At 34.0% G+C, this 324,784-nt stretch carries 298 protein-coding genes, 7 tRNA genes and 1 pseudogene (1 of these 306 running past the window's edge); 139 read left to right on the top strand and 167 right to left on the bottom strand.

The genetic code is table 11. The annotated features are described in order from the left end of the window. The 3 genes from M0D21_RS14260 to M0D21_RS14270 all read left to right on the top strand — a co-directional run. Positions 1–24 carry the end of a Crp/Fnr family transcriptional regulator gene (locus M0D21_RS14260; protein WP_248330674.1) on the top strand. Its footprint begins 645 nt before the window's first position, so only the last 24 of its 669 coding nucleotides appear in the window; its start codon lies beyond the left edge, outside the window; the stop codon is at positions 22–24. A 73-nt stretch (positions 25–97) separates the two neighbouring features. Further along, positions 98–1,852, top strand: coding sequence for a ligand-gated ion channel (locus M0D21_RS14265; RefSeq protein ID WP_248330676.1), 1,755 nt, complete (start codon positions 98–100; stop codon positions 1,850–1,852). A gap of 259 nt (positions 1,853–2,111) precedes the next feature. Further along, a complete protein-coding gene (locus tag M0D21_RS14270; protein ID WP_248330678.1) occupies positions 2,112–2,591 on the top strand; it encodes a TlpA family protein disulfide reductase in 480 nt (159 codons plus the stop codon). 15 nt (positions 2,592–2,606) lie between these two features. Here the strand turns inward: M0D21_RS14270 and M0D21_RS14275 are convergent, their stop codons facing one another. Genes M0D21_RS14275 through M0D21_RS14290 form a run of 4 tightly spaced genes read right to left on the bottom strand, consistent with a single transcriptional unit; the run spans position 2,607 to position 6,364 of the window. Next, on the bottom strand, positions 2,607–3,056 hold the full coding sequence (locus tag M0D21_RS14275) for a sterol desaturase family protein (RefSeq protein WP_248330680.1): 450 nt from the start codon (positions 3,054–3,056) through the stop codon (positions 2,607–2,609). A 27-nt stretch (positions 3,057–3,083) separates the two neighbouring features. After that, a complete protein-coding gene (locus M0D21_RS14280) occupies positions 3,084–3,923 on the bottom strand; it encodes a phytoene/squalene synthase family protein (RefSeq protein WP_248330682.1) in 840 nt (279 codons plus the stop codon). 34 nt (positions 3,924–3,957) lie between these two features. Continuing rightward, positions 3,958–5,454, bottom strand: coding sequence for a phytoene desaturase family protein (locus M0D21_RS14285; RefSeq protein WP_248330684.1), 1,497 nt, complete (start codon positions 5,452–5,454; stop codon positions 3,958–3,960). A 13-nt stretch (positions 5,455–5,467) separates the two neighbouring features. After that, positions 5,468–6,364 (bottom strand): MerR family transcriptional regulator, encoded by an 897-nt coding sequence (locus M0D21_RS14290; protein ID WP_248330686.1) that lies wholly within the window; start codon positions 6,362–6,364, stop codon positions 5,468–5,470. Between the two features lie 275 nt (positions 6,365–6,639). Between M0D21_RS14290 and M0D21_RS14295 the strand changes: the two genes are divergently transcribed. Beyond that, entirely contained in the window at positions 6,640–7,065 is a 426-nt protein-coding gene (locus tag M0D21_RS14295; protein ID WP_248330688.1) for a hypothetical protein, read from the top strand. A 38-nt stretch (positions 7,066–7,103) separates the two neighbouring features. Here the strand turns inward: M0D21_RS14295 and M0D21_RS14300 are convergent. From M0D21_RS14300 to M0D21_RS14320, 5 genes are all read right to left on the bottom strand, one after another. Continuing rightward, positions 7,104–7,187 (bottom strand) — tRNA-Leu (locus M0D21_RS14300). Positions 7,188–7,256: 69 nt separating this feature from the next. After that, positions 7,257–7,329, bottom strand: a tRNA-Lys gene (locus M0D21_RS14305). Between the two features lie 55 nt (positions 7,330–7,384). Further along, positions 7,385–7,457: transfer RNA gene (locus M0D21_RS14310), tRNA-Lys, on the bottom strand. Between the two features lie 55 nt (positions 7,458–7,512). Further along, positions 7,513–7,585: transfer RNA gene (locus M0D21_RS14315), tRNA-Lys, on the bottom strand. Between the two features lie 55 nt (positions 7,586–7,640). Further along, positions 7,641–7,713 (bottom strand) — tRNA-Lys (locus tag M0D21_RS14320). 137 nt (positions 7,714–7,850) lie between these two features. On the opposite strand from M0D21_RS14320, the gene M0D21_RS14325 reads away from it, so the two are divergent. After that, the gene (locus M0D21_RS14325) at positions 7,851–8,372 is read left to right on the top strand and encodes a shikimate kinase (protein WP_248330690.1); all 522 of its coding nucleotides are present in this window, start codon (positions 7,851–7,853) and stop codon (positions 8,370–8,372) included. Here M0D21_RS14325 and M0D21_RS14330 read toward each other — a convergent pair. Beyond that, positions 8,364–8,861, bottom strand: coding sequence for a phosphoribosyltransferase family protein (locus M0D21_RS14330; protein WP_248330692.1), 498 nt, complete (start codon positions 8,859–8,861; stop codon positions 8,364–8,366). The genes M0D21_RS14325 and M0D21_RS14330 overlap by 9 nt on opposite strands. Positions 8,862–8,986: 125 nt before the next feature. Continuing rightward, positions 8,987–9,379 (bottom strand): RNA-binding S4 domain-containing protein, encoded by a 393-nt coding sequence (locus tag M0D21_RS14335; RefSeq protein WP_248330694.1) that lies wholly within the window; start codon positions 9,377–9,379, stop codon positions 8,987–8,989. A gap of 89 nt (positions 9,380–9,468) precedes the next feature. On the opposite strand from M0D21_RS14335, the gene M0D21_RS14340 reads away from it, so the two are divergent. Beyond that, positions 9,469–10,644 (top strand): FKBP-type peptidyl-prolyl cis-trans isomerase, encoded by a 1,176-nt coding sequence (locus M0D21_RS14340; protein ID WP_248330696.1) that lies wholly within the window; start codon positions 9,469–9,471, stop codon positions 10,642–10,644. 53 nt (positions 10,645–10,697) lie between these two features. On the opposite strand, the gene M0D21_RS14345 is transcribed toward M0D21_RS14340, so the two are convergent. The 3 genes from M0D21_RS14345 to M0D21_RS14355 form a co-directional block, all read right to left on the bottom strand. Then, positions 10,698–11,303, bottom strand: a complete 606-nt coding sequence (locus M0D21_RS14345) for a porin family protein (protein WP_248330698.1) — start codon at positions 11,301–11,303, stop codon at positions 10,698–10,700. 213 nt (positions 11,304–11,516) lie between these two features. Continuing rightward, entirely contained in the window at positions 11,517–12,470 is a 954-nt protein-coding gene (locus M0D21_RS14350; protein ID WP_248330700.1) for a transketolase family protein, read from the bottom strand. Positions 12,471–12,493: 23 nt separating this feature from the next. After that, a complete protein-coding gene (locus tag M0D21_RS14355) occupies positions 12,494–13,339 on the bottom strand; it encodes a transketolase (protein ID WP_248330702.1) in 846 nt (281 codons plus the stop codon). Between the two features lie 176 nt (positions 13,340–13,515). Here M0D21_RS14355 and tgt point away from each other — a divergent pair, with 176 nt between their 5' ends. The 10 genes from tgt (at position 13,516) to M0D21_RS14405 (ending at position 25,391) form a co-directional block, all read left to right on the top strand. Next, on the top strand, positions 13,516–14,646 hold the full coding sequence (gene tgt / locus M0D21_RS14360; RefSeq protein WP_248330704.1) for a tRNA guanosine(34) transglycosylase Tgt: 1,131 nt from the start codon (positions 13,516–13,518) through the stop codon (positions 14,644–14,646). A gap of 1 nt (position 14,647) precedes the next feature. Then, positions 14,648–15,718, top strand: coding sequence for an LptF/LptG family permease (locus M0D21_RS14365; protein ID WP_248330706.1), 1,071 nt, complete (start codon positions 14,648–14,650; stop codon positions 15,716–15,718). Further along, complete coding sequence (locus tag M0D21_RS14370; RefSeq protein ID WP_248330708.1) at positions 15,705–16,637, top strand: DMT family transporter; 933 nt, start codon at positions 15,705–15,707, stop codon at positions 16,635–16,637. The genes M0D21_RS14365 and M0D21_RS14370 overlap by 14 nt, the downstream gene beginning before the upstream one ends. 52 nt (positions 16,638–16,689) lie before the next feature. Continuing rightward, positions 16,690–17,643, top strand: a complete 954-nt coding sequence (locus tag M0D21_RS14375; protein WP_248330710.1) for an acetyl-CoA carboxylase carboxyltransferase subunit alpha — start codon at positions 16,690–16,692, stop codon at positions 17,641–17,643. A gap of 168 nt (positions 17,644–17,811) precedes the next feature. After that, positions 17,812–19,356, top strand: coding sequence for a replicative DNA helicase (gene dnaB / locus M0D21_RS14380; protein ID WP_248330712.1), 1,545 nt, complete (start codon positions 17,812–17,814; stop codon positions 19,354–19,356). Between the two features lie 100 nt (positions 19,357–19,456). Then, positions 19,457–20,641: an asparagine synthetase B gene (locus M0D21_RS14385; RefSeq protein ID WP_317250445.1), complete on the top strand. Its 1,185-nt coding sequence runs from the start codon at positions 19,457–19,459 to the stop codon at positions 20,639–20,641. Positions 20,642–20,748: 107 nt separating this feature from the next. After that, on the top strand, positions 20,749–21,735 hold the full coding sequence (locus M0D21_RS14390) for a DKNYY domain-containing protein (RefSeq protein WP_248330714.1): 987 nt from the start codon (positions 20,749–20,751) through the stop codon (positions 21,733–21,735). A 77-nt stretch (positions 21,736–21,812) separates the two neighbouring features. Beyond that, positions 21,813–22,607: a DUF6503 family protein gene (locus M0D21_RS14395; protein WP_248330716.1), complete on the top strand. Its 795-nt coding sequence runs from the start codon at positions 21,813–21,815 to the stop codon at positions 22,605–22,607. A 277-nt stretch (positions 22,608–22,884) separates the two neighbouring features. Continuing rightward, a complete protein-coding gene (locus M0D21_RS14400; RefSeq protein ID WP_248330718.1) occupies positions 22,885–24,009 on the top strand; it encodes a pyridoxal-phosphate-dependent aminotransferase family protein in 1,125 nt (374 codons plus the stop codon). 122 nt (positions 24,010–24,131) lie between these two features. Then, a complete protein-coding gene (locus tag M0D21_RS14405; protein WP_248330720.1) occupies positions 24,132–25,391 on the top strand; it encodes a TlpA family protein disulfide reductase in 1,260 nt (419 codons plus the stop codon). A 45-nt stretch (positions 25,392–25,436) separates the two neighbouring features. Here M0D21_RS14405 and M0D21_RS14410 read toward each other — a convergent pair whose 3' ends face one another. Together M0D21_RS14410 and M0D21_RS14415 are read right to left on the bottom strand one after the other, a co-directional pair. Then, entirely contained in the window at positions 25,437–26,732 is a 1,296-nt protein-coding gene (locus M0D21_RS14410; protein ID WP_248330722.1) for an amidohydrolase family protein, read from the bottom strand. Between the two features lie 16 nt (positions 26,733–26,748). Next, positions 26,749–29,739 (bottom strand): amidohydrolase family protein, encoded by a 2,991-nt coding sequence (locus M0D21_RS14415; protein ID WP_248330724.1) that lies wholly within the window; start codon positions 29,737–29,739, stop codon positions 26,749–26,751. A 146-nt stretch (positions 29,740–29,885) separates the two neighbouring features. Here M0D21_RS14415 and M0D21_RS14420 point away from each other — a divergent pair, with 146 nt between their 5' ends. Continuing rightward, entirely contained in the window at positions 29,886–30,575 is a 690-nt protein-coding gene (locus tag M0D21_RS14420) for a hypothetical protein (RefSeq protein ID WP_248330726.1), read from the top strand. Here M0D21_RS14420 and M0D21_RS14425 read toward each other — a convergent pair. Continuing rightward, positions 30,560–31,642, bottom strand: coding sequence for a DUF3810 domain-containing protein (locus tag M0D21_RS14425; protein WP_248330728.1), 1,083 nt, complete (start codon positions 31,640–31,642; stop codon positions 30,560–30,562). The two genes, M0D21_RS14420 and M0D21_RS14425, sit on opposite strands and share 16 nt — an antisense overlap. Before the next feature lie 108 nt (positions 31,643–31,750). On the opposite strand from M0D21_RS14425, the gene M0D21_RS14430 reads away from it, so the two are divergent. Next, the gene (locus M0D21_RS14430; protein ID WP_248330730.1) at positions 31,751–33,211 is read left to right on the top strand and encodes an aminoacyl-histidine dipeptidase; all 1,461 of its coding nucleotides are present in this window, start codon (positions 31,751–31,753) and stop codon (positions 33,209–33,211) included. A gap of 76 nt (positions 33,212–33,287) precedes the next feature. Here M0D21_RS14430 and M0D21_RS14435 read toward each other — a convergent pair whose 3' ends face one another. Genes M0D21_RS14435 through M0D21_RS14445 form a run of 3 tightly spaced genes read right to left on the bottom strand, consistent with a single transcriptional unit; the run spans position 33,288 to position 36,017 of the window. Next, entirely contained in the window at positions 33,288–34,448 is a 1,161-nt protein-coding gene (locus tag M0D21_RS14435) for a peptidylprolyl isomerase (protein WP_248330732.1), read from the bottom strand. Between the two features lie 13 nt (positions 34,449–34,461). Beyond that, entirely contained in the window at positions 34,462–35,013 is a 552-nt protein-coding gene (gldI, locus tag M0D21_RS14440) for a gliding motility-associated peptidyl-prolyl isomerase GldI (RefSeq protein WP_248330734.1), read from the bottom strand. Beyond that, positions 35,010–36,017, bottom strand: coding sequence for a DHH family phosphoesterase (locus M0D21_RS14445; RefSeq protein ID WP_248330736.1), 1,008 nt, complete (start codon positions 36,015–36,017; stop codon positions 35,010–35,012). Before M0D21_RS14445 ends, gldI begins: the two co-directional genes overlap by 4 nt. A gap of 78 nt (positions 36,018–36,095) precedes the next feature. Between M0D21_RS14445 and M0D21_RS14450 the strand changes: the two genes are divergently transcribed. Next, a complete protein-coding gene (locus M0D21_RS14450; RefSeq protein WP_248330738.1) occupies positions 36,096–37,115 on the top strand; it encodes an alkaline phosphatase D family protein in 1,020 nt (339 codons plus the stop codon). Positions 37,116–37,281: 166 nt separating this feature from the next. Further along, the gene (locus M0D21_RS14455; RefSeq protein WP_248330740.1) at positions 37,282–37,701 is read left to right on the top strand and encodes a nucleoside-diphosphate kinase; all 420 of its coding nucleotides are present in this window, start codon (positions 37,282–37,284) and stop codon (positions 37,699–37,701) included. 50 nt (positions 37,702–37,751) lie between these two features. Here M0D21_RS14455 and M0D21_RS14460 read toward each other — a convergent pair whose 3' ends face one another. From M0D21_RS14460 to M0D21_RS14475, 4 genes are all read right to left on the bottom strand, one after another. Next, on the bottom strand, positions 37,752–38,861 hold the full coding sequence (locus M0D21_RS14460) for a C1 family peptidase (protein WP_248330742.1): 1,110 nt from the start codon (positions 38,859–38,861) through the stop codon (positions 37,752–37,754). 66 nt (positions 38,862–38,927) lie between these two features. Beyond that, a complete protein-coding gene (locus M0D21_RS14465; RefSeq protein ID WP_248330744.1) occupies positions 38,928–41,480 on the bottom strand; it encodes a TonB-dependent receptor plug domain-containing protein in 2,553 nt (850 codons plus the stop codon). A gap of 4 nt (positions 41,481–41,484) precedes the next feature. Next, positions 41,485–42,396: a FecR family protein gene (locus tag M0D21_RS14470; protein WP_248330746.1), complete on the bottom strand. Its 912-nt coding sequence runs from the start codon at positions 42,394–42,396 to the stop codon at positions 41,485–41,487. A 132-nt stretch (positions 42,397–42,528) separates the two neighbouring features. Further along, entirely contained in the window at positions 42,529–43,068 is a 540-nt protein-coding gene (locus M0D21_RS14475; RefSeq protein WP_317250361.1) for an RNA polymerase sigma factor, read from the bottom strand. Between the two features lie 149 nt (positions 43,069–43,217). Between M0D21_RS14475 and M0D21_RS14480 the strand changes: the two genes are divergently transcribed. From M0D21_RS14480 to M0D21_RS14495, 4 genes are all read left to right on the top strand, one after another. Then, positions 43,218–44,375, top strand: a complete 1,158-nt coding sequence (locus M0D21_RS14480; RefSeq protein ID WP_248330748.1) for a hypothetical protein — start codon at positions 43,218–43,220, stop codon at positions 44,373–44,375. 226 nt (positions 44,376–44,601) lie between these two features. After that, the gene (locus M0D21_RS14485; protein WP_248330750.1) at positions 44,602–46,032 is read left to right on the top strand and encodes a hypothetical protein; all 1,431 of its coding nucleotides are present in this window, start codon (positions 44,602–44,604) and stop codon (positions 46,030–46,032) included. A 257-nt stretch (positions 46,033–46,289) separates the two neighbouring features. Beyond that, on the top strand, positions 46,290–47,726 hold the full coding sequence (locus tag M0D21_RS14490; RefSeq protein WP_248330752.1) for a hypothetical protein: 1,437 nt from the start codon (positions 46,290–46,292) through the stop codon (positions 47,724–47,726). Between the two features lie 162 nt (positions 47,727–47,888). Continuing rightward, positions 47,889–48,287, top strand: coding sequence for an acyl-CoA thioesterase (locus tag M0D21_RS14495; protein WP_248330754.1), 399 nt, complete (start codon positions 47,889–47,891; stop codon positions 48,285–48,287). Here the strand turns inward: M0D21_RS14495 and M0D21_RS14500 are convergent. From M0D21_RS14500 to recF, 3 genes are read right to left on the bottom strand one after another with little or no spacing between them, the layout of a single operon-like run. Next, positions 48,273–48,569: a DUF721 domain-containing protein gene (locus M0D21_RS14500; protein WP_248330756.1), complete on the bottom strand. Its 297-nt coding sequence runs from the start codon at positions 48,567–48,569 to the stop codon at positions 48,273–48,275. The two genes, M0D21_RS14495 and M0D21_RS14500, sit on opposite strands and share 15 nt — an antisense overlap. Further along, on the bottom strand, positions 48,569–48,997 hold the full coding sequence (locus M0D21_RS14505) for a lipocalin family protein (protein ID WP_394802472.1): 429 nt from the start codon (positions 48,995–48,997) through the stop codon (positions 48,569–48,571). Before M0D21_RS14505 ends, M0D21_RS14500 begins: the two co-directional genes overlap by 1 nt. After that, positions 48,981–50,078, bottom strand: a complete 1,098-nt coding sequence (gene recF, locus M0D21_RS14510; RefSeq protein ID WP_248330760.1) for a DNA replication/repair protein RecF — start codon at positions 50,076–50,078, stop codon at positions 48,981–48,983. Before recF ends, M0D21_RS14505 begins: the two co-directional genes overlap by 17 nt. 136 nt (positions 50,079–50,214) lie before the next feature. Between recF and M0D21_RS14515 the strand changes: the two genes are divergently transcribed. The 9 genes from M0D21_RS14515 (at position 50,215) to M0D21_RS14555 (ending at position 59,128) form a co-directional block, all read left to right on the top strand. Continuing rightward, entirely contained in the window at positions 50,215–50,985 is a 771-nt protein-coding gene (locus M0D21_RS14515) for a tetratricopeptide repeat protein (protein ID WP_248330762.1), read from the top strand. A gap of 73 nt (positions 50,986–51,058) precedes the next feature. Further along, the gene (ribH, locus tag M0D21_RS14520) at positions 51,059–51,562 is read left to right on the top strand and encodes a 6,7-dimethyl-8-ribityllumazine synthase (protein ID WP_248330764.1); all 504 of its coding nucleotides are present in this window, start codon (positions 51,059–51,061) and stop codon (positions 51,560–51,562) included. Positions 51,563–51,664: 102 nt separating this feature from the next. Further along, positions 51,665–51,955, top strand: a complete 291-nt coding sequence (locus M0D21_RS14525; protein ID WP_248330766.1) for a riboflavin synthase subunit beta — start codon at positions 51,665–51,667, stop codon at positions 51,953–51,955. Then, the gene (gene mutL, locus M0D21_RS14530; protein WP_248330768.1) at positions 51,955–53,850 is read left to right on the top strand and encodes a DNA mismatch repair endonuclease MutL; all 1,896 of its coding nucleotides are present in this window, start codon (positions 51,955–51,957) and stop codon (positions 53,848–53,850) included. Before M0D21_RS14525 ends, mutL begins: the two co-directional genes overlap by 1 nt. Positions 53,851–53,855: 5 nt before the next feature. Further along, positions 53,856–54,608, top strand: a complete 753-nt coding sequence (locus M0D21_RS14535; RefSeq protein WP_262922116.1) for a rhomboid family intramembrane serine protease — start codon at positions 53,856–53,858, stop codon at positions 54,606–54,608. A gap of 2 nt (positions 54,609–54,610) precedes the next feature. Continuing rightward, complete coding sequence (locus M0D21_RS14540; RefSeq protein ID WP_248330770.1) at positions 54,611–55,510, top strand: rhomboid family intramembrane serine protease; 900 nt, start codon at positions 54,611–54,613, stop codon at positions 55,508–55,510. 7 nt (positions 55,511–55,517) lie between these two features. Beyond that, on the top strand, positions 55,518–56,534 hold the full coding sequence (locus M0D21_RS14545; protein WP_248330772.1) for an endonuclease/exonuclease/phosphatase family protein: 1,017 nt from the start codon (positions 55,518–55,520) through the stop codon (positions 56,532–56,534). 53 nt (positions 56,535–56,587) lie between these two features. Then, a complete protein-coding gene (locus M0D21_RS14550; protein ID WP_248330775.1) occupies positions 56,588–57,898 on the top strand; it encodes an AAA family ATPase in 1,311 nt (436 codons plus the stop codon). Beyond that, positions 57,899–59,128, top strand: coding sequence for a tetratricopeptide repeat protein (locus M0D21_RS14555; RefSeq protein WP_248330777.1), 1,230 nt, complete (start codon positions 57,899–57,901; stop codon positions 59,126–59,128). It abuts the gene before it with no gap. 77 nt (positions 59,129–59,205) lie between these two features. On the opposite strand, the gene M0D21_RS14560 is transcribed toward M0D21_RS14555, so the two are convergent. The 21 genes from M0D21_RS14560 to M0D21_RS14660 all read right to left on the bottom strand — a co-directional run bounded on the left by M0D21_RS14560 (position 59,206) and on the right by M0D21_RS14660 (position 79,409). Next, on the bottom strand, positions 59,206–59,988 hold the full coding sequence (locus tag M0D21_RS14560) for a M949_RS01915 family surface polysaccharide biosynthesis protein (RefSeq protein ID WP_248330779.1): 783 nt from the start codon (positions 59,986–59,988) through the stop codon (positions 59,206–59,208). 84 nt (positions 59,989–60,072) lie between these two features. After that, a complete protein-coding gene (locus tag M0D21_RS14565; RefSeq protein WP_248330781.1) occupies positions 60,073–60,381 on the bottom strand; it encodes a DUF6122 family protein in 309 nt (102 codons plus the stop codon). After that, a complete protein-coding gene (locus M0D21_RS14570) occupies positions 60,381–61,007 on the bottom strand; it encodes a WbqC family protein (protein ID WP_248330783.1) in 627 nt (208 codons plus the stop codon). Before M0D21_RS14570 ends, M0D21_RS14565 begins: the two co-directional genes overlap by 1 nt. A gap of 4 nt (positions 61,008–61,011) precedes the next feature. Beyond that, positions 61,012–61,740 (bottom strand): signal peptidase I, encoded by a 729-nt coding sequence (lepB, locus tag M0D21_RS14575; protein ID WP_248330785.1) that lies wholly within the window; start codon positions 61,738–61,740, stop codon positions 61,012–61,014. Further along, a complete protein-coding gene (lepB, locus tag M0D21_RS14580) occupies positions 61,709–63,280 on the bottom strand; it encodes a signal peptidase I (protein WP_248330787.1) in 1,572 nt (523 codons plus the stop codon). Before lepB (M0D21_RS14580) ends, lepB (M0D21_RS14575) begins: the two co-directional genes overlap by 32 nt. Before the next feature lie 53 nt (positions 63,281–63,333). After that, complete coding sequence (gene dapB / locus M0D21_RS14585; protein ID WP_248330789.1) at positions 63,334–64,032, bottom strand: 4-hydroxy-tetrahydrodipicolinate reductase; 699 nt, start codon at positions 64,030–64,032, stop codon at positions 63,334–63,336. A gap of 40 nt (positions 64,033–64,072) precedes the next feature. Beyond that, positions 64,073–64,660 carry a DUF5683 domain-containing protein gene (locus M0D21_RS14590; protein WP_248330791.1) on the bottom strand — a complete coding sequence of 196 codons (588 nt, stop codon included), beginning with the start codon at positions 64,658–64,660 and terminating at the stop codon, positions 64,073–64,075. After that, positions 64,650–65,564, bottom strand: a complete 915-nt coding sequence (locus M0D21_RS14595; RefSeq protein ID WP_248330793.1) for a ParB/RepB/Spo0J family partition protein — start codon at positions 65,562–65,564, stop codon at positions 64,650–64,652. Before M0D21_RS14595 ends, M0D21_RS14590 begins: the two co-directional genes overlap by 11 nt. A 6-nt stretch (positions 65,565–65,570) precedes the next feature. Then, positions 65,571–66,335 carry a ParA family protein gene (locus tag M0D21_RS14600; RefSeq protein WP_248330795.1) on the bottom strand — a complete coding sequence of 255 codons (765 nt, stop codon included), beginning with the start codon at positions 66,333–66,335 and terminating at the stop codon, positions 65,571–65,573. Positions 66,336–66,475: 140 nt separating this feature from the next. Beyond that, the gene (locus tag M0D21_RS14605; protein WP_248330797.1) at positions 66,476–67,357 is read right to left on the bottom strand and encodes an SDR family oxidoreductase; all 882 of its coding nucleotides are present in this window, start codon (positions 67,355–67,357) and stop codon (positions 66,476–66,478) included. A 79-nt stretch (positions 67,358–67,436) separates the two neighbouring features. Then, complete coding sequence (gene scpA / locus M0D21_RS14610; protein ID WP_248330799.1) at positions 67,437–69,569, bottom strand: methylmalonyl-CoA mutase; 2,133 nt, start codon at positions 69,567–69,569, stop codon at positions 67,437–67,439. 3 nt (positions 69,570–69,572) lie between these two features. Further along, entirely contained in the window at positions 69,573–70,214 is a 642-nt protein-coding gene (locus M0D21_RS14615) for a hypothetical protein (RefSeq protein WP_248330801.1), read from the bottom strand. A 95-nt stretch (positions 70,215–70,309) separates the two neighbouring features. Then, entirely contained in the window at positions 70,310–70,939 is a 630-nt protein-coding gene (locus M0D21_RS14620; protein WP_248330803.1) for a hypothetical protein, read from the bottom strand. Between the two features lie 89 nt (positions 70,940–71,028). Continuing rightward, positions 71,029–72,393, bottom strand: a complete 1,365-nt coding sequence (locus M0D21_RS14625; protein ID WP_248330805.1) for a methylmalonyl-CoA mutase subunit beta — start codon at positions 72,391–72,393, stop codon at positions 71,029–71,031. Continuing rightward, the gene (locus M0D21_RS14630) at positions 72,386–72,745 is read right to left on the bottom strand and encodes an FtsB family cell division protein (RefSeq protein ID WP_394802469.1); all 360 of its coding nucleotides are present in this window, start codon (positions 72,743–72,745) and stop codon (positions 72,386–72,388) included. The genes M0D21_RS14625 and M0D21_RS14630 overlap by 8 nt, the downstream gene beginning before the upstream one ends. 37 nt (positions 72,746–72,782) lie before the next feature. Further along, positions 72,783–73,391: a uridine kinase gene (udk, locus tag M0D21_RS14635; protein ID WP_248330807.1), complete on the bottom strand. Its 609-nt coding sequence runs from the start codon at positions 73,389–73,391 to the stop codon at positions 72,783–72,785. A gap of 53 nt (positions 73,392–73,444) precedes the next feature. Next, complete coding sequence (locus M0D21_RS14640; RefSeq protein ID WP_262922117.1) at positions 73,445–74,533, bottom strand: anhydro-N-acetylmuramic acid kinase; 1,089 nt, start codon at positions 74,531–74,533, stop codon at positions 73,445–73,447. A 49-nt stretch (positions 74,534–74,582) separates the two neighbouring features. Next, on the bottom strand, positions 74,583–75,332 hold the full coding sequence (locus M0D21_RS14645) for a hypothetical protein (protein WP_248330811.1): 750 nt from the start codon (positions 75,330–75,332) through the stop codon (positions 74,583–74,585). A 131-nt stretch (positions 75,333–75,463) separates the two neighbouring features. Further along, positions 75,464–75,928, bottom strand: a complete 465-nt coding sequence (locus M0D21_RS14650) for a c-type cytochrome (protein WP_248330813.1) — start codon at positions 75,926–75,928, stop codon at positions 75,464–75,466. A gap of 22 nt (positions 75,929–75,950) precedes the next feature. Beyond that, positions 75,951–77,069 (bottom strand): PQQ-dependent sugar dehydrogenase, encoded by a 1,119-nt coding sequence (locus M0D21_RS14655; RefSeq protein WP_248330815.1) that lies wholly within the window; start codon positions 77,067–77,069, stop codon positions 75,951–75,953. A gap of 45 nt (positions 77,070–77,114) precedes the next feature. Then, entirely contained in the window at positions 77,115–79,409 is a 2,295-nt protein-coding gene (locus M0D21_RS14660; protein ID WP_248330817.1) for a TonB-dependent receptor domain-containing protein, read from the bottom strand. 188 nt (positions 79,410–79,597) lie between these two features. Here M0D21_RS14660 and M0D21_RS14665 point away from each other — a divergent pair. From M0D21_RS14665 to M0D21_RS14715, 10 genes are all read left to right on the top strand, one after another. Beyond that, positions 79,598–79,675: transfer RNA gene (locus M0D21_RS14665), tRNA-Pro, on the top strand. Between the two features lie 525 nt (positions 79,676–80,200). Then, a complete protein-coding gene (locus M0D21_RS23075; protein WP_317250368.1) occupies positions 80,201–81,703 on the top strand; it encodes a PKD domain-containing protein in 1,503 nt (500 codons plus the stop codon). A 481-nt stretch (positions 81,704–82,184) separates the two neighbouring features. Beyond that, positions 82,185–85,322, top strand: coding sequence for a starch-binding protein (locus M0D21_RS14680; RefSeq protein WP_248330819.1), 3,138 nt, complete (start codon positions 82,185–82,187; stop codon positions 85,320–85,322). 178 nt (positions 85,323–85,500) lie between these two features. Continuing rightward, positions 85,501–86,799: a cytochrome ubiquinol oxidase subunit I gene (locus tag M0D21_RS14685; RefSeq protein WP_248330821.1), complete on the top strand. Its 1,299-nt coding sequence runs from the start codon at positions 85,501–85,503 to the stop codon at positions 86,797–86,799. A 7-nt stretch (positions 86,800–86,806) separates the two neighbouring features. Beyond that, positions 86,807–87,829: a cytochrome d ubiquinol oxidase subunit II gene (locus M0D21_RS14690; RefSeq protein ID WP_248330823.1), complete on the top strand. Its 1,023-nt coding sequence runs from the start codon at positions 86,807–86,809 to the stop codon at positions 87,827–87,829. A gap of 127 nt (positions 87,830–87,956) precedes the next feature. Next, positions 87,957–88,127 (top strand): hypothetical protein, encoded by a 171-nt coding sequence (locus M0D21_RS14695; RefSeq protein WP_248330825.1) that lies wholly within the window; start codon positions 87,957–87,959, stop codon positions 88,125–88,127. A gap of 230 nt (positions 88,128–88,357) precedes the next feature. Then, on the top strand, positions 88,358–88,540 hold the full coding sequence (locus tag M0D21_RS14700; protein WP_248330827.1) for a hypothetical protein: 183 nt from the start codon (positions 88,358–88,360) through the stop codon (positions 88,538–88,540). Between the two features lie 191 nt (positions 88,541–88,731). Continuing rightward, complete coding sequence (locus M0D21_RS14705) at positions 88,732–88,884, top strand: hypothetical protein (protein ID WP_248330829.1); 153 nt, start codon at positions 88,732–88,734, stop codon at positions 88,882–88,884. Positions 88,885–88,898: 14 nt separating this feature from the next. After that, entirely contained in the window at positions 88,899–89,108 is a 210-nt protein-coding gene (locus M0D21_RS14710; RefSeq protein ID WP_248330831.1) for a hypothetical protein, read from the top strand. Positions 89,109–89,276: 168 nt separating this feature from the next. After that, positions 89,277–89,351, top strand: a tRNA-Pro gene (locus tag M0D21_RS14715). Between the two features lie 186 nt (positions 89,352–89,537). On the opposite strand, the gene M0D21_RS14720 is transcribed toward M0D21_RS14715, so the two are convergent. The 6 genes from M0D21_RS14720 to M0D21_RS14745 all read right to left on the bottom strand — a co-directional run bounded on the left by M0D21_RS14720 (position 89,538) and on the right by M0D21_RS14745 (position 94,089). After that, positions 89,538–90,740, bottom strand: a complete 1,203-nt coding sequence (locus M0D21_RS14720) for an alpha/beta hydrolase-fold protein (RefSeq protein ID WP_248330833.1) — start codon at positions 90,738–90,740, stop codon at positions 89,538–89,540. 48 nt (positions 90,741–90,788) lie between these two features. After that, positions 90,789–91,229 carry a hypothetical protein gene (locus M0D21_RS14725; protein WP_248330835.1) on the bottom strand — a complete coding sequence of 147 codons (441 nt, stop codon included), beginning with the start codon at positions 91,227–91,229 and terminating at the stop codon, positions 90,789–90,791. A gap of 73 nt (positions 91,230–91,302) precedes the next feature. Next, on the bottom strand, positions 91,303–91,920 hold the full coding sequence (locus M0D21_RS14730) for a Crp/Fnr family transcriptional regulator (protein WP_248330837.1): 618 nt from the start codon (positions 91,918–91,920) through the stop codon (positions 91,303–91,305). A 96-nt stretch (positions 91,921–92,016) separates the two neighbouring features. Continuing rightward, positions 92,017–92,463, bottom strand: a complete 447-nt coding sequence (locus tag M0D21_RS14735; protein WP_248330839.1) for a DUF1572 family protein — start codon at positions 92,461–92,463, stop codon at positions 92,017–92,019. Between the two features lie 442 nt (positions 92,464–92,905). After that, entirely contained in the window at positions 92,906–93,664 is a 759-nt protein-coding gene (locus M0D21_RS14740) for an arylamine N-acetyltransferase family protein (RefSeq protein ID WP_248330841.1), read from the bottom strand. Between the two features lie 59 nt (positions 93,665–93,723). Next, entirely contained in the window at positions 93,724–94,089 is a 366-nt protein-coding gene (locus M0D21_RS14745; RefSeq protein ID WP_248330843.1) for a winged helix-turn-helix transcriptional regulator, read from the bottom strand. 126 nt (positions 94,090–94,215) lie between these two features. Here M0D21_RS14745 and M0D21_RS14750 point away from each other — a divergent pair, with 126 nt between their 5' ends. Further along, positions 94,216–95,217, top strand: a complete 1,002-nt coding sequence (locus M0D21_RS14750) for a zinc-dependent alcohol dehydrogenase family protein (protein WP_248330845.1) — start codon at positions 94,216–94,218, stop codon at positions 95,215–95,217. Positions 95,218–95,275: 58 nt separating this feature from the next. Here the strand turns inward: M0D21_RS14750 and M0D21_RS14755 are convergent, their stop codons facing one another. From M0D21_RS14755 to M0D21_RS14835, 17 genes are all read right to left on the bottom strand, one after another. Continuing rightward, entirely contained in the window at positions 95,276–96,325 is a 1,050-nt protein-coding gene (locus M0D21_RS14755) for a ligand-binding sensor domain-containing protein (RefSeq protein WP_248330847.1), read from the bottom strand. 159 nt (positions 96,326–96,484) lie between these two features. Then, the gene (locus M0D21_RS14760; protein WP_248330849.1) at positions 96,485–97,141 is read right to left on the bottom strand and encodes a class I SAM-dependent methyltransferase; all 657 of its coding nucleotides are present in this window, start codon (positions 97,139–97,141) and stop codon (positions 96,485–96,487) included. A 168-nt stretch (positions 97,142–97,309) separates the two neighbouring features. Further along, positions 97,310–97,759: a hypothetical protein gene (locus M0D21_RS14765; protein ID WP_248330851.1), complete on the bottom strand. Its 450-nt coding sequence runs from the start codon at positions 97,757–97,759 to the stop codon at positions 97,310–97,312. Positions 97,760–98,007: 248 nt separating this feature from the next. Further along, entirely contained in the window at positions 98,008–98,970 is a 963-nt protein-coding gene (locus M0D21_RS14770) for a bifunctional helix-turn-helix transcriptional regulator/GNAT family N-acetyltransferase (RefSeq protein ID WP_248330853.1), read from the bottom strand. 126 nt (positions 98,971–99,096) lie between these two features. Then, positions 99,097–99,918: an OmpA family protein gene (locus M0D21_RS14775; RefSeq protein WP_248330855.1), complete on the bottom strand. Its 822-nt coding sequence runs from the start codon at positions 99,916–99,918 to the stop codon at positions 99,097–99,099. Positions 99,919–100,072: 154 nt separating this feature from the next. Beyond that, positions 100,073–100,504 carry a hypothetical protein gene (locus tag M0D21_RS14780; RefSeq protein WP_248330857.1) on the bottom strand — a complete coding sequence of 144 codons (432 nt, stop codon included), beginning with the start codon at positions 100,502–100,504 and terminating at the stop codon, positions 100,073–100,075. A 64-nt stretch (positions 100,505–100,568) separates the two neighbouring features. Further along, complete coding sequence (locus M0D21_RS14785; RefSeq protein WP_248330859.1) at positions 100,569–101,327, bottom strand: PepSY domain-containing protein; 759 nt, start codon at positions 101,325–101,327, stop codon at positions 100,569–100,571. 13 nt (positions 101,328–101,340) lie between these two features. Then, complete coding sequence (locus M0D21_RS14790) at positions 101,341–102,606, bottom strand: PepSY-associated TM helix domain-containing protein (RefSeq protein ID WP_248330861.1); 1,266 nt, start codon at positions 102,604–102,606, stop codon at positions 101,341–101,343. A 56-nt stretch (positions 102,607–102,662) separates the two neighbouring features. Then, the gene (locus tag M0D21_RS14795) at positions 102,663–104,816 is read right to left on the bottom strand and encodes a TonB-dependent receptor domain-containing protein (RefSeq protein ID WP_248330863.1); all 2,154 of its coding nucleotides are present in this window, start codon (positions 104,814–104,816) and stop codon (positions 102,663–102,665) included. Between the two features lie 63 nt (positions 104,817–104,879). After that, positions 104,880–105,893: a transporter gene (locus tag M0D21_RS14800; RefSeq protein ID WP_248330865.1), complete on the bottom strand. Its 1,014-nt coding sequence runs from the start codon at positions 105,891–105,893 to the stop codon at positions 104,880–104,882. Between the two features lie 149 nt (positions 105,894–106,042). Continuing rightward, the gene (locus M0D21_RS14805; protein WP_248330867.1) at positions 106,043–106,375 is read right to left on the bottom strand and encodes a hypothetical protein; all 333 of its coding nucleotides are present in this window, start codon (positions 106,373–106,375) and stop codon (positions 106,043–106,045) included. Positions 106,376–106,516: 141 nt separating this feature from the next. Beyond that, positions 106,517–107,452, bottom strand: a complete 936-nt coding sequence (locus M0D21_RS14810; protein ID WP_248330869.1) for a TolB-like translocation protein — start codon at positions 107,450–107,452, stop codon at positions 106,517–106,519. A gap of 79 nt (positions 107,453–107,531) precedes the next feature. Then, on the bottom strand, positions 107,532–107,984 hold the full coding sequence (locus M0D21_RS14815; RefSeq protein ID WP_248330871.1) for a GNAT family N-acetyltransferase: 453 nt from the start codon (positions 107,982–107,984) through the stop codon (positions 107,532–107,534). Positions 107,985–107,996: 12 nt separating this feature from the next. Then, positions 107,997–108,524 (bottom strand): hypothetical protein, encoded by a 528-nt coding sequence (locus tag M0D21_RS14820; RefSeq protein WP_248330873.1) that lies wholly within the window; start codon positions 108,522–108,524, stop codon positions 107,997–107,999. Between the two features lie 16 nt (positions 108,525–108,540). Beyond that, a complete protein-coding gene (locus M0D21_RS14825) occupies positions 108,541–108,900 on the bottom strand; it encodes a VOC family protein (protein WP_248330875.1) in 360 nt (119 codons plus the stop codon). Between the two features lie 15 nt (positions 108,901–108,915). Further along, positions 108,916–109,728: an anti-sigma factor gene (locus M0D21_RS14830; RefSeq protein ID WP_248330877.1), complete on the bottom strand. Its 813-nt coding sequence runs from the start codon at positions 109,726–109,728 to the stop codon at positions 108,916–108,918. Continuing rightward, positions 109,701–110,255: an RNA polymerase sigma factor gene (locus tag M0D21_RS14835; protein ID WP_248330879.1), complete on the bottom strand. Its 555-nt coding sequence runs from the start codon at positions 110,253–110,255 to the stop codon at positions 109,701–109,703. Before M0D21_RS14835 ends, M0D21_RS14830 begins: the two co-directional genes overlap by 28 nt. A gap of 121 nt (positions 110,256–110,376) precedes the next feature. Between M0D21_RS14835 and M0D21_RS14840 the strand changes: the two genes are divergently transcribed. Further along, the gene (locus M0D21_RS14840) at positions 110,377–110,895 is read left to right on the top strand and encodes a fasciclin domain-containing protein (protein WP_248330881.1); all 519 of its coding nucleotides are present in this window, start codon (positions 110,377–110,379) and stop codon (positions 110,893–110,895) included. Between the two features lie 95 nt (positions 110,896–110,990). On the opposite strand, the gene M0D21_RS14845 is transcribed toward M0D21_RS14840, so the two are convergent. The 5 genes from M0D21_RS14845 to M0D21_RS14865 form a co-directional block, all read right to left on the bottom strand. Beyond that, the gene (locus M0D21_RS14845) at positions 110,991–111,614 is read right to left on the bottom strand and encodes a trimeric intracellular cation channel family protein (protein ID WP_248330883.1); all 624 of its coding nucleotides are present in this window, start codon (positions 111,612–111,614) and stop codon (positions 110,991–110,993) included. Positions 111,615–111,664: 50 nt separating this feature from the next. Next, on the bottom strand, positions 111,665–111,988 hold the full coding sequence (locus M0D21_RS14850; protein WP_248330885.1) for a YdhR family protein: 324 nt from the start codon (positions 111,986–111,988) through the stop codon (positions 111,665–111,667). Positions 111,989–112,017: 29 nt separating this feature from the next. Beyond that, positions 112,018–112,443: a hypothetical protein gene (locus M0D21_RS14855; protein WP_248330887.1), complete on the bottom strand. Its 426-nt coding sequence runs from the start codon at positions 112,441–112,443 to the stop codon at positions 112,018–112,020. 76 nt (positions 112,444–112,519) lie between these two features. Then, positions 112,520–113,296, bottom strand: coding sequence for a sterol desaturase family protein (locus M0D21_RS14860; RefSeq protein WP_248330889.1), 777 nt, complete (start codon positions 113,294–113,296; stop codon positions 112,520–112,522). A gap of 239 nt (positions 113,297–113,535) precedes the next feature. Continuing rightward, a complete protein-coding gene (locus M0D21_RS14865; protein ID WP_248330891.1) occupies positions 113,536–115,242 on the bottom strand; it encodes a tetratricopeptide repeat protein in 1,707 nt (568 codons plus the stop codon). Positions 115,243–115,402: 160 nt separating this feature from the next. On the opposite strand from M0D21_RS14865, the gene trxB reads away from it, so the two are divergent. Next, positions 115,403–116,371, top strand: a complete 969-nt coding sequence (gene trxB / locus M0D21_RS14870; protein ID WP_248330894.1) for a thioredoxin-disulfide reductase — start codon at positions 115,403–115,405, stop codon at positions 116,369–116,371. Between the two features lie 60 nt (positions 116,372–116,431). On the opposite strand, the gene M0D21_RS14875 is transcribed toward trxB, so the two are convergent. The 7 genes from M0D21_RS14875 to M0D21_RS14905 all read right to left on the bottom strand — a co-directional run bounded on the left by M0D21_RS14875 (position 116,432) and on the right by M0D21_RS14905 (position 122,382). Next, the gene (locus tag M0D21_RS14875) at positions 116,432–117,292 is read right to left on the bottom strand and encodes a GIN domain-containing protein (RefSeq protein WP_248330896.1); all 861 of its coding nucleotides are present in this window, start codon (positions 117,290–117,292) and stop codon (positions 116,432–116,434) included. Positions 117,293–117,474: 182 nt separating this feature from the next. Beyond that, entirely contained in the window at positions 117,475–118,272 is a 798-nt protein-coding gene (locus M0D21_RS14880) for a nuclear transport factor 2 family protein (protein WP_248330898.1), read from the bottom strand. 194 nt (positions 118,273–118,466) lie between these two features. Beyond that, positions 118,467–119,186, bottom strand: coding sequence for a head GIN domain-containing protein (locus M0D21_RS14885; RefSeq protein ID WP_248330900.1), 720 nt, complete (start codon positions 119,184–119,186; stop codon positions 118,467–118,469). Between the two features lie 45 nt (positions 119,187–119,231). After that, a complete protein-coding gene (locus M0D21_RS14890; RefSeq protein WP_248330902.1) occupies positions 119,232–120,989 on the bottom strand; it encodes a PspC domain-containing protein in 1,758 nt (585 codons plus the stop codon). Between the two features lies 1 nt (position 120,990). Then, positions 120,991–121,326 carry a PadR family transcriptional regulator gene (locus M0D21_RS14895; RefSeq protein ID WP_248330904.1) on the bottom strand — a complete coding sequence of 112 codons (336 nt, stop codon included), beginning with the start codon at positions 121,324–121,326 and terminating at the stop codon, positions 120,991–120,993. Positions 121,327–121,388: 62 nt separating this feature from the next. Further along, on the bottom strand, positions 121,389–121,922 hold the full coding sequence (locus tag M0D21_RS14900) for a zinc metalloprotease (protein ID WP_248330906.1): 534 nt from the start codon (positions 121,920–121,922) through the stop codon (positions 121,389–121,391). A 7-nt stretch (positions 121,923–121,929) separates the two neighbouring features. Continuing rightward, positions 121,930–122,382 carry a DUF4870 domain-containing protein gene (locus M0D21_RS14905; RefSeq protein WP_248330908.1) on the bottom strand — a complete coding sequence of 151 codons (453 nt, stop codon included), beginning with the start codon at positions 122,380–122,382 and terminating at the stop codon, positions 121,930–121,932. Positions 122,383–122,536: 154 nt separating this feature from the next. On the opposite strand from M0D21_RS14905, the gene M0D21_RS14910 reads away from it, so the two are divergent. The 3 genes from M0D21_RS14910 (at position 122,537) to M0D21_RS14920 (ending at position 124,212) form a co-directional block, all read left to right on the top strand. Continuing rightward, the gene (locus tag M0D21_RS14910) at positions 122,537–122,992 is read left to right on the top strand and encodes a DUF4442 domain-containing protein (protein ID WP_248330910.1); all 456 of its coding nucleotides are present in this window, start codon (positions 122,537–122,539) and stop codon (positions 122,990–122,992) included. A gap of 89 nt (positions 122,993–123,081) precedes the next feature. Then, a complete protein-coding gene (locus tag M0D21_RS14915) occupies positions 123,082–123,882 on the top strand; it encodes a TIGR00266 family protein (protein WP_248330912.1) in 801 nt (266 codons plus the stop codon). Positions 123,883–124,014: 132 nt separating this feature from the next. Then, positions 124,015–124,212 (top strand): hypothetical protein, encoded by a 198-nt coding sequence (locus M0D21_RS14920; protein WP_248330914.1) that lies wholly within the window; start codon positions 124,015–124,017, stop codon positions 124,210–124,212. A 16-nt stretch (positions 124,213–124,228) separates the two neighbouring features. Here the strand turns inward: M0D21_RS14920 and M0D21_RS14925 are convergent, their stop codons facing one another. The 8 genes from M0D21_RS14925 to M0D21_RS14960 form a co-directional block, all read right to left on the bottom strand. Next, positions 124,229–125,179, bottom strand: a complete 951-nt coding sequence (locus M0D21_RS14925) for a LysR family transcriptional regulator (protein WP_248330916.1) — start codon at positions 125,177–125,179, stop codon at positions 124,229–124,231. Between the two features lie 142 nt (positions 125,180–125,321). Continuing rightward, positions 125,322–125,744, bottom strand: coding sequence for a DUF2141 domain-containing protein (locus tag M0D21_RS14930; protein ID WP_248330918.1), 423 nt, complete (start codon positions 125,742–125,744; stop codon positions 125,322–125,324). A 163-nt stretch (positions 125,745–125,907) separates the two neighbouring features. Continuing rightward, positions 125,908–127,242 (bottom strand): DUF58 domain-containing protein, encoded by a 1,335-nt coding sequence (locus tag M0D21_RS14935; protein WP_394802470.1) that lies wholly within the window; start codon positions 127,240–127,242, stop codon positions 125,908–125,910. Further along, positions 127,243–128,235, bottom strand: coding sequence for an AAA family ATPase (locus M0D21_RS14940; RefSeq protein WP_248330920.1), 993 nt, complete (start codon positions 128,233–128,235; stop codon positions 127,243–127,245). Between the two features lie 2 nt (positions 128,236–128,237). After that, positions 128,238–129,428, bottom strand: coding sequence for a DUF4350 domain-containing protein (locus M0D21_RS14945; RefSeq protein ID WP_248330922.1), 1,191 nt, complete (start codon positions 129,426–129,428; stop codon positions 128,238–128,240). Continuing rightward, positions 129,421–130,155 carry a hypothetical protein gene (locus M0D21_RS14950; protein ID WP_248330924.1) on the bottom strand — a complete coding sequence of 245 codons (735 nt, stop codon included), beginning with the start codon at positions 130,153–130,155 and terminating at the stop codon, positions 129,421–129,423. Before M0D21_RS14950 ends, M0D21_RS14945 begins: the two co-directional genes overlap by 8 nt. Continuing rightward, positions 130,148–131,056, bottom strand: a complete 909-nt coding sequence (locus M0D21_RS14955; protein ID WP_248330926.1) for a hypothetical protein — start codon at positions 131,054–131,056, stop codon at positions 130,148–130,150. Before M0D21_RS14955 ends, M0D21_RS14950 begins: the two co-directional genes overlap by 8 nt. Next, a complete protein-coding gene (locus M0D21_RS14960; protein ID WP_248330928.1) occupies positions 131,031–132,005 on the bottom strand; it encodes a stage II sporulation protein M in 975 nt (324 codons plus the stop codon). The genes M0D21_RS14955 and M0D21_RS14960 overlap by 26 nt, the downstream gene beginning before the upstream one ends. A 38-nt stretch (positions 132,006–132,043) precedes the next feature. Between M0D21_RS14960 and M0D21_RS14965 the strand changes: the two genes are divergently transcribed. Both M0D21_RS14965 and M0D21_RS14970 read left to right on the top strand, forming a co-directional pair. Continuing rightward, positions 132,044–132,769 carry an RDD family protein gene (locus M0D21_RS14965; protein WP_248330930.1) on the top strand — a complete coding sequence of 242 codons (726 nt, stop codon included), beginning with the start codon at positions 132,044–132,046 and terminating at the stop codon, positions 132,767–132,769. A 111-nt stretch (positions 132,770–132,880) separates the two neighbouring features. Further along, a complete protein-coding gene (locus M0D21_RS14970; protein WP_248330932.1) occupies positions 132,881–133,033 on the top strand; it encodes a hypothetical protein in 153 nt (50 codons plus the stop codon). Positions 133,034–133,160: 127 nt separating this feature from the next. Here M0D21_RS14970 and M0D21_RS14975 read toward each other — a convergent pair whose 3' ends face one another. Then, positions 133,161–133,889 (bottom strand): peptidylprolyl isomerase, encoded by a 729-nt coding sequence (locus M0D21_RS14975; protein ID WP_248330933.1) that lies wholly within the window; start codon positions 133,887–133,889, stop codon positions 133,161–133,163. Between M0D21_RS14975 and M0D21_RS14980 the strand changes: the two genes are divergently transcribed. Together M0D21_RS14980 and M0D21_RS14985 are read left to right on the top strand one after the other, a co-directional pair. Next, positions 133,883–134,527 (top strand): NUDIX hydrolase, encoded by a 645-nt coding sequence (locus M0D21_RS14980; RefSeq protein WP_248330935.1) that lies wholly within the window; start codon positions 133,883–133,885, stop codon positions 134,525–134,527. The two genes, M0D21_RS14975 and M0D21_RS14980, sit on opposite strands and share 7 nt — an antisense overlap. A gap of 42 nt (positions 134,528–134,569) precedes the next feature. Beyond that, entirely contained in the window at positions 134,570–135,373 is an 804-nt protein-coding gene (locus tag M0D21_RS14985) for a lysophospholipid acyltransferase family protein (RefSeq protein ID WP_248330937.1), read from the top strand. A gap of 24 nt (positions 135,374–135,397) precedes the next feature. Here the strand turns inward: M0D21_RS14985 and M0D21_RS14990 are convergent, their stop codons facing one another. The 10 genes from M0D21_RS14990 to M0D21_RS15035 all read right to left on the bottom strand — a co-directional run bounded on the left by M0D21_RS14990 (position 135,398) and on the right by M0D21_RS15035 (position 143,848). Continuing rightward, complete coding sequence (locus M0D21_RS14990) at positions 135,398–136,153, bottom strand: LytR/AlgR family response regulator transcription factor (RefSeq protein ID WP_248330939.1); 756 nt, start codon at positions 136,151–136,153, stop codon at positions 135,398–135,400. A 4-nt stretch (positions 136,154–136,157) separates the two neighbouring features. Next, the gene (locus M0D21_RS14995) at positions 136,158–136,631 is read right to left on the bottom strand and encodes a DUF2306 domain-containing protein (RefSeq protein ID WP_248330941.1); all 474 of its coding nucleotides are present in this window, start codon (positions 136,629–136,631) and stop codon (positions 136,158–136,160) included. A 24-nt stretch (positions 136,632–136,655) separates the two neighbouring features. Next, positions 136,656–136,964 (bottom strand): 2TM domain-containing protein, encoded by a 309-nt coding sequence (locus M0D21_RS15000; protein ID WP_248330943.1) that lies wholly within the window; start codon positions 136,962–136,964, stop codon positions 136,656–136,658. Positions 136,965–137,000: 36 nt separating this feature from the next. Next, on the bottom strand, positions 137,001–137,297 hold the full coding sequence (locus tag M0D21_RS15005) for a 2TM domain-containing protein (RefSeq protein ID WP_248330945.1): 297 nt from the start codon (positions 137,295–137,297) through the stop codon (positions 137,001–137,003). A gap of 15 nt (positions 137,298–137,312) precedes the next feature. After that, positions 137,313–137,660, bottom strand: coding sequence for a 2TM domain-containing protein (locus M0D21_RS15010; RefSeq protein ID WP_248330947.1), 348 nt, complete (start codon positions 137,658–137,660; stop codon positions 137,313–137,315). Beyond that, a complete protein-coding gene (locus tag M0D21_RS15015; protein WP_248330949.1) occupies positions 137,653–139,017 on the bottom strand; it encodes a 2TM domain-containing protein in 1,365 nt (454 codons plus the stop codon). The genes M0D21_RS15010 and M0D21_RS15015 overlap by 8 nt, the downstream gene beginning before the upstream one ends. 30 nt (positions 139,018–139,047) lie before the next feature. Next, positions 139,048–139,671 (bottom strand): hypothetical protein, encoded by a 624-nt coding sequence (locus M0D21_RS15020; protein WP_248330951.1) that lies wholly within the window; start codon positions 139,669–139,671, stop codon positions 139,048–139,050. A 105-nt stretch (positions 139,672–139,776) separates the two neighbouring features. Beyond that, complete coding sequence (locus M0D21_RS15025; protein WP_248330953.1) at positions 139,777–140,196, bottom strand: DUF2141 domain-containing protein; 420 nt, start codon at positions 140,194–140,196, stop codon at positions 139,777–139,779. A gap of 19 nt (positions 140,197–140,215) precedes the next feature. Then, positions 140,216–142,369 (bottom strand): TonB-dependent receptor, encoded by a 2,154-nt coding sequence (locus M0D21_RS15030; protein ID WP_248330955.1) that lies wholly within the window; start codon positions 142,367–142,369, stop codon positions 140,216–140,218. A 180-nt stretch (positions 142,370–142,549) separates the two neighbouring features. Next, positions 142,550–143,848, bottom strand: coding sequence for an NAD(P)/FAD-dependent oxidoreductase (locus M0D21_RS15035; RefSeq protein ID WP_248330957.1), 1,299 nt, complete (start codon positions 143,846–143,848; stop codon positions 142,550–142,552). Between the two features lie 144 nt (positions 143,849–143,992). On the opposite strand from M0D21_RS15035, the gene M0D21_RS15040 reads away from it, so the two are divergent. Together M0D21_RS15040 and M0D21_RS15045 are read left to right on the top strand one after the other, a co-directional pair. Further along, a complete protein-coding gene (locus M0D21_RS15040) occupies positions 143,993–144,487 on the top strand; it encodes an RNA polymerase sigma factor (RefSeq protein WP_248330960.1) in 495 nt (164 codons plus the stop codon). 6 nt (positions 144,488–144,493) lie between these two features. Beyond that, positions 144,494–145,117, top strand: coding sequence for a hypothetical protein (locus tag M0D21_RS15045; protein ID WP_248330962.1), 624 nt, complete (start codon positions 144,494–144,496; stop codon positions 145,115–145,117). Here M0D21_RS15045 and M0D21_RS15050 read toward each other — a convergent pair whose 3' ends face one another. Next, a complete protein-coding gene (locus M0D21_RS15050) occupies positions 145,118–146,302 on the bottom strand; it encodes an LETM1-related biofilm-associated protein (RefSeq protein ID WP_248330964.1) in 1,185 nt (394 codons plus the stop codon). It lies immediately after the preceding gene. A 175-nt stretch (positions 146,303–146,477) separates the two neighbouring features. Between M0D21_RS15050 and M0D21_RS15055 the strand changes: the two are divergent. The 4 genes and pseudogenes from M0D21_RS15055 (at position 146,478) to M0D21_RS15070 (ending at position 151,583) form a co-directional block, all read left to right on the top strand. Then, positions 146,478–147,788, top strand: a pseudogene (locus M0D21_RS15055) (DUF4331 family protein). A 96-nt stretch (positions 147,789–147,884) separates the two neighbouring features. Next, positions 147,885–149,174: a tetratricopeptide repeat protein gene (locus tag M0D21_RS15060; RefSeq protein WP_248330966.1), complete on the top strand. Its 1,290-nt coding sequence runs from the start codon at positions 147,885–147,887 to the stop codon at positions 149,172–149,174. Between the two features lie 22 nt (positions 149,175–149,196). Continuing rightward, positions 149,197–150,189: a hypothetical protein gene (locus M0D21_RS15065; protein ID WP_248330968.1), complete on the top strand. Its 993-nt coding sequence runs from the start codon at positions 149,197–149,199 to the stop codon at positions 150,187–150,189. A 236-nt stretch (positions 150,190–150,425) separates the two neighbouring features. Next, positions 150,426–151,583, top strand: a complete 1,158-nt coding sequence (locus tag M0D21_RS15070) for a hypothetical protein (RefSeq protein ID WP_248330970.1) — start codon at positions 150,426–150,428, stop codon at positions 151,581–151,583. Positions 151,584–151,648: 65 nt separating this feature from the next. Here the strand turns inward: M0D21_RS15070 and M0D21_RS15075 are convergent, their stop codons facing one another. From M0D21_RS15075 to M0D21_RS15090, 4 genes are all read right to left on the bottom strand, one after another. Continuing rightward, complete coding sequence (locus tag M0D21_RS15075) at positions 151,649–152,443, bottom strand: anti-sigma factor (RefSeq protein WP_248330972.1); 795 nt, start codon at positions 152,441–152,443, stop codon at positions 151,649–151,651. Continuing rightward, on the bottom strand, positions 152,443–152,976 hold the full coding sequence (locus M0D21_RS15080) for an RNA polymerase sigma factor (RefSeq protein ID WP_248330974.1): 534 nt from the start codon (positions 152,974–152,976) through the stop codon (positions 152,443–152,445). Before M0D21_RS15080 ends, M0D21_RS15075 begins: the two co-directional genes overlap by 1 nt. 87 nt (positions 152,977–153,063) lie before the next feature. Continuing rightward, entirely contained in the window at positions 153,064–153,654 is a 591-nt protein-coding gene (locus M0D21_RS15085) for a superoxide dismutase family protein (RefSeq protein WP_248330976.1), read from the bottom strand. An 88-nt stretch (positions 153,655–153,742) separates the two neighbouring features. Further along, a complete protein-coding gene (locus tag M0D21_RS15090) occupies positions 153,743–154,225 on the bottom strand; it encodes a YdeI/OmpD-associated family protein (protein ID WP_248330978.1) in 483 nt (160 codons plus the stop codon). Positions 154,226–154,636: 411 nt separating this feature from the next. Here M0D21_RS15090 and M0D21_RS15095 point away from each other — a divergent pair, with 411 nt between their 5' ends. After that, the gene (locus tag M0D21_RS15095) at positions 154,637–157,882 is read left to right on the top strand and encodes a M36 family metallopeptidase (RefSeq protein WP_248330980.1); all 3,246 of its coding nucleotides are present in this window, start codon (positions 154,637–154,639) and stop codon (positions 157,880–157,882) included. A 31-nt stretch (positions 157,883–157,913) separates the two neighbouring features. On the opposite strand, the gene M0D21_RS15100 is transcribed toward M0D21_RS15095, so the two are convergent. Continuing rightward, on the bottom strand, positions 157,914–158,792 hold the full coding sequence (locus M0D21_RS15100; protein ID WP_248330982.1) for a DoxX-like family protein: 879 nt from the start codon (positions 158,790–158,792) through the stop codon (positions 157,914–157,916). 161 nt (positions 158,793–158,953) lie between these two features. On the opposite strand from M0D21_RS15100, the gene M0D21_RS15105 reads away from it, so the two are divergent. After that, on the top strand, positions 158,954–161,227 hold the full coding sequence (locus M0D21_RS15105; protein ID WP_248330984.1) for a fibronectin type III domain-containing protein: 2,274 nt from the start codon (positions 158,954–158,956) through the stop codon (positions 161,225–161,227). 59 nt (positions 161,228–161,286) lie between these two features. On the opposite strand, the gene M0D21_RS15110 is transcribed toward M0D21_RS15105, so the two are convergent. After that, positions 161,287–162,072: a M23 family metallopeptidase gene (locus tag M0D21_RS15110; protein WP_248330987.1), complete on the bottom strand. Its 786-nt coding sequence runs from the start codon at positions 162,070–162,072 to the stop codon at positions 161,287–161,289. Between the two features lie 116 nt (positions 162,073–162,188). Beyond that, positions 162,189–163,403, bottom strand: coding sequence for a bifunctional alpha/beta hydrolase/OsmC family protein (locus tag M0D21_RS15115; protein ID WP_248330989.1), 1,215 nt, complete (start codon positions 163,401–163,403; stop codon positions 162,189–162,191). A gap of 174 nt (positions 163,404–163,577) precedes the next feature. On the opposite strand from M0D21_RS15115, the gene M0D21_RS15120 reads away from it, so the two are divergent. Further along, the gene (locus tag M0D21_RS15120) at positions 163,578–164,600 is read left to right on the top strand and encodes an alpha/beta hydrolase family protein (protein ID WP_248330991.1); all 1,023 of its coding nucleotides are present in this window, start codon (positions 163,578–163,580) and stop codon (positions 164,598–164,600) included. A gap of 128 nt (positions 164,601–164,728) precedes the next feature. Here the strand turns inward: M0D21_RS15120 and M0D21_RS15125 are convergent, their stop codons facing one another. Next, positions 164,729–165,301 (bottom strand): type II toxin-antitoxin system RatA family toxin, encoded by a 573-nt coding sequence (locus tag M0D21_RS15125; protein WP_248330993.1) that lies wholly within the window; start codon positions 165,299–165,301, stop codon positions 164,729–164,731. A gap of 148 nt (positions 165,302–165,449) precedes the next feature. Between M0D21_RS15125 and M0D21_RS15130 the strand changes: the two genes are divergently transcribed. Further along, positions 165,450–166,553: a helix-turn-helix domain-containing protein gene (locus M0D21_RS15130; protein ID WP_248330995.1), complete on the top strand. Its 1,104-nt coding sequence runs from the start codon at positions 165,450–165,452 to the stop codon at positions 166,551–166,553. Between the two features lie 48 nt (positions 166,554–166,601). Continuing rightward, positions 166,602–166,880 carry a hypothetical protein gene (locus M0D21_RS15135; protein WP_248330997.1) on the top strand — a complete coding sequence of 93 codons (279 nt, stop codon included), beginning with the start codon at positions 166,602–166,604 and terminating at the stop codon, positions 166,878–166,880. 16 nt (positions 166,881–166,896) lie between these two features. On the opposite strand, the gene M0D21_RS15140 is transcribed toward M0D21_RS15135, so the two are convergent. The 5 genes from M0D21_RS15140 to M0D21_RS15160 form a co-directional block, all read right to left on the bottom strand. Beyond that, entirely contained in the window at positions 166,897–167,469 is a 573-nt protein-coding gene (locus tag M0D21_RS15140; protein WP_248330999.1) for a cysteine hydrolase family protein, read from the bottom strand. Further along, positions 167,469–168,152, bottom strand: coding sequence for a DUF2490 domain-containing protein (locus M0D21_RS15145; RefSeq protein WP_248331001.1), 684 nt, complete (start codon positions 168,150–168,152; stop codon positions 167,469–167,471). The genes M0D21_RS15140 and M0D21_RS15145 overlap by 1 nt, the downstream gene beginning before the upstream one ends. A gap of 103 nt (positions 168,153–168,255) precedes the next feature. Then, complete coding sequence (locus tag M0D21_RS15150; protein WP_248331003.1) at positions 168,256–170,208, bottom strand: S9 family peptidase; 1,953 nt, start codon at positions 170,206–170,208, stop codon at positions 168,256–168,258. Between the two features lie 14 nt (positions 170,209–170,222). After that, positions 170,223–173,432, bottom strand: a complete 3,210-nt coding sequence (locus M0D21_RS15155) for a WD40/YVTN/BNR-like repeat-containing protein (RefSeq protein ID WP_248331005.1) — start codon at positions 173,430–173,432, stop codon at positions 170,223–170,225. A 17-nt stretch (positions 173,433–173,449) separates the two neighbouring features. Next, positions 173,450–174,133, bottom strand: coding sequence for an MBL fold metallo-hydrolase (locus M0D21_RS15160; RefSeq protein WP_248331007.1), 684 nt, complete (start codon positions 174,131–174,133; stop codon positions 173,450–173,452). Between the two features lie 196 nt (positions 174,134–174,329). On the opposite strand from M0D21_RS15160, the gene M0D21_RS15165 reads away from it, so the two are divergent. After that, positions 174,330–174,563, top strand: a complete 234-nt coding sequence (locus M0D21_RS15165; protein ID WP_248331009.1) for a hypothetical protein — start codon at positions 174,330–174,332, stop codon at positions 174,561–174,563. Between the two features lie 5 nt (positions 174,564–174,568). On the opposite strand, the gene M0D21_RS15170 is transcribed toward M0D21_RS15165, so the two are convergent. Continuing rightward, entirely contained in the window at positions 174,569–174,925 is a 357-nt protein-coding gene (locus M0D21_RS15170) for a hypothetical protein (protein ID WP_248331011.1), read from the bottom strand. Between the two features lie 278 nt (positions 174,926–175,203). After that, the gene (locus M0D21_RS15175) at positions 175,204–176,346 is read right to left on the bottom strand and encodes a serine hydrolase (RefSeq protein ID WP_248331013.1); all 1,143 of its coding nucleotides are present in this window, start codon (positions 176,344–176,346) and stop codon (positions 175,204–175,206) included. Positions 176,347–176,592: 246 nt separating this feature from the next. Between M0D21_RS15175 and M0D21_RS15180 the strand changes: the two genes are divergently transcribed. Beyond that, entirely contained in the window at positions 176,593–177,723 is a 1,131-nt protein-coding gene (locus tag M0D21_RS15180; protein ID WP_248331015.1) for a vWA domain-containing protein, read from the top strand. Positions 177,724–177,766: 43 nt separating this feature from the next. Further along, positions 177,767–179,230, top strand: a complete 1,464-nt coding sequence (locus M0D21_RS15185; RefSeq protein WP_248331017.1) for a sigma 54-interacting transcriptional regulator — start codon at positions 177,767–177,769, stop codon at positions 179,228–179,230. A gap of 29 nt (positions 179,231–179,259) precedes the next feature. Here the strand turns inward: M0D21_RS15185 and M0D21_RS15190 are convergent, their stop codons facing one another. The 22 genes from M0D21_RS15190 to M0D21_RS15295 all read right to left on the bottom strand — a co-directional run bounded on the left by M0D21_RS15190 (position 179,260) and on the right by M0D21_RS15295 (position 203,464). Next, positions 179,260–180,081, bottom strand: a complete 822-nt coding sequence (locus M0D21_RS15190) for a DUF1853 family protein (protein WP_248331019.1) — start codon at positions 180,079–180,081, stop codon at positions 179,260–179,262. A 12-nt stretch (positions 180,082–180,093) separates the two neighbouring features. Continuing rightward, on the bottom strand, positions 180,094–182,163 hold the full coding sequence (locus tag M0D21_RS15195; protein WP_248331021.1) for a hybrid sensor histidine kinase/response regulator: 2,070 nt from the start codon (positions 182,161–182,163) through the stop codon (positions 180,094–180,096). 153 nt (positions 182,164–182,316) lie between these two features. Further along, positions 182,317–184,368 carry a hybrid sensor histidine kinase/response regulator gene (locus M0D21_RS15200; protein WP_248331024.1) on the bottom strand — a complete coding sequence of 684 codons (2,052 nt, stop codon included), beginning with the start codon at positions 184,366–184,368 and terminating at the stop codon, positions 182,317–182,319. A gap of 106 nt (positions 184,369–184,474) precedes the next feature. Further along, positions 184,475–185,485: a pirin family protein gene (locus M0D21_RS15205; RefSeq protein ID WP_248331026.1), complete on the bottom strand. Its 1,011-nt coding sequence runs from the start codon at positions 185,483–185,485 to the stop codon at positions 184,475–184,477. A 73-nt stretch (positions 185,486–185,558) separates the two neighbouring features. Further along, a complete protein-coding gene (locus tag M0D21_RS15210; protein WP_248331028.1) occupies positions 185,559–186,245 on the bottom strand; it encodes a DUF2490 domain-containing protein in 687 nt (228 codons plus the stop codon). Between the two features lie 20 nt (positions 186,246–186,265). After that, positions 186,266–186,853, bottom strand: a complete 588-nt coding sequence (locus M0D21_RS15215; protein ID WP_248331030.1) for a hypothetical protein — start codon at positions 186,851–186,853, stop codon at positions 186,266–186,268. 4 nt (positions 186,854–186,857) lie between these two features. Next, positions 186,858–187,322 carry a DUF3291 domain-containing protein gene (locus M0D21_RS15220; RefSeq protein WP_248331032.1) on the bottom strand — a complete coding sequence of 155 codons (465 nt, stop codon included), beginning with the start codon at positions 187,320–187,322 and terminating at the stop codon, positions 186,858–186,860. Positions 187,323–187,336: 14 nt separating this feature from the next. Beyond that, complete coding sequence (locus M0D21_RS15225; RefSeq protein WP_248331034.1) at positions 187,337–188,830, bottom strand: S10 family peptidase; 1,494 nt, start codon at positions 188,828–188,830, stop codon at positions 187,337–187,339. Between the two features lie 24 nt (positions 188,831–188,854). Beyond that, the gene (locus tag M0D21_RS15230; RefSeq protein ID WP_248331036.1) at positions 188,855–189,898 is read right to left on the bottom strand and encodes a proline iminopeptidase-family hydrolase; all 1,044 of its coding nucleotides are present in this window, start codon (positions 189,896–189,898) and stop codon (positions 188,855–188,857) included. Positions 189,899–190,074: 176 nt separating this feature from the next. Further along, positions 190,075–190,653 (bottom strand): YdeI/OmpD-associated family protein, encoded by a 579-nt coding sequence (locus tag M0D21_RS15235; protein WP_248331038.1) that lies wholly within the window; start codon positions 190,651–190,653, stop codon positions 190,075–190,077. A gap of 39 nt (positions 190,654–190,692) precedes the next feature. Beyond that, a complete protein-coding gene (locus M0D21_RS15240; protein WP_248331040.1) occupies positions 190,693–192,840 on the bottom strand; it encodes a serine hydrolase in 2,148 nt (715 codons plus the stop codon). A gap of 142 nt (positions 192,841–192,982) precedes the next feature. Further along, a complete protein-coding gene (locus tag M0D21_RS15245; protein ID WP_248331042.1) occupies positions 192,983–193,588 on the bottom strand; it encodes a hypothetical protein in 606 nt (201 codons plus the stop codon). Further along, positions 193,581–194,075, bottom strand: a complete 495-nt coding sequence (locus M0D21_RS15250; RefSeq protein ID WP_248331044.1) for an RNA polymerase sigma factor — start codon at positions 194,073–194,075, stop codon at positions 193,581–193,583. The genes M0D21_RS15245 and M0D21_RS15250 overlap by 8 nt, the downstream gene beginning before the upstream one ends. Then, positions 194,068–194,907: an alpha/beta fold hydrolase gene (locus tag M0D21_RS15255; RefSeq protein ID WP_248331046.1), complete on the bottom strand. Its 840-nt coding sequence runs from the start codon at positions 194,905–194,907 to the stop codon at positions 194,068–194,070. The genes M0D21_RS15250 and M0D21_RS15255 overlap by 8 nt, the downstream gene beginning before the upstream one ends. Before the next feature lie 97 nt (positions 194,908–195,004). After that, complete coding sequence (locus M0D21_RS15260) at positions 195,005–195,643, bottom strand: hypothetical protein (protein ID WP_248331048.1); 639 nt, start codon at positions 195,641–195,643, stop codon at positions 195,005–195,007. Between the two features lie 166 nt (positions 195,644–195,809). After that, positions 195,810–196,733 (bottom strand): carbon-nitrogen hydrolase family protein, encoded by a 924-nt coding sequence (locus M0D21_RS15265; RefSeq protein WP_248331050.1) that lies wholly within the window; start codon positions 196,731–196,733, stop codon positions 195,810–195,812. Positions 196,734–196,761: 28 nt separating this feature from the next. Continuing rightward, positions 196,762–197,571 (bottom strand): arginase family protein, encoded by an 810-nt coding sequence (locus M0D21_RS15270; RefSeq protein ID WP_248331052.1) that lies wholly within the window; start codon positions 197,569–197,571, stop codon positions 196,762–196,764. 11 nt (positions 197,572–197,582) lie between these two features. After that, positions 197,583–198,101, bottom strand: a complete 519-nt coding sequence (locus M0D21_RS15275; protein WP_248331054.1) for a DUF2867 domain-containing protein — start codon at positions 198,099–198,101, stop codon at positions 197,583–197,585. Positions 198,102–198,103: 2 nt separating this feature from the next. Beyond that, complete coding sequence (locus M0D21_RS15280) at positions 198,104–199,675, bottom strand: M1 family metallopeptidase (protein ID WP_248331056.1); 1,572 nt, start codon at positions 199,673–199,675, stop codon at positions 198,104–198,106. Between the two features lie 65 nt (positions 199,676–199,740). Next, a complete protein-coding gene (locus M0D21_RS15285; RefSeq protein WP_248331058.1) occupies positions 199,741–201,681 on the bottom strand; it encodes a sodium:solute symporter family protein in 1,941 nt (646 codons plus the stop codon). 11 nt (positions 201,682–201,692) lie between these two features. Then, positions 201,693–202,418: a LytR/AlgR family response regulator transcription factor gene (locus M0D21_RS15290; protein WP_248331060.1), complete on the bottom strand. Its 726-nt coding sequence runs from the start codon at positions 202,416–202,418 to the stop codon at positions 201,693–201,695. After that, entirely contained in the window at positions 202,415–203,464 is a 1,050-nt protein-coding gene (locus M0D21_RS15295) for a sensor histidine kinase (protein WP_248331062.1), read from the bottom strand. Before M0D21_RS15295 ends, M0D21_RS15290 begins: the two co-directional genes overlap by 4 nt. 238 nt (positions 203,465–203,702) lie before the next feature. On the opposite strand from M0D21_RS15295, the gene M0D21_RS15300 reads away from it, so the two are divergent. The 3 genes from M0D21_RS15300 to M0D21_RS23080 all read left to right on the top strand — a co-directional run bounded on the left by M0D21_RS15300 (position 203,703) and on the right by M0D21_RS23080 (position 210,271). After that, the gene (locus M0D21_RS15300; protein ID WP_248331064.1) at positions 203,703–206,705 is read left to right on the top strand and encodes a TonB-dependent receptor plug domain-containing protein; all 3,003 of its coding nucleotides are present in this window, start codon (positions 203,703–203,705) and stop codon (positions 206,703–206,705) included. Positions 206,706–206,715: 10 nt separating this feature from the next. Next, a complete protein-coding gene (locus M0D21_RS15305) occupies positions 206,716–208,299 on the top strand; it encodes a RagB/SusD family nutrient uptake outer membrane protein (protein WP_248331066.1) in 1,584 nt (527 codons plus the stop codon). Positions 208,300–208,423: 124 nt separating this feature from the next. Further along, positions 208,424–210,271, top strand: a complete 1,848-nt coding sequence (locus M0D21_RS23080) for an Ig-like domain-containing protein (RefSeq protein WP_317250413.1) — start codon at positions 208,424–208,426, stop codon at positions 210,269–210,271. Between the two features lie 53 nt (positions 210,272–210,324). On the opposite strand, the gene M0D21_RS15320 is transcribed toward M0D21_RS23080, so the two are convergent. Further along, a complete protein-coding gene (locus M0D21_RS15320) occupies positions 210,325–213,633 on the bottom strand; it encodes a VCBS repeat-containing protein (protein WP_248331068.1) in 3,309 nt (1,102 codons plus the stop codon). A 317-nt stretch (positions 213,634–213,950) separates the two neighbouring features. Here M0D21_RS15320 and nagB point away from each other — a divergent pair, with 317 nt between their 5' ends. From nagB to M0D21_RS15465, 30 genes are all read left to right on the top strand, one after another. Then, positions 213,951–215,918: a glucosamine-6-phosphate deaminase gene (gene nagB, locus M0D21_RS15325; RefSeq protein ID WP_248331070.1), complete on the top strand. Its 1,968-nt coding sequence runs from the start codon at positions 213,951–213,953 to the stop codon at positions 215,916–215,918. 9 nt (positions 215,919–215,927) lie between these two features. Then, complete coding sequence (locus M0D21_RS15330) at positions 215,928–217,976, top strand: beta-N-acetylhexosaminidase (protein ID WP_248331072.1); 2,049 nt, start codon at positions 215,928–215,930, stop codon at positions 217,974–217,976. A 179-nt stretch (positions 217,977–218,155) separates the two neighbouring features. Next, the gene (locus M0D21_RS15335; RefSeq protein ID WP_248331074.1) at positions 218,156–223,693 is read left to right on the top strand and encodes a glycosyl hydrolase family 18 protein; all 5,538 of its coding nucleotides are present in this window, start codon (positions 218,156–218,158) and stop codon (positions 223,691–223,693) included. A 94-nt stretch (positions 223,694–223,787) separates the two neighbouring features. Continuing rightward, complete coding sequence (locus M0D21_RS15340; RefSeq protein ID WP_248331076.1) at positions 223,788–227,420, top strand: cellulase family glycosylhydrolase; 3,633 nt, start codon at positions 223,788–223,790, stop codon at positions 227,418–227,420. Positions 227,421–227,448: 28 nt separating this feature from the next. After that, a complete protein-coding gene (locus M0D21_RS15345; protein WP_248331078.1) occupies positions 227,449–229,146 on the top strand; it encodes a carbohydrate-binding protein in 1,698 nt (565 codons plus the stop codon). 13 nt (positions 229,147–229,159) lie between these two features. Further along, positions 229,160–231,316 (top strand): beta-1,3-glucanase family protein, encoded by a 2,157-nt coding sequence (locus tag M0D21_RS15350; protein ID WP_248331080.1) that lies wholly within the window; start codon positions 229,160–229,162, stop codon positions 231,314–231,316. Positions 231,317–231,457: 141 nt separating this feature from the next. After that, the gene (locus M0D21_RS15355; protein WP_248331082.1) at positions 231,458–232,750 is read left to right on the top strand and encodes a lytic polysaccharide monooxygenase; all 1,293 of its coding nucleotides are present in this window, start codon (positions 231,458–231,460) and stop codon (positions 232,748–232,750) included. Between the two features lie 183 nt (positions 232,751–232,933). After that, on the top strand, positions 232,934–233,953 hold the full coding sequence (locus M0D21_RS15360) for a M12 family metallopeptidase (protein WP_248331084.1): 1,020 nt from the start codon (positions 232,934–232,936) through the stop codon (positions 233,951–233,953). 218 nt (positions 233,954–234,171) lie between these two features. After that, a complete protein-coding gene (locus M0D21_RS15365; protein WP_248331086.1) occupies positions 234,172–234,699 on the top strand; it encodes a DUF4442 domain-containing protein in 528 nt (175 codons plus the stop codon). 48 nt (positions 234,700–234,747) lie between these two features. Next, positions 234,748–235,272: an STM3941 family protein gene (locus M0D21_RS15370; RefSeq protein WP_248331089.1), complete on the top strand. Its 525-nt coding sequence runs from the start codon at positions 234,748–234,750 to the stop codon at positions 235,270–235,272. Positions 235,273–235,385: 113 nt separating this feature from the next. After that, entirely contained in the window at positions 235,386–236,294 is a 909-nt protein-coding gene (locus tag M0D21_RS15375; protein ID WP_248331091.1) for a helix-turn-helix domain-containing protein, read from the top strand. Between the two features lie 112 nt (positions 236,295–236,406). Continuing rightward, on the top strand, positions 236,407–237,474 hold the full coding sequence (locus M0D21_RS15380) for an NAD-dependent epimerase/dehydratase family protein (protein WP_248331093.1): 1,068 nt from the start codon (positions 236,407–236,409) through the stop codon (positions 237,472–237,474). A gap of 188 nt (positions 237,475–237,662) precedes the next feature. Then, positions 237,663–238,040 (top strand): nuclear transport factor 2 family protein, encoded by a 378-nt coding sequence (locus tag M0D21_RS15385; RefSeq protein WP_248331095.1) that lies wholly within the window; start codon positions 237,663–237,665, stop codon positions 238,038–238,040. A gap of 133 nt (positions 238,041–238,173) precedes the next feature. Next, a complete protein-coding gene (locus M0D21_RS15390; RefSeq protein ID WP_248331097.1) occupies positions 238,174–238,473 on the top strand; it encodes a hypothetical protein in 300 nt (99 codons plus the stop codon). 121 nt (positions 238,474–238,594) lie between these two features. Next, positions 238,595–239,173: a Crp/Fnr family transcriptional regulator gene (locus tag M0D21_RS15395; protein ID WP_248331099.1), complete on the top strand. Its 579-nt coding sequence runs from the start codon at positions 238,595–238,597 to the stop codon at positions 239,171–239,173. Positions 239,174–239,286: 113 nt separating this feature from the next. Then, the gene (locus tag M0D21_RS15400; RefSeq protein ID WP_248331101.1) at positions 239,287–239,688 is read left to right on the top strand and encodes a hypothetical protein; all 402 of its coding nucleotides are present in this window, start codon (positions 239,287–239,289) and stop codon (positions 239,686–239,688) included. A gap of 18 nt (positions 239,689–239,706) precedes the next feature. Beyond that, complete coding sequence (locus tag M0D21_RS15405; protein ID WP_248331103.1) at positions 239,707–240,120, top strand: DUF6326 family protein; 414 nt, start codon at positions 239,707–239,709, stop codon at positions 240,118–240,120. A 57-nt stretch (positions 240,121–240,177) separates the two neighbouring features. Then, positions 240,178–240,279 (top strand): DUF7660 family protein, encoded by a 102-nt coding sequence (locus M0D21_RS23135; RefSeq protein ID WP_449500936.1) that lies wholly within the window; start codon positions 240,178–240,180, stop codon positions 240,277–240,279. A 150-nt stretch (positions 240,280–240,429) separates the two neighbouring features. Next, positions 240,430–241,587, top strand: coding sequence for a helix-turn-helix domain-containing protein (locus M0D21_RS15410; protein ID WP_248331105.1), 1,158 nt, complete (start codon positions 240,430–240,432; stop codon positions 241,585–241,587). A gap of 79 nt (positions 241,588–241,666) precedes the next feature. Beyond that, positions 241,667–242,863 carry a serine hydrolase domain-containing protein gene (locus tag M0D21_RS15415; protein WP_248331107.1) on the top strand — a complete coding sequence of 399 codons (1,197 nt, stop codon included), beginning with the start codon at positions 241,667–241,669 and terminating at the stop codon, positions 242,861–242,863. Between the two features lie 358 nt (positions 242,864–243,221). Then, positions 243,222–243,704, top strand: coding sequence for a hypothetical protein (locus M0D21_RS15420; RefSeq protein ID WP_248331109.1), 483 nt, complete (start codon positions 243,222–243,224; stop codon positions 243,702–243,704). A gap of 69 nt (positions 243,705–243,773) precedes the next feature. Then, positions 243,774–245,072: an alpha/beta fold hydrolase gene (locus M0D21_RS15425; RefSeq protein WP_248331111.1), complete on the top strand. Its 1,299-nt coding sequence runs from the start codon at positions 243,774–243,776 to the stop codon at positions 245,070–245,072. 45 nt (positions 245,073–245,117) lie between these two features. Continuing rightward, entirely contained in the window at positions 245,118–245,696 is a 579-nt protein-coding gene (locus tag M0D21_RS15430; RefSeq protein WP_248331113.1) for a hypothetical protein, read from the top strand. A gap of 93 nt (positions 245,697–245,789) precedes the next feature. After that, a complete protein-coding gene (locus M0D21_RS15435) occupies positions 245,790–246,386 on the top strand; it encodes a M23 family metallopeptidase (RefSeq protein WP_248331115.1) in 597 nt (198 codons plus the stop codon). A 51-nt stretch (positions 246,387–246,437) separates the two neighbouring features. Then, positions 246,438–247,652, top strand: a complete 1,215-nt coding sequence (locus M0D21_RS15440; RefSeq protein ID WP_248331117.1) for a carboxypeptidase-like regulatory domain-containing protein — start codon at positions 246,438–246,440, stop codon at positions 247,650–247,652. Positions 247,653–247,752: 100 nt separating this feature from the next. Continuing rightward, positions 247,753–248,529, top strand: a complete 777-nt coding sequence (locus M0D21_RS15445) for a hypothetical protein (protein WP_248331119.1) — start codon at positions 247,753–247,755, stop codon at positions 248,527–248,529. Positions 248,530–248,587: 58 nt separating this feature from the next. Continuing rightward, complete coding sequence (locus tag M0D21_RS15450) at positions 248,588–249,235, top strand: VOC family protein (protein ID WP_248331121.1); 648 nt, start codon at positions 248,588–248,590, stop codon at positions 249,233–249,235. 42 nt (positions 249,236–249,277) lie between these two features. Further along, positions 249,278–249,877: a hypothetical protein gene (locus M0D21_RS15455; RefSeq protein ID WP_248331123.1), complete on the top strand. Its 600-nt coding sequence runs from the start codon at positions 249,278–249,280 to the stop codon at positions 249,875–249,877. A 28-nt stretch (positions 249,878–249,905) separates the two neighbouring features. Continuing rightward, positions 249,906–250,364 carry a nuclear transport factor 2 family protein gene (locus M0D21_RS15460; protein WP_248331125.1) on the top strand — a complete coding sequence of 153 codons (459 nt, stop codon included), beginning with the start codon at positions 249,906–249,908 and terminating at the stop codon, positions 250,362–250,364. Between the two features lie 106 nt (positions 250,365–250,470). Then, a complete protein-coding gene (locus M0D21_RS15465; RefSeq protein WP_248331127.1) occupies positions 250,471–251,325 on the top strand; it encodes a hypothetical protein in 855 nt (284 codons plus the stop codon). Between the two features lie 68 nt (positions 251,326–251,393). Here the strand turns inward: M0D21_RS15465 and M0D21_RS15470 are convergent, their stop codons facing one another. Together M0D21_RS15470 and M0D21_RS15475 are read right to left on the bottom strand one after the other, a co-directional pair. Continuing rightward, positions 251,394–252,086 (bottom strand): LytR/AlgR family response regulator transcription factor, encoded by a 693-nt coding sequence (locus tag M0D21_RS15470; RefSeq protein WP_248331129.1) that lies wholly within the window; start codon positions 252,084–252,086, stop codon positions 251,394–251,396. Further along, positions 252,083–253,204: a sensor histidine kinase gene (locus M0D21_RS15475; RefSeq protein ID WP_248331132.1), complete on the bottom strand. Its 1,122-nt coding sequence runs from the start codon at positions 253,202–253,204 to the stop codon at positions 252,083–252,085. The genes M0D21_RS15470 and M0D21_RS15475 overlap by 4 nt, the downstream gene beginning before the upstream one ends. Before the next feature lie 210 nt (positions 253,205–253,414). On the opposite strand from M0D21_RS15475, the gene M0D21_RS15480 reads away from it, so the two are divergent. The 32 genes from M0D21_RS15480 to M0D21_RS15635 all read left to right on the top strand — a co-directional run bounded on the left by M0D21_RS15480 (position 253,415) and on the right by M0D21_RS15635 (position 279,419). Next, positions 253,415–254,398 carry an alpha/beta fold hydrolase gene (locus tag M0D21_RS15480; protein ID WP_248331134.1) on the top strand — a complete coding sequence of 328 codons (984 nt, stop codon included), beginning with the start codon at positions 253,415–253,417 and terminating at the stop codon, positions 254,396–254,398. A 69-nt stretch (positions 254,399–254,467) separates the two neighbouring features. Then, positions 254,468–254,884, top strand: coding sequence for a DUF4345 domain-containing protein (locus M0D21_RS15485; RefSeq protein WP_248331275.1), 417 nt, complete (start codon positions 254,468–254,470; stop codon positions 254,882–254,884). Between the two features lie 141 nt (positions 254,885–255,025). Next, the gene (locus M0D21_RS15490) at positions 255,026–256,168 is read left to right on the top strand and encodes an FAD-dependent monooxygenase (RefSeq protein WP_248331136.1); all 1,143 of its coding nucleotides are present in this window, start codon (positions 255,026–255,028) and stop codon (positions 256,166–256,168) included. Positions 256,169–256,339: 171 nt separating this feature from the next. Further along, positions 256,340–257,068: a YqjF family protein gene (locus M0D21_RS15495; RefSeq protein WP_248331138.1), complete on the top strand. Its 729-nt coding sequence runs from the start codon at positions 256,340–256,342 to the stop codon at positions 257,066–257,068. Further along, on the top strand, positions 257,061–258,305 hold the full coding sequence (locus M0D21_RS15500; RefSeq protein ID WP_248331140.1) for an alpha/beta hydrolase-fold protein: 1,245 nt from the start codon (positions 257,061–257,063) through the stop codon (positions 258,303–258,305). Before M0D21_RS15495 ends, M0D21_RS15500 begins: the two co-directional genes overlap by 8 nt. 57 nt (positions 258,306–258,362) lie before the next feature. Beyond that, positions 258,363–258,980: a M949_RS01915 family surface polysaccharide biosynthesis protein gene (locus M0D21_RS15505; RefSeq protein ID WP_248331142.1), complete on the top strand. Its 618-nt coding sequence runs from the start codon at positions 258,363–258,365 to the stop codon at positions 258,978–258,980. Positions 258,981–258,984: 4 nt separating this feature from the next. Beyond that, positions 258,985–259,536: a hypothetical protein gene (locus M0D21_RS15510; RefSeq protein WP_248331144.1), complete on the top strand. Its 552-nt coding sequence runs from the start codon at positions 258,985–258,987 to the stop codon at positions 259,534–259,536. 340 nt (positions 259,537–259,876) lie between these two features. Further along, positions 259,877–260,077: a 30S ribosomal protein S21 gene (gene rpsU, locus M0D21_RS15515; RefSeq protein WP_248331146.1), complete on the top strand. Its 201-nt coding sequence runs from the start codon at positions 259,877–259,879 to the stop codon at positions 260,075–260,077. A gap of 253 nt (positions 260,078–260,330) precedes the next feature. Beyond that, complete coding sequence (locus tag M0D21_RS15520) at positions 260,331–260,525, top strand: cold-shock protein (protein WP_248331148.1); 195 nt, start codon at positions 260,331–260,333, stop codon at positions 260,523–260,525. A gap of 148 nt (positions 260,526–260,673) precedes the next feature. Beyond that, positions 260,674–261,087, top strand: coding sequence for a hypothetical protein (locus M0D21_RS15525; RefSeq protein ID WP_248331150.1), 414 nt, complete (start codon positions 260,674–260,676; stop codon positions 261,085–261,087). A 49-nt stretch (positions 261,088–261,136) separates the two neighbouring features. Continuing rightward, entirely contained in the window at positions 261,137–261,565 is a 429-nt protein-coding gene (locus M0D21_RS15530; protein WP_248331152.1) for a hypothetical protein, read from the top strand. 101 nt (positions 261,566–261,666) lie between these two features. Next, the gene (locus M0D21_RS15535; protein ID WP_248331154.1) at positions 261,667–262,584 is read left to right on the top strand and encodes a leucine-rich repeat domain-containing protein; all 918 of its coding nucleotides are present in this window, start codon (positions 261,667–261,669) and stop codon (positions 262,582–262,584) included. A gap of 29 nt (positions 262,585–262,613) precedes the next feature. Beyond that, positions 262,614–263,096: a DinB family protein gene (locus M0D21_RS15540; protein ID WP_248331156.1), complete on the top strand. Its 483-nt coding sequence runs from the start codon at positions 262,614–262,616 to the stop codon at positions 263,094–263,096. Between the two features lie 110 nt (positions 263,097–263,206). Continuing rightward, entirely contained in the window at positions 263,207–264,943 is a 1,737-nt protein-coding gene (locus M0D21_RS15545) for an RDD family protein (RefSeq protein ID WP_248331158.1), read from the top strand. Positions 264,944–265,061: 118 nt separating this feature from the next. After that, complete coding sequence (locus tag M0D21_RS15550; protein WP_248331160.1) at positions 265,062–265,433, top strand: VOC family protein; 372 nt, start codon at positions 265,062–265,064, stop codon at positions 265,431–265,433. Between the two features lie 92 nt (positions 265,434–265,525). Further along, the gene (locus M0D21_RS15555; protein ID WP_248331162.1) at positions 265,526–266,578 is read left to right on the top strand and encodes an alpha/beta fold hydrolase; all 1,053 of its coding nucleotides are present in this window, start codon (positions 265,526–265,528) and stop codon (positions 266,576–266,578) included. Between the two features lie 115 nt (positions 266,579–266,693). After that, positions 266,694–267,770, top strand: coding sequence for a hypothetical protein (locus M0D21_RS15560; protein WP_248331164.1), 1,077 nt, complete (start codon positions 266,694–266,696; stop codon positions 267,768–267,770). A gap of 151 nt (positions 267,771–267,921) precedes the next feature. Next, positions 267,922–269,451, top strand: a complete 1,530-nt coding sequence (locus M0D21_RS15565; RefSeq protein ID WP_248331166.1) for a CocE/NonD family hydrolase — start codon at positions 267,922–267,924, stop codon at positions 269,449–269,451. Positions 269,452–269,542: 91 nt separating this feature from the next. Then, complete coding sequence (locus M0D21_RS15570) at positions 269,543–270,472, top strand: alpha/beta hydrolase (protein WP_248331169.1); 930 nt, start codon at positions 269,543–269,545, stop codon at positions 270,470–270,472. A gap of 51 nt (positions 270,473–270,523) precedes the next feature. Beyond that, positions 270,524–271,048, top strand: a complete 525-nt coding sequence (locus M0D21_RS15575) for a DinB family protein (RefSeq protein ID WP_248331171.1) — start codon at positions 270,524–270,526, stop codon at positions 271,046–271,048. A gap of 22 nt (positions 271,049–271,070) precedes the next feature. Continuing rightward, positions 271,071–271,592: a GNAT family N-acetyltransferase gene (locus tag M0D21_RS15580; RefSeq protein WP_248331173.1), complete on the top strand. Its 522-nt coding sequence runs from the start codon at positions 271,071–271,073 to the stop codon at positions 271,590–271,592. Between the two features lie 9 nt (positions 271,593–271,601). Further along, positions 271,602–272,033, top strand: a complete 432-nt coding sequence (locus tag M0D21_RS15585; protein WP_248331175.1) for a hypothetical protein — start codon at positions 271,602–271,604, stop codon at positions 272,031–272,033. 166 nt (positions 272,034–272,199) lie between these two features. Next, on the top strand, positions 272,200–272,955 hold the full coding sequence (locus tag M0D21_RS15590; RefSeq protein ID WP_248331177.1) for an SDR family NAD(P)-dependent oxidoreductase: 756 nt from the start codon (positions 272,200–272,202) through the stop codon (positions 272,953–272,955). A 24-nt stretch (positions 272,956–272,979) separates the two neighbouring features. After that, complete coding sequence (locus M0D21_RS15595) at positions 272,980–273,897, top strand: helix-turn-helix domain-containing protein (RefSeq protein WP_248331179.1); 918 nt, start codon at positions 272,980–272,982, stop codon at positions 273,895–273,897. A 37-nt stretch (positions 273,898–273,934) separates the two neighbouring features. Continuing rightward, the gene (locus M0D21_RS15600) at positions 273,935–274,504 is read left to right on the top strand and encodes a Crp/Fnr family transcriptional regulator (RefSeq protein ID WP_248331181.1); all 570 of its coding nucleotides are present in this window, start codon (positions 273,935–273,937) and stop codon (positions 274,502–274,504) included. A 57-nt stretch (positions 274,505–274,561) separates the two neighbouring features. Beyond that, complete coding sequence (locus tag M0D21_RS15605; RefSeq protein WP_248331183.1) at positions 274,562–275,131, top strand: NAD-dependent epimerase/dehydratase family protein; 570 nt, start codon at positions 274,562–274,564, stop codon at positions 275,129–275,131. A 120-nt stretch (positions 275,132–275,251) separates the two neighbouring features. Further along, on the top strand, positions 275,252–275,566 hold the full coding sequence (locus M0D21_RS15610; RefSeq protein ID WP_248331185.1) for a hypothetical protein: 315 nt from the start codon (positions 275,252–275,254) through the stop codon (positions 275,564–275,566). A 125-nt stretch (positions 275,567–275,691) separates the two neighbouring features. Beyond that, positions 275,692–276,258, top strand: a complete 567-nt coding sequence (locus M0D21_RS15615) for a Crp/Fnr family transcriptional regulator (protein WP_248331187.1) — start codon at positions 275,692–275,694, stop codon at positions 276,256–276,258. A 53-nt stretch (positions 276,259–276,311) separates the two neighbouring features. Further along, positions 276,312–276,767: a DoxX family protein gene (locus M0D21_RS15620; RefSeq protein ID WP_248331189.1), complete on the top strand. Its 456-nt coding sequence runs from the start codon at positions 276,312–276,314 to the stop codon at positions 276,765–276,767. A 76-nt stretch (positions 276,768–276,843) separates the two neighbouring features. Then, positions 276,844–277,596: a DUF5995 family protein gene (locus M0D21_RS15625; RefSeq protein WP_248331191.1), complete on the top strand. Its 753-nt coding sequence runs from the start codon at positions 276,844–276,846 to the stop codon at positions 277,594–277,596. An 85-nt stretch (positions 277,597–277,681) separates the two neighbouring features. Further along, entirely contained in the window at positions 277,682–278,518 is an 837-nt protein-coding gene (locus M0D21_RS15630; protein ID WP_248331193.1) for a sialate O-acetylesterase, read from the top strand. Between the two features lie 133 nt (positions 278,519–278,651). Next, positions 278,652–279,419 (top strand): MerR family transcriptional regulator, encoded by a 768-nt coding sequence (locus tag M0D21_RS15635; RefSeq protein WP_248331195.1) that lies wholly within the window; start codon positions 278,652–278,654, stop codon positions 279,417–279,419. 117 nt (positions 279,420–279,536) lie between these two features. Here the strand turns inward: M0D21_RS15635 and M0D21_RS15640 are convergent, their stop codons facing one another. Then, positions 279,537–280,874, bottom strand: coding sequence for a M28 family metallopeptidase (locus M0D21_RS15640; protein WP_248331197.1), 1,338 nt, complete (start codon positions 280,872–280,874; stop codon positions 279,537–279,539). Between the two features lie 386 nt (positions 280,875–281,260). Here M0D21_RS15640 and M0D21_RS15645 point away from each other — a divergent pair, with 386 nt between their 5' ends. Genes M0D21_RS15645 through M0D21_RS15660 form a run of 4 tightly spaced genes read left to right on the top strand, consistent with a single transcriptional unit; the run spans position 281,261 to position 287,800 of the window. Further along, positions 281,261–282,001, top strand: a complete 741-nt coding sequence (locus tag M0D21_RS15645) for a hypothetical protein (protein WP_248331199.1) — start codon at positions 281,261–281,263, stop codon at positions 281,999–282,001. Between the two features lies 1 nt (position 282,002). Then, entirely contained in the window at positions 282,003–284,768 is a 2,766-nt protein-coding gene (locus M0D21_RS15650) for a TonB-dependent receptor (RefSeq protein WP_248331201.1), read from the top strand. 46 nt (positions 284,769–284,814) lie between these two features. Continuing rightward, positions 284,815–285,978 (top strand): DUF4249 domain-containing protein, encoded by a 1,164-nt coding sequence (locus tag M0D21_RS15655; RefSeq protein WP_248331203.1) that lies wholly within the window; start codon positions 284,815–284,817, stop codon positions 285,976–285,978. Between the two features lie 10 nt (positions 285,979–285,988). Continuing rightward, positions 285,989–287,800, top strand: coding sequence for a hypothetical protein (locus tag M0D21_RS15660; protein WP_248331205.1), 1,812 nt, complete (start codon positions 285,989–285,991; stop codon positions 287,798–287,800). A gap of 16 nt (positions 287,801–287,816) precedes the next feature. On the opposite strand, the gene M0D21_RS15665 is transcribed toward M0D21_RS15660, so the two are convergent. The 4 genes from M0D21_RS15665 to M0D21_RS15680 all read right to left on the bottom strand — a co-directional run bounded on the left by M0D21_RS15665 (position 287,817) and on the right by M0D21_RS15680 (position 294,200). Further along, complete coding sequence (locus M0D21_RS15665) at positions 287,817–289,553, bottom strand: amidohydrolase family protein (RefSeq protein WP_248331207.1); 1,737 nt, start codon at positions 289,551–289,553, stop codon at positions 287,817–287,819. A gap of 4 nt (positions 289,554–289,557) precedes the next feature. Then, positions 289,558–290,742, bottom strand: a complete 1,185-nt coding sequence (locus tag M0D21_RS15670) for a nuclear transport factor 2 family protein (RefSeq protein ID WP_248331209.1) — start codon at positions 290,740–290,742, stop codon at positions 289,558–289,560. Positions 290,743–290,815: 73 nt separating this feature from the next. Continuing rightward, complete coding sequence (locus tag M0D21_RS15675; RefSeq protein WP_317250449.1) at positions 290,816–291,973, bottom strand: MFS transporter; 1,158 nt, start codon at positions 291,971–291,973, stop codon at positions 290,816–290,818. A 19-nt stretch (positions 291,974–291,992) separates the two neighbouring features. Beyond that, positions 291,993–294,200: a bifunctional alpha,alpha-trehalose-phosphate synthase (UDP-forming)/trehalose-phosphatase gene (locus M0D21_RS15680; protein WP_248331213.1), complete on the bottom strand. Its 2,208-nt coding sequence runs from the start codon at positions 294,198–294,200 to the stop codon at positions 291,993–291,995. A gap of 88 nt (positions 294,201–294,288) precedes the next feature. Here M0D21_RS15680 and M0D21_RS15685 point away from each other — a divergent pair, with 88 nt between their 5' ends. Beyond that, positions 294,289–296,091, top strand: coding sequence for a glycoside hydrolase family 15 protein (locus M0D21_RS15685; RefSeq protein WP_248331215.1), 1,803 nt, complete (start codon positions 294,289–294,291; stop codon positions 296,089–296,091). Between the two features lie 23 nt (positions 296,092–296,114). Here the strand turns inward: M0D21_RS15685 and M0D21_RS15690 are convergent, their stop codons facing one another. Both M0D21_RS15690 and M0D21_RS15695 read right to left on the bottom strand, forming a co-directional pair. After that, a complete protein-coding gene (locus tag M0D21_RS15690; protein ID WP_248331217.1) occupies positions 296,115–296,912 on the bottom strand; it encodes a CBM9 family sugar-binding protein in 798 nt (265 codons plus the stop codon). Positions 296,913–297,022: 110 nt separating this feature from the next. Then, on the bottom strand, positions 297,023–299,314 hold the full coding sequence (locus M0D21_RS15695) for a starch-binding protein (protein ID WP_248331219.1): 2,292 nt from the start codon (positions 299,312–299,314) through the stop codon (positions 297,023–297,025). A gap of 636 nt (positions 299,315–299,950) precedes the next feature. Between M0D21_RS15695 and M0D21_RS15700 the strand changes: the two genes are divergently transcribed. After that, positions 299,951–300,745, top strand: a complete 795-nt coding sequence (locus tag M0D21_RS15700) for a hypothetical protein (protein WP_248331221.1) — start codon at positions 299,951–299,953, stop codon at positions 300,743–300,745. A gap of 108 nt (positions 300,746–300,853) precedes the next feature. On the opposite strand, the gene M0D21_RS15705 is transcribed toward M0D21_RS15700, so the two are convergent. From M0D21_RS15705 to M0D21_RS15745, 9 genes are all read right to left on the bottom strand, one after another. Further along, positions 300,854–302,671, bottom strand: coding sequence for an acyl-CoA dehydrogenase family protein (locus tag M0D21_RS15705; RefSeq protein WP_248331223.1), 1,818 nt, complete (start codon positions 302,669–302,671; stop codon positions 300,854–300,856). A 36-nt stretch (positions 302,672–302,707) separates the two neighbouring features. Next, positions 302,708–303,895, bottom strand: a complete 1,188-nt coding sequence (locus M0D21_RS15710) for an acetyl-CoA C-acyltransferase (RefSeq protein ID WP_248331225.1) — start codon at positions 303,893–303,895, stop codon at positions 302,708–302,710. Positions 303,896–303,915: 20 nt separating this feature from the next. Then, a complete protein-coding gene (locus tag M0D21_RS15715) occupies positions 303,916–306,321 on the bottom strand; it encodes a 3-hydroxyacyl-CoA dehydrogenase/enoyl-CoA hydratase family protein (RefSeq protein ID WP_248331227.1) in 2,406 nt (801 codons plus the stop codon). A gap of 17 nt (positions 306,322–306,338) precedes the next feature. Beyond that, on the bottom strand, positions 306,339–306,794 hold the full coding sequence (locus M0D21_RS15720; RefSeq protein ID WP_248331229.1) for a MarR family winged helix-turn-helix transcriptional regulator: 456 nt from the start codon (positions 306,792–306,794) through the stop codon (positions 306,339–306,341). A 192-nt stretch (positions 306,795–306,986) separates the two neighbouring features. Beyond that, positions 306,987–308,759: an AMP-dependent synthetase/ligase gene (locus tag M0D21_RS15725; protein ID WP_248331231.1), complete on the bottom strand. Its 1,773-nt coding sequence runs from the start codon at positions 308,757–308,759 to the stop codon at positions 306,987–306,989. 238 nt (positions 308,760–308,997) lie between these two features. Further along, positions 308,998–312,663: a phosphoribosylformylglycinamidine synthase gene (purL, locus tag M0D21_RS15730; protein WP_248331233.1), complete on the bottom strand. Its 3,666-nt coding sequence runs from the start codon at positions 312,661–312,663 to the stop codon at positions 308,998–309,000. Positions 312,664–312,901: 238 nt separating this feature from the next. Next, positions 312,902–313,342 carry a hypothetical protein gene (locus tag M0D21_RS15735; protein ID WP_248331235.1) on the bottom strand — a complete coding sequence of 147 codons (441 nt, stop codon included), beginning with the start codon at positions 313,340–313,342 and terminating at the stop codon, positions 312,902–312,904. 2 nt (positions 313,343–313,344) lie between these two features. After that, complete coding sequence (locus tag M0D21_RS15740) at positions 313,345–313,638, bottom strand: hypothetical protein (protein ID WP_248331236.1); 294 nt, start codon at positions 313,636–313,638, stop codon at positions 313,345–313,347. Between the two features lie 117 nt (positions 313,639–313,755). Continuing rightward, positions 313,756–314,964, bottom strand: coding sequence for an RsmB/NOP family class I SAM-dependent RNA methyltransferase (locus M0D21_RS15745; RefSeq protein WP_248331238.1), 1,209 nt, complete (start codon positions 314,962–314,964; stop codon positions 313,756–313,758). A 75-nt stretch (positions 314,965–315,039) separates the two neighbouring features. On the opposite strand from M0D21_RS15745, the gene M0D21_RS15750 reads away from it, so the two are divergent. After that, entirely contained in the window at positions 315,040–316,104 is a 1,065-nt protein-coding gene (locus M0D21_RS15750; protein WP_248331240.1) for a WD40/YVTN/BNR-like repeat-containing protein, read from the top strand. A gap of 32 nt (positions 316,105–316,136) precedes the next feature. Here the strand turns inward: M0D21_RS15750 and M0D21_RS15755 are convergent, their stop codons facing one another. The 8 genes from M0D21_RS15755 to M0D21_RS15790 form a co-directional block, all read right to left on the bottom strand. Then, positions 316,137–316,586: a hypothetical protein gene (locus M0D21_RS15755; protein WP_248331242.1), complete on the bottom strand. Its 450-nt coding sequence runs from the start codon at positions 316,584–316,586 to the stop codon at positions 316,137–316,139. A gap of 32 nt (positions 316,587–316,618) precedes the next feature. Beyond that, a complete protein-coding gene (locus tag M0D21_RS15760; protein ID WP_248331245.1) occupies positions 316,619–317,149 on the bottom strand; it encodes a hypothetical protein in 531 nt (176 codons plus the stop codon). A 31-nt stretch (positions 317,150–317,180) separates the two neighbouring features. Beyond that, positions 317,181–317,723: an RNA polymerase sigma factor gene (locus tag M0D21_RS15765; RefSeq protein WP_248331277.1), complete on the bottom strand. Its 543-nt coding sequence runs from the start codon at positions 317,721–317,723 to the stop codon at positions 317,181–317,183. Between the two features lie 666 nt (positions 317,724–318,389). After that, positions 318,390–320,219 carry an ABC transporter ATP-binding protein gene (locus M0D21_RS15770; RefSeq protein WP_248331246.1) on the bottom strand — a complete coding sequence of 610 codons (1,830 nt, stop codon included), beginning with the start codon at positions 320,217–320,219 and terminating at the stop codon, positions 318,390–318,392. Positions 320,220–320,250: 31 nt separating this feature from the next. Next, entirely contained in the window at positions 320,251–321,981 is a 1,731-nt protein-coding gene (locus tag M0D21_RS15775) for a phospho-sugar mutase (protein WP_248331248.1), read from the bottom strand. Between the two features lie 89 nt (positions 321,982–322,070). Then, positions 322,071–323,021, bottom strand: coding sequence for a glycosyltransferase family 2 protein (locus M0D21_RS15780; RefSeq protein WP_248331250.1), 951 nt, complete (start codon positions 323,019–323,021; stop codon positions 322,071–322,073). Between the two features lie 552 nt (positions 323,022–323,573). Further along, a complete protein-coding gene (locus M0D21_RS15785; protein ID WP_248331252.1) occupies positions 323,574–324,110 on the bottom strand; it encodes a DUF4199 domain-containing protein in 537 nt (178 codons plus the stop codon). A 13-nt stretch (positions 324,111–324,123) separates the two neighbouring features. Next, on the bottom strand, positions 324,124–324,657 hold the full coding sequence (locus tag M0D21_RS15790; RefSeq protein WP_248331254.1) for a DUF4199 domain-containing protein: 534 nt from the start codon (positions 324,655–324,657) through the stop codon (positions 324,124–324,126). Positions 324,658–324,784: the final 127 nt, after the last annotated feature.

The raw sequence follows: 324,784 nt of genomic DNA on the forward strand, positions 1-324,784 counted from the left end.
ATTAGATTGAAAAATGTTGCCTAATGTAAGCTACCTAACATTTTAAAAAGTTAGATGTAGATAATTTTATGATCTAATAATCATAAAAACAAAAGCAATGTTTAAAAAATTAGTTTTGGGGGTTTTAGCAATTGGTGTAATTGCAACCTCTTGTAATGACGACGACGATAGCATTCCAGCTGCAGAGGCCGGGACAATTGCCGGAGGTCCATTCGAATTTGATGTAGATGGAGAGCCTGATATGGTTTCTGGGGTTACCTTGGATGCTACCAATGCTATAGGTGACAGTAGTGTATGGATCATTACAGATGATCAAGGTTTGATTTTAGGTATGCCACCAACAATTGAGGCGGTTGAAGGTGTAAATTTTGATGATGCAGGAGCGGGTACATGTTTGATTTGGTATGCTAGATATAATGGAAGCGTTACAGGTCTAGAAATGGGAATGAATGCAAATGATGTAGAAGGAGATTTTGATCTTTCAAATTCTATTGAAGTGGTTCGTAATCAAGTAGTAAATGCAGGTAAAATAGCGGGAGGTCCTTTTGAGTTTAGTGTTGCAGACGGAACACCAGATATGGTTTCTGGAATAACGCTAGATGATACCAATGCTTTTGGAGATAACAGTACTTGGGTGATTACCGATGGAGATGGAATGATTTTAGGCCTTCCAGGGACATTAGAAATGGTTGAAGGTGTTGATTTTGATGGTGCTGGCGATGGTTTGTGTTTAATTTGGTATGCTAGATATAATGGTACTGTTACCGGTTTAGAAATGGGAATGAATGCAAATGATGTTACCGGTGAATTTGATCTTTCAAACGCTATAGAAGTGGTTCGTAATCGAGTAGCAAATGCTGGTAGTATTGCCGGTGGCCCTTTTAGTTTCGATGTTGATGGAGATGCTGATATGGTTTCTGGAATTACCTTAGATTCTAGCGAAGCGTTTGGAGAAAATAGTACATGGATTATTACTGATGACCAGGGGGTTATTTTGGGATTACCAGGTACTCTGGAAATGGTAGAGGGTGTGAATTTTGACGATGCAGGTGCTGGTACGTGTTTGATTTGGTATGCTAGATATAACGGAACTGTTACAGGTTTGGAAATGGGAATGAATGCCAACAATGTAGAAGGAGATTTTGCACTTTCGAATTCGATAGAAGTAGTTCGTAATCAAGTAGTAAATGCTGGTAAAATTTCTGGAGGTCCTTTTACTTTTAGTGTAGGAGATGGTACACCAGATATGGTTTCTGGAATTACACTGGATGATACTAATGCATTTGGAGATAACAGTACTTGGGTTATTACAGATGATCAGGGAGTAATTTTAGGGTTACCAGGAACTTTAGCAATGGTAGAAGCTAATGATTTTGATGGGGCAGGAGATGGAACATGTTTAATATGGTATGCTAGATATAATGGAATGGTAACAGGTTTACAAGCTGGGATGAATGCCAATGACGTTACAGGAGATTTTGATCTTTCTAATTCTATTGAAGTGATTCGCAATCAGGTTGCAAAGGCAGGAACGATTTCAGGAGGGCCGTTTACTTTTACTGCTGGAGATGGAACACCAGATATGGTTTCTGGAATTACTATAGACAGCTCTAACGCGTTTGGAGAAAATAGTACATGGATTATAACAGATGATCAAGGTGTGATTTTAGGATTACCTGCTACTTTGGCAATGGTAGAAGCTAATAATTTTGATGGAGCAGGAGCAGGAGTATGCTTGATCTGGTATGCACGATATAATGGAACAGTTACAGGTTTAGAAGCGGGAATGAATGCAAATGACGTTATGGGAGATTTTGCACTTTCTAACTCTATACAGGTGACCCGAAACTAAACTAAATAAAACACAATGTCATAATGATTTTCATTCGAACTGAATGGCGATTCATTTCTTTTAAGAAGAGTATCAAAATAGTTCGTTGTTTTTTTGTTAGTTTTAAAGCGCAATCTACGATTGCGCTTTATTAATTTATAGATTTGTAAAGGATATAGAACATTTAATAAAACGCTTAATGAAATTGAATAAGAAAAAGATATCTAACCTAATTTTTGTAATAATATTAGTATTATTTTTTATTCCTAATACCCGAGGAATGATGCAGATATTTTTGACCAGAATTTTTTCTTTTAGTCCCGGGCTAGTAGCGGTAGAAGAAAGGGTGAAAGTTGAGTCCTATGATTGGAAACTACATGGTGTGAATACCGAATCTATGAATTTTGATACCGCTCAAGGTAAAGTTGTACTGCTTAATTATTGGGCAACCTGGTGTCCTCCTTGTATTGCAGAGATGCCTTCTTTGCAAAAGCTATATAATGACTATAAGGATAAAGTAGTTTTTGTGTTTTTAACCGAAGATGATGATCCAGAGCTGAATAAATTTATGAGTGATAAAGATTACTACTATCCTATTTATAGATCTTTATCATCGCATCCAGAACCATTTGTTCACAAACCTATTCCGGGAACTTATGTTATAGATAAGTCTGGGAATGTAATCATTCATAAAGTAGGAGCTGCTAACTGGAACAGCGATAGTGTTCGAGAAACACTGGATAAATTAATAGCAGAATAAAATATTTAAGCGCTGCTATTTTTTAAAATATTTAAAAGGCACTACCAACATTCCAAAGCATTCACCCTTTTCTTTTCCAATGTTTTTGTGATGTATTTTATGAGCTCTCCTCACTCCTTTGGCGTACCAATTATTGGCATTTCGAAACATTTTGAAACGCTGGTGAATAAATATATCATGAACCACAAAATAAGCAATTCCATAAGCTAAAATCCCTAAACCAATAGGAATTCCTATCCAAAAGGTTTCAGAATTATGAAATAATATACAAGACATACTTACAATGGCATAAAAAACAAAGAAAAAGTCATTTCGTTCCCACCAACTGTTGTGGTCCTTATGATGATGATCTTTGTGCAAAGACCATAAAAAACCATGCATCACATATTTATGAGTAAACCAGGCCATAAATTCCATAATAGAAAAAGCTGCAAGAAAAACGAGTATTTGGATGAGTAATTTCACGGTATGATATTTTATACAAAAATACGTTTAAATTAAGTTTAATCTGTAATCAAAATAGGATTTAGCAAGTAATCCAAATTTTTGATAATTAGGAACCCTGATTCTAGTATTTTTTATTTCTAAAGAAGGGGTTCTTTTCAATTTATTTAGAAGCTTTTTATAGTAAATAAAAGCTGTGTATACTCCAAATTTAGCTTCTACGGGTAGTTTTAAGATACCGGTTAACCCTCTTTCAAAATCATCTTCAATTTCGTTAATGATTCTAAGTTTAGCCTCTTCGTCTAATTGTCTTAAATCGGTATTAGGGAAATACGTTCTGTTTAAATCTTCATAATCTGCTTTTAAATCTCTCAGGAAATTCACTTTCTGGAAAGCCGATCCCAGATGCATTGCGCTATCTTTAAGGTCATTATATTTTTGTTCGTCTCCTTTTACAAAAACCTTAAGGCACATCAGTCCTACCACATCTGCAGAGCCATAGATATACTCTTTATATTCTTCGTTCGTAAGATAGTCGGTTTTATGTAAATCTAATCGCATGCTTTTCATGAATGCTTCATAAAGCTCAGGTTGTATATTGTATTGATGAACTGTTTTTTGAAAGGCATTTAGAATAGGATTTAGACTAATCTTATGTTCTATAGCCTTATACATTTCTTCTTCGAAGTCATTAAAAAGATGCTCTTTATTATAATCGTGAAAAGTGTCCACAATTTCGTCGGCAAATCTTACAAAACCATAAATATTGTAAATATCTTGTCTTATGGAATCCGATAGCATTTTTGAAGCCAAAGAGAAAGAAGTGCTATAAGAATTGGTAACAATTTTACTACAATCAAACGATACTGTGTCAAAGATAGCTTTCATAGGAATGAGGGTTTAAGATATTTGTGTATTTAAGTTAGGTAAGAACTTTTTCGAGTTCTTTTATTTGTTTACTGTATTGGTTGTCAATCAATCCTGCTACCAGCTTACCTGAGATTAAAGAAGGGGGGACACCGGGTCCTGGTACAGTGAGCTGACCAGTAAAAAATAAATGTTCAACTTTTTTACTCTTCAGCTTAGGTCTAAGAAATGCGGTCTGCAATAGTGTATTGGCCATTCCGTAAGCATTTCCTTTGTATGAATTATATTCTTTAATGAAATCTTTAACACAAAAGCTTTCTTTAAAGATAATATTATTTTTAACATTTTGTTCTGTTAATGCCTCGAAGCGTGTAATTATTTTGTCAAAATATTGCTCACGTAATTTTTCTGTGTCTTCAATTCCTGGAGCTAATGGAATCAGGAAAAAACCATTTTCATTACCTTCCGGAGCAGTGCCAGGATCTGTTAATGAGGTGAAATTGGCGTAGAATAGAGGTTCTTCAGGCCATCTAGGTTCGTCATATATATCCTTGGCATGTTTGTCAAAATCCGTATCAAAAAACAAGTTATGGTGATGTATGTTTTTTAATTTTTTATCAAACCCTACATAGAAGAGTAGAGAAGAAGGTGCAAATGTCTTTTGTTCCCAATATTTTTCAGAGTATTGCCTGTATTTATTATCTAATAAAGATTCTCCATGATGATAATCGGCTCCACAAACGACAATATCGGCATCTATTTCATTAGCATTAACCATAATACCCGTTGCTATACCGTCTTCCACTATAATCTTATCTACATTGGCATTGGTATGAATTTTAACACCTAAAGATTTAGCCAATTTCTCCATTCCGAGTATTACTTGATACATTCCACCTCTGGGATGCCAAGTTCCAAGTCCGAAATCAGCATAATTCATAAAGCTATAAAATGCTGGGGTATCACTTGGTTTGGCACCTAAAAATAAAACAGGAAACTCAAGAATTTGTATTAATTTTTCATTGGTAAACTCTTTTCTTACCTCCTTAGAAATAGTACTGAAAAATTGTCCAACTCTTTGTATGGTTTCTTTGGTTACTAGTTCAAGAGGAGAGACTCCAGGTCTGTAGACCAAGTTTTTTATAGCAATATCATAATTGTTACGAGCAGTGGCAATGAATTTTTGCAACTTTATCGAACTACCTTTTTCTTCGGCTTCAAAAGCTCTGTATATTTTTTCAAGAGTATCTTCTATAATAATGCTTTCTTTTTCTTTGAAAAATACTTTATATGCCGGATTTAGCTTATCTAGTGTGTAATAATCGGATACCAATGTGTCAAAATCTTTGAAAAAACTCTCAAAAACATCAGGCATCCAATACCACGAAGGGCCAATATCGAAAGTAAAGCCCTCTTTCTTCAACTGTCTTGCTCTTCCGCCTATAGTGCTGTTTTTTTCATAAATCTCAACATTATACCCAATTTGGGCCAAATAACAAGACGCAGAAAGAGAAGAGAAACCAGATCCAATGATTACTATTTTTTTAGACATAATGAAAAGCAGATTAAAGTTCTGTGATTAAAGAACTTATAGATTCAAAATAACGATGATTAGGGGCACTGCTATGAGAAACGTGCATAATTTGTTTTCCGAGCATCCAAAACTCGCTCACGCGTTCCTCGCAAATTATTTTATTGAAGTCTTCTACGTATCGGCTGATATTATCTTTTTCTGGTTTAATGGTGAAATAAGAAACGAATACCGTGTTTTCATGAAAGGCAAGCATGTTGGGTAAACTATCTAGAGGAATACTGGGTCCCAAATAAATTGCTTTGTATCCATGTAATAAAATTTCATAATTTATATAAAGTAGACCTAATTCGTGTATTTCATTTTCTGGTAGGAAAAGAATAAAAGCCTTTTCCTTTTTTGTTGGCGTGGCGTACTGAAGCTTCTCAATATTCAGAAGTAATTTTTGCTTTATTAGATTCGTAACAAAATGCTCATGAGCAGGACTTATCGTATCTGTTTGCCATAATAGTCCTATCTCCTTTAGTAATGGAATAAAAATATCAATGAAAATTTGTCTAAAATTTCTTCGCTGCTCTAATTGTTCATAAGTGCCCAGAAAAAGTTCCAGATCATAATTAAGCATAGCAATTTTAAAAGAATTAATTGCTTGATTTTTTGTGCTATTATCAGAAACAATACTTCTAACGTACTCATTTATTTCTTGCTCGTCTAATTTTGAAATTCTAGAAATCTTATAACCGCTATTCACCAAATAAGTAACATTAAGTAGTTTTTGTAAACTTTTTAAGTTATAGGTTCTAATATTGGTTTGGGTTCGATCTGGTGATAATAGGTTGTATCTTTTCTCCCAAATCCTTATGGTATGGGCTTTGACTCCGCAAAGATTTTCGAGGTCTTTAATACTGAATGTTTGTTTAATGTTGTTCACCTTTTTCTAAAAATTCTTAAACAAACTTAGTTAAAAGAATTCATTTATTATTTCATTATATGTTAAAATAACATCTTTTTTTGTTAAAAAAAGGTCTTTTGTTAATAAATAATTGGAACGTTGTTTTACTCTTGAGCCCTTTTCAAACCATATTCTGGGCTTTTTTTTAGGAGAAAAAAAATACAATTTTGTATATTTAACATACTCTTAAGACAGTGAAGTGTGAATTCATAAAGTGCAGTTATTAGCTATTTTCAAAAATTAAAACTTTATCTATGAAAAAAATTATTGTTTTTTGTTTGAGCTTTGTTTTTCTGGTTTCTTGTAAATCTAATGGGAATTCTGATGGGAAATCGACCGATGGTATTGAGTTACCAAAAGAGCTAAGAGTTATTAAAGGAAAGGTTGTGGATCGAAAGAAAAAGAAAGTTCCTTACGCTGCTGTAAAATTGTATCTGGATGACAATGATTGTATGTATGCCTACACGGGAGAAGATGGTTCTTTTGAATTCGAAGTTGAGGAGTTAAGAATAAAGGATCAAACACATTTTGAAGTAGTGTATACAGGTTTTGCTAAAAATATGTTGTCATTACGTAATTTTGAAAATGGCGGTTCGATTGTAATGAGTACAAAAGGAAACGTAATACCAGTAGCAGAGTATAATGTCTTTTATGAAGCTATAAAAAGCTGTTCTAAGTAATTTCAAAAGAGTTAAAAATGGCCTCTAAAGTAAAAGAGTGCCCAGAGCGGGAGTCGAACCCGCACGCCCTAATGGACACATGGCCCTCAACCATGCCTGTCTACCAATTCCAGCACCTGGGCAAATCTCAAAAGAGCAATTATAATATAGTGCTAAACTAAAAAAGTATCGCAATATACGATACTTTTTAGTGACCAGGCTGGGGCTCGAACCCAGGACCCTCTCCTTAAAAGGGAGATGCTCTACCAACTGAGCTACCTGGTCATTAAACATCTTTTAAGATTTTAAAAGAACTCAAAATAACTTTCGTTATTTCTTGTGACTTGGCTGGGGCTCGAACCCAGGACCCTCTCCTTAAAAGGGAGATGCTCTACCAACTGAGCTACCTGGTCATTAAACATCTTTTAAGATTTTAAAAGAACTCAAAATAACTTTCGTTATTTCTTGTGACTTGGCTGGGGCTCGAACCCAGGACCCTCTCCTTAAAAGGGAGATGCTCTACCAACTGAGCTACCTGGTCATTAAACATCTTTTAAGATTTTAAAAGAACTCAAAATAACTTTCGTTATTTCTTGTGACTTGGCTGGGGCTCGAACCCAGGACCCTCTCCTTAAAAGGGAGATGCTCTACCAACTGAGCTACCAAGTCTAATGCATCATCTATTTCCTGAATGCGGGTGCAAATATACTATCATTAATTTATTTTTCAAGAAGAATTTGATATAAATTTGTGTTTTATTTTTAATAACGTTTTTTTTACACATTTTAAACCTTAAAAAATAATTAATGATACTTGTGTTATTAGGCTATATGGGTAGTGGAAAGTCTTTGGTAGGCAGGAAGTTGGCAGAAGATAAAAAGTTTGAATATCTAGATTTAGACAATTATGTTGAGATTCAGGAAAAGAAAACTATTTCTCAAATTTTTAATGATAAAGGAGAGATATATTTTAGAAAAAAGGAGTCTGAGTATCTAAAGGAGGTTTTAGAAAGTAAAATAGATGTTGTAATTTCATTGGGTGGAGGGACACCATGTTTCGCTGGTAATATGGATCTTCTAAAAACATATTCTGATCTAAAAAGTATCTATTTGAATACTTCATTAGATGTGCTTACTGAAAGGTTATTTGTAGAAAAAGATAAACGTCCGTTAATTGCCCACATCAAAGAAGAGGAAGATTTAAAAGATTTTATTAGAAAACATCTTTTTGAAAGATCTTACTACTATAACCAGGCAGATGTAAGGGTAACTACAGATAATAAAGGAGCTTCCGAAATTAGTGTAGAGATTTGTGAAAACTTATTTTAAGATAGCTACATCCTCACTTCCAAATTTTACTTCTACATGTTCGTGAAGCGAAGTCGATAATGAAATTCCTTTAAAATCGGCCTTGATAGGATATTTTTTGTGATTTCTATTGACTAAAACAGCGGTTTTAAACATATGTAAAGGAACCTGTAAAAAATGATTTACGCCATAGATTAAAGCAGTACCTGAATTGAGAACATCATCGATAAGAACCAAAGATTTGTTTTGGTATTCTTCAGGTCGCAAAGAGGTTGTTACAGTGTTTTGAGGTGATTTTTTATTCATGGTAACTTTACACAAAAGAACTTTGATATCTGAGATGTTTTCGAGGATTGTTTTTAATCTTTCGGCAAAAATGTATCCATTATCGGCAATACCGGCAATAACGATTTCTTTTTCATTTACGTTTGTTTCATAGATCTGATAAGCGATACGTTTTATTTTATGTTGTATCTGCTCATGAGTTAGAATAATGTTATCGCTTTGCATGGATAATTTTATTGATTACTATTCGATGGGATAAAGATAGAAATTTGTAAAAAACAGTTTGATAAACTTTAAAAGGAAATCATTAAATAGTTTTTAAAAACTTTGGTGATCTAACTGTTACATGCTCACGATTCGCTTTCATTTTCGTCGTTTTTTTCAATGAACCAATCATCAATGTCTCTACGATCCTTTTTGGTTGGTCTTCCGGCTCCTTTTTTTCTGTAATAATCTTTAGAATATTTTAAAAGATCTAATTTTTGCAACGCTTCTTGCGGAGTTATGTCTTTACAATATATGTCGACGAGTTTGGCACCAACTCTGTTATCAGGTGTGTCCAAAACCATAAGCTCATAATTGATCTGGTTTTTGCGCACTGTTATCTTATCTGTTGGGTAGATTTCACGCGAAGGTTTAATAAGGTCTCCATTAACCCTTACTTTTCCTTCTTTACAGGCTTTGGTGGCTATACTTCTGGTTTTGAAGTATCGAATACACCATAAATATTTGTCAACTCGCATAAAAATTGTTTAAAATGCGTTTTATATTTAATAATAATAAAACAAAAGTACGAGAAAATCGTATCTTGCGCCTTCAAAAAAGTAATTCGATGAATTTTAGAAAGTATATTTTTGCTAGTGTATTGGCATTAGCAGCCTTATATGGATGTAGCAACGATGATGATGACGATGATAACAATGTAGAGCCAGAAAGAGATAGAGCTGAGCAACAAGCGAATGAAGACCCGCTCTTAAGAAGATATTTAGAAACACATTTTTATAGATTAGAAGATAATCCATCAAATCCCGACTATAAACTAGTTTTGTTTGATACTATTGCCGGAGAAAACAGTGGTAAACAAGCTTTAATAGATTCAGATTCATTAGAGACAAGAACAATTACTAGAGATGATGTCGATTATACATTATACATTTTAAATTTTCAAAAAGGAGCAAATGGTGAGAGAGCACCTTCTTTTGCAGATTCTACATTGGTGACTTATAGAGGTGAACTGTTATATGAAAATGTTGATCAGGATGGTGATGGTATTCCAGATAATGCAGATGTAGATGCAGATGGCGATGGAGCAGCAGATGTAGATGATGGTGTTACTCGAGTAGATTCTGATGGAGATGGTATTGCAGATAATGCCGATGTAGACTCTAATCCAGATGAGCCTGACACCGATGGAGATGGAATTATAGATGAGATTGATCAAGTAGATAATAATGATCCAAATAGAAGAGTGTTTGACAGTTCGATTACTCCAATTTGGTTTGATTTAGTATCTAATATTGAAGGCTTCAGAGAGGCGTTAACGGGTTATAAAGGAGCTTCAGGAAGTATGATTGGAGCAGATGGTACAGTAGACTTTGTAGATGACTTTGGAAACTTTACTGTATTTATCCCTTCTGGATTGGCTTACTTTAATTTGCCACCCATTGGTAGTGGAATAGGAACTTATAAATCTCTTATATTTAACATACAATTATATGCAATTAATGAATCCGATCATGATAATGATGGCATACCATCTTATCTTGAAGATTTAGATAATGATAGATTGGTGTTAGATAGTGATGATAATACAGATGAAGATGCTACGTTTAACTATCTTGATGTAGATGATGATGGAGACGGAACATTAACGAGTGATGAAATAACTGTAAATGATGCCAATAATGACGGTTTTATTAGTCTAGATGAGATTACCTTCTATGATGATGATGGAGATGGTATAAGTAATCATCTTGATGAAGATGATAGAGAGGTTAAAAATGATTAAAAAAAAAACTCCGGTACGAACCGGAGTTTTTTTTTGATCTATTTATTTTGATATTAAAGATCCAAAGCTAGGCCTAAAATAAATTGGTTTGGTCTAGAATCAACTCTAATACTTTCATCTATAGTTTGTGCTCTGTTTTTGCTTAGTCCACGCTCATATCTAATGTCGGCATTTAACTTTCCTAGTTTAATACCCGCTCCAAATTGTAGTCCTACTGTAAATTCATTTTTTACATCTCCCAAGCGCACGTCTTCAAGGTCATTCTCAACCATATATTGAAGGGCAGGGCCTCCAAAAACATGAATAGGTCCAAGCACATACGCTCCAAGTAAAATGGGCATATCTAATTTTTGAATATTATAATCTACACTGGTTCCGGCAACATCATATTTACTGTTGTTTACGGTATACTGAAGTTCTGGTTTTAGATAAATTTTATCTGTTAAGTTACCTCTTAAAAAAACTCCCAGATGATACCCGATTCTATCATCTGCACTTTCAGATAAAACATTGCTTCCAGCATTAGAAAGGTCAGAAATTTCAATTTTTCCATTATCACCATAGTTTAATCCGGCTTTAACCCCAAAAGTTATTCCTTTTTCCTGAGCGAATACGCCATAGGCAGATAATAACATAACAAAGATCAATACATTTTTCATTGTAAATAATTTTTTGATTAATAAATAATTGAATGATTTGTGAATTGGTTGGTATTTATAGAAACGATTTTATAATTGATTTATTCTAGTAGCAAAAAGCCTGCCATAATATTGGGAATACTTTAATATTTGCTAAGAATCTCTTAGGAATTGGATGTAAAAAAAGTCTTCTAAGTTAATTAGAAGACTTCTATCTATAATGATATCAAAATCTTATTTTCTCTTCATTACTTTATGTACGGCTTTATAAATAGCATCTGCATTTAAGCCATATTTTTCCATAAGTTGGTCTGGAGTTCCACTTTCGCCAAAAGTATCATTTGTAGCAATAAATTCTTGAGGTGTAGGTTGATTTGTAGCAAGAACTCTAGAAACGCTTTCTCCAAGTCCTCCTAAGAAATTATGTTCTTCGGCGGTAACCACACAACCCGTTTTCTTAACAGAGTTTAAAATTGCTTCATCGTCCAAAGGTTTAATAGTATGAATATTAATCACTTCAGCACTAATCCCTTCCTTATGTAAAGTCTCTGCAGCTTGAAGGGCTTCCCAAACTAAGTGGCCAGTAGCAACTATGGTCACGTCTGTACCTTCTTGTAGCATTACTGCTTTTCCGATTTCAAATTTTTGATCCTCTGCAGTGAAATTAGCGACCTTTGGTCTTCCAAACCTTAAATATACTGGGCCTACATGATCTGCTATAGCAATAGTCGCTGCTTTGGTTTGATTATAATCACAAGTGTTGATTACTGTCATTCCTGGTAACATTTTCATCAAACCAATGTCTTCTAATATCTGGTGAGTAGCACCATCTTCACCAAGAGTTAATCCAGCATGAGAAGCACAAATTTTAACATTTTTACCACTATAAGCAATAGACTGACGAATTTGATCATATACACGACCGGTAGAAAAATTAGCAAAAGTTCCTGTAAATGGTATTTTCCCTCCAACAGTTAGACCTGCTGCAATACCCATCATATTGGCTTCAGCAATTCCAATTTGAAAAAAGCGCTCAGGGTTGTTTGCGATAAATGCATCCATTTTTAGCGATCCTATCAAGTCTGCACATAATGCTACTACATTCTCATTGGTTTTTCCTAATTCTTCCAAACCAGCTCCAAAACCAGATCGAGTATCTTTTTTTCCTGTATCTATATATTTTTTCATTGTTTTATTTTATAGTTTGGAAATTAGTAATCCCCAAGTGTTTCAGGATTTTGAGCTAATCCTATTTCTAATTGTTCATCATTTGGAGCTTTTCCGTGCCAAGCATGTGTATGCATCATGAAATCTACACCATTCCCCATTACAGTATGAAGAAGTACACATACAGGCTTTCCTTTTCCGGTTCGTGTTTTCGCTTCTTCTAACCCTTCAATAACAGCAGTGATGTTATTACCTTCTTTAATTTCCATTACATCCCAGCCAAAAGCTTCAAATTTCCCTTTAAGATTACCCAAAGGAAGCACATCATCTGTAGAACCGTCAATTTGTTGACCATTATAATCTATGGTTGCAATAAGGTTGTCAACATTTTTTCCAGCAGCATACATGATGGCCTCCCAATTTTGACCCTCCTGTAGTTCACCATCACCATGAAGACTAAAAACCAAATGATCGTCATTGTTTAGTTTTTTCGCTTGGGCAGCTCCAATGGCTACAGACATTCCTTGTCCTAAAGATCCAGAAGCAATTCGCACTCCCGGAAGTCCTTCATGTGTTGTTGGGTGTCCCTGTAATCTACTGTTGATTAGTCTGAAAGTGTTTAATTCTTCTACTGGGAAGTAGCCACTTCTCGCCAAGACACTGTAATAAACAGGTGAGATATGTCCGTTCGAAAGGAAGAAAAGGTCTTCGCCTATTCCATCCATGTCAAAATCATCTTTTCTTTCCATGATTTCCTGGTAAAGAGCGACAAAAAATTCTGTACACCCTAATGAGCCACCTGGATGTCCTGAGTTTACTTTATGCACCTGGCGTAGAATATCTCTACGAACTTGGGTTGCAAAATCTTCTAGTTGTTTTGTTTTAGGCATTATAATGCTGATTTCTTGATAATAAAGCCCCAAAAATAAAGGTTTTGAATGCTGTGACAAAATCAAAGAGAAGCTTTTAATTAAGAAACTACTGTTAATAACGAAAAGTTTTCGAAAACCTAAGGTTATCAAAGTAATTTTAGTTAGTTATCTTTGCGCTCTAGCAAATAGAATTTATGCAATTTGACCTTTTATCTAAGGACCCTTTAAGTAAAGCCAGGGCAGGAAAAATCACAACAGATCATGGAGTTATAGAAACTCCTATTTTTATGCCAGTTGGAACGGTAGCATCAGTAAAGGGAGTTCATCAACGTGAATTGAAAAATGATATAAACCCAGATATTATTCTTGGGAATACGTACCACTTATACTTACGACCGCAAACGACGATTTTAGAAAAAGCCGGAGGACTTCATAAATTCATGAATTGGGATCGCAATATATTAACCGATAGTGGGGGATATCAAGTGTATTCACTCTCTGCAAATCGGAAAATTAAGGAAGAAGGTGTTAAGTTTAAATCTCATATAGACGGGTCATATCATGTATTTACACCAGAAAATGTCATGGAAATTCAACGCACAATAGGAGCAGATATCATTATGGCCTTTGATGAATGCACACCATACCCTTGTGATTATGGATATGCAAAAAGAAGTATGCATATGACACACAGGTGGTTAGATAGGTGTATGCAACATCTTGAAAAAATTCCGGTTAAATATGGATATGAACAAACTTTTTTTCCAATAGTACAAGGGAGCACCTATAAAGATTTAAGGAAGCAATCTGCAGAGTATATAGCAAATGCAGGTGCATTGGGTAATGCAATTGGTGGATTATCTGTAGGAGAACCGGCAGAAGAAATGTATGAAATGACAGAGGTTGTAACGAATATTCTGCCAGAAGATAAACCTAGATATTTAATGGGAGTAGGAACACCCATCAATATTTTAGAAAATATAGCGCTAGGTGTTGATATGTTCGATTGCGTGATGCCAACACGTAATGGACGAAATGGAATGCTTTTTACAGCACATGGTACGATAAATATTAAAAATAAAAAGTGGGAAGATGATTTCTCACCAATCGATGAAATGGGCATTACCTATGTAGATACAGAGTATTCCAAAGCATATTTGAGACATTTATTCTCTGTAAATGAAATGTTAGGAAGACAAATAGCTACAATACATAATTTAGGATTTTACCTATGGTTGGTTAGAGAGGCGAGAAAACATATTTTAGCAGGAGATTTTGACTCCTGGAAAAACAAAATGGTTAAACAAATGGATAAAAGATTATAGTGTGAAAATTCTAGATTGGTATATTCTTAAACGATATTTGGGTACTTTTTTTACGATGATTTTACTTTTTATCCCAATCGGGATTATAGTTGACTTGTCTGAAAAAATAGATAATATGCTGGAGCACAAGGTGCCTTTTGAAGCGGTTATAGGGTACTATCTAGATTTTACAGTATATTTTGCAAATCTCTTGTTTCCGTTGTTCGTTTTTTTATCGGTAATCTGGTTTACATCAAAACTTGCAAATAAAACCGAGATTATCGCTTTTCTTAGTTCTGGTGTTTCGTTTTGGAGATTTTTAAGACCTTATATGATAGGTGCAATTATTATTTGTATTGCGGCTTTGGCTATGGGTTTGTTTTTAGCTCCTAAGGCAAGTCAGGGGTTTAATGAATTTAAATATTCATATTTAAAAAAGGGAAGAAAGGTTCAGGAAACCAAAAATGTATACCGACAACTTAATGATAGTATATTTTTATATGCCAATAACTTTAAACCTCTTGATAAATCTGCAACAGATTTTACTTTAGAATATTTTGATGGCAATGTGTTGAAAATTAAAATATCGGCTTCTAAGATTAAGTTTAAGGATAGTATCTATGAATTGACAAATTATGTGAAGAGAAAAATCTTAGAAGACAAAGATATTATTGAAAAAGGCAAAACAAAAGATACTATTCTTCCATTTAATATTGATGAATTTACACCAGTAACCTATGTTGCCGAAACACTTAATTATACCGAACTTAGTGAGTTTATTGAAAAAGAAAGTAAACGAGGTTCGTCTGATATTAACCGCTATAAAGTGGTTGCTTACAAAAGATGGAGTATCCCTGTATCAGCATTTATTTTAACCATAATTGGAGTAGCGGTTTCTTCAATGAAAAGACGGGGGGGGATGGGAGTAAATCTGGCAGTTGGTATATCGCTCGCCTTTATATTTATATTTTTTGATAAAGTACTGGGAACATTGGCAAATCAGTCTGATTTTCCGCCTGTTGTGGCAGTATGGTTCCCAAATATATCTTTTGGTATATTAGCAATTTACCTCTTATATAATGCCAAACGTTAAACTTCAAAATTACCTGCATTTACATTTTATTGTATTTGTTTGGGGGTTTACTGCAATACTGGGAGAATTAATATCTATAGATGCACTTCCCTTAGTATGGTATAGAATGTTAATGGCATCGGTTTTTATATTGATGTACATTAGTTTTAAAAAAATATCCTTAAATATTTCGAGGCGTCTATTTTTTACATTGTTTGTAGCAGGTGTTGTTATTGCGTTGCATTGGATTACCTTTTTTGCGGCGATAAAAGCATCTAATGTTTCTATTACTCTGGCAATGATGTCAACCGGGGCCTTTTTTACTTCAATTTTAGAGCCTATATTTTATCGAAGAAAAGTGGTTGGATATGAAGTTTTATTCGGATTATTGGTAATTGTTGGGTTGTACGTGATTTTTCAAGTTGAAGGCGATTACTTTTTAGGTATACTATATGCCTTGATTTCGGCTTTTTTATCATCGGTATTCTCATTAATAAATGGTAAGATTGCGCAGCAGTATAATCCGTCAATGATTTCTTTTTATGAATTGTTAAGTGGTGTTGGGGTAATTACTATATATCTTTTTGGAGTTACTTTTCTTGGTGATAGTGCAAATGGATTTAGTCTTTCATTCTTTCAGCTTTCTTTTGAAGATTGGATGTATCTATTGCTCCTTGCCTCTGTTTGTACGGCTTATGCTTTTATAGGTTCTGTACAGGTAATGAAATATTTAAGTCCGTATACGGTTATGCTAACCATTAACTTAGAGCCAGTATATGGTATCCTTTTGGCTTTCGTATTTTTCGGAGAATCAGAAAAAATGAGTCCACAGTTTTATTATGGAGCATTGATTATTTTAGGTACTGTTGTAGCCAATGGAATTCTTAAAAATGCTAAAAAAAGAAAAAGTCCTACAACTTTACACGACTTTACGAAGTAAAGTTTTTATATTTGTCAGCTAACCTTAGTTAATATAAATTGTATTCTTGATTATGGAATATTTAGAATTTGAACTCCCCATAAAAGAACTTGAAGAACAATTCGAGAAAGCTTGCGCGATAGGTGAAGAAAGTGAAGTAGATGTTACAGACACTTGCAAGCAAATAGAAAAAAAACTACAAGAAACTAAAAAAGATATATATAAAAATCTAACTCCTTGGCAGCGCGTCCAAATTTCAAGGCACCCGTCAAGACCATATACGTTAGATTATATAGACGCTATTTGTGGCGAATCATTTTTAGAACTACATGGCGATCGTACCGTTAAGGATGATAAGGCTATGATTGGAGGTCTTGGGAAAATCGGTGATCAAAGTTTCATGTTTGTCGGGCAACAAAAAGGATACAATACCAAAACCAGACAGTATCGTAATTTTGGTATGGCTAATCCCGAAGGATACCGTAAAGCACTACGATTAATGAAAAGTGCAGAGAAATTTAACCTTCCTGTAGTTTGTTTTGTTGATACCCCAGGAGCTTACCCTGGTTTAGAAGCCGAAGAAAGAGGTCAAGGAGAGGCGATAGCTAGAAATATTCTTGAGATGACTAGGCTTAAAGTACCAATTATTGTGGTTATCATTGGTGAAGGAGCCAGTGGAGGTGCTTTGGGTATAGGAGTAGGAGATAAAGTCCTTATGCTGGAGAATACTTGGTACTCTGTTATATCTCCTGAATCTTGTTCTTCTATTCTATGGCGTAGCTGGGAGTATAAAGAGCAAGCGGCCGAAGCATTAAAGCTTACTGCAACTGATATGAAAAAACAAAAGCTTATCGATGAAATTGTGAAAGAACCTTTAGGTGGTGCTCATAGTGATCGTGAGAAAATATTTAAAACAGTAAGAGATAAAATTTTGTCCACGTATGAAGAATTCAAAAACTTATCACCAGAAGATCTGGTAGAAAAACGTATGGATAAATATGCAAACATGGGAGTCTTTAAAGGCTAACCCTTAATAAATCACTTATTACATAAATCTGAAGTTTTTGACTTCAGATTTTTTTATGCTTATCAACAATAAAAAAGAGTTATCAACAGTTCATTTGTTAATGACCAGTGGACATTCGTATCTTTGTAATAGGGTACATCTCTTTACAATTTTTTTACATTCGTAGTTATGGAAAAAGTACAACAAGCTCAACAGGTAAATTACGGTCGGGGGAACGTAATACCACTTGAGAAAGGAAAAATACCTCCTCAAGCCGTTGATTTAGAGGAAGTTGTGCTTGGGGCAATGATGATAGATAAAAAAGGGGTAGACGAAATTATCGATATTCTTAACCCAGACGTTTTTTATCGAGAAGCGCATCAATACATTTTTGAAGCAATATATAAACTCTTTGAGAACTCCGAGCCAATAGACTTATTAACGGTTTCTAGTCAATTAAAAAAAGATTCGAAGTTAGAACTTGCGGGAGGAGATTATTATTTAATACAATTAACCCAAAAAGTAGCGTCATCAGCGCATATCGAGTTTCATGCGCGTATTATTCTTCAGAAATATATTCAACGGAGTTTGATTAAAATATCAAACGAAATTATTGAAGAGTCTTATGATGAAACCACAGATGTTTTTGATTTACTTGATATGGCAGAATCTCGCTTGTATGAGGTTACCCAAGGAAATATAAAAAGATCTACAGAGACAGCACAAAGTTTAGTTATTCAGGCTAAAAAGAAGATACAGGAGATATCTAACAAAGAAGGTTTAAGTGGAATCCCGTCTGGTTTCGATAAGCTAGACAAACTTACTTCGGGATGGCAGCCAAGTGATTTAATTATCGTGGCTGCCCGCCCGGGTATGGGTAAAACTGCCTTGACGCTGTCTATGGCCCGAAATATGGCGGTTGGACAAAATATTCCAGTAGCTTTCTTTTCGTTAGAGATGTCATCTGTCCAGCTTATCACACGTTTGATATCTTCAGAAACAGGATTGTCTTCGGAAAAGTTACGTACCGGAAAACTAGAAAAACATGAGTGGGAACAATTGAACGTGAAGGTAAAGGATCTTGAAAAAGCCCCTTTGTTTATCGATGATACCCCTTCGTTATCAATTTTTGACCTTAGGGCAAAAGCACGACGACTATCTTCTCAGCACGGTATCAGAATGATTGTTATAGATTATTTGCAATTAATGACAGCCGGAGGTAGCGGTAAGAACGGAAATCGTGAACAGGAAATTTCTACTATTTCTCGTAACCTAAAAGCTTTAGCAAAAGAATTAAATGTTCCCGTTATCGCATTATCACAGCTATCGAGAGCGGTAGAAACTCGTGGAGGTAGTAAGCGTCCATTGCTTAGTGACCTTCGTGAATCTGGAGCAATTGAGCAGGATGCCGATATCGTAGCTTTCATATACAGACCAGAATACTATAAAATAGATGAGTGGGATGATGAAGAAAGATCACCAACTCAAGGTCAAGGTGAATTTATTGTAGCTAAGCACCGTAATGGGGGACTTGAAAATATTAGGTTAAAATTTATTGGACACTTAGGTAAATTTGATAACTTAGATGACTTTAGTACTCCTTTTGAGTTTCATTCGAAGATGAACGATGGTAGCGAAGAAGAACCATTTAATACAAGTCATCTTCCTAGTGCCGATGAAGCTTTCGGAAGCAGTATAAATGATTCTGATAATGATGATGAGGTACCATTCTAAAATATCGAAACCATTTAGTAAAAAGATAAAAACACTATTTGTCAGTATTTTTGCGATTGCTTTTTCCTTTCAGTCGTTTGCTTCTTATGTGCTTATTCCAATGGATGCTGATGGGCAACAAAACCATCTTAAGGCGTATGGAATCACATATTGGACGTTAAGCAAAGATTTAAAAGTGAAGTGGTTACTTAACTACAGAGGTGGTTCATTTCTCTTGCCAGATACCGAAGACATAAAAAAAGAGTGCACCATTCGAGGCGTTACCTATGAAATAGTTAGTGATGCCGAAACTGAAGAAATTTTGGAAGAAATTTCTAGCCCTTCTCAAAATATGGAAGCAGTAGTTTTAGAAAAGGCTCCTAAAATAGCGGTGTATTCTCCTAAAGGTAATCAACCATGGGATGATGCCGTGACGATGGTATTGACTTTTGCAGAAATCCCCTATGAAACTGTATATGACAAGGAAGTATTAGAAGATAATCTTATTCTGTATGATTGGTTACATCTACATCACGAAGATTTTACTGGGCAATATGGTAAGTTTTATGCTACTTATCGTGCTTTTCCTTGGTATATAAAGGAAAAAGCTGAGGCCGAAAAATTGGCAAAATCTCTGGGATTTGAAAAAGTTTCTCAAGAAAAGTTGGCAGTTTCTCTAAAAATAAGAGATTATGTTGTGGGCGGAGGATTCATGTTTGCCATGTGCAGTGCTACCGATAGTTTTGAGATTGCTCTAGCAGCGGAAGGCGTTGATATATGTGAACCGATGTTCGATGGTGATCCTAGTGAACCAGGTTACCAATCGAAAATTAATTATAGTAAAACTTTTGCTTTTAAGAATTTTACCTTAGAAAGAAGTCCAAATGTTTATGAATTTTCTTCTATAGATATGACTAGGAAACGTCGTATTTCTAAAACTACAGATTACTTTACTTTGATGGATTTTTCGGCAAAATGGGATCCTATTCCTACAATGTTGTGTCAGAATCATACGGCCCTGGTTAAAGGATTTATGGGGCAAACAACTGCATATAACCCATTGGAAATAAAATCTAATGTATTAATTCTAGGTGAAAATAAAACTAATGGAGAGGCTCGGTATATTCATGGAATAAAAGGGAAAGGCTTTTTTACATTCTACGGAGGGCATGACCCAGAAGATTATACCCATAGAGTAGGAGATCCAAAAACAGAGTTAGAGTTACATCCTAATTCACCGGGATATCGCCTTATTTTAAACAATGTTCTCTTTCCCGCTGCAAAAAAGAAAAAGCAAAAAACATAATTTTCTTCATAGTTAATTTTCACGGTTTATTGGGGGAAATGTGAGTAGCACTTTTTATAATTTTGTTTTGTATTTTAAGAAAACAAGTGATGATAAAAAAAGTACTCATGACTTTAGCAATCATTTTTCTAATAGTAGTCTCATTATTGGTATATGGGATATACCGATTTTTCAATCCTTTTGGAGGACTGGTAAATGAACAGATTTCAAACTCCTACTTTTATTCTAGAGATAAAGAGCATATTGTGTATAGCCCAATGGGCAACTGGTTTGAACTGGGTAAAACCGAAATGAATGTAGATTTAGGTTCTTTTCAAGTGTTGGGAAATGATTATGCTAAGGATGGTGAACATGCCTATTTTAAATCCAGAGAAATTGATTATAATATAGATGTTCCTTCTTTCAAAGTAATAGAGGGATATGTACCAATGGATAAAAATCATGTCTATGTATTGGTAGATTCCTATTATTATTTAAGTAATAATAGCAAAGGTTTTAGAATACTTGAAGATGCTGACCCAAATACTTATCTACAACTGAGCTATGATTTTGCAAAAGATAAAAACTACGTGTTTAGAAATAATAAAAAATTAACAGAAGTAGATTATGAATCTTTTGAAATCATAAATGATGAGTTTTGTAAGGATCGAAATGGAATCTATCATTATTGGTACCATAAACCTCTACAAAAGATTGATAGCATTACTATTTCTGAAACACTATCACTCACTTCATATTGTATTAGAGATAATGAAAATGTATTTTTTCGCACAGAAAGAATGGGGCAGGAGAGTATAAATCAAATCATGCGTATACCTTTTGATAACCCTGACGAGATAAAGTTTTTTGATGAAAAAGCCTTGATCAAAATTGATGATAAGATATACTTTGATGGGAATTTTCTTAGTCAAGCAGACGCGTCTTCTTTTGAAGAGGTAGCTTTTGGTTATGCAAAAGATATGAATCATGTTTACTTTCTTGGTAAAATAATTGATGGAGCAGATCCTCGAACTTTTAAATATGATGAAATAGACTATATCTTTTATGATAAAAATAATGTCTATGAAGGAGGTAAAGTTGTTAAAAAAAGATAGACCACCATGTTTTTGTAAGGTTATGTTATTATTACGACTATTAGGTTTTTAAACATAAAACAAAATATAACCTAACCATGAAAAAGTTACTTACCTTAGTATTGGCTACAGTAGTATTTATTTCCTGTAAACAGGAAACGAAACCTAACCCTAAAGCTGATGTTGCTGAAACTCCCAAAGAAGAAATAGTTCCAGATCGATCATCAGATTTTCCCGAAGATATAGCCGCTGTTTTTAAAGCTCATGGTGGGATTCAACAGTTTGACCAAATGCAAACTTTGATCTTTGAAATGGCTAATCCAGAAGGAAATGAAAAACACACAACAGATCTCAAAACGCGTCACGCCCGCATTGAGACCGATAAATTTGCCCTTGGATTCGATGGTAAAGATGCTTGGTTGGTTCAAGATTCAACTTATTTTAAAGGTAATCCTAGATTTTATCATAATCTTATGTTCTATTTTTATGCTATGCCTTTTGTATTGGGAGATGATGGAATTTCTTATGAAAAGGTAGAGGACTTAAAGGTAGACGATCAGTCTTATCCTGGGTACAAAATATCCTATGGTGATGGAGTAGGAGATTCGCCCAAGGACAATTACTTTATTTATTATGACGCCACCACAAAACAAATGAAGTTTTTGGGCTATACTGTTACCTTTTTTAGTAAAGAAACCAGTGAAAAAATTAGTTTGATAGAATATTCTTCATGGAATGATGTAAATGGATTATTACTGCCAAAAACTCTTCAATGGAGAACTTATGAAGATGGAGTTGTAGGAGAGGTTAAAAGCGAGAGGAATTTTGTAAATGCTAGCGTGAGTAAAGAAAAACCTGCTCTCAAATTGTTCGAAAAACCGGCAGAAGAATAAAACATAAAGAAAAGTCTTGTTTTTAAATCATAATTGGAAAGAGATCCGTCAATGTTAGCATTGGCGGATTTTTTTTGATAAAAATTTATGGTTGATTTTAAGAATGTGCTAATTTGAGTTGTTCTAGGAATATAAATATTGAAAATTTTTTAAGAGTTTGTCGTTTTGATTAAAAAATCATCTTTATCAGAAAAAGGGTTACTTTTTAAAATCGCTAATTTTATAGCTTTTATTTATTTGATTTACGAAAACGATATAGTTCATAAAAAGAAAACATATGTATAAGGAGTTAAATACAAGCACAAGAGTATTGATGGGGCCAGGACCTTCTGATGCGCATCCAAGAGTTTTAAAAGCCATGTCCACACCACTTATTGGCCATCTAGATCCAGAATTTGTGGCAATTATGGATGAGGTTAAAACGATGGTTCAGGAAACGTTTATTACTAAAAACCACTTAACCTTTGTGGTTTCTGCGCCAGGTAGTGCAGGTATGGAAACCTGTTTGGTGAATTTACTAGAGCCTGGAGATGAGATTATTATTGGTGTAAATGGGGTCTTTGGAGGTAGAATGGCAGATATTGCAGAAAGGTGTGGAGCTGTTGTGCATAAAATTGAAAAAGAATGGGGAGGCATAATCACTACAGAAGATGTAAAGAATGCGCTGGAGACTTGTCCCAAACCCAAAATGTTAGCGCTGGTGCATGCAGAAACTTCAACTGGAGCACTGCAGCCTTTAAAAGAAATAAGTGACTTAATACATAACGCTGGAGGATTACTAATGGTTGATGCGGTGACCTCGTACTGCGGAGTAGAGCTAAGAGTGGATGACTGGGATATTGATGCGATCTATACAGGAACCCAGAAATGTTTGAGTGCTCCTCCTGGGCTTTCTCCAGTTAGTTTTTCTGATAGAGCTCTTAAAGCACTTGAAAATAGGAAAACGAAAGTACAAAGTTGGTTTTTAGATCTTAGCTTAGTGAAAAATTACTGGGGAGGAGCCAAAAGAGCTTATCATCATACTGCTCCCGTATCTTCTGTGTATGCACTTAGAGAATCTCTAAGAATAGTATTAGAAGAAGGTCTTGAAAAACGTTGGGAACGTCACCAAGCAGTACATGAAGTATTAAAAACAAAGTTGGAAGAACTAGGGTTTAAATACTTAGTAGATGAACAATATAGGCTTCCAAATCTAAACTCTGTGTTTCTACCAGAAGGTAATGACGAAGCTCTTTTACGTTCTAAATTATTAAATGAATATAATATTGAAGTTGGAGGAGGTCTCGGAGCTTTTGCAGGTAAAATATGGAGAGTAGGAATTATGGGAGAGAGTTGTACGCTTAATCATGTTAATATGCTTGTTAGTGCACTTGAAGATATAAAGGAATTTAAAAGAGGATAACCAGCCTGAATATTTATAATGGGATTTAGAAGTGATAAGTTTTTTAAAAAAATATTACTTTTTAAGTAACATTTTTATGTGTTATGAAATATATTGTATAGTAACTCAAATATTCTGTTTTTATGAAAAAACTACTTACTCTGTGTGTGACCGTATCTCTTTTTTCTTGTAAATCTGACAAGATTCAAAATAAAAAAGAGATCGGGGATTTTTCAGTAAGCTTAACCAAAAAAATAGATTTGGGGAGTCAGGTTAAATTCTCTTTTAGAATTTTAGACTCTTTTCCCGAAGAAGTAAAAGGTCTTCCAAAGCTGGACACTATGAGATTACAGTATTTTAAATTTAAAAGTGGTATTACTCCTGATTCTATATCCCCTGATAAAATATACGCGTATTCAGGTTACGAGAATGGAAAATATGTTATTGCATATGACCGTAATTTTAATAAAGATCTAAGTGATGATAAAAGACATTATTTTGATCGTCAATTTGGGAAATGGAGAATGGGAGCCAATTATGATCAACAAATAGCGTACGACACGATAGAATATTCAGAATATAAGTTAGGTAAGACGATTAAAAACACCCATGTTTTTAAAGTTGTTCCTAATGATAGCATGGTTGTTAAACCTGGAGACTTTATGTTTACCGAGCTCATTATTCGCATGCCAGCCTATCTTCATAAATGGTATGGCACAATGTCTTTGAGTGATGAAGAATATAATGTTGCCGTGAGCCCAAGTTGGAATGGGACATCGTATACATTTGCTAAAAAAGAAGAAGATTTTCCTAGCAGAATGGATTATGATTTTGTAGAAACCAAACTTAAAGATACTGTACAAATAGAAACGTCTTATTTTCGAATCGATAGTATTACTCCTGATTTTTCTGAAGTGTTCTTTACAGATCTAAAATTAAAGGAAAAAGCGCATGGCATAGCTGTAGGAGATAAGCTAAAAGATTTAAAGTTTAATGATATTCAGTTTACTACCACCAGTTTTTCAAAACTTACGGTCGATAAAGAGTATTTACTCATAGATTTTTGGGGAACTTGGTGTGCTCCATGTATAAAACTCAACCCTGAAGTTAAAAAACTTAACGAAGAGTTTTCTAAACACCTTTCTATTGTTAGTTTAGCTTTTGATGATGATAGAAATAAAGTTTTTGAGCACATTACAACTCATGAGATGAAATGGAATCATGTCTTTTTGCAAAGGGATTTAAAGGCAGGTATGGAAAAGTACCCAAAGATTTTGGATGATTTACGAATAGATACTTTTCCCACTTTTATACTTTTAGATAAAGAACTTAACATTTTGGTAAGAGGAACTGGGGCAATGGCACTAGAAGAAGTACAAGAGATTTTATCTCAATATGAATAAACAAAAAAAACCATCAATGAAATTGATGGTTTTTTTTGTTTAAAGTTACTTACTGTATTTATTACTGTATCGTTTCCAGAGTTTGGTTTGGTGACTTTCAAGACTAATATCTCTGCCTTGAATAAAAGCTTTTTCCAGTTGATTTGTTCTCATGTCTAAAGCATCACCTTTACTAATAAATAAGGTTGCATCTTTACCAACAGCAAGTGTGCCTGCGAACTCATCAATTCCTAGAATTTTTGCGCTGTTACCTGTTATGAGTTGTAATGCCTTTTCTTTGTCTAACCCATGGGCGGCAACAGTCCCTGCTTGAAACGGAAGATTTCTGGCATTTGCGCGTTCCATTTGCCCAGAGTTTTGTAAAGCTACTAGTACCCCAGCATCCATAAGTAGTTTAGCATTTTTATAAGGCAAATCATAATCATCATCTTCAAAATCAGGAGTAGAGTGCGTCCTAGTAATTAGTACAGCAATATTATTGTTTTTTAATTCACTACTAACTTTGTAGGCTTCATCTCCACCAACAATAACTATTTTAGCAATATTGTGTTTTACTTTGAAGGTAATAACATCTAATATCGTTTTTTCTGAAGTTGTATGAACAAATAGTGTTTTAGAACCATCAAAAATCCCTTCCATAGCCAAATGAGGTAGATTTTTTTCAAAAGAAGTATTTTGTAATGAGGCTTTGGCATCTAAAATATAATCGTCTAGTTTGGTTACATTTTTTTGATACTCTTTATTAGGTTTAAAACCAGGTTCTTCTCCAAGCCACCATCTTCCTCTTTTAAAAGGACTTGGCCAGTTTAGATGTATTCCATCGTCTAATTTGATGATTGCATCTTCCCAGTTCCAAGCATCAAGCTGAACAATCGAAGAAGTACCAGATATTGTACCTCCTCTTGGTGTGATTTGAGCGATTAAAACACCATTAGGTCGCATACTTTCAACAATTTTACTTTCAGAATTATAGGCAATAATACTTCTTATATGAGGATTAAAGTTTCCAATTTCATTTTGATCGTTAGACGCTCTTACAGCTCCAATTTCTACCAACCCTAATGTAGAATTAGGAGCAATGAAGCCTGGATATACATGTTTTCCTGAAGCATCAATAACTTCTCCTTTTGTAGCCACGCTACCACTAGCTCCTATGTCTGTTATTTTGCCGTTTTCAAAGATGATAATACTGTTCTCAATAGTTTCTCCATTACCAATATGGGCAGTTGCTCCAGTAATAGTAATAGGAGTTTTTTGCGATGCTGCGGGAGTCTGTTGTGCCACAATTCTTCCCAAAGAAAAGATGCACAAAACTGTATATATAAATATGATATTTTTCATTTCTGTTCTTCTTGTATTAATGAATACTTTCTATAGTTTCACATTCGAAACGTTGCTTTTCCTTTTTCTTTGGAGGTTGTGTTTTGAGACCTTTATTCTTAGATTTAAGCATCATTTTAGAAAGTTGATTGCGCTCACTTGCAATAGATTTTCTCATAGAACGATCTTTATCTAAATCAAAATATACTGTTCCATCAATAATTGTTTTTTCAGCTTTGGCGTAAATCGACAATGGGTGGTCTGTCCATAGCACAATGTCTGCATCCTTCCCAATTTTGATACTTCCAACTCTATCATCAATGTGTAAGAGTTTAGCAGGATTTAATGTTACGAACTTTAATGCGTCTTCTTCACTAACACCTCCATATTTAACTGATTTTGCAGCTTCCTGATTTAATCGACGAGACATTTCAGCATCATCGCTATTAATAGCAGTTACAACACCTTGTTCATGCATTATAGCTGCATTATAAGGTATTGCATCATTAACTTCAAACTTGTAGGCCCACCAGTCAGAGAAAGTTGATCCTCCAACACCATGAGCAGCCATTTTGTCTGCAACCTTATAACCTTCTAATATGTGAGTAAAAGTATTTACTGTGAAATTAAATTTCTCAGCTACTTTCATAAGCATGTTAATTTCACTCTGTACATAGGAGTGACAACTAATAAATCTTTCGCCATTGAGTATTTCGACAAGTGTTTCCATTTCAATATCCTTACGGAATGGTTTTCCGCTGTTTTTAAGAGCTTCATAAGTTTTGGCACGAGTGAAATAGTCGATATAAAGTTGTTCTACTCCCATTCTTGACTGTGGAAATCTTGTAGTACTTCCCCAATTACTTTGTTTTACGTTTTCACCAAGAGCGAATTTGATAAATTTTGGAGAATTCTTATAAATGAGGTTTTCTGCACTTTCTCCCCATTTCAATTTCAAAATTGCAGAACGTCCACCTATAGGGTTAGCAGAACCATGAAGAATTTGTATAGATGTTACTCCACCAGCTAAATTTCGGTAAATGTCAATATCATCTGGTGATACTACATCTTCAATAGTAACTTCGGCAGAAGAGTTATGGCCGGCTTCATTGATAGCAGCAGCAGCAATATGCGAATGCTCATCAATAATTCCCGCAGTAAGATGTTTTCCGGTAGCATCTATGACTTTTGCATTTCCTGCATTAAGATTTTTACCAATCTGAGATATTTTACCATTTTTAATAAGGACATCGGTTTCTGCTAAAATACCCTCCGTTTCATTGGTCCAAACTGTGGCATTTTTGAAAAGTATATTTTCTGCTTTAGGCAGTTGCTCGTTTCCATAAGCGATGTTTGGGTATTTAACAGGTAAAACTTCTGGTATTTTAGCTTTTTCAGGAGATTTTTCCTCTTTTTTTGATGGGTTATCTTCCGGTTTTTTCTTTACTGAAAAAGAAGTTTCTGACCCATTAGGCAAGATGGCCTTTCCAGTCCAAAAATTGGTATTTTCTCCAATAGCGCTAACCACTCTCATATATTGTGTCTTCGTAGTATCGGCATCTGTAAAGGTAATAGTGATCCAATTGTCTTTATAGTTTATTTTAGATCCTAATTTGGTATCACCTAACTTAATTTCAGCTTTTGGAGAAGCAGGTTTCCCTGAAATGTTAAGGTCGTATGATTTTCCTGCTAAACTTAATTCGTATGTTCCATTAAGATCTTTAACCGTCATATCATTAATGATATTTTTTTCTCCCTGTACCCAATTTTCATAGACCATGTAATCACTCGACAAGAACTCTCCTTTTGTAATTAAAAAATTAGCATATGCCCCTTTTTTAATAGTTCCTAAAAGATCACTTTTTCCTAATAAAGCGGCCGGTATAGTGGTTAAAGATGCTAATGCAGTCTTTTTATCTAATCCATAATCTACTGCCTTTTTTAGATTAGCGGATAAATCACTTACTTTTTTTAATTTGTGAGTAGTAATTGCAAATGTTATCCCGTTTTTTGCTAAGGCAGTGGGGTTAGTTGGAGCTTGATTCCAGTGTCGCATATCTCCCAGACTCACTATGCTATTCATGTATGGGTCTGAAACATCATAGGCATTAGGAAAATCTAAAGGAATGATATACGAAGCATTTGTAGCTTTTACTTTATCGATTCGGGCATACTCGTCACCGCCTCCTACAATAATGTATTGGGTATTAAATTGATCCCCAATCTTATCGGCTCTAAAGCCATTGATGCGGCTCCCGGCTTCAAATATTTGAGGTAAACTTTTGTTTTTATTTAGTGCTTCTAAAGACAAATCTTTATTATTTGCTTTACCCATGGCATACCAGTTTGCATCGTAGTACGCTTGTCGTAACAAAGCCATTGCTCCCATAAGTGAGGTAGGATAAACCTGTTTACTTTGGTTGCTTTTTTCAAACGAAAGAAATTGAGAAGATCGTTCACTCAATAATCGATCACCTTTGGTGCCTTTGTTATTTAGGGCAACAATAATTCCGGTACCTCTTACAATGCCATCTGGCATATGAGTTTGTAATGCTCCGTAGCCTTCTTTGATGTATTCTGTTGCTTTTTTATTGTCGTATTTAAATGCTGTTAAAGCACTGGTTTCTGGGCGTATGTGATCATTCCAGTAATACCCTTCTCTAGAAGCATCCCATTGTGGTTGTCCTCCAGAACTAAAGATACTTCCTCCCTGGCTTTTGGGTTTTTTTATTCCAAAATTGGTAAAAGGATCTATAAACGATGCATAGATATGTTTTCCTTTCAAATCTATAATCACACTGTTTTTTGGAATAGACACCGAGCTTCCAACGTCAATAATTTTCCCTTTTTGGATGACCAGTATCCCGTTTTTTATTTCAGAATCTGGAGTAGTATGAATTATAGCATTTTTGAATACGGTGTAGTTAGAATCGGAGGTTTTAACTCCATCATTTTTTGGGAAATATTCTTGTGAGTAAGAATTAATCCCTCCAATTATCACCGCAATTGATAATAGAAGTTTTTTCATAATTGAGTAACGTGTTTATATCAGATTTAAATATAGAAGTTGAAAGGGCACGAGTTTGTTAATTAATATTTTTTTAACAGTAGAAACCGTATTTTAGGAATAAAACTTGTGAGATTTAATTAACTTATACTAAAATTATACCGATCATGAGAAAATTATTTTTTGTTATTGCCTTATTTATTATGAATTTTAGTTGGGCTCAGCAAGCCCAAACAAATACTGCTATAGAGTACAGAGGTGTTAATGCAGTTCGATTGAATAATATTACAAAACCAGCGACCAAAGAAACTATCGAAGAAAGTGCCATAGCTGGAAGTAAATATAGAGAAGAAAATTACAAAAGTGCAGATGTTTATTTAGGTGCTGATAAACTATTAGGAAATTTTTCGGTACGATACAATGCCTATAATGATGAGATGGAAATTATGGATAACGGTAAAAAATCTGCTCTTTTAAAAGAAGACGATATGGCTGTTGTGTTTAAAAATTATATGTACAAGGTTCTAAGTCATAATGGAGAGAGTAGATATTTTGTGGTTTTTAATGGAAACCAAAAAACATCTCTAGTATTAAGAGCAAAAAAGATTATAAGTAAACCTGTAAAACCTTCTTCGGGATTAGGAGGTACAATGCCGGCTACTTTTACAGATGATGATAGATATTACATAAGAAACCTTGCAGGAAACTTAATTGATGTTAAGTTGAAAAAGAAAGACATTCTTAGAGTATTAGGAAATAAGAAAAGTGAAATAGAAAAATTTGTTTCATCCAGAAAACTAAGTTATAAGAAGGAAAATGATTTAGTGGCAATAGTAGATTATTACAACACGTTATAAGTTTCTTTATTTTTCAAATAATTTACAAGTAGTGCAACTACATAACTGTAGGTTTCTATACCTTCTGGTTGATTGTTTGCCTTTAAATAACTGTCATAAGTGCTCTTGAAGATAGGCTCTAATGGGTTTTGGTAAGAGTCCCAAAACTCATTTACCTCGATATAGTTTTTTCTAATACCAGGTCTAAGCTCTTCTTCTATGAGACAAATAGCTTTTTGTTCATCTCGAAGATATAAATCATTTAGACAAAATTTAAGAGCAAACGTCGTACCGCTGTATTTAAAATAAATATCATCATAGTTCATAGTAGTAAGTGCAGCAATAAAATTAGCTTCATTTTCTTTGGCAAACCCCAATTGATGTGCCTCTTCATGACAGCTCGTGGTAGGTGCCTTATAGTTCAATATTAATCCATTCACCTGGGCCTCATTGGTTATGGGGTTTAAATATCCACTAAATCCCATATAGGTTAATGGAATAGTTAATAGTGAGGTTTTTATGCTCTTTGGACTATAATTTAATTCAGGAAATACATTTTTAAGTTGTTGGTAGGCTGGTACAGTCTTTTGAAAAATCTCATCTTTGGTGTATGGAATTTTTACAGATAAGGAATCATTTGCTTCTATTTTCGAGTGTATGTTATTGGCATGAACAATAAGTTTTTCGGTAACCTCTATAAGTTCTTGTTCGCTGTATTGGTCTTCGATGTTTAAGATTTCATGCAGGGGTAATCGGTAGTAATTCATTCCCCAAAGCATATGAAAGCAAAGGTATACAATAGATAATGTAGCACCTATATCTAATAAAACCTCTTTCCACCTAATTCTTCTGTGCAATACTTTTTTAATTAAAAAGCGGAAAAGAAGAATAATAAGTATGCTGTACAAAATATCACCAAAAGAAAAAGGTATCCATCCAAAAACATAACGAAGTGCTTTAGAGGTATACACAAAAATACCATTGCTATAAACGCTTTCAACAACCTCAGGAAAAAAAGAAAATATCTTTATTAAAATAATTTGAACCGGAAGTAGTATTGTGAGGTAAAGTTTGGTCTTGGATTGCATACGAATTTTGATCAAATGTGATGGTAAATCTACAACATTTAATATATCATTTAGTTTAAGATTATCTTAATATAGTACATTTGCCAAAATACAATATTGCGATATCATATGAATTCAGAAATAAGAAATCTAGAGCCAAAAGAACTATGGAACAAATTTGCCGATTTAAATGCAGTTCCAAGACCTTCTAAAAAGGAAGAACGAGTAATTGCTTTTATGAGAAACTTTGGTGAATCCTTGGGATTGATTACCGAAATTGATAAAGTAGGAAATGTACTTATTAAAAAGCCTGCCACCTTGGGTATGGAAGATCGTAAAACAGTAGTAATGCAATCCCATTTAGATATGGTGCATCAGAAAAACGCAGATACTGTTTTTGATTTTGACCAGCAAGGCATAGAAATGTATGTTGATGGAGATTGGGTAAGAGCAAAAGGAACAACTCTTGGTGCAGATAATGGGCTAGGAGTGGCTACAATAATGGCTATACTAGCATCTGAAGAAATAGAACACCCGGCTATCGAAGCTTTGTTTACGATAGATGAAGAAACTGGAATGACTGGAGCTATGGGACTTGAAGGAGGTTGGTTGCAAGGGGATATCTTATTGAATCTGGATACCGAAGAAGATGATGAAATTGGTGTAGGATGTGCTGGGGGAATCGATGTAACTGCAAAAAGAAAATATACTGAAGAAGTACTTCCTGAAGGGAAGACGGCTTACACTATTTCGGTAACAGGGCTTAACGGAGGACACTCTGGAATGGATATTCATAAAGGGCTTGGAAACGCAAACAAGATTATGAATAGAATGCTATTTGATGGGTTTGAAAATTTTGGTTTACAGGTGAATCAAATTAAAGGAGGGAGTTTAAGAAATGCTATTCCAAGAGAGAGTTTTGCAACCGTAGTGGTAGATACTATTCATGAGAGTGCCTTTGAGTATGAAATGAATGAACTTACTCTTGTTATTAAAAAAGAATTTAACATTGCCGATCCTGATCTAACTATAGATATAAAGAAAACTGAATTACCTTCTAAAGTAATGGAGTTGGGGGTGCAGGAAGGTGTTATTAAAGCTCTGTATGCAGCCCATAATGGGGTGTACACAATGAGTGCCTCTATTTCTGATTTAGTAGAAACTTCTAATAATATTGCTAAAGTAACGGTGGCAGAGGGTGAAATTATTATAGAATGTTTAACCAGGAGTAGTGTAGAATCTTCAAAGGGAGATCTGGTAAATAAGCTTAGAGCTACTTTCGAGCTTATAGGTTGCGAAGTAAATACTAGTGGTGATTATCCTGGGTGGGCTCCTAATATGGAATCTCCCATATTAAAGGTGATGGATGATTTATATGAAAAACTGAATGGAGAAAAAGCCCATGTGGCTGCTTGTCATGCTGGTTTAGAATGTGGTATTCTAGGGCAACATTATCCTAATATGGATATGATATCTTTTGGGCCTACTATTCTTGGTGCTCATTCTCCAGATGAAAGGGCAAGTATTTCTTCGGCTCAAAAATATTGGAAGTTTGTGCTTGAGATTCTTAAGGAAATTCCGAAGAGATAATATTGAATATACTGATATAAAAAACGGCTTAAGATTTTAATCTTAAGCCGTTTTTTATGGTACTTATTAAATCGTATTAATGATTATGTCCATCATTTTTTGAGTGCCCAGGAGGAGGAGTATTTGGATCTGCGATATCCATAATTTCTAATTCAAATATTAAATCAGAATTAGGAGGTATAGGTCCGCTTCCTCTTTCACCATAAGCTAAGTGCGATGGAATAAAAAGTATAGCTTTATCTCCTACATTTTTCATTTGTAACGCTCCTTCCTTAAAACCAGGAATCATTCTGGCATCTGGAGAATAAGGCATTGGTATTGGTCCGTAAGGTCCTCTTCTAGGATTAAATACACCAAATTCTTTGGCTTTTTCTTCATAGCTGGTATCAAACATTTTACCATTGGCCAGGTAACCTTCATAATTTACCAATATATTGTCCCCGGTTTTAGGCTGTTCACCGGTTCCCTTATTCAAGAATACCATTTCTAATCCACTATCGTATTTGGTAGCTGTTTCTTTTAACTTAGCATAGTCTGCAGCTATTTTGTCGTCACGTTCTTTAATTAATTTTTCTTTTTCAGCTTTTTCCTCTTCTATTTCTTTAATTCTTTGCGTAAAAGCAGTCTCGGTATCAAAAGATTTTGCGTCTTTACCTTTTCTTATGATATTTACCTCAAGCATTTTGATATCTTCTACAGGCTTATTTCTTGCTCCTGTTTTCGTAGTACCAATACTGTCTACTACATCTTGTCCTAAGATAACCTCACCAAAAACAGTATGTTTACCATCTAGCCAAGGTGTTTCTTTTAAGGTAATGAAAAACTGACTTCCATTTGTATTAGGGCCAGAATTCGCCATAGAAAGAATACCTTTTGATTTGTGCTTTAAGGAGTCTACAAATTCATCAGGGAATTTATATCCAGGATCCCCTGTTCCGGTTCCTAAAGGATCTCCCGTTTGTATCATGAAATCTTCGATAACTCTATGAAAAATGATTCCGTTATAATATTTTTTCCCTACATAAGAGCTGTCAACCATGGTGTTTGTACCTTCAGCAAGAGAAACGAAATTGGCAACCGTCATAGGAGTAAGAGTATGATGTAACTTTGCTACTACAGTACCTTGATTTGTCACTATTTCAGCATAAAGCCCATCATTTAAATCTGGATACTTTTCGTTACAACTGCCAAAAGCTACCAAAACGATAGCCAAGAATAAAAGGTTTAATGTTTTCATTTTTTTAAACTGATTAATTTTCTGTTGTTGATTCTTTTGTGATTTTATTGAGTGTCACTTCACTCATTAACGGAATATTTGTTCCAATCTTATGATCGTCGCCATAATAACCATATGCTTGGTAGGATGGAAATAGAAAAGTAACTACTTCTCCTTCTTTCATTAATTTAAGACCTTCTCGAAGTCCCAAGAAAAGTTCTTCTTTATCAATATAATAGGTAATCGTATCTAATTCTTCTTTGGAGTAGATAGTATTACCGTTAAGGTCTTTTACATTGTAGTTGAAGTTCACAATATCACCAAACTTCGGGGTTATTTTGGAAGTGGTATCTTTTTTATTATAATAATACCAAAAGCCACCTTCGGAGGTTATATAGTCATGTAGGGTATCATTGTCCATGATTTTTTTTATTCTAGCTTCTTCCTTAGCAGCCAACTGTTTGTTTCTATTAATAGATTCAGTTATAAATGATCCCGATTTTATGCTAACGGGCCTTCTGGCTTCTGGAGTTTTACAAGAAAAAAGTAGTAAAGAAAGACCAATCAAATAAAGAATTGTTCTCATGTATTTAGGACATTTTTATAAGATGGTAAGATACTAATAAATTTTTCAACAGTATCAGATAAAGTAAGAATACTTTTGCCACCAGCGGCATTGTGATGCCCTCCTCCTTCAAAATGGTCCCTAGAAAATTCATTCACTGAAAAATCCCCCTTGGAGCGTAATGAGATTTTTATAATGCCTTCTTTTTTGTTTTCAATAAAAATTGCGGCAAATTTTATCCCATCAATCGATAACCCCATATTTACAAAACCTTCGGTATCTCCTTTTTTGAAATTGTTTTGGTCTAATTCTTTTTGTGAAAGGGATATATATGCAGTTTTATACTCTGGTAAAACCTCAAGATTATTTAAAGCAACTCCTCTTAATTGTAAGCGAGAAAGCGTATTGGTGTCATATATGTTTTCATGAATACTAGTGTTGTCAGCGCCTTTATCGATAAGGTCTGCAATAACTCGATGAGTAGTGCTGGTTGTAGATCTAAATCGAAAAGATCCCGTGTCTGTCATGATTCCCAAATAAATGCAGGTTGCAATTTTTGAATCTATCTTGTCCAGATCCTTTAGATTTTCGATAAAATGATAGATCATTTGGCAAGTAGAACTCATGCCGGTATCGCTAAACGTATATTTGGCATAAGAGTCGGGTTGTTGATGATGATCAATCATGATAAAAGTGGCACTTACTTCGCTCAGAATAGTTTCCATATCACCACTTCGGGACAAGTGGTTGAAGTCTAAAGTAAAAATAAGATCGGCCTCGTTTATTTTGGATGTCGCGATCTCGGTATCTGTACTATATTTAAGTACTGTATTTTCTCCAGGAACCCAGTTTAAAAAATCAGGGTACTCGTTTGGAACGATCACAGTAGTTTTATGTCCTAACGAATGTAGATAATGATATAACGCCAATGAGGATCCGATAGCATCCCCATCTGGATTTTTGTGAGCAGTAATAACGATGTTTTTCGGTGAGCCTAAAAGCTCTTTGATCTCTTTCATGTCCATAAGTCAGCGAATATACGACAAATAATATTTTGGTAATATTAGAAGCATTAATTTTGTTTTACTTCAATAAAACTTCATATGAAAAAGAAAGCTATTTTGCCTATTTTGTTTATGCTAATGACTTCCTCGATTTTTTCTCAAAATAACGTTTCGGACTTCACTATTGTATTTGGAAGTTGTAGTAAACCAACGTTGCCACAACCTTTTTGGGAGGATATTATTTCACAGAAACCAAACGTTTTTATTTGGGGAGGAGATAACGTTTATGCAGATTCTGAAAACATGGAAAAAGTAGCCAATGATTACAAGGCGCAAAATGCTATTGAAGGATATAAGAAACTAAAGATTAATGTGCCTATTATGGGAACTTGGGATGATCATGATTATGGCCAAAACGATGCAGGAAAAGAATGGATTATGAAGAAAGAGAGTCAGCAATTGTTCTTAGATTTTATGGGAGTTTCCAAAAATGATAAAAGAAGAAATCAAGAAGGAGTATACACATCCCAGGTATTTGAAATTGATAAAGGAAGTGTGAAAATCATTGTATTGGATACTCGTTATTTTAGAACAGCTCTTAAAAGAAGTACTACAGAGGAAAATAGGTATGAACCTTATCAGAGTGGTGAAGGTACTATTTTAGGAGAAAAACAATGGCTTTGGTTAGAAAAAGAATTGGCAAGTAACTATTCAGATTTTTTAGTTATCGTAAGTAGTATACAGTTTTTATCTGCCGAGCATGGATTTGAGACTTGGGGGAATTTTCCTCATGAAGTAAAAAAACTTCAAGATTTATTGGTCAAAAATGCTGTTCGTAACGCTATTATAATAAGCGGCGATAGGCATATTTCAGAGTTTTCAAGTGCCAAGGTAAAAGGACTTAAATACCCGTTAATAGATTTCACCTCTAGTGGTCTTACGCATTCATATTCAAAATATACGGGAGAATCGAATAGATATAGATTGGGAAGAGTTATTTCTGTTCCAAGTTTCGGTGTAATTCAATTTAATTTTGATAGCTATAAGGTTACTATGAAGATGATAGGAGAGAGTAATACCGTCCTGCAAGATTATAAACGTGAATATCCTAAAAACTAAAAGGTTTCTTAATATATAGATAAAGGTAGTTATAGTTTCTTATAATAATTCTTGTTTTTGAAGCTTTTATAGCTACTTTTGCACAAAAATTTTAAAAACCCATTTCTGGGATTATAAATTAAAATCATACTTCGTTAAAAAGAAGTAAACAACAAAAAAAAATACGATGGCAACAAACAGAACTTTTACGATGCTAAAACCGGATGCGGTTAGAAAAGGATATATTGGAGCAATACTTGAGCAAATTACGGCTTCAGGTTTTAGAATTGTAGCTATGAAGTTAACTCAACTTACTACAAACGACGCTAAAGAGTTTTATGCTGTGCATAAAGAACGTCCTTTTTATGGGGAATTAGTAGAGTATATGACCAGTGGTCCTATTGTAGCTGCAATATTAGAAAAAGAAAATGCAGTAGAAGATTTTAGAACGTTAATTGGTGCTACAAATCCAGAAGAAGCAGCAGAAGGAACTATTAGAAATAAGTATGCTACTTCTATTAGCGAAAATGCTGTTCACGGTAGTGATAGTGATGAAAACGCTGCTATTGAAGGCGCTTTCCATTTCTCAGGAAGAGACCAATTCTAAGCTAACAAAACATAGAATTAAAAAAAGCTGTCATTATTGACAGCTTTTTTTTATACTTTTTCCTTAATTTTTCCAGGAATCGCATCTTTATGCAATAAAATACCAACGGTTTTCATTCTGAAATAAGCTTCAGACATATAAAGATACCCTTTTTGAACTCCTTTGGTGCCCCAGGAGTTTTTTATCTTATAATACGATTTTCCTTTTTGATCAACCCCTTTTCCTACGATATGCATTAAATGATCATCGGTTGTATTATAATTTTCAAATTCTCGTTGTCTGGTTTCTGAAGTGACAGCATCTTCCTGCGCATACTCTTTAAAAGCACTTTTTCTATCTTTTTTATTTGTTAAAATAGCGAGTCCGTTTTTTTGAGAAAACCCAACTTCGCTCACATCTCCATCCCATGCTATGGTAAATCCTTTTTCTAATGCGTGATCAACGACATTTTGTAGTTCATCGAGAGAAATGTTATAATAGGAGCCATTAGAAAAGTTGTCTGGTATTTCTAATATAAAATTGCTATACATTGGGTGATGCGTAAAAGAAGTAAGGGTTACATAGTTGTTGGCATCTACACCTAGCTCTTTAGCAAATTCTTTGGGTGTATATGTTTTATTGTTGTACGTAAAATTGGTAGGCCTTTCTCCAATATAAATATCTAACATGGCTTCATAGCTTTTCCACCAGTTTTCAGAAAGTATTTTGTGTTTAACGGCATTATCGACCATGTTTTTGAGTAACTTAATAAGTTCACTATGATCATGTGTGGTACTTTGACTGTTCGTAAAACCAGTATAGACCTCATTAGGAATAATACCATGTTTTTGAATAGAGTTTATAACATCATGCGATAATGCACCTTCACTAAATTGAGCCTTACCTTGTCGTAGAATGTAATTTCTAGCCTTGTCTGAGTAGGTGTTTCTAACCTGATATAACTCAGAGAGGTTGTGGGTTCCTTTTCCTAACCTAGCAATTTCAGATTCAATAAAAGAGGTTGTAGAAAAACTCCAGCAAGTTCCTGTTTTACCTTGACTTATAACAGGAGTGCATTCGTAAGTAATTTTTTCTGTAATGGTATAATCTGGATGTATTTCCTGGGCCCAGCCCAGAAAAGTTGCCTGTACTAAGCTAAGGCAAAATAAAAATCGTTTCATTGTACTATAATTTGTGCGCCGATAAGGTACAAGATATTGTTTAATAATAAAATATAAACGTGTTAATTACCAGAATATTCTGAAGCTAAGGTTAGGGGTAATACCCAGAGAAAATATGTCAGCACTTATAAATTGATTATTTAAGGAGTTGGTAGTTCTAAATTCTCTATTGAGTAGGTTTTTTCTATCGTAAATATTAAGAACAGAAGCACCTAGGCGGTATTTGATTTTGGAATTTTTTTTGAATTGAAAATCATAAATGGCAGAAAAATCAAGTCTATGGTAGACAGGTAGATTATTACTGTTAATTTCTCCAAAATCTAAAACTACAATATCCCCAGAGTCATCAACCCCCTCGATATTGGTAAATGCTTTTCCTGTATGCCACAACCAGCCTAATGAGAACTGGAAGTTGTTTATAGTATAGAAATGTGACCACTTTATGGTATGTTCAATATTCCAGTTTCCAGGAAAGAACTCTTCATTATTTACTTCATCAAACCTATTTCGTGTATTTATATAAGAGTAGCTGATCCAGGATTTATAGTTTTCGAATGTTTTTTTTATGAAAACATCTGCACCAAACACTCTACTTTCTCCATTGTGATAGCTGTTATCTATAGGGTTGATAAACCCAGAGGTTAGCGAGGTGATATCGTTTATTTGTTTATAATAACCATCAATGTCGATATACCATCTTTTTTTTCTAAAACTGCTTCCTAATGTAAATTGATAACTCGATACAATTGGGAATTCATCTTCATCGGATAAAGACCAAACCTGATTTTCTAAAGATAAGTTACTTACTACAGATTCTTGAATTTGGCTTGTCGCCTGACTTCGGTATTCGGCACTGGTATTGATACTCCAGTTTTTTGAAATGTATTTTTGGAGAAATACTCTGGGCTCTATAAATGAACGGTTAAGTTCGCTGTAATGGTTAAAACGAAGGCCCGCAGAAATGTAAATGTTTTTAGGGTTTTCAAATTTATATTCAGAATAGAACGAATGCGTATTCAAAAAACGATCATCTTCATCCAATATTAGCTCATAACTCGGGGTAGTCGTAACAAAAGCAAACCTTGTATTGTTATTAGAGTATTGATAACCACCAGATAGACTTTGGTATTCAGTAAATTTGTAGTCGATATGTAATTGAGCACCAAAATCCTGAACACTGTTTTTTTTACTTTCTATTTCTATAATACTTCCTAGGTTTCTGGTAATAAACTGGTAGTTAAGTAGGTATTTGGCATAATATCCATTAATATCAAGATAGAGCTTATCTCCATATGAACTTTTCCATTTTACATTATACCCTTCGTTTTCAGTAATTAAATCATCATTCAACGATTCTGAGCTATTACTTCGTCTAAAATCAAGGTCATTTTTACTATAGATACTATTTATTTCTATTTTTTGACTGTCCGAAGGTTGTATAATTAGGTTAGCATTATAATCTGCATAGAAAAAATCATTTTTTTCATCGTTGAGTTCAACTGTCTCAGCGATTTTTGTGTTTTGAAATACACGATCTGATAGCTGTTTGTATGTAAAAGTTTCAAAAACATCGGTATACGATCTTCTTCCAGAAACTTGAAAAGATACTTTATCTTTTATAATGGGGATTTTGAGTATTGCATCTCCATTAATCATATTAAAACCGGCACCTCCAGAGAAATTGTTTGTAACCTGATCTTCAGATTTGATATCAATTACCCCTGCAATTCTGTCCCCATATTTGGCACTAACCCCACTTTTTGAAAAATTTACTTCTTTCGCAACATAAGGATTGAACGCCGATAGCATCCCGAAGAAATGACCTTGATGATAGGTTTTTATTCCATTCCAAAGAATAAGATTTTGATGCGGTGTACTACCTCTAACAAATAAACCCGATGCTGTTTCATTGGGGTTGTTTACACCTGGGGTTAATTGTACACTTTGCAATATATCGGGCTCGGTACGACCTGGGAGTACTTCGACTTCATCAAGATTAATGTTGATTATTTTTTTGTTTTGTGTTATTCCTTTGGCGATATATTCTCGTATCAGCACTTCATCAAGTTCTTCTTCTTTTTCCTCAATGAGATATATTTCTAAACATTCGTCATTGGCAAAAGATTTGGCTTCTACTACAGTTTGCCTAAATCCCGGAGCACTAATAAGTACTACCGAGTTGTAGGGAATTCCTTTATGCTCAAAATATCCTTTGGCATCAGAAGAGATATTTTCTCTATAAGCTTTAAAGAATATCCTTATATCATCCAAAGGTTTAGATTCTTCGTTGTAAACATATGCGCAAACGGGTACTTTATCTTTCTTATTGAAACTACTTATTGTAACAAAATTATCTCCTGTAATTTCGAATTTGAGGTGAACTTTTTTTTGTAGTTCTGCAAGAAAATCTTTGATCGGGATTTCAGAGTTTACCTCTGTAGATATCGTTTTTGAGCGTATTAGCTTATCTATATAAGAGAATTTTACAGCATATTGCTGTTCGATAATAGAAATAGCGTTGGCAAGAGGTATATCTTCTAAAACAATAATTTTTGCCTTTTCTTGAGAAAAGACAAATACATTGCATAAAAAAATACAAACGCACAAAAATCTTATCATCCTATTATTTTTCTAGCACTACAGTCTTTCTGTCTTTAGATAGATTATAGTCCATGCCTAAGGTACTAAAAACTGTTCTAAGAGCCACTTCCAAATCATTATTCGGAAAAGTACCCGTGTATATTGTTTTTAGATCAGTATTGGATGTTTTGATTTGTATGTTATATTGTTTTTCTAGTTCTTTAAACACGTATTCTATAGGAATACTTTTAAATGAACTTGTATATGTTAACCATGTCGGTTGCTCACCTGTAAAGGTCCATTTTTCTGCTGAAGATCCTATATTTCTATACGCTTTCCCAGCGGTAAGAATGGCGGTATTAGCTCTATTCACAACGCTAACTTTCCCTTCATAGCAATTTACCTCAAAAAAAGAATTTTGCGATTGCACATTAAATTGAGTTCCTAGTACAGAAACTTCGCCGTTAGTTGTTTCTACTGTAAATTTACTTCCTTTTTTTACTTTAAAAAATGCCTCTCCTTCCAAAGAAACTAACCTTGTATTTTTCCAATTTTCTTGATTAAAGCTCGCTTTAGATTTTGCATTTAAAATCATTTCAGACCCATCAGGGAGTTGTACACTTAATGTTTCTCCGTATTCGGTAACGAATGATGAATTTGGATTGTATAAAAATACCCCAATTATAATAGCAATAGACGCGGCTATGCCAATAACAGGCCATAACTTAATGGTTTTTCCTATTTTCTTAGGCGCTTGACTACTTTTTTTAGACTTCAAGGATTGTAACTCCTTTTCTATATCGTAGTCTCTCAAATCAAGAGCATCTGCACCGGTCATTATCTTTACATAATGATCATATTCAGGATGCGTACGAAATTCTTCGAGTTCTTGCTCAGAAAGCTCTCCGTTAATCCATCTTGATAAGAATATGTCATCTTTTTTATCTCCTAACATAACTGCGATCTATATTATGTAAACGCTTTAATTTTAAAATACCCTACCCATCTTTGTAAAAAAAATAAAAATCTAAAACAGTGATTGTCTTATTACTATAACTTTTTTACAAGATATTATTGTTTCCAGAACTTAAATATTACCAATTGTTTTTCTCAACGTTAATAATGCTTTATGCATGAGTTTTTCAATAGCTTTAACCGATACTCCAGAAAGTTCTGCGATTTCACGATATGTTTTTTTGTCAATTCTACTTAATAAAAATACCTCTCTTTGTCTTTCAGGTAACGCAGCAATTGCATTTTTAAGTTTTTCCATATACTCTTTTTCAAGAGCTATAAATTCTGGGGATTCGATATTCACATCGGTATTTCGCTGTGTAACGTAATCCTGATATTTAAATTTTACTTTTTGATGTCTTGTAATGCTAATACCTAGGTTAGTAGCCACCGTGTATAAATAGCTTTTCGCCTTGTCTACAGTCACTTTGGAGCAGTTGTTCCATAGTTTTATAAAAGCATCTTGAACAATGTCTTCAGCCTGATCTAAATCACCAAATTTATAGTAGATGTAATTTCTTAAAAGTTTGGAGTGACTTTTAAAAAACTCATCAAATACTTTTTCGTTACATGTAGAATTTTTGTCAGACATGGGGGTGATATATGGGTTCAAATCTATATGTTTTTTTGAAGCTATCAAAAAAATAAAATAAAGATGGGTGGTAGGGTATATCATTTTTGCATCGTTTTATAAACGTTATAACACGTCAACAAACTCAATTGAGTCTTTACATGAATCTTTGAACTTAATTTAAAATTAAAATGAAAAAACTTAGAGTCTATACATGGCTTATGCTAGGGTTAGGATTATTAATGTTTTCTTGTGATGAAAACGAAGAAACTGACTGCTTACTACAACTTTCTTTTACACAGGATGGAAAGGAACTTTTTGCGAATTTTGAGGGGATTGATGATACAACCTACGAATGGTTTGTCGATGATCAGTCCATAGAAACCGAGGATGCACAAAATTCAGATCGAGATAATAAGTTAGATTTGAGTGATTATAATCCAGGAACTTATACAGTATGTATTATGGCTGAGACTGAAGATTGTCCTCAAGGTGTAGAATTCTGTAAGGAAATCACTATTGAAGAAGGAAGTACAGATGAAAAATGCCCAGAATTATCATTTGGTATCGAGGGCGATATAGCTTTTACAAATTTTGAAGGTGTAGATCAATTAGATGTATATGAGTGGTTCGTAGATGGGCAACTTGTAGAAACCGAAAACATACAAAATCAAGATAGAGATAATAAACTTGATTTAACAACGTATAATCCTGGTGAATATAACGTATGTATTAAATATGAATCTCCAGATTGTCCACAAGGTGTAGAGTTCTGTAAGGTGGTTGTTATTGATGATAATAATACTGGAGAAGGAGATTGTCCTAAACTTTCTTTTATAGAGGAGGGAACGACTCTTTTCGCGAACTTTTCAGGAATCGATCAATTACAAGTATATGAATGGCATGTCGACGGGCAATTAGTAGAGACTGAAGATCTTCAAAGTCAAGATCGGGATGATGTACTAGATTTAAGTTCATATAACCCAGGTACCTACAAAGTATGTTTAAAAGCAGAAACAGCCGATTGTCCAAATGGTACAGAATATTGTGTTGAGGTCACTATACCGCAGCCTCAACCTGTAGATTGCTCGGCTTTTGATATTATTTATGCCACAGTGGGATCAAATGAATATGTTGGTCGTCAAGGGCTTAATATTTTGGTAGATCGCAATACTGTAGTTTGGACTATTGATGGAAATCAAGTTACGCATAATTCTTTCACGGGTAATATTTTGATACTAAAAAATCATCTCACACAGGCAGGTAAATATGAGGTTTGTTACAAAGCAGAATCTCAAGACTGCGGTACTATTGAAAAATGTATAGAAATAGATTTTCAGGCATTATAACGCTATTGGTTTAGCTTTTTAACGATTTGTTTCTCTGTTGCAAACAGAGTTGTTTTACCTTCTGAGGCTGCATTGTATATGTAGCCTCATTAGTTTTATAATTAAGTGATTATATCGTTTTTTTAAGTTTTTTTTAGTAGGAGGGGTAGGGTGTTTTTTTTTAGGTGCGTTTCATTAATGTGGAGCATAAAACCCCTAGAAACAATTAACCCTAAAATTATTTACAATGAAAAAAATTAGTATTTGGTTGATAACAGCATTTGCTATGATATTAGGATTTACTTCTTGTGAAGTGAATGAAGAATTTGAAGGTTGTCCAGAAATAGATATCACTATAGAAAACGAACCAGGAAGTGCAGTGTATAGATTTATTGCGCAGTTAGAAGAATTAGAAGATGTTCGATTTACCTGGACCATAGATGATCAAGAAGTAACTACTGGAAATATAGAAAATATAATCGGTGAAATCTTAGACTATAGATTTGAGCCAGGAAAACACACGGTTTGTGTAAAAGTAGCGAGTGATGATTGTCCGATTCAGGTCTGTAAGGAAATCGAAGTAGAACGTGATGAGAATGATCCATGTCCCGATTTATTCTTTGAGAGCAGAACCTATGAAAGACCATCTACTTACAAATTTATCGCAGATTTTGAAGGAATTGAAAGAGTGCACTATGAGTGGTTTATTGATGGAGAGTTGGTAGAAGATTCAAACGCAAATGATCCAAATTACCTTATTTGGAATTTTGAAGAGCCTGGAGTATATGAGGTATGTATCAAAGCCGAAACGCCAGATTGTCCAGAAGGAACTTCTTATTGTAAAGAAATTAGAATTGAAGAATCAGATTTATCTTGTCCTCAAGTTGCTTTTGAAAAGGAAATGGAACCAGGAACCGATGGGACATATGTTTTTGAAGCTGTAATTGAAGGAAATGATGAGGTAAGTGAGATTCTTTGGTTTGTAAATGGAGAACATGTAGAGAATCCTACAGATCAACAAGGAGGAGAAAGAGTACTTGTGCAAGAATTTGCTCCTGGAGTTTATGAGGTATGTTTAAAAGTGGTAACAGAAAACTGTCCAGATGGCGTAACATATTGCAAAGAAATAAGAGTAGACGGTGGTTGTCCAGAATTATCTTTTGAAGCTGAACAAGATGGTGATAATGCAGCGTATTATTTCTATCCTGGAGCTTTCGACGGTATCGATGATGTAAAATTAGAGTGGTTTGTAAATGGTGAATACGCAGGTAGCTCACCAGAATTCCCGCATAATAATCCGTTTTATTTCCAATTTGATGGACCAGGAAGTTATGAAGTTTGTTTGATGATTGAAACACCAGAATGTCCAAATGGTACGTCATTTTGTAAAGTGATTGAAATAGATGGAGGCTGCCCTAGTTTATCATTTGAACATGAACAAGAAGGGGACACACCAGGGTATAATTTTTATGCAAATTTCGATCATAAAGAAAATACTTCTTACGAATGGATTATTAATGGTGACGTAGTAGATCGAGAAATTGTTAATGGGAATGAGGAAAAAGACGACTATATGTATTATCAATTTGGACCAGGAACTTATGAGATTTGTATCATTGCCGAAACGCCTGATTGTCCACAAGGAATTACATATTGTAAAACGTTGGTTATCGAATAAAACAAAATAGTTAAACGCATATAAAACTTAGGTTTAGTTTAGGTTAGATTAATTAGGTTTTCCCCGGAAGCAATGTCATACTTCCGGGGATTTTATTTTATTATTTTCAGTCTTATTTATTAACTAGACAAGCCATCTGGAGCTTAGTTTTTTTGATTTTAATCAAAATTTTATACATTCATCAAACATAAATTATAGGTAGAGGGGTGGGGTATTTATTTTTGTAAACGTTATACTTATAATAGAACAAGTTTATTTTGAGGAATTTAAAGACATATTTCAATGTATTTTCATTAGTTGCAGTTCTAATGCTTGCATTTTCATGCGTAAGCGACGACTCTTTTTTTCCCGAAGAGAATGGTGAGATAACTTCAACTATTGCATTAGTTACAGCTCTCAATGAGTTTGGTACAGATGCTGCACAGATTTCAGAAGAAAACTTATGTTTTTCATTTGTATATCCAATTGTATTAGGGTACAACAACGACTCTAGTATACGAATTAGTGATTTTCAAGGATTGGTAAATGTGCTCACGGGTCAGAGCGGTAATTTTAACGTAAACGGAATTCAGTTTCCTTTTCAGATTACGTTCAATGGTACCAATACCACCACTACAGTGCAAAACGAGTCGGCTTTTTTGGGAATTCTAAGAGAATGCCAGATAGATACTTTTCGGGATGTTTTTAATTCACTTTTTAGACAATGTTTTAAGTTTGATTATCCTGTAACTCTTATAAATTCAAATAATATCGAAGTAGAAATTGAAGATGAGCAAAGCTTACTTAGGTTTATAGATGAAGAAGGAACTAGTTATCAACCTAATTTCAAATTTCCTGTTAGTGTTTTTGTGGCGCCTGGATTTACAACATCTACTCAGATTAGTACATATTTTGATTTTTATCAGGTAGCAAATGCATGTGTAGGATGTCCCGAAATAAGATTTGATATTACTTCAGATTCAGATTTTCAATATAATATTACCGTCAATTTTGAAATTAGAGATAGTTTTGATGTATCACTAATTGTCAATGGCGAAACTGATGCGAATACTACCCTAGATGGTAACGTTTTCCGAAGAGAATTTAGACCAGGTACCTATGAGGTTTGCATAAGGGTGATTTCTCCAGACTGCCCAGAGGGCAAAAAGGTATGTCAACCACTAACAGTAGAACCCGTATGTCCAGAGTTAAGTTTCCAGTTTGAACAAGAACAAGGTACTTTACAATATATCTTTACTGCAGATTTCGTGGGGATTAATGATATTGTATATGATTGGGTGGTAGATGATCAAATTGCCGAAGAAGCAGATGGAGGAGGGAATGGAGATAATCAGTTGCTCTTTCAACTTACACCAGGTATGCATAGGGTATGTATCAGAACAGAAACTCCAGATTGTCCAAATGGTACAGAGTTTTGTGAAGATATAGTAGTATGCCCTGAACTTGCTTTTATAGCAGAGCAGCAAGGTAATACCACAACTTATGAGTTTATTGCAGATTTCCCTGGTATTGGAGATGTACAATACGATTGGAAAATAGATAATCAGGTTCAGGAAACCGATGGTGGTGTAGATGGAGATAATACATTTACCTTTCAATTTGAACCGGGAGCAACATATCAAGTATGTATCTCAACCGTTATTGAAGGCTGTGATCCCTCACCTCAGTTTTGTCAAGAGATTCAAATACCTTAATTTTCTTTTGTGAAGCTGATAAAATAACTTGTCTATAATTTTGGATCTGGTAAGTTTTTTTATGTAAAATTTTGATCTTCATAATTCTTCATAGAATGTGTCTAAACAGTCTTTTGGAAACCTTGTTTTGGGTAATTTTGTGTGAAACAAAAAGGTAAAATTATGAGGTATCACACTAGAAAAATTGTAAAACCAGGAGACTTAAATCCAAACAATACTTTATTTGGCGGAAGGTTACTGGAGTGGATTGATGAAGAAGCAGCTTTGTATGCAGGAATACAGCTCGAAAATAGAAGAATAGTCACCAAGTATATGTCTGAAATTAATTTTGTGAGTTCTGCGGTACAGGGAGATATTGTAGAAATAGGTATCGATGTGGTGAAATTTGGGAAATCTTCTTTAATTCTGAAATGTGAAGTAAGAAATAAACTTACCAGAAAAACCATCATAAAAGTAGAAAATATTACTATGGTTAATCTCAATGAAGAAGGTAGACCTACACCCCATGGGAAAACCAAAATAGAATATGTGAAGGATAGATTAGAATTATCTCAAAACTAGCTTCTTGATAAGATCTTTACCTAGTTCATGGTTTAGATTGTCGATAATTTTTTGTTTACCATAACTCAGCTCTTCTCTTAATACCGAAGAGGAGAGTTGAACATACAGGGTCTCACGTTCCAGCCGTATGTTTTGAGTGTATTTATGAATGGCCGGTCCCATAACACTTTCCCAAACATCTTTGGCAGCAACTTTATCCAGCCCTTTTTGAAGATTATTGTCTGTAACAAAATCTTTTAAAACGTCGGCTAAGCTTTGATGTTCTTGTTGTCTTTTGGTCATTATAAATCTAACTTTTGATACGGTTTATAAAAGTACATATTTCCATCCTCATTTTTGATAATGATTTGACTTTCTTTTGCAAGAATTACAGTTTCTTTCCATGAAGCAAAAGGAGTAGAATAATACATTCTTAAACTATCATTTTCCATTTTCAAAATGAAACTTTCGCTATTTTTGGTAATCGTAAATCCTCCATCAAGTTTTGGTCTTACCTTTTTACGAATACCTGTAGAATCCTTGATTTCAAAGAAATCGATATTTTCATTGAAATTATAGTTCTTTTCAGCACCATTACTTAATACAACTCGCTCTATTTCCCAATATCCAGAAATATAAGGTTTGAAACTAGTTACATCTGGAGAAGAACATGATGCTAAAAAGGTTAAAAAGAATACGAGTGTAACTGCTATTTTATGATTCGATTTCACGTTCAAGTTTAATGATTTTATAAGATTGAGAGATTTTTTTGATAACTTCTTCGGTTCTTTCGGGATGCGTATCACTGATAAAAAGTTGACCAAAATTTTGATCATCTACTAGTTTAATAATATGTTCAACTCTTTGTTCATCAAGTTTGTCAAAAATGTCGTCTAGCAATAGAATAGGGTTCACTTTACTTTGTTCTTTTATAAAATCAAATTGAGCTAATTTTAGAGCTATTAGAAAGGACTTTTGCTGTCCCTGACTACCAAATTTTTTTATAGGATATCCATTAATTTCAAATGACAAATCATCTTTATGGACTCCAACACTGGTATATTGCAGCATCCTATCCTTGGCAATATGCTGTTCTAATAACGTAAGTAAATCGGTGGTGGCTAATTTACTTTGATATTGCAGAGCCACTTCTTCATCTCCTGAGCTTATTGCTTTATATCTATCAATAAAAATAGGAACAAAGGTTTCAAGAAAGGATGCTCTTTTTGTATAGATCACACTTCCCAATTCATTCATTTGTTGGTTGTAAATGTCTAATTGAGTAGGGTCGAAAGTGGCATTTGCATTAAAGTATTTTAATAAAGAATTGCGTTGCGAGACAATTTTCGAATATTTAAGTAACGTAGATAAATATACTGGATCACTTTGAGAAATTACCCCATCTATAAATTTACGCCGTGTATCACTTCCTTCGGTAATCAGGTCTCTGTCGGCAGGGGAGATAATTACCAAGGGTAAAAAACCAATATGCTCACTAAAGGTTTCATATACTTTGGCATTTCGTTTTATAACTTTTTTTTGACCTCTTTTTGCACTTACGATAACTTTTTCATCTCTTTCTTCCTTTTCATAAAGCCCATCTATTACAAAAAAATCTTTCCCATGCTTTATATTTTGACTTGTTATCGGATTAAAATAGCTTTTTCCAAAAGATAAATGATAAATAGCATCCAAAATGTTGGTTTTACCAACTCCATTGTTTCCAACTATACAGTTTATCTTATGGTCAAATTCAAAATTGACAGATTCAAAATTCTTATAATTAATTAAGGAGAGAGATTTTAAAATCATAAAACGTTGATGATCAAGTAATCGAGACGTTAATAAAATTCGCAATTAATCTGCGCAAATTATTGAAAAATAATAAATACTTGTGCTTTTAATTATGAATAAAAATTTTATTTTTGCCGTTCATTAAAGAAAATTTATGGCAACTTACAAGAAACGAGGATACAAACCAAAAAATAAAGCTGAAGAAGTAGAGCAGGTTGAAGAAAACTCAACAACCGCAGAGGTATTTAATACTTTGGATGAAGGTGCTTCTAGAACTGAAGAATGGGTGGCAGCTAACCAAAAATATATTCTTGGTGGGGTAGCCCTTATAGCAATAGTGATATTAGGATATCTTGGATTTCAGAAATTTATTCAGGAGCCTAAAGAACAAGAGGCAGCAAATGAAATGTTTAAAGCCCAACAATATTTTGACTTGGCAGTAAACGGTAATTCAACAGTAAAAGATTCTATATATAATCTTGCTCTTAACGGAGGTGAAGGGAAATATGGGTTCTTAGAAATTATTGAGAATTATGGAGGTACTAAAGCAGCTAACCTTGCAAACTACTATGCAGGTTTTGCTTACTTGAATACAAATAAGTACCAAGAGGCAATAAACTATTTAGATGAGTTTAAAAGTGATGATGAAATGCTTGGACCACTTGCACTAGGTGGTATTGGTGATGCATTCTCTCAGTTAGGTCAGTTAGACGAGGCTTTGGGATATTATGAGAAAGCTGCTAAAGCAAAAGATAATAACTTTACTACACCAAAGTTTTTATTAAAAGCTGGAATAACAGCAATTTCTCTTAATAAACCTGCAATTGCTATACAATATTTAGAAAGAGTTAAAGAAGAGTTTCCAAAAAGTGTAGAAGCTAACCAAGTAGATGTACACCTAGGAAAAGCTTCAGCAATGCAATAATTAGATTGTGGTTTGATATTTTAAGTTTTAACTTTGTAAACTTAGAATTTCAAATACAAGACATTAACATTACATGGCTACAGAAAATAAAAATTTATCACAATACGATAAAGCGACAATCCCAAATGCGAAAGACTTTCGATTTGGGATTGTTGTTTCAGAATGGAATTCAGAGATTACTCAAGGACTTTTTCAGGGAGCGTTTGATGCCTTCATTGATTGTGGTGCTATAAAAGAGAATATCGTACGTTGGAATGTTCCCGGTAGTTTTGAACTTATTTACGGCTGCAAGAAAATGCAGGAATCTTTTGATATGCTAGACGCAATAATAGCCGTAGGTTCTGTAATACAAGGAGAAACCAAACATTTTGATTTTGTATGCGATGGGGTCACTCAAGGAATCAAGGATTTGAATATTCAAAACGATATACCTGTCATTTTTTGTGTGCTAACCGATAATAATCTACAACAGTCTATAGACCGTTCAGGAGGTAAACATGGCAATAAAGGAACTGAAGCTGCGATAGCCGCAATAAAAATGGCGCAGTTACGAAAAGACGCCAAGTTTTATAAATAGCACTCCCTTCTTTATGCGCTGGCCCAATTGTTGATATCTTGTGTTATTGTAATGCTAAAAGCTTTACATTACAATACAATTTTAACTAAATTTGGGTTTATTATGGGAATTTTCAAGACAAAGAAAAATAAAAAGTTTAGTTACTCACCTAGGTACTGGGATGACAAAGGAGAAGGAAATCCTTATCAAATGGAACACAAGTTTGATAAATATCGTACTACTGTTGGTAAAAATAAAGGACTAAAAAGCACTTTTAATGACGCTATAGACGACTTGAAAAACCGTTCAGATAGAAATGTTAATAGGAGAATTATTTGGATTGTAGCGGTGCTTGTTTTTATTTTTTTGTATCTCATAGATTTTGATTTATCCATTTTCTTTACCCGTTCTTGATGTCAGATATCATTCAACTATTACCCGATCATGTTGCTAACCAAATTGCTGCAGGAGAAGTCGTGCAACGACCAGCCTCTGTGGTTAAAGAGTTGCTAGAAAATGCTATTGATGCCAAAGCAACCTTTATTAAATTGATTATAAAAGAGGCGGGTAAAACACTTATTCAGGTAATAGATGATGGAGTGGGAATGAGTGTGACCGACGCTAGATTGTGTTTTGAACGTCATGCTACTTCCAAAATTCAATCTGCCGAAGATTTATTTCAACTAGATACCAAAGGGTTTAGAGGTGAGGCACTGGCTTCTATTGCCGCTATTGCACATGTCGAGTTGAAGACAAAACAAGAAAACGATGAAGTAGGTACAGAAATTAAAATAGAAGGTAGTGAAGTAGTTTCTCAAGAGGCATGTGTGACTCCAAAAGGAACTTCATTGTCTGTTAAAAACCTGTTTTATAATATACCAGCACGACGGAATTTTCTAAAGTCTAATGCTGTTGAATTAAGACATATTATTGATGAGTTTCATAGAGTTACTATGGCACATCCCGATATTAAATTCGATATGTTCCATAACGGTTCAGAGATATTTAATTTACCAATTTCCAATAGGAGACAACGTATTGTAAATATATTTGGCGGAAAGACCAACGAGAAACTTGTTCCTATTAATGAGGAGACAGATATTGTTACTATTAGTGGTTTTGTCGGTAAACCTGAGTATGCTAAACGGTCTCGAGGCGAACAGTTTTTTTTCGTAAATCATAGGTTTATAAAAAGTGCTTACCTTAACCATGCGGTTAATGCAGCGTTTGAGGGATTATTAAAAGATAAGAACCATCCTAGTTATTTTATTTATCTCGAAGTAGATCCAACTACGATAGATATTAATATTCACCCTACAAAAACAGAGATTAAATTTGAAGATGAGCATGCTTTATATGCTATGTTGCGCTCAACAATAAAACATAGTTTAGGACAATTTAATGTAGCTCCGGTTTTGGATTTTGATCGGGATTCTTCAATGGATACTCCCTATGAATATAAGAATAAGCAGGCACAATCACCAACCATAGAAGTTGATAGAGATTTTAATCCATTTAAAGAAGAAAAAATATCAGGTTCAGGGAGCTCTTCGTCTTCCCAAAGGTCATTTACTTCATTTAAAAAAGAACCAGCAGGGAGTTGGGAAAATTTATATGTAGGTTTAGAGTCTGATCTAGCAACCAATAGTCCTAATAGTGATAGTGAAGAAACGCAATTTTCGACTGTAGAATTTGAGAGTACCGAAGTAACAGGTTCCTTGTTTACCGAAGAGGAAAATAAGGAGTTATCTCAATATACAGCTTATCAGCTTAAAAGAAAATATATAGTCACCACAATTAAAAGTGGAATGGTGATTATACATCAAAATAGAGCTCACCAAAGAATTTTATATGAAGAGTTGTTGCGCAATATTACTATGGCAAGTGCAGTAAGTCAGCAACTATTGTTTCCGCTTAAAATATCATTTTCCAAAAAGGAATTTGCTTTACTTGAAAGTATCAGAGAGCAATTAGAAAATACAGGGTTTGTGTTTGGAGAGATGTCTGTTGGAGAAGTTCAAATTACTGCTATTCCATCAGTAGTAACCGAAAAAGAAGTGTCTGAACTTTTTGAGCGGTTACTTAGTGATCTGGAAAATGATGTGCCCGAAACTGGGTTTTCTCAAACAGATGCTTTAGCAAAATCTTTAGCTAAAACGTTAGCAGTAAAAACTGGGGTAGAGCTGGCACCAGAACAAATACAATATATGGCAAATAGCCTATTTGCGTGTACAGAGCCAACGATAACACCTAATAATAAGCCGACTTTCATCACGTTAACGATAGATGAGATCGATAAGAAATTTTAGTATACATGGGGAGAATTACAGAAACAGTTAAGGTCTTATTGATAATCAATATCATTTTTTTCATAGGATCACTAACGCTTGAGGGAACCTCCTTCAAGTTATTTGCTTTTTGGTTTCCTTATAACGATAATTTTCATTTTTGGCAGATTTTGACCTATATGTTTATGCATAGTCACCAGGGGTTAACGCATATAATGTTTAATATGTTATTGCTGATAATGATGGGAAGCCCATTAGAATATTTTGTTGGACAGAAAAAATTCCTGTTTTTGTATTTTTCGGCAGGATTTGGGGCTTTAGGACTTCAACTGTTATTTTATTACATTAATTTTATTCCTGGATATCAAGCTTTTATCGACGCAGGTTTTGCAAAAGCTGAAATTTTAGATTTTTTAAGGAATGAACGATATAACACTTCTGTACTAAAGTATATAGATGAGGAGGGGGTTGCTCAAACGTATAAAGCTTATTTAAGTCATATGGTTGGAGCATCTGGGGCAGTTTCTGGAGTGATAGCAGGTTTTGGTACAATGTTCTGGAATAGACCTCTTAACTTGATGTTTTTGCCCATATCGGTTAAAGGAAAATATTTGATGGCGTTTTATTTTATTCCAGATTTAATAGGAGGCATCACGGGGCAAAGCTTATATGGTACAAGTAATATTGCACACTGGGCACATATTGGAGGGGCGATAATTGGTTTTATCACTATGTGGTATTGGAAAAAGAATTCGTTTAATCAGAATCGTTGGTATTAAACATGACAACAAATAATCTTTCATATCAGTTTAGAACAGCTAATGTTATTATTAAGCTTATTGTTATCAATGCAATACTTTTTTTGATAGCAACCCTAGGTTCGTGGATTTTTGAAACTACTGCAGGCGACATAATGCAATGGTTTGTGCTTCCTTCGGATCTGGGCGCTCTTGTTTTGCAGGTGTGGGGGATTTTAACGTACAGCTTTTTACATTTTGGTTTTTGGCATATATTCTGGAATATGCTAATACTGTATTGGTTTGGTTCTTTTGTGCTTAACTTGTTTACTGAGAAAAGGTTTTTGACCATATATTTACTTGGAGCTATTGCAGGAGGAACGCTCTTTGTTATTGCTTATAATACTTTTCCGGTGCTTAATCAAGGAGCTGGATATTTAATAGGAGCATCGGCGGCAGTCTTGGCGATAGTAATTTTTATTGCTACATATACACCTAATGCAGAAGTAAGAATTATCTTTTTTAATGTGAAACTATGGCAGGTTGGATTGTTTATGGTACTTATGGATTTGGTGCAATTGCCAAATCAATCCCCGATTACAGGAAATGCAGGAGGAATGATAGCGCATCTTGGTGGTGCAGCATTTGGGTATTTGTATGCAGTACAACTTAAAAAAGGAAACGATATTGGGGCATGGTTTGAGAAAATGATGGATGGGTTGTCGAATTTGTTTAAACCCAAAAAGAAAAGTCCTTTACGCACGGTACATAAATCTAAAACATATACCAAAACAACTACAAAAAAAACTACCTCAAAAAAATATACCAAAACTCCAAGTCAGGAACAAATAGATGCTATTCTAGATAAGATTAGTAAAAGTGGATACGATAGTTTAACTAAAGAAGAAAAAGACTTTTTATTTAAAGCGGGTAAGGAAGAATAGAAGTTCTATGAGGAAATTAATAAATAAGTTTATCTTTTTGATGAATTCTATAGCTGCGTTTGCACTGTTGATGTCTTATTTATTGCCTTATGTTTCTCCTAAAACATTCCCGCTATTATCAGTTTTAAGTCTCGCAGTACCCATTCTTATTGTGGTAAATGTATTATTTCTTTTGTACTGGGTAGTCTTGCTTAATAAAAAAGGAATACTTTCTTTATTAGTTTTGATTTTAGGGATTTCACATGTGTCTTCTTTGTATAAGTTACGAGGGAAATCTATTGAAGATACCAACGAAGGAATTTCAATATTGAGTTTCAATGTTAGAAGTTTTAATCGATTTAGTTGGATAGATTCAGATTCTGTCCCTCAAGATATTTCTAAGCTGGTGAGAGAAGAGGACCCCGACATTTTCTGTGCTCAGGAATATTATAACAATCCTGATACTGATTTTACACAATACCCTTATAAATATGAGAACTTTAATAACGATAATGGAGAATTGGCATTGGTAGTATTTTCTAAATTTCCTATCGTTAATAAAGGATCCTTGCATTTTAAAAAAACCGCAAACAACATTGTCTTTTGTGATGTGGTTGTTAAAGAGGATACCTTGCGGATATACAATGTTCACTTGCAATCTCATAAAATTAGTTCCAATACTGAGAAATTGGCTCAAGAGGATTCTCAAAAGCTGTTAAAACGAATTCAATTTTCTTTTGAGCGCCAACAAGAGCAAGTAGAAAAACTTATTGCACATATGAAGACATCACCATATAAAAATATTGTGATGGGTGATTTTAATAATTCTGCATATTCTTATGTATATGACAAAGTTATTTCTCAAGACCTTCATGATGCTTTTAAAGAAGCTGGTAGAGGTTTTGGAAAGACTCTGGAATTCGATTTATTTCCTGTCCGAATAGATTATATTCTTGTCGATAAACAAATAGAAGTTTTGGGTTTTAATACTTATGATTTGCATCTTTCAGATCATTATCCAATACTTTCAAGAATAAAATTTTAGTTTTGCTAGTGTTGTTGTATTGCAATCCGTAGGCTTTATCAAAAAAAAGTAAAATGAGTAATAATTTTATAGAAGATCTTTTAGAGGCACTTTCTTTTTCGCCAAATAATATTCCATTACGAATGAGAATTGCAAAATCATACTTTGATATGAGTGACTATTCGAATTCAGAGAAACATTATTTGGAGATAATAAGTTTACAAGCAGATAATCAAGAGGCTAAGTATGGATTGGCCAATTGTTATTATAAGTTGCATAAAATTGCTCCAGCTGAAATTATTCTTGAAGAATTATTGAAAGAGGATAGTAGGAATCTTAATTATTTAGAGCTGCTATGTTATTGTCAATTAAATGATAATATCGAGGAAGCAATGGATACATATCAATCTATTTTAAATCTTGATCCGTCTTATAGCAATGAAGATTTCGATGATAAGTTAAGACTTGCAAGTGGTCCAGGTAGTGAAAAAAATCTGATAGATGAAGATGGTATAAAATTTTTGAAGAAACCAAGCATAAATTTTACCAATGTTGGAGGAATGGATGAGGTTAAAAATCAGATTTCTTTAAAAATAATCAAGCCTTTAGAACATAAAGAACTATATGAGGCCTACGGCAAAAAAATAGGTGGAGGGATTTTGTTATATGGGCCTCCAGGATGTGGAAAAACACACTTAGCCCGAGCCACAGCGGGTGAAATAAATGCCAACTTTATTAGTATTGGGATTAATGATATTTTGGATATGTGGATTGGTAGTAGTGAGCAAAATTTACATGAAATTTTTGAAGTAGCAAGAAACAATACCCCTTGTGTCATTTTTATTGATGAGATTGATGCGTTGGGTGCCAATCGTAATGATATGAATAAATCTGCGGGAAGAAATGTGATTAATCAATTTCTAGCAGAATTAGATGGTATAGATAGTGATAACGATGGCATTTTAATCCTTGGTGCTACAAATACCCCTTGGCATTTAGATCCTGCTTTTAGGAGACCTGGTAGATTTGACAGGATTGTTTTTGTATCTCCTCCTGACCTAAAAGCAAAAGAGGCAATTTATAGAATTATGTTAGAGGGTAAACCGATAGAGAATATTGATTATAATGCTCTAGCTAAGAATTCTAAGGAGTTTTCAGGGGCAGATATTCAAGCAGCTGTAGATATAGCTATAGAGCATAAACTTATGCAGTCTTTTAGTGATGGTGTTCCAAAACCATTGAGTACCAAAGATGTTTTGAAAGCAATCAAAAATGTAAAACCAAGCACAAAAGAATGGTTTGTTACATCAAAAAATTACGCTTTGTATGCTAATGATTCGGGACTCTATGATGAAATTTTGTCTTATCTTAAAATTAAAAAGTAAATGGAAGACGCAATTTTCGAAAGGGGATTTCAGCTCTTTCAACTTAAAAGATATCAAGATGCTATTAACTCTTTAAAAGAAGGGCTGCAAAGAGAGCCTGAAAATTACTTTGCAAAAAGTTTATTGGTTAGATGTTATATTGAATTAGATAATTTTGAGGTTGCAGAAAAGCTGAATGAATCATTATTGTCACAATTCCCAAATGAAGATGAGTTATTTTATAATCGATCGGCGATTAAATGGCATAATAAAGATTTAGCTAAAGCTATAGAAGCTATAGATGAAGCCATACGTCTTGATCCATATCGTGCCGATTATTTTGGTTATAAAGGTATGATCTTACTCGAATCAAAAGATTATCAGGAAGGACTTGCGACAGCTAATGACGGTTTGGAACTAGATCCCAATAACGTGCTATGTCTTAATGTTAGAGCTCAAACTTTAACAAAACTTAAAAGAAACGAAGAGGCGCAGGAAACAATCAATAATACGTTGCATCAAGATCCCGAAGGAAGTTTTTCGCATGCAAATGTGGGATGGGTGCAATTGGAACAAGGAAATCATGTAGATGCAATGCATCATTTTAAAGAATCTCTAAAAAATGACCCTAATTCTCGTTATGCCCAGGAAGGTATGTTGGAAGCAATAAAGGCGAAAAATTTTGTGTATAGGGCGTATTTAAAGTATGCGTTTTGGATATCTAACATGAAAACCCAGAACCAGTGGTTTTTTATTATTGGTATCTATATTGTATATAGATTCCTGGTCAAGAGTGTTCAGTTTTCTCAGTATCCATATTTGGTTTTTTTAATTATTGTTCCATATTTACTATTTGCTTTGGGAGGTTGGATAATAGGTCCTTTGTCAAATATGATTTTATTATTCCATTCTTATGGTAAATATCTGCTGGATAAAAATGATAAGTTATCGGGAATGATTTTTTTCTCTTGTCTTTTAGTATCAATTTTAAGTTTTGGTTTGTTTTTTGGGTTAGGACAAGATGTTTTTCTATTAATTTCTGTATCTGCGTTGTGTGCAATTATACCACTGGCTAAAGGAGCATTAAAAGAAGATAAATATTCTAAAATTATAAGCTTTGCAATTGGTGCTATAATTATATGTGCAGGGTTAATTGGCCCTTTTTTTACAACAGATCTTATGTTTTTAGGTACTGTATCTCTTTTAGGATTAGTGGCCTACACCTGGATAGGTAATTTCTTAAAAAATTAACCAAAAAAACTCCAGCTATTACAAGTTTAAAAACTTATAATAGTCATATATTGATACTATTCAATTAGAGTGTAGTCTTATAAATCCTCTAAACGGGTGGCATTATCATTTGCCATTTTCTTTTCCCAGTCTTCTGTAAAAACTGCATGACCGTTTTTTACCATGAGTTTCATTTTATCTTTTACCGCATTTTGTATAGATTCTGGCAAAGAGTAAAACTTTGAATTTATTTTGGTAAGGCGGCCATCATAATCACTGTTCTGATGTTTAATAGATACTCTTTTGTTATTGTGGTAGATCATAATTTTTGCCTTTCCGTCGTTGTACATATCTTGTCCTGTGGTTCCATAAACAAGGATAAGATCTACAATGCTATCGTTGTCGATATCTGATATCTCAGAGTACATATTCCAATAACCAATAGATGTTTCCCAATCACCATCTATTTCATCTGTGGCAGAAGATCTCTTTTTGAATTGATTTTTGGTATTATTGACACTTACCAGGTAAATGTTATCGTATAGAGTATCTTTTTCTTCAGTTATCGTTTTTCTGTGATCTGTTAATGCTAAGTAATATTCTCCAGTTTTGTCCTTGTAAGAATAAGCTTGAAAGATATCGTTTGAAATCCCTAGTTTAAATTCTCTTCTACGGGTAAAGATGGAAGAAATTTCTTTTTCTGATAGCTGGCGAGCAAATGTTGTGTCTAAAGAAATCGAAGTATTTCTTTGTATGGGTTTAGCAATAACAGCTTCCTGTTTTTCTGGTTCTTTTTCAGAGATAGTTGTAGTTTCTTTAACTTGTTTTTTACAAGAATTTAGAAATAGTAATGGTATACCAATAAGTAATAATTTATTCATAGATAAGGGGTTTTATGAAAAAAATAAATAGAAATTTTTTCTTAAATGTAAACAATATTTTGCAAATGAGTGTATTAGGGATGGTTACATCATAGAACAATCTACAATATCGGTAATGATATGCCATAGTAGTGCCACCCCAATAATTCTGGTTTTTGAGAAAAATAGAAGAATCAGATATGCTGCAATCGCTAAATAACTATGTAAGAAGTGAAACCCAACACTACATCGATTAGGATCAAAAATAGGATCAGCAGTAAGGTGATCTAAATCGATAAGCATACTACATAAAAATATGAAATAGACACTTTTCCATCTTTTGGGAAATGAGAAATAGGCAAAGACCAAAGGTAATAGAAGATGAAAACTATAGTGTATTACAGATTGTAGCATTAAAAAATAGCCTGATTTTCTAAATAACTCATGGCATTGGTGCCCTCATTAAATAATAAATCTAAAACAGAAAGATTGGCTATAAAACCATGCTTTTCAGAAAAGACCTGAATATAAGATTCTAGGTTGTGCGGTTTTTCTTTTTTGGCTTGTACCAAAAACCTATAGTCAGTTACATCCTTGTTGGGGTCGGTTTGATACTTTTCTGTTTTGTTGTAAGTGATATCGAGTTGTAAGCAATCTATTACAGTTTGCATGCACTCATAGTTGAAATCAAGTAAAAAATTTCTCTTTTTTTCAAATAGATGTGCAAACTCATCTTCATAGAATTCAAAAAATGGAGAGGTTCTATAAGCTGTTTCCAAAGATTTCCAATGTAATGTTTGCCATTCAAAATCGTTTTCTATGCGAACATCTTTATAAAGTTGTCTTCCTTCTTTTCCAGTGTGTTTGATCGGAATGGTAAGTAGTAGTTTTCCGTTCGCACCGTAAATATATGTACGGTTACGATAGGTCTGTTTTTGGTAGTTATCTTCGTTTTCAAACAAAACACCTGATGATTGAGATATAGCTACATATTGTACTATAGAACCAAAATACATAGGATGTACTAAAACCTGTTTCATGCTATTAAAACCTTATAACTTTTCCTATTATTTGAGACTCTTTTATAATTCCTATATGTCTAGAATCTTCGGAATTTTCTCTATTATCTCCTAAGACAAAGTATTCATTGACTTTTAGAACCACAGGTCCGAAGTTATATACATTCCACGGTTTTTTATATATAGAATAGATCTTTTGATCGGTGATGCCAGGCACTAGAGTGTTTTTAAAATTCAGGATTTTATTTTTTTTTGCATTGGAATTAGAAATATAAACCATAGTAGTATCACTATTGCCCTTAAGATAGTAAGGCTTCCCATTATAAGTAGGAGTGGGAATAATATCATCTTCAATGTTTTTAGTAATTTCTAGAGGTATAAAGTACAAATGTGCTGGGTTGATTAATGAATCAATACTGTTATTGTTTACAAATAAATCTCCTTTTTTAATCTGTATAATATCACCTGGAATACCTACTAGTCGATGAACTCTTTTATCATTACCGAATAATGAGTCTCCATGCTTATACACTATAAAATCTAATCTATTAGGTTTAATTAAACTTGAAACGAGCATGCCACTACCAATAGGTAACGTAGGTTCATTTGCTAAGCTACTGTTTTGATAGTATCTAAGGATATGAGTTCCATAAGCTATATAGATATAAAAAATAACTAAAGGTATTATACCTAATAAAATCTTATGATTTTTTGTCATTTTTTTAAGCTTTCTTTCTTTTTCGGTACCAGTCAAAGACGAACCAACCTACTAATAAAATTAAAAAATACTTAAAGTAGGATACTGGTTCACCACTACCTCCAACGGTAGTAAACATACGTTCCCATCTAATTTTATTAAATAGACCTTTTACATTCGAATCCCAACTAAACCAAATAAAAACAGGTTTTCCAACAATATGATTGGCAGGAACATAACCCCATGCGCGGCTATCTTCGCTATTATGTCGGTTATCTCCCATCATCCAATAGTAATCCTGTTTGAAGGTGTAAGAATCAATAGGTTTTCCATTAAGTAAAACCTGTGTTCCATTAACCGATAATTTGTTATCTATACCCATTTCGGATCCTTCATATACCTCAATGATTCGTCTGTATAATGCAAAACTTTTAAGATCCATTTTTACAGATTTACCAGCTTCCGGAATGTAAATAGATCCAAAATAATCTCTGTTCCAGTTTACTTTACGGTTATTGGGAAATATACCTAATTCAATTTCTCCATCTATTTTTATATCTCTTTGAAGAGTAGAAACACTTGGGTGACTTTTAAATTTAGCAGCGGCATCTTCGGTTATCCCTCTTACATAAAATTCCGTAGGGCTGATAAAAGCAAAATCTCCCGCTTTTATTTTATACCTTTTGTATAAATTGTCTGGATTAAAATTTCTGTTTTTTGCAGTCCCGATATATGAAAATTGTAATTGAGCTCTATCAGGTAACACATTTTTCTTTCCATTAATATGTACATAACCATCTACTACCGATATAGAGTCTCCAGGAATACCGACACAACGTTTTACGTAATTTGATTTTTTATCAATTGGTTTATAATGATATTTTCCATCTCCATATTGTTGAAAAGCATCTACTGTATCTACTGGCCAACTAAAAACTACAATATCATTATTTTTTATCTTTTGGAAACCGGGAAGTCTAAAATATGGATATTGTGGACTACTAGTATATGATTTCACTCTTGCCAACGGAATGGTATCATGCACCATTGGAAATGATACTGCTGTCATAGGGGTACGGGCTCCATAATGAAATTTACTTACAAATAAGAAATCACCTATCAATAGAGTTCTCTCTAAAGATCCTGTAGGTATGGTATAAGGTTGCATAAAATAAGTGTGAACAATAGTAGCTGCTACAACTGCAAATAATATAGAACTTATCCATTCTCCCGCTGCTGTTCTAGGTTTTAAACTGCGATCCTCTATGTAGGTAACATCTAACATGTAATTCACATAAAAAATGTAAAAACCTAAGGTCACAACGACTAGAATAGTATCTACGGTAGAGTTCTTTCCAAAACTTCGTATGGTTTCAACCCAAATTACAGGAAGCATAATGACATTGATAACGGGTATGAATAGTAGAACAACCCACCACCATGGTCTGTTTATGATTTTCATTAAAACAACAGCATTATATACTGGCACTAGTGCTTCCCATGCTTTTCTTCCCGCTTTTACATAAAGTTTCCAGGTTCCTAAAAAATGAATCACCTGTACTACCAGAAAAAAAATAAACCATTGTGTTAGTGTCATCTGTCCTATATTTTTTTAGTATTTGTAGTTTTAATTCTTAAAACGTTACACTTTTATAAGCCTAAAACATCTTTCATTCCGAATACACCTACTTTGTCTTTGAGCCATTCTGCTGCGACTACAGCTCCTAGAGCAAATCCGTTTCGATTATGAGCGGTATGTTTTATTTCAATATCATCAACCTGAGACGAGTAAGTAACAGTATGAGTGCCTGGAACTTTTTCTATTCTTTTCGCTATTATCGGAATGGAGTTTTCATCAGCTTCGTCCAATTGCCATTTGGTATTATCCGAATTTTCAATAATTCCTTCGGCAAGGGTAATCGCAGTTCCGCTTGGGGCGTCCAGTTTTTCGGTATGATGTATTTCTTCCATCTTCACATTATAACCTTCTAGAGGGCTCATCATTTTCGCAAGCTTTTTGTTGAGCTCAAAGAAAAGATTAACTCCCAAGCTGTAGTTTGATGCATAAATAAAACTTCCTTTTTTTTCTTCACACAATCCTACAATCATGTTGTAATATTCTAACCAGCCCGTTGTTCCTGAAACTACTGGGACTCCAGCGTTAAAGCAGTTAGTTATGTTATTTACAGCCGCTGAGGGAATACTAAAATCAATGGCAACGTCGGCGTCAGAAAGATCATAATTTGTATCATCTTTATCTACTTTTAAAACAATGGTATGTCCACGTTCTGTTGCTATTTTTTCAATGGTTTTTCCCATTTTACCATACCCTAGCAGTGCAATTTTCATATTTTGATTGGTTATTTAAGATTTAGATACCCTATGTATCTCAAAAGCTATAATTTAATGATACGCCAAAATTTGGACTAACATCAAATTCGTTGAAATTTATTTTTGGTTTAAATGAAAGGTCATCAGTAACATTATATTGTTGTAAGTGGGCGGTAACATTGGCATCAACAATATTTAGTAGATATGCCGCAACAGTAAGTAATAAAGATAACTCCTGATCTCTACGAAAGCGTTCCTGCAAAGAGATTAATTGATCATCGGTCACATTTGGAAATTCATCATCTGTAAAACCAGCTAATCTTCTTTTAAAAATATCTCTAAATCGATTATAGTTATTATTATTATCGATATAAAAATAAATACCCGTTCCAATGGCAGCATAAACAATTGGGACTTTCCAATACTTTTTTGTGTAAACTTGCCCTAATCCAGGTACAACAGCGGAATAAAAAGCCGCCCTTGCTGGAGCTAAAGGCTCATATGGACGGACTTTTTTCTTTCTTTTTTTCTTCTTTTTTACAGCTACCTCTTCAGTGGTTACTTTCAACTCTTCATTTTCCTGCGAAAACGTATTTTGAATTGAAAAAAATACTAAAAAGATAATATAGCAGCATTTAATCTTCACTATTAATAAGTTTCTTTAAACGGTTAAAATCTTCTTCAGAAGAAAATGGTATGATTAATTTACCACTTCCTTTGCTGGAAACTTTTACGTCTATTTTTGCACCAAAATACTCAGAAAAATCTTTCACTCCTTTGGCAATGTGTTTAGGTAATTGTCCACCAGCAACTTTTTTAGAAAGACTATCAATATTTTCAGATGTGTCATTTAAAGAGCGTACTAATTTTTCTGTATCTCTTACCGACAAAGATTTGCCTATTATTTTTTCGTAAATATCAAGTTGTTGCTGTTGGTTTTCGACATTAATTAATGCACGACCATGTCCCATAGAAATAAAACCATCTCTCATGCCGGTTTGCACTATTGGGTCTAGTTTTAAAAGTCGTAAATAATTAGCAATCGTTGATCTTTTTTTACCAACTCTATCACTCAATTGCTCTTGAGTAAGATTAATTTCATCGATAAGTCGTTGATATGAAAGGGCTATTTCTATTGGATCTAAATCCTGACGTTGAATATTTTCAACCAAGGCCATAGTTAATGACTCTTGATCATCGGCAATTCTTATATAAGCAGGAATAGTTTTTAAGCCAGCTAGTTTTGAAGCTCGGTAACGACGTTCTCCACTGACTAGTTGAAAGTCGTTAAAACCTAATTTACGAACGGTAATAGGTTGTATGACACCCACTTCCTTTATAGAAGTAGCAAGTTCGCGTAGTGTTTCGTCATTAAAACTGGTACGTGGTTGAAATGGATTTACATCAATACTCTCCAATTCCAGTTCGATAATATTTCCAACCACCTTATCGGCATTTTTGTCTTCTACCGATTTAATATCATTTTCGGGGTCCTTTAACAAGGCCGATAATCCTCTTCCTAAAGCTTGTTTTTTTGTTGCCTTCGCCATGAATCCTTAACTGTTTTTCTTAATAATTTCGTGAGCCAAACTTAAATAATTACTTGCTCCTTTACTAGCAGCATCATAATTAATTATACTCTCTCCGTAACTGGGAGCTTCGCTTAAACGTATATTTCTTTGAATAATGGTTTTAAATACCATTTCATTGAAGTGTTTTTGCACTTCTTCTACCACTTGATTCGAAAGACGTAATCTAGAATCGTACATGGTCAATAATAATCCTTCTATATCTAGATTAGTATTGTGAACTTTTTGTACACTTTTTATGGTATTTAGAAGTTTGCCAAGACCTTCTAATGCAAAATATTCACACTGTATCGGGATCATCACAGAATCTGCAGCCGTTAAAGCATTAAGAGTAAGCAGACCAAGAGAAGGAGCACAGTCGATAAGAATATAATCATATTCTTCACGTAGGCCTTCAATAGCCTTTTTCATCATATATTCTCTTTGATCCTTGTCAACGAGTTCAATTTCAATCGCTACCAAGTCGATATGCGCTGGAATAATATGCACATTGGGAGAGGTGGTCTCCAAAATGGCTTCAGCAGGACTCACCGTATGCTCAAGGATTTGATACGTTCCTTTTTCAATACTTTCGACATCGAGACCTAAACCAGATGTTGCATTGGCCTGTGGATCGGCGTCGATTAGTAATACCTTTTTCTCTAAAACACCTAGAGATGCTGCTAAATTTACAGAAGTAGTAGTTTTTCCTACTCCTCCTTTTTGATTGGCGATTGCTATTATTTTACCCATATGGGGAGATTTGGATTTAAGAGGTAAAAATACAATTTATTATATATTATAAAAATGAAAAATGTTAACAGTGTTTTACGAAAAAGACCATCCGCCTTTACGAATGGTCTGATATAAAACTATAATTGTTGATAACTAAGTTATTTCTTGTTTTTAGACCTAATAGAAGCTTCAAGCATATCCCACATTTTTTCAGGAATTTGTTCAAGCATGTTAAACTCACCAGCTCCTTTTAACCATTCTCCCCCATCTATGGTCACAACTTCTCCATTCATATAAGCTGAGAAATCTGAAACCAGATATGCTGCTAAGTTTGCAAGCTCCTGATGATCACCAACTCTTGCCAGGGGTACTTGTTTTGTAATATCTAATTTTTCTTTTAGATCCCCAGGTAATAATCTATCCCAAGCTCCTTTGGTAGGGAATGGTCCTGGAGCAATAGCATTAAAACGCATACCGTATTTTGCCCATTCTACAGCTAGAGATCTAGTCATTGCCAAAACTCCTGCTTTTGCGGTAGCACTCGGAACAACATATGCAGAGCCTGTCCAGGCATAGGTAGTAACAATATTAAGTACAGTGGTCTTTTTGTAGTTAGTATCAATCCAGTGTTTTCCAAAAGACAATGTGCAGTTTTTGGTTCCTTTAAGAACGATATCGATAATCGTATCAAAAGCATTTGCAGAAAGTCTTTCTGTAGGAGAAATGAAATTTCCAGCAGCGTTATTCAATAAAACATCTACACTGCCAAATTCTGAAATTACTTGCTCTTTCATAGCTTCAACTTGATCGTAATGCCTTACATCACATTGAAGCGGTAAACAAGTTCCTCCAGTTTCTTCTTCTAGTTCTTTTGCTGTGTTTTGTAATTTTTCCAGATTACGCGAAGTAATAGCTACTTTTGCGCCCAGTTCGAGAAAGTATTTGGTCATAGATCGACCCAAACCGCTACCACCACCAGTAACTACTATATTTTTTCCTTCTAGTGCTCCATCGCGAAGCATTTTATCTGTATATGCCATATGTGTATAATTGTCTATATTTTTGGAAAGTTACAACTAAAACTTCAAAAATACTATGCATGCATAGTATTTTTTATGATTATTCAAATGTTGAAATCAAAATCTCCAAAATTGTGATTGCTGCATCACTAATTTTTGTTCCAGGACCAAATATGGCCACCGCTCCAGCTTCAAAAAGAAAATCATAATCATCGGGAGGGATAACTCCTCCTACAATTACCATAATATCTTCTCTACCATATTCTTTTAAAGCTGCAATCACTTGAGGAACCAAGGTTAAATGACCTCCGGCCAATGAAGATACACCTATGATATGTACATCATTTTCTACGGCTTGCTTGGCAGCTTCATTAGGGGTTTGGAAAAGTGGACCAATATCAACATCAAAACCGACATCTGCATAACTTGTTGCAACCACTTTTGCTCCTCGATCATGTCCGTCTTGTCCCATTTTTGCAATCATTATTCTTGGTCTACGACCTTCTAATTCTGCATATTTATTGGCGAGCTCTCTGGCTTTATCAAAGGATTCGTCATTTTTTATTTCTTTTGCATACACTCCTGTAAATGATTTAATTTCAGCTTTATATCTTCCAAATTTTTTCTCTAGTGCATCACTAATCTCTCCAAGTGTTGCCCTTAGTCTGGCAGCATCTACAGCCAAAGCTAATAAATTTTGATGTTCATCCTCAGCAGCTTCGCTTAAAGCAACTAACGCTTGCTGAACTTGTTCTTCGTTTCGAGAAGCCTTAACTTTTTTAAGTCCTTCTATTTGCTGATTTCTTACAGCATTGTTATCTACTTTTAAAGTGCTAATAGCCTCTTCTTCTTCAAGCTTAAATTTGTTTACACCAATAATTACATCCTGTTCACTATCAATTCTTGCTTGTTTTCGGGCTGCGGCTTCTTCTATTCTCATTTTAGGTATTCCGGCTTCTATAGCTTTGGTCATACCTCCCAATTCTTCTACTTCTTCAATCAATTTCCATGCTTTTTCTGCAATATCATTGGTGAGTGATTCTACATAATAACTACCAGCCCACGGATCTACAGTTTTTGTGATATTGGTTTCTTCCTGTAAATATATTTGGGTGTTTCTGGCAATTCTAGCAGAAAAGTCTGTAGGTAAAGCAATAGCTTCATCTAGAGCATTGGTGTGTAAGCTTTGTGTTCCTCCAAATGCTGCAGCACTTGCCTCAATACAAGTTCTAGCTACATTGTTGAAAGGGTCTTGCGCGGTTAAGCTCCAACCACTGGTTTGACAATGGGTTCTGAGCATCAGGGATTTTGGATTCTGCGGATTAAATTGCTTAATCAGTTTGGCCCATAACATTCTAGCGGCCCGCATTTTGGCAATCTCCATAAAATGATTCATTCCTATAGCCCAAAAGAATGATAATCTTGGGGCAAAAGCGTCTACACTTAAACCGGCTTCAATTCCTTTTCGTATATATTCTAGCCCATCGGCTAATGTATATGCCAATTCTATATCGCAAGTTGCGCCTGCTTCCTGCATATGATATCCCGAGATACTTATAGGATTAAATTTGGGCATATTTTTGGAGCAATATTTAAAAATATCACTTATAATTCGCATTGAAGGAGTAGGAGGATAGATATATGTATTTCGTACCATAAACTCCTTAAGAATATCATTTTGTATTGTTCCTGATAAAAGATTTTTATCTACTCCTTGCTCTTCTGCAGCAACAATATAAAAAGCCATGATAGGAAGAACAGCTCCATTCATAGTCATAGAAACCGACATTTTGTCGAGTGGAATTTGATCAAATAACACTTTCATGTCCTCAACGGTGTCGATTGCAACGCCTGCCATACCAACATCACCAAAAACTCGCTCATGATCACTGTCGTATCCTCTGTGTGTAGCCAGATCGAAAGCTACAGATAACCCTTTTTGACCAGCAGCAAGATTCCTCCTGTAAAATGCATTACTTTCTTCGGCAGTTGAAAATCCTGCATATTGTCGTATGGTCCATGGTCTACGAACATACATAGTAGAATATGGACCTCTTAAATATGGAGGAATACCTGCAGAAAAATTTAAATGCTCCAAATCTTTAATATCAGAATCGTCATAAGAAGATTTAATATTTATACCTTCAGAGGTGTTAAATGTTTTTACATTAGGTTTGTGAGTAGGAAATTTCTGTTTTGGTAATTGTATATGTTGTATGTCTTTTCTATTCATTATTTAAAACTTCATTTTTTCAATAAACCCATCAAAATTAACTTGTATTGGTGTTGTTAGATTAATCATAAAGGTTCGCTTGTTTGCAGAAATAATATATGATGAACTAAATGCTTTTGTGTCTTTTTTAAGATTATCGATTTGAAAAATAGACTTAAACATTGTAAAATCTTTGTTTTTGGCAAAAGCTGCAGTTATCTTTTTAAAGTTAAAATTAGCTGTTAAGCTGGTTTTGTTATTATTATGTTTTATAATAGAAAGTAACATTTTAGCATCATTTCTATTAAAATTCATATATGGTAAAGTGTTAATGGTATAGGTAGAACCGGTATAGGGATCAAAGAAAAGATTAAAAGAACCTTTCATATCTCTCATATTTTCAAGTCTTTTTATTTCATTTCTGACTTCGTTTTTAGTCATAATTGAATCTAAAGTAACTCGATATTTTTCAATAGAATATAGTTCAAAACCAACAGGTAAGAAAGTTTTGACAGCCCCATTTTCAACAGGGAAGTAATGCCCTTGTAATTTTTCTGAACTCTTAATATTTGAATTTTCAATCCAATTTTGGGTTTCAGTTATAAAAGTATTACATGAGGTTAGTAAAAAAGATAAAGAAATAAGAAAACCACAAATTATTTTCATGTAAGAGAGAAATCATTATTAAAAATGTAAAATTACGGTTTTATTAATAATATTTTGATAATGATCTATGAAATAAAGATATGTCGTTCATTAAATTATCCAAAAGCTTTTTCAATTACCATTAGTATTGAATAATAAATGTCAAAGGCAATGAAGTTTTTAACTTCAACAGAGCAGAATTCTTTATCTGGTATGTAGTAAATTTTTTGCGCTATTAGGGAAGTGCTTACATTCCCGTCTAATTCAAGTGCATCTACAATTTCTTGAAAATCATCACTATCACTAGAATTTTTTAAGCACTGTATGAACCCACCTCGATAATTAAAAATAAGGATTTCTTCTTCATTTTTTTTAGGGGTTGATGAAGGGTAAGATTTTTTGTAAGCTTCATGATTCTCATATTCACTTAACTTAATCCAAAGTGAGGTTTTGTTATTTGCAATCTTTTTGAATTCGCGAGCGAGTTGAATTGAATTGCTAGAAGGAAGTTTTCTCAAATCAATTGATAAACTTGCAACTTCAGCCAAAAATGTGCGGTAGGTTTTAATAGAGTCATTACCAAACTTGTAATAACTAAATAAATCATTCTGGAAGGAGTCATATGCTTTTTTGACGATACCTGATTCATCTACATTATGACAGTAATACGAAGACTGCGCATAAGTTGAATTGGTAGATATGATCAATATAGCGATGATGATCCTACATCTAATCTTAAGGGGCATTGATTTAGATTTAGTAATGTTAATGTATAGGCTAAAATTTATTATTACAGTGCGTGCAAGTTAACAAAAAATCGGGAAATATTAACGATTTATTGCATGTTTTTCTCTATAACCTCACTTAATCGCCTTTTTATAACAGGTTCGAGAAGGGTTTTTCTTACATTTTTGGGTTCAAAAACGGGCTTTTGAAGTGTAGGCAAAATTTCTTCTGAATTTTGATATTTGTTTGATCCGGTAAGAATGATTTTTTCATTGTCAAAAAGTTCTTGTTCTTTCTGTTGTGACTCTTTGATTTTTCTCTGAATAGTTCCTTCTTTTAATTGGGCAAGGAAACCACCTCCTTCTTCAATGTTTTTGAATAGGGATAAAGCCTTTTCTGCAAGTTGAGAGGTTAACGTTTCAATATAATATGAGCCTGAAGCAGGATTGGTAACCAAATCGAAGTAACTTTCATTTTTCAAAATTAATAGTTGATTTATAGAAATTCTGGTACCAAAGTCGTTTTCAAGATTATAAATTTCATCATATGGCAAATTTTGTACAAAGTCAGCACCACCGAGAATAGCACTCATGCATTCGGTTGTAGTACGCAACATATTTACATTATAATCTAATATGGTTTTATTACGTAAAGAAGGGTAGGCGAAAATATAACATTCATCATCAGCATCAAATTCAGCAGCCAAAGAAGCCCAGAGTAAACGAAGTGTCCTTAGTTTGGCAATTTCGAAAAAATAGTTGCTACCTACAGCTACTTTAAACATAACCTTAGTATTCTTAAGGGGATTATGTTTTTGGTTAGCAAAATGATTTAAATATTCATAGGCTTGTGCCAATCCATAAGCCAGTTGCTGAACCATTGTAGCACCGGCATTTTGGTATAAGCTAAGATCAACGCTAATTGTACTTGAAAGCGCATCGTTTTTTACAATTTCTTCTAATGATTGGTGGTCTTCTTTTAAGCTCGTAAACCAATTACCAGTTTCTGCGAGGTTATTTATGATATCTGTAAAGACATGAATTTTTAAGTCGGTACTTGTAGCAAAAGTGTTCAGTTTTGCTATAAAAGATGGAGAAAGGAAAGCAGTTTGAACAAAAATAGATATTTCTTTATCGATACTTTTGAAAAGTGAGTTTATATCTATTTCTTCATTTCGAATATCAAAAAAAATGCTTTCTGCTCCTTTGTGTATGGCTTTTAGAGCATCTTGATTTCCTTTAGAGGCATCGCTAACTAAAATTTTCTGAGCATTTTTCCAGGACTGAGGATGGGTAGTGTTCAGGTCAGTTTCAGAAATGTCTTCGGCATGATAAAATGGTTTAATATCAATACCTTCTAGAGACTTATAGATAAGAGCTTCATTATAATCTGCTCCTTTAAGATCAAATTGAATTTTTTGTTTCCATTCTTTTGCAGAAACTTTATCAAAACTATCAAATAATGATTTAGTCATTTTCTTTGTTTTTTGGTACACTGTCCTCATATTCGATAATGTAGATTTCTTCATTATCTCGTTTCATGAAATACTCTTCTCGAGCAAATTTTTCTAGTTCACTACTATCTTTAAGAACTTTAATGTTTTTTTGATCTTTAACAATCTCCTTTATGTAGTACTCTTTATTATTTTCTAATTCTTTTATCTCTTGATCCAATTCTTTATGAATCAACCATGAGTTGGTATCCAGAAATAACATCCAAATAACAAAAAGCAATACAATAAGTACATATTTGTTTAAAAATATGGCAAATATCGGAATTAGTGCCGGTTTGTTTTTTAATTTCTGAATATAACTTTTAAGCTTCAATCGATGTAAGAATAATGTTGGTGTAAAGGTACAAAAGTTAATTCAAGCGTTCTTTAATTATAGTGCGAACGATATCAACAGCAACATTATTATAGTTGTTATTGGGTATAATAAGATCGGCAAATTCTTTGGTGGGATCAATAAATTGCTGGTGCATTGGCTTTAAAGTGTTTTGGTAACGATCCAATACTTCATCCATATCTCTGCCACGTTCTGCGATATCACGTTTTAATCGTCTAATCAATCGTTCATCACTGTCTGTATGTACATAGATTTTTATATCGAACATGTCTCTTATTTCTGGATTGGTAAGAATGAGAATACCTTCGACTATCATTACCTTACTTGGTTTAGTGATAATAGTTTCTTTGGTTCTGTTATGTTCTACAAATGAATAGACAGGTTGTTCTATAGTTTCTCCTTTGCGTAATGCTAAAAGGTGTTTTCCTAATAATTCAAAATCTATAGATTGCGGATGGTCAAAGTTAATTTTAACTCGCTCTTCATAGGTCAGGTGACTGGTATCTTTGTAATAGGAATCTTGAGAAATTACGCATACCTCATTCTCGGGTAATTCGTTTACAATTTGATTTACTACTGTAGTTTTACCACAACCAGTTCCTCCGGCTATACCAATAATTAGCATTTTATTTAATTTTTGGCAAATTTACTGAATGCAACTTAATCTTCTCATAAAATTTATTCACTAGAGTAATAAACCACTCCAGAAGAAGAATCTTTTCGCGCTCCGGTCACTGATTTCAAGCAATTTACCTCATTACGATCCTTTAATACTCCCATGAAAGCAAAAATTAGCGCTTCTTTAAAATCAATAATCTCAACCCTTGGAATAATAATTTCGGCCTGATTCTTTAGTTTTTTACCCAGCGTCTCGATAAGAAAATCATTTTTAGCGCCCCCACCGGTAATCAAAATTTTAGGTTTTGGCTTATTTACTTTTTTTACGGCATCAGCTATTTGAACAGCAATATGATCTACGGCAGTGTGCAAAATGTTAACCGGGGTTTCCTTGGTATTTGAGAGAATAGGAATGACATTTTTTTCAAACCATTCAAATCCTAAAGATTTGGGGTAGGGAAGTTGGTAATATCCTAAGTTGTTCAATTGCCGCAGTAGATCTTCATTTATAACTCCAGTTGATGCTAGTTTCCCTCCTTCATCAAATTCAAGGTTCATTGGTTTGCATATAAAGTTCAATAACATATTCACTGGTGAAATATCATAGGCCTTTCTTTGCCCATCTTGCTGAAAAGAGATATTACTTATTCCTCCTAAATTGAGACAAAAATCATAGTTACCAAAAAGCAATTGGTCACCAATGGGTACCAAAGGAGCCCCTTGTCCTCCTAAAGCGACATCGTTGGTTCTAAAATCACAAATTATTTTGTGACCAGATGCATTAGCTAGGTGTTGACCAGACCCCATTTGATAGGTCAACCCAATTTCTGGTTGATGAAAAACAGTGTGACCGTGGCTGGCAATAAAATCAACCACAAGGTTATTTTTGTCTATAAATTTTTTAACTTCACTGCCTAGCCATTCACCATATTCGTTATGAAACGCCAGTAATTTTGAAGCTTCGAGATGTATTGAATTTTTTAGTCTTTCTTTGAACTTTGCAGAGTAGTCGATACTATGGGTAGTTTCTATAGAAAAACTCCAAGCACCATTTTTTTCTTCAAAATAACAATAGGCTATATCTAAACCATCTAGAGAGGTTCCAGACATTAACCCTATTACTTTGTATATGTGTTTTTGGGAATTCATTTTACTTGACCAAACTAGTAAAATAATTTGAACAATGAAGAGCCCTCAATTATATTTTGGTGATGTATTGGAGGTCAAACTCCTCTGGATTGATTTCTGGTAAAGATTTCTTGTAGTAAAAATCAATGATTTGATTTTCAAGATATGATCTTATTTTTCCGATCTTATCTTCATTATAAAGGCGATAAACATGCACAGCTTCCAGTTTTTTAAAAGCCCTCATAAGTTCATCTGGATTTTTTACAATATCAAACGTTTTATAGTGCTCAAATTTCCCTTTCATCCATCTATGGCTAGATAATTTGGTTTGACTATCGATAAGCTCTTTTTTAAGTCGATCAAATTTTTCGATGTTCGAAACGTCTTCGTTAAGTGCGCGATCTAGATTGATCTTTGCTTTTGTAAATTGTCTTTCGAATTTGAAATCAACAACATACATGTCTTTTTTTACTTTTTTTACTACTTCGTAGAGTGCATTTTCATAGACTATAGCAAAGTCTTCATAACTATATAATGCATTGAGAAATACAATAGCGTGCTTCTTGTAATTTTTCGGAATCGGCTGTTTTTTGGCAGAGATAAAAAGAGAATGTAGTTCTTGTTCTATCTCATCGGGAATATCTACAAATTTTGAATCATTCTTTAATGTTCTTAACTGAGAGGTAATTTGGAGTCTAGTGCCTTTATAGACTTCAGATTTATATTTAAATCGATATCTGTTGGGAGAATCTGGACGTGCGCCTTGAGCATATACCATTCCCACGGATAAGAAAATAGAAAGAAGCGTTAAGAACTTCATAAATAGTAATATTGGTCGATACTAGTTTAGGGTTAAGTTCTTTATTACACCTTTGGGAATGTGTAATCGCTTAAATGATAACGTAATAAATGTTAAAATTGTTATATCAAAAATACAAAAAATATAAATGACTATTGTTTAATCGATTGTACTTCTTCTAGAGTAACCATTTTTTTCTGTGTATTCCCCCAACTATTCATGATATAATTCATTACGTCCATTATTTCTTCATCTTCTAGTCCTAAAGAAGTCATAGCACTATTGTAGCTTTCTCCATTTACTTCTATGGGGCCATTCAATCCATATTTTATAGAGTGTATGCTTTCTTTACGTTTATTAACCAGCCAATCTGAACCTGCGAGAGGCGGAAATACTTTTGCGGTTCCTTTTCCGTCAGGGAGATGACATTGCATGCAAAAATCTGAGTAAACTTCTTTTCCACGGGCGATACTTTCGGTTAACTCTTTTTCCTGTATATCATCATCTTGTAAGATGACATAGTCGTTATTAGAAACACTGGGTTGCGCCACTATAGAAACGGTAATAATGAATACAATAACTTCTAGTAGTAAAAGATTCTTTTTGTTTTTTTTCATTGAAGATAGGATTAGAAGTTATTTAATTTTTCGGAATTATTTTTACAATTCCTTTATTTTCAACAGCAACATAGATAAAACCATCTGGCCCTTGTCTTACGTTTCTTACTCGTCCAAAGCCATCGAGTAATTTTTTTCGACCTGTTACCTCATTATTAGTGAGTTCTAATAGTTCCAGATATTGAAATTTGAGAGATCCTACAAGCAGGTCATTTTTCCAATCGGGATATTTACTACTGGTGACAAAATCCATTCCGCTCGGTGCTATTGATGGGACCCAATAATATAGTGGTTGTTCCATTCCCTCTTTTTGGGTGATATCGGTAATTGATGTACCGCTATAATTTATCCCATATGTGATCACTGGCCAGCCATAATTCACTCCTTTTTTGATGGGATTGATCTCATCACCACCTCTTGGACCGTGTTCATGAACCCAGATCGTACCATCAGGATGAATTGCCATGCCTTGAGGGTTTCTATGTCCATAGGAATAAATAGCTTTTTTTGCGCCTTTTTGAGATACAAAAGGGTTATCATCAGGAATACTACCGTCATCATTTAAACGATAGATTTTCCCTCCATCTTTTGTAATGTCTTGAGGGTTAACATCTCGATTACCTCGATCTCCAATACAGAAATATAGATACCCTTGGTTGTCAAATTCTATTCGAGACCCAAAATGATGCCCTCGGGTTGTATTAGGAGTTCCTTTATATAATTTTTGAATATCGACCAGTTGATTATCTTTTAATTTGGCTCTTATGAGTGCTGTATTTCCTCCCTTTTCAGAACCTTCTTTTGAAGAATATGTAATATAAATCCAACCATTTTTTGTGTACTCTGGGTGTAATTCTATATCAAGCAATCCTCCTTGGTTTCGATTATAAACTTCGGGGACATTACCAATTAAATTCTTTTTTCCGTCCTTGAAATGAATGAGCTGACCACTTTTTTCTGTAATGAGCATACTTTGATCAGGAAGCCATGTCATTCCCCAGGGAATTTGTAAATCGGGGACTACGATTTCTGTATCATAATTTTTAGGATCGGGTTGAATCTGGATGTCATTTTCTTTGGTCTCTTGTGCACAAGCCGAAAAAACTATACCCAAGAGAATTATAAAGGAAGATAATTTCATGTGTAAATTTTTATTCTACCTCGGAAAAATACAAAGAAAATTACTTTATAATCTATAATTTATGTTAATCCCACCGTATACATTAAATGGTAAACCAGGATAAAAATACCTAGGTGCATTTCCTCCAAAACCGCGGGCATTTATTTGTAATTGAGAAGCATAATCGATGTCTAAAATGTTATTGGCACCAAAGGTTATATCGAAAACTAAATGATTACCAATTTGATTTTTGTATCCAATTTTAGCGTGTAATAATTCGTAAGCTTCTCCAAATGCAGTGTTGGCATCATTAGCGGGAATTTCTCCAACGTGTTGAAAGTTAAGGTTACCAAAAAAACCTTTATTTACTGATACATCTACACCTAGATTAATTACATGAGAAGGAACACCGGTGAGATCATTACCAGAAAAGTCGTTGTCAAGATCTATAAATTCATCAAATTCATGATCATATATCGAGGTGTTAAAAAATGCTTTTACTACTCTTGTTTTCTTTTTGATGATATCAAAGTTGAGGTCGAATTCAAGACCATTATGTGTTGTTTTCCCTGCATTAATAGCAAAAAAGTTATCATCTATAGTTCGTCTCGAAACCAAGAGATCTTTTACTCTTAAGGTATAGACAGAAACCGAGCCATATAATAAATCATTAAACGTGCTAAATCTGGTCCCTAATTCATAATTCCAGCCTATTTCAGGTTTAATATCTGGGTTAAATAGACCGTCTGGGAGTAGGGTTTCCGAAGTTGTTGGTGTAGAGAAACCATGAGCTATATTTCCATAAACTGTAACAGAGGGGTTAATGCTATAATTTGCACCAATTTTGGGAGAAAAAATAGGATCGAATTCAAAATCACCAGAACTGTCTTCGCCATCAGAAAGAAATTTATCCTCGATATCAAAAAATGTTTGATTAAGATTAAAACCAAGATCTACATATAGTTTTTCGTTGATCTTATAATTTCCTTCAGCAAAAAGATTGTAATAGTATCTCTTTTCATTTAAATCTGACAATTGATCCCCTTGTACGCTTCCTGTGCCAACGGGAAAATCCTCATAGAGGTTTTCAAAGGTTTCTCCATTGTAGTTGTCATAATATAATTCTGCCCCGACTAGCCATGAAAGTGGCATTTTGACTAACTTGGTCGTACCTAAAATTTTGGAACGGATACCAATGGTAGATGATTCTTCATTTAAGATATTAAAGGGTCTTGGTTCATCATTATTTCTAAGAGAACCAAAAACACTATTATGTAACGAGGTATTTGTATTGAACTTGTGTTTCCAGGTAATCCCTGCAATAGCATAATTTACATCTTCAAAAGCTTGAGATCGTCCCCAGGTAAATGCAGCTTGTCTTGGGGAGTTATTAAAGTCTTCCAGATCTAAAGAGCTAGGGATTCCAGCCTCTAAATCAATATAACTTCCAAAAATTGAAATATTGTCTTTGTCTCCAAAATCTATACTTGAGGTTAAAGTAACTGTATTTCTGTTGTATTCATTGTTGTCCCTATACCCATCAGAAGATGTATTACTAAAAATAATGTTTAGTGACGCGTTTTCTTTCCCTACTGAAGTCTTTGCCAGAAGTCTTCTCAATCCGTAACTGCCAAAAGTAGAAGATAGGTGAGCGGTAGTACTTTTACTAAAATTATACTCGGGTTGCAATATAATAGTTCCACCGAGGCTTACACCAAAACTACTGGATAGGGGACCTTTTTCAATTTCGATATGGGATAGAGAAGCTAGTTCTAAATCTTCAATAGATGATTCTCCATTACCATCAGTTAACGGAATTTCTCCGAAATACGCTTTTATATTTGCGGTGCCAAAAAGATTTCTGGCTCCAATTCCACGTATCGTGATTCTATTAGTATTTAACGTTCCATTTTGCATAAATACGCCGGGTATCCGGTTTAAAATAGGATGTAATTCTACAGCATTTGCTTTGTTAATGTCATTTGTTGAGATATAGGATACAGATTTAGTTTCCTCCAGATATCTATGAGGTCTTGAATAATCTTCTATCAGCACTTCTACCAAATCGGTAATGGGAGTCAATGTAATGGTTAAAAGATTATCTGTATTATAGTTTTTTTTATCGATAATCATATCTATTTCGGCATACCCGTCTTTCGAAAAGTTTAATTGCCCAGAGGATTCAATAGTAAACTTACCGTCTGCATCACTGTAAGTGGTTGTGTTATTTTTTGTGTCAGATATTGTAACATTTTCAATAGGAAGGTTAGTAGTGGTGTTAATGATAATTCCTTTTACAGAATGTTGTGAATACAATTGAAAACTTAGGATAAAGCTTAATAATAAAAGTGTTTTTCTCAAAATTTGATTTTTACTCAAATATCGTAAACCCAATACAAACGGGTTTAAAAATCATGATTCTGTTAACGTTTTTTGTGAAATTCTTAGGTTTTATAGAGATGAAACATTTTTAGATAGTTTTTTTAGGATAAAACAAATTGTATTATGTATATTTGCGCCCGCAAAAAGGAAGTAATTTTTCTTTTTTTCGGGGTGTAGCGTAGCCCGGTCATCGCGCCTGCTTTGGGAGCAGGAGGTCGCAGGTTCGAATCCTGCCACCCCGACCAACAAAATCCAATCACGAAAGTGGTTGGATTTTTTATTTGGTACCACTTTAAAACAAAATTTTAGAGTTTGAAATTAATTGAAAATATAAATAAGAAAATGAAAGTGTATATGGTATGAAGAACATACTTTTTTGCACATCATTACTTTATCCTTGATCCAGGAACAGGTGGTTTTTCTTTTCACAAAATAAGAAATTGTTATTATTCTTGAATTTCATATCTACATCCCACATCCCATTTTTATATAGGTTTAGCACTAGTTTTGTATGTTTCCCTCAAGTGCAAGTTAGGCATCAGGATATCTTAGTTTAACATCATCTCCATACTTTAAACAGTGCACAAAGGCCTATGTTCCTTGATAAGAATGTTGTTGTTTTTTAAGATTTAGTTAAAATAATTAGAGATTTTTTTGAGAATTAACAGTTTTTTGGCAAAAAAAATATATATTTACCTCAGTATAATTGGTTGACCAATCTAGTTAACCAATTTGGTTAGCCAGGAAATAAAATTTTAAAAAAACAAATCATGAAACACAAATTCTTACAATTAGGTCAATGGTCTTTTTGTATAATTCTGTTGGGTATTCTTTTTGCTTCTTGTGATAATGAAGAAGAAGGACTCAGCGCAGATCAAAATATGAGGGATGCCGCACCACTTTCGGTTAATTTTACCACATCTTCTATGTTTTTAGAAGTTACGACCACGAACACATCTAAAAATGCAAGAACCTATTTATGGGATTTTGGTGTTGAGGGTACAGATGATGATACATCTGCAGAGTTTGCTCCAACCTACACCTATGAAGTTGAAGGAACCTATACCGTTACATTAACATCTAAGGGAGATGGTGGGCAAGAAGAAACTATTACATCCGAAATTGTAGTGTCTAGAGAAATGATTAACCCATCGGCATCTTTTACAAGCGAAGAAGATTTCTTGATGGTCACTTTTAAGGATGAGTCTGTGAATGCAACGTCTTATGCTTGGGATTTTGGTGATGGTAGTGGTACTTCTACAGAGGCAAGCCCCACATATACGTATAGTGCTGCGGGGACTTATACCGTTTCACTAACCGTAACCAGTTCAACAGGAGACACTAATGTAACTACTTCAGATATAACCGTAGCTGCAGTTCCCGTTCCACCAACTGCAAGCTTTACATTTGCTCAAACAAATTTAGAGGTAGTTTTTACTGATGCATCAGAAGTGAATGATGGTAATATTACGGCATATTCATGGGATTTTGGTGATGGATCCGGCACTTCTACAGAAGCGAGTCCAACATATACCTATACTGCAGACGGAGATTATACCGTTACTTTAACCATAACTTTCGATGAAATCTCGGGAGAAACAACCTCTGTGGCTACACAAACGGTGAGTGTCGAAGCAGGTGTTGTTACAGCTACTTTTAAAGCCGTGGTATTAAATGGCACTATGGATGAATTTACCAATAATACAGGAGATAATGCAGATGCATGGGATATGTCTCCAAATAGTACGGTAATAGACAATACTGGGACAGAAATTCCAAGTCCATATAACGCTATTTGGAACAATTCGGATTTAGATAGCTGGCTGCAAACAAATTGTGGTGATGATAGCGAACAACCTTCTTCTACCAGCGATGGAACATACCAAAGTGGTGTAAAAACAAGAGGTCTTAAATTGAATGAAGCTTGTCGTCGTCTATATCAGGTTGTTACGGTAGAGGTAGGGGTAGAATATACCTTGACAATTGATACTCGTTCAGAAGTATTAGGTGTCAATACAGAAGTTTATATTCTAAATTCTCAAGTTGTTGACGAAACAGATTTAGCAGGAAATGCAGATGCTTCTCTTACTATTGGAGATGAGGATTTTAACACTTCCAAAGGAGATCCTACAACAAATACATTTACAACTTCAACATTTACATTTATTCCAACTACAACAGAGGTTGTCATTTATGTAAGAGCACCACTAGCTATAGATAATAGTAATGAGGTGTTTATTGATAATATCGATATTATTACTCCAGGATTCTAATATAAACATCTTTAAGTTTATAAATAACCCGATGGTTTCTGGCCATCGGGTTTCTTCATTTGGTTAGATAAAAACCGTATATACTTCACAATAATATTTAGGTTGTACAAATACACCACTTTTTAAGGATATATTGGCTATATTTTATTTTCTAAGAACTCTTTACTACTTAAGAATTTCAAATTTTTGTCCATATTTATTAGCAAACTCTAAATTTTATGTTCTATAAAATTTCAAAAATAACGGTGGAATTTTTTATTGAGGAATTTTGTAAAAACTTCTCTTTTTTTTAGTAAAAAATTACGGTTTTAACATAAAGTAAAACAAAATATCAACACTCAATCGTTTGCGCGAAAAAATGAAACCTTCAATGTTACCAAAAGCGATTTTTTTTTAGAAATATTTATTACAACGTTTGAGAAATTTACTAATAATTGATTTCCAGACGCTTTTATTAACAATCACACAAACTAAAAACTAAATGATGAAAAAACGCTTACTCTATTTTGGGTTACTTTTATGTTTATTGTTCCCGAATTTTGGTACTGCACAGTCTTTAAGAAATTTACCCTTTTCATGGGATAATGTAACCGTCTATTTCCTAATTACAGACCGTTTTAATAATGGAGACACTACTAATGACATTAATTTTGACCGTCAACAAAATAGTAGAAATAATGAATTAGATTTTCATGGGGGAGATATTCCAGGTGTAACACAAAAACTTCGTGAAGGTTATTTTGATAAACTGGGGGTGAGTGCAATCTGGGTAACCCCAGTAGTAGAAAACAGACATGGGTTTAATAATCCACCAGCCAACGATCCTACGTTTAGAGATTATCCGTATCATGGGTATCACACCAATGATTGGACTGCTTTTGATCCTAACTTTACAACAGCCGAGCAATTTGAAGAATTTATAGATGAGGCCCATAATCATGGGATAAGAGTACTTCTCGATATTGTGATGAATCACTCGGGATATAGAACTTATAAAGAGGTAAATGGGCAATTAGAATTTGTAGATGAAGATTACCCGAGCGATTGGGTACGATTACAATGTGGTGCAGATAATGGAGAATTACCATGTGACGATTTAACCACGCCACTTTTTGGGCTGCCAGATATTCGTACAGAATCCTTCAGTGCTGTTAATCTTCCACAATGGCTTTTGGATAAGTGGGATGCCGAAGGTAGAAGACAACAGGAATTAGATGAGCTAGATGCTTATTTTACCAGAACAGGAAAACCCAGAGCACCAAGATATTATCTTATTAAATGGTTAACCGATTGGGTTCGAGAGTATGGTATCGATGGGTTTAGAGTAGATACCGAAAGACATGTAGGAGTAGACGCTTGGGCAGAACTCAAGGATGAAGCTGTATTAGCTTTAAAGGAGTGGAAACAAAATAATACGAATAAGAAACTAGATGATCTTGATTTTTACATGACGGGGGAACATTCTGGTGTAAATATTATTGGTAACGTTGGGGATCAATTACCAGACGATTTTACCGTAGGTAAGTTTAATAGTATGATCAATTTTAGATCACCAAAAGAAGCATATACAGATTTAGGTCAAGAACAGATATTTAGTTCTTTCGCTGCAAAACTGAATGATAATGATGGTGGATTTAATACTCCAGGGGAGTATAACATGATCAGTTATTTAAGATCTCATGATTTTAGTGAGTTCTATACTGGGAATATGTTCTACGGAGGTACTACTTTACTATTGTCCCCAGGGGGTGTTCAGATTTATTATGGCGATGAATCTGGAAGACAATTTTTTGATTCGCAAACCTATGTTGATGCAGGGTATCGTGGCGATATGAATTGGGATTCTATAGATGAAGCTATGTTATTTCACTGGCAAAAACTAGGAACTTTCAGAAGGCATCATACTTCTGTAGGGGCCGGAAGTCACCAGAAATTAAGCGATTCACCATATATTTTCAAAAGAGAATATAATCGTAATGGCGATAGTGATAAAACTTTAGTTTTTCAGGGAGTCGATGGAGATTTTACAGGAGCTCTTAATGTTTTTGGATTATGGCAAGATGGTACTGTATTGAAAGATTATTTTTCAGATACTACCGCTACCGTAACCAATGGAACCATAACCTTTGGGACTACTTTTGGACTAGTATTAGTAGGTGAACCGATCGACACTTCAGATGCTGTAAGTTTAAATATTACTCCAGCTTCAGGGACATATGCTGGTGCGATAAATGTGGAAATGACAGCTTCAACCACTGCAGATGCCACCGTAACTATTTTCTATACTACAGATGGTACTACACCTTCTTCAACCAGTATGCCTTATAGTACTTCTTTTACGATAGAAGATACGACTACTGTTAAGGCAATTGCTATAGATTCAGACGGGAATGAATCTTCTGTAGTGACCAGAGATTATAGTATTGGAGATATTAGCGCTTTCGATATACATTTCAAAAAACCTTCAGATTGGTCAACGTCCTTTGTATATCTTTTTGATCAAAATACAGGCGAAGCTCTTCCAGGATTCCCTGCATGGCCAGGAGTAGCGATGAGTCAAGAAGGAAATTCTCCTTGGTTTGTGTACAATGTTGATCAAAGTGTGCCTGTTGGGATTGTATTTAATGATAATGGTGGAACGCAAACCGATGATCTCTCAAGAACTGTAGAAGGTTGGTATGATAACCAATGGTTTGATGATTGTCCTTCAGATTGCCCAGGAGGCACCACTACAGCATTCGATATTAACTTTAAGAAACCTGCCGATTGGAATACCATATTTGTGTATTTGTATGATAAAAATGCTAATGCCTCAATTCCGGGATTCCCGGCATGGCCAGGAGTACAAATGAGTGTGATTAAAGATACACCGTGGTTTACCTATACAGTAGATGAAACTGTAGAAGTGGGTATAGTGTTTAACGATAATGGAGGTGCACAAAGTGATGATTTGTTTAGAACAACAGAAGGATGGTATGACAATCAATGGTTTGATACTTGCCCAAGTGATTGTCCTGGAGATATTATAGAGCAAGGATTCGAAGTATATTTCAAAAAACCAGGTGCTTGGAGTTCTGCTTTTATTTATATCTATGATAAAAATGCGAATGCACCCATTCCTGGAGCACCAGCTTGGCCAGGAGTAGCTATGAAATCATTATTAGGTTCTCCATGGTATTCTATTACAATAGATGAAACTGTAGAGGTAGGAATAGTTTTTAACGATAATGGTGGAGCTCAAAGTGATGATCTGTTTAGAGCAACAGAAGGGTGGTACGACAATCAATGGTTTGATACTTGCCCAAGCGAATGTCCAGATGATACATTACAACCTACTCCAGGAACACCCTTTTTAAAGAAAAAAGAACATCTTATCAATATTCAGCCAAATCCTTTTAAGGATCAACTTATCTTATCTTTCAACAGAAAGTTAAATAAGAGCGATGATCAGATTTTTGTTGAGATATATGATTTACACGGAAAAAGAATAAACCTTCTTCCGGGAGGTAGATTAAAGAGTAATGCAGTAAGCCTAAATACAAATGCACTTCCGAAAGGAATTTATATGATAAAAGTTACTTCTGGCGCACTAACAGAAGTTATCAAAGTTGTTAAGTAGTATATTGTAGAATTGGTTAAATAAAAATCGGTTATGGCTTAAAGTCATAGCCGGTTTTTTTATTAAAATATTATAGTTTTTTAAGAAAAATAAATGTCATCTTCGTTCATAAAATGATGCTTAGGTCGTATCTTTATAGTCCATAATTGGAAAACAATTTCTTCTCTAAATTTTATCTATGGAAAACCTTGATGCAGCAAGACTCCAAATGGCATTTACACTTATTTTTCACATTGTTTTTGCTTGTATTGGAATGGTCATGCCCTTTTTTATGGTGGTCTCTCATTATAAATGGTTAAAGACCCGTGATCAGATATATTTAACACTTACGAAATCGTGGCAGAAGGGTGTTGCGATTTTTTTTGTCACCGGTGCGGTCTCAGGTACTGCCCTGTCTTTTGAATTGGGGCTGTTATGGCCAGAATTTATGAAACATGCAGGTCCCATAATTGGAATGCCGTTTTCCCTAGAAGGAGCGGCGTTTTTTGTTGAAGCGATAGCCTTAGGCTTTTACTTATATGGATGGGGAAAATTGCCAGAGAGATTTCATTGGTTTACAGGAGTCATTATTGGTTTATCTGGAGTAGCTTCAGGAATTTTGGTCGTGGCTGCAAACGGCTGGATGAACTCTCCAACTGGTTTCGATTATATCGATGGAGAATTTTTGAATATAGATCCTATTAAGGCAATGTTAAATCCTGCATGGTTTACTCAAGCATTGCACATGACATTAGCCGCCTTTACAGCTACGGGATTTGCGGTGGCAGGAATTCATGCATATCAGGTGTATAAAAAACGTAAAGTAGCGTTGCATACTAAAGCGTTTAAAATAGCTATAACATTTGGAGCTGTTGCAGCTATTTTACAACCTATAAGTGGTGATATTTCTGCAAAAGATATTGCGAAACGTCAACCGGTTAAATTGGCTGCTATGGAAGCTCATTATCATACCGAAAAGGGAGCCGATTTATATATAGGAGGAATAGTAAATCCAGATACGCAAGAGGTAAACTATAAAATAGCACTTCCGGGCATGTTATCCTTTTTAGCTTTTGGAGATATAGATGCTGAAGTTAAGGGATTAAATGATTTTCCTGAGGATGAAATACCCAACGTACCAATGGTGCATTATGCGTTTCAGATCATGGTGGGTATTGGTAGTGTATTGTTGCTTGCTGGGGTGTTGTATTTTGTGTCGCTTAAAAAGAAAAAATGGTTCGAGAATAATAAATACTGGTTATTGTTTGCTATCCTGGCACCTATGGGATTTATTGCATTAGAGGCCGGTTGGATTGTTACCGAAGTAGGAAGACAACCCTGGATCATACATAAAATAATGAGAACCAAAGATGCCGTAACGCCTATGCCGGGAATTGTTTTTAGTTTTTATACCTATGTTGTAGTGTATCTCACACTATCAGTAGCTGTCACCTGGTTGATGTTGCGACAAATTAAAGTACTTAACCAATCTAAGTAAACGATCTATGTTATACGTTGTTTTATTTTTCTTAATTTTTTCTTTGTACCTCTATGTGTTGTTAGGAGGAGCCGATTATGGAGCAGGTATTGTAGAACTTTTTTCATCTGAAGAGAATCAAAAAATCACAAAAAAAACAATATACCGGGTTATGGGGCCTGTTTGGGAGGCTAACCATATCTGGATTATTATCCTTATTGTGATACTTTGGATCGCTTTTCCTGGGTATTATAATATTTTAGTGGTGTACCTTCATATTCCTATAACCATTGTCTTGTTGGGAGTTACCCTTCGTGGTGTGGCTTTTGTTTTTAGACATTATGATGCGATTATAGACAATTCTCAAAAATTGTATGATGCCATGTTTAAGGTTTCAAGTTTTATAACTCCGATATTTCTAGGGATGGTTTTTGGAGGGCTAATTAGCGGAAACATCATTATAGAAGACGATGTTACCAATTTATCTTTTTACGAAGCGTTTCTTAAGCCGTGGTTAAACGTTTTTAGTCTACTAATAGGTCTTTTTTTTGCAGCGCTATGTGCATTTTTATCTTCAGTGTTACTCATTGGTGAGGCAGACTCAGGAAAAGAACAGATTTATATTAGAAAGTCTGCTATAGCAACAATTGTGGTTTTCATTACTGGGTTGGTAACATTTATTTATGGATATGCAACCGGTAAAGAATTTGTAATGAGTTTTATTCAGGATCCATTTTCGGTAATCGCCGTGATACTATCAGCATTATTGTTAGCTCCACTTTGGATTACCATAAAGAGAGGGAATAAAGTATGGAGCCGTTTTTTTGCTGGGTTGCAGGTGTTTTTGATTCTTTTGGCAGCACTTATCTCGCATTTTCCGAATATATTAATCACCAAAACCTCTAGTGTTAGTCTCTTAGAAGGTGTAGCACCACAAAGTGTAATTCAATCTTTGGGAGTAGCATTACTTGTAGGAGGGTTAATTATTCTTCCAGGGCTTTTTCATCTTTTAAAATCGTTTAAAATGATCAAGATTTTGGAAAGAGATTAATTTCTTTTTTTATGCTACCAAATACTGTATTGAATTTGGTTTTTAAAGGCAATCTCCTAATATGAGATTGCTTGAATTTACTTTTATAGTATTAAAAAACTAATATTAATTTTAAAAAGTAAATCAAATGAAAACAAATCAAAAATTTGGCGTGCAAACATTAAGTGCAGAAGAAACTAAACAATTAAATGGAGGATTTATTTTCCCAAGTTTAATCGCTACTATTATTACTGAAGTAGCTATTATTAAGCACAATATTGAAACTACCATAGAAATGATGCAAGAGACAGATCGATAGATCAGTACAACGATTTACCAAAGCAATGAATAATGTGTTTGGTCAAATGAAAATATGTATGGTATAAAAGCCTTGAGAAATAATCTACTTCTCAAGGCTTTTATATGTTTTATAGGGTAGAATTTTGACAAAGCAATATATCGTTTTTAAGACCAATCTCTAAATATGAGATTTCTTGATTTTACTTTTAGGTAATCTAAAAATCAGTATTAATTATAAAAAGAAATCTTATGAAAACAAACGAGAATTTTCATCTTCAGGAACTTAGTGCCGAAGAGACAAAACAATTAAACGGAGGAATTATTTTTCCAGGGCTTATCACCACAGTAGAGGTGGGATTTGTAATTCTTAAGCACAAGGTAAAAAGTGCGATAGCTGCCATAGAAGAGGGGACAAGTGTTATCAATCAATAACAGTAAATATTTACCACCAAAATAAAAGTCTTAAGATTATTATGCTTAAGACTTTTATTTTTTGAAAAGGTGTATGCTTTTAAATACTTTTTTTTGAAATCTCAGAATTTGAGATATCCTAAGATTAGTTTTACCTCAGATTTCAATACGAAACAAATCGAACATAAATAATTAATTTAATTCAATCAAAAATGAAAAATTTAACGAGTACAGAAGTAAGAGAAATTAATGGTGGAATCGACGGTGTAGCTTTGGCAAATGCTTTAGCTGAAATCCAAAGACAATTGGATGCTATCGATAAGTTAGGAAACATGACAGGGACTAGTGATGATTACCATAATTAATATATCATATAATTATGAAAGATCTTAAAAAACTAGGAACTCCAATAAGCAGGGAGCAACAAAAGGATATAAAAGGGGGAGCAAAAAGAATTCCTATCGGAATCGGAATAGATGACGAATGTATGTTCCCATTGGCACCACCACCTCCGGGATGTAACTGGCATCTAGATATGGAGGCATGTACAGCAAGACTTATATGCTTAGATCTTATAGAACTAAGATAATATTATAAAAAGGCTATCAGCATATTGATAGCCTTTTTAATTTAAATAAATTTCGAACGGGTAAAGCGTGTTTTTTTTACGATTGCGGCGTACGCCTTTAGTGTTCTTAAATATTAATAATTCATATACGGAAATTGGAATAAAAGGCTATATTTGCTATCCAATTTTCGGGTAGTAGCTTAGTCCGGTTAAAGTGCTGGTCTGGGGGACCAGAGATCGGAGGTTCGAATCCTCTCTACCCGACATCTTTTAAACCCCTTTTATACAGGGGTTTTTACATTTTTATAGCAAAAACAATCAACAATTTTTTAATGTAAATTTTCTGTTCTAAGCCGTTATTGGACATATAATAGTAGATTTGTTTGACAAAATGATATGATTGAAGCTAACCATGTTTGAGTTGAGATTTTTGTGATAACTTATTGATTTTTAATCCTGTAATTTTTCTATGGTTTCTTTATAAACCTTAGTAGTATTGCTTTTTTCGGATAGTGCAATTTTGTAGGCCTTTTCTAAATACGTCTTTGCCATATTTTTTTCTTTATTTTCTCCGTACGCTAACCCTAAATAATAATTTGCCAAATGAGATGCGGGATAAAGCTCAACCCAATATTTAAATATTTCTATGGCTTCCTTACTTTTATTTCTTTGCATTAACCTTCTACCTACATTTTTTAGACAACTCATACTGTAAAGCCTATCTGCGTTTGGATAAACTTCAAATCCGTAAGTATCAGATAGATTTTGATGAAAAGATAAAATATTGTCTTTGGCGGGTCCTTCTTTTTCAATTAAGTCAATGTAATCGACTATCCATTTTTCTTTTGGGAAAATAAAATCAAAAGCAGTAATTAACCCTGGTAAAATTACGTCAGTATGCCCTTCACCTTCTATTATTTCCGCTTTTGTATAAATGCTACCATTGTTGAGCTTAGCTAGTTTTTCATTGAAATCTTTAACGTTTGTATTTATGAAAGACTGTGATTCTGCATCTTTACCTCCAGATACGATATATAAATAACTTTGTTTTGTTTCGAGTTTATTATAAAGCGTTTCGAGATTTTCAATTAATCGTTCATCTTTTTTATATCCATCTCCAATAATGTTCCCAGCTGCAAAACAGATGTAGGCTTGAAATAAATTAGGCTTATGTAATAACGTATGTAAACCAATTATTGATGAAGGGGAAAAACCAACGAAAGTCTTGAAGCTATGTATCCGATACCTTTTTTCTATCAAGGGTAATAGTTCGAACTCTAAGAATTTTACAAATTCTTCTTGATGATCTCCATAATTATACCTTCTTTTTCGATGGTTACTATACAGATTAGGAGCAAAGTAATTTCTATGTTTTTCTCCAGGACTTATAGATATCACTATAGACTCTGGCATGCGTGAAGTATTACTTAATTGGTTTACAACTGCGCTCGTTGTATTAAACAATAAACCATCATCTAAAACCAAGATTATTGGGTATTTCTTTGTTGATTTTTCGTATTGGTTTGGTAAAGTTATATTGAGGGTTCTGGTTTCGTTAATGTGCTTTGAATCTATAGTCAAATGTTCAACCTTTGTTTGCGCTATAAAACGATAAGATATAAGAAGTAAAAGTATTACTATTTGAAACTTCATTTTTTTCAAATTTTATTGATGATAAATCGCAATTTTTAATTCAATTATTCAATCTTTACCCAATACATAGGTTTTGAAAACATATTTCCATGGCATGAAAATAATTGGAATAAAAATTAAGATAAATATTTGTGACCAATCTTCGGCTTCGCTGCTAGCCAAAGTTCCGTTTTTCCATAACGGATATGCTACAAATACTAGCCATAATCCCTTATAAAAAATCATAAAAAGCATTATCGGTAACATTCTAAGTGTATGAACAATTCCTAAACCAGAGAGTGTAGTATATGCTGCGATTGCACACCATGTAACTGCAATTTCTGGATTCCATTCGCCTTCATGAGTAATTAATTCTGTCCAAGCATCTTTGGCTGCAAATAGGAACATCAGTAAAAAGAATAGCTTAAGAACATAAAGTTTTAAGGGCCAAATGCTTTTGTATTTATCTGATGGCCGAAATAGAAATTTGATAAGATAAGGTAATTTCATAAGGATTAATTGTATTGGAACAAATATCTATTTTTACCAAACCGTTACACTTCACATTTGTGAAGAAATCGAATTATGACAACTCCTGTCTAATTCTGCTTAAACTTCCAGGGTTTAATCCCAAGTAAGAAGCTATATAAATCAAAGGGACATTTTTTACAATAGCAGGATGCGCTTTCATAAGTTTAATATATCGTTCTTTTCCTGTTAATGTGGTTAAATCTATTATTCTTTGTTTGCTTGATTGTAGATAGAAATGAAGTACTTTTTCTGTATATTCTTGAGAAGTCAAACCAATATGAGAAGCTTTTTCAACATTTTTTTTACTTATGCGAAGCAACTCACAATCTGTTATACAATGTAAATTCTCATTTGAGACGCTTTGATTTATAAAATGATAGTAAGAAGTAAAAAAACGAGGGCCGCTATTGATATCTGTAGTTACTTCGTTTCCATTTTCGTCGTGATGAAAATTTCGCATATGCCCGGAAACAATAAAATTATGATATTTATGAATGGTTCCTTCACTTTCAAGAATGGTTCCTTTTTTTACAAAAACAGGTTCAAATATTTCTTTGCAATGTTCTTGATCACTTTCTGGAATTTCAACGAGATGCCTTACATAATCAAAGAAAATTTGAAAAAGATGAGAAATCTGTTTTTCTGTCTTGATGATTTTATAATTTTTCATTCAAACTCAATTCTATACATTAATTGTTTTCCCTTGTTCTAAGGAACATTCAGTTTTATGATGAATTATTGATCCTATATTATTAGTACTACTTTTTTACTCATCCAATAGTCGTCTATGATAATTAATTTGGCCTAAGTGGTAAGTCAAATGTTTTAGTAAATGTACCAGTAAATATTCATTCGCTTCAGCTTTAGAAAACTTTAATATTGGGTAATTGTTTCTCAACTCATCATCAGAAATAGAAAGGAGCGATTTTTTTATCATTTCTTTAGTTTCATGTATACCGTCTATCAAGGTAGTTCTAGAAACATTTTTTTGAGAAAATTCGAGTTCTCTATTTCTTATATAGCCTGTTTTTCCAATTTCCTTACCAATATAGGTATGTAAGTTGCCAATGAGATGCAGGCTCAAATTTCCTGCAGAATTGGAGACGTTTTTGTCTATTCGCCAAATGTTTTCTTCATTCTTGTAGAGCTCTAATTCTGTAATTAGAGTATTTAGTTCATTTTCAAAAAATGTTATTAATTCATTTGTAGTCATATATAAGATCTTTCAATATTCTAATATTACTTTTTTTATTTGCTTAATCCTATTAGGGATTTGTGAATTTCTACTAAAATTTATTGCTAAAACTATGGTCGAATTAAGTGAAATTTTTTAAAAAACGTACAGTCTTCTCCTTGTAATTATTTGTTAATTAAAGTTAGTATTTTTCTTATTAATGAAAAGTTCTATCCTTTTTGAAGATTCGATAGCGTAGTGAAGAATTCTTTTGTTATGAAATCGATTAGGTTGTCAAAAATGCTTATTCCCACAACGTCTGCAACATTAGATGTTTAATATATTTGAAAACGCTACAATAATAGTGGGTAAGGAGTAATACTCCGTTGGAAACATTACAATGAATTCTGTTACCCTTACTGAGCTTGTCGACCTAAGAAATTAAGTCGTAATAAGCTATGCGTGTTGTTAAGCACTGGTTTTATATTTTTACTTTGAATTTAGCCCAAAGTTCCTGTTTAAATTCCGTTTCATTTTTCAACAATAATTCTGTTGTCAAGTCAAGTTCTTTTACTTTCAATGTATTTCCCGTAATTGTTATTCGACCATTTTCAGTAGGTAGTGAAATTAGACGTTTCCTTGTGAAATGAGAATTCGGACTGGTTTGATGATACTTACACATCTCTTTAAACTCCTTAAATTCTCTTTTTTGGGTTTTAAAAATGTATTCTGGTGTTTCCTTGTCGTTTTCAATTTTGTTCACCTGCAAATATCCATTTTCGTATTTGTCAATTTTGTAATTCCCTCTTTTGTCTTTTTGGATAGTTTCAAATTGCAATCTTAACGGTTCAAATGTAAATTCCCCAAACCCAACGTCTGTTAAGTATTCGGAACCATCAATTTTTACAAGTATTGCTAAGTGGTCATATTCTTTTCCGTAGCCGTTGTCCTGGTCAAAAACTCGTGCTGAAATTATTTTTGCATCAAACCCAATTGTATGTAGTAATTCATAAAATAACCCATTCAATTCATAGCAAAATCCACCTCGATTGTGATTCACCACTTTATTAAAAATCCTATCAATAGATAGTTCGATTGGGATAGTATTGTGAATGTCTAAATTCTCAAATGGTACATTTAAAAGATGATGCCGTTGAAGTTCTTTTAAGGTATTCAAATTTAGTTCAAGACTCCCAGAATAATTAATTCGTTGAAGGTATTTTTCTGTATTAAAGCTCATTTTGATCAATTTCGGGCTAGTGTTTCGTGTAAATGTAATGTAGTTGTATGAGAATTGTGTTATTCTTTGATATTATCCTGATCTATAAGTTCATGTCTGTTTTTTAACCCCCAATCATTCAATTCATTTATTATTTTATTTAAGCTTTTTCCCAGTTCTGTTAAACTGTATTCAACTCTAGGGGGTACTTCGGCATATACTTTTCTATGAATAATCCCATCGGCTTCTAATTCTCTAAGGCTATCGGTTAGCATTTTTTTACTAATATTATTGATATGTCGATGCATCACCCCAAAGCGATTAATGTTTAAATAGAGTGCATAAATAATTCTGATTTTCCATTTTCCGCCGATAACCGACATCGTTGTTTTAACTCCACAAGGCAGTTCATCGATAAGATTTTTATTTTCTTCTATTTTTTTCATGATTTAATTAGCTGTTTTACAGAAATAGTAACTTTTTAGTGACTAGATTACAAAAATATGACTACTTGACAAAAGTAAACTATTGAAATAAATTTGTAACGAAATAATTTAAAAAATGGTGAAATTATGATTACAAATAGTGCCAAAATAGTCCGTTTTCATACGACTGGAAATGCAGATGTGTTAAAAATTGAACAAGTATCTATTCCCAGTCCTACAAAGGATGAAATCACAATAAAAGTAAATGCGATTGGACTTAATCGCGCAGAGGTTATGTTTAGGGAAGGTCAGTATTTAGAATCTCCGGTATTTCCTTCTCGTATTGGCTACGAGGTAAGCGGAGTTATTGAAGCCGTTGGGGAAAATGTCACCTCATTTAAAGTTGGAGAAACAGTAAGTACTATTCCTGCTTTTTCAATTGGAAAATATGGGGTCTATGGCGAATTTGCTACTGTTCCTGAACATGCTGTTACTACATATCCGAACAATTTAACTCCAGAAGAAGGAACATCTATATGGATGGCGTATTTAACGGCATATGGAGCAATTGTTGAACTGGCAAAAACTAAGTCAAAGGATTTTGTATTAGTTACTGCTTCTAGTAGTAGTGTAGGTTTGGCGTCTATTCAAATTGCAAAGACCGAAGGAGCAGTAGTCATTGCTACTACCAGAACTTTAGAAAAGAAACAATTTCTTCTCGATTCGGGAGCAGACCATGTAATAGTAACTAATGATGAAAATTTAGAGGATAGAGTAAATGAAATTACCGAAATGAAAGGAGTAAACATGGTATTTGATCCTGTTGGAGGTAGTTATATCGAAACTCTTGCAAATATTACAGCTACAAACGGAATTATAATAGAATACGGGGCATTAGCTCTAGAACCAACTCCATACCCATTATTTATAGCGTTACAAAAAGGTCTTAATATTAGAGGATATACCCTTTTTGAAATCACTAAAGATTCAGAAAAACTTTCTCGAGGAAAAGACTATCTGTTCAAAAAGTTTAGCGCAGGTTCTTTAAAGCCAATTATAGATAGTACGTTTTCTTTTGATAAAATTGTAGAGGCTCATAAGTACATGGAATCCAATCTTCAGAAAGGAAAAATTGTAGTAACTATATAGTTGTTGCAAAGAATTAGTAAAAGACAAAAAGTATCTCGTGGGATATTTTTTGTCTTTTTTATCTCCAAGGTCCATTTGTGCCTACATTTTTTACATCTCCATTTTTGTCAATTTTGTAAAGTCCCCCTGCACAGCCCAACCAAACATTTTCTGAGTTGTCTTTTAAAAAACTCATAGTTGATGTAGGAACTTTATAATTCACGAATTCATCGTTTGTATAATTATATACACCGTTATTTGTTGAACTAATCCACAAATCGTTTGAGTTGTCTTTGTAAATCGCAAAAACGTCACTTTTGTTTAATCCATCAATATTTGGGAAATGAGTAAATTGTTTGCCATCGTACTTATTTAGTCCACCTTCGCCAATTCGTTTACTTGTGTCGAGATTGTCTTTTTCTGCTACTCTCGTTCCAATCCAAATATTTCCTTCTTGGTCATCCGCAATTGACTGAACATTATTTGAGCTCAAACCCTCTTTTGTAGTGAAATGAACAAATGATTTACCATCAAACTTACTCGCTCCGTAGCCATCTCTCCCAAACCAAATATTTCCTTTTGAATCTTCTGTAATTGAGGTTATCCAATCTTTGGTATCTTTATTAATTTTGGTTTCTATTTTAGGGTAAGGAATTGGAAAATTATTAAAATGCGTTCCATCAAACGTGCAAACTCCACCCCAAGTTCCAATCCAAAAAACTCCTTTGCTGTCAATAAATAAATAGCTAATTACATTGTTACAAAGACCATCTTTTTTTGTATAGTTGGTAAATACTTTTCCGTCAAATTTCGATACCCCGGAACCTGTTCCGAACCACAAGTTTCCCAAATCATCTTCAATAATGTTTGTTATCCGGTTACTTGGTAATCCGTTTTTTATAGTCAAATATGTTAACTTGTTTCCGTCATATTTAGCAACTCCTTTTTCTAGTGTTCCAAACCAAAGATTCCCTTTAGAATCTTGAAATGTATCTACAACATATTCTCCAATTTGAGAAATGTTATTTTGATTAGTTTGATCTTCGATTTCGGTAGTTTTTGCCTTCTTTCCTTGGGAATTGCAAGAAGCTGATAAAATTGTCAATAATGTTAGAAGTATAATTTTCATTTTGAGGTTTTAATATTATATGACTTTCGGCTTCAATATGTAGTTACCAGTAACTATATAATCCCAAGATAAAAATAAAAGTTACTTGTTCATATTATGCCAAAGGAATTAATCTATTAGACATATATAAGTTTCTGTAGTTTAATGTTTTTTAGGATTTTACCAAACTTGATAGAGTGTGGTGGTAATGACTCCTTTATGGTCCTGGGGGATTGTTGCAAGTAGTTGTTTTTCTGCAAATACTTTAAAATTGAAAGGAGGCGCTAGGATATCTAAACCACTTTGTTTTTTTAATCGAATACCTTGTCCAGAAATAATATCTTTATTGGGTATAAAACTGCCATTTGGTAGATGTTCTGTTAGAACAATATACCGGTATTTGTTTAGTTTCTCTAGTATAGCTGCTACTTCCTGATTAGATAAATGCTGCAGAACCTGCCTTACCAAAGCGCAGTCTCCATCGGGTAATTTATCTTTAGCGATATCGAGACAATAAAACTCTAAATGGTCTGCTTCAAATTGTGTTCGATTATGGGCGATAAGACTATTCACAATATCTACAGCAATATACTTTTGGGTATGTGATAGGAGTTGCCGTCCTATATTAAAATCTCCACATCCTAGATCGCATAAGGTTATGGGAGTTTTAAAAGAAGTTAGAAATTGAGTTACCGCCGCTATATAAGGATCAACGATATTTGGATCGTGTGATCCTGATCCAGAATAAAACGAAGAGTGGTAATCACCCCAAAGTTTCATTTCATAAATCTGCTCCATGGCATCTTTGGTAGGCCACGGTTGTTTCTTTTTTTTCATAGCAGGAGATAGGTCAATCTCGATTTGATCAAAAACATTTTTTTTAAATGTTATAAGTAGCGAATCTACAAATTTAAACTATGAGATACCCCTCAAAGATCACTTTCAATACTAAAATGATCTGAGGGGTCTATTAGATTATATATTTTTATATTCTAAAAGTACCAGTTATTTTTGAACACGTTTGTAGTTTTCAGAATGATAATAATGACCATTTTCATCAACATCTATTTGTTGGTATGAATCTTTTTCTACCAAGATCTCAAATCTAAAAACTTTGGTGGTGTCTAATATTTTCATCATTGGTCCAGAAGCATATTCAAGTCTTTCTTCTAGAACACCGTCTTTTATAGTGTAGGTGCCATATCCAAACCATTCGTTATTGTCTTTTGGATCAAATCTGGTCCACATGACTTTACCCTGGCTATACATTTTAACTTGTCGATATCCATTTTGATTTGAAAGCGTATCTGATATATGATTGTCCTGATACATGTATTGATTTTGTAATTCCCAAACACCTTCTAGGTTATGCGGCTCAATTGCGGTTTTTTTGTTATTTTGACTGATCGTCAATAAAGAACACATTCCGATTAAAATTAATACTATGGTTTTCATGGTGAAGAGGTTTTAAAAACTGAACCTCATTAAGTTACGAAAATTTCGTGAGACTTTTTTAATTTTAATAGGCTTTTATGAAAGCGAACTAAAGTCAGAAGAAAAATATTTGGGAGTTGGTTTTGTATCTCTTCCAACCTTAAATTAATCGGCGTAGAATCGGTTATCGAAAACATTTAAACAAATCATTATGAGGTTTATTCGATGATCATCTACGCCGAAAATTTAAATCTTTTATTAAGTTTAATTCATGAATTACTATTTAATTCTATTCCCATCTGGATATTGCACCGCTCATAGGGCGAAGGGTAATCTATAACCTTTTTGAAACCTAGTTTGTGGTATAAATTTATCGCCGGTTTTAAAACAGTGTTACTTTCTAAATATACATGTCGGGCACCCATTGCAGCCGCTTTTTCCAAAATAGCCTTGCCTAGATACCAACCAATACCTTTTCCTTTAGCTTCTGAAGAAACTGCCATTTTTGCCAGTTCATATTCATACTTAGGGTGATCCATTTTTATTAGCGCACATACCCCGACAGGTTTTTGATCATATAAAGCAACCAGAATGCTACCTCCTTTATCGAGTATATATTCTTCGGGGTTTTCCAAAGCGAGATAATCAGATTTTTCCATCTTGAAATGTTGAGTAATCCAGGCGATATTTACATTTTTAAAAAAGTCACGATGTTCTGGTCTATAAGGTATAATCTGTACTTTTTTAAGTTCACGTTGCTTTTTCTGTTCTTTTACCCGTTGTAACATCGATTTTTGATTCAATAAGAATTCAAACTCTTCAATGGCTTTCCACATGTTATTAGAGCTTTCTCTTAGTATATGATCTACGGCCTCTTGAACATCAGTGTATTGTTCTTCGATGAGCGTAGCAATGTGTTTTCCTTTTTCAGAAAGTTGTAAGTTGTTTTTGCGGGCATCGTTAGGGTCTTTTTGTTCAATAGCGATCCCTGCTTTTATCATCTCTTTTGATATCTTACTCACTGAAGGGTGGGAGTGACCAATTTCTATAGCTATCTGGGTGATCGACTTTTCTTGAGACTGAGATAACACATAAAACACTGGAAACCACTTTGGTTTGATGTCGACATGATACATTTCGTAAATTTTTGAAGCATCTTCGGCCATTTTTTCACTCAACATTCGTAATCTGGTACCTATTGCCATGATACCCGCTTGATCAAAAAAACTCATAATAAAATAAATTACGTAACTAGTTACGTAAATATACAAAATAAATAAAAAAGAACGAAGAGGTTAAATAAAAAATCCGATCAACTTATGATCGGATTTTTTTATATTCTAGAATGATCCGGCTAATTAGCCTTTAGAATCACTTTTCATGCTATCTTTAATTAACCCATAAAATTCATCAAATTTTGGATCAATAATAATACGGGTAGCAGTTTCTATACCTTCTGTAGCATATTCACTTTTTCCAAGAGCTTCCATTCTCTTAGGATCTACTTTGTAGTCATTTTGTAATATACGTACTACAGAAGCTGCCTGTCTTGCACTAAGATCCCAATTGTCTAATAAAGTTTTACCATCAAGTTTTAGGGCATTACTATTTCCTTCAACTTTAATATGTAATTTAGAATTAGCATTAAGTGTTGTAGCAATTTTTGAAAGCATTGGCTTTGCTTTATCACTTACTTTAAAACTTTTGTCATTATCTCCAAAAAGAGTAGTGTTGGGTAATATTATATATATTGTCCCTCCTTTGATTTTTATGTTGTCACCACCTAGTGCGTTTTTAAAAGCGCTAAAAACAGCCAGATTTGTCGAATCTTTCCCGGTAAGAGCTTTGTCGATCGTTAAAAGTTGTTTGTCTTTTTCTTTGATAATGTCTTGCGACTTTTTAAGGTTTTCAGCTTTTTGATTCGATAACTCAGTAAAATTACTCATGTTAGACAACAATGAAGCGTTGGTTTCTTTTAGGTCTTTTACCTGTGTTTCCATAGTAGCCACTTGTGTAAGTGTAGCTTTTTCCTTCTTGCGAGAATCGTTTAGTTCAGCCTTGGTCGTTTTTAGTTCTTGTCTTAGCTTATTAATTTCATCAAGAAGGTCTTTTTTCTTTTGAGCGGTTACCGATAAAGTGGAAATAAGTAAGACAGTGGCAAATAAAATTTGTTTTTTCATCTGTTATTTTAATTATTCTTAATAGTCAGATGGAATTCACCAAATCGCATTATCGTTCTTACAACGGTAATGCTATGGATCATTTCATTGGTATTAATGATTTGTTGCAGCTGCTAAAGTAAAACTTTTTTACAAATTACAGTATACCAAGCTATCAGGACTTTTCTAATAACTCTTTAGCATTTTTGATGCTAGTATTAATTTGGTCTCTTAGTTTTTTTACTTTAACCTCTTCTTTTTCAAGTAATTTCATTTGGGATAACACCTCTTCTTTACTTAGTTTCTTATCCTTTTCAGAATGAGGGAAGGTGCTACTGAAATCACTCATCCAGGTCATCATGTAGTCGTATGCATCTTTTACATCTTGTTGTGCATTTGCATATGTTTTGCCCTGGGCGGTGGTATCGATTTTGGCTCCTAGCTCGTTAATTAAGGTTCCCATTTCACCCATTTTAGGCATAACCTCATCATGCACGTCGATTACTTCTTGCATTAATACATCAAATTCCTGCTCTTCTTTAGATAATTGATTACAGGATATAATTAATATTGAAAGGATAAGCGTATAAAAAATATGTAGTTTCATAATGATTCGATTTAAATGTTTCAAAGATATTATTAATTGATTTGGTTTTGTTTTTATATGTAGTTTATTTGTTTAAAACAGTACTACGTTTTTTTCTTCTTTTGTTTAATGTTTTTGAAGTTAGCCCATATAGTAAAAAGCCCGAGAAAATTGTGAAAAGCCCGAATAACGAAAATGCCCTTAAAAGTATATTATTGAAATTATCACGCTCTTGATAATCCATAGTATGCAGCATCCAAAAGAAATCAAAGATTCGCCATTGATTATTTCTGAACGTTTGCACATTTCCGTATTCGGTCGACACATACACGGTTGTGTTTGCCGGTGCATCAAAGGTAATAGCATATGCGGGAAGCGGTCTTCCTCGATATTCATGATGATTTCCAACAGTGGTAATATATTCCTTGTTGATTATACTGGCTGTTACATTCAGCTTTTTTTGAGCTACCAGAATAGCTTCTTCTTTACTTAAAGGATTCCTGATTTCTCCAGTAATCGCATCAAAAAGAAGAACGTTTTTTTGGTCTTTATGCTCGTATTCTACTCTGTAAATAGGTTGTTTTAAAATGGTAGAAAGCTCTAACGAAAGTATACTGTCATTATTAGAAATATGGTTCTTAAGAAACACGTTTGGTGTTACAAAGGATAGATTGCTAGGTATTTTTGGAGTGCTGTTTTTTAAATTGTCTCCTCTTATATTGTCAATGTTGGTCCAACTAAAATAAAGCCCTCCCAGTGTCCACATCAAAAATTGTATGCCTAGAAAAAAACCTAAATATCTATGCCATTTTCTTGTAATTCTTAGTAGTATTCGTTTTTTCATTGGTGGTAGCTTTTTAACTTAAAGATGAAACAGGACGAGCTTTTTTACGTAATAGTTTCCTAACATATTCTACAAGGAGTAAAAGTACTATGCTTATTCCAAATAACGGAAATAGGATACCCAGAATAGCAATGAGTAGTAAGACTCCATATCCAACTTTAAAGTGCATGGGGACTTTTGGTATTCCCAATGATCCTTTTCTTTTTCTAAGGACATATGAGACCAAAGCAGATACACTCATTATAGTCAATAAAATAGCTATAGATAGCATAAGCCACCAGTTCCATTTTCCAAATTCACCTTGATGAAATGCCATTACCCACATTCTACCACGCATTAATACACCCACATCTTTCCAATGGTTTGATAGTATTACTTCTCCAGAGTATTGATCTAGATGTATTTTTTTTTGAGCATGTAGATCCTTAGGGTATTGATTAGAAACACTAAAAACTCCTTTTGGTCCCTTTGGGAAATGAATAGAAACCGTTCCAGGTAGATTGAATGCTTCGGCCTTGATAGCTATTTGATCTAGGGTCATAGGGTTTCCGTTTGGAATCGATTGTAACTGTCTTCCTTCCCAGGAGGCGGGAAAACCTGTATTGGTTACTTTTTGTAAGCGTTTAAAGTTTTCACCCACAACATCGGTCCAAGGAAATCCTCCGGCCAATATCAGAAAAAGCAATCCCGAAATCCAAAACCCTGTTATAGCATGAAGGTCTCGATAAAAAGTTCGTTTTCCCTGTCGAATTCGGGGGATAAAAAAACCTGCCAGATTCCATTTACGGGCGGGCCACCAGATATAAATTCCTGTAAGAATAAGAACTACCATCCAGCTTGCTATAAGCTCCACAATTTTGGTTCCAAATGCGCCCATGAGCAGTTCGCCATGCAGTTTTCTAACCTTATACATATCTGTTTTACGGGTAATGACTTCTCCCGATACAGTACCGGTATACGGATTTACATACAAACTACTTTTACCACTAAATCTTCCCGAAACAAATTCTGAAGCTTCATTTGCATTCGTGCTAAGTACCAATGAGTTTGGTTTTTTCATTGCGTTTTTATTAGCTATTTCCCATTGCTCCTGAAGAGAAATAGGGGTTCCTTCGGCTACTACTTCTTTTATAGATTTATATTTATTGACTTCATAATCTCCTTTAAATAGATAAATTCCTCCGGTGATGGAGAGGATGATCATAAAGGGAAGAGAAATTATTCCGGCAATAAAATGCCATTTCCATAGCCATTTATTAAGTTTTTCGTTTTTTTTCATAACTCAAATGAGATTTGATCTCACAGGTACGTTTCGACCTGTGAGATCATAAAAGATTAAAAATTATACCTCATCCCCATATGAAAAGCCCTGGGGTTACCAATAGTAAAACTATTCTCTCCTCTAAACCTATTAAAGGAAGCTCGCGCGGCATACAACTCGTCAAAAACATTAAGGGCATGCCCCCATAATTCGAAACCTTTATATGCAATTGTCGCTCTTAGGTTAAAAATGTTATGACCATCATAGGTTGCGGTGTCAAAAGTTCCATCTTCATTGTCTACCTGTCCTTCAAAACTAGTATTATATTCTCCCACCATTTCATGTTCTGCAGTGAAGCTAAATCCAAGATCTGCATTTACATCTTTACGATACGTGATTAGAGATGTACCTATTAAGTTAGGAGCAGTTTCTCGATCTGTATCGGAATAATCTACCCCGCCATCAAAAAATTCTACATACCGGTGCATGGCATAACTACCATTATGAGTAACAGATATTTCTTTAATCGGGGACCAAGTTATACCGTATTCTACTCCATAAGACTGGGTCTTACCAGCGTTGGTGTTGAAAAAAATGTCATTCTCATCTCTTAAGGTAATTAAAGTATTTTCACCTTCTAAAAGGTAAATGGCCGCATCAACTTTTATTTTGGAAGAAGACGCTAAGTATCCTCCGATTTCATAATTATGGTATCGGCTAGGCTTAATACCTCTTAGTTCGTTTCGGTTACGATATAGTGTAGAAACCTGGGGAGGGGTAAACCCTTGAGAATAATTGGCATAAATACCAGATCTTGAATTGAAGTTATAATTGATACCTAATTTTGGAGTAAGATTATTAAAATTATCGACAGCATCGTCTACGCCTGCACCACTTTCAATAAGGTTATCATAATCATACTCGAACCCATCATAACGAAGTGCAGCAGTTACTTTAAGTGCATCTAATGGGGATATCTCATATTGGAAAAACCCTGCATAATTAAAAATATTGGCGTCGTAATAAAGAATAAAATCTCCAGAATTGATATTAAAATCGGTATTTCTTCCCGTTTCGGGATCGACAATGACATCTATAGTTTCTGCCACATATTTCTGTGGAGAGTAGTCTGCAGTAGTACCTACAATCAATGACGAATTCGCAAAGTTTATATTCATCTTGTGCTGAATTAATCCAACATAACTCCTAAATTGATTAGAGTTTATTTCTCCTGATCCGAAACCAGTAAGTTGTCCTTGATTTCTAAATTGTCGAATTCTATAAGATGGGTTTTGATCCATGCGATTATCTCTAAAAATCGCATTGAATGTGGTTTTGTGATTGTCATTCCATTGTGTGTTGAATGTACTTCGTACTCGAAACGCTACTGCGTCTCTTTCGGTAAAGGTTTGATCACTCTCAAAATTACCGTTGCTATAGTCTTCTGTACTAAGCGATCCCGTCATGTCTGATCGATAATCAACAAGATCTAAAACCGTTGTCCAAATGGTTTTATCGGTAATGTCATATACCGTTTTAAAGGTGATCGCTGTTTTTTCATAATCACTATGTTCTATAGGACCATCTTGCCTCAATACATGTTGTCCACCGAGATAGAATCCTAGTTTATCACTAGTATGATCAGAAACTTCAAATTCATAGCGCATTAAGCCAATATCGTTGGTTTGAAAACCTACGCTTCCACTTAATTCTTTGGTCGGATTTTTGGTGATAAAATTAAAACTTCCTCCAATAGATTCACTTCCATAGATACTTGAAGCCGGACCTTTTAATACCTCAACACGTTTGTATGAGATATCATTCATTTCTAAAAGTGCATTGTGATTAAATACCGAAGTAGGTCTAATTTGTAAACCATCTTCAAGGTAAAGGAATAAGGCTTTGGTCGATATTGGTGATCGCACAGCCATAAAATGTTGTTCATTACTAGCAGCTCTTGAAGTAGACATGTAAACTCCAGCTACTTGATTGACCAACTGATCAATACCAAAAGCTTTTGTTTCTTTGATGGTTTGAGCGTTTAGTGAAGAAATCGAACCTGGCACTTCACTTCGTTTTTGTATCTCTCGACTTGCAGAGGTAACAATTACTTCATCAAGCATTTCTTCAGAAACAATTGTATCGGTTACTTTTTTAGGATTAGATTCCTGAGCATAAGCATAAGTTCCTAATGCCAGGAATGTAATATAAATTAATATATTTTTCATTTTGGTATATGTTGATAGACCTCTATACTAGGCTATTCAATGTTTTTAAGTTATTTTTTTCTATTAAAGCGCATATTGCAGCCCTAGTGTGATGGTTTCTTTATTACGAAGTTGTACACCATTCATATTCTGAAAAACAGGCAGAGCAGCTTCTGCTCCCAATCGTAAGTTTTTAAAACTTCCCTTAAAGACATACAAGTTGAAACCGATACCCGCATTGGCATAGGTCATTCCTGAATTTGAAGTGTCTGCTGTAATTACCATCATTGGATTCAAGGCTGGGTTAACTCCCTCTATTTTATCAATAGCACCCAACTCGAATCGTCCAGATACACTCAACCAATCTGTTGCTTTAATAGCAAGCCAATTGTTAAGGCTGTATTTGTTCCCTAGACGATATTCATTATCATTCTCTCCAATTCGCAATGTTGTTCTTGCTTGAGTACCAAAAGAAAAAGTGTTCCATTGTTTTAAATAAGTGAGTGCCAATTCTGGATCCCAGGTTCCACTTCCGATTTGCATTGGGTAGGGAAGAATTACTTCGTTAGGTGAAGATGCTGGTGTGACATCCATTTCATCTATACTTCCGGTAGGAATTGAAATACCTATCTGCCCATGTAGTTGTTGTTTGTTTTTATTGAAGAACTTATACATTGCAGATACTTTGGTATCACCAAACCCCGAAGATTCTGTGGTAAACTGACCTCCCATAGCGGTAATATGATCCATTTCTGAACTTAAGTAGTTCACCATTACCATAAGGGTAACTTTATCACTTGGTGCGTACATTGCCCCTAGCATATGCATATTCATGGGCATTTGAGTAGGAGTAACCATATAGATATCGTTGGGTATTAGTGCATTAGAAAATTCGACATTTTCACTACCTCGATTTAGGTCTTCCATGTTCATAAACATATATCGATAGGAAAACATAACTTCTCCTTTTCCATGTGTGTGATCTCCCATTACAGAAATAGGAGCATGACCATCTGGTCTTGATCCAGACCATTTATCTTCTTGTGCAGATACAAGTTGAGTTATCCCAATACATAGGATATAAATATATTTTTTCATGATATATTATTAATTGTGAGATTATCCTGTTGCGTTAAAAATTGCAGAGGACATAATCATCTTTTTACGTTAAAAGATTTGATGTTTTTAAACAGCAAAGGTGACAAGCATAAAAACACCTATTCAATGCTGAATTAAATTATTCGATATCAGGAAAGGAAGTCCTCGGGAGGATGATCTATATCTTTTGGGAAATTTTCTAAATAAAGCGGTATTGTTGTCCAATTTTTATCCTGTTCTACAGCATAAGAGTTGGTACTTTTTATTTGTATACTTTGATCTTGAAAGAAAAGTGGTATAAATGCTTCTGTAATAATAATGGTGTCTGTTTTCTCTTTTGAAGGTTGCTTTTTAGCCTTCATTTGACTCATTAAATAGCATTTACCATTACAGTTTAGACTGGGGCGCTCTTTATTCACACAGTACTTTTCAACAATGTAATCGATATTTAATTGATAATACATTATTGTACTAATTTCCATCGCAGGTCGTATCGCAAAAGTTAAAAAAAGTACTATGGAGAAAACAACTCTCATTTAGGGATTCTAAATTTCGCGCAAAAATACGAATTAGAATCATCCTTTATTCATAAAAAGTAGATAACTTACTGTTAAAATAGTACGTTATTGCAATTTTATCGACGTACTGTAAATTCTACTAAGTCCGTTCTGGTAAGAATTCATAATATTTAAAATCTCTTTTAGGCTTTTTGATTTTGTCGTATCTGGTTGAATAGCAGTTCGTCTACTTGTAAAATACAAGGTATTTGTTTTTATATCATAAAATGGGCAATAATCCATTTTATCAGAATTAATTTCATTTGACAAATTTTTGGCAGTAGACCAATTACCTCCTTCGTTTTTGTATGAAACATAAAGATCACCACTCCCTAAACCATCTTTCCGTTTATAACCGCCAAAAAGGAGAAAAGATTCGTCTGGAGCGATATAAGAATTATATTCATAACCTACAGAGTTAATCGCTTCGCTAAGTGATTTTGGTTGGTTATATTTTCCATTTTTCCATTCACTCATGAATATGTCATCCTTTCCTTTGGAGGTAGCGGCGGTACTGGTGAAGTATAAATTTCCATTTTTTGCTATGGAAGGATAAAATTCATCACCTTCGGTATTAATTGGAGCTCCCAGGTTTTTAGGCTCAGACCAATTTGAAGTTAACGAGCTTCGTTCGACATACCAGATATCATGATTTTTCTTTTCTGAAGACGAAAATGTATTGGGTCTGTCAGAAACAAAAAATAGACGTAACCCGTCTGGAGAGAACATAGCTTCTAAATCCCTGTATTGACCAGAAAATGAAGCTACTTGAGGAGAAGACCACTGGCCATCTTTTTTTGCTACTTTCACTATGGTCGACAACTCCCCAGAATACCCTTGTGCAGTAAAATAAATCTCATCTTGAGAAGGGGATAAAGTAAAATCTCTTACTGTTGGAATTTGAGAAATAATTTCGGGAATAACAGGAGTAACAGTAGTATTTTGTTGGCTGTAAAATACCTGAAACGTTAAAACGAATAATAATACTATAATTCTAAGCATGCTTGCTTTTTTGATTGATTGTAAAGAAATATAGATATAATTCGCTTAATCGATTATTAAGGTTATTATAAAATTAAGACTAGAGGTGTAGTTTCATTCCTTCATGTGAGTCTACAAAACCCAGATTTTTGTAAAATAGGATTGCTTTTAGACGTTCTTTATTTGAAGTGAGCTGAAGCACATGCGCTCCTTTTTGTTGCGCTCGGTTTATAGCCCATTCAAACATTTGTTTACCAATTCCTTTACCACGTTGGTCTTTTCTGATACGAACTGCTTCAATTTGAGCTCTCACACCACCCTGGTAGGTGAGGTATTGCAAGAATGACAGCTGAAACGTACCCAAAATTTCTTGGTCATCATTCTCAACTACAATTAACTCTTGATTAGGATCAGAATCGATTGCATCAAAAGCATCTAAATAGGTCTGGGGTAATGGGTTAGAATATTTCTCCCTTTTTGCTCCCAAATCATCATCGGCCAACATTTTTACAACATCCGATATATCCTTTTTTGTGGCCTTCCTGAAGTGCATAATTTTTTGAAGTTATTGTTTTGGTAAGTACTGCTCAGGAATTGGATTCGTTTCGGTTTCAGGAGTCCAATAGATATTAATGACCCACCATCTTTTTCCATCGTTTAATAGTTGAATGCTGTTAATACCTCTCATAAAAGGTTTGGTGTCGGTCTTGCTTTTAAAAGATTCATAGGTACTAAAAACCTGCGTGATATTACCAAAAGTATTTGTTTCCCTGTGAATTTCTTTTTCATAAAAACCATTCTCGAATAACCATTTTCCCGAGGTAGCAATATAATCTTCGGGAGACATGTATTTTACTTCAAAGTTCCCTTTTTTGTTTTTGACCGAAGGAATTAATTTAGCTTCTGGTTTAAATAAATACCTAAACAGTTCCCAGTCACGTTCTTCTCCTTTTTCACCAGAAATAACTCCATATAGCGTTTCGAGAGTACTGTCTAACGATTGTACTTTCGCTAAATATTTTTCTGAGTTTTCTTGTGCTAACAATGTAACATTCAGAAACATCAAGACTATGATTAATTCTATTTTTTTCATGGTTATTTTGTTTTAGTTAAACAACATCTTGAACAAAAAAGATGGCGTTATTGTTTAAATCATAAAATCCAAATTCATGGGTGTTCCAAGGTGTGTGTCGTCTCAGTTTGTCTTTGGGTACGGTACCTCGATTTACAAAATCCTCAAAAATTGGTTGAATATCTTCTACAAATATTTTGATTACAGAACCGCCTAATAATGGATCATCTTCGGTGTCGGCATGCCATTGAAGATGAATCGTAAGATTATCTTTTCTAATTCCTGCATACATATGATCTCCAAACAAAAATGTAAATCCTGTTTTCTCTTCATACCATGCAATATCTCTTTTAATATCTAAAGAAGGAAGAACAGGTATGATAACAGCAGGCTTCATATACGAGAATTACTATCAAAGAAGGACATTAGAAATTAATCGTTCTACGGTAGGGTGATCGTTCCCACCTTTAGGTTCTATGGTTATGTTTATAGATTCTGCATCATCTATATATTTCATGACGATCATATTTTGATCTGCAGGAATAACCCCCATATCAATCATTTCTCCATTTACATCTGCCCACATTTGATAGGATTCATCATCATTTAATTTGGCCAGGCCTTGCGAATTAAGAATCACCTTTTTTTCTTCATGATTAACATAAGTAATTGCCGAAGAGTTTGGCGAGATTTCATTCCCTTTTAAAACAAGTTGAATGGTATTTGAGTTGTTTATAGCAGTATACCATTTATTGGTTTCATTGAAATTGTTTTCCAACAAATCTATTCGATCTTTAAGATCATCGGTTTGGTCTTGTACCAGTTTAAGCTGTTGTTGCGAATTTTGCCACTGTAAATAAAACCATAACGAACTTACCATAAATAAAATAGAAAGTCCTGCCGCTACAGCTAAATATGTGGGTAATTTGGTGCTTTTTTTAATAGGGATTACATTATCTTTTGCCTCATTAGACGAGCCAGAGATGGATTGTATAATGTTCTCTTTAATAAAAGTAGGAGGGGTAACGGCATTTTCAAAAGCCATTTTTTCAAAATCATCTTCTATGGTGCCAAAATATTCTCTCAATTCATGATCCTCTTTAAGCAGATTTTCAACTTCGATACGTTGATCATCAGAGAGTTCACCAAGCAGATATTGCTCTAATATTCCCGTTTCTTTTATCGTATTCCTATCCATCATATCATCATTTCTAAAATTAACCATAAAATCAGAAGTTCTTTGTGATATACTTCTCTAAGTTTTTTTAAAGCCTGCTTAATATAAGATTTAAATGTTCCAAGAGGTACATCCATTTCCTGATGTGCTTCCCGATGAGTAAGGCCATTAAAATAAACTAGCTCAAGTGCTTTTTGATGATGAGGTTCAAGTTGCTTCAAAGAACCATTAATTTCAAATACGTCTATTTGCGGTTCTGTCTCGCTTTTACTTTCATATACACTTAAATCTTCATTTTGGATGAGTTTTGTTGAATTGCGTAACGAATTTAACGTTTGGTTTTTGGCAATTCTATAGGCCCAGGTAAAAAATTTAGCTTTCGAAGGATCATATGTATCTGCTTTTTCCCAGATCTTCATAAATACTTCTTGTAAGATATCTTGAGCCTTAATTTCATTTTTGCAAATACGAAGAATTACTCCATACAGAGCGCCAGAATAAAGATCATAAATCTTTGAAAGCGCATGGCTGTCTTTGTTCTGTAATCTTTTAATGAGTTCTAAATCGTCTTGCATTTTATGACTTGTGATTATTCAAATTTAAAAAAAAATGAACCAACCTCATCCAAACCTATCAAACTTGTGTATATGATAATGAAAAGCGCGCAAAAAAAGTTTAATTATTAAAATAAATATCATGAAAAAGTCAATTTTCGTTATCTCAACTCTTGTTTTATTTTTTATTGTTCAAACCGTATCTGCACAAAAAACCAAAAAAGATATTGTTGATGTAGCAGTTTCGGTAGATGATTTTTCTACATTGGTTACTGCTTTAAAAGCTGCTGATTTGGTGGGAGCATTAAAAGGAGAAGGACCATTTACGGTATTTGCACCTACCAATGATGCTTTTGGGAAGATCGATTCTAAAACTCTTAATTCTCTTTTAGAACCGGCAAATAAAGAAAAATTAACCGCTATCCTAACGTATCACGTTGTATCAGGAAAAATTGCAGCTACAGATGTGGTTAATGCATTGAAAAAAGGAAACGGTAAGACCGAACTTACTACCCTTAATGGAGCTAAATTTAAAGTGATAAAGAAAGATGGTAAAATTTGGTTAAAAGATCAGAAAGGAAATTATAGTCAGATAGTAAAAACTGATGTGATGGCTAAAAATGGTGTTATTCATATCATTAGTGATGTGGTAATGCCTTAAATATAGCTTATTGGTGAATGAAGAAAGCGTCTCATATTATTTGTGGCGCTTTTTCTGTACCAAAACCTTCTCATAAATTTTGTGAACTAACATAATTATTTATCAGTATTATTAGTAACCGTAAATAGAGGCAATGAAACTTTGTACCATACTACTAATAATCTTATGGTGATGATAAATAAAGTAGTAGAAGTATATATGATGTTTTGATTCACATCTAAGCTATATAATATCATAAAACATATTCCCCCTGCAATGGAGGCTGTAGCATAAATTTCTTTTCTGAAAATTACCGGAATTTCATTGCATAGAATGTCTCTAATAACGCCTCCAAAACAACCTGTCATGGCGCCTAAAGCTATAGATACTATTGGTGCTAATCCGGCATTGATTCCTGTTTCTACACCAATAATGGTAAATATTCCCAAACCAATAGTATCGAAAAGGAAAAGAGATTTTTTTAGGTAATCTAATTTATTTCTGAAGATGATAGATAAGATAGTAATACCACCTATAAGATAAATATTTAAAGTGTTTTGCATCCAGGAAACAGGTGTGTTACCAATAAGAATATCTCTTACTGTTCCTCCTCCGATAGAGGTAACAAAAGCGATAATAAAAATACCGAAGAGATCAAGCTTTCGATTCATCGCACTTAAGGCACCAGATATGGCAAAAGCTGCCGTACCCAAAATATCTAATGTGTCAAAAAATGTCATCCCATATATTTTGGTATTAAAAGTAGAATATCTAATTGGGATTATGATCTTTACTTCGAAATTTTTATATGTTTTCCTTTAATTTCGAGATGGATCATACCCGTTTCCATTTTGAGGGTGTCGGGAATAATACCATATTTTAATCCGATTCCATTAAGGAAAAAATACCTAAGGTAACTTCTGGCCAATTTTAGATTCTTGAACAAATATGTACCTCCAACAATTTTGGTTTCAGGATTGAAGTAATAGTACTTTATGATTAAGCCGTTTACATCTGTTAATTCATTTATGTTTTTTTGCGAAATCTCCTGTAACGATTCAAATGATAATGAAGATTTAAATTGCACATTGACAATGACTGTTTCTGACGACATGAAGGTGTTAAGGGCTTTTGATTATGGGTTTATTTTTTGCAGATTTGTGGTTTTGAAGAAATTTTTACCGATATATAGGTAGAAATACATGTAATAAAAAGCGCGTTAACTTTTATGAGTATAATACCTGTACTTTGGGTGGATAGATTACTTCTTATAGCGAATAATGAGATGATTAAAATAGCAGATGAAAGTATGTTCAATAAGATATTGATCAGATCTTTTGATAATAGGCTGTTGAGGTCTGGCTGCATAATGTCTTTGGCAAACAAAAGCATGTTTATAATGATATAAAGCAACGTCATATTGTATATTTCCAAATACAATAATGGTGTAAGGGCAGATTCTTTTCCCAGAGTTACAGAATATAATAGTGCGCTGTAAGCAATTGCACTTATTAGTGATCGTGATACTAGGAACTTTTGGTGAATGGTATGTAATACACTTTTTTTCATTTTTGAGGTTTTTATTAAAAGCTGCCTCAGCTCTTAATAATATCAATAGCTGAGACAACATTTACAAAATCAACTTCTAATGTTTTTCTTTACTTATGTCTTTAAATAGCAGCATATCTTTAATTTTACTAGATCCTCCTATATAGAATCCAGTTTCATGACTGTATTTTTTGGGATTATGAAAAGTGCCAAAAATGATATCGATTAAAGGAAGATCAGAATAATTGTTAGAATGTATTCCCTTGGCGTGATGATAAGCGTGAGCTTCTGGCCTTTGTATAACATATCCTAACCAACTAGGTGTTTTAATGTTGCTGTGTTGGAATATGGCTAAGAAAGTAGTCCCCAGTATAATAAGCGTAGTTGCCTGTGGGGTAAATCCTGCGATAAGTACTAAACAAAAACTGCCTAGAAAAGTAAAACCAATCATATCCATCGGACTGAAATAAAAGGCGCCGAAACTGTCAATTCTTTCTGCACTATGATGCATTTGATGAAAGACTTTCCATAAGGTATCACTTTTATGGATCGTTCTGTGCCATAAATATAATCCTGTCTCATAAATTAATACACCAACAACTACTCCCCAAAAAGTGCCTAGTCCTGTAAGATCGAAAATCTGATATTTGGCTAAATATCCATCCCATAGTAGGGGAAAGTAAGAGGATAGATAGAAGAAAATAATAAATGCTATTATTCCTTTTAATTTCCAATACTTTATGCTTGGTAATTTACGAGCGGGAGCAAGTGCTTCCCATATCATTAGTGTCCCATACATACCCAGAACTATTAAAGATATAGGGTCTAGTACTAGTTCTAAGGGAGTTGGTAATGTGTTTAAAATCTCTTTCATTTTCACTCTTGGTTTAAAATGTTATACTTTATTTGTTTTCAGAGACAAAAGTATTTTGAGAGAGATCTTTTTGAAAAGAAACTGGGTATACCTATGGTGAGCAGTATTTTATTTAAAGTAGACCAGAGAAAGTTAAGTGTTAATTGAAAGTAGATTTAAGGTAGACAATGCTTTTTAAGGTGTTGCAAGCAAGTGTTTTACGAGTTTTGGGTTTTTAAGATGAGTAACTCATAGAAGACTTAAAAAAATGATTGTTTAGATTCCAATTCTAGTAAATATGAGAAAATTTCTTGATCTGGAGACAATTCTAATTTTTTACGAAGCCTATATCGAGCAGTTTTTGCACTTTCTGGTGATATACCTAAAATACTAGCGGTTTCTTTAATGTTTAAATTGAGGCGTGTTAATGAGCAAACTTTTAAATCATTGGCACTTAGATCGGGGTGTTTTTCCTTCAGTTTTGAATAAAATCCAACATGAACTTCTTCGAAAAATCTTTTAAAATCTTCCCAATCTTTATTAATATTTAGATTTAATTTAATGGTTTTTTGAAGCTCGTTAATAAGCTTTTCTTTCTCTTTTGGAGTAGCTTTTTTTGCTTTAGCAACCAAGTGATGAAGCTGTTGCAACAATTCGTTTTTTTGCACAAAATTTATGGCATAGGAGGTAAGTTCTTTGTTTTTGTACGTAAGTTGTTGTTTTAATTCTTGTTGTTTTAATGAGGCATTTTCAGCAGTTTGTTTTGCTTGATCTGCTTTGGCTTGTAATAATTCGTTACTTTTTTCTAATAACTCTCGATTTTTAGTTGATCGTTGTCGAAACGTTTTGAGTAAAAAGAATCCACTGGTGATAAGAATGCATATCCCCAACAGTAAGCTCCATTTAATCAGTGCATCTGATTTTTCTTTTTCCTTTAAGAATAGTAACTCTTGATTTTGTTTTTCGAGTTCATTTTCAAATTCTAAATAGGCAATTTGTTTCGATTTTTCAGTATTAAATACTGAGTCCTTCAAAGCAATGTATTGATCATAAAAAGAAAGCGCTCCTACATAATCATTTTGTTGTTTTCTTAACTCTTTTAATTCCTCATAGGCCAATAATTCATATTTTTTTAGGTTGCTTACTTTGGCTCTTTTGAGACCAAGTTCTAAATGAATACTGGCAGCTTCTACGTTATTTTCTAAGCGTAATAATTTACCGTATTGTATGAGATTTGCGGTCATTCCATCTTTATCATCTACTTGTCTTCCTGTTGCTATGGACCGTTCTATATGATATTTGGCCTGGGCAAATTCTTTTTTTTCAGTGTAAAGAATACCTAGGCGGTTATGTGCTTCGGCAATACCATAGATGAAATTGTTCTGATTGTGTAGTTCAATTGCGTCATTGATATAGATATGGGCATCATCCCAAAGGCCTTTTTCTATATAAACTGTTCCTATTTTGGTAAAAGTAGTAGCAATACGACTGGTAAGGTTCAAAGCGGTAAAATAATCTATAGCAAGATTATAATTTTGGAGAGCTTCATCATATTCTCGAAGATCTGCATAGACCATGCCTATATTTAGAACGGTATTCCCAATACCCTCTTTATTATTAATTCTTGTAAATTCTTGATTTGATTTTATAAGATATTTGAGCGCATTATTCGTATTACCTTGAGCCCAGTAGGCCACACCAATAACTCGATTTGAATTGGCTATACCCAGAGGATATTTTAGTTCTTCTGACAAATTAAGTGCTTTTTGGCCAAATGATATCGATTGGTTTGCATCGGTGATCCAGTATTCAAAACCAATAGAATTTAGCAGTTTTACATGAGTGGTGTCTTTAAGTTTGTGTTGCCTGAGTATATTTTTGAGGCTATCTGCTTTTTTATTTTGTGAATAAATAGTACCAACGAATAAGGTGATGGTAAATACAAAAATAATATGCGGTACTCTCATTTTTAATCTATTGTCTCACAAATATATGGTTGTAATAGGTTAATTAATCGAGATTTAGTAATTATTTAAGATGTCTATATGTTGATAACAATTCTTAATAACTTTAATGTAAGGTTTATAATCAAATTGCTACTTTTACATCAGATAAAACGAAATGAATATGTCTGATACAATAGAAAGAATCAAATGCCTTATCATAGGCTCGGGGCCTGCAGGATATACTGCAGCGATATATGCTTCAAGAGCAGATCTTAAACCTGTAATGTATACAGGTATGGAACCAGGTGGGCAATTAACTACTACTACCGAGGTTGATAATTTTCCTGGATATCCAGAAGGGATAGACGGACCAACGATGATGGTGCAATTGCAGCAGCAAGCCGAGCGTTTCGGAACCGAAGTGCGAATAGGAATGGTAACTGCTGTAGAGTTTAGTAAAGCAGTAGGAGGAATCCATAAAGTAACTGTTGATAATTCGAAAGAAATTGAGGCAGAGACTGTAATTATTTCTACTGGAGCAACTGCAAAATACCTTGGATTACCTAGTGAACAAAAATTAAGAGGTGGTGGGGTTTCTGCTTGTGCGGTTTGTGATGGTTTCTTCTATAAAGGACAAGATGTTGCTATTGTTGGAGGAGGAGATACTGCTGCAGAAGAAGCTACATATCTTGCAAATATTTGTTCTAGTGTTACCATGTTAGTGCGTAAGGATCAAATGAGAGCTTCAAAGGCCATGCAACATAGAGTAAATAATACACCAAATTTGAAAGTAATGTATAATACCGAAGTAGATGAGGTATTAGGAGATCAAGTGGTTGATGGACTTCGAATGGTTAATAATCAAACTGGAGAAAAAACAGAGATCGATATTACTGGTTTGTTTATCGCTATTGGGCACACCCCAAATACTCAGATTTTCAAAGGGCAAATTGATATGGACGAGACAGGTTATATCATCACTGAAGGAAAATCTACAGAAACGAACATTCCAGGTGTATTTGCTTCTGGAGATGTACAAGATAAAGAATATAGACAAGCTGTTACTGCAGCGGGAACTGGTTGTATGGCGGCTCTGGATGCAGAACGCTATTTGGCAGCAGTCGAAACCAATGAAGAAGTTTCTGCTTAACTAGTAGCTAACATACTTATAAATAAAAAAGCCTCTTAATAGATTAAGAGGCTTTTTTATTTAATTTAATCGCAGTTTGCTAGGAACATAATCGATCTCTTTCTTATAAAGTGAAGCTTCATTGGTAAAGACCTCTACATTGATTTTAGGTTCTCCCAGTAAAAAGACTTCAGATTTATCTCTCACCTCCATAGTAATTTCCTCATTTGTGAGTATGTAGCAATCACTTGAGTTTTCAGCAATCAATATTGTTTTTGCGGCATTTAATTTTTGACCATAAAAGTCGGAATCATTATCGGCTCTAACCCGCATAGACTGTGCTTCTCCTTCAATTTCTACTGAAGCTTTTTGATATAAATCTACATTTAAGTTTTCTGTAGTAATAATTCCTTTCATTTCAGAGTTTTCATTGATCTGATATGTTACTTCTGTTGCATTTACATGCAATTCTGCACTTGCCTTCCCATTGGTTGTACAACTCACTTTATTTGTTTCGGTGGTGAGAAATACTTCAGCGTTATCATTGACTTCAACAGTAAGCTCAGAACCGGTAATAGGCGATAGAGACTTTGCGTTTACCTTGTCGTAAAGCATAATTCTTTTTAATTCAGATCCGTAGGATATATCAAGATTTAAAGCTTTTGCACGGCGCAGATCTTTGTCAGAGTAAATTTTTAAAACACTGTCTACTACTTCTATCTTGATAACTTCCTGTAGATTACTGTCTGCTTCTATTTTTACCTGGCTATCACTACTCTCCTCAAAGGTAACTTCAAAACTTTCATAGATTTCAATAGTATGAAAACCATCAACATTATGTTCTTCGGTACTTACAATCTTGTTCCCTTTTATTTTTTCTTTTTGTCCATAAGCATTTCCTAGTAGTAACAAGGATGCGATTACGAGTAGCGACCTTTTCATATTTATGTGAATTTATAATTTACAAATAGGTTATAGTGTTCTCAGCGATATAAAATACATCGAAAGTACAAATATAACTAGACTATATATTAAATGTTGTGTTGCATCACATAAGTAATAAACAAAGTCTGTACCAAGAATAAGTTTATTGAATGAAGAGATAAATCAATATAATTAAGGTTTTATAATTTTGTAGCTTCCTCTACTACTTTGCCTTTTTCGCGCACTATAAGCTTAAGAATCTTATTATTTGAACCTTTTATAAACTCGAAAGTAAGTGGGTTTTCTTTATTAAAAAACATGTTTTCGGTTTCGGGAAAGATTATAGCTTCCATTTTTCCGGCATTAACTTTAAGTGCATTATTTGCAATGGAAATTTGCACAAGACCCGTTTGTGGAGCTTGATATTTTCCGACATAGTTTTTTAGAATCTCCAGAGATAACGAAATTGTTGTTTTATCGGTGTTTTGTGGAGCAGGTTGATGATCATAACTTAAGACACGAGTCATTTTCCATTCATTATTTTGTTGTTGCCATACATGAGTAAATTTGGCAATTTCAGTAGGAACTTCTTTTGCTTCATTTTCCGTGATGTAAAACATGTGTTCACCAGTAATAATTGCTCCATAGTTATTTAAAGGGTATACATTTATACTGCCTTTTACGGCTTCTCGCCGTATCCTTATATTTTTATTTCCACACAATCCGTTTGATACAAGTTCCATCATCTTCGTGAGGCCAGAGGTCAATCCTCCTTTATCATGATAAAATTCGAAATCCTGAACAAAAAAGGAACTAAAAGCTTGTAGATTACAACTATTATAAGCATCCCAAAACTGTTGATCTAGGGTTAAAATTACGGTATTGAGGTCGTTATTTTTATTATTGTTCGTAGTAGTTTGCGAGCTAATTTGGTTAATAGATAGAACCATTATAATAATGGCCGCAATAGTTGTGCGTGAGGTGAATTGTAAATTCATGATGATGTTTTTTGATTGATGAGAGATACTCCTAATTGCACAGAAGAAATTTTGATTTAAAATAGGAGTGGATCGATGATGAAAAAAACTGCCCGAAAAAAAGTATCTAACATGAACTACTTATTTTCAACAATGGGTATTTTCGGGCAGTTGTGATTTTGGTTGGTTAAATGATTGGTTAGGTTGTTACGTTTTTAGTGCCTTCTTATATTACCTCCAGAATTATCCACTTCTGAAACTTTTTCTGGTTTACCGTAGTATACTACATTGGCACCGCTAGTTGCTCTACCAGTAAACTCATTTTCTGCATGTATTCTTATATTGGCTCCACTACTTGCTTTTGCTTCAGTAACCAAACTCAATAGATCTTCGGCACGAATATTTGCTCCACTAGAAGCACTAGCAGTATGATTATTTACTTTTCCTTCAAGATTTATAAAAGCGCCACTTGAGACAGAAGAATTAAGCGTTTGTGCTTTTATCTTAAGCGATATATCTGCGCCGCTAGTCGCACTTAAGGCTATGTCTTTTTGCACTATTTCGTCATTAGAAGAAATACTTGCTCCACTAGTGACTTGAATTGTATTGATCTTGCTGTAAGATACATATACATTCTTTTGATCTGCAGAATATATGTTTTGATCTGAAGTAATGTGTAGTGCATTGTTTTTTACATATACTTCGATGTGTTCATGGAGATTTTCATTAGCTTCAACGACAACTTTTTTGTCTTGACTTTCTATAAGTATTACATCTAATCCTCTACTTGCTTTAACCGCATCAAAGTTATCTGTAATAGTGCGTTCTTTCTTAACTACATCTCCTTGTCCTTTAATACCGTTAAAGACCATATTGCAGGAACAACATGCAAGAGATAAACAAAAAGTGACTAAAATTTTGGCTAGTGTGGTCATAACTATACGTTTTAATGAATTGAATTGTTTGTTTTTTGATTGATATTAGAATTGATCATCGGTTTTAATTTCTATTCCGTCCTCGTCTATTTTTACTTTTACTGGTTCGTTGTTTAATTGTACTCCATCTTCGTCAATTTTGAGATTGAAATTTTGATCATCAGAATTGATGTTGATATTCACCTTATCCTCATCGTCAGAATCCTCATACTCCCAGTCATTTTCATCTTCTGGACAGTCTTCACATACAAACTCTCCATTAACAAGTTGAAGATAATGCTCTTCTTTTCCATCTATGGTAACATAATCATCATATTTCCAAGAGTTGTTGAATCCGGAAGTATTGTCATCGGCATATAAGGTGATTCCTTCGGGCAATGTTAAAATTACTTGAACTTCCTGATCTCTATACTTGCTAGCATAATCTGTTATGGCATATCCATTTAGTAAAAGGGTATTGCCCTCTATCTCATATGCATATTTTAAATCTTCGGCTCTTTGAGAAGCTTCTTCGTAAGACCTTCCTTCGGCTTTCTTTTCAATAACAATACTAGCAACACTATCTGTTTTTGATGGTTTCAGATATAGTTCGATGTCTTGAATAACAATTACCTTATTACCTTGATCATCTCTTTTTATCTGATAGTTATTTCTATGACGTAAATAGTTCACATATCGACTGTTTCCTTGCATTTTGATTGTAAGTGTATCACTTTTTGTAAACGGTAATGTTTCTTCTTGAGTGATTACTTCTGCATCATATGCTTCCAAAGTAGCTTGGCGAATTCCAATTATTCCTAATCCTATTAGTGATATAATCCAAACACCGGTTAAACCAAGTTTTGCAGGTGTTCCAATTGATTTTAAGTTGTTTATCAAGATTTTTAATCCTAAAATGAATAAGAAGAAAAACGGTATACCTGCTGCAAAGAACGTAAGTAAAGATACTAACCATAATGGAGCTTCAGGATGGTTTCCAACTTCTAGATATTCGATCCAGGGAGTATCCATAAAACCAAAGGTTCCTAAGGTAAATAGACCAATGAATAAACTTATTAAAGTAACTCCAGCTGTGATAACAAGAATAACACCTACAAACTTTACAAAGATCTTTAGTAAAAAGAGAAAAACATCTCCGAGGGCATCAAAAAAAGTGGTAGAACTACTTTTTACTTTACTACTATATTTTTGATAATCTACATTCTTTACCGTATCGGTAACATTGTCGAATCCTTCTTTAATTTTTTTTTCGATGTTACTAATATTCACGGCTTCTCCTTTCATGGCTAGAAAGTCTGATGTCGTCTTAGCCTCGGGAACAAAAATCCAGAAAGCAACATATATTAGGATAAATGCTCCACTAGAGAAAATAGTAAATAATATCCATGCTAATCGAATCCAAATAGGGTCTACGGCTAAATAATGACCAAGTCCGGAGCTTACACCTCCTACATAAGAGTTGGTTGTATCTCGAAATAGCTGCTTTGCACTTTTTGGACGACTATAAGCTGCTTTAGGTTCATCTTCAAATATTTCTTCATCAAGCCTGTAATCTTCTGGTTGTCCCATAACCGCTATTACCTCTTCAACTTCCTTATTCCCGATTACTTGACGTTCATCTTTTATTTTTTCACTGAACAACTCTGCAATTCTTGCTTCGATATCGGCAATAATTTCATCTCTCCCTTGAGAATCGGTAAAGGAGCGACGTATGGCATCGAGATAACGTTGCAATTTCAGATAAGCATCTTCATCGATATGAAAAAATATACCTGCTAAATTTATATTGACTGTTTTATTCATTTTACTTCTTTTTTTGTTTGGTTACCAGATTTACAGCATTTTGTAATTCGTTCCAAGTGGTGTTTAATTCTTTTAGAAACAATTGGCCGGTTTCTGTGAGTCCATAATATTTACGTGGCGGCCCAGATGTAGATTCTTCCCAGCGATAGCTGAGTAATCCTGCATTTTTTAATCTGGTTAGTAAGGGATAAATGGTACCTTCTACCACAAGCATCTTAGCATCTTTAAGAGTCTCCAAAATTTCAGCTACATAAGCATCGTCGTCCTTAAGGATAGAAAGAATGCAATATTCCAGAACACCTTTGCGCATCTGCGCTTTTGTGTTTTCGATCTTCATAAAACTAATTTTTAAAAGTTAAACTGTTCATTTTTTGATTGATGATTTTTGATTGATGATGATTATTTTAATAGGTATTGATCGGTTGCTATTATCGCACTCGTGAATATGGTAGCTAAAAGATAATTGATGAGGTTAAATTTTAGACTATACCCTTGTTCTTTCGAAGCTTTTATCAATAGAATAAGAAGGGTAAAACATACCATGAGTGGAAGTATCCAATATCCCAATCCAAGCCAGTAGCTAATTCTAGCTTCATCGTTTGGATTAAAGACCGATACTATCATTGCCATTAAGCGAAAACAAAATGCAAAGAATAGAAACGGATACCAATACATATTTCCGGTTTTTCTAAGAATGTAAAAGAACGCAAATGCAGATGCTATTGTGAATAGGGGACCTGCTGAACTTACCAAATAACTATGCCATTTTGGTAGATATTCTCCTTCTACTAAAGAAACAGAATTAAGAGTCATTTTCATAGAGTATCCAAGTGTTTCTCCTGTAATGTAGTGTGCCAATTCATGAAAAATAAACGAAAGGAACACAGCCACAGCGGTTATCAAAATGTACTTTATGTTGATTAATGACTTCATCTTATTATTACTTTATAAAACGAATACTAAGAGGATATCGATACGATTCTCCCTTGTTGGCTTTTAGTGCTGCGGTTATCACAAAAATAATTTCAAGAAAGAAACCAATTAAGGCTACTACACCTATAAATGATGCTCCTATTAGTGTACTGAAACCAACAGGATCAGAAAAACTGATCGATATACCATCATGATGAAAAATATCGGTGATTGATGCATTTCCTAAAATCTTGAAAAGAAAAAAAGGAAAAGAAAACATACCTAATATTACAGAATATAATAGAATGCTAAGCTGAAAGTTTATAGCTTCTTTACCGTTCTGGTCTATAAATTCAGACTTGTCCTTATTGGTAGTCCATAACAAAATGGGAACTATATAATTTCCGAAAGGGATAAAGTACTTTGAGAATACCCCTAAGTGCATAAACGTTGCGATATTTTTGTGGTTGTTGACTGACATTTTTAAAAGTATATAATAGTTTCTTATGCAAATATATGTTTAAAAAAAGGTATTATGCAAAACATAGTACCATAATTTAACATAAATTTAAGATTTAATGAATTTTTTAACCATTCTACTTTTAACTATATTGTGACAACTAAAAGTTACTACAATGAATATAACTCCTGGAAAACTTAATACATTCTTATTGTTTAAATTACCATCTGCCTGGCTGTGTGGTGTGCGTGTAAAAAATATTGATAGAACCTCGTGTACGGTTTCTGTAAAACATAGGTGGATCAATCAAAACCCTTTTAATTCGATGTTTTGGGCAGTGCAGGGGATGGCGGCAGAGTTAACTACAGGAGCACTGGTTACAGGGTATATACAAAACAGTGGTAAAAAAATATCTATGTTGGTAGCCAACAATAATGCTACATTTACCAAAAAGGCAACAGGTAGGATTACTTTTGTTTGTAATGATGGTGACCTTGTTAAAAGTGCAATAGAAAAAGCTGTTGAAACTGGTGAAGGACAAACTGTATGGATGAAATCTGTAGGAACTAATAAGGATGGGGTAGAGGTATCGTCTTTTAATTTTGAGTGGACTGTTAAAGTGAAGAAATAACTATGATAATATGATTTGTTCTGTAACACTTTTAGAGAAAAGTTTACCTATAAGTAAAGTAACAATTCATTAATCAATAAAAAATAAAGATGACAGCACACGAAATAGATTACGAAATCATTGGTGAAGAAATGCAGTATGTGGAAATTGAACTAGATCCACAGGAAGGTGTAATTGCAGAAGCCGGAAGTTTCATGATGATGGATGAAGGAATCAAAATGGATACTATTTTTGGGGATGGATCAGAAAAGGACAAAGGAATAATGGGGAAAATTTTTGGAGCCGGAAAACGATTGTTAACTGGCGAAAGTCTTTTTATGACTGCTTTCTATAATGAGGTTGGAGGTAAAAAAAGGGTGAGTTTTGCATCACCATATCCTGGTAAAATTATTCCAATAGATCTTACCAATTATGGTGGTAAGTTCATTTGTCAGAAGGATGCTTTTCTGTGTGCAGCAAAAGGGGTGTCTGTAGGGATAGAATTTTCTCGGAAATTGGGAAGAGGATTATTTGGAGGTGAAGGGTTTATTATGCAAAAGTTAGAAGGTGATGGTATGGCATTTGTTCATGCAGGTGGTACTACAGCCAGGAAAGAACTTCAGCCAGGAGAAAAATTGAAAGTAGATACAGGATGTATTATTGGTTTTTCTAGTGGAGTAAATTATGATATTGAATTTGTTGGTGGGATTAAAAATACAATTTTTGGTGGTGAAGGGTTGTTTTTTGCAACTCTTACAGGGCCAGGAGTAGTTTACGTTCAATCTTTACCTTTTAGTAGATTAGCAAATAGAGTTCTTGCACTTGCTCCTAGGGCAGGAGGTAAAAGTAGAGGAGAAGGTAGTATTCTAGGAGGTCTAGGAGATCTTTTAGATGGCGATAATAATTTTTAATATTGTTAAATAAGCGCTAAAAAGCTGTTTTTTAAGTTTAATTTGCATATATTAGTAGTATTGAATGTTAAAAATGTAAGTTTATTCGTACAATTACTTGTGTAAACCTAATATTTTAACCCCTATTAATTTATGGCAAGAGCAATGTTTGATTACACCAAAACTGTACTAAAAAAAGTGAGTTTCGATGTTAATCTTTTTACAAAGGAAGTTCTTAAAGCACTAAACAGACTACTTCCGCACGAGATTGAAGAATTAAAAATCTGGATTCAATCTTTAGCAGTTAAACAACCAGAATTACAATCTTGTTTAATTTATTTAAAAACATAATAAAGAAAGCGACTTTTTAGTCGCTTTTTATTTTTGCTACGGGGCTTATGATTTCTACGTTTTGAAAGGTTATTGCTCCTTTTACTACCCCCGCTATGGTAGAATGTAGGGCCTCAATTATTTGCATTTTGAGTTCACTCTTGTTAAAAATAAGACTTACTTCTCTTGCGGGTGAAGGATCGTTAAAGTAATGGAGGTTAACTTTTTCACTTTCTTTAATGTCTAATGTATGTAAATAAGGAAGTAATGTCATTCCTAATCCCTCGTTTGCAAGTTTGACCAAAGTTTCAAAACTTCCACTTTCCAGCTGGAAATGATCTTCATCATAACTTTTTTGAGTTTTACATAAATTAATTATTCCATCTCTAAAACAGTGTCCGTCTTCTAATAGGAGCATATCATCTATATCAAGATCACTAATGTTGATTTTTTTATGTTGATTAAGTCTATGCGACGGAGGTATATACCCTACAAAAGGTTCATAGTACAATACTCTTTCTTTAATCCCTTCATTTTCCAGTGGTGTAGCAGCAATCGCGGCGTCTAGATGGCCGTCTTGAAGGCGTTCCATAATAGCCTCAGTATTTAGTTCCTCTATTTTAAGTTTTACTTTAGGGTACTTTTTAATGAAATTATTGAGAAACATTGGTAAAAGTGTTGGCATAATTGTAGGAATAACGCCTAATTTGAATTCTCCACCAATAAAGCCTTTTTGTTGATCAACAATGTCTTGTATACGCTCACTCTCATTTACGATATTTCTTGCTTGTTGCACCAACTTTGCCCCAACATCTGTTAGTTCAATTGGTTTTTTACTCCTATCAAATATTAATATATCTAATTCTTCTTCAAGCTTTTGAATTTGCATACTAAGCGTAGGCTGCGTTACGAAAGTTTTTTCTGCTGCCTTGGTAAAATTCTTGTGCTCTGCTACTGCAAGAACATATTTTAATTGTGTAATGGTCATAGGTTATTGTTTGGAGAACAAAAATAACAAAGCTATTGATATTACTTATTAAAAAAGTGTAAAAAATTTGTTTTATCTATAATGAAAATAAAAATACACCTTTCATAGGTGTATTTTTATGATTGATGAATGTGGTTTTGTATTATAATCTTATCTCAAGAGTTAAATCTTCACTCCCAACTTCAAATTTTGCATCTCCCCACATTGGCGGCCCATAGCTCATATTGTTATTCGATACTCCATAATTTTCTTTGGGCATTCCGTTGGCTTCGAAGTCCATTCTACCATTACCATTGGTGTCATGTAAACAAGTAATACCGTATTCTCCTACAGGAACATTAGTAAATGTCACCTTTGCTGTTCCGTTTTCGATTTCACTTTTTGCCGATTGTACTGGAGCTGCTTTCATAAATGTTGCTTCATTATATAAGGCAAATAAGACATCTCCTTCAGAACCGGTAACATTTGGAACAGTAACGGTGATAGTTATTCCTGAATCCGGGGTTTGTGCTTGAACAATGAAATTTGAAATTAATAAGGCGATTAAAAAGGCTAGAGTTTTCATATACTAAGATTTTATAGTTATTTGATATGTTTGAACAGTTCAAATGTCTAAAAATCAGATATGCTTAAATAAACTATTCTACCCAATTGTAAATATTATAGGATGAATTGTAAATAAAGCGCAGTAATGTGTTTTATTTTAAATTAAAAAGAGGTTCAAAGTGTTATAACAATCCTCGAGCCTTGATTTCTAAATATTTATTTATGGTATTTACCGTGAGATTTTCTGGTGCAGTAAGAATACAATGAATACCGTGTTTATTTAATTCATTTACAATCATTTTCTTTTCATAAACAAATTTTTCGGCAATGGTTTTTTCAAAAATTTGTTTGGTAGATATGGCCTTTTGATCTAATAAAGAAGTAAGTTCTGTGTTTTCAAAAAAGATAACAACTAATAAATGATTTTTCGCCAGAGTTTGTAAATATGGTAATTGTCTATGTAAACCATCTAGGGTTTCAAAATTGGTATATAGTAAAAGTAAACTACGATGGGTAATATTTCTTTTGATATCTATGTATAACCGTGCAAAATCTGATTCTACAAAATCTGTGTTTATATTGTATAATGTCTCTAAAATAAGATTCATTTGCCCTTTTCGTCTTTGGGCTATAGCCATATTTTCAACCTTTTTAGAAAAAGTGAACATCCCAGCTTTATCTTGCTTTTTCATAGCGATATTAGAAATGACCAATGTCGCATTGATAGCATAATCGAGCAAACTCAATTCGTTAAAAGGCATTTTCATCACTCGACCTGTATCGATAACTGAATAAATGGGTTGTGATTTTTCATCCTGATATTGGTTTACCATCAGATGGTTTCTTTTTGCCGTAGCTTTCCAATTGATATTTCTAATATCATCTCCCGTAACATAATCCTTAATTTGTTCGAATTCTAGAGTATGTCCTATTCTCCTGATCTTTTTTAAGCCATAAAGTTTTAATTTATTAGTAAAGGCAACAAACTCGTATTTTTTCAGCTGTAAAAAAGAAGGGTAGGTGGGTACCATAGCCTCTTTTGACGATTGCTGTCGCCTGCAAACTAATCCTAATGGTGATGAGGTATAGATATTAAGATTCCCGAACTGATATTCGCCCCGCTCTGTGGGACGTAAATGATAGGTGAATTCTTTTTCTTCTGAGGGTTTAAGTTTTGACCGAATCTCAAAATCTCTGCTTTGAAATTGTATAGGTAGTTCGTCAATTATTTTTATACTACTGGTAAACTGATAACGATTTACAACGGTTAACTTAATTGGATTTTCGTCTCCGTTTGATAATTTATCGGGTAATAACCTATGTGCTTGGGTACCTAGTTTATTTCTGTATAGCAGTAAAATATCAAAAACTAGAGCCACAAGAAGAGTATATAATAAGAGTTTCGCTACTCCGAAAATATTTTCGAAGAAATACGATACTATAAAAAGTACTGCGATCGAGAAGAAGACAGTAAAAAATAGTTTTTTAAAATATAAACTCTTCAAAAATGATTTCACTTATCTAGGGATTTCTATAGTTTCTATAATTTGTAATACAGCTTTTTCTGTGGTAAATCCTTCCATTTCTCTTTCAGGAGTTAGTATTATTCTATGTCGTAAAACCGCCGTAGCTACTTTTTTAATGTCATCGGGTGTGACAAAATCTCTTCCATTTATGGCTGCCATAGCCTTAGACGCATTCATAATGGCAATAGATGCTCTTGGCGATGCTCCCAGATATAGGTTACCATTGTTTCTTGTATTATTTACAATCGAAGCGATATATTTTAGTAAGTTATTTTCAATAACAATTTCTTTGATAATTTCTTGATATTCGGCAATTTGTTTAGCATCAAGAATAGCGGTAATCAATTCTGAAGGAACAGCATTTTTTCTTTGATGATGCCCTTCTAATATTGTAACTTCTTCTTCAACCGAAGGGTAGCCTACATTAATTTTAAACAAAAATCGGTCTAATTGAGCTTCTGGTAAAGCGTAGGTTCCTTCTTGTTCAATTGGGTTTTGCGTAGCAAACACCAGAAAAGGTAATTCCATTTTATTTTCAATACCGTCGATAGTAATTTGTCGCTCTGCCATCACTTCAAACAATGCTGCTTGGGTTTTGGCGGGCGCCCTATTGATCTCATCAATAAGTATGATATTTGAAAATATTGGCCCTTTTTTGAATTCAAATTCTGAGGTCTTTACATTAAAAATAGAAGTACCCAAAATATCACTGGGCATCAAATCGGGAGTAAATTGTATTCGGCTAAAATCTACATTCATGGTTTTTGCCAATAATTTAGCAGTAACAGTTTTTGCTACTCCAGGGACACCTTCTATTAAAGAATGTCCATTGGCCAAAATAGAAATAATGAGTAGTTCGATCATATCCTGTTGACCTACAATTACTTTTGCCAACTCATCTTTTATAGTTTGTACCGATTGCTGTAGGTTCTTTAGATCGATTCTACTATTAAATTCTAGTGGGTTTTCGTTGGTGTTTTCCATATCTATATCGTAAATTCTTCTATTTTTTTATTGAGTTCTATAAGATCTACTTCTGTATGAAATGATCTACTCCTTAATGTGTTTATATATTCAATAAGTGTAGTAGTTTCTTCAATAGAATGGCCGGTTTTAACGGCTAGTCTATTGATAAACTTCTTATCTAATGTATTTGTTTTGAGATAATAATTACTTCTAATTCTCTCTAAGAAATAGGTAATTTTTTTAACAATAATATTGCTGTAATCTTTATGCTGAAAATAAAGATCACCAATAGTTTTTGTAAATTCTATAGAGGTGTTTTCAAGAGGCTTGACTACGGGGATGATTCGCTGTTCTCGTTTTCCGGTAAAGATTACAAATACAATTAAGCCAATCATCACTAAATAATATGCCCACTTTAACGACGTTTGATTTAGAACAAATCGCATAGGAGAGTCGATGACCTTCCGTCCATCTTTCAAATAATCATCCCAGTATACGGTATTTGAATCGTTAATAAATGACAAACATTTCGCGGCATATTCTTCGTTACCCTTCAGCATATAATAATTAGAAAAAGCTTCTGGTAAGGTATTGAAGTAAAAATTTCCTTCACCTTCTTCAACCTTAATGAAGTTGACTTGATCAATGTCTTCTAATTCATCACTTTTTAAAAACCCTAAGGCTGTTGTTTTGGTGGTATCAAAACTCTTGAACACCGTTCGGTATACATTTTTCTTAAACTTAGGTAGTGGTTTCTCTTTTAAAGACTTCGAAAAGAAAGTTGGAGTAATCTCTTCTTCTGTAAGTTGATATTCAATATCGGTTTCAATAGCCAAAGAATCCTGCAAAATAGATCCAAAACTTTGTCCAGCCATAAAAACTGAATTTCCTTCTCTTACATAGGTAATGAGTTTTTCATATGACCTTTTATCAAGATTGATATATGAATTAATAAATATATACGTAGAGTTATCCTTTAGCTCGGTGTTGCTCAAAAAATCATAAGGGTTGTTGGGGATCAATACGACATCTTTGTTTTCGTTGAGTGATTTTAATTCTTCGAACAAAACATAACTACCAAAAGGAATTTTATCGGTCGAGGTGTAACTAGATCTCCAGTTAATGGGTTTTGGTCTTACAATCTCAGTAATAATGATGGTAAGTAAGGCTATACCCAATAGTATTAATATGTTTCTCGATCTTTTATCCAAGAGTGTTGATATTTTGATTTAGTTGATCAAAAGATTGTTTTGCATTGATAAATGAAGCTTCATCAAGGTCAAATTTCCCATACCATATGTAATCATATAAGTATGACACACGGTTGAAATTTTGTTTTAATGTAATGTCTGATATTTCTCTGTAATAATCGGTATTGGTTTTTTCGAAATGATAATCGATGAAATTTTTGATAGATAAGTCCTGTAGTGCTTTTAAATACATATATCGTATAGCTAAGCGATAATTCTTTTCTTTCAGTGCATTTTTTATAAGTTCGTCCAGATTTATTTTTTCAATATGTTCCTCACTTATAGGTATAGGAGCCACAAGAGTATTCTTTTTTCTGAAAAATGAAACTGCATCTTTACCTGCCAAAGCCTTCACAATAATGTAGATGGCAATACATATTAATAATATATATATTAGAGTTTCGATCAGTTTGGCCATTTCAGGACTAATTTGAACACCAAACATATCTTGTATTCCTCTAAATATCCAATTTAAAAATCGCGCCAAATAATTTTGTGTTTCAGCTTCAGTGGTATCATAGTAGAACTCCGATCCATTATATTTTTCAGATAGATCATCAGAAAAATGCAAAGGTAAAACTTTACTATTATCAATATTAACCTCTAGAGAATCCTTCTGACCCAAAACCAGAGAGAAATTTAAAAGTGCAGCAAACACCAATATAATATGAACTACCTTTTTATTCACCTGTACCAATTTGATCTATTCGTTCTCTTGTTTTAACATTATATTTTTGCTCATGAAGGGAGAAGTATAAAATCCCATTTACAAATTGAGAAATAGATTGCGAATAAGCAAGGATCACTAAAAAGATACAAAGGGAAAAAGTATAAATAATTTTTGCCACTGCCGATTCTGCGATGACGGTACCATTTTCTACGATATGGAAAGAGTAAAAACCAACCAGAACACCTGGTATGGTTAATAAAAGGAGTAAAAGTATTCCAATTAATAAACCAAGAATAAAATTAACGCCAACACATTTCCAAAAATTACTTTTTACCAAATCCCAACCTTCACCAAGACTATCGGTTACCCCTTTGTTTTCATTCAGCATTACCATAAAAGATACTCCTATCCATGATGTGATCCAAAACTGAATGACGTACTGCGTTAAGGTTCCTAGAAGTGGTATAAATGCCAAAATCACTGAAACTATCATAAAGGCAAAATATATGAACACGATGAGCAGGATAAACAAAAAGATGCTACCAAGGTTGTCTTTAATAAAATTCCAGACAATTTTTCTATCTGTAATTACCTTTTGATGTTCTGTATACTTTATCATATACGAAGAAGCCAAACTATAGTTTAATGCAGCTATGACAATAAAAACCAAAAAGAACAATATTGCTCCCAGGCCTATGTATAGATTTGCATCAGAATCTGGCCCAGAACTATTAAATGCACCTATAAAACCAGTTACCAAAAGGTAGCTACTCAATAATATAAGTAATATGAAAATACCATTATAGCTTATAAATATATTGGTAAAGCTTTTCAAGTTTTGTTTGAAGAAATCGAAGTATACCGTAATAATATCCCCTAAATCTCTTCGTTGTCTAAGTTCTATGTAATTTTCGTTCATTAGCCTTGTTTAAAATAATAGGGTATATGATATAATAAAATATAATCAAACTTAGGGAACCAAATATGATTATCATTGCCAACCACACGGGCATATTAGAGTAACGTGTTATAAACCCTTCTATAAAACCAGCAATGATAAAAAAGGGTATAGTACTAACCACAATTTTTAATCCATCTTTGGCACCTTTCATAAAAGATACCCGGCGAGAATAGGTCTTCGGGAAAAGAATACTATTTCCCATTACCAGGCCGGCACACCCGGCGATAATAATTACCGAAATCTCTATAGTACCATGTAACCATACAGATTTTGAAGCTTCAAATAATACACCTTTAGTATAAAAGAAAGTCATAAAAGCTCCCAACATTACTCCATTTGAAAATAGTACATATCCTGTTCCAATAGACGTAATAACACCTAATGCATATGCAAATAGAGCAACTTTAATATTATTGATAGTTATTCCCAAAAAAGAGCCTATCATGCTACCACTTTTGTAAATTCCTGTTGGGTCTCCTTTTTCAATATTGCTTAAGGTCTCGTTTACATAAGAATCCCCCAAAATCAATCTTAAGAAAGAAGCATCATTTAACGCAGAAATCATTCCTATACAACAGGCAGCACCAAAAATTAAAAAGGTATATAGTAGTGTTTTATGGTGTTGATAAAAAAATAAAGGGAATTCTGTTTTCCAGAATTCGAGTATTCTGTTTTTATTTTCTTTTTTATTAATATAAATTTTTTGATGCGCCTGAGATGCTAGTGAATTCAGATAAAGTAGTGTTTTACTATCGGGATAATAGGTTTGCGCATATGATAAATCATTGGTTAAATGAATATAATAATCCGCTAGTTGATCGGGGTTTATCTGTAAGTTTTCCCCAATAGCTTTTTCAAAAGCGATCCATTTTTCTTTATTTTGCTTCACGAAAGCTGCTTCCCGCATCTATCAATTTTTGGTTAAAGATAATGACTTACTTGTAAATGGCAAATTTAGCAATCAATACAACACAGAATGTAAACCTTGATTATAAAACCGTTAGTATCGGTGAACGAATGCTAGCAGCATTAATCGATTTTGCTATTTTCTGGCTTTATCTTTTTATTGTAAACTTTATAACCTCTCTCGTTGGAACGGCTTTTCAGGATAATTGGACCGTTTTTGGAATTCAGTCGCTATTACTACTACCAGTAATGTTCTACTCTTTATATATGCATATTATTTTTAATGGACGAACCGTTGGTAAAATGATTATGAAAATAAGAGTAGTACGAGTAGATGGTTTACCAGTGCATTGGAGTAATTATCTTGTGCGTTGGATGCTCAGGTTGGTAGATATCTGGATTTTTTTGGCTTCGGTTGGTATTTTAACCATACTTTTCTCAGACAAACGCCAACGCTTGGGAGATGCTGCTGCTGGAACTGTGGTGATTTCTACAAAACAAAAAGTTAAGATTTCGCATACTATTCTAGAAGAACTACAAGAAGATTATGAACCAAAGTTTACCAATGTTCATAAATTGACCGATAAAGATGTGAGATTAATAAAAGAAACTTATTTGATTGCAAAAAAATCTAACGATTTTAAAACACTTACTGCACTAAGAAATAAAGTAGAGGATGTGTTAGAAATAAAATCAGACTTATATGATCGTCAGTTTATAGACACCATCCTCAAAGACTATAATTACTATACTCAAAAACTGTAGTAGATTAAGTTTCCTATAATTTCTTACTAAGCTATTGGAATTTTTTGCTAATAGGGTAACAAAAATAACCCTTTGTTGATATGAAGATATAAATCATTAAATCTTTATATCATGAAAAAAAAGAATTTAAAAAAACTACAACTAAGTAGAGAAATGGTTGCAAAACTTAAAGGAGGTATTGCTCATCCCATGGGTGAGTACAAAGAGCGTGTGCATTGGTATGTTGGTACCAGGGGCCGAAATACTTGTTTTTGTGAATTCTAAAACTATTGGGATCACATGTTAAATTCTTTAAGCGGACTTAGGTCCGCTTTTCCTTTTAAAAATAGAAGTATGAGATAAGCTTTTTTATAGCAAATTAGTTGTTGAATATATGCTGTTTTGTTTTGAATTATTTTATGACTTCGGCTTTGATAAATATGTTTTCAATTGGCCATTCGCTACCATCTACAGCAACATTAGATATTTTATCGGCAACTGTTAGTCCCTTGACAACTTTGCCAAAAATAGTATGTTCACCATCTAAATGATGCGCTCCATTCTTGGCCAAAACAATAAAGAATTCGTAAGGAGTAGATCTGTTAGATGGGTTATTGACCCATTGCTTAGACAAAGCAACAACTCCTCTAGTGTGCTTTAATCCTTCAATTTGTTCTTGAGGAATAGTGTACTCGCCAATCTCAAAACGTAGATTAGCCATTTCTTGTCTATCGCTATTTCCTCCTTGTATTACAAAACCTTTGGCTACACGGTAAAAAAATGTTTCGTCAAAATACTTCTGCTTTACCAAGTATATAAAGTTTGCCCGGTGTATTGGGGTTTCCTTAAATAATTGTATGTCGATGTCTCCATATTGTGTCTTTACCCTAACCAAAGTTTCTGGATTTTCCTCTCCATACGTAGTCATGAACTCCAAAAGGTTTTCATTGGTAAGTCTAAAAGGTTCTTCTTCATTTTTTGTAGCGTTCGTTGTTTCAGAATTTACATCTGAAATATCTTCTTTTTGCTCTTTTGTAGAATTTACCGTATTCTTATGTTTCTTTTTAGATTGTGTATCTTCACAACTGGAGAATAAAAAAAAGCTAATAAAAAAGACTAAAATAGATCTGGTAAATGACATTTGAAACATTTAAAAATTTAATTCCAAAAATACAGAAAATGTCGGTACCGGGAGAATCTTCCCACTTTATTATGGCTCCTGAAATGCGAGTAAGAGAGTTAAATCATATAAAGATAGAGGAAAGAAACCCGAGAAATGCAGCGGTTATGATGCTTTTTTATCCTAAAGAAGCTCAGACGCATATTGTTCTTATTTTAAGACCCGATTATGAAGGGGTGCACTCTGGTCAAATCGCTTTGCCTGGAGGAAAAGCAGAAACATACGATTTAAACTATACAGAAACTGCGCTTCGCGAAACCGAAGAAGAAGTAGGGGTATATTCAAAAACGGTAAATGTGGTAAAAACCCTTACCAAAGTGTATATACCACCTTCTAATTTTTGGGTGCATCCGTTTTTAGGATATACGGAAACAAGACCCAATTTTGTGCCGCAAGAAGAAGAAGTTGCTAAGGTTATTGAAGTTCCGTTATCAGAATTAATGAATGATAACAATATTATTCCTGAGATATTAACAACTTCCTACGCAAAAAATATTGAAGTACCTTCTTTTAAATTAAATGGTTACACGGTTTGGGGAGCCACAGCAATGATGTTGAGCGAACTTAAAACCTTTTTAAAGGGTTCTATGGAAATATGATTTTGTATCTTTGGCAATCTAAATACAACCGATATTCTACATATGGGATTATTTAAAAGAAATCCATTTGGTCATATATTGTTTTTAAAAACTTGGCTCATTCGAATTATGGGGTCTATGACTCACAGGCGTTACCGAGGTTTTAATGAACTTCAAATAGAAGGTAGTGAAATCATAAAAGATCTTCCTGATAATAATGTGTTATTTGTCTCAAATCATCAGACGTATTTTGCTGATGTTGTAGCTATGTTTCACGTATTTAACGCAAGTTTAAGTGGAAGAGTAGATTCTATCAAAAATATAGGTTACTTATGGAAACCTAAATTAAATTTATATTATGTAGCTGCAAAAGAAACCATGAGAGCTGGTTTGTTGGCTCGAATCCTGGCATATGCAGGAGCTATTACGGTAGAGCGAACTTGGCGTCAAGCAGGTAAAGATATAAATCGTCAGGTTAAAATGAGTGATATCACTAATATTAAAAGAGCTTTAGAAGACGGTTGGGTGATTACCTTTCCTCAAGGAACAACAAAGCCTTTTAAACCAATTCGTAAAGGTACTGCTCATATCATTAGACAATATAAACCCATTGTTATCCCTATTGTTATTGATGGATTTAGAAGATCTTTTGATAAAAAAGGAATCCGTATTAAAAAACGTGGGATATTGCAATCTATGGTTATTAAAGAACCACTGGATATTGACTATGAAAATGATTCGATAGATGATATCGTAAGTAAACTAGAATTTGCAATAGAGCAACATCCTTCATTTCTTAAGGTGATCCCACAAGAAGAGTTAGATGCCGAGGAAGAATTGAATAAAAAACGACAGTGGGAGTACTAATTGTATCTACACAGTTATCTTTTTTTATTCTAACCATGTTTTAAAATCTTTTACCCGCTCTCTGGAAACTATAATTTCTTGTTCAGAAAAATGGTTTAGTTTTACTTGTAACCTTGAATTTGTATAAGAGATAATATCTTTGATCGAATTAATGTTTATGTAGAACTTTCTGCTTACCCTAAAAAACTGTTGGGGGTTCAATTCCTCTTCCAAAGATTCAAGTGTAGTGTCTATTAAATAATTTCTGTTTTCCGCGGTATGTAGATAGGTTCCTTTGTTTTCAGAATAGAAGCATTCGATATCTTCTACAGAGAAAATTTTGAGATGTTGTCCTACTTTGGCTGTAAATCGTTTTTTGTACTGTCTATCCATTGGATTTATAAGTAGTTTTTTGATATCCTCAAAGTCTACTTGAATCGATTTACTTTTGGGAGTTTGTTCTTTATATTTTAATACTGCTGCTTCCAATTCTTCATCATCTATTGGTTTTAATAGGTAATCTATACTGTTTAGTTTAAAGGCTTTTAGAGCGTATTCATCATAAGCCGTGGTGAAAATAATAGAGCTTTTGATATTGATGGCATCAAAAATCTCAAAAGACAACCCATCACTTAGTTGAATATCTAAAAAAATAAGATCTGGATGTTCATTATTGCTAAACCATTCTATTGATTCCTGTACAGAGTGCAACATTGTATGCACATCGATCTCAAGGTCATTTAGCATTCTGTTTAATCTTCTTGCAGCTGGTTTTTCGTCTTCTATAATGATAACATTCATAATTTTAACTATATCTTAAATTTTGTGTTTTTTTGATTTTTCTTTTAATAAGTAATGACCCTACAAAACAGACAAGCCCTGTACCAATACCCAAACACCAAATGCCGTAGGGATGCGGAATAATTCTTGCCGACATTTCTGAAACAAATGCTGCATAGAGTCCTACAATACTCCAGCTCATCACTCTTAAATGCTGTATATACCAATCTTTTACTTTTTTTCTATTTAAAACAGGATACATACCACCAAATAATGCTATTAAGCTAATAATAATCATGACATGAAAAATACCGAAGCCACCAAAAAGATGATAAATTCCAAATCCGGTTAGATTCATTAATAGCATAGATACCACATAAATGTATCCAATAATGACATGAAGCTTCGTGCCTTTGGTAGTTAGAATAACGTAGGTTCCTGTTATCAAAGAAATAATGGCAAAGATAAGGTGTATAAGTCCTATTGTGCTATGAACCATAAGTATACGATTTTTGGAAGACGATTATTCCCAAAGTTGTTTTTGGTCGTCTTGTTCTTCCTCCATATACTTGCGTATCTTTCGCTCTTCCCAATCTTTGTCAAACATAGGGTTAAGTCTATAAGCTCTTGCTGCATGAAACGCAAGACCGATTCCCCAACCCAAAGCAGCCCATAAGAACCAGGCATAGCTCCATTCGTTTTGATAATAATTTAATCCGGCCAAAAATCCTATGATAACAATATATGATATTAAGTTATTGTAGAACTTTTTGAGTTCATTTACACGAGTTTTTGCGCGTTCATATCTTTTTTGTTCTTCAAGAGTTTTCATGATGGTATAAGTTTCTTTAAGGTTAGAAGGACCATTTTAAAAATCCTCTTTGTCCATAAGTTCTTTGATTTTACGTTCTTCCCAGTCTTTACTAAATATTTTATTCGTGTTAAAAACTGTTATTCCGTGAATTAATAATCCGATTCCCCATAAAATGGGTGTGATATATAATTTCCAATCTAATAAAGAGTCAATGCCATTGTCAATAACCTGAGAGTTGATAAAAAGGAGTGCTATGTTTATGATAATATAAACTGTCAAGTGATTGTAAAATCCCTTTTCTTTCTCAACCCTCATTTTGGCTCTTTGGTATCGTTGTTGTTCGTTTTTCATGATGATGTATTGTTTTTAGAATTGATCTTTATCCATATACTCATTAATCTTTCGTTCTTCCCATGATTTAGAAAACAAAGACCAATTCTTTAGTTTCTTTTTAATTTGTTTTTGTTTGAAGGTCCAAAGTCCATGCCCCAGCAGTACGATTCCCCATAATGTGGGAATAAGCACCAAATTAATCATAAGCCATCTTTTAAACTCTTCGTCATCTACATTCAGATTTGCTTTTAGTTGAAACAGTATTACTGCCATGATTATGTTCATACCTATGTATACTGCAAGGTGAACATAGAATCCTTTTTCTTCATTAAGTCTTCTTTTGGCTTTTTTATATAATTTTTGATCTATCTGATTAGTCATAATTTTTTCTTTTAGATTCCTCCATATACTTTTGAATCTTTCTTTTTTCCCAGTTTTTACCTAAAACAGGGTGACGGTCAAATGCTTCCATATAGTGAAATAATACTCCTAATCCCCATCCTAAAATTGGGAAAATAACCCAAGGAAAACCAAAACCGGTCGTTTTGTAATTTATGAATGCCAAAAAGGGAATAACAATGCAGTAGGAGATAAAGTTCCCATAAAACTCTTTGATCTTTTTTACTTGCTCTCTAGCTCTTTCATACTTGAGGTTATTTATTGTATCTATATTGTCTATATTTTGTGAAATTTCCATGTCTATTATTTTTATCTTTTTTGTTAATACCGGAAGCTCTGCTATAAAAGCGTCTTCCGTTTTATACACCGAGAATTTTCTTTTGGTAAGAAGTGCATACCGTTGCTGAACATTTCCTAGTCCTACACCACTACTTTGTTTAACCACTTCCTTGGGTTGTAAATTATTCTCGACTACTAGAAAACCATCTTTCTCATATATTTTTATATGAAGCGGTTTTTCTGGCATTACAACATTGTGTTTTATTGTGTTTTCAAGTAAAATTTGTAATGATAATGGTACCACTCTCGCCTCTGGGTTTGATGCGCGCTCAGGCATTTCAAAAATGATACTATCTTCAAACCTTAACTGTACTAGAGTCATATAGGTTTTTGCAAATTTTAATTCTTCATCGACAGTAACTAGTTCTTTATCTTTTTGCTCAAGTACATAACGGTATACTTTAGATAAAGAAGTTGTGAACTTCTGTGCCAATCTTGGGTTTTCTTCAATAAGCGAGGTCAGCACATTTAAACTGTTGAACAAAAAATGCGGATCTAATTGGTTTTTCAGTGCTGCAAACTTTGCAGATGCCGTACCCGCAATTATTTTTTGTTCGGTAATTTTTTGCTTTTGTAGCTCTTTATAAAAGTAAAAAGCGTGAAAAAACAGAGAAATCAATAAGGTGATTAAAAATGCAACTATGTAATAGCTTAATTTTTCGTTTTCTATAAACCTCTTGAAGGAATTTCCGTAGAAACCAACCGACATAATTAGTCTCACTATTCCATATACAATCATGGTAACAGTAATTGATCCAAGAGCTCCTACCCATAATCTTTTTTGAGGTTGTTTATCCCAGGTATACCATCTGTCCAGACTATTAAAGAAATATATATTTGATAGCGCCAAAGGAAATGCAAACATAAACTGTATTAAAGTATCTTCTAGAATTTCTCCAAAAGAGATTGGTTGGCCTAAGGTAAATAAGAGTTCTACAGCCTCTATAATTACCGCAATGACGATACTTATTCGTAATATTTTTACAATATTGGTTTTCATGTCCTTTGGTTTTTTAACATCCATGGCAGACTACTTGCAATTTTGCTGAATTCGTGCTACCTGATCTTTACCCCAAGATGGATAAAATGGAATGTCGTTGCTCTTCGCCTTTTCAAAGTACAAGATAGCTTTTTCTACCTCAGGACAAAAGTCTTTAGGGTCCTTACCCCAGAATTTGGCTCCTCCCATTTTCCATTCTGCATGGTACAAGGTTGCTCTTGGATTTTCAGGCTCTAAAACTTTAGCTTTTCTATAAAGCTCCTCTACTTTTGCAGATAATAACGGCCCATTTACCGATGGGTTATATACCACGTAAGCCGTATTCAACATGGCTTCCATAATCAAGATTTCTGCATTTTCCTTAGAGAATGTTCTCGATTCATTAAGAAAACCCTGTGCCTTTTTAAGTCTCGATTCTATCTCATTTGCATCTTTAATGTTAAACGTTGTAATAATATGTACTTGTGCAGCATAGTAAAAAGGTAACCAGTTATCTTTTTCGGCTCTACCAATACGCTCGAAAAGATTAATTGCTTCATCTGGTTTTTGACTACCCCATAATTCAAAGGCTTTATTCATGCCTTTTTCATATGGAGACTGAGCTTGCAGCGTAGTGCTAACTATTATTGTAAATACTATTATAAAAGTTCTCATAGTTGTGTTTTTAAATAATTATAGTGTAAAGATGCTTCGGTTGGGTGTTTTTTTATAGTTTTTCTTACCGAGTTGTAGCTTTTTAGGGATGAAATGTCACCAATGTTATAGTTTGATATTTTGAACAACTGTTTGATCTGAAACTATGAACCTGGCATCTTCCCATTTTGGAGGTCCAAATTTGCCCTTTGCATTATTACTGGTTCCATAAGGCTCTGTAGGGATTTTGAGAAAGGTGTTCAGTGTTTGGTTATTATCTTCATCGTGATAAAGTGAAATAGCATATTCTCCGGGTTCAATATTCTTAAAAGTAACTTGAACACCATCTATTTTTGCTTCTATATCAATTCCCTTATATATTTTGTTCAAGAAACTGTTTTTGGTAGTGTATAACCCTACTCTAATGGTACCTTCGTTAGATTTTATTCCATTAATGTTAACTTGAATAGATTGAGTTACGTCTTGAGAAAAAATAGATGCGGAGCTTATAATAAGCATTAGGCAAGTGGTTAAAATAGTTTTCATCGTATACTAATTTTTAGGTTTATAAATTATCTAACTGATTATCGTTTTTGTCATCACTTATTGTCCAGAAAAAGCCTAGAATAAAGAATCTGTCTGCGTTGGGTCTTACCGGCTGCCGGGCGAAGTTGCCATTCATTTCTGGAGTATTCGAATACTGATAATTAAAGACATTATCAAAGCCAAGTACGTTTGATACCGAGAAATACAATATTTTTTGCTGACTAATAAGATAGGCCCAACTAAAATTCACAGAGTTAAAAGTCTTAGTTTTCTTATTTTGAAAAACACTTTCATTTGGGTCATTATAAGGTCTTCCAGATCCAAAATTGTAAGTTGTACTCAATAGAGATTTCCAGTCACTTATCCAGTATTTTGTAACTAGAGATAAACTGTGTTCTGTAGCAAAGTTGGGTGTAGCTCTATTAGGGTAGTTTCTATAGTCTCTTTCTGTGTTTAGATATGAATAACTTGCCCAATATTCTAGATTTTTAATTGATTTATTGTCTCTCCAGAATATATCAACCCCTGCCGCATAACCGTCGCCTAGGTTGGTAAAGTTGCTATCAAATTCTGGAATTTCTGTATCAAACTTTACTAAACTTTTATAGGTTTTATAATATCCTTCTGCTCTTAATTGTCGTCCATTATTTTGATATAGATAATTGAAAATATAATGAGATGATTTCTCTGGCTCCAGATCGGTATCAAATTTCAAGATGTTTTGTTGAGGAGCCTGATAAAAATCACCATAAGCCAATGATATTTGGGATTTTGATGAGGTTTTATAGGCCAATGAGGCTCTCGGAGAAACTTTTGTGTTATTGAGTAGTGTATTATGTACGCCTCTTACACCCAACTGCATTGCTAGTTTTTTACTGAAGAATATATTGGCTTCAGTAAATACAGCAGTACTATTATTTTCAAATTTTGAATTGAATTCTCCAAAATCTGGACTGGTTGCGTCTTCAGAAAATGAATTGAGAAATTGCTCCATCCCAAAACTAAGTTTAAACCTATTGCTGAACCTTTTTCTCAACTTAAGTTTAAGATGAAAGCTGTTTTCGACATCTTTAACATCAGTATCTTCAAATCCAATATCATTATAATCATTTGCAAAACTTAAACCTGTTGCTATTTTCCAGTCATTTCCTAAAGTCCCATTATAGGTTGAATTCATATAAAGGTTTCTGTTTTTGAGACCAAAATTAAATCCGTTAGGTGTATTGATATCATCTTGGATCAGGTCGAAACTGGCATAGCTCAACCCTCCATAGACTTTTAGGAGTCCGTTGTTAAACTTGTGGCGGTATACGGCTTCACCCGATAGAGATTCATACGGTTTGATCCATTCGATACGTTGTGATATAATTTCCTGATAAGGGGCTAGGTTCAAGTAAAAACCATTAATGCTAAGTGAGTTCTTTCCCCATTTTTGGGTGTTTCCTCCACCTAACCCTACATTAATAAATTGTAATTCGGTTTTTTCCTGGTCTGGTTCATCGATGGTGTTTAGAAGTAAAACACTTGATAATGCATCCCCATATTCTGAAGAATATCCTCCTGTAGAAAAGTTAGTACCTTGAAATAGGAACGAAGAAAAGCGTCCTCTTGTAGGAATATTATTGGTGGTAGCTGCAAATGGTTGAAAAACTCTTAAACCATCAATATATATATTGGTTTCATTGGCATCTCCACCTCTCACGAATAACCTTCCGTCTTCTTCATTATTAGAAGTTCCGGGAAGTGTTTGTAATGCGCCAATAAAATCTCCTGCAGCACCAGCGGTGGTCACAATGTCAAGTGGTGTGAGAACCGCAGCTTTACTATTATCTCCAGCGGCAAATGTTCCTGCATTCAAAATAACACTATCCAGAGAATTTACGTCTTCTTTGAGTTTGATTTTTAAATTGATCATTTTGCTCACATCTTCAACCAAAGTGAAGGTTTCGAAAGACAGAAATGATATGGTAAGTATTTGTTGTCCGGTTTCAGAAGAAGTAAAGGTAAAATTACCATTCTCATCAGATGAAGCCCCGTCATAGGTGCCTTCAAGATAGATGTTGGCACCTGGAATAGGGTTACCCGAAGAATCGGAAACATTTCCTGAAATAGTGGTTTGCGCTTTAACAGAAAATAAAAAGAGAATAAAAACTAAGGTTAGTGTAAATTTCATGGTGATCATTTTTGATTGATGGGTCAAAAATGAATTTTCTTATAGCTTTATGAAATAAACACTTACCGAATTGTAGAAAAAGAATGATCAATTGAAAAAAATGAAATTCTCTCTTCCCACTAGATTGAAAAGAAATACTTGCATCTTTATCAAATATGAGAATGTCTCTGGATATGTGAGTTAGACTTTCTCCTCTAGAGCACTTTCTTTATTTTTATATGGACGCACGATAAGTCTTGCTGCCTTGTCATAATTGATATAGTTATAGGTCCAGTTAAAGAAGGTGATAAACCTGTTTCTAAAGCCTACCAGAAACCAAAGGTGAATGAACATCCAGATGAACCAAGCAAAAAATCCTCCAAATTTAAATTTCCCTATGTCTACCACTGCTTTATTACGGCCAATAGTTGCCATCGAGCCTTTGTCAAAATAGGTGAAAGGAACCATTTCTTTCCCTTGAAGAAGTTTTTTAAAGTTTTTCGCTAAGTGTTTACCCTGTTGTATTGCAGGCTGTGCAACCATTGGATGACCTTTAGGATACTTTTTAGTCTCCATTAGTGAAATGTCTCCTATTGCAAAAATGTTTTCGTACCCTTCTACTAGATTATATTCATTTACTTTATATCTATTTGCTCTTGGAATCAATGCTTCTGCGTTAATCCCAGAGACCGGTGCACCAGTAACACCAGCCGACCATATAAAGGTGGCTGTCTTAATAGAAAGATCAGTGTTTGTAGTTACCAAGTTATTCTCATAATTTCTTACTTGAGTATTGAGATGAATATGAACACCTAGCTTTTTTAAGAATTTCGAGGCCTTTTCTGAAGCATTTTCGCTCATTGGTGGTAACACCCTGGGAGCGCCTTCGATAAGATGAATTTCCATTTCGCTAAAATCCATATCTGGATAATCCCTAGGAAGCACGTTAAGTTTTAATTCGGCAATCCCCCCGGCGAGTTCTACTCCTGTAGGCCCAGCACCAGCAAGCACAAAGTTTAAAAGTTCCTTTCTCTTTTCAGGGTCCTCAGTGATAACAGCCTGTTCCAAATTTTCAAGCATCAGACTTCTTAGATTTAACGCCTGCGGAAGGTTTTTCATACGCATCGCATTATCCTGAATAGTAGTATTTCCAAAAAAATTGGTCTTAGCTCCGGTAGCAATGACTAGATAGTCATATGAAATGCTACCAATATTGGTAAATACTTTTTGAGTAGTGGGATCAATAGTTTCAACTTCTGCCATTCTAAAAAAGGTATTTTTACCTCTTTTAACTACTTTTCGTAATGGATATGCAATAGAATCGGGTTCTAAAGATGAAGTGGAAACTTGATAAAGTAAGGGTTGAAAAGTGTGGTAATTATGTCGGTCAAGTAGAACCAATTGTACATTTTCTTTCACCATTTTTCTTGCCAATGCAATCCCGGCGAAACCACCACCAATAACAACTAATCTTGGTAAATTAGTATAAGGAATATTCATATGTGTTGCGTTGTGGTACAAAGGTAAAATGATAACCTTAAATACCCTAGAAAATCAGGCTTTTTGTTTAAAAAATGAGAGAATTTATAATTTCTGTGTAACGTAAATGATTTCTTTACTACTTATAAGATGTAACCGACCAAAGTGAATAAAGAATTAGAACATAGTTTTGTAACCCATCTTGAGCAAAATCAAAATATTGTGCACAAGGTTTGTAGGATATATACAAGTGATCCCGACTCACATAATGACCTGTTTCAAGAGATTACGATTCAGCTATGGAAAGCTTATCCAAAATTTAGAGGAGAAGCAAAATTTAGCACTTGGATGTATAGGGTTGCATTAAATACTGCTATTACGCTTTATCGAAAATCTAAGAGAAGTATAAGTACAACAGATCTTGATACCATGAATTTCAAGATAAAGGCAGAAGAGTATGATGATGAGGTGGAGCAGCAATTGAAATTAATGTATGCAGCGGTTAAGCAGCTAAACGATATAGAAAAAGCATTGGTTTTCTTATACCTGGAAGATAAATCATATAGGGAAATTGCTGATACAATGGGTATTAGTGAGGTTAATGCCAGAGTTAAAATGAACCGTGTTAAAACGAAATTGAAAAAAATATTAAATCCTTAGTCCCTTATGGATGAATTAGAATTATTAAAAAAAGAATGGAAAAAGCAAGAAGGTGAGTTGCCAAAGCTTTCCTACGATCAAATCTATAGGATGATATTAAAGAAATCATCTTCTATGGTGAAATGGCTTTTTATCATATGCGTACTGGAATTTATTTTGTGGATGAGCATTGATGTGATTGTAAGGTTTACAGGGGACTTTAATGAATTTGAAGAGTATAACTTAAAAGGATTTATGTTTGTTTCAACGATCTTTTCTTATGGAATTCTACTATATTTCATTCTTAGGTTTTACCGTAACTACAAAAGAATTCAAACCACAGATTCTGCCAAGGTATTAATGCAGAATATTTTGAAAACAAGAAAAACAGTTAAATATTACGTCTGGATAAATCTAAGTTTTCTTACCCTAACAGCACTAGCTGTAGTTGGTTATCTTGCAACCTTTACCGATGCTTACGTAGTAGAAGCTGACCAAGAAAAAGTACCAATTTTTATCATTATTATTAGTGCTATAATTGTATTATCTATTTTTGTAGGTCTTGTGGCATTATTTTATAGAGTAATCTATGGTATACTCACCAGAAGATTGAAGAGAAACTATGAAGAACTTAAAAAACTTGAGTTGTAGTTACTTGTTCTCATTAAAAGCCGAAGGCAATAGCTGAGGTATAAATTTCACTAATAAAGGTAATAAAAGACTACCCCCTGGAAGAATAAAGATGGCCAGAGATGGTATAGTTTTACAGATATCGAGTAGTTGTTGTTTTACCTGTTTTTTTTCTTCTTGAGACAAGTCTCTAACTGCAGATTGCCCCAAAAGTAACATTAAATCTTTGCTCTCTGTAATTTCTTTGATAAGTCTTTTTTTATTGCGGAGTACCAAAATACTTACCGTTCTAGAGGTCTGTTGATAAAAGTGTAGTGCAGGATTTGAATATTTAAAAAAAGCAATGTCCTCTTTATGAGTATTAATAAAAGTTTTTACAAGATTCACCGACTCTTTTACTATATGATCGGGTAGTTCTAGTTCTGCTCCCAAAGCAGACATAAAAGTGAGTTCGCTTTGGTCCAACTCCTCATCATTCCATACTGCTAAACTTGTAAGATCGATGATGTATCTCTTTTCAATTTCATCTTGATAAGGATCTAATTCTATATAGTCAAAACTTGCTTCTTCATCGGTAGAAATGTTGGTGTATCGAACAGACGAAGCAAAAAGCTTAATCAATAATTTGTCGTAATCGTCTTGTTTTTCCTTAGAGTTCAATGCTAGAAAAGCAGTATTGGTCAATGTCTCTTCTAGTTTGGCAGCATATTCAAACGGATTTTTATCATGAATCAAGAAATACTCAAACGCTAACACATCAATAAATAACAAAGCGTTGGTTAGTAAATGACTAAAGTTTTTTCTAAAGATGGATTCGTTGGTTTGAATTCTAGTATGAATTACTTTCTCCAGCTTTTCCATTTTACTTACAGTCAAAACGTTGGCAAAAGAAAAGAAAGATTTTTTGATATCCAGATAATCATAAAATTGTAACAATGCTTTTATACAATCTTTTTTATTGGCATTCTCTATGCTATCGTAGTAGATAACTACTAAGGATGCAAACAAGTTTATTTTGGTGCGCTCTTCTTCAGAATATGCAATATCTGTAGTGTTGGCAATAACCGTATCTATTGAAGTGCCATAGATAAATCCTACCTCACGAAGGTTTGAGTATAGTTCATCAAGAGAACATTGTAATAGAGAAGGGTCATCGTCTAAATCCCTTAAGAATTTCTCTATCCAACCTGAAGTAGATGGGTTCATAGATCAATGAATAATTCATTACAAAGTTAGCTTTATTTTTTGTCTTAATAGCAATTCTCAGTTTAAGAAGCGTATTAAATTCTTTAGTAAAAATTTAACATTTATATAAAAACCGTGATCTGTACTCACTCGTAAGTATGACCGTAAACTTTTAAAATTATAAAAAATGAACCTTATTAAAAAAACAAAATTATGGGTTATTGCGAGTCTTCTTTTTATTGGAGTAGTACTTATGGCTGCAGATCACTTAGATGCACCTGCTGTAATGGGTACAACCGCCGATATAACAGATTTCTATGCTTTTGAGGGGGCAAATACAGATAATACTGTATTTGTGGCGAATGTACAGAGTTCTCTGGCGCCAGCGGGTAATTCGGCCACATTTGATGAGAATGTATTGGTAGAGATTAATATTGACAATAATGGTGACTTAATTGAAGATTTGGTAATTCAAGCAATTTCCAGAGATGATTTTATGTATTTCTTTGGCCCATTTGCACCTTCTTCAACCGGACTAAATAGTACAATAGATGAAAATGCTACCTATATGGGTAAAGTAGAAATAAGCACAGGAGCATCTGCGGCTACAGCTACTGAAAATGGGATATCCTATTTCGCCGGACTCCGTGAAGATCCATTCTTTTTTGATTTCACACAATTTAATGCCGTAATAGGAGGAATGGCTCCCAATGGTTTCAACAACCCAGGGAATGATGATTTCGATGGAACCAATGTATTATCAATTGTAGTTGAAGTGCCTAATTCATTGTTAGGAGGAACATTTAGCCATCCAGCAGGAACAGGAGTAGAGGTATTCAATACATGGGTAGAAGCAAAAAGGAGACAGTAATCAATTCAATATAAAATAGAAAACATTATGAAAACTTTCAATATAAAATATACGTTGTTATCCATACTATTGGTAGCAGGATTAACAAGTTGTAACAATGATGATGATATAACAGATCTTCCTCAAGAATTAGATTTTACAGGAACTTTCGTTCAGGAAGATCAAATGGGAAGACCAGGTATAAATACAGTTCTTAGCGGTACTTCAGAAATCAAAGATGACTTTAATGTTACTATTCCTTCAGAACAGGTAGCGACTTTTCAACCTTTGTTTTTAGATCGGGCAGTGGCATTGCATGCTGCGTTTGGTGCAGAATATGAAACAAATATTTTAGGTCTTGATGCCGCGACATTAACGACAATATTGGCTGCAGATGTTTTACAGGTAGCACCAGATGCACCGACCACATATTTTGATGGGACCAATGTGCTAACAGGGAGAACACTTACAGATGATATCATAGATATTTCTTTGGTGCTAGTATTCGGGGGAGAAAATGGAGATAGGTTTAATGGTCAAGATACCAACGGAGACGGAACCCCAGACTTACCAATTTTAGTAACAGATGGAGTAAATAATTCAGGAGAAACGCCTTTAAATTCTTTTCCTTATTTAGAACCTCCGCATAGTCTATAAATGTAAAACTAATTTAAATTTTTAGGACAAGGCTTGCAGAAAATAATCACAATTAATGATTCGCAAGCCTTGTCAACAAACTACAAAAGAAATAAAATGAAACTACCATATATATTATACCTAATTATATTTTCTGGCAGTATTTTTTCTTGCCAGATTAATGAAGATAAGGTGCTTAACTCAAATGAATATGATAAGTTCCTAAAAGTTACCGAAAGTAAAATTACCGGAGATTCCACATTAAGATTAAATTTTTGGAATCATAAAATACAAAACGATAGTATCCAGATATTGGCAATGGCTTCTGCTGCGGGAGAATACTCTAAGTTGTTTCAAGCTACCGGAAAAATAGAATATTTAAAATCTGCAGAGGCATTGTTGGTGCAATCTGTGAAGAAAGCTGCAATTAAAAAAGAAACATACCTATTGGCTTTGGCTCAAAACTATATTTCTCAACATAGATTTAGGGAAGCTAAGCAAGCAGCATTACGAGCCCACAAATTGGTCGCAAATTCTTCTACTCAAATGGTATTGTTTGATGCTACTATGGAATTAGGTGAGTATGCGCAAGCCGAGGAATATCTTAAGAGTCTAGCAGATCAAAACAATTATAATTTTTTGATTCGATTAGCAAAATGGAATGACTACAAAGGAAAACTAGATGCTACCATACGTAATATGGAAAAAGCAAAGACTATTGCAGAAAGTAGTAATAATAAAGGATTAATGCTATGGTCCTATACCAATTTGGCAGATTATTATGGGCATGCAGGAAAAATTAAAGCTTCCTATGAGCATTACCTCATGGCATTGCAATTAGATCCTTCCAATGCATATGCTAAAAAAGGAATTGCTTGGATAGCATATTCCTATGAAAAAGATCCACAAGAAGCATTGCGAATTATTGATGCTATTTTAACCTCGTATCAAGCTCCAGATTATTTTTTATTTAAAGCTGAAATCGCGGCATACCAAAATGATCTATCTACAAAGGAAATCAACATTCAAAAGTATACAGATATGGTTAAAGATGACCGCTATGGAGAAATGTATAATACAATAAATGCATTGGTGCTAGCAGAGGAGGAAGAAGATTTTGACACCGCTTTGAGGATTATGAAAAAAGAAGTGGCAAATAGGGAGACTCCAGAAACCTATGATCATTTAGCCTACATTTTCTTCTTAAAAGGAGAATATCAAAAAGCACTAGAAATAGCCAAAGAGTTTGTACAGGGTAAAACTTTTGAGCCAACGGCTAGCTTGCATCTTGCTCAAATATATAAGGCCAATGGTTATGAAGAAAAAGTAAAAAGATTTAAGAAAGAGCTACTTGAAAGCAGTTACGAACTAGGGCCATTGGTGGTAAATGAAATTCATAACCTATAGTTTTTCTTAAGAACAATAGAAGATGAGTCGTTTACTATTGTATATCATTTTTTTTGTTGGTTGCAGACTAGGGCTTAATGGTCAGGTTCTAGAAAGAACATCGGATGAATTGAAGGTAACAAAGCTTCCTGAAATTCAATTAGGGCAAATAGTTGTAAATCGCAGTATTCACAGCTCAAACTATGGTAAGGATGTTATTGTAATCGATGAAGATGATGCGATCTTTCCCAATATTTTTTCTGTAAATAATATTTGGGCAATGTTAAAACAAGAATTCGAAGTTGGAGAGGTATCGATTAACGCTGGTGTTTTTTTAAATCAGTTTACTCAGGAAGCCGAAACTTCTAATATAGGACACAAAAACCTTTCTATGGCAATGTTGAATCTACAAACGATTATAGCTGAAAATTGGAAAATTGCGTTAGATTTTAGAGTGGGTTTAGATCACGAAGAATTGTCTCAAGGACTCGAAATGAATTTTGGTATAGAATGGAATCCCATTCCAGATTTAACCTTAAATACCGGATATAGAGAATTTAACTTAGATGAAAACTTTAACTATTTTGATGATGAAGGGCTAGCCGAAGTAGAAACAGATTCAAAAATTAAAGCGGTAAACTTAGGGTTGAAGTATGGGGTAAATGACTGGTTAAGTTTTAATACAGAAATTATCTATGCCACAAATTACATTTCGGGAATTACTCAAAAAGAATTAAGCGTAGAAGGAGGTTTTGGAATTGCACTTTCAAACAATGTAGTAGGAGGGTTAAGTTATAGGTATGTAAATCAGCAAAATTATGACATTTCTTCGTTGGCTACAGATGCAGAATTGGTTTATACCAAAACTAATTGGGAATTAGGAATAGGTGTACAGAATATTCTTAATAATAACTGGTTTGAACCCGAATTTGCAACCATCGCAAACCTATCTGAAGGGTATGCATTTGATGAAGGATTTTATTTCCTGAATGATGACTCTTTCTTTGTGGGAATGACAATTGCCTATAATTTTTGAGTAGTAGCTTTTGTTTTTTTTTGATGTTTGTAAAAAGCTTACCTACAGGGAGGTAGGTAAGTTTTTTTCTCCTACAAAATGGTTTTTAATGATCCAAATTTAGTGCACAAGTATGAAGATGGTCGATGTTATTTTTACTTACATCGTTTTTATGAATTCCAACTAACTTTTAAAATTTGTTTTTTATAGTTTTGCTGCTCTCGGGGAAAAAACATTATCAACCAAAACCTTTTATTATGAAAAAAAATTACTTTGTATTGAAGTATGCGTTTATTGCGTTACTATTAATTTTTGCATCTTGTAGTAAAGATGAGGAAAACGAACAAATGAATGAATCGGCTGAAGCGGTTGCTGAGCTTGATTTTGTAAAAAATGATGGAACAGAAGGCCTGCCGAAAGAAGAAGCTTTTGAAGCAGATGAAGAAGCACCAATTCTTGAAGAAGGAGCAAAATCGTATTGGAATTATGATTACACATTATTAAAACCATCAGATCTTACTCCAGATCAGGTAAAAGCTAAGGCTTGTGGAGAGTCTACAACTATGCCTCTATTAGTAGGTTCTAGAAAGTTGAAAGTAGGAAAGGTTGTAGTTTCAAACGATGAAGAGAACCTTTACTTAACTTTTAGAGCAAATAAATCTAGGTACATGAAGAAAGTGTATCTATATATTGGAGAAAAAGGACAAATTCCTTTTTATTCTAATGGGTTTCCTAATCTTCGTAAGTTTAACTTCAAGGCTTTTCCTTATTACTTCGGAGGAATGAAAAAAGCAACTTACGTAATTCCACTTTCTTCAATCAATCTAGATTGTTTTGAGATCGTAGCATATTCTAAAGTTTATGACAAGAACAGTAGCTGTTTCTATTCTGCTTTTGCTTATAACAAAAACCTTACTCAAGAGTATACATACTCTTACTATTCTGGATGTTACTATTATGGAGAGTGGGTAAGATCATTCGAATATTGTGTAGAAAAATGTCAAGCAGAGTGTGTGCAAGCATATGGTTACCATGAGCAATGTGGAATTTGTGAAAATGATGTATTAAATACATTCTTTGCGTATACGTTCTTAGATAGTAGAGGACCAGATGGGTTTAATATTGAATTGATTACTAATACCAATGGTTGTGATATTAGTACTAGCACAGAAGTAGGTCATATCAATATCAAAGCTTTAGAAGGAAGTAGATATCAAATTTCTTATGAGGTGAATGCCGGGTATGAAATGTGTGAACTTAATTTTAGCTATGGTTCTTCAAGATTTGATACTCCAAACACAGTGTCAGAGCAATTCGATACTCCAACAACTTCTTACAGTTTCGAAATAGACAGATTACCTGCAGGAGCAAATATTTATATCAATAGTGGAGCTCAGATTGCAGAAAGCAATTAATTGAGAATTCATTTATGTTAAACATATAGGAACAGGATTAGGATGAAAATCTTAATCCTGTTTTTTTATGATTCGATTGTACCTAGTGTATACAACATTTCCAGAGTGGGAAATGTACTTCCACCTTCTGGTTCTAAAGTAATTCCAAAAGCCTCAGATTCATTTTGATTTTTTAATAAGAAAATTTTGTTTTTATTATCATCAAATTGATCCAATATCCCTAAGCTGGTAGGAGTAAGGGGGTTTAATTTTAAAGACCATACTTGGTATACTTTCCCTGGAGGAGGGGTAGGTAATCCAGCTACGTCTATATATACTTTTTCTGAATCCTTATCCCAATAAACCGCAGCATAAGCAGTGGGATCTATTTTTTGGCCAGGTAAAGGTACCTGAAGAATATCTTTATTTCTGAGAACGCTCAATATGTTTTTGGTAGTAGTTAAATCTTCTTCAGCAACCTTAAGCTTTCCTTCTAGTAGTTGTTGTTCAATTTGATTTTTAACCAGTTGTTGTTTTAGTGTTTTGTTTTTGTTCAATTGAGTAAATAAGCCAAGGAGTAACGCAATAGAAGCTGCCCATGCGATATAAGTAGGTAAGCTACTACGTTTGCGGGTAACAGGAATAACTTGTTTTTGATCTTCTTGTATATTACTTTGAATTTGTGAGAAAATAGTATCACTGCGATTAGGGGCCAAAGCACCCGATAATTGTTGAAGTGATTTTTCGATACGTTCAACTTCGGCCATAGCTTCGGGATGTTTTTTCAAAACCTCGTATACTTCGGCATTCTCTTTTTCTGAAAGAGAACCCGAAACATAAAGTTCTAAAATTCCTGATGCTATGTATGCTTTAATATCCATTATTTAATTTCTAAGACTTCTTTTAGTTTTTGAATACAAATTCTATTCCTTGTTTTTATTGTTCCCAATGGAATCTCTAAATTTTCGGCAGCCTCTTTTTGTGTAAATCCTTTAAAAAATAGAAGGTCAATTATTTTCTTACACATGGGTTCTAAAACTTTAATATACTTTTTTATACCTATGCTATCAATTTTACTAGAGAAATTAGTTTTGTCTTCCAATATATCTACGAAAAAATCGGCATTTAGGTTTTGCGAAGAATTCCTGAAACTTTTAGACCTAGTTTTATCGATAGCTGCGTTACGGGCTATGTTAAGAATCCAGGTAAAGAAACGGCCCTTTTTTTCAGAGTATGTATGGGCATTATTCCATATTTTGATAAATACGTCTTGTAAAACTTCTTCGGCCAATGTCTCATCTCGTAGAATAGTATATATGACACCAAAAATATTATCAGCATACATATCATAGATACGTCTAAAAGCATCTTGATTCTTTTTTTGTAAGCCTTTAATTAATTCGGTGGGTTGCATCAATATTGTTTACGATTAGTCCCAAATCAACAATTCTGAAGAGTAAAAAAGGAGGTATGTACCTCTTTTTGGTTTTTAGGTATATAACTATTGTATGATTCCTCCGCAACTTATTCTACTTCCTGCTGCACCAGAAGGTTGTGATGTAAAATCGTCTACTCCTTGATGTACAATAATCGCTTTACCTAGAATATTCTTTTTCTTATCATCACATCCTATACACCATTCGTTGGTTGCAAAGTTAATCACCCCATTTCCTTCATCGTCTGCTTTAAAATTACCAATATCTCCTCTGTGAAAACCTTCTTTGGCACCCCATTTTCCATGAGGTTCCAAGGTGGGATTCCAATGTCCACCAGTCGATTTTCCGTCAGACGAAGAGCAATCTGCTTTTTCATGAATGTGTATGGCATGTTCCCCCTTGCTAAGTCCAGTAAGTTCTGCAGTCATATTAACAATACCCTCAGCTTCCATAAAGGTAACTTTACCAGTTACGTTACTTTCACTTTTTGGATCAAGATTAAAACTTATAGTTTTGGTAGTGTCGTCTTCCTTTTTTTTAGTGGAGTGTACTGTTTTCGTTATATCGTCCTGATCTGTACTTTCTTTCTTTTCTCCTTTACAGCTGTAAACCATAAAAGATAAAAGGACTATGACTATCAATTGTAAACTTTTCATAATTCTAAATTTGATATTCCGTTTGTAAACGTAAGATAAGGCTGTTTTCGTACTTGTCAAAGTATTTAAAGGAGAAATAAGTATACTATTATATAGGCTTTATTAATTCTCTATGATCTCGAATTCCTCTTTTTAAGTTTTCGGTTATGCGTATAGAACGGTCAATTCTTGTTTGAGAATTTTTAATTTTTAGAATATAATAGATGATACTTCTTTTTTTTCCGTCTGTTAATGATTCGAAAATTTCAGAAGCGTGAAAATCACTTTGTAAAACCGCCTCAAGTTCTTCAGGCATTTCTACACCATATTTTGAGGTGTCTTCGAGAAGTTCAACGGTAAAATGATCAATAGGAGAAACAGTTAACTTTTTCTGGTTTGCCGCATTTAATGTAATATGATAAAGTCCATGATATTTTTGTATCGCTGCATGGTATTCAATTATTTTTTTCTGAAAACTAACTTTTACTTTTACTCTTTTTTGTCCATTATTTATAAAACCTGTAGCGATGAATTCAGGAACCAAAAAAGTATGAGAAGACTGTAACTGAGTTTCAAAGGTTGCGTTTTTCATCTTAATTCGATTTAAAATTTATGAGAGATATCTCATATTTACTTCAAGAATATTTTGTTTAGACTTTAAAAGTTTTTGTTAATCAAATTTTGGGTTTTTTATGCTAAATGTTTGTTTTTCAGGTGAAAAAATAAAAAAAAATTCGACACTTTTCCCGTAATCACTTAAAGGTATAGTTATTTTTTATCCTATCGGGTTTATAGGTTAAAAAAAACCTAACATTTTGTTAATGCTAGTGTTTATAATAGTTAAGGACGACAGGACTATGTGAAATTAGTTTTTAACAAAAATGTTGAAAATATTTTAATGGAAATGTTAATTTGTGGTAATTAAATGTGTATTTATCATGTTTTGTCGCTTAGGCTTTAATTTTCTTTAATTTTGTAATACACAAACTCAAAACATTTTTTTATGAAAAAAGTCTACTCGTTTGTCCTATTTGTATTCTTCATTGGGCAGACAACTTTTGCACAACAGGACATGAGATCTATTGTCCAAAATCATTTTAGTGACGCGGTAATAAGTACTTCAAAATCAGAAAAAACACTGAATGACTATTCTAATTGGAGAATTACCGATATAGTTCCTTCTTTAAACAAAAACGTGAAGCACGTTTATGTTAATCAGATGTTTAACAATATTCCTATTACTGATGGGACATATAAGTTAAATGTGAATAATGGAAAGGTTGTTTTTGAAATTAATCAATTCGTTAATGAAGTTAAAGCAAAGGTAACTTCTACAAAAGCATCTACTTCTCCAGAAAATGCGATTAATGCGGTTATAAGTAGACATAAATTGGCCTCTGCCAAAAGTTTGTCTCCAACTCTTGAAAAGAGTAAAGGAGAAAATGTTTTTGTTTACAGAAACTCCGGTATTACCGCTTTTGATGAGCCAATCAAAGTAAAACAGGTATATCGCTTACATAAAGATGAGCTTAGACTTTGCTGGAATGTAAGTATTTATCAGAAAGATGCACAACATTGGTGGAATGCCGATGTAGATGCAGTATCAAACACAATTCTAAAAGAGCAGGATTGGGTAATCACCTGTAATTTTGATGGTCCTGGACACGAAAATCATAATCATGGATCTGTACTTCTAGATAAAAAAGTAGAAGGACCAATGACCAAAGCTGAGGCTACGGCGGCGTTGGCACCAGATTCTTATAATGTTTACGCGATGCCAATTGGAAATCCTGATGAAGGAAATCGTAGTATCGCTACAGACCCTGCAAATTTAACAGCTTCACCATTCGGATGGCATGACACCAATGGATCACCAGGGGCAGAATTTACGATAACTAGAGGTAATAACGTTTGGGCTCAGGATGACAGTAACGGAAACAACGGAACAGGTTTTTCTCCTAATGGAGGAGCAAGTTTAGATTTTGATTTCCCTGTGAATCTAAATCAAGCGCCTAGCAATTATAGAGATGCATCAATCGTAAACTTATTTTATTGGAATAACATTATGCATGATGTATTCTATCAATATGGTTTTGATGAGGCCAGTGGAAATTTCCAAGAAAACAACTACGGAAATGGTGGTGCAGGGAGTGATTCTGTAAATGCAGATGCTCAGGATGGAAGTGGAACAAATAATGCAAACTTTGCAACTCCTGGAGATGGAGGTAATCCTAGAATGCAAATGTTCCTTTGGAATCGTACTAACCCAGGACGTGATGGTTCATTTGATAATGTGATTATCGCTCATGAGTATGGTCATGGTATTTCTATTCGTTTGGTAGGTGGACCATCTTCAAATACGCTTGGTGGATCTGAGCAAATGGGTGAAGGATGGTCAGACTGGTTTGGACTGATGCTTACCATGAAAGCTGGTGATCAAGGAACAGATGGTAGAGGTGTAGGTACTTATGTATTAGGTCAAGGAGTGAATGGAGTAGGGATTAGACCAACACGTTATTCTACAAATAGATCGATTAATGATACAGATTATGCTGACATTGGTGGATTGGCACGACCTCATGGAGTAGGATACGCTTTTGCAACTATTCTTTGGGATATGACTTGGTTATTAGTAGATCAAGAAGGCTTTGATCCAGATTTTTATAATGGTACAGGAGGAAACAATATCGCGATGGCTTTAGTAACAGAAGGTCTTAAAAATACAGCAAATAATCCTGGTTTCGTTTCTGGTCGTGATGGAATACTTCAAGCAGATCAAGATCTATATGGTGGACAATATAGCTGTTTAATCTGGAAAGCGTTTGCTGAAAGAGGTGTAGGAGAAGGAGCAAATGAAAACAATAATGGAGGATCTAATGGACAGACCGACCAAACAGTTTCGTTCACAAACCCTTGTGATGGAGGAGGACCTGGTCCGGGAACAGGAGATTGTTCTGGTGATGTGGCTTCATTCCCATTCAGCGAAAGTTTTGAAACAAATTTTGGAGATTGGGCACAAGCTACAACTGGTGATGATTTAGATTTTACCAGAAATTCTGGAGGTACACCATCTAACGGTACAGGACCAAGCAGTGCAGCAGATGGGAATACGTATATCTATGTAGAAGCATCAGGAAATGGTACTGGATATCCAAATAAAAGAGCAATTTTAAACTCACCTTGTTTAAACTTTAGCGGTTTAACACAACCTACGCTTTCATTCCAATACCATATGCTAGGTAGCGCTATCAATAGTTTAACTGTTGAAGCAAGAACCAACAATGATGGAGTATGGTCAAGTGTATTTAGTAGAAACGGAGCTCAAGGTAGTAACTGGAATGCTGCAGATGTTGATCTTGCTGCTTATGCAGGAGAGGCTAGCGTGCAATTGCGATTTAATGTAGTAACTGGTAGTGGTTCTCAGGGATGGCAAAGTGATATAGCCCTAGACGCAATTAGTATTCAAGAGGGTACCGGAAATCCTGGTCCTACGTGTGATGCATTAAACTTTAATGATTTTACAATTACATCATTCTCTAATCAGGATGCTGCTGGAAACTTCTCTGTAGGTAGTGGAGGTGCTTCATTAGTGCTTACTAACAATACCTGGAAGTATATTGCTCTTAATTATACGGTTACAGCAAATACAGTTATAGAGTTTGACTTCAGTAGTTCATCTCAAGGAGAAATACATGGTGTTGGTTTTGAAAATGATAATACCTTAACCTCTACACGATATTTTAAAGTTCATGGAACACAAAACTATGGTGTAACCAATTTTGATAATTATTCTAGTGGGACTACTACATATGTAATTCCGGTTGGTAATTTCTACACTGGAAGCATGGATAGACTCGTGTTCATAAACGATAACGATGCTGGCTCAGGAAACAATTCTACGTTCTCTAACGTGAAAATTTACGAAGGTTCTTGCGGATCTTCTGTTAGAGTTGCAGATTTCGGACCAACTACAGCACTTCTAGGTACAGAAGATGAAGGTGCTTTCTCTTCTATTAGAATTGCACCTAACCCAATTAAAAAAGGAAATTTATTACAGGTATTTATACCTAATAATGGGCAATCCAAAGACACTTTCTACTCTATAATTAATTTAGTAGGACAGAAAGTTGGAAGTGGAAAGCTTAATGATAATGGTTCTATCAATGTAGAATCTCTCAAAGCCGGTATGTATATGCTTAAACTTGAGAATTCACAGATGAAGACTGTTGAGCGTTTTATTATTAACTAATTGATTTGTTGAGAAAATGGGAAAAGGCCGTCTAAGCAGCGGCCTTTTTTCTTTTATGAAATATTATCATAGTATCATAATGCGAAGTAAGATAAAGTACAGCCAACGGAACCAAACCGTGAGGAAGTCTATAAATTACTTGATGTAAATTTTGATGAATAGATGCTAGAGGGAAATCAATGTAAAAATTGGCTACAATTCTGGCCAATGCTGTAAGCAACCCCCATATCACTGCATACCATAATGCATATTTCTCTGTTACAGGAATGAAAATGAGAATAGCTAACATAAAATCGATTATTCCTGCTACATACAAGAATGTAACCGCTGTCGGTTCAGAACATCCAAAAATTTGAATAACCATATCTATAAATTTTCCAGGGACAGGATAAAAACCAAATGCATAAAGACCATGAGAAAAGAAAGTAACAGCAATTAATATTTTTAGTATAAGAGTGATTCGATTTTCAGTAATAGTATTATTAAAACAAAAGAGGTAAACAAATGGTAATCCAAACTGGATACTATGCTCAAAAAACTGAGCAAGATGATAAAACTTTTCTTTGGTCATTAAAATAGACAATAGAACAAGACTAACACCTCCTAGATAAATGGGTAACTTTTGCCAGATAGTACTCTTTTTTCTGATGGTTAAGGTTACAATTGCAGCAATTAAGTATATAATTCCGTTTCCTCTAATAATATTTTGAATAGTATGGTCTGTAGTACTACTGGTGACATAATCTTGCCAGGAAATATTAAAAAGGTTCTCTACTAAGGGTTTGAGTAAAGATTCATCCCAAAAAAAGGATCGATACGGAGCATCCCAAAATAGATGTTGCCATGCTCTACCTATAAAAATTAAGAATACTGAAATTTGAATAAGTGTTAGAACTTTTGAGTTTTTCATAGTGCAAAGTAAATTCTAATCATGTTAAAGGTAATTGAAATCATTGTTATGTTTTGTAAAAACTTACGTTATGGTAGTTAACTCTTAGTTAACATTCTTTAGAAGTTTATGTAACACAGTATCAAATTGTAAATTTAGGCAACCTAACAAACACACTAATCATGAAAAAATATTACATTCTTTTAGCTCTTTTTCTATTAGGATTACAACTTCAGGCCTCAAATGGTAAATATCGTCTGACTTTAAGAGGAAATCCCGCCACATCCATCGTAATAGGATGGGATCAAACTTCAGGAAGTAACCCAATTGTATATTATGGTACTACAGATTATGGAACCAATTACAACAGCTATCCCAACTCTAAAACTCCAGATAGAGTAGTTTCTTATAAAAGTATGAATAACCATTTTGCTCGATTAACAGGTTTGCAACCTAATACCGCATATTACTTCGTAATAAGAGATAGTCAAGGAACTAGCGAACGTTTTTGGTTTAAGACTGCCCCATCAAATAATAGCAGATTATCATTCATAGCAGGAGGTGACTCCAGAAACAATAGAACTCCTAGAAGAAATGCTAATCTTTTGGTCTCAAAACTAAAACCTAATGCAATACTTTTTGGAGGAGATATGACCAATGGTGATAGTAGTTCAGAATGGAGAGAATGGTTTGATGATTGGCAACTTACTATTGCAAACGATAATAGAATGTTCCCAATTGTTGCAGCTAGAGGTAATCATGAGGATAGTAATAATAGTATTTATAATCTGTTTGATGTACCCTCATCAAGTGTTTATTATGCAATTACGTTTGGTAATAATCTAATACGTGCATATACCTTGAATACAGAAATTTCTATCTCTGGAAGTCAAACTACTTGGTTACAAAATGATTTAAATGCCAATGCCAATACAATTTGGAAAGTCGCCCAGTACCATAAACCAATGAGACCTCATGTTTCTTCAAAATCTGAAGGGAATAGCCAGTATAACAATTGGGCACAATTATTTTATGAAAAGGGAGTGAAGTTGGTAGTAGAATGTGATTCACATACTGTAAAAACTACATGGCCAGTAAGACCTACAACAGGATCAGGAAGTGATGAAGGTTTTAGAAGAGATGATCAAAATGGAACCGTATATGTAGGGGAAGGATGCTGGGGTGCCCCATTACGTACGAATAATGATAATAAAGATTGGACCAGAAACTCTTCCAGATTCAATCAATTTAAATGGATTTTTGTCGATGAAGACAAAATTGAAACAAGAACGATTAGGGTAGATAATGCTTCTCAAGTAGGTTCTTTATCCAATAATAACGTATTTACTATACCTAATAATTTAGATATTTGGAACCCTTCAAACGGTAGTGTAGTAACTATCAATAAAGGAACTGTGGTAGACCCCGATCCTGATAATGGAACGGTAGATGTTGCTATTTCTTCAGGAAGTGACGACGTAGAAGAGCGTGAAAATGGTGATTTATATACCAATAGTAGTGACTTAGAACTGGTTTATGATAGTTATAGTAGTGCAGGATATCAGGTGATTGGACTTCGTTTCAGATCGGTAGGAGTGCCTAAAAATGCTACCATCACCAGTGCTTATTTACAATTTACAGCAGATGAGAGCAATAGTGCCGCTACCGAATTAGAGATTTCTTTGCATGATAGTAGTAATTCACCAGCGTTTTCAAATTCAAATAAGGTATCAAATAGAAATACATTTTCAAGTAAAGTAACCTGGGAACCACAGTCCTGGTCTAGTAATCAAAACGGAAGTGCGCAACGTACACCAAATCTAAAAACAATGGTGCAAAGCCTTGTTAATAAAAGTAATTGGTCATCGGGTAATAATGTAAGTTTTATAATACGTGGTAAGGGAGTAAGTTTAACCAGTACATCGGCCAAAAGAGTTGCAGACTCTTATGAAGGAGGATCAAGTAAAGCAGCCAGGTTTATTGTAAATTATACTTCGGGAACAGATCCTGTAGATGTTTGTGATGGTATATCTTCATGGCAAAGCGGAGTGAGTTATGCAGTGGGAGATAAAGTGACATATCAAGGCAATTTATTTGAAAGAACTTCAACAGGTTGGGAATTTATAGCAGCATGTGGTACTTCTAGAAGCAATACTTTTACTTCTAAGATAGTTGCACCTCCCGTATATGAAAATACAGATAGTATTGCATTTCACCCTAATCCATTTACTAACGAAATTCACATTCTGAATTCACATTTAATTCCCGGAAAATCGTATGAAGTAACTATTTATAATATGGCTGGGAATACCATATTTACAAAATCTATTTCTACAACATCAAAATATAATATGACTTCGATTCAACCAGGAATTCGTCAAGCTGGAATATATATATTATCTGTACAGGATGAAAATGGTAACATATTACAAACTCAAAGACTAATTAAGAAATAAATAGTTTCTAGGCGTGTATCCTTAAAAACCGTTACTTCTGTATCCAGAGTAACGGTTTTTTATTTTTCTAAAACTTTATATTTTTTTCCTTGTTTTAATTCCTGACCTTCATATCCTTCAAAATATATGGGAATAGCAATATCTCTCTCTTTTCGCACTACAAAATGAAGGTGTGGGCCTTTGGTATATCCTGTTAAACCTGAATACCCAAGGTGTTGCCCCTTAATTACCTGATCACCTTCGTTTACTAATACACCTTTATAATCTAAATGTACATAATAGGCAGTTGTACCATCGTTGTGTAGGATTATAATTCGATTTGCGTGATGCAAGAATTCTATGCCTCCAGATTCTTTAAATTTATCTACTACTTTTACGACCAATCCTTCTCGAGCGGCATATACCGGTTCTCCAATTTCCAGTTGAAAATCTATAGCATATCTCGAAGTTTCTTTGTGATGAGAGTGTTTACCATGGTACCCCTGAGAGACCCTATATTTCTTATTTTTTTTAAAAGGTAACCTATAGAGGTACTTTTTATCCGGATGAATATTGTAGGGATCACCAATAAAATATTTGGCCTTATACGATGTATTAAACTGTTGTCGTATAAGCTCTTTATTTGTATCTGTCCAAGACATAATCAATACACTATCTTTTGGAGAAATCACAGATTCTTTGATTATGGAGTCATTTGTCTTTAAGGATAAAGACAATAAAAGAGGAGCATATGTATAGTTGATAGCATATAAATTCGTACTCTCTGCTACAGCAATTATTTTTAACCTTAAATCTACCTTTGAAGAATCTTTTTGAGATTCAAAGAAGTCAGATTTAAAATTCATGCTATTCCCATGATTTATCGATAGTATGCAGAGCAATAGAAATTTATACATACCGTAAAGATGTGAAAAATGGGATAGTGTTACAAAAAGGGTACAACGATTTAATTTTTATGTTGTTATTGGATTAGTTTAGTGATTACCTGAGTCTCACTATGCAAGGTCTTGTGAACAGGGCATTTATCTGCGATCTGTAAAATTCTCTGAATTTGTTTTTCATCCAGATTACCCTCTAGTTTAATTTCTCTGTCAAAAGTATCGATCTTCGCTGTTGGATCTTCACAATTTTCACAATCTACAGCATGTGCTTTACCATAGCTTGTATGTACTTCGACATTTTGTAAATCCCATCCTTTGCGAGAAACATACATTTTTATGGTCATTGCCGTACAGGCAGATAACCCAGCCGACACTAATTCATAAGGAGAAGGTCCAAAATCATTACCTCCAACACTTTCCGGTTCATCGGCTACCATATAATGATTCCCAACTTTCATTTGTGTTGTATATCCTTCTGCATCGTCTAGACTCGCTACAACATGATGTTGACTGTTAATTTTAGGAGTTTCAGGTATTTCAACATATCTAGATGACCATCCGGCAATAACTTTCCCAACATATACAGAATCTTTTTTATTCATTAATAAATGATCGGCCCCGTCTAAGGTTACAAAACTTTTTGGATGTTTTGCAGCATGGTAAATCTCTTCAGCGTTAATAATACCAACCGTTGTGTCTTGCGGTGAATGCATTACCAGAAGCGCTTTGTTTAAATTTTTGGCAACTTCAGGTAGAGATTTAGTTTCTAGATCTTCTATAAATTGTTTTTTGATGGTAAAATCTCGTCCACTTAAGTTAACCACTGCTTTTCCGGTAGCTTCAATTTCGTCCAAACCGCTTTTTAATAAATGTGTAACATGTTTGGGATTAGAAGGAGCTCCCACAGTAGCCACCGCTTTGATCGATTCGATTTGAGAGGCAGCAAAAATTGCAGCAGCACCTCCAAGTGAGTGCCCAATAATAAGAGTAGGGGCTTGGTACTCTTCTTTCAAAAAGTTGGCAGCTGCGATTAAATCTTCTACATTACCCGAGAAATTCGTATCTGCAAAATCACCTTCACTTTCTCCTAAACCAGTAAAATCAAATCGTAACACACCAAACCCTTGTGATGTAAGTCCTCGACTTATATTTCTAACTGCTCCTAAATTTTTGTTACAGGTAAAACAGTGTGCAAAAAGTGCAAAGTTATGTGGGTGTTGATCTACAGGTAACTCTAAACGACCAGAAAGTTTTTGACCCTCTGCATTGGTAAAAGTGATTTTGGATAGGCTCATGTTATTTATTTTTTAGTAATGTCGAATTTTTTTGGTCGAAAATACAGAACAGGGGTATTAAAAATATGTTAAAGAAATATGATAAGATTGTTTACATATTTATGATAAGTTTTTTTGATATTTATATTTTAATCCTTGTAAATAAGTAACTTATGGTTGTAAAGAACAACTTTTTTGGGGCCTAGAATTAAAATAGCAGTATTTATTTGTGGTGCTTTATTACTTGCTTTTATTTTGTATTCTCGAAGCGATTATTGTAAGTGTAAAGCTCGAATTAACTATGATCAGATTCATATTAATGATGATATTGATCTTGATACCCTATATAAGCCTGCAGATAGCATCGAAATCAACAGAATTTATAGATATTGGGATAATTTTTCCATCAAGAGTGATGATTATGTAATTGTAAATAAAAGTGCGTATTATCAGGGTAGAATGTTACTCATCGTTCGACATCAGATAAACGAACAAAAACATTATGGTGCGATCTTGTTTCCGGAAGACTTTGATGAAACAAAATCATATCCTCTGCTACTTTGGGCCAACGGTCTTGATCAATCAAATCCATCAGTAGATATTAGAAATTTGGGTTCGATATATATGCGAATGAAGAGTTATTTTATTGTCATTCCCTCTTTTAGAGGTCAGTCTCTTGTTGCCAATGGACACCGATATTGTTCTGATGGCTTTTTTGGAGATGCTTTTGATGGTGCTACCGATGATGCGTTACGATTGCTCGAAGTAGCTAAAACCGAATGCAAAGGCGTTGATTTAGAAAGAGTAGTGGTAGGAGGAGTAAGTCGTGGAGGAACAGTTGCACTACTTATGGGAATAAGAAACCCCAACATTAATGCAGTGATATCCATAGCTGGGCCTACAAATTTCTTTTCTAAAGAAATGTACTATAGATTCCCGAAGCAATATAAATATCAGTTTTTAAGTAAGAAGCTTCCTCTCTCGTCTATAAGAGAGAAGATGATTAAAAGTTCTCCTATACATTTTGTAGAACGATATCAGAATCATATGTTGTTAATTCATGGAAAAAACGATAAGATAGTTCCCGTTTCTCATGCCTATGATGTAATTGATAAACTTAAGAATAAAAAGAGCTTTCAGTATCATATCGTTAATGAAGGTCATACAGTGCACTATGAAACCGAGAATATTCTTTCCTGGCTAAAAAAGTATAATTAAAAACAGGTTGATAAAACAAACTTATGTGACACATTAATATCGTGATCACATAAGTTTGGCTTTCATTAATCGCATATGATTTATGAATAATGATGTGTGTGATATCAACTTAATTGTTGTAACTCATTTCATAAGGATGAAGTAGATTGGTTTGAATTTTCGGCAAGTTTTTGCCAGTTATCTAATAAAAACTCGGTGTCTTTTTCTGCTTGTTTTGTACCCATAGAAAGGAAATAACCACTTAGGAAAGGATTTGTGAATTCATAAGTGAAATCTAAGATTAACCTTGTCTGAAAAGGGCTTACAGTCTCAACTTTCCAAGAGCCAGATAGAGATTTTAACGGAAAAGGATAGTCGTTACGCTCTGTATTTACTTTAAATTGAAACTCTTTACCAGGGTTCCATAAGGTACAGGTTTCTTCCCAGCTCGATCCATCTGGAGCGCTACACACTCTTTTCATTCCTAAACCTTGCCCTTTGACTATTTCTACATGATCAATATTGGGAGCTGTTACTTCATGATAGTTACCTACGTCTGAGATTATATCCCAAACTTGCGCTTTTGGAGCATAAATTATACGTTGAGCAGTAAAGTGTTGTTCACCTTTTGCTTTTGGGTATTGAATAAATCCATAGGTCAATAAAAGCACAATATCTACTACTAAGAAAAGTGCGAGTCCTTTTAAAATTTTGCGTATCATAATTATTCGTTTTTATGAATATAAAAGTACTCCCTAAATTGAAGCAATATCTCATGAATAGGGACCTCTCAATTAATTGAAACTCTTTTTTGTGTGATTACTTGGCCGTGGGTTTTCTCATTTAATTAAGGAGTACTATTTTTAAAGTATGAACAGTATTGAGTCTTTTGCTTTTGTAATTACCTTTTTGTTAGGAGGTGTGATTTTGATAGGGTGCTTTATCATTTTGGTAGTGCTAAAAAGTACTTCGTTACAAGTTTCTAGATATTTTCTAGCCATGGCACTCTTGGGGTTAATTCAGCATTTGTTTACGTATCTGCTGTTTACTACTCAATTAATAAAGCAATGGCCTCATCTTTTCGGTATTGGGTTTCCGTTACTATATTTGGTAGGACCATGTTTTTATCTGTTTGTAAAAGGGTATGGAGTATCTTCATTTCAGCTTAAACGCAAAGACTACTTTCATTTTTTACCGTTTTTGTTGATGTTTATTCTTTTTTTGCCCAGATATTTTCAAAATACCGCTCAAAAACAAGAAATTATAGCCTATTATTATGATATTTTGCCTAATGGTCCAGTTGCATTTTTAGATTGGTTGCAAGCAAGTTTGCATCTGGTAGTGCTATTTGCATATGCGGTATTTGCATTTATGTATATTTATAAAAGAGATAAAAAGAATAGTATATTATTAAAACGGTTTAGTATGCTATTGGCAGCTTTAGCATTTTCTGAAATTGTATTGCAAACCGGTTTTTTGCTAACAGGGGCATCTGCAATTACTACAGAAATTGTTTTGGCGGGACTCATGTCTATAACCGTTTTATTATTGGGATATTGGATTGTAGATATCAAACAAATATTGCCTGTACTGGATGCGAAAAAATATAAAACTTCACCTTTGTCTTTACAAGAGTCTGCTAGCATCGAAAACCAGATAAAAGCTTTTTTTGCTGAAGAGGGACAATATTTAAATCCTAATCTTAAAATTGCAGATCTGGCTAAGACTATTCAGGTGCCATCTCATCATATCTCACAGGTGCTTAATGAAAATATGAACTCTAGTTTTTATGAAATTGTAAATAAGCATCGTATTGAAAAAGCTAAGGAAATGTTGAGATCTGGAGCGTTAGAAAAAATATCTGTACAAGCAATAGGTGAAGAATGTGGGTACACCAGTAAGACAAGTTTTTACCGTGCTTTTAAAAAAATAACCCAAATGACTCCTACACAGTATATAGAAAAAATATCTTAATGGTTTTAATGTAAACTGTATATTTGCTTGATTTTAAAACTACTAACTATGGCATTTGGATTTGGACCTGGAAGAGAAATGATGAAATCTGTACAATCTAACAGAAAACAATTAGGAAAAAGCAGATCTCTTAAAGAAAACCATGAGCGGTTTAAAGATGTTCTTGATACTGACAAACCCGAATTCAAGAAAGTTTCTGAAGAAGAATTAGACAAATTCAAAGAAGAGTTTAGAAGAAAGAAACAAAAAGAAGATCAACAAAACAAACTGATTTTAGGAATAACCTTTCTTATTGTTTTTGTGATCTTCTATATCGTTCTTTTTTGACGAACTTATTTTAAGTTCAATCTAAAATCATATGTTTCATCTTCTCTGTGGAGACTATTTCTGCAAATTCATCTTTCAAACTTGCAATTGCCGTATCATGAATTAGCTGTGCGCTATAGTGTTCACCATTTGCACCCGTTTTATTAAAAGTAGCTACCGCATCCTCTACCAAATAGGTCTTAAACCCAAAATTGCCAGCCATTCTAGTAGTTGTAGATACGCAATGATCTGTGGTTAATCCAACAATGACCAATATATCTATATCCTGTGCTTCTAGTTGCGATTTAAGATCGGTACCTATAAATGCACTATTCACTTCTTTTTCTACAATGGGCTCACCGCTTCGTGGAGTATTAAAATCCATAAAATCATTACCCGTATTACCTTTTCGTAAAGGAGACTCAGCAGTTGTAGAACAATGTTTGATATGAAAAACAGGTAATTCTTGTGCCCTCCATAAGGTAAGAAGCGTTTCCATTTGTTTTTCGGCATCAAGGTTATTGCGTTCTCCTCCCCAATATGCGATATCTTCAAATCCCTTTTGTATATCTACAAGTAGAAGAGCGGGTCGTTTTTCTTTAAAACTCATTACTGTTGTTCTTTTTTTCTAAAGTCGGTATTAAAGAATACTCCTAACTGTAATCGGTCAAAATTAATTCCGGTAAAATGGTTTTTTAGATACCCGAATTGTATGCTTAGGTTGTTTTTTACATTGTATCCAACAGCACCATACAAACGATTTTGCCCAAAAATAGGTTCCTGCAAGTTGATAAAAACTTCGTCATATACATTTAAAAACCATTTTTCGTTAAGCGGGTAGGTGAGTTGTAATCTGTATCGTGCGCGATGTTCTGTGAAATCATCGGCTTGAGTGCTTATAAATCGTTGTTCTAAACGATAACGATGCTCAAATTTGAACTTACCTACTTTGTTTTTAAGAATAAACTGCTGAAAAATACGATGTTCATTACTATTTTCTTCACCAGGAATATCTTCAAAGGTACCATCGGTATTTATATACCCATATCCTAGAGTGGCAATAGCATTATCATTGATATGATAATTTAAACCGGTACGTAATAATAGTTGATTAAAGGTAGACCCAACCTCATAAAAACGAAACTGTGCTTCAGAGTGAATACTTAATTTATCGGTTACTTGATTGGTTCCAAAATACATATACCAAGCTCCCCACTCGTCTTCGCCTGTTTCTTGGGCAGAGCTAGCTAGAACTGTAAATACTAAAGCGAAAAATAAAAAGTAGTGTTTCAATGTTGTGCGTTTTAAGGAGTGTATCGTCATAGTTTGTGTGTAAAATTAAGAGCGGGCATAACGGGGTTATACTCGCTCTTTAAATATCAAAAATAAAATATTTTTAAGATTCCTTTTCTATTTCGGTAGATTTTGTTGCACCGTCATTTATAACTTCAGAATCTTTACCTTTTAAATAAGTGTCTAAAAACTTTAAGACTCTTCCGTAGGCTTCTATTTGATTTTCTTTCTTAACAAAACCATGTCCTTCATCTTCAAACAAAACATACTCTACCGGAATTCCATTTTTTCTCACACCTTCAACAATCTCATCAGACTCTACTTTTAATACTCTTGGGTCTTGCGCACCCTGAAGTACTATAAGAGGTTTCTTAACTTTTTCTGTATGGAATAATGGAGATATTTTTCTAAGCCTTACAGAGTCTGCAGTATTTGGATCTCCCATTTCGGTGTATAAAGCATCTTTAAAAGACTCCCACCATGGCGGAATACTTTTTAAGGTTCTTAACCAGTTTGTAACTCCAAAAATATTTACACCAACTTCAAAATCATCAGGCGCATAAGTTAATGCTGCCATGGTCATATACCCTCCATAAGATCCTCCTATAATTCCAATTTTAGTAGGATCAATAATTTCTTGTGTTTTTAACCAATCTTTTCCTGCAATACAATCTTTCAAATCTTTATCTCCATGGTTTTGATCATCCATTTTATAAAATGTTTTACCATAACCACTACTACCGCGATTATTTACTGCCAGTATCGCATAACCATGATTTACTAAATATTGAATAGTTGAGCTAAAACCTTGTCTTGATTGACCTCCCGGTCCACCATGTACCCATACCAACGCAGGAACTTTATTGTCTGCTGTGGCTTGTTTTGGCTTATAGTAAATAGCCGGTATTTCTAATCCGTCGAAAGACTTGTAACGCACAACTTCTGCAGATACAAGATGTTCTGCATCGATGTCTTTATTGAGAACATCTGTTAACTGGTTGTACTTTTTAGTACTTAAGTCGTATGAGTAAGAATTAACTGGGGTATTAGACCCACCAACACGCAATAATGCCATAGATTCATCTCGTGAGAAACTTGCACTATTAATTTGTTGATTGTTAATTTGTGGAAATTCTACAGGATTACCGGTAGCCACATCATGAACTGCCATAATGGTTTTAGCATCTTCATTGGTAAACATTACTTGATACTTTCCATTTCTAGTAAAATAGAAACTACTAATATCCCATTTTTTCTCTACTACTTTTTCTTTACTACCATCTTCCAGATTGTACTTCATTAGGTAACTAAATTCTGAACTATCATCGGTAGTATAATAAAATACTTTATCGTCTGGAGAGAAATCTTGAGGAGAATTACCACTTATGCTATCATTCACCTTAATTTTTTCATTCGTTTTTGTATTTAGTAAATACAAGTCATTGTCATTGGTATTTATGGGTTTGGTTAAGGCAATATAATTACGGTCAGCAGACATTCCACCAAAACCCATTCCGTCTTCATTTTTGTAGATCATTTTGGACTCAAAATTGGTGATATCCATTTCATAATGATCCATAAACTTCGGGTCTCTTTCATTGCTTCCATAAAAGAAACTTTTCCCATCTTTTGCCCATCCTCTAAATAGCGCTCTTACATTTTTTTCAGGAGTTAGTATTTTTATTCCTGAATCATCTTTCACAAATAATTTAAAGATTTCATCTCCATTTCCGTCCATTCTAAAAAGAATGCGATCATCTTCGGGGAAATAAGATATTCCAAATACCGACGAACTATCTGAAGCAGTTACTGGTGTAAATTCACCACCTCCAACAGGTACCGTATACATGTTGTAAATTCCGGACCTATTGCTGGTCATGAGAACTTTAGATTTGTCGGCCGAAAATCCATTGGAGAATGCATTTTCATTATCCATAAATTGTTCAATAGAATATTGTTCAATTTTGATAGGTTGTTGCGCGACATCTTCTTTCTTTTCTTCTTTACAGGAGAACAAAAGAAGCGCGCATAAACTAAGCACAATTAATTTATTCATAATTTACATTTTAGTTATTCCATGTTAAATTGTTCGGTTTCTTTGAATGGAGAAATATCAAGTTTTTCGATAGCTTCTCTATAAGGTTTCCATTCTTTGTTAAAAAACGTATTTGTCTTTTCTAAAGCTGCTTTTAATGCATCTTTAGCTTGCTTCATTAAGGTATTCTCAGTTGAGGTAAGTCCATTTTGTCTAGAACCTACATAAAAACCTGCATTGCCCAAACGTTGCATTACTGTTACCTCTGGATTTCTGGTAATTCCTTGTCGCTTGTCTTCTTTGCCTATGTAATAAGCAATAACACTATCGATCTTTTTAGAAACTTCTTTAGATAGTTTAATTTGATCTTTGTATTTCTTTTTATCCAGTTTTTGTAGCTCTTTTTGAAATTTAGCAGCAATATCTTTACTTTCTACAAGCTGTTTTACAGCGTCTGAAGCCGTTTTTCGCATTTTCTCCAGGTCTTTACCAGCAGCATAGGTTTCTTCTATATTTTTTTGAGAAACTTTTAATCTAGGGTCTGATTGCACTTGCACTGTGGTTTCAGATTTTTGATCTCCATATTCAATCATTAACTTGTACGTACCCGGTTTTACTTGTACACCACCTGGTTCTCTTTTTTGCTTTTGGATTTTTCTAGAAGGATTCGCAACTCCTTTTTCATCCATAAACCATCGCATTTTGTAAAGACCAGTAGAATCTGGTGTCTTTTGCTTTAAGGTACGAATCAAACGATCACCATCATATACCTTTAGGTAGATAGAATCCCACTTTACCTTAGTCTCTTCATTTTCATCATTAGGCTCTGCCTTTTCTTCTTTATCTTTTGGAGTTTCTTCTTCTTTAGCCTTTTTGTCAACTTTCAGATAATAAGAAATTAGCGCTCCATAATCTCTGTTTTCTCCCTGGTAGAGTGCATCACCACCAAATCTAGTGCCCGTAGGCTGTTGGTAAGCAGCTTGATATGCTACCGGAGGATCAAAAACATGTAATTTCTTACTTAAGATACCTTTGTTTTTTGCAAGAGCTCGTAAAGGTCGAATATCGTCTAACACCCACGCTGCTCTACCAAAAGTGCCAATAACCAAATCATGCTCTCGGGGTTGAATTACCAAATCCTTTACAGAAACGGTTGGGAACCCCTCAGTCCATTTTGTCCATTTCACACCAGCATCTAGTGAGATGTACAATCCATCATCTGTACCCAAAAACAATAAGTTTTTCTCGATAGGATCTTCAACAATGCTTAATGCATAGCTGGTGACATCGTTTTGGTCTACAATTCGATTCCAGGTTTTACCATAATCTGTGGTTCTAAAAGCATAGGGTGTATAATTGTATCGTCTATAATCATTGGCAACCAGTAAAGCTTCACCCTTTTGTTTGTTTGAAGCTTTGATCTGTACTATCCAACTTCCTTTAGGTAATCCTTTTATATTTTTAGAAACATCGGTCCAGCTACTACCTCCATTTTGAGTGATATGTACTCTTCCGTCGTCGGTTCCTGCCCATAGCATATTTTGTTCTAGGGGAGAAGGTTCTATCACAAGGATAGTACAGTGATTTTCGGCACCGGTAGCATCCATTGTTAAGCCACCACTCTCTGATTGCTTTTGTTTTTCTGGGTCGTTGGTGGTTAAATCATCAGAAATGACCTCCCAAGTAAGACCTTTGTCTGTACTTTTATGTACAAACTGGCTTCCAAAGTAGATAGTACTGTTGTTAAAAGGATCTATATTAATTCCAGAGTTCCAGTTAAAACGGAGTTTTACTTTTGGATCGGGATGAATCGGTCTTACGATATAATTGTTTCCAGTTTTCCAATCGTATCGTACTACAAATCCCTGCTGACTCATAGACCACCCATATTGCGAATCATCTTTATCGGGTACCACATCAAAACCATCTCCAAATGAGATTTCTTGCCAATATGAGTTTCTAATTCCCTGCGATTTCCAAACATAAGCCGGACCTCTCCAACTTCCGTTATCCTGCATTCCTCCATATACATTATATGGGAATTCATTATCTACATTAATATGGTAGAATTGTGCTACAGGAAGGTTGCCAATAAAGCGCCATGATTTTCCGCCATCTCGGGTAATATTTAATCCACCATCGTTTCCGTCGATCATAAAACTACCATCTGTAGGATGAATCCACCACGCATGGTGATCAGGGTGTACGCCATTATCTACACCGTATGCAGGCATTAATTGAGTAAAGTTTTTACCTCCGTCTTCAGAAACATTTACATAAGTAAAAACAGAATATACGCGGTTTTCATTTTGGGGATCCACAAAAATATCAGAATAATAAAAAGGTCGGTTACCAATGTCGTTTTTATCATTAACTTTTTTCCAATTAAATCCTCCATCTTCAGATTTGTATAATGCATTTTTCTTGGCTTCAACCAGGGCATAGATGATATCTGGTTTGTTAGGAGCAATGGCTAGACCAATACGACCAAGATCTCCCTTGGGAAGACCGTCTTTATCGGTTTTTTGTTTCCAGGTTTTTCCACCGTCATGGGTAATGTAGAGTCCAGATCCTTTTCCTCCTGATTTAAAAAACCAAGGGTCACGTTTGTGTTCCCAAAGTGCTGCAATTAATTTGTTAGGGTTTTTAGGGTCCATAACAAGGTCTGCAGCTCCGGTTTTAGTATTGGTAAATAAAATTTTCTTCCAGGTTTCACCACCGTCGGTAGTTTTAAAAACTCCTCTTTCTGGGTGCTCACCCCAAGGAGAACCAATAGCAGCAACGTATACAGTATTAGGATCTGTAGGATCTATAATAACTCGATGAATATGACGAGTTTTTTCAAGTCCCATAAGTTTCCAGTTCTTTCCGCCGTCTAACGAACGATAAATACCATATCCTCCGTTAAGACTATTTCTTGGGTTGCCTTCTCCGGTTCCCACCCAGATTACAGAAGGATTAGATTGTTGTATGGCGACAGCACCTATAGATCCTGTTGCTTCGTTATCAAAAATGGGTTCCCATTTGATACCTCCCGATGTAGATTTCCACAGCCCACCAGATGCTGTTCCGGCATAAATGATATCGGGGTTCTCATGTACCACATCTATAGAGGTAACCCGACCACTCATACCTCCCGGACCTATATTTCTAGGAGTGACATCTTTTATGAGGTCCATAGAGAATTCTTGGGCCGATACTATAGAGATCGAATAAATGAGAAGAAGAAAGAGCAATTTTTTCATTTTGTAAATAGAGTTAATTATAGTTGTATTTGTTGTTCGAGTGCTGTAAGAAAATATATGTTAGGGTGTTTTCTTTTTAATTCTTGTAAATCATTTTGAGATATTCTTGGCGAAATGTGTGTTGCAATGCAATATTTTGGGTTGATATGTTTTTTGAGTAATTCGGTAGCATCTTTTCGCAGCAACATCCAATAGGGTACTATGGCAATATCTATAGATTCTTTTGTTAGATGTAATCGTGGAAACAAATTAATTTCTTCTAACCAATCTGTATCTCCCACATGTAGAATTTTTGTGTTATCAAAATCAATAAGGTATCCTACGTTTTCAATAGTACGATGTCTTTTTCCGGCATGATCAATTTTTACACCGGTTATTTTAATCGATTCAAAACTATGAGGTTGTTTTTGATAATTCTTGGTAGTAATCGTATATACTCTTTCTTTAAACTCCTGGAAGTTTTGTGTAATCTGGTTAGCTCCAAAAATCAAAGCTTTTGTATTCGATTTTAAATAATTTTTAGAAAGTTTTTCGCTAAAATGATCTCCATGTTTGTGTGTAAATAAAATTGCGTTAGGGCGATACGTCGAAGAAATTTTAGTAACAATTTCAGGAGTAGGAAATAAATAATCTGGCCCATATTCTTCATGTAATCCATCAATAAGCACAGAAGATTCTCCATCGGTAATATAGACCCCCATATTTCCAGTATGTATAACTTTGATGTTATGTTGAGGGATACCTACGGTACAATAAAAAAAAGTAATAAAAAAAAGAACAGTTTTATACACTTTTTGATCGATTGAATTATTGGGCTCTAAGTTAATAAATTGAAAATGCTATTATCTTAAAGGGGTGTTAAGGTGAAAGCTGTACATTTGATATAAAATATGAATTATGAAATTTATAGAGCTTACTTTAAAAAGTCATATCATCGTTCATGGGTTCGATGCTAGAAATACAGAAATTGAAGAAGAAGTACAGGTAGAAAAGGCAGCAAAGAAACTAGTGGCGGTAGAAAGAATTCTATCGGTTAGTGAAAAATACATTTTGATACAATATGCCTACGATAGAGTGATCTATTGGGAATATGAAGAAAGTTATGATGAAGTAAAAGCGTTACTATCTTAATATTCTTAAGGAGACATTATCTTTTTATTGTATTTGTTTCGTGCAGAAATAAGTTTAAAATCTTTGTCTACTTTTATAATAATAACCATTCCTGTATGTAGGTTTACCATTTTCCATCGAAAACCATAGGAAGTTTCAAAAATTGAAGATCTAGCTGTTTGTCTAAGATCTATTTGATCAATATTTTCAACAATTTCATTGGCGAGTAAATCTATACCTCTTTGTTTTACTTCTTCGGGAGAAAGCTTTCTATCCCGAGGGTTTTGGTTTTGGTATTCCGTTTCAAAATGTATCTCATAAGGTATAGAGGGATACATAAAAAAAGATGAAAAGAAAATTAAATAAAGTACGCGTTTTTTCATATGCTAAAAAAAATTGAATCGCATACTATGATCTACATACTATGCAACTACATCGGGTTTGTGTTTGCGTTCATAATTGTATTTGGATAGTGCTCTAACAAAAATCTAATAAAGGGGTACTATAAATTTAAAGCTTAATTGGCCTTTTTATTGTATTGTTTTGTTAAAAAAAATGCAATTTTTCTTAAAATTCATTGTTTTGCAACATTTTAAGGCTGATTTTTTATTAGTAAACTAAAAATTGATTGTAAATAACTACAAGGATATTTCGATAAGAATTACTTTTTTCTATGTTTTTCCTGCTCATATAATTGTCTTCCAAGCTCTGCTAAAAAAGGAATTCCAATCTCATCGTATTCATAGTTATTATCATTGTAGATCCTGTTTTGGTTAACGTGAATGGTAGCAGTGAGGATGAATTCTATATCATTTTGGATATCTTTTATGTAAGCACAATCAGTTAGATATCCATAGGCATAGCCCACTTTATTATATATTTTGAAATGACTAGGAATCTTTTCTTTTTGATCTCCAAACATGAAAAATTTACCGTAGCTGTCGTAGTATTTTTCTTGATCATAACCAGCTTCATAAGGGAGTATATTCATTGTTTTTATGATAAACTGATGATCTTTATCTTGGAGATTGAAACGTTCTGAAAATTCAAAATTCTCTGGGAAATGTAGCCGTTTCATCATTTCATGTAACGATGTAATGGGGAGGTAGTTTTTTTCTGAAAAATCTTTAGGTTTCTGTAGTAACGTATCTCTGTAAATATACCCGTCACCTTTTAATACCTTTTTTAGATTTAATTTTGGGAGTATTTTGTTTTTTATGCCCTCTTGCCTATAAAGTACTGTGGAATCTTGTGGCTCACTTTTAAAAATCAAAGATTGTGTTTGAGGATTATGAGAATGAAAAGCTGATAACCGATGGGATATGCTTCCTGTAATTTTTTTAGATTTCAATTTTTTATTGATGTAATCTTGCCCTAAAAACTCGAACAAGCGGTTATAAGCCCCATTATCGCTAACTGCAAAAATTTTGGTAATTTCTTTAGCTATCGTTGAATAGAGTGTATCATTCTGGGTAATGAAAAATGTTTCTTTATCGATTGGTGTTCCTCGATCTTTTAGTTCTTTTAATTTTTCTAGTGCTAATATTGCAATGGGAAACTTCACGGTACTGGCTGGGTAGAAATAAATGCTATCATTAACCAGGTACTCATAATTTGTAAAACTAGGAAGATTATTTTTATCTCTATCGATTTGGGTAAACAATACTTGTACTTCAAAACCTTCAGGATCAGACATTACCTTTTTTATGATCTTTTTATCTGAAGATAAAGCATTCTGCAAAGGGGACTTCTTTGAACAAGCTATAGTAGCTAATAATAGAGTAATAATGAAAATATACCTCATGTGTAAAAATGTTTTGTGAAGTTTTTCATAAGGTAAGAATAAGATGTAAAAGTTAAAAATGACTTCTCAGACCTATAAGATAATCGTATGGGGTTTTAAGGAGATATCGTTTCGTATTGTGATTTATACTAGTAAATTTTTGGAACGACTGCTTCCTTATAAAAATTCTCCAAAACAAATGTTAATTCTATATGCTTCGATAACCAAGGTGTTCTAATCTTCTGTAAAATGTACTAACTTTATCTTATGGAAGAGAAAAGAAAACTATTTAAAAAAGGTTTCACCTTTAAAAAGTATGAAGCTCCTGAGCAGTCTCCATTTGAAAAGCTTTTTGATATTTTTCAAGAGATAATTACTCATACCTCCGGGGATCTTGATGAAGCGCTTGATTGGATGAAAGAGTTGGATAAAGAGTACCAATTAACAGATGAAGATTATACGCTTGATGATTTTGTTGAAGACCTAAAAAAGAAAGGATATATAAAAGAAGAAATTAAACCAGATGGTAATGGTAAGTTATCAATTACGGCAAAAACAGAACAGGCTATTCGTAAAAGGGCGTTGGAGCAGATTTTTGGAAAATTGAAAAGAAGTGGAGCAGGAAATCATAGAACAAACTATACCGGAAGAGGAGATGAGCATGCTGGAGAATTTCGAAATTATCAATATGGAGATGCTCTCGATAGAATTTCGATGACCGAAAGTCTTAAAAATGCTCAGATCAATCACGGTATAGGAGATCTGAATCTTACCGAAGATGATCTAATTGTAGAAGAAACTCAATTTAAGGCGCAAATGAGTACTGTACTAATGATCGATATAAGTCACAGTATGATTTTATATGGAGAGGACAGAATTACTCCTGCCAAAAAAGTAGCTATGGCACTTGCAGAACTTATTACCACAAGATATCCAAAAGATACCTTAGATATATTGGTTTTTGGCAATGATGCCTGGCCCATTGCTATAAAAGATTTACCATATCTGCAGGTAGGACCATATCATACCAATACCGTTGCAGGACTGCAATTGGCAATGGATATGCTAAGGAGAAAGCGTAATACCAACAAACAAATTTTTATGATTACCGACGGGAAACCTAGTTGCCTAATTTTGCCAGATGGTCAGTATTATAAAAATAGTAATGGTTTAGATCGTCATATTGTAAATAAATGTTACATGATGGCGCAACAGGCCAGAAAACTTCATATTCCGGTTACCACCTTTATGATTGCTCAAGATCCATATCTTATGCAATTTGTGAGAGAGTTTACCCATGCCAATCAAGGCAAAGCTTTTTACACAGGGTTAAAGGGATTAGGAGAAATGATTTTTGAAGATTACGAAACCAACCGAAAAAAGAGAATAAAAGGATAACCCAATTTTTTGTTCAAAATTATTGTTTACAGAAAAAAAATTTATGAAAATAGAGAATATAAAAACACTTGGTCAATTAAAAGAATCTGGTTTTAAGAGTAAATCTATTAAAGATGAACTTAGAGATAATCTAAGAACCAAAATTAGTAAAGGAGAAGATACATTTACAGGAATTCACGGATACGAAAATACAGTAATACCTGAGCTAGAAAGAGCGATACTTTCAAGACATAATATTAACCTTTTAGGTTTGAGAGGACAGGCAAAAACAAGATTAGCCAGGCAGATGGTTAATTTACTTGATGAGTGGATTCCTGTAGTAGAAGGTTCAGAAATCAATGACGATCCCTACAATCCGTTATCAAGATATGCCCTTAATTTAATTGAGGAAAAAGGAGATGATACTCCTATCGCTTGGGTGCATCGATCTGCTCGATTTGCCGAAAAATTGGCTACTCCCGATGTTACTGTTGCAGATATCATTGGAGATGTAGATCCTATTAAAGCAGCAAACTTAAAATTGAGTTATGCAGATGACCGGGTAATTCACTTCGGGATGATACCTAGAGCCAATAGAAGTATTTTTGTGATCAATGAATTACCAGATTTACAAGCTCGTATTCAGGTAGCGCTATTTAATATTTTACAAGAAGGGGATATTCAAATTCGAGGTTTTAATCTTCGATTACCGTTGGATATTCAATTCGTGTTTACAGCAAACCCCGAGGATTATACAAATCGTGGAAGTATTGTAACTCCTCTAAAAGATAGAATTGGGTCTCAAATTCTAACACATTACCCAGAGAGTGTAGAAATAGCAAAAACTATTACTCAACAAGAAGCAAAACTAGATACAAGACAAAGTGATTTGGTATATGTTCCTGAGATGGCAAAAGATCTTTTAGAGCAATTAAGTTTTCAAGCTCGTGAAAGCGAATATATAGATCACAAAAGTGGAGTAAGTGCCCGAATGAGTATTACTGCTTTTGAAAATCTGTTGAGCACAGCAGAACATAGAGCACTTCGTTCGGGAGATAAAGAAACTCTGTTACGATTGAGTGACTTTATTGGAGTAATTCCATCAATTACCGGTAAAGTAGAACTTGTATACGAAGGGGAGCAGGAAGGAGCCGCTTCTGTAGCTCAAACATTAATCACAGACGCTATTAAGACTTTGTTTCCAGAGTATTTTCCGAAAATTGAAAGACTAGAAAAAGAAGATTATAAAAGCCCATATCAAGAATTAGTGAATTGGTTCTTTGAAGAAAGTGCGTTTGAATTGTTAGATGATGTATCGGAAAAAGAATACAAAGCAAAATTAGATGGAATACCACCACTTAATGAATTGATAAAAGAATATCAATCTGATCTCAACGAAAATGATCAATACTTTATGAAAGAATTTTTGTTATGGGGATTAGTTGAATTTAAAAAACTAAGTAAATATAGATTATCTGAAGGTTTTAGATTCAAAGACCTTTATGGAAGTTATATCAGCGATTTATAAATGGTGATTTGGATTTGATATCTAGACGTTTACCACCATACTATAAAAAGTCGTTCAAAAGAATTTTCTCCACTTTTTATCCAAAGAAGTGGAGATTTTTTTTGAGCAATACTATGAGTTAATTCTGCTTCTATTTTATCAAAACTATGCCAAACAATATTGTGTCTTGGATGTGTTACCCAATCTTGTTTTTTGGGAATAAAAAATAGGTTGTTCTTATTTTGTTGTTGTTTAATATCTTCGAAATGTAACCAATACCCTTTAATACATTCAGGATTTACATATGAGAAATTATGATGTTTCATATGTAAAGGCACATAAAGGTGTCCTAGAAAACAAACTTTTTGTTCGATCTCGGTTTGTTTTAGATTGAGATCCCGTAAGACCTGATTGGTTTCCTCTCTATGGAGTAAAGGGAGTTGTTTGTTTTTAAGTTTTTCAATCTTATAAATAAAACTATCTTTTCGATTTGGCCCTATCCATCTATCATATTCTTCCGGAAGTTTAGGATCGTAAACATAAAATTTATAGACCAGTTCGATATGAATATCTTTGTTAATCTTTGTGTCCCTAAGCAAAAAATCTAGCTCTCCAAGAGTAACTTTGTTCTTAAATATTTGAATATTTTTAGCGATTAAAGTATATCGATCACTTGTATCTATATAATATTCAAAAAGACGTTCAATGCGTTTTCCAAGTACTTCATTTTTTGGGATTTCAATTGCTAACTCATTCGGTATTGTTAAATGTTTGCTAGGTAATTTAGTAAATTGGGACAATCCAAATAGTGAATCCTCAAGCCAAATAGGTGAACTTTCTAAGAAACCTTCGTATTGTTCTTTAAGTGACATGATGAATAGCTTTTATTTCGAAAAGATCGCAAAGTACTTATTAATGATGGGTTTTAAAATTTTGCGATCTACAGGTTTAGCAACAAAATCATCGCAGCCTGCTTCTAAAGCTCTTTGAACGTCTTCTTCTGTAGAGTATGCCGTTTGCGCAATAATGGGGAGTTTAGGCCGTATTTTTTTTATTTTCTTCGTTGCTGTATAACCATCCATTACCGGCATTCTTATATCCATAAGAATGAGATCAATATTTTCATTGTTTTCACAAATATCTACCGCCTTTTTACCGTTTTCTGCTCTATGAATTACAAATTTGTAACCTTTCATTTTTTGCAAAATGGTTTTAAGAAACAGAAAATTAACATCACCGTCTTCAACAATTAGAATAACTTGTTTTATAGGTATATTTTCGGAAGGAAGATGTTCAATTTCAGGCTTATTTGCTTTATTAGGGTCAAAAATTGGAAGGTAAGGGACGGATACTGTAAAAGTAGACCCTTTGGTGGGAATTGAAGTAAAAGTAATTTTACCTTTAATTAATTCGGCATTTTTTTGTGCTATCGAAAGCCCAAGCCCAAGCCCATCGTAACTTTTCGTAACATCTTTTTCAGATTGCGAAAAATTTCTAAATATAATTTCCTGATCTTCAGATTTGATCCCAATCCCGGTATCTTGAATGGAAATGATCAAATTATCTTTTTCGATATAACTTGAGATTTCAACGATTCCCTTTTTTGTAAACTTAATTGCGTTATCTATTAAGTTAGAAAGTATTTTATTGATTTTTGCTCTGTCCATGAGTATAGTTCCCTGTTCATCGGTGAGCTTATTATCTAAATGAATTGCTATATTTTTACTGATAGCTTTGCTTTGAAATTCGGTAAAAAGAATTTGTAATACGCTATTAAAATTGGTCTCTTCTAGTTGTAGTTCTACTTGATTGGTTTGTAGCCTTGATATCTCAATGATATCATCAATTATCGTAATTAGCTGGTTACTGCTGTCAATAATAATTTTCGAATATTCTTTTTGTTTTTCTGATGTAATTTCAGGATCATTTAGAAGTTCAGAAAAGCCAATGATACCGTTCATTGGCGTACGTACTTCATGCGATATATTGTGAATAAAAGCTGTTTTTAATTTGTTGCTTTCCTCAGCACGTTCTTTGGCAATATGCAGCTCTTCGGTCTTTTTACCAATTAAATATTTAAGATATTTATTTAACAAAAGAACGACTACCGAGAAGAGTAAAATTACCAGAGAAAGCATAATCCAAAAATTAGCTTTCTTGTAAAAGGGAACAATTTCGAGATACAACCAATTATCAAAAATTAGGTTTTTATCCTTTTCGTCAATATCGTTTTGAATTTTTTCAATGATTCCGTTAAGTAAGGAATTGTTATTTTGTACCGCAAGGCTAGGCATGTAAACATATCCAGTTTCACCAACAATTTCTAAATTGTTTAAGTTTTCAGTTTTTATTATAAAATTGGCAACCGCTTTGGGACCAATATATGCATCATATTTTCCGTCATTGAGTTTTACAAGGCAACTTTTATCATCGATTTCAGTAGCTACTGGTAATCCTTTTTCATTTTCTTTGAGTATTTCATGAATACCATAATCTTTGGGTACTGTAATTGTTTTATTGTAGTAATCTTTTAGATTGACACCTGAATTATTGTCCTTACGGGTTACAATTACAAAGTTTGACTTAAAAAGTTGAGCATAAAAATTAAGATAAGCATCTCTTTCTAAGGTTTCTTGTATCTCAAGAACAATATCGACCTTGTTGTTTTTTGTGTCATCTAATAACTGTTCCCAGTTAGAGTAGAGTTTTCGTTCAAATTTATGACCAGCTTTTTGCTCAATAAGATCCAGATAATCAATTAGGATTCCATCTATTTTTTCGTTCTCATTAATGAATTGATAAGGAGCGTAATAAGGAAAGAGAGCAACCGTAACATTGTTGTTTTGCAACCAACTGTGTTCTTCTTCTGTTAGGGTTGAAGAAGGGCGAGAACAGGAAAAATATACGATCAGTACAAGCACCAATAGTATAGGAAAAAGTAGCTTTTTCAGCATAATTTTTAGATTAAATAATTCTCCCAAACTTCTTTAATCTTTCTCTTAAAGATACTATTTAATAGTTACACTTTCAAAAAAAGGAGTATTCTTATTGAAAAAATATTTGGGTAACCAATTGATTTAAAGGTAGTTTTTTTGATTATTGCAGGGTTAATCTTCTTTTTTTAGGTATTTGTTTAAGACAGTTTTCAATATTTTTGGGTCTACGGGTTTAGATATAAAGTCATCACATCCAGCAGAAAGAGCTTTTTGAATGTCTTCTTTAGTAGAATATGCGGTTTGAGCTACTACGGGAATTTCGGGTCTAAGTTGTTTAATAATCTGTGTAGCTTCATAACCGTTCATTTCTGGCATTTTAATATCCATTAGTACAAGATCAATATGAACATTTTTTTCGCAAAATATAACCGCCTCTTTTCCATTATGAGCTCTATGAATATTAAAGTTATAGTCTTCTATCTTTGTTAGAATAGTTTTTAGGAATAGAAAATTTACTTCACCGTCTTCAGCAATTAAAATGGTGTAATGATCTGTACCATTTTTTTCATTTAAGTCATTTTCAATTTTTCTGCCTTTCTCGAGTAAAGGTATATATGGAATAACGAGTCTAAAAGTTGTGCCTTGATTTTTAATAGAAGAAAACAATAATTCACCGTTCATGAGTTCGGTGTTTTTCTTTGCTATTGCTAATCCAAGACCTAGACCACCATACTTTTTAGAAATTTGAGGTTCAGACTTATCAAGGTTTTCAAAAAGACTCTGTTTGCCTGTGCCATTCATACCCATTCCAGAATCTCTAACCGAAATGATTAATGAAGAATTTTGAGTTGACCCTGAAATTAAAATTGCGCCTCGTTGTGTGAATTTAATTGAATTCTCAATGAGACATTCTATGGTTTTAGTAAGTTTACCTTTGTCGATATTCGCAATGCGATCACGAGGCGGAATATTGTTATTAGATATTAATTGAATTCCTTTTTCATTCGCCTTTTTTTCAAAAGATAATGTGACGGTATCAAATACATGAATAAGATCAGTTTTTTCTGAGTTAAGTGTTACCTGATTGGTTTGTAGTTTAGATATCTCTAGAATATTGTCCATATTTTTAATAAGTTGCTGACAACTATGAACTACATTGGCTACATATTTTCTTTTTTCTGGTAATGAGGTCTTGGGTTCTCTTAAAAGCCTTGAAAAACCAACAATTCCATTAACTGGGCTACGAATTTCATGAGAAACATTGTGTAAAAATGCCGTTTTGAGAGCGTTATCTTTTTCTGCACTTTCTTTGGCTAATCTTAATTCTTTGGTCCTTTTTTTTACGATGAAGCCCAAGTAAAAATTTACGATAACTAAGATGATCAATAGCGAAAAGATAGATGCAACGACGGGTACTAAGAAGTCAATTCTTTTGTATAAAGGAAGATTCTCTCGGTAAAGCCAATTTTCAAGGATGTTTTGGTTTTGTTTATCAGAAATATTAGCTACAGCTTTAGAAAAGATATGATTGAGTATAGGGTTATCTTTCCTTATAGCTATACCTGGTTTGTACATTAATTCTGTCTCAAAATTGATTTTCAGACTGTTTAAGTTTTTGTTTTTGATGAGGTAATTAACCACTGGTTTCGGGCCAATATAGGCATCATACTTTCCCGAGTTTAATAATTGCAAACACTGTAAATCATCTCCTTTTTCTACAACTTTAATATCTGGGTATTTTCGCAAAAGATTTTCAGAAATTGCATACTCTTTGGGTACAACAATTTCCATATTACTAAAATCCTTTAGGGAATCATGAATTTCAGATTTTTTTCTAGTAACCAAAACATGTTTTGATTTGAACAACTCAGAATAAAAGTTTAGATATTGTTTCCTGTCTTTAGTTTTTTGTATTTCAACAATAATGTCTATTTTTTTGTCTTCTATATCTGCTATTACTTCTGGCCATTTCGAATAGTATTTCCGGTTAAACTTAAAATTGAGTTCTTCTTCAATAGCATCAAGGTATTCTACAAAAATCCCATTTATCCTATTGTCTTCACCAACGAATACATAGGGAGGATAATACGGGAATAAGGCAATGGTAATTTCGTTTTCTTGTAGCCAGTTTATTTCAGTAAGAGTTAATCCCTTTTTTTCAGCGCAGGAATTGAGTTGCAATGAAAAAACGATTAGGGGTAATAAAAGAAGTAATTTTCTCATTAAATTGTAAAAAAAGATACCTTCTTAAATTGGGGGGAATAGGCGGTTATAGTTTATCTGCTTTTAAAGATAAAGAATTAAATTGAACCGTTAAAAGTCGATTTTTTTATTTTTTTATTTCTGTACCATCAGGAAATAGAGCAAATCTACCTTTTGAAGGCGCATGTACATGATCGTTAGTAGGCCAAGGCCAGCCTCCAAATTGGTTTTTTTGATATTCTTCTATGGCTTCTATAATTTCTTTTTGGCTATTCATTACAAAAGGGCCATGTTTTACTACAGGTTCGTTAATTGGTCTTCCTTGGAGGTATAAAAAATGTGCCTCGGTATTTCCGTTAGTTAATGTGAACTCTTCATTAGAATTAAGAATCATTTTGTGATTTACAGGTATAGTATGGCCTTCACTTGTTATCTGACTTCCTTTGAAAAAGAATAAAGATCTATTTATTCCTGAAGAGCTCTTCGGAAAAGAGAACGTTGCATTTGGTTCCATTTTTATAGTCCAAATCATTACTTCATTGTTTGGGTCAGCGGCCCATGAATTTGGAGCTGGAGTAGGGGAGGTATATCCCAAATAGTTTCCAGCAATTACATGTATTTCAATTTTATTTTCAGATTTATCCTGAGTTATAACTTGAGGTATTTCTTCACTCCACAACATTTTGAAATGGGGCTCAACCATTTTTTTATCTTTTGGCAGATTTAGCCATATCTGAAATAATAGGAAAGGGTTTTCCTTGTCTGAATGTAATAAGGGGAACATTTCAGAATGCATTACCCCTTTTCCGGCGGTCATCCATTGTACATCTCCATGTCCAAACCTACCGGCCGCTCCCAAAGAATCAGAATGATCTACCAATCCTTTTTGAACCACGGTTACCGTTTCAAAACCACGATGGGGGTGTGCGGGGAATCCAGGTACTTTGGTTCCATGATACATTCTCCAACCATCTTTTAAAACAAAATCTTGACCAAGACTACGTCCGGTTAATGAAGCGTTAGGGCCCAATACCTTATTTCCTTTGGGGTATTGATCTTCATGATAAGCACAAAATAAAAAAGGGTCACTTGTTTCCCAAGGAAAGCCTAGAGGTTTAATCTTTAAGATAGCAGACATTGTTTTTTGTTTGATAAGGTATGCAATTATGATGAAATATTGATACTGTCTGTGAAATAGGTGTTTTGGTTTTCTACTTTCGCCAATCTAAGGAGTAATACCAATTAAAACTTAACCAAAGATCATTTTCTGAAGTAGCATTTATAAAATTACCAACCCTGTAATCTACACCCATTTCTATTTTATTTTTGTTGTCAATTTCATATCCAACAAAAGGAATGACCCTAATTTCAAGATCAGATTCATTACTTTGTAAACTTCCCAGATATTCATTGCCTATTTTTAGATATAATTCTCCAGGATCTATTTTTTGTCCTGAGAGTGCTTTTTCCATGGTAATTCTATATCTCAATCTAAATTTAGGGGAAGTTGAGTTATTAAACGTTTGGTCGGTAACAAATCTGTGCCCTAGTCTGAGGGATTGTACAGCATGTATGATGTTAAATTGTTGAATTGTACGATGAGAAATGTCATTTTCTTCTATACGCAATAAATATCCTCCATTTAAAGAAAGATTGGAACCTATTTTATGAGACAATAGGGTTGAGAAATCTGTAAGTACATATTCATAATCAATGGAGTTTTCTTTTGTGTTATCGATGATTAACTGTCGGGATTCTATACCATTTACCCATTTAAGATGATCCCCTAACTTAATCGATACTCTGATCTTGGGTAACAGACCAGACGAAAAAGAGGATTGAGCCCAGGTGCCTTGAGAAATTACGATTAGAACTATCAATGAAATTAATATTCTCATAGAAAATGATACCAATGGTCTTAGAATTCTAAATTGTCAGTATTTCTGGGTAGAATCTCTAATACTTTTACTATAACACCTTCTTGATCAAGCAAAACTTCATAGTTAGCATATGTTTTGTTCTTTTTACCTTTTAGAACGATCTCATAATTTTGAGTGTATACTTCATTAGTGTATTGATTATTTATTAAGGAAATAAGAGTTTGCCTTGATGAAGCTTTCCACTGAATTTGAGTTTTAGAAATTTTGAAATTAGAAAATTCTTTTTTCAAAGAAGTACTAATCTTTTCTTGAAGCAATGAGGCTAAATCAGAAAATTTGATAGTTCTTTCTACATCAATAAGATTACCCAATGTATCAAATTCAATACTATGTCTAACTTTATTGAATAATGTTTTGGCCTCTATAGTTTTTCCTTCGTGGCTTTCTTCCTGATACCATTTTATTTTTGAATCGATAAAAGAATCTGAAACGAAATTTAAGGCTTTTGTCGGTGCATCTTTTTCGTGTATTCGATATTCCTTTTCAAATTTTGTTTGTGCCGTTATGGAAGCAGTTGTAAGTATATAGAGTATAAATATCGATATCAAGGCATTTGACTGTGTCATAATTCTAAAGTTGGATTTTATAAGCCTTTAAATCATCCAAAGTAAACTTACTTTTAAAAGTAAAAGCGTATGGTGTCTCTCCATGTTTTCTGATGTATTCTAACCGCATTTTGGCTTCTTTTGGCGATGGAATATGACCTTTTTCAACGTACCAAAACGCCATATGCATTTGTTTCATATTATGAAACCACTCCTTTTTTCGTTTTAAAATTTCTACGTGGGAGGTGTTATACGTAAAATCAAATAACGTATCCATATTTTCCCATACCGACATATTTATGATCAAAAAATCATACTCAAACACGCGTATGGCGGTAGCATTTCCTTCTTCTCCCTTTAGTCTCCATACAAAACCTTTACTAGATTCGGCCAAAGCATTAATACGATCCAGATTGTTTACAAAATCTGCCATAACCGGATCGTTAACAGGGGCTATCATTTCTGCAATATTTACTTGTGCTAAGTTCATATGTAATGGTTTGGTTAATATTTTGATCCTTTACTAATGTTTGCCGAAGATGTTGTGATAAAGTTTCTAATATCGTCATTTGCTTGTATTAGGTCTTCATTACGAAGATACATCATATGCCCGCTTTTGTATCCTTTGAAACTTAAACGATTTCCCAATTTACCATTAGAATTCAATTGCCACATTACGTACTTAGCATTAAAATAGGTAGTAGCACCATCATAGTATCCAGATTGAATCATGGTGTGTAAGTTGGCATTCATTGCCATAGCTTTTTTCAAATTTTCTCCTGTATTATCCTGAGTTCTGTCCCAAGGTCTAACCGGACCAAACATGTTATACTTCACATCGGTTTTGAAATTAAGTTCCTGACTATAATAATAATTTATGGCAGGAGTAAATGCATGAAGCCAAGCGGTAAGTTCGCTATTGTAGTCTGGGCTATCCCCAGCTTCTTTTACATCCATACCTTTGTATCTAGAGTCTAATCTTCCAATGGTGTATCCTTCCTTTTCTCTAAGCAGATCTTTCCAAAAATAACTTTTAGGCACTTCTAAGTGATGTTGTCGAATAGTTGTTTTCGATAATCCTGAATAATACGCCATTTTTTCTATGACTTCTTCCTTTTTAGCAGCGTCTAGGTATCCGCTTTTGACTATTGCAGGAAGTAATTCATTAATTGTATATTCTTCAACTTCTGGTAAAACTTCTAGTAAATCTTTATTTTGTAGCTCTGAAGGTAGCATTTTATGATACCATGCAGCTGCCGTATAATAGGGGAGGCGATTAGCAATTTCAACCGGGCCATCGAATTTGAACCCGATTTGAGTTGGGGATACTAAGATCACCCCATTAATATACATCCATTGGCTGTTTTGCAACTCTAGAGCTAAACCAGATACTCTAGTGGTTCCGTAACTTTCTCCAATCAAGTATTTTGGTGATCTCCAACGATTATTCCGAGTAACAAAAGTATTTATCCAACGCGCTAGATATTCAACATCAGCATTAACTCCAAAAAACAATTTCTTGTCAGGCATTTTACCATCTTTACCGGGTAACATTCTAGAATATCCGGTATTTACAGGATTAATAAAAACAATATCTGCTACATCCAAAATAGAATTTGGGTTTGCTTTAATTCCGTAGGGTTGTATAGGAAACCCTTCACTATCAATCTTAAGTATTCTTGGGCCGGTATATGCGATATGCATCCATACCGAAGCTGATCCAGGTCCACCATTAAAAGATATGACTAAAGGGCGATTTTGATCATTTTTGATATCTGATCTTTTGTAATATGTATAACAAAGAGACGCTATAGGCATTCCTTTATCATCCCAAACCGGTTGAAATCCAACTGTAGCTTTATAAGGAATGGTTTTTCCTTTAATGGTTGTAGAATGATTGGTAACAATAGTTGTATCTATGGGGGGTTTAACTTGTTGTGCATATGATTCTGAGATAACCATAAACATAAAAAGCGCTAGAAGTTGTATTTTTTTCATGCCTCTAAAATGAAAATTTAGAATTTATTTTGTGTTAAAAGTATTGTTGTTTACATCTTTAATAAATGTAATTAGACCTTCAAAAAATACTTTTTGATCATCAAATTGAGAAAGATGACTTCCGTTTGGACAATGCAAATAACGACCATTTTGTACTTCATTAGCAATCCATTCCATTTCTTTGGGATCCATAGTATCATGCGTAGCCCCAATACTTAGTGTAGGAACCGTTATCGTAGATAATTGATCCTTTACATCCCAATTTTTAAGTGTTGCATCTCCTTTAATTCCAAATTCACTGGGTCCTTGCATGGTAACGTAAACATCCGGATTAAGATGTTTGAACGCTCTGTTTATAGGCTCAGGCCATTGATCAACAGGCATTCGAATTACATGTTTTGTATAGTAGTGCTGAACGATGAGGTCTAAATATCTCTCATTGGCATAGTCTTCTTTTTCTTCATAGGTCATAATCTCTTTTAATACTTCTGGATCAAGTTTAGGGGCAAGTACTTCATCAGAGTATTTTTGATATTCTGGAACAGAAGCTACCATGTTGGAAATCACTAGACCTTTTAAGTTTTGCTGGTATTTTAAGGCATATTCCATAGCGAGTATTCCTCCCCAAGATTGCCCATACAGATAAAAATTATCTTTGTTTAGTCCCAAGGCAATTCTTACCTGTTCAACTTCTTCTACAAATCTTGGTAAATCCCATAGACTTTTATCTTTGGGTTGATCACTATAATATGATCCCAATTGATCATAGTAGTAGTACTCGATACCCTCTTGAGGAAAATATCCATCAAAACACTCATATATTTCATGAGTCATACCTGGCCCTCCGTGGAGTAGAAGCACTTTCATTTTAGGATTGTTTCCTATACGTTTTGTCCATACTTTAAATTCTCCTTTTGGAGTAGTAATGGGTATCATCTTAATACCTCCCATAAACTGATCTGATCTGCCAGTTTGATCAAAATAATCTATTTTGGATTCTGTTGGTTGTTGTTCTATAACCTCTTGTTTAGTTTTTGTGTCTGTACATCCCTGAAGGAATAAGCACATTGTGAAAATTAGACAAAGTAAGCTTCTTTTGGCGTAAATTATGTCAAAAAAGAGACCAGAAATGATGTGTTTGTGCATGATGTGAGAGTTCTATAAATCGAAAATAAGGAATTATAGAAAAAAATATCTTAAAGAGTTGTTAATCGAACTATTGCGCTGGTAAGCAATTCAATAGATTACCCTCGATTACCTCTCGATTTTTGATTTGCTTCGCAAAGCCTAATGATTTCATTAATTCTTTTGTCTCTTGTTTCTTTACGTTTTGCCTGTTGTAACCAATACAAATAACTTTTGCGATATCCTCTGGCAAATTTTTGATAGTTATTAAATGCCTTTATATTTTGATCAAACGCTATTTGCAGATCTTCGGGAATAATACCGTTTTCGACATCATCGAGAGCAATCCAGGAACCATTTTGTTTGGCAATTTTGATACTATGCAAACCACTTTGATGCATGAGTTTATTTTTGATAAGCTCTTTAATGTGATTTTTATTGACCTTACTCCAGACGCTTTTTGGTTTTCTTGGACAGAAGTATTGTCTACGACGCTCTTCATCTAGTCTCTTAACAGTAGAGTCGATCCAACCATAACACAAAGCTACCCTTACAGCTTCTTCCCAACGCATGCTTGGTTTTTTGACTTCTACTTTATAAAAAATAAGATATACTCCATTAGATTTATCATAGTTTTGGTGAAGCCATTCTCGCCACTCTATATCATTTTTAAAATACAATTCGGGTTTGTCGGACATACAAGTATCGGTTTTTACGATCGTATGAAAGTACTAATTTTATTTACTTTTTTCGCGTTTACCGGTAATAAGATATTCTGCAAGGTCCTCATGTAGTCGATCACCGGTATTACTATTAGTAAATATCACAAACCCCATATTTAAGTCTTGATACATCAATGCTAAACATTTGAAATCACCATTATTACCACCATGACCGAATGCTAATCCATATGGAGATTTTTGTATAGATATTCCAAGACCAAAATAGTCTTTATAATCTTTAGGAGTAGAATCATTTTCGTCTTTAGGAACTTCGGTATGAAGGGTAAACATATCTTCATATGTTTTTGGTTGTAGCACTTTACGATTAGATATTCCTAACAAGAAGTTTGTAAATATTTTAGCCTCTGTGTGCATACTCCAGGCCATTCCTGGTTCTCCTGGTAAGTTTACCTGTGTTGGCATATTGTCAAAGTGTCCGTTGGCAACAACTTTTTTCAAAACATCGTTTGTTGAGAAATAGGTGTTCTTAAGTTGCAACGGGATTAATACTTCGTCCTTTAATATCTCATTTATATGTTTACCGGTAATGTGAACTACAACTCTTTTTAGATATTCGAACCCTTCACCTGAATATCCATATTTGGAGCCAGGGGTAAATTTAATATCGATTTTCCCATCTTTATTTGCCCAAGCCCAATTTGGGAAACCGGTTTGATGGCAAAGTACATGTCTTGCTGTAATGAGTTTATACCTGTCGTCATGAGCAATATCTTCAAAGGGGAGGTATTCATAAAGTGGTTTGTCTAAATCTATGATTCCTTTTTCTACCAGTCTCATTACTGCAAATCCGAAAACAGGTTTGGTTATAGAAGCAGCTTCAAATAATGTAGTATGATCTACTTTAGATTTTGTTAAGGTATTTTTTACCCCATAGGTTTTATGATAGATCACTTTCCCTTCCTTAATTAAGGCTAGGGATACTCCAGGAATTTGAAAATGCTCCTGGTATTTGGTAATAAAATTATCTATAGATGATGGTTGGTTAGGATCAAAATCATGTAGAATTCCTTTGTTTGGTATCATTTGAGGACTCTCAATAACCGATAATTCTAGGTCTGGAACTTTTACCGAAGAATTTTCGGTAATGCTAATATCGATACTACTATTTTGTACATCTATTCTGAAGAGATCTTCGTCGCTAGATTCATCTTCATTTTGGTAAAATAAAGTTTGCGAAGGTTTAATACTATATTCCCCAGTAGGAAGTTCAACCGTATATTGACCCAAAGAGTCGACTTTGGTTTGTAACCATAAATTGGGGTTATTTTTGGAAGTAATCTGCAGGGTGCTCGGAAAACCTTTCAATTTTTTGTTTTTCCATAGCAGTTGCCCGGTAATTGCGTTTTTTGGTTGTTTTTTATTCATTAAAATTAAATCTCCGAGCCTACCTGGTCCAGTACTTTTTCCTCCTCCATCACCCCATGCAATAAATGAATTACTCCCTTTATCGTCATCACTGTCCTTATCGATAAATACATAATCCATTCCAATAGTTTTTCCTGCTACTAATTCATTTTTTAATATGATCTTACACTCATAAATGGTGGTGGTTCCTTCGCGCTTAGATGTTATTTTAACGTTGTCCCAGCTGGTAGGTTTCATCGTAGGATCCCAACTAATAGATTGATTGTTGGTGTCTTTAAAGTTTTCTCCATACTGGTATAAATTTACCCCAGAACCGTTTGGCGAATGTTTGGCATCAATATAAAAATTAAACGTATCTTGTGTATTCCAGTCTGAATTATTACTGGTGTCTACTATGTAAGAATCGTCGGTAACAACAACTACAAAATATATAGATTGATCTTCAAGGTTATATCCCACCTGAAAATAGGCATCAAAATCCTCTTTGTTTTTTATTTCGTTTCCATATGGAAATTTATTTATAGGGTAACGAGTGAGATCTTTGGGCCAATCTGAAGTATTGCCGTCTATAACAATGTTGGAAATAGGGTAAGCTTGGGCCACAGTACCATTTGAATACATGCTGACTGCGCTTAAAGTGGGTTTTAGCGATTTTGAATTTCCCCAGATCGTATTGTTAAAAGCCAGAGCAGAGAAAAAGATGAGTACGAATGTTAAAATATAATGACGTTCGCTTAATAGATTGATGTGATGATGAAAAGAGTTAGAAGACTTCATGTTGATGAGTTTTAGGATTTAGAATAAAAAACCTTAGAGCATAGCATGTTATAACATGCTATGCTCTAAGGATGTAGTTTTAATTTGTTTGTTACAGTTTATCCAAAAATTATTTTCACTTTTGATAAATTGAAACCATTATTTAGGTAGAAGGCTCTTCTATAATTTTGTTTTTCAGAAGCACGATATCGTGCAAGATTTTGATTTCTTTGATGATGTTTTTTCTAACTAATACAATCGGTATTATGGCTCCGATCACATAAGAAATATAAATAAGTACCATTGAGGTCGATGAGAAGTACAATGCAAATTCAAATGTAATCAGAAAAAAACCAATAGTATATAAGACAATAATGCTAATGGTTATCGGGCCATGAATTTTTTTTCTGAATTGATAAAAAGAAAGTGCGCTACTAGTACTTTTTAACACAGTATCATAACTATTAATCTTTTTAAGCTTTGATATACTAATAAATTCAATACATATTCTAAGTGCTAAACCTCCTGTCATCAAACCTATACCAATATGACTCAATGTTTTTTGAACGGGAGCAACAAAATAGAAAAAAGAGCCGATCCCTACCAGTACCAGAATGAGTACGATAATGTTGCCATAATGAAATCGTTGACTCCAGTTGCCTTTTGAAGTTATAGTAGCAAGCATTTCATCTTTACTCTCTAAATTGTTTTCTACTTGTTCCTTATCTTTTTGCCATTGTCTTTGCAATGCATCAAAATCATTACTCATGGTCTAATATTTTTTTAAGTCTTTTTTTTATTCTATGAATTTTTACTCTAACATTGGTGGGTTTAATTCCTAATACCTCTGAAATGGTATCATAATCTTGCCCCTCAAGCACCATCATTATTAATAATCTATCTAGTTCTTCAAGTTTACCTATGGCTCTATACAGCTTACTATTTGGATCATTATCACTGGTTTTTATATCTGAAACAAGTGTGTGTTCTACTTTTTCGAGAGATAATTGTTTCTTGTTTTTTTCTTTTCTCAAATACTGTAGACAGGTATTGATAGTAATTCGATATACCCAGGTTTTATAAGAAGATTTTCCTTTAAATTTGTCAACCGCGTTCCAGATATTTATGAATACTTCTTGCGAGATATCATTGGCGATATCTTTATCTCCTTTCACAAAACCAAGACACATTTGTAATACCATGGCATAGCATTGCTCGTATATTTGGTTAAAGAGTAGTCGCTGTTTTTTACTCATGAGTTAGGAAATCGTTTACTTGTTTGTAAAACCATTCTGGTTGATCAAACATAATAAAGTGCTTGCTATTTGAAGCCATCGTAAGGGTTTTATTTGGCAAGTTTATGTATTGTTTTTCAAAGTTTGTTTTAGCTATTTCTGAAGTAGGGAAAGATGCTCCTAAAATTAAAGTTTTGGCTTTTATATTACTAAGGGCGTTTCTTAAATCAAGCTTTAATAAATCGGTATACCCATAAGCATATGTTTTACGATCTGCCTCCATGATCCATTTGATGATGTCGTCTATTTTATCTTTTTTATTTGTCATATTGGTTGCCATCAAGGTAGCTGTTTGTTTAAACTGCTCTTCATTCATGTTTATTACTTGATTGTTATATGGGCTTTCATACTGAAGGTTATCAGCAGGTACCCCCGGCATCATTACTTCTCGCATGCATGCCAAGGCATCTACTATAATTAGGTTTGAGACCGTATTTGGAATTTCGGCAGCTAAGTGGGTAGCAAGGTTTCCACCCATACTGTGACCAATTACCGTTATATTGGTTAGTTTTTGATTTTTTATATATTGAATTAATTCATTCTTTATAGTGTTATACCATGGCATCTCAATAGGAGCTATCCCATTAAAACCTGCGTACGAAACCAAATGAGCTTCGTGAGCCGTAGATACATGAGCAACAGTTTCTTTCCAGATAGCTCCAGGAGTAGTAAAACCTGGTAGATATATTACAGGATTTCCTTTTCCTATAACTTCTACTTTAATTGAGGATGATTGACTATATCCTAAACTTACAATTGCGAATAAAAGGAATGTAATTTTTAGTGCTTTCATGATATTTTATGTTTTGTTTTTCCCTTTGATACAAAAAGCTCGAAATTGTTACAGGTGATCAAAAAAAATATAAAATACGGTCTAAAAATGCTCTGTCTTATTGTTTTACTTTCCTATTCCAATAGATAATATAGAACGTTCCGAGAATTGAAGGTGTAATCCATGCTATAAGACTTCCGATTCCGATTCCAGCAACTATAAATGCGGTTATAGAAGCTATAAATGCTCCTATCATTTTTCCTATATGATTTTTGAGCCATGCATTTTTCGATGTTGAGAAAGTAGTATAAAACTTAAAATCTTTTATCGTCATGAAAGCTCCGAAAACTCCAAAAAATAAAAACAATACACTATTATCTATGGCATTTGTAATACCGTAAATACCTATAATAATCATAACTATTGAAAAGAATAGCATGGCACCTGAAATAAGTTTATCTAAAAGGTTAGCTCCTTTTTTATGTTTGTTTTTGAATGAAAGTGCTCTGTTGCCGGCTAAAACCAGATAAATAGTAAATAATCCTATTAAAAAAAGAAATAGATTTTTATGATTTGGTAACCAGCAAATAGGCAACGATATGAGTGAGCTACCAATCATTCCTATTGAAAATAGTTTTCCAAATTTTTTATGAAAAGAACTACCTTTTTTGGTGATGACACTGAATAATCCAGATATTAAACCAAGTCCCCCTAGAAAAGCATGAATGTAAATTAAAATTGTTATTGTTTGTTCCATAGATATTTTTGACGGTTGTTTACTTATGGAACCAAAGATTGGGTTTTAGTTTTGAATTTCAATATTTTAATTACCGAATTGTAGATATTTATAGACAAACAGTAGATTATATAAAATTTTCTCTGTAGAAGTGTGAAACTACTATAAAAGAAAAATCCTTGCCCTTTTATTTTTCATGTTTTATATCAGGCTGACCTTTTATTTCTAAATGAAATATATCATCCCTTGAATAATGTCCGATAACATCAAAATCTAATTTACTCTGTTGTATTTCTTCCAGATTCAATTCGGCTACGAGTACACCTGTGCTATTAAATAATGGGCCTTTAATGACTTTTCCCAAGGGAGAAACGATTATGCTCCCTCCGGGACACATATTTTCAGGTTCCTCATGTACTAAATGCTGATATTCTTTAGGGTACATAGATTTTGTGAAGTATTGATTACAACCAAGTACAAAACACCTTCCTTCTAATGCGATGTGTTTCATGGTAGATGTCCATTCCTCTCGTGAATCTGCGGTAGGAGCAATATAAATTTCTACTCCTTGTTTATACATCGACATTCTGGCCAATGGCATATAATTCTCCCAACAAATAAGTCCACCTAATTTTCCAATGTTAGTTTTGAATGTGACCAAAGAATCACCAGCAGCTTCACCCCAGATTACTCTTTCGGTGCCGGTAGGTTTAATTTTTCTGTGTACACCTAGTAGACCTTCTTTAGGAGAAATATAAAGCATAGAACAATACAAACTGCCGTTGCTGTCTATTTTTTCGGTAACTCCTACTACCAGGTATATGTTCTGCGATTTTGATAATTTTTCTAATCTGATAAGGTCATTACTATTAATATCAAAACTATTTTGGTAATATTTTGAATATAGAGCTCTTCCTTCCTTGGTTCTACTTCCAATAATAGCTCCAAACGAAAAACCTCTAGGATATCCTGGGATAAATGATTCTGGAAATACCAATAGTTCACATCCTGTTGCAGCCTGTTCCTTAGTAATGGCTTCGATTTTTTGTAATGTTTTTTCTTTATCAAAAAAAACAGGACTATCTTGAACTAAACCTACTTTAACTTTCATAATCTAAGATATCTTTAAATAAAAATCATTAGTCTTTTATTAATAGTTGAATAATACCTTCGATAGGTTTTAATTCGTTCGATTTGGTAGTTATAGACTCCAAAACACTGCTTCCTACGATTTCAAAGGTGTCAGTAAGTGCTGTAATACAAGCTTCTGCCTCAGCAATAGAAATGCCTTTGGGTACCTGATAATAGGTTTTGTCATAGTCCTGAGGCTCTAAACAATCAAAATCAAAATGAAGATATAATTGAGTAATGTTTTTAGAAGATAACAGAGCTATTAGTTCTTGAATGTTAGTTTTTTTAGGAGCGTATATACCATCTTTTTGTATTCGGTTTAATTCGGTATTATCGATATCTCTGAGTCCTACATAATGAATTTGTGATGCATCTATGGCTGAAAAAAGCAAGTTATTCATGCTAGGTTCACCTTCACCCAAAAGGGTTCTAAGTGGCATACCATGAAAATTACAGCTGGGAGAATCGCAAGGGCGATTAATATCTGCATGGGCATCAAACCAAATAACTCCTAAATTAGGATACTTATAATTTAAATAAGAAACAGGAACAATCTCTAATCCACAATCACCACCAATAGTTTTTATCCAATCGGGTTGATTTAAATATATTTCTTGCTTTAGCCTTCCCAATTGTTCCACAATAGCATCATAATTATTGATGTAATGTTTTTGAATACCCGTTGAGCCGGCAGTAATATCTGATAATGAAATATTGATAAAATCAGGATCATTTACATATTGCAATATCGTATATGCACCAGATTCGATATGCTCTCCTGTACCTGAACCTTGCCATTGCGGGAAATAAATTTTCATAAACTATTGATCTAACGTTCTAATTCTTTTAATGTTCTTTTTAGCATATTTCTTACGATTATTTTATGGAAAGGCTTTACGGGTAAAAAATACAATTTACCTAACCAGTTATTAAATGTAACTAATGTAGAAATAGTTAGCGCTTTTTGATCGTTCTGTGGTTGAAGTAATAGAGATACTCTAAAATCAAGATGGCTATCATCTTCTCCCATTATGATTTCATTTTCGTTTTTATCATATATTTTGAAAATACCAACCGATTGCCCTTTTTTAAAATCAAAATCCTCATTTTGCAGGTTTCTTTTAGTAATGGAGCCTCCTGTTTTAAGTCCGAAAACTGATACGATAGTATTGCGTAATGTCATAAGCGCACCTACCCATTTGGGGGCTGATAGAAAAAAAGCTTTTCCCAACTCCTTCTGGGTAATAACTTCAGAAGAAGAAAAATTACTCTTATAGCTATCGGCATAGTCAAAAGCTGTTCCAAACAATATAGAATTCTCAGGCAAGGTGGTTTTAAAAACCTTCATCTTTATGATTTTATATTGACATAAAAATTAGTATCAATTTGGATTGTATTTCCTTTAAAACTTTTGGTTTGCCATTTAGCATTTGGGTGTATCCAATATGGATTTTCATCTACAAAAATGCGTACAGGCATATTAAATTTTTCAACAATATTAGTATATCGATAATTCAGTTCTCCGTTCTTAAAGGTATATTCAAGTACAGGGATTTTCGTAGTTCTAAGGTATTGATTAAAGAACTCGGTTAAATCAATATTAGTAGCTTTACTGATGTAATCTTCAATCTGCTTGGTAGTAACCGTCTGGTGATAAAAATCTTTATTAAGGCCTCTTAGAATAGATCTCCATTTTTCATCATCCTCGATAAGTTGTCTTAAGGTATGCAACATATTGGCACCTTTATAATACATATCACTAGATCCTTCTTGGTTCACATTATAGGTGCCAATAATAGGGCGGTCATTTTGGATATTTCTTCTTGTACCTATAACATATTCTGCAGAAGCTTTTTTTCCGTGATAATAATCGAGGAAGAGGTTCTCTGAGTATGCTGTAAATCCTTCATGAATCCACATGTCTGCGGCATCTTTATGGGTGATGTTATTAGCAAACCATTCATGGCCAGCTTCATGAATGATGATAAAATCAAATTTCAATCCCCATCCACTACCAGAAAGATCTCGGCCAAGATATCCATTCTTATATTTATTTCCATAGGTGACAGAACTTTGATGTTCCATACCTAAATAAGGCACTTCTACCAACTTAAAACTATCCTCATAAAAGGGATAAGGTCCAAACCAATGTTCGAAGGCTTTCATCATTTTTGGTGCGTCCTTAAATTGTTTTTTAGCTTTTTCTAAATTGTCTTTTAGAACATAATAATCCATATCCAGAGTTCCTTTTTCTCCTTCATATTTTTCTCCAAAATGAACATAATCACCAATATTGATATTTACTCCGTAGTTGTTGATAGGGTTATTTACAAACCAATGGAAAGTTTTGGTATCATCATCGAGTTCTTCAATTTTACGAAGACGACCATTAGAAATATTCATTAACTCTTTGGGAACATTAACACTAATAAGTAAACTATCTACTTCATCGTACATATGATCTTTATTAGGCCACCAAACACTGGCTCCAAGACCTTGACAAGAAGAGGCTATAAAGTGTTTTCCATTTGTGTCTTTTTTCCATGAAATTCCTCCGTCCCACGGGGCATTTACAGCTTCTCTAGGCTTTCCGCTGTAATAAACTTCAATCGCATTTACCTTGTTTTTCTCCTGATCTTTGACCAGAGTAATGAAATGCGCATTTCCATCAGAAGTGACCACTAGTTCTTTATTATCTTGAAGTACTTTTTCAATCTTCAATGGCGGTTGAAGATCGATTTGTATTTTTTGATGTGGCTTGAGAACCCTATATTGAATAGTGTTTTTTCCGCTTATAGTTTTTTGATCAGGATCCACTTTTATATCCAAATGGTAATATGTGAGGTCCCACCAAATTCTTTCGGGAGTAATGGAACCTCGAAGGGTATCTTGTTTGCTAAATTTTGTTTCTTGAGCAAACATTGTCGATACTATACATGTAGTTATTAGATACAGATATAGTTTATTCATTTGTTATGTAATGAAAGTTATAAAATAGTCGCTTTAATTTTCTTCCACAACTTAGTTAAAATGTAGGTAGCAACTATAACAACTATTGTTAAAATAATTGCAAAAGTGTACTGCCCATAAATCCAATATCCCATCGCAAAAAGCACACCATAGATTAAAATACAACCAACGATCATTGCCAGAATACCTGAAGGAACACTCCATGTGCTGTTACCGTTTTGAATATTTTCTTGTTGTTTTTGAGCTTTTTGTAGGGTATTTTTCCAACCTGGGCCACCTGGTTGAATTTTCTTATAAAAGTCAAATAGTACTTTGTCGTCTTCAGGTTTCGTTAAAAAAGTAACAAGTAACCAAATGATCGAAGTGATCCCTACTACCATAGGGTATTTGGACCAGCCAGGAAGCATTCCTTCTCCAAATAAGGCAAGATTAACAGTTTCTAAACTAAAAACAATGGAAACGATTCCAGAAGCAAACATTGCTGATATTTCACTCCAGGCATTAATTCTCCACCAAAACCAACGTAATATAAAGATTAGTCCCGTTCCTGCACCAAACATGATGATATAGTCAAATAATTGTTTGGCGTTGGTAAGTAATAATGCTAAAGCGGCACTAAGAACCATTAATATGGCTGTCGAAATTCTACCAACAAGTACCAATTCTTTTTCTGATGCTTTTTTGTTGATTTGTTGGGTGTAAAAATCATTTACAATATAGGAAGATCCCCAGTTAAGATGCGTAGAGATGGTCGACATAAAAGCTGCGATAAGGGAGGCTAATACAATACCTAGTAGCCCAGATGGTAATCTGGTAAGCATTGCAGAATAGGCAATGTCATGCCCGATTTTATCTTTTTGAACTTTGTCTTCGGGAAAAGCTTCTCGAATGGCAGTTAACCCCTCAGAAGCAAAGTAATATGTATCCATCCGTTTTTGTTCTTCGTCTGTAAGCGATCTTGTTTCGGCCAATTTTTGCATTTCAATATAATTGTGTTTGGCAGCTTCCATCGTATTTTGGTCATCTTTTGGATACAATACCAGAGAGGCTAGTGCTACCAAAATCCACGGCCATGGTCGAATGGCATAATGCATTATGTTAAAGAAAAATGTTGCACCTATGGCATGATTTTCATTTTTGGCAGCAAGCATTCTTTGCGCGATGTATCCACCACCTCCTGGCTCTGCACCGGGATACCAGGCACTCCACCATTGTACTGCTAAGGGTATGATAAGAAGAGAAATAAGTAATTCCGTATCATTGAAATCTGGTAATAGTGAAATTTTATCCGCTACTTGAGGATGTGTAATAAGATTTGTAACACCATCTACTTCTGGTAAATTAACGATATAATAAGCCGCGCCTATTGCACCAATCATTGCTGTAAAAAATAAGATGAAATCCGTATATACAACACCTTTGAAACCTCCTATAGCACTAAAAACAACAGTTACCACAGAAGCGATTCCCACGGTTTCCAGAGCAGTAAGTCCTAGCATCACTTGCCCAATTTTTATAGCTGCCAACGTAACTCCAGACATAGCAAGAACATTAAACACCACCCCTAAATATACAGCACGGAATCCTCGAAGAAAGTGAGCAGGTTTTCCGCCATATCTAAGATCATAAAATTCAATATCAGTATTTACATTAGATTTCCTCCATAACTTAGCATATACAAAAACTGTTAGTAATCCTGTAATTAAAAAAGCCCACCAGGCCCAGTTACCAGAAACACCACCTTTTCTAACAATATCTGTAACCAAGTTAGGAGTATCTGTAGAAAACGTTGTTGCTACCATAGATAAACCTAATAGCCACCAAGGCATATTTCTACCTGATAAGAAAAATTCGCTTGTATTTTTTCCCGATTTTTTAGAAACGACAATTCCGATAATTAAAGTAAGGGTAAAAAAAGAAAATATTAGAACTAGGTCTAAAGTTGATAGTGTGATCATAAAAATGATATTTAAATATGTAAATCTTTGTTGTTGCTAAAAATGGTTTCTTTTACATGTTTAGCATAATTACGTCCAATAGGAATTCTTTTAGCATCTATTTCTACCAAATTTCCTTCAATAGATTTTATTTTATCTATAGCAATGGTGTAAGATCTATGAACGCGTATAAAATTAGAATTAGGTAATTCTTCAGTAATACCGGTAAGAGATTTATGGACAAGATAATTACCATGAGTCGTGATTACCTTGATGTAATCTTTAAGACTTTCTATGAATAGAATATCTTTTAAAAGTATTTTTACCAGTTTTTTGTCAACCTTAAGAAAAATAAAAGGTTCTTTGTTGCCCTGATATTCTTCATTTTTAGATTGATTTTTATTTATAACCTGATTTAGTTTATTGATCGTTTTCAAAAAGCGATTAAAAGGAATGGGTTTAACCAAATAATCTAGAACATCTAATTCAAAACTTTCTACTGCGTATTCCCTGTAGGCTGTTGTGATAATAATTTGATAGTTGTTTCTACTGTTTTTTATGAAGTCTAATCCGTTCATACCGGGCATATTGATGTCAAGGAAAATTGCATCTACTTCCCCTTGTTCAATAATTTCTAAAGCTTCCAACGGATTATTAAAGGACCCGATTAGTTCTATGTTTTTAAATGAAGCTAAATGCGATTCAATTACTTTTATCGCAAAAGGTTCATCATCGATTATAATGCATTTGACAATCATACTATGGGGATTTTTAGTAATACGTTAAACGTATCATCTATTATTTTGGTCTCTAAAGAGTATTTGTTTTTATATAATAACTCTAATCTTCTTCTAACATTCTCAATACCAATACCTCGTTTTTTATCATTTATTTGATTAGAGTTGAAATTGTTTTTTGCAGTAAAAATAAGTTGTTCATTTTTACTATTCTCAAAGTGAATATCTAGTTTTACGTTTTCATTGTTTCTGCTGCCATGTTTGAAACAATTTTCAATAAAAGGAAGTAGTAAAAGGGGAGGGATGGTAATATCATCTATATTTCCTTTTATTTGAATTTCTGAATTAACCTTTTCCCCATGCCTAAGTCGTTCTAGTTCTAGATAACTTTGTATATAGTTAATTTCATTTAACAATCCTATTTTAGGTTCTTTAACGTCATATAGGACGTATTGCATAATTTCTGATAGTTTTAAAACCACATCAGAGGCCTTCTCAGATTTCTCTATAGTTAGATAGTAAAGGTTGTTTAAGGTGTTAAAAAAGAAATGAGGTTGAATTTGAGATTTTAAATATTTTAATTCTGTTTTGAGTTGAAGTTGTTTTAATTGAGCATTCTTTTTTCTTTCGGCAATCCAATCCATAGTAAGTTTTATAGCAGTGGCAAGAGCGACTACATAGACTTCACCGATAGTTACCGCAACAACATGATTGAAACTATATGCTTTTTGAGTTCCAATAGCTTCTGGCCAAATATTGCTGGTAACCAGTAAAAGGTTTAATTCAGTTCTAACAATATAGGCCACAGCAAGCGTTAATACAGAAGCCACAAAATAGACCGATATTTTCCTTTTTACGATTAGTTTAGGAATTAGATAGTATATGTGAAAATAGGTAATAGGTATATGAATAAAAAACTCTACCAAATTTGATTTTAGAGAATATATATAATCATTAAAATAACTTCCCCATCGAACAAAATTGATCAAAAAGTACCCAGCCCAAAATATAAAATGATACTTTATTGGCATACTGTTATCTTCATTTTTTACGTTCCATCCAAGCATAGCGTTACGCTGTTTTTTATGATAAATTGTTAAAAAACGTGAAAAAATTATGTGTTTTTTTACTGAAAAACAAAATACTTTAGAGAATATTTCAAAAAGTACTCAATTCAAAAAACACTGATCTTAAGAAACGTGTCGTTTATTGTTTTTTTGGTGTTGTTTAGATATTTAATTTCTTTTTCCAGTTTATTCATAAAACCTTTAAAACTGAAATAATCAAACAAATCAATTTAATTTCATGAAAAGAACTATTCTAGTTTTTTCTGTGTTTTTATCTCTTTTAATGATACAACAGATAAAGGCACAGGAAAAGACGATTTCGGGAACAGTAACTTCTGCAGGCGACAATTCAATGCCGCTGCCAGGGGTTAATGTTATTGTAAAGGGAACAACAACAGGAGCACAAACAGATTTTGATGGCCGTTATACAATTAATGCATCTGTGGGAGATGTTTTAGAGTTTAGTTATGTCGGTCTTTTATCAGTTACAGTAACGGTAGGAACATCAAATACTATCGATGTTTCTATGGAGGAAAATTTAGAACAACTTGACGATGTGGTCGTAACAGCCTTGGGAATTGCAAAGAGCCGAAAATCTCTTACTTATGCGGCTCAAGATATTAATGCCGATGAGCTTAATAGAGTAAAGCAAACCAATCCGGTAAATAGCCTTTCTGGTAAAGTATCGGGTGTTGTAATCAATCGAAGCTCATCTGGGGCAGGAGGATCTGTAAAAGTAACGCTAAGAGGAAACTCCTCATTAGGGAACAACCAACCGTTATATGTGGTAGACGGAGTACCGTTATCAAATCCAACCGGAGGACAACCGCAAAATACTTTTGGAGATATTAACGGAGGTAACAGGGATGGTGGAGATGTTTTGTCTCTTATTAATCCCGATGATATAGAATCCTTAACCGTATTAAAAGGAGCATCGGCTTCTGCACTTTATGGTAGTGCCGGTTTAAATGGGGTTATATTAATAACAACTAAGAAGGGAAGAACAGGAAGCTTTAAGGTAGATGCTTCTTCAAATATATTAGTTGAATCTGCTGCCTATTATATTGATTTAAATGATAGAGCAGAGAAAGATATTGAGGATTTCTTTAATACAGGGGTCACCAATATAAATTCTGTATCCTTATCTGGAGGTAGTGAAAATGCTCAAACATATTTTTCATACTCCAATACTTTCGCTTCGGGAATTTTACCAACCAATAACTTAAGCCAGCATACTATTAACCTGAGGGAAAATGCAACCTTTTTCGATGGTGTCTTAACCGCAAACGCTAGCGTGTTAGCAACCACTCAAAGTATTGATAACCGACCTGTTTCTGGTTTGTATTTTAATCCATTGGTAGGAGCTTATAATTTTGATTCTCCCGGAGAGCGACTATCTAATTACGAAAATTTTGAAGAATTAGACCCTAACAGAAACATTCAGAGTCAAAGATGGTTTAGAGCAACTTCAGATATCGAACAAAATCCGTATTGGATATTGAATAGAAATGCAAGTGAAGATGTAAGTAGAAAGTTTTTAGCATCTATGAGTTTGAAATTTAAAGTTAATAATTGGTTTTCTGTTCAAACACGAGGAACCTACGATCAAACTTTTTTAGGTTTCGAAAAAAAAGTGCACGCTACTACCGAAGCTACGCTTGCACCTCCCAACGGTAGATATATTTTTAATGAACAAGATATTAGACAGTTATATGGCGATATTATAGCCACTATAAATAAACAATTTAATAACATCACTTTATCTGCTAATATTGGAACAAGTACAACCAGAACTACCTTAGAAGTGCTAAATGCAGATTCTGGAACAAATGGAGGTTTACAGTTTGCAAATGTATTTTCTGTCCAGAATTTTAATGCGAACCCACAAGTATCTATATTTCAGAATTCTTTAGATAAGCAGGTGAACTCTGTTTTTGCCAGTGCAACTGTTGGTTTTAACGAAAAAGTATTTGTTGATCTTACTGCACGTAACGATTGGTCTTCATCATTACCATCAGGTAATAATTCTTATTTCTATCCATCGGTAGGGGTAACTGGTATTTTGACTGAAATGTTTGATATGGGAGACCGTATATCCTTTGCAAAAATTAGGGGGTCTTATGCCGAGGTAGGAAATGATCTTCCTGCAAATACTGTATTTCCTGAAAGACAAATTCTTTTTGGAGGAGGATTGAGCCCACTAGACCCAGTAAGACCATTGGGAGAAGTTCGACCAGAACAACAGCGTTCTTTTGAGATTGGAACAGAATGGAGGTTTTTTGATAATCGTTTTGGATTCGATTTTGGCTACTATCAAACCAGCACTATCGATCAATATTTTCAGGTTCCGGTTTCTACAGGAACAGGATCTGTAACCGTGGGAGTAAATTCTGGAGATATTATTAATGAAGGATTTGAAGCTTCAATTTTTATCACTCCAATACAGACAGATAATTTTAAATGGACATCAAATATCAACTTCGCAGCCAATGACAATGTGGTAGAAGAAATAAGTAATCCTTCAGATGATGTTCAAATAGATAATCAAGTGATCTCTCCTCCGGGAGTAAATACTTTTGCTTCTTATTTGGTCGAAGGAGGATCCTATGGAGACATCTATGCGCAGGTGGTAAAACGAGATGCCAATGGTAGACCGGTAGTAGATGCTGGAGCTATTGTTATTAATGATGAAAACCCTGATAACACTATTGCAGGCCTTGAGAAAATAGGAAATGCGAATCCAGATTTTACACTAGGATGGAATAACTCATTTAGCTATAAGAATATAAGTCTTGACTTTTTAATTGATGGGAAGTTTGGTGGAGAAACTATTAGTATGACTGAAGCTATAGTTGAAGGGTTGAGTAACAATACTCAAAGGGAAACTACAAATGCTCCAGTTGAGGTAGTAAGTCCTACAGGAACCGTTTCAACATTAACTGCGCAGGAGTATTACGGGTTAGTTGGTGGTAGAAACGGATTTACGGGGGAATATGTTTATAGTGCAACCAATGTAAGATTGGCAGAATTTGCTTTGGGATACAATTTTAAGCTGTCTGAGAATTCTTTCTTTAGAACTATTAAAGCATCACTTATCGGGAATAATTTGTTCTTTTTCTATAAAGATGCTCCTCATGATCCTAATGTATCCTTAAGTACTGGAAATGCATTGCAAGGAGTAGATGTACTAGGACTGCCTTCAACTAGAAGTTGGGGATTAAACTTTAATTTAACTTTTTAATAAGCACGACATGAAAAATATAAATATTATCTGTTTGGGATTCATGCTGCTTTCTGTCTTTTCTTGTTCTGAAGGACTTGAAGATCTTGACGGAAATCCCAGAAATATTACCGACGAACAATTAGCCGTAGATTTTCAGAATGTAGGGTCTTTGTATAAGCCCATGTTTGAAAATATTTATCAATATACTCCGCCGTGGTCATACCAGTTGCAGCAAAACCTAAATGCAGATGTGTTTTCAGGATATATGACTAACCCAAGGCCATTTGTAGCAGGAGCTAATAATACTACTTACAATCTTGTGAGTGGTTGGAATAACTTCATTTGGAGTGTGCCTTATTCTAATGTAATGAATAACGCCAAAACCATAGAAAATGAGACTAAAGATGAATTTCCTGAGTTATTCGCGGTGTCTCAAATTCTTAAGGTAACTGCAATGCATAGGGTAGCCGATGTATTTGGTCCTATTGTTTATACAAAGTTTGGAGAGTCTGCGACAACAAGTGAGTATGACTCACAAGAAGAAGCATATAATGCATTTTTTACTGACCTAGAAGAAGCTATTCAGATTTTGTCAGACAATATCGATAGTCCAAGATTTACAGCTTTCGATTTGGCATACGGAGGAAACTATGAGAGCTGGATTAAGTATGCCAATTCACTTCGGTTGCGATTGGCGATTCGAATTTCTAAAGTAGCTCCTGCAAAAGCAAAATCTGAAGGAGAAAAATCACTAAGTCACCCAGTAGGTGTGATTGAAGCGAATGCCGATAGCTTTTTTGTGAATGGAACTCTAGATCACCCTATCAAAACAATTAATAACTCCTGGGGAGATATTAGAATGAACGCTTCTATGGAATCTATATTGGTCGGCTATGAAGATCCTAGAGCAGAGAGTTATTTTAATATGTCAGAAGTGGTCGAAGGGGCCTTTAAAGGAATCCGCAATGGTCTTCCTCTATTAACAGGATATGATGATGAACTAGCTCAGAAAGCAGATTATATTACCTTCTCTCTATTGTCTGATGAAGTATTGACCCCTAGTATTCAGTTAATGACTGCAGCAGAAGTATATTTCTTAAAAGCAGAAGCTGGTTTACGAGGATGGACAGGAGCAGGAGGAGTGCAAGCGAACTATGAACAAGGAATTACGGCTTCTTTTCAACAATATAGTTTGCCTGGTGTTTCAGATTATATATCTAATACTACTCGCACTCCTATCGACTATGTAGATCCGGTAACACCTGCAAATAACATTGCAGCTTTAAGTGATATCACTATTGCCTGGAATGAGGCAGCTACCAACGAGGAGAAATTAGAGAGAATCATCACTCAAAAATGGATTGCAATGTTTCCCGAAGGTCAGGAAGCATGGAGCGAGTACCGCCGTACTGGCTATCCTAAAATATTCCCGGTTGTTAGCAATCAAAGTGGTGGAGTTGTAGATACTGATTTACAAATTAGAAGAATTCCATTTGTCGATAGCGAATTGCAAACTAATCCTGATGGTGTTGCAAACGCAGTAACCAAATTAGGAGGTCCAGATAATGCGGGTACCCGTTTGTGGTGGGATACTCCCGGCGGAAATTTTTAAGATTAATGTGATTTATATAAGGGACTGGAAGTACGCTTCTGGTCCTTTAATGCTCATTATTCGTATTTACTCTAAAGAAATCTATATGATATAAAATTACCTAACACAAATCTCTAATTATATTATGAAACCACTTAAAAACATTGTTTCGTTATTCATGCTATTTGCATTATTGTATTCTTGCAGTAATGAAAATTTTGTAAATGATCTTCAGGAAGAAGATATTTCTATTCAAATAAATAATAAGACAACGCTTACACAACCAATTATTTTAGGATATTTTCCTTCATGGTCAGAGAGTTGGACAACAACTGGCCAAGGATCAAAGCTAAGGGATATCCCTAAACATGTTACTCACGTTTTTTTGGCTTTTGCAAGACCAAATTTACGATATCAAAAAGGATCTTTAGATATCACTAATACTGGTATACAAACTCCATATGGTGGAGCTACCTTAAAGGAATCTGTATCCATTTTAAAAGAAAAAGGAATCAAAGTAATTTTATCTGTAGGAGGAGAAACTTACTGGGGTTCAGATGCAGCCTATGATATTAACTACCAACAAATCAAAGATCTTGTAGATGATATGGGGTTCGAAGGTATCGATTGGGATTTTGAGCCCAACGGAAGCTTTGCGACCATCGGAGAGCCAATTAATGTGCAAAGATTTATAGACTTTTTTAATAATTCGAGAGCCATAATGCCAAAAGGGCAATATTTATTGGCATGTGCTCCAGCAGGTGTAGGTGCATTAGGTGGTTTAAATAATGATGATCCAGCATCTCCATTTGCGTATGCTAATAGAAATAGTGTCACAGGAGAATCAGATGCTAACCTTTATAATGCTACCTCTCCAAATCAAGCAATTAGTTTATATGGTTTTGCAACAACAGGTCATATGATCCCAGTTATGAAAGCTGTAGGGGATAAAATCGATTTAATCGCATATCAAGGGTATAACACCGGCGCAGCTAGTAATAGAAAAATAATGTATGATGCGTATAAGCACTATGCAGATCAATATGGTTTTTCTATTGCAGCAGGAACACATTATCCCAACGAACCATGGGGACCTTATTATACATATACCTATCAGAATATGGCAGAACTGTCTGGGCATATTGGTGCTAATAATGCGAACAATGATGGTATCATGATTTGGCAATTATTGTTAGGAGATGGTTCATCTTCTGCCTATGGATATTTATATGTAGCAAGTCAGGTCTTAGGTGGTGTTTCACAAGCTCAGGCTATATCTAATGCCGAAAACTACCCAGAGTCACCTTATACCGGAGGAGATGGTGGTGGAGATGGTGGAGGTGATGGTACTGTCTGTAATGCGGCACCGTGGAATGCTACAACAGCATATACCGGTGGTCAAGAAGTAGTATACCAAAACCAATTGTATCGCGCAAAATGGTGGACTCAAGGAGACACCCCCTCTTCGAATACTGGTAATGGTAAGCCATGGGAATTAGTTCAAGATTGTGGTGATGGCGGAGGAACCGGAGATAATCAATTACCTTCGGTAACGATAACTTCTCCATCCAACAATAACAATTTTACTCAAGGGACAACGATTACGATTACTGCAGATGCATCAGATAGCGATGGTACAATAGCTAAGGTAGAATTCTTTGAAGGAAGTAATAAATTAGGTGAAGATAGTACTAGCCCTTTTAGCTTTTCATGGTCAAATGCAAATACAGGTAGCTACTCTATAGTTGCAGTGGCAACCGATAATTCTGGAGGAACTAAGACCTCTAATGGGGTAAGTATTACTGTGCAATCTGATGGAGGAGGAAGTGGTTCTTGTAGCGGAGTTGCAAGTTGGGAAGCATACCCAACAATATATAATCAAGGAGATAGAGTAGTATACCAGGGAGCACTTTATGAGGCTCAAACAGGGCCAATATGGGTGACTCCAGGAAGTGGAGAACACTGGTGGAAGACTATAGGTACATGTAATTAAGGTAGTTTAAATTAGTTTTTAATTGTGGAACCTCTGTAATAGTGTGGCTGCTATTATAGAGGTTTTTGTTTAAAATCCCATTTTAAAAATTTAAGTTCTCCGTTTTTGTTGAAAAGCAAAATATATTTTTCCCCTTGTATATTTATAAATTCCATGGCTTTCGGTTGTAACGATGTTAGTTTATTGCATAGAAAGGTAGATGAGAACAGGTTGTTTTTCTGTTTTTTGTCGCTAAACGAGAAGTACCCCTTATTACTATCATACCGAATGGTTTCTACTTCAGCTTCATACAATGAACCGATACCAAAAATGTCTAAATGACCATCTAAATTAAAATCTTCAATTAAAAAATCAGTTGTTGGACCAAATTGTGCTTCAATAGGTAATGCTATGATATCAAAATTTCCATTTCCATTATTTTTTAAAAGTGAAGTTGTAAAATAGGTTGAAGTGTAGTGCAGTGCGTTTTCTAGATTTTGTTTTCCGTAGATATCGTTCAATGATGCAGAAGCAAATGAATTATAGGTTTTAAATTTATGCGATAGCCGAGGGACTTGTTGTGAAGAGCATTCTTTTCCTCTCACTGGTAAAAGTAATCCTTCTTTAGAGGATTTACTTAATACAATGTCCATACTTCCGTTACTATCAAAATCGGCAGCATAAATGTGTAAAGGTTTGGTGATTGAGGGTTTAAATTTATTATTATCCCCAAGGTTTCCTACTACATAATCGATATCCCCATCTTGATCAATATCTGAAGGGGCTATGGTATTAAACCAACCAGATAATTTATCTGTAGAGGTGTTTTTTTTAATTGAAAATTTACCATTGGTATTGTCAAAAATAAGTATTGGTGACCACTCTCCAACTATAAATAGATCTTGATCTCCATCATTATCATAATCTGAAAAAATGGCATCGTTAACAACTTTTGTGCTCTTAAGGTCTTTAGCTAAAGATGAGGTTTGATCTACAAATTTTCCATTTTCATTTTGTAGTATATATGAGGAATATGAAGATGGATATTTACCGGGTATAACACCACTACCAATGAATATATCTAGATCACCATCGTTGTCGATATCTGCAAAGGCAACAGTACTTGTAACAGACCTTTTAATTGGTAAAGCGTTTTCTTTATGGATAAAGTTTCCTAAACCATCATTTTCATATAATCTGTCTCGAAGAGTATCACTTGCTTCTGAATCTTCATAGCTTCCGGAGGCAACAAACAAATCTAGATCTCCATCATTATCATAATCAAAAAATAGGGACTTTCGATCTTCAAAATCTCTATCATTTTTAAAAACTTGAGTATTAGAGAGATCAAAAGTGCCTTTGTCGTTTTGAATATATAAAGCAGGTACTGCGCCTTTTGCATTGCCAACAAAAAAATCATCTTTACCATCATTGTTTACATCTGCCACTGCAATAGGAATCCCTTTTTCACTTTGTTTTTGAGGGAGTAATAGTTGTAAAGCATAATCGTCAAAAAGTTGTTCTTCATGTTTATAATGCACCCCAAATTCATTACTATTATAAACGGTAATATTTTCTGGAGATTTGGTTATAGGAGAATTGGAATGGGTATGATCCTCTTTATTAATGTGTAGTTTTTTATTTGCCTTTATATTGCTAAGATGTGTCGACTTTCCATCGGGCCAATAAACCATTATACTATCAACTTGGTTTGCATCTCCTAAACCAAAGTGAAGCGCTTTTGTTACAGAAGATTGAAACCCTCTGCAGGAGTACAATTTTTTTATTTGTTTTTGATTTTGGTAATATAAAAATACAGAAGTTCCTATCGTTGTTCCTTCTTTTTTAGAACTATTCAGTGAAATCGTTAGAAAATTATTGGTCTGGTTATTTTTATAAATAGTTGCAATATCATCCTGATTATTAATAATTATGTCTAAATCTCCATCATTATCAAGATCTGAATAGGCTGCGCCATTAGAATTTATTTTTTGATCAAATCCCCATTCTTCTGAAACAGTTTTAAAAGTAGCATCACGATTATTTAGAAACATTTTATTGGGTAGTTTGGTTGCGGGCATCATTTGTATCGCTTGCTGTAATGTCACTTTTTTACGATTGATGATATTTGACTTCATCCGATTTCTGAAATCTTGGTTAGACAGATCATGTTTTATACCATTGGTAACAAATAGGTCATTAAATCCGTCGTTATTGAAATCAGCAATTAGAGGAGCCCAACTCCAGTCAGTTTTGGCAATACCAGATAACTGTGCTATTTCACTATAGGTACCTTTCCCTAAATTTATTTGCAGCATGTTCGACATATATTGATGATGATACCCCTTTTCAACAAGAAAATTGAAGTTATCAGTACTCATAGTTGCCATATTTTCTTTGCTTCTTTGATGATCCTCTGAGAGCATGTCTAACACGATAAGATCAGGCTTTAAATCGTTGTTAATATCGGCATAATCAGAGCCCATACTGTTAGCAGAGATATGATCAAAAGTTTCGAGGATTTTGTTCGTAAACGTATTGTTTTTGTTGTTGATATATAAAAAATCAGGCTCCAGAAAGTCATTAGCTACGTATATATCTGGCCAGCCATCTTCATTAAAATCTCCAATCGATGCACTTAAACCCCATGCTTTGTTTAATATCCCGGATTCTGGAGTAATGTCTTTAAAAGTACCATTGTCATTTACAAAAAGCTGATCACTACTTTCTAAACTAAAGTCATTTTGAATTTTTGGATCAATTATGACATTGTTATTAAAATCTGTGCGATGATTTACCAGATAAATATCTACATCACCATCCTTGTCAAAATCTAAATAATAGGCTTGTGTAGAGAAAGCTTCAGAATCGAGCCCAAACTGACGAGCTTGTTCTAGAAAAGTCCCATCTTTTTGGTTTATGTAGAGTTTGTTTTTTCGTTTTTTAGGTTCTTTTAGTTCACCAGATTTGCAAACATAGATATCTAGCCATCCGTCACCATTTATATCAATCATAGAAACGCCGGTAGTCCATCCAATTTCATCTGTGACCATTGCAATTTCTGTGATGTCTTCAAAAATGAAATCACCTTTGTTGAGGTATAATTTATTGCTAGCCTGATTTGAGCCGAAATAGATGTCATCGAGTCCGTCGTTGTTAATGTCTCCTACTGCAACCCCTCCACCATTATAGATGTATGAATAGTTTAAAAAATTAAAAGCTAATGTTTCAGAAATGGTGTTTTCAAAATTTATGTTGGATACTGTTGGAGAGATCATCTCAAACATTTTGTTTTTTTCAGAAAACACGTCTTCAGTTTTAGTTCGACGGTTGCAAGAGAGAACAGTCACAAGAAGCAATACTATGCATGCTTTTTTTATCATGGTCGTATAGGATTTTAAATGCATAAAATAAAGAACTATATACAGGTAGAATCATTTAGGCTACAGACAACATATTTCTATCGACATACAACAAAATGGAGGTTACGGCTAGGTATTTGGTTATTCAAATTAGAAGTGTCTTTAGAAAGAAAAGATTTGCATCCTTAGGTTAAATTAGGCTAACAGTCATATGGTTGATTTTTCTTGTCATTTATGATTGCTTTCATGTCATCTGTCGAAAAACTTTTCTTAAGAAGTATTTAGGTTATAGTTTCATTACTTCATAAGCTATTAAACAACATAACTTACGTTAAAAAATGAATACAGACGCAAAGTATAATACTGCAAGCAGTACCCATACAGGTCCTTATTATAAAGATATTAGCTATCGTGAAGCTGGTAAATTTGAAGAAACGAGATATGAAAAAATTCATAATGTTATTTTCAAAAGTTCAGATTATGCCTCAATTATTGTAGCTCAGGAGATTGCTAATCTAATAAAAGAAAAACAAGCAAAACAAGAATGTTGTGTTTTGGGGCTGGCTACCGGTTCTTCGCCCATCAAAGTATATGAAGAATTGGTACGGCTCCATAAGGAAGAAGGCTTAAGTTTTGCAAATGTGGTTACCTTCAATCTTGATGAGTATTATCCTATGGAGAAGGGTAATGTACAAAGCTACTATTACTTTATGCATGAGCATTTATTTGATCATGTAGATATTTTGCCGGATAACATTCATATTCCTGATGGTACGGTGTTACAAGAAAACCTTCATCAATACTGCATCGACTATGAACTAAAAATTAACTCATTTGGAGGTTTAGACTTTCAGCTTCTCGGAATAGGACGAACAGGGCATATTGGATTTAATGAACCGGGATCTCACTATAATTCTGTAACCAGGAGTATAACCTTAGATCACCTCACGCGTTCAGATGCGGCTCCAGCTTTTTTTGGTATCGAAAATGTTCCTAAAAAAGCGATTACCATGGGGATAGGTACTATTAAAAAAGCAAAACGTATAGTGATCATGGCCTGGGGGCATAAAAAGGCTGAAGTGGTAAAACAAACTATCGAAGATGATATTACTGCAGATGTGCCAGCTTCCTATCTACAAAAACATCACAATACAACTTTTGTACTCGATGAAGAGGCTGCCGAAGAATTAACAAGAATTAAAACTCCATGGTTAGTGGGGCCTTGCAGATGGAATGATAAAATCAGAAATAAAGCTATTGTTTGGTTGAGTCAAGAGGTGAAAAAGCCTATTCTGAAACTTACAGATAAAGACTATAATGATCACGGTATGTCTGGTCTATTGGCTGAAGAGGGCTCTTCATACGAACTTAATATACGTATGTTTAATCATCTGCAACATACCATAACAGGTTGGCCGGGAGGAAAACCGAATGCAGATGATACATATCGTCCAGAACGCAATACACCGCATAAAAAAAGAGTATTAGTACTAAGTCCTCATCCCGATGATGATGTTATTTCTATGGGAGGTACATTTCTTCGATTAATAGAACAAGATCATTTGGTGCACGTAGCTTATCAAACTTCGGGAAATATTGCGGTTTCAGATGAAGAAGCCACGAAGTACGCCGAAGTGATAAAAAAAATGACATCAGAAAGTGATAAAGAGGCTATAGATGCTATCATCTTAGAATTGAGGAAAAAACAAGAAAAAGCAATAGACTCATTAGAACTAAGGCGTTTAAAAGCTTTGATAAGACGAGGAGAGTCTTATGGTGCTACTCGTTTTTTTGGCCTTCCAGATGCTTACGTTAATTTTCTCGATCTACCTTTCTATGAAACGGGAACCGTAAGAAAGAAACCTTATGGAGAAGACGATAAGGCTATTCTTAAAAAACTTATAAAGAAAATAAAACCGCACCAGATATATGCTGCCGGAGATTTAGCAGATCCTCATGGTACTCATAAGGTTTGTTTAGATATTCTTTTTGATGTTTTAGAAGATCTTAAACATGAGGAATTTATGAGCGATTGTTGGGTTTGGTTGTATAGAGGAGCTTGGCAAGAGTGGGATATTCATGATATTGAAATGGCGGTACCTCTTAGTCCAGATGAGGTAATTAAAAAACGTAAAGCCATATTCTTTCATCAATCTCAAAAAGATGGGGTGATGTTTCAAGGTGACGATACCAGAGAATTTTGGGTAAGAGCCGAGGAAAGAAACCAACAAACAGCCTTAAAATATCACGAATTAGGTTTTGCAGAATATGAAGCTATAGAAGCATTTAAGAGATATCATTTTTAATTATACTGAATGAAAAAAATACGTATTACTCTATTACTATTAATATTTATACAATCAATCATAGCACAATCTACCAATCATAATTCATATAATTTGATGCCTTGGCCAAAAGAAATTACTTCTGGTCAAGGTATGTATATTATTAAAGAAGATTTTACGATCTCCCTATCAGAGAATTCCACTAATCGCTTGTATGATGCCGCTACTCGTTTTTTGAGGCGGCTTAGCGGAAGAACAGGTGTGTTTTTTGAAGAGGGCTTTCCTCAAAATACAGAAAACACACCTTCTTTGATGATAAAGATAGATCGCGTAGGAGAATTGAAATTGAATGAAGATGAATCCTACAAAATGACGATTTCAAATACAGGGGTACAGATAAACTCTGTAACCGATATAGGAGCTCTAAGAGGGTTAGAAACTTTGTTGCAATTAACTACGGCAGATAATTCTTTCTTTTATTTTCCTTCCGTAACCATTGAAGATACACCACGTTTTGCATGGAGGGGGTTGATGATTGATGTAGCCAGACATTATCAACCTTTGGATGTGATAAAGAGAAACCTTGATGCAATGGCTGCTGTTAAGTTGAATGTGTTTCATTGGCATTTAACCGATGATCAAGGGTTTCGAATGGAATCTAAGTCACACCCTAAGTTACATGAGTTAGGATCTGATGGGCAATATTATACTCATGAAGAGATTAGAGATATAATTAGGTATGCTGGAGAAAGGGGAATCAGAGTTATTCCAGAATTAGATGTTCCAGGTCATGCTTCAGCACTATTAACGGCTTATCCGGAGTTAGGGAGTAAAGAAAATCAAGTCTATACAATAGAAAGATATGCTGGGGTATTTGATCCAACGTTAGACCCAACTAACGAAAAGACCTATGAGTTGCTTTCTGATATATTTACTGAGGTTGCACAATTATTTCCAGATCCGTATGTGCATATTGGTGGTGACGAAAATGAAGGTAAACATTGGGATGAAAACCCTAAAATACAGGATTTTAAAAAGAAAAATGCTCTTGCTTCGAACCACGATTTGCAAACTCATTTTAATCTACGATTACAGAAAATTCTTCAAAAACTGAATAAAAAACTAGTCGGATGGGAAGAAATTATGACACCGAATATGCCCACAACGGCAGTGATACATTCATGGAGAGGAGTTGAAGAAGGGTTGCAGCCCGGAGAGTCCCTTATAAAAGCAGCAAAAAAAGGGCATTACTCTATTTTGTCGACGGGCTATTATATTGATAGGATGCATGATATAACTCATCATTATCTGGTTGATCCACTTCCAAAATCTTCTAATCTATCAAAAGATGAACGTAAGAAAATTTTGGGAGGCGAAGTAACAATGTGGGGTGAATTGGTTACACCATTAACCATAGATTCTAGAATTTGGCCAAGAACGGCTGCAATTGCAGAAAGGTTCTGGTCCCAAGCTTCAGTAACAGATTTGGATCATATGCGAAAGCGTCTTTCGGTTTTGAGTTTTCGACTCGAAGAATTGGGGCTTACACATCTTAAAAACCGAAACGTGATATTACGCAACATTGCAAATGGATATGATACTGATGCACTTATGAAACTAACTCAGGTTTGCCAACCTTTACAAAAATATAGTCGCAACAAAGGAGGGACAGAGTATAAATCATATTCTCCATTTACATTGTTCGCAGATGCCTGTACTACAGACTCGCCTGACGCATATCAATTTGAAAGTTTGGTAAATGAATTCATAAGTAGTCCCAAATCATCTCAAAAGGGAATAGAATCGATGTTATTTGAGTGGAAAGAAAATCATGAAGAATTATTAGTACTTAGAGGTAAAACACCATTAGTATCAGAAATATTAAAATTATCATCTGGACTTAACGATATTTCCGCGTTCTTTCTTAGAATTTTAGATCAGGAGGGAGTATCAAAAGTTGATATTAACGAATTCAATAGGCTGATAAATAATGTAAAAGCACCTCATGCCGATGTAGAAATAGCAGTATCTGAGACGTTTGTTAAACTATTTGATCATTTAAAAAAGAATGAACTTTAAGATCTGATACTTTATTACCTTTTTTCTACCCTTTGATTAAGTTTTTGATGTATATGCTATTAGTAATAAAAATAAAGTCGTTTAGCTATCAATTTACACCTTCCGTATAAAAAATTACGCATTAGCCAGGCTTGTTAATATTTTTATAAATACTTAATACAAACACAAATCTTTAACTCATGAAACCAATCAACTTTAAGGGGTGGTTAGAGGGTGTGATACCCAAAAAACCAATCCGAAATTTCAGATTTTTAACGATCACATTATTTCTTTTTGTGTGTAATTTAGCTCTAGCTCAGGTAAATACAGGAGGTAGTGCTACAACATCCAATCACAATAAGCAAATCATTGGGTATATTACCAATTGGGATGCCTGGAAAGCAGCTAGTGCTGGTGTTCCCTCTGCGGGAGCATTAACACAACTTAATATTGATTATTCAAAATATACTATTCTTAATTTTTCGTTTTTTGGAGTAGCTGTAGATGGTTCCTTGCACAGTGGAGATCTTCGAAACAAACAAATTTATCAAGAGGGTCAGGTGCAACAACCCGGTGATTTGTTGTACGGAGATGTCTATAGTAGCTGGGATTTTTATATCCTTTTTGGAGAAATAGAACCAATACAGTGGATTAATGAAGAGGTTAAACAGAGAGCAGAAGCTTTAGGCTTTCAGGTTGAAGTAGGAGGGAATACCTGGACTCACCCAGAGTGGGGGTTAAGTGGTGTACTACCTCTTCCTTTACCTAAAGAAGGTAGTGGTGGTAAAGGTTTACTAGAACTTGCGCATGATAATGGGGTAAAAGTGATGGCGTCTATTGGTGGATGGAGTATGTGTAAACATTTTCCTGAAATGGCAGCAGATCCGGTAAAAAGAACTCGTTTTATCGAAGATTGTAAAAAACTTATAAATATGGGGTTTGATGGGATCGATCTTGATTGGGAATATCCCGGACCTTATGCAGGAATGAATTTTACAGGAACAAATGCCGATTTTGCCAATTTTGCCACACTGGTTCAAGAAATTAGAAACGCAATTGGTCCCGATAAACTGATTACAGCGGCAATGTCTGCTGATCCTGCAAAATTAGATGGATTCAACTGGCCTCAACTAGTTAGTACAATGGACTACTTCAATATGATGACGTACGATTTTAATGGAGGATGGTCAAATATTGCTGGGCATAATGCTCCTATTTATCCATATGATGGAGCAGAAGCTCCAGATTTTAACTGGCAATCAACATTTAATAAACTCATGTCATTGGGAGTTCCTTCTACCAAGATTAATATGGGAATTCCATTTTATGGTAGAGGAGTAGTTACTGATGGTGATGCTGCACTCAATGCACCTACTACTAAAAGAAATGTGACCATCCAACCCGATGGTCCTGTAAGTACAGCTGCAGATTATACCAACTGGCCTTTAGATGTGTATGATGGTACGCCTAATTACTTTTTTATTAAACAAAAAACTGGCACAGGAAGTGGATGGACACGTCAATGGGATGATCAAGCAAAAGTACCGTACATGACTAAAGGAAACTTCTTTTTAAGTTATGATGATGAAGAATCTATTGGTCTAAAAGCCCAATATATAAATGATAATAATCTAGGAGGAACCATTGTATGGACTGTTTTTGGAGATCTTGAGATATCAGGAACTGCTCAATCTTTTGGAAACAAATTGAAAAGATGGTCAAATGTAAAATCCCCTTTAGTTAATAAGGTAAATGAAATATTTGCAACGGGTGGAGGAAATATTACACCAACAGTAACGATTACCTCTCCTACCAACAATACCGAGTATAATGCTGGTGATAATGTAACTATAGAAGCCAATGCAAATGATAGTGATGGAACGATCACCAAAGTGGAGTTTTATGCAGGAACAACGTTTCTGGGCGAAGATTCTACAGCTCCATATTCTTATACTTGGCAAGATGCACCTTTAGGACCATATACTCTGGTAGCTAAAGTATATGATAACGAAGGTGCGAGCGCAACATCTTCAGTTGCAATAATTGTTGGCGATATAGATGTTGAAAATCAATTACCACAGGTATCTATTACAACCCCTCAGGAGGGAGCTTCTTTCTCTACAGGAGAAGTAATTACAATTTCTGCAAACGCTACAGATGAGGATGGTACAATAAGTAAAGTAGAATTCTATGACGGTAACGTTCTTTTAGGAGAAGATACTAGTAGTCCTTATAATTATACATGGAATAATGCTACGGCCGGAACTCATACAGTTAGGGTAGTGGCAACAGATAATAGAAACGGTACAGGTGTCGACAATGTTTCTGTTTCGGTTACAGGGGGAAATTCGTGTTCGGTGCCAGCTTATGTAGATGGGCAGGTATACACAGGTGGAGACCGAGTTTCATATCAGGGAAATGAATATGAAGCCAAATGGTGGACACAAAATAATGACCCGGTTACCAATAAAGAAAATGTATGGAAATTGATAGGTCCGTGCGGAGATGGACAAAGTGCTCCTGAAGTAACAATTACTTCGCCAGTAGCTGGGCAATCATTTGTAGCTGGAAGTGTAGTAATCATAAATGCAAATGCTTCAGATGCAGATGGAAACATAACTAAAGTAGAATTCTTTGTTGATGGAAGTAAAATTGGAGAAGATACTACTGCTCCATATTTGGCTAACTGGACTAGTACTGTAGGAAATCATACGATTTCGGTTAAAGCAACGGATGATTCTAATGCCTCAACAACATCAGCATCAATAGCTATTACTGTAAATTCTGATGGAGGATGCGACACAAGCGGATTCAAAGTTGTTGGATACATGCCGAGCTGGCAAGGTGATGCAAATGCTATTCAATATGATAAATTGACACATATTAATTATTCTTTTCTTTTGCCAAATAGCGATGGTAGCTTAAGGCCATTAGAAAATGCCTCCAAAATGCAACAAATTGTCTCACTTGGTCATGCTCAAGGCGTAAAAGTGTTGATTGCTGTGGGAGGATGGATGGATGGTAATGATGCTCCATTTACACAATTGGCAGCAAATACTTCTACAAGAACTGCATTCGTGAATAATCTAGTTAATTTTGTTAATCAATATAACTTAGACGGGGTAGATATGGATTGGGAATACCCTCGTGAAGGTAATGAGCCCCAAAATTTTGAATTACTAATGCAGGAACTAGGACAAGCCCTGCATAGTAGAGGTAAATTGCTAACCGCAGCAGTGGTGGTTTCGGGATGGAATGCCGATGGAGTATCAAATGGAGTGTTTGATGATGTAGATTTCTTAAATATCATGGCTTATGATGGTCCTGAGCATTCTACAATGGCTCAAGCCGAAGGTGGATTAAATTATTGGCTAGGAAGAGGATTACCTAAAGAAAAAGCTATACTTGGTGTTCCATTTTATAGTCGTCCACAAGCGCAAAGTTATGCATCATTATTAGCACAAGGAGCTAGCCCAAATAGTGATTCTTTTCAAGGAAACAACTATAACGGGGTTCCTACGATCAAAGCAAAGACACAAATGGCACTGGATCGGGCAGGTGGAGTTATGATGTGGGAACTATCTCATGATACTACCGATCCTAATACATCTCTTCTGGCGGCTATTAATTCTGTTATCGGAAATCCATGCACACCAGATAATAGTGCTCCTCAAGTTTCGGTTACTTCGCCTCAAGGGGGAGATTCTTTCGAAGTGGGTAACAGTATTGCTATAACGGCTTCGGCAACAGATACAGATGGTACAGTAAACAAAGTAGAATTTTTTGTAGATGGTACTATGATAGCCGAAGATACATCAGCTCCCTATACTGCAAGTTGGACAGCAATAGCAGGAAATCACACCATATCTGCTAAAGCTATAGATAATGAAGGAGCGTCAACTACTTCAACTGGTATTACTATTTCTGTACAAGCAGACACAGGAGGTTCGTGCAATGACCCTCAATATGTTGAAAACGGAGGATATGTTGCAGGTAGTGTAGTACAAAATAATGGAAACCTTTATGAATGTAAACCACATCCTTTCTCCGGTTGGTGTAATGGAGCAGCATGGGCATATGCCCCTGGCGAAGGAACATATTGGGAAGATGCATGGACTTTGGTAGGAGAATGTAGTGGTGGTAACCCTCCAGGAAATGAAGTGCCTACAACTACCATTACTCAACCTGGTTCTGGACAGACGTTTACAGCTGGTAGTACAATTACCATTAATGCTTCGGCAACAGATAGTGACGGTACTATAACAAAAGTTGAATTCTTTAGTAATGGAACCAAAATAGGTGAAGATAATAGTAGCCCGTATAGTTATACCTGGAATAATGTAAATACAGGGAATTATAGTTTAACAACAATTGCAACCGATAATGATAATGCCACAGGAACTTCATCAGCAGTACCTATTTCTGTAGGATCTACAAACCCACCAAATCCTGGAGGAGATTTACCAAAAAGAATTTTGGTGGGGTACTGGCACAATTTTGATAATAATTCATCTATTCCTAAACTTAGAGATATATCAGATAAATGGGATGTAATTAATGTTTCATTTGCGATACCCACGGTTCCAAATGGTGCTACAATGACCTTTACACCAGATCCTGCGATATACAGTAGTGTTCAGGAATTTAAAAATGATGTGGCGCTATTGCAGAGCCGAGGCAAGAAAGTATTAATTTCTATGGGAGGCGCAACTGGTGCAGTCGATGTTGATAGTCCTGCAGATGCTCAAGCTTTTAGTAGTTCTATGACTAGTATTATAAATGAGTATGGTTTCGATGGGATGGATATTGATTTTGAAGGTAGTTCTGTTTCCTTGGCAGCAGGAGATACAGACTTTATGAATCCTACTTCACCTAAAATTGTGAATTTGATTAATGCGTGTAGAGCGATTTTAGGACAGTACAGTTCAGATTTTGTATTATCGATGGCTCCGGAAACCTTATTTGTGCAAGGTGGATTTAGCGGCTACGGAGGACCTAGTGGAGCTTATTTACCTATTATTTATGCACTTCGAAATGAGATGGATTATATTCATGTACAGCATTATAATACTGGATGTATGCTAGGGCTTGATGGATTGTGTTATGGTTCTGGAAACGCCGATTTCCAAGTGGCGATGGCAGATATGTTACTACAGGGATTTCCGGTAGCCGGAGGACAGCAGTTCCCAGCACTTCGCCAAGATCAGGTGGCAATAGGATTGCCTGCAAACCCATCGGCGGCGGGTAGTGGATATACCGAACCATCAGAGGTACATAAGGCCTTAGATTATATCATCAAAGGACAATCTTTTGGTGGGCGATATACGCTTAGAAATCCATCGGGTTATCCTAATTTTAGAGGATTAATGACATGGTCGATCAATTGGGATATTGTATCTGGATTTGGATTTTCAAATCCTCATCGAGCATATCTTGATGGTTTGGATACTAGGGCTAGCCTTGTGCAAACCCAAAGTATCGAAGAAGTAACGCTGTCACCAAATCCTGTGAACGGAGATGTTATAAATGTGAGTGTTAAAAACAAAGGATTAAACCCAACACTTGATCTAAAAATATTTAATGCCACAGGTATTCTGGTGCTGCAATATAAGGATGCCAAACTTCAGAAAGGAAGTAATCTTACCACTTTTGATGTGAGCACCTTAGAAGAAGGTCTTTATTTCTATACGATTTCAACTTCCAAAGGAAATACTACAGGTAAGCTTATTAAACGTTAAGCATTTACAAATAATTACCCGATAAGACCTTAATATCTTATCGGGTATTTTTTTACCTCTTTTTCGAGGATCATTCTAACTTAAAACCTAACTCATGAAAATACAAAATACATTAGCCAAATATGTTGTTTTGATACCTTTTGTGTTCAGCATACTCTTTAGTTCTACTACCTTAGCACAGAATACCCCTGTAGCCCAAAATGGTCAGCTAAAAGTATGCGGGACACAACTTTGTAATCAGTATAACCAACCCATACAACTAAGAGGAATGAGTACCCATGGCATACAATGGTATGGGTGGGGAGATTGTTTAACAGAATCTTCTCTAGACGCATTGGCCTATGATTGGGAAGCTGATATTCTTCGTATTTCACTATATGTTCAAGAAGGCGGCTACGAAACAGACCCGACAGGATTTACAAATCAAGTAACCCGATTAATTGACGAAGCTACAGAAAGGGGAATGTACGCGCTTGTAGACTGGCATCAGCTTACTCCCGGTGATCCTAATGCAAATCTTGAAAATGCAAAACGATTCTTTACAGATATTGCAAATCTTCATAAAAACAACAACAATATTATTTATGACGTATGTAACGAACCCAATGGAACCGGTGTAAACTGGAATCGTATTAAAACTTATGCAGACCAAATTATTCCTGTAATTAGAGGAATTGATAATGATGCTGTAGTTTTGGTAGGAACTCAAGGTTGGGCAACTTTTGGAGTATCTGGAGAGGGAAATCTACAAGACGTGATAAACAACCCGTTGCAGTTTGAGAATGTAATGTACACATTTCACTTTTATGCTAAAAGTCACCAAGATGCTTATTTAACTACTTTGGATCAGGCTTCAAGTCAATTACCAGTTTTTGTCACAGAATTTGGTAGTCAGGAATTTACAGGAGATGGACCAAATGATTTTGTAATGACCCAACGTTTTATTGATTTAATGAGGGAAAAAAAAATAAGCTGGACCAGTTGGAATTATTCTGATGATACAAGATCTGGAGCTGCCTGGCAACCTGGTACATGTTCTGGAGGGCCGTGGAATATAAACAGATTAAAAGAGGCTGGAAGTTGGATAAGAGATAAAATTAAATTTCCAGCAGATAATTTCCCGGGAGGAGGTACAGGAGATACTCAGTCTCCATATCTGGGAACTCCAGCCACCATTCCAGGAATAATTGAAGCAGAAAACTATGATTTAGGAGGATCTACAATAGCGTATAATGATCTTACTTCTGCAAATCAAGGAAATTCATATCGTACTGATGAGGTAGATATCGAACCGTGTTCAGAAGGTGGTTATAATGTTGGTTGGATTAGTGATGGGGAATGGTTAGAATACACAGTCAATGTTCAGGAGGCAAGAAACTATACGTTTGAAGCTAGAGTAGCAGCAATAACCGAGGGTAGACAATTTCATCTTGAAGTAAATAATCAAGATGTTAGTGGAGCTTTAGTGGTTCCAAATACAGGTGGATGGCAAATCTGGCAAACGGTTTCTGCAAATATTACTCTTAATGCAGGGGAGCAAGTAATTCGAGTGGTTATGGATAGTAATGATTTTAACTTACATCGTATGACCTTTAAAAATGAAACTACTTCCGACAATATTCCTCCTTCTGTAACCCTTACGGCTCCACAACAAGGAGCTAGCTACACCGAAGGACAGATGATAGCCATTTCGGCAAATGCCTCTGATACCGATGGTAGTGTAGACCTTGTTTCATTTTTTGTTGATGGAAATAAAATTGGAGAAGATACTTCTGCTCCTTATGAGATTACATGGGTTTCAACTTCAGGAAATCATTCAATTTCTGCAACGGCAATTGATAATAATAATATAAGCGCCACTTCTGAAACGATATCTATTTCTGTAAATAGTGACTCAGGAGGCACTGGTTGCAGTGAACCGCAATATGAAGAAAATGGAGGTTACCAAGCAGGTAGTATTGTTCAAAATAATGGTAGTACTTATGAATGTAAACCTTATCCATTTTCAGGATGGTGTAATGGAGCTGCTTGGGCTTATGCTCCGGGAGAAGGGACATATTGGCAAGATGCTTGGGTGTTAATAGGGGAGTGCGACGGAGGAAATCCTCCAGATGGAAATGAATCTCCTTCGGTTGTAATTACACAACCCATTAATGGCCAATCGTTTTCAAATGGAAGCACAATTACGATTACGACTTCTGCCTCAGATACTGATGGTACTATTACCAAAGTAGAATTTTTGAGTAATGGTGTAAAAATAGGGGAAGATACCGTTGCTCCTTATAGTTTTAATTGGGGTAATGTTTCTAACGGAAACTATACTTTATCAGCTCTGGCCACAGATGACGATAATGCAACAACCACATCTTCCCCGATTACAATTTCGGTAGGATCAGTTACTCCACCGCCAACTACAGATCTTCCTGCAAGAATTTTGAATGGGTATTGGCATAATTTTCAAAATGGATCTGGATTAATAAAATTACGAGATGTGTCTCCCAATTGGGATGTGATTAATGTTTCTTTTGCTGTATCTAAAGTATCACCTACCGATGGAGAAATTGAGTTTAAGCTGGACCCTGAATTTGGAACTATTAATTATGATGTGAGTGAATTTAAGTCTGACATTAAGTTTCTACAAAGTCAAGGTAAGAAAGTGATTATTTCTATTGGCGGTGCAGAGGGACAAGTACAATTGAATACAACATCTGCAAGAGATAAATTTATTTCTTCGATGATTTCGATTATTGAGGAATATGGATTCGATGGTATGGATATCGATTTCGAAGGTCAATCACTTTCTTTTAATCTTGGTGATACCGATTTCGAAAATCCAACTACCCCTGTAATTGTAAATACCATCGATGCCGTAAGAGATGTATGTAATCATTTTGGGAACGATTTTATTCTAACTATGGCTCCAGAAACGTTTTTCGTGCAGTTGGGATATTCTTTTTATGGAGGTATTTCTGCCGGAGCCGATAGAAGAGCAGGAGCCTATTTACCTTTAATTCATGCACTACGAGATAAACTTACTTTTCTACAAGTGCAGTATTACAACTCAGGGTCAATTACAGCTTTGGATGATCAATTTTATGGTATGGGGAATTCAGATTTTTATGTGTCCTTGGTAGATATGTTACTTAAAGGTTTTCCTATTACCAGAGATCAGAATAAGTTTTTTCCAGCATTACGACCAGATCAAATCCTTATTGGCGTACCAGCTACAGTTAACGCAGGTAATGGGCATACAGGTGCACAAGGAGTGATTACAGCATTAGATTATTTAATTAAAGGAGAATCATTTGGTGGCCAATATAATCTTGCTCAAACCTATCCGGGTTTAAGGGGGGTAATGAGTTGGTCGATTAATTGGGATGCATTTGAAAATAAAAACTTTTCAAATGAGGTAAGAGACTATCTTGATGGGCTTGATGATAAAAGTTCTCCAGCCAATTCAGTAAAAATAATAGATGAGGTTACTCTTGCTTTGTTTCCTAATCCGGTTACAAAATATCTACATATCATTCAGAAAACACCTATAACCGATTTTGAAGTTATCATATATAATATCCATGGGAGTCAGGTGTACAAAGAAATGGGTTTAAAAACAGAAAAATCAACCAAATCTATTACTCTGGATTTGGAGCGGTTAGAACAAGGAATGTATTTCTATACTACAAGGGTAAACGGCAAGGAATACAAAGGAAAGTTGATTAAGGAATAGTGGTAATAACTTTTAAAACCCAACGATTATGAAAATAATTAAAATACAAATTCTGCTATTTTTTCTAATTAGTATTTGCAGTCATTTAACAATGGCTCAGAACTGGACTTTGGTCTGGCAGGATGAATTTACGAATGGAATTAGTCCCGATTGGGTGTTCGAAACTGGCAACGGAAATTCAGGATGGGGTAATAACGAACTGCAGTATTACCGAAGAGAGAATGCTACGGTAGAAAATGGTCATTTGGTTATTACAGCTAGAAGAGAGAGTATAGGTGGGTATAATTACACATCATCAAGAATGAAAACCCAGGGAAAGAAATCCTGGAAATATGGTAAGGTAGAAGCTCGAATTTCGGTTCCTGCATTTCTTGGATCATGGCCAGCATTTTGGATGTTAGGTGATAACATTTCAACTATTGGTTGGCCTGCATGTGGAGAAATAGATATTATGGAGCATGTGAATACTGAAGCACAAACGCACGGTACCATTCATTGGCAGGATCATAACAATGCATATGCAAGTTATACCGGATCAACATCAGTGAACTCTGTTACCAATTTTCATACATATACCATAGAATGGGATGAATTGGCAATTAAATGGTTTGTAGATGGAAATCTGTATCATGAAGCTAGCATTGAAAACGGAGTAAATGGCACCTCTGAATTTCATAATAACTTTTTCATTCTTCTCAATATGGCTATAGGAGGAAACTGGCCCGGTTTCAATATCGATAATACCGCATTTCCTGCACGTATGTTAGTGGATTATGTTCGCATTTATCAAAAAACTGGAACTTCTTCAGGACCAGTAAGTTTATTTCAGCATTGCGATTTTGACGGGTATTCTGTAGCGCTACAGGAAGGGAGTTATACGATGAGTCAATTACAATCTTTAGGGCTTGTAGATAACGATATTTCTTCTTTAAAAGTACAAGAAGATTTTCAAATCAGGTTATATGAGCATGATAATTTTACTGGAGCTTCAATAGTGAAAACTAGTGATGATACTTGTTTGGTAAATGATGGGTTTAACGATATTATGAGTTCTGCTATTGTGTCTGGGGTACAATCTTCATGGTTAACACAGATTGAAGCAGAAGACTATATTGTTCAATCAGGAACGCAAACCGAAGCCTGCTCTGAAGGCGGACTTAATGTCGGTTGGATAGATACCAACGATTGGTTGGTATGGAATGTAAACATACCTAATGCAGGGAGTTATTTAATCGAATACCGTGTTGCAAGTCCAAATAATGGAGGCGTACTTCAGCTTGAAAAAGCCGGTGGCATCCCAGTCTATGGTTCATTAACCATTCCCAATACCGGAGGATGGCAAAACTGGACTTCGATATCACATGCAGTTAATTTAGATGGAGGGGCACAAGAAATTGCAATCAAAGCACCTGCCGGAGGCTGGAATATTAACTGGCTAAAAATTAGCAGTACCTCAAACGGGATAAAATCTATGATAAGGGAGACGGTTTCCAAGAGCGATGATCTTATTGTTTTTCCAGTTCCTGCCAAAGATGTTTTAACCATACAAGGAACCAGCCTCAAATCTTCTTTAGGAATATATTCTATCGATGGAAAACTTATTCGTGAGACAGATACAAAGGGGAAAGATGGAGCAACGATTTTAGATGTACAAGAACTAAAATCTGGATTATATGTTATTAAAGATTTTAAGACTGGTAAAACTACCCGTTTTTCCAAAGAATAAATAAAAAGCAAAAATGAAGACTAACACAAACTCAATATATAAAAGGTATATTAAATATTCTATTGTCATATTCATGGTGATGTGCCAATACGGCTTAGTTTCACAAACATTACCTTATGAAGTAGAAAATAATTCAGATTTTCCCGACGATCAAGTGTATATAGCTATTGTAGGGATTACAGACGGACATGTTTGGGTGGATCCGGTAACTGGTCAGGTAAATCAAATGAGTGTTTCAGATAATACTGTTCCAGGTCCTGTGATTGGTGGAAATCAAGGTCCTGGTAATAACGCACTGTATGCCAACTGTTTTAGAAAACTTAGTGATATTCCTAATAAGACAATTAATATTCCTAAGATAGCAGGTTGTAGAATGATGCTTTCTTTCGGAAGTCAATTGTATTTGTACTTCTTTGGCCACTCTGGTGATCCAAGTGGTTACGCAGCACCTAACTTGTCTAATCCAACTGATCCTAATCAAGGGATCAAATATGAACTTATAGAGTTAACCTTTAATGATTTTGGACTTTGGTGTAATACAACACGAGTAGATTCATATCAATACCCTATGGGACTTGAAGTTTGGGGAGGTAATAATTTTTACAAAAGAGTAGGAGAACTGAAAACACATCAGGATATCTTATCGGAATGGCAATCTGCGGCACCTTCAGAATTTCAAAGTTTAGTAGATGTATCTGAAGGAATCATACATTTTCCAACTAAGACTACCACCTTTCCTACCAATTTTTTTCAGTCTTATATAGATGCTATATGGAGTAAGTACAGAACCGATGAATTGGTATTTAATTCGGGTCAAGCTGGAGTATGGCGTGGAAGAGTGAACGGGAATGAATTTGTGTTTACCAGAGATGGTGATGGGCAAATAGCCAGAATACCGGGTAAACCTACAACACTTGAAGCTATGGAAGGAAGTGGGGTATTGGCCTCTGGTGATAGATGGGATTTGGTAGTTCAAGCACAATTTGTGGCTGCCATCACAAGACATGCAATAGATCTTAATGTGCCTTCGGGAGTGTATCAGGATTTTGGAGATACTTCAAAATATTATCAGACATGGCCTTATAATTGGTACTCCAAGTTTTTTCATAGATCAGATATTAGTCAAGACAGTCAGACATACACTTTTGCATATGATGATGTATTTGATCAGTCGGCTACAGTTCACACTCCAAACCCCACAAATATAAAAATTACGATTGGTGGTTTTTTTGGATCTACATCACCCGATTTAGGAGTGGTAACACTTTTTCAACATTGTAATTATAGTGGATCTTCTGTTTCGCTTTCCGAAGGGAGTTATACACTTGGTCAACTTCAGGAAAAAGGAATTACAAACGATGATATTTCTTCAATAAGGGTACAAAACGGATACGAAGTAACGCTGTATCAAGATGACAACTTTACGGGACGTTCTTTGATTAAAACCGCAGATGATACTTGTCTGGTTGATGACAATTTTAATGATGAAATAAGTTCTTTAGGGATTTCTAAAGTAAGCTCATCTCAGTCTATTATGATTGAAGCAGAAGATTTTGTAGCAGAGTCAGGTGTACAAACTGAGCCTTGTTCTGAAGGAGGTCTAAATGTAGGTTATATAGATGCTGATGATTGGCTAGTTTGGGATGTAGATATTCCAACAGGAGGAAGTTACTTGGTAGAATATAGAGTGGCCAGCCCAAATATAGGAGGTACGCTTCAACTGGAAAAAGGAGGAGGAGCCCTGGTTTATGGAAATATGACTGTACCCAATACCGGAGGATGGCAAAATTGGAGTACTATTCAACATACTGTAAATCTGGAGTCTGGAGTACAACAAATAGCAATTAAAGCCCTTGTTGGTGGCTGGAATATCAACTGGTTAAAAATTAGTGCTACTTCAAATAGTATAAAAGCTAGTAAAAACGATGTAAGTATTAGTAATGAAGGTTTTATAGCATTTCCTATACCTACAACAAAGGTTTTAAATGTAATCGGTTTATCACCTCAATCTCATATCGGAATTTATAATATGAATGGAAATATTATTCAGGAAACCGAAACAAAAGTAAGAGACGGTAGAACAATATTAGATGTGCAACATCTAAAACCTGGATTATATATAATAAAAGATTTCAAAACAAATAAAACCATACGTTTTGTAAAGCAATAAAAATTACTGCTGTAGACTTTACTTCAGAATTAATACATGCCTAGGGTGTATAGAATTACACCTTAGGTTTGATTTCGTTTTTAAGATTTCCTATCCTTAATAACCCCTACTCATTATGTCTAATCTAAAATTTATGAAGTCATGAAAAGAATCAGTTTTTTCTTGTTTCTATTGTTCCTTATGAGTCTTTCTCAATATGTGTTTTCACATGGCACTGTAATTTGGCCTCCAAGTCGAATTTATAATTGTTATACCAATCCCTCTACAGATGTTTGTCAGCCTTGCGGCAATGCAATTTATAATTGGATGGGTGTTTTACAACCAGATACCAATTTTGGGAGACATCAAGATTATGTTCCAGATGGTCAAATTGCTAGTGGAGGTAATGGTAGTGGGATTGATTTTAGCTGTCTTGATGCTTTAACTACTGCTTGGCCTGCTACAAGAGTTAATCATGGATACATCGATGTAAAATGGGAAAACACAGCCCCTCATAAAACACAATATTATAAGGTGTATATTACTCCTCTAAATTGGGATCCCACAAAACCCTTACTTTGGAATGAACTGCTCGAGATTGGTCATGTTGGTCAAAGCCCAGCTGCATCTTTCACGACCATTAGATCTTTTATTCCAGATTCATATGTAGGTAAAAGAGCTGCTCTGGTTAGTGTTTGGCAGAGAGATTATAACGAAAGTCATGAAGCATTTTACGCTGTAAGTGATATACTGGTTGATGGCCAGGGTAGTTGTAATACGGGGGATACCGTAGGAATTACTTTTACCAACACTACAAATTGTGATCTGCAGTATTTTCAGAATGATATTGTACAAGGTTCAGCAAGCGCGGGAGACACTTATACTACAGAAGCCATAGTAGGTAGTGAGTGGCAAGCCAAGGATACCTCAGGAACTACAATTGATAATTTTACAGTGATTTGTGAACAGACGAACTATACTTCAACAGGGAATTGTACAGGAGGTGATCATGGTTGCAATGGTATACCAACTTGGTCTTCTTCCTATATCTATGTGGGTGGAGACACTGTAACCTATAATGGAGTAGAATATCAAGCAAAATGGTGGACCAAAGGAGACAATCCCGAAGAGAATTCTGGTCAATGGGATGTTTGGAAGAACATTGGTGACTGTATTAATACTAGCTCAAAAGAATCACTTAAAATCACAAGTATATTAGGTTCAAGAGGAAGAATTTCTACTATACATTTCCAAGTAGATGTTACAAGGAAATTGACTATGACCATTCGTAATTTGTCAAATCAAGTAATGTTGACAGTGTTTGAGAATGAACCTAAATTATCTGGTAAACATAAACATTCCTTTGATTCGAAAAGTTTACCTTCAGGAATTTATATATGCGTTTTGGAAGGTTATAATGGAGGCTTTACATCGCAGAAAATTATTATTAAATAAGAAATGATCTGGACTTAGTTGTTCAAAAAAAACCGAATACTAAAAGAATGCCTGCAAATTCTAGATAATGTCGCAACCATAGGTTTGCAGGTATTTATTTTATAGTTATAAACAGTAAGTACTTTTTATAAAGTGCCAACCTAATTCTATAAACCAAACACAAACTCAAACGTAACTACAGTCATGAAAAAGACAATCACACAGTCATTACTCATGGGGCTAATGATAGCCGCATGTACCAATGAAAAATTTGATGATGTAATCGCTACAGATACATTAAAAAATGATACAGTAGAAATGGCGTATCCTGAAGAAACAGGTAAAGTCACCGAAATGTATCATGCTGGGGAAAAACTTGCTATTGAAGAAATTAATGGAGAATATATCTTTGAAGGAGATATTATTTTCACAAAAGACATGTTATTAAAAACAGCTGAAAAGGTTGTTTTTGAACCGGGAGAAGCCTCATCTACCAAAAGTGTAGGTAGAACTGGAGGTCGCTGGCCAAATAATACGGTATATTATACCATAGATAGCGGTCTGCCTAAACAATATAGGGTTACCGATGCAATTGCCCACTGGGAAGCTAATACTGCTTTAAGATTTGTACAACGAACAAATCAAAACAATTACATTCGATTTAGAAAAGGATCTGGATGTTCTTCTAGTGTAGGTATGATAGGGGGGCGTCAAAATATTAATCTAGCAGATGGGTGTTCAACTGGAAGCACTATTCATGAAATTGGCCATGCGGTTGGATTGTGGCATGAGCAAAGCCGAGCAGATCGCGAGAACTGGATTACTATACAATGGCAAAATATACAATCGGGCAAAGAGCATAATTTTCAAACGTACGTGCAAAGAGGACGAGACGGAGACGAATATACCAATAGTCTCGATTTTGGATCTATAATGATGTATAGTTCGAAAGCTTTTTCTAAAAACGGACAACGTACGATTACCAGAAAAGACGGAAGCGGATATAGTACTCAGCGTAATGGGTTATCCTCTAGCGACCTAGAAGGGATTAATAAAATGTATCCTGCCAATGGTGGTGGTGAAGAATATGAAAACGGGAATTATTACACTATCCATGGGGTACGCGTATATCGTTGGAATAACCAATGGTGGTATTACGATAGTAGTCAGAGCCGCTGGAGGCGTGTAGAATTGAGAGGAACAACTTGGTACTACATTAGTTAAGTAAACTATAAGCAATGTTTTTTATAGATCCCTGAATTGGTAGACGGTTCAGGGGTTTTCTCTTTTACAACCTTACAGACCATTCAGATAACCAATAATATAAATCATAAGAGAATCTATATAAAAGTTCTAGATGTCTTTGTTCAAAATAATAGTATTACTTTTCTTCATTTATAATCTATAGCTTTGCAGCCTGACGAAGTAAGAAAACTAAGTATATGTCTATTTATCAAAAAATAGCCGAAATAGGTACAAAGTACCTAGGAAAGGATATTCTCTTTAAGTACGGTTTTAATTTATCGCCAATGTACCGAAGAAGTACTGGTAGAATTATTGAAGTTTCAAAAGATATCCTTAAGGTAAAAATAAAACTAAGGATAAGTTATAAAAACCGTAACTATGTAAATTCTATTTTTGGAGGGAGTATGTTTTCTGCAGTTGACCCTATTCCGATGGTACAGTTGATCAACCTTATTGGCGATGATTATGTAGTTTGGGATAAATCTGCTCAGGTTTTTTTTAAAAGACCTGCCAAAGAGCATTTGTATGCCGAGTTTATATATACACCTGAGGAGTTAGAAGAAATTAAAGCAAGAGTAGCTCAAGAAAAGGAAATAGAAATTGAAAAAATTACATTATTAACCAATAAAGAGACCTCCAAAACCTTTTGTGAAGTTAGAAAGGTTATATATGTAGCCGATAAATCTTTTTATAAAGAGAAACGAAAGAAAGTAAAACAGGTATAGCCTAAGTTTTATTTATTACATTTATAAGTGGATACAACCACTGATTGAATGAACGAAATCAAAATTTATAAATCTCCCTGGAAAGCCATCAAACTAGTACTTTTGTGCTCCATATTTGTTGGTTTAGGAATTTGGTTGCTAACTACCGACTCGCCTAAATGGATTAGTTGGTTAGGTATTGGTTTTTTCGGTTTGGGATATCCTGTAGGTATTTTTAATCTTTTAGATCGAAGACCCCAGATTATCATCAATAAAATTGGAATTTTTGATCGAACTGCCCATAACGAATTCATCAATTGGGAACTTATTCAAGATGCATATCCGATAAGTATTAGTGGGCAAGAGTTCGTATGTTTGGTTATTGATGAAGAATTCAAACCTTCGCGTACCAAAAATGCTTTTAGAAAAAATGTTGTAAAGTGGAACGAAGCGCTGGGAGCACAAGAACTCAATATTAATTTGGGTCAGGTAAAGATGAAAGCCGTAGAACTTGCCATCTTTATAAGTGCTATCCATAATGCAGAAGCAGATACAAGAAACCAACTTATAAAAACACTTCCGTTAAAAACATAGATTGCATTATTACTGCAATATCTGTGATTTGTGTTAGGTATAGTATATTTTCTGTTTAAGTTTACTGGCGATGATACATATCTTTGTGTTAAGATGTATTAATCTAAGAGAAGATGAGCGAAGAAATTTTAAGAATAAGATCTATAAGTCAATTACACGAAGTATGTGGTTTTGATAAACCTACACACCCACTTATTAGTATTGTTGATGTTTCTCAATGGGAGATAGGTGAGGAATGGATAGGAGTAAAAACTACTCATGATTTATATTCTATTGCATTAAAAGATAGGGGGTGCGGGTTGCAATACGGAAGAAATTCTTATGATTTTGATGAAGGAGTACTCATTTTTACAGCTCCTAGTCAAGTGGTATCACTAGATAAACCCCAAAAATTGAATGAGGTACAAGGTTGGATGCTCTTTTTTCATCCTGATCTGATTCGTAGTACTGCATTGGGACAACGGATTGATGGGTATAAATTCTTTTCTTATGATGTGCATGAGGCGTTACATTTGTCAGATACAGAACAAAATACAATTACCGAATGTATTAATCTTATAAAAAACGAGATCAAAGAGCGTATAGATAATCATAGTCAAATTGTGATTTCTTCTACTTTAGAGTTATTACTCAATTATTCATCTAGATATTATGAACGACAATTCAATACGCGATCTGCACAAAATTCAGATACCATATCAATGTTTACGGCTATCCTAAAAACATACTACAAAGAAGGAAAGTTGAGTACAGATGGGGTGCCTTCAATAGATTATTTTGCCGAAAAAGTACATCTTTCTCCTAATTACTTGAGCGATCTCTTAAAAAAGGAGACAGGTTACAGTGCCAAAGATCATATCCATAATTTCATAGTAGAAAAAGCAAAAACATTATTGTGGAGTACTACAGATTCTATTAGTGGTGTCGCGTATACGTTAGGGTTTAATTATCCCCATTATTTTAGCCGGTTATTCAAATCTAAAACCGGAATGACTCCTCAGGAATATAGACAGTTGAATTGATTATAACATAAATTGCAGTAATCAGTGATTTGTGTTTGTGTTTCAGGAGTTCATGCTCCTTATTCATGGGCAATACTTCGATATTTGTAGTGTATTAAATATCAAAAGAATAATGACACAAATAGATAAAACAAAACCAGTACTTGTAACTGGAGCCAATGGGTATGTAGCCAGTTGGTTGGTTAAAAAACTTGTAGATGAAGGAATTACAGTGCATGCTGCTGTAAGGAGTCCAGAAAATAATAAAAAAGTGGGGCATTTGAAAGCCGCTGCTGCGCTGGCCAAAGGAGAAATAAAATTTTTTAAAGCTGATTTGTTAGAGGCGGGTTCATACAAAGAAGCGATGCAGGGGTGTGAATTGGTATATCATACGGCGTCTCCATTTGTGACCGATGTAAAAGACCCCCAAAGAGACTTAGTCGACCCTGCTGAAAAAGGTACTGCCAATGTATTAGAGACGGCAAAGGAAATATCTTCAGTAAAAAGAGTAGTGGTAACTAGTAGTTGTGCTGCAATTTATACCGATGCTATTGATTCTATCAATGCTCCGGGAGGAAGACTTACCGAACAGGTTTGGAATACCACTGCATCATTAAATTACCAACCTTATTCGTATTCTAAAACCCTGGCTGAGCAAAAGGCATGGGAGCTTGTAAACTCTCAATCTCAATGGGATTTGGTGACTATTAATCCCTGTTTGGTTCTTGGTCCTGCTTTAAATCCGCAACATAGCACTTCAGAAAGCGTAAATATTCTTAAAATGTTAGGTGGAGGCGATATGAAAATGGGAGCACCCAAAATAGGGATGGGAGTAGTAGATGTAAGAGATGTAGCAGAGGCACATTATCGAGCTGGATTTATGCCAAATGCAGATGGTAGATACATCACTGCTGCTCATGAGACCGATTTTTTAGAAATGGGTACTACCCTATTAGGTACTTATGGTGACAAATTTCCTTTACCTAGAAAAGCATTACCCAAATGGTTACTTATGATTATTGGCCCTATGACAAACAAACTATTTACCCGAAAGTTTATTCGCAATAATGTAAACATTCCCTGGAGAGCAGATAACTCAAAAATTAAGAATGATTTGCAGATGAACTTCCTACCTCTTAAAAAAACGATGGAAGACGCTTTTCAGGTGCTTATTGATAATGGAGCGTTGAAAGCAAAATAAGTTACTTTATTCAAATTCGTGGGTTGTGGGCTTCGAGAGCCTCAGCCCATGTTGATTTTATTGTAATAAGGCTTGATTTGTCGACAGAATAGAGAAATATTCTAGATGTACCTTCGATATCATAAGGAGAATCGCGTTGTTTTCAATATAGCTTTTGTAATTTTATATAGATAACAAAAGATAGATACATGAATTTGGAAAATAATAAAAGACATGCAATCGCATTCTATAAAATGGCCTATGAAGGAAATCCTAAGGAGGCAATAAAGCGATATGTCGGAGAAGAGTATATACAGCATAATCCAGATGTGGCTGACGGTACCCATGGATTTATTGATTATTTTGAGCGTATGCAACGTGAGTATCCTAAAAAGTCTATAGAATTTGTTCGCTGCATTGCCGAGGGAGACCTTGTGGCATTACATACTCACCAAACCTGGCCTGGGAATGATCAATATGTTACTATGGATTTCTTTAGGTTTGATGTGTACGGTAAAATTTGTGAACATTGGGATGCGATTCAACAAATTCCAAAATCCTCTGCCAACCCTAATACCATGTATTAAACTTGGAACTATATTGGTATTGTAAAATAGAATTTTCTAGCTTAAAAATATTCATCAATACAAAAGGTAACATCTTATCTCCTTAAGACACCTATATAAGATATAGATGGAAGATTGATATATCATTTGAGCTATGATGAATAACATAAACTTTCGGGAGTGGGCGTTTCGTTTTGTGGTATGGGATTTTATTATTCAGGTGATCACATTTCTGTTAACGATAAACTATATAGATTTTAGTAGCACCGCTTATAGCGTTTCCATAACTTTATTCTATTTAAATACCTTGTCTGGTGCTCTACTAATATTGAGTGTTATTTTTATTATTATCAGTAGTATAGAAAAAGAAAAGAAGAACTATCAATATTGGGGTACTATTATCGGGATTTTTCTTTTTGGGGTTTTCCCGAAAATTGTAGGTGTGTTTTTGTAAAACATTTAGGGTTGAGTTGTAAAGCTATACACAATAACTTTTGTAAAACGCTTGTAATTCAGTAGTTTGAGTTAAAACCTGTACATTTGTGTTGTATGCTTTAGGAGTTAACTTTTTTTTTATGAATACTGAAAACTTATTGGTTGAATATTTTTCCCAATACATGTCTCTTACTGAAGAAGAGATAAAGCTTATTAAAAAAGAAGATATTATAAGGGAATATAAGAAGGACCATATTTTATTGGAAGAAGGGCAGATCGCAAAAGTTTGCTTTTTGGTACTTAAAGGTTGCGTAAAGCGATATTATCTTGAAGATGGTGAAGAAAGGATTATGGAATTCTATACCGAAAACGATCCTATCGCTCCGGTGAGTTATGTAAATCAGGAACCATCTAAATATTACCTTTCTTGTGTTGAACCTTGCATTATTTCTACGGGGAATGAAGAAAGTACACAACGATTTATACAAAATTTCCCTCAGTTTGTCCCTATGTTCATTAAAATTGGAGATAGTCTTTCTGTAAAAAAACAAATGTCTTTCGATGATTTTAAAAATCTGTCTCCAGAAGATCGTTATCAAAAACTTGTAGCTACACGCCCCGATCTAATTCATAGAGTGCCACAGTATATGATTGCAAGCTACTTAGGAATCAAACCTGAGTCCTTGAGCAGAATTCGTAAGAGATTGTCTACCAAATAAAGCAGGTTACAGTTTTTATATACTTTTTTCATTTCTTAACCCAAGTCAATGCATGACAGAAAGCTTCTGTTCATCTTTGCAACTTCATTTTTTAAACTTAAAATCAATTAGTTATGAACGTTGTGAAAATTACAGCAGTTACAAGCTGTTGCGTTATATTGGTAGTATTGCTCTTAACCATCCTTACAAAAAAAGAGAATGATACTTTATACAATGAGACTTTAGAAATTTTAAAAACTCGAGAAAACTTATCATCTGCTCAGGAAGTTTTGGAGTGTTTCCCTAAACTAAAAATAATTAAATCAAAGCAGAAACGTATAGCGTGTTTACAAAGAAGTATTCACAGTCTTACAGGTGGTCCTGCTCCCAACTTGTCAAGTAAGGATCAGGTGCAATTACGAAAGTATACTCGAGAAATAGAACAGTTACGAGTTAGTATACAGCATAAACTTGCTGAACTTCAAGCCTACGGTGAAAAAGAAACTGCCCTTGCAGACTATGTTTCAGAAAAATAATAATATCAGAAAAAAATTATGAAGATCAATTCTATAACAATACCGACACTTCTTTCTACTCTTTGGGTATTTATTTTGTTTAATATGATTTTTAGAGATTTACATCAATTTCTTGCCATAGGATATATTGAAGAAATGATGGCTCTTACTATTTCTGATACTAATATGCTTTTATATGGTGTGATTTTGGAAATTCCAATTCTCATGGTTTTACTCTCCAGAGTATTGCCTAATATAGCCAACAAATGGGTAAATAGTATTGCTGCTATTATAATCATGTTAGGAGTAATAAGTACATTACCCAATGGCGATTTAGATGATACTTTTTTTGCTCTCATAGAGATTATTTCCTTTATAACAATCATTAGATTGGCTTGGAAATTACCAACGGATGATTTGCAAATTCACAATCATCTGAAGAAGAAATTATAGAAGAATAAAGAGTATAAGTAGTATTTCTATAGTTAAAAGTAACGATGTAGGGAATGTATTGATGATTATTACAAGAACGTCAAATCGAACTTGGATGCAGATGTCCCTATTTGGAGAATATTTGCTGATATTTTAATGGGAGCTGTGAAGTATGAATAGAACAACATTAATTAGTATCTCCAAATAGTAATAACCAAAATTTTAATTTGATTAAGTCAGTGCAGAGAATTTTTGTAACATACGGCAAAATAATCTGTATTTAAGTAATGAAACATTGAAAGATTATATTTTTTTATAAAACACTAATCATTGATTTTAGTAACCATTCTTAATATTGCAATTTTTCAAGGACTTGTTTTAGGGTTAATAATTTTTAAGTCTCCCATATTTAAAAGTCATGCTAATACATATTTGGCATATGCTATTTTTTTGCTTTCAGTTTTGTTATTAAATCTTGTATTCGAAGTTACCAATATTTATGAATACCTCCCATGGTTGCTATATATTGATAATATCGGGTTAGAATTACTTTTCCCAGTCTTCATTTTCTTATTTATAATTCATCAGGTTGATCATCCTATTAAAAGTTCTAAACATCTTCGTTGGTTTTATGTTCCTTTTGCATATACGATGGTATTGAATACATTTGAAAACTTTGAAACTGTTTTGAACGTGTACTCATGGAGTTTTCATGAACCAATACTTGAGTTCTTAAATTTTGTGCAAGTACTATTAACTCTATTTTTTATACCAGGTATTTTATTATATGCTCGTACCTTTATTGGATTTTCGAAAAATTCTAATGAAAAAAAATGGCTTACCCATCTTTGGTTGCAGGTTTTTGTCTTTTTTGTGTCCTTTGTGTTTGTAATTGTATTTAGTATCATTTTTGGAATATTTTCGGATTATGATGTATTTGATCCAACAATGAAAGGTCTAGCGGTACTTTCAACCTTTTTGATTCATTGGACTGTGTATTATGGTATTTTTAAATATAAATTGGCCGAAGATAAAGAAGAGATAAAAGCCTTAATAGATAGGCAAAGGTTAATGACCACCGATCGAGATTCATCAAAAAATCAGCATATAAAAGCTAACGATCATGAGAAAGCGGAAACGCTAACGAAAGAAAATGTGTATTTCAGGCAATTGGAGGAACTCTTTGTTAACGAGCACATCTATAGAGACAGCTCTTTAGACAGAGATAAAGTAGCTGAGAAATTAGGAATCAGTACGGGCTATGTTTCGCAAATAATAAATACCATTACAGGAGATAATTTTTCAACATACATGAACAAATATCGTGTAGAAGCAGTTAAAGATATTATAGTTAATTCTGAGTTCGAAAACTATAGCCTTTTGGCTATAGGTCTTGAATGCGGATTTTCCTCAAAAACGACTTTTCATAATGCTTTTAAAAAAATTACCGGAATGACACCCAATATGTATCGATTAAAATATAAATAAGTTCGGATTTGTACGATTTTAAGATATTGATACTTCCTAAACTTTTGAATCATTTAGGTTTGAAGTAAAATTATTAGGTATGAATATCATTAAATCAAAAAACATGAAAATTTTTAGACAAGCGTATTTTTTAAAAAAAACAAAGAGCGACTTAGTAAAAGATTTGAGTTTGTTATCTGTAATTATCTGCGTTGCCGTATTGTTTTTGACAGGTTGTAGTAACGATGATTCTGTTGCTATAGAAAGTACCTTGAGTGATGATATCTCTAATCAGGAATTTGTAAAGATCATAGAGAGTCATGCGTCCGATTTTCCAGTTAGTACTCAAATTGCTATTGCAATTATCGATAATGCATCTACTGAGTTCATTGGTGTTGTGAATAATAACAGGGTGTTAAGAAGAACAAATATTGAAGATAAGATTTTTGAAATTGGCTCGATAACCAAGGTGTTTACAGGGGTGTGTTTATCTAAATTAATAGCTACTAATGAAGCTATGCCAACTGAAACTTTGCAGAGTCAATTTGATTTTCCCATGCAAAATGGTCAAGATATTAATTTATTACAATTGGCCAATCACACTTCTGGTTTACCTCGTTTACCAACCAATACTCATGAAATTATAGACTTAGATATCAACGACCCTTATGCTAGCTTTACTGTAAGTAATTTTGAAAGCTATTTTCAGAATCATGTGTTTTTAAATTCTGAAAGCGGTACAAACTATGAATACTCAAATTTGGGATTCGGAACTCTCGGGTATATTTTAGCTCAAAAAAGAGGTACTTCATTTGAAGGGTTATTAGGAGATCTAATTTTTGAACCTCTGAAGATGACAAGTTCTACGACACTCTTGGAAAAAGTAGATATTTCTAAACTAATACCAGCACTTGGCCCAGAAGGGAACACCACTTTAAATTGGAATTTTAGGGATACGATGTCGGGAGCGGGATCCATCAAATCTTCAGTAATTGATCTTGAAAAATTTGTAAGAAAGAATTTTGAGGATGATGAAGAGTATAATTTACCACAACAAGCTACATTCGAAAGGGTAAAAGGTTTATCAATAGGATTGGGGTGGGAAATTCTCGAAAGTGAAGGTTTTAGAATATTAAGCCATGGAGGAGGTACAGGAGGTTATTCTTCTTATTTAACTATGGATAAGAACAATAAGAAAGCTGTGATCGTATTATCTAATGTTTCTGGGGTGGGACCACTGGCAGGAAAAATTGGCGATTTAGCGACTTCTTTGTTAGAAAACATATCACTTCGATAAACACTAGAGGTATACTTTAGAATAACTTATAAATAGTGGTTGGATAATAAGTTCGACCGCTATTTTGTTTTAAAGTTTAAAAGCACAAGCATTTTGATTTTTAAAAAAGGTAGCATTTTTTCCTTTTCTATAATTAAAAATACAAGGTAATTAGTATTAATATATACTTAACCAGACTAAGATTAATTTTTAACAAAGAGAGAAGAAAGCTATAAGATTTTAATAAATTGTTTTTCAGGTATTTTGATCGAAAGGAAAGAGGAAATCTTAAAAATGTTTATGTTACTAATAATGATTTTCCTTTAAAGAAGTAGTTTGTTTTGTCACGGTTTATAAAAAGTATTAGTCCTTTTAGCATATGAAAAGTTTAGTTTGTCTAATATTCTTGATTTTTGGAGTACATTGTTTTGCTCAGGATGGAAAAGAGATTAAAAATGAATATAATTTACTTTTAAATTATGCTCCTAAATCAATTAAAATCGATTCCTCATTAAAGGATCTTTCTAAAAAACTTGACTCTCCATTAAATACCATTATTACCTTAAAAATATTCTATGAATTTCAAAAATGGTTTCGACTTAATCAGAAAGAAATCGAGTTAATAGAACATAGAATAGACCAACTTGCGATAGCATTATTTTCTATTGGTAAACCTGTACTTATTAAAAAAGTCGGAGGATACTCTGGATGTCCGGAAAAAATGATTTACAATAGAATAAAAAATGGAAAGAAAGTTATTATTTTAAACTTTTGTTTTAGTTGTACAGATTTTACTAATGAAGCTTATAACTTTATTAAGATTTTTAATAGTAGAATGGAAAAATTATTGAAATTACCCTAATCAAGAAGTGACGGTAAACCGAGTGTTAAATTAAAAAGATCAAATTTGTATCTAAAATAAGTATATCAAATGCAAGAGAGATTTAACTTGATAGTTCTGATATTCCTTTTCTGTGCCAACGGACATTCTCAGGAAGCAGAAATCGTTAAGGATTGGACAGCCTATTCACAATCTGTTGATGTTTCAAAATATGAAAATAAGGAGTTTAGAGTTTCAGCCTATCTGAGAAAAGAAGGAGATATTAACAAAGGAAAATCAGCTTTATGGGCTAGAATTGATAAGAAAAATGGGACTGTAGGGTTTTTCAAAAATGATGTATATAATAAAAATTTAATGGTATCTAATGATTGGAAGATTTTTACTATCTCAGGTAAAATCGATAAAGGCGCTGGTAAGTTATATTTTGGAGCTTTTTGTCAAGGGAATGGAGCTTTTTATTTTGACGATTTCAATATAGAAATTAAGTCCAATACTGGCGAATGGGAAAGTTTAAAAATTGGAAATAAAAGTTTTGAAGAAACTTTATCTGAGGATTCTTGGCAGGAAGGAATTCGTAAAAGTAAAATGTCTAAGGTTAAAAATTTTGAGATTATTTATTCAAAAAATCAACCTTTTCATGGGCAACAGTCATTACTTATCAAAGGTAGCGGTATTATTGGAAATAACGATCATGGAAAATTTGTTGAGGTTAATAACGTAAAGTTATATTATGAGACTTATGGAGAGGGACAACCTCTGCTTTTGCTACATGGTAATGGACAATCGATTAGCGCTTTTATAAATCAGGTAGAAGAGTTTTCCAAATTATACAAAGTGATACTTGTAGATTGTAGAGGACGAGGAAATTCGAGCTTTGATTACGAAACCGAACTTACCTATACGCTGGAAGCAAAGGATATTAAATTGTTTTTAGATAAAATTGGAGTAAAAAAAACACATATTCTGGGATGGAGTGATGGAGGAATAATAGGATTAATAATGGCAATTAATTTCCCCGAAAAAATAAGTAAACTAATTGCTGTAGGTGCAAATATTAATCCGAAAGGATTAATTGGGTTAGAAGAAATGAAAAATACCATAGAAGAACTTGAGAAAAACAACCGAGGAAATGATAATGACCTTTTTATATCTCTTTATAAACTTATGGCCAATTATCCTAAATTACAGTATGAGGATTTAAAAGCGATTAAATCTAAAACTTTGATAATGGCCGGAGATCATGATGAGATTAAAAATATTCATACGATTAAAATGTATGAAGCAATAGATGATGCTCAACTGGCAATTTTACCTAATGAAACTCATTATTTCCCTTCAGAAAACCCAAAGTTTTTCAATAAATTAGTCTTGGATTTTTTGAAGGAATAGTGTTGTTATTATAACTCTTTTTCTACCTAATCGAATGTTTCTAAAATGAGGTTTATTTTTATTTGTTTAGCGATTCTATTTACAAGTACTGGAGATCTGAGGAAGAGAGATTTTCCATATTATTCAATTATAGGAGCAGCTGATATAATTGTAGAAGGACAAATGCAGGAGAAGTGGCAAATCCACAACAATATTGGATATCTTTTTGATGTCGATGGTTTTCTGAAAGGAAAGATTTCAAGAAAGACTATTAAAGTTAAGACCTTTAAAGGTTGGGTTTGCGATCCTAGAGATTATTCAAAAATGAAGAAAGGCGAGAAGTTGTTACTTTTTCTAACGGAGAATGGCAACGGGATTTACGAGGTGATTAATGGTAGTAGAGGTGAAATATTTGCCGAAACTAACAAAGTCAGGGTCGATTTTGGATATTATGATTACGATACTTTCACATTGGGAATTAAGGAGATATGTAAACACTTTAGCTACAAAGGACCATTAGATGTGCAAAAAGCAGATAATCCGACATTTCAGAGGGTTGCAGGAACTAAGAATGCTTCTTTGGAACAAGATAATAAGTTTTACAAAGATTTTGTTAGATATATAAAATCATTAATTGTCGATTGAGGTTTAAAAGCTAAGTATGTTTAAGAGAACTCGGAGTTGTGAAGAATAGTGGGTAAGTTCTATGGCTAAACACATCTAACAGAATTTATATTTATGAGAATAAGCTTTTTAATATTGATTACAGGCATGCTTATCACAAGTTGTTCTTCTAATTCTAGAAAAGAATATAACCTAGCTTCCCTAGATGAACAAAACCAGTTGCAGTTAGATACACTTAAGTTGACCAATGGATTTGATTTTCCGGTGGGAAAACCAAATGCTACTAAGTATTACAATGCTCAAAAGTTTGGAGAAAATAATCACTTAGGTGATGATTGGAATGGTGTGAGAGGAGGTAATACTGATTTTGGAGATCCAATATATGCAATTGGGAATGGTTATGTTACTCATGCTAAGAATATACACGGAGGCTGGGGTAATGTGATTAGAATCGTTCATTATATAGGTAAAGAGCGTATGGTGGAGTCGTTATATGCACATTGCAATGAAATCTTAGTCAAGAAAGGTGCATTCGTAAAAAAAGGTCAAAAAATAGGAACCATAGGAAATAACGACGGTCAATATCTAGCACATTTACATTTTGAAATAAGGAGTAAGGTGGGAATGCCAATAGGAGCGGGTTATTCTTCGAATACCGAGGGATATATTGATCCGACTAAGTTTATAAAAAATAATAGATCGATAAAGTAATTTTATTTTACTTTATAAGTAACGAAACGAATGCTAATTCGTCATGATACTATGCATACAATTATTAAGTTTATTCTTTTAGGAGTTTTTTTACTTATATCTTTTTTCATAACTGGGCAACAAGATGTAAAAACGATAACAGGAAGAGTTTTGGATGAAGAAGATAAAAAACCTATTCCTTTTGCATCGATTTACTTAAAAGATAAGGGTATAGGTACTACTTCTAATGAAGAAGGGGATTTTAGTTTTTATATCAAAAACGTAAGTAATACTAGCATCGTAGTTATATCTAGTATAGGGTATGGAACGATTGAGAGAAGAATTGATGATTTTACTATAAAAGAGAATATCTTACTTAGCAGAGAAGTTAGTCCACTTGATGAAGTTATAATTACCGCTACTAAAAAGAAAAAATTCACTGCAAAACAAATTGTTAGAAAGGCTTATAATGCCATAGCAAGTAACTACCCTGATACACCTTTTATCTTAGAAGGTTTTGTTCGTGATCTACAAAAAGAAGACGGTAATTATGTAGAATATCTCGAATGTGCCGCAAAGTTTTATAATAAACCAATCTCGGTAGAGAAAGAAGCCAATGTAGAATTGGTAGGGATAAGGAGTAGCTATATATCTGATAAGAACCCCTGGAATAAAAAGTGGGATAGAAAAAATGCTATTATGGATCTCATTGAAGATGATTTTATCAGATTTGATTATGGACCAATTAAAGGAAAAGGAGGATGGAATTATAGGCTAATAGATATTATACCTTTCAATAATAGGCTGGTTTATAAAATCGAGGGAGAAGATGTTCCTTTCCAAAAAGCAACATTATTTATAGATACCGAGTCTTTTGCCTTTATTAGAATGGAACTTACAAGAACCGCTCATAAAGGTAAATCCTGGAAAAGAAGATTAAGTAACGGACAGGAACAGGTTTATTACAATGTTATTTTTGAATATCAAGAGTATAACGATAAAATGTATCTTAAATATCAAAAGGAAGAGGATACTTGGAACATATATGATACTACTAATCCTAAGAAATTACTATTTACAAAAGAACCTAAAAAAGAGTTGTTTATTAATAATATTATTGTCGAAGGTGTAGAGATATATCCTTTTTCGCAAAATATGGATTCGGGAAGTAGTCTCGAAAATCAAAAAGAAGCTTACAATCCTGATTTTTGGACTAATTACAACGCTCCTCAACAAACCAAAGAGATCAGTAAAATAGAACAATACTTAAAAGATATAATCGATTAGAGGAGGAATAGGTCTATATAGAACTATAGATAAGCGAAATATTATGACTTCCATAAGTTATAATTAAATAGTACCTTTATTTTCGTTGAGTTCTACTACAATGCAAACTTCTTTAAGAGAGAAAATTAGATTTCTTGTCACAACCTACATCATTACAATAGTGTTATGGAGTATGGTAACGCATTTGTCCGCATACTTTTCCACTAGGTTTAGTGATGTTAATTGGTTAGTTGTTTTAGCGAATCTTGATCGATATAAGATTGTTATTATCCTCCTACTTATTCATGTATTAGGTAGGTGGCTAAATAAACAACCTAAATTATTTTATATTCCTTTATTACTTTTTTATACTTTGGTAGGTATTCTTATTGTAGTATGTGTAAATATACGATGGGGAATTGATCCTTATGCTTCAGAGTATTTTTCTTATTGCTATATGATGATTGTAGTGCTACTTATAGCTCAAACTATAAGAATTATTTTTCTTGTCTTTTTAGATCAAAAAAACAATATGTTGCATAAATATGGAGATGTAATTGCAAGATTAGTTTTTGTTTTAATTATAGGGCTGGTTGTTTATTTTGTATTTACAATTTCTGAACGATCCAATGATAATCCAACTATTTTGGGTATAGATAATGCGATAATTAATTATCTCAAATATCCACTTTTATTGCTAGTTTTTATGGCAGATTATGCATTTACATCAAGTAGACCTACGTTCAAAAGTCTTCCGTATAATTTGTATGGTATAAAAGTGAACGAACCTATGAAGGCAGCTGGAATGAGATTGTGTTTTTTAATACTGATATATGTGTTTGTTGCAGGGAGTATATTGTCTAGCGGAATGTTAAGGAATACTTTTACAGAGTACTAAATGGGCCAATATCTTAAGGTATAATGATTATGATCCTAAAATGTATAATTAAGTAATAATGGAAATAGACCATATTTTTATATTTTCTAATCAAGGTGGAGTAGAGGCCAATGATCTCATTGATTTTGGTTTTACTGAAGGAAGTAATCGAAGACATCATGGTCAAGGAACCATCAATAGAAAGTTCTATTTTGATAATTTCTTTCTTGAAATTTTGTGGGTAATTGATGAGGAAGAGATTAATAATACAACTACAGCTGTGACCAAACTTTGGGAACGTTCTCAATTTCAGAATAATACATATTCTCGTTTTGGGTTATGTTTGGTAAATACAGCTGTAACCGATTCACTTTTTGAAGATAGTAGAACATATTCTCCAGCATATTTTCCCAGGGGGATGTCTATAAATATGATTGTAAATGAAAATAACCCACAATTGCCTTGTACATTTAGACTTCCGTATAGAGGAAGAAAAAATAATCATAACGAACCTATCAAACATAAAAATGGTATAAAAACCTTAACCCGGGCAGAGTTTGAAATACCTGAGTACAGTATTAAAAACAGTTTTATAAAGAACTTTGACGAATTTGATCATATTAAGTATACATCGAGTAATCGTATACATCTTACCTTGGAGTTTGACCACAATCATAAAGGTAAAAAAAAGACCTTCGAGACTCTTAACTTAACTTTAAAATATTAAATGCTTATCAAAAAATACTAGCAAATTGTTGATGATGTTATAATGGACAGAAAAATTATCATTTTGATTGGCTCACTTATTTTGAGCTCTTGTTTTTCTACTACTTTTAATAAAGGTAGGTTTAAGAAGTTTGTACCCGTGCAATCTCAGAATCATCTTCTTAAAAAGAATGGGTATTATTTCTATGAAACAGGAGTTTATAGACATAACAACTATGTGCCATACGGTACGGGAGCAGTACCTTTAGATAGTACTCGTATTAAAGTAATTGATGGAATAATCTTTTATGAGAATGCAAAGGTTTACATCACCAACCATTTTGATGGATTGTTATTTGAAAAGGAAAATAGTTTGGAAGTTGCACAAGAAAAGTTAGAAAACAGAATAGATGCTTATAATCTAAAAGGAATAGATACAATGAATACTCATATCTCTACTCTTGGGAAATATGAGATACGTAACGATACAATTACAATTCAGTATTTTAGATTTTCATTCGGCGATAGATTTTTAACCGAAGTGAAAGGAATCTTAAAAGACAGCAATAATTTTCATTTATTTGAAAGGACAGATTTTTCTAATTCTTGGTCAAAACCAAAACCGTATGCTATTAACAAAAAATATACTTTTAAAGAATATTAAGAGAACCATGATAAATTTAAATCATAGTATGAACACGAAACACATAAAGATTTTGGGGACATTTATTTTTTTACTTGTAGTTATAACCGCACAAGGACAAACCCCAAAAGATTCGTTAGAGATTAAACAAGTTGCACTTGATTACATCGAGTCGCAACATAGTGTAAAACCAGAACAATTTGAACGAGCGGCTCATCCCAGAATGGTAAAGCGTACGTTTTGGACCAATAAAAAGACTGGTAAAGAATATTTGAGAGAAACATTTACAGATGCAATGGTGTTGCTTGCCGAAACCTATAATACAAAGGGAGATAAGTTTCCAGAAAACCCCAAAAAGGAAGTAATCATATTGGATATTTATGATAAAACTGCATCGGTAAAACTCATCGCCGACGAATGGATCGACTATATGCACATAGTAAAACTAAATGGTAAGTGGCAATTGGTAAATGTACTATGGCAGTTTAATGATTCTGGAAAGCACTAATTTTTTTTAAACCTTTTGAATATAGAAACTGATTTAAGAGGTAACCTTTTAGCTTTTTGTGATACTTATATAGTGAGATCATAAACGAAACACATTATTACTCATCTTGGAAAATACTAAACATATACTAAAGCTAGGTAATAACTCTAAATTTAACGAAGCTAACATTTATAGGTTATCAGAGCTAAAACCGGCAGGAACAAAATTAATCTTAGAACCTGATACAGATTTGATAGAGCTTATCAAATTGACTCTATTCGATTTGATTTTAAAACAAGTTTTAGTTGTAAAAAAAGAGCTCAAAAAATCGCATCCCAGGGATCCTCATTTTAGAGAATATACAATTGTTGAAACCGGTAAGAATTTCGCAAAGTATGAGCCTTGTACTTTTGAAAATTACTTTTTGAGTAGAATAGATGAGGATAGTTATTTTATTTTAAAATCGTACCTAAGAGTTATTTATAAAGAAATACCATCAGAATATAGATATAAAAAGGAAATTGTAGAAGGGGTAAAGTTAGAAGACTTATTTAAGAGTAATGTAATGTTAAGTATTCTATCCCTTCTAAAGACGAATCAAAAAGGAGAAGAACTTAGAAAAGATATCACCGAATATTTAACCGATGTTGATGCTACGATTGGTGGCCTAATAAAGCGGGAACCACAAAAGGCTCTAGAAATCATATTATTCCTGAAGGGCAACATTTTCTTACTTAAAAACTTAAAATTTGAAAGCTTAGAAAGGCTCAAAATAGACACCTCTATAACGGGTGGGGTTGATAATGAGCATAGTGATTGGTTTTGGATGGATTATTTGTATTACTCAGATGGGTTAGATTCAGATTTTATGTCAGAGGTATCTGATGTGTTTGATACAATTGATGATTACTTTGACTTTGACAATGGCGTCGATTGGGGAGGAGGTGATGATGATTTTGATTATGGTTTTGATTTTGATTAGTTTGCAGTAAATTGGTGATACCTTGTCACCGATACTATAAATGTCATAAGAGAATATTTGAAAGAAAATTACATATCTCCAAAAAGTCGTTTTAGATGATGTTTATAGGTTTGACCAATGGGAATAATATGATCCTTAATATTAATTCTATTTCCCTCGATTGATTTTATATGGTGAGTTGCTACAATAAAAGATTTATGCACCCTAAAAAAATCTGAAGTCGGTAACAAAATTTCCATGGTAGAGATTTTTTCATGGCTTACTATCATTTCATCAGTTAAAAAGACTTTAGTATAGTTTCCATAAGCTTCAATATATAAGATGTCATCGGTATGTACTTGATGCATTTTTTTATCTCCTTTTAAGAAAAAACGATCTTTTTTTTGTCTCCCAGTGTTCGGTAAAATCTTAGTTTGACTTTCCTGTACTTTTTGAATTGCCTGTAAAAAACGTTCAAAAGAAAAGGGTTTGAGTAGGTAATCAGAAACATTTAACTCATATCCTTCTAGGGCAAATTCTTTATATGCTGATGTTACAACTACTTTGGGAGAGCTCTGCATGGTTTTTAATAGATCAAACCCAGAGAGTTTAGGCATATTAATATCTAGGAATAGCATATCGACCTTATTTTTTTGTAATAAGGCAATAGCTTCAAAGGCGTCATAGCAATTTCCCACCTTTTGCAAGTAAGGTAGGTTTTCGCAATACCCTTCAATAATTCTATGTGCTATAGGTTCATCATCAATAATACAATATTTCATACGAGTTTAAGATTAAGCTGTACTTTGTATATAGATTCTTTTTTCTCAATAATTAATTCATGATTATTAGGGAATGAATAGGCTAGCCTTTTTTTCAAGTTCTCCAGCCCAATTCCTTGCGTATGATGCACCTCTGAGCTATCAAAATTATTTTCGATAGTACAAAAAAGTGCATTTCCTTCAGATTTCATATCAAGAAAAATATACGCACCTTGCCTTATTTTTTCGACACCATGCTTAAAGGCATTTTCCAGCAAAATAATAAATAACAATGGAGGAACTTTGAGGGTTTCATCAACATCATATATAAAGGTAATATCTACTGTTTTCTGATATCTTATTTTATGAAGTTCAATATAATTCTTGAGATAATTAATTTCGTCTTTTAATAAAATCAACTCCTCCTTACCTTCATAGATGGTATATCTCATCATTTCAGACAGTTTTAAAACCATTTCGGGGGCGTTATCAGATTTTTCTACCACTAAACCGTAGAGATTATTTAAGGTATTAAAGAAAAAATGCGGATTAATTTGTGTCTTGAGTAGTGCTAATTCTGCACTTGCCTTATCGGCCTTTAACATCTTTAGCCATCGCCATTGTTCATACAGCCATAACGCAGCAAAAAAAGGAATTGGGATTAAGATAAAATGAGCAAAATGCTCCCTATTGTTTTGGGTATAATTTATGGTGGTGATAAAATCGAAAAAAAAGTAGGAGATGACCAATCCGTAAACAATGAGAATAGCAATTTTATATTTTCTGAAAAATTGAGGAAGTATAAGAAAAGTCACACCAATCCAAAAAAGTATCACCAGTGGGATTGTAATTAAGTTATCAGTGAATGGGAGATAGAGCTCTGCAAGTATTGCAACAACGAGTAATGATACAATACCAAGAATCTTATACAAAGGGAACTTACTAATTACCAAAGAAACGAGTAGCCAAAAAAAGAGTAAACTAATTAGATTTATGCTAGTATACAGAAAAGGTGAAACTGAATCGGGATTAACTACAAAAAAATGTATTTGACTATACCTTAAAAAAAGCATTACCAAAATAGTAACAATTCCACCAATAAGCAGTGCCTTATAGTTTTTAGTTAAAAAAAGATTCATACTACAAAAGTATGCTTCCATATAGCTACTTACAACCTTTTTGATAAACACCAGCATTTTTGCGTCGAACGCTATCTTTTTTAGGTCAAGTGCAATTGAAATCTATGTAATATCTATGTGTGTTGTTTTTTATAGGGTTGGTCATAATTATTAGAACCGAGAACCTGAACCAATTATGTTTGAATCGAATTCATCAAACTAAAAACAACTATGAAATTATTTAGGAGGATTATAAAATGGATCGGAAAATTTCTTGGAATGGTTATAGTATTAATCATTTTAGCGGGGCTTATTTTTCGATTGTTTATGCATACTGAAGCGCCCGAAGGAGAACTGATAAATATTGGAAAATTCAAACTACACATTAACAGTTCGGGAGAAAAATCTAATAAACCTACAGTAGTTATTGAAGGTGGGGCTGGGTTATCTACAGAATTTTATCATTGGTTGAATCAGGGACTTAAAGATAGTTTACGTGTTGTACGGTATGATCGTGCCGGACTTGGGTATAGTGATGCATGTGTTACTCCACGTGATCCCGAAACTATAGCTCGTGAATTACACACTTTGTTAGAAAAATCGGGAGAATCACCTCCATATATAATGATGGGTCATTCTTTAGGAGGTCCATATATCAGAGTGTTTACAGAACTATACCCCGATGAGGTGGTAGCAATGTTTTTTCTTGATGCTACCCATCATGATCATATAGAACGATATAATGCTCCCAAAGCATCCTCGTTCAGGTTCAAAGGGTTTATGGCGTTTACTGGATTACAAGCAACCGTAGCAGACATGGGTATTTTGTCGTTATTTGATAGACTTGTAGGAACACCGTATTACGGGGAGGGATTACCAGATGAAATTAATAGTCGTATAAAAGGGCTTTTAAACAATGGGAAATCTTTTAGAGGATATAAACAAGAAATGAAACATTATTACGCCACATTAAAACGTTCTGCACAAACTGATGATTTTGGGTCGTTGCCTATTAGATCATTTACAGCGATTCGTGAACATTCGGAAAATGAAAGCCCAGAGGAAGACAAAAAATATAGAGAGTTTGAAGATTTATCGACAAATGGTAAACATTTCGGAATTGTAGGAAATCATGTTACCATATTTTCTAAAAAGGAAAATGCAAATGTTATTTGTAAAGAAGTTCTTCGAGTAGTGAATACTTTGAAAGATTAGTTTTTCATGGTGATATAAATCAGATATATAGAAAATATAGTACGTTCAAAACCCCTATATTTGAATGATATGATTTTCAAAATTGCTCAGTTGAACAACAAGTACAAAAATTCGCATTTGGCATTATCGGCAATTGTTGTTTTTAGTGTATCGCTAATATATGGTGCCAATCCGAATAAGATTTTACCCTTGTTTTTTGATTTTAGGGTAGATAATCTGGAACTTAAAAATATATTTAGAGCCATTATGGGACTTTATATGGGGTTCGCTATTTATTGGGTGGTTGGGATTAAAAAACCTGAATATTGGAAAGGCGCTACATTAAGTAATGTGATTTTTATGGGAGGTTTGGTTTTTGGTAGATTGGTAAGTACCGCTTTAGACGGAATTTCAGTACAATACACCATAGGTTTGTTCTTAGAGGTTTTAGTAATGTTTTGGGGCATTTATAATTTGAAAAAAGATAAACAAGCGGTAACCAAATAAGGGTGATTAACAACCACAAAAGTATCTCCGAAATCCTTCATTGATATGTTATTATTTTGTTACTTGACAACTTCATGAATAGCCATATGCTTATCTTTAGTGAATATAAAATACCATAAAGGTGTGACAAAAAATATTCGAATGAAATTTGCGATCATAGGCGCTGGAATAGGAGGGTTAGCAACAGCGCTAGCTTTTGAAAAAAAAGGAATCGATTATCAGATTTTTGAAGCAACACCTCAATTTAGAGAAGTAGGTGCGGGCATTTGGTTAGCGCCAAACGCATTACAGGTTTTAGAATCCTTAGGGATTTTGGAGGAAGTTAAAACAAAAGGGAATACAATAGATAGAATTACCTTAGGAAAAGCTGATCTTTCTCCGCTCTCAGATACCTATCAAAATACTGTAAAAGAAAAATTTGGGTATACCACCGTAGCCATTCATAGAGCCGCATTACAACATATACTTTTTAATAAAATACCGAGTAACAAAATTCATTTGGGCAAATCTTTCGGTAGTTATGCCCATACAGAAGATGAAAAGATCAAAGTTGTGTTTGAAGACAAAAGTGAATATGAAACCGACTATATTATTGGTGCCGATGGTATACATTCAAAAGTAAGGAAACAACTTTTTCCTAATAGTACTACCAGATATACCGGGCAAACCTGTTGGCGGGGAGTTGCCACTATAGATATGCCTCAAGAATTTCATCATCGAGGTATAGAACTTTGGGGAGATCAGGTACGATTCGGAGTTTCTAAAATTGCAGATAACAAGGTGTATTGGTTTGCGGTAGCTTTGGATCAGCCAAATCAGAAAGACAATGCAGAGACAATTCAACAAAAACTTCTAAATATGTTTAATGGGTTTCATCCTATAATTAAAGAGTTAATTCGAGCTACTCCTACCGAACTCATACTTAGAAATGATATTATCGATTTAAAACCTATGAAGACTTGGTATAAGGAGAATATTTGTCTCATTGGAGATGCCGGGCATGCAACTACACCCAATATGGGACAAGGTGGTGCCCAGGCAATTGAAGATGCCTATTACCTTAGTGAATTGATAGCCAATAATCCTGATCAAAATATATTCGAAAAATTTCTACAAAAAAGGCAACCTAAGGTTAATGATATAGTGAACCAATCTTGGTCTACCGGAAAAATGGCGCATTGGAAATATGGAAAAAGTATCAGAAACTTCTTTTTAAAGAATATTCCTCAAAGAATGGTTCAAAAAAAAATGATGGAAATGTATACCATTGAAAAGGTAATATAACATTTAATACGCTAAGAATTCTTCCTTATTCCGTAAGTACATCAAAACTATGATAATTGGTTCCTCTTATTATCTTAAAATTATAGTAAACTTTTGTTATTGTCTTTTACCAACAGATAGATATACTTACTTTAGTCGTACCTTCTTATTGGACAAAGAAAATACCAAATTATGAGCTTCCTGAAAGCAGAATGGAGAAAACTGGCATTGGCCAATTATAGTATAGACCCAAGTATACTGCAAAAATATGTTCCTGCGGGAACCGAATTAGATTTATGGAACGGGAACTGCTATGTGAGTTTGGTGGGTTTTATGTTTTTGAATACTAAACTTTTGGGAATAAAAATACCGTTTCATACAGATTTTGAAGAGGTTAATTTAAGGTTTTATGTGAAGCACCAGGAGCAAGGGGAATCGAAGAGGGGAGTAGTTTTTATTAAGGAAATTGTACCAAAACCTGCCCTTACATGGGTTGCCAATACAGTGTACAACGAAAACTATGAAACGATGCCCATGAATCATGTATGGAAGGTAGAAAGTGATCAAAGAACAGTGCAATATACCTGGAAAAAGAAATCAAAATGGAATTCTTTTATGGTTAAAGCAAGTGAACAAAAATTCAAAATTCAACCGAATAGCGAAACAGAGTTTATTACTGAACATTATTGGGGATATGCCAAGGTTAATGGTTATACATCTAACGAATATGAAGTAACTCATCCTAAATGGGAAGTATACCAAGTCAATAATTATGAAATTGATGTGGATTTTGGTCTTGTTTATGGAAAAGAATTCGATTTCCTGAATACAGCTATACCTTTTTCGGTTATGCTTGCTGAAGGTTCAGAAATTACTGTAGAAAATAAAAAAACAATAAAATTAATTGATCATAATGTTTAAGAATCGTATCCTATGTTTTGCTTTCTTCTTGTCCTTCTTTATTTCTTTTGGTCAAGAGTTTTCTGATAAAATAGGCTCTATTCAAAACCTGGAGCTAGAGTCTGAGTATTTAAAGGAAAAAAGAACCTTAGAAATATATCTTCCACCTAGTTATAATGATGATAAGAGAAAAAAGTATCCTGTTATGTATGTAATGGATGGACAAGAGTATTTTTTGCATCCCGTTACATATCAAAGGATGTTACGATTCAAAGATAAAACACCAGAATTTATTGTAATAGGAATCAATTCTGATCGACAAAAAAGAAGAGTGCTTTATGATAAAGAAGCATTACAGTTTATCAACTTTTTAAAAAATGAACTTGTACCGTTTGTTGATGATAGCTATAGAACATTAAAAGAGAAAGAACGTATTTATTTCGGTTGGGAAATGGCTGGGGGTATGGGGCTTGAGATTTTTTCTAAGCATCCAGGTATATTCAACGCTTTTTTTATGGCAAGCCCAACACATTTTACAGAAGAACGACTTATGACTTTTAATGAGTCTTTGGGTAGTATGAATGATAGAAAATCCTACCTATATTTTTCTAAAGCCCCAGAAGAAACATATATAGAAAAGTCTATTCAGAAAGCAGATAGTATTCTAAAAAGCAAGCATTCAAAAAAGATCACTTGGAAAGTCGATAATCTCTTAAATGAAGATCATTATACTACTTCTCTTAAAACCATAAATAATGGATTACGAAACCACTTTGGAGATTATAACACTTTACGGTTCTATAGCTTGAAAGAATTTGATGCTTTTGGAAATTTAGAGGATATAAAGAATTATTATCGTGATAGAGGGAATAGATATCAAATTGCTACGGATGTTCACAGAACTACAAAGCATTTTTTATTGCTTAATGCGATGAATGAAAATAAACTTGAACGTTTTGTGATATATGCTCAAGAGTTTAGAGAATTTTTGTTGGCACCTTCGAGAGAAATTTGGCCAGTTCGGTTCGGAGGATATTTAGCAGAGAATGGCAAGTATACAGAAGCATTAGCTATTTATGAATCTGGTTTAAAGAAATTTCCAGAATCTGCTTCAATTCATAATGCTGTGGGTACTTTGTATAAGAACAAGGAAAACAAAGAAATGGCAAGGTCATACTATGAAAAAGCCATTGAATTTGCAGAAAAAAATAAGGACTCGAATATTGAGAAATATAAAATCAGTTTGAAGGAATTATAAATATTTTACTATTTTACTTCAAAGGCATATTGCAATGTTCATCCAAGTAAAAATATTATGAAATATATATACTATTCTTTTATAACTATAATGTTGATTTCTTGTGGGAATTCCTCTAATACAAAAGTAAATAAAGAGGGGGGTGATACGGAGACAGAAATGTCTCTATTTCGAATTAAAAATGCACAGGATATCAATGTGTCTGATTTTGAATTTGAAGGTGAAATTGTAAATAAGAAAGTTTGGCAAGATGATAATGGCGAAAATGTAGTTCTATTTGCAATAAAAGAAAGAGAAGAGTTATTTGTTTACCATTACGCAAGTGAATTTAATCAGACAAGATTATTGAGAAAAGTTTATGACTTTGAAAAAGACTGTGAGTTTGATCAGACATTAGAATTTCTAGAACAGTCTATTGGTATAACAGACCTTGATAAAAACGGCCTTGGAGAAATTACCTTCGCCTATAAAAAAGCTTGCATTTCAGATGTTTCTCCGCTAGAATTAAAACTATTGATGTTGGAAAATGGAAATAAGTATATTATTAGAGGAAACACGCTTATAAAAATGGGAGAAGAGACTTTTGGAGGCAACAAAACTATTGATCCTACATTTGAGCAAGCTCCGCCAAATTTCCTGTTACATGCTAATAAGGTGTGGAGTGCTATACGATAGAAATATGAGTGTTTTACAATTATTTTTTGTTATTACCATATCATTGTTTTCTTATAATTTAAATAATGAAGTAGAAGTCAAGGTCACCAACAACGGTGTACAAGAAAGTGATATTAAATGTTCAGAAAATGGATGTTTTGGAGCTTATAAAGGGCCAGAATTTATAAATGGTTCAGATGTAGCGCATCAGTTTTCAAATACCATGTCGAAAGCAGTAGGAGATAAACTAAAAGAATTATATCGCCTTAAAAATTTTAAAAAAGTTGATTTTACCAATATTGTAATGTCGACCAAAGGGATGGGATCGGGAAGTGTAACATTTGAATTACATATTCCTTTTGTAAAAGTAAGTTCAAAATGTGAAGCATTTACTTCTTTTGATCATGTTGGAGGATGGAATCATAGTCCTGCCTTAGAAAGACGAAAAAAAGAATTGGCAAATGTGTTAATGAATAACCATAAGTTGAATATCAGTGATATCAAGACAACCCCAGAGGGATTACAAGAATATTGGATTCAATGGAAAAACAAGAAAACACAGGCAGAGTGTCAATAGAACATTCTAAAATTTGGATATAGCAAAGAGGCGTTACAATACCTAAGATGATCGAATTCAATTCTTGTTATCTTCGGAAATAATTATAGGTTTTCTGATGACTAAAAGAACTTCTTGGAATTAAATTCTATTTTGATCACCATGTTTACGAAAAATATAAATGAATGTTGACCTATATGTCATAATAATACCTTATCTATGCATCAAATTAGTGGTGTAAGACCATAAATACTTCAAAATCTTTAAGAGAATAATATAGCTTGTTTTAATTGATATTTCATTAGATCGAAAAATTCGAGATCATTACAAACTTTAAGGTTTAACGATTAAAACAAAATCTATGTTAATAGTACAGATCAAAGCTGGAGAAAATATTGATAGAGCTCTTAAGAGATACAAGAGAAAATGCAAAAATGTAAAACTTGTTCAGGAAATAAGATCACGTAAAGAATATGTGAAAAAATCCGTAAGAATGAGAGAACAGATTAAAAAAGCAAAACATAAGGCTAAGTACCTTAGAGAACACAGCGACGAAATATAAATATATTTTACAGTTATAACCTATTATGTGTAACAGCTCGATCTAAGAGGATCTAATTATATATAATATTCCATAACGTCATAGTAGGGCACACTTTTTTTGCTTTAAGAAATAATTGGTTTTAAAAGTAAATCTATTCTTATCTTTTTAGTTCAAAAAACTTTATTGTTTGAAAACTTAATGATACGTCTATTCTTAAAAAGAAGGTTGTTCTTTTCATGGTAAAATATTAATAATTTAAAATTTAGTAAAAATGCAGGAAGGCAAAGTAAAATTTTTTAACAATTCAAAAGGTTTTGGATTTATCACTTCATCAGAATCAGGAGAAGATATTTTTGTTCATAATTCTGGTTTGATTGATGAAATTAGAGAAGACGATAAAGTTAAGTACGATATCGAACAAGGAAGAAAAGGATTAAATGCAGTTAATGTAGAAGTTATTGATTAAATACTGTTTTTATAAGGTTTAAACCAAAAAGGATCATCTGAAAAGATGATCCTTTTTGTTGGTATACGTAGTTACTATGTATATGATGTAAAATCGTTACAAACCAGTTCTTACAAGGTTTGTATATAATTAGCTATATTTAATTATCATGCGATCTCTACTAATATTTAAAAAACTAGAAACAAATCCCAAACAACTTTTCGTTATAGATGGTTTGGGTGCATTGCTATCTGCTATTTTATTGGGAGTGGTACTTGTGAAATTTGAAGAAGTATTTGGTATTCCTAAAGTATCATTATATATCCTTGCAGTTTTTCCTTTGTTTTTTATGGTATATGATGTATTTAGTTATTTTCAAACTAGAGATAAAGTCTCGTTGTTATTAAGGGCAATTGCCATTATAAATGTAATGTACTGTGGTTTGTCGTTAGGTTTCGGAGTCTATCATTTTAATAGTATCACTTATTTTGGTTGGCTATATATTTTTGTTGAAGTTTTCATCATAATTGTGCTTGTTTTGATAGAGCTTAAAGTGGCAAATAGAGTCTCAAAAAAGGTATAACAACGCAACCTTGATCAACAAATCTCATCTAAAAGATAAAACAACAGTCATGATGAAAAAAAAACTGATTTTATCTTTTCTAGCGCTCACTTTCTTAGGTTGCTCAAGCGATGATGATAACGAAAATCAAATTCAATGTGAGTTTGATACCTTAATTAGTGCCGAACAGTTTAAAAATGCCCCTTCAGATCAATTATTGATTAGTGATCTAAAAATTGAGAATAATTGTTTGAAAATTAGTTTTAGTTCTGGTGGTTGTGATGGGAGCTCTTGGGAGTTAAAATTAATAGATGCGGGAGAGGTACAAGAGTCTGATCCACCACAGAGAAACCTAAGATTATCCTTGAAAAATGAAGAATTGTGCCTGGCAATTGTCAATAGAGAGCTAAGTTTTGATATTTCTAATTTACAATTAGAAGGAAACAGGGTTCAACTCAATTTTGCAAATTCTGACCAAAGAATCTTGTATGAGTACTAATCATTTTTGCGAATACTGATTTCATCACTATAGCCTGATGATTTCTAATCACTTATAAGTAAAATATGTTTACTTTTACTAGTGAACATAGCTATAATATTATGAAATCCAAACAGATCATTATCCTGATTTTAGTTATTCCCTTAGTATGTTTTAGTCAACATAAAAAAGTTACATCTTTAGTAACTGCATTAGAAGAACCCGAAAAAGTAACGTGGTTAGATATTGATTGTGAAGAGATTTCGGATTTTAAGAACGCTATAACAAAATTCGGGAATATTAAAACATTGTATATAACCGATTGCAATCTTAAAACGATATCACTAGGTATAGAATCATTACATGATCTGAGATTATTAAATATTCAGGGTAATAGTATTTCAAAATTACCAGAATCCCTTAAAATGCTGGAAAAACTTTCAGTATTGAATCTAAGAAATAATAGCTTTGTAAAACTTCCTCAGTTCCTTACAGGCTTATCACAGCTTAGAGAAATAGATTTGGCAGAGAATGAGAGTTTAAACTTTGAAGAAACAGGCAAAGTTTTATCGAAGGTGAAGCAACTCGATTTTTTGTACCTAAGTAAAAATCAATTAAAAGAATTACCAAGAGGCTTAGCCGAATGTAAAAAACTGAAAGAGTTGCATATAGATCATAATCCAGAATTAGACATTGAACAGTCTATTTCGGTGTTATCTCAAATAGCATCTTTGAGAATTCTAGTACTATCAAATAATGATCTAAGCTACATTCCGGACAGTATACGAATACTACAGCAAATTGAAGGTATTGTATTTGATAATAATCCCAATTTATCTATTAAAGATTTAGGATTCCGGCTTCAAAAACTGCAGAATATAAAAGTAGTAGTGTTTAGAAATAACGAAGTTAAACATTTACCAGAAGATTTAAGTGGCTTTTTTAAGCTCAAATTGTTTGATTTAAGGGGAAATAATTTTTCTGATTCAGAAAAGGATAGAATTAAGAATATGCTAAAAGACACCAAAGTTTTGTTTTGAAATGCCATAGAGCTATAAATTGATATTATATGAAATTTACTGAAACATTGGTAAGCCGTTTAAAAGAGGTGTTAACTGAAGGGGAATGGGTAACGGGAACAAATTTTAAAGATCAAATTATTGATTTGAATTGGAGAACTGCTACCCAAAAAGTGGATGATCTAAATTCTATAGCCGATTTGATATTTCATGTGAATTACTATATTGATGGTGTGGCCAAGGTACTTGAAGGAGGAGAACTAGAAATTCGAGATAAATATAGTTTTGATTATCCTGCAATAACTTCTGCAAAAGATTGGGAGCAAATGGTATCGAAATTTTGTTCAGACTCAGAAAAATTTATTGATCTGGTAGCAGATATGCCCGAAGAACAATTACAAGAAACATTCGTTGATGAAAAATATGGAAATTACTGTAGAAATATCGAAGTAATTATAGAACATACCTATTATCATTTGGGCCAAGTCTTGTTGTTGAAAAAGTTGATTAAAACTTCAAATTCAGATTCATAAGGAATATTTTTGTTAAAAATTTCTTAAAAAGATATACTAAATACGAAGTTAAATTTGTAGCTTACCATCAATAATTGAGGAAGATTTTCTTATTGATTTAAGCTATTTCTATGAAAACATTTTTACAATTTTTTGAAAATAAGGTAATTAGCAAAATTGGCAATATTTCTTTAGCATTGGCATTATTAGGTTTAATTTCCAGCTTTTTAACGATATATACCGAATATTCTAAAACTGCACTCTGGCTTTCGCACTTTTTTAGTTTTGTCGATCTTAATCTTATGAGAATCGATATTTTCGATATACGAGGAGGTACTTTTACAGGAGGAGATACTTTTGGTGGTAATGGACTTAACCTGGCATTTAACTTTGTGTTTTTACTGGCTAGCATTATTTACATCTACTCCAAGAAAAAGGAAAAACATCTATTACAATTTATTTATGCAGTCATTCATTTTTCTGCCTGGGTTTCAATTGTAATTTTTGTTTTTAGTCAATTTAGAAGATTTACTTTGTTAGAACCATTGGCCGTTCTTTTTGTGCTTCGAGATATAATTATATTACTACTAAGTTATGGAGTCTTAAAACTTACAGATAAGAAACTAAGTGATTCATTACAGGAGAATGTGCTTGAAGGCGAAGGTAAACTTCCGTATGTAAATGCATCTAAATACAAACGTTTTTTACATTTGATCATAGATTCTTTTTTGCTCATGGGATTAACATTTAATGCGTTTAGAATATTACCTCGTGATTTCTTAAACGGGATGTTATCATTGTTCGGGGATAGATATGCATTAACTATTTTGTTCATTTTTAGTGCAATAGCGTACTATGTGTTTTTTGAAACTATATTTAAAAGAACACCTGCCAAATATTTAACACAGACATTTGTAACCGGAACAGAAAAGGCAGTAGTTACTTCGGATTTAATTTTGGGGAGGTCATTGTCTAGAAAAATACCATTTAACACGTTTTCCTTTTTAGGAACTACAGGTTGGCATGATTCCATTTCAAATACCAAAGTTGTATCGTTAAACAGGAACAAACGTGATTATAAATATCTCTTATTGTTTCCTGCAATTGCACTTTTCTTCTTTTTGAATTACCAATTTAATGAGTTTAGACAAGATTATGTAATTGCAAAAACACAAAATGGAATCCTTAATGCAGAAGTAAAGGCTATAGAATATGGTCTAAAAAATTTAAAATCTACAGACATTATCAGTTTAAAGCGAACTGGTGGAGCATACTACGATGCGTCGCACTTTCTTAAAGTTTTAAAAGTCGAAGGAGAAACGGTGACACTTGCCAAAATTGAAAAAACATATAAGCAAAAAACTCTTGAAGATATAGATTTTCTATATGAATCGAATCCAGAAGGTTTTGAAACTATAGAAGTAGATAAAGAATATATTAGACAAGGTATTTGTACTGAATATGGTTTGTTTGGAGGCTTTGGGGATTGTGGTTTCAAATATTTTGAGGATGAAGAAAATATGAGAATTTATTCGATAGATAATTCTTTTGAACCGGTTATTCATTTTGATTATAGATATCAGAATAGTGCAGACCGTATTACAATAGAGTTTGAAAGTCACGGGGTTGCTTGTCAATTAACAAAAATAGAAGTGTTAGAGGGAGATGTTGAAGCAAGTGGTAGGTTGCCTCAGAAAATTACAACTTTTAGTGATGATTTTGAGATAACTGTAAAGTTCAACGAAGAGGTTGGAGACCCTTTTAAACTAAAATTGGTATTTGAAAGTGAAATAGACCCAAGTTTAAAATACAACTATACTTTCGAGTCTGACGGGATATTTGTGCTGGACTTGGTTAAAGTGCAGTAATTACAGGAACTTACATAGAGAAGTTTTATGTACTTTTATAACTACTGATATTGGTTCTAGACGAGAAATAAATCAATATAAATATAGTCTAGAAGGGTGTAACTAAAATTATAAGATTATGAAATTAGGAGCTTTCTCAGTTAGCCTTAGTGTAAAGGACCTTCACAAGTCAAAAGAGTTTTACGAAAACTTAGGATTTACAGTTTTTGCCGGAAATATGGATCAGAATTATCTCATCATGAAAAATGAAAATGCTTTAGTTGGGTTGTTTCAAGGTATGTTTGAAGGCAATATTTTGACTTTTAATCCGGGGTGGGATGAAAATGCAAAAGAGATGACTTCTTTTGATGATGTAAGACATATTCAACAACACCTAAAATCGAAAGGAGTAACTCTCGAAAGTGAAGCCGATGAAAGTGCTACGGGACCTGCTAGTTTTACTGTAAAAGACCCAGATGGGAATTTAATATTACTAGATCAACATAGATAAACTCTTTATCTCTAGGATGCTGTAAAATATTCTAAAATAATTCTATTTGTAACCAAAGTCCTTAGAAATCAGTCTCATCGATAAAAATAACGATGAGTATCATTAAGAAAATATTGAAATGGATAGGAATTGTCTTAGGTATAGTTTTTTTTATATTCTTAATCCTCCTTATTGTCCCTGAAAAGGAAATAGTTGCGCCCATTAGTCCAAGTGAAAATACTCAATATTGGAAGATGAAAGAAGGCTTTCAGATTGCCTATACGCATGTAAAAAGTATTGATAGTCTTAACAACCCTCCTGTGATTTTTTTACATGGCGGTCCCGGGGGTTATGTGCATTCAAGTATTATAGAAACTTTAGCAGAGTTAACAAAAAATGGAAATGATGTGTATTTCTATGATCAAAGAGGATCTGGATTGTCTGATAGATTACCTAAATATTCTGATATTAGTTTCGAAAAACACCTTCTTGATCTGCATGAAATAATTTCAGAAAAGATTAAAGCTGAAAAAGTTATCTTGGTTGGTCAATCTTTTGGCAGCAATATTATTTCTCATTATTCGGTTAGACATCCTAATAGAATCCATAAAATCGTATTTAGTTCTCCTGGTACTTTTAAGCCTTATAGACAAGTAAATGGTCAATATGTAAATATAGATTCGGTGTACCCTGCTCCAGACTCTCTTCAGTTTATAGAACCCTATGATTTTAATAAAGATGTAGATAATATGGCATTAAAACCTAAAGCCATGGTTGCTAGTGTGGGTGCTTTACTCTTAAATAAGAAGCTGATTTCTGATAAACAAATGGATAGAATGCTCAATACTTTGGCTTCCCAATTTACCAAGGGAATGGTGTGTGATCCCAAAAATGTACTTCCAGAAGAAGGTGGTGGCGGTTTGTATGCTTATATCGGTACAAATAGTGACGATTATCCCGAAATTAGAGATAAAATACAAAACGTGACTGCTCCAATTCTTGTTTTGCAAGGGCAATGTGAATATCATTCGTTTGGTGCTGCATATGAATATGTAGACCTATATGCTAATGGAACTTACGTTTTAATAGAAGGAGCAGGACATGAAATTTGGTGGGAACAAAAAGAGAGATACATAGAAGTGATTAGCAGGTTCATAGAGGAATAAGTAAAGTTTTTGTACAGGAAATTAAGAAGTAACAAATCAACTATTCAATCGTCTTCTAAGTAGTATTCTAGTATATAAGCCTGTTTCCTTGTTTCACTCTTAAAGTCTCACCCAAATGAACCAATTTATCCATAGAATATTTGTACCTGTTATTTTATTTTTTACTTCCTACATTATTTATTCTCAACATTGGGAAAACCCATCAAACAAGTATTTAAGCAGTTATAAAAAATATGTAAACGCTACATGTCCGGTAAAAAAGAACAACATCAAACATTTTGTTTATTTTGCCAGAGATAGAAAAGAAATTAAAGAACACCCATTTCTATCTCATAATGCATTTCAAGGAGCACAAATTATGTATTCCTGGAAGGAGTTGGAACCCACAAAAGGAGAATATGATTTTTCTGTTATAGAAAAGGATATTCGATACCTGCAGCAGTTTGATAAAAAACTTTTTATTCAGTTACAAGATGCTACATTTGGTGTAAAACATAATCCTGTACCACAATACTTAAGAACTAAAGAATATAATAATGGAGCTGTACAACATATTGAAAGCAAAAAACCAATAGGTTGGATTGCAAAACGATGGAATAAAAGGGTACAACAACGTTTTGCACTACTATTAAAAGAATTGGGAACCCATTTTGATGGAAGAATAGAAGGGATTAATTTACAAGAGACTTCAATTAATGTTAAAGGCATGAACAATTCGGGTTTTTCTGAAGGAAAATATGTTGAAGGGTTAAAAGCGAACATGTTTGTCTTAAAAAAATCGTTTCCAACATCTGTAACTATGATTTACGCTAATTTTATGCCAGGAGAATGGTTACCCTGGGAAGACAAAGGCTACTTAAAAGGGATATATACCTATGGAGAAACTATTGGAGTCGGTATGGGAGCTCCAGACCTTATGGTGACAAGGAAGGGACAGCTAAACCACGCATTGGCCCAAATGCATGAGAATACATTTTCGGTACCTATAGGTATTGCAGTACAAGATGGTAACTATATTGGAAAAACAGGAGAAGATACAGACTATAATGAAAGCAAAGATAGAGGGATGTTAAGAGAGAATATCGTTCCTATGTTAGCTGCTTTCGGCAAGGATTTTTTGAAGGTTGATTATATGTTTTGGACCAATCAGGAACCTTATTTCGAGGAGGATGTTTTGAGTTGTTTTGAGTGATAAAGGCAAAATAAGTTATGTGTTTGGAGATGAGTAATAGGCGCCTAGATGCTTTGGTTTTTACTAAATAGAAAGATAATTGATTAGATTTTGTTGAATTTTGTAACATCGATGAGCATTTCTATCTTTATAGTAGATAATCCTATAAAAAATGAAACTAAGAGTACTCTTCACCTTACTGTTTTGTCAATACAGTATTTTTTTCGGACAAACTTCATTAAAAGATATCAATTTAGAAAACGGAAAGTATAAAGTAGGTTTTCGACATTACGTTGCCCATGATAGTACCAGAACTTATACACGAATATTCGACTACAATAATGAAAAGATAGCACGCCCAATTCCGATAAGTATTTGGTATCCGTCAGATAACGATGTGAATGTGTCTGAGGCTATGACTATTTTGGAGTATTTGGAAATTCTGAAAGAGGAAGAAGAATGGGAACATCTCCCGAATGAACAGATATTAAATTGGTTTTATTACCCAAATACTCCTGAAAATCAAACTCATCTTAAAGAAAGAACAACATCTTATTTACAAACACCATTTGCAAGTAAAAAATTCCCCGTAATTGTGTATGCTCCTAGTTATCAGGCATCGTCTATAGAAAATTTTGCGCTTTGTGAATATTTAGCCAGTCATGGTTATGTGGTGGTCTCAAGTCCTAGTCGAGGTACTGAAACCCGTCAGTTTAGTGCGAATAATGTAAAAGAAATGGAAACTCAGTCAAGAGATGTAGAGTTTGTGATGAATGAAGTATCAAAGTACCCAGTATGTAACATGAATAAGATTGCAACAATGGGTTTTAGCTTTGGAGGACTTTCTAATACTATTGCCGCAATGCGTAACGAAAATATAAAAGCAGTAGTAAGTCTTGATGGAACCGAAAGATATCAATATCAATTACTTCAAAAATCCCCATTTTTTAATCTAGATAAGTTCAATGTTCCTTATATGCATATGGCGCAAAAACGTATACCAGAGCAAGTTTTGAAAGAAAATAAAATTAATCCTGAGCTTAATACAAAATTTGAACTTTTTGATAGTATCTCTAAAAGTTCAGGATATAAGTTAAGATTCCATAATTTAACACATCCTCATTTTAGTGCATTAGGTGTTTTATTTCATAAAAGAGATAAAAGACAAGATAAGAATGATAAAGAAATAATGGGATCTTATAAGTGGCTTTCAGTTTATACATTAAATTTCTTAAATGCGTATTTGAAAAATAATCAAAAAGCTTTAAAGTTTGTAGATAATAATCCAATGGATAATGGATTATCAGAACGTTTAGTAGATCAAATTAAGAAGAATCCAGAACCCAAGGTGTTCACTTTTAAGGATTTTAATGAAAAGGCGTACAAACAAGACTATAAAAATCTTTTTGAGTTATATCAAGAGACCAAACAGAAAAATCCTGATTTAGAATTACCAGAAAGAGAGCTGAATACTCTAGGACTACAATTTGTATTTAACAAAAAACGCTCTACGCAGGGAATAAATGTCTTTTTATTAGCTACTAAGCTTTATCCAAATTCTGCAAATCTTTTTGATAGTCTTGCTGAAGGATATTTATTCATGGGAGAAAAAGAAAAAGCCAGGGAAAGTTTTGAGAAATCACTAGAATTAAATGCACAAAATCAAAATGCTATTTTTAGGTTACAACAACTAAATAAATAGAGTGTTTAGAGAAAGTATAACATTGACCGTACTTAATTTTCTTGAAAGATTTTTTATGTATTTTTATACATGTAAAATGTAGTATTTATCAATGAAGTTATTAATTTTTATTGTTGCTCTATTTTGTTTTAGTTGCAATACTCAAGATCCAGAAATCAAGAAGTTAACAAAGGAGAACACCCTATTAAGAGATAAGGTGAACAGATTAGAAACTCAAAAAGAGGTATTTGAAGGTCAAATTACCAGTTCTTCTGTTACTTTGGCAAATACTACTATAAGAGAACTTACCTCAAAGTATAATGGACAGAAATACCAAATTAAAATATCTTTTCCCAAGAGTTATCATAAAAATCTAAACAAAAAATATCCTGTATTATATGTTATTGATGCAGAAACGAATTTTGGAGGTATAAGCTATGTTGTTCAGCGACTTATAAAGGATAAGCTAATACCTGAAATTTTGGTGGTTGGGATAGCTTATAATACTGATTATGAAAATTTTTATAGACTTAGAAGTAGAGACTTAACTCCCGTAGAGGATAAAGATCTTAGAATGGGAGGTAAACCAGCGAACCCAACTGGTGGAGCACCTAAATTCAGTGGTTTTTTTGAATTTGAATTATTTCCGTTTATTTCTGAGAATTTTAGAGTCAATGATCAAGATCGTGCAATTTATGGACATTCGTATGGTGGGTTATTCGGGTCGTACGCCGTATTAGAAAAGCCAAATCTGTTTAATAGGTATATTTTGCTAAGTCCATCCTTGTGGTTCCACGATAACCTTTTGGTTCATGAGGCGCAAACCAAAAATATGAACTTCGATAAAGAAACGTATTTATATATGGCTTCGGGGGAGCTAGAAGGTAGGATAGATGATCTGCAAGAAGAGTTTGTACAGATTTTGAATAAACGAAATTTTAAAAACCTAAAGATGAAATCAGAAGTAAAGAAAAATGAAACACATCGAACGATTTTTGGAGTTGGTTTTACAAACGGATTACGGTTTATTTACAAGAAGTAATGCCTTCTTCAAGAATACAAGAGAAAAAACGATATATAAAAATAGTTACGAATGACTTTTGATGTTAATAAGGCAATTGAAATTTTAGAAAGAACTTCGTCTACACTATCGTCGTTACTTCACGGAATTTCAAATGAATGGTTACGAAATAATGAAGGTGGGCAAAGTTGGAGTCCTTATGAAATTGTAGGACATCTTATTCATGGAGAAAAAACCGATTGGATTCCAAGAGCAAAAGTTATCCTTTCTGATGCTGCAGACAAAACATTTACACCTTTTGATCGATTTGCACAATTAAATGATGATCAGGAAAAGTCAATAGAAGAGTTACTACGAGAGTTTAAAGAACTAAGAATGGAGAATATTAAGATATTAAAGTCCTTCCCAATCAATTCTTCAACATTACAGCAAAAAGGAATTCACCCCGAATTGGGCGAAGCAAATTTAAAACAATTACTCTCTACTTGGGTAGTACATGATTTAGGACATATTGCCCAAATCTCTCGGGTGATGGCAAAACAATATAAAAATGAAGTAGGCCCTTGGCAAGCATATCTTGGGATATTAAAAAAATGAACAGATTAAATTATAGACTACCATGGTTATTGAGACTTCACGATTACTGTTACGAGAAATGAATATGGGCGATGCTCAGGATATGCTAAGACTGTACTCTAGGCCCGAAGTACAAAAGTATACGGGAGAATCTGTGATTACTACTTTAGAGGGAATCTATGATAAGATAGACGAAAAAAGAAAAGAATATAAGAAGTACGGGTACGGTAGGTGGATCACATTTCTAAAAGAAGACATGCAGTTCGTAGGTTGGGCAGGATTATCATATTTGCCAGAATTTGATAAAATTGATTTAGGGTATAGATTTTTGACAGAATTTTGGGGAAAGGGAATAGCAACAGAGGTGTCTAAGGAAATTCTACAGTATGGCTTCGAAACGTTGCAGCTTGAAGAAATTATCGCCATTGCCATGAAAGAGAATATTGCTTCTATTAAAGTAATGCAAAAAGTTGGGATGCAATTTGATAAATACGCTCCCTACGAACCTGGAGGCGAAGATTATGTGTGGTACACGTGTAGCAAAAACTCGATTTTAAAATCTTAATTTTATTGTATGGAAATATCGTTAGAGTATTGGAATACGTTGGCAAATCAAACCTTATTAATCAGCTCGCTTTTAGCGGGTTTTTCAATTACAGTAATAGCCAATTTATTGGTATCCAATAAGAATGATAAAATTATGAATAGCATACTGAAATTGGCTACTATTTCTGCAGGGTGTTTTCTTGTAACGGTATTTACTATGACACAAATTTCAATGATGACCACCCCAGGAGGTTATTTAACCAATGTAACGGCGAATGATTTTATCATACCTAGAGCCATAGGTATTTTTACTTTTTTTATAGGTTTAATTTCCTTGTTGACTATATTATCTGTTTCAGGATGGGTGAAATCAAGAAAAATTGGAATTTTCACCACTTTTATTGGCGTTATTACCCTACTGTTGATCCTTACTACTATGGTTCGAATAGATGTTGGGTAGAAAATTATTTGCAAACCGTTACTAATTTTAAAGTACAGTAAAAAACTCCTATGTCAATATGTTTTTCAAGTAAATAATAGATTCGGAAAAGAGAACCTTAGATTTGGAAAAGTATAAACAGTAAAGTAGACTCAACTTTGTATTGTAATTAAAAAACAGTATAAAAATGAGTCAAAAAACAGCAATCATTACGGGAGGAAGTCGAGGTTTAGGCTATGATATGGCTATTAATCTTGCAAAGAGCGGAGTGGATATCATCTTCTCTTATCATAAAAATAAGGATAAAGCAGCTAAGGTTATTTCTGAAATAGAAGCTTTAGGTCGACACGCTGAAGCTTTTGCTTTTGATGCCAATGATTTTAAAAGCGGACAAGAATTTATCACTAATGCTACAAATCATATAAAGGAAAAAAAAGGGCAGCCAAACTTTGACTTTTTGATCAATAATGCAGGTACCGGAACTTTTAATTTGGTCCAGAATACTACCGAAGTTCAATTTAATGAAATGATGAATATACATTTAAAAAGTGTCTATTTTTTAACACAGCAAGCTTTGCCTTTTCTTAATGAAGGAGGTCGTATTCTTAATATATCAAGTGGGTTAGCACGTTTTAGTTTACCAGGAATGTCTGCATACGCGATGATGAAAGGTGGTATAGAGGTATTTACACGATACTTGGCAAAAGAATTGGGAAGCCGTAAAATAACAGCAAATGTCATAGCACCAGGTGCTATAGCAACAGAGTTCGCAGGCGGAAGTAATAAAGATGAACAAAAAGCAGCATTAATCTCTAGTATCACCGCCTTGGGTCGAGTAGGAGAAGCAGAAGACATAGGAGGCGTGGTTGCATTTTTGTGTTCTGATAAAGCAGGATGGATCAACGGCCAACGTATAGAGGTTTCTGGAGGAATGTTGGTATAGTATATTTTCTGTAAATTTAATGTGATGAAAGAATTTAAGCATTTTAAAAAAGTTGCCGATTATCATAGGCTGGCAGGTATTTCGGGACCAGAACATCCCTTAATAAGCTTAGTAGATTATAGCGAAGTATCATATCCTGTAGATAGTGGCGAGTTAAAATGGAAACAGGATTATTTCACAATAGGTTTAAAAAGGAACGTAGCTTATAAATTTTTTTATGGGCAGAAGGAATATGACTTTGATGAAGGAGTGATGACATTTGTAGCTCCAAATCAGGTGATGAACTTAGAAGGCAACCCTAATTTGAAAGATGTAAAACCTTCGGGGTATCTGTTACTAGTACATCCTGATTTTTTATGGAATTCTGAATTAGCTAAGCAAATGACCCGATATGATTTTTTTGGATATTCTGTAAATGAAGCCTTATTTCTATCAGAAAAGGAAGAACAGATGATGCTTAATTTATTGAAAAATATAGAACAAGAGTATCAATCAAATATCGATAAGTTCAGCCAGAAAATAATCATATCTCAATTAGAATTGCTATTTAATTATGCAGAACGATTTTATGAAAGACAGTTTATTACGCGGAAAATTCATAATCATCAAATTTTAGAACAGCTAGAACAAGTTTTGGCAGACTTTTTTAGGAATAGTGATGCATCAGAAAGTGGATTACCAACAGTACAATGGGTGGCAAACAACCTACACCTTTCTCCAAATTATTTGAGCAGTATGCTAAAATCACTGACAGGACAAAGTACACAGCAGCATATTCATGATAAGGTCATAGAAAAAGCGAAAGAACAGTTGTCGACAACTGTTCTTTCTGTTAGCGAAATTGCTTATAATTTAGGATTTGAACGTCCTGCTTCATTTTCAAAATTATTCAAAAATAAAACCGAAATGTCCCCTCTTGAATTTAGAAAAACATTTAATTAGAAAAACATTTAAGTGTAAAGACATATAAAAGCATGAAATGGAAAAATTAAAGATCTTTTTGGAACAACATTTAGCATTATCTCCAAAGGATTTACTTTTTCTGGATAGTACGTTCACTAGCATACAAATACCTTCTAAAACTATTTTTATTAAGGAGGATAAAATAGTAGGAGATGTGTTTTTTTTGGCAGAAGGTATTGTAAGAGGATATACTTATAAGGATGGAAAATTAAACGTAGAACATCTTATTGAAGAGAATAATTTCTTTACACCTTTAGAGAGTTTTATGAATGATCTTCCTGCAAAAAATAGTTTTGAAACTGTAACTCCTTGTGAGTTATATAAAGTAGCTAAATATGATCTCGAAATACTTAAAAACTCACATAAAAAGTGGTATGAATATATCGCTTTGATGTTAAATGAAAATCTACAATGTAAAATAACCAGGGTAAATGATTTTCAAACCTTAACCGCAAAAGAACGTTATATAAAGTTTATAGAACAATCTCCTCAATTGGCATTGCAGGTATCTGTCGAAAGTGTGGCCTCTTTTCTAGGAATGGAACCGCAATCCTTAAGTAGAATACGAAAACAATTAACTTTCTAACAAATGTTATTTTTTACTCTGCTATAACTTGGGAAATTTGCTCAAAACATAGTAAGTATGACAAGCAACGAAATTTCATTGGTAACAGGAGGAACGGGACATTTAGGATTTAATCTTATTAAATTGCTTATCGCAAAGAATATAAGGGTACGAACAACAATTAGAAATATCAAGAGCAGGAAGAAGCTGGAAGATTTAGGTTGCGAAGTTTTTGAAGCCGATATCACAGACAAAGAGTCGTTAAGAAAAGCATTTAGAGGTGTGAGCCACCTTTATGCGGTAGCGGCCAACTTTAAAATGTGGGCCAAAAATCCAAAGGAAGAGATTTATGATAATAATCTTGTTGGTACCCAAAATGTATTTGATATTGCCAAGGAGTGTGAGATCCAAAATATAGTATACGTGAGTTCTGTAGCTGCTCTAGATTTTACCGCCTTACCTGCTCATGCCCGCAATGGATATAATAAAGATAGAAGAAATTGGTATTATAATTCCAAAAATGACTCAGATCAACTAGCGATTAAGCTAAGTGAATTGTATAACATAAGAACAGTTTTGGTATTACCCTCTGCCATGATTGGCAGTGAAGCACAAAGCTTAAGTTATTCTAATAAACTGGCCCTTTAAATCCTGAAAGGAAAGATTCCAATCGATACTCAAATTACCTTAAATTGGGTCGATGTAAAAGATGTGGCTGTAGGGTTATATCAAGCTATGATAAAGGGTGAAAATAGGAAAAGGTATATATTGTCAAATGAAAAACATACGACACTTACCGAAAGTGTGAAGATAGCCGCAGAATTATATCCAGAATTAAAATTAAGAACTCCGATAAAGCTTCCTCGTTTTGTATTATATACAATCGCTTGTTTTATGGAAATATTTGGTAAAATAACAGGAACAGAACCAATGTTGCAACGTCAATATTTAGATATGTTTTACCACTTAAAACAAGATTATGACATTTCAGATGCTATAAAAGAGTTAGACTTTAATCCTAAATCTTCAAAGCAGGCATTACAAGGAGCGTTGGCATATTTAAAAAATGACTGGCCATGTTAGGAATATGAGCTCAGTTTTCTTACAAGTTGAGTTTCGATAGGAGGTAGTAAAATGAAACTCATATCATATTAATATGTATATTCAACTTATTATTTTGAAGTGCCTCAGTAATTCAAAAAGACGATATGGAACGGATAAGAGCATATTTTCAGGAACTGGTAGAAATTGATGATCACGATTGGGATGTGTTTTCTTCTCAATTAGAAAAAACCGTTTATCCTAAAAAAACTGTGTTTCTTAAAAAAGGACAAATAGAAAATTATCTATCATTTATAGAAAAAGGATCTGTTCGTTTTTATATACCTGGAATTGAAAGAGATCTTACTTTTAGTTTTTGTTTTGAAAATGAATTTGTGAGCGCGTATGATTCTTTTTTAAACCAAACTCCCTGTACCTATCAACTAGAATCGTTAAGTGAAACTACGCTATGGAGGATTAGCCATCAAAGTCTACAAAAGGTATATCGTGAAACTGCTATCGGAAATACGATTGGAAGATTGGCTGCAGAAAATTTATATCTACTAAAATCAGAGAGAGAGCAATCGTTGTTAAACGAAACTGCAGAGGAACGATATTTATCGTTGTTTACCAAGCGCCCTAACCTGATTAGAGAAATTCCATTAAAATATATTGCTTCCTATATTGGTGTTACCCCTCAAGCTTTGAGTAGAATTAGAAAACGAATTTCTTAACTTGGGTTCATTGACTTGTAGGCGAACTTTGTGCAATTTTGCTCTAAAAAAAGATGAAACCATTAATTGTTTTAGTTTTAACCACAGTAATTGCACTTGCAATAATTAAACTCAATAAAGGAGTTTATGATTTTTCATTCGCTGCCAGAATAGGAATGTCGGTAATGTTATTATTTACAGCATTAGGGCACTTCATTTATACAGAGGGAATGATGCTTATGATCCCCGAAAGTATACCCGGTAGGAAAGAATTGGTATATTTTACAGGGATTATTGAAGTCTTTGCAGCGGTAGGGTTGCACGTCGCTCAATTTCGCACATTAACCGCTTGGCTGTTGATAGCATTTTTTATATTAATGTTGCCTTCCAATATTTATGCGGCCATAGAGCGAGTAGATTATCAAAAAGCAACGTACCACGGAAAAGGAATTACTTATTTATGGTTTCGAATTCCATTACAGGTATTGTTTATACTTTGGGTATATTTTAGTGCAATTCGGTTTAAGTGATTTTTGATAGGGAACCTTTGACTTTAGTTTAAAAAATAATAACTATTTTAGAATAAGATTATCAAAATTACATGGCTTGAGCACAATAGAAACTATAGATGAAGTTATTGATAAACTAGAAGATATTGTACAAAACTCTATGGTAAACAATGATCCTGCAGGATATTTTGCCTCTTTGTATCAAAAAGTTACTATTCGTGTTAAAGAAGGAATACAAGAGGGGTTTTTTGATGATGGTCCAAGAATGGAAAAGCTAGATGTGATTTTTGCAAAACGTTATATTGATGCATATGAAGCCTACAAGGCCGATCAGCCTGTAACGATATCTTGGATTAGAGCGTTTGATTTAGCACAAAACTATTGGCCTATCGTTCTACAGCATTTGCTAATTGGAATGAATGCACATATCAATCTTGATCTTGGTGTGGCTGCTGCAGAGATATCCAAAGGAAAAGAAATTGAAGAATTAAAAAATGATTTTGATCGCATTAACGGGGTGTTATCATCTTTGGTGCAAGAAGTCCAAAATGATCTTGCTTCTATCTGGCCTACCTTTCAAAAAATCGTGAAATGGGCAAAGGATGTAGATGATTTTTTAATAGATTTTAGCATGGAATTAGCTAGGGATGGTGCCTGGGATTTTGCTGTTAAACTTAGTGAAACTCCAGAAGAAGAATTCCAAAATGCTATAACTATAAGAGATCATAAGGTATCAAAGAAATCAGAAATAATATCTAATTCTGGATGGTTGACACGTATAATATTTGGAATAATAAGGTTATTCGAAATAGGAACAGTAGCACAAAAAATAAAAAAACTGCAAGATTAGTTATAGTTAGGGTATTAAATTTTCTCATTTTAACATAGGTGTTTTTAATACTGAAAGATGATCTTTTGAATACCACAAAAACAATATGATGATGCTAAGACCATTTATTTTAATACTTCTAATTTTTGTGTTTTATCCTGACATTAATGGATATTCTCAAGATTCAAACTTTCATGTATACTTATGTTTTGGACAATCGAATATGGAAGGTCAGGGAATTATAGCCCTAGAAGATAAAGAAGTCTCTGAGCGTTTTGTAGCTCTACAGACTTTAGATTGTCCAGAACAACATAAAACAAAAGGAGAGTGGTACAAAGCGATTCCGCCATTATGCCAATGTACTTCAGGTCTTTCTCCTGCCGATTATTTTGGAAGAACTATGGTAGCCAAGCTTCCCGATAGTATTAAAGTAGGTGTTATAAATGTAGCCATTGGGGGGTGTGATATTAGATTGTTTGATAAGGATATATTTAAGGATTATGATACAACCTACAAAGAAGATTGGTTTGTTAATAAAGTAGCAGCATATCAGGGGAATCCGTATCAGTATCTTATAAATTTAGCCAAGGAAGCTCAGAAAGATGGGGTGATCAAAGGAATCCTATTACATCAAGGAGAAACAAATACAGGTGATCCTGCATGGCCACAGTATGTGAAAAAAATCTATGAAAATATGCTAGCCGATTTGTCACTTGATAAAAATGCTGTGCCTCTTTTGGCGGGAGAAGTAGTTGCGGTGAAAAACAGTTGTTGTAGTTCTATGAATTCAATTATTAATACGCTACCTAATACAGTGCAAAATGCTCATATTATTTCTTCAAAAAATTGTACAGCACAAGACAATGCGCATTTTGATGCGGAAGGATATAGAGAAATGGGGAGAAGGTATGCAAATAAAATGCTTACCTTATTATCTAATTGAAACAAAAACTTCCTTTAAATTCATGTGTCATCGTCTAATCTTCTAAAGACGATGTAGTTTTTCAAAAAAACTTGATTTTTTTCTTGTTTCTAACGTAACGTCATAGCCTACCTTTGACAAAAATTAATGAGTTATGTCTAAATATTCGGTTAAAGAACTGGCAGAATTAGCAGGAGTTAGTGTTCGAACTTTACATCATTACGATCAAATCGATCTATTAAAACCGTCCTATCGAAGCGAAAAAGGATATCGGTTTTATGAACGAAAAGAGTTATTACTACTTCAGCAAATTCTTTTTTACAGAAAATTGGGGCTTACACTTGCAGACATTGATGCAATTATTAATGATTCATCTTTCAATTTAATTAATGCTTTAGAATCTCATAAAAAGAACCTTAAAAAAGAGTTGGGAGATTTGAAAAGGCTAATCAAGACTATAAATAACACATTAAATGAACTTAAAAACAATGAAATTATGAAAGATCATGAAATTTATGAGGGATTTACGACTGATGAAATGAAATCTATTCGAGAAGAGGTAACAGACCGATGGGGAGAGGAACAACTTTTGGCTACAGAAGAGAGGATACGTAAAATGGGTAAAGAAGGTTGGGAGAATACCAAACAAAAAGGAGAAGAAATCAATAAACTACTTGCAGATGTAATGCACTTACCTCCTGAGCATATTAATGTTCAAAAGGCAATTCAATTGCATTTTACCTATATGAACTTGTTTTATGAAGTTTCCAAAGAGAGGTATTCTGCACTAGGCAAGATGTATGTAGATGACAAAAGATTTACCGCAACTTATGATAAATATAGTTTAGGGCTTGCCAGTTTTATCAATGAAGCTATTCAGATTTTTTGCCAAAATAATTTGCAAGTGAATTCCAAATTGTAAGAAAAGGTTTTAACGATTCCTTTCTTACCGATGTTTATTATAATCTAACAAGGACAAACTTCATATCCCACCTTTTATAAGATATCTTATAAAAGGTGGGATATGAGAGTTAATTAATTATCTAAAAGTTTTAGATGGGAAAACTACCGGGCTTTCGAAACCATTTTTTCCGACTGTGCTTATGCCAAATAAATAGTTGTCTATAACAATACCTTCAAGTACAAAATTATTTACGTCTCCAACAAAACGACTATAGTCCCAAGTTGGAGATGTTGTATCGCGCCAATAAATTTTATATCCTTTTATATTGGGATCGTTTAATTTTTTCCATTTAAATTTTACCGATGGTTCTACAATTCCACCAATTTCTAATTCGTTAACAGCAGAAGGGGCCCAAGCTATACTTGCCAAATTTATGGCATTTACGGCCGTAAGCTTGGCTGCGTATTCAAAGTTTACATGTTCTACAACATCTCCATATTTAATCCCGTTTTCTTCTCTAATATCTTGATGTTGTTGTGTGTAGTTTTCATGGGCTTCCATGATACGAATTCCGGCAAACCCAACATCATTAAATGGTCTATGATGCCCCCCGCGTCCAAATCGATCAAGTCGGTAAACCAACATAGGGTTCATTTCCGGCATATATGTCTTTACTGTGTTATGCACATATCTCGCTAGTTGTCTTGAAATACCATCTACTTCGCCACCATAAAAACGTTTCGATCTGCGCTGCTGTTCTGTTTCTGTAGGAGGGACAGGTTCAGAGAAAATCCTAAAGGTTCTGTTGTCAATTACTCCATCAACACCTTTTATGTTTCCTATCATATCATTATTCATAACTCCCATGATTTTCCATTCATTATCTTTTGCATATTTGGCTAAACCTTGCCCTCCAAATAATCCCTGCTCTTCACCAGAAAGTCCAACATATATGATGCTATTCTCAAATTTATAGTTAGATAGTACTCTTGCTGCTTCGAGAGCTCCAGCCATACCTGTAGCATTATCATTGGCTCCAGGGGCATCGTTTGTATAATCGTTAGGGTCAGAGATACGAGAATCTATATCTCCACTCATAACGATAAAACGATCGGGATTTTTTGTACCTCTCTGAATCGCCACGACATTTACTACCCAAACATCTTTTGTGATTCTTTGATTGGCTCCTTTTTTTACCAAATCTTTCTGATAAAATACCTCAAGACAATTTCCACAGTTCTTAGAGATTTTTTCGAATTCAGATTTTATCCATCTTCTAGCTGCTCCAATACCACGAGTTTCAGAAACGGTATCACTTAGGGTGTGGCGAGTTCCAAAACCAGCAAGTATTTTGATATCTGTTTCTATTCTTTCAGCAGAAACATTATTGATAATATCATATATTTTTTGGTCGGTTTGAGCAGTTGTAAATAAGGTGAATAAAAGTAAAACAGAAGTAATATATATTTTCATTTTCGCAATTTTGATCGCCTAATTTAATTAAAAGCACCAATGAATGATTACCTATTAACAAATTTATAAGAGATGTTGTACTATAATGCCAACTGATTTTATGGTCATTTTAAGTTACAGGGGATTAATTTATTCGATCTGTAAAAGTTCTCAAAAAAGTTGTTTTTAAAATTTGAATTTGACAAAGAGGACTTCGAATCGTTGAAAAATAGACAAACTTATCAACACGAAAACGTTTTAGTATTTTTCTTTGAAACGAAATCTGAATATTTCCCTCTATCTTTCTTAGGTATTGGAGTTTCTGTTTTACAGAAGAAGCACATTTTGATCCATCAATGCTTTGATTGGTCTTATTAATATTTGGGGGATTTATGATTTTTACTAAAATGAAAAAGGGAATTTTATTATTCCTTTTATGGCCATTTGCTTTTTATAGTCAAGCTGATCACGCTGAAGCGCAGTTTTATAATTGGTTTGATAATCTTATTGGTATCAAGCACACCAATTTATTCAATGGAAGACAATACATAGATACCGATGTAAATAAAATTTTTGAGCAAAGACATGCCTTTTTTCTTTCAGAAAAAGCTCAAATAGGGACAATACTATATAGTGGTCAAACATATTTCGATATTCCCATGAAATATAATCTAGAAACCGATCATGTTATAGTTTCTTTGAAATCTAACAATACTACTTCTTTACTAGAGCTCATAAATGATAACATAAAGAGCTTTTCTATCAAAGGATTTCGATTTGAAAAATTAGATACTACACATATAGATCAAAGTACAATAAAAGGATTTTATGAGGTTATGCTTACCCAACCTGAGTTCTCTTTGTACAAGAAGAATAGAAAGAATAGAAAAGAACGGTTTGAAGATCTGGGTAGAAGCAAAATCTATTATGAGTTCATAGCAGATAATTCCTATGTGTTGTTTTATCAAAATACATATAGAGATATAGCTTCAAGAAATGATATCTTAAACATCTTTCCTAAAAAACAAAAAGAGATAAAGTTGTTTTTCAAAGAGAATAAATCTCAACGAAAGACAGATTATGACACTTTCTTAAAGGAATTGTTTAGCCGCATTATACATGATAGCAACTCAGAAAAAAACTTGTAACATGATAAAAAGGCTTTTGGTTGTTATTGTTTTATGTAGCTATAGTTCCTGGGCTCAAGATGAGAACAAGGGGATATCTATTTCTTATGAAAATTCAGATTTACGTTCGGTAGTATTACAAATAGAAGCCCTGGCGGATTATAAATTTTACTTTCAGGAATCCTGGATAACCGAATATGATAATCTAACAGGAAGTTATACCAATGTAACTATCGAAGATTTGCTCAATGATATTTTTGTCAAAACTTCTTTAAATTATATTATTCTGGAAGATAAGAGTATCATTTTGACCAAAAACAATCGTATTTATGAAGATTTACCTAGTGGTTTCTTTGGGAATCTTGAAAATAAACAACCATCAAACTCTAAAAACAATACTAGTCATTCACCAATTTTCGAAAAACCATTCAAAAATTCTCGAACTCAAAATATTGAATTGATAAAAATTGGTAAGGCAGTAAAAGAAAGTAGTACTCAAACTTTTACTTTATCAGGCTATATAAAACATCGTAGAACAGGTAAAGGAGTGCCAGATGCTTTGTTGATCGTAGACAATAGGAATATAGGGGTGCGAACAGATAATAATGGGTTTTACCAAGTATCACTCAGACAAGGAGCACATCTTTTAGAAATAGATGCGCTGGGCATGGAGCGTATTCAAAAAAGGGTAGTTGTTTACAACACAGGTAGTTTGAATTTAAACATTGGAGAAAAAGTAGAACAACTAGAAGAGGTAGTATTAGAATCGGGTAGTTCAGGAACCGTAAAAGATGTGGTTACAAAGACAGAAATTGATATTAAGGAATCTAAAAATATACCTCTGGCACTGGGAGAGAGAGATGTGCTTAAAGTGGCAACAACCTTGCCCGGAATTACAACTGCAGGAGAAGGGGCAGTAGGGTATAATGTAAGAGGAGGTAAATCTGATCAAAATCTAATTTTATTGGATGATGCCGTAATTTATAATCCACAACATTTCTTTGGTATTTTCTCAGCATTGAATCCTTTTGTATTGGGTGAAGCAAATATTTACAAAAGCAGTATTCCGGTAGAATATGGAGGCAGATTGTCTTCGGTGTTTGATTTAAAAACCAAAGATGCAAATACCAATAAACTTGCTGTAGAAGGAGCTATTGGTCCTGTAACAGGAAATTTATTAGTCGAAACCCCAATAATTAAAGAGAAATCAGGGTTGTTGATCGGAGGAAGAGGAGCCTACGCCAATTGGATTTTAAAATCATTGGATGAAGAATCCTTAAAAAACAGCGAAGCTTCATTCTATGATGCAATTGCAAAATATAATCATCAAATCACCGAAAATGCTAAAATAGAAGCAACGGCATATTGGAGTAGAGATGATTTTAGTATCACTTCAGATTCGCTTTATGTATATGGTAATAGAGCCTTGTCATTGAGATGGGATCAAAAAATTAATGAGAAAAATTCAGGAAATCTTGTACTTTCCAATAGTGAATATAGATTTGATATAGAATTTGATGGAGATAACGACGATGATTTTGAATTGGGGTATAGAATTAATGAAACAGAATTAAAATTACAATTCAAGTATCTATATAATGATCGTATACAATTTGATTATGGAGTTGCGAGTAAATTATATAATGTTCAGCCAGGGAGTATTACGCCAAAAGGTTCTGAGTCTATAGTTGAACCCCTCGAAATAGAAAAAGAAAAAGGCTTAGAGTCTGCAGCTTTTATAGGCGCCAAAATCGACCTTTTTAAAAACTTTACGCTCGATGCGGGTATAAGATATTCGATTTATAATGCTTTAGGGCCCGGTACACAAAATGTGTTTCAGGAAGATGTTCCGAAAGATGAGAGTACGATAATAGAACAGGTAAGTTTTGGGAAAAATGAAGTTATAGAAACCTATACAGGTCCCGAAGTTAGACTATCTGGGAGATACTTATTAGACGAAGAGTTTTCTGTAAAAGCATCTTATAACAAAACCTATCAGTACATTCATACGTTGTCAAATAATACCACGGTATCCCCAATTGATACTTGGAAACTTTCTGATCTTAATATAGAACCCCAAAGTTCGCAGCAATATGCAGTTGGACTCTATAAAAACTTTATGAGTAATACTTATGAAATGAGTCTTGAAGGTTTTTATAAAACTTCAGACAATATCCTTGATTTTAAAACAGGAGCCGAGGTATTGCTCAACGAAAATATAGAGACCGAAGTTTTACAAGGAAAAGGGAAGGCATATGGAGTAGAGTTTTTACTTAAAAAACAAAAAGGGAAGTTATACGGATGGTTAGGGTATACCTATTCGCGCTCATTCATACAACTAGATAGTCCGTTCAATGAAGAACGTGTAAATAATGGAGATTTCTTTCCTTCAAATTTTGATAAACCTCATGACTTTAGTTTAGTTGCTAATTATCGGTTTACCGAACGATTTAGTTTGGCAACCAATTTTGTTTATCAAACAGGTAGGCCTGTTACTTTTCCTGTAGGAAGTTTTAGTTTCGATGGTGCAGATTTTACCGTATTCAGTGATCGTAATAAATTTAGAATTCCAGATTTTTTCAGGTTAGATCTAGGGCTAAATATCGAAGGAAACCATAAAAAGAAAAAGTTAGCACATGGTTTTTGGACGATATCAGTCTATAATGTGCTGGGACGCAATAATCCTTTGTCAGTATTTTTTGTTACCGAAGATGGTGAAGTAAAAGCATTGCAAAGTTCGGTATTCTCTATTCCAGTGCCTTCTATAACGTATAATTTTAAATTTTGAGTTCATGATTTTCTTTAGTTACCATATCCATAAGTGCACCAAAATCATGATATGTCTTATTTTGGGATGTTTACTATGCAATAGTTGTGTTGAAGAGATTGATCTTCAAACCGAAGATTTTGAAAGTATACTCGTAGTGAATACTACGATTACTAATGAGCACAAAAATCAACAAATTAATCTGTCGAGAACTTTTAGGTTTGAAGAAAATGGTCCTTTAGCAGAACAAGGAGCAATTGTACACGTTATAGAGGATGAGAGCACGAGATATATTTTTGAAGAAGCTTTTCCCGGAATATATATATCTGAAGAACCATTTAGAGCCGAAGAAAATAAAAATTACCAACTCTCAGTGCAAACCATAGATGGTAGAGCGTACCTTTCTGATATTACACAATTACCTGCTGTGACAGCTTCTATAGATCGTGTGTATCCAGCTCAAATGTCTAACAGCGAAGGGGTAGAAGGAGTTGGGATACTGGTAGATAGTTTCGATCCATCAGGTGCATCTGTGTATTATAGATATCAATTTGAAGAAACCTATAAAATTGTTGCTAGATTTTGGGTTCCTGTAGACTTAACTCCATCTCTTGAGTTTGTTGAGCGTCCTGAAAGTCAAAGAATATGTTTTAATAGTAGTTCTTCTGAAGACTTAATTATAACCGATACTAATACCCTAAGTGAAGATCGGGTTAGTGGTTTTTTGTTGCGTTTTATCCCAGCAGAAGATATTGAGGTGGCCGAACGTTATAGTATACTCGTACGGCAGTTTGTTCAATCTCAAGAAGCCCAGGGGTTTTACCAAACATTAGCTAATTTTTCTGAATCTGAAAGTTTATTTTCACAAGTACAGCCTGGCTTTATAAGTGGTAACATCGTTTCACAACAAAATCCAGATGAGAGAGTGTTAGGGTATTTTAATGTAGCCTCTGTAAAAGAAGAACGTATTTTTTTTAACAGAGAAGATATACTAAATGATCTGCCAAGATTTTCTCCGGGTTGCGATAGAATAATACCGCTGCCTGGACCAGGAATAACCCCAGACCAATTCGACAGGCAATTACAAGACCTAATACGTTCAGGAAACGTTAAGTTTTTGGAGGAAATACGGGGAACAGATGGAGATGGAACGCTTGTTTTTGTTCCCAGACCTTGTGGAGATTGTACCGTTTTTGGAAGTAGTGTAGTACCAGAATTTTGGATAGATTAAATTATAATATATGACAAATGTTGTATCACATATAGGTGGTAATAAAGTTCTCAAGGTTTTTACCCTACTTAGTTTTTTCTCGATTTTTTTCTCGCAGGCGCAACATCGTCAAACCGCATTATCGACAGTAAAAGAAATTGAAGGTTTTAATCGAATCCCTCAAGAAAAAATCTTTATACATTATACAAGTACTTTGGCCTTTGCTGGCGAGTATTTACATTATAAAATATATTGTATTAATGAAGAAAATGGAAAGTTAAGTAGTATTAGCAAAATAGCGTATATACGCTTAATAAATGAAAAAGGGGAGTCTATTATTAAACACAAAATTGTATTACGGGATGGTACAGGTGAGGGAGACGTATTTATCCCAGTATCGATTCCTTCCGGAAGTTATAAAATAATAGGGTATACGCAATGGATGCTTAATGTAAGTGAATCTTACTTTTTTGCTGGTGATGTGAGTATTCTCAATCCTTATCAGGGAAATCAACAAAAGATACTGCCAGATGCGATTGAAGCAGATTCACTTAATACCAAAACAGAATCAGAAGAATCAAGAATCGTAGAGAGTAGCGTTAATAATTTGGTCTCAATTTCTTTAACAACAAAAGAATTTAATAAAAGATCAATGGTAGGTATCAAAGTTAAAAATGAAACATCAGCTTTGGGAGACTACTCAATATCGGTAAGAAAGGTAAATGAAATAACATCTTCCCCTTTACTAAACACAACGAATTTTGTAAATACGTATAGACAACAATCGACAACTTCTAAAAAGTTTTCCCGAAAATCTGTTTTTTTGCCAGAAATGAGAGGAGAACTTGTATATGGTAAAATCCTTTCAAATAATTCTTCACTACCAGTTTCAAATATTGACGTAGGCTTTTCTATACCCGAAAGTCCACACGGGATCTATGTGGTATCAACAGATGATGAGGGTAGTTTTGTTTTTAGTTTGGATAACAACTTTGAAAAAAGAAAGGGTACAGTTCAAATTTTAGATAAGAATAAGGAACAATATCAGCTGCAGTTAGAAGATATGCCTGAGGTGAATACCAAAAACTTAGATATGTATAAGTTTGCGATAACTCCGGAAGTGAAAAAAGAGATTGTAAAAAGAAGTATTTACAATCAAATAGAGCATAGTTTTTATAATCTTAAACCAGATACCTTGAAACAGATTAAAAAGACACTTCCGTTTTATGGTAAATTTTTCGAAAAATATGATTTAGACGATTACACTAGATTTAGTACCATAAGGGAAACTATAGTAGAAATTATAGATCGAGTTCGAACCCGAAAAACCAAGGATAAAAAAGAGGTGTTTGCAATCCAGGGAGATTATGCAGAGAAAAAAGATGATAAGTTATTACCACTGCTACTAGTAGATAATACAATTGTTCAAGAGCATGAAGATATCATCAATTACGATGCGAGGAAAGTTAAAAGTATTGGTTTTATAACCAATGTTTATTATCTAGGAACAAAGCGATATGATGGTGTTATATATGTAGAAACTTTAAATAATGATTTTCATGAGGGGTATGAGAAAAGTTATATTAAACCGATAACACTAGAACAGCCTAAGGAGAGAAAAAGTTATTATAAACAGAACTATCTAATAGAAAACGATTATGATCGTATTCCTGATTACAGATATCAATTATTATGGCAACCTAAGATTACTTTGGAAGCAAAAGAAGAACAACAGATAGATTTTTTCACATCAGATGCGACAGGAGAGTTCGAAATCTCTCTTGAGGGTTTTACCAGTGATGGAGAACCTATTTCCTTAAGAAAGTATTTTACGGTTAAATAAAACCACAATTTAAATTTTATCGCACAAAGGTAACTTTTGAAATTTTCCCTTCTATGATTTCATAGATAGCAATAACATTAGAATACTTATCTCCAAATCTAACATATTCCCGATCAACAATCTTATTATCAAGTACGATTCGATTTTTAATTTCACAGTATAAATTAGGGACACGATCGAACATGTCTTTAAATCTAGTCTTTAATTGTTCTTTACCGTTCATGATCAGTTCGTTGGGGAAATTGTAAATTTTAATGTCCTCGGCATAAGTATCCACAAAAGCATCAATGTTTCTGGCGTTGTAGGCATTAACTTGTCTTTGCACCAATTGTTCGGGAGTCTCTTTAAATATAGTGTCAACTACTAGAACTTGTCCGCTTTTTATCACGGTGTTTATGGAATTAAGATTTTGAAGATTTTCTATTGGATTTTTATCGAGAATTAAAATATCAGCCAGCTTATCCTCGCTAATAGATCCAAGGTTTTCAGATAAACCAAAACCTTTAGCAGCATTAATCGTAGAAGCTTTAAGAATACTCCAGTTATCTATACCTGCTAGTTTCATAGTTTCAATTTCTTGCATATAAGAAGAAGCATGCAAAGTACCTATGTTTCCAGCATCTGTACCAGTAGCAATGTTTACACCACTTTCTGTAAGTGTTTTTAAGTTCTTAAGCATGATACTATCACTTTTTTTATAATAGGCTTGCAGTCTTGAATCATCTTTTCTGAGGTTTTTAATTCTTTCAGGAACTTCTTTATCTGTATATTTTTTAAGATCTGTTAGTGATCTATAAACTGAAGGATGCCCAAATTCTAAATCTTGATAATGATTACTAGGTGTTGCAAGAAAAGATCTACCATAGTTTTTACTCACGATTAGGGTTGGAATGTAGGTAACATCATTAGACTTAACGAGTTCAACAAATTCCTGATCTACTTCTGTGTTATCTACACTATGTACTAAAATATCTGCCCCAGCTTTAATAGCAAGTTTGGCAGTCTCCAATTGTGTAGCATGTACGCTTAATTTTAAATTGTGTTTATGACTTAATTCAGCAATATGCTTTACGATAGCAAAATTTTTGTCTGCAGGTTGATCTTTTGAAACAATATACCATACTTTTATAAAATCAGGTTTATAAGCAATCATCTTATTAAATAACGCGGTTGCTTCTTCTTCTGAATTAATTTTCTCGATAGGGATATCATCTAATTTTGAAAATGCTTTAGGTTGATATGGAGAAAATAAAGGCCCGGTTAAAAAAACATTTGGAGATAGATGTTTTTTAGCAATACTATCTCTAACCTTGAAGTTAAAAAAAGGTCCTCCAACATCCATAACCGTCGTGATACCCAATCTGAGATATCGACTAAAATTATCTGCTATAATATCTTTTGCAAATTGTATTTCATCTTCATAAGGAACTATATGTCTTAAGTCAAGAGCGTCTGGTCTGGTATAAATACTACCGGTTTGAAAGAAATGGATATGAGTATCGATCATTCCAGGCATTGCAAATTTACCAGAACCATCAATAATGGTAACACCCTCAGTAGTCGGTATTTTATCTGAAGAAATTATGGATATTCTTTCTTCTTCAATTAAAATGTTTTGTTTTGTTTGTATTTGACCATTAGTTACATCAATAAGGCCGATGTTTTCTATTAATGTAGATTTAGATTTAGATTGTCCAAAAATTGCAGATGGACTTAAAATTACAAGCGAGAGAAAGATGATAATGTGTTTCATTGAATTATTGTACAAAAGTTACCTTTGAAATTTTTCCGTTTTTTACTTCATAAATAGCTACAGCTCCAAAACTCTGACCGTTTGCAGTTATAAATTCTTCGTCTATAACTTTGTTTCCTATAACAATACGATTTTTAATTTCACAATGTAGGTCAGGCGTGCTGTTGAAAAAGTCTGCATATATTTTTCGCATTTCTTCTAGCCCTTCAAATTCTATGGTATTTGGGAATTTATAGGCTTTGATATCTTTGGTGTATGTAGCTAAAAAACCTTCAATATCTCTAGCGTTATAGGCGTCTAGTTGTTTTTGAACAATATGTTCGGGAGATACATCAGATACAACTGCAAGTTTAGTAGCGCTAGCATTAACAGTCAGGCGTGTAATGTTACCAAGTTCTTTATTAGTAAATGTATGAAAAACGTTCCAGCTCTTGTCTGTTTTGGTGTTGAATTTAAAAATAGTATTTCCTTGCCCCATAAGTATGGTGTTATCATTCAACCAACACATATCTTCTACGCCAGGGATGGTATTTATTATTTTTTTTGTGGCACCCGTTGTAGGATTGATAGATTTGATTTCCCAGATTTTCCCTTCTTTGCTGATATAACTGATGAGGTTAGAATTTGGAATTTTATGTAATGATCTCCCCACTTTATTCTGATACGTAGTATTTGAATTGTCATTTAAATTTGAAACTACGAGAGACATCCCACTATCAACAAGTACAGACGATAAAAGAGTTTCTTTATTAAACCAAGTATGATATCCCACCTTGAGGTCTTCTATTAAGACTTTTGCAGTTCCTGTTTTATAATCATATCGATATAATAGCTGTTTTCCGTCGTTATCCAATCGTATTGCAGATACATCTTCTTGATTAGGGATTTTGGTTGGGGAGTATTCGCTTCCATCGGGTGTAGAGTTGATCCACTTTATCTTATTAGTTGAAATATCGTATAATGCAATATCGGTTTGATTGTTTAAAGTAGATGAAAAAAGAACGGAGTTGTCATCATAAAACGATGGCTGATTATCATACCCATCATTGTTGGAGATGTTTTTATGATTGCTTAGTACATAGTGTTCTCCTTTTTGAGAAACATCAAAAAGATGAACTTCTGTATTAGACTGTGAAAAAGCAGTGTAACTATAAATAAACAATATGATAAGAACCTTTGTACTTCTCATTTTTTATTTCGAAAATAGATCAAAAAAGTATTTTTTTTCTTAAGGATTTGTTAAGAGTAACTCTTGTTTTTGATTATCGTCTTAAGGCGTAAAGACCAAATAATGGCCCTATGCCTAGAAATAGATATAAAAGGGTAGGGTCAATTTTTCCAAGAAGAAATGATAGTAGTTGAATACTTCCTATGGTAATCGCAAAACCAATAGAGTTGGTGATAGTCAAAGCTGTTCCTCTTAATTCTGGAGGAGCCGCCGCGGCAACCATGGTCGAAAACTGAGGAGAGTCTGATATGACTACCATTCCCCAAATACACAATGCACCAATAAAAAAAGCAGGTTGTAAATAGAAAAGTAAGGGAGATACCAAACAGAAAAGTCCAGAAACCAATAACGAACGATAAGCCACTTTTCTACTGCCGGTTCTTAACGAAATCAAACCGCCCAGAATACATGATATGGTACCTGCGGCAATAATAATAAAAGACCAAAATGGTATTTGAAGAGTTGTGTTATATAGGGAAACATATGTTTTGAGTATCACAGGTACGAATCCCCAAAAGGCATATAATTCCCACATATGGCCAAAATAACCAAATGCTGCTTTTCGAAAACTTTGAATTTCAAAGAGTTGTGTAATTACTCCTAATTGCAATTTAGATACAGGTTTTCTAAAGGGACCATCGGGTACGAGTAACCACATACTTATACCTCCCAAGGTAGCTAAAACAGATGTTGTTATTATTACTGATTGATAATCGCTATTCCAAGAAAATTCGTTGATAAAATGCGGGAATGCCGTTCCCAATACTAGAGCACCTACCAGGTAGCCCAATGCTTTTCCTAAACCACCTTTATAGTAATCTGAAGCTATTTTCATTCCTATCGGATAAATTCCAGCCAAGAAAAAACCAGTTCCAAATCGAGCTGTTAAAACATTAAATACAGTGATGTTAGGAATTAGTAATGTGAGGTTACAGATACTACCCAATAGTGCACATATCAAGAATATACGAGAAGGAGAAAATCGATCGGCTAGAGTTAGCAAAGCAAAAGTAAGTGTACCAATGATAAACCCAAACTGCACAAAAGAAAGTAAATACCCCAGAATATTAAATTCTACATTGAATTGATTGGCAAGATCATCGATTACTGCATTACCTGCAAACCACAACGAAGTGCAGAAGAATTGAGATAAAATGATGACGGGAAGTATGTAAAATTTTGGTTTCAGAATATTCGATTATTGCGTTAAGTTAAACAAATGTGTTTAAAAGTTCATGTACTTGGTCGATATCTTGCACATAATATTTCGCTACGGTCTTTTTTAACCCCACTTTTATAGTATATGTGCTTTCTGGTAGTTCTCTAAATAAATGTTCATCTGTCCAGTCATCACCGATAGCAAAAATAAAATCATACGAGGTACCTAATAACATTTTTGAAGCCGATTTTCCTTTACTCACACCACTTACTTTAATTTCTAATACTTTGTCTCCTTCAAGAATTTCAAGATTATGATTAGCAATAAGTTGTTGGATAGTAGTTTTTAAGGAGTTTGCTCTTCTTTTTCCTAAGTCGGGATCAACATTTCTAAAATGCCATGCTAGGGAATACCTTTTTTCTTCTACCAGAGATCCCGGAGTTCGATCGGTGAAGGATTCCAGAATAGGGAGAATAGAGCCAAACCACTTATTATCGACCCTTTCCATTAATTCCCAATCTTTTTTTCCTTCTTTTAACCAAGCACCATGTTCGGTAATAAGAGTATATTCTTTGTGCCCAAACCATTTTTGTATAGTATCACGATCACGACCAGTAATAATAATTACTTTGGTATTTGGTTGTTCGTGCAAAGCATCTAGTAAATCAAAAACTCGTTGTGTAGGTTTTGCATTTTCCGGCAACTTTTCAAATTGAACCAGTGTACCGTCATAATCTATGAATAAAACCTTGTTTTTGGCCTTGTTAAAATCTGAAGTCATTGCAGACTGAATGCTGTCTGAAACTTTTTTTAAGCTGTATTCTTTGGTGTCATTTTTTATTCCTTCCAGAGCCTCCATAAAATCATTGGCCCACTTTTCAACATTATATCGTTGTAAACGTTTTTGCAAAGCATTATTTCTTTTTATTTGTTCTTCTTCAGGCATTTCAAGAGCAAACTTTAGAGTATCGGCGATTTCTTCAAAATTATTTGGATTGATAATAAGGGCTTCACTCATTTCGTTAGAAGCTCCGGTCATTTCACTTAAAATAAGTACCCCTTTCTTATCAACCTTAGATGCAATGTACTCTTTGGCCACCAAGTTCATACCATCACGAATCGGAGTGAGCAAAGCCACTTCGCTAGAAGTGTATAAATCAATAAGATTTTCAAAAGGCATAGAGCGATAGAAATACCAAATAGGAGTCCAGCTCACCTCTGCAAACTTACCATTAATTCTACCTACCAATTGATCAATTTCATTTTTTAATCGTTGATATTGTGGAACATCAGAACGAGAAGGAACGGCTAACATGACTAACCTAGCTTTACCTTTAAACTGAGGGTATTTGTCTAGAAAATATTCAAATGCACGTAGTCTATTTGCTATTCCTTTGGTATAATCTAATCTATCGATCGAAAGAATAAGTTTAGCTTGATTTTTACTTTTATTGAGGTGCTTATCAATTTCACGTTGTATCTCGGTTTGATCCTTTTTCTCTTGATTATTGTGAGCTTCGGCAGCATCATGAAACTTATTATAATCAATTCCCATTGGGAAGGAATCAACTTTAATGATACGATTATCAAGATGAATATTATTAAAGCTTATTTCATATCCCAAAATTCTTTGAACCGAACTTAAAAAATGACGTTCATAGTCATAGGTATGAAATCCAAGCAAATCTGCTCCCAGCATTCCTTTCAGTAACTCTTCTCTGCATGGAATCGTTCTAAAAACTTCATACGAAGGAAAAGGAATATGTAAAAAGAAACCTATAGATACGTTAGGCTTTTTTTTGCGGATCATTTCAGGAAGTAATAGCAATTGGTAATCATGAACCCAAACCGTATCACCATCATCCAAGTTTTCTAAAACAATATCTGCAAACTTTTGATTTACCTGTTGATAGGTATTCCAGGTACTTTTTTCAAATTCTGTATACTCCATGAAATAATGGAACAAAGGCCAGAGTGTATTATTACTAAACCCATAATAAAACCCTTCAATATCATCTTGAGTTAGCGGTACACCAACACATTGGTGTTTTGCTAATGCTGTATTGACTTGATTTTTGAGGTCTAGATTAAATTCTTCCTCAGTTAGACCACTCCATCCAATCCAAATACTGTTGTTTTGTGAATGTACAGATTTCATGCCTGTTGCCAATCCTCCAACACTAGGTGTAGTTTCAATGGTATTATCACGAATTTTTAATTGTAAGGGTAGTCTATTTGAGATTATGATAGTTTTACTCATAAAACGGGTTAAAGTTGGTTCTCTCTTTTAGATTTTTTGTTAAATTTCGGAAAACAAGATTAAAAAAACTGCTATTTAAAGGAAATTTATGAATAATCTGGATTATGGAATTATAGGAAATTGCCAAAGTGCGGCGCTTATATCGAAGTATGGATCATTAGATTGGTGTTGTTTGCCAAATTTTGATTCGTATTCTGTTTTTGCCAAAATTCTAGATGAAGAGAAAGGAGGGAGTTTTGAGATTCTGGTAAGTGATGATTATAAAGTCTCTCAAAAGTACATCAATAAAACAAATATTTTGGTTACCGAATTTAATAACGGTACAGATGCCTTTGAATTTATTGATTTTATGCCCAGATATAAAAATGATGATGGTACCTTTTATGCTCCTTCTGATATTGTTAGATATGTAAAGCTTCTATCTGGGGAACCCAAATTTAGAATAAAGTATGACCCAAAGTTGGAGTATGCTATGGGAAAAACCGATAATGAGCTGAAAACCGATTTTATTAAGAGTATCACCAATGAAGAGAAATATGATACGCTATACCTATACTCCGATTTAGATTTAGAGGCGGTATTACATGGTCGTGAAATTACTTTAGAAGATAATGCTTACTTCCTTATTAGCTATCATGAGAAAATACTCAAACAATCTTTAGAAAGATGTTACCTAAAACTTCAAAGAACTAGAGTATACTGGATGAACTGGAGTGAAAACACTACCTCTTACAAACTATATAATCAAGAAATATTACGAAGTGCATTAGTACTTAAGTTATTGAGCTATGAGAAATCGGGTGCGGTATTGGCTGCGGCCACAACTTCTCTTCCCGAAACTATAGGAGAGGTTCGTAACTGGGATTATCGTTTTTGTTGGATTCGAGATGCGTCAATGGTCATTAAGGTAATATCTGATTTAGGGCATAAACGACTTGCCCAGAGGTTTTTACAGTTTATTATTGATATAATTCCGGATAAAGATGAAAAAATACAAATCATGTACGGAATTAATGGCGAGCGAAAATTAACCGAAAAAACGCTAGACCACCTAAGTGGATACAAAGGATCTACGCCAGTACGAATTGGAAATGCAGCATATCATCAAAAGCAAAATGATATTTACGGAATTTTGATGAACGTGATCTACCAGCAGTTTGTGAAATTTGATTGTGATCTAGATAATAGTGAAAGTTTATGGACAATCTCCAAAAGTATTGTGCATATTGTTAATGTAAATTGGGAAAAACCAGATAAGGGGATTTGGGAATTTAGAACCGAAGAACGTCACTTTACATTTTCGAAATTACTTTGTTGGGTCGCTGTTGACCGAGCTATCAAGATAGCAGAGTTGATCAATAAAACGGATAATATTGATAAATGGACTAAGTTAAGAGACAGGATTTACAATGATATTTATGAAAATGCTTGGAACGAAGAGGTACAAGCATATACACAATCTTATGGCTCTCCCGATCTCGATGCTTCTACATTATTGATGGAATCTTATGGGTTTATTGAAGCAAATGATCCTCGTTTTATCAATACTGTTAGAGCTACAGAAAAAGAACTGTGTAATGATGGACTTATGTATCGTTACAAGAACAAAGATGATTTTGGACTGCCTTCATCTTCATTTACAATTTGTAGTTTTTGGTTCATTAATAGCCTTTACAAAATAGGAGAGCAGGAAAAAGCGAAAAAATTGTTCGATCAATTATTGTCTTATAGTAATCATCTTGGTCTCTTCAGCGAAGATATAGATTTCAAAACCAAAAGGTTATTAGGGAATTTTCCTCAGGCGTATTCTCATCTGGCACTTATAGAGACGGCAGTAAATTTTTCAGGAGGAGTAACCAAAGAAGAGAAGATAATGGAGACGATTCTATAACCTATGAAATGTAATTTTTATGATTACTCTTCTAATACAATAGTCCCAAAAATATCGGCATTTATCCATCCTTGGTTTTTGTCTTCGCCAGGTACGAAAACTGATCCCATGAAATTTTCTCTTTCTGGGCTCGAATCATTATCGTTATAGGCTATAGCAAAACCAATTTTTTGACCCTTTTGTAAGATTTTGGCATCATTAGCTTTTCCTTCTTCATAGGTGTCATCGTATACTGTAACCACAAACTCCCATACCGAAACATTATCGTTGGTAGTTCTTTTAGTTACGACATGGCTATTATATAAAATAGGTTCCTTTTTGGCGTCTAGATCAACAACATTGCCATCTAATGCTATGTGATAAGCAAAAGCATTATTATTAAATTGATGTTCGCCTCCAGAATTGTCAGCATCAATAAAAATTTCAACACAATCATCATCCCACCATTGTGTTAAAGGATCTTTATATTGGTCTAGAAGGATATTATCTTTCACTTCGACCAAAATATACAAAGCTTCTGGTGTCCAAGCAATTTTATATCGTCCAAAGAAATCATCTACAGTAGGATACTCACCAATCCAAGCCTGATCCATAGGTAACCATTTTTGCTCCTTCCAAACAGGATCATCCATCTTCCCATCTATTTCAGGAACAATAACAGCTTTGTTAACCGGTAATATTTGATGATCTTTTTTCTCTTTTTTTGTTACAGTTTGTGCTATAGAAACATTGGCTTCTGTATTTGTTTGAGTAACTTTCTTTTCGTTTTTACATGCTGTAAAAGCACAAATAACACCTAGTAGAATGGTAAATCGATTCATATTGAATTCCTGATAATAATATAAAATTAGTAAGCGATCATTACATATATAAGTAACAATCGCTTACTAGTATAACAAAAAAAATGTTAAAATTTAATAATTCTTATGAATTATTGTTTTACCACTTTTATTGGAGTTGATAATCTTGCTCCATTTAACTTAATGGTATAGAAATAAATACCACCTTCACCAAGTTTGGCACTTTGTAGAGGTATGTTTTGCTGTCCTGCTAAGGTTTTTTGACTAAAAATAGTACTTGTTTGACCAAGAATATTGGATACTGTTACTTCCAAAATACCATCAGAACTGGTGTTTACAGATAAGGTAGCGTTATCTTTTATTGGATTTGGCCATATACTAATGCCTTTACTTACAAGGGTTGCATTTTCATCATCAAAATCGTTAGCTAGGTTGGCTCTGTTTGCCGGACATTGTGTAGGGCAATTGTTGGACCAGGTTCCGGTACTTTTTCCATTACTATTTCCTGTTACCCTAAACCATCCGTCAGTCCCTCTGGTAAGATCCACGGTTTGTTGACCGTTACCATTGTTAAATACCACGCCAATATCATTTGTAGATACTCCATTAGGAATAGTAAACGAACTGCTAGACCACGATGTACCGCTAAGATTGCTCATAGATTGTCCAGGCCAGCCCGAAGTTCCTGATAAAGTCTGATTTGTGGCTCTGTTAAACAGGTATATATTGGTAGTGTTACCCCAACCTCCTGGTCTTAGGAAATTAAGTGTTACATCATTTGATCCTGAAGATCCACTACAACCATTGGGGCAAGTATCTGACCATGTACCGTTAGTGTACCAACCTGTAGTACTTCTACTTAAATCATCTGTTTGGTTGCCGCTTCCGTCATTAAAAATAACTCTAATATTAGCTGCTGAGGTGCCTGCTTGTGGAGTAAGTGTATAAGAGTACCATTGAGTTCCCGATATATTGCTCATAGATTGTCCGGGCCATCCTGATGTTCCAGGTAGGGTAGCATTGGCAGAAGCGTCAAAGAAATACACATTAATAGAATTACCCCATCCATTTGGTTTTTGGAAATTGACTGTAAAAGGATCTACGGTATCGTTACCTCCACCGGTATTGTTTCCTCCTTGTGTCCAAACAGCATAATCATTACCCGAAGTTCTAAGTGTCCATCCGCTTCCATTAGGAGACCAGTTTCCGCTTCCTAATTTCATAGCAATAGTTCCGTTTCTTCCATCTATATAAGCTGCGTATAGATCATTTCTAGCTTCAGCTATATTAATAGATGATCCTGAGAATACTCGAACATCTTTTCTAATAGCGATTAAATCTTTTATTGCATCGCGTACCCCTGTTCCGGCATTAAAAAAATGTGTCCAAAACACCATTGGGTTACCTGGGTGAGTAAGAATATATGCATATCCTTTTCTTAGGTTGGTTTCTCCTCCAGGGAATACAAAATTCGATCCGCAACATTGTTGTGCTTCACCTGTATCATGGTTATCTAAAAATGTTACAGATTTTGTAGGGTTAATACCAATCATACCAGATGGGTTTCCAGCAAAATCTCTTAAATACGATAAGTTGTTGTCTCTTAGCGCGTTTTGTAAACTTACTTTGGTGTTGAAGTCAAAGGCAGAAGAAGAGCCTTGGGTCCAATTCACAAAATTATTGGTCTGCTCTCTGCTACTTTCTAGTAATTCTCCAACGGCAAAATACGGGCTTGTAGCATCGTTATATTCTTTGTTGTAAATAGGATTGTATCCATGAACAAAATCGTATCTCCATCCATCAAACCCTATATCATTCTTTAAAAAGTTCATCCATCTTATAATTTCCTGGCGAACTTCAGGGTTTTCATGATCTAAATCTCTCGCTGCTGCAAATCCTCCATTAGATCCATCAGCTTTAAGCGCTGTCCCTGGGAAAAAGTCATTATTGACACTAAAATTAACAGGAAAGTTTACAAAGTTTCTACCCTCATCGTCGGCTGTGATATAAAATGTAGGCCATGCCGGATTGGTGAAGGTTACTGCATCATTAGTACCAACTCGGTGATTGATAACGATATCACTTATTACCCTGATGTCGAGTGCATGATATTGGTTAATTAAATTTCTTAATTGTGTTTCAGAACCGTAAGCACTATCAAAGTTATAGAGTTCTCTTGGGAGATATCCTTGTGGAGCAGCAGAATTACTTGGAGGCGGCATCCAAATTAAGTCTATACCAGCATCTTTAATGGCGTTTCTGTTTTGGGTTACAACGTTATACCAAGTTTGGCCAGCAGGTTGGTTTTGTACATTCCAGTCAAAAGCCTGGAACATAACATCTTCATCTTGTGCTTGAATTCCGATAAAAGGAATTAACAAAAGCAGCATTACTAAAATTGATGTAAAAAAATTTCGTTTCATTGCATGATTTTTTGAGTTTGGTTACAAGTAAAATATACGAACGTGTCTCGTGTTTAAGTAATTAATGATAAGCTGTCATTAATGTAGTTCTAATGTGATCTAAAGGAGTGGTTGTATTGAAATAAGTCTCTGGAGAATTAAAGTAATAAAGTGTCAATATTTATTCATATAAAGCTCTAAACTACGGTGCTATTTCTTTGTTAGGTTAGGAAGTGTAGAAATAAGATGGTAGTATACAGATACTTAAAATATCCTTACAATAGTTTTTAGAATTTAAATTGGTTTCGAATTAATCAATAAAAGATAACTGTGTTCGATGATTAATGAGTAGCGCAAATAAATTTAAAATTTTCGCTTTGAAGTAAATGAAATTCATAATTAATAAATTTTTGTTTGTAAAAGTGTTTCTTGTGTTAAATTTTATCTAAGTTATTGCGAATTATTTAATTTTTTGGGTAACCAAGTCTACTACAACGTTTTCGTGTTGATAAATTATTGATTTTTAGGCTAGATACTGGTTAGTTAGTGTATGTTTTTAGAAAATTGATCTAAATAGTAATGTTTTGGTAATATTTAGGTTGTAAAGGTCTCTTTTGAGCTGTTTAATTTTATGAGACTAACTTAAAATATTACATAATGAAAAATCGATTTAGATTATTAAGCATTGCTTTATTGAGTCTGTTTTTAACTGTTGCTTGTGATCAGTCTGAAGAAGAACAAACAGCGGATTCTGTGGGACTTGAAATTCAGGAAACAGATGCTATAAAAGGAACCAAACAAATTAATGGCCATGATATACAGTACAATGTCGTGTCAAAAAACGATGTAGTGTATACGGCAAAAATTAGTATTGATAAACACGTATTATTTGCGACTGTTGACTATGGTACAGAAAGTATTGATCTAGATAGCAATGGGGCGATTTTGACTATTGGTCATAAAGAAGCCTTCTTAGATTTGGGAAAGGAGTTATCGGCGTTTCTTTTCAAAGATGGATCTACGAATGACTTTACCATGGTAGAGTTTACTTTATTGAGATTATTAGAATATTGGGCTAAGTCACCTAATTATTACAAATATCAAAAAATAAGTATAAAAGGGAATATAATGAATGGTATTAAAGGTTCGAATGAAGGTGTAACTTGTATAAGAAAAAACACCTATGTAACTGCAGTATATGACAATGCTGGTGGGAGAGAATTCAGAGATCGAAAGTTGGTGAATGGAGACCGTTGTCTCGGGCGTTGTGGTTCTGGGTGTCCGGGTATATTTACTTTGGCAAGTGCATGGACCAAAGATTGTTTGGATCACGATCAATGTGGTAGAGTATTAGGAGGTAGTACCAATCCTTTTGATAGTAATTGCGGTGATGAATATGCTCAGGCGGCAGATGATTACCTTTTTGGAGTAATACGAGGTTGTAGAGGGTAAACAATATTGTATAAAAAAACCGCCTTTTACCCAATATAAAAAGGCGGTTTCTTAAATCAAAATTAAACAACTCCCTAGTTTAACGCCGTAGGGTGGGCTATACCTCAATTAACCTAAAAAGTATCCGTTTTCTTCAGAAACTTTATTAGCAATTTTTGTTCTTAGCTCAACAACGTTAGGTTGATTTGCATATTTAGTAAAACGCTTAAGACCCATTAACATCATTCTTTGCTCATCACCTTCAGCAAAAGAAACGATTGCTTCTTTTCCTTTTTTGATAATGATGTCTACTGCATTGTATAAGTACAACTGGCTCATCGCGATCTGAGTCTCCTGAGATTCTTCACCAAAACGCTTAGCGTTTTTCTCTGTACGAAGAATTGCAGATTCAGCCATATAGATTTCAATTAAGATATCTGCAGCAGCCATTAATAATTGTTGGTGCTCTTCTAATTTTGGTCCGAATTTTTGAACCGCAGATCCTGCTACCATCAAGAATACTTTCTTTAATTTGGCAATAATTTCTTTTTCTTCTGAGAATAAAACCGAATAATCTGGAGTATCAAATGAAGGAATACCAGTTAGTTCATCAGCAACTTTCATTGCAGGCCCTAGAAGATCTACATGACCTTTCATTGCCTTTTTAACTAACATTCCTACCGCCAACATTCTGTTAATCTCATTGGTACCTTCATAGATACGAGAAATACGAGCATCTCTCCAAGCAGATTCCATAGGCGTGTCAGCAGAGAATCCCATACCTCCGAAGATCTGGATACCTTCGTCTGTACAATTTTGTACATCTTCAGAAACAGCTACTTTAAGAATAGAACACTCAATAGCATATTCTTCTACACCTTTAAGTTCTGCTTCCTGGTGGGTGTTACCTTCGGCTTGACGAATTGCAATTCTATCTTCGATATTTTTTGCAGCTCTATAACTCGCAGATTCATCGGCATAGGTATTGGTTGCCATTTCTGCAAGTTTAGATTTTATAGCTCCAAAATTAACGATTGGAGTTTTAAACTGAATACGCTCATTAGCATATTTTGTTGCTTCGTTAATTACTCTACGTTGCGCATCAAGACAAGCTGCAGCTAATTTGATACGACCAACATTTAAAGCATTCATTGCGATTTTAAAACCATTACCTCTTTCAGATAACATGTTCTCTACCGGTACTTTTGTTTCGTTAAAGAATACCTGACGAGTAGAAGAGGAGTGAATACCTAATTTTTTCTCTTCATCACCTAGTGAGATTCCATTAGGATTTGCTGGATCATATTCTACGATAAAACCTGTAATGTTTTTGTCATCTTCAATACGAGCAAAAACGATCATTAAGTTACAAAACCCTGCGTTTGAGATCCACATTTTTTGACCAGAGATCGAATAATGTTTTCCATCTTCAGAAAGAACAGCTTTGGTTTTTCCTGAGTTGGCATCAGATCCTGCACCTGGCTCAGTTAAACAGTATGCTCCCATCCACTCACCAGTAGCTAGTTTAGAAACATACTTTTTCTTTTGCTCTTCATTTCCGTATAAAGAAATGGGCATAGTACCAATACCAGTGTGTGCTCCAAAAGCCGTACTGAATGATCCTGTTGCTCCAGAAATATAATCACATACTAGCATTGTAGAAACAAATCCCATTCCTAATCCGTCATAATCCTCAGGAACAGCTACTCCTAAAAGACCAAGCTCACCAGCTTTTTTCATACACTGCTCAGTGTAATCATAGTCTTTAGATTCAAATCTTTCCCAATGTGCCCATAATTCACGGTCTACAAATTCTCTTGCGCTATCACGCATCATTCTTTGCTCTTCAGAAAAATCTTCTGGAGTAAATACATCTTCACATTTCGTTTCCTTTACAAGGAATTGCCCTCCTCGTAGAATATCTTTATTTACAGTTTCTGTACTCATCTTCTTCGTATTATATTTCTTCTTTTACTCTTTATATTAATTCAAAAATTCAAAAATACCGGCAGCTCCTTGTCCTGTTCCTACACACATGGTTACCATACCGTATTTTCCTTTCATTTCACGCTTGCGCATTTCGTCAAATAGTTGAACAGATAGTTTTGCTCCAGTACAACCTAGTGGGTGACCTAAGGCAATAGCTCCACCATTAACATTAATAATATCAGGGTTTAGTCCTAATTCTCTTATTACAGCAAGGGATTGCGATGCAAATGCTTCATTAAGTTCAATAAGTTCTACATCATCTTGATTAAGACCAGCCTGCTTTAATGCTTTAGGGATTGCCTTTACAGGGCCAATACCCATAATTCTTGGTTCTACACCTGCAGCAGCATAATTTACCATTCGAGCAATTGGCTCAAGGTTTAGTTCCTTCACCATTTCTTCACTCATTACCATTACAAAAGCAGCGCCATCACTCATTTGAGAAGAGTTTCCTGCAGTAACACTACCTCCAGCAGCAAATACTGGTCTAAGTTTCCCTAGTACTTCTTTGCTAGTACCTGCACGTGGTCCTTCATCTTTATTTACTGTATATGATTTAGTAGCTTTTTTACCACTAGCATCAATATAAGTTTGCTCTACATTGATAGGAACGATTTGATCCTGGAAACGGTTTTCTGCTTGAGCTTTTAGCGCTTTCATATGTGAGTTGTATGCAAACTCATCCTGATCTGCTCTAGAAACTTTATACTGGTCTGCTACAGCTTCTGCGGTATTACCCATTCCCCAGTAATAACTTGCGTTATCTTTGGCTAGGTCATAGTTTAGATCAGTTTTAAAACCTGTCATTGGTACGGCGCTCATACTTTCCGCACCACCTGCGATAATACAGTCTGCCATTCCTGCCTGTATTTTTGCAGTAGCAATACCAATAGTTTCTAGTCCCGAAGAACAGAATCTATTTACTGTTACACCAGGTACATCGATAGAGTCTAATCCCATAAGAGAAATTAAACGTGCCATATTTAATCCTTGCGCGCCTTCTGGCATTGCATTTCCTACGATGACATCGTCAATTCTTGCTTTATCTAGTTGTGGCAGCTCCTTCATCATGTATTCGATAGTTTCTGCAGCCAACTCATCGGTTCTTTTAAATCTGAACAATCCACGGGGAGCCTTTCCCACAGCTGTTCGATATGCTTTTACTATATATGCTGTTTTCATCTTTTTTCTTTTTCTAAATTCTAGTTTCTAAGAGGTTTTCCTTTCTTAAGCATATGTTCGATACGCTCAAGGGTTTTACGTTCTGTACAAAGAGATAAGAAAGCTTCTCTTTCAAGGTCAAGTAAATATTGCTCAGTCACCAAAGTAGGTTCAGATAAATCTCCTCCAGCCATTACATATCCAAGTTTGTTGGCTATTTTATGATCGTGTTCAGAGATAAACCTACTCGCTTCCATAGAATCTGTTCCTACCAAGAACATTCCTAATGCTTGCTTACCAAGTACTTTAATGTCTTTACGACGAGGAGGTTGTGTATATCCTTGCTCTGCCATTAATTTTGCATGTGCTTTTGCAGTAGCGATTTGACGATCCTTATTAACTACAACAATATCTTTACCTTTTTGTAGTAAGTTCGTATCAAAAGCCTCATATGCCGAAGTAGACACCTTAGCCATACCGATGGTTAAGAAATGTTCTTGAAGTATATTAAGCTCTACATCATTTTTCTTAAATAGATCAGCAGCTCTTAATGCCATTTCTTTAGATCCACCACCACCAGGGATCACACCAACACCAAACTCTACAAGTCCCATATAAGTTTCTGCAGCAGCTACAACTTTATCTGCATGAAGTGAGATTTCACATCCCCCACCAAGAGACATTCCATGCGGAGCAACTACAGTTGGTATTGCAGAATAACGCATACGCATCATAGTATCCTGGAAATATTTAATAGCCATATTCAACTCATCATATTCCTGCTCAACGGCCATCATAAATATCATTCCGATATTTGCTCCTACAGAGAAGTTTGCTCCCTGGTTACCAACTACTAATCCTTGGAAATCTTTTTCAGCAAGATCTATGGCTTTATTAAGTCCGGCAAGGACGTCTCCACCGATAGTATTCATCTTACTTTGGAATTCTACATTTAAAATTCCGTCTCCAAGGTCTTCAACTACAACTCCGCTATTTTTGAATACTTTAGCAGATTCTCTGATGTTATCAAGAATGATGAATGCATCTTGACCGGGAACTTTAACCTGTGATTTTTGTGGAATATCATAGTAGTATGTAGCTCCTTCTTTCACTGTGTAGAAAGAAGTGCTTCCAGAAGCGATCATTTCGTTTACCCAAGCAGCTGGTTCATACCCTTCTGCTTTCATCATTTCGATTCCTTTTTCAACCCCAACAGCATCCCATATTTGGAAAGGACCATGCTCCCATCCAAAACCGGCCTTCATAGCATCGTCGATCTTATATAGATCATCTGTGATCTCTGGAATACGGTTTGAAACGTATGCAAATAAAGCCGCGAGATTTTTACGATAAAATTCTCCTGCTTTATCTTTTCCGGAAACTAATACTTTAAAACGATCAATAACTTTATCAATAGTTTTAGTCATTTCAAGAGTTGCAAAAGAAGCTCTTTTCTTTTCTCTATATTCTAAAGTATCTAGGTCTAAAGAAAGGATATCCTTTTTTCCTTCAGGTGATACATGTTTTTTGTAGAATCCTTGTTTTGTTTTACTTCCTAACCATTTGTTTTCCATCATTGTATTGATGAAATCTGGCAGTTTGAATAGCTCATGGCGCTCATCATCTGGGCAGTTTTCGGCAATACCGTTGGCTACATGAACCAAAGTATCTAATCCAACCACATCCACTGTTCTGAATGTTGCAGATTTAGGACGACCAATAACTGGTCCTGTAAGTTTATCTACCTCTTCGATAGTTAATCCCATATCTTTTACCATATGAAATAAACTCATAATACTAAAGATACCAATTCTGTTACCAATAAATGCTGGAGTATCTTTGGCTACTACAGAAGTTTTTCCTAAAAATTGTTCTCCATAACCATTTAAGAAATCTAATACTTCCTGAGAGGTATTAGGTCCTGGAATAATTTCAAATAATTTTAAGTAACGTGCAGGGTTAAAGAAGTGTGTTCCGCAGAAATGCTTCTGGAAATCTTCGCTTCTTCCTTCACTCATAAATTTAATTGGAATACCTGAAGTGTTTGAAGTAATTAAAGTACCAGGTGTTCTGTATTTTTCTAAGTTTTCGAAAACTTGTTTTTTAATATCTAACCTTTCTACAACCACCTCGATGATCCAATCTACATCGGCAATTTTTGCTATATCATCTTCAAGGTTTCCTGTAGTGATTCGATTTGCAAATTTTTGATCATAGATAGGAGAGGGTTTCGATTTAAGAGCGGCAGTAAGCGAATCATTTACTAATCGATTTCTTACTACTTTATCTTCAAGAGTAAGGCCTTTTGCCTTTTCTTTATCGTTTAGTTCTCTGGGAACGATATCTAATAATAGAACTTCTGCACCAATGTTGGCGAAATGACATGCAATTCCCGAGCCCATAATTCCTGAGCCGACGACTGCAACTTTTTTAATGATTCTTTTCATTGTTGAACTTCTGGTTGTTAAGGTTTTATAGATTCTTGTTTCGTATAAATTTTCTTCGACGCTATTAAGTCGTTTATAATCTGAAATACCTCCAAAAAGGTATCTAGTTTTTCCTTCGGAATATGTTTTTTCACCGCGTTGTCAAAGGTGAAAACTACTTCTTTTGAAAAATTTCTCATTTCAACACCAAAAGGGGTGAGATAGATGAGAACGCCACGACCATCTTGAGGGTTTTTCTTTCTAAAAATCAACCCTTTTTCTTCCATGGTCTTTAAAGTACGCGATAGGCTGGTTGCTTCCATACCCATTTTGGGCCCTAAAGAGGTAGATGGAGTACCATTTTCGGGATCGATACTTAGTAGCGCAAACCCAGTAGCCATTGTACTTCCTTTTTTACTAGCTTCTTCATTATACATTTTGGCAACCGCCATCCATGTAGCTCGAAGAGCATAATCAATTGTTTTTTCCCGCATTTAAATATAATTGTGTGGTAAAGGTAAGAAAAATTTATTATGCACGCATAATAAATAACACAAAAATTTAAGAAATGATGAAGTAATTTACGTTTTTCTGATGAATTAATAAAAAAACTCCTCATAAAATGAGGAGTTTACTGATTTACAGTTAAGCTTGTATATAATTAATAATGTAATCAGTAAATTGAATTAGCCATAAATCTTCGCGTATAACGCACTATATTTTTCTTTGATTATTTTTCTTCTTAGTTTCATGGTCGGGGTTAGATGACCAGCATCGATACTCCATTCGTCTGGTGTAAGTTCAAATTTCTTTACACGTTCCCATTTACCAAATTTTTCATTGTGTTCGTCTATCTCTTCTTGATAACGATCGATTACTGTTTGATTTGCGATAATGTCGTCAAAAGAATCGCCAACTTTAATTCCTTTGCGTTCTGCCCAATCCTGTAAAAATTCGAAATTAGGTTGAATAAAAGCAGCGGGCATTTTTTCACCTTCTCCAATTACCATGATTTGTTCTATAAAACGAGACTGTTTCATAGCGTTTTCGATAATTTGAGGAGCTACATATTTACCTCCAGAAGTTTTAAACATTTCTTTTTTACGATCTGTAATGCGTAAAAAGCCTTCGCTATCGATTTCTCCTATATCTCCTGTATGGAAATATCCATCCTTTAGTACTTCGTTAGTTTTTTCTGGGTCTTTATAGTAACCTTGCATTACCTGAGGTCCTTTTACCAAAATCTCGCCATCATCTGCGATTTTTACTTCGGTGTCTGGGATCATTCTTCCAACTGTACCAATTTTAAAGCCATTGTCTCGTAAATCGTTAACAGAGATTACCGGCGAAGTTTCAGTAAGACCATAACCTTCCATAACGGCCATTCCTGCAGCATTAAAAACTCTTGCTAGTCTAGGTTGTAGTGCAGCACTTCCTGAAGCAATTACTTTTAAATTACCTCCCAGAGCTTCTTGCCATTTGCTAAAAATTAATTTGCGAGCAAGTCCCAATCTTTTTTCATACCACCAACCATTAGCACCATACGGTTCATATTTTAACCCGAGCTCTACAGCCCAGAAGAATAATTTTTTCTTTAAACCAGTTAAATCTGCTCCTTTTGCAATAATCTTGTCATATACCTTTTCAAGAAGTCTAGGTACTGCCGTCATTACATCTGGTTTTACTTCTTTAAGGTTATCGCTTATAGTTTCAAGCGATTCAGCAAAATAGATAGTAACCCCTAAATATTGATATAGATACATCAACATTCTCTCATATATATGACAAACTGGTAAAAAACTTAACGCTTTTCCTTCTCCAGAGTTAATTGGGAAACGGGTAGCTGCATTTATGGCATTGCTTACCACATTTTTGTGACTCAACATTACACCTTTAGGTCTACCAGTGGTTCCAGAAGTATAAATTAAGGTCGCTAAATCGTCTTCTTTAATCGAAGCCATAATTTTTTCTACTTCTTCCTGGTTACTAGCATCTTTCCCAAGATCAAGAACTTCATTCCAGCTTTTACATCCTTCAATATCATTAAAAGAATACACTTCCTTAAGAGAAGGAACATTTCCTTTTATATTGTTTACTTTTTCAAATACTTCATCATCAGAAACGAAACAATACACAGATTCTGAATGATTTAACACATATTCATAGTCTTCTTGCGAAATAGTGGGATAGATAGGAACATCTTGCGCACCAATTTGTAGTACACCTATATCAGTAATGTTCCACTCTGTTCTATTGTTTGAAGATATAATAGCGATTTTATCGTTGGGTTTTACACCAAGTCTTAATAATCCTCGGCTTATTTGGTTTGCTTTTTCAATATACTCTGCAGTTGAAGTAGCAATCCATTCACCATTATATTTTGTAACCAGAGCTTTATCTAAATTAAATTTCTCTAGTTGATAGTGTGGAAAATCAAATAATCTAGTAATTGTTGTCATAAGTTGTTTTAAAAATTCTTAGCAGTTTTTGTTTTTCTTAAACTACTATGCGTGCATAGTTTCGCAAATTATAAAAAATCTTATAATACACAACCCTAATATATAAAAAAAGGAGCTTTTATTTAATAACTCCTTAATATTTTCTCGCTTTTGATGCGATATTATAGATTTGAGATGATAGTTGCTCAATGTATTACATCAAATTAACTATCATCTCATTTATATATGTCAAGTAGTATTACCTGTTTTCAATCCATTTTCTGGCATTTACAAAAGCTTCTATCCATGGAGAAACTTCATCTTTTCTTCCATCAGGATAATTGGCCCAGTTCCATTGAAAGATAGAACGCTCGATATGCGGCATCATTACGAGATGTCTACCTGTTCTATCTGCCATCATGGCCACATTATAGTCTGATCCATTGGGGTTAGAAGGATAAGAATTATAGCCATATTTAGCTACAATGTGATATTGGTCTTCTGGTAATGGAAGGTTAAATTTTCCTTCTCCATGAGAAATCCACACCCCTAAAGTACTTCCTGCTAGGGAAGATAGCATTACAGAATCATTATCTTGAATTTTGACAGAAGTAAATGCGCTTTCGTGTTTATGTGATTCATTATGAAGCATTTTTCCATGAACTTTATGATCTGGGTTTATAACTTCTAGTTCCATAAACAGTTGGCAACCATTACATATACCTACAGATAGGGTGTCTTCTCTTTTGAAGAAATTCTTTAAAGCTGTATTTGCTTTTTCGTTGTAAAGAAATGCACCAGCCCATCCTTTGGCAGAACCTAACACATCGCTATTAGAAAAACCACCAACAGCTCCAATAAACTGTATGTCTTCCAATGTTTCTCGGCCAGAAATTAAATCGGTCATGTGTACATCTTTTACATCAAAACCGGCCAAATACATTGCATTTGCCATTTCGCGCTCAGAATTACTTCCTTTTTCTCGAATAATAGCAGCCTTTGGTCTTGGTTTACTACTGTCGATAATAGGTTTTCTTCCCATAAAGTGAATTGGGAAAGCATACTGTAACGGCTGATTTGCATAATTTTCATATCTCGCTTTCGCCAGATCATTAGCCGTTTGTTTTTGGTCTAGTAAATAAGAAGTTTTATACCAGGTATTCCTTAATTCGGCTACATCAAAATTGAAGGTGTCATTTCCATTGGTAAGTTGAACAGACGATTTATCTGTAACCTTACCAATATTAAAAAATTGAATATTCTTTTCTGAAAGAACGGCTTCTAGGTTTGTATTGGGAGCACTTTGAAAAACAATCCCTGCATTTTCTGCAAAAAGTAGTTTTACGGTATCTGATTCTTCTATATCAGATAAGTTAATTTCTGCACCCAGCTCAACATCAGCAAAACACATCTCTAATAATGTGGTAATTAAACCACCAGAAGCTATATCATGACCTGCAATGATTTTGCGATCACGAATTAAATCCTGAATTACATTAAAAGTATTTTTGAAATTTTCAGCATCTAGTACATTTGGTGCGTTTGAACCAATTTTGTTTTGTATTTGTGCAAAAGAAGATCCACCAAGTTTATGCTCATCTTGCGACATATTGATATAATAGATATCTCCTCCGTATTTTTTAAATACTGGTTCTACTACTTTATTAATATCGTTACAATTGGCAGTAGCAGAAATAATTACAGTTCCAGGAGCTATAACTTCTTCATTAGCGTACTTTTGTTTCATAGATAATGAATCTTTCCCTGTAGGAACATTTATTCCTAGCGCTATAGAGAAGTCTGAAACTGCTTTAACAGCTTCATATAGTCTAGCATCTTCGCCTTCATTTTTACAAGGCCACATCCAGTTTGCTGATAGCGAAACAGATTGTAACCCATCTTTTAATGGAGCCCAGATAATATTTGTTAATGCTTCTGCTATAGAATTTTTACTTCCCGCTTCTGGGTTTATTAGACCCGAAATAGGAGAGTGGCCAATAGAGGTAGCAATACCTTCTGTAGATTTATAGTCTAAAGCCATAACTCCACAATTATTAAGAGGAAGTTGTAGAGGACCCGTACATTGTTGCTTGGCTACTCGACCTCCAACACATCGATCTACTTTATTTGTTAACCAGTCTTTACAAGCTACAGCTTCCAACTGTAATACTTGCTCAAGATAAGATGATAAATCATCAATATGATATGCAACTTGATTGTAATCTCTTTCTACGATCGAATCTTTCATGATTGTCTTTGGAGAGCTACCAAACATATCTTCCAAAGCAAGATCCATTGGTGTATCACCTTTGGTTTTTGAAGTAAAAGTGAATCTATGATCACCTGTAACATCTCCAACCTGATACAAAGGAGAGCGCTCTCGTTCTGCTATTCGTTCTAATGTGTCTATATCTTTTTGACCAATAACCAACCCCATGCGTTCCTGAGATTCGTTTCCTATAATTTCTTTTGCAGAAAGTGTTGGGTCACCAACTGGTAATTTATCCAAGTCGATCTTTCCTCCGGTTTCCTCAACCAGTTCAGAAAGACAATTTAAATGTCCTCCAGCACCGTGATCGTGTATAGAGACAATAGTATTTTCTTCACTTTCTACCATTCCTCGAATAGCATTGGCAGCACGTTTTTGCATTTCGGGATTAGAACGTTGAATAGCATTTAATTCTATACCACTGCTAAACTCGCCTGTATCTGCCGAAGAAACTGCAGCACCTCCCATTCCAATTCTATAGTTTTCTCCTCCAAGGATGATGATTTTATCACCAGATTCAGGAGTTTCTTTGATCGCTTGATCCTTTTTACCATAACCAATACCACCAGCAAGCATGATCACTTTGTCAAAGCCTAGTTTTCTGGCATCTTCTTCATGTTCAAAAGTAAGCACAGAACCAGTGATTAAAGGTTGGCCAAACTTATTTCCAAAATCTGAAGCTCCATTAGATGCCTTAATAAGGATATCCATAGGAGTTTGGTATAACCACTTTCTTTCATCCATTCCTTGTTCCCAAGGTCTATTCTCTTCTAACCTTGAGTAGGAAGTCATGTATACCGCTGTTCCCGCCAAAGGTAATGATCCTTTACCACCAGCTAATCTATCTCTTATTTCTCCTCCAGATCCCGTAGCAGCACCATTAAAAGGTTCTACAGTAGTAGGGAAGTTATGTGTTTCGGCTTTTAATGAAATAACACTTTCAAACTCTTTTTCTTCATAAAAATCTGGCTTATCTGCTGTTTTAGGAGCAAATTGGGTCACTTTTGGACCTTTTATAAAAGCTACGTTATCTTTATATGCAGAAACAATATCATTCGGATTGGTTTCCGAAGTCTTTTTGATAAGTTTAAATAATGAAGTAGGCTGTTCTTCTCCATCGATAACAAACGTACCATTAAATATTTTATGGCGGCAATGTTCAGAATTTACCTGCGAGAACCCGAAAACTTCGGAATCGGTAAGTTTTCTACCAATTTTTGAACTCACTTCTTCCAAATATGTGATTTCTTCTTCACTTAAGGCTAAACCTTCTTGGGTATTATATGCAGCAATATCATCAATTTCCTGAATAGCTTCAGGAGTGATATCAATTGTAAAAACTTCTTGATGTAAACCTTTATACTTTTGGGAGAGCATAGGGTCAAAATCTTCAAAGTTTTCAGGAACAGCCTGAAATTCTTCAATTCTAATAATCCCTTCGATACCCATGTTTTGAGTAATCTCAACGGCATTAGTACTCCAGGGCGTTATCATTGCGGCACGTGGACCAACAAAAAAAGCGTCAATAGACGCCGAAGATATTTTAGGTTGGTTGCCAAATAACCATGTAAGTTTTGTTGCATTTTCAGAAGAAATTTCTGCCTGAGTTTGAACAGCAAAAACCTTCTCTTTTTGGTTTCCGAAGAAGTGAATCATACTTCTATTATTTGTGTTGTTTTTATTAAGCTGCAAATTTACTATTTTAAATGTAAAATCAAGCACAAAATTAAGAATGGATAATTTAGTTATTCACTGTATTTATAATGTGTAAAATGTAAGTGCTGTAAAAACTGCAAACAATGTCTAATTAAGGTTTAAACCATCATAAATTGTAAATCCTATCACATTACACCTTACTTTGTTTTTTATGCCTAAATATTTGATGAAGTTTTCCCTATTTTATTACTGTCGTAATTAAACTGTTTGAAGCATCTAAATCGGTTTTTTTCAATAACACCTCGTTTAGTGTAATAATATCTTCTTGAGCTAAGGCTCTAGTGGCAATTTTTACTTTTTTTGGTTTTTTTTCGTCATTGTTGTAGTGTATTAAAAGGAGTTTATTAGCGATTTTAAATTGTGTGATTTGATCATATTTTACGAATTTTTTTGAAGCTATAACACCTAATTTAATCTCTAAATATTGTGGATACACCTTTACGATTTTTAGGTTCTGATTTAGACCACCTATTACCAATAAGAAAATGCCTAAACCAATAAGTGTTAAGTTTCCTAAGAGAAAAAAAAGCATAACTCCACCAAGCAACATTATGCTACCCATGATAAAGGATTGATTAGCGACTTTTTTGCTCAACGAGAATTCTTGTATTAGTTCCATATTTAAAGTGTGTTAATAAATTTTTCTTCTTTGATTTGATTTAAAATTTTTCGAGCTCCAAATACTCCAATAATACCAATAGGAACAAAAATGGCACTGCCTATTAAGAATAAAATACTTCCGGTTTTAGGTTTGCCAGATACAATAATGATCACCCCAATACAATTTAAAATGAGGAAGGGAAGGGTCAACCAAAATATAATGAGGCTTTCTTGCCCTTCTGAAGACATAGTAAATAATACAAGTAGCAACTGAATTACTAACCAAATTATTAGTTGAGAATTGATCAATTTCATTGTAAAGGTTTCTAGTATAGCATTTGAGTATTAAGAACCATACAAACATCGCACATAGGGTATGTATAAAAACACCCTGTTTTCAGTGAAATTGATTTGTGATTATGAGGAGTGTGTTTACTTTTTTTCTAGCAGAGCCATGTAAAACCCGTCATATCCAGATTCATGTGAAAGTACCTTCTTATCTTTTTTGAATGTGAAATCTTTACCACTTTCTGAAGCAAGAAATTTATTCACCTGTTCTTGATTTTCTGATGGTAAAATAGAGCAGGTAGCATAAACCAGTTTACCTCCTGGTTTTACCATTTTGGAGTAGTTCTCAAGAATTTCTGCTTGCGTTTTTCTAATTTTATCAAGAAACTCAGGTTGTAATTTCCATTTGGCATCAGGATTTCTGCTTAATACACCCAATCCACTACAGGGTGCATCGATAAGAACTCTATCGGCTTTGTTGTGTAATTTTTTAATATCCTTAGTGCTCTCTATTACTCTGGGTTCTATGTTATGGGCACCTGCTCTTCGCGCTCTTCTTTTAAGTTCTTTAAGCTTATTCGCATAAATATCCATCGCAATAATTTGCCCTTTGTTTTGCATTAAAGCAGCTATGTGTAAAGTTTTTCCTCCAGCTCCGGCACAAGTGTCTACAATACGCTGCCCTGGTTGCACATCAAGGAAGTTGGCTACTAATTGCGATGATGCATCTTGTACTTCGAACAATCCATTTTTAAAGGCTTGCGTGGTAAATACGTTTTTTCTTTCAGTAAGTTGAAGAGCTTCAGAATATCCTTTGATAGATTCTGAGTCTATATTCTCATCTAGCAAGGCATGTTTCAGTTTGTCTCTGGTAGTTTTTAGGGTATTGGTTCTAAGAACTACAGGCGCTTGTTTATTAAGTGCATGTATCTCTTTTTCCCATTTTTTACCTAATTCTGATTCCCCGAGTTCGTCCATCCAATCAGGAATCGATTCTTTAAACTTTCTTATTTTACTTAATTCGTCAAATCTCCCCTTGATGCGTCGGGTAGGAGTGTGACCAATCTGTTTCCAATCGGGTAATGTGATACCTCTTAAAGTGGCCCAAACTGCAAAAAGTCGCCATAATTTTTCTCTGGAGAAAGGTTCTTTTACCTCTGCAATTTCAGCATATAATCTTTTCCATCGTACGATTTCGTATACGGTTTCAGCAACAAAACTACGATCTCGAGATCCCCATCTTTTATCCCTCTTTAATAGTTTTTGTACAACTTTATCTGCATACTCACCTTCATTGAAAATTTCATTCAAACCATCAATTACTGCAAAAACCAAGTTTCTATGTAAACGCATCGTGTTATTTTTAAAGGTGTGCAAAGGTAGACCTTTGTAATCAAATACCGTTATATTTGGTCAAAATTGTTCTATATGCGATCTATAATATTTGTTTTAGTTGTCTCGTGTTTAATTTCCTGTACTTCAGAAAAGAAAATGATGAATCATAATTTCTCTAGTGTAAATATTGAGGTGCTATATAAAGACTCTGTGAGTATTCGCGCAATAGATATCTATAAAGATTCTTTGGTAGGCTTTGGTTATGATAAAGGATACGGTTTTTTAGATCTTTCTAACCAGAACGTAGAACTTCATCAATTTGAATTGGATCAAGATACTATCGAAAAGAAAAATTGGGTCGCTCAACAACGTGCTGTGGTATTTAAGGATGATTATTTTTTTAGTTTAGGTATCGGTGCACCTGCCAGGTTAAGAAAAGTGAATATAGATAGTAAAGCGGAAGAAATAGTGTATGTTGAAAACCATGAAAAATCATTTTATGATGCTATCGCTTTTTGGAATACTAAGGAAGGAATTGCCATGGGAGACCCAACCGATGCATGTTTGTCTATAATTATTACCAGAGATGGAGGAAAATCATGGCAGAAGGTGTCATGTGATAATTTACCTCAAACTGTAGATGGAGAAACAGCTTTTGCGGCAAGTAATGGGAATATCGCGATAAAAGGAGATCATACCTGGATCGTTTCGGGAGGAATGCAATCAAGAGTATTTTACTCATCCGATAAAGGAATTACTTGGAGTGTTGTTGATACCCCTATGCTTCAAGGGAGTAACACGACCGGAGCATATGCAGTAGCTTTTTATGATGAACATCACGGAGCAATAATTGGTGGAGATTATACTAAACCCAGATTAAATAAAGGGAACAAGATTATGACTAATGATGGAGGTAAGTCCTGGCAGTTAATCGCAGAAGGAGAAGAACCGGGCTACAAAAGTTGTGTGCGTTATGTTCCCAATGGAGGAGCGAAGGAGTTGGTAGCTGTTGGTTTTACAGGTATAACGATATCTAATGATTCTGGAAATACATGGAAAGAGCTAAGCAAAGAGGGATTTTATACGTTAAGATTTATAAATGATAGTATAGCCATTACTGCGGGTAAAGGGAGAATAGCAAAGCTTACATTTAAATAAAAAAGAGGCTTTTCGCCTCTTTGTATCTATATTCAGTTTTTTCTTTTCCGTTGTTCTCGAATTCTTTGTAGTATTCTTTTGTTAAAATCTGCTTCCGCTTTTATTAATCGCAGAATCTTTTTATTAGGTATTACTTTTTGCAAATTGGTAATTAATTTTTTTCTGGCTTGGGACTTTTGTTGTTCAATGTCCATATAATTTGCAAGAAAATCTCCCGCTTGTTTATCGCTAAGGCCTTCAAATCCATCATTAGTTTCTTTAAGGTTCCTGATCAACCTACGATTATTACCTTTTAATTCATCCATCGTTTGCTCATGAGCATTGTAGATAGGCCAAAACTGTTGAGCTTCTTTGGGTGTTAAATCTAATTTTTCTGTTATGTACGCTATTTTATGAGCTTTCATTCTTTCTCTTGGGCCTTTTTGGGCAAAAGAACTTATGCTAAAAAAAACTAAACAAATAAGTGTAATTATCTTTTTCATTATGCTATTATTTCAATATTAGGGCGTGTGATTTATTCTACAAATATAATTTCATCGGTTAAATCCTCTTCAGAGATATACTCCAATAATTCTTCTTCATTTACTATTTCTTCTTCAAACGATGCTGTATAGTTAATGTCTTCCTCAAAAAGAGAAGCAATTTCCTGATCGCTTAATTCTATGTTTCCTTCAGTGATATACTCGTGTATATCGGCAATTTGGATAGCATTAAAATCAAGTTGGGTTTTCTTATCGATAGATAAGGAAATAATAATCGCGATCATAGCTGCTATACCCGATAGGTATAACATGTTTCTACGAGAGAATAGCGTTATGACTTTTCCTTTATTTCTTTCTGTGGCTATATGCTGTTCAAGACGTTTATCGAAATTATCGAAGTAATTTTCTGGTACTTTAAAGCCAGAAGCTGTCTTGGTATTGGGTATTAGGTTTTCTTTCTCTTCGGAAGATATTGCTTTTGCAAGTCTATCTTCAAAAGAATCGAAGTAGTTTTCTGGAACCTTAAAACCTCTGTTGTTTTTATGTAACTTATCTTTTTTCACTATATATAAGACTATCTGAGTATCAAATGGTTTAACCTTCTTTTAAAAATTCTTCAATTTTTTTGGTAGCAAGGTGATATGACGCTTTTAAAGCCCCTTCACTGGTCTCCAGAATTTCTGAAATCTCTTTATATTTTAATTCTTGAAAATACTTCATATTAAATACTTGTTGTTGCTTTTGAGGTAATGTAGCTACCGCCTTTTGCAATTTTAATTGTATTTCATCTCCTTCATAATATATATCGGCTTCCAAATTTTGTACCAACTGCTGACTTAGTTCTTCGGTACTTATGTTAAATTTTTTAGCTTTTTGATTTAAGAACGTTATAGATTCGTTTGTTGCAATTCGGTATAACCAGGAATACAATTTGCTATCGCCTTTAAATTTACCAATGTTCTTATATACCTTAATAAATACGTTCTGTAAAATATCATCGGTATCGTCATGACTTTTGACCATATTACGTATATGCCAGTAGAGTCGTTGTTTATACAAACTTACCAACTTGCTAAAGGCAGCATTAATATCTCCATTAGATTGTAAAGAGGAGAGTAAACTTTCTTCTTCTGTAATATTCAATGATAAACTCTTTTTTGATTAGTAATAGAAGTTCGATTATACTCTTTAGACTAATGTACATAAAAAAGGTTTAATCTGCTGTAAGAAAAAGTTGAAATGATATTATTTTGTAGGAAAAATGTAAGAATAAATGTTAAAAATGATGTTTATTTACGTTTTTTATAGATAAAATGCATTTTTTATTTGGAGAATTGGAAAAAAGCAGTATCTTTACACTGTAATAATGAATTAACGCTTTCATTTCCCCCAAGATGAAAGTTCTTTAATAAGAGTGAGTTTTAATTTTAGAGTAAGCCCCTAAATTAAGATGATTTGTGTGAAGAGAAAGAGTGCAACAGCACTCTTTTTTCTTTTATATACTTTTTGGTAGAATTTTAAAAAGTAAGAAAAAGACTACATTAATGTGTTTTTTAAGTTATTTAAACGTTAAAAAACAATATTTTTTAGATAAAATGCATTTTTTATTTGGAGAATTAAAAAAAAGCAGTATCTTTACACTGTAATAATGAATTAACACTTTCATTTCCCCCAAGATGAAAGTTCCTTAATAAGAGTGAGTTTTAATTTTAGAGTAAGCCCCTAAATTAAGATGATTTGTGTGAAGAGAAAGAGTGCAATAGCACTCTTTTTTCTTTTTATATATTTGATAATCAAATGTTTTTACTCAAAGGACTGCATGGTAACCAATTTCTGATAAACACCATTTTTAGAAGTAAGTTCGTCGTGAGTTCCTTTTTCGACGATTTTTCCTTTTTGCATTACAACGATTAAATCTGAATTTTGTATTGTAGATAATCGATGAGCGATAACAATACTGGTTCTGTTTTTCATCATATTCTCTAATGCAGACTGCACCAAACGCTCACTTTCTGTATCTAAGGCAGAAGTGGCTTCGTCCAAAATCATGATAGGAGGGTTCTTTAATACTGCCCGAGCTATCGATAAACGTTGTTTTTGCCCGCCACTTAATTTGTTACCGCTATCACCTATATTGGTATCGATACCATTGGGTAGGTCTTTTACAAATTCCCAGGCATTAGCAACTTTTAAAGCGTCGATAATTTCGGTATCAGATGCATTTTCATCACCGATTAATAAGTTATTGCGTACAGTATCATTAAATAGAATAGAATCTTGAGTTACTAAGCCCATAAGTCCACGTAACGATTCTTTTTTCAGGCCTTTAATATCAATACCATCTATTTTTATGGCTCCTTTATTAACGTCATAAAATCGGGTGACCAAATTGGCTATGGTAGATTTTCCACTTCCAGACTGCCCCACCAAAGCCACAGAACTACCTTTGGGAACCGTGAGATTAAAGTCATTTAAAACATACTCATCTTCATATTTAAAAGAAATGTGATCTATAGCAATTTCAGAACTGAAATCTTTTTTACTTTTTGCATCGATCTTATCTTTAAGAGGAGATTCTGTACCCAGTACTTCCAGTACACGTTCTGCTGCTGCATTTCCTCTTTTTACTCCATAACTAGCTTTTGATATTGCCTTGGCGGGAGTAAGAATATTATAGGCTAACCCCATATAAGCAAAAAACTCTGCTGCTTTTAGAGTTCCTTCGATAAATACCATTTTTCCTCCAAACCAAAGTAGTACAGCGATTACGCAAATACCTAGAAACTCACTGGTAGGAGAAGCTAGATTTTGTCGATTCAATAAAGAATTGGAAAATTTATAGAACCTTCCAGTAGATTCTTGAAACTTAGATGTAAATATTTTTTCTGCATTAAAGCCTTTAATCACTTTTAAACCACCAAGTGTTTCTTCAACAATAGACAAAAAATGCCCCTGTTCTTCCTGTACTTTTCCAGATTTCCGTTTTAATGATTTCCCAATTAAAGAGATTAAAAATCCAGAAACGGGAATGAATATAAATACAAAAATTGTGAGCTTTACGCTTATACCAAACATCATGATAATAGTAAAAAGAATCATAAGAGGTTCTCGTACTATCAATTCTAGTATAGAAAGAAAAGAATGTTGAATTTCTAAAACATCAGAGGTAACTCTGGCAATTACATCTCCTTTTCTTTTTTCAGAGAAATAATGCAATGGCAAGTCTATAACTTTATGATACAGCTCGTTTCTGATATCTTTTAATACACCATTTCTTAAAAAGGTGATGAAGTACATGGCTAGGTAGTTAGACAGGTTTTTTAGTAAAAACATAATGATAACCAAGGCTACCATAGCGGTTAGTACATAAATTTCTCCTTCTTGCTCAGACTTTTGGGTGATAAAAAAGTTGGAGTAATCCATCAAATAATCCTTCAGGTCTCCCATAGCCCCACTCCAGATAGGTTTTTGTGTAACCGGTTCTGTCTCTTTTAGTAGTACACTAAGCATTGGGATTAGCGAAATAAAAGAGAGCGTACCGAATAAAGCATAAAATATGTTACTGATAATGTTTAGAATTCCGTAAATTCTGTAGGGTTTCGCAAAGCGAAGAATTTGTTTAAAGTAATTCATTCAAATATGTGAACAGCAACATATGCTGTTATTAAGTTAATTGTAAATCTTTTTTGATAGCGTTAATTTTACTATCCAGTTTTTGTTCCACAGTATTAAAATCTGACAAATCGTCAAGATTTTCCTGCACACTCATGTAAAATTTAATTTTTGGTTCTGTACCACTTGGTCGTGCTGCCACTTTGCTTCCAGACTCGGTATAGAATATAAGTACGTTCGATTTTGGAATATCAATAGTACTTTCAGTATGATCTTGAATATTTTTGGCAATACTTGTTTGGTAATCTTCGATTAGTACAACTTTTTCATCATTAATATGAGTAGGAGGGTTGTTTCTTAAATCGATCATGGTTTGTTTGATCTCTGCAGCACCATCCATTCCTTTTTTAACCAATGATACTAAACTCTCTTTGTAGAACCCGTATTCTTTATATAGAGAAAGTAGGGTGTTGTAAAAAGAGCTGCCTTTCGCTTTGGTGAAGGCTACAATTTCACATGCCAATAGGGTAGAGGTTACTGCGTCTTTATCACGAACAAAATCACCTACCATATACCCAAAACTTTCTTCGCCACCACCAATAAAATGTTGTTCTGGGAAATCTTTAATAAGTTTTGCAATCCATTTAAACCCTGTAAGCACTTCATAATAAGACACTCCATATGCATCGGCCAATGTTTTCATCATTGGGGTCGATACTATGGTAGAAGCTATGAATTCGTTTCCTTTAAACCCTTTATTATTTTTATAGTGATCTAGTAAGAACCACGTCATCACAATCATGGTTTGGTTTCCGTTTAGTAATTGTAACTCTCCGTTTGCGTTTCGAACCGCAATACCCAATCGATCACAGTCGGGATCGGTACCAATTACAATATCAGCATTTACCTTGTTAGCCAATTGCATCGCCATTTCTAACGCTTCAGGCTCTTCTGGGTTGGGAGATTTTACGGTTGGGAAATTACCATTAGGCTCTTCCTGCTCTTTAACAATATGTACATTTTTGTATCCTGCCTGCTTTAGTGTTTCGGGTACGGCCGTGATAGATGTCCCGTGTAAAGAGGTAAAAACAATGGTAATATCATCTTTGGCCTCTTGGCTAGCTGCAAAACTTCCGTTTTTTACGCTTTGTTCTATAAAAACAGTATCTATCGCAGCGTCTATTTTTTCAATTAAGTTCGTATCTGCTTCAAACTTAATATCTGCATATTGCAGGCTGTTTATTTCTGCAATAATTTCATGATCTTGTGGTGGGACCAATTGTCCACCATCTTGCCAGTATACCTTATACCCATTATACTCTGGAGGGTTATGACTAGCCGTAAGTACGATACCACATTGACAACCCAGTTCTTTCACAGCAAAAGACAACTCAGGAGTTGGTCTTAATTTTGAAAACAGATATACTTTTATTCCATTCGCCGAAAAAACATCGGCTACTGTTTGTGCTAGGGTATCACTATTATTTCTACAATCATATGCTATAACCACCTTAGGTTGTTGGCTCGCAAATTGTTGGTTGAGGTAATTACTTAAGCCCTGCGTGCTTTTACCTAAAGTATATTTGTTAATTCTGTTGGTTCCTACACCCATTACACCACGCATACCTCCGGTACCAAACTCAAGATCTTTATAAAAACTTTCGGTTAGCTCGTCTGAACCTTTGGTTTGTAACTGCTTTATTTCTTCTTGAGTTTGGGCATCAAAAACAGGAGTTAACCATTCTTGAACTTTTTTAGAAATTTCAGAATCTGTGATTTGCATGGGTCTATAGGGTTTTAAGTTGTAAAAATACTATTAAATTTCATGTTTGTGGGATAAAAATAGCACTTGTATGCTAGTAAACAATGCATTTATGACAGATGTATTTTTTCAGAGATCTTATATCGTTCTTTATTTCGCTTGCTGGTTAAGATAATTTCACCTAAAAAACCTGCTAGAAAGAACTGTGTTCCAAGAATCATGGCGGTAAGTGCCACATAAAATTCTGGACGTTGTGCGATAAGTCTGCCTTTGGTTTCTATAAATAGTTTGTCGATACCCAGATATAAGGCAAAGCAAAACCCAACGATAAAGAGTAGGGTGCCCACCAAACCAAAAAAGTGCATAGGGCGTTTGCCGAAACGAGACATAAACCAAATGGTGATTAAATCTAGAAAACCATTGATAAAACGGCTCATTCCAAATTTGGTTTTACCATATTTTCGGGCTTGATGCAGCACTACTTTTTCTCCAATTTTGTTGAACCCTGCATTTTTGGCCAATACAGGAATGTATCTATGCATCTCACCATGTACATCGATGTTTTTAACTACAATATTTTTATAGGCTTTAAGCCCACAATTAAAATCATGAAGTTTTACCCCAGAGGTACTTCTTGCAGCAGCATTAAAAAGTTTTGAAGGTAAGTTTTTGGCAATTACCGAGTCATACCGTTTCTTTTTCCAACCCGAGATTAAATCATAATTATCTTTAGTAATTAGATCATACATCTCCGGTATTTCTTCGGGGTTATCTTGTAAATCGGCATCCATAGTGATCACGACATCTCCTTTTGCTACGCCAAAACCAGCATGAAGCGCTTGGGATTTTCCAAAGTTTTTGAGAAAACGTATCCCTTTTACCTGTGGATCTTTTTGTGATAGCGAAGCTATGGTGTCCCATGAACCATCGATGCTTCCATCGTCGATAAAAATAATTTCGTAGGAAAAAGAATTGGATTGCATGACTTGCACGATCCAATCATAAAGTTCGTTAAGTGATTCCTGCTCATTGAGCAGCGGTATGACCACGGATAAATTCATATGCAATTATAACTCTTTTTTCTTATACATAAAGGCTCCGGCTATTAAAGAAATGATAAAACATGAAATGATATGACCTATTAGTTTTTGTAAGAAAATAGGATGTAAAGAACGATTCTTGTTTGTCAATATCACTTTTTTTATTTCTCCTTATGATAATTCAGGAGTTCTTAATATCATTTCTTCTCATAGATTATTTGTATGATTGTCTATTAAATCGGGATCAAGTATATAAGCAACTATTAAATCCCAAGCATACACTGAAATCGAAGTTATAATGCCAATATCGATAACTATTTTTACAGCATCTGCAAATTTTAGATAACCACTACTACTTTTTTTGAAAGTATATATTCCATAGCTTATCATACCAATAAAAATTGATGCTTATAATATTCTGCATATAAATTTAGGTTTGCTGGGTTATATTGATTTCGAATGAGATAGAAAATAAAACACTTTATCGCCCATATACCTCGATATATTAAACCGTATTTAAGTATATGTTTGTAGATTGAAGTTTTATTGGTTTTTATTGCAAAATGCTTATAATCAAAGTTTTTTCTTTTTGTGCATAATTGCTCCGGCTAAAGAGGCTATAAAAGAGCAAAGTGTAACGTAAAATAAGAGTCCAAATAAATCCATATAGAAATCGAATTTATCCCTGGTTCTTGATGTTATCTGGTCAATCTCTTTTGCAGGTAATTCAGGGTTTTTTAACATCTTAGTTTCTTTACTTCTCTCCAAGATGTTATTTAAATATTCAGGGTTTATAATATTTATATAAAGTAACTCCCAAATTTTATTAAAAATAAATGTAAAAATACCCATTACAATACCGATTTTCAAAGCATCTAGAAATTTTAAATAGCTATTGTTTTTCTTTTTAAATAGGTATATTGCATAGGTTACCCCGCCAATGTATAAAAATAGGTCTATTATACTCCCTTCTATAATCCATTTTTTTGGCGTAGTTAGTGAGTCGAAAAATAAATAAATTATGGCTCTATATGAGAGCCATATACATCCATATATTAAACCATATTTAAGTATATGTTTATTGATTGAAGTTTTATTATTAGGTCTCATATTAGATTAGGGGTTACATTTTTTTCTTTTTGTGCATAATTGCTCCAGCTATAGAAGCAATAATAGAGTTATATATAATCAAGAATAAGACACTAAGTACATTTGTTTTAAATTTCAATTTAGTATAGGCAGCTGATGTTATCTGATCAATCTCTTTTGCAGATAATTCAGGGTTTTTTAGCATGATATTTTCTTTTCTCTTCTCTAAGATGCTATTTAAATACTCTGGGTTTATAATGTTTGCATAAAATAGATACCAAATTTCATTATAGATGAAACTAAAAATACCAAGGAAAAAGCCAATTTTAAAGGCATCAAGAAATTTCAGATAGCCATCATTGTTCTTTTTAAATTGGTATATTGTGTAAGTTATCCAGCCAATGTTTAAAAATAACTCTATTATTATAGATTCAGTATTCCATTGTTTTGGAGCGCTTAAAGAGTTGAAAATTAAATATGTTGTTAAATACTTAATAGCCCATAAAAAACCATAGATAACCCCGTATTTAAGTATATGTTTATAGATTGAGGTTTTATTGGTTTTCATTGCAAAATGCTTATAATCAAAGTTTTTTCTTTTTATTCATAATTGCTCCGGCTACACAAGAAATACTAGAGCTAAAAGCAATGTAAAATAGTAATTTATATAAATGCATAATGCTCAAAAAGTTATT

This window comes from Aquimarina acroporae (assembly GCF_023195925.1).
GTDB classification, from domain to species: domain Bacteria; phylum Bacteroidota; class Bacteroidia; order Flavobacteriales; family Flavobacteriaceae; genus Aquimarina; species Aquimarina acroporae.

Bases quoted from the DNA above. Each gene is read 5' to 3' on its own strand.
- M0D21_RS14615 (WP_248330801.1), bottom strand. From the start codon at position 70,214: ATGAAAATAATTTGTGGTTTTCTTATTTCTTTATCTTTTTTACTAACC.
- M0D21_RS15250 (WP_248331044.1), bottom strand. From the start codon at position 194,075: ATGAGTAAAAAACAGCGACTACTCTTTAACCAAATATACGAGCAATGC.
- M0D21_RS15570 (WP_248331169.1), top strand. From the start codon at position 269,543: ATGAAGTTATTAATTTTTATTGTTGCTCTATTTTGTTTTAGTTGCAAT.
- M0D21_RS15450 (WP_248331121.1), top strand. From the start codon at position 248,588: ATGGAAATAGACCATATTTTTATATTTTCTAATCAAGGTGGAGTAGAG.
- M0D21_RS14750 (WP_248330845.1), top strand. From the start codon at position 94,216: ATGATTACAAATAGTGCCAAAATAGTCCGTTTTCATACGACTGGAAAT.
- M0D21_RS15650 (WP_248331201.1), top strand. From the start codon at position 282,003: ATGATAAAAAGGCTTTTGGTTGTTATTGTTTTATGTAGCTATAGTTCC.
- M0D21_RS15290 (WP_248331060.1), bottom strand. From the start codon at position 202,418: ATGATTGTCAAATGCATTATAATCGATGATGAACCTTTTGCGATAAAA.
- M0D21_RS15665 (WP_248331207.1), bottom strand. From the start codon at position 289,553: ATGAAACACATTATCATCTTTCTCTCGCTTGTAATTTTAAGTCCATCT.
- M0D21_RS15150 (WP_248331003.1), bottom strand. From the start codon at position 170,208: ATGAATAAATTAATTGTGCTTAGTTTATGCGCGCTTCTTTTGTTCTCC.
- M0D21_RS15035 (WP_248330957.1), bottom strand. From the start codon at position 143,848: ATGAATATTCCTTATACTAATTTACCAAGATTAGTTGTTATTGGTGGT.
- M0D21_RS15125 (WP_248330993.1), bottom strand. From the start codon at position 165,301: ATGATACGCAAAATTTTAAAAGGACTCGCACTTTTCTTAGTAGTAGAT.
- M0D21_RS14295 (WP_248330688.1), top strand. From the start codon at position 6,640: ATGAAAAAAATTATTGTTTTTTGTTTGAGCTTTGTTTTTCTGGTTTCT.
- dapB (WP_248330789.1), bottom strand. From the start codon at position 64,032: ATGAAAATTGCACTGCTAGGGTATGGTAAAATGGGAAAAACCATTGAA.
- M0D21_RS14845 (WP_248330883.1), bottom strand. From the start codon at position 111,614: ATGACATTTTTTGACACATTAGATATTTTGGGTACGGCAGCTTTTGCC.
- M0D21_RS14860 (WP_248330889.1), bottom strand. From the start codon at position 113,296: ATGAAAGAGATTTTAAACACATTACCAACTCCCTTAGAACTAGTACTA.
- M0D21_RS15510 (WP_248331144.1), top strand. From the start codon at position 258,985: ATGAGTGTTTTACAATTATTTTTTGTTATTACCATATCATTGTTTTCT.
- M0D21_RS15635 (WP_248331195.1), top strand. From the start codon at position 278,652: ATGTCTAAATATTCGGTTAAAGAACTGGCAGAATTAGCAGGAGTTAGT.
- M0D21_RS15155 (WP_248331005.1), bottom strand. From the start codon at position 173,432: ATGAAAAAATTGCTCTTTCTTCTTCTCATTTATTCGATCTCTATAGTA.
- M0D21_RS15480 (WP_248331134.1), top strand. From the start codon at position 253,415: ATGAAATTATTTAGGAGGATTATAAAATGGATCGGAAAATTTCTTGGA.
- M0D21_RS15345 (WP_248331078.1), top strand. From the start codon at position 227,449: ATGAAAATAATTAAAATACAAATTCTGCTATTTTTTCTAATTAGTATT.
- M0D21_RS15415 (WP_248331107.1), top strand. From the start codon at position 241,667: ATGAATATCATTAAATCAAAAAACATGAAAATTTTTAGACAAGCGTAT.
- M0D21_RS14790 (WP_248330861.1), bottom strand. From the start codon at position 102,606: ATGAAAAAAAACGAAAAACTTAATAAATGGCTATGGAAATGGCATTTT.
- M0D21_RS14810 (WP_248330869.1), bottom strand. From the start codon at position 107,452: ATGCTTAGAATTATAGTATTATTATTCGTTTTAACGTTTCAGGTATTT.
- M0D21_RS15005 (WP_248330945.1), bottom strand. From the start codon at position 137,297: ATGAAAAACGAACAACAACGATACCAAAGAGCCAAAATGAGGGTTGAG.
- M0D21_RS15475 (WP_248331132.1), bottom strand. From the start codon at position 253,204: ATGAATCTTTTTTTAACTAAAAACTATAAGGCACTGCTTATTGGTGGA.
- M0D21_RS15545 (WP_248331158.1), top strand. From the start codon at position 263,207: ATGAAAACATTTTTACAATTTTTTGAAAATAAGGTAATTAGCAAAATT.
- M0D21_RS15215 (WP_248331030.1), bottom strand. From the start codon at position 186,853: ATGACACAGTCAAATGCCTTGATATCGATATTTATACTCTATATACTT.
- M0D21_RS14980 (WP_248330935.1), top strand. From the start codon at position 133,883: ATGACATTTGAAACATTTAAAAATTTAATTCCAAAAATACAGAAAATG.
- M0D21_RS15550 (WP_248331160.1), top strand. From the start codon at position 265,062: ATGAAATTAGGAGCTTTCTCAGTTAGCCTTAGTGTAAAGGACCTTCAC.
- M0D21_RS15530 (WP_248331152.1), top strand. From the start codon at position 261,137: ATGATGAAAAAAAAACTGATTTTATCTTTTCTAGCGCTCACTTTCTTA.
- M0D21_RS15135 (WP_248330997.1), top strand. From the start codon at position 166,602: ATGGCATTTGGATTTGGACCTGGAAGAGAAATGATGAAATCTGTACAA.
- M0D21_RS15520 (WP_248331148.1), top strand. From the start codon at position 260,331: ATGCAGGAAGGCAAAGTAAAATTTTTTAACAATTCAAAAGGTTTTGGA.
- M0D21_RS15280 (WP_248331056.1), bottom strand. From the start codon at position 199,675: ATGTTTGCTCAAGAAACAAAATTTAGCAAACAAGATACCCTTCGAGGT.
- M0D21_RS14780 (WP_248330857.1), bottom strand. From the start codon at position 100,504: ATGAAACTACATATTTTTTATACGCTTATCCTTTCAATATTAATTATA.
- M0D21_RS15620 (WP_248331189.1), top strand. From the start codon at position 276,312: ATGAAACCATTAATTGTTTTAGTTTTAACCACAGTAATTGCACTTGCA.
- lepB (WP_248330787.1), bottom strand. From the start codon at position 63,280: ATGACACTAACACAATGGTTTATTTTTTTTCTGGTAGTACAGGTGATT.
- M0D21_RS14655 (WP_248330815.1), bottom strand. From the start codon at position 77,069: ATGAAATTATCTTCCTTTATAATTCTCTTGGGTATAGTTTTTTCGGCT.
- M0D21_RS15045 (WP_248330962.1), top strand. From the start codon at position 144,494: ATGGATGAATTAGAATTATTAAAAAAAGAATGGAAAAAGCAAGAAGGT.
- M0D21_RS15580 (WP_248331173.1), top strand. From the start codon at position 271,071: ATGGTTATTGAGACTTCACGATTACTGTTACGAGAAATGAATATGGGC.
- M0D21_RS15200 (WP_248331024.1), bottom strand. From the start codon at position 184,368: ATGAGAAAATTACTTCTTTTATTACCCCTAATCGTTTTTTCATTGCAA.
- M0D21_RS15615 (WP_248331187.1), top strand. From the start codon at position 275,692: ATGGAACGGATAAGAGCATATTTTCAGGAACTGGTAGAAATTGATGAT.
- M0D21_RS15230 (WP_248331036.1), bottom strand. From the start codon at position 189,898: ATGTGCTTATTCCTTCAGGGATGTACAGACACAAAAACTAAACAAGAG.
- M0D21_RS14820 (WP_248330873.1), bottom strand. From the start codon at position 108,524: ATGAAAAAAATAGAATTAATCATAGTCTTGATGTTTCTGAATGTTACA.
- M0D21_RS14270 (WP_248330678.1), top strand. From the start codon at position 2,112: ATGATGCAGATATTTTTGACCAGAATTTTTTCTTTTAGTCCCGGGCTA.
- udk (WP_248330807.1), bottom strand. From the start codon at position 73,391: ATGCTAATTATTGGTATAGCCGGAGGAACTGGTTGTGGTAAAACTACA.
- M0D21_RS15725 (WP_248331231.1), bottom strand. From the start codon at position 308,759: ATGACAACAATTACTAGATTATTTGATTTTCCACACTATCAACTAGAG.
- scpA (WP_248330799.1), bottom strand. From the start codon at position 69,569: ATGAATAGAAAAGACATACAACATATACAATTACCAAAACAGAAATTT.
- M0D21_RS14955 (WP_248330926.1), bottom strand. From the start codon at position 131,056: ATGAACGAAAATTACATAGAACTTAGACAACGAAGAGATTTAGGGGAT.
- M0D21_RS15140 (WP_248330999.1), bottom strand. From the start codon at position 167,469: ATGAGTTTTAAAGAAAAACGACCCGCTCTTCTACTTGTAGATATACAA.
- M0D21_RS14485 (WP_248330750.1), top strand. From the start codon at position 44,602: ATGAAAAAAATTAGTATTTGGTTGATAACAGCATTTGCTATGATATTA.
- M0D21_RS15505 (WP_248331142.1), top strand. From the start codon at position 258,363: ATGAAATATATATACTATTCTTTTATAACTATAATGTTGATTTCTTGT.
- M0D21_RS15175 (WP_248331013.1), bottom strand. From the start codon at position 176,346: ATGAGGTATATTTTCATTATTACTCTATTATTAGCTACTATAGCTTGT.
- M0D21_RS15090 (WP_248330978.1), bottom strand. From the start codon at position 154,225: ATGAAAAACGCAACCTTTGAAACTCAGTTACAGTCTTCTCATACTTTT.
- M0D21_RS14805 (WP_248330867.1), bottom strand. From the start codon at position 106,375: ATGGAAATTAGTACAATAATGTATTATCAATTAAATATCGATTACATT.
- M0D21_RS15165 (WP_248331009.1), top strand. From the start codon at position 174,330: ATGAAATTTATAGAGCTTACTTTAAAAAGTCATATCATCGTTCATGGG.
- M0D21_RS14895 (WP_248330904.1), bottom strand. From the start codon at position 121,326: ATGAAGATCGAAAACACAAAAGCGCAGATGCGCAAAGGTGTTCTGGAA.
- M0D21_RS15535 (WP_248331154.1), top strand. From the start codon at position 261,667: ATGAAATCCAAACAGATCATTATCCTGATTTTAGTTATTCCCTTAGTA.
- M0D21_RS14415 (WP_248330724.1), bottom strand. From the start codon at position 29,739: ATGAAAAAACTTCTATTATCAATTGCGGTGATAATTGGAGGGATTAAT.
- M0D21_RS15380 (WP_248331093.1), top strand. From the start codon at position 236,407: ATGACACAAATAGATAAAACAAAACCAGTACTTGTAACTGGAGCCAAT.
- M0D21_RS15785 (WP_248331252.1), bottom strand. From the start codon at position 324,110: ATGAGACCTAATAATAAAACTTCAATCAATAAACATATACTTAAATAT.
- M0D21_RS15435 (WP_248331115.1), top strand. From the start codon at position 245,790: ATGAGAATAAGCTTTTTAATATTGATTACAGGCATGCTTATCACAAGT.
- M0D21_RS14775 (WP_248330855.1), bottom strand. From the start codon at position 99,918: ATGAAAAAACAAATTTTATTTGCCACTGTCTTACTTATTTCCACTTTA.
- M0D21_RS15330 (WP_248331072.1), top strand. From the start codon at position 215,928: ATGAAAAAAATACGTATTACTCTATTACTATTAATATTTATACAATCA.
- M0D21_RS14355 (WP_248330702.1), bottom strand. From the start codon at position 13,339: ATGCCTAAAACAAAACAACTAGAAGATTTTGCAACCCAAGTTCGTAGA.
- M0D21_RS15255 (WP_248331046.1), bottom strand. From the start codon at position 194,907: ATGAAAGCACTAAAAATTACATTCCTTTTATTCGCAATTGTAAGTTTA.
- M0D21_RS14640 (WP_262922117.1), bottom strand. From the start codon at position 74,533: ATGAATTCCCAAAAACACATATACAAAGTAATAGGGTTAATGTCTGGA.
- M0D21_RS15060 (WP_248330966.1), top strand. From the start codon at position 147,885: ATGAAACTACCATATATATTATACCTAATTATATTTTCTGGCAGTATT.
- M0D21_RS14375 (WP_248330710.1), top strand. From the start codon at position 16,690: ATGGAATATTTAGAATTTGAACTCCCCATAAAAGAACTTGAAGAACAA.
- M0D21_RS14905 (WP_248330908.1), bottom strand. From the start codon at position 122,382: ATGTCAGTCAACAACCACAAAAATATCGCAACGTTTATGCACTTAGGG.
- M0D21_RS15670 (WP_248331209.1), bottom strand. From the start codon at position 290,742: ATGAGAAGTACAAAGGTTCTTATCATATTGTTTATTTATAGTTACACT.
- M0D21_RS14760 (WP_248330849.1), bottom strand. From the start codon at position 97,141: ATGAAAAAAAAGAAACAACCGTGGCCTACCAAAGATGCCATGGAGCAG.
- M0D21_RS14390 (WP_248330714.1), top strand. From the start codon at position 20,749: ATGACTTTAGCAATCATTTTTCTAATAGTAGTCTCATTATTGGTATAT.
- M0D21_RS15500 (WP_248331140.1), top strand. From the start codon at position 257,061: ATGTTTAAGAATCGTATCCTATGTTTTGCTTTCTTCTTGTCCTTCTTT.
- M0D21_RS15245 (WP_248331042.1), bottom strand. From the start codon at position 193,588: ATGAGTAATGATTTTGATGCATTGCAAAGACAATGGCAAAAAGATAAG.
- M0D21_RS14725 (WP_248330835.1), bottom strand. From the start codon at position 91,229: ATGAAATTACCTTATCTTATCAAATTTCTATTTCGGCCATCAGATAAA.
- M0D21_RS14330 (WP_248330692.1), bottom strand. From the start codon at position 8,861: ATGCAAAGCGATAACATTATTCTAACTCATGAGCAGATACAACATAAA.
- M0D21_RS15205 (WP_248331026.1), bottom strand. From the start codon at position 185,485: ATGTCTGCTATCTTAAAGATTAAACCTCTAGGCTTTCCTTGGGAAACA.
- M0D21_RS15485 (WP_248331275.1), top strand. From the start codon at position 254,468: ATGATTTTCAAAATTGCTCAGTTGAACAACAAGTACAAAAATTCGCAT.
- M0D21_RS14335 (WP_248330694.1), bottom strand. From the start codon at position 9,379: ATGCGAGTTGACAAATATTTATGGTGTATTCGATACTTCAAAACCAGA.
- M0D21_RS15075 (WP_248330972.1), bottom strand. From the start codon at position 152,443: ATGGATATTAAAGCATACATAGCATCAGGAATTTTAGAACTTTATGTT.
- M0D21_RS15605 (WP_248331183.1), top strand. From the start codon at position 274,562: ATGACAAGCAACGAAATTTCATTGGTAACAGGAGGAACGGGACATTTA.
- M0D21_RS15195 (WP_248331021.1), bottom strand. From the start codon at position 182,163: ATGCTGAAAAAGCTACTTTTTCCTATACTATTGGTGCTTGTACTGATC.
- M0D21_RS14470 (WP_248330746.1), bottom strand. From the start codon at position 42,396: ATGTTAGGAGATAAAAAAGATGACATATTCTTATCAAGATGGATTAAC.
- M0D21_RS14815 (WP_248330871.1), bottom strand. From the start codon at position 107,984: ATGCACTTCAGGAAGGCCACAAAAAAGGATATATCGGATGTTGTAAAA.
- M0D21_RS15355 (WP_248331082.1), top strand. From the start codon at position 231,458: ATGAAAAGAATCAGTTTTTTCTTGTTTCTATTGTTCCTTATGAGTCTT.
- M0D21_RS15340 (WP_248331076.1), top strand. From the start codon at position 223,788: ATGAAAATACAAAATACATTAGCCAAATATGTTGTTTTGATACCTTTT.
- M0D21_RS15375 (WP_248331091.1), top strand. From the start codon at position 235,386: ATGAGCGAAGAAATTTTAAGAATAAGATCTATAAGTCAATTACACGAA.
- M0D21_RS15445 (WP_248331119.1), top strand. From the start codon at position 247,753: ATGCAAACTTCTTTAAGAGAGAAAATTAGATTTCTTGTCACAACCTAC.
- M0D21_RS15735 (WP_248331235.1), bottom strand. From the start codon at position 313,342: ATGGAACTAATACAAGAATTCTCGTTGAGCAAAAAAGTCGCTAATCAA.
- M0D21_RS15000 (WP_248330943.1), bottom strand. From the start codon at position 136,964: ATGAAAACTCTTGAAGAACAAAAAAGATATGAACGCGCAAAAACTCGT.
- M0D21_RS14920 (WP_248330914.1), top strand. From the start codon at position 124,015: ATGGCAAGAGCAATGTTTGATTACACCAAAACTGTACTAAAAAAAGTG.
- M0D21_RS15595 (WP_248331179.1), top strand. From the start codon at position 272,980: ATGAAAGAATTTAAGCATTTTAAAAAAGTTGCCGATTATCATAGGCTG.
- M0D21_RS14480 (WP_248330748.1), top strand. From the start codon at position 43,218: ATGAAAAAACTTAGAGTCTATACATGGCTTATGCTAGGGTTAGGATTA.
- M0D21_RS15300 (WP_248331064.1), top strand. From the start codon at position 203,703: ATGAAAAGAACTATTCTAGTTTTTTCTGTGTTTTTATCTCTTTTAATG.
- M0D21_RS15085 (WP_248330976.1), bottom strand. From the start codon at position 153,654: ATGAAAAGTTTACAATTGATAGTCATAGTCCTTTTATCTTTTATGGTT.
- M0D21_RS15285 (WP_248331058.1), bottom strand. From the start codon at position 201,681: ATGATCACACTATCAACTTTAGACCTAGTTCTAATATTTTCTTTTTTT.
- M0D21_RS14830 (WP_248330877.1), bottom strand. From the start codon at position 109,728: ATGGTTAATTTTAGAAATGATGATATGATGGATAGGAATACGATAAAA.
- M0D21_RS15100 (WP_248330982.1), bottom strand. From the start codon at position 158,792: ATGAAAAACTCAAAAGTTCTAACACTTATTCAAATTTCAGTATTCTTA.
- M0D21_RS15240 (WP_248331040.1), bottom strand. From the start codon at position 192,840: ATGAAGTCTTCTAACTCTTTTCATCATCACATCAATCTATTAAGCGAA.
- M0D21_RS14740 (WP_248330841.1), bottom strand. From the start codon at position 93,664: ATGAGCTTTAATACAGAAAAATACCTTCAACGAATTAATTATTCTGGG.
- M0D21_RS14825 (WP_248330875.1), bottom strand. From the start codon at position 108,900: ATGAAGCCTGCTGTTATCATACCTGTTCTTCCTTCTTTAGATATTAAA.
- M0D21_RS14450 (WP_248330738.1), top strand. From the start codon at position 36,096: ATGAAAAAGAAAGCTATTTTGCCTATTTTGTTTATGCTAATGACTTCC.
- M0D21_RS15170 (WP_248331011.1), bottom strand. From the start codon at position 174,925: ATGAAAAAACGCGTACTTTATTTAATTTTCTTTTCATCTTTTTTTATG.
- M0D21_RS15160 (WP_248331007.1), bottom strand. From the start codon at position 174,133: ATGGGGGTCTATATTACCGATGGAGAATCTTCTGTGCTTATTGATGGA.
- M0D21_RS15430 (WP_248331113.1), top strand. From the start codon at position 245,118: ATGAGGTTTATTTTTATTTGTTTAGCGATTCTATTTACAAGTACTGGA.
- M0D21_RS14990 (WP_248330939.1), bottom strand. From the start codon at position 136,153: ATGAATGTTATCATTATAGAAGACGAAAAACCAGCTGCAAGAAGATTA.
- M0D21_RS15750 (WP_248331240.1), top strand. From the start codon at position 315,040: ATGCGATCTATAATATTTGTTTTAGTTGTCTCGTGTTTAATTTCCTGT.
- M0D21_RS14710 (WP_248330831.1), top strand. From the start codon at position 88,899: ATGAAAGATCTTAAAAAACTAGGAACTCCAATAAGCAGGGAGCAACAA.
- M0D21_RS14855 (WP_248330887.1), bottom strand. From the start codon at position 112,443: ATGAAAAAAAGTGTATTACATACCATTCACCAAAAGTTCCTAGTATCA.
- M0D21_RS14690 (WP_248330823.1), top strand. From the start codon at position 86,807: ATGTTATACGTTGTTTTATTTTTCTTAATTTTTTCTTTGTACCTCTAT.
- M0D21_RS14970 (WP_248330932.1), top strand. From the start codon at position 132,881: ATGAAAAAAAAGAATTTAAAAAAACTACAACTAAGTAGAGAAATGGTT.
- M0D21_RS14430 (WP_248330730.1), top strand. From the start codon at position 31,751: ATGAATTCAGAAATAAGAAATCTAGAGCCAAAAGAACTATGGAACAAA.
- M0D21_RS14900 (WP_248330906.1), bottom strand. From the start codon at position 121,922: ATGAAGTCATTAATCAACATAAAGTACATTTTGATAACCGCTGTGGCT.
- M0D21_RS15710 (WP_248331225.1), bottom strand. From the start codon at position 303,895: ATGAAAACAGCATATATAGTAAAAGCATATCGAACAGCTGTGGGAAAG.
- M0D21_RS15260 (WP_248331048.1), bottom strand. From the start codon at position 195,643: ATGGAACAAACAATAACAATTTTAATTTACATTCATGCTTTTCTAGGG.
- M0D21_RS15790 (WP_248331254.1), bottom strand. From the start codon at position 324,657: ATGAAAACCAATAAAACCTCAATCTATAAACATATACTTAAATACGGG.
- M0D21_RS14285 (WP_248330684.1), bottom strand. From the start codon at position 5,454: ATGTCTAAAAAAATAGTAATCATTGGATCTGGTTTCTCTTCTCTTTCT.
- M0D21_RS14875 (WP_248330896.1), bottom strand. From the start codon at position 117,292: ATGAAAAGGTCGCTACTCGTAATCGCATCCTTGTTACTACTAGGAAAT.
- M0D21_RS14370 (WP_248330708.1), top strand. From the start codon at position 15,705: ATGCCAAACGTTAAACTTCAAAATTACCTGCATTTACATTTTATTGTA.
- M0D21_RS14550 (WP_248330775.1), top strand. From the start codon at position 56,588: ATGAGTAATAATTTTATAGAAGATCTTTTAGAGGCACTTTCTTTTTCG.
- M0D21_RS15525 (WP_248331150.1), top strand. From the start codon at position 260,674: ATGCGATCTCTACTAATATTTAAAAAACTAGAAACAAATCCCAAACAA.
- M0D21_RS14560 (WP_248330779.1), bottom strand. From the start codon at position 59,988: ATGAATAAATTATTACTTATTGGTATACCATTACTATTTCTAAATTCT.
- M0D21_RS15015 (WP_248330949.1), bottom strand. From the start codon at position 139,017: ATGAAAACCAATATTGTAAAAATATTACGAATAAGTATCGTCATTGCG.
- M0D21_RS14460 (WP_248330742.1), bottom strand. From the start codon at position 38,861: ATGAAACGATTTTTATTTTGCCTTAGCTTAGTACAGGCAACTTTTCTG.
- M0D21_RS15265 (WP_248331050.1), bottom strand. From the start codon at position 196,733: ATGAAAGTTAAAGTAGGTTTAGTTCAAGATAGTCCTGTTTTTTTTGAT.
- M0D21_RS14515 (WP_248330762.1), top strand. From the start codon at position 50,215: ATGGCAACTTACAAGAAACGAGGATACAAACCAAAAAATAAAGCTGAA.
- M0D21_RS15210 (WP_248331028.1), bottom strand. From the start codon at position 186,245: ATGAGAATATTAATTTCATTGATAGTTCTAATCGTAATTTCTCAAGGC.
- M0D21_RS14975 (WP_248330933.1), bottom strand. From the start codon at position 133,889: ATGTCATTTACCAGATCTATTTTAGTCTTTTTTATTAGCTTTTTTTTA.
- M0D21_RS14535 (WP_262922116.1), top strand. From the start codon at position 53,856: ATGGGGAGAATTACAGAAACAGTTAAGGTCTTATTGATAATCAATATC.
- M0D21_RS14385 (WP_317250445.1), top strand. From the start codon at position 19,457: ATGGATGCTGATGGGCAACAAAACCATCTTAAGGCGTATGGAATCACA.
- M0D21_RS14700 (WP_248330827.1), top strand. From the start codon at position 88,358: ATGAAAACAAACGAGAATTTTCATCTTCAGGAACTTAGTGCCGAAGAG.
- M0D21_RS15305 (WP_248331066.1), top strand. From the start codon at position 206,716: ATGAAAAATATAAATATTATCTGTTTGGGATTCATGCTGCTTTCTGTC.
- M0D21_RS14325 (WP_248330690.1), top strand. From the start codon at position 7,851: ATGATACTTGTGTTATTAGGCTATATGGGTAGTGGAAAGTCTTTGGTA.
- M0D21_RS15180 (WP_248331015.1), top strand. From the start codon at position 176,593: ATGGAAGAGAAAAGAAAACTATTTAAAAAAGGTTTCACCTTTAAAAAG.
- M0D21_RS15715 (WP_248331227.1), bottom strand. From the start codon at position 306,321: ATGAAAAGAATCATTAAAAAAGTTGCAGTCGTCGGCTCAGGAATTATG.
- M0D21_RS14405 (WP_248330720.1), top strand. From the start codon at position 24,132: ATGAAAAAACTACTTACTCTGTGTGTGACCGTATCTCTTTTTTCTTGT.
- purL (WP_248331233.1), bottom strand. From the start codon at position 312,663: ATGATTCACTTCTTCGGAAACCAAAAAGAGAAGGTTTTTGCTGTTCAA.
- recF (WP_248330760.1), bottom strand. From the start codon at position 50,078: ATGATTTTAAAATCTCTCTCCTTAATTAATTATAAGAATTTTGAATCT.
- M0D21_RS15010 (WP_248330947.1), bottom strand. From the start codon at position 137,660: ATGACTAATCAGATAGATCAAAAATTATATAAAAAAGCCAAAAGAAGA.
- M0D21_RS15030 (WP_248330955.1), bottom strand. From the start codon at position 142,369: ATGAAATTTACACTAACCTTAGTTTTTATTCTCTTTTTATTTTCTGTT.
- M0D21_RS14800 (WP_248330865.1), bottom strand. From the start codon at position 105,893: ATGAAAAAATATATTTATATCCTATGTATTGGGATAACTCAACTTGTA.
- M0D21_RS15270 (WP_248331052.1), bottom strand. From the start codon at position 197,571: ATGAAAATTTATTTCCCGCAATGGCAAGGTTCAGGTACAGGAGAGCAT.
- M0D21_RS14695 (WP_248330825.1), top strand. From the start codon at position 87,957: ATGAAAACAAATCAAAAATTTGGCGTGCAAACATTAAGTGCAGAAGAA.
- M0D21_RS14565 (WP_248330781.1), bottom strand. From the start codon at position 60,381: ATGCTACAATCTGTAATACACTATAGTTTTCATCTTCTATTACCTTTG.
- M0D21_RS15225 (WP_248331034.1), bottom strand. From the start codon at position 188,830: ATGAAAAAAATACAACTTCTAGCGCTTTTTATGTTTATGGTTATCTCA.
- M0D21_RS14720 (WP_248330833.1), bottom strand. From the start codon at position 90,740: ATGAAGTTTCAAATAGTAATACTTTTACTTCTTATATCTTATCGTTTT.
- M0D21_RS14850 (WP_248330885.1), bottom strand. From the start codon at position 111,988: ATGTCGTCAGAAACAGTCATTGTCAATGTGCAATTTAAATCTTCATTA.
- M0D21_RS14465 (WP_248330744.1), bottom strand. From the start codon at position 41,480: ATGATAAGATTTTTGTGCGTTTGTATTTTTTTATGCAATGTATTTGTC.
- M0D21_RS15295 (WP_248331062.1), bottom strand. From the start codon at position 203,464: ATGCTTGGATGGAACGTAAAAAATGAAGATAACAGTATGCCAATAAAG.
- M0D21_RS14445 (WP_248330736.1), bottom strand. From the start codon at position 36,017: ATGGACATGAAAGAGATCAAAGAGCTTTTAGGCTCACCGAAAAACATC.
- M0D21_RS14645 (WP_248330811.1), bottom strand. From the start codon at position 75,332: ATGAAGTTCTTAACGCTTCTTTCTATTTTCTTATCCGTGGGAATGGTA.
- M0D21_RS14555 (WP_248330777.1), top strand. From the start codon at position 57,899: ATGGAAGACGCAATTTTCGAAAGGGGATTTCAGCTCTTTCAACTTAAA.
- M0D21_RS15360 (WP_248331084.1), top strand. From the start codon at position 232,934: ATGAAAAAGACAATCACACAGTCATTACTCATGGGGCTAATGATAGCC.
- M0D21_RS15320 (WP_248331068.1), bottom strand. From the start codon at position 213,633: ATGATAAAAAAAGCATGCATAGTATTGCTTCTTGTGACTGTTCTCTCT.
- M0D21_RS15680 (WP_248331213.1), bottom strand. From the start codon at position 294,200: ATGAGTAAAACTATCATAATCTCAAATAGACTACCCTTACAATTAAAA.
- M0D21_RS15585 (WP_248331175.1), top strand. From the start codon at position 271,602: ATGGAAATATCGTTAGAGTATTGGAATACGTTGGCAAATCAAACCTTA.
- M0D21_RS15405 (WP_248331103.1), top strand. From the start codon at position 239,707: ATGAAGATCAATTCTATAACAATACCGACACTTCTTTCTACTCTTTGG.
- M0D21_RS15395 (WP_248331099.1), top strand. From the start codon at position 238,595: ATGAATACTGAAAACTTATTGGTTGAATATTTTTCCCAATACATGTCT.
- gldI (WP_248330734.1), bottom strand. From the start codon at position 35,013: ATGAGAACAATTCTTTATTTGATTGGTCTTTCTTTACTACTTTTTTCT.
- M0D21_RS14880 (WP_248330898.1), bottom strand. From the start codon at position 118,272: ATGAATTTACAATTCACCTCACGCACAACTATTGCGGCCATTATTATA.
- M0D21_RS15490 (WP_248331136.1), top strand. From the start codon at position 255,026: ATGAAATTTGCGATCATAGGCGCTGGAATAGGAGGGTTAGCAACAGCG.
- M0D21_RS15700 (WP_248331221.1), top strand. From the start codon at position 299,951: ATGAAAAATCGATTTAGATTATTAAGCATTGCTTTATTGAGTCTGTTT.
- M0D21_RS14400 (WP_248330718.1), top strand. From the start codon at position 22,885: ATGTATAAGGAGTTAAATACAAGCACAAGAGTATTGATGGGGCCAGGA.
- M0D21_RS14985 (WP_248330937.1), top strand. From the start codon at position 134,570: ATGGGATTATTTAAAAGAAATCCATTTGGTCATATATTGTTTTTAAAA.
- M0D21_RS14965 (WP_248330930.1), top strand. From the start codon at position 132,044: ATGGCAAATTTAGCAATCAATACAACACAGAATGTAAACCTTGATTAT.
- M0D21_RS15645 (WP_248331199.1), top strand. From the start codon at position 281,261: ATGAAAAAGGGAATTTTATTATTCCTTTTATGGCCATTTGCTTTTTAT.
- M0D21_RS15275 (WP_248331054.1), bottom strand. From the start codon at position 198,101: ATGAAGGTTTTTAAAACCACCTTGCCTGAGAATTCTATATTGTTTGGA.
- M0D21_RS15455 (WP_248331123.1), top strand. From the start codon at position 249,278: ATGGACAGAAAAATTATCATTTTGATTGGCTCACTTATTTTGAGCTCT.
- M0D21_RS14350 (WP_248330700.1), bottom strand. From the start codon at position 12,470: ATGAAAAAATATATAGATACAGGAAAAAAAGATACTCGATCTGGTTTT.
- M0D21_RS14340 (WP_248330696.1), top strand. From the start codon at position 9,469: ATGAATTTTAGAAAGTATATTTTTGCTAGTGTATTGGCATTAGCAGCC.
- M0D21_RS15065 (WP_248330968.1), top strand. From the start codon at position 149,197: ATGAGTCGTTTACTATTGTATATCATTTTTTTTGTTGGTTGCAGACTA.
- M0D21_RS15655 (WP_248331203.1), top strand. From the start codon at position 284,815: ATGATATGTCTTATTTTGGGATGTTTACTATGCAATAGTTGTGTTGAA.
- M0D21_RS15220 (WP_248331032.1), bottom strand. From the start codon at position 187,322: ATGAACTTAGCACAAGTAAATATTGCAGAAATGATAGCCCCTGTTAAC.
- M0D21_RS14570 (WP_248330783.1), bottom strand. From the start codon at position 61,007: ATGAAACAGGTTTTAGTACATCCTATGTATTTTGGTTCTATAGTACAA.
- M0D21_RS15390 (WP_248331097.1), top strand. From the start codon at position 238,174: ATGATGAATAACATAAACTTTCGGGAGTGGGCGTTTCGTTTTGTGGTA.
- M0D21_RS14425 (WP_248330728.1), bottom strand. From the start codon at position 31,642: ATGCAATCCAAGACCAAACTTTACCTCACAATACTACTTCCGGTTCAA.
- M0D21_RS15695 (WP_248331219.1), bottom strand. From the start codon at position 299,314: ATGAAACGAAATTTTTTTACATCAATTTTAGTAATGCTGCTTTTGTTA.
- M0D21_RS14795 (WP_248330863.1), bottom strand. From the start codon at position 104,816: ATGAAAAATATATTAATTTATATTACATTCCTGGCATTAGGAACTTAT.
- M0D21_RS15400 (WP_248331101.1), top strand. From the start codon at position 239,287: ATGAACGTTGTGAAAATTACAGCAGTTACAAGCTGTTGCGTTATATTG.
- M0D21_RS14685 (WP_248330821.1), top strand. From the start codon at position 85,501: ATGGAAAACCTTGATGCAGCAAGACTCCAAATGGCATTTACACTTATT.
- M0D21_RS14755 (WP_248330847.1), bottom strand. From the start codon at position 96,325: ATGAAAATTATACTTCTAACATTATTGACAATTTTATCAGCTTCTTGC.
- M0D21_RS15335 (WP_248331074.1), top strand. From the start codon at position 218,156: ATGAAACCAATCAACTTTAAGGGGTGGTTAGAGGGTGTGATACCCAAA.
- M0D21_RS15640 (WP_248331197.1), bottom strand. From the start codon at position 280,874: ATGAAAATATATATTACTTCTGTTTTACTTTTATTCACCTTATTTACA.
- M0D21_RS14435 (WP_248330732.1), bottom strand. From the start codon at position 34,448: ATGAAAACATTAAACCTTTTATTCTTGGCTATCGTTTTGGTAGCTTTT.
- M0D21_RS14770 (WP_248330853.1), bottom strand. From the start codon at position 98,970: ATGAGTTTTTTTGATCAAGCGGGTATCATGGCAATAGGTACCAGATTA.
- M0D21_RS15775 (WP_248331248.1), bottom strand. From the start codon at position 321,981: ATGCAAATCACAGATTCTGAAATTTCTAAAAAAGTTCAAGAATGGTTA.
- M0D21_RS15350 (WP_248331080.1), top strand. From the start codon at position 229,160: ATGAAGACTAACACAAACTCAATATATAAAAGGTATATTAAATATTCT.
- M0D21_RS14785 (WP_248330859.1), bottom strand. From the start codon at position 101,327: ATGAAAAAACGAATACTACTAAGAATTACAAGAAAATGGCATAGATAT.
- M0D21_RS14525 (WP_248330766.1), top strand. From the start codon at position 51,665: ATGGGAATTTTCAAGACAAAGAAAAATAAAAAGTTTAGTTACTCACCT.
- M0D21_RS15780 (WP_248331250.1), bottom strand. From the start codon at position 323,021: ATGAATTTATCCGTGGTCATACCGCTGCTCAATGAGCAGGAATCACTT.
- M0D21_RS15385 (WP_248331095.1), top strand. From the start codon at position 237,663: ATGAATTTGGAAAATAATAAAAGACATGCAATCGCATTCTATAAAATG.
- M0D21_RS14765 (WP_248330851.1), bottom strand. From the start codon at position 97,759: ATGAAAACCATAGTATTAATTTTAATCGGAATGTGTTCTTTATTGACG.
- M0D21_RS14885 (WP_248330900.1), bottom strand. From the start codon at position 119,186: ATGACCACACTAGCCAAAATTTTAGTCACTTTTTGTTTATCTCTTGCA.
- M0D21_RS14625 (WP_248330805.1), bottom strand. From the start codon at position 72,393: ATGACTAAATCATTATTTGATAGTTTTGATAAAGTTTCTGCAAAAGAA.
- M0D21_RS14735 (WP_248330839.1), bottom strand. From the start codon at position 92,463: ATGACTACAAATGAATTAATAACATTTTTTGAAAATGAACTAAATACT.
- M0D21_RS15495 (WP_248331138.1), top strand. From the start codon at position 256,340: ATGAGCTTCCTGAAAGCAGAATGGAGAAAACTGGCATTGGCCAATTAT.
- M0D21_RS14545 (WP_248330772.1), top strand. From the start codon at position 55,518: ATGAGGAAATTAATAAATAAGTTTATCTTTTTGATGAATTCTATAGCT.
- M0D21_RS15070 (WP_248330970.1), top strand. From the start codon at position 150,426: ATGAAAAAAAATTACTTTGTATTGAAGTATGCGTTTATTGCGTTACTA.
- M0D21_RS15190 (WP_248331019.1), bottom strand. From the start codon at position 180,081: ATGTCACTTAAAGAACAATACGAAGGTTTCTTAGAAAGTTCACCTATT.
- M0D21_RS14745 (WP_248330843.1), bottom strand. From the start codon at position 94,089: ATGAAAAAAATAGAAGAAAATAAAAATCTTATCGATGAACTGCCTTGT.
- M0D21_RS15235 (WP_248331038.1), bottom strand. From the start codon at position 190,653: ATGTCCGACAAACCCGAATTGTATTTTAAAAATGATATAGAGTGGCGA.
- M0D21_RS14280 (WP_248330682.1), bottom strand. From the start codon at position 3,923: ATGAAAGCTATCTTTGACACAGTATCGTTTGATTGTAGTAAAATTGTT.
- M0D21_RS23080 (WP_317250413.1), top strand. From the start codon at position 208,424: ATGAAACCACTTAAAAACATTGTTTCGTTATTCATGCTATTTGCATTA.
- M0D21_RS14420 (WP_248330726.1), top strand. From the start codon at position 29,886: ATGAGAAAATTATTTTTTGTTATTGCCTTATTTATTATGAATTTTAGT.
- M0D21_RS15110 (WP_248330987.1), bottom strand. From the start codon at position 162,072: ATGAATTTTAAATCTGACTTCTTTGAATCTCAAAAAGATTCTTCAAAG.
- nagB (WP_248331070.1), top strand. From the start codon at position 213,951: ATGAATACAGACGCAAAGTATAATACTGCAAGCAGTACCCATACAGGT.
- M0D21_RS14910 (WP_248330910.1), top strand. From the start codon at position 122,537: ATGAATATAACTCCTGGAAAACTTAATACATTCTTATTGTTTAAATTA.
- M0D21_RS15685 (WP_248331215.1), top strand. From the start codon at position 294,289: ATGAATAATCTGGATTATGGAATTATAGGAAATTGCCAAAGTGCGGCG.
- M0D21_RS15420 (WP_248331109.1), top strand. From the start codon at position 243,222: ATGAAAAGTTTAGTTTGTCTAATATTCTTGATTTTTGGAGTACATTGT.
- M0D21_RS15660 (WP_248331205.1), top strand. From the start codon at position 285,989: ATGACAAATGTTGTATCACATATAGGTGGTAATAAAGTTCTCAAGGTT.
- M0D21_RS14925 (WP_248330916.1), bottom strand. From the start codon at position 125,179: ATGACCATTACACAATTAAAATATGTTCTTGCAGTAGCAGAGCACAAG.
- M0D21_RS15020 (WP_248330951.1), bottom strand. From the start codon at position 139,671: ATGAGAACTTTTATAATAGTATTTACAATAATAGTTAGCACTACGCTG.
- M0D21_RS14835 (WP_248330879.1), bottom strand. From the start codon at position 110,255: ATGCAAGACGATTTAGAACTCATTAAAAGATTACAGAACAAAGACAGC.
- M0D21_RS15740 (WP_248331236.1), bottom strand. From the start codon at position 313,638: ATGAAATTGATCAATTCTCAACTAATAATTTGGTTAGTAATTCAGTTG.
- M0D21_RS14620 (WP_248330803.1), bottom strand. From the start codon at position 70,939: ATGCCCCTTAAGATTAGATGTAGGATCATCATCGCTATATTGATCATA.
- M0D21_RS15025 (WP_248330953.1), bottom strand. From the start codon at position 140,196: ATGAAAACTATTTTAACCACTTGCCTAATGCTTATTATAAGCTCCGCA.
- M0D21_RS15370 (WP_248331089.1), top strand. From the start codon at position 234,748: ATGAACGAAATCAAAATTTATAAATCTCCCTGGAAAGCCATCAAACTA.
- M0D21_RS15555 (WP_248331162.1), top strand. From the start codon at position 265,526: ATGAGTATCATTAAGAAAATATTGAAATGGATAGGAATTGTCTTAGGT.
- M0D21_RS15590 (WP_248331177.1), top strand. From the start codon at position 272,200: ATGAGTCAAAAAACAGCAATCATTACGGGAGGAAGTCGAGGTTTAGGC.
- M0D21_RS14650 (WP_248330813.1), bottom strand. From the start codon at position 75,928: ATGAAAAAAAACAAAAAGAATCTTTTACTACTAGAAGTTATTGTATTC.
- M0D21_RS14600 (WP_248330795.1), bottom strand. From the start codon at position 66,335: ATGGGTAAAATAATAGCAATCGCCAATCAAAAAGGAGGAGTAGGAAAA.
- M0D21_RS14930 (WP_248330918.1), bottom strand. From the start codon at position 125,744: ATGAAAACTCTAGCCTTTTTAATCGCCTTATTAATTTCAAATTTCATT.
- ribH (WP_248330764.1), top strand. From the start codon at position 51,059: ATGGCTACAGAAAATAAAAATTTATCACAATACGATAAAGCGACAATC.
- M0D21_RS15185 (WP_248331017.1), top strand. From the start codon at position 177,767: ATGAAAATAGAGAATATAAAAACACTTGGTCAATTAAAAGAATCTGGT.
- M0D21_RS14705 (WP_248330829.1), top strand. From the start codon at position 88,732: ATGAAAAATTTAACGAGTACAGAAGTAAGAGAAATTAATGGTGGAATC.
- M0D21_RS14455 (WP_248330740.1), top strand. From the start codon at position 37,282: ATGGCAACAAACAGAACTTTTACGATGCTAAAACCGGATGCGGTTAGA.
- M0D21_RS15600 (WP_248331181.1), top strand. From the start codon at position 273,935: ATGGAAAAATTAAAGATCTTTTTGGAACAACATTTAGCATTATCTCCA.
- M0D21_RS15115 (WP_248330989.1), bottom strand. From the start codon at position 163,403: ATGAGCCTATCCAAAATCACTTTTACCAATGCAGAGGGTCAAAAACTT.
- M0D21_RS15460 (WP_248331125.1), top strand. From the start codon at position 249,906: ATGAACACGAAACACATAAAGATTTTGGGGACATTTATTTTTTTACTT.
- M0D21_RS14915 (WP_248330912.1), top strand. From the start codon at position 123,082: ATGACAGCACACGAAATAGATTACGAAATCATTGGTGAAGAAATGCAG.
- M0D21_RS14265 (WP_248330676.1), top strand. From the start codon at position 98: ATGTTTAAAAAATTAGTTTTGGGGGTTTTAGCAATTGGTGTAATTGCA.
- M0D21_RS15745 (WP_248331238.1), bottom strand. From the start codon at position 314,964: ATGCGTTTACATAGAAACTTGGTTTTTGCAGTAATTGATGGTTTGAAT.
- M0D21_RS14595 (WP_248330793.1), bottom strand. From the start codon at position 65,564: ATGGCGAAGGCAACAAAAAAACAAGCTTTAGGAAGAGGATTATCGGCC.
- M0D21_RS14395 (WP_248330716.1), top strand. From the start codon at position 21,813: ATGAAAAAGTTACTTACCTTAGTATTGGCTACAGTAGTATTTATTTCC.
- M0D21_RS15630 (WP_248331193.1), top strand. From the start codon at position 277,682: ATGATGATGCTAAGACCATTTATTTTAATACTTCTAATTTTTGTGTTT.
- M0D21_RS15575 (WP_248331171.1), top strand. From the start codon at position 270,524: ATGACTTTTGATGTTAATAAGGCAATTGAAATTTTAGAAAGAACTTCG.
- M0D21_RS14410 (WP_248330722.1), bottom strand. From the start codon at position 26,732: ATGAAAAATATCATATTTATATATACAGTTTTGTGCATCTTTTCTTTG.
- M0D21_RS15690 (WP_248331217.1), bottom strand. From the start codon at position 296,912: ATGAATCGATTTACCATTCTACTAGGTGTTATTTGTGCTTTTACAGCA.
- M0D21_RS15130 (WP_248330995.1), top strand. From the start codon at position 165,450: ATGAACAGTATTGAGTCTTTTGCTTTTGTAATTACCTTTTTGTTAGGA.
- trxB (WP_248330894.1), top strand. From the start codon at position 115,403: ATGTCTGATACAATAGAAAGAATCAAATGCCTTATCATAGGCTCGGGG.
- M0D21_RS23075 (WP_317250368.1), top strand. From the start codon at position 80,201: ATGAAACACAAATTCTTACAATTAGGTCAATGGTCTTTTTGTATAATT.
- M0D21_RS14960 (WP_248330928.1), bottom strand. From the start codon at position 132,005: ATGCGGGAAGCAGCTTTCGTGAAGCAAAATAAAGAAAAATGGATCGCT.
- M0D21_RS15095 (WP_248330980.1), top strand. From the start codon at position 154,637: ATGAAAAAAGTCTACTCGTTTGTCCTATTTGTATTCTTCATTGGGCAG.
- M0D21_RS15565 (WP_248331166.1), top strand. From the start codon at position 267,922: ATGAAACTAAGAGTACTCTTCACCTTACTGTTTTGTCAATACAGTATT.
- M0D21_RS14995 (WP_248330941.1), bottom strand. From the start codon at position 136,631: ATGGTTCATAGCACAATAGGACTTATACACCTTATCTTTGCCATTATT.
- M0D21_RS14540 (WP_248330770.1), top strand. From the start codon at position 54,611: ATGACAACAAATAATCTTTCATATCAGTTTAGAACAGCTAATGTTATT.
- M0D21_RS14500 (WP_248330756.1), bottom strand. From the start codon at position 48,569: ATGACCAAAAGACAACAAGAACATCAAAGCTTAGCCGACGTTTTAAAA.
- tgt (WP_248330704.1), top strand. From the start codon at position 13,516: ATGCAATTTGACCTTTTATCTAAGGACCCTTTAAGTAAAGCCAGGGCA.
- rpsU (WP_248331146.1), top strand. From the start codon at position 259,877: ATGTTAATAGTACAGATCAAAGCTGGAGAAAATATTGATAGAGCTCTT.
- M0D21_RS14890 (WP_248330902.1), bottom strand. From the start codon at position 120,989: ATGAATAAAACAGTCAATATAAATTTAGCAGGTATATTTTTTCATATC.
- M0D21_RS14680 (WP_248330819.1), top strand. From the start codon at position 82,185: ATGATGAAAAAACGCTTACTCTATTTTGGGTTACTTTTATGTTTATTG.
- M0D21_RS15105 (WP_248330984.1), top strand. From the start codon at position 158,954: ATGAAAAAATATTACATTCTTTTAGCTCTTTTTCTATTAGGATTACAA.
- M0D21_RS15440 (WP_248331117.1), top strand. From the start codon at position 246,438: ATGCATACAATTATTAAGTTTATTCTTTTAGGAGTTTTTTTACTTATA.
- M0D21_RS14345 (WP_248330698.1), bottom strand. From the start codon at position 11,303: ATGAAAAATGTATTGATCTTTGTTATGTTATTATCTGCCTATGGCGTA.
- M0D21_RS15365 (WP_248331086.1), top strand. From the start codon at position 234,172: ATGTCTATTTATCAAAAAATAGCCGAAATAGGTACAAAGTACCTAGGA.
- M0D21_RS15705 (WP_248331223.1), bottom strand. From the start codon at position 302,671: ATGAGTACAGAAACTGTAAATAAAGATATTCTACGAGGAGGGCAATTC.
- M0D21_RS15470 (WP_248331129.1), bottom strand. From the start codon at position 252,086: ATGAAATATTGTATTATTGATGATGAACCTATAGCACATAGAATTATT.
- M0D21_RS14730 (WP_248330837.1), bottom strand. From the start codon at position 91,920: ATGAAAAATTATAAAATCATCAAGACAGAAAAACAGATTTCTCATCTT.
- M0D21_RS14940 (WP_248330920.1), bottom strand. From the start codon at position 128,235: ATGGAAAACACCAACGAAAACCCACTAGAATTTAATAGTAGAATCGAT.
- M0D21_RS15425 (WP_248331111.1), top strand. From the start codon at position 243,774: ATGCAAGAGAGATTTAACTTGATAGTTCTGATATTCCTTTTCTGTGCC.
- M0D21_RS14865 (WP_248330891.1), bottom strand. From the start codon at position 115,242: ATGAGAGTACCGCATATTATTTTTGTATTTACCATCACCTTATTCGTT.
- M0D21_RS15770 (WP_248331246.1), bottom strand. From the start codon at position 320,219: ATGAATTACTTTAAACAAATTCTTCGCTTTGCGAAACCCTACAGAATT.
- dnaB (WP_248330712.1), top strand. From the start codon at position 17,812: ATGGAAAAAGTACAACAAGCTCAACAGGTAAATTACGGTCGGGGGAAC.
- M0D21_RS14495 (WP_248330754.1), top strand. From the start codon at position 47,889: ATGAGGTATCACACTAGAAAAATTGTAAAACCAGGAGACTTAAATCCA.
- M0D21_RS14840 (WP_248330881.1), top strand. From the start codon at position 110,377: ATGAAAAAGTCAATTTTCGTTATCTCAACTCTTGTTTTATTTTTTATT.
- M0D21_RS14605 (WP_248330797.1), bottom strand. From the start codon at position 67,357: ATGGCATATACAGATAAAATGCTTCGCGATGGAGCACTAGAAGGAAAA.
- M0D21_RS15080 (WP_248330974.1), bottom strand. From the start codon at position 152,976: ATGCAACCCACCGAATTAATTAAAGGCTTACAAAAAAAGAATCAAGAT.
- M0D21_RS15540 (WP_248331156.1), top strand. From the start codon at position 262,614: ATGAAATTTACTGAAACATTGGTAAGCCGTTTAAAAGAGGTGTTAACT.
- M0D21_RS15050 (WP_248330964.1), bottom strand. From the start codon at position 146,302: ATGAACCCATCTACTTCAGGTTGGATAGAGAAATTCTTAAGGGATTTA.
- M0D21_RS15560 (WP_248331164.1), top strand. From the start codon at position 266,694: ATGAACCAATTTATCCATAGAATATTTGTACCTGTTATTTTATTTTTT.
- M0D21_RS15755 (WP_248331242.1), bottom strand. From the start codon at position 316,586: ATGAAAAAGATAATTACACTTATTTGTTTAGTTTTTTTTAGCATAAGT.
- M0D21_RS15720 (WP_248331229.1), bottom strand. From the start codon at position 306,794: ATGCGGGAAAAAACAATTGATTATGCTCTTCGAGCTACATGGATGGCG.
- mutL (WP_248330768.1), top strand. From the start codon at position 51,955: ATGTCAGATATCATTCAACTATTACCCGATCATGTTGCTAACCAAATT.